This is a genomic window from Kytococcus sp. Marseille-QA3725 (assembly GCF_054950055.1).
Window position 1 is genome coordinate 734,553 of the sequence record NZ_JBUCLA010000001.1, and the last position, 457,988, is coordinate 1,192,540.

The window sequence follows — 457,988 nt, forward strand, 5'->3', positions numbered from 1 at the left end:
CACCGGTCTCGGCGTCGACGTAGGACTTCACGCGCGAGGGGGTCTGGTCGGCGCGCACACCGGTGGTGGTCACCTCGTAGGCCAGGCGCGGCTCGCCCTCGGCGGCGAAGACCACCAGCTCGCCCTTGCTGCCGTGCTCGGTGGCGGCGGTGGAAGCCTTCTCACCCTTCGCGAGGGCGGCCGACTCCGACAGCTTCGGGGTGGTGCTCTTGACGGCGATCTTCTCGGCGGCCTTGCGGGTCTCCTTGACCTGGTCGCCCTTCATCTCCACGACCATGTCGCCGCCGATGACGGGCAGGCCCTTGTAGGTGCGGTCGAAGCGCACGTGCTGGGTGCCGTCCTCGTCGGTCACCGTGGTGGTGGCCTCGAGCTCCTCGTCGGCGGACAGCTCCAGCTGCTGGGCGACGCTGGCGGTCTGCGAGGCGTCGAGGTCGGCCGGTGCGGCCTGGGCGGCGGGGGCGAAGGTGGCGGTGACGGCGGCGACGGCGGTGGTCAGGCCGAAGGCGGCGCCACGGATGCTGCGAGACATGCTCTCTCCTGGAGGTGAGGGCCGGAGAGGAACTTCCGGCCGTGGCTGGAGGTGACGGCGGTTGCCGTGCGGTGCCCTGAGGTTGTCCCCGCCGCTCCGGGTCGAACAAGCCACTTGACGGGTTCAGGTCGGAGTCCGGGGATGATCTTGACCCTTTGGGTGGAATTCGGTGGCCGTCCGGGCCTGGCGGACGGGTCCGCGCGCTACCGGTCGGTCCTGACCGCGGCACCCCACCGGCGCCGGGGGCTGGCCAGGCCCGCTGAGCCACCAGCGCTACCACCCCGGCCACTGACCACGGGGCGTGCTGCAGACTGCTGCCATGTCTTCCGCGACGGACCCCGCCTCCCCCGAGCCGACGACGACCTGGCCGGGGCTGACCGACCCCGACCACTCGCGCTGGTACATCGAGCACATGCGCTCGTTCGCCGCGCAGGGGCAGGACGTGCAGGGTGAGTCGCGGCTCGTGGACGTCCTCGCCCCGCGCGGTGGTCGGCTGCTCGATGCCGGGTGCGGCCCGGGTCGGCACGCCGGGCACCTGGCGCGCCTCGGCTTCGATGCCGTGGGCGTGGACGTCGACCCCACCCTCATCGAGGCGGCCCGCCAGGACCACCCCGACGGCACCTGGGTGGTGGCCGATCTCGCCACCCTGGACCTCGCCGCGCACGGTCAGCCCGAGCCCTTCGACGGCGCGCTGCTGGCCGGCAACGTGCTCGACTTCGTCGCCCCGGGAGCCCGCGGCGCGGTGCTGGCGAGCGTGGCCGCCCACCTGGTGGACGCCGGCTTCCTGGTGATCGGCTGCCGTACGACGACAGGGTTCCCCACGTCCGCCCTGGACGAGCTCCTGCCCGGTGCCGGGCTGGTGGTGCAGCAGCGCTTCGCGACCTGGGACCTGCAGCCCTGGCACGAGGAGGCGGAGTTCGCGGTCACCGTCGCCCGCCGCCGGGGCTGACCCACCGGGCGGCCGCGAGCTCCTCGTCCACCAGGGTCTCGCGGGCGGCCCGCCACGAGGCGATCCCCAGCAGCACCCCGATGCCGACCAGGATCCACAGCACCACCGAGGTGCTGCCGGTGAGCGCCACGACACCTCCGACGAGCAGGGGGCCGACGGCCGCACCGATGTACCCCACCGGCTGCACCACCCCCGAGAGCCGTGCGGTGATCGCGGGGTCCGCGGTCCGCGCCGGGAGCAGGGCGATCACCATCGGGAAGGCGAAGCCGCCCACCCCCAGGACGAGCGCCCAGAGCAGCGCCAGGGACTGCGGGGCCACCAGCAGGCCGAGGTAGCCCACCGTGGTGATGACCCCGCAGAGCGCTGCCAGGGTCGGCAACGAGGGGGCCCGTTCGATGAGGGAGGGCATGATCCAGCCGCCGAGGATGCCGCAGGCGGCCACGACGGCGCTGTACAGGCCCGCCATGCCCGGGGAGACGCCGGCGTCGGTGTAGATGCGCGGCAGCCACCCGAACTGCGTGTAGGCGTTGGTCGACTGCAGGGCGAACATGACGGTCAGCGCGACGGCCGTCGGCGAGCGCCAGATGCTCACCGGCGGTGTGTCGAGCACGGCGGTCTCCCGCGGGAAGTCGTGACCGGTGCGCCGCGCGACGACGACCCACAGGACCAGGGGCAGGAGGGTGATGACCGCCCAGGCCAGCAAGGAGGTCCGCCAGACCCCTCCGGAGGGCCCCTCACTCCCCTGCCCCAGCCAGGGACCGACGACGTGCGGCAGTCCCGTGAGCGGCACGGCCAGCAGCGCCCCGGCCGAGCCCCCGAGCGACAGGACGGCGACGTGGACCGCCATGAGGCGACGCAGGAGAGTGCCGGAGCTGTGGTGCTTCACCCAGGCCGGGACCAGGACGTTGCCGAGCGCACCGCCCATGAGGGCGAGGACGCTCAGGGCGAGGAAGATCCCCATGGAGCCGACCAGCGGGCGCAGGGCCAGACCCACCAGCGAGACGGCCAGGGACGCCACCAGTGCCCCGCCGAGGCCGAGCCGTCGCGCGACGGGCACGGCCGCGAGACCCAGCACACCGAAGATGAGCGGCGGGAGTGCCGTGAGCACACCGGCTCCCACTCCCCCGCCACCGAGGTCCCCGGAGAGCTCCGGCAGCAGCGGCCCCACGGAGGTGGCCGCCGGACGCAGCATGAGGGCCACGGTGGCGACGGCCACCAGGGTCAGGAGCGGACCCACGGGACGAGCCGGACGAGACCCGACCCCGGGTGCGGGGCGACTGGGGTTCCGGGGCATGGGCGCACCATAGGGCGCTGGCGCGGAAAACCCGTTGCCCGGAACGGGGGCCTCGCCACGACCGGTGGCTGCGGCGGCGCTGGAGCGGTGGGCTGCTTGACTTGACCCCGTGAGCCCCTCCCACCCCGTGACCGACGACGCCGCGAGGTCGTCGGACCCCCGCACCCCACGGGAGGGACGACCCGGGCGGCGGGGTCTGCGACAGGTCGTCCGCAGCCGCCCCGTGCGCGCGGTCCAGCGCTATCTGGCGGCCCACGGCAACGTGTACGCCGGCGGGGTGACGCTCTCGGCCCTGATCTCCCTGGTGGCCGCCGCCACCCTCGGCGTGACGGCCTTCCGGGTGCTGCTGGGACGTCGGCCGGACCTGTTCGCACGGGTGGCCGACGCGGTCAACGCCACCTTCCCGGGGCTGCTGGCCGTCGACGGGCAGGAGGGCGTGCTCGCGGCCTCCGACCTCGTGGTCGACGGCGGCCTCACGATCGCGACGGTCGTCTCCGTGCCGGTGCTGCTTTGGACCTCCACGAGCGCCATGACCTACCTGCGCCTGTCGCTGCGGGCGATGTTCGGCCTGGCCGCCGCCCCGCTGCACCCGGTGCTGGCCAAGCTGTGGGACCTGGTCGGCATCGTGCTGCTGGGTGGCTCGGTGCTGCTCACGGCCGCGCTCTCCAGCGCAGCCACCTCGGCCACCCGCTTCGTGCTCGAGCTCGCCCACGTCCACGACGACCGCGGCATCGCCCTGCGCGTCGTGGCGCTGCTGGCCGCCCTGCTCGTGGACGCACTCACCATCGGCCTGCTGGTGCGGGTGGCCGCCAAGGTGCGCGTCCCGTGGTCCCAGCGCTGGCGCGGTGCCCTGCTGGGGGCCGTGGGCTGGGGCGTGCTGCGGGTGGCCGGCACGAGCCTGATCGCCGCCTGGGACAACCCGCTGGTCGCCTCGTTCGCGGGTCTGGTCACGCTCATCGTGTGGATCAACCTGGCCGTGCGCTGGTGCCTGCTGACAGCCGCCTGGACCGCCGACCCGCCCTCCCCGCGCGAGCCGGACCAGGAGGAGGTGCACGCCCGCGAGATCCCCAACTACGTGACGCTCACCGCGCCGCACACGCTGGACTGGCCGCACCACCCCGTCACCGGGGCCCTGGGCACCGAGGGGGAACCGGTCGGGGACGAGCGCGTCTCCCACCGATCTCCCAGCCGGCAGGCATACGGTTGACCGCATGCCCAATGACGTCCCGATGACCTCGATCGACCTCGTGATGGCCCTGGCCGGGGACGACGTCGAGGAGCGGGACCCCGACGAGGTCGCGCGGAGCATCGGCGCCCGGCTCTCGGCCTTCCGGCTGCGCTACAAGTTCGCGCTGGACGAGGTGCTCACCAAGATCGACATCCTCCGCGAGGAGGCCGAGGCCAAGGGGCAGCGCGGCCCCATCGAGCACGTGAAGCACCGGGTGAAGTCCTTCGACTCCATCCTGCACAAGATGAACCGGTTGGGCTGCGGGCCGGATCTCGACGTGGTGGCCGAGGAGATCCGCGACATCGCGGGCGTCCGGGTGACCTGTCTGTACATCGAGGACACCTTCCGCCTGGCCGAGATGCTCATGGGCCAGCCGGACCTCGAGGTGCTGGCCACCAAGGACTACATCTCCCATCCCAAGCCGAACGGCTACCGGTCGCTGCACCTCATCGTGAGCGTCCCGGTGTTCCTCGCCGAGCAGACGCTGGACGTGCCGGTCGAGATCCAGATCCGCACCATCGCCATGGACTTCTGGGCGAGCGTGGAGCACGAGATCCGGTACAAGTTCCAGGACGCGGTGCCCGCGGAGGTGGAGGAGACCCTGCAGGGATCCGCCTCGACGGCCTGGGAGCTGGACCGGCAGATGTCGGCCCTGCGCCAGGCGATGGTGACCCGCCCGGCCGCGGTCGGCACCCCGCCCGGCAAGACCACGTGAGCCGTCGCTCACGTGGGGCTCATCCGCCCCTCATGAGCCGCCCCTAGCCTCCGGGGACCACCGGGGACCCGCCTCGGTGCCCTCAGGAGTGACGTGTTCCCGGACCTGCCCCGACCCGTGCCCCACCCACAGTGGGCCACGGACGACGCCCACGACCCACACTGGGTGGGGCGCACCGCAGCCGTCGTCGGCTCCGGTCCCAACGGGCTGGCCGCGGCCGTCGCACTGGCACGCGCCGGCCTGCGGGTGACCGTCCACGAGGCCGCGGACGCCCCCGGAGGTGCGTTGCGCTCGGCGCCGCTCCTCGGCGAGGGGACGGTCGTCGACCTGGGGGCCGGTGTGCACCCCTTCGGCGTCGCCAGCCCCTTCTTCTCCTCCCTCGGGCTGGAGCGGCACGGGCTGGAGTGGCTGCACCCCGAGCTCCCGCTGGCCCACCCCCTGGAGGGGCGGCCGGCGGCCGTCCTGCACCGCTCCCTGACGAGGACGGTCGAGGAACTCGGTCGCGACGGGCGGGCCTGGCGCCGACTGGTCGGTCCCGTGGTCGACGACTTCGAGCGCGTGGTGCAGGCCGCGATGGGGCCCCTGCTGAGGGTGCCGCGCCATCCCGTGACCCTGGCCCGCTTCGGGGTGCGCGGTGTGCTTCCCTCCACCGTGCTCGGTCGGGCGGTCTTCCGCGACGAGCCCGCCCGGGCCCTGTTCGCGGGACTCGCCGCCCACTCGGTGATGCCCCTCCACCACCCGATGACCAGCGTGTTCGGCGTGCTCTTCGGCGCGGCGGGCCATGCGGTCGGGTGGCCCGTGGTCCGCGGCGGCTCCGGCGCACTGACCGCGGCTCTCGTGGCGGAGCTCGAGGCCCACGGCGGCACGGTCCGGACGGGCTCACCGGTCAGCGACCTGCGGCAGCTCGGCGACGGTGCCGACGCCCCCGACGTCACGATGCTGGACACCACCCCGGCGGCGGCCGGGGCGCTGGCCGGTGACCGCCTGGCGCCCGTGGTGCGGCGGGGACTCACCGCCTGGCGCCACGGCCCCGGACTGTTCAAGGTCGACTACCTGCTGGACGGGCCGGTGCCCTGGACCGATCCGCGCGTTGCCACGGCCGGCACCGTCCACCTCGGGGGTGGCGCGGGCGAGCTGGCCGTCGCCGAGGCCGCCGTCCACCGCGGCAGGGACCCCGAGCGCCCGTTCGTGCTGGTCGCCCAGCAGGGGGCGGCGGACCCGGGACGTGCCCCGGAGGGACGGGTGGTGCTGTACGCCTACGCCCACGTCTCCCCCGGCTCCAGGTGCCCGGCCGGTGAGCTCGTCGATGCCCAGATCGAGCGCTTCGCACCGGGCTTCCGCGACCGCGTCCTGCACCGGGTGGAGACCGGGCCGGAGGGCCTCGAGGCGGGCAACCGCAACCTGGTGGGCGGGGACGTCGTCGGCGGCTCGATGCAGGGGACGCAGCTGGTGCTGCGGCCGCGCCCCACGCTGGACCCCTACCGCCTGGCCGACGGCCTCTACCTCTGTTCCGCCTCCGCTCCCCCGGGTGGCGGCGCCCACGGCATGGCCGGCGCCCACGCAGCGGCCGCGGCCCTGCGGTCGCTCGCCGGGCCCGACCCCCGACGTCCCCACAGGAGGACCCCGTGACGACTCCCCCGTCCAAGCCGTTGACCTACCTGGCCGGAGCGGCGCTGGTGACCCTCGTCGCCTCGCCCGTGGTGCAGAACCTCCGCCCACCGGCCGAACGCCGGGACGGCTTCCCGCTCTCGCACTACCCGATGTTCACCGCCCGCCGGAAGGCCACCGGCACCGTGCACCACCTGCTGGGGATCACCGCGGACGGCACCGAGCACGTGCTGCACCACCGGCACGCCGGCATCGGCGGTCTCAACCAGGTGCGACGCCAGATCACGCGGCGAGTGCGCTCCGGTGACGCCCAGGAGCTCGCGGACCGCGTGGCGCGGTCGGTCGCCCGCAGCGCCGAGCTGCCCGAGCGGGAGGTCGTCCGGGTGCGGGTCGTCTCCAGCAAGCACGTCTACGACGACTTCTTCGCCGGTGACCGGACCCCGGTCAGGCGCCGGGTCCGTGCCGAGGCCGAGGTCACCCGGCCGGGAAGCATCCGCCCCACCACCGAGGTGGACATGCCATGAGGATCCCCCTGACGTCGCTGCTCCGGTCCCGTTCCACGCCCGGCGCCTCGTCGGCGGTCGGGAGGGTACTGTGCTGGCTGGACGCACGCGTCCTCCCCACCACACCGGCCAGCCGGCCTGCCCTGCTCCGCATCGCGACCGGTGCCTACACCGCTGCCTACCTGCGCCCCCGGGTGCGCATGTTCGCGCGCATCCACCGCACCGACCCCGTGCACTTCGAGCCCGTCGGCCCGTGCCGGGTGCTGAAGCGTCCCCTGCCCCCGAGGGTTGCCGACGCGCTGGTCCGCGCGACCGTGGTGACGGACCTCGCCTTCACCGCCGGTCTCTGCCACCGGGTGGTCGGGCCGCTGCACGCCGGGCTGCTCCTGTGGACCCTGTCCTACCGGAATTCGTGGTCGATGGTCTTCCACAACGACAACAACCTGGTGCTGCACACCGCCGTGCTCGGCTTGACCCGCAGCGCGGACGCCCTGGCACCCGGAGCCGCTGCCCGTCGGCTCGGGGCCGAGCGGGGGCACTGGTGCTACGCGGCCACCCACCGGGGCATGCAGGCCGGGACCCTGGTGGCCTACTGGCTGGCGGGGGTGGCCAAGGTCGCCAGCACCCAGGGCTGGTCCTGGGCCCGCGGTGAGGGCATGCGGCGCCAGGTGGCCGCCGACGCTCTGCGCAAGGAGCTCCTCGGCTCACGCGCCGGCGGGCTGGGTCTGCGGATCTACCCGTGCACCCGGCTGTGGACCATCCTGGCCACCGGCTCGCTGCTGCTCGAGATCGGCGCACCGCTGGTGTTCCTGCACGACCGGGCCGGGCGAGTGTGGGCCGTGTGCGCCTGGGCCATGCACGTCGGCATCTGCTGGGTCATGAACATCACCTTCCGGCACAACCTCTCAGGGGTGATGTACCTGCCGTGGTTCCCCGTCGAGCGGCTCCTCGCGCTCGGCAGGCCCTGAGGCCCGCCTCAGTCGTGTTCGTTCTCCTCCAGCGAGCGTGCGAGGGACTCGACCGGGGTCTCGACCCGCGGCGGGTGGAGGATCGCCCGGGAGACGTTGTTGAACTCGAAGCGGGCCAGCACGCGCGCGGCGTCCTCGTCGGTGAGGTCGTACGCGGCGGCGAGCATGCGCACGTTCTCGGTGTAGAACGCGTGCAGACGGTCGACGTTCTTGATGAACTCGATCTCCTTGGAGGCCATCTGCTCTCCCCTTCGCTTCTCGGTGTCGGGAAACCCCATCCTGCCTCATGCACCAGGAAAGGGACACCGGAGCGCACTAGCCTGCCGGCGTGAGCTCCCTCCCCCGCACTCCGCGTCAGGCACCCACCGACCAGCCCTCGACCACGGACCCCGAGCGGCTCCCCGTCGTCGCGGCGGTGGTCAACCCCGTCCACCCGCAGGCCGACGACGCGCTGCGCTCGCTGCGCCGGATCGTCGCCGAGCTCGGCTGGCCCGCGCCGTGCGAGTGGACGACGACGATCGACTCCCCGGGCACCGAGCAGGCCCGGGCCGCGCTCGCGGCGGGTGCCGAGCGGGTCGTCGTCATCGGTGGTGACGGCACCGTGCGCCAGGTGGCCGACGTGCTGGCCGGCACCGACTGCGTGCTGGGCATCGTCCCCACCGGCACCGCGAACCTCGCGGCCCGCAACCTCGGCCTGGCCCGGCTGACCGGCAAGGGCATGGACCACGCGGTCACCGCCGCCCTGACCACGGGGGCCCACCGCATCGACCTGGGGCGGGCGACCTGGCGGACCAGCGAGGGCCTGCAGCGCGGTTCCTTCCTCGTGACGGCCGGGCTGGGCCACGACGCCGCGATCATCAGCGGTGTCGACGCGGCCACGAAGCAGCGCCTCGGGTGGCGTGCGTACGTGCGCCCGGCCCTGGGACGGGCCACCGACGCCGGGTGGCCGATGCAGGTCGACGGCCTGGAGCAGAGCCCCTGGAGCCTGTTGGTCATGAACTGCGGCAACGTTCCCCCTGGCCTGTGGGTCTCCGACGCGCGGCTCGACGACGGGTCCCTGCAGGTCGTCTCGGTGGACCCCGACCCGCTGCCGGAGTGGCTGACCGTCGCCGTTGCCGGCGTGCTGCCGCGTGCGACCCGCCTGCCGGGCATCGTCCGCGAGGAGGTGGCGACCACGACGGTCGTGCCCGACTCCCCCACCCCCGCCCACTTGGACGGCGACCCCGTCGGCGAGGTGTGGGAGCTCACGGCCTCGGTCGAGGCCGGGGCCCTGCTCGTCGCCCGGCCGCGTCCGGCCTCCGGCGCCCCGACCCTCGACGAGAGGGTGCTCGAGACCTCCACCGCGGCCGGCATCGCGGCCGTGGTGCGCTCGCTGCGCGAGGGCGGCATCACGGGCCCGGAGAAGGAGGAGGTCACCCGCGCGCTGCTCAGCCTGGAGGGCGAGGACCTGCAGCGGGTGAAGTACCTGCTCAACGCCGGTGGCGACGGCCACGACCTGGAGCACCTCGTCTTCGACGTGCTCGGCACGGGCCAGCGGCGTCGGGTGCTGCGCCACATCGCCGAGCAGGCGGTGCCCCACGACGAGCTGCGGGTGCTGAGCGACGTCGACGACACGCTGAAGAGCAGCCTGCACGACGACCGCTTCCCCCGCGGCACCTTCTACCCCGGCGTGGTCGAGTTCCTGCATGCCCTGGACCGGGCGGACTCCGCCGGCGACGACAGCCTGCCGGGCGACCTGACCTTCGTCACAGCCCGTCCGGGTGGCCCTCGCGACCTGCTGGAGAAGTACACGCGCGAGGGATTCGACCACCTGGGTCTTCCCCCGCACACGATCTTCACCGGCAGCCTGCGGGGGCTGCTCGACCGCGGGCGCATGCGGGCGGACAAGGTGCGCAACATCCGCCGGGACGCCCAGCTGTTCCCGGAGTGCCGGCAGGTGTTCGTCGGCGACTCGGGGCAGGCGGACGCGAAGGTGGCCCTCGAGGTGCGCCGCCGCTGGCCCGACAACGTGGCCGCCTGCTTCATCCACTGCGTCACCGAGGTGGACGCCGCCACCCGGGAGAGGTGGCGGCGCGCGGGCGTGCACCCGGTGGAGGACTACGCCGAGGCGGCCCGCATCGCCGGGGAGCTCGGCCTCATCGCACCGGAGGCCGTGCGGAGGGTGGAGCAGGCCGTCGAGGCGGGCGTCCCCTCGCTGGAGGGTGACCGCTGAGCGTCAGCGGTTGGGCAGCTTCTCCAGGCGGTCCAGGATGGCCCTGCCCTGCCCCGAGTCCGGGGACAGGGCCACCGGGTAGCCGTCCTGCAGCGTCACCGGGGTGAAGGACACGTCGGTGACGCCCTGGTCGTCGAGGGTGAGGTTGAGGATCGCCGACTCGGTCTGCTCCGCACCCTGCGGGTAGCCGTCGAAGACGAAGTTGCCCAGGCCCCAGGCGACCATCGTGCCGTCCTCCTCGTCCACCCGGTATCCCTGCAGGACGTGCGCGTGGTGGGTCAGGGCCGCGGTGGCCCCGGCGTCCAGGGCGGCCTTCGCCATCTGCCGCTGGGCGTCGTTCAGCACGGTCTCGTTCTCCGTGCCCGCGTGGAGGATCACCAGCACGTCGTCCACCTGGTCGCGCACGGCGCTGACGTCGTCGGCGATCTGCTGCGGGCGGCCCCAGGCGACGCCCGCGCGGTCCTTCTGGGCCTCCCACTGCTCGTTCCGGAAGGGGACGACGTCGTCCGGCGGGACGTCCACGTAGCTGAGCACCGCGATGCGGCGTCCGTTGGACTCGAGCACCGCGGGCTCCCGGGCCGCCGAGGAGTCCTTGCCGGCGCCGCCGAAGGGCATCGACCCCTTCTGAAGGTGCTCGACGGTGGACAGGATGCCGGGCTCGCCGAAGTCATAGGTGTGGTTGTTGGCCAGCGAGACGTGGTCGAAGCCCGTCCGGCGCAGCAGCTCCACCGACGCGGGCGGCGACATGAAGGTGTAGCGCTTGGGCTGCTTGTCGCCCTGGTCCGCGGCGGTGCCGATCGTGGTCTCCAGGTTGCCCAGCGTCAGGTCGGCCCCGGCGAGCTCGTCGGCGACGCCGGCGAACACCTTCTGGCCCTGGCCGGCGTTGATGTCCTCGGCCGCACGGTGCGCGAGCTTCAGGTCACCGACCACGGCCAGACGCACCGGTCCGGCGTCGGGGTCGTCCGGGCGGGCGGCCGGCTTGCCCCCACCGGTCCCTGGGGCGGCGGACTCGTCGGAGGACGAGCTGGGGCTGCCCCCCTTCCCGTCCGACGGGGTGTCGCCGGCCGAGCTGCTCGGCGACGGCGACTCGGAGCCGCTCGCGCTGGTGGGTGCGTCGGACGGCTCGGCGGAGCCCGACGCGTCGGTGGTCCCCGGCGACTCCTCGCCCCCCGACTCCGGGGCGCTCGTGACGGACTCGGACCCGGTGGCGGTCCCGGTGGACCCGGACTCCTCACCGCCTCCGCCGTCGGAGCCGCAGCCGGCGACCGTTCCGGCGAGCAGGGCGGACACGGACAGGGCGATCAGACGCTTGTGAGGGTGCACCGGGCGAGCCTAGCCACAGGGTCCTGTCGTCGGGCTGTCGCATCCGCTTGGCGCACCGTCAGGCGCGCGGTGCACGTCGTGTGAGGTCCGACTCCCCGCCGGACGCGGCCGCTCCTCCGCCGGGTGAGGCCCCGAGGACCGTGGCAGCATGGCCGGGTGAATCCACTGAGCTCCCTCCGCAAGGCCTGGCAGGAACACCAGGAGAAGCAGGACACGGGCGTCGACGACCAGGTGCCCGCCGCCTTGCCCGCCGACCCCGACGTCCGGGGTGATCGCAGTGAGGTGATCGCCGACGGCTTCCGCACGCTGGCGGACTTCGCCCTGCGCCTGCTGCTCATCCTCGCGGCCCTCGGCGCCGTGCTGTGGCTGGTCGGCAAGTTCTGGGTCGGTGTGCTGCCCCTGCTGCTGGCACTCATCCTGACCACGGTGCTGCTCCCGGTTTCGCAGCGGCTGCGTTCGTTCATGCCGAACGGCCTGGCGGCCGCCACGGCGGTCATCGGTGGCTTCCTGCTGCTCATCGCCGTGTTCTCCGCGATCGTCCCGTCCATGGTGTCGCAGAGCGGCCAGCTGGCCGACCGCACCGTCACGGGCATCGAGGAGGTGCAGAAGTGGGCCTCCGGTCCGCCGCTGAACGTCAACGACGGGCAGATCGACAAGGCGATCACCAAGCTGACCACCAAGATCCAGGAGGGCAGCGGCCAGATCGCCGGGGGCGTGTTCACCGGGGTGGCCGCGGTCGGCTCGGCCTTCGTCACCGGTCTGATGACGCTGGTGCTCACCTTCTTCTTCGTCCGGGATGGTGAGAAGTTTCTGCCCTGGCTGAGCCGTCTGTCGGGTCGCTCGGCCGCCCCGCACATCACCTCCCTGGGCAACCGCCTGTGGAAGACGCTCAGCGGTTACGTCCGCGGGCAGGCGATCATCTCCGCGGTCGACGCGTCGCTCATCGGCCTGGGCCTGGTCATCCTGGGCGTGCCGATGTGGGGCGCCCTGATCATCCTGACCTTCCTGGGCGGCTTCGTGCCGATCGTCGGTGCCGTCACCGTCGGCGCCCTGTCGATCCTCGTGGCGCTGGTGACCGTCGGGTTCACCAAGGCGCTCATCCTGCTGGCCATCGTGCTGTTCGTGCAGAACGTCGAGGGCAACATCCTCCAGCCGATCGTGCAGGGCAAGGCGATGGAGCTCCACGAGGGCCTGGTGCTGCTCTCGGTGGCCGTCGGCGGCTCCATGTTCGGCATCGCCGGTGCCTTCCTCGCGGTGCCCGTGGCCGCCAGCGTCGTGGTGGTGCTGCGCTACCTGAACGAGCAGGTGGACGTCCGCTCCAGTGCCGACCCGGAGACCCGCGCCCGTCGTCGTGATCATGACGAGGGCGCGACCGACTCCGGCTTCAACCGCTGGGAGAAGCCCGAGGAACGAGGTCGCACGCAGCAGCCCGTGGAACGCGCCGAGCCGGACGAGACGGGCGGCGCGCACCCGGCGTGACCGCCGGCCGACCCGCCCCGGGGTGGGTCGCCCCCTCCCCCGGCCCCAAAGACGGGCTGACCACACGAGAGAGCCCCTCGCACCCGGTCGGTGCGTGGGGCTCTCTCGTGATGGCGTCGTTCGTCAGCTGGCCTTCTTCTTGGCCGTGCCGCGGCGCTCGCGCAGGTGCTGGAGCCGCTCCTCGAGCAGCTCCTCCAGCTCCGGGACGGAGCGGCGCTCGAGCAGCATGTCCCAGTGGGTGCGCACCGGCTTGGTCGGCTTGCGCTCCGGCTCGGGGCCGTTCTCGAGCTTGGCCTCGCTGCCGCAACGGCACTCCCAGATGGCGGGGAGGTCGGCCTCGACGGAGAAGGGCAGCTCGATGATGTGCCCCTTGGGGCAGTTGAAGCGCACGGTCTGCCGCTCGCTGAAGGTGACGTTCTCGTCGCTCTCCATCGACAGGGCGGACAGGTTGGTGCCACGCAGGGAACGCTCGGCCATGCTTGAACTCCTGGTGCCCCGGCGAAGGGGCGGACGCTGGTGACTGGTGGTTCGTCGGTGGGAGGTCGACGCCGGGTGGGGGCTCGACTCGTCCCGTGCCACGGACAGGTGAACGCATGATGAACCGGGGACATTCCCCCCGGGGCGGTCACTGCAGTGGAAGAGGTACCGCGTTCAGCGCGGCAATCCGTCAGTGTGCCAGAGGTCCGAGGTTCACCGCCAGTTCACGAGGGTGTGGGGCGGGTTACCTCCAGGGGCCGCCGCGGGGGTCGATGACCTCGCCCTCGAGGACGGCGTCGTCGCCGTTGTCGGTGGTCGACGTGGTGCCGGAGGGGGCGGCGCCGGTGGTCGTTCCACGTGCGTGGCCCGCGGGAGCGGAGCCGTGGTCACGCGCCCCGAAGCCGGGGCTCCCGAAGCCCATCGCCTGCTCGCCGAAGGGGTCCCCGCCGATGAGCAGTCCGCCCAGGAGCTTCTTCTCCACCACGCGCTGCAGCACCCGCCGGGTGATCGGGCGCGTGAACGGGACGACGAGGAACAGCCCCATGGCGTCGGTGACGAAGCCCGGAGCCAGGAGCAGCGTGCCGCCCACGAGGACCAGGGCGGCGTCCGTGAGCTGTCGCGAGAGCTCGTTCCCCGTGGCCAGCGACCGCTTGAGCAGCTTCCAGGTGCGGGAGCCCTCCCGCGTGACCAGCCAGGCGCCGAGAGTCGACCAGAAGATCAACAGGCCGATCGTCCACCAGGCGCCGATCTGTCGCCCGACGGCCAGGATGACCGCCACCTCCAGCATCGGCATGAGGAGGAGCAGGAGGCTGAGGACCACCAGCCAGGTGGGCTTGCCCCTGCGGCGACGGCGGCGCTGGTGGGTCCCGATGCGGCGGCTCCAGGGGGTCACGGGGTGTCCAGGGCCCGACGACGGCCGAGGGCCCGATGCACCTGGGCGAACCGGTGCTCCACCGCCCAGCGGGTCACGCGGACCAGGGACTCCTTGACGATGGCCGAGTCCATCTTGGAGTCGCCGCGCTCCCGCTCGATGAACTCGATCGGCACCTCGACGACGCGCAGGCCGTGGCGGATGGCGCGCCAGGCCATGTCCACCTGGAAGCAGTAGCCGACCGAGTCGACGGTGGTGAGGTCCATGCTGCGCAGGGCCTCTGCGCGGTAGACACGGTAGCCACCGGTGGCGTCACCCAGCGGCATGCCTAGGGCGATCTTGATGTACAGGTTGCCCAGCATGGAGATGAGCTTGCGGTCGAGCGGCCAGTTGACGACGCTGCCGCCGGGCACCCAGCGCGACCCGAGCACGACGTCCGCACCGCGCTCGGCGGCGTCCAGCAGGCGGTGCAGCTGCTCGGGCTGGTGCGAGCCGTCGGCGTCCATCTCCACCGCGGCCTCGTAGCCCTGCGCCAGCGCCCACTCGAAGCCCGCCAGGTAGGCGCGGCCGAGGCCCTCCTTGCCCTTGCGGTGCAGCACGTGCACCTGGGGGTCTGCGGCGGCCAGACGGTCGGCGATCTCACCGGTGCCGTCGGGCGAGTTGTCGTCGAGCACCACCACGTCGACCTGCGGGGTCGCGGCGCGCACGCGGCCGACGATCCACTCGATGTTCTCGGCCTCGTTGTAGGTGGGGATCAGGACGGCGACGCGCGCCAGGCGGGCGGTCGTGGTGGGCTGGGTCACGGGCTTCGTTCTCCCTCGGGCGTGTGCACGGACGATCACCGGTCCTCCGCGCCGGAGGCCGTGCGGATCATCCCATCATGCCCGGTGGGTTCCCGCTGTCCGTCGGGGGTGGGAGGCGTCCGCACCCCCGCGAGGCCGGCCAGGCACGCCAGGGCGGCCAGCACCCAGGTGGGCCAGTTGCCCAGTCGGGCGGCCGGGGTGAGGCCGTCGTTGAGCGGGGTGGTGGCCGAGAGCAGGGCGGGCTCGAACAGTCCGGTCTCCGTCTGCCCGTCGTGGGTGGGGACGGTGCGCCCGTCCGGCCCGATGACGGCACTGACCCCCATCGTGCTCACCTGCACCACCGAGCGTGCGTGCTCCACGGCCCGCACCCGGCTCATGGCCAGCTGCTGGGTGGACTGCGCGCCGTGGCCGAAGCTCGCGCTGTTGGTGGGGACGAAAAGCATCGAGGCGCCCGCGCGCACCGGGTCGCGCATGAGGTCGTCGTAGGCCACCTCGAAGCAGATTCCCAAGCCCAGGCGCAGCTCCTCGGCGGGGTCGACGGCGGCGTCCACCGGGACGTCCATCGTGCCCGCGCCCGTCCCCTCGGCAAAGTCGCGGGGCACGAGGTCGGTCTTGTCGGTGACGCGGGAGATGAGCCCCCGCAGCGGGATCCACTCCCCGAAGGGCACCAGGTGCTGCTTGTCGTAGCGGTCCACCGCTCCCCGGCCGGGCAGGTACTGCAGCACCGAGTTGCTCGGGTGGCCGCCGGGGCCGTGCGGGATGGCCCCGATGAGCAGCGGACGGTCGATCGCCAGGCTGGCCTCGGCCACCTGCTGGGAGGCCGCGACGTCACTCAGGGGGTCGGTGTCGGCGGCGTTCTCCGGCAGCAGCACGACGTCGGGGTCCGGGCGGGTGCCGGCCTCGACCTCACGGGCGGCCTGCTGCACCAGGGAGGTGTGGTTGGTGAGTACCCGGGCGCGGCGGTCGAACTGGAAGCCGGCCTGCGGGGCATCTCCCTGCACCGCCAGCACGTCCACCTCTCCCCCGTCGGGCTGCTGCAGGGGCAGCAGGAGCGGAGAGACCGTGAGGGCGGCGGTCGCGAGTGCGGCACCGGCCGTGCTCCCCCAGCGCCGGCGGCGGGCGGCCAGGACGGCCACGGCGAGCAGCCCGCCGGTCCCGGCCACCCAGGCGGAGAGCCCGGTGGCCGTGAGGTACTGCGCCACGGGCAGGGTCGGGGCGTGCGACTGCGAGAAGGCCAGCCGTGCCCACGGGAAGCCACCCCACGGGCAGGAGCTGCGCAGCCACTCCTGGGAGACCCACACGGCGGCCACCAGGACCGGCAGGGTGAGCGCCTCCAGGACCGGGGTCCGGCGGGCGGTCCAGCGCTGCACGGCGGTCAGGGCCAGGCCCGTCGGCAGGAAGTACACGCTCTCGAAGGCCGCCAGGGCCAGCCACGCCTCGACGCCCAGGAAGACCCCGGACCAGGGCAGCAGCGGCACCATCAGGCAGAGCCCGGCCAGGAGTCCCAGGAGGGCGCCGGTCAGCAGGCGGGCGCCGCGCACGGCGAGGGTGACCAGGGCGGTGCCCGGGGCGGCGGCCCACCAGAGGTCGGCGTCGGGGAAGGAGAGCCACAGGAGCGTGCCGCCCACGAGAGCGGCCAGGGCTCGAGGCAGGAGGGCGACCACGCCGGGAGTCTAGGCCTCGACGCTGGCTGCGCCGGGCGGCGACTCCCGGTCCGTCGCCGTGGGGACCGTGTCGGCACCCGGGAGGACCACGCCGTTGGGGCCGTGGTCGGGCCGGCTGGTTGCCGACACGTCCACGTTTTCTACTGAGCGTGGTCCTCCCGGGCACCGGGCGCTCGTCGTTGCGACCGCCTCGGTGATTGGGCAGAAACTACCTGCTCCACGACGCCAGTCAATTCGCCCGTGACCTGCGCAAACGCATGTCATCGCAGGTCAGGGGCAGGTGGGCCGCGCACGAACTACACCGTGGGAATTCCCGAGTCGTGCGCCACGTGGCCGTCGACCACGGTGAGCTCGGCCGCCGGGTCGCAGCCCAGCAGCCAGGGCTCGAGCTCGGAGAGCTCGGCGGGGCCCGGTCGCACGTCCCACAGGGTGACGTCGGCCTCCCCGCCACGGCGGATGGTGCCGCCCACCCGTCCGAGGGCCGCCCACCCGCCCGTCGTGTGCAGCGAGAGGGCCCGCGCGGCGGTCAGGCGACCGCCGTCGTTCCGCGGCGCCAGGCACGAGCGGATCGCGCCCCAGGGGTCGAAGGGGGTGACCGGCGAGTCCGAGCCGAAGCAGACCGGGACGCCCAGGTCGTCGAGCGTGCGCCAGGGGTTGGTGCGCTGCCACCGGTCCCCCAGCCGGAGCCCGTAGAGCTCCTCGGGCCCGCCCCACAGCCCCTCGAACATCGGTTGCATGGAGCAGGTGACGCCGAGGCGGGCGAAGGTGGCCACCGCCTCCTCGGGGGGCAGCTCGGCGTGCTCGATGCGGTGCCGGGCTCCCCGGACGGCGTTGTCGCCGAGGACCGACGCGGCGCGCTCCAGGCCGTCGGCGGCCAGCTGGATCGCGGCGTCGCCGATGGCGTGGAAGCCGCCCTGCACCCCGGCGCGGGTGCACGCCACCAGGTGGTCGGCGACCTGCTCCACCGTCAGGTAGAGGTCGCCGTGGGTGTCCGGGGCGTCGCTGTAGGGCTCCAGCATCCCCGCGTTGTGGGCGCCGAAGCTGCCGTCGAGGTAGATGTCACCACCCAGCCCCACCACGCCGAGGGCGTCGCGCAGGTGCGCGGCGCGCACGGGGTCGTGCACGAGCTCGCCCCAGTAGGCGGCGGTGCGCGGCAGTCCCCTGCCCCCGGCGCGGGCGACGTCCCGCACGTCATCCGGGCTGGTCAGGCTGGTGCCGCCCATCTCGTGGACGGTACCGACCCCCGCGCGGGCCGCCGAGCCCAGCGCGAGGTCGATGTTGCGGCGGCGTGCGCCGGGCCCGACGCTGGCCGCCCACGCCTGGACGACGGCGTCCTGCGCCGCCCGGGTGGCGGTGCCGACGCCGTCCCAGCCGTCCTTGGTGACCACGCCGGCCACGGCCGCGAGGGAGGAGGAGACGGTGGCCGCGTGCATGTCCACGCGCGGGGCGTAGACCACCCCGCCACCGGAGGCCCGGTCGAGCTCGGCGGAGGTGAGCGCCCGGTTCTCGGCCCAGCGCGTCTCGTCCCAGGAGTGGGCGAAGATCGGCGTCCCGGGCTGCCGCGCGGCCACCTGCGCGATGACGTCCAGCGCCTCGGCGACGTCGCGGGTCTCCGACAGGTCGGCACCGCCCAGCACCTCACCGGTGGCCGAGACGTGGGCGTGGGCGTCCACGAACGCGGGCGTGACCAGCCGCCCCTCCCCCTCGACCACGCGGGCGTGCTCCAGGTCGGAGGTGTCCGGGGCCCGCTCGGCCGGGCCGCACCAGGCGACGCGCCCGGCGTCCAGCACGACGGTGCGGTCGGGCTCGGGTGCGGAGTCGGGGTTCCACAGGGTCACGTGTCGCAGGACGAGGGGCTGCATCACCCCAGTGTGGACCCTCCTTGCGACACTCGGGGCATGAGGATCCCCACGACGCCCGCCACGCTCGCCCTCGACGCCGCCGGGGTGGACTGGACCGGCCACGCCTTCGGGCACGCCGACGAGGTGGAGGGCTACGGGGAGGAGGCCGCCGAGGCCCTGGGCATCGAACCCGAGCGCATCTTCAAGACGCTCGTCGTCGACAGCGGTGGCAAGGGGAGGCACGAGCTCGCGGTGGCCGTGGTGGCCGTCGCCGACCGGCTGGACACCAAGGCCGTCGCCCGCGAGCTGGGAGTCAAGCGCTGCTCCATGGCCGACGTCGCCGCCGCCGAGCGCGCGACCGGCTACGTGGTGGGCGGCATCTCACCGTTCGGGCAGAGGACCCGGCTGCCGATGGTGGTGGACCGCCGGCTCGAGGAGCACGAGACCGTCTTCGTCAGCGGTGGGCGGCGCGGCTTCGACGTCGAGATCGCGCCCGCGGCGTTCCTGCTGGCCACCGGCGGGCGGCTTGCTGACGTGCGTCAGTCCTGAGCCCCGCCGAACGCCGGCCGGTTCTCCCACGGGGTGGTCAGCACCATCGTCGAGGTGGTCGCGCAGCGGGCCGTCGCCCGGATGGTCGCGATGAGGTCCTCCAGCGCCCGGGGGCGGCTGACGCGCACCAGCAGCACGTAGCTCGCGGTGCCGGCCACCGACCAGCATGCCTCGATGGAGGACAGGTGGCGCAGTCGGTCGGGGACGTCGTCCGGGTCACCCGGGTCGAAGGGCGTCAGCGAGAGCAGGGCCGTGATCGGCAGGCCCGCCGCCTCGGGGTCGACCACCGCCGTGTAGTGCTGGATGACGCCCTCCTCCTCCAGCCGGCGCACCCGCTGGTGGGCCGCCGAGGTGGAGAGGTTCACCCGCTGGGCGAGGTCGGTGAAGCTCAGCCGCCCGTCGTGCGTGAGCTGGCTGATGATGTGGTGGTCGATGGCGTCGAGCTCCCGATGGTTCACCGCACCACCCTAGGCGCCGCTCGACCTAGGCTGGGCGGGTGACCGCTCCCAGCCTGATGCTCGTCGACGCAGCCAGCCTGTACTACCGCGCCTTCCACGGGGTGCCCGACCGGCGCCGCGACCCGCAGGCCCCACCGAACAACGCGGTGCGCGGCCTGGTGGACATGACCGCCTCCCTCATCAGCCACCGCTCCCCCGGCGCCCTGGTGATGTGCTGGGACGACGACTGGCGCCCCGCGTTCAGGGTGGAGGCGATCCCGAGCTACAAGGCCCACCGCCTGGCGGCCGGTGACACGACCGGGACGACCGAGGACACGCCGGCCGAACTGGTGCCGCAGGTGCCCGTCATCGTCGACCTGCTGGCCGCCGTGGGGATCGCCCGGGTGGGCGCCCCCGGGTTCGAGGCCGACGACGTCATCGGCACCCTCACCGAGCGCACTGCGGGACGCCGTCCGGTCGAGGTGGTGACCGGCGACCGGGACCTGTTCCAGCTGGTGGACGACGCCGCGAGCGTCCGCGTGCTCTACACGGCGCGGGGTGGGGTGCGGGACGCCGACGAGGTGGACGAGTCCTGGCTGGTGCAGCGCTACGGGCTGACCTCCGGGCGCGCCTACGCGGAGATGGCCGTGCTCCGCGGTGACCCCTCGGACGGGCTGCCGGGCGTGCAGGGCATCGGCGAGAAGACGGCCGTGCAGCTGCTGGACACGTTCGGCTCGCTGGCAGGGGTGCTGGAGGCCCTGGACGGCGGGGACGAGCGGCTCAAGGGTGCCCAACGGACCCGCCTGGAGGAGGGGCGCGAGTACCTGCGTGCGGCTCCCCGGGTGGTGGAGGTCGCGCGGGACGTGCCGTTGAGGATCGACGACGAGGCGCTCGAGCTGCCGACGGCCGTGGCCGATCCGGCCGCCCTGGCTGCGCTCGTGGAGCGCTACGACCTCGGCGGGCCGGTCGGGCGCCTGCTCGACGCCCTCGGCCTCGACTCCCCAGGCCCCGACGACGCCCCTCCTTCCAGCAATTTGGCCACCTGATCTCCACGAGTCGCCGCGATTCCCGGCGTGTCGCGACGAGATGCGCGCATCAGGGGACCAAATCGGGGAAGGGGCCGGGGATGCGGGGAAGGGGCCGGGGGGAGGAAGGGAGGGGGCGGGTCAGAGGCGGTCGGCGGCCACCACTCCGCGGAGCACCCGCCCCATCGCCTTGCGGGCCGTCCCCCGCACCGACTGGTGCGGCGCGGCGAACTCGACCTGCCCGAGCAGGTCGACCACCTGCTTGGCACGGCGCACGAAGTCCCCGGCCGAGAGCTCGGAGTCGCGCAGCACCACCTCCAGCCGTGCCCCGGAGGCCCAGCGGTGCATCATCCAGGCCATGCCGGCGTCCGGCTGGTCGGTGGGCGGCAGCTGGTGCTCGATCTCCGCGTCCTCGATGCGCGACCAGAGCCCGATCATGCGGTCGTACGCGAGCTGCACCCGGTCCGAGGGCATGGAGGGGTTCACCGTCACCTCACCGCGCCGGGGCTCGTGGATGATGATCGACGCGACGGCGGCGAGCTCGGAGGCGTCCAACCCCTGCCAGATGCCCCGCTGCAGGCACTCGGCCACCAGCAGGTCCTTCTCGGTGTAGGTGCGCTGCAGGATCCGCCCGGCCTCGGTGACCTCCTGCCCGTCCTCGCTGAGATAGCCCCACTCCACCAGCAGCGCGCAGATGCGGTCGAAGGTCCGGCTCACGGTGTGCGTCCGCCGCGCGACCTTGCGCCGCAGCCCGGCGGTCTCCTTCTCGAGCGTCTGCAGGCGCGTCGCCCAGCGGGCGTGCTCCTCGCGGTCGGGACAGGCGTGACAGGGGTGGCGTCGCAGGGCCGCCCGCAGCTCGTCGATGCGGTCGACGCCCGTGCGCGGGTCGGCCGCCGGGGCCACCGCCTCGGTCGCGCCGTCCTCCTCCTGCGTCGGCGCCGGATCGACGTCCGGCACCTTGGCCCGCATCGTGGCCGCGAGGTCCTTGCGGTCCTTCGGCTTGCGGGGGTTGAAGCGCTGCGGCACCTTCACCCGGCCCTGCACCACGGGCGGGGCGTCGAGGTCGGCCGCCACCACGGTGCGCAGCCGACCCGCGTCGGTCACCAGCGCGACGTCGTCGTGCTTCTTGCGCACCCCGTGCGTGCCGGTGATCACCACCGCACGCCCGGCCCGCCGGCCGGTGCCGATGCGGATGACGTCGCCGGGCACGAGCTCGCCCAGCACGGCGGCCACCTGCGCACGCTGTGCGGCACCTCGTCGCTTGGCCGCGTCCTTCTCGGCCTGCGTGAGCTGCCGGCGCAGCTCGGCGTACTCGGAGAAGTCACCGAGGTGGCACTCCATGGCCTCGGCGTAACCCTCCATCGCCTCGGTGTTGCGCTCCACCGACCGGGAGTGGCCCGCCATCGCGCGGTCGGCCTGGAACTGGGCGAAGGACTCCTCCAGCAGGGTTCGCGCGGCGGGACGGCCCAGCCGGTCCACCAGGTTGACCGCCATGTTCGGCGACGGTCGGAAGGAGGACTTCAGCGGGAAGGTGCGGGTGGAGGCCAGCCCGGCGACGTGCACCGGGTCGACCCGCGGCCCCGAGAGCACGACTGCGTGTCCCTCGACGTCGATGCCGCGCCGCCCCGCACGCCCGGTCAGCTGGGTGTACTCGGCCGGGGTGAGGTCGGCGTGGGTCTCGCCGTTGAACTTCACGAGCTTCTCGATGACCGTGGTGCGCGCCGGCATGTTGACCCCCAGCGCGAGGGTCTCGGTGGCGAACACGCACTGGATCCGGCCGGCGGCGAACAGCTCCTCGACGATCTCGCGGAAGAGCGGCAGCATGCCCGCGTGGTGCGCGGCGAAGCCACGGGTCAGCCCCTCGACGAAGTCGTGGTAGCCGAGCACCCCGAGGTCCTCCGGGGCCACCGAGAGCACCCGGGCCTCCACCTCGTCGTGGATCGCCTCGCCCTCGGCGTCGCTGATGAGGCGCGTGTCCGAGGCGAGCAGCTGTCCCACCGCCCCCTCGCAGCCGGCACGGCTGAAGATGAAGACGATCGCCGGCAGCAGCCCGTCGTCCTCCAGCGCCCGCACGACCTGGGCCCGCGAGGGCGTCCCCACGCCCCGGGCGCGCGGGGCGCCGCCTCCGTGCCGCGGACCGCGCCCGCCGCGCCGGCCCCTGCCCCGCCGTCCGCTGGGGGCCCCGGCGTCCTCGCGGTGCCAGGAGCCGTGCTGCTCGTGCGAGGCGGTGCGCAGGCGGGCCAGCAGCTCCGGGTTCACCTGCCGGGCGCTCCCTCGGTGGGCCGCGACGCCGCCCTCGGGGAACAGGTCGTAGAGGTCGTTGCCCACCATCATGTGCTGCCACAGCGGCACCGGGCGCACCTCGGAGACGACGACCTCGGTGTCGCCTCGCACCTGCCGCAGCCAGGCGCCGAACTCCTCGGCGTTGCTCACCGTGGCCGAGAGGCTGATCACCTGCACGTCGTCGGGCAGGTGGAGGATGACCTCCTCCCACACCACGCCCCGCATGCGGTCGGCCAGGTAGTGCACCTCGTCCATTACCACGAAGCCGAGCCCGGCCAGGGTGGGTGAGTCGGCGTAGAGCATGTTCCGCAGCACCTCGGTGGTCATGACCACCACGGAGGCGTTGCCGTTGACCGAGGAGTCGCCGGTGAGCAGGCCGACGTTCGCCTCGCCGTACTCCTCGGCGAGGTCGTGGTACTTCTGGTTGCTCAGGGCCTTGATGGGCGTGGTGTAGAAGCACTTTCGCCCGGTGGCCAGGGCGAGGTCGACGGCGAACTCCCCCACCACCGTCTTGCCGGCGCCGGTCGGCGCGGCCACCAGGGCCCCGTGCCCGTCCTCGACGGCCTCGCAGGCGGTCACCTGGAAGGCGTCCAGCTCGAAGGGCTGACGGAGGAGGAAGTCCTGCAGCCGCGGGTGGCTCGCGCGACGCTTGGCGGCGGCGAAACGATCGGAGGGACTGGACATGCCCTCACCCTAGGTGTGGACGACCAGTCCCTCGCGACGGAGTGCGCTCAGAGCGCCGAGGCGCTGTCCACGTCGGCGTCCATCCACTCCGGACGGCTGCGCTTGCGCGCCTTGTCGCGCATGATCGCGATGCCACAGGCGATGAAGTACATGAGCATCATCGGGATGGTGAGTGTGATCATCGAGATCGGCTCGGGGGCTGCGAGGGCCGCGAAGACCAGCACGAACACGGTGGCCCAGCGCCAGCCCTTGAGCATGGCCCTGCCGCTGACCAGCCCGGTGTGGTTGACCGCCACCATGATGACCGGCAGCAGGAAGGCCAGCCCGAACCACAGGATGAAGTTGCCGACGAACGCGAAGTAGGGCTCGGCGGCGATGAGGTTCTCCCCGCCGTCGGGGGTGAAGGTCTGCAGCAGCGCCTTCACCGCGGCGGGCAGGGCCCACAGGGCCAGCAGGCAGCCGGCCAGGAACATGGGCACCGCGGCCAGGAAGTAGCCGAGGGCGATCATCTTCTCGCGGCGGTACAGGCCGGGCAGGATGAACGCCCAGAACTGCCAGAGCCAGATGGGGCTGGCCAAGATGACGCCCACCACGGCGGCGATCTTCGCCTTGATGGTGAACGGCTGGGTCACACCGCCGGCACCGAAGTTGGGACCGGTGACGGTCTTGCCCTTCGCCCGGGCGACCTCGTTCACCGGCTCCATGAGGAAGCTGGCGATGGCCTCGTAGTAGTACCACCCCACGCAGAGCCCGACGACCACCGCGACGGCAGCGATGACCGCGCGGTTGCGGAGCTCCTTGAAGTGCTCCACCAGGGCCATGCGGCCCTCCGGGTTCGGAGCCTTCTTGGAGAAGGGAGTACGGGGCGACACGCGGGTCAGTTCAGGCGGGTGCCGTCAGTGCGCTCGTCGGTCGCACGGGTGGGGTCGGAAAGACGCGAACCGGCGTGGCGCTCGTCGTACTGCTGGGCGTGGTCGTCGGGGTTCCAGGAGTCGTCGCGCACCGGGGTGTCGGCGGTGCGGGCGGAGGACGGGCGGGCCTCGGCACGGACCTCGGTGGCCTCGCCGTCGACGGTGTCGTCCTTGCCGTCCTTCTTCATCTCGCCCACCTCGGACTTCAGCACGCGGGCCGAGCGACCCAGGCTGCGGGCCATGTCCGGGAGCTTCGCCGAGGCGAACACCAGCACGATGACGACGACGAGGATGAGCAGGATGAGCGGGTTGTCAAAGAGGCGTGCCATGGCGACTCCTAGTTCGGATCTGAGCCCGTGGACGGGGCGCTGTCACTGTACGGTACGCGCGTCCGCGCCGGACAACCGTGCAACGGCCTCCCGCGCGCCCTCCTCGACGGCCCCGACGAGGCCCTCCGGGGACACCACCCGCACGGCTCCCCCGGTGCTCCAGACCAGGCGGGTCACCCACGCCGGGTCGGCAGCGCGCACGACCACCCGGCGGCGTCCTGCGGTGCCGGCCTCCGCGGCGTCCGTGGCGCCGTAGTACTCCGCCACCCAGTCGGCCTCGGGGCTGAGGTCCAGCACCACCTCGGTGTCGTCCGGGCCGCCGGTGTAGGCTCCGGCCCCCAGGTCGCGCGGGCGGGCCTCCGCGGGCGGTGTCCCGTCGGCCTCCAGCACCTCGGCCGAGGCGATCCGGTCCAGCCGGAAGAGACGGACGTCACGTGCCTCGTGGCACCAGCCCTCGAGGTACGTCTGCCCGTCGGCGGTCACCACCCGCATCGGGGAGATCTCGCGCGAGGTCGCCCGGTCCCGTCCGTGGGCCACGTGGACGATCCGCACCAGCCGGTGGTCCTGGACGGCGCGCCGCAGTCGGTGGGCCAGGTGCTCGTCGGTCGGCACGGAGGCCTCGTGCACGACCGTGCCCTCGACGAGCGGGCGGAGCGGGCCCGCCGCGGCGGCGATGCGCTCGGCGAGCTCCTCGGCCCGCTCGCGGTCCTCCCGGTCCAGCCCCGGGGCACCGGCCAGGGCGTGCAGGCCGGCCACCAGGGCGATGGCCTCGTCGGGGCCCAGCCGCAGGGGGCGGGCGATCGTGTCGGCGTTGCGGAGGTAGACGTGCCCGTGGTCCCACTGCGCGTCGATGAGGTCGTCCGGCATGCGCCCGGGCAGACCGCACATGAACACCAGCTGCAGGTCGCGCTCCAGGGACGCGGTGGAGACGCCGAAGGTGCGAGCGGCCTCCTCCAGGCCCACCCCCTGGCGCTGCAGCAGCCACGGCACCATCGCGAGCAGGCGCTCCAGCCGGGCGGTCGCGGACTCGGCGGCCATCAGTCCTCCTCTGGCGGCTGGTCGGCGGTGAGCACCTGCTGCAGCCGGTCGACGACCTGCGCCCGCAGGTCGTCGGGCTCCACGGCGAGCAGGTCGGGCCCCAGCTCGGCGAGCTGGCCGACGATGCGGGAGCGGTCGGCCTCGGGCAGGTGCAGCAGGTCGCCGTCCTCCACGGGGGTGACCGAGGTGGCCCAGCGGCGCAGCGCCCAGCCACGGCCGCTGCGGACGGTCACCCGGGCCTCGACGGCGTCGGGGCGCCCCTGCGTGGCCGAAACGATCATGGCCGAGGGGTCGTGGTCGGCAGGCACCTGGACGACACCCGCGCGGCCGGTGGCGCGCACCGCACCCACGACGCGCGAGAGGCGGAAGACCCGGGGTGCGTCGCGGTCCAGGTCGAACCCGGTGACGTACCAGCGTCCCCGTCGCAGCAGCAGCGACCACGGGTGCACGCGGCGTCGGCTCACCGGCGCCCCGCTGCGGCGGTAGTCGAAGGTCACCGCCCGGCGTGCGGCGATCGCGTCGCGCAGCCCGCTGAAGGCGGCCTCGGGGGTGCGGATCACGGGCTGCACGCCGAGGGCGGCCGGTGCGTCGTCCGCTGCCTCGCCGGTGTCCTCCGGAACCCCCTCGGGGCCGAGCGTGCTGATCTTGCGCAGTGCCCGCTCCCCGGCGGACGAGAGCGAGGCCTGCCCCCACACGCCGGCGGCGACGCCCAGCATGGTCAGCTCCTCGGACGTGAAGACGAGCTCCGGCAGGGCGTACTCGTCGGGGTCGACGCGGTAGCCCTCCTCGTCGTCGAAGCCGGGGTCGACCGGACCGGTCGTGATCGGCACCCCGAGGGCCCGCAGGTCGTTCTTGTCGCGCTCGAAGGTGCGGTCGAAGGCCTCAGCCGTGCCCTCCTGGTACTCGGGCATCAGCCGCCGGATCTCCGCCTTCGTGAGCGGTCGGCGGGTGTTCAGCAGGGCGAGTAGGAGGTTCAGCAGCCGCTCGGTCTTCAGGTTGGGGTCGTGCCCCCTCCCGGCTGCAGCCATGCGCACCTCGCCCTCTCGCTCGTCCGGTTCCGCGGTCCCTGGTCAGCGGCCGGCGACGGCCAGCAGGTCCACGACGAAGATCAGGGTCTCCCCCGGCGCGATGACGCCACCGGCGCCCTGGTCGCCGTAGGCGAGGTGGGCCGGGATGGTGAGCTTGCGGCGCCCGCCGACGCGCATGCCCTGCATGCCCTGGTCCCAGCCGGCGATGACCTGGCCGACGCCCAGCTGGAACTGCAGCGGCGTGCCGCGGTCCCAGGACGCGTCGAACTGCTCGCCGGTGGAGAAGGCCACGCCCACGTAGTGGGCGGCGATCACGTCGCCAGCGGTGGCCTCGGCGCCGTCGCCCTCGACGATCTCCTCCACCACGAGCTCGGCGGGGGCCTCCCCCTCGGGGAAGTCGATCTCGGGCTTGCTGCGCTGCACGTCGGTCATGGCCAGCCTCTCCGAGGGCACACGAAGGCCCTCACGCGTCGGTGAGGGCCCAGTGTGCCTGATGGGTTCCGGGTCAGGCAGCCCGAGGGTTCAGTCGCGGGTCACTTCGAGGAGCCCTCGCCGGAGCCCTGGCCGCCCTGCTGCTGTCCGCCCTGGCCACCACCCTGCTGGCCGCCCTGCTGCTGACCCTCCTGGCGGTCCAGGATGTCGACGACGAACACCAGGGTGTCGTCGCCCTTGATGCCGGCCTGCGGCATGCCCTGCTCGCCGTAGCCCTCCTTCGGCGGGACGACCAGCTCGACGCGCGAGCCGACCTTCTTGCCGACGAACACCTCGTCCCAGGCGGGGATGACCTGGCCGACGCCGATCGGGAAGGAGGCGGGGGTGCCGCGGTCGTGCGAGGAGTCGAACTTCTTGCCCTCCTTGCCCTTGGCCCACTTCACACCGGTGTAGTGCACGGTGATCTGGTCGCCCTTCTTGATCTCCTCGCCCTCGCCCTCGATGAGTGTGGCCTCCTTGAGCTTCTTCGGGGCGGCCGCGTCGGGGATGGTGATCTTGGCGGGCTTGTCCTTGGAGACCTCGGCCTTGGGGAAGTCCTTGGGGGCCTCCTTCTCCTTGCCGGTGGCCTCCTTGAGCGGCTTGGACGCGTCGGTCACCTTCATGAGGTAGACCACCGAGTCGCCGGCGTCCAGGCCCAGCTGCGGGGCACCCTGCTCGCCGAAGGCCTCCTTGGCGGGCAGCGCGATGGCGGTGGTGCTGCCGACCTTCTTGCCCTCCATCGCCTTCTGCAGGGCCTTGATGGTCTGCTCGTCGTCCAGCTTCAGCGGCACGGCCTGCTGCCCGAAGGCGTTCTGCAGCTCCTTGCCGGAGGTGCCGTTGTACAGGGCGTACACGACCATCGCGGTGTGGTCCTTGGTGAGCTCGTCGCCGTCACCCTCCTCGACGACCTTCTCCTGCACCTTCGACACGGTGAACGGCTTGTCGCCGAAGTCGATCTTGGGCTTGTCGCCGCCCTTGATGTCCAGGTCCTCGAGCTTGCCGGCGGCCTTGGGGTCCGGCTTCTTGCCGTCGGAGTCCTTCTGCTCCTTGTCACCCGAGGCCGAGGGGTCCGAGGCGGGGCCGCTGGAACCGGCCGAGGAGTCGGAGGACGACTCGGACGCACCGTCCTCGGGAGCGGAGGACTCCTCGCCGGAGTCGCCCGAGGCGTCCTCGCTGGACTCGCCGCCCGACTCCTCCGACGAACCGCCCTCGGCGGACGAGGAGGCCGGGGCCTCGGACTGGGACTTGTCGTCGCCGGAGTCTTCCCCGCCGCACGCGCTGAGCGCCAGGGCAGCAGTCGACACGAGGGCGATGAGACGGACGGGCGTGCGCTTCACGGAAAGATTCCTCACCGGTTGACTGTGGGTCTGTGTGACACGGAGGTCCCGGGCATCGTAGACGCGCGAGTCTGTGCATCGGCTGGGAATCGGCCCATGATCTGCTCAAGGGGAGACCTGCAGGCCGACGTACGGTGTGTCCATGACTCGATCTGCCCGCCCGGATGCCCCCTCCCGCACCACTTTCCACAGCCGCGTGCCCGTCTGGGTCGCTGCCCTGCTGGATGCCGGGTCGATCGCCCTGTTCGCCGGGCTGGGGCGCCGCAGCCACGACACCGGCAGCGTCCTGACCGGCGTGCCCGAGACCGCCTGGCCCTTCTGGGTGGGTGGCGTCCTGGGGTGGGTGGCCAGCGCCGCGGTGCGGCGCCGGGTCCCCTCGGGGCTCGGCAACGGTCTGGTGGTGCTGGTGGCGACCGTGCTGCTGGGCATGGCCCTGCGGCAGCTCACCGGTCAGGGGACTGCCTGGTCCTTCGTGATGGTGACCACCATCGTCCTGGGGGTCCTGCTGCTGGGCTGGCGCGCCGTCGCGGGTCTGCTGACCCGGCGCTGACCGGCGGGGCTCAGGACTCCTCGAGGCGGGTGGAACCGAGCTCCTCCTGCCGCTGCTGGTCCCGGCGCACCCGACGGAGCTTCTTCGGGGAGATCCACCGCTCCCCCAGGTTCTCTCCGGTCCACTCCTCCTCGGCGTGGCGCCCGGTCCACCCGCCGGCCGAGACGTCCGCGTCGTCACCGGCCTTCGCGGGGCGACGCGCCAGCTCGGGGGCGTCGGTCCCCGGTGCGAGGCGGCGCATCGAGATGAGGAAGCCGGTGTGCCCGTGCATGCGGTGCTCCGGGCGCACGGCGAGCCCCTCCAGGTGCCAGCCGCGCACCATCGACTCCCAGGCGCGCGGCTCGGTGAAGCCCCCGTGGTCGCGGGCGGCCTCTGCCACGCGGGAGAGCTGGGTGGCGGTGGCGACGTAGCAGATGAGCACCCCGCCGGGGGTCAGGGCGTCACCGACGGCCTCGAGGCAGTCCCAGGGGGCCAGCATGTCCAGGACGACGCGGTCCACGCTGCCGGGTGCCAGGGCGCGGGGTAGCTCGTCGGCCAGGTCGCCCAGGTGGATGCTCCAGGCCGGGTGGTCGCCCCCGAGGAAGGCCCGCGCGTTGGCCCGGGCGATCTCGGCGAACTCCTCGCGCAGCTCGAAGCTGTGCAGCCGGCCGCTCTCTCCCACGGCCCGCAGCAGGGACATGCTCAGCGCGCCCGAGCCGACGCCGGCCTCGACGACGACGGCACCGGGGAAGATGTCGGCCATGCCGACGATCTGCGCAGAGTCCTTGGGGTAGACCACTGCTGCGCCACGCGGCATCGACATGACGTGGTCCGAGAGCAGCGGCCGCAGGGCCTGCCACTGCGCCCCGGTCGAGTGGATCACCACGCTGCCGTCCGAGGCGCCGATGAGGTCGTCGTGGAAGATGTGGCCGCGCGTGTTGTGGAAGCGCTTGCCGGGCTCCAGCACGATCGTGTGCATGCGGCCCTTCGGGTCGGTCAGCTGCACGCGCTCCCCCACCCGGAAGGGTCCGCGGCGTCCCTGCTCGCCCGTCCAGCCGGTGTCGGTGGTGGACTCGGGCTGCTCGGGCGAGGGGGTCGTGGTCATGGCGGGTGAGTCTACGAGTCCCGCGGGGCCCGCGTCCCGTTCGACTGCGTCAGGCCGAGGGCTGCTGCCGCTGCCGGATGTTGGCGCGCATGCCCTGGTCCAGGGACTCGTGGTCCGCCAGGCCGACGATCTGCGGTGGCAGCGCACGCCCGTCGGGCCCCACGGCCCCGTGCTGGCGGATGGCGGCCAGCTTCAGCCCGCGAGTGGAGACCGCCTCCACCAGGCGCGTGATGTCCTCCTGCGGGGCGGCGTCGACCGTCCAGTCCCCCGGCACCGTGCGGGCGACCGCGGAGAGCGGGGTGGACTCGCGCCGCTCACCGGGCACCTGCGCCAGGGCCGAGGGGTCCACCAGACCCACCGCGCGGGCCTCGTGGTCGGTGGTCACCACGCTGACGGGCACCGGGAAGCCGCGGACCCCGAGCAGGGCGGAGACCGGCTCGTCCTGAGGCAGCCCGACGGCCGGGCGCATCACCGAGCCGGTCGAGTGGCGCCCGAGCTCCCGGCGGGCGCTGCCGGCCTGGATGGATCGGCTCGCCCCGGCCCAGAGGACGAACGCGATGAGGCCGCCCCACAGCACCATGGTCAGGGACCCGCCCCGGGTCGCCTGGAAGGCCACCAGGGCGATGACGACCACCGCGATGACGCGACCGGTCCACCCGGCGACGACGAGACCGGCGGGCCGGTCGCCGGTCGCCTTCCAGACCAGGGAGTCGACGACGTGGCCACCGTCCAGCGGCATGCCCGGCAGCAGGTTGAACAGGCCCACCAGGCCGTTCACCCACACCGCGCTGGCGACCACCATGTGCAGCAGCCCCTCCGGCACCACGAGCAGGGCGGCCGCGGCGAGGCCGGCGAGCGCCAGGTTGGCCAGCGGGCCCGCGACGGCCACCAGGGCGTTGCTGCCGGGGCTGGTGTTGTCGCTCTGGTGGGCGGTGTGCCCGCCGATGAGGTCGAGCTGCACCTTGGTGACCTCGTACCCGCGGGACTGCGCGGCCAGGACGTGGCCGAGCTCGTGCACGAAGACGGAGAACACCAGCATCACCGCGTAGGCGACCCCGAGGCCGTAGGCGGTGGCGGGGCCGAGGCGGTCGGAGAGCTGGCTGCCGTTGAGGAAGACCACGAGGACGACCAGCAGGGGCCAGGTGCGGCCGAGGTACACCGGGACGCCGCGGACGCTGCCGATGCGCCATCCGGAGGCCTGGTCCATCACGTTCTCCTCGAGGTCGACGAGTGCACAGCCTACGGTGGCCTGTCGGTGGTGGGACCTACCCTTCGGACATGGCCTCCGCAGCCCTGTCCCCCAGCCGTGCCAGCGACTTCATGCAGTGCCCGCTGCTCTACCGCTTCCGGGTGGTCGACCGGCTGCCCGAGCCGCCGTCGGCCGCGGCGGTGCGGGGTACCTTCGTGCACTCGGTGCTGGAGAACGTCTTCGACCTGCCGGCCCACCGCCGACGCCCGGACGACGCCGTCGCCCTCATGGACGACGCCTGGGAGGCCCTGGTGCAGGAGCGCCCCGAGGTGCTGGACGTGGTGCGTCGTGACAACGACGAGGAGCCAGCTGGTGCCGAGGATGGCGCGGGGGGCGCAGCCGGTGAGGACACCGGTGCCCGACGGGCACCGACGCAGGAGGACTTGGCCGAGTGGATGGCCGAGGCCGAGGCCCTGGTGCGCCGCTGGTTCACCGTGGAGGACCCGAGCGTCCTGGAGCCGGCCGAGCGGGAGCTCCGGGTGGAGGTGCCCGTCTCCCGCGGCGGGGAGCGCGGGGAGCTGACGCTGCGCGGGTACGTCGACCGCCTGGACGAGGCCCCTGCCGACGGGGCGCTGCGGGTGGTGGACTACAAGACCGGCAGAGCGCCCTCGGAGATGTTCCAGGCCAAGGCGCTCTTCCAGATGAAGTTCTACGCCCTGGCCATCTGGCGGCTGCGGGGTCGGGTGCCGGCGCTGCTGCAGCTGGTCTACCTGAAGGACGGCACCGTCCTGCGCCACGCGCCCACGGAGTCCGAGCTGCTCGCCACCGAGCGCAAGGTGCTGGCGCTCTACGACGCGATCGAGCGGGCGGCCGAGGCCGGTGACTGGCGGCCACGCCGCAGCCGGCTGTGCGACTGGTGCAGCTTCCAGGACATCTGCCCGGCCTGGGGCGGCACTCCCCCGCCGCTGCCGGAGGCTCCCGTCAGTGGCTGAACTGCTCCCAGAGGGAGGCGACGCTCTCACCCTGCAGGGTGGGCACGGTGACCGTGTTCGGGGTCTCCGGCAGGTCGACCATGAGCGGGATGGCCACCAGGTGCGTCCCGGCCGCGGACGCCGAGCCGACTCCGGAGGGTGAGTCCTCCAGCGCGAGGCAGTCGGTCGGGTCGACGCCCAGTCGCCGCGCGGCGGTCAGGTAGGGCTCCGGGTGCGGCTTGCCGTGCTCGACGACGTCACCGGTCACGACGGTGGTGAACGTGCCCTCGGGCAGGGCTTCGGTGAACGCGTCGGCCAGGAGCGTCCACGACATCGTCACCAGCGCCGTGGGGATCTCCAGCTCGCGGCACTCCTCCAGCAGCTCCCGCGCCCCGGGACGCCACGGCAGCTCGCGGGCCACCTGCTCGGCCACCTCGGTGAGCATCCGCTCGATGATCTGCTCGCGGGGCAGGTCCACCGGGGTGCGGTCCAGGATGATCTGGGCGGACACCTCCAGCGGGTTCCCCACCATCGCCAGCGCGTCCTCGTGGGTCCAGACGCCGCCGTGCTCCTCGACCAGCCGGGTCTCGGCTGACATCCACAGCGGTTCGGAGTCGATGAGGGTGCCGTCCATGTCGAACAGGACGGCGGCGGGCAGGTCGGGGCGGTTCACGGCAGTCACGCGCCCAGTCTCCCAGCCCACCACCTACGCTGTGGGGATGGTGAACGAGGACCCGGCCCCGCTGCGCGATCCCGTCGTGGTCGCCGCGTTCGCGGGGTGGAACGACGCCGGTGAGGCCGCGACGGCAGCGGTCGCCCACCTCATCGAGGTCTGGGGCGCCGAGCAGGTGGCCGGCTTCGACCCCGAGGACTACTACGACTACCAGGTGCACCGCCCCCGCATGGTGCGCCGCGAGAGGCGACGCCGGATCGAGTGGCCCACCACCACCTTCCATGTGGCTCGTCCCCCGGGCCTGGACCGCGACGTGCTGCTCGTGCAGGGTCTGGAGCCCTCCATGCGCTGGCGGGCCTTCACCCGCGAGCTGCTGGACTGGGTGACCGAGGCCGGCACGACCGAGTTCGTGACCCTGGGCGCCCTGCTGGCCGACGTGCCGCACACCCGCCCGCTGCCGGTGAGCACCACGGCGAGCTCGCTGGCGGTGCAGCGCCGCCTGGACGTCTCGGCCGGCGACTACGAGGGACCCACCGGGATCGTCGGCGTGCTCAACCTGGAGGCCGAGGAGGCGGGCCTGGACGCCGTCAGCGTGTGGGTGTCCGTGCCCCACTACGCCGGGAGCGTCCCCTCGCCGCGGGCCACCTGGGGGCTGCTCACGGCGCTTGAGGAGGTGCTGGACACCGTCATCGACACCGCCGACCTGGAGGAGCTCGCCCAGGCGTGGACGCGCGGAGTGCAGGAGCTCACCAGCGAGGACGAGCACGTCGCCGAGTACGTCGAGGCGCTGGAGGAGGCGGTGGACGACATGACCTCCCCGCAGGCCTCCGGCGACGCGCTGGCCAAGGAGTTCGAGCAGTACCTCAAGCGGCGCGAGAGCGATGGGGGCAGCACCCCGCCGATCTGACGGGGGCCGCCTCAGCGCAGGTCGATGCCGAGCAGCGCGTCGATCGCGGCCAGGTCGTCGGCGGTGGTGGAGCGCTCACCGGCGGACACCTCGGCGGCCCAGTCGTCCACGGCGGCCAGGGCACCGGGGGTGTCGAGGTCCGCGGCCAGCGTGCCGTGGAGCCGGGAGGTGAGCGATGCCGGGACGGGCGCAGCCGAGGCGGTCGCGTAGGGGGCCACGGTGGCGGCGGCTTCCCGCCACCGGGCCAGCCGGTCCTTCGCGACGGGCAGGTGCTCGTCGGTCCACTCCCAGGCGGTGCGGTAGTGCTGGCTGAGCAGCGCCAGCCGGATGGCGGCCGGGTCCTCCCCCGCCTTCCGCAGAGTCGAGACGAGCACCAGGTTGCCCTTGGACTTGCTCATCTTCTCGCCCTCGTAGCCCACCATCGCCTGGTGGACGTAGTGCTCGGCGAACGCGTCGTCGGTGAGCGCCCGGGTCTGGGCGGCGCTCATCTCGTGGTGCGGGAAGACCAGGTCGTCACCGCCGCCCTGCACGAGGAAGGGCGTGCCCAGGTGGTCGCGTGCGATGGTGGTGCACTCGATGTGCCAGCCGGGCCGCCCGGCACCCAGACAGCCGCCGTCCCAGTGCGGCTCGCCCTCGCGATGGGCACGCCACAGCAGCGGGTCGAGCTGGTCGCGCTTGCCGGCCCGGTCCGGGTCGCCCCCGCGGTCGGCGAAGACCTCCATCATCTGCTCCCGGGTCCAGCCGGAGACCTCGCCGAAGGTGGGCACCTGCGCCAGGTCGAGGTAGACGTCGGACGCCTCGGACGTGCCCAGCGGGGCGTCCGCGCCCGGCTCGGCGTCCGGGGCCGCGTCCGTGGCGGGCACCGCGTAGGCGCGGCCGGACTCCAGCATCGCCTCGACGGCGGCGATGTCGGAGGGGATGCCCTCGACCGCGCCCACGTAGGCGTCCGGCGCGATCATCCGCAGCGCCACCATGTCCTCGCGGAAGAGCTGGATCTCGCGCTCGGCGAGCTCCTCCCAGTGCACGCCGTCGCGCTCGGCGCGCTCCAGCAGCGGCTCGTCCACGTCCGTGACGTTCTGCACGAACCGCACCTCGTTCCCGGCGGCCCGCAGCACCCGGTTGAGGGTGTCGAAGGTCAGGTAGGTGGCCGCGTGGCCCATGTGCGTGGCGTCGTAGGGGGTGATGCCGCAGACGTACAGCCCCGCCGGACCGGCGGGCTGCAGCACGACCTCCTGCCCGGCCGCCGTGTCATGCACTCGGGGCGCCGGGGCGGTCAGCGGCAGGGCGGGCACGGTCGGTGAGGTCCAAGAATCCACGTCGCACAGGGTAGGCGAGGGCACCGGGTGCCAGAATTGCCCGCATGATCGTGGACAAGGCGGTGTACGTCGACGGCCGCCGACAGGAGTGCCCTGACGTGGCGACCGCGATGGCCGAGGTGCGCGGGCGCGACGACGACTCCTTCATCTGGGTGGGGCTCTTCGAGCCCAGCGCCGAGCAGGTGCACGAGTTCGCCGAGATCCTCGACATGCACCCGCTGATGGTCGAGGACATCATCACCGGCCGGCAGCCGCCCAAGCTCGACGTCATCGAAGGGTCCGCCCTCATGGTGTTCAGCACCCTCGCCTACTTCGAGGAGAACAGCGACGTCGAGACCGGTGAGGTCCTGCTCGCCTGGGGGCCGCACTGGGTGCTCACGGTGCGCCACGGGAAGCACACCCGGCTCACCGGCGTGCGCGCCCGGCTGGAGCGCTCCCCCGAGCTCATGGCGCACGGGCCCACCGCCGGGCTGTTCGTGGTGATCGACCACATCGTCGACACCTACACGCGCGTGGACCAGGAGCTCAACGACGACCTGCTGCGCATCGAGCGCGCGACCTTCGACGCCCAGTCGTCGGTGGACGTGCTGGAGATCTACCGGCTGAAGCGGGAGATCATGGAGGCCCGTGCGGCGGTGCAGCCGCTGGTGGACCCGCTGCGCCACCTCATCGACGCCCGGGATCTGCTCGCGGAGGAGATGAAGTTGTACTTCCGCGACGTGCAGGACCACCTGCTGCGCACCGAGGGGCACGTGAACGGCTACGACCGCACGCTGACCGACATCCTGCAGGCACACCTGTCGATGGTGGCCGTCCAGCAGGGCGAGGACACCCGCAAGATCTCGGCCTGGGCGGCCCTGGCGGCCGTCCCGACCATCGTGGGCGCGGTCTACGGCATGAACTTCGACACCATGCCCGAGCTGCACTGGATCTGGGGCTATCCCGCGGTGATGGTGTTCACCGTGGTGGTCGTGGTGCTGCTCTACCTGCGCTTCCGACGGGTCGGCTGGCTCTGAGCGCGACTCAGTCGCGGTCGGGCTCCACCTCGGAGTCGTCGTCGTAGGAGTACGAGTCCTGGTCGCCGTCGTACTCGTCGTCGTAGCGGTCGTCCGCGTCCTCGTCGTCCTCTTCGTCGTCGAAGTCCGCGTCGTCCTCGTCGGAGTAGACCTCGAAGGGGGTCACCTCGCCGTGGGTGTCCAGCAGCGCGTCGTCGTAGTCCTCGAACGCGTCTGCGAGGTCGTTGTAGGCGGAGATGACGCGTGGGTCCTCCTCCCCCGTGCGCGAGGCGCACGCCTCGAGGTGCCGCTCGAGGGCGGTGACGAGAGTGGTCAGGGCACTGCGCGGATCGGTGGCCATGGGTTCACGGTAGCGCGGGGGCGCCCACGACGGGAGGGCTTCTCCCGGGGCACAATGTGGCGATGCCGATCCGTTCGCTGCCGTCCGCCCACGCGAAGGCGCGCGCCGCGGCCGTGTGGGAGTACCGCACCGTGGAGGCGCACCGCGACATGTCCCGCTCAGAGCTGTGCCAGCTTCTCACCGAGCTCGCCGAGTACGAGGGCTGGCACCTGCACACGGTGCGCCACCACCAGTCCGGAAAGCGCCGCGTCTCCCTGCGGCGCAAGGTGATCCGTCAGCGGCGTCCGCAGGTGGTCGGCCTCAGCACTCCGTGACGAAGCGGTGCAGCACCCGGGCGCCGAACTCCAGCGCCTCCACGGGCACCCGCTCGTCCACGCCGTGGAACAGCGGCGCGAAGTCCAGGTCCGCCGGCAGCTTGAGCGGCACGAACCCGTAGCCGGTGATGCCCAGGTCGCTCAGGTGCTTGTTGTCCGTCCCGCCCGAGAGGCAGTAGGGCAGCACCTCGCAGCCCGGGTCCTCGGCCTCCAGCACCGAGCGCATCGTGTCCACCAGCGGGGACTCGAAGGGGGCCTCCAGGGCGGGGCCCAGGTGGTGGACGGTGACCTCGACGTGCTCCCCGGCCAGGTCGCGGATGGTCTGCAGCAGGTGCTCCTGCTGACCCGGCAGGAAGCGGCAGTCCAGCCCGGCGGTGACGCTCTGCGGCACGACGTTGTGCTTGTAGCCGCCGGAGACCATCGTCGGGTTGCTCGTGTTGCGCAGGGTGCCGGCCACGAAGTCCGAGGCACCGCCGGTGGCCGAGACCACCTCCGCCAAGGAGGCCGAGTCGCCGGTCTCCCAGTCGATGCCGGCGGTCTCCCCCACCGTCGAGAGCAGCACGTCGACGGACTCGATGAGCTCGGCCGGCCACTCGTGCTCGCCGATGGCCTGCAGTGCACGGGACATGTGCACCACCGCGTTGTCGCTGGTGGGCACCGAGCCGTGCCCCGCCCGACCGCGGGCGGTCAGCGTGAGCCACATGATGCCCTTCTCGGCGGTCTGCACGAGGTAGGTGCGGCGGCCCTCTCCCCCGTCGACCACCTGCTGACCGGGCACGGTGATGGAGTAGCCACCGACCTCGCTGACGGCCTCGGTGCAGCCGGCGAAGAGCTCGGGGTGGTGCTCCACCAGGTGCCCGGCCCCCTTCACGCCTCCGGCCTCCTCGTCGGCGAAGAAGGCGACGACGACGTCACGGTCGGGCTGCTGGCCGGTGCGCGCCATGTACCGGACGACGGCCAGGATCATGGCGTCCATGTCCTTCATGTCCACGGCGCCGCGGCCCCAGACCATGCCGTCGTGGACCTCGCCGGCGAACGGGTCCACCGACCAGTCGGCGGCCTCGGCCGGCACGACGTCCAGGTGACCGTGGAGCACCAGGCCGGGGCGGCTGCGGTCCTTCCCCTCCAGCCGGAGCACCACGCTGGTGCGGCCGGGGTCGGACTCGAAGACCTCCGGCTCCAGCCCCACCTCGCGCAGCCTCGCCACGACGTGGTCGGCGGCCTCGCGCTCGCCGGGGCCGGTGCCGTCGCCGTAGTTGCTCGAGTCGATGCGCAGGAGCTCGCGGCAGAGCTCGACGACCTCGTCCTCCGGGCGGGGCACGGTCGTGGCGGCGGGCTGGGGCACGTCGGTCTCGGTCATGGGCCCACGCTACGGCCCGGTGGTCGGGTCAGGCCTGCGGGGCACCCCGGACGGCGAGATCGTCGTCGATGCGGAGCAGGCCGGGGCCGTCGTCACCGACGCGCTCGAGCGAGGTCACGATCTCCCCGACCGTGGCCTCCTCCTCCACCTGCTCGGCGACGAACTCGTTGAGCAGCGGGCGCGAGTCGAGGTCTCCGGCGCGCTCGGTGGTCGCGTAGAGCTCGCGGATGGCCTCGGAGACCTTCTCCTCGTGCGCCAGCGCGGCCCGGAAGGCCTCCAGCGGCGAGGGGTCCTCCAGTGGGGTCGGGGCGGGGATGTCCCCGATCGCCGGGCGACCGCCGCGGTCCAGGACGTGGTCGATGAAGCGCTGGGCGTGGACGACCTCCTCGTTCGCCTGGCGGGTGAACCAGGCCGAGGTGCCCGGCAGGCTCTGGGCGGCCATCTCGATGGCGAGCTGGCGGTAGATCACGGCGGCGCGGAGCTCCAGGGTGATCTGCTTCTCAAAGGCGGTCACGAGCTCGGGGGAGATCTTCATGGGTGCGCACGCTACGGGGCGACGGGCGACGGTTCACCGTCGCTGTGCCTCACCTACACGGACGCGCCGGGGCACCCGGCCCACCCGGTCGGGCGCCCCGGTGCGAGGGGGCGCCCCCACTGCGGATTGTTGGTGGTGGCTGTGGCGGCTCGGGTGTCAAGCACGCCTCCGCGCTGGGAGAAGTGGCGCAGGTTCTCGATGTGCTGGGCGTCGTCGCTCATACGGTGGCGCGCTGGGCGCGGCCGGCCAGCACCTCGTCGTAGATGGTGTCGTCGATCAGTCCCCGGTCGGCGGCCCGGACCACTTCGTTGAAGCTGCCGGGCACGTTGGGGAGGATCTCGTTCCACACCTCTGCCTGGGCCCTGGGGGCGTAGTCCCAGCGGGTGAGCTGGTCGATGAGGGCCTCGCGGGTGATGAGTCCGGCGGCGTAGCGCTGGCACAGCTCGTAGGGGGTGGCGGCGTCGAAGCCGTCGCGGGGGGTGGTGGTGTCCTCGGTGAGGGTGCGGGCGATCTCGCGGAGCTGGTCGGCGGCGGCCTGCGGGTCGCGGCGTCGGAGGTCCAGGGCGTCCATCCGCAGGCGCTGGATGAGGTTGTTGGTCTGGGTGTCGGTCATGGCGGTCATGATGCTCTCCCTCCTGGGGCCAGCCCATCGTGTTTGCTTGCGGGTTTCATCTGTGTTGCGTTTCTATCGTTCGCGTGTTTCGCGGCTCATCCGATCTGAGGGTGTAGTCGTGGTCTGAAGCCGCCGGCTTCGAGGAGGGATCGGGCGACGTAGTGGGTCAGGTTGCGGAAGCCGAGGGCGGACCCTCGGAGGTGCTCGAGGCGGCCGTTGATCGCCTCGGTCGGGCCGTTGCTCGTGCCCGGCAGGTCGAAGAATGCGAGTACGTCTTCGGCCCGCTTGGTCAGCGTCCGCCCGAGCGTGACGAGCTCGCTCAGGGCGGTGGGAACGCCACGAGTCACCGAGTCGATCACGGCGGTCATCAGTGCCCGGCCTTCGCGCCGGTCTGGGTGGCGGTAGGCGGCGATCATGCGTTGGTAGATGCCCCAGGTCGCCTCGACCTCGACGTGCTCCTCGTCGGCGAACAGGGACTCGATCCTGCGGGCCTGCTTGTCGGTGAGCAGGTTGGCGCCAGTGTGCAGGGTCCGCCGCGCGCAGTAGAGCGGATCGCCGGCCCGGCCGCGGTGGCCGTGGAGATCTTGCTGGACCCGTCGGCGACAACGGTCCAGGGCGTCACCAGCGAGCCGGACCACGTGGAAGGGATCCATCACCGCGACCGCGTCGGGGAGCTCCTCGGCCGCAGCAGTCTTGAACCCGGTGAACCCGTCCATCGCCACCACCTCCACCCTGTCGCGCCATGCCTGGGTGCGGGCAGCGAGCCAGGTCTTGAAAGTGCTCTTCGATCGCCCCTGGACCATGTCGAGCAGGCGTGCTGGACCCGTCCCGTCGCGGATCGGGGTCAGATCGATGACGACGGTGACGTACTTCTCGCCGCTTCGGGTATGGCGCCAGACGTGCTCGTCCACTCCGACCACGGTGACGCCGTCAAACCGGGTGGGGTCATCGATCAGGACCCGTCGGCCCTCGGCCAGGACCGCGTCATTGGCGGTGTCCCAGGCCACTCCCAGAGCCTCGGCCAACCTGGCGACAGTCAGGTGCTGGGTCACCAGGGCCACCAGCGCCCACCGCACCGCTGCACGCGACAGCTTCGCCCGCCGGTCCGCCGCCGCAGTGGTGTCCTGGCGCCACACCCGCCGGCACGCCTGACAGCCGAAGCGACGCACCCGGATCAGCAGCGTGGTGGGCCGCCACCCGAACGGCTCATGCGCCAGCTGCCGGGTCACCGTGCCCCGCGCGGCGCCCTCGGCCCCGCAGTGCCGGCAGAACGCGTCGTCATCGCCCGCGACCACCCGGCATTCCAGCACCGCCCGGTCAGGCTCCACGCGCTGGCCAACCGCAACGAGGCCAAGCTCGTCCAGGCGGGCGAAGGTCGTCAGATCAGGGGCATCAAAGGTAAGTTCACGCACGTCGAGGTCTTCTGGTCGGGTCGGTGTAGGAACCCCCATCATCAGGGGACCTCGACCCCTACCTCGGCCCGGTCACACCACCACTGCTACACCCTCAGATCGGAAGAGCCTGTTTCGCGTGGTGGTCGTGCACAGGCTTGGGCCTGTGTGCGAGTTGGTGGGGTTGCTCGGCGGATGAGGCGGCGGGGGAGTCGTGCTGGGCGGGCGGTCGAGGCCGGTGCCCCGCCGGTCTCCAACCCGGCCGGCAAGGCGAACTTCCAGACCGGCGTGCTGTTCGCCAACCTGCACTCCGGCAAGCCCTTCGTGGTGTGGTCGTCGGCGATGGCGCGGTGCATGGCGTCTTGGGCGTCGGTGGTGATGCGCAGTTCGCGGCTGACGCCGCGGGTGGCCGAGCGCTGGTGTACGGGGCTGATCTTGGCGCGGGTTTCGGGGGTGCGCTTGGCGTGGGTGTGGATGGCGGCCGAGACCCAGTCGATCCAGGTGTCCTGCGGGCCACCGTGGTGGAAGTCGCTGATGAATGCCGCGCGGGCGGAGTTGTAGACCTCGCGGGGCATGTAGACGCCCATGAGGGCGCGGTCGCTGGTGGCGCGGGTGGGGCCGGGCTGGGTGGTGGGTGCGGGTCGGGCGCCCCGGCGCGAGGGGGCGCCCGACCGGGGACGTCAGCCGACCCGGAAGGTGGCCGTCGTCCCCTCGAAGGGGGTGATGGCGCCGGTGCCGGCCCGCTTGGAGGCGCCGCGGTGCAGGATGCGGTACTCCCCCGCCGCCGTGCCCGCCGGGACGTCCCACTCGACGGTCGCGGTGGAGTGGCCGAGCGTCCAGTTGGTGCGCTTCCAGTGGAAGCGGGTGTCGTCGTCGGTGTCGGTACGCACGATCTCCCAGCCGGAGGCGGTGCGCTGCTGCACCTCCAGGTAGGTGCTGCCCAGCAGCAGGTCGTTCTTCGGGTGGCCGGTGACGAACACCGCCGAGACGGTGCCGCCGGGGGCGGTGTCCGTCGGCTCGGTGAGCACGCCGCCGAAGGGCTTGCCGGAGTGCGGGTTGTCGAACAGCACGCCGGTCTGGAAGTTCGCCTTGCCGGCCGGGTTGGAGACCGGCGGGGCGCCGGCCTCGACCGCCCGGCCCGCGGCCAGCTCCTCGGCCAGGGCGGAGGTCTCCTGCTGGTAGGCGCACAGGGTCCAGCGGCCGAACAGGGTGGAGCCGCCCTCGTAGTGCTGGGTGTCGTACTCCTCCGGGGTGGTGACGTACTGCGAGTAGCCGTTGGTGTAGCTCTGCACCAGCACGTCCTCCAGCCGGGCACCGACGGCGTCCGCCACCTCGCGGCGCAGGCGCAGCCCGGCCACGACGGTCACCTCGGCCGGGACACCGACGATCCACAGCTGGCCGATGCGGGCGACGGTCAGAGCCAGGCGGCCGGGCGCGGCGTCGACGATGCCGACCGGCACCATGCCCACCTTCGGGTGCTGCACGTTGCGGATCCACAGCGGGGTGTCGTCCGGCACCGTGATGGGCCAGCGCACGCCCTCGCGGAAGATGTCCGGTCCCGGGCCGTCCTCGGTGGAGCCGGCGAGCATCGCCTCGCCCAGCACGGCCGGCGCGGTCTTGGCCGGCTTGCCCTCCGGGGTGAAGCGGCCCTCGATCTCGACGGCGTCCATGTCGACGTGTCGCGTGCGCCCACCGACGGGGCCGGCGAGCTCCTCGGATGCCGACTCCCAGGCCGTGCGGGCGGCCTCGAGCTGGCGGCGGCCGATGATGCGCATGTTCTCGTACTCGTCGTCGGTCGGCCCGGTGCCGGGCTTCAGCGCCAGGTTCGGCGTCATGTCGCCCGAGTTGGTCTGCGCGAACGCGGCGACGAAGTCAGGCGTCGGGTCGAGCGGGTCCTGCCCCAGCAGGTCGCGCTCCCAGGCCCAGGCGGCGTAACCCTTGTTGTCGCCCGAGACGAGGGTGTTGGTGTTGGTCAGCGAGGTCCCGTGGGTCGGGTACCAGCTCAGCGCGCCGATCTCGCGGTCACCCTGACGGAAGCGCAGCACCACCATGTGCGGGTCGATCCCGTCCGGGAAGGCAGCCCGGTCCTCGGCCGGGTTGGCGTCGAAGGCCTCGCGGGAGCGGTTGCGCGAGGCGTCGTGCACCTCGGTGCGGCCGACCGTGACCGTCCCGGGCGCGAGCTGCTCGTGGGCGCGCTCGACGGCAGTCACCACGCCATCCACCAGCGCCTCGAACGCCTGCTCCTGGTAGCCCTTGGTCGCGAGGTTGTAGATGACGTCGTGCGTGCAGCCACCGGTGGAGGCGTGCGTGTGGGTGGCCGTCACCATCACGTTGTGCACGTCGTAGACGCCCGGGAACCGGGCCGCCAGCCGGGCCACGACCTCCCGGTGCGCGGCCACCGAGATCACGCCGTGGTCCGCGACGACCCACGCGATGCGGCCGCCGGAGGAGTCCTCGACGACGAAGGCGCGGGCCATGAGGCGCATGTGCAGACCGCTTGTCACCTGCTTGAGCGAGGAGTAGCCCATCATGCCGTTCTCGGCGACGGGGCCGGTCGTGTCCGCGATGCCGGCGCCCACCTTCAGGCCACCGTCGGCGGCCTGCGCGGACGCCCGCGCGCAGGTGGCCGGCAGTGCGGTGACGGCGGCTGCGGTGGCCGCGCCCGCACTGGACAGGACGGCGCGGCGGCTCGGGTGCACGGTCGTGGGGTGGCTCTGCGGGGTGGGCACGCTGGCTCCTGGTGGTCGATCGGGAGGGGTCGTGGGCCGTACGGCAGCGGCCTGCCGCCGGCAGCGCCCACAATGACACATCCCGCAGCACGGTGGGGTCAGGAAATGGCAAGGACTTGGCACCGTGTGAGACTTGCGCCCATGCCTCTCGCCCCTGCCCTGGCCGCACGGGCGCTCGACGACCACACGCGCAGTGCGTACCGCGCAGCCGGGCAGGTCATCGGCAGCTACTCCACCAGCTTCTCCGCCGCCACCCGGCTCCTCGCCGAACCGGTGCGCCGCCGGGTCCGTGCCGTCTACGCGATGGTGCGCACCGCCGACGAGATCGTGGACGGGGCCGCGGCCGGTGCGGGGCTCGGGACGCCCGAGGTGGGGGCGCTGCTGGACGCCTACGAGGCGGGGTGCGAGCACGCGCTGCAGGTCGGCTACTCCCCCGACCCGGTGCTCCACGCCTTTGCGCACGCCGCCCGGGCCACCGGCATCACGGCCGAGCTGACGCGTCCCTTCTTCGCCGCGATGCGTTCGGATCTCGTGCCCTCCCGGCACGACGAGGAGTCCCTGCCCGAGTACGTCCACGGCTCCGCCGAGGTCGTGGGGCTCATGTGCTTGCGCGTCTTCGCGACCGACCGGTCCCCCGAGCCCGTGGACCCGCCGCTCCACCTGGAGCACGGCGCGCGACGGCTCGGCGCGGCCTTCCAGCAGGTGAACTTCCTGCGCGACCTCGAGGCGGACGTCGACGACCGCGGGCGCGCCTACCTGCCGGGGACCGACGGGCCCTCCTACGACGCCACCCGGCGGGACCGGGTGGTCGCCGGCATCCGCGACGACCTGCACGCGGCACGTGTGGTGATCCCGGAGCTGCCGCGCTCCAGCCGGGTGGCCGTGGGCGCTGCGCACGACCTGTTCGCCGAGCTGACCGAGCGGCTCGCCGCGGTGCCCGCCGCCGATCTGCGGGAGCGCCGGGTCCGCGTCCCGGACGCCCGGAAGGCCGTCGTCCTCGGGCGCGCGGTCGTGAGGTGGGGCCGATGACGCGGCGTGCCGTCGTCATCGGCGGTGGGGTGACGGGCCTGGCCACCTCCGCGCTGCTGGCGCGGGAGGGGTACGGAGTGACGCTCCTGGAGCGCCACCGGGTCACCGGCGGACGCGCGGGCACCTGGGAGGCCACGACGGGGGCCGGGCGCTTTCGCTGGGACACCGGCCCCTCCTGGTACCTCATGCCGGAGGTCTTCGAGCACTTCCTCGCGCTGCTGGGCACCCGGCTGGAGGACCACCTGGATCTGGTGGAGCTGGACCCCGCCTACCGGGTGTTCGGCGAGCGCTACGACGAGCCGCTGGAGGTCCGCTCCGGCCGGGAGCGGGTGACCGCGCTCTTCGAGGGCGTCGAGCCCGGAGCCGGTGCGGCGCTCGCGGGCCACCTGGACTCGGCCGGGCGGGCCTACCGCTTGGCGGTGCGGCACTTCCTGCACACCACCTTCACCCGGGTGCCCACGAGCACCATGCGGGCGGTGCTCCCCCGGTTGCCGGAGCTCGTGCGGCTGCTGGTCGAGTCCCTGCACTCCCGGGTGGCGCGGACCGTGCGGGACACCCGGCTGCGGCAGGTGCTCGGCTACCCGGCGGTCTTCCTGGCCGCGACGCCCCGCTCCGCGCCGAGCCTGTATCACCTCATGAGCTCGATGGACCTCGAGGACGGGGTCCGCTACCCGATGGGCGGGTTCACGGCACTGGTGCGTGTCCTGGAGGGGCTGGCGCGGGAGGCCGGGGTGCGGATCCGGACGGGGGTCGAGGTGACGGGAATCCTCACCGAGGAGCCCCCGGACGCACGCGTGGGCAGGCTCGGGCGCGGACGCACGGCGCGGGCCGCCGGGGTGCGCCTGGGCACCGGTGAGGAACTGCCGGCCGAGGTGGTCGTCTCCACCGCGGACCTGCACCACACCGAGACCGCCCTGCTGCCGGAGCACCTGCGCACCTACGGCGAGCGCTACTGGGCGCGGCGCCGGTCCGGGCCCGGCGCGGTGCTGGCGCTGCTCGGCGTGCGCGGGCGGTTGCCGGAGCTCACCCACCACAACCTGTTCTTCACCGACGACTGGGACGCGAATTTCGCGGCGCTGTCCGGCGACGACCCGGTGGCCCCCGATCCGGCCAGCAGCTACGTGTGCATGCCCTCGGCGACCGACCCCGGCGTGGCGCCGGAGGGACACGAGAACCTGTTCGTCCTGGTGCCGGTCTCCCCCGACGCGGAGGACGGGCGTTCGGTCGGGCACGGTGGCATCGACGGCACGGGTGATCCCGCGGTCGAGGCGGCCGTGGACCGCGCCATCGCGCAGATCGCCGACTGGGCGGGTGTCCCGGACCTGGCCGAGCGGGTGGTCGTGCGCCGCAGTATCGGCCCGGCGGACTTCACCACCGACTTCCACTCGTGGCGGGGCAACGCCCTGGGGCCGGCGCACACGCTGTGGCAGTCGGCCTTCCTGCGGGGACGCAACGCCAGCCGGCGGGTGGACGGGCTGCTGTACGCCGGAGCCACCACCGCCCCGGGCGTCGGCCTGCCGATGTGCCTCATCAGCGCGCAGAACGTGCTCAAGCGGCTGCGCGGGGACCACTCCGACGGGCCGCTGGACCCCGCGACCGCCTGGAGCGGGGGCACGGCCTCCGGGAGCGGTGTCTGATGCCGGGGGTGTACCTGGCGGCCATCCTGTTCTCCTCGGTCGGCATGCTCGTCATCGACCGTCGATGGCGGCTGTACCTGTTCGCCGACGTGCGGCACGCCCTGACGGTGCAGGTCAGCGGGATCGCGCTCTTCCTGGCGTGGGACGTGCTGTGCATCCGGCTGGGCATCTTCATGCGCGGCCCCGGACCGTGGCAGACCGGCTGGCAGGTGGCCCCGGAGCTGCCGGTCGAGGAGATCTTCTTCCTGTGGTTCCTGTGCCACTTCTCGATGGTGGTGTTCACCGGCCTGGAGCGGCTCCTGGCCCACCTTGCCGGCCCTCGGGACGATGGGCACTCCGCGAGCGGGGAGGCCGGCCCGTGACCTACCTCTGGGTGAACCTCGCCGTGCTCGGCCTCGTCGCCGTCCTGGCGGCGCTCGCGCTGCGCGGGGTGCCGGCCGCGCGCCGTCGGCGTACCCTCCTCGTCGCCGGTGCGGCCTTCGCCGTGAGCGCCGTGTTCACGGCGGTGTTCGACTCGCTCATCATCTCCGCCGGCATCGTGGCCTACGACGAGGCGCACCTGCTGGGCCTGCGCATCGGCACCGCGCCGGTGGAGGACTTCGCCTACGCACTGGCCGCGATGGTGCTGCTGCCGGCACTGTGGGTGGGCCGGCGACACCGGTCCGGGAAGGAGCGCCGATGAACCTGCTCATCACCCTGCTGCAGACCTCGCGCCCTGTGTCGTGGGTGAACACGGCCTACCCCTTCGGCGCGGCGTACCTGCTGGCTGGCGGCCGGGCGGACTGGGTCTTCTGGGTGGGCGTGCTCTTCTTCGCCGTGCCCTACAACCTGGCCATGTACGGCATCAACGACGTGTTCGACTACGACTCGGACCTGCTGAACCCCCGCAAGGGCGGTGTCGAGGGTGCACTGACCGACCGGTCGCGGCACCGGTCGATCCTCTGGATCTCGGTGCTCTGCTGCATCCCGTTCGTCGTGGCGCTGCTGCTGGCCGGCACGGTGCCCAGCGGCATCGCGCTGGCGGTGACGATGTTCCTGGTGGTCGCCTACTCGGCCCGGGGGCTGCGATTCAAGGAGGTCCCCTTCCTGGACTCGGTCACCTCGGCCAGCCACTTCGTCGGGCCGGCCGTCGTCGGCGCCCTGGTGCCGGGCCCCTCCGTGCCGCTCGTGGGGTGGGCGGTCCTGGCGGCGTTCTTCGCCTGGTCCATGGCCAGCCACGCGTTCGGATCGGTGCAGGACATCGCGGCCGACCGGGCCGGTGGCATCGGCTCGATCGGCACCGTCCTGGGCGCCCGGTTCACCGTCGGGTTCTCGGTGGCGCTCTACCTGCTGGCCGCGGTCCTGATGCTGGCCGCTCCCCTGCCCCACGTGCTGCTGGCCGTCGTCCCGCTGGTCTACGTGGTCAGCATCGTGCCCTTCCTGGGGTTGGCCGACGCCGACTGCGAACGTGCCCACGCCGGCTGGCAGCGGTTCCTCTGGTTGAACTACCTGGCCGGCTTCGCCGTGACGATGGTGCTGCTCACCGACGCCGTGGGCTGAGTGTGCCGTGCCCCCGGCATCGGGCGCCGGGTGGAACACACGTCCTGTGACCTGGTCCTCCGCTGACATGGCTCGTCACTCCCTGTCGCCCTGGAGACGCGATGGCGCGGGTGGTGACCACCACCCCGTTCATTTCCCCCCGAGGAGAATCCAGGTGTCCGACCAACGTGCGCGAGAACGCAGCGCCACCCCAGAGACCGCCGACGACCGCTCGGTGACCCACGACGACCACGCCCTGCTCGAGGGCGTGCACCACGTCGAGACCTTCGACGAGAGCGGGACGGGCATCGACTGGCTCGTCCTCGACGTCACCGCCGCCCTGGCGCTGGCCGTGTTCGTGTTCGTCTTCGGCCCCACGGTGCTCATCCTCAACCTCATCCCGACCATGCTGGGCGACTACGTCTCCCACCTGCCGGACATGGCGGCCCGCACCGAGGCCTCGGGTCTGTCCCGGATGGCCGACTGGCTGTCGGCGTGGACGATCTTCTACTGGGCCTGGTGGGTCAGCTGGACGCCCTTCGTGGGCATGTTCATCGCGCGCATCTCGCGCGGTCGCACCATCCGGGAGTTCATCACCGGCGTGCTGCTCATGCCCTCGCTGGTGTCGCTCATCTGGTTCGCCATCTTCGGTGGCGCGGGCATCGAGGCCCAGCGCCAGTTCGGAGACATGGCGGCGAAGGACGGCACGGTGCGGCGTCCATCGTCATGGGCTCGCTGTCCGAGAAGGGCCGGGTGGAGCCGTCGCGCCCGACGGTCGTCTTCTGGGGTGCCGTCACCGGTGCGGTGGCAGCCATCATGCTGCTGGCCGGCATCGAGGCCGGTGGTGACCTGCCGTCTGCGCTGACGAGCCTGCAGAACATCACCATCGTCATGTCGCTGCCGTTCGTCATCGTGATGGTGCTGATGTGCGTGAGCCTGGTCCGCGACCTCGCGAACGACGCGATGACCCGCCGCAACGAGCTCGGCCAGATGATGATCGAGCAGGCCGTCATCAGCGGTGTGAGCGCGCACGACACCGACGAGATCACCCTGGTGGCGGTGCCGCGCGACACCTACGACCCGACGTCCGGGTCGACGGCCCTGAGCCGCCTGGACGAGGAGGAGGGCGTGAAGAGCTGACGCCCGAGCCTCCACGTGGCCCCCGGCCGGCGCCCCTGCGGTGTCCGGTCGGGGCCACGTCCGTCCCGAGAACCGTTGCTGCCGCGGTGCGTTGCATGTCGCGGCGTGCAGAGGGTCCCCCCGGTGGCCCAGGTCCCCGGTGGGAGCCGGCCGACAGGTGGGGCGTTTCTCAACCCACCGGGTGAGAAACGGCCTTCCCGGGCCTTTCTACGTTTCAGGTGACGGCAGGAAATGACCGGGAAAAGCGGCTCTTCGCAGTTGACGGTGTAGTCGGTTGAGCGCGTCGGTGGCCGGGTAGGGGTCGAGGTCTCCCGGATGATGGAAGTTCTTCACGCTCGCCATCCCGAAAGACCTCGACGTGCTCCACCCTACTTTCGCGACCCCTGACCTGACCACGTTCTGCCGCCTCGACGAGCTCGGCCTCGTCGCCGTCGGCCAGCTGATCGAGCCGGATCGGGCCACGATCGAGTGCCGCGTCGTCGAGGACGACCCGTGGTGTCGGACGTGCGGCGTCGAGGGCGTGCCGCGGGACACGGTCACGCGTCGACTGGCGCACGAGCCGTTCGGGCACCGGCCGACGACCCTGCTGGTGCGGGTGCGCCGGTACCGGTGCGGACACTGCCGGCGCACGTGGCGGCAGGACATGACGCGGGCAGCGGCGCCGCGTGCGAAGATCTCCCGCGGCGGCCTGGAGTGGGCGCTGCGGGGCATCGTCATCGACCACCTCACCGTCACCCGCGTCGCCGCAGGTCTCGGGGTGTCCTGGAGTGCCGCGAACGCCGCCGTCCTCGCGGAAGGCAAGCGGCGCCTGATCGACGACCCCGCCCGGTTCGACGGGGTCACCACGATCGGTGTCGACGAGCACGTCTGGCGACACACGAGGCTGGGCGACAAGTACGTCACCGTGATCATCGACCTCACGCCCGCGAGGAACAAGACCGGGCCGGCGAGGCTGCTGGACATGGTCGAGGGCCGCTCCAAGGCGGTGTTCAAGCAGTGGCTCGCCGCCCGCCCTGCGGACTGGGCGAAGCGGATCGAGGTGGTCGCGATGGACGGCTTCGCCGGGTTCAAGACCGCTGCCGCCGAGGAACTCCCCGACGCCGTCCCCGTCATGGACCCGTTCCACGTGGTCCGCCTCGCCGGCGACGCGCTGGATGTCTGCCGGCGTCGGGTCCAGCAAGACACCACCGGTCACCGCGGGCTCAAGGGCGACCCGCTCTACACAGCCCGCCGCACCCTGCACACCGGGGCGAGCCTGCTCACCGACCGGCAGCGGGCACGCCTGGACGCAGTGTTCGCGAGCGAGGAGCACGTCGAGGTCGAGGCGACCTGGGGCATCTACCAGCGCATCGTCGCGGCCTACCGGGAGCCCGACAAGAAGAAAGCGAAGGCGATGATGCAGGAGGTGATCGCTGCGATCAGCAGCGGCGTTCCCGCGGCGCTCGTCGAGGTCCGCAAGCTCGGCCGGACCATGAAGCAGCGGGCGGGCGACATCCTCGCGTTTTTCGACCGCCCCGGCACCAGCAACGGCCCGACCGAGGCCATCAACGGGCGACTCGAACACCTCCGCGGCTCCGCCCTCGGCTTCCGCAACCTCACCCACTACATCGCTCGGTCGCTGCTCGAAGCCGGAGGGTTCAGACCCGCGCTACACCCTCATTCGTGAAGAGCCGGAAAAGCCCGGCGCCGGTCGTCACGTGAGACAAGGAGAAGCACATGAAGAAGAGCCTGCGAATCACCGCCCTGGTCCTGGGTGGCCTTGCCGGTGCCACCGGCCTCTCGGCCTGTGCCGAGCAGATGCCGGCCAGCGAGGTGGAGGCCCGGGCCGAGGATCAGCTCGGGGACTCCCTGGGCGAGGCCGTGGACGTCGACTGCCCCGGTGACCTGTCGCTCGTGGAGGACAGCGAGGAGATGGAGTGCCGTGTGCAGCGGACCAACGGTGAGTCCACCGAGGTCGACGTGGAGGTCGACTCCGTCAACGGTGACGACGCCTACCTCGAGTTCGACATGGAGATGAACTGACGGCCCCTGCCCTCTGCCGCACCTGTGCGCCGCGCCCCGACGGGTCGCGGCGCTTCTTCGTGGGCGGGGCGCTCCGTCCGTGGCCATCGCTCCGTGGCAGGCACCGCCCGCGTACCGTGAACGCGTCCCACACCGAACCCGAGAGGACCCCATGCCCCACCAGCCCGACGCCGCGCCCACCGCTTCCCCGGCCGACTGGCACCCCAGCATCCGGGTGACGGCGATGCCTGCCGATGCCAACCCGTATGGCGACATCTTCGGTGGCTGGCTGATGTCGCAGATGGACCTGGCCGCCGGCTCGGTGGCGTCGCTGCGTGCCAAGGGGCGCGCCGCCACCGTGGCGGTGGACGGCATGTCTTTCGAGCGTCCGGTGGCCGTGGGCGCCGAGGTGACGGTCTACACCCACCTGGAGCACGAGGGCCGCACGTCGCTGAAGGTCGCCGTGCAGGCCTGGGCGCGCGATCGCCACTCCGAGGCCGAGGAGCTGATCACCCGCGGGCTGTTCACCTTCGTGGCCACCGACGAGAACGGGCGCCCCCGGCCCCTTCCGGAGCCCGACCAGGCGTGAACCTCAGAGTGGTCACCCGGCCCTGAGCGTCACGGGCGTCCTGCTCGCCGTCAGTCCTGCGTGGGCACCTGCCGGGCCGCACGGTGGGCCTGCCAAGCTCCCATGAGCGTGACCCCCGTCCCGCCCAGAACACCGCCGAGGGTGAGGGCCCCACCGTGCCCTCGGACGGGTCCCCGGCTGCCGGACGAGGTCACGGCCCCAGCACGGCCAGCAGGACGGCGAGGAAGACCAGGGAAAGCAGCGAGACGACGTCTTCCATGGCTCCTCCGGGGACGCTGGTGTCAGCACGTCAACGTGCTCGGGGCCCCGAGTCCGCCTCGTGGATCACCCTTGGAGACGTCGCCTCAGCTGCGCCGGGCGGACCGCTCCACCAGCAGCCACGCGATGCCGGCCAGCAGCACGTACAGCGTCAGGCAGGCCAGCGCGCAGGCGGTGTAGACGTCCAGCCCGTGGGCCCACAGCGGGTCCGGGGCCGCGTTCGGCGTCAGCCCCCGGACGTCCACCGAGCTGGCGCCCATTGCGAAGCCCCAGCGCGTCGGCGAGAGCCAGGCGACCTGCTCCAGGCCGGCCCGGTCGTTCAGCGGGAACAGTCCGCCGCTGAGCACCAGCATGATCATGATCGAGACGACCATGGCGGGCATGACCTGCTCGGTCGAGCGCGTGGTCGCGGAGATGACCAGTCCCATCGCCGTGCAGGCCGCGGCACAGAGCCCCATCGCCAGGGTGAGCTCGAGGATGCTCGGGGCCAGGATGTGGAACTCCGGTAGCCCGGTGCCCAGCAGCGACAGCGGCACCATGATGGTGCACTGCAGGAAGACCACGACCGTGGCGAGCACGGCCTTGGCCAGCAGGTAGGCCGACGGTCTGAGCCCGACCGCCTGTTCTCGCACGAAGATGGGCCGCTCCCCCACCAGCTCCCTGACGGTGCCGGAGACGCCCATGAAGGCCGCGCCGATGGCCAGGATCATGATCACCTGCAGCGACGAGGAGGACGGCTCGGCACCAGGCTCCGGCGGGTTGAACACGTTCTCCCCCGGGACCAGCCAGGTGAGCAGGCCGAGGGCCACCGGCATGAGCAGCGTCAGCGCCAGGTACCCGGGGTCGGAGGCCATCACCCGCAGCTGACGGCGTGCGACGGTGCTGAACTGCCTCCACGCCGACTGCTGCCGCGGCGCCTCGGAGTGCACCGTCTCCTCCGGCGCGGTCGTGGACAGTCCGCCGGTCGAGGCCGAGGGGGCATGCGTGATCGACGGGTCCGCCAGCCGGGTGAAGACCTCCGGCATGGTGCGGGCGTCGAAGAAGTCCATGAGCCCGTCGGGCGCGCCCTGGTAGGCCAGGGTGCCCCCCGGTGCCAGTGCGAACACGCGGTCGGCCAGGTTCAGGTTCTCCGTGGAGTGCGTGATCACCAGGACGGTGCGCCCGTCGTCGGCCAGCTTGCGCAGGTTGCGCATGAGGCTCAGGTCCATGCCCGGGTCCAGGCCCGAGGTCGGCTCGTCCAGGAAGATCAGGGACGGCTTGGTGAGCAGCTCCATCGCCACGCTGACGCGCTTGCGCTGGCCACCGGAGAGCTGGTCGATCCGCTTGTCCGCGTGCTCGGTGAGGCCCAGCTCGCCCATGACGCGTTCCACCTCGCCCTTGCGCTCGGCGGCGCTGACGTCGTCGGGGAAGCGCAGCTCGGCCGAGTAGCCCAGTGCCGCACGCACGGTCAGCTGGCGGTGGACGATGTCGTCTTGCGGCACGATGCCGATGCGCTGCTTGAGCTCGTCGTACGAGGCGTACAGGTCGCGCCCGGCGTACTGCACGGTGCCGCTGGTGGCCGGCCGCGAGCCGGTCAGGGCGTTGAGCAGCGTCGACTTGCCCGCACCGGAGGGGCCGATCACGGCGACCAGCGAGCCCGGGGGCAGGCTGAAGGACACGTCGTTGAGGCGGACGGACCCCTTACGGCCCTCGACGCGCAGGTTCTCCGCGGCGAACGAGACGGGCTGGTCCTCCGCCCCGTGCACCAGCTGCGGACCGGGGCGGACCGTCAGCTCCGCGTGCCCGATGCTGATGCGCTGCCCGGGTCGGACCGTCGCGGTCTGGACGCGCGAGCCGTCCAGGTACGTGCCGTTGCGCGAGCTGAGGTCCTGCAGCTGAAAGCCGTTGTCGGTGGCCACCAGACGGGCGTGGTGACGGCTGGCCAGCAGGTCGTCGACCACCACGTCGTTGTCGTCGTCACGCCCGACCGTCAGCACCTGGCCGGGACGGCTGCGCGGCAGCGAGGTGTTCGCCCCGCGGGGACCCGCAGGTGCCTCGGTGGTCGCCCCCGGTCCGTCGATGCGGACGGTCAGCCGCCGTTCCGGGCCGAGCCCCAGCTCGCTGCCGTCGCGCAGCGGGGTGCGGGAGGTGACCGGCGTCCCGTCGAGGGTGGTGCCGCGCGAGGAGCCCGCGTCCAGGACCCACCAGGTGGACCCGTCGTGACCGATGCGCACGTGCTCGCGGGAGACCCCGTCGCCGACGACGACCACGCGCGAGTTGCCACCCCGGCCGACGAGGAGCCCCTCGGGTGTGGGGGCGACGGTCTGCTCACCGGCCGTGGTGGCCAGGCGCAAGGGCGGGACGCGGCGGCTCATCGGCCGTCCTCCGCGGGCGCGTGGGGCTCGAGGGCCGTCACCGGGGCGATCACCACAGCGGACGGCTCACCGGAGGAGTCGCCGTCGTCGTTGCCGAGCACCAGGCCCACCGCGAGCACCGCCATGAGCAGCAGCGCGAGGCCGATGCCGGCGGCGATGAGGCAGCCCGAGCGCTCCCGCAGCCGGGAGGACAGCGACGCGACGCCGGACTGACCCGCCTGGCCCACCTGGGTGCCCATCGCGGCCGCCCCGTGCGGCTGCCCGTGCCCGGGGTGGCCCGTCGGCTGCGGGGTCCGGCCCGGGTTCGGGGTGTGACGCGGGTTCTGGGTGTGCCCGCCCGGGTGCAGCAGCTGACCCGCCCGCACGTTGCGCGGGGTCCCGCCCGGTTCGCCGGAGGTGGCGCCGGGGCCGGTCCGCCGGGCACCGACGGTCCCCGGCCCGGGGACGCGCTGGGTCGCGGCGCCGGCGCCCAGGACCCGGGTCTCCTGTGCGGCAGGGCGGCGCGGTGCGGTGGACTGGACGGGCGGGCCGGGCACCGGCTCGGTCAGGGGCGTCATGGCCTGGGCGTCGGCCAGCTTCTCCGGCAGGGTGCGAAGGTGGTCGGCCACCTGCTGGGCGGTGGGGCGCCGGGTGGGCTCCTTGGTCAGCAGCGGCAGGATCGCGCGCATCAGCGGCTGCGGGAAGCCCTGCGGCCTGCCGGGGTGCTGCTCGGTGTGCCGCCGGATGACGGCCAGGCTGTTGCCCCCCTCGAAGGGCGTGACACCGCAGGTGAGCTCGTAGAGCAGGATGCCCAGCGAGTAGAGGTCGGCCTTCGGGGTGGCGGGCTGCCCGGCCAGGATCTCGGGGGCCACGTAGTTGACCGTCCCCCGCATCATCGAGGTGCGGGTGGCCTGGGCGCTCTCGGCCAGCTGGGCGATGCCGAAGTCGGTCACCTTGGCGCACGGGGCGTCGTCGGCGGTGTCCAGCAGGACGTTCTCGGGCTTCACGTCGCGGTGCACGATGCCGGCCCGGTGCACCGCGGCCAGTCCCTCGGCGATCTGGGCCCCGAGGGTGGCGACCTCCGCCGGGGCGAAGGTGCCGCGCTGGCGCAGGGCCGCCCGCAGGTCGCCGCCGTGGACGCGTTCCATGACCACGGCCAGGGTGCCGCGCTCCCCCACGACGTCTCGGACCCGCACGACGTGCGGTGAGTCGATGCTCCCCAGGGTGCTGCTCTCGGCGAGGAAGGCCGTCACGACGGAGCGCTGCTCGGCCAGCTCCTCCCGCAGCACCTTGAAAGCGAGGTCGTTGCCGTCGCGGTCGGTCCCTGCGTGGACGATGCCGGTGGCACCCCCGCCGATGCGCTCCCGCATCGTGTACAGGCTGCCGAGCTGCCGCTCCTCTGTCATGGTGTTCCCCTCTGTGGCCGACACGTGGCCCAGAGGGAGGGTACACAACGGCCCGGCGGGTCCGGCGCAGGCGAGCTGCCGTGTGCCGTGCGGGAAGTCAGAGGGCTCCCGCGGGCGGATCAGGGGGCCGTGAGAGCGGCCGCCAGTCGGGCGTCGGCGGCCTGCAGGAGCAACCAGGGGCTGAAGGCGAACGGGGCCGCCTCCAGGGCTGTGGACAGGTCCGCCCAGCTGGTCCACGCGACCTCGGCGACCTCGTCGGGATTGGGCGCGGGCAGATCGTCCGGGGACACCCGGAGATCGGCGACGTGGACCGGGCAGACCTCGTGCTCGACGATCCCGCTCGCGTCGACCGCGCGGTACCGGAAGTCCGGGAGCACGAGGCGCGGCGGCCCCACCGCATCGGCGGGCAGGGAGAGCTCGTCCGAGAGCCGGCGCAGGACGGCGTCGACGTCGCCCTCCCCCGGTGCGGGGTGCCCGCAGCAGGCGTTGGTCCAGACCCCGGGCCAGGCCACCTTGCCCAGAGCGCGTCGGGTGAGCATGATGCGACCGTCAGGGGTTCGCAGGTGCACCGAGAAGGCACGGTGCAGGGGCGTCTCCGTGGTGTGCACCGTGGCCCTGGGATGCGTGCCGACGACCGAGCCGTCGGGGGCCAGGAGCTCGACCAGGTCGGTGTGCGGGTCCGGGGTCATGATCGCAGGGTAGGTGTGGTCGGATCCGGTGTGGAGGACAGGATGGGGCCGTCTGACTGTCGTTCCGCTTTTTCCGCTGTTCAAACGGCTCAGAACTCCGCGACGCGATGCGAGCATGGAGTGCGTACGCACAGGCCCTGGGGAGGGGGACGGGGCGGGGAGAGGACAGTCTCCCCGCCCCTCTGCATTTCCCCACGTGTGGTGGGTGTCCTTCAGGCCTCCGGCTCGTCCTGGTCCCCGGTGTCCTCCCCGTGCGCCTTCGCTCGCAGGCGCTCGAACAGCGTCACGAGGGACTCGATGGGCGGGTTCGTCGCGAACTGGGTGGTGATCGTGCCAGCCTGCGGCAGCATTCCGCCCAGTTCGAACGGGTACCCGGAGTCCCACCGGTTGCCCCGCCGCAGCTCGTCGGTCCATGCCCGCCTGTGCCCCATGAACCCGACGTTCGTCTGGCGGTCCGGGGCTCCCCCACCTGGTGGATTCGGCCAGATGGAGGCGACCTCGCTCCACTCCACCCGCCAGGAGTAGGTCTCGATGCCGTCCTCGTCGATGGTCAGGTGGCGTGGGTGCCTCCAGCCCATCCACGCGTGTGCGAGATGCACCGACGTCGGCACGAGGCACAGCGCGGCCATCCACTGGTGGCGAGAGAGCCCCGGTGATGGATCCCGGAAGAGGCTCGCGGGTGCCCCGAACGTGGCCATGAGGACCGGTACCCACAGCACGACCGCGATCACCAGCGCCAGCAACCAGGGCCCGGTGCGCACCCGCACTTCCGGGGGCAGCTGGACCTTCTCCGGGTCCACGTGCCGGGTTTCTGTCGTCCCCGCCTCACGCTGCTCGCTCATCCGGCCTCCGGTACTCGGGACGCGAAAGGGCTCGGCTCCCCTGCTGGGAGCCGAGCCCTTTCGTGATGACCGTCTCGGCGGTCCTGTGTGTCCGGAGGGGGACTTGAACCCCCACGCCCGATAAAGGGCACTAGCACCTCAAGCTAGCGCGTCTGCCATTCCGCCACCCGGACAAGGGTGCCGCTCACGTGGTGAGCAACGACAGAGAACCTTAGCACGGTGTGCGCGTGGGTGTGAATGCGCCGTGCGCTCCAAGGCGTGACGTGTCACCCATCTGCGATAGGTTGGTGCGCATGACGAACTCGCCGATGCCCGTCCTGTACCTGTCCCACGGCGCTCCGCCGCTGGCCGACGACGCCACCTGGACCCGCGAGCTGGCCGACTGGTCGGGGCGGCTGGAGCGGCCGAAGAACATCCTGATGGTCTCCGCCCACTGGGAGAACGACCCCATCACCGTGTCCTCCACGACCGGTGCGGGGCTGACCTACGACTTCTGGGGCTTCCCGCAGAAGTACTACGAGGTCACCTACGACTCCCCCGCCGCGCCCGAGCTGGCGGCGTCGGTCTCCCGAGCGCTCGGCGACCTCGGGCCGGTGCACCAGGACCAGTCCCGCGGACTGGACCACGGGGCCTACGTGCCGCTGGTGGAGATGTACCCGGAGGCGGACGTGCCGGTGCTCCAGGTGTCCCTGCCGACGCTGGACCCCACCGGGCTGTTCACGATGGGGCAGCGGCTGGCGGGACTGCGCGAGGAGGGCACGCTGATCGTGGGCTCGGGCTTCACCACCCACAACCTGCGGTGGTTCCACCCCGAGTCCACCTCCACTCCCCCGGCGGCGTCGCGGGAGTTCGACCAGTGGGCCGCCGAGACCGTCGCGGCTGGGGACGTCGACGCCCTGCTCGACTGGGAGCGCAAGGCCCCGGCCGCCGTCGAGGCCCATCCGCGCAGCGAGCACTGGGCGCCGCTCTTCGTCTCCCTGGGCGCGGCATCGACCACGTCCACGCCGCGCGGTGAGAACGCGGTGGAAGGCTTCTGGCACGGCCTGTCCAAGCGCTCCTGGACCTTCGCCTGAGCCCCGTCTCGCCAGTGTCCGCATGACGATGAGGGCCTGCCGGTCCCTCGGCATCGCGTCCCTACCAGGCCGGGGGCCCAGCGGGTGAGAGGTCCGGGTCGTCCGCCGCGAAGGTCCGCACCCGACCCGGCGGGGTGTGGGGTCCCTCGAAGCGCACCGACACCCTGCCGGCGCCACTGCCCCAGACCCAGCCCTGGCCGTGCTCGGCGTGGGTGACGTCCGCCCCGGTCGGCCAGGTGGTGCGCCCCAGTCGGGCGTCGTGGGCGCCGGGCTCCTCCGGGGCCTCCTCGGGGTCCTCGGTGACGTCCGCGGTGTGGCTCTCCGCCGAGGGCGCGGCCGGCTCGGAGACCTCCAGCGCGAGCTCGGCCTGGCTGTGCTCCACGAACCCGGAGACCCCCACGCCGAGCAGCCGCACCCCGTCGCCCAGCCCGATCTCGCCGGCCAGACGCACCGCGGTCCGGGTGATGGTCTCCGCGTCGTCCGTGCCGTGCTGCAGCGTGAGCGAGCGCAGGTGCGTCGAGAAGTCGTGGCGCCGCAGCTTCACCGAGACGGTGCGCCCGAACAGCCCTGCCCTGCGCAGGCGTCCCTGGACACGCTCGGCGAGCAGACGGAGCTCGGCCGACACCGCCCGCACGTCGGTCAGGTCCGTGGCGAAGGTCTCCTCGGCCGAGACGCTCTTGGCCTCCCGGTGGGTCACCACCTCGCGGTGGTCGATGCCGCGGGCCAGCGCGTGGACGCCGTGCCCCCAGGACTCCCCGAGGATCGACACCAGGTCGGTGGCCGTGATCCGACGCAGCTCGTTCACCGTCCGGACGCCGAAGGCACCGAGGCGCTCGGTGGTCGCCGGTCCCACCCCGGGCAGGGCGCGCACCGGCAGATCGACGAGGAAGTCCTCCTCCTCGCCGGGCCAGATGACGCGGGCACCATCGGGCTTGGCGGCCTCGGAGGCCAGCTTGGCCATCATCTTGGAGCTGCCGATGCCCACCGAGGCCGTGAGCCCGCCGGTGGCCGAGGCGATGGCCGTGCGCAGTCGGGAGGCGACCTCCTCGGCATCGGGACGGGACCAGGTCTCCACCGCCCACGGCGACGGGCCCGTGGCGAGGTCGGCATAGGCCTCGTCGATGCTCACCTGCTCGACCACAGGGGCCAGCTCCCGCAGGGCGCCCATCGCCGCGCGACTGCTGAGCCGGTAGGCCTCGAAGCGTCCGGAGAGGAAGGCCGCTCCCCCGGGTGCCTGCGCGCGGGCCTGCCAGCCCGGCATCGCTGAGCGGATGCCGTAGACGCGCGCCTCGTAGCTGGCGGTGGCCACCACCCCGCGACGCCCGGTGCCTCCCACGACCACCGGCTTGCCGCGCAGCGACGGCTTGTCGCGCTGCTCCACCGACGCGAAGAAGGCGTCGAGGTCCACGTGGAGGACCGAGGCCGTGGAGCGCATGGCGACACGGTAGGCGAATCAGGTCGGGGTCTGGCCCGCCGGCTTTCATCCGTGTCAGAACCCCTCACGTGGTCCAACAGAGCGCCACGACGGCACACCTGTCTGGAGGCTCTGATGCTTGACCACCGCCCGGCCACCCGCACACCGATCGTTCCCGATCAGGCGGCGGCCCGCCGCATGGGCCGCCACTTCGCCCCCTCGGTCCGCTGGGTGGACGACTGCGAGCAGGTCGCGTGCATGGGGCTCGTCCTGGCGGTGCACCGCTGGGACCCCGCGTACGACACCAACCTCTCGACCTTCGCCGTTCCGACCATCACCGGGGAGCTGCGCCGCTTCCTGCGCGACAGCACCTGGTGGGTGCGGCCCCGCGGCGCGTGCAGGAGCTGGCGACGGAGGTGCGCATCGCCGAGGACGAGCTGCGCCACCGGGACGGCACGGAGCCGAGTCGGGAGCAGGTGGCCGCGTGGCTCGGCACCACGCCGCAGGAGGTCGACGAGGCGCGCATGGCGGCCGCGGGCCGCTTCACCGACCCGGTGGAGGGCGAGGAACCCTCCGGGGCGTCGATGCGGCACGCGTCGTGGATCAGCGTGGACGAGTGGCTGACCGTGCAGCCACATGTGGAGGCGCTGGACCCCCGGGATCGGGAGGTGCTGCTCCGCTACTTCCACGACGAGACGCAGGCGCAGGTCGCCTCGGCGCTGGGCATCTCCCAGGCACAGGTGAGCCGACGCAACGGGCGCGGGCTGAAGGTGCTGCGCGAGCGGGTCACCGACGGCGCCCGGGGCTGACCAGCGGCCCTGGAGGCCGCGGCACGACGCGGAGGGTCCTGCTCAGCGCCGGCGGGGACGACCGAGCGACTCGGCCCGCATCCGCTCCAGCCGGCGGCGTCGGCGCTCGGCGACGTCGCGCGCGTCCATCTCGTCGGCCTCCAGCAGGGTGGGCGCGGTCCCACCGGTGCGGGCGGGCTCGTAGGCACGCAGGTGCTGCGGCATCGGGCCGTACTCGCCCTGGGCGGCGCGCAGCAGTTCGTCCATGCGGTCGCGCAGCAGCTCCGTGGCCTGCAGGGCGTCGGTGCCGGGGTTGAAGCCCAACGGCTCCCCCAGCGACAGGATGATGCGGGTGCGGCTGCGGCCGAGGTGCCGGGGCAGACCCTTGGTGGCCAGCACCTGAGCGCCCCAGTTGACCAGCGGGATCACCGGCACACCGGCCTCCATCGCCATGCGGACCGCACCGGTCTTGAAGCCCTTGAGCTCGAAGCTGCGGGAGATGGTCGCCTCCGGGAAGACGCCGACCAGCTCCCCCTCCTGCAGGGCGGCGACGCCGTGGCGCAGGGCCGAGCCGCCGGCGTCGCGGTCCACCTGGATGTGACGCATGGAGCGCAGGGCCCAGCCGAGACCGCGCTGGTCGAAGAGCTCCTTCTTGGCCAGGAAGCGCACCTGACGGCGGCGGTGGCGCACCGCGAGCCCGGCGAAGACGTAGTCGAGATAGCTGATGTGGTTCATGGCGATGACCGCGCCACCGGTGGCCGGCACGTTGTCCTTGCCTTGGACGTCGATGCGCAGGCCCTGGGCGGCGAACATCGTGTAGGCCGGGGGCAGCAGGAGGTTGTAGACCACGCTCATGGTGCGCAGCCTATGCGCGTCGGTGGGGCCGCGTACGGTGACGCCCATGACCGGCCCCTGGGACCCCGCCGACGAGCTGCGACGCGGCACCGCCGTGCGCTACGTGACCCCGTTGCGGGAGGGCGGGTCCATGCCCGGGGTCGTGGAGGCCGACGACCTGGGCACGTACGTCATGAAGTTCCGCGCGGCCGGGCAGGGGCTCAAGGTGCTGGTGGCCGAGGTGGTGGTCGGGGAGCTGGCTCGGGCGCTGGACCTGCCGGCCCCGCCGATGGTGGCGCTCGAGCTGCCGGAGGCGCTGAGCCGGTACGAGCCCGACGAGGAGGTGCAGGACCTGCTGCGCACCAGCATCGGGCTGAACCTGGGGACCGACTTCCTACCCGGGGCGCACGGGTACGACGGTTCGGTGCCGCCGGCGGCCGAGGTGGCCGCCCGGGTGCTGTGGTTGGACGCGTTCACCGCGAACGTCGACCGCACCTGGTCGAATCCGAACCTGGTGGTGTGGCACGGGGAGCCGTGGCTTATCGACCACGGGGCGGCGCTGTACTTCCACCACGCCTGGCCAGGGACCGCGGCTGAGGAAGCACCCGACCCGGCGCGGTTCGCGCGGCAGCCCTTCGACGCCTCGGGACACGTGCTGGCCGCCGTGGTGCCGGATGGTGCCGGGGCGATGCAGCGGGTGCACGCGGAGCTGGTGCCCCGGGTGCCCGAGGCGGTGCAGCGGGCCGTGGCCGCGGTACCCGGTGAGTGGCTGGAGACCACGGGCGGGTTGCCGACCGCGGAGGCGGTGCGGGACGCGTACGTGGACTTCCTCGAGGCGCGGTTGGGCGGTGCGGAGCACTGGCTGCCGGGTGAGGAGGTGCTGGAGGCTGCGCGTGAGGGTGCGGAGGCCGGGCGCTCGGAGGCGCGGCGGACGCTGGAGGTGCAGGCACGGCGGGCCGTCGTGCGCCGTGGCGAGGAGCCCCGGTGAGCGGGGCGGGAGCTGGTACGTCGGCATCGGGCGGGCCGGGGCCGGGAGCGTCGGACGTGGGTGTGCCGGCACCGGCCGGGCCCGTGGTGGGTGTGGCCGGTGGGGGGACCCGTGCGCTGCGGCGGCCCACCCGGGTGGAGGGCGCGCCGGCGTGGCACGAGTACCAGTACGCGGTGATCCGGTGCGTGCCGCGGCCGGAGCGGGAGGAGTTCGTCAACGTGGGGGTGGCGGTGCACTCGCGGTCGGCGGGAGTGCTCGACGTGGCGGTGCGGCTCGACCCGGTGCGGGTGCAGGCCCTGTGGCCGGATGTGGACATCGTTGCGGTGGAACGTTTTCTGGTGACGATGGACCGGGTGGCGCGGTCGGGGCCCGTGCCGGGCGGGCCACCGGCTGACGTGCTGCACACCTTGGCCAAGCGGTTCGGGTGGTTGGTGGCGCCGCGGTCCACGGTGGTGCAGACCTCGCCGGTGCACTCGGGCCTCTCGCGCGACCCCGGACGCGAGACCCCGCGGCTCCTGGAGCGCTACTGCGGGTAGGCGATGCGCTTGGGCTGTCCCTTCTCCAGCGCCGGGCCCTGCCCGGGTCCGTACGCACCGCCCGGGCCGCGTCCGCACGCACGCCCGGCCGCACCTGCACGCATGCCGGGACGCGCCCCCACCACCTGCACTACCTTTCCCCTGGAGCTCTGGGTGGGCCCCGCTTCGCGCCGGCGGCCAACGCAGAAGTGTGTCCGCGTTCCAGAAGTGCGGGCTAGAACGTGCGGATGTGGAACGCAGGCGCATTTCTGTGCTCATGACCCGAGGCGTCACGCAGGTTCTGAGGTGCGCGATGGGATACCCGGCCCGACGGCTGTGGTCATGTCTGGGAGGCCCGGCTGTGGAGTGGGCACCACTGCTCTGGGCTGCAGGTGCATATGTGTGCGTCCGTTCCAGAGGTGCGGCCCGGAAGGACCACTTCTGGAACGTGGACGCATATCTGCGTGGGGGGTTCCAGATGCACGGGCTGGACGGCGAGGTTCTGGACCGTGGGCGCATCTGTGAGTGCTCGGGAGGTGAGCATGCTCTGGTGCTGGTGCTGGTGCTGGTGCTGGTGCTGGTGCTGGTGCTGGTGGGCGAGCCGGGCCGGGGTGCCCTGAGCCGATCCGAGCAGGGACGGGATCCCACGGGGCTAGACGAGGTGGGTGCACCGGCCGGGCTGGGGTCAGTCGCGCCCCTGGGTCGCGTAGAGCGCCAGCGCGCTCGCCGCGGCCACGTTGAGCGAGTCCACTCCCCCGGCCATCGGGATGCGCACCGCGAGGTCGGCCGCGGCCACGGTCCGCTCCCCCAGCCCGTCGCCCTCGGTGCCGAGCACCAGCGCAAGCCGGTCGGGCAGGTCGGCCTCGAGCTCCCGCATGGTCACGGCGTCCTCGCGGAGCGCCAGAGCGGCCACGGTGAGCCCTGCCTCCTGCAGCTGGGTCATCCCGGCCGGCCAGGGGTCGATGCGGGTCCACGGCACCTGGAAGACCGTCCCCATCGAGACGCGCACGCTGCGGCGGTAGAGCGGGTCGGCGCAGCGCGGGGTCACCAGCACGGCATCGGCCCCGAGGGCAGCCACCGAGCGGAAGATCGCGCCCACGTTCGTGTGGTCGACCACGTCCTCGACGACGACCACGCGACGCGCACCGTCCAGCACGCGCTCCACCGGTGGCAGCTCCGGCCGCTGCATGGCAGCCAGTGCCCCGCGGTGCAGGTGGAACCCGGTCATCGCCTCGGCCACCGGGGGCTCCGCGACGTAGACCGGCGCCCCGGTCGCCTCCACGTCGGCCACCAGCTGCGCCATGTCCTCCACCCAGCGCGGCGTCAGCAGCAGCGACCGCGGCCGGTGCCCGGCATCCAGTGCGCGCCGGATGACCTTCTCCGACTCGGCCATGTACAGCCCGCGCTCCGGCTCCAGCTTGCGTCGCAGGTTGACGTCCGTGAGGCGGAAGTAGTCCTCGACGCGCGGGTCGGACGGATCGGTGAGCGGGATCGGCATCCGCACATTCTCCCCTGACGTGCCGCGCGGTGACGCATCGGCAATTCGGGCACTCACGGTGCGCAACTCGGCGCGACACGCCGAGAATCTACGCGATTCGCCGTGCTCAGGTGCCCAAATCGCGAGGAGGTGAGGCGGACCGGAGGCGAGGCGGGAGGGCTAGGCGGCGGGACAGCCGCGAGGGCGGGACGTCGGGCGGACGTCGCCGGTCAGCGGACGAGGTCGATGACGGCCAGCACGCAGATGACCGCCACGCACCCGCGGATGGCCCACGGCGACAACGCCTGCCCCACCCGCGCACCGAGCAGCCCGCCGACGGCCGAGCCGACCGAGAGCAGCAGCACCACCACCCAGTCGATCTGGTCCAGGGCGATGACGACGAACACCAGCGCGCTCACCGCGTTGGACACCAGCGCCAGCAGGTTCTTCAGAGCGTTCTGCTGCTGCACGGTCGCGGCAGTCGCCAGCCCGAGCACCGCCATGTACATGACGCCCTGGGCGGCTCCGAAGTAGCCCGAGTACACGCCGGTGGCACCGAGGCCGAGGATCAGCCCCCACGGCACGACGTCGCGCCCCGACACCGCATCGAGGTGGCCCGGCCCGCTCTCCCTCGGGGAGTGCCCCGCAGGCGCCGCCGCACTGCGGTCACCCTGCTCCACTCGCCGCCCTGCCGAGGGCGCCGCTGCACCGTGCTCGCGGCGCCGCGCCAACCAGGACTTGATGAACGGCTGGGTGACCACCAGCACGCCCGCGGCGCCGATGAGGACCGGCACGACGGCATCGAACACGGTGGCCGGTAGCACGAGCAGCAGCAGCGCACCGGCCAGCCCGCCGACGGCGGAGGCGAGCATCAGCCGCACGAGCATCCCGCGGGCGGAGGGCAGGTGCCTGCGGTACCCCCAGGTGCCCGAGGCACCCCCGGGAAGGATGCCGAGCTTGCTGGAGATGTTCGCCTCGACCGGCGTCAGCCCGAGGGCGACCAGCAGCGGGAAGGTGACCAGCGAGCCGGACCCGACGATCGTGTTGATGGTGCCGGCCATCACCCCGGCGCCCAGTACCAGGGCGAGCTCGGCGGGGCTCATGCCCCGGTCGGGTGCGCGGCCCGGGCGGTCCAGCGCTGGCCGTGGCGCTCCAGCACCACCTCCAGGCCGAAGGTCTCGCTGAGGTTCTCGGCGGTCAGGGTGGACTCCAGCGGCCCGGCCGCGACGACTCGCCCCTCACGGATCATGAGCACGTCGCTGAACCCGGGCGGGATCTCCTCGACGTGGTGGGTCACGAGCACCATGGCCGGCGCCTCGACGTCCTCGGCCAGCGCGCCCAGACGTCCGACGAGGTCCTCGCGCCCGCCCAGGTCCAGTCCGGCAGCCGGCTCGTCGAGCAGCATCAGCTCCGGGTTGGTCATGAGGGCGCGGGCGATCTGCACGCGCTTGCGCTCCCCCTCGCTGAGGGTGCCGAAGCGACGCCGTGCCAGGTGCGCGACGCCGAGGGTCTCCAGCAGCTGCTCGGCGCGGGCGTGGTCGAGTTCGTCGTACTCCTCGCGCCAGCGCCCGACGACGGCCCAGGAGGCGGTGACCACCACGTCCATCACCGTCTCGTCGCGCGGCACCCGGTCGGCCAGCGCCGCCGAGGACAGTCCGATGCGGGGCCGCAGGTCGAACACGTCGGTGGTGCCCAGCACCTCGCCGAGGATGCCGACCACACCGCTGCTGGGGTGCAGCCGTGCCGCGGCCACCTGCAACAGCGTCGTCTTGCCGGCGCCGTTGGGCCCGACGACCACCCAGCGCTCCCCCTCCTCGACCTCCCAGTCCACGTGCGAGAGGAGCTTCGCGTCGCCGCGGCGCACGGTCACGTCGGCCAGGGCCAGCACATCGCTCATGGTGCGCGAGTCTAGGAGGGCCGGGGCGCGAGCGGGGCCCGGCCCGGCCGGGTTGAGAGACTGCGGCCGATGTCCGAGTCACCCCTGCCTCCACCCGACCCGATCGTGCCGCACCTGGGGCCGCCCGGGATCCCGGTGGCGGTGCACGCCGCGCTGTGGTCCACGCAGGTGCTCGCCGGCCGGCTGGACTCTGCCGAGCTGCCCGACCGCGCGGCGTCCGCCGTCGAGGCCGTGACCCCCGGTGCGGTGTCCCTCCTGAGCGAGACGATGACCGCCTGGCGCGACGTCGGCGAGCAGGTGGTGCTGCCGGTGCACCCGCGCCCCGGCCGCCCGGGCACCTTTCCCGTGGGCGTGCAGGCGCTCGGGGCGTCCATGGCACCGGATGCGGTGGGGGTGCTCCTCGCCCCGTCGCTCGGTGACGCGTTCGTGCTGCACCTGACGCCCTTCGGGCACGCTCTGGACGGGGGCTGGCTGCTGGACGCCGAGCGCCTCCCGAGCAACCCGGTGCCGCACCACCGCATCGAGGCCGTGGACCTGCGGACGGCGCAACGCTCCTTCGCCACCGCGCTGCGGGGCGGACTGGAGGTCCTCGAGGCCCGCGGCGGCTCACCGGTGTGGGCCGGGCAGCGCACCGGCGGGCCGGAGGTCAGCACCGCCGGGGACCTGCCTGCCGGGCTGGACGGCGAGGTGCTCGACCTGCTGGAGCGGGCCGCCGCCGTGGCCGCCCTGACGACCGACGGACTGAGCACCCACACCACCCACGCGGCGCTCACCGAGACCCGGCACCGCGCCATGTCCCACCTGCACCACGCGGCCCTCGACGCGCTGGAGGCCGGGGCCCTCGCAGCCGCCCGGGGACTGCGGCAGCCGGGGCGATCCGGACGCGCGTGAACGCGGGCGTTGCCGAGCGTCCACCTTCCGGTTACCTACCATTGCGTCATGTCCCCCCAGTCGCCCAGCGTCCCAGCACCCGCCCAGAGCGTCCCCGGCCTCGTCCGCCGGCTCCTGATCGTCGGGGGTGCCGAGGACCGCAAGGACATGATGAAGGTGCACCGCCGGTTCGTGGCGCTGGCCGGTGGCCGGGAGGCGCGCGTGGTGGTCGTCCCCACGGCCTCCTCCTTCCACCGCGAGGCGGGTGAGACCTACGCGACGCTCTTCGACCGACTGGGGGCTGTGAGCACCGAGATCGTCTCCCCCGCCGATCGGCGCGACGCCCACGAGGACCACTGGGTGGAGACGCTGGACGCGGCCACTGGCATCTTCCTCACCGGCGGCAACCAGCTGAAGCTCAGCCAGTTCCTCGTCGGCACGCCCGTGGGCGACGCCCTGGTGCGGGCGCACGAGCGCGGCGCCGTCATCGGGGGCACCTCGGCGGGGGCCTCGATCCTGAGCCGCCACATGATCTCCGACGGCGAGGAGGCGCTCACGCCGCGCCAGGGCGCCAGCAAGGTCTCGCAGGGGCTCGACCTGGTGCCCGACGTCATCCTCGACCAGCACTTCGAGCAGCGCGGGCGCCACGGGCGCCTCATGGCGATGGTGGCCGTCTCGCCGGCCCTGATGGGGCTCGGCATCGACGAGGACACGGCCGTGGAGCTCGCCGAGGGGACCGACGCCGACGGCGCCCCCGTGCGCGAGTTCAGCGTGCACGGCGCCGGTGGGGTGTTCCTGGTGGACGGCTCGAAGGCGGTCAGCGACGCCCACGAGGCCGCGACCGGTGCGCCGCTTCTGCTCTCGGGCGCCGTGGTCCACGCCCTGCCGACCGGCTCCCTGTTCGACCTCGAGGAGCGGCGCCTGGTGCGCTTCGTCGAGCAGCACCCGCAGGACGACGCCGTGTTCACGGTGCGGCAGGAGGCCTCGGAGATCTCCCAGCTGGAGCGCGCCGCCGAGCACGCGGACGCTCTGGAGGACGACGAGGAGGCGCTCCTGGCCGCGGCGCAGGTGCGGCGCGCGCAGCAGCGCCAGCTCGAGGAGGCGGGTCGCCGATGAGCCAGGACCCGACGACGACCGAACCGACCCAGGAGGAGACGACGGTGCAGACCACCGACCAGGGCCCCGAGCCCACGCTGCAGGTCGTCTCGGCGAAGACCTACCGCGGCGCGAACCTGTGGTCCTACCGGCAGGCGATGCACTTCGTCGTCGACCTCGGCGTGCTGGAGCAGTACCCCTCGAACACGATCGACGGGTTCACCGACCGGCTGCTGCAGATGCTGCCCGGCCTCCACGAGCACGGCTGCTCGCGGAGCCGTCCCGGTGGGTTCGTGGAGCGCCTGCGCGAGGGCACCTGGATGGGGCACATCGCCGAGCACGTGGCCCTGCAGCTGCAGAACGACGCCGGTCACCGGGTGACCCGCGGCAAGACGCGCTCGGTGTCCGGCCAGCCGGGGCGCTACAACATGATCTTCGCCTTCGTCGAGGAGCGCGTGGGCCGTGCCGCCGGCGAGTTCGCCGTGCGCATCGTCAACCACGCCGTGGACCCGCAGGCCGCCCCGATGGACTTCCAGCAGGAGATGGACGAGTTCCTGCGGCTGGCCGAGCGCGTCGCCTTCGGCCCGTCCACGCAGGCGATCATCGAGGAGGCGGAGTCCCGCGACATCCCGTGGATCCGCCTCAACCAGGCCAGCTTCGTCCAGCTCGGCCAGGGCGTCCACGCCCAGCGCATCCGGGCCACCATGACCTCCCGCACCTCGGCGCTGGCCGTCGACGTCGCCGGGGACAAGTCCATGACCACCGCCCTGCTCTCCGGTGCCGGTCTGCCGGTGCCCCGCTCGGCGACCACCCGGGACAAGGAGGCCGCGGTCGAGCTGGCCCAGTCCATCGGCTTCCCGGTGGTCGTCAAGCCGCTGGACGGCAACCACGGGCGCGGTGTGTGCCTCAACCTGCAGGACGCCGAGGAGGTGCGGGCCGGCTTCGACCTGGCCGTCTCCCAGTCGCGGCGCGGGGTGGTCGTCGTCGAGTCCTACGTGGTGGGCAAGGACTACCGCTTCCTGGTGGTCGGCGGGCGGCTCGTGGCTGTCGCCGAGCGGGTGCCCGCCCAGGTCGTCGGCGACGGTGAGCGCACCGTGGCCGAGCTCGTGGACATCGCGAACACCGACCCGCGGCGCGGGGTGGGCCACGAGAAGGTGCTCACCCGCATCACGCTCGACGCCGCGGCCGAGACCTACCTCGCCGAGCAGGGGCACTCCCCCGAGTCCGTGCCGGAGAAGGGCGAGCAGGTCTTCATCGTGCGCACGGGCAACATGTCGACCGGCGGCATCGCCATCGACCGCACATGGGAGGCGCACCCGGACAACGTCGAGATCGCCGAGGAGGCCGCCCGCATCGTGGGGCTGGACATCGCCGGCATCGACTTCATGTGCCCGGACATCACGCAGTCGGTCTCCGAGGTCGGCGGTGCGATCGTCGAGGTGAACGCCGCACCCGGGTTCCGCATGCACACCCACCCGACCGAGGGCGAGCCGCAGTTCATCGCCAAGCCGGTGCTCGACCTGCTCTTCCCGCCGGGCAGCCCGGCGCGGGTGCCGATCGTCGCGGTGACCGGCACCAACGGCAAGACGACCACCAGCCGCATGGTCGGCCACATCATGCGCGGCAGCGGCCGGCACGTCGGCATGACCAGCACCGACGGCGTCGCCATCGACGAGCGCCTGGTGATCCGCCGCGACGCCTCCGGACCCAAGTCGGCGCGCACCGTGCTGCAGCACCCGCGCGTGGACTTCGCGGTCATGGAGGTGGCGCGCGGCGGCATCATCCGCGAGGGGCTCGGCTACGACAAGAACGACGTCGCCGTGGTCACCAACGTCACCGCCGACCACCTCGGGCTCGGGGGCGTGGACACCGTCGAGCAGCTCGCCGAGATCAAGAGCGTCATCGTCTCGGCGGTGCCCCGCAGCGGCTTCGCGGTGCTCAACGCCGACGACCCGCTGGTGCGGCGCATGGAGCGCCGCTGCCGCGGGCAGGTCGTGTGGTTCTCCATGGCCGAGCCCGGCAGCGAGGAGCGCGCGCTCATCGACCGCAGCCTCATGCAGGGTGGCCGCGCGGTGCTGCTGGAGCAGACGGACCGCGGCGAGCGGATCGTGCTGGCCGAGGGCAAGCGGTGGATGCCGCTGACCTGGACGCACACGATCCCCGCCACCTACGGCGGTGCCGCCCGGTTCAACGTTGCCAACGCGATGGCCGCGGCCGGTGCGGCCTGGTGCGCCGGGGCGCCGCTGCACGACATCCGCGTCGGACTGCGCTCCTTCGCGCCCGACTACTACCTCTCCCCCGGCCGCCTCAACCGCGTCGACGTCCTCGGCGCCGAGGTGTACGTGGACTATGCCCACAACCCGGCCGGCGTGCAGGCCCTGGGCGAGTTCGTCGTCAACCGCGCCGCCCAGAGCGCCGAGGAGGGCCAGTCGCCCCAGCGGATGCTCATCATCGGTGCCGCGGGCGACCGCCGCGACGAGGACATCCGCGAGCTGGGCGCCATCGCCACCCGCTACTTCGACACGATCATCATCCGCGAGGACCACAACCTCCGCCGCCGCGAGCCGGGCGAGGCCGCCGGCCTCATCCGCGAGGGAGCCGAGGCCGCGATCGCCGAGCAGGGGCTGGAGGTCACCGTGCACGAGCAGTGGGACGAGATCGAGGCCTGCCGCCTGGCGGTCTCGCTCACCTCGCCCGGGGACATCGTCGCGATGGCGGTGGACCACCACCCGGAGGTCATGCGCGCCCTGGAGGCGTTCACGCACCGCGCCCACCCGGCACCGACCGAGGCGGGCCTCATGGTGGCCGACCCCGACCTCGCGTGAGGAACCGGGCCAGGACCCCGGCGTCGGGCCCCGCCGGTGCCCGGGGCGCTCAGGCGGTCGGCTCGGTGCCGATCCGGTCGCTGAACTCCCAGTCGCGCGGGGTCACGCTGTGCCCGACCATCCACTGGGCGGCCCGCTGGGCGGCCTCCTCGCCGCGGCCGGTCTCGGCACCGGCAAGCACCGCCAGGGCGGCGGCGGCCGCGGAGTCCGCGTAGCGCTCGGAGAGCTCGAGAGCCCACTCGTGCACCTGGTCGTGCCGGCCCGCGGCACGGGCGGCGAGCGTGCGCTCCATGAGGCTCACGAAGCGCTGCGGCTCGCGCAGGCCCAGCGACAGGGCCCGCTCGTGCTCGGCGATCGCCTCGTCGGTGCGCTCGGCGGCGTCCAGCGCCCGCGCGAGCTCGAAGTGGACCCGCGCGTCGCCCTCGTGCTCCGCCAGCAGCGCCCGCACCTGCTCGATGCGGTCGACCGGCGCGGCCTCCTTGGCGGTGGCGAACTCGGCGTCCAGCTCGTGCTCGCCCCGGGCGCGGCGCACCAGCGAGGCCACCTGCCGCGCGGTCATGGGGGTGGCGGGCGAGGCGTCCAGCCAGTCGAAGACCTCCTGGCGCATGTCGTGCACGGTGAACGCGAGCACGTCGCCGTCGCGGAGCAGCTCGGTCACTCCCTGCATCGCCGTGACCTCGTCGGGCCAGGTGCCCGCCGGCACGGCACCGGCGCCGGCCAGCCCCTGCCGCATGTGCTGGAAGACCTCCTCGACCTCGCGCCCGCGCAGGTAGTGATCCTTGGTCACCATGTGGGTGCGGTCGGCGCCCTGTCCTGCGACGGTGCCCATCGCCTCCAGGATCTCGTTGCTCCGGTCGCCCAGTCCGCCGAGGGTGAGGTGCACCTCGGAGCCGGGCAGGCGCAGCCCGCCGGCCACCTCCAGCACGGCCTCGACGCCGGCCTCGTTGTGCGCGAGGTCGCACACGATGGTCGCCCAGCCGTCCTCGGCCGGCCAGCGGTACATGTTCATGCGTGCGGGGTTCTGCTCGCGGTCCGGCTGGAAGGTGCGCAGCGCGTCCACGACGGCCTCGCGGGGCAGGCCGAGCCCCAGCGCGGCGGCCGACGCGGCCAGCACGTTGGCGACGTTCGGGCGGGACAGACCGCCGATCGTCATCGGCACCTCCGCCAGCGGCACGAGGTGCACCGGGTCGCCGTAGCCGGTGACCAGCGCGACGTTGTCGTCGATCACCGTGATGCCCTGGCCGCCGCTCTCGACGGCCTGCCGCAGGGCGGGCGAGCTCGCGTCGAGACTGAAGCAGAAGAGGCGCCCGGTGGCCCGGTGTCGCATGGCCCATACGCGCGGGTCGTCACCGTTGAGCACCACCCAGCCGTTCGGCTTGGTGACGTGCGTGACGATGCCCTTCACCTCGGCCAGCTGGTCGAGGGTGTCGATGCCGTGCTGGCCCAGGTGGTCGGCCGAGACGTTGGTGACCACCGAGACGTCGTTGGCGGCCACGCCCATGCCCTTCTGGAGCAGCCCACCGCGCGCCGTCTCCAGGATGCCGACCTCGACGCCGCCGGACTCCAGGGCGGTGCGGGCCCCCGACGGCCCCGAGTAGTCACCCTTGACCAGCCACTCCCCCTGGCGCAGCACGCCGTCGGTGGAGGACCAAGCGGTGGTCTTGCCGGCCGTCATGGCGATGTGGGCGAGGATGCGGGTCGTGGTCGTCTTGCCGTTGGTGCCGGTGATCGAAGCGACCGGGACAGAGGCACGCACGACGCCGGGGCGGGGACCGGGATCGGTCGACCGCACGACCGCGGCGGCCTCCTCGAACAGGCGCTCGGCGTCACCGGGGCTCTCCCAGAGCGCGGCCAGCAGGGGGCCCAGGTTCTCCCCCATCGCGCGACCCGTCCCGGCGCGCCACCAGCGGAAGGCGACCGTCACGTCACCCCACTCGGCGCCGTCGCGGCCCCGGGCGGTGATGGCCCCCAGGCCGGCACGCTGGCCGAGGGTGCGCAGCACGTGGCGCACCAGACGCACCAGGAAGCGCTGGCGCTGCTCGCTGTTGGGCTGCCCGGGGGCGGTCCGTCGCAGGCCGAGGCTGCTGGCAAGGGTCAGGCACTCCCGCCGGTCGGCCGCGCTGATCCCGGGCGCCGAGAGCATCACCTTCACGGCGGCCCGGGGGTAGTACAGGTTGGGCCCCTCCAGGAGGCGCACCTCGGAGACCCGGACGGGGAGCGCGGAAGTCATTGCGACAGCGTAAGGGGGCGGGGGCCACCGTGCCGACCGCGGGACGGCACGGGAGCGGGCCCGTGGGAGATCCCACGGGCCCGCTGCGAGGTCGTGCGGCTCACCGGGCTCACTGACCGGTGGCGTGGACGCCACCGTCCACGTGCACGATCTCGCCGGTAGTCGCCGGAAACCAGTCCGAGAAGAGTGCCACGGCCGCGCGGGCAGCGGGCTCGGAGAGCTGGATGGACCAGCCCAGCGGGGCGCGGCCGTCCCAGCTCTCCTCGAAGGTGGCGAAGCCGGGGATGGACTTGGCCGCGGTGGTGCGGATCGGGCCGGCCGAGACCAGGTTGCAGCGGATGCCGGAGGGGCCGAGGTCGCGGGCGAGGTAGCGGTTGACGGACTCGAACGCGGCCTTCGCCACGCCCATCCAGTCGTAGACCGGCCAGGCGTAGCGCCCGTCGAAGGTGAGGCCGACGACGGCCGAGCCCTCGGACATCAGCGGCTTGGCGGCCAGAGCCAGCGACTTGAGCGAGTAGGAGGAGACGTGCACCGCGGTGGAGACGTCCTCCCAGGTGGCCTCGAGGAAGTTGAACGCACCCTCGGGGGCGAAGCCGATGGAGTGCAGCACACCGTGCAGCTCGTCGGTGTGCTCACGGAGGCGGTCGGCCAGGCTGTCCAGCTGCTCGGGGTCGGTCACGTCGAGCTCGACCACCGCGGCCGCCTGCGGCAGGCGGCGGGCCATGGCCTGGGTGAGCTTCAGACCGCGGCCGAAGCCGGTGAGGATCACCGTGGCGCCCTGCTCCTGGGCCAGGCGGGCGACGTGGAAGGCGATGGAGGACTCCATGAGCACGCCGGTCACCAGCAGGGTCTTGCCCGCCAGCAGGCCGTCGCCCGTGGGCGACTGCTCCATCGCGCCGGTGGTCTTCTTGGCCGGGGTCGTCTCGCTCATCGGGTTTCCTCTCGAAGGGTGTTCTCGGTCGGGTGCGGTGCGCGGATCAGTGGCCCATGCCCAGGCCGCCGTCCACCGGCAGCACCGCGCCGGAGACGTAGGCCGCGCCGTCGGAGGCGAGGAAGCCCACCGCGCGGGCGACCTCCTCCGCCTCGGCGAAGCGACCGGCCGGGATGGCGTCCAGGTAGGCCTTCCGGCGGTCCTCGGGCAGCGCGTCGGTCATGTCGGTCCGGACGAAGCCGGGGGCGACCACGTTGGTGGTGATGCCGCGCGAGCCGAGCTCCCGCGTCAGGCCGCGGGCCAGACCCACCAAGCCGGCCTTGGAGGCGGCGTAGTTGGCCTGCCCCGGTAAGCCGTAGAGGCCGACAACGGAGCCGATGAGCACGATGCGCCCGAACTTGCCGCGGATCATGCCCTTCTGGGCCGCGCGCACGCAGCGGAAGGTGCCGTGCAGGTTGGTGTCGAGGACGCCGGCGAAGTCGTCATCCTTCATGCGCATGGACAGCCCGTCGGCGGTGATGCCGGCGTTGGCCACCAGCACCTCGACGGTCCCGCCGAGCAGCTCCTCGGCGTCCTTGAACGCCTGGTCGACGGAGGCCGTGTCGGTGACGTCGCAGGACACCGCGCGCAGGCCCTCGGGGGCCTCGCCACTGCGGGAGGTGACGACCACCTCGTGCCCTTCCTCCAGGAGGTGGCGGGCGATCGCCTCGCCGATGCCTCGGTTGCCGCCGGTGACCAGGATGCGTCGTGAGGTGCTCATCGGGAGCACCCTAGACGGCGGTGTGGGCGCTGTCCCCTTGGCCGGTGCACTGCGTCACACCCACTGGGGGCCGCGGCCCGCACTACGACGCCCTGTCGTGGCCGGGGGTCCCCGGCGTAGACTCGGCGCCCTCATGGTCTCCTCCACGCAGCACTCGTCCGCCCGCCCGACGGACCGTCGTCCCGTGACCTCGGTGACCACCGCGGCCCCCTCCGCCGAGGCCGAGCGCACGCACCGCATGAAGGTGTACCTGCTGCAGATGGGGCTGCGCATCATCGCCTTCCCCATCGGCACCTGGCTGATCATCGCGAAGATCTCGGTGCCGATCGGCATCGGGCTGCTGGTCTTCGCAGCGGTGATCCCCTACATCGCGGTGGTGAAGGCGAACGCGCGCACGGTGGAGCCCGGGGACGGGCTGCAGCCGGTCTCCCCCCACCGGGAGGCGCTGACGGCGGCGCCCGTGGAGGAGCAGCAGGAGCCGAGACGTCCCCGGGACCGGGACGAGGGCGTGATCGTCGGGGACCTGGTCGATGACTGACCTGGTGTGCAGCGCGACGGCCTGCCGGGCGCGCGCCGTGCACGCCGTCGTGTGGAACAACCCCGCCCTGCACTCCCCGGAACGGCGCAAGGTGTGGACCGCGTGCGACGAGCACGTGCAGCACCTGCAGGACTTCGTGGCCGTCCGCGGCTTCCACCGGGAGACGATCGGCGTCGGTGAGCTGACGAAGGAGGACGGCTGATGACGGGCTGGCTGCGACAGGCCGTGCGGCCCAAGTGGCTGGGGCTGCTGCTGGTGGCCCTGCTGGTCAGTGGCGTCTTCTTCCGGCTCGGGCTGTGGCAGTGGCACCGGCACGAGGGCAAGGTCGACGCGGTCGAACGCATCGAGCAGCACCGTGACGCGCCGCCGGTGCCCTACCAGGAGCTGGTGCGGCCGGACGGCTCCTACGAGTACACCGACGAGTGGTCGCAGACGGAGGTCCGGGGGCGCTACCTGCCCGAGCACCAGACGCTGGTGCGCAACCGCCCCCACTTCGGCCACTCCAGCAAGTCGACCTACGGCTATGAGGTGCTTGTGCCCTTCGAGCCGGTGGACGGCCCCACCATCGTGGTGAACCGCGGGTGGGTGGCCAACGGCCCGGACGCCAGGACGCTGCCGGAGATCCCGCCGGCGCCGGAGGGCGAGGTCACGCTGAAGGCCTGGCTGCGCCCGCCGGAGCCCGCCCGTGACCGCGACCTGCCCGAGGGGCAGGTGGACATGGTGAGCACCTCGGAGGTGGAGGACAGCACCGGCGTGGAGTTGGCCGAGCCCTTCCTGCTGATGCGCGAGGACGGCGCCAGCGAGCGGCCGGAGCCGCTGGACCCGCCGGACACGGACCTCGGCCCGCACCAGGCGTACGCCTACCAGTGGTGGCTGGGCATGCTCTTCCCCGTCGGGCTGTGGATCTTCGCCGTCCGAGCCGACGCGCTGGCCGCCCTCCCCGAGGGTGAGCGTCGTCGGCGTCGCGAGGAGAAGGCCCGCGCCAAGGCGCAGAAGGTCCGCATCTGGGACGAGGAGGACGCCTGAGGCGAGGCGTCCGGTGTCTCAGGCGAGGGTGACCAGGTCCAGGTAGCTGGCGTTCCACAGGTCCTCGATGCCGTCGGGCAGCAGGAGCACCCGCTCGGGGTCGAGGGCCTGGACGGCCCCCTCGTCGTGGCTGACCAGGACGACGGCGCCCTCGTAGTGGCGCAGGGCCTCGAGGATCTCGGCGCGGCTGGCGGGGTCGAGGTTGTTGGTGGGCTCGTCCAGCAGCAGGACGTTCGCGCCGCTGACCACGAGCATCGCCAGGGACAGGCGGGTCTTCTCGCCACCGGAGAGCACACCGGCGGGCTTGTCCACGTCGTCGCCGCTGAACAGGAACGAGCCGAGCACCTTGCGGACGTTCGTCTCGTCCAGGTCCGGGGCGCTGGTCTTCATGTTCTCCAGCACCGTGCGGTCGACGTCCAGGTTCTCGTGCTCCTGGGCGTAGTAGCCGATGCGCAGGCCGTGGCCCGGCACGACGCGGCCGGTGTCGGTCTCGTCCACCCCGGCCAGGATGCGCAGCAGCGTCGTCTTGCCGGCACCGTTGAGCCCCAGCACGACCACCTTGGAGCCACGGTCGATGGCGAGGTCCACGTCGGTGAAGATCTCCAGCGAGCCGTAGCTGCGCGAGAGGCCCTCGGCCATGAGCGGCGTCTTGCCGCAGGGGGCGGGGGTCGGGAAGCGCAGGGAGGCGACCTTGTCGGCCTGCCGCTCCCCCTCGACACCGGCCATCATCCGGTCGGCGCGCTTGAGCATGTTCTGCGCGGCGGTGGCCTTGGTGGCCTTGGCGCGCATTTTGTCGGCCTGGGCGACGAGTGCCTCGGCCTTCTTGGTCGCGTTGGCCAGCTCGCGCTTGCGGCGGTGCTCGTCGAGCTCGCGCTGCTTGAGGTAGGCCTTCCAGCCCAGGCTGTACTGGTCCAGGACGCTTCGGTTGGCGTCCAGGTGGAAGACCTTGTTGACCACGGCATCCAGCAGGTCGACGTCGTGGCTGATGACGATGAGGCCGCCGGAGTAGTTCTTCAGGTGATCGCGCAGCCAGGCGATGGAGTCGGCATCGAGGTGGTTGGTCGGCTCGTCGAGCAGCAGGGTCTGCGCGTCGGAGAACAGGATGCGGGCCAGCTCGATGCGGCGGCGCTGACCACCGGAGAGGGTGACGAGCTCCTGGTCGAGGATGCGGGTCGGCAGGCCCAGCGCGCCGGAGATGGTGGCAGCCTCGGACTCCGCGGCGTACCCGCCGGCGGCCTCGAACTTGAGGTTGGCGCGGTCGTAGCGGCGCATCGCCTTGTCCCGCACGGCCGGGTCGTCGCTGGCCATCTCGGCCTCGGCCTTCTCGCGGCGGCGGACGATGTCCTCCAGGCCTCGGGCGGACATGATGCGGGCGCGGCCCGTGACGTGGAGGTCGCCGGTGCGCGGGTCCTGCGGCAGGTAGCCGACCGGGGCGGAGCTGGAGACGGTGCCGGCGGCGGGCAGGGTCTCCCCGGCGAGCACCTTGGTCATGGTGGTCTTGCCGGCGCCGTTGCGCCCCACCAGGCCGATGCGATCACCCGCGCCGACGCGGAAGCTGGTGGGCTCCAGCAGCAGGCGGGGGCCGGCGCGCAGCTCGAGGCCGGACACGGTGATCACAGGGGTGCTCCTGAAGGGTGGGGTGCGGGCGGCAGGCCAGTCTACGGACGCGGTGTGGCACGGTGCGGTGTGTGGGTGCTGTTGAGGTGCGGGTCCGGGGCGGTGTGCGAGTGCGGGGTGTCGGCGAAGTGCGCGTCCCCTGGCCATCGGCGGGTATGCAACTCCGGGTGTCTGTGGCCCAGTGCTGGCCAGCGACGAGCGGATCAGACGCCCGTGGGGCACCGGGTGCCACCCACTGAGATCCGCACCGGTGCTGAACTCAGGTGTCACCCACGGTGAACTCCGCACCGGTGCTGCATTCGACTGTCGAACTCCGCACCGGTGCGGAAGTGGGGCCAGGTGACAGGTCGAGAACGGCACCGGTGCGGAGTTGGGGGTGCGCGGTGGCCGCCCCACTCACGCGGTGGCCGCCCCGCTCACGCGGTGCCGGGCCTCGCCGCTCGGTGGACGGCGCGACGGTGGGGCCGGCATATCCTGCTCGGATGATCGATCTCGCCGCGTCCGACGCCCGCACCGTGGTCCTGCTGGAGGGAGTGAGCGACGTCGCGGCGGTCCGGGCCCTCATGGAGAACCACGGCATCGACCCGGCGCCGGTGCAGCTGATCCCGCTGAACGGCGTCACCAACCTCGGCGCGGTGCTCAAGGAGGTGCGGCTGGTCCGGGGTGACGTGGACGTGGTCGGGCTGTGCGACCAGGCCGAGGCGCACGTGGCCGTCCGGGCCCTGACGCAGGACGGCCTGCCCGTCCAGGACGCCAGCGACCTGCCGGTGTACGGCTTCTTCGTCTGCGAGGCGGACCTGGAGGAGGAGCTCATCCGCGCTCTGGGGCCCGAGCGTGCCCGGGACGCGCTGGTGGCCGCCGGGCTGGGGAGCAAGCTCGAGGCCCTGCAGCGTCAGGAGGCCTGGGACGGCAAGCCGCTGGCCGAGCAGCTGCACCGCTTCTGCGGGGTCGCTTCCGGGCGCAAGGAGAAGGCGGCCGGCATCCTGGCCGGGGCGCTGGGCCCGGAGGACCTCCCGGAGCCCCTCTCGATGCTGCTCGACCGCCTCCGCTGGGCCTGAGGCGGGACGGCCCGGGCGAGGACGTGCCCCGCCCGGGCAACCCACCTGGCCGGTGTCGACGTGACCGCCCGATCTGTGCACTGCGGGCTCAACCACCGAGGACCTGGGCGCTGTGCAATCCGGGCTCAGCCGACGAAGAGCTGAACCGCCTTCTCGACCTTGAACCACAGCCCGTAGGCCAGCGGCAGCACGACCAGCGCCCACGCGATGCTGATGAGCATCGGCGAGGTGCGCGAGGCCATGGCGCGGCGGGGGCCGTTGCGCTCCACCCAGGTGCCGAAGAAGGCGGCCGAGAGCCCCAGCACCACGATGGCGATGCTGAAGACCCAGGCCACGGCGGTCTGGCTGGAGCCGAGGTGCTCCACGATGGACGACTTGAAGACCGAGAACGCGTACACCTGCCCGATGGACAGGTGCAGTGCCAGCGCTGCCGGCGGGATGAGCCACTAGCTGTAACCGGGTGGTCCGGCGACGGACTCCGCCTTGCCGAGGAAGGCCATGCATCACTCCTGGGGACAGGGGCCGGGCCGACTCGGGGGATCGCACATGGTGACACGGACCACGTCGTTCGAGGGGAAGGCGTGACCGTCGGCGGCTACGCTGCTTCGGAACAGTGCCCACGGGGCTGCGGACGAGGCAGGGAGTCAGAGCATGACCTTCAACGACAACGCGAACCTGGACACCTCGCAGGTCTCCGGCGGTGGCGGGGGTGGCATGGGCCGCGGCGCGATGATCGGCGGAGGCGGCGGCATCGGCGGACTGCTGCTGATCCTCCTCCTGGTCCTCACCGGAAACGGCGATCTGCTGACAGGTGGCGGTGGCGGCGGCCAGCAGCAGGGGCAGGGCGGCCAGAACCAGCAGCAGGGACAGGACCCGTGGGGCTTCGGCGGCGGGAGCACCGAGACCACCGGCGACACCGGGGACTTCGGCAACGGCCAGGGCGACTTCTCCCACTGCAGGACCGGCAAGGACGCCAACGAGCACACCGACTGCCGCGTGATCGGCACGGTCAACTCGGTGCAGCAGTACTGGCAGAAGGAGCTGCCGAAGGTCACCAACCCGTCCAAGGAGTACCGCAAGTCAACCACGGTCATCTACAACGGCCAGACCCAGAGCCAGTGCGGCACCGCCTCCAACGAGGTGGGTCCCTTCTACTGCCCGCTGGACGAGAAGATCTTCATCGACCCGGCTTTCTTCTCCGAGCTGGACAAGTTCGGTGTGGAGAACCCGGAGGAGAAGAACCTCGCGCAGATGTACATCGTGGCCCACGAGTACGGCCACCACGTCCAGAACATCCTGGGCTACCTGGTTGAGTCGCAGAAGGACCCGAAGGGCGAGAAGTCCGGCGCCGTGCGCACCGAGCTGATGGCGGACTGCCTGGCCGGCGCTTGGGTCGCCAACGCCGACGGCACCACCGACTCCCAGGGCACCCCGCTGATCAAGAAGGTCACCCAGCAGCAGATCAACGACGCGCTGGAGGCCGCCGCGGCGGTCGGTGACGACAACATCCAGCAGCGCAGCGGCCGCGGTGTGAACCCGGAGGCGTTCACGCACGGCACCTCCGAGCAGCGCCAGAAGTGGTTCATGGCCGGTTACGAGGGCGGCTCCGCGAAGTCCTGCGACACCTTCCGCTCGGAGAACCTCTGAGTCCACCCCACCAGCGTCACCCGTCGAGCGGCCCGTCCCCCAGAGGGGCGGGCCGCTCCGCCGTTGCCGGCCGGGGTGACGGGACTCACCCACGGTTATCGCGAGACCGGTATTCGCCCACCTATGCAAGACGATAAGATGCAGTCATGCACATCGCCCTGACACGTCGTCTGCACGTGGACCTGGGGCGGTCCCCGGCCTTCCGATGTTGAGTGGCGCCCCACGCGCCCTCCATCCCTCGCCGGGCCCGCCCGGCTCCTCGCACTCGCACCCGTACCCCCGTCACGCGCCGCTCCGCGCCTCGACGGGTGGTGACGGAGGTCCTCGAAAGGAAGCATCCGTGTCCACGCACTCCCCCGCGGCCGAGACCGCACCATCCACCCGTCGTCGGTGGACCCCGTCGTTCGGCCTGCAGATCCTGCTGGGTCTGGTCGTCGGCATCGCCCTGGGCGCCGTCGCCCGCACCCTCGGTGGTGACGCCGAGAACCCGAACTGGCTCACCGAGACCCTGACCATCGTCGGCACCACCTTCGTCACGCTGCTCAAGACGCTGGTCCCGCCGCTGATCTTCCTGGCCGTCGTGGCATCCATCGCCAACCTGCGCGAGATGGGCAACGCCGCCCGTCTGGCCGGCCAGACGCTCCTGTGGTTCGCCATCACCGCGATGGCCTCGGTGGTCATCGCCATCGTCCTGGCCCTGGTCACCCGTCCCGGCGCCAACACGAGCGTGACCCGCGACGCCGCGGCCGCGCCCGAGGGCTCCGGCTCCTGGCTGGACTTCATCACCGGTCTGGTGCCCACCAACTTCCTGGGCCTGTCGGCCGAGGCCGGTGAGGCCGGCGAGGTCGGCCTGAGCTTCAACGCCCTGCAGATCGTCGTGATCGCCCTGGCCGTCGGCATCGCCGCGGTGAAGGTCGGCAAGGAGGCCGAGCCGTTCATCGCCTTCTCGCGCTCGGCCCTGGCCATCGTGCAGAAGGTGCTGTGGTGGGTCATCCTGCTGGCCCCCATCGGCACCGCCGGCCTCATCGGCAAGGCCGTGGCCACCTACGGCTGGGAGACCATGGGCTCGCTCGGCATCTTCGTGGCCACCATCTACGCCGGTCTCGCCCTGGTGCTGTTCGTGCTCTACCCGTTCGTCCTGGGTGCCCACGGCCTCTCCGTCCGCCAGTGGTTCTCCGGCGCCTGGCCGGCCATCCAGCTGGGCTTCGTCTCCCGCTCCTCGCTCGGCACGATGCCGCTGACCCAGCGCGTCACCGAGCGGAACCTGGGCGTCTCCCCCAGCTATGCCTCGTTCGCCATCCCCTTCGGTGCCACCACCAAGATGGACGGCTGCGCCTCGGTCTACCCGGCCGTGGCCGCGATCTTCGTGGCGCAGTTCTTCGGGGTCGACCTCGGCCTGACCGACTACCTGCTCATCGTGGTGGTGTCGGTGCTCGGCTCGGCCGCCACCGCGGGCCTCACCGGCGCCATCGTCATGCTGACCCTCACCCTGTCGACGCTGGGTCTGCCGCTGGAGGGCGTCGGCCTGCTGCTGGCCGTGGATCCGATCATCGACATGGGCCGCACCGCGGTGAACGTCGCCGGTCAGACGGTCGTGGCGTCCGTCGTGGCCCACCGCGAGGGCCTGATGGACCGCGGCCTCTACGACGCCGAGCGCACCGGTGGGGCCTACGTCCCGGAGGACCAGGAGGTCGACTCCGACGACGACCCGGTCGACTCCGACGACCGGGCCCCGCAGGCCGACGGCGGTGCTCGACCCGCCGGCGACCTGGTCCCCGCCTGAGGAGAGGCTGCCGCCGGCTGTGACGTCGCTCCGGACTCCGGCGCCGCTGGTGACCAGCGGGTGAACGGCAACAGCTCGGCCGCGCCATGAGGAGGCGCCCGCACCCCGGATGGGTGCGGGCGCCTCCTTCACTCCCGCTGGACGGGTGCGGGCGCCTCGCCGCTTCCCTCCGGCGTGAGTGCCCGGTGAGGCCAGTTCGGGGGTGCGTGTGCGAGCTGGCCCCGCTGCGGGGCGGCTCGGGCCCACCTCCGCTCGCCCCTGCGGGTCGGGGCGGGGCGGGCACAGTGAACAACGCGGTGGTGCCCGCGCCCCTGAGCGGGACGCGGGCACCACCGCGTTGCGAAGGTCGCGTGTGCGACGTCAGTCGTCAGGCAGCTTCCGGACACCGGTGACGACCGTGACGATGCCCGTGATCACCAGGGCCACCCAGAAGTCGCCGATCGTCTCCCACCACGACCTGTCCATGGCCCATGTGACGAGCCACATGAACAGGCTGGTGCCGACCAGGTAGAGGACGACGAGGAGGGTCACCTCCTGGCAGGTGACCCGGTCCACCCGGGAGCTCAGATGTTGAAACCCAGCGCCCGCAGCTGCTCGCGCCCGTCGTCGGTGATCTTGTCCGGACCCCACGGCGGCATCCAGACCCAGTTGATGACGTGGGTCGCGACCATGCCCTCCAGGACACCGGCGATCTGGTCCTCGATGACGTCGGTCAGCGGGCACGCCGGGGAGGTCAGCGTCATGTCGATGACGGCCCGGTCGTCCTCCTCGACGGTCACGCCGTAGACGAGACCCAGGTCCACCACGTTGATGCCCAGCTCGGGGTCCACCACGTCGCGCAGGGCCTCGGTGACGTCCTCGGTGGACGCCGTTGCGGTCTGCTGGTCGGTCATGCCTGTGCTCCGTTCGTCTGTGCTGCGTCGTCGTGCTCGCCGGTCACGTCCACACCGGCCCGGGCGAGCGCGTCGGTGAGCGCGGTCCAACCCAGCAGCGCGCACTTCACGCGTGCCGGGTACTTGGCGACACCGGCGAAGGCCACGCCGTCGCCGATGAGCTCCTCGTCACCGCCGTGCTGGCCGCGCGAGGTGAGCATCTTCTTCATCTCGGCCAGCGACTCCGCGACCTCGGCGGCGTCGTGGCCGATGGTCTCCTCGGTCATCACCGAGGTCGACGCCGTGGAGATGCTGCACCCCATGGCGTCGTAGGAGACGTCCACGATGCGGGCGGGCTCGGTGGAGGTGTCCACGTGTACCCGGACGGTGACCTCGTCACCGCAGGAGGTGTTGACGTGGTAGACCTCGGCCTCGAACGGCTCCCGGAGCCCGGCGTTCTGCGGGTTCTTGGAGTGGTCGAGGATGATCTCCTGGTACATGTCCATCAGGCGGTCGCCTCCTGGGTGGTGGACGCGGCGCGGTCCGTCGGGGTCTCCACGTCGAGACCGAAGATGCCGGGCACCCGGTCCAGGGCGGTCAGGAACGCGTCCACGTCCTGCCGGGTGGAGTACACCGAGAAGCTGGCACGGGTGGTCGCCGGCACCCGCAGGGCGCGGTGCAGCGGCCACGCGCAGTGGTGACCCGTGCGCACCGCGATGCCGGAGTCGTCCAGCACCTGACCGACGTCGTGCGGGTGCACGCCGTCGACGGTGAACGACACGGCCCCGATGCGGTCGGCGACGGGCCCGTCCCCGGTGCTCGTCGGACCGATCACGGTGACCCAGGGCCGCTGTGCCAGGCCATCGAGGGCGTACTGCACGAGCTCGCGGTCGTGCTGGGCCACGCGGTCCATCCCGATCTCGGAGAGGAAGTCCACCGCCGCGCCGAGGCCGACTGCCTGGCTGGTCATCGGCACACCGGCCTCGAACCGGGCCGGCGGTGCGGCGTAGGTCGAGCCCTCCATGCGGACGATCTCGATCATCGAGCCGCCGGTGATGAACGGCGGCATCGCCTCCAGGAGCTCGTAGCGGCCCCAGAGCACACCGATGCCGGAGGGGCCCAGCACCTTGTGCCCGGTGAAGGCGAAGAAGTCCACGCCCATCGCGGCCACGTCGACCGCCATGTGCGGCACCGACTGCGCACCGTCCACGACGGTCAGCGCGCCCACCTCGCGAGCCCGGGCCACCAGCGCCGGCACGTCGGCCACGGCACCGGTCACGTTCGAGACGTGGCCGAAGGCCAGGACCTTGGTCGTCTCGTCGACGACGGTGCCCAGCTCGGCCAGGTCCACCTGGCCGTCGGCCTGCAGCCGCAGCCAACGCAGCGTCGCGCCGGTGCGTCGGGCGAGCTCCTGCCACGGCACGAGGTTGGCGTGGTGCTCGGCCTCGGTGGTGACGATGGTGTCCCCCGGGCCGAGCGCGAAACGTTCGGCGACCTCGGGGTCCGCGCCCTCCATCGCCCCGGCGGCACCCGCGTTGGAGAACGCGTAGGCCACCAGGTTCAGCGCCTCGGTGGCGTTCTTGCCGAACACCACCTCCTCGATGCGCGGGGCGCCGATGAAGCGGGCGATCTTCTCGCGGGCGCCCTCGAAGGCGTCGGTCGCCTCCTCGGCCAGCTGGTGGGCGCCGCGGTGCACGGCCGAGCGGTGCTGCGTCAGGTACTCGTGCTCGGCCTCCAGGACGGCCAGCGGCTGCTGGCTGGTGGCACCGGAGTCCAGGTACACCAGCGGCCGCTCGTCGCGGACGGTGCGCGAGAGCACAGGGAACTGCGCACGCAGCTCCACCAGCTCGGACTCGGTGAACGCGCCCACGCTCAGACCGTCGCCTGGGTGAAGCGGTCGTAGCCCTCGGACTCGAGGCGGTCGGCCAGCTCGGGGCCTCCCTCCTCGGCGACCCGGCCGTCGACGAAGACGTGCACGAAGTCGGGCTTGATGTAGTTGAGGATCCGCGTGTAGTGGGTGATGAGGAGAACGCCCATGTCGGTCCTCTCCTTGGAGCGGTTCACACCCTCGGAGACGATGCGCAGCGCGTCGACGTCCAGACCGGAGTCCGTCTCGTCCAGCACCGCGATCTTCGGCTGCAGCAGCTCGAGCTGCAGGATCTCGTGGCGCTTCTTCTCGCCGCCGGAGAAGCCGGCGTTCACGTCGCGCTCGGCGAACTCCGGCTTCATGCGCAGGTCGGTCATGGTGTTCTTGACGTCCTTGACCCAGGTGCGCAGCTTCGGCGCCTCGCCCGCGACCGCGGTCTTCGCGGTGCGCAGGAAGTTGCTGACCGTCACACCGGGCACCTCGACGGGGTACTGCATGGCCAGGAACATGCCGGCGCGGGCGCGCTCGTCGACGCTCATCTCCAGCACGTCCTCACCGTCGAGGGTGATGGAGCCGGAGGTGACGGTGTACTTCGGGTGGCCGGCGATGGAGTAGGCCAGCGTCGACTTGCCGGAGCCGTTGGGCCCCATGATCGCGTGGGTCTCACCGGAGTTGATGGTCAGGGTGACGCCCTTGAGGATCTCCTTGTCCTCGCCGTCGTCCGTGTTGACCGAGACGTGCAGGTCCTTGATCTCCAGGGTGCTCATGTCGTCCTTCTTCCGTGCTGGTGGGGAGCCGCGCTCCCCCGGGTCTGGGGTGGGTACCGGGCTGAGGGCGCCGGGAGGTGGCAGGCGGTCAGTCCGCCAGGGTCACGTAGATCGAGTCGCCGGCGAGGCGGACCGTGTGCACCGCGACCGGCTTCGTGGCCGGCAGGCTCAGCGGCTGCCCGTCGTTGAGGTCGAACTCCGACCCGTGGAGCCAGCACTCGATCGTGTCGCCGATCACCTCGCCCTCGGCGAGCGACACGTTCGCGTGCGTGCAGGTGTCGTCGATGGCGTGGACGGTGCCCTGGGAGTCGCGCACGACGGCAACGCGCCGGCCCGCGAGCTCGACGACCGCGCCGCCGACCTCGGGAAGCTCGGCGAGCGTGCCGACGAGGAACTCCTCGGAGTGCCCGACCGGGATGGCCCCGGTGTGCGGGATGTCCTGGCGTCCGTTCATCAGACGATCGCCTCGGCGTCGTCCGCGCCCTCGATCTCGAGGTCATTGGGCTCGCTGGGCTCGAAGCCGAGCTCGATCTCGATCGCGCGCATCACGCGCTGCGTCACCTCGGGCACCCCGATGCGGCCCACGATGTCGGCGAAGAAGCCCCGCACCACCAGGCGACGGGCCTCGTCCTCGGGGATGCCTCGCGCCATCAGGTAGAACAGCTGCTCGTCGTCGAAGCGACCGGTGGCACTCGCGTGCCCGGCCCCCTCGATCTCGCCGGTCTCGATCTCCAGGTTCGGCACCGAGTCGGCGCGGGCCCCGTCGGTGAGCACCAGGTTGCGGTTCATCTCGTAGGTGTCGGTGCCCTCGGCCTCGGCGCGGATGAGCACGTCACCCACCCACACGGTGCGCGCGGTCTCACCCTGCAGGGCGCCCTTGTAGAGCACGTCGGAGTGGCAGCGCGGGGCATTGTGGTCGACGAAGACGCGGTGCTCCTGGTGCTGGCCGGAGTCGGCGAAGTAGACGCCGAACAGGTTGGCCGAGCCACCGGGGCCGTCGTAGGAGACGTTGGTGTTCAGCCGCACCAGGTCGCCACCGAGGGTGACGACGATGTGGCGGAAGGTTGCGTCGCGGCCGACCCGGATCTCGTGCTGACCGGCGTGGACGGCGTCGTCCTCCCACTCCTGCAGGGAGACCACGGTGAGCTGCGAGCCATCACCGGCCAGCACCTCGACGTTCTCCCCGTGCTCGGCGGAGCCGGTGTGGTGCAGGATCACCATGCCCTTGCTGTGGCGACCGGCCTCGACCACCACGTGGGCGCTCGAGCGACGCCCGGCACCCTGGCCGGTGACGTGCACGACGATCGGCTCGGTGAGCTCTACGTCGTCCGGCACACGCACGTGGAGGGCCTCCTCGGACCCGGCCGAGGCGACGGCCGCAACGCGGTCCTCCGGCACCAGCACCGAGCCGCGCGGGGCCTGCCCCGGGGCCAGCGGTGCCACCACGTGCTCGTCCGACGACAGCTCCCAGGTGGTGGCCGGACGCTCACCGCGGGTGTCGGTCGGCTGCTCGGTGAGCAGCGAGCCGAGGCGGTCCAGCGGCGTGAAGCGCCACTCCTCCTCGCGGCCCGTGGGCTGCGGGAAGTCAGCCGGGTCCTGCGAGCGGTGGCGCTTGGCCCGCGACTCGTCGGCCGCCGGGGTGCCCAGCTGCGAGGCCGGGTCGGTGTGCGTGGTGGCGGGGGTGAGCCCGCCGGCGGGCTGGTAGTTCTTCGTCTCGCTGAGCAGCGACATCAGCCGACGGCTCCTTCCATCTGCAGCTCGATCAGGCGGTTCAGCTCGAGGGCGTACTCCATCGGCAGCTCACGGGCGATGGGCTCGACGAACCCGCGCACGATCATGGCCATGGCCTCGGTCTCCGAGACACCGCGGGACATCAGGTAGAACATCTGGTCCTCGGACACCTTCGAGACGGTCGCCTCGTGGCCCATCTGCACGTCGTCCTCGCGGATGTCGACGTAGGGGTATGTGTCGCTGCGGGAGATCTGGTCCACCAGCAGGGCGTCGCAGACCACCGAGGACTTCGAGCCGTAGGCGCCCTCGGCGACCTGCACGAGGCCGCGGTAGGACGAGCGGCCGCCACCGCGCGCCACGGACTTGCTCACGATGGAGCTGGTCGTGTGCGGCGCGTTGTGCACCATCTTGGCGCCGGCGTCCTGGTGCTGGCCCTCGCCGGCGAAGGCGACGGACAGCGTCTCGCCGTTGGCGTGCTCCCCCATCAGGAAGACGGCCGGGTACTTCATGGTGACCTTGGAGCCGATGTTGCCGTCGATCCACTCCATGGTGGCGCCCTCGGCACAGGTGGCCCGCTTGGTGACCAGGTTGTACACGTTGTTCGACCAGTTCTGGATGGTCGTGTAGCGCACCTTGGCGTTCTTCTTCACGACGATCTCGACCACGGCGCTGTGCAGCGAGTCCGACTGGTAGATCGGCGCGGTGCAGCCCTCGACGTAGTGCACCGAGGAGCCCTCGTCGGCGATGATCAGGGTCCGCTCGAACTGGCCCATGTTCTCGGTGTTGATGCGGAAGTAGGCCTGCAGCGGGATGTCGACGTGGACGCCCGGCGGCACGTAGATGAACGAGCCACCCGACCACACGGCGGTGTTCAGCGCGGAGAACTTGTTGTCGCCGGCGGGGATCACGCTGGCGAAGTGCTCGCGGAACAGGTCCTCGTGCTCGCGCAGGGCGGTGTCGGTGTCGACGAAGATGACGCCCTTCTCCTCCAGGTCCTCCCGGATCTGGTGGTAGACGACCTCGGACTCGTACTGCGCGGCGACACCGGCGATGAGGCGCTGCTTCTCGGCCTCCGGGATGCCCAGCTTGTCGTAGGTCTCCTTGATGTCCTCCGGCAGCTCGTCCCAGGTGGTGGCCTGCTTCTCGGTGGACTTCACGAAGTACTTGATGTTCTGGAAGTCGATGTCCGAGAGGTCGGAGCCCCAGTGGGGCATCGGCTTGCGGTCGAACAGGCGCAGCGCCTTGAGGCGCATGGTGCGCATCCAGTCGGGCTCGCCCTTGCGCGTGGTGATGTCCTCCACCACGGCCTCGGACAGGCCGCGCTGGGCCGCCTCACCGGCGGCGTCGCTGTCGCGCCATCCGTACTCGTAGCGGCCCAGGTCCTTGAGACCGGGGTTCAGCTCCTCGATGTGGGAGGCGCCGCTGGGGGTGCCATCGGCCGTCGTGGTCATCGTGACCTCTCCTCGTGGTGGTGGGTGGTGGACGTGTCGGACCCGGACGGGCGGTGGGTCACCGCCGCGGCCGGGACGAAGGTGGTGCAGACGTGGCCGCCGACCGGCAGCGTCTGCAGGCGCTGGACGTGCACGCCGAGCAGTTCCGAGAACGCCTCGGCCTCGGCCTCGCACAGTGCCGGGAAGGCCTCGGCGGCCTGCTGGACCGGGCAGTGGCCCTGGCACAGCTGGAGTCCCTCGGCGGCGGGGACGTCCCGGACCGTTGAGGCGTAGCCGTCGCGGGCCAGCATCCTGGCCAGGGCGGCAGCGCGCTCCCGCGGGTCCTCCCCGACGGCGGCGACCTCCTCGGCGTAGCGGGCGACGACCTGCTCGGCGCGGCGGCGAGCGTACTCGGCCACTGCCTCGTCCCCCTGCGTCTCGTGCAGGAAGTCGAGCAGCTCCACGGCCAGCTCGTCGTAGGCGGTCGGCAACGTGGTGTGCCCCGCGTCCGAGAGCACCCACGCGCGGGCGGGCCGCCCACGGCCCCGCTGGCCGGCGGGGGTGGTCTCGTGCTCGTGCTGGGTGATGACGCCCTCGGTCGCCAGCGCATCGAGGTGGCGGCGGACCGCTGCGGGGGTGAGCTCGAGCTGCTCGGACAGGTCACGGGCCGTCACGGGCCCGTCCTGTGAGACGGCAACCCGCACCCGTTCCCGGGTGGTCGTCGCCTGTTCGCTCATAAACACCACAACAGTGTGTGCTAAATCGTTGTTCCCGTAAAACAGAGGCCAGCCTTACCAGTGGCGAGGTGCGGGGACGGGATGCTTCAAGCAACCCCGTCGTAGGGTGCTCCCCGTGCCCACCACCACCCCCGCGGTCCACTTCGACGCCGTCGCCCTCACCCGGGGGCACGTGACGGCGCTCGACGGCCTCTCGTTCAGCGCGCCCTCCGGCGCGGTGACCTGCGTGCTGGGCCGCAACGGCGCCGGCAAGTCGACGATGGTGGAGGCAGCCACCGGGCTCCTCCGGCCCACCTCCGGCACGGCCCGCGTGCTGGACACCGACCCGTGGCGGGCGTCGGCCGCCCATCGCGGTCGGGTCTCGGTGGCCCTGCAGGACGGTGGTCTGCCGACCGGCATCCGGCCCTCGGCGCTGCTCTCGCACCTGTCCCGGCTCTACCCGGACCCGCGCCCGTGGAAGGACCTCTGGAAGCGGCTGGGCATCGACGCCTACGACGGGCGCATCATCCGGCGCCTGTCCGGCGGCCAGCGTCAGCGGGTGGCCCTCGCGGCGGCCCTGGTGCCCCGACCCGAGGTCACCTTCCTCGACGAGCCCACCGCCGGGCTCGACCCGCACAGTCGGCTCGACGTCTGGGACGTCGTGCGCCGCGTGGCCCAGGAGGGTGCCGGGGTGCTGGTGACCACCCACAGTTTCGAGGAGGCCGAGCGCCTCGCCGACCACGTCGTGGTCATCGACTCCGGTCGCTGCCTGGCCGAGGGGCCGGTGGCCGAGGTGGCCGCCGGGTCGACGCTGGAGGAGCGCTTCTTCGCGCTCACCCGACGGGAGGAGGTCGCATGAGCCGCATGGGGAACGCCGCCGAGGTGCCGGCGGGCCGTCGGGTCCTCGCGCAGGCTCGCCACGAGGCCGGGGTGCTGCTGCGCAACGGCGAGCAGCTGCTGGTCTCGATGGTCCTGCCGCTGCTCAGCCTGCTGGCCCTGGCGTGGACGAGCTACCCCTCCCTCGGTGAGGGCCGGCGCATCGACCTCGCGGTGCCGGGCGTGCTGGCGCTGGCGATCATGTCGACCGCCTTCACGGGCCAGGCCATCTCGCTGGCCTTCGACCGCCGGTACGGGGTGCTCCGCCTGTTCGGCACCACTCCCCTGGGCGCCTCGGGCATGGTCCTGGGTCGTGTGCTCGCGGTGCTCTCGGTCATCGCGCTGCAGGTCGTGCTGCTCGGGGGCGTCGGGCTGTTCCTGGGCTGGCGGCCGGACTGGGTCGGCATCCCGGCGGCGCTGCTGGTCGGCGTGCTGGGCGTCGCGGCCTTCGTGGTGCTGGCGGTGCTCGTGGGCGGGCGCCTACGGGCCGAGGCGGTGCTGGCCCTGGCGAACCTCCTCTGGGTCGCGTTCCTCGGGCTGGGTGCCCTGCTGCCCACCGAGCGCTTCGGCCAGCCGTGGGGCGGGCTCGTGAGACTGACCCCCTCGGGTGCCCTGGGTGACGGCCTGCGGGCAGCCCTGGCACAGGGACGACTCGACTTCGTGGCCGTCCTCGTGCTGCTGGCCTGGTGCGTCGTCGGCGGCGTGCTGGCCGTGCGGGTCTTCCGCTGGTCGGACTGAGTGCCCGGTCGTGCCTCGCCCCGGTGTGGCCCACCGTGGTGCGTCACGGCATCGGGGCAGCGCGGCGTGGCGCACCTGAGGTGCACGGGTGCACACCTCGTCGGCGGGCCGTCCGCGGACTGATCCACGACGCGCCGTAGGATTTGCGCTCGTGAGCACCACCGAATCCGCATCCCCCCGTTCCGATGACACAGCGTCCGGCGCCACGGGCACGAAGGCCCTGACGGGCTGGCGACGCATCGGTCGGTGGGTGCGCCCTCTACTGTGGCTGAACCTCGCCGTGGAGATCGGCATCGTGCTCACCGGTGGTGTGGTGCGGCTGACCGGCTCCGGGCTCGGCTGCCCCACCTGGCCCAACTGCCACGAGGGCTCCCTGACCCCGGTCGTGACGCCTGCGGACGGCATCCACCCCTACATCGAGTTCGGCAACCGCACCCTGACCGGCGTGGTCGGCTTCGTGGCCCTGGCGCTTGTGCTGGCCATCGTCGCCCGGGGTGGGGAGCGGAAGCAGCGCCAGCTGCCGTGGGCGTGGGTGGTCGTCGGCGGCATCCTGCTGCAGGCGATCGTGGGAGGCATCAGCGTGCGCACCGGGCTGCACCCGACCACGGTGAGCATCCACATGCTGCTGTCGATGGTGCTCGTGTCGGCCTCCGCCGCCCTGCTCTGGTTCGACCGCAGCGCGGACGACGTCACCCCGCCGTCGCTCCCCCGCCCCGTGCACCTGACGGCCTCGCTGACGGCCGCGGTCGGTCTGCTCGTACTGGTGCTGGGCACCATGGTCACCGGTACCGGCCCGCACGCCGGTGACGCCGACGAGCCGGTGCGGTACGCGCTGGACCCGCGGATGATCTCGTGGCTCCACGCCGACTCGGTGACCCTGTTCTGCGGGCTCGTCATCGCGATGCTCCTGGCCGTTCACCTGCTGCCCCAGGCGACGCGCGGGGCGCGGCGCACCTGGTGGGTGGTCCTGGCGGTGACGGTCGCGCAGGGTGTGCTCGGGTACACGCAGTACGCGCTGGGGGTGCCGGCGCTGCTGGTGTTCCTGCACATGCTCGGGGCGTGCCTGCTGGTGTGGGCGCTCACCTGGGGCGTGCTCGCCGTCCGGCGCTGAGGTGGGGCGGGGCATCGCCACCCTGCGCTGAGGCCCGGCCGGGCATCGCAGTCCGGTGTTGAGGTGGGGCGGGGCGCTCCCGGCTGGTGCACCTGGCTTCTGGGCACCGTTCGGCTCAGTAGTCGACCCGAACGGTGCACGCTCCTGCGTGGAGCACGTGCTCTCGCAGGCACGTGGCGTGCGGTGATGGTCTGCAGGTGGCGTTCGCAAGCCCTGTGCACCGTTTGCGTCGGTAGCTGATTCGAACGGTGCACAGTCCCGTGAATCCGGCTTGAGTGGTGCACATTGCGCCGGAACGGCGAAGCAAACGGTGCACAGTCATCGACAACCGGCGTGAACGGTGCATGTTGTACGGGAGGGGCGAAGCACGCGGTGCAGGCTGGGCGGGAAGGGCACCCCACACGGTGCACCGTCTTCGGGACGCGAGCCCAACTGTGCTCGACTCAACCGTGCGCGGACCGTGGCTCCGGCCAGTGGGAGCGCGCACTGCCCGCCCGTGGAAGGGGGGGGGGTCAGCCCAGGCCCGGCAGCGCCCGGTAGACCAGCGGGTCGATGGCCACGGCCATGAAGAGCACGCTCACGTAGCTGATCGAGTAGTGGAACAGCCGCATCGGCTTGATCTCGGCCTCGCTCAGGCCGGCTCGGGCACCGCGCAGCAGCGTGTGCGACTCGGTGAGGAAGAGCCCGCCGGAGAGCACGGCCACGACCGTGTAGAGCCAGCCCATCGGCGCGATCGGGATGAGCGCCAGCGAGGTGAGCACCGTGGCCCAAGCATAGACGACGATCTTGCGCCCCACCGCGATGTTGTCCTCGAGCACCGGCAGCATCGGCACCCCGGCGTTGGCGTAGTCGTCGCGGAAGCGCATGGACAGCGGCCAGTAGTGCGGCGGCGTCCAGAAGAAGACGAAGAGGAAGAGCACCAGCGGCGCCCAGTCCAACGAGTTGGTCACGGCCGACCAGCCGATGAGCACCGGGATGCACCCGGCCACGCCACCCCAGACGATGTTCTGGCTGGTCCGACGCTTGAGAACGATCGTGTAGAACCACGCGTACAGCACCACCGCCGCAAACGACAGCGCCGCCGAAAGCCAGTTGACGAGCAGGCCGAGCCAGAGCACCGACGCGACGCACAGCACCACCCCGAACACCAGCGCGTTGCGGGGGCTGATCTGCCCGGTGACCAGCGGGCGGTTGCTGGTCCGGTGCATCTTCGCGTCGATGTCCCGGTCCAGATAGCAGTTCATGACGTTGGCGCTGGAGGCCGACAGCGTGCCGCCGATCAGCGTCGCGATGACGAGCCACCAGTTCGGCACCCCGCGCTCTGCGAGGAACATCACGGGGAAGGTCGTGATGAGCAGCAGCTCGATGATGCGCGGCTTGCAGAGGGAGACGTACGCGCGGACGGTGGACCAGCCACCGGAGTCCGACGGGGTGACGGGAGCCGCCGTCACCTGATCTGCCCCTGAAGTCACGGTGTCCTCTCGACGGTGGGGTGCTGGACCTGACGGTCGGCGGACCACCCGGTCCGCCGACATGGACGCCCATCGTATCCGTCCGGTTCCGGCACCTGCGACGCAGCGTCGTTTCACGGTGCCGCTCCCCCGCGACCTGCCCGCCGGCACCGCGAGGTCATAGGGTGGAGACATCCGTTGTACCCGCACTGCCTCTCGAAGGAGCGCCGCGTGAACGACTCCCCCCACCCCTCCCGTGACAGCCAGCTGGCGGACCCCGTGGTCGACAAGGTCGGGTGGGACGCCACCGACCTGCGCGCGGTGGACACCGCACGCGTCCTGGCGGCCGACGCCGTCCAGAAGTGCGGCAGCGGACACCCCGGCACGGCGATGTCGCTCGCGCCGGTCGCCTACCTGCTCTACCAGCAGGTGATGCGCCACGACCCGAACGCGCCGTCGTGGCTGGGCCGCGACCGCTTCATCCTCTCGGCCGGCCACGCCTGCCTGCTCCAGTACATCCAGCTGTACTTCTCCGGCTACGACCTGGACATGGCCGACCTCAAGGCCCTGCGCACCTTCGAATCCAAGACCCCCGGCCACCCCGAGGTGCACCACACCCAGGGCGTCGAGGCGACGACCGGCCCGCTCGGCTCCGGCCTCGCGACCGCCGTCGGCATGGCGATGGCGCAGCGTCGCCAGCGCGGCATGCTCGACCCGGACGCCGCCCCCGGCACCTCCCCGTTCGACCATCACGTCTGGGTGATCGCCTCGGACGGCGACATCATGGAGGGCGTCACGAGCGAGGCCTCCTCGCTCGCCGGTCACCAGGAGCTCGAGAACCTCACCGTCATCTACGACGACAACGAGATCTCCATCGAGGACGACACGGACATCTCGTTCTCCGAGGACGTGGCCAAGCGCTACGAGGCCTACGGCTGGAACACGGTGACCGTGGACTGGCGCGGGTCCGCCCCGTACACCGAGGACATCGACGCCCTGTACGCCGCGCTGGAGGAGTCCAAGCGCGCCGACGGCCGGCCCACCCTCATCAAGCTCCGCACGGTCATCGGCTGGCCGGCCCCGACCAAGAAGGACACCGGCTCCGCCCACGGCGCCGCCCTGGGCGACGACGAGGTCAAGGGCACCAAGAAGCTGCTCGGGTTCGACCCCGAGGTCGCGTTCCCCGAGGAGGAGGACGTCCTGGCCCACGTGCGCCGTGTGGCCGACCGCGGCGCCGCCGCGCACGCCAAGTGGCAGAAGGACTTCCAGGCCTGGCGGGCGGCCAACACCGAGAACGCGCGCCTGCTGGACCGCCTCGAGGCCCAGGACCTGCCCGAGGGCTTCGCCGAGGCCTTCCCGACCTGGACCACCGACGACAAGCCGATCGCCACCCGCAAGGCCTCCGGTCAGGTGCTCAACGCCCTGGCCGAGGTGATGCCCGAACTCTGGGGTGGCTCGGCCGACCTCGCCGGCTCGAACAACACGACGATGGACGGCGTGCCGAGCTTCGTCCCCGAGGCGAAGTCCACCGGCATGTTCTCCGGCGACAAGTACGGCCGGACGCTGCACTTCGGCATCCGCGAGAATGCCATGGGCATGGCGATGACGGGCATCGCGCTGGAGGGCCTGACGCGCCCCTACGGCGGTACCTTCCTGACCTTCAGCGACTACATGCGCCCGGCGGTGCGCCTCGCGGCCATCCAGAACGCCCCGGTGACGTACGTCTGGACGCACGACTCGATCGGTCTGGGCGAGGACGGCCCGACCCACCAGCCGATCGAACACCTCGCCGCGCTCCGCGCGATCCCGGACCTCGACGTGGTCCGCCCGGCGGACGCCAACGAGACTGCGGTGGCCTGGCGCACCATCCTGGGCAACGTGGACCACCCGGCGGCCCTGGCGCTCACCCGCCAGGAGGTCCCGCACATCGACCGCGAGCAGCACGCCTCGGCCGAGGGCGTCGCCAAGGGCGGGTACCCGCTGGCCGACGCCGACGGCGAGCTGAAGGTGCTCCTCGTCGCCACCGGCTCCGAGGTGCAGCTCGCTCTGGAAGCCCGCGAGACGCTCCAGGCCGACGGGGTCGGCACCCGTGTGGTGTCCATGCCCTGCCGCGAGTGGTTCGCGAAGCAGGACCGCGCCTACCGTGACGAGGTCCTCCCCCCGTCGGTCCGCGCCCGCGTGACCGTCGAGGCCGGCATCTCGATGCCGTGGTGGGACATCCTGGGTGATGCCGGTCAGCCGGTCTCGCTGGAGCACTTCGGCGCCTCCGGTGCGGCCGACGTCCTCTTCGAGAAGTTCGGCATCACCGCCAAGGCAACCGTGGCCGCGGCCCGCAAGTCCCTGCAGATCGTGGAAGGACAGTGAGCATGTCGCACACCACCCCCGAGGCCAGCAAGGTCAGCACGCTGGAGTTCCCCGACGCTCCGCAGCCGGTGCGGGACCTCTCCGCCCAGGGCGTCTCCATCTGGCTGGACGACCTGTCGCGGCCGATGATCCGCGAGGGCGAGCTGCAGAAGCTCATCGACACCCGCGCCGTCGTCGGCGTGACGACCAATCCGTCGATCTTCTCGAAGGCGCTCTCCGAGGCCGCCGACTACGACGAGCAGGTCCGCGAGATCGCCGCCGAGGGCGTCGACGTCGACGAGGCGGTGTACCGCCTGACCACCACGGACGTGGCCGACGCCTGCGACCTGCTGATGCCGCTGTACGAGCGCACCGAGGGACAGGACGGGCGGGTGTCCATCGAGGTGGACCCGCGCATGGCCGCCGACACCCGAGCCACGGTCGACATGGCCCGCCGGCTGTGGGCGACGATCGGCCGCCCGAACCTGCTCATCAAGATCCCGGCGACGGTCGAGGGCCTGCCGGCCATCACCCAGGTGATCGCCGAGGGCATCAGCGTCAACGTGACGCTGATCTTCTCGCTGGACCGCTACCGGGGCGTCATGAACGCCTACCTGACCGGTCTGGAGCAGGCCCGCGAGGCCGGGCGGGACCTGTCGACCATCCACTCGGTGGCGAGCTTCTTCGTCTCCCGCGTGGACAGCGAGGTCGACGCCCGGCTGGACCAGCTCGACGACCCGCGCGCCGCGGAGCTCAAGGGGAAGGCCGCGCTGGCCAACGCCCGGCTGGCCTACCAGGCCTTCGACGAGGTCTTCTCCACCCCGCGCTGGCAGACGCTCGACGACGCGGGGGCCAACGTGCAGCGACCGCTGTGGGCCTCCACGTCCGTCAAGGACGAGTCCCTGCCGGACACCCTGTACGTCACCGAGCTCGTGGCCGCCAACACGGTGAACACGATGCCCGGCAAGACGCTGGAGGCCACCGCCGACCACGCGGAGGTCACCGGCGACACCATCCAGGGCACCTACGAGGAGGCTGCGGCCGTCCTCGACGGTCTGGAGGCGCTCGGCGTCCGCTACCAGGACGTGGTGGAGAAGCTCGAGCGCGAGGGCGTCGAGAAGTTCGCCGACGCCTGGGCCGACCTGCTGCGCTCGGTCACCGAGCAGCTCGAGGCCGCCCGGGCCTGACCGTCCCGGCCCGACCACCCGCCTAGTTCACAAGGAGCACCTACCCGTGTTGGAGCGTTCCAGCGAGATCGTCGTCGACGCGACCGGCCCCGCGGCCGACGCGATCGCCGAGCACATGGACCGTCTGGTGGCCGATCGGGTCGCCAGCCGCATCGGGGCCAAGGACGCCTCCCTGTGGGGGGCGGCGGCCAGCGAGGAGGCCGCCAAGCGTCTCGGGTGGGTGGACCTGCACCGCACCAGCCGGGCACTGGTCGGCGAGGTCGAGACACTGGCCGACCGCCACTCTGCGCACGACCGGGTGGTGCTGTGCGGCATGGGCGGCTCGTCCCTGGCCCCGGAGGTGATCACCGCGACGGACCGCAAGGAGCTCGTCGTCTGCGACTCCTCCGACCCGCAGATGGTCGCGGCCGCGATCGGCTCGGCGGAGGAGCTCGCCCGCACGGTGGTCGTCGTCTCCTCCAAGAGCGGCTCCACCGCCGAGACCGACTCCCAGCGCCGTGCCTTCGTCGCCGCATTCCAGGACGCCGGGCTCGACCCGACGGAGCACGTCGTGGTGGTGACCGACCCGGGCTCGCCGTTCGACCAGTCGGTGCGCAGCGAGGGCTACGCCGTGGTGAACGCCGACGACCAGGTCGGCGGCCGCTACAGCGCGCTCACGGCCTTCGGGCTGGTGCCCAGCGCCCTGGCAGGGGTCGACGTGGCCGCGCTGCTCGACGAGGCGGAGTCAGTCGCCGACGTCATGACGACCGACGACGCCGCCAACCCCGCGCTGCGCCTGGGTGCCGTGCTCGCCGGGCAGGCCGCCGCGCGCCGTGACGTCCTGGTGGTCAGCGACGCCGGCACCTGGATCCGCGGTCTGGGCGACTGGGTGGAACAACTCGTCGCCGAGTCGACCGGAAAGGAGGGCACCGGGGTGCTCCCGGTGGTGGACCTGCCCTCCACCGAGGGCGCCGATCCCCTGGCCCACCGCCTGGCCGACCAGCCGGACGTCACCGTCGCGCGCATCATCGGCGACGAGGTGGACGAGCGCGACGACTGGTTCGCCGGGGACGACCTGGAGCCGGTGGACGGGCAGCACCCCGCCTCGGTGGTGAACGTCGGTGGCTCCCTCGGTGGGCAGTTCCTGCTCTGGGAGACCGCCACCGCCGTGGCCGGCTACCTGCTGGGCATCAACCCGTTCGACCAGCCGGACGTGGAGAGCGCCAAGGAGGCCGCCCGCGAGCAGATGTCCGGCGGCGGCCGCGCGGCCTCGGAGCCGGCGCTCACGACCTCCGGCGTCGAGGTCCGGGCCGCCGGCACGGACTTCCTGGGCGAGGCCGCATCGGTCCAGCAGGCCGTCGCGGCGCTGCTGGAGCAGGTGGGCCCGAGTGGCTACCTGGCCGTCATGGCGTATGTGGACCGCTGGCAGCACGGTGAGGAGGCTGCGGCGACGCAGAAGGCGCTCACCGTGGCGACGGGTCGGCCCGTCACCATCGGCTTCGGGCCGCGATTCCTGCACTCCACCGGCCAGTTCCACAAGGGCGGGCCGGCCGACGGGGTCTACCTGCAGGTCACGCGACGGGTGGCCGAGGGCGAGGACCGGGAGGTCGCCGGCAAGGACTTCACCTTCGGCGAGCTCATCGCGGCCCAGGCCGCCGGCGACGCCCAGGTGCTCGCGGGCAAGGGGCGGCCGGTGCTGCGTCTGACGGCCCTGGACGACCAGGGCTACGCGGCCATCGTGCAGGCACTGCGGCAGGCCGGGGACACCGCATGAGCCCGGTGCCGGTTACCGCCGCGCACAACCCGCTGCGGGTCGACGACGACAAGCGGCTCCCCCGCATCGCCGGCCCCAGCGCCCTGGTCCTCTTCGGCGTCACCGGGGACCTGGCCCGCAAGAAGCTCCTGCCCGCCATCTACGACCTCGCCAACCGAGGCCTGCTCCCCTCGGGGTTCTCGCTGGTCGGCTTCGCCCGCCGGGACTGGAACGACCAGGACTTCATGGCCCAGGCCAAGGAGGCCGTGCAGGAGCACTCCCGGACGCCCTTCCAGGAGGACGTCTGGAACACCCTCGCGCAGGGAGTGCGCTTCGTGGCCGGCACCTTCGACGACCCGGCGGCCTACGCCGAGCTCGCCGGCGTCCTGGCGGAGCTCGACGAGCTGCGGGGCACCGGTGGCAACCGCGCCTTCTACCTGTCGATCCCCCCGTGCTTCTTCGCCGAGGTCTGCCGACGGCTCGAGGACGCCGGGCTGTCCACGCCGGTGGAGGGCTCCTGGCGCCGGGTGGTCATCGAGAAGCCCTTCGGCCACGACGAGCGGTCGGCCAGCGAGCTCAACGCCATCGTCGAGGACGTCTTCCCGGCCGACTCGATCTTCCGGATCGACCACTACCTGGGCAAGGAGACCGTCCAGAACATCCTGGCCCTGCGCTTCGCGAACCAGATGTTCGAGCCCATCTGGAACGCGAACTACGTCGACCACGTGCAGATCACGATGGCCGAGGACATCGGCATCGGCGGCCGGGCCGGCTACTACGACGGGGTCGGCGCCGCCCGTGACGTCATCCAGAACCACCTGCTGCAGCTCATGGCCCTGACGGCCATCGAGGAGCCGATCAGCTTCGACGCCCACCACCTGCGCATGGAGAAGGAGAAGGTGCTGGCCTCCACCTCCCTGGCTGGCTCGGTGGAGGACGCCGCGGTGCGCGGGCAGTACGCCGCCGGCTGGCAGGGCAACGAGAAGGTGGAGGGCTACCTCCAGGAGGAGGGGGTCGCCGCCGACTCGGTCACCGAGACCTACGCCGCGCTGAAGCTGCAGGTGGACACCCGGCGCTGGGCCGGCGTGCCCTTCTACCTGCGCGCGGGCAAGCGCCTGGGCAAGCGGGTCAGCGAGATCGCGGTGGTGTTCAAACGGGCCCCGCACCTGCCCTTCACGGACACCGCCACCGAGGAGCTGGGGCAGAACGTCATCGTCATCCGGGTGCAGCCCGACGAGGGCGTGACCATGCGCTTCGGTTCGAAGGTGCCCGGCCCGCAGATGGAGGTGCGCGACGTCACGATGGACTTCGGCTACGGCAACGCCTTCACCGAGTCCTCCCCCGAGGCCTACGAGCGGCTCATCCTGGACGTGCTGCTGGGCGAGCCGCCGCTCTTCCCCCGGCACGAGGAGGTCGAGCTCTCCTGGCGCATCCTCGACCCCGTGACCGAGTACTGGGCGAGCCGGGAGGCCACCCCGCCTGAGCAGTACGCGGCCGGCACCTGGGGCCCGGAGTCCAGTGACGACATGATGCTCACCGACGGGCGCGCCTGGAGGTTGCCTTGATCTTCGACTACCCCGACACCTCGGCCCGCACCCTGGCCCGTGAGCTCGTCCGCATCCGCACCGACCAGGGCGCCATGGCGCTGGGGCGCGTGCTGAGCCTGGCCATCGTGACCGACCGGCGACGCGTCGACGAGGTCATGGAGATCGCCACGGCCGCCACGCGGCAGCACCCCAGCCGCATCATCGTGCTCGTCAAGAGCCGTGCCGACGCCCCGGTGCGACTGGACGCCCAGCTGCGGCTGGGTGGTGACGCCGGCGCCAGCGAGATCGTCGTGCTGCACCTGCACGGTGAGCTGGTGGAGCATGAGCACGCGGTGCTCATGCCGCTGCTGCTGCCGGACTCCCCCGTCGTCGCCTGGTGGCCCGGCGCGCCGCCGGTGACCTTCCACGAGTCCCCCGTGGCGCGCGTGGCCAGCCGCCGCATCACGACCATGGCCGAGGCCGGCGACCCGCCGACCACCCTGGCCCGGATGGCCGACAGCTACGAGCCGGGCGACACCGACATCGCGTGGACCCGCATCACCCGGTGGCGCGCGCTCATCGCCGCAGCGCTGGACGAGCCGCCGTTCGAGGAGGTCACGTCGGTGACCGTCACCGGTGGGTCCGACAGCCCCCGCGTGGACCTGCTGGGCCTGTGGCTCGGGCAGAGCCTCGACTGCCCGGTGACGCGGGCGCGCTCCCGCCCCGGTGAGGGCGTCACCTCGGTGCGGTTGCAGCGCGCGTCGGGCCCGATCGACCTGGTGCGCGTCGACGGCGACACCGCGATGCTGCTGGCACCCGGCAAGCTGCCGCGGCGCGTGGCCCTGCCCCACAGCTCGATGGCCCAGAGCCTGGCCGCCGAGCTGCACCGGCTGGACGTGGACAAGGTCTACGAGCGCGTGCTCGAGTCCGTCTCCACCGTGCAGATGGACACCATGACCACGAGCGAGGCCTACCGCGCCGGCCTCGCCCTGGACACCGCCGGCGCCCTCGAGGCAGAGCGCGAGGCGGCACCCCCTGAAGAAGTGGAGGACGCATGACCCCCGAGCTGCACGTCTCCCCCGACCCCGACACCACGGCCGTCACCCTGGTGGACGCGCTGGTGGAGCTGGTGACCGACCGCGGCAGCGCCCACGTCGGACTCACCGGAGGATCGATGGGCGTGGCCGTCGCCGCGGAGATCGGCCGCCGCTGGGCCGCCGGCGAGGTGGACTTCTCGACGGTGGACTGGTGGTTCAGCGACGAGCGCCACTTGCCGGCCGACGACCCGGAGCGCAACGCCCTGCAGGTGCGCCACGCGCTGGGCGACGCACCCCTGGCCGAGGACCGCTTCCACGTCGTGCCCGCGGTGCCGCCCAACGGCGACCCGGACCGCACCGGTGCGGAGCAGGCTGCCGCCGACTATGCCGAGGAGCTGGAGGAGGTCCCCCAGCAGGACGGCCTCCCGGTGCTGGACCTGGTGGTGCTCGGGGTGGGCCCGGACGCCCACGTGGCCTCGCTCTTCCCCAGCCACCCGGACTCGGGCGCGACGGGGCCGTGGACCACGGCGGTGGAGGACTCCCCCAAGCCGCCGCCGGTGCGGGTGTCGTTCACCATGCAGGTCATCCGGGCCGCCGACGAGGTCTGGCTGGTGGCAGCCGGCGAGGGCAAGGCCGACGCCCTGGGCCGGGCGCACGAGCACTTCGACGCCCCCGTCGAGCCCGGTCCGCTGGAGGTGCCCGCGGCGCAGGCCGTCGGGCGTCACCGCACGCGCTGGTTCGTCGACCGCGAGGCGGCCGGCCGGCTGCAGGGCTGAGCCCCGGCCGGCCGGCGGCTCAGGCCGTGCCGCGCTGCTCGCGCAGGCGCGTCAGGGCCTCGCCGAGCAGGGCCTCGCCGGCGGCCTCGTCACGACGCTCCTGCACGTAGGCCAAGTGCGTCTTGTAGGGCTTGATGCTGGGGGCCGCCGGCGGGTTCGCCCCGTCGCGGCCGGCCGGCAGCCCGCAGCGCACGCAGTCCCACTCCTCGGGGAGCCCGTCGGACACCTCGGCGGAGAACCGCACCGGCGTCGCGTGCCCGTTGCAGCAGTGGTAGAACACCTCGGTGGCCGCGGCGCTCTCACCGCGCTCCATCTCCCCCATCGGGCCGGAACCCACACGGGTCCCTCGAATGGCCTGCCCACCGGTCACCATGCGGAACTCCTGTCCTCAGGCCCTCGCGGCCCGGACACGGCCGCGGGGCGGTCGTGTCACTTGACGATGCCGAGGGCCACCACGGTGGCGAACCACGTCAGGGCCATGCCGATGGTGATCCGGTTCAGATTCCGCTCGGCGACGGTGGACGAGCCACCGGTCGCCGAGACGCCCCCGCCGAACATGTCGGACAGTCCGCCACCACGACCCTTGTGCATGAGGATGAGCAGCACGAGGAAGAGGCTCGTGAGCACGAGCACCGCGTCGAGGATCCAGCGGATGATGTCCATGGACGGAAGGGTAACAACCCGGGCGGTGTCAGCCGCCGTGGTGCGCGCGGAAGCGCACGATGGCGGAGAAGTCCTCGGCGGAGAGCGAGGCCCCGCCGACGAGGGCGCCGTCGACGTCGGGCTGGTCCATGAGCTCGGCGATGTTGCCGGGCTTGACCGAACCGCCGTACAGGACGCGCATCCCGCCGGCCAGCTCGTCACCGTGGCTCTCGGCGACCTGGCGCCGCACGGCCGCACAGACCTCCTGCGCGTCCTGCGAGGAGGCCACCTCTCCGGTGCCGATGGCCCACACGGGCTCGTAGGCGATGACGGTGGTGCCCAGCCGCTCGGCGGTGGAGCCCTCGAGCGCGGCGGCCACCTGGGCCGTGACGTGCTCGAGGTGCTGCCCGGCGCTGCGGACGTCGTGGGTCTCCCCCACACACAGGATCGGGGTGAGCCCGGCGGCGAGGGCGGCCTGCACCTTCGCCCGCACCTGCTCGTCCGACTCGTGGTGGTCGGCGCGGCGCTCGGAGTGGCCCACGATCACGTACTCGCAGCCGAGCTTGGCCAGCATCGCGCCCGAGACGTCCCCGGTGTGCGCGCCCGACTCGTGCTCGGAGAGGTCCTGCGCACCCAGCCGGATCTCCATCCGGTCGGCCTTGATCAGGGTCTCCACGCTGCGCAGGTCCGTGAACGGCGGGAAGACCGCGACCTCCACGGACTCGTGGTCGTGCGACGCGTCCCGCAGCACCCAGTCCAGCTTCTGGACCAGGTGGGTCGCCTGCAGGTGGTCCAGGTTCATCTTCCAGTTGCCGGCGATCAGCGGCAGTCGAGCACTCACGCGAGGACCTCCAGGCCCGGCAGCTGCTTGCCCTCCAGGTACTCCAGCGAGGCGCCGCCACCGGTGGAGATGTGGCCGAAGTCATCGTCGGCGAAGCCGAGCTGTCGCACGGCGGCCGCGGAGTCACCGCCACCGACGACGGTCAGCGCGCCGCCCCGGGTGATCTCGGCGAGCTTCTCGGCCACGGCCTTCGTCCCGCCGGCGTAGGGCTCCATCTCGAAGGCGCCCATCGGGCCGTTCCAGAAGACGGTGCGGCAGTCGGCGAGCTTGTCGGCGAACAGGCGGGCCGAGTCGGGACCGATGTCCAGACCCATGCGGTCGGCGGGGATCTCCTGGACCGACACGACCGACTGCTCGGCCTCGGCGGAGAACTCGCTGGCAGCCACCACGTCGGTGGGCAGAACGATCTCGACGCCGCGTGCCTCGGCCTGCTCGAGGTAGCCCTTGCAGGTCTCGACCTGGTCGGCCTCCAGCAGGCTCTTGCCCACCTCGTGGCCCTGGGCCTTGAGGAAGGTGAAGACCATGCCGCCACCGATGAGGAGACGGTCGGCGGTTCTGATGAGGTTGTCGATGACGCCGAGCTTGTCGCTCACCTTGGCGCCGCCCAGGACGACGGCGTAGGGGCGCTCGGGGTCGGTGGTGAGGCGCTGGGCCACCTCGACCTCGGCCTGCACCAGCCCACCGGCGGCGGCGGGCAGCTGCTGGGCGATCTCGTGCACCGAGGCCTGCGCGCGGTGGACCACGCCGAAGCCGTCGGAGACGTAGGCGTCCGCGAACTGCGCGAGCTGACCGGCGAAGGCCTCGCGCTCGGCGACGTCCTTGCTCGTCTCCCCCGGGTTGAAGCGGAGGTTCTCCAGCAGGGCGACGTCGCCCTGACCGAGGCCGTCGACGACGGCTCGCGCGGAGTCGCCGACCGTGTCGGTGGCGAAGGCGACCTCGCGGCCCACGAGCTCGGACAGGCGGGCCACCACCGGCTGGAGAGAGTACTGGGGATCCGGTGCACCCTTCGGACGGCCCAGGTGCGCCACGACGACGACCTTCGCCCCGGCCTCGGACAGCTGGCGCAGCGTCGGCGCCGAGGCCACCAGGCGACCGTCGTCGGTGATGGTGGTGCCGTCCAGCGGGACGTTGAGGTCGGAACGGACGAGGACGCGCTTGCCGCGCAGGTCCCCCAGGTCGTCGATGGTGCGCACGATCAGGCCTTTCCAGAGCGTCGGTGGTGGCAGGACGGTCGGTACCGCCGGCTGCACGGTACCCGGTGCGACCGGCGGAAGGCGGTGTTGACCTCCTCGGCGGTGGCCTCGCGCTCCAGCCGGACGGTCAGGTCCGTGACCGAGCCGGTGGGGACCGGCCCGCGGAACGCGAAGCCGTCGAGCTTGCCCTCGAACTGCGGGAGCACCTGCGAGATCGCCTTGGCGGCGCCCGTCTTGGTGGGCACCACGTTGAGTCCGGCCGCACGGGCACGACGCATGTCCTTGTGCGGGCCGTCCTGCAGCCGCTGGTCGGCCGTGTAGGCGTGCACGGTCGTCATGAGGCCGCTGACGATCCCGAACTCCTCGTCCAGCACCTTGGCCATGGGAGCGAGGCAGTTGGTGGTGCAGGAGGCCATCGACAGGACGTCGTGGCGGGCGGGGTCGTAGTCGCCCTCGTTGATGCCGAGGACGACGGTGAGGTCGACGCCCTTGCCGGCGGCGCTGATGACGACCTTCGTGGCGCCGGCATCGATGTGCTCGTGGGCGCCGCTGGCGTCGGTGAACCGACCGGTGCACTTCAGGACGACGTCGGCGCCGAGCTCGCCCCAGGGCAGCTCCTCGGGGTCGTCGACGGAGGTGGCGGGGATGCGGTGGCCGCCCACGGTGATCGACTCGTCGTCGCAGGTGACCTCCTCGGCAAGGCGCCCGAGGACGGAGTCGTACTTCCGGAGGTGGGCGAGCATCTGGTCGTCGGTGAGGTCGTTCACCCCGACGATCTCGACGTCGGCGCGGGAGCCGTCTCCGCCGGCTGCGCCGCCTGCTCGGGCTCAGTGAGCAGCGCGTCCACCTCCGCCTCGGTGATCGTGACCCGGGTGTCGTCCACCCCGAGCTCGGCCGCGCGGCGGTCGGCCATGGCCAGCAGGCGGCGGATGCGTCCGGCGACGGCGTCCTTCGTCAGCGGCGGGTCCGCGAGCTGCCCGAGCTCCTCCAGGGAGGCCTGCTTGTGCTCCATGCGCAGCTGACCGGCCATCCGCAGGTGGTCCGGGACGTCCTCCCCGAGCAGCTCCATCGCGCGCGAGACCCGGGCGCTGGCCGCGACCGCCGCACGCGCGGAACGGCGCAGGTTCGCGTCGTCGAAGTTGGCCAGCCGGTTCGCGGTGCCCCGCACCTCGCGGCGGAGACGTCCCTCCTCCCAGGCCAGCACGGCGTCGTGCGCACCCATCCGGGTGAGCAGGGCGCTGATGCCGTCGCCGTCGCGCACGACGACGCGATCGACACCACGCACTTCGCGGGACTTCGCGGTGATCTCCAGGCGACGGGCCGCGCCGACCAGCGCGAGGGCCGCCTCTGGACCGGGACAGGTCACCTCCAGGCTGCTGGAGCGCCCGGGGCCGGTCAGCGAGCCGCGGGCCAGGAAGGCACCCCGCCAGGCGGCCTCGGCCGAGGCGATGGCGCCGCGAACGACCCGGGCCGGCAGACCGCGTACAGGCCGACCCTGGGAGTCGAGCAGCCCCGTCTGACGGGCCAGCGAGTGCCCGCCCTCCACGACGCGGATGACGTAACGGGTGCTCTTGCGCAGTCCGCCGGCGGTCAGGACCAGCAGCTCGCTGTCGTGGCCGTAGAGCTCGCTGATGGTGGCCCGGGCCCTGCGCGCGGCGCTGGCGGTGTCGATCTCGGCCTCGATGACGATCCGTCCGCCGACGAGGTGCAGTGCCCCCGCGAAGCGCAGCAGGGAGGAGACCTCCGCCTTGCGGGCCTCCGCGGTGGGGACAGCGACGCGTGACAGTTCGTCCTTGAGGGATCCGGTCATGGCCATGGGATCCATGGTCCCACGCGGTCCCGGGACGTCCTCACCCCAGGTTGAGCACGTCCTGGTAGGCGGTGGCCAGACGCATCACGTCGTGGACGCCGGGGCGGGTGCGGCTCACGAGGTCCGTCACGTGGAGGTCCCCGTCGGACTCCCGCACGATGCTCTCCAGGGCAGCGAGGTCCCGGGGGTCGGCGACCTGGTGCTGGTCGACGAGGACCACGTTCGGCACGAAACCCGGCGCGTTCTCCAGCACGGCGGCCACCTGCTCGGCGGGCGACCGCCCCTGGTTCTCCCCGGTGGAGTCGATGTTCATGGTCAGGACCCGGCGGGCGGAGGTCTGCACGACGGCGTCGCGCAGGTCCGGCACCAGGAGGTGCGGCATCACCGAGGTGTACCAGGAGCCCGGCCCGAGGACGACGTAGTCGGCAGCGGCCACCTCCCTGACCGCCTCCGGCTCGGCCTGCGCGTCGCGGGGCGTGAGGCGCACCTGCTCCACGTAGCCGGGGCTGCGAGCGACCTCCTTCTGCCCGACGACCACGTCGCGCCGGGTCGGCTGGTCGGGGTCGGCTCCCAGCACCGTGGCCTCGATGCCGAGCGGCTGCGGGCACATGGGCAGCACCCGGCCCCTGGCCCCGACGAGTCGCGCCAGTGCCGCCAGGCCCTCGACCGGTCCCCCGAGGCGGTTCCAGGCGGTGAGGATGAGCAGGTTGCCCATCGCGTGCCCCTCGAGCTCACCGGCGAGGGACAGGGTGGCCGGGTCGACGCCGTCGTGGCGGCGGGAGCGCGGGAAGCGGTGCTGCAGCAGCTCGCGCCAAGCCTGCCCCTTCTCGGTGTCGTCGCACAGGGCGGCCAGCGCCATCCGGATGTCACCCGGCGGGATGCTGTCGTAGTCGTCACGCAACCGGCCGCTCGATCCGCCGTTGTCCGCCACGGTGACCACGGCGGTGAGATCCCGGGTCAGGTGGCGCAGCGCGGTGAGCGTGGCGTAGAGGCCGTGGCCGCCGCCGAGAGCCACCACGCGGGGCGGCAGCTGCAGGGAACCGGTGAGGGCTGGACGACGGCCCGTGGTGAGTTCGACCATCTGTTCAGTGTCCCCCCAGCGTCGTCACGGGACAAACACCCTCGGTCATTCGCGCCCCAGGTCCCGGTGGATCGGCTGGGCCAGCACATCACGGTCGGCGAGTCGCCGGGACAGCTCCTCGGTGATCGCGACCGAGCGGTGCTTGCCGCCGGTGCAGCCGACCGCCAGCGTGACGAAGCGCCGGTGCTCGCGGCGGTAGCCGTCCACCATCGGCTCGAACATGGCCAGGGCCCGCTCGACGAACGCCCCCGCGCCCTCCTGGGCGAGCACGAAGTCCCGCACGGGGGCCTCGGTGCCATTGTGGGCCCGCAGCTCGGGCACCCAGTAGGGGTTGGGCAGGAAGCGCAGGTCGAGCACGATGTCGGCGTCCAGCGGGATGCCGTACTTGAAGCCGAAGCTCATGACCGAGACCCGCGGCAGGTGCTCGTCGGGCTTCACCAGGCGGCTGATCTGCGCGGAGAGCTGGTGCACGTTAAGGCGGCTGGTGTCGATGACCACGTCCGCCGCGGCGCGCAGGGTGCCCAGCATGCGGCGCTCGGTGCGGATGCCGTCCAGCATGCGACCACCGGCCTGCAGCGGGTGGGGGCGGCGGACGGACTCGTACCGGCGCACCAGCTCGGCGTCGCTGGCGTCCAGGAACATCAGCCAGAGGCGCCATCCCTCCTCGCGGAGGTCGGCCATCGCCTGGGCGAGGTCCCCCATGAGCGCCTCGGAGCGCACGTTGCAGGACACCGCCAGGGGCGGCAGCTGGCGGCCCTCCGCCTGGAGCCGTTCCGAGAGCCGGGCCATGTCGGGGATCAGCAGCGGGGGCAGGTTGTCGACCACGTACCAGCCCATGTCCTCCAGGACGTTGGTCGCCGTGGTGCGTCCGGCCCCCGAGAGGCCGGCGATGATCATCATGTCGCGCGGATCGCCGTGCGGGGGCTCCGAGGGGCCCAGCTCGGCGCGGCGGAGGAGATCGGTCATGAGGGCGGTCCGGGGGGCCTGCCACGCACCTGCGCCGGCGCCGGTCGAGGAGGTCGTCATGGCGGCCATCATGACAGCCTCAGTCGAGCACCTCGCCCGTGGTGACGTTCACCGACGGAGCCCGTTCGGTGCCGGCCAGGTGCTCGTGGACCGTGGCCGCCAGGGCCGGACCGATGCCGGGCACCTCCGCCAGCTCGTCGACCGTCGCCGCGCGCACGGCACGGACGGTGCCGAAGGCCTCCAGCAGGGCCTTCCGGCGGGCGGGTCCGAGCCCGGGGACGGTGTCGAGCTCGCTGGCGGTCATGGCCTTGGAGCGGCGCTGGCGGTGGAAGGTGATCGCGAAGCGGTGGGCCTCGTCGCGCAGCCGCTGCAGCAGGAAGAGCGCGTCGGAGCCGCGCGGCAGCACCAGCGGGAAGTCGTCGCCGGGCACCCACACCTCCTCCAGGCGCTTGGCCAGACCCACCACCGCGACGTAGTCGGCACCGGCCGCGTCCAGCGCCGCCCGGGCCGAGTTAACCTGCGGCAGACCACCGTCGACGACCACGAGCTGCGGCGGGTAGGCGAACCGCCGCGAGGCGGCCGCGGAGCCCGTGTCACCGGCCTCCCCCGCGGTGCCGCTCCCGGACGCGTCCTTCCGCGGTGCGCGCTCCCCGGTGAGGTCGTCCCCCTCGGGGGTGCGGGTGCCGTGGCGGAAGCGCCGGGTGAGCACCTCGGCCATGGCCCGGGTGTCGTCCGACGGCTCGCGGACGATGAAGCGGCGGTACTCGGACTTGCGGGGCAGGCCGTCTTCGAAGACGACCATGGAGCCCACCGAATTCTCCCCCTGCGTGTGCGAGATGTCATAGCACTCGATGCGCAGCGGGGCCTCCTCCAGCCCCAGCGCCTCCTCGAGCTCGCTGAGGGCCGCGGACCGGGTGGTCAGGTCACCGGCGCGGCTCATCTTGTGCCGGGCGAGGGACTCCTCGGCGTTCCGGATGACGGTGCGCAGCAGTGTCGCCTTGTCGCCTCGCTCGGGGGTGCGGATGGCCACCCGGGCGCCCCGGAGGCCGCTGAGCCAGTCGGTGAGGACGTCGTGTTGCGTGGGCTCGGTGGAGACGAGCACCTCGCGCGGGATGTCGTCCTGCTCGGAGCCGTAGAACTGCCGCAGGAGGTGCTCGATCGCCTCCGCTGTCGGGTGGTCCTCCTTGTCGACCACCCAGCCGCGCTGCCCGCGGATGCGGCCCCCGCGGACGTGGAAGACCTGCACCGCCGCCTCGAGCTCGTCGTCGGCGATGCCGAACAGGTCGGCCTCGACGTCCTCGTTGAAGACGACGGCGGACTTCTCCAGCACCTTCTCCAGAGCACCGAGGTCGTCCCGCAGCCGGGCCGCGTTCTCGAAGTCGAGCTCGGCGGAGGCCTGGTGCATGCGCTGGGTCAGGTCCTTCACGAACCCGGCCGTGTCGCCGCCCATGAAGCGGCAGAAGTCGTCGACGACCCCCCGGTGCTCCTCGGGCGTCACGGCCCCGACGCAGGGTGCAGAGCACTTGTCGATGTAGCCCAGCAGGCACGGGCGGCCGGCGGCCTGCGCACGCTTGTAGACCCCGGTGCTGCAGGTGCGGATGGGGAACACCCGGGTGGCCAGGTCGAGCGTCTCGCGGATGGCCCAGGCCTGCGCGAACGGGCCGTAGTAGCGGTTGCCCTTGCGCTTGGCACCCCGCATCACCATGGCGCGGGGCACCTCCTCCGACCAGGTGACCGCGAGATAGGGGTACGACTTGTCGTCGCGGTACTTCACGTTGAAGCGCGGGTCGAACTCCTTGATCCAGGCGTATTCGAGCTGCAGCGCCTCGACCTCGGTGTTGACGACCGTCCACTCCACGGACGCACCGGTGTGCACCATCTGGCGGGTGCGCGGGTGCAGCTGCGACGGGTTCTGGAAGTAGGAGCTGAGGCGGGAGCGCAGCGACTTCGCCTTGCCGACGTAGATGACCCGCCCGTGGACGTCACGGAACCGGTAGACGCCCGGGGAGGTCGGGATCTCCCCGGGGCGCGGGCGGTAGCTGGCGGGGTCCGCCATCAGCGGCGCGGCGCGGCCGCGAGCAGCTCTGCGAGGTAGCGGCCCGTGTGGCTCTCCTCGACGGCCGCGACCTCCTCGGGCGTCCCGGTGGCCACCACGGTGCCGCCGGCGTCCCCGCCCTCGGGGCCCATGTCGATGAGGTGGTCCGCGCTGCGGATGACGTCGAGGTTGTGCTCGATCACGAGCACCGTGTTGCCCTTGTCCGCCAGGGACTGCAGGACGTCCAGCAGGCGGCGGACGTCCTCGAAGTGCAGTCCGGTGGTGGGCTCGTCGAGCACGTAGACCGTCCGTCCGCTGGAGCGCTTCTGGAGCTCCGCGGCGAGCTTGACGCGCTGCGCCTCGCCACCGCTCAGCGTGGTGGCTGGCTGGCCCAGGCGCACGTAGCCCAGGCCGACGTCGACGAGGGTCTGCAGGTGCCGGGCGATGGAGCGGATGGCCCCGAAGAACTCCAGTCCCTCCTCGATCGACATGTCGAGCACCTCGGCGATGTTCTTGCCCTTGAAGTGCACCTGCAGCGTGTCGCGATTGTAGCGCGCCCCGTGGCAGACCTCGCAGGGCACGTACACGTCTGGCAGGAAGTTCATCTCGATGCGCAGCGTGCCGTCACCCGAGCACGACTCGCAGCGGCCGCCCTTGACGTTGAAACTGAAGCGCCCCGGGCCGTAGCCGCGGACCTTCGCCTCCTCGGTGTCGGCGAACAGCGCGCGCACCTTGTCGAAGACGCCCGTGTAGGTGGCCGGGTTGGAGCGCGGCGTGCGCCCGATGGGGCTCTGGTCGACGTGGACGACCTTGTCGAGGTGTTCGAGGCCCTTGACGGTGCGGTGCCGCCCGGGGATGCGCCGGGCGCCGTTGAGCCGGTTGGCCAGGGTCCTGTACAGGATGTCGTTCACGAGGGTCGACTTGCCCGAGCCCGACACACCGGTGATGCAAGTGAACGTCCCCAGCGGGAAGCTGACGTCCACGTCCTGCAGGTTGTTCTCCGACGCGCCCTTGACCTCCAGCGCCTTCCCGTTGCCCGGTCGTCGTTCGGCGGGGGTGGTGAGCACCTTGCGGCCGGCGAGGTAGTCGCCGGTGATCGAGTCGCTCTCCAGCAGGCCGTCGACCTCGCCGGAGTAGACGACCTCTCCCCCGTGCTCACCGGCACCGGGCCCGATGTCGATGACCCAGTCGGCGGTGCGGATGGTGTCCTCGTCGTGCTCGACCACCACGAGGGTGTTGCCGAGGTCCCGCAGCCGGGTGAGGGTGTCGATGAGCCGCTGGTTGTCGCGCTGGTGCAGCCCGATGGAGGGCTCGTCCAGGACGTAGAGCACCCCGACCAGGCCGGCGCCGATCTGCGTGGCCAGCCGGATGCGCTGCGCCTCGCCGCCGGAGAGCGAGCCGGCCGCGCGGTCCAGGGTCAGGTAGTCCAGGCCGACGTCGAGCAGGAAGCCGAGGCGTGCCCGGATCTCGCGCAGGACCTGCTCGGCGATGCGCGCCTGCTGCTCGGTGAGGCTCATGCCCTCCAGGAAGCGCGAGGCCTCCGCGATGGACAGGGCCGAGAGCTCGGCGATGTTGACGCCGTCGATGCGCACTGCCAGCACCTCCGGCCGCAGGCGGGCACCCTCGCAGTCCGGGCACGGGACCTGGCGCATGAGCTGCTGGTAGCGCTCCCGCATCTGGTCGGACTCGGTGTCCGCGTGCAGTCGCTTGACCTGCGTGACGGCGCCCTCGAAGCCGGTGGAGTAGTTCCGCTCCCGGCCGAAGCGGTTGCGGTAGCGCACGTGCACCTTGTGTTTGTGGCCGTAGAGGACCGCCTTGCGGGCACGCTGCGGGAGCGCGCGCCACGGCGTGTCCATGTCGAAGGACAGCTCCTGCGAGAGCGCCTCCACCACGCGTCGGTGGTAGTCGGCCATCTTCTTGCCCTGGGCCCAGAGCGTGACCGCCCCCTGGTTGAGGCTCAGCTCCTCGTCGGGCACGAGGAGGTCGGGGTCGACTTCCAGCTCGGTGCCGATGCCGTGGCAGGTGGGGCAGGCACCGAAGGGCGCGTTGAACGAGAAGGTCCGCGGCTCGATCTCCTCGATGCCGATCGGGTGCTCGTTGGGGCAGGCGAGGTGCTCGGACATGACCCGCTCCGAGGGGAGGCCGTCCCCCTCCTCGTCACCGGACACGTCGACGTAGTCGACCACCAGCCGCCCTTCGGCAAGCTTCAGTGCGGTCTCGACCGAGTCGGTCAGGCGCGTGACGAAGCGCGACTCGGGCTCCCCCTCGACGTGCTTGGCCTTCAGCCGGTCGACGACCACCTCGATCGTGTGCTTGTAGGTCTTCGCGAGCTTCGGCGGGTCGGAGAGCTGAACGGCCTCCCCGTCCACCCGGGCGCGCGCGTAGCCGCTGGTCTGCAGCTCGCGGAGCAGGTCGACGTGCTCGCCCTTGCGCTCCCGGACCACCGGGGCCAGCACCTGGAAGCGGGTACCCTCCGGGACGGCGGCCAGCTGGTCGACGATCTGCTGCGGCGACTGCCGCGAGACGACCTCGCCGCAGGACGGGCAGTGCAGGACGCCCGCCCGGGCGAACAGCAGGCGGAGGTAGTCGTGCACCTCCGTGATCGTGCCGACCGTGGAGCGGGGGTTGCGGCTGGTCGACTTCTGGTCGATCGCGACCGCCGGGGAGAGCCCCTCGATGAACTCGACCTGGGGCTTGTCCATCTGCCCGAGGAACTGGCGGGCGTAGGAGGACAGCGACTCCATGTAGCGCCGCTGCCCCTCGGCGAAGATCGTGTCGAAGGCGAGGGAGGACTTGCCCGAGCCCGACAGGCCGGTGAACGCCACGAGCGCGTCCCGCGGGAACTCCACGGACACGTCCTTCAGGTTGTTCTCCCGGGCCCCGCGCACCACGATGCGGTCGCGGGCGGATGCCTTCTCGCTGCTCACCAGGGGTCCTCACTCGACGGGGTCCGGACGTCGTGGAGCCGGCGGACGGGCACGGCGGATGAACGCGCGCCCCCGGCAGCGTCTCCACGAGACGTGCTCAGTCTAGGAACGACCACCGACAACCTCCGCGGTGCGCGCTGCATTCCCCGTCGGGGCGCTCCTAGTGTGGATCCATGTCCACACCTCCCGCACCGACGCAGGCGCCCATCGCGAGCCACGCCCTCCTGGCCGACGGCCGGACCGCGGCGCTGGTCTCGCTGGACGGCCGGGTGGACTGGCTGTGCCTCCCCCGCTTCGACTCCGAGGCGGTGTTCGCCTCCCTGCTCGGCACCCCGGAGCACGGCGAGTGGCTCCTGCGCCCGCGCGGTGTGAGCGCCTCCCGGCGCAGGTACCTGCCTGACTCGCTGGTCCTGAGGACGACCCACGAGGTCGAGCACGACGGCCGGACCGGCACGGTCGAGCTCACCGAGTTCATGCCCGTCCACGGCGAGCGCGCCGACCTGGTGCGCACGTCCTACGGCGCCGTGCGCCCCTGGGTGCGCCGCGACCACGACGCGCAGGGGCGCGAGGTGCTGGTGGCGGTCGCCGGCCCGGACAAGCTTGCCCTGCACGGCGACCCCCTGCCGACGGCGACGGACTCCCACCACGCCGGCCGGATCGTCCTGACCGAGGGCGAGGAAGTGACCTTCCGCCTGACCTGGCTGCCCGCGTGGGCCGATCTCGCCGAGGACACCCACTCGTGGGCCGTGCAGCGGGCGATGCTCGCCTGCCTCGAGGAGCACTGGCGACGACCCGACAACGGCATCTGGGAGATCCGAGGTCACCTCCGCCACCTCACCCACTCCCGGGTCATGGTCTGGGCGGCCTTCGACGCGGGTGACGACCCGCGCGTCGTCGGGACGATCCGGGCCGTCGAGGAGGACCTGTCGGTGGACGGCCTGGTCCTGCGCTACCGCACCGAGTTCGGCGTGGACGGCCTGAGCGGTGAGGAGCCCCCTTCCTCATCTGCAACTTCTGGCTGGTCATCGCGCGGGCCCTGGCGGGTGAGACCGAGGCGGCCGGCGAGCTCATGGACCGCCTCGTGGGGGTGTCGAACGACCTCGGGCTCCTCGCCGAGGAGTACGACCCGCTCTCCGGGGAGCTGATGGGCAACTTTCCGCAGGTCTTCAGCCACATCGGGCTGCTGCTGGCCGCCAGCGCGCTGGCGGCCGCATGAGCACCCCCACGCCGGTCCTGCCATTGCGCCCCCGCGCGGGCGGTTCCGCCGGCCCGGCGGCCCTGGTGCTGGTCGCCGTCCTGAGCGTGCAGTTCGGCGGCGCGTTCGCTGCGACGCTCCTGCCGCAGACGGGGGTGCCGGGCACCACCGCGCTGCGGCTCGGGCTCGCCGCCCTCCTGCTGGGGCTGGTGGTGCGGCCACGGGTGCGTGGCCGCACCACCGACGACTGGCGCTCGGTTGGCCTCTTCGCCCTCGCGATGACGCTCATGAACCTGCTCTTCTACGCCTCGCTGGAGCGGCTCCCCATCGGCGTCGCGGTGACCATCGAGTTCACCGGGCCGCTGCTCATGTCCGCGGTGCTCTCGCGCGCGGCGCGGGACCTCGTGGCCGTGGCAGCCGCCGCGGCGGGGGTCGTGCTGGTCAGCGGTGCCTGGCAGGTGCTCGCCGGTGGCGAGGCCGTCGACCCGCTGGGGGCGCTCCTGGCCGCTCTGGCGGGAGCGTGCTGGTGTGGTTACATCCTCGCCAGCGCCCGGGCCGGCCAGCGCTTCGACGGGCTCGACGGCATCGCGTTGGCGTTGGTGATCGGTGCGGTGCTGGTCGTCCCGTGGGGTGTCTGGTCGGCCGGCTCGCGACTCCTCGACCCGCACCTGCTGGGGATCGGGCTGGTGGTCGCGGCCAGCATCATCGTGATGTCCCGGCCACGACGAGGCGCCCGGCCCGCCGGAGCGGAACCGGGCGCCTGAGGCGACCAGCGGATCAGTTGTCGCGGTTGATCGGCACCTTCTTGCCGTCCAGGTTCATGTACTCCTGATCCGGGTCCTCCGCCTTGCGGCGGTCCTTGCTGGACTTGATGAGGCTGGCGATCGTCGTCACGCCCAGGATCACCACGATGGCGCCCAGCGAGACGAGGATCGGGATGTCCGGGGCCCACGCGATGTGCTCGCCGCCGTTGATGAAGGGCAGCTCGTTCTCGTGCATGGCGTGCAGGATGAGCTTCACGCCGATGAACGCGAGCAGGACCGACAGGCCGATGCCCAGGTAGACCAGGCGCTGCAGCAGGTCGCCCAGCAGGAAGTACAGCTGGCGCAGCCCCATCAGCGCGAACACGTTGGCCATGAGGACCAGGTACGGCTCCTGCGTCAGGCCGAAGATCGCGGGGATCGAGTCCAGTGCGAACAGCAGGTCGGTGGAGCCGAGGGCCAGCACCGTCAGGAACATCGGGGTGATGAGCTTCTTGCCACCCTCACGGCTGAAGAAGTGGGTGCCGTGCTCCCAGGAGTCGGTGGCCGGGAAGTGCTTCTTGACGAAGCGGATGAAGCCGTTCTCCTCGAACTCGTCCTCGTCCTCGTCGTTGATGGACTCCAGGAAGAGCTTGACGGCCGTGTAGATCAGGAACGCGCCGAAGATGTAGAAGATCCACGAGAACGCGTTGATCGCCGTGGCGCCGACCGCGATGAAGATCGCGCGCAGCACCAGGGCGATGATGATGCCCCAGAGCAGGGCGTCCTGCTGGTACTTCCTCGGCACCCCGAACGAGGACATGATGATGAGGAAGATGAACAGGTTGTCGATGCTCAGGGAGTACTCGGTCAACCAGCCGGCGAAGAACTCGGTGCCGTACTGGTGGCCCTGCGTCACCCAGACGCCGATGCCGAAGAGGATCGCGGCGCTGACGTAGACCGTCAGGAAGCCGGTCGTCTCCTTGCGGGACGGGACGTGCGGGTTGCGCATGGCCCACCAGACGTCGAAGGCCAGGACGACGAGGGTGACCGCCAGCGAGGCGATCCACACCCAGAGGGGAACGGTCATGCGAGGGAAACCTTCCGTTGCGGCCACCGGAGTGGCGCGTGGTCACGATGCGGAGGTCTCTCCCACCTCGGGTGGGCCGAACTCCCGGAAGCAGGGCACGCCGGGCCGGAGGCGACACCGACGGCGGCTTCGTGATGACGAGAGCTCACGCGGGGATACTCCCCTCCGTCGGAGAGCATCCTACGGCCTCAGGGCGCTCAGGCCCCGGCACGCTCCATCTGCCGCAGCTCCTTGCGCAGGTCCGCGATCTCGTCGCGCAGCCGCCCGGCGAGCTCGAACTGCAGCTGTTCCGCGGCGGACTGCATCTGGTCGGTGAGCTGCTGGATCAGCTGGGCCAGTTCGGCCTTCGGCATGTCGGTCGGGCGCTCCCCGGTGGCCACGGAGAGGTCGGCCGAGATGTCGGCATCAGCCTGGTCGTGCGGCCGGCCCCGGCGCGCGTTCGGACGGTCCGGGTCCTGCGCCCCGTCGCGGCTGGAGGCGACCCCCCGCATCTCGGCCAGCATCTCGGTGATGTCGCCGATCTTCTTGCGCAGGGGCGTGGGGTCGATGCCGTGCTCGGTGTTGTGGGCCATCTGCTTGGCACGCCGGCGGTTGGTCTCGTCGATGGCGTACTGCATCGACTCGGTCACGGTGTCGGCGTACATGTGCACCTGCCCCGACACGTTGCGGGCCGCGCGGCCGATCGTCTGGATGAGCGAGCGGTTCGAGCGCAGGAAGCCCTGCTTGTCGGCGTCCAGGATGCTGACCAGGGAGACCTCCGGCAGGTCGAGGCCCTCACGGAGCAGGTTGATGCCGACCAGGACGTCGTACTCCCCCAGCCGCAGCTCCTTGAGCAGCTCGATGCGCCGCAGCGTGTCGACCTCGCTGTGCAGGTACCGCACCCGCACCTGACGCTCCAGCAGGTAGTCGGTGAGGTCCTCGGCCATCTTCTTGGTGAGCGTCGTGACCAGCACGCGCTCGTCGCGCTCGGCCCGCTCCCGGATCTCGGCCAGCAGGTCGTCGATCTGGCCCTGCGTGGGCTTCACGACGATCTCCGGGTCGACCAGCCCCGTCGGTCGGATGATCTGCTCCACGTAGCCGTCGGACTTCGCGAGCTCGTAGTCCCCCGGCGTCGCGGACAGGTAGACGGTCTGTCCGATCCGCTCCAGGAACTCCTCCCACTTCAGGGGGCGGTTGTCCATGGCGCTGGGCAGCCGGAACCCGTGGTCCACCAGGGTGCGCTTGCGCGACATGTCGCCCTCGAACATCGCTCCGATCTGCGGCACGGTCACGTGGGACTCGTCGAGCACGAGCAGGAAGTCCTCGGGGAAGAAGTCGAGCAGGCAGTTCGGGGCCGAGCCCGGCTCTCGCCCGTCGATGTGCAGCGAGTAGTTCTCGATGCCGTTGCAGGCGCCCATCTCGCGCATCATCTCGATGTCGTAGGTCGTCCGCATGCGCAGTCGCTGGGCCTCCAGCAGCTTGCCCTGCTGCTCGAAGCGGGCCAGCTGCTCCTCGAGCTCGGCCTCGATGCCGGCGACCGCCCGCTCCATGCGCTCGGGACCCGCGACGTAGTGGGTGGCGGGGAAGATGTACATCTCCTCCTCGTCGCGCACCACCTCGCCGGTGAGGGGGTTCAGGGTCGCGATGGCGTCGATCTCGTCGCCGAAGAACTCGATGCGCACCGCGAGCTCCTCGTAGACCGGGATGATCTCGACGGTGTCGCCCCGCACCCGGAAGGTCCCCCGCTGGAAGGCCATGTCGTTGCGGGTGTACTGCATGGTGACGAACTGGCGGAGCAGCTCCTCGCGGTCGATCTCCTGCCCCACCGACAGGCGCACCATCCGGTCCACGTACTCCTGCGGCGTCCCCAGGCCGTAGATGCAGGAGACCGAGGCGACCACGACCACGTCGCGGCGGGTGAGCAGCGAGTTCGTCGCGCTGTGTCGCAGGCGCTCCACCTCCTCGTTGATGGAGGAGTCCTTCTCGATGTAGGTGTCCGTCTGCGGGACGTAGGCCTCCGGCTGGTAGTAGTCGTAGTAGGAGACGAAGTACTCGACGGCGTTGTGCGGCAGGAGCTCCCGGAACTCGTTGGCGAGTTGCGCGGCGAGCGTCTTGTTCGGCGCCATGACGAGGGTGGGCCGCTGGAGCTTCTCGATCATCCACGCGGTCGTCGCGGACTTGCCCGTGCCGGTCGCACCGAGGAGCACCACGTCCTGCTCCCCCGCCTCGATCCGGCGCGAGAGATCGGCGATGGCGGTGGGCTGGTCGCCGGCAGGGTCGTACTCCGACACCACCTCGAAGGGGGCGACGCTGCGTTGGAGATCGGTGACGGGGCGCATGCCCCCACGCTAGACGCCACCACCGACGACCTCCGCCCTCGTGCCCGCGGCACGGGAACTGCGTCAGCCTGTTTCGGCAACTTGAAGGATCCATGACCGTGTGTTTTCCTGACGTGTTGCCGAACGGCGGGTCCAGTGGGCATGCCCACGTCCCAGCCCGCGGCCGCACACCGCGCCCTCCTGCCGATCGGCCTGTCGCAGCAACGCTTCCGACCACCTGTCGACGAGAGGATCCCGCATGACCACACCCCCGGGTGTGAGCGTCGAGCAGCAACGACGCCGCGAGTACATCAAGTCCGCAACCGACATCCCCGAGCCCGACGGCAGCATGGACAAGGGCGTCTTCTGGCCCGCCGCCGTCCTCGTCGTGCTCTTCGTGACCCTGACCGCGGTCTTCACCGGCAAGGTCAGCGACGTCATGGCCGAGGCCAACACCTGGATGGTGGAGAGCGTCGGCTGGCTGTACATTCTGGCCGCGACCGGTCTGGTGCTCTTCACCGTCTGGATCGGCATCTCCCGGCTGGGCAAGACGACGCTCGGCCCGGACGACGAGGAGCCCGAGTTCGGCCTCATCTCCTGGTTCGCCATGCTCTTCAGCGCCGGCATGGGCATCGGTCTGATGTTCTTCGGTGTCGCCGAGCCGCTGACGCACTTCACCTCCCCCCGCCCCGAGGTCGCCGCGCCGGACCTCGGCAAGGACGCCGTGACCCCGGAGACGGCCGAGGCCGCCCGGGAGGCCATGACCACGACCTTCCTGCACTGGGGTCTGCACCCGTGGGCCCTGTACGCGGTGATGGGTCTGGGCATCGCCTACGCGATCCACCGCCGGAACCGCCCGGTCTCCGTGCGCTGGGCCCTGGAGCCCCTCATGGGCAACAAGGTGAAGGGCCGCTGGGGTGACCTCATCGACGTCATCGCCGTCGTCGGCACGCTCTTCGGTGTCGCCACCTCGCTGGGTCTGGGCGTGTTCCAGATCGCGGCCGGCATGGAGCACCTCGGCCTCGTGCCGGACGCCGACAGCAAGGTGCTGCAGGTGGGCATCGTCGCGGCGGTCACCGTGTTCGCCACCGTGTCGGTGGTCTCCGGCCTCGGCAAGGGCATCCGCTACCTGAGCAACATCAACCTCGGCCTGGCCGTGGTGCTGCTGTTCTGCGTGCTCTTCCTGGGCCCGACCCTGTTCATCATGCGCGACTTCGTGTTCTCCGTCGGCCAGTACCTGGACGACTTCTTCCACCTCTCCTCGCTGACCATGCCCTTTCAGGGTGAGGAGGCCACCTCCTGGCTCGGTGGCTGGACCCTCTTCTACTGGGGCTGGTGGATCAGCTGGTCGCCCTTCGTCGGCATCTTCATCGCCCGCATCTCCCGCGGCCGCACGGTCGCCGAGTTCATCTCCGGCGTGCTGCTGGTGCCCGCGCTGCTGAGCTTCTTCTGGTTCTCCGTGATGGGTGGCACCGCCCTGTTCCGCGAGATCATGGGCGGCGGTGGCCTCATCGACGCCGAGGGCGCGGTGGACACGAACACCGCGCTGTTCCAGATGCTCGAGGCCCTTCCCGGCGGCACCTTCATGGCGGGCATCGCCCTGCTCATGGTCATCGTGTTCTTCGTGACGAGCTCGGACTCCGGCTCGTTCGTGATCGACATGCTGTCCACGGGCGGCTCGGCCAACCCGCCGGTCTGGAGCCGCATCTTCTGGTCGGTCTCCGAGGGCGCCATCGCGGCGATCCTCATCCTGGCGACCGCCGTGCCGGCCGATGCCCTGTCGGCTCTGCAGACGCTGTCGATCCTCAGCGCGCTGCCGGTGATCTTCCTGCTGATGGCCATCGCCTGGGCCGTGACCCGGGCCCTGTCGGCGGAGTACCACCGGGACCGTCGGATCGAGCACGAGATGCTGCGGGACGGCATGGTCCGGGACTCGGTGGAGGCGACCGTGGAGACGCTGGCCACCGGGGAGCCCCGGAAGCGCACCGAGCCGTCGCTGGTCGGCCGCGGTGGTCACGGAGGCGCGACCACCTGGCACGACTGACGCGTCGATATCCCCGGAGGGGCCTCGCCGGCAGCACCGGCTGCGGACGGGGCCCCTCTCGTGTGCGGGTCGGGACTCCCCCCTCCTCCCTGGGAGGTCAGGCCCTGCGGCTCTCCACGTGCTCCTGCCAGGCCGCGTCGACCTGCCCGAGGAGCGCCGCGGGGTCGCCGGAGTTGTCGAGCACGACGTCCGCCACGGCGGCGCGCTCGGCATCGCTCGCTTGCGCGGCGATGCGGGAGTGGGCCTCCTCCGGATCCATCCCCCGGTCCTGGACCATCCGGCGCACCCGCTCCTCCTTCGGCGCGTGCACGACGAGCACCAGGTCGAAGTCGCGGGCCTGCCCGGTCTCGACGAGCAGCGGGATGTCGTGCACGACCGGGGTGCCCTCGGGGGCATCCGCCTCGAGCTCCGCGGCCCGGCGGCGCACCCGCGGGTGGATGATCTCCTCCAGGTCCTTCCGCGCCCTGGGATCCGAGAACACCCGCGCCCCCAGCGCCGGGCGGTCGAGCTCCCCGGACGGGGTGAGCACCTCGTGGCCGAATCGCTGCACCACGGCCGCCAGGCCCTCGGTGCCGGGCGCGACCACCTCGCGGCTCACCGCGTCGGAGTCCACCACCACCGCCCCCAGCTCCTCGAGGCGGCGGGCGACGGTCGACTTGCCGGCGGCGATGCCGCCGGTGAGGGCGATGCGGGTCATGCGGCTCATGCTAGGTCCGCACCGGCAGCACGGCCGGTGAACCGGGCCCGTGGCCGGGTGCGGGCCTGCCTACGATGACGCCCGTGAACGGCCTCCTCGTCGCCGGGACGTCCTCCGACGCCGGCAAGTCCCTGCTCGTCACCGGTCTCTGCCGGGCCTGGTCGCGCCAGGGGGTGCGAGTGGCCCCCTTCAAGGCGCAGAACATGTCGAACAACTCGATGGTGTGCGCGGATGGGGCCGAGATCGGCCGGGCCCAGTACCTGCAGTGCGAGGCCGCCGGGGTGGTGGCGTCGTCCCTGCACAACCCGGTGCTCCTCAAGCCCGGGTCGGACCGTCGCTCCCACGTCGTGCTGCGCGGCCGGCCGGCCGGCGAGCTGCGGGCCGGCGAGTACGCGACGGGACGGGCGCACCTGCGGGAGGCGGCCTTCACCGCCTACGAGGAGCTCGCCGCCTCGGTGGACCTGGTGGTCGCCGAGGGAGCCGGCTCCCCCGCCGAGGTCAACCTGCGCTCCGGGGACTACGTGAACCTGGGTCTCGTGCGGCACTTCGGGATGCCGGTGGCTGTGGTCGGCGACATCGACCGCGGCGGGGTGCTCGCCGCCCTCTACGGCACCTGGGCGCTGGTGGACGAGGCCGACCGGGCCCACCTGGCGGCCTACGTCATCAACAAGTTCCGCGGTGACCCGAGCATCCTGCGGCCGGGCCTGGAGGAGATCACCCGGCGCACCGGCATGCGCTGCGCGGGCGTGGTGCCCTGGCTGCCCGACGTGTGGCTGGACGGGGAGGACACGCTCGGGTGGACGGCCTCCCCGACCGCGGAGGCAGGAGCGGACCGGCTCCAGGTGGCCGTCGTGCGCCTGCCGCGCACCAGCAACGCCACCGACGTGGACGCCCTGCGGGCGGAGGCCGGCGTGGACGTGCACGTGACCACCGACGCGGACCTCTGCCGGGAGGCCGACCTGCTCGTCCTGCCGGGCTCGCGGGCGACCGTCGACGACCTCGGCTGGCTGCGCTCCCGGGGGCTCGATCGCGTCGTCATCGAGCGGGCCCGTGACGGGCGGCCGGTGCTGGGCGTCTGCGGTGGCGACCAGATGCTGCGGGAGCGCCTGGAGGACCCGGTGGAGTCGAACCGTCAGGTCGAGGGTCTGGGACTGCTGCCCGGCACGGTCCGCTTCCGCCCCGAGAAGACCCTCGGCCGCCCGAGCGGCACCTGGGAGGGACTGCCCGTGAGCGGCTACGAGATCCACCACGGCACCGTGGACGCCGAACAGTCCTGGGTGGGCGGAGCCCGGTCCGGTGCGGTGTGGGGCACCGTCTGGCACGGCCTGCTGGAGGGCGACGCCTTCCGGAGGGCGTGGTTGGCGGAGGTGGCCGCTGCCTCGGGCTCCGCGTGGGTGGCGGACACTGCTGCACCGGGATTCGCCGACCGACGCAGCGCGATGATCGACCAGCTGGCCGACGCCTGCGCAGAGCACCTCGACCTCGATCTCATGCTCGACCTGGCCCGAGGCGGTGTGGCGTGAGCGCGCGGCGGGTGCACGTCATCGGCATCGGGGCCGGGGATCCCACGCACCTCACGCTGCAGGCGATCGAGGCGATGCGCGAGGTGGACGTCTTCCTGGTGGCGGACAAGGGCGGTGCCGCGAACGACCTGCTGACGGCCCGGGAGGAGCTGTGCCGGGCCCACCTGGCCGACGGCACCTATCGGCTGCTGCCGGTGGCCGACCCCGAGCGCGGGGCCGACGCACCACGCCGGGGTGAGGCGTACACGCGCGGGGTGAAGGACTGGCACGCCGCACGAGCGGCGACCTGGGCAGAGCAGATCGCCGGGCTGCCCGACGGGGCGGTCGTCGGCTTCCTCGTGTGGGGTGATCCCGCCTTCTACGACTCGACACTGCGCGTGCTGCACCAGGTCGCCGAGCGCCTGCCCCTCGACCTGAGGGTGACCCCTGGCATCACTGCCTTCCAGGCTCTGGCCGCGGTGCACGGCACGGTGCTGCACGGCATCGGGGAGCCGGTCCACGTGACGACCGGCCGACGGCTGGTGCAGCAGTGGACACCGGAGCTGGGACCCACCGTGGTGATGCTGGACGCGCACCTGACCTGCCGGGAGCTGGTGGACCGGGCGCCGGACCTGACGATCCACTGGGGTGCCTGCCTGGGCCTGCCCCAGCAGGAGATCCGGGCCGGACGGCTGGCCGAGGTGATCGACGAGATCAGCGCCGTCCGCGCCGCCCTGCGTGAGCGCCACGGCTGGGTCATGGACGTCTACGCCCTCGGGATCGGCTGAGGCTCAGTCCCCGCTGGTGCGCACCGAGGTGCGCCGCGCCTGGAGGGTCGAGAGGACCATCCCGGCGGCCAGGACGGCACCGACCCCCTCCCCCGCCCGCAGGCGCAGCCCGAGCAGCGGCTCGAGGCCGAGCTCGCGGAGGACGCTAGGGTGAGCGGCCTCGCGACTGCGCTGTCCCGCCACCAGGCTGCCCTGCACGGCCGGTTCCAGCCGGGCCGCGGCCAGCGCCGCCACCGAGGTCGCCAGGCCGTCGAGGACGACGGGGGCGCCGGCCTCCACGGCCCCCAGCGTGACGCCGGTGAGCAGGGCGATCTCGGGGCCGCCCACCGCCGCCAGCGCCCGTCGGGCGCCGGTCGCGTCACCCGGCAGCTCGCCGGCCCGCGCCACGGCGGAGGCCACGACCTCGCGCTTGCGGGCGACCATCGCGTCATCGGACCCGGCGCCCAGGCCCACCAACTCGGTGGCCTCGTCGGCCGGCAGGGCCAGCAGCACCCCGGCGAGGGCGGCCGCGACGGTGGTGTTGCCGACCCCCACCTCACCGAGCGCGACGAGCCCCCGCTCCCCCGCGGTGGCACCGACCCGGCGGCCTGCCGCCAGCAACTCGTCCAGGTCAGCCGCCGTGAGGGCGTCGTCGGTCACGAGGTCGCCCCGCTCCCCGGCCGGGCGGGCGTCCGTGGCGCCCTCGACCCGGTCAGCGCACCCCGCGTCCACGACGACGAGGTCGAGACCGGCAGCGCGGGCGTGGCCAGCACCGAGGGACTGTCCGGCCACGGCCGCGGTGAGCACGTCCCGCGTGACGTGCTCACCGTAGGCCGATACGCCGAGGGCCGTGACGGGGTGGTCCGCCCCCGCCAGGACGAGGGTGCCCGCGGAGAGCCCCGGCCCGGCGACGGCCTCGACGCGGTTGACGACGCGGTCGAGCACCCCGAGCGCCTCCGGCGGGGCGAGCAGGCGGTCCGCGGCGTCGGTGGCGCCCACCAGGCGGTCGGCCGCGGGACCCCGCAGGTGCGAGACCGGGGCCGCCGGGGCGTCCTCGGCCGGCCAGCGCTCGGACAGCACCACCTCCTCCAGCGGTGCCTTGCGCGACCACGCGGCGCGCTGCAGGCCCGGCTCGGGCGGGCGCTCGTCCGGCCACCCGAGGCAGAGCCAGCCGAGGGTCTCCACGCCCTCGGGCAGGTGGAGCAGGTCGGCGAGGTCGGACGGCTCGAAGAGGGTCACCCAGCCCATGCCCAGCCCCAGCGCGCGAGCGGTGAGCCACATGTTCTGGATGGCACAGGCGCACGACCACAGGTCGGTGTCCGGGAAGGTGGCACGGCCCAGCACCCCGGCGGCCGGGGTCCGGCGGTCGCAGGCGACGACCACGCCGACCGGGGCCTCGCGCAGCCCCTCGAGCTTGAGGTCGAGCAGCCTCTCGGCGCGCTCGGGCAGCAGCAGGTCGGCCTGCGCGAGCCGCGCGGTGTCGGCCAGGTGGGCGGCGCGGTCCCGGGTGGTGGGGTCCCGCACCACGACGAAGCGCCACGGCTGGGAGTGCCCGACGGACGGGGCCGCGTGCCCGGCGGACAGCACCTGCCGCAGGAGCTCGTCGGGCACCGTGTCGGGCCGGAACCGGCGGATGTCCCGCCGGGCCCCGACGACCTCGTCCAACGCCGCGCGGACGGACTCCCCCATCGCCCAGCCCGTGGGGTCGGCGGCTCGCTGGGCGGCGGAGCTCGCGTCCCCGATGCGGGGCGTCGGGCGGCGCGGCGGTGTGGACGGGGGCATCAGTCCTCCAGGTCGCCCTCGACGTCCAGGTACACCTGCTGCATCTGCTGCAGCAGGTCGGGGTCCGGCTCCTCCCACAGGCCGCGCTCGACGGCCTCGTGCAGCTTCTCGACGATGCCACGCAGCGCCCACGGGTTGGCGTGCGTCAGGAAGGCCCGGTTCTCCTCGTCCAGGACGTAGGAGCGGGCGGTCTGCTCGTACATCCAGTCCGGCACCACGTGGCTCGTGGCGTCGAAGCCCACGAGGTAGTCGACCGTCGCGGCCAGCTCGAAGGCGCCCTTGTACCCGTGGCGCTGCATCGCGCCGATCCAGCGCGGGTTCACCACCCGGGCGCGGAAGATGCGGGAGGTCTCCTCGGCCAGGGTCCGGGTGCGCACGACGTCCGGGGAGGTCGAGTCACCGACGTAGGCCGCGGGGGCGGAGCCGGTGAGCGCGCGCACCGTGGCCACCATGCCGCCGTGGTACTGGAAGTAGTCGTCGGAGTCGAGGATGTCGCTCTCGCGGTTGTCCACGTTCTTGGCGGCCACCGTGATGCGGCGGTAGTTGCGCTCCATGTCCTCGCGGGCCGGGGCGCCGTCCATGTCGCGGCCGTAGGCGTACCCGCCCCAGGTCGTGTAGACCTCGGCAAGGTCGGCGTCGCTGCGCCAGTCGCCGGACTCCATCACCTGCAGCAGGCCGGCCCCGTAGGTGCCCGGCTTGGAGCCGAACACGCGGGTGCGGGCCCGGCGGGCGTCCCCGTGCTCGGCGAGGTCCGCGAGCGCGTGCTTGCGGGGGAAGTTCTGCTCCTCCGGCTCGTCGAGGTCGACCACCAGGGCCACCGCGTCGTCGATGAGGTCGATGACGTGCGGGAAGGCGTCGCGGAAGAAGCCGGAGATGCGCACCGTCACGTCGATCCGCGGGCGGCCGAGCTCCTCCAGGCCGATGGGCTCGAGCCCGACGACGCGGCGGGACTGCTCGTCCCACACCGGGGTGACGCCCAGCAGCGCGAGGACCTCGCCGATGTCGTCGCCTGAGGTGCGCATGGCCGAGGTGCCCCAGGCCGAGAGGCCGACCGACTCGGGGTACTCCCCGGAGTCCGCCACCGCGCGCTCCACGAGGGACTGGGCCATCGCCGAGCCCGTCTGGTAGGCGAGCTGGCTGGGGATGGCCTTGGGGTCCACCGAGTAGAAGTTGCGCCCGGTGGGCAACACGTTCACCAGGCCGCGCAGCGGCGAGCCGCTGGGGCCGGCCGGGGTGTAACCCCCGTCGAGGGCGTGCAGGACGGCGTCCATCTCGCCGGGGGTGCGCTCCAGGCGCGGCACCACCTGCGTGCACGCGAACTCCAGCGCCGCGGTGACCCCGTCGCGGTCGAGGGCCTCGCCCTCCTCCGGCCGCAGCTCGGCCACGATGCCGGGCACCGCCGCGGCGTCCCAGCCCGCCTCGGCGAGCCGGGCCACCAGGGCGCGGGCGCGCTGCTCGGCACGGTCGGTGGTGACGCGATCGTCGGAGCCCTCGGTCAGCCCCAGGGCGGTCCGCAGGCCCGGGATGCCACCGCGCTGCCCGCCGAACATCTGCGGCGAGCGCAGCATGGCCGTCACCAGGTCGACCAGCTGCTCGCCCTGCGGCGCCTGCCCCAGCACGTGCAGCCCGTCGCGGATCTGCACGTCCTTGATCTCGCACAGCCACCCGTCGACGTGCATGACGAAGTCGTCGAAGGCGTCCTCGTCGGGCATCTCCTCCAGGCCCAGGTCGTGGTGCAGCTCGGCGGCCCGGATGAGCGTCCAGATCTCCGTCTGCAGGGCCGGGGCCTTGGCCGGGTCCATCACCGAGACGTTCCCGTACTCGTCGAGCAGCTGCTCCAGCCGGGTGATGTCGCCGTAGCTCTCCGCCCGCGCCATCGGCGGGATGAGGTGGTCCACGATCGTGGCGTGGGCCCGCCGCTTGGCCTCGGTCCCCTCGCCCGGGTCGTTGACGAGGAAGGGGTAGATCAGCGGCATCGAGCCGAGCGCCGCGTCGGTGCCGCAGGCGGCGGACATGCCCAACGACTTGCCCGGCAGCCACTCCAGGTTGCCGTGCTTGCCGACGTGCACCACCGCGTGGGCGCCGAACTCCTCGGCGATCCAGCGGTAGGTGGCCAGGTAGTGGTGGGTCGGCGGCAGGTCCGGGTCGTGGTAGATCGCGATGGGGTTCTCCCCGAACCCCCGCGGCGGCTGCACGAGCAGCACCACGTTGCCCGCCCGGATCGCGGCGGTGACGATCTCGCCCTCGGCGTCGCGGGAGAAGTCGACGAACAGCTCGCCGGGCGCGTCGCCCCAGTGCTCGGTCATCGCGTCGGTCAGCTCCGCCGGCAGCGCCTCGAGCCAGCGGCGGTAGGTGGCCGCGGGGATGCGGACGTGCGCATCGCCCAGGTGGGCGTCGGTGAGCCACTCGGGGTCCTGCCCGCCGGCATCGATGAGGGCGTGGATCAGCGCGTTGCCGGCGGTGGTGTCCGGGTCCTCGCCCTCCACCGGCTCGACCCCGTCCAGCCCGGGCACGGCACCGGGGGCGCCGAGGTCGTAGCCGGCGTCCCGCATCGCCCGCAGCAGGCGGATCGTCGAGACTGGGGTGTCCAGGCCCACCGCGTTGCCGATGCGGGAGTGCTTGGTCGGGTACGCCGAGAGCACCACCGCGATGCGACGCTCGGCGGTCGGCACGGTGCGCAGCCGGGCGTGGTTGACCACGGTGCCGGCCACCCGGGCAGCCCGCTCGGGGTCGGCGACGTAGGCGGGCAGGCCGTCGGCGTCGAGCTCCTTGAAGCTGAACGGCACCGAGATGATGCGCCCGTCGAACTCGGGCACGGCCACCTGCGTGGCGACGTCCAGCGGGGTGAGGCCGTCGTCGGACGCCTCCCACTCGGCGCGGCTCCAGGTGAGGCACAGGCCCTGAACGATCGGCACGTCCAGGGCGGCCAGCGCCTGCACGTCCCAGGCGTCCTCGTCGCCGCCGGCACCGGCCTCGGCGGCGCGCGTGCCACCGGCGGCGAGCACGGTGGTCACCAGCCCGTCGTAGCGGCGCAGGTGCTCCAGCAGGTCCGCGTCGGCGTCTCGCAGGGAGGAGACGAACACCGGCTCGCCGGTGCCCCCCGCGGCGTCCACCGCATCGGCCAAGGCGTGGACGTAGGCGGTGTTCCCGGCCACGTGCTGGGCCCGGTAGTAGAGGATCCCGATGCGAGGTCCACCCTCGGTGGGCGTCGCCTCCGGCCGCTCGGCGACACCCCAGGCGGGCAGGGGCACGACGGGATCGAAGCCCTCACCGGTGAGCAGGAGCGTGTCGCCGAGGAAGGCGTGCAGGGAGGCGAGATTGGCCGGCCCGCCCTCTGCGAGGTACTCGTGCGCGCTGGCCGCGACCCCCGACGGCGTGCTGGAGAGCTCCATGAGCGCCGCATTGGGGGCCTGCTCACCGCCCAGCACCACCACCGGCGTGCCCGCCTCGACGGTGGTGCGCATGCCCGGCCACAGGTCAGGCAGGTCCTGCGGCGCGCCCAGGATGCGGGCGACGACCACGTCGGCGCCCTCGACGGCGGCGGCCGGATCGGTCCGCGCGGGGTTGACGACGGCGTAGTCGGCGCCGCTGGCGCGGGCGCTGAGCAGATCGGTGTCGGAGGTCGACACCAGGGCGATGCGGGTCACGTGCTCTCCTGGAGGATCGTCGGCGGCACCCGGCCGGAGTACGGCGGCGATGCTAACCGTCGGCCGACCGGCCCCGACGGGGCCCTGCGCGGACGGCCGACCGACGCCTCGGCTAGCTTCCGTGCGCGGTCCCGCAGCGTCAGGAGGTGCACCGTGGAGGACACCCGACAGCGGGCTGTGCGGCGCGGCCACGGCTGGAGCCCGGCGCACCACGGCGAGCTGCTGCAGGGGGTCGTGCCACGGGCGAGCGGTGTGGTGCCGGTGCTCGTCACGTTCCCCCACCCGGACCTCGGCAGCCGAGCGGTGTTCGAGCCCGTCCCCGATGAGGCCCTGCGTGTGCGCGCCACGGGCCGGGGTGCCGGAGAGCAGCACCCGCGGGCCGTGGCGACGGTGCACCGGGTGCTGGCGGAGCTCGGCCGGACGGGAACCGGAGGCCTGCTGCAGCTGGACTCCTCGGCCCCACGCCGTCGTGGCCTGGGCTCCTCGACGGCCGACGTGCTCGCCACGGCCCGCGCGGTGGCGGACGCGTTCGAGGCCGTGCTGCCGGCAGGGCTGCTGGCGCGCGTGGCCGTGGAGGTGGAGGGCGCCTCCGACCCCCTCATGTGGGACGGCCCGGTGCTGTTCGCGCATCGGAGCGGCCAGCTGCTGGAGCGCTACCCGGCGCTTCCGGCCGGCCGGGTGGTCGGGTTGGACCTCGCGCCGGCCTCCCCGGGCGTGGAGACCGCCGACCGTGCCCTCCCGCGCTACTCGCAGCGGGAGATCACCGAGTTCGGCCGTCTGGTCCAGGACCTGGGGCACGCGCTGCACAACGGTGACCTCGCCCTCGTCGCGGAGGTGGCCACGCGCAGCGCCCGGGTGCACGCTCGGCACCATCCCGACCCGGTGCTGCATCGGGTGCTGGACGAGCACACCCGCTGGGGAGGCCTCGGGGTGCAGGTGGCGCACAGCGGCACGGTGGCCGGGGTGCTGCTGCCGCCGCCCCCAGCGGACGGTGGCCCGGACCCGGCCGACCACGTGGCCGACTGGCTGCGGCAGCTCACCGGGTCGCCCACCTGGACCGTCCCGCTGGGTGGGGTTCCTAGGATCACCCCGTGAGGACGCCGAACCAGACCGACCGATGTCCCGGGCTGCTGCGCCCCCACCGGGCCGCCGACGGGGATCTCGTCCGGGTGCGCGTCCCCGGCGGTCGCCTGCCGGCCGAGCACCTCGCGCGGCTGGCGGACCTGGCCGCGGAGCACGGCGCCCCCTTCCTGCAGCTCACCTCGCGCGGCTCCCTGCAGCTGCGGGGCCTGCCGGACCCGGTGCCGGGCGCACTCCAGGCCGCCGTGCGCGACCTGGGGCTGCTGCCCTCGGACAGCCACGAACGGGCCCGCACCCTCGTCGCCGCGCCGGACCGCGGGCTGGACGACCTGGTGGAGGCCGTCGACGCTGCGGTCGTGGCCTGCCCCGACCTGGCCGAGCTGCCCGGGCGCTGGCTCACGGTGCTGTCCGACGTCGAGGGCACCCACCTGGACCTGCCGTTCGACGTGGCCTGGCAGCCCCTGGCGTCCCGTGAGGGCGGCTCCCCCACGGATGGTGAGCTGATCGCCGGTGGACGCCGCCGCCCCTGTTCGCGCGGTGAGGCGCCGGGGGCCGTGGTGGCCCTGGCCCGTCGCTTCCTGGCCCGCCGTGCCGATGCGGGCACGTGGAACGTGCGCGACCTGTCGGCCGACTCACCGGTGCTGGACGACTGGCCGGCCGTGGAGGACGGCCAGCCCCTGCCCACCGCACCGGGGCGGCCCCTGCAGCCGGGGCGTACCGCCGACGGGCGGGACCTCGTGGTCGCGGTCCCCCTCGGCCTGCTCACCCCTGCCCACGCCGAGGCGATCGCCGCCGCGTGGACCGATGACGGACCCGACGCCGGCACCGTCGTCGTCACCCCGAGTCGCTCCGTGGTCCTGCGGGACGCCCCGACCGGCGCCGAGGAGGCGCTGCAGGACGCGAGCCTCCTCACGGAGCCGGACCACCCCCTGTGCCGCGTCACGGCCTGCATCGGCGCCCCCTCCTGCGCGCGCACCGAGGTGCGCACACTCGACCTCACGCGCCAGGCCGTCGAGCAGAGCCCGACCTCGGCCTCCGGGCCCGCGGTGCATGTGGTGGGATGCGACCGCGCCTGCGGCCGCCCGGCCGGCGCCACGGTGGTGCTGCCCACCTCGCCCGACGACGTCACGGAGGCCCTGCGTGCCCACGCCTGAACCCACGGCCCCGCCCCGGGTCCACACCTACGAGACCGACGGGCGCGCGATCTACCGGGAGTCCTTCGCGACGATCCGCCGCGAGACCGACCTGCGCCACCTGCCTGCGGCGCTGCACCCGGTGGCCGTCCGGATGGTGCACGCCGTCGGGGACGTGGAGCTGCCGCGGGTCATCGCCGGCCACGCGGACGTGGTCGACGCGGCCCGTGGTGCGCTGCGGGCTGGTGCCCCCATCCTCACCGACTCCCGGATGCTGGCCGCCGGCATCACCCCGAGCCGGTTGCCCGCGGACAACGCCGTGCACTGCCTGCTGCGTGACGAGCGCACCGCCGGGCTGGCCGCGACCTGGGGCACCACCCGCTCAGCGGCCGCGGTATCGCTCTGGGAGCCGCTGCTGGAGGGCGCGGTGGTCGCCATCGGGAACGCGCCCACCGCCCTGTTCCACCTGCTGGAGATGCTGCACGCCGGCGCGCCGCGCCCGGCGGCAATCGTCGGCATGCCGGTCGGCTTCGTCGGCGCCGCGGAGTCCAAGGAGGCCCTGGCCGAGCACCGCCTGGAGGACCCCGACCTGCCCGACGGCCAGGTGCCCTGGCTGACGGTGCACGGGCGGCGTGGGGGCTCGGCTCTGGCAGCTTCTGCGCTGAACGCGCTGGCCACGGAGCAGGAGATCCTGTGACCACCGGGCGTCTGCACGTCGTCGGGGTGGGCCCCGGCGACCCGGAACTCATCACACGCAAGGCCGAGCGGCTGATCCGCGCTGCCGAGGTGGTGGCCTTCCACCGCGCCCCGAAGCGGCCCAGCACCGCCCGCGCCATCGTGGCCGACCTGATCAGCGAGGGCGCCACGCAGGAGGAGCTCGTCTACCCGGTCACCACCGGGTCGGCCGAGGACTACCACCAGCGGATGGCGGCCTTCTACGCCGAGTGCGCCGGCCGGCTGGGTGAGCACCTGCGTGCGGGGCGCGACGTCGTGCTGCTCGCCGAGGGCGACCCGCTGTTCTACGGCTCGCCCATGTACGTCCGTGACCTGCTCGGTGAGGAGTTCCCTGTCGAGGTCGTGCCCGGGGTGACCTCCCCCTCGGCCGCGAGTGCTGCGATCGGCACGGGTCTGTGCCGGCACGAGGACGTGCTCACCGTGCTGCCCGGCACGCTGCCCGTCGAGGAGCTGGCCCGGAGGCTGGCGGACACCGACGCCGCGGTGGTCATGAAGCTCGGGCGCACCTTCCCCGCCGTCCGCGAGGCACTGCGGCAGGCCGGGGTGCTGGAGCGGGCCGTCTACGTGGAGCACGCGAGCCGGGGCACGCAGCGGGTGCTGCCGGTGGCGGAGGTGGACCCGGCGACGGTGCCGTACATGGCGTTGGTGGTCGTGCCGGGTCAGGACCGGCGGGCCGATGCCGCCGGCCGGGGTGCCGGCGACCTGGCTGCTGGTCCCACCGGTGCGGCGGGCACCACCTCGCCCGGTGCTGCCGGCGATGGGACCGACGCTGTCGGCTCCGGTTCCCTGCACGTGGTCGGGCTTGGCCCCGGTGACGAGGCGCTGCGCACCCCGCAGGCAGACGCGGTGCTGGCAGCCGCCACGCACGTCATCGGCTACGCCCCCTACCTGGCCCGTGTGCCCCAGCGCGACGGGCTCGTGCGCCTGCCCAGCGGCAACACCGTCGAGGTGGACCGCGGGCGGCAGGCCCTCGAGCTCGCGGCCGCCGATCACCGGGTGGTGGTCGTCTCCGGGGGCGATGCCGGCGTGTTCGGCATGGCCTCGGCCGTCTTCGAGGCCCGGGAGGTGGCCGCGGCGAACGCCGACCCCGCCGTTGCCACCCTCGGCGCGGTGCCGGTCACCGTGGTGCCGGGCGTGACCGCGGCCCACGCGGCATCGGCACTCGCCGGCGCCGCGCTGGGCGCCGACCACGCGCTCATCTCGCTCTCGGACCGCCTCAAGCCGCTCGAGGTCGTGCTGGAGCGGGTGCGTTCCTGTGCCCGGGCCGACCTGGCGATGGCGTTCTACAACCCGCGGTCCCGCTCCCGTCCGCACCAGCTGGGCGAGGTGGTCGGCGTGCTGCGCGAGGAGCTGCCCGGGGACCACGTGGTGGCCGTGGCCCGGCAGGTCAGCAGGGAGGGCGAGGCGCTGGAGGTCACCGACCTCGCGTCGTTCGACCCCGGGACCGTGGACATGGGCTGCCTGGTGCTCGTCGGCGCCCGCAGCACGCGCGTGGCGGATGACGGGCGCGTCTGGACGCCGCGGTACGTCGAAGACTGACCTCAGTCGAGCGGGGTCTGCTCGCCCACGCAGAAGGCGTTGCCCTCGGGGTCGGTGAGCGTCGTCCATGTCAGACCGGGCACGGTGTGTGTCTCTCCCACGGTGGCACCGAGATCCCGCAGACGCTCGACGAGGGCCTGCCGGTCCTCCCCGCCCCCGTCCAGGTGGAGCCGGTTCTTTCCCGGCGTCGGGTCCTCCACCCGCTGGAAGCCCAGGGCCGGGTCGGTGCCCAGCATGACGAACTCGCCGTGGTCGGCCACCACCTCGCTGCCCGTGGCGGCGGCCCAGAAGGCGGCCAGCGCGGACGGGTCGTGGCAGTCGACGGTGATCATGCGGATGCTCAGGGTGGGCTGGTCCATGCTCGCCTCCGGGTGCGCGGGTGGTGCCCCCAGCGTGGCAGAGGGACGGACCCCTGAGCACCCTCGGGCGCCGTCGGGTCGGGGCCGCTCAGGCGCGGCGGCGGTCGCAGCTGTAGAGGTGGGACTCCACGAAGTCCTGCGCGCCCCACCCGTCGGCCACCAGAGAGGGTCCGACGAGGATCACGGCGGCCTGACGCAGCCCCGCCGCCTCTACTTGGTCGGCGATGTCGGCCAGGGTCCCGCGCAGGATCAGCTCCTCGGGCTGGCTGACCTGTGAGCCGACGACCACCGGGCACCCCGCCCCGTAGTGCGCGGTGAGCTCCTCGGCCAGCCGGCGCGTGTGGCGGATGGCCAGGTGGAGCACGAGGGTGGCCCCGGTGCGGGCGAAGTTCGCGAGCTCCTCCCCCGCCGGCATGCGGGTCGAGTCCCTCTGGGCGCGCGTGAGCACCACCGACTGCGCCACCTCCGGCACCGTCAGCTCCCGCCCCACGACAGCCGCGGCGGCGGCGTAGGCCGGCACGCCCGGGCAGACGTCCCACGGCACGCCCTCGGCATCGAGGCGGCGGGTCTGCTCGGCCACGGCGCTGTACACCGACGGGTCGCCCGAGCACAGCCGTGCCACGTCGTGCCCGGCGGCGTGGGCGGCCACGAGCTCGGCGGTGATCTCGTCCAGCGTCATCGACTGCGTGTTGACCCGGCGGGCGTCGTCGGGAAGGTGGGCCAGCACCTCGTCGTCGAGGTAGGTGCCCGCGTAGAGGCACACCTGCGCGCCCTCCAGCAGGCGGACGGCGCGCAGGGTGAGCAGGTCGGCGGCGCCGGGGCCGGCTCCGATGAAGTGGACGGTCACGGGGCTCCCTCGCGATCGGGGTGGGTGTCGAGTTCCTTGACCAGGCTCCAGGTGGTGACGGTGCGCGCGGGCGTCCACCCGTGCATCCCGCCCAGCGGGGCCAGCCGCTCGATGGCGGTGCGGCTCACCTCGCCGCCGTGACGGGCCTGGGCGGCCAGCAGCACCTGCTCGGTCTCCACGGTGACGCCGTGGGCGACCACCCGGCCACCGGGGCGCAGGCGGGCCAGGGCGCCGTCGACGACCTCGGTGGTCACTCCCCCGCCGCAGAAGACCGCGTCCGGGGTGGGCAGCTCGGCATCCGCCACGGCCTCCGCGGTGGTGGTGCGCAGCACGGTCACGGGGTCACCCACCCCGAGGCGGGCGGCGGCCTGATCGGCGGCCTCGGCACGGTGCGGGTCGCGCTCCACGAGCACCGCCCGAGCCCTGGGGGCGGCCAGCGCCCACTCGATGCCGACCGCCCCGGACCCTGCCCCCAGGTCCCACAGCACCGCGCCGGGGGTGGGCCGCAGGCGTGCCAGGGCGGCGGCACGCAGGTCGCGCTTGGTGATCATGCCGCCGTCGGTGAACAGCTCGTCGGGCCGGCCGGGCACCGGACCGGCGCCGGCCGTGGGCCCGGACGTGGGCAGCTCGACGCACAGCACCACGAGATCACCGGTGGGCTCGTCGCCCCAGGCCTCGGCGGTGGCCGCACGGCGCCCCTCGCGCTCCCCACCGAGGTGCCACAGGGCCGTCAGCTGCGCGCTCCCCCAGCCCGTCTCGCACAGCAGACGAGCCAGTTCGGCCGGGCCGGTGCCGTCGGAGCAGAGCACCACGAGCCGGACGCCGGGGGCCAGCACCGGCAGCAGACGCCGCGGATCGCGACCGACGACCGTGACCACCTCGCAGGACTCGGCGGCCCACCCCATCCGGGCACGGGCGAGGGTGTCCGACGACAGGGCCGGGTGGACGCGCACCACCTCGGGGCCGAACTCCTCCAGCAGGGTGGTGCCGACGCCGGAGCGCAACGGGTCGCCGGAGGCGAGCACGACCGTCAGGCCGTCACGGCCGGCGTCGGGGAAGAGCTCCGGCAGGCCGGCACGCAACGGGGAGGGCCAGGTGAGGCGCTCCTGCCCCGGGCGGGCCTCCAGCATCGCGAGGTGGCGGGCCCCGCCGACCACCCGCGGGGCGGCCTCCACGAGCGCGGCGAGCGCCGGCGACCAGCCCGCCGGACCGTCCTCGCCCACTCCGACCACCTCGATCATGGCGGTCACCCTATGCGAGCGGGGGCGGCACCCCGGCGTGCGATCATGACGCCCGTCGCGTGCGAGGAATCCGGTGGGAGTCCGGAACGGTCCCGCCACTGTGAGCCCGGTCGGGCGAGTCAGGACGTCGCACGAGACCGCCGGTGCGCCCGCGCCGGCGTCCCGATGTCGGCACGCGTGGTCACGTGCCAGGAGGACCCATGAGTCGTTACCCCTTCACCGCCGTCGTCGGTGCCGACGACCTGTCGCTCGCGCTGGTGCTCAGCTGCATCGCCCCCGAGGTGGGCGGCGTGCTCGTGCGCGGCGAGAAGGGCACCGCGAAGTCCACGATCGTGCGCGGCCTGGTGGAGGTGCTGCCGCCGGTCGAGGTCATGGAGGGCTGCCGTTTCGCCTGCGCCCCGGACGCGCCCGCCGCCGACTGCCCCGACGGGCCGCACGACGACGCGGCCTCGACCGCGCGCCCCACCCGGCTGGTGGAGCTGCCCGTCGGCGCCGGGGAGGACCGGGTGGCCGGCGCGCTGGACCTGGCCGAGGCGCTGGGGCAGGGACGTGCGGCCTTCCACCCCGGGCTGCTGGCCCGGGCCCACCGCGGTCTGCTCTACGTGGACGAGGTGAACCTGCTGCACGACCACCTCGTGGACCTGCTGCTGGACGCCTCGGCGATGGGCGCGAACACCGTCGAGCGCGACGGGATCTCGCTGACGCACCCGGCGCGCTTCGTGCTCGTGGGCACGATGAACCCCGAGGAGGGCGAGCTCCGGCCGCAGCTGCTGGACCGCTTCGGTCTCTCGGTGGACGTGGCGGCCTCGCGCGAACCGGATGTGCGTGCCGAGGTGGTGCAGCGGCGGTTGGCGTTCGACGCCGACCCGGCCGGGTTCCGCGCCGAGTACGCCACCGCCCAGGCGGAACTCGCCGCACGGATCCGGGCGGCACGCGAGGCCCTCGGTGCGGTGAGGCTGGACGCCCGGACGCTGCGCACCATCGCCCGGGTGTGCGCCGGGTTCGACGTGGACGGCATGCGCGCCGACATCGTCATCGCCCGGGCCGCGGCGGCCCACGCCGTCTGGCAGGGGCGCACGACGGTGGAACGCGAGGACGTGCGGGCCGCCGCGCGGTTCGCGCTGGCCCACCGCCGGCGTCGCGGTCCGTTCGACCCGCCCGGACTGGACGAGGACCTGCTCGACCGGCTGCTCGACGAGGAGGACCCCGAGCCCCCGACGGACGGCCCCGACGGCGACGAGCCCGGCGACACGGCAGACGAGGGCGACACGTCGGACGAGGGCGCGGGCGGTGACGGGTCTGGCGCGCAGGAGGGCGACCGGCAGGGCGAGGCGCCCCGGCAGTCGCCCGACCCGGACGCGTCGTGGGCGCAGGAGCCCTCCGAGGGCCCGAACGCACGTGACGGGCAGGACGGCCCGCCCGGGGAGCAGCAGACCGAGCCGTCCGGGGAGGCACCGCCGGACGCGACCGGCCCCGCCCGCATCGGGCTGGCGGCCGCGGCGGCGCCCTACCGGACCCGACGCTTCGAGATCCGCGGCCTGGGGCACGGGGCGGCTGGGCGACGCAGCCAGGCCGAGACCACCCACGGGAGGCGCGTGGGCACCGACCCCACCGGAGCAGGCCCCGTGCACCTGCCGGCCACCGTCCGGGCCGCGGCCACCCGCGCCGCCACCACGCCCGCGACCGGGTCCACCACACCGGGAGCGCGCGCCGGTCGCCTGCGGGTGCTGCCGGGCGACCTGCGCCACGCGCGGCTGCGCGGCCGGGAGTCCAACCTCGTGCTCTTCGCCGTCGACGCCTCGGGCTCGATGGCCGCCCGTCAGCGGATGAGCGCGGTGAAGACCGCCGTGCTGAGCCTGCTGGTGGACGCCTACGAGCGTCGCGACAAGGTGGGGCTGGTGACCTTCGCCGGGCAGGACGCACGCCTGGTGCTGCCGCCCACCTCCTCGGTGGACCTGGCCGCCGCGCGCCTGGCCGAGGTGCCCCACGGCGGGCGCACCCCGCTGGCCGAGGGGATGACCACCACCGCCACCACGCTCCGGTCGGAGGCCGTGCGCGACCCGCGTCGTCGGGTGCTGGTGGTGCTCGTGACCGACGGTCGCGCCACCAGCGGGGAGAACGCCCTCGAGCGCGCCCGCGCCGTGGCCGACGCCTGGCAGTCCACCGCCACCGAGACGGTGGTGGTGGACTGCGAGTCCGGCCGCTTCCGCATGCACCTGGCCGCCGACCTCGCCGCGCGCATGGGGGCCACGCACGTTCCGCTGGAGACCGTCTCCGCCCACGGCCTGCTCGAGGCCGTGGCCACCCACCGACCCGCAGGGAGGGCCGCCTGATGCCGCAGGGACGCACCCCCGTCACACCGCGTGACGGCAAGACCACCGCCCAGCGCCGCCACCAGCCGGTGGTCGTGCTGAACCACGGCCAGGGCAAGGGCAAGTCGACCGCCGCCTTCGGGCTCGCGCTGCGGGCGTGGAACCAGGGCTGGCCCATCGGCGTCTTCCAGTTCGTGAAGTCGGCCAAGTGGAAGATCGGCGAGCAGCAGGCCCTCGAGGCCCTCGGTCGCCTGCACGACTCCACCGGCGAGGGCGGTCCCGTCGAGTGGCACAAGATGGGCTCGGGCTGGTCCTGGTCGCGCACCCGCGGCACCGAGGAGGACCACGCGGCCGACGCGCTGGAGGGCTGGCGCGAGATCCAGCGCCGCCTGGCCCACGAGCGCCACCGGCTGTACGTCCTCGACGAGTTCACCTACCCCATCAAGTGGGGATGGGTCGACGGTGAGGAGGTCGCCGCCACCCTCGCCGAGCGCCCCGGCACGCAGCACGTGGTGATCACCGGGCGCGACCCCCACCCGGCCCTGCTCGAGGTCGCCGACATCAGCACCGAGATGACCAAGGTCAAGCACCCCTTCGACTCCGGGCAGCGCGGGCAGCGCGGCATCGAGTGGTGAGGCCGCTCCCCCGCCTGGTCGTCGCCGCGCCCGCCTCGGGGCACGGCAAGACCACCCTGGCCACCGGGCTCATGGCGGCCCTGACCGCCCGCGGGCTCGCCGTGGCACCGGCCAAGGTCGGGCCGGACTTCGTCGACCCGCGTTTCCACGCCACGGCCACGGGACGCCCGGGCCGCAACCTCGACCCGTGGCTGCAGGAGCCCGACCGCGTCGACTCGGTGCTCGCGCGCTCGGCGACCGTGCCGGAGCCGGCCGACGTCGCGGTCGTCGAGGGCGTCCTGGGGCTGTTCGACGGGCGGCTCGGCACCGAGGGCTGGTCCTCCACCGCGCACGTCGCGCACCTGATCGGAGCCCCGGTGCTGCTGGTCGTGGACGTCTCGTCGGCCTCCCGGACGGTCGGGGCGGTCGTGCACGGCCTGGCCACCTACGACCCCGGTGTGCAGGTGGGCGGTGTCGTGCTCAACCGTGTCGGGTCCGCTCGCCACGCGGCGGAGGTGCGGCACGCCGTCGAGGCCACCGGGGTGCCCGTCCTCGGCGTCGTGCCACGCTCCGCGGAGCTCGCCGTGCCCAGCCGCCACCTGGGGCTCGTACCCGTCGAGCGGGACGACGGTGCCGCCACCGTGGCCCGGATGGGGCAGGTGGTGACCGACCACCTGGACCTGGACGCGGTGCTCGAGCTGGCGTACACGGCACCAGACCTGTCGGCGGACCCGTGGGAGCCGCCCCGGCGCGAGCCCGCGACAGCGGATGGCGAGATGGGCACCCCGGAGCGCCCCGTCGTGGCCGTCGCCGGCGGCCCGGCGTTCGGCTTCTGCTACCCGGAGACCCTGGAGCTGCTGCGGGCCCGGGGCCTCGACCCGGTGGAGTTCGACCCGCTGCGCGCGGACGCCCTGCCGGAGGGGGCCCGCGGACTGCTGCTGCCCGGCGGGTACCCGGAGGACCACGCCGCGGAGCTGGCCGCCCGGACTCCCCTGCTCGCCTCCCTGGCGGACGCCGTGCGCTCGGGGCTGCCCACCTGGGCCGAGGGCGGCGGCATGCACCTGCTTCTGGACGCGCTGGACGGCCACCGGATGAGCGGCGTCGTGCCCGACAGTGCGTGGATGGGTCGGCGCTCGGTGCTCGGCTACCGGGAGGCCACGGCCACCGCCGACACGCTGCTGTGCGCCGCGGGCACCACGGTGCGGGGCCACGAGATCCACCGGACCCGCCTGGAGCAGAGCGGATCACCCGCGGCCTGGCAGTGGGACGACGCCGCCGACGGGTTCTCGCTGGACGCTGCCGGAGAGGGTCACCCCACCCTGCACGGGTCGTTCCTGCACACCCACCCCGTCGGCCACCCGGAGCTCGGGTGCGCCTTCGCCGAGGCCGTCCACCGCGCGACCGCCGTCCCGGCCCCACCCACCGAGCACGCGCCCGACGGGATGGCCCCCGGCACGATGCGGTCAGCGGGCCCCGTTGAGGTCCCCGGCGCGGACCACCACGGGGACGCCGAACTCGCACCGGGGCTGGAGGACTTCGCGGTCAACGTCCGCGTACCGCAGCCGCCGGCGGAGCTGCTCACCGTGCTGCAGCACGCCCTGACCGGCGCCGCCGCCTACCCGGACCCCGCCGCAGCCCGGGAGGCCGTGGCCGCACGCCACGGCCTGCACCCCGCGTGCGTGCTGCCCACGAACGGCGCCGCCGAGGCCTTCACGTTGCTCGCCCGCGCGGTGGACTGTGCGGACCCGGTGACTGTGCACCCCCAGTTCGGTGAGCCCGACGAGGCGCTGCGCAGGGCGGGGCGCCCGGCCCGGGCTCTGGTGCTGGACACCGACCCGACCTCCCCCACGGCGGTGCTCGACGCGGACCGTCTCACCCGGGAGGGCCCGGCGGACCTGGTGGTCGTCGGCAACCCGACCAACCCCACCGGCCGCCTGCACCCTGCCGAGGACCTTCTGGCTCTGGCCTCCCCGGGCCGCGTGCTGCTGGTGGACGAGGCGTTCATGGACCTGGTGCCCGGCGAGCCCGAGTCGCTGCTGCACCGCCACCACCACGAGACCCTGCGCGGGGTCCTCGTCGTGCGCTCGCTGACCAAGACCTGGGGCGTCGCCGGTGTCCGCGCCGGGTACGTGGCCGGTGACCCCGAGCTCGTCGCGGCCCTCGCCGGCCAGCAGCCGCACTGGTCGGTGAACGGCCTCGCGCTGGCCACCCTCGAGCACGCCGCCACCCCGGCCGGGGCCGAGCGGACCGAGGCATGGGCCCACGAGGTCACCGCCCACCGGGAGCACCTCGTGACCGGCCTGCGGGCGCTCGGTCTGGACCCGCTGCCCTCTGTGGCGCCCTTCGTCACCGTCCGGGTGGGGCACGGCATCCACGCCGCCCTGCGCACGGCCGGGTTCGCCGTCCGCCGCTGCGACACCTTCCCGGGCCTCGACGGGTCCTGGATCCGCGTGGCCGTGCGCCCTCCCGAGACCACCGACCGCCTGCTCCGTGCCCTGGCCGCTGCCCTCTCACCCACCGGAGGTCCCCGATGACCCGCGTGCTCGTCCACGGCGACGGCCCTGCACTCCCCGGACTGCTGGCCCGTCTCACCGAGGAGGGGGCCCAGGTGCACGTGCCCGCGGACGGGCGCACCGCCCGGCTCGACGACCTCGTGGCCCGCGGCTGGGCCACCTACGCCACCGACCCCGACCCGTGGGCCTTCGACGTGGTCCACCGCGTGGGGCCGGCCCCTGCGTCGCCCGCCCCTGAGGCCGACACGGCAGAGCGCGGTGCCTCGTCGGAGCCCCGGGGACGAGTGCTGCTGGTCGGCGGCGGCCCCGGCGACCCCGGGCTCCTCACGCTCCGCGGACTGGAGGCGGTGCGCACCGCCGACGTCCTGGTCTGCGACCGCCTCGCCCCGCTCTCCGTGCTCGCCGAGGCCCGCCCGGACGCCGAGATCGTGCACGTCGGCAAGATCCCCCGCGGGGAGTCGACGCCGCAGGAGGCCATCGACGCGCTGCTGGTGGAGCGCGCCCTCGCGGGACGCACGGTGGTGCGCCTGAAGGGTGGCGACGGGTTCCTGTTCGGGCGCGGTGGCGAGGAGTGGCTCGCCTGCACCGCCGCCGGGGTCCCCGTCGAGGTCGTCCCCGGCATCAGCTCGGCGCTGGCGGCGCCGGCCCTGGCCGACGTCCCGGTGACCCACCGGGGCACCTCGCAGGGGGTGGCGGTCGTCTCCGGCCACGTCCCACCTGGCGATCCCCGCAGCCAGGTGGACTGGAGCGCCCTCGGCTCCAGCGGGCTGACCCTCGTCGTGCTCATGGGCCTGCAGAACCTGCCAGCCATCGGCTCCACGCTGCGCGGGGCCGGTCTCGCCCCGACCACCCCGGTCGCGATGGTGGCCAACGGCTCCACCCCGGCCCAGCGCACGGTGCGCGCGACCCTCGCGGACGCCGCCGAGCGGGCGGCCTCGGAGGGCCTGCACGCACCGGTCACGATCGTCATCGGGCAGGTCGTCGACGCACTGGTGGCGCCGTGAGCACCCCAGCGAGCGGGCTCCGGCTCGCGGTGGGGACCCTCACCCGCATCCCGGTCGGCGACGTCGGGAGCCCCACCCGGGCCGAGGGACGCTGGGCGATGCTGCTCGCCCCCCTCGCCGCGCTGCCGCTGGCCGCCGGTGCGGGCCTGCTGCTGGCCGTCGGCCGGGCGCTGGAGCTGCCCCCTCCCGTCAGCGGGCTGCTCGTGGTGGCCCTGCTCGCCTGGGCCACGCGCGGCATGCACCTGGACGGGCTGGCCGACACCGTCGACGGCCTGGGCGGTGGCTGGGACCGCGACCGGGCCCTGGCCATCATGCGCTCCGGCGACGTCGGCCCGATGGGGGTGGCCGCCGTGGTCCTCGTCCTCACCGTCCAGGGGGTGACCCTCGCGGCCAGCTCACCCTGGGCGGCCGCCGGGTGCGTCATCGCCTCCCGGGCAGCCTGCACGGTCCTGGCCCTCCGCGGCGTCCACCCGGCGCGCCCCGACGGGCTCGGTGCCCTGGTGGCCGGCACGGTCCCCGCGCCTGCCGCCCTGCTGGTTCTCGTCCTGTGTGGGCTGGTGCTGACCGGCACCCTGCTGGGTGCGGGGTGGGCGGGCTCGTCCGCCCTGCTCGCGGGCCCGGCCGCCGTGCTCGCGCTGGTGGTCACCTGCGCGGTGCTCCTGCGGGGCGCGCTGTCGGCGGTCGGCGGTGTCACCGGCGACCACTTCGGCGCGGCCGTCGAGCTCTCCCTGACCGCCCTGCTGGTGGTCCTCACCGCGGGAGCCTGGGCATGAGGACCCTCGTCACCGGCGGCATCCGCTCCGGCAAGTCCACGCGGGCCGAGGCGCTCCTCGCCGACCGGACCGCGACCTACCTGGCCACCGGTCCCACCCACGACGACCCGGCCTGGGCCGAGCGGCTGCGCCGGCACCGGGAACGGCGTCCGGCCATCTGGACCACCGTGGAGAGCACCGACGTCGCCGGGGTGCTGGCCGCTGCCGGCCAGCCGGTGCTCCTGGACGAGCTCGGCACCTGGGTCTCGGCCGTGCTCACCGAGTGCGGCGCGTGGGACCAGCCCGACGCCGCGTGGCGCCCCGCCTGGCAGGCACGCGTGGACGAACTCCTCGGGGCCGTCGGCTCCTTCGGTCAGGACCTCGTGGTCGTCACCGGCGAGGTCGGCTTCTCGCTGGTCTCCGAGTACCCCTCGGGCCGACTCTTCGTCGACGAGCTCGGGTGGCTGAACCAGGCGGTCGCCGCCCGCTGCGACCGGGTGGAGCTCGTCGTGGCCGGGTGTCCCCTCACGGTGAAGGAGCCCCGATGACCCGGCGCTCGTGGCCCGACCCCGTGGCCGTGGGCGTGCTGGCCGGCTACCTGCTGGACCGGGCCCTCGGGGACCCCCGACGGCACCACCCGGTGGCATGGTTCGGCACCTGGGCCGGGTGGGTGGAGCGGCGGCTGTACGCCCCCAGCCGGCGGAGGGGCGGTCTGCACCTGCTGCTCACCGCCGCCCCGTGCGTGGTGCTCGTCGCCGTGGCCGGTCGTGGGGGTCCGCTGCGGCGGGGCCTCGTGACGGCGACGGTCACTTGGGCGGCCCTGGGCGGCCGGTCCCTGGAGCGCGAGGCCCTGGCGGTGCACGGCCTGCTGGAGGCCGACGACCTCCCGGGCGCCCGGGAGCGCATCCGGTCCCTGGTCGGCCGGGACACCCGCGAGGCGGGGCGGGACGAGCTGGCGCGCGCCACCGTCGAGTCGCTGGCTGAGAACCAGTCGGACGCGGTGGCGGCCACCTTCGTGTGGGGCCTGCTCGCGGGTGCCCCCGGGGTGGTGCTGCACCGCTGCTGCAACACCCTCGACGCGATGGTGGGGCACCGCAGCCCGCGCTACGCCCGGTTCGGCACCCCCGCGGCCCGGTGCGACGACCTGCTCAACGCCCTGCCGGCCCGGGCCAGCGTGCTGGCCACCGCACTGCTGGCGGGACGGCGTGCCCCACGGGTCCTCGCCACGGTGCGCCGCGACGCCCCGGCCCACCCGAGTCCGAACGCCGGGCCGGTCGAGGCCGCGCTGGCCGAGCTGCTCGGACTGCGACTCGGGGGGACGACCACCTACGCCGGCGTCCGCGAGGATCGCGGCGTGCTGGGCAGCGGCCGCCCGCCGACACCCCGGGACGTCCCGCACGCCGTCCGGGCCACCCGTCGCATCGGGAGGCTGGTGCTCCTCACCGGAGTCAGCCTGCGTCTGGCCGCAACCTGGCGAGCACGTCCTCGACGCGGCTGAGCTCCTCCATCCCGGCCGGGGCCGGTGGCCGTGCACGCACCACGACCGGCACCCCCAGCCGGTGGGCCGCCTCCAGCTTCGCGCTGGTGTAGCTGCCGCCGGAGTCCTTGGTGACCAGCACGTCGATGCCGTGCTCCCGCATCAGGCGCTCCTCGGCGGCGACGTCGAAGGGCCCGCGGTCCAGTACCACCGTCCACCCCGTCGGGACCTCCCCGGCTGCCGGCGGCTCGACCACCCGCACGAGCACCTCCCGGTCGGCCCAGTGCCCGAAGTGGGCCAGCGTCTGCCGCCCGCTGGTCAGGAACGGCCGCTCCCCCAGTCCTGCTGCCACGTCGGCGGCCTCCTGCCAGTCGGCCACCCAGGACCAGTCCCCCGCCAGCGGGTGCCCACCCCAGCCCGGCCGGGCGAGGCGCACCACGGGCACCCCGGCCTCGGCGGCCGCGCGGACGGCGTTGGCGCGCACGCCGACGGCGAAGGGATGGGTCGCGTCGACCAGGTGGGTGTAGCCGCCGTCGCGCAGGGCCGCGGTGAGGCCCTCCACGCCGCCGAAACCACCGACGCGCACGTCGCCGACCGGCAGACGCGGACGTGACACCCGCCCGGCCAGGGAGGAGGTGACGTCCACCCCCTCGTCGACCAACCGGGCGGCGAGCTCCCGCGCCTCGGCGGTACCGCCCAGCAGCAGCACCCTCACGTCGATCCCTCCTCCCCGACCCGAACGGCTCGGCCCATGCGGACGGCCCCGCCCACCGGGGGTGGACGGGGCCGTCAGGCGTCACCGGGACGGGCCGGCTGGCCCGCCGACGGCGATCAGTTGCCCGTGAGCTTCTCGCGCAGCGCGGCCAGGGCCTCGTCGGAGGCCAGGGTGCCCTCGCCGATGCCACCGGTCTCGGCAGCCTGGTCCTCGGAGGGGCCACCGGAGCTGTACGAGGTGGCAGCGGCCGGGGCGGAAGCGGCCTCGGCGTCCTCCTGCGCAGCCTTCTCGATCTGCGCGCGGTGGGCCTCCCAGCGGGCGTGGGCCTCGGCGTACTCCTTCTCCCAGGCCTCGCGCTGGGCGTCGTAGCCCTCGAGCCACTCGTTGGTCTCCGGGTCGAAGCCCTCGGGGTACTTGTAGTTGCCCTGCTCGTCGTACTCGGCGGCCATGCCGTACAGCGTCGGGTCGAAGTCCTCGATCTCGGCGCCCACCTGGTTGGCCTGCTTCAGCGAGAGGCTGATGCGGCGACGCTCCAGGTCGATGTCGATGACGCGGACGAAGACCTCCTGGCCCACCTGCACGGCCTGCTCCGGCAGCTCCACGTGGCGCTCGGCCAGCTCGGAGATGTGGACCAGACCCTCGATGCCGTCCTCGACGCGCACGAACGCACCGAAGGGCACCAGCTTGGTGACCTTGCCCGGCACGATCTGGCCGATGGCGTGGGTGCGGGCGAACAGCTGCCAAGGGTCCTCCTGGGTCGCCTTCAGCGACAGGGAGACGCGCTCACGGTCCATGTCGACGTCCAGGACCTCGACGGTGACCTCCTGGCCCACCTCGACGACCTCACCCGGGTGGTCGATGTGCTTCCAGGACAGCTCGGAGACGTGCACCAGACCGTCGACGCCACCCAGGTCCACGAAGGCACCGAAGTTGACGATCGAGGAGACCACACCCGGGCGGACCTGGCCGCGCTGCAGCTCCTTGAGGAAGGAGGTGCGCACCTCGGACTGGGTCTGCTCCAGCCAGGCGCGACGCGACAGGACCACGTTGTTGCGGTTCTTGTCGAGCTCGATGATCTTGGCCTCGATCTCCTGGCCCACGTAGGGCTGGAGGTCGCGGACGCGACGCATCTCCACCAGCGAGGCGGGCAGGAAGCCGCGCAGGCCGATGTCGACGATGAGGCCGCCCTTGACGACCTCGATGACGGAACCGGTGACGACGCCGTCGTCCTCCTTGATCTGCTCGATCGTGCCCCAGGCGCGCTCGTACTGGGCGCGCTTCTTGGACAGGATCAGGCGACCCTCCTTGTCCTCCTTCTGGAGGACCAGGGCCTCGACGGTGTCGCCGACCTCGACGACCTCGTCGGGGTCGATGTCGTGCTTGATCGACAGCTCGCGCGAGGGGATGACACCCTCGGTCTTGTAGCCGATGTCGAGCAGCACCTCGTCGCGGTCGACCTTGACGATCTGGCCCTCGACGATGTCGCCATCGTCGAAGTTCTTCATCGTCGCGTCGATGGCGGCGAGCAGCTCCTCCTGCGAAGCGAAGTCGGCGGCAGGAGCAGCGGTGGGGGTGGAAGTCATGTAGTAGGAACTCCGATGGACAGTTGGGATGGGGCGCCCGGGTCCTCGCCCCCCGCTGCCGGGGGTGTCGCGGACCGTTGCTCGGGAGCCCGGATGGACGGTTTTCAGTGCGATGCTTCGACGAAGTCTCGTGGTGCTCGGGGAGGCTCCGCGTCCGCTCCCCCACAGGTGCACGCCCGACCGAGCGGATGGATCCGACCGGAAGCGCGTGCGTGTGCACGGGATGGACCCGGCGATCCTACCTGCAAGGGTCCGGTTCCCCCAAACCCGAGCCTGCGGCAGGATGCAGTCATGACGCCACTCCCCCCGGACATCGAGATCGCCCGCACCGCCGACCTGCGTCCCCTGGACGAGCTCGGCTCCGAGATGGGCCTGCAGGCCGACCTGCTGGAGCCCTACGGCCGGCACGTCGCCAAGGTGGACACCGCCGCGGCCGAGCGGCTGGCCGACCGTCCGCAGGCGAAGTACGTCGTCGTGACCGCGGTCACGCCCACCCCCTTCGGCGAGGGCAAGACGACCACGGCCGTGGGCCTGGCCCAGGGGCTCGCCCGGGAGGGCCACTCCCCCGTGCTGGCGCTGCGGCAGCCGTCGCTGGGCCCGGTCTTCGGCATCAAGGGCGGTGCCGCCGGCGGCGGCTACTCCCAGGTGGTGCCGATGGAGACCCTCAACCTGCACCTGACCGGTGACTTCCACGCGGTCACGGCCGCGCACGACCTGCTGGCCGCGATGGTCTCCAACCACCTGCACCACGGTAACGAGCTCGGCCTGCACAAGGTCGAGTGGCGCCGGGTGATGGACGTCAACGACCGCTCGCTGCGGGCCATCATCGAGGGCAACGGCGGCCCGGCCGACGGCGTGACGCGCCAGTCAGGCTTCGACATCACCGCCGCCAGCGAGGTCATGGTGATCCTGGCCCTGGCCACCTCGCTGGAGGACCTGCGCGCCCGACTGGGCCGCATCGTCGTCGGGTGGACCCGCGGCGGCGAGGCGGTCACCGCCGAGGACCTCAAGGCCGCCGGCGCGATGGCCGTGCTGCTCAAGGACGCGATCAAGCCGAACCTCATGCAGACCCTCGAGGGCACGCCGGCGCTCGTCCACACCGGCCCGTTCGGCAACATCGCCACCGGCAACTCGTCGGTCATCGCGGACCGCGTGGGCGCCCGCACCGGTGACTACCTGGTGACCGAGGCCGGCTTCGCCGCCGACATGGGCGCCGAACGCTTCTTCAACGTGAAGTGCCGCTCGGCGGGCCTCTCCCCCGACGCCGCCGTGCTGGTGGTGACCGTGCGCGCGCTCAAGGCGCACTCCGACCGCTTCCAGGTGAAGGTCGGCAAGGAACTGCCGCCGGAGATGCTCGCCGAGGGGCCCGCCGACGTCGAGGCCGGCACGGACAACCTGCGCAAGCACATCGAGATCATCCGCTCCTTCGGCGTGCAGCCGGTGGTGGCGATCAACGCCTTCCCCACCGACCACCCCAGCGAGCACGACGTCATCCGTCGCGTCGCCGAGGAGTCCGGCGCCCGGGTGGCCGTCTCCACCCACGTCGCCGAGGGCGGCGAGGGCGCGCGCGAGCTTGCCCGCACCGTCGTGGAGGCCTGCGAGGACGAGGCACGCTTCACGCCCACCTACGAGCTCTCCGACCCGCTGGTGACCAAGATCGAGAAGATCGCCACCGGCGTCTACGGGGCGGACGGCGTCGAGATCGCCCCGGCCGCCGCGAAGGCGCTGGCCCAGTACACCGAGCGCGGCTACGGCGAGCTACCGGTGCTCATCGCCAAGACCCAGATGTCGCTGAGCCACGACCCGAAGCTCAAGGGAGCACCGACCGGATGGACCCTGCCGATCCGCGAGGTGCGCCTCGCGGCCGGTGCCGGCTACGTCTACGCGCTGGCCGGCTCGATCATGACGATGCCGGGCCTGCCGAAGCACCCGGCGGCCGAGCGGATCGACCTCGACGCCGACGGGACCGTGGTCGGGCTGTTCTGACCGGTCCCGCTCCCCGCACGCCGTCGCCCGTCAGTGGGCGGCGGCGTGCCACGTCCGCCCGGTGCCGATGCTGACCTCCAGGGGCACGTCGAGCTCCATGGCCGAGCCCATCTCCTCGCGGACCAGGGCCTCGACGGCCTCCTGCTCACCGGCCGCGAGCTCGAGCACGAGCTCGTCGTGCACCTGCAGCAGCACCCGGGAGCGCATCCTGTCGGCGGCCAGCCGGTCCTCGACGGCCAGCATGGCCACCTTCATGACGTCCGCCGCCGACCCCTGGATGGGTGCGTTCAGCGCCATCCGCTCGGCCATCTCGCGACGCTGCCGGTTGGTGCTCGTCAGGTCGGGCAACGGCCGGCGGCGGCCCAGCATCGTCTGCGTGTACCCGGTCCGGCGCGCCTCGTCGACGACCTCGCGGAGGTAGTCGCGCACCCCGCCGAAGCGGGCGAAGTACTCGTCCATGAGCGCCGACGCCTCCCCGGTGGAGATGCCGAGCTGCTTGCTCAGGCCGAAGGCGGACAGGCCGTAGGCGAGGCCGTAGGACATCGCCTTGACCTTGGCGCGCATCTCCGCGGTGACCTCCGAGGGCTCCACCTGGAAGACCTGGGCGCCCACGTAGTTGTGGAGGTCCTCCCCCGAGCGGTAGGCCTCGATGAGCCCCTCGTCGCCGGACAGGTGCGCCATGATGCGCATCTCGATCTGGCTGTAGTCGGCACTCATGAGCTGCTCGTAGCCCTCGCCGACGACGAACACCTCACGGATCCGGCGCCCGGCCTCGGTGCGGATCGGGATGTTCTGCAGGTTCGGGTCCACGCTGCTCAGCCGACCGGTCGCGGCGATCGTCTGCTGGTAGGTGGTGTGGATGCGGCCGTCCTCGTCGACGGCCTTCTGCAGGCCCTGGACGGTCGAGCGCAGCCGTGTGACGTCGCGGTGGCGCAGCAGACCGGCCAGGAAGGCCTCGGCGGCCGAGCCCTCCTCGGCCCGGGCGCTCAGCCAGACCAGGGCGTCGGCGTCCGTGGTGTAGCCGGTCTTGGTCTTCTTCGTCTTCGGCATACCGAGCCGCTCGAAGAGCACCTCCTGGAGCTGCTTCGGGGAGCCGAGGTTCACCGAGTCGTCGTCGATGGCCGCGTGCGCGTCCGCCTTGGCCTGCTCCACCTGCTCGCCGAACTCCTGCTCCAGCGCGTCGAGCCGCTCGTCGTCCACCGCGATGCCGGTCGCCTCCATGGCCACCAGCCGGCGGGCCAGCGGGATCTCGACCTCCTGCGCCAGCGAGGTCGCCTCGATCGCGGTGACCTCCTGCTCCAGGACGGGGGCGAGCTCCCGCACGGCCGTCGCCCGCACCGCCGCCGAGCGGGCGGCGGTGGTGATGCCGTCGCCGGGTTCATCAATCTCGCTCGCGTGGAAGAGGGCCTCCCCGGCGTCGTCCTCCTCCACCGGCGGGAGCTCCCGGTGCAGGTGCCTCAGGCACAGGTCGGCCAGGTCGTAGGAGCGCTGGTCCGGGCGCACCAGGTAGGCGTCCAGGGCGGTGTCGGTGGCGACCCCGTCGAGCTGCAGCCCGATCTCCCGGGCGCCGTGCATGATCCGCTTGACGTCGTGGACGGCCAGCCGGTCGGTGCCGGCGGTCAGCAGGTCGGCCAGTGCCTGCTCGTCCTGCGGGGTGCGGGTGGCGAGGTCGAACCAGCCAGTGGCCCCCTCGGCCGCCAGCGCGACACCGGTCGGCTCGGTGCGGTGCCGCCCCGCGACGGTGCTGGCCGGTGGGAAGACCATCTCCAGGCCGAGCAGGCCCGTCCCCTGCTCCTCGAGCCAGTTGGCCAGTCCCCCGGCGGGGACGGCCACCAGGTCCAGCTCGAGGGAGTCCGCGGTCTCTGCCCCCTCCTGCCCGAGGTACTCGAACATCCGGTCGCGCAGTACCCGGAACTCCAGCGCGTCGAAGACCTCGTGCACCTTCTCGCGGTCGAAGGTCTCCCAGGCCGCGTCGGCCGGCGCGATCGGCAGCTCGACGTCGGTCACGAGCCGGTTGAGGCGGCGGTTGCGCAGCACCTGGTCCAGGTGGTCCCGGAAGCTCTGCCCCGCCTTGCCCTTGATCTCCGCCGCGTGGTCGACCACTCCACCGAGATCGCCGTGGAGACCGATCCACTTGGCCGCCGTCTTCGGCCCGACGCCCGGGACACCCGGCAGGTTGTCGGCCGACTCCCCGACCAAGGCGGCCAGGTCCGGGTAGCGCTCGGGCGGGATGCCGTACTTCTCCTCCACCGCCTCGGGGGTCATGCGCACCAGGTCGGAGACGCCCTTGCGCGGGTAGAGCACGGTCACCTCGGGGGTGATGAGCTGCAACGCGTCCCGGTCCCCGGAGCAGATGAGCACCTCCATGCCCTCCTGCCGTCCCTGCGTGGTGAGCGTGGCGATGATGTCGTCGGCCTCGAAGCCCTCCTTGCTCACGTGGGCCACACCCATCGCGTCGAGGACCTCCTGCACGAGCGAGACCTGCCCGGAGAACTCGTCCGGCGTCTTGGCGCGCCCGGCCTTGTACTCGGCGTACTCCTCGGTGCGGAAGGTCTGCCGGGACAGGTCGAAGGCCACCGCGACGTGGGTGGGCTGCTCGTCGCGCAGCACGTTGATGAGCATGGAGGTGAAGCCGTACACGGCGTTCGTGTGCTGCCCCGTGGCCGTGGAGAAGTTCTCCGCGGGCAGCGCGAAGAAGGCGCGGTAGGCGAGCGAGTGTCCGTCGAGCAGCAGCAGGCGATTCACGCATGGCAGCCTAAGCCTCCACACCGACAGCCGACCAAGGAGCACGACCGTGGGCACCACCGACGAGAACCCGACCACCCCCGCCGAGGAGCTCGCGCGCGTCTTCTCCGCCGGCCCCGGAGCCCTCTCGGAGCGGATGGGCATCGAGATCACCCACGCGGAGCCGGAGCGGGTGGCGGCGAGCATGCCGGTGGAGGGCAACACCCAGCCCTACGGAATCCTCCACGGCGGGGCGAGCGTCGTGCTGGCCGAGACGGTCGGCTCGATCGCGGCGGCGCTGCACGCGGGCCCGGACCGCGCCGCAGTGGGCGTCGAGGTCAACGCGACCCACCACCGCTCCGCGCCCTCCGGGTCGGTCCACGCGGTCGCCACACCGCTGCACCGCGGCCGCACGATGGCCAGCTACGAGATCGCGATCACCGACGACGCGGGCCGCCGCATCTGCACCTCACGCCTGACCTGCGCCCTGCTCGACCGGCCGAGGGGCCAGCGCGACTGAGCGAGGACCGGACGTCCCCGGGAGGCAAGGGTGCCGGGAGCGGGACTCGAACCCGCACGCCCTCTCGGGCAGAGCATTTTGAGTGCTCCGTGTCTGCCGTTCCACCACCCCGGCGGGCAGCGCGGGTCAGTGTAGCCCTCAGGCCCCCGGCTCGGTGAGCACGTGCACCCGCATGGTGTTGACGCTCCCCGGCACCCCGATGGGCGTCCCGGCCACCACCACGACCCGATCCCCCGGGGCGTACTGCTCGTCCCCGGACAGTGCGTCGTTCACCTGCCGGAACATCTCCTCGATGGTGTCGACCTGCGGCACGAGCACGGTGCGGATGCCCCAGGTCAGGGCCAGCCGCCGGCGGATCGCAGGGTCGGGGGTGAAGGCGAGCACCGGCTCGGTGACGCGGGTGCGCGCCAACCGGCGTGCGGAGGAGCCCGTGCTCGTGAACGCCACGTAGGCGACCGCCCCGACGTCGTGCCCGACCTCGACCGCGGCAGCGGTGACCGCCCCGGTGACCGTGTGCGGCAGGTTGGTCAGCCGGCGGATGTGGTGCAGCCCGTGCTCCTCGGTGGAGGCGATGATCCGCGTCATCACCTCCACGCACTCGACCGGGTACTCCCCGACCGAGGTCTCCCCGGAGAGCATCACCGCGTCGGCACCGTCGAGCACGGCGTTCGCGCAGTCGGAGGCCTCCGCGCGGGTGGGGCGCGGGTTGGTCATCATCGACTCCAGCACCTGGGTGGCGACGATGACCGGCTTGGCCCGACGGCGCGCGAGCTCGACCATGCGCTTCTGCGCGACCGGCACGTCCTCCAGGGGCATCTCCACCCCAAGGTCGCCGCGGGCCACCATGATCCCGTCGAAGGCCTCGACGATCTCCTCGAGGTGATCCAGGGCCTGCGGCTTCTCGACCTTGGCGATCACCGGGATGCGCCGGCCGAACTCGTCCATCACCGCGTGCACGGCCACCACGTCGCGGGCCGAGCGCACGAACGAGAGCGCGACGAAGTCGACCTCCTGCTGCATGGCCCAGCGCAGGTCCTCGGCGTCCTTGTCGCTGAGGGCGGGGACGCTCACGGCCACACCGGGCAGGTTGATGCCCTTGTGGTCGCTCAGCGGCCCCCCGACCTCGACCGTGGTGACGACGTCGGTGTCGGACACCTCGGTGGCGCGCAGCTGGATGCTGCCGTCGGCCAGCAGCAGGGTGTCGCCGACGCTGACATCACCCGCCAGCCCCGGGTAGGTCGTGCCCACGACCGTGGCATCGCCCTCCACGTCCCGCGTGGTGATGGTGAAGGTGTCCCCCGCCGTGAGCTCGACGGGGCCGTCGGCGAAGGTGCCGGTGCGGATCTTGGGGCCCTGCAGGTCCACCAGGATCGCCAGGGCGTGGTCGCCCTCCTCCCCCAGTGCGCGCAGGGTGCGGACCCAGCCCTCCATCTCCGACCGGGTGCCGTGGGACATGTTGAGTCGGGCGACGTCCATGCCGGCGCCCACGAGCCGACGCAGGACGGGCTCCCCGAAGGAGGCGGGGCCGAGGGTGCAGACGATCTTGGCACGGCGCATGGCTGGGCCTTTCCGGTGCGCGTCCACGGCCGGCCGACACCGCCCCTGCTGCCGGGGCTACCGGTCCGCGTCCACGCCCAAGGGGGTGGGTCGACTGGGCACCGCACGGCGCCTCGCCCGCCAGTATAGGAAGAGCCCGAAGAGGAAGACGGCCAGTGAGACCCACACGTTGATGCGCTGTCCCAGAAAGGTGTTCGCCTCATCGGTGCGCATCATCTCGATGAAGAAGCGACCCAGGGTGTAGAGCATCAGGTAGAGCGCGGCCACCTGGCCGGCGGCCAGGTCCCGGATGCGGTCGAGCCACAGCAGCACCAGGCCCATGAGCACGCACCACACGGCCTCGTACAGGAAGGTCGGGTGGAAGGTGCCGAGCACGACGGGGGCACCCGCCTCGTCCACCTGCGCCTTGCCTGCGCTCTGGTCCCAGGCGTGGATGGTGAGGCCCCAGGGCGCGTCGGTCGGGCCCCCGTAGAGCTCGTTGTTGAACCAGTTGCCGAGTCGCCCGAGCGCCTGCGCGAAGAGCAGGCCCGGCGCGACCGCGTCGGCGAACGAGGCGAAGGACCAGCCCCGGCTGCGGCAGCACAGCCACGCACCGACGGCACCGAGCGCGACGGCGCCCCAGATGCCGAGGCCGCCCTCCCAGATGGCGAAGGCCCGCAGCGGCTCACCCCCCTCGCCGAAGTACGCCTCCGGCGAGGTGACGACGTGGTAGATCCGACCACCGAGCAGTCCCAGGGGCAGGGCCCACATCGCGACGTCGAAGACGTCGTCGGACTCGCCGCCCCGCTCCTTCCAGCGGCGGACGGTCAACCACAGGGCCACGCCCACGCCCGTGAGGATGCACAGGGCGTAGGCGCGGACCGGGAGGGGCCCCAGCCACCACACCGACTGGGTGGGGCTGGGGATGGAGGCGGGAACGATCACTTGCCGCTGGAGTCGGAGCCGGACTTCTCCGGGGCGCCGGCCTCGTCCAGGGCCTTCACGAAGTCCTCCTTGTTGCTCAGCTCGTGGTGCTCACCGTTGATGTACACGGTCGGGGTGGAGGTCACACCCATCTCCGAGGTCTCCGCCTCGGACTTCTGCGCGAGCTCCTTGTAGGTGCCCTCGTCCACGCACTTCTCGAAGGTCTTCAGGTCCCCACCCTTGATGCCCGCGTCCTTGCCGAACTTCTTGAGGTCGTCGTCGGTGTAGCCCTCGCCCTCCTCGGGCTGGTTGTCGAACACCGTGTCGTGGTACTCGCGGAACTTGCCGGCGTCCTGGGCGCAGAAGGCCGCGGAGGCCGCGCGCACCGAGTTCTCACCGGGGATGTTGCCGTCCAGGAAGGTCTTGACGTGGTAGGTCACCTGGATGTCGCCGGAGTCGACCCGCTTGTTGATCTCGTCGCCGAGCAGCTCCTCCATGCTCTTGCAGCCGGGGCACTGGAAGTCCTCGAAGATCGCGACCTCGGGCCCACCGGACTCACCGACGACCACGCCGGTCTCGTCGGCGGACATGCCCTTGGGGGCCTTCACCTTGCCGCCGGAGCCGCCCTCCTCGGAGGACGCGGCCGAGCTCTCCTCGCCACCCCCCTTCTTCTCGTCGTCCTTGCCGAAGAGCCAGACGCCCAGCACCACGAGGGCCGCGACCAGCAGGGCGGCGATGAGGGCGATGAGGGCCTTGCTCACTCCTCCGCCACCGGAGGAGTTCTTCGGACGGTGCGTGCCGCTGGGGCGGGGGCTGTTGTCAACGGGCATGGGGGTCTCCTGATCAGCTGGACAGGGCGCCGGTGAGTTCCCGCACCAGCGCGGTCATGTGGGGAAAGGTAGGAACGGACCCTGACAGTCCGCTGGGAGCGTCCTGCGCCCCCTCCTGCGGCGCAGCGGGGTCCGCTGCGGGGGCGGCACCGAGGTCCACCCCGACGTCCCGGGCCAGGGCGGTGACGACCGCCGACCCGACGATCACGCCGTCGGCGAAGTCGGCGATCGCGCGTGCCTGGTCACCGGTGGACACCCCGAGCCCGAGGGCCACCGGCAGATCGGTCACCGCGCGGATGCGCGAGACCACCTCACCGGCCGCGTCCGAGACCGAGGCCCGGGCCCCGGTGACACCCATGGTGCTGGCGGCGTACACGAAGCCGCTGCACGCCGCGGTGATCTCACGTGCTCGTTCGGGCGTGGTGCTCGGGGCGACCAGGTGGACGGTGTCGACGCCGCGCTCGCTGGCGGCGGCGCGCCAGGCCACCCCCGCCTCCGGCGGCAGGTCCGGCAGGATGACGCCGGCCACCCCGGCCTCGGAGAGTTCGGCGGCGAGGGACTCGGCACCCCGGGTGAGCAGCGGGTTCCAGTAGCTCATGACCACGGGCACCCCGCCCGCCTCGGCGACCGCCCGGGCGCAGGTCAGTGCGTCGTCGACCCCGGCGCCGCCACGCAGCGCGTGCTCCGCGGCGTTCTGGATGACCGGGCCGTCCATCACCGGGTCGGTGTAGGGGATGCCGATCTCGACGACGTCGGCGCCGGCCTCGACCGCGGCGACCATCGCCGCCCGGGAGGTCTCGACGTCGGGGAAGCCGACCGGCAGGTAGACCACCAGGGCGGCACGGCCCTGCTGGCGCGTCCGCTCGAACCGGTCCTGCAGCACGGTGCTCATGACTCCACTCCCTGTGCGTCGTCCTCCACGACGTCCTCGTCGGAGTCGGCCCGGCCCTGCTCGTCGACCAGGCCGAACCAGCGGGCGGCGGTGTCCACGTCCTTGTCCCCGCGACCGGACAGGTTCACCAGCACGACCCCCTCGGGGCCGAGACGACGGGCCTCCTGCAGCGCACCGGCCACGGCGTGCGCGGACTCGATGGCCGGGATGATGCCCTCGGTGCGGCACAGCAGGCGGAAGGCGTCCATGGCCTCGGTGTCGGTGACCGGGACGTAGCGGGCCCGCCCGGTGGCGAACAGGTGGCTGTGCTCGGGCCCGACGCTCGGGTAGTCCAGGCCGGCGCTGACCGAGTGGGTCTCCAGCGTCTGCCCGGCCTCGTCCTGCAGCACGTAGGTGGCCGCCCCGTGCAGCACCCCCGGGCGGCCCGAGGCGAAGCGTGCGGCGTGGCGACCGGACTCGACGCCCTCGCCACCGGCCTCGCACCCGAGCAGCTGCACCTCCTCGTCGTCGAGGAAGGCCGAGAACAGGCCGATCGCGTTGGACCCGCCACCGACGCAGGCGACGGCGACGTCGGGCAGCCGACCGGCGGCGGCCAGGATCTGCTCGCGGGCCTCGGCGCCGATCACCTCGTGGAAGCGGCGCACCATGGTCGGGAACGGGTGCGGGCCGGTCACGGTGCCCAGGACGTAGTGGGTGTCCTCGACGGAGGCGACCCAGTCCCGCATCGCCTCGTTGATGGCGTCCTTCAGGGTGGCCGAGCCGTGCTCGACCCCGATGACCTCCGCGCCGAGCAGCTGCATCCGCGCGACGTTGAGCGCCTGCCGACGGGTGTCGACCGCCCCCATGTACACGGTGCACTCCAGCCCCAGCAGGGCCGCGGCGGTGGCCGTCGCGACACCGTGCTGACCGGCACCGGTCTCGGCGATGACGCGGCGCTTGCCCATCCGCTCGGCGAGCAGCACCTGGCCCAGGACGTTGTTGATCTTGTGCGACCCGGTGTGGTTGAGGTCCTCGCGCTTGAGGAAGATGCGGGCGCCCCCGGCGTGCTCCGAGAGCCGGCGGGCCTCGGTCAGCGGGCTGGGGCGCCCCGTGTAGGTGGCGTGCAGGCCGTGGAGCTGGGCGACGAATGCCGGGTCCTCGATCGCACGGTGGAACTCGGTGTCGAGCTCCTGCAGGGCCGCGGTGAGCGCCTCGGGCACGTAGGCGCCCCCGAACTCGCCGAACTGGGGGGTGAACAGATCGGTCATGACCGGGTCCCTTCCGTGAGTGGCTGCAACGGGGTGGACGCGCCCGCGGCCACCAGGCCTGCCGCGGCGACGCCCGGGTCCGGCGCGGTGACGAGGGCCTCGCCCACCAGGACCGCGCGGGCACCCGCCGAGACGGCCGTGCGCACGTCCTGCGGGGTGCGGATGCCGGACTCACTGACCGCGACGACCTCGGCCGGCACCCGGGGCACCAGCCGTGCGGGGACGGCCGGGTCGACCTCGAGGGTCTTCAGGTTGCGGCTGTTGACGCCGATGATGCGGCTGCCCACGGCGACCGCCCGCTCGAGCTCCGACTCGTCGTGCACCTCGACCAACGCCTCCATGCCCAACTCGTGCGTGAGCTCCAGGAGGGCGCGCAGCGTGGGGTCGTCGAGCGCGGCGACGATGAGCAGCAGGAGGTCCGCACCGGCAGCCCGCGCCTCCCGCACCTGGTACTCGCCGACGACGAAGTCCTTGCGCAGGAGCGGCAGGTCCACCGCGGAGCGCACCGCGACCAGGTCGGCCAGCGATCCCCCGAACCGACGCCGCTCGGTGAGAACGGACACCGCCGTGACGCCCGCGGCCTCGTAGGCCCGGGCGAGGTCCTCGGGGGCCCCGATGTCGGCCAGCGCGCCCTTGCTCGGGCTCTGGCGCTTGATCTCGGCGATCAGCGAGGCACCGGGGGCGCGGAAGGCCTCGAGCACCGCACGCGGCGGGGCGACCTCGCGGGAGTCGAGCGACTCCAGGGGCACGGCACGCTCACGCTCGGCGACGTCCTCGCGGACGCCCTCGAGGATGGCGTCCAGCACCGTGGGGCTCACCGGGCGTGGGGGTTGCCGAAGCCCATCTTCGCCATGATGGGCCAGGCCAGCGCCCCGACGACGGTGACGATCACGCCGATCCAGATCAGCAGGTCCTGGCCGGCGACGATGCCGGCGGTGACCAGGATGGAGCCCAGGATCATGAGGATCGTGCCGGTCCACGCCGCCACGCTGTGACCGTGGTCGTCGTGCAGCTCCTCCGGCTCCGGGGGACGCACGGGACGCTCGGTGCCATGGGGGGCGGAGTGGGCCTGGGTCATGGTTGTTCCTTCCGGGTGGTGCGGATGCGCTCGGGGCAGTATCTCAGGTCGGGTCCTCTCCTCGGCTGAGGCTGTCCCACAGCGGTTCGTCCTGCGGATCCTGCTGCCCTCGGCGGTCGTACCGCGCCCCGAGCCCCTGCCAGCGGGCCGCCGTCACGACGAACCCGACGAGCGTCAGCAGCGCGCCCAGCGCGATGGCCGCCCAGCACACCCAGGTGGGCTCCGCCGTGGCCCGTACGGCCGCGGCGTCCGCCAGCCCCCAGGCCTCGGCGGCCTTGGCGGCGACCGGCGCCTCGGGATCGAGCAGCACGGTGCCACCACCTGCCGCCACCGCCACGCCGGAGAGCGCCACGACCGCACCGGCCACGCGACGGGCGACGGGCCCGAGGAAGGCGGCCACCAGCAGCCCAGCCGCCGCGGTGAACAGGGCGGGCCGCACCGTCGAGGTCGCCTCGGTCCCCTTCAGGCCCAGGCGCGTCCCGCCCCCGAGACCGCCCTCGGGCGTGCCCGAGACCCAGGTCAGGCCCAGCAGGATCCCGACCAGCCCGCACAGGGCGAGCCCGGCCAGCACCACGCGCGTCTTGCTCATGTCACGTCCTCTCGCTGTGCCGCCCACGATGCGTGGAGGCGTTGGTAGGTCGTGCTCGAGGCGAGCACGTCCCGGTGGTGGCCGACGGCCTCCACCCGGCCGCCGTCCATGACGACCACGACGTCCGCATTCTCCGCCGTCGACAGACGGTGTGCGATGGCGACCGAGGTGCGGTCCCGGGTCAGGCGCTCCAGCGCCCGCTGGACACGCACCTCCGTGCCGGGGTCCACCGCCGAGGTCGCCTCGTCGAGCACCAGCAGGTCCGGGTCCGCCAGCCGCGCCCGCAGCAGCGCGACGAGCTGCCGCTCACCGGCCGAGAGCGACTCCCCGCGCTGTCCGACCGGGGTGGCCAGTCCGTGGGACAGGGAGTCCACCCAGTCCCGCAGGTCCAGCTCGTCGACGGCCTCCTCCAGCTCACCCGGGCTCGCCCCCGGCGCCGCGAAGCGCAGGTTGGCCGCCAGGTCGGTGTCGAAGAGGAAGCCCTCCTGCGGCACCAGCACCACCCGGCGCCGCAGCGCCTCGAACGAGATCTCACGCAGGTCCACGCCGTCGAGCAGGACGGCTCCCTCCTGCGGGTCCTGCAGCCGGGTCATGAGCTTGGCGACCGTCGTCTTGCCCGAGCCCGTCTCCCCCACGATCGCGTGCCGGCGCCCAGCGACGAACTCCAGGTCGACCTCGTGCAGCACCCGGTCGCTGCGGGGGTAGGCGAAGGAGACCCGGTCGAGGGTGACGGTGGCCGGTCCGCGCGGGCTGTCCACCCCCGGCTCGGGGTCCGCCACGTCCGCCGGCGTGTCGATGATCCCGATGACGCGTCGCCAGCAGGCCACGGCGTTCTGCAGCTCGTTGAGGATCTCGGTGGCCTGGTTCACCGGCGCCGTGAAGAGCTGGACCAGGAAGACGAAGGCCACCATCTCCCCGAGGGTCACCCACTGGCGGCCGACCAGCAGGGTCCCGACCCCGACCACCGCGGCGACGGCCAGCCCGGAGGACAGCATGCCCAGGGTGAACACGGACACGGTGCGCCACTGGGCCCGGATCGCCGCGTCGCGGTGCGCGAGGACCGCGTCGGTGGTGCGCTTCCTCGTGACCTCCTGGCTGCCGTAGGCACGGATGGTGGACGCGCCCCCGATGGACTCCGAGATGGCACTGAGCATCGCGCCGACCCGCTCGCGCACCCGGGTGTAGCCGCGCCCGACGAACGGCTGCAACCGGCGGATGCCCAGCATCATCGGCAGGAAGACGACCCAGACGGTCAGCGCGAGCCAGGGGCTGTACACGACCATCAGCACGGTGACGGCGATGATCTGCCCGACGGACAGGATCAGCATGATGCCGCCGAACTGGACGAACTGGCTGATCGTGTCCACGTCACTGGTCACCCGCGAGACCAGGGCACCGCGGCGTTCGGTGCTCTGGGTGAGGACCGAGAGGTCGTGGATGTGCCGGAAGGCTTTGGTGCGCAGCGTGGCCAGTCCGCTCTCGGCCGCGGTGAACAGTCGGACGTTCACCAGGTAGCTGGCCAGCGAGAGGACGACGACCACCGCCAGGGTGGTACCGGCCATCGTCACCGTGTACCGCACGTCCGGACCACCGTCGGCGAGCAGGCCGTGGTCGGTGGTCTGCTGCACCGCGACCGGCACGGCCAGCTTGCCGAGCGTGGCCAGCGCCGCGAGCAGCAGCGTGATGCCGAATCCACGGGTGAGCTCCGGGGAGAGCGCCAGGCCGCGGCGCACCGTCGCGAGGGTGCCCGCCTCGGAGACGCCGATCCGGGCGCCCTCGGCGCGGGTGTCGGCCGGTCGGGTCGTCGGTGTGCTCACGCGTCACCTCCCCGGGGCGTCCGCTCACCCGGCGTTCCCTGGGCACCGGCCTGCTCGTCCTGCCGACGGGCGTGGTCCTCGGCGTAGGCGCCGACGACTGCGGCGTACCCCGGACGGGTGGCCATCAGCTCGGAGTGGCTGCCGGTGGCCACCACCCGGCCGCCCTCCAGGTAGGCCACCCGGTCGGCCAGGGCGATGGTGGCCATGCGGTAGGCCACCACGAGCACGGTCATGCCCTCGCGCGCCTCGCGCAGACGCTCCAAGACGGCCCGCTCGACCGCAGGGTCCAGGGCACTGGTCGCGTCGTCCAGCACGAGCAGCCGGGGCCGGCGGATGATCGCCCGCGCCAGGGAGATTCGCTGCCGCTGCCCACCGGAGAGGGAGCCGCCGCGCTCCCCCACCTGCTGGTCGAGACCGTCGGGCAGCGCGGCCACGAAGTCCGCGGCCTGCGCGAGGTCCAGGGCAGCCCAGATCTCCTGGTCGGTGAACGGCTGCCCGAGCGTGACGTTGAAACGCACCGAGTCGTCGAACACGAAGGCCGTCTGCTCAACCAGGGCGGCGTGCTCCACCAGCGACTCCGGCGCGATCTCCGGCAGGGGGACACCGTCGTACCGGACCTCACCGGCGGTGGGGCGCAGCAGTCCGAGCGCCACCGAGGCGATGGTCGACTTCCCCGAGCCGGTGGCCCCCACGAGCGCGAGGGTCGAGCCCGCCGGCACGTCCAGGTCGACACCGCGCAGGGTCGGACTGTCCGGCGCGTCGTCGTGGGCGTGCTCCAGGGCCTCGAGCTCCATGTCCAGGCCACCGGCACCCTCCAGCCGTCGCGTCCCGGCCGCCGGGCCGGTGGAGGCGGTGAGCACGGCCTGCACGCGGCGCCAGCCCACGGCCGAGGCGGGCGCCTCCGAGAGCACCCAGCCCAGTGCGCGCACCGGCATGGCCAGCAACGTGAACAGGTAGGCGACCTGCACCACGTCACCGGTGGTGACGTGACCGTCGGCCGCCCGCCAGGTCCCGACCACCAGCACCGCGAGCGTGCCGATCTGGGGCAGCACCTCGATGAGCGGGTCGAACAGCCCCCGGACCCGGCCCATGCGCACCGCCGCATCACGCAGCGCCTCCGAGCTGCGCCCGAACCGCTCGGCCTCGGCGTCCTCGCGGCCCATCGACTTGACGACGAGTCCTGCCTCGAAGCTCTCGTGGGCGACCCGGGAGACCTCGCCCCGCAGCTCCTGGGCGCTCTGCGCGCGCGGGGACATGACCCGCTGGTACCATATGTTCAGACCCGCCAGCACCGGGAAGACGACACCACCGACGGCGGCGAGCACCGGGTCGACCAGGTACATCGAGATGCCGGCGAAGACCAGCAGGAAGAGCACACCCACGAACATGGGCAGGGGCATGAAGATGCGCCACGTGGTCTCGACGTCCGCGTTCGCGTTGCTGAGCAGCTGGCCGCCGGGGTGGCGCACGTGCCAGGAGAGCGGCAGGCGCAGGTAGGCGTCCGTGACGAGCCGTCGGTAGGTGGCCCCGAGGCGAAAGGCCACGAGCCCGGCCGCGATGCGGCGCACCAGCATCGCGGCGGCCTGCAGGAGGTAGGCACCGAGCACGACGGCCAGGCCCGTGGCCGCGGCCCGCAGGGTGGTGGACCCGTCCCGTCCCGCCGGCTCGACGACGTGCTCCACGGCCCAGCCCACCGCGCGGGAGACCGCGACGATCGAGGCCGCCCAGAGCACCGAGCCCAGCACGGCCAGGGCGAACCAGCCGGGCTCCTGTCGGATGCCGCGACGCACCACGGTGAACGCCTCGCCCGCCGAGACCTGCTCGTCGAGCAGGTCCGTGGACGTCGAGGCGCGGACGGCAGCGGGCACGAGGGTCACTCCAGAGGGGTCGGTGAAACAGGTCCTCACACTCTCACGGGGCACCGACGACCTCCGGGGCCCACCCGGCCGGGTCCAGCCGGTTGTCGGGCGGGGCTGGGGTGGAGGCGGGGGACATGCGTCCATCCCGTCACGGCCCCCGCCCGACAACCCGGTGGGCCCCGCCGGGGGGGGCCCCGGGGGCCTCGGGGCCCCCCGCGGGTGGGAGGGCCCGTTTTCCCCAGCCCCGTCCGGCACGAGCGCGTGGCCCTCCTGGCGACCCTGCGCGAGGTCGGTCCGGACGCTCCGACGCTCTGCGACGGCTGGACGGCTCGCGACCTGCTGGCGCACATGGTGGTGCGGGAGCGCCGCCCCGACGTCCTGCCCGGGATCGGCCTCCCGGGGCCCCTGCGCCGGCACACCCAGCAGGTGCAGGACGAGTACGCGACCGAGGACTGGGGCACGCTGCTGGCCCGGTTCTCCCGCGGCCCGGCGCCGTGGGTCCCCTTCGCCGTGCCCGGGGTGGGCCCGGCCATCAACGTCGCGGAGTACGTGATCCACCACGAGGACGTGCGCCGCGCCCGTCCCGGCTGGGCCCCGCGGCACGACACCCGGTTGCAGCAGGCGGCCTGGCGCGCGGTCTCCCGCGCCGCCCGCCTCACCCATCGGAAGGCGCCGGTCGGTGCGGTGCTGGTCGCGCCCGGCACCGGGCGTGCTGCCGTGAAGCGTCCGCCGGAGGGCCGCCACACCGTCGTGGTCACCGGTGAACCGGTCGAGCTGCTCCTCTTCTCCTTCGGCCGCGAGGCCGTCGCCCGCGTGCAGCTCGAGGGCGACGCCGCCGACGTCGACGCCCTCCGCACCCACCGACGCGCCCTGTGACCGCGTGAGCACCGACGTCCACGCCGCTTGGGAGGCGATCCGACCCCACCTCGGTGGGGGCCGGCTCGTCCTGGTGGCCGTGGACGGGCGCTCGGGGGCCGGGAAGACGGTCTTCAGCCGTCAGCTGCGCGAGCTCGCGGCCGACCGGCTCGGGACCGGCGCACACGCGATCGGTATCGTCCCCGTCGAGGAGCTCTACGCCGGGTGGGGCGGCCTCGAGGCCGCCCCGGCGCTGCTGGACTGGTGCGTGCTGCGCCCCCTGCGTCAGGGCGCCACCCGCGTCACCTGGCCCCGCTGGGACTGGCACGCCGGGCGGTACGCCGACGAGGGCTCCCTCGACCGGCCCTCGACCGGGCTCGTCCTCGTCGAGGGGGTCGGCTGCAGCGCACCCCCGGCGCGCGGAGCCTACGAGCACGTCATCTGGCTGGACGCCCCCGCGTGGCAGCGCCGCGAGGCCGTGGCCCGGCGTGAGCAGGCCGCGCCCCTCGGCAAAGGCAGCGACACCTGGTGGGTCCCCTGGGCCGAGGCCGAGGAGCGCCTCCTGCGGGACCGCCCGCCGGTCTGGGACCAGCTCGTGGAGAGGAAGGCAGCATGAGCGGTCGGGAGCCGGTACGCCGTACGACCACCGGGAGCATCCGGGTGCAGGACGACAGCGCCCGCCAGATCCGGGCGTTCGAGCGCGCGAGGCGCTGGTCCGCCTCGGCGGCGAGCCGACGGCGCGAGAGGCTGGAGAGCCGCCTGTTCCCGATCCTCCAGGCCTCGGCGGGCGCTGGCATCAGCTGGTACGTGGCCCACACGCTCTTCGGCCACGAGGCACCGATCTTCGCTGGCGTCGTCGCGGTGATCTGCCTGGGCATGAACTTCGGGCACCGCATCACGCGGGCGCTCGAGATCACCGCCGGTGCCGCCATGGGCATCCTCACCGGCGAGCTGATCCTGCACTACCTCGGAGCCGGCGCCTGGCAGACCGGGCTCATCGCCCTGCTGGCCATGCTCATCGCGACCTTCGCGAACGCCGGCACCCTGCTCACGATGCAGGCCGGCGTGCAGGGGGTCGTGGTCGCGACCTCGACCGTGCTGCCCGGTGGCGCCTTCTCGCGCTGGATCGATGCGGTCATCGGCGGTCTGGTGGCCATCGCGATCGCGATGGTCACGCCCACCTCACCACTGCGCAAGCCTCGACGGCTCGCACGGCGCCTCACCGAGGAGATCGCCCGGGTCCTGGACGACACCGCCCACGGCCTCAGCAAGCGGGACGAGAAGATCGTCGGCCAGGCCCTGCGCGAGGCCCGTGTCACCGACCGCCTCATCAACGAGCTGCGCTCCCAGGTCGAGGAGGGCGCGGCCATCGCGCGCACCGTCCCGTGGCAGTGGCGCCGGCGCCGGGACCTGCGTGGACTGGACCGACAGCTCACCGCGTTCGACCGTCTGCTGCGCAATACACGCGTCCTGGTGCGCCGCGCGGACGTGGCCATCCTCGAGGGTGAGCCCGTCCCGAGCAGCTACGTCGAGATGGTGGCCGAGGCGGCGGACCTGGCCAGCGAGCTGGCGAAGGCCGTCCACGACCAGCCCAAGATCGGTCCGCTGCGCCGGGAGCTCAGCGAGCTCGCCGAGCTGAGCAACCACCAGGCCGACGACCCCTCGCTGAGCGCCGAGGTCATCCGGGCCCAGGTGCGCTCGATCGTGGTGGACATGTACATGGTCACCGGGCTGTCGTACGGCGAGGCGCGGGTCCGGGTGCCCTCGCGGTACCAGGACCGCCAGCGGGCCAAGGCCCGTCAGGAGGCGTCCTCCGAGGAGTGAGGTCTGTCTCCTCAGCGACCCGTCGGACGACTCCGGCCGAGCGCCTGAACGATGCCGGCCAGACGGCTGGCCTCCTCGTGCGAGGCCCGACCGTCGGCGGCCTGGATGGCCATCACCGCGAGATCCTCCTGGCCACCGGTGCGCTGTAGCCGCGCCCACGGGTCACCGGGGCTGAACGCGACGCCGCGCACCTGCTGCCACTCGACCCGCTGGGTGGTGAACAGGTTCCGCACCGTCATGCCCTTCCGGTCGGGGACGGCACGGATGAGGGCGTAGCGCCACAGGAAGACGGCCATCGCGATCCCCACCAGGGCGGTGGTGGCCCGGTCCCCGGGACCGCGGTCCTGCATGGCCACGGCGATGACCGTGAACAGCACCGCGAGCACGACGGCCGAGGCCATCGCCACCCACCGCCCGCGGCGGGGGACGAAGGGGCGCAGCGCGTCCTGGCGCTCCGGCGCACTCACGCGTTCTCCCCGCCGTCGGCCGCCGCGGTGGCCTGCAGCGCGGCCACCCGGAGGTCCGCGATGCGGGCGGCCACGTCCTCGCCGCCGAAGACCGCGGAGCCGGCGACGAACACGTCCGCCCCCGCCTCGGCCGCCCGGCCGATCGTCTCCTGGTTGACCCCGCCGTCGACCTGCACGGCCACGTCGAGTCCCGACCGCCCCACGGCCTCGCGCACCTCGCGCACCACCGACATCTGGTCGGTGAGGAATTCCTGCCCGCCGAACCCGGGCTCGACGGTCATCACGAGCACCATGTCGAGTTCCGGGAGCAGGTCGGCGTAGTCCGCGAAGGGCGTCCCGGGCTTCAGCGCCATCGCCGCCCGGGCACCGGCCGAGCGGATGTCCCGCGCGACCTGCCGCGGGTCGTCGCTGGCCTCCACGTGGAAGGTCACCGAGTGCGCCCCGGTCTCGGCGTAGCGCGGGCCCCAGTGGTCGACCTCCTCGATCATGAGGTGCAGGTCCAGCGGGATCGACGTGACGCCCTGCAGCGCCTGGACGACGGGCAGGCCGATGGTCAGGTTGGGGACGAAGTGGTTGTCCATCACGTCCACGTGCGCCGCGTCGGCGCTGCTGATGCGGCCGAGCTCCTTGCCCAGTCGGGTGAAGTCGCTGGCCAGGATGCTCGGGTGGATGCGCTGGGTGGCGTTCATGCTGCCTCCGTCGGTCGCTTGCGCAGCAGTGCGATGTACATGGCGTCCGTGCCGTGGACGTGCGGCCACAGCTGCACGGAGGTCCCCCGGGCGCCCTTCGCGTCGGCGACCGCGTCGAGCTCGACGTCCTGCAGGGCGGGGGCCGCCTCGCGGAGCACCGGGGCGACCTCCAGCAGCTCGGTGTCCTCCCGGCGGGCCAGGACGTCGTCGACGACCACGGAGGTCTCGGCCGGGTGTGGGGAGCAGGTCACGTAGGCCACCACTCCCCCGGGCCGCACCGCGTCCAGCGCACCCTGCAGCAGCGAGCGCTGCGTGGGTGCCAGCGAGGCGAGGTCCGATGGCTGGCGCCGCCACCTGGCCTCTGGCCGCCGACGCAGGGCACCCAGGCCGGTGCAGGGCACGTCCACGAGCACGCGGTCGAAGGCGTCGCGGCGCCCGGCGGCCAGCTCCGCACCGTCCCCGACGGTCAGCTCGACCTCGGGTAGGTCCGCTGGCTCGACGCCGGAGGGCATCAGCGCACCGCGCACGAGGTCGGACCGGTGCGGGTGCACCTCGTTGGCCACCAGTCGCGCACCGCGCTGCTGCGCAGTGGTCGCCAGCAGCGCCGCCTTTCCGCCGGGGCCGGCGCACAGGTCCAGCCAGGCGCCGGTGTCCTCCCCCGTCGTGGGGGCGGCGGCCAGTGCGAGGGCGGCCAGCTGGGACCCCTCGTCCTGGACCCCGGCGCGCCCGTCGGCGACGGCGCCGACCGCCGCGGGGGCGCCCTCGGTGAGGGTGACCGCCGTCGGTGCCCAGCGTCCGGGCTCGACCGCGGGGTGCTCCAGCAGCTCCTCGGTCTCCACCCAGCCGGGCCGGGCCACCAGCGACACGAGCGCCGGGGTGTTGTGCGAGGCCAGCAGGGTGTCGATCTCGTCGGTGGACCGGCCCCGGTCCACCAGGCCGGCCAGCAGCGCGCGGACCATCCAGGTGGGGTGCGAGTGGCGCGCAGCCAGCAGGTCCGGACCGCTCAGCCCCTCGGTGACCTCGACCATCCAGGCGTCGCGGTCCTTCTCCGTCATGCGGTGCATGGCCGCGTTGACCAGCCGGGCGGGACCGCTGCCGTTCACCCAGCGCGCCAGGGCGACCGTCTGGTCCGCGGCGGCGTGCGCCGGCACCCGCATGGAGAGGGCCTGGTGGGCGCCGAGGCGCAGGGTGCGCAGCAGCTCGGGGTCCAGCGAGGCGGCCTCCCGCCCCGTCGCCCGCGCGATGACGAGGTCGTAGAAGCCCTGCATGCGCACGGTGCCGAAGGCCAGCTCGGTGGCGAAGGCCGCGTCGCGCCCCGAGAGGCGGAAGCGCCGCATCACGTGCGGCAGCTCGAGGTTCGCATAGGCGCCGTCGTCCACCGCACCCAACAGGTGCCACGCAGCGGTGCGCGCACCGTCCGCCTTGCGCGAGCGCTGCCGGGGTGCGGAGGCACTGCGGCCCCGTCGTGCGTCCCGTGCCGGACCGCGGTCCTCACGGCGTGCGTCCCGGGGATCAGCCACCGAGCACCTCCTGGTCGTCGAAGCGGGCACCACGTGCCCATGCGGATGCGTCCATCTCCTGCTTGCCCGGCGGCTGCACCCGCTCCAGGCGCACCGGGCCGGTCGCGGTGCCCACGAGCACGTCGTCACCGGAGGCGACGATCCGCCCCGGCGGGAGGTCCGGTGCCCCCTCCGCGTCGGCCACCGTGGCGCGCAGCACCTTGAGCCGTCCGTCGCGGAAGGTCGTCCAGGCACCCGGTGCCGGGGAGCACCCGGCGACCGTCCGGGCCACCGCGAACGCCGGGACGGAGAAGTCGAGCTCGGCCTCGGCGACGGTCAGCTTCGGGGCCAGTGAGACCCCGTCGGCGGGCTGAGCCACCGGGGTGAGGGTGCCATCGGCCAGGCCGTGCAGGCTCTGCGCCAGGAGCGGGGCCCCGGCGTGGGCGAGCCGGTCCAGCAGGTCACCGGCGGTGTCCCCGGCACGCACGGTCTCGGTCAGCGTTCCCAGCACGGGCCCGCTGTCCATGCCCTCGTCCAGGACGAAGGTCGTGGCCCCCGTCAGGTCGTCGCCGGCCATGAGCGCCCGCTGCACCGGGGCGGCACCGCGCCAGGACGGCAGGAGGCTGAAGTGCAGGTTCACCCACCCGTGCGTCGGGACGGCCAGCACGGACCCCGGCAGCAGGGCGCCGTAGGCCACGATGGCGCCCACGTCGGCCCCCAGCTCCTGCAGCGCCGCGAGGGTCTCCGCCTCCCAGGGGCGGTCGCTCTCCAGGACCGGCAGACCGTGCTCCAGGGCCCGTTCCTTGACCGGGCTGGGGCGGACCTTGCGGCCACGGCCCACGCGGGCGTCGGGTCGGGTCAGCACGCCCACGACCTGGTGGCCCCCCTCGCCGGCCGATGCCAGCAGGTGGTCCAGGGAGGGGACGGCGACCTCGGGGGTGCCGGCGAAGAGAATGCGCACGGCAGGACAGTCTACGGAGCCACCCAGTCCTCGGGGTCGACGGTCATCAGCAGCTGCCCCTGCGCCTTCCGGGCCGATCGGTGTGCCCGCAGGTCGTGCACCCTGCGGGCCAGCACCCCGTGGTGCTCCCATCCGGTGCGCACCCACGCCTGCGAGGCCTGGTCGGGCTCCAGACCCTCCCAACGGGCGGGCAGGGCGGCGGGACCGACCGGCACCGGCCCCACCACCTCGGTGTGCTCGAGGGCGGCGGTGAGCTCCCCCACGGCGCCCTCGACGTCCCGCCGGTGACCCATCAGGTGCACCAGGGCGACCGAGGGCGGCAGGTGCGCCTCCCGCCGCTCGGCCAACGCGCGGCGCGCGTACCAGGTGGGGTCACGGCGCACGAAGGCCTCGACCGCATCGATGCCCGCGTGCGCCGGCACACCGCACAGCACGATGCCGGGCCCGTCCGGCCGGACGGCGGGCGTCCCGGCGCTCCAGCGTCGCAGGGCCTGCCCCTCGGCGTCCGCGGCGGGCAGCTCCAGGGTGGCCGCACCGTCGAGCACGAGGGCGGCGGCCCAGCCCTCCTCAGGACGTGGTTCGACCCCGGGGGTCGAGACGACCAGCACGGGCTCCGGACCGACCCGGTCGACGCGGTCGGCGGCCGTCGAGGAGATCACCCGCACCCCCGGGAAGGCCCGGCCGAGGTCGTGCACCGTGCGCTCGGTGCCCGGTGATCCCGGGCGCCAGTCGCGCCCGCCACAGTGCGTGCAGGCCCAGTTCCGCGGCTCCTCCCCGCAGGTGCCGCACAGGGGTGCGGCGTCGGCGGCCGGCAGCACCAGCCGGCCGGGGCAGAGCGTGCACCCGGCGGCCTCCCCGCACTCCCGGCAGCGGATGGATCCCGAGTACCCGGTCCGCGGCACCTGCACCAGCACCGGGCCGTGTTCCAGGGCCCGCTTGGCCGTCGACCAGGCCACCGACGGGATGCGCGCCAGCCGGGCCCCCGCATCACGCTCGGCGTCCACGCCCTCCCCCGCCACGTGCACCCTGGCCACCCGTCGCGAGCTCCCCGGTGCCGGCGCGAGGTCGGCCATCTGCCCGGACTCCACCCAGTCCTGCACGCGGGTGGTGCGCGTCGGCCCCCCGCAGACCAGGGCGGCCCCCTCGATCCGGGCGCGCAACGCGGCCACCTGTCGGACGTGCGGCCGTGGGGAGCGCGGCTCCCGCCAGGACTCGTCCCCGTCGTCCCACCAGGCCACGACCCCGAGCTGACGCACCGGGGCGAAGGCCGCCGACCGGGTCCCGACGACGATGCGCTCGTGCCCGAGCAGCACCCGCATCCAGTGCGCGTACCGGGCCCGTGGCCCGGCCGAGGCCGTGAGCCCGGTCAGCCCCCGCAGCACCTCCTCGGGGCGGGTGCCCGCGACCCGCAGCAGCTCCTCGACGTCCGCATCGTCCGGGACCAGCAGCAGGGCGCCCCGCCCGGAGGCGGCGGAGGCGACGGCGAGGTCCAGCAGCCCGTGGGCCCAGTGCCGTCCGGGGTCCCCGCCGTCCGGAGCCGCCACCCACGCCGCGGCCGGATGCTCCCCCGCCGCGATGCGCGACAGCAGCGCGCCCGCCGCCGGCACTCCCTCCCAGGCGGCCGAGGGGTGAGGTGCGGCCGGGCGCTCGGGCTCCGTCGGCTCCGGCAGCTCCAGCGCGGCCCGCTCCTCGGTGGCGTGGCGCGCTGGCACGGCCAGCCGCACGACGTCGGCCACGGACCCGCCGTAGTGGGCAGCCACCGCTCCGCACAGGGCGTGCAGCACCGGTGTGAGGGCGGGGACGGGCGAGACCACCGACCGCAACGGGGAGAGCTGCCCGGGGTGGTCGCTCTCGGCCAGCCGCTCGGTGATCCAGCCGTCCTCGGTGCGCCCGGCCAGGGTGACGGTCACCCGGGCCCCGGGCACGGCGTCGGCGTCGAGGTCCGCCGGCACGACATAGTCGAAGGGCCGGTCCAGGTGCGGGAGCGTGCCCATCACCAGGACGCGCGCCACCGGGTGCTCGGGCGCGAGCTCCCCCACGCCCGCCGGGGCCGTACGGGGCACCTGCAGCCCCGGCACCGGCAGCAGCCCGTCCTCCACGGTCCTCCTCAGGCGTGAGCCAGGCGCTGCAGCGCCTCCACGCGGTTGGTCCGCTCCCACGGGAAGGCCCCGGCCACCCCCGAGGAGGTGGACCAGCCGAAGTGCCCGTAGGCAGCCGTCGGGAGGTAGATCGGACGCGTCAGGTCGAGCGCGTCGACGATGGCTGCCGGTCGCAGGTCGAACACGGCCTCGATGGCCTGCTCGATCCGCCCCACGGGCACCGTGTGGGTGCCGAAGGTCTCGACGTACAGCCCCACCGGGCGGGCCGCGCCGATCGCGTAGGCGACCTGGATCTCGCAGCGACGTGCCAGGCCGGCCGCCACCACGTTCTTCGCCACCCAGCGCATCGCGTACGCGGCCGAGCGGTCGACCTTCGAGGGGTCCTTGCCGGAGAACGCGCCGCCCCCGTGTCGGGCCATGCCGCCGTAGGTGTCGACGATGATCTTGCGCCCGGTCAGGCCCGCATCCCCCATCGGCCCACCGATCGTGAAGGTGCCGGTCGGGTTCACGAGGGTGCGCACCGAGTCCGTGTCGAGCTCCGTGCCCGACTCCGCCAGGGACTCCAGCACGGGCGTGATCACGTGCTCGTGCAGGTCCGGGGTCAGAAGAGCGTCCAGCGGGATGCCGGGCTCGTGCTGGGAGGAGATGACGACGGTGTCCAGCCGGGCGGGCCGCTCCCCGTCGTACTCCACCGTCACCTGCGTCTTGCCGTCGGGCCGGAGGTAGCCCAGCGTGCCGTCGTGGCGCACCTGGCTGAGCCGCTTGCTGAGCCGGTGGGCCAGCGAGATCGGCAGCGGCAGCAGCTCGGGGGTGTCGTCGCAGGCGTACCCGAACATGAGGCCCTGGTCCCCGGCGCCCTGCCGGTCGTACTTGTCCCCTGCGCCCTCGCGCGCCTCGTAGGAGTCGTCCACCCCGGCCGCGATGTCGGCGCTCTGGTCGCCGATGCTCACCTCGACGCCGCAGGTGCGGCCGTCGAAGCCCTTGTCCGAGCTGTCGTACCCGATGCGGATGATGGTGTCGCGCACGATCCGCGGTATGTCGGCGTACCCGCTGGTGCGCACCTCTCCGGCGACGTGCACCAGGCCGGTGGTGACCATCGTCTCGACGGCGACCCGGGCCTCCGGGTCCTGCCGCAGCATCTCGTCGAGGATCGCGTCGCTGATCTGGTCGCAGATCTTGTCGGGGTGTCCCTCGGTGACGGACTCGGACGAGAAGAGACGGGCCATGTGTGCTCCTTGTGCAGCGGCTGCTGTCTGGCGAAGGCGCCGGGCGGCGCGGGCGCAAGCCTAGACCCCGCCACCGACAGCCCTACGTCACCGCCGCGGGCCCGGCCCGTGCGGGGCCGCAACGGGCCGGGCCCGGGACTCAGCCGAGCAGCGGCTTGACGGCCTCGCAGATCGCGACGGCCGCCGCGTCCTTGCTGGTCGGTCCGACCGTGTGCAGACCGCCGTCGCGGTCCAGCAGGTGGACGGTGGTGTCCTCCTGGCCGAAGGTCAGGCCGTGGCCGACCCCGTTGGCCACCAGCAGGTCGACCCCCTTGCGCGCCATCTTGGCGCGCGCGTGGTCCAGGACGGACCCGGCGGCGTCACCGGTCTCCGCGGCGAACCCGACGACGACCGGCCGTCCCGCCGCCTCGGGGTGCTCGGCGTCCCGCCGGCGCACGGCGCCGGCCAGGATGTCCGGCGTCCGCTCGAGCTCCAGCGTGAGCCCGGCACCGTCATCGGTCTTCTTGATCTTGGTGTCCACCGCGTCGGCCGGCCGGAAGTCCGCAACGGCCGCGGCCATCACGAGCACGTCGGCACCGGCGTCGAGGAACTCCCGCTGGACGGCGGCCTCCAGGTCGGCGGCGCTCAGCGCCTCGACGACCTGCACCCCCTCCGGGGCGGGCACCTCCACCGCGGCCTGCAGCACGGTCACGTCGGCACCGAGGTCGCGCGCGGCCCGTGCGACCGCCATGCCCATGCGCCCCGAGGACGCGTTGCCCAGAAACCGGACCGGGTCGAGCGACTCCCGGGTGCCCCCGGTGGAGACCACCACCGAGCGGCCGGCCCAGGGGCCCTCCGACGGCGAGACTTCGTCGGAGCCCCCCACCTGCTCCAGGGCGGCGGCGTGGATCACCTCGGGGTCGGGCAGTCGGCCCGGGCCCGTGTCGGACCCGGTCAGCCGACCGCTCGCCGGCTCGATGACGTGGACGCCGCGCGAGCGCAGGGTCTCGACGTTGGCCCGCGTGGCCGGGTGCTGCCACATCTCGGTGTGCATGGCCGGAGCCACCACCACCGGGCAGGTTGCCGTCAGCAGCGTGGTGGTCAGCAGGTCGTCGGCCATGCCCGCGGCGGCGCGCGCCAGCAGGTCGGCCGTCGCGGGTGCCACGACCACCAGGTCGGCCTCTTTGCCGACGCGGACGTGCTTCACCGACGGCACGTCGGTGAAGACGTCGTGCGCCACCGGCTTGCCGGAGAGCGCCTCCCACGTGGGGGCGCCGACGAAGCGCAGGGCGGCCTGGGTGGGCAGCACGGAGACGTCGTGTCCACCCTCAGTGAACAAACGGCACAGGCTCGCGGCCTTGTAGGCGGCGATCCCCCCGCCGACCCCCAGGACGACGCGCATCACGCCTCGTCGGTGGCGTTCTGCTGGTCGCCGGAGTCGGGGGCCGGCTCCACGCCGTCGGTCACGTCGACGGCCTCGGCCGGCACGATCTCGTCCACGTCGTCACCGACGACGGCGATCTCCTCCGGCTCGTCGAGGGCCTCGTCGGAGACCGGCAGGTCTGGGTTCACGGTGCGGACCAGCTTGTCGGCGTTGATCTCCTTGAGCGCGGTCGACAGCGGCTTGTCCGAGGGGTCGGCCTCGACCAGCGGGCCGACGTATTCCAACAGGCCCTCCCTGAGCTGCGCATAGTAGGCGTTGATCTGGCGGGCGCGCTTGGCTGAGTAGATGACCAGCGCGTACTTGGAGTCGACGTGCTTGAGCAGGTCGTCGATGGGCGGGTTGGTCACGCCGATGGGGGCGGCCTTGGTGCCGGACATGGGTCCTCCTGTGGTGCGGTCGATGGTGGCGACCCGCGGGTCGCCGTGGCCTCCCGGTCTTCCGGGAGCGGTGGTCAGGGCTGCACGCGGCGGTCGGCGGGGACCTGCGGCGGGTCGAGGAGCAAGTCTACGAGGTCCTGCCCGGCGCGCTCCACCGACTCGTTCACGATGGTGACGTCGAACCAGTCCCGGGCCGCGAGCTCCCGCTCCGCGGTGCGTAGACGGCGAGCGCGCTCCTCGGCGTCCTCGGTGCCGCGCCCCACCAGGCGGCGGACCAGCTCGTCCCAGCTCGGAGGGGCAAGGAAGACGAACAGGGCGTCGGGCATCGCCTCGCGCACCTGCCGGGCGCCCTGCAGGTCGATCTCCAGCAGTGCAGGATGGCCGGCGGCGAGGGCCTCCTCCACCGGCTCGCGAGGCGTGCCGTAGGAGTGCACGCCGTGGACGACGGCGTGCTCGAGCATGCCGCCCTCGGCGACCTCGGCCGCGAACTCCTCCTGGTCGAGGAAGTGGTACGTGGTGCCGTCGACCTCACCGGGGCGCGGGGCACGCGTGGTCGCAGAGACCGACACCCACACCTCGGGGTGGTGGTCCCGCACCCACTGGCACACGGTCCCCTTGCCCACCGCGGTCGGTCCGGCCAGGACGACCAGCCGACGTCCGTCCCTCGTGCTCATCGGACGCCCACCTCGCACCGCTCGCTGAGTCGGGCCACCTGGTGTACCCCGAGCCCGCGCAGCCGGCGCGAGGAGGCGATGCCGAGCTCCTGCAGCAACTGCGTGGCCCGCACCGGCCCGATGCCGGGAAGGCACTCCAGCAGCACCTGCACCCGGAGCTTCGCCAGCGCCTCGTCCTCCTGCGCCTGCGCGAGCACCTCACCGATGCTCATGGTCCCGGCGGTCACCGCCGCCTTCACCTCCGCCCGACGGTGTCGGGCGGCGACTGCCGCGTCCGACGCAGCACGACGCTGGTCGGCCGTGAGGGCGGGAAGGGTCACGTGGCGCTCCTCGTGAGGGGGTCCATGGGCCCGGCGGGACGGCCGGAGGAGGTCGCAGCGTACCCGCGCGGCGATGCGGGGCTCAACGCCGGGCGAGGGCCTCCTGCCACCGCCCGGTCGCCTCCTGCAGCTCCCCGACCGACGACGCGTGGCGCAGCACGTCGCGGCTCACCGAGGCGAGCACACGGTCGGCCGCCGCACCGAACACGTCCTGCAGGTCTCCGGCCGAGCCGCCCTGCGCACCGAAGCCCGGTGCCAGGATCGGTGCCCGGCCCCCCTCCAGCGGCAGGTTGCGGCCGGCGTCACGCACTGTGATGCCCACGACCAGGCCCACGTCGCCCTCGAACTCCTCGGCCCACCGGGCCACCCCCTCCGCGACGCTCATGCCGTCCTGGCGGACCGCCTGCTGGAGCGGGCCGGCCTCCGGGTTGGAGGTGCGGCACAGCACGAAGGCGCCCGCCCCGTCGGCACGGGCGGCCTCCACCACGCCGCGCAGCGAGTCCTCCCCCAGATAGGGACTGAGCGTCACCGCGTCGCAGCGCAGCGGGGCGCCCTCGCCGAACCAGGCCCGGGCGTACCCGTCGTTGGTGCTGCCGATGTCACCGCGCTTGGCGTCCAGCAGCACCAGGGTCCCGGCCTCGCGCAGGGCCGCGATCGTCTCCTCCAGCACCGCGAGGCCCCGGGAGCCGAAGGCCTCGAAGAAGGAGACCTGCGGCTTGACGACTGCGACCCGGCCGCCGAACGCCTCGACGCAGCGACGGGAGAAGGCGCGCAGCCCCTCCGGATCGACCGTCAGCCCAACCGACTCCAGGAGCCCCGGGTGGAGGTCGATGCCCACGCAGAGCTGCCCGTGCCGGGCGACGGCATCCGCCAGCCGCCGGGCGAAGGTCGCCGTCCCCGGGGGGGCGTTCACGCGCCCTCCCGGGGACCGCGGCCGACGAGGTCCAGGGCGGCGGCGTGGGCCTGCAGCGGCTTGACCCCGAAGTCCTGGCCCTTCAGCGACTCGATCGCCTGCACCGCGGCGCCCAACTGCTGCACCGTGGTGATGATCGGCACGCCCGCCCCGGCCGTGGCCGCGCGGATCTCGTAGCCGTCGGCCCGGGCGTCCTGCCCCGAGGGCGTGTTGACGACCATGACGACCTCACCGGAGGTGATCTGGTCGACGACGGTCGGCTCACCGTCCGGCCCCCGGCCCTCGCTGACCTTGCGGACCACCTCGGCCCGCACGCCGTTGCGCCGCAGCACCTCGACCGTGCCGGCCGTGCCCACCAAGGTGAACCCGAGGTCCGCCAGCCGCTTGAGCGGGAAGATCATGCCGCGCTTGTCGCGGTTGGCCACGGAGACGAAGACGGTGCCGCTGGTGGGCAGCGGGGTGGTCTTGCCCATCTCGGCCTTCGCGAACGCGGTGCCGAAGGCGTCGTCGATGCCCATGGCCTCACCGGTGGAGCGCATCTCCGGCCCGAGCAGGCTGTCGACGATGCGGCCCCCCCGCGTGCGGAAGCGCTTGAAGGGCAGCACGGCCGCCTTCACCGACACCGGGGCGTCCACCGGCAGCGAGCCGCCGTCCACGTTCGCCGGCAGCAGGCCCTCGCCGGTGAGTCCCGCGATCGTCTCGCCGAGCATGATCCGCGAGGCCGCGCGGGCCAGCGGGACGCCGGTGGCCTTGGAGACGAACGGCACCGTGCGGCTGGCGCGGGGGTTCGCCTCCAGGACGTAGAGCACGCCCTGGGCGATGGCGAACTGCACGTTGAGCAGCCCGCGCACACCGATCCCCTCGGCGAGCAGCCGGGTGGCCTCACGGACGCGCTCGAGCTCCTCCGGGCCGAGCGTCACCGGGGGGATGACGCACGCGGAGTCACCGGAGTGGATGCCGGCCTCCTCGATGTGCTCCATGACGCCACCGAGGTACATGTCGGTGCCGTCGTAGAGGGCGTCGACGTCGATCTCGACCGCCTCGTCGAGGAAGCGGTCCACCAGGATCGGGCGGTCCGGGCTCACCAGGGCGGCGCGGTCGACGTAGTCGCGCAGCGAGTCGTCGTCGTAGACGATCTCCATGCCGCGCCCGCCGAGCACGTAGCTCGGCCGCACCAGCACCGGGTAGCCGATCTCGCGGGAGATCTGCACGGCCTCGTCGGCGGAGAAGGCGGTGCCGAAACGCGGGGCCTCGAGCCCGGCGTCGGCGAGCACGCGCCCGAAACTGCCGCGGTCCTCGGCACGGTCGATGGCCTCCGGGGAGGTGCCGACGATCGGCAGTCCCGCCTCTGCGAGGTCCTGCGCCAGGCCCAGCGGCGTCTGTCCACCGAGCTGCACGATGACACCGGCGACGGGCCCGGCGGCGGCCTCGGCGTGGTAGACCTCCAGCACGTCCTCCAGCGTGAGCGGCTCGAAGTACAGCCGGCTGGAGGTGTCGTAGTCGGTGGAGACCGTCTCCGGGTTGCAGTTCACCATCACCGTGTCGTACCCGGCCTCGCGCAGTGCGAAGCTCGCGTGCACGCACGAGTAATCGAACTCGACGCCCTGCCCGATGCGGTTGGGCCCGGAGCCCAGGATGATCACCGCCGAGTTCTGCCGCGGGGCGACCTCGGTCTGCTCGTCGTAGCTAGAGTAGTGGTACGGCGTGCGGGCGTCGAACTCGGCCGCGCAGGTGTCCACCGTCTTGTAGACCGGACGGATGCCCAGCGCGTGGCGCACCCCGCGCAGCACCGCCTCGCTGGTGCCGAGGAGGGCCGCGAGCTGGGCGTCGCTGAATCCGTGGCGCTTGGCGTGTGCGAGCACCTCGGGGCGCAGTCGCCCGTGCTCGGCACGGTCGGCGGCGATCGCGTCCGCGGTCTCGTTGAGCAGGGCCACCTGGTCCAGGAACCACGGGTCGATCCCGGTGGTCTCGTGCACCTGCTCCACGGTCGCGCCGCCCCACAGGGCCTGCTGCACAAGCCGCAGTCGCCCGTCGGTCGGCACGGCGGCCTGCTCCAGCAGGGTCGGGAGCTCCTCGGCGGTGGGCCGGGCGGTGGGGGTCCAGTCGAAGGAGGAGCCCTTCTGCTCGGTGGACCGCAGCGCCTTCTGCAGGGCCTCGGTGAAGTTGCGGCCGATCGACATCGCCTCGCCGACGGACTTCATCGTCGTCGTCAGCTGCGGGTCGGCGGCCGGGAACTTCTCGAAGGCGAAGCGCGGCACCTTCACCACGACGTAGTCGAGGGTTGGCTCGAAGGACGCCGGCGTCGAGCCGGTGATGTCGTTCGGCACCTCGTCGAGCGTGTAACCGATCGCCATCTTCGCGGCGATCTTCGCGATCGGGAAGCCGGTGGCCTTCGACGCCAGCGCCGAGGAGCGGCTCACGCGCGGGTTCATCTCGATGACGATCATCCGACCGTCCTCGGGGTTGATCGCGAACTGGATGTTGCAGCCACCGGTCTCGACGCCCACCTCGCGGATGACGGCGATGCCGACGTCCCGCATCCGCTGGTACTCGCGGTCGGTCAGGGTCAGGGCCGGAGCCACGGTGATCGAGTCACCCGTGTGCACGCCCATCGGGTCCAGGTTCTCGATCGAGCAGACGACCACGACGTTGTCGGCCCGGTCGCGCATCACCTCGAGCTCGTACTCCTTCCACCCGAGGATCGACTCCTCGATGAGCACCTCGGTGGTCGGCGAGTCGTGGAGGCCTGCCTCACCCATGCGACGCAGCTCGTCCTCGTCGTGGGCGAAGCCGGAGCCGAGCCCGCCCATCGTGAACGACGGGCGGAGCACCAGCGGGTAGCCGAGCTCGTCGGCGGCGTCGAGGATCTCGTCCATCGAGTGGCAGATGCGGCTGCGGGCGACGTCCGCGCCGCAGCGCTCGACCACGCCCTTGAAGAGCTGCCGGTCCTCCCCCAGCTGGATCGCCTCGACGCTCGCACCGATCAGCGGGCAGCCGTACTTCTCCAGCACCCCGGCCTCGTGCAGCGCGATGGCGCAGTTCAGGGCGGTCTGCCCGCCGAGGGTGGCCAGCACCGCGTCCGGGCGCTCGGCGGCGATGATCCGCTCGACGACCTCCGGGGTGATCGGCTCGACGTAGGTCGCGTCGGCGAACTCCGGGTCGGTCATGATCGTCGCGGGGTTCGAGTTGATGAGGATGACCCGCAGGCCCTCCTCGCGCAGCACGCGGCACGCCTGGGTGCCGGAGTAGTCGAACTCGCAGGCCTGGCCGATGACGATCGGGCCGGAGCCGATGACCAGGACGGACTGGATGTCTGCGGTACGGGGCATCAGCGGGCCTCTCCGGTGGTCGGGTCGGTCGGGTGGGTGGTGGTCGCCGCGGCGGTCTCGGCGATCCGCGCGGTCTGCTCGCTGCGGTCGGCGGCGCGACGGGTGGTCATGAGCTCGACGAACCGGTCGAACAGGTACTCGCTGTCGTGCGGCCCGGCTGCGGCCTCGGGGTGGTACTGCACCGAGAAGGCCGGCAGGTCCAGGCACTCCAGCCCCTCGACGACCTGGTCGTTGAGGCCCACGTGCGAGACCCAGACCCGTCCGAGCGCGGTGTCGTGCGGGGCCTCGGTCACCGCGTCCAGCGGCGCGTCGACGGCGAACCCGTGGTTCTGCGCGGTGATCTCGACCTTGCCGGTGGTGCGGTCCATCACCGGCTGGTTGATGCCGCGGTGACCGAAGTCGAGCTTGTAGGTGCCGAAGCCCAGGGCACGGCCGAGCAGCTGGTTGCCGAAGCAGATGCCGAAGAAGGGCACCCGGGCCTCGAGCACGCCCCGGAGCAGCTCGACCGAGGAGTCCGCGGTCGCGGGGTCACCCGGCCCGTTGGAGAAGAACACGCCGTCGGGACCGGACTCCGAGCGCACCCCGGGGACGGCGAGCACCTCCTCCAGGGACGAGTCGGCGGGCATGACGTGCACCTCGATGCCGCGGGCCGCCAGCAGGCGCGGGGTGTTGTTCTTGATGCCGAGGTCCAGCGCCGCCACGGTGAAGCGGTGCTCACCCTCGGCCGGGACCACCACCGTCTCCGGGGTGGAGACGCTCGTGGCCAGCTCCCGCCCGGCCATCGCCGGTGCGGAACGGACCTCCTCGAGCAGCTCGGGCAGCGGACGGTCAGCGGCCTCGCCGGAGAAGATCCCGGCCCGCATCACGCCACGGCTGCGCAGGTGGCGGGTCAGGGCGCGGGTGTCGACCCCGGCCAGCCCGACGATCCCCTGCACCTCGAGCTCGTCCTCCAGGCTGCGACGGCTGCGCCAGTTGCTCGGGCGCAGCGCGGGGTCGCGCACGAGCAGCCCCTCGACGAACATCCGACGGGACTCGTCGTCCTCGTCGTTCCACCCGGTGTTGCCCACGTGCGGCGCCGTCATCGCGACGATCTGCCCGGCGAACGAGGGGTCGGTGAGGGTCTCCTGGTAGCCGGTCATGCCGGTGGTGAAGACCATCTCCCCCAGCGTGGTACCCCGGGCGCCCCAGGCGTGACCGGTGAACACCTCCCCGTCCTCCAGGACGAGCACGCCCGGATCGGGGGTGAAAGGGTCCAGCAGGGTGGTGCTCATGCGCGGTCCTCCAGGGAGTGGGCGGGCAGGTCGGGGTGCAGCGAGTGGGTGACACGACCGGCGCGGAGGGTCGCGGCCACGGTGCCGTGCAGGCGCCGTCCGTGCCAGGGGTTGTTGCGGGAGCGCGAGAACGAGGCGTCACGCTCCACCGTCCAGGCCGTCCCGGGGTCGAACAGGGTCAGGTGGGCGGGAGCCCCCGCCACGAGTCCCGCTCCCTGGCGGCGGGCGCCGGGCAGCTCGTCCAACGCGGCGATGCGGGCCGGGGCGCTCGACATCACGCGCGCCACGTCGGACCAGTCGAGCAGCCCGGGGCGCACCATCACCTCGTGCACGACCGGCAGGGCGGTCTCGAGGCCGAGCATGCCGAACGCGGCGTCCACGAAGGCGTGCTCCTTGTCGTGGGCGGCGTGCGGGGCGTGGTCGGTGGCCACCGCGTCGATCGTGCCGTCGGCCAGCGCCTCGCGCAGCGCCTGCACGTGCTCGTCCGGACGCAGGGGCGGGTTCACCTTGAACACCGGGTCGTACCCGCGCAGCGCGTCGGTGGTCAGGGCCAGGTGGTGCGGGGTCACCTCGGCGGTCATGCGGATGCCGCGGGCCTTCGCCCAGCGCACCACCTCGACGCCACCGGCGGTGGTCACGTGGGCCACGTGCACCCGGCCGCCGGTGTGCTTGGCCAGCATCGCGTCGCGGGCGATGATCGTCTCCTCCGCGACCTCGGGCCAGCCCGGCAGCCCCAGCCGACCGGAGACCTCGCCCTCGTGGCAGCAGGCGGTGCCGTCGGCCAGTCGCGGGTCCTGGCTGTGCTGGGAGATGACGCCGTCGACGGCGCGCAGGTACTCCAGCGCGCGGCGCATCAGCCGCGCGTCGTGCACGCACCGGCCGTCGTCGCTGAACACCCGCACCCGGGCGTCGGACTGCGCCATGAGCCCGAGCTCCGCCAGCTCCTCGCCCTGCAGCCGCTTGCTCACCGCACCGACCGGGTGCACGTCCACCAGTCCGGCGCGACGCCCCAGGTCGGCCACGTGCTCGGCCTTCTCCGCGGTGTCCGTGACGGGGTTCGTGTTGGCCATGGCGAGCACCGCGCTGAAGCCGCCGGCCGCCGCGGCGCGGGAGCCCGTGGCCACGGTCTCGGCGTCCTCCCGGCCCGGCTCGCGCAGGTGCACGTGCAGGTCCACCAGCCCCGGCAGGGCCACCAGACCCGTCGCGTCCACCCGGCGCGCGTCGTCCGGCGCCTGCTCGGCCGCCTCGGCCCCGGTGGCCACCAGGGTCTCCCCCACGACCAGCAGGTCCCCCCGGCCCGCACCTGCGAGCTCTGCGCCCTGGATCAGCGTTGCGTTGCTCATGCCTGCTCTCCGTTCGTCGGGTTGAGGAGGCCGTCGAGGACGGCCATGCGCACGGCCACACCGGCGCTCACCTGGTCCAGCACCCGGGAGCGCGCGTCGTCCGCGGCCTCCGGGCTGATCTCCAGCCCCCGGTTCAGCGGTCCCGGGTGGCAGATGACCGCGTGGGCCGGCAGCGAGGCGAGCCGGTCCCGCGTCAGCCCGTAGCCGATCGTGTACTCCCGCGGGGTCGGGAAGAACCCGCCGGCCATCCGCTCGGACTGCACGCGCAGCATCATCACCGCGTCCACGGTGGGCAGCACGGCGTCGAGGTCGTGGCTCAGGGTGAAGCCCTCGGTCGCGGCCCAGGCCGCGGCACCGCTGGGCAGCAGGGTGGGGGGTGCCACGACGGTCACCCGCGCCCCGAGCACCTTGAGCGAGGCGAGGTTGGAGCGCGCCACCCGTGAGTGGGTCACGTCGCCGACGATCGCGACGTGGCGCCCCTCGAACCCGCCGAGCGCCCGCCGCAGGGTGAACGCGTCCAGCAGCGCCTGGGTCGGGTGCTCGTGGGTGCCGTCACCGGCGTTGACCACCGCCGTGCCGCGCCCGCTCTCGTCCAGCCAGCGGGCGATCTGCGCCGGGGCACCCGAGGCCGGGTGCCGCACCACCAGGGCGTCCACGCCCATGGCGGCGATGGTGGAGACCGTGTCGCGCAGCGACTCCCCCTTGCTGACCGACGAGCCCTTGGCCGCGATGTTGATCGTGTCCGCCCCCAGCCACTTGCCGGCGATCTCGAAGGAGGAGCGGGTGCGCGTGGAGTCCTCGAAGAAGAGGTTGATCACGGTCCGCCCCCGCAGGTCGTCCCGCTTCTTCACCGTCTGCCGCTGCAGGTCGAGGTGCCCCTCCGCGGCGTCCAGCAGGGCGGTGGTGCGCCCCGCGTCCAGATCGGTCGAGCTCAACAGGTGCTTCATCGGCCCTCCCCGGCCAGTCGGAGGATCTCGACGGCCTCGTGGCCGTCGGGGTCGTCCAGGCGCACCTGGACGCGTTCGTCGGCCGCGCTGGGCAGGTTCTTGCCCACGTGATCGGCCCGGATGGGCAGCTCGCGGTGACCGCGGTCCACCAGGACCGCGAGGCGGATGGCGCGGGGCCGACCGACCGCGGAGACGGCGTCCATCGCCGCCCGCACGGTGCGGCCGGTGTGGAGCACGTCGTCCACGAGCACCACGACGCGGTCGCTCACGTCCACCTCGGGCCCCGCGGCCGTCGTGGTGCGGCCGGGGCCCAGGTCGTCGCGGTGGGGTGCAGGGTCGATCGGGCCGCACGGCACCTCGACGCCCTCGATGGCGGAGATGGCGGCGGCCAGCCGGTGGGCCAGCGGGAGCCCTCGGGTGGGGATGCCGAGCAGCACGAGCTCCTCGGCGCCGTCGTTGCGCTCCAGCAGCTCGTGGGCCATGCGGCGCACGGCTCGGGTGATGTCCTGGTCGTCCAGGACGGTACGCACAGTGGGGGTGTTCCCCATCGTGACCTCCTTGGCTGCCTCACGGGACAGACCGTTAAAGGATGTCGGACGCCGCCCACTCTAGAACACCGGGCGGCGGGGGGTCGTCCCCGGTCAGACGACCGTGGCCTTCATCTGGCTGATGCGGGTCAGCAGGCCGGAGACGAACTTCGGCGAGTCGTCGGTGGACAGGTGGGAGGCCAGGTTGACCGCCTCGCTGATCGCCACCGCGTCCGGCACGTCCTCCACCCAGACGATCTCGTAGACGCCCAGGCGGAGGATCGCGCGGTCGACCGCCGGCATGCGCTCCAGCGACCACCCCTGCGACCAGGCCGCGAGGGCATCGTTGATGGGGGCCCAGTGGGCCACGACGCCCTCGACGAGGGAGACGGTGAACTCCGGCACGGGCACCTGCGGGTCGGCGGCCTCGCGGCGGGTGCCCATGAGGGCCTCGACGTTCATCCCCCGCTGCTCGGCCTCGAAGAGCAGGTCGACTGCCCGCTTGCGGGCCTTGGAGCGCGCTGCCATCAGGAGACGCGGCTGATGTACGAGCCGTCGCGGGTGTCGACCTTCACCACGGTGTCGGTCTCCAGGAAGAGCGGCACCTGGATCTCGGCGCCGGTCTCCAGCGTGGCGGGCTTGGTGCCACCGGTGGAGCGGTCCCCCTGCAGGCCGGGGTCGGTCTGCGCGATGCGGAGCTCCACGCTCGGCGGCAGCTCGATGTACAGGACCTGGCCCTCGTGCGTGGCGACCATGACCTCCTGGTTCTCGAGCATGAAGTTCGCCGCGTCGCCGACCAGGTCCGCGGGCACCGGGAGCTGCTCGTAGTCCTTGGTGTCCATGAAGATGTAGGAGTCGCCGTCGTTGTACAGGTACTGCATGTCGCGGCGGTCGACGTTCGCGGTCTCGACCTTGGTGCCCGCGTTGAAGGTCTTGTCGACGATCTTGCCCGAGAGGACGTTCTTGATCTTGGTGCGCACGAAGGCCGGCCCCTTGCCGGGCTTGACGTGCTGGAAGCTCTGGACCTGCCAGAGCTGGCCCTCCAGGTTCAGCACCATGCCGTTCTTCAGGTCGTTCGTGGTTGCCACGGGGCGCGTCCTTTGCGTGTCGGGTTGGTCGTTCGTCCGCCGGTCTGCCGGGACCCGGCACCGCCGTGCGGTGTGGGCAGTCGATCATCTTACGCAACGCGCCGGGAGGCCCGGCATGCCTGCCGCCGGCTGGTAGAACGGGCACATGTATCCTGTGAAGGCATTGGCCATCCCCGCCCTCGGACTCGCCGGCTGGGCCACCCAGAACGCGTTCCAGAAGAAGCACGCCATCCTGCGCACCTTCCCGGTGCTCGGCAACGCCCGCTTCGCCCTGGAGACGATCGGCCCCGAGCTGCGCCAGTACATCGTGGCCATGAACGACCAGGAGCGTCCCTTCACGCGCGACCAGCGGTCGTGGATCTACGCGGCGAGCAAGGAGCAGAACACCTACAAGGGCTTCGGCTCCGACAACGACATGGAGTCCGAGGAGGGCTGGGTCGTGGTCAAGCACCGCACCTTCACCCCGGAGGCCCCGCCCACCTCGCACGCGCACAAGTCCGACCCGGCGACGCTCCCCTCGGCCAAGGTGCTGGGCGGGCCGCGGGGCCGGCGCCACGCGTTCCGGCCTGAGTCCGTCGTCAACGTCTCGGCCATGAGCTACGGCTCGCTCTCCGGCTCCGCCGTCCGCGCCCTCAACCAGGGCGTGCGGATGGCCGGCGCCATGCACAACACCGGTGAGGGCGGCCTCTCCGAGCACCACCAGCAGGGTGGCGACCTGATCCTCCAGATCGGCACCGGCTACTTCGGCTGCCGCGATGAGAAGGGCCGCCTGTCGATCCCCCGCCTCGTCGAGCTCACGCAGGCCAACCCGGTCAGGGCGATCGAGATCAAGCTCTCGCAGGGGGCCAAGCCCGGCCTGGGCGGCATGCTCCCCGGGGAGAAGGTCACCGAGGAGATCGCCGCCATCCGCGGTGTGCCGGTGGGCAAGGACGTGGCCTCCCCCTCGCGCCACTCGGCCTTCCAGGACGTCGACTCGATGCTGGACGTCGTGGAGGAGATCGCGGAGGCGACCGGTCTGCCCGTGGGCATCAAGTCGGCCATCGGCGAGATGGGCATGTGGGAGGAGCTCGCCGACCGGATGATCGACCGCACCCGCGGCGTCGACTTCATCTCCGTCGACGGAGCCGAGGGCGGCACGGGCGCGGCCCCCATCCTGTTCAGCGACCACGTGGCCCTCCCCTTCCGCCTCGCGTTCGCCCGCGTCTACTCGACCTTCGCCCGGGCCGGCATCACCGACGACGTGACCTTCATCGGCGGCGGCAAGCTCGGCCTGCCCGCCAACGCGATGGTCGCCATGGCCCTGGGCGCGGACATGGTCTACGTGGCTCGCGAGGCGATGATGGCGGTCGGCTGCATCCAGGCCCAGAAGTGCCACACCGGCCACTGCCCCACCGGTGTCGCGACCCAGAACCCCTGGCTGGAGCGGGGCCTCGACGTGGAGTCCAAGGCGCTGCGCACCCGCAACTACCTGCGTGCGACGCGGGCCCAGCTGCTGCGCCTGTCGGAGGCCGTCGGCGTACCCCACCCCGGGTTCGTCACCACCGACGACCTCGAGCTGATGTCCGGCAACTACGAGGGCCGGTCGCTGCGGGAGGTCTTCGGCTACGAGCTGGGCTGGGGCGGTGTCCCCGAGGAGTCCCGCCAGGAGATCACCCGGATCATGCGCGAGCTGGTGGAGCCGGACCAGACGGACCACGTCGCCAGCGACCGCTGACACCGCCCCCGGCGTCGCCGACACGCGCCACACGCCCCTTGTGTTGCAGTTGGGTAACGACGGTCTGAACTGTGCAGGGATCCGCGGCACACGTGCCTAGGGTGTTGCTCGCCACGGTCCCGGCTGTGGCTTCACTTACTGCTACAGGAGGATCCATGGCGATCAAGCGCAACAAGTGGCTGGCCACCGCGGCCGGCGTCGCAGCCCTTTCCCTGTCCCTCAGCGCCTGCGGTGGCGGCGGTGGTTCCGAGGGTGGCGAGTCCCAGTCGGGCGGTGCCGGTGGTGGCGCTGCTGGTGGCGCCGGCGGTGACGTCATCATGGCGAACGGCACCGAGCCGCAGAACGCCCTCATCCCGGCCAACACCACCGAGACCGGTGGCGGCAAGGTGCTGGACATGGCCTTCAGCAAGCTCATCGACTACGACGCGAAGGGCGAGTCCTTCAACGACGTCGCCAAGTCGATCGAGTCCAAGGACAACAAGACCTGGACCATCAAGATCAACGGGGACCGCAAGTTCTCCGACGGCACCAAGGTGACCGCCAAGTCGTTCGTCGACGCCTGGAACTGGGGTGCCCACATCGACAACAACAACCAGGCCGCCTACTTCTTCGAGCCGATCAAGGGCTACAAGGAGGTGCACCCCGAGGAGGAGGGTGCCAAGGCCAAGGCCGAGAAGATGTCCGGCCTCGAGGTCATCGACGACACCACCTTCGAGGTGACCCTGGAGGAGCCCTACGCCGGCTTCCCGGAGCGCCTGGGCTACACCGCCTTCGCGCCGCTGCCCGAGAAGTTCTTCGACGACCCGAAGGCCTTCGGCGAAAAGCCGATCGGCAACGGCCCCTACAAGGTCGAGAAGTGGAACCACAACCAGAGCATCAAGCTGGTGAAGAACGAGCACTACGTCGGTGAGCACAAGCCGAAGAACGGCGGTGTCGAGCTGACCATCTACCAGAAGCCGGAGCCGGCCTACACGGACCTCCAGGCGGGCAAGCTGGACGTGCTCGACCAGATCCCGGAGACCTCGATGGCCACCTACGAGCAGGACCTGGGTGACCGCGCCATCAACCAGGAGGTTGGCGTCTTCCAGTCGTTCTCCTTCCCGATGTACGCCGACGCCCCGTACGCCGGCGACAGCGAGGACGCCAAGAAGATCCGCAAGGCCATCTCGATGTCCATCGACCGCGAGGGCATCACCGAGAAGATCTTCCACGGCACCCGCACCCCGGCGAAGGACTTCTCCTCGCCGGTGGTCCAGGGCTACGACGACAGCATCTGCGGCGAGCTCTGCGAGCACGACGACGAGAAGGCCAAGAAGCTGCTCGAGGAGGCCGGTGGCTGGAAGGGCGAGCCCCTGACCATCGCCTACAACTCCGACGGCGGTCACCAGTCCTGGGTCGACGCGGTCTGCGGTGAGATCACCAACGGCCTCGGCATCGAGTGCAAGGGCAAGGCCTACCCGGCCTTCAAGGCGCTGCGTGACGACGTCTCCGGCGGCAAGATGAAGGGCGCCTTCCGCACCGGCTGGCAGATGGACTACCCGGCCCTGGAGAACTTCCTGACGCCGCTCTACAAGACCGGCGCCTCCTCCAACGACGGCAAGTACTCCAACAAGGAGTTCGACAAGCTCCTCGAGGAGGGCGACGCCGCGAAGGACGAGAAGGCCTCGATGAAGAAGTACAAGGAGGCCGAGAAGGTCCTCATCGAGGACGCCCCGGTCATCCCGCTCTGGTACTCCAACGCCAACGGTGGCCACTCGGAGAACGTCAAGAACGTCGAGTTCGACGTCTTCGGCGTGCCGCAGTTCGCCAAGATCGAGAAGGGCTGATCCACCGGATCATGACCCGCGCGGACTGACGGTCCACGTGGCACAGACGTGGGGGACCCGAAAGGGTCCCCCACACTCGTGGCCGGGCGTGTCCTGTGACCCACGCCTCATCACCCTGTACTGTGCCGACGTTGCACGACCGTCGGACTCGCTCGCGGGCCGACTCCCTGCCCCGTGCACCCGACCCCATTCGAGGAGAAGTTGTGGGTACCTATGTGCTCCGGCGATTGCTCCAGATGATCCCCGTGTTCATCCTGGCGACATTGCTGCTGTACGCCATGGTCTATGGCCTTCCTGGCGACGCCGCTGCTGCCATGTGTGGCGAACGCGGCTGTGACCCGGCGTTCATCGAGAAGTTCAACGAGGAACACCACCTCGACGAGCCGCTGCTCGTGCAGTACGGCTACTACCTCCAGGGCATCCTGACCCTGGACTTCGGCGAGACCTTCACCGGCCGTCCCGTGCTGGACGTCATGAAGGAGACCTTCCCGGTCACCATCCGCATGGCCATGATCGCGTGGCTGCTGGAGATCCTGATCGGCATCCCGATCGGCCTCATCGCGGGCCTGAAGCGCGGCACCTTCCTGGACACCGCCGCCCTGCTGCTGACCCTGCTGGTGATCTCGATCCCCGTGTTCGTCATCGGCTACCTCGCGCAGTTCTTCCTCGGCCTGAAGTGGGGCATCTTCAGCCCCACCGTCGGCAGCGACGCCTCTTGGCAGAACCTCCTGCTCCCCGGCGCCGTGCTGGCCGCCATGTCCGTCGCGTACATCACCCGCCTGATGCGCACCTCCATCGTGGAGAACAAGAGCTCGGACTACGTGAAGACCGCCCTGTCCAAGGGCCTGCCCAAGCACCGGATCATCGGCGTGCACCTGCTGCGCAACTCGCTGATCCCCGTGGTGACCTTTCTCGGTACCGACCTGGGCGCGCTGATGGGCGGCGCCATCGTCACCGAGGGCATCTTCAACGTGCCGGGCGTCGGCAACCAGATCTACCGCGCGATCATCGCCGGAGAGAACGCCACCGTCGTCTCCTTCGTGACGGTGCTGATCTTCGTCTACCTCATCGCCAACCTGATCGTGGACCTGCTCTACGCCGTTCTCGACCCGAGGATCCGCCTTGACTGACCACACCCGACACGAGACCGAGCTCGAGGAGAGCACCTTCGACCTCGAGCACGAGAGCCCCAGCAGCGCCGACGGCGACCGGCTCTCGGCCGACCCGGACCAGAACGCGGTCGCTGGCAAGAAGGGTGTCGCCGACGAGAACGCGCGCGTCGGCAAGCCACGCAGCCTGGCGCAGGACGCCATGCGCGACCTCATCCGCAACCCGATGTTCGTCATCAGCTCGCTGATGATCCTCGTGCTCGCCGCGATGGCGCTGTTCCCCACGCTGTTCACGAGCGTGGACCCGCAGGCGCAGGACATCCTGAGCTCCCTGGAGAAGGGCCAGCCGGGTCACCCGCTGGGCTTCGACCAGCAGGGCCACGACATCTTCTCCCGCGTGGTCCACGGTGCGCGTGCGTCGATCATGGTCGGCGTGCTGACCACCCTCGGCGTCGTCCTGGTCGGTGGCGCCATCGGTGCGATCGCCGGCTACTTCGGTGGCTGGGTGGACGCGATCCTGTCGCGCATCCTGGACACCTTCCTGGCCATCCCGCTGATCCTGGCCGGCATCGTCGTGATGTCGATGGTCGAGCACATCGACCTGCCTGGACTGGGCTGGATGGGCCGCAACGTACCGACCGTCTCGATGATGCTCATCATCTTCGGATGGACCTCCGTCGCCCGCATCATGCGCGGCTCGGTGCTCCAGGCCAAGCAGTCCGACTACGTGACCGCCGCCCGCTCCATGGGCGCGAGCACCGGCCGGATCATCATGAACCACATCATCCCGAACGCCATCGCGCCGGTGATCGTCATCGCGACCATCTCGCTGGGCATGTTCATCGTCGCCGAGGCGACGCTGAGCTACCTGGGCATCGGGCTGGACACCGAGCAGGTCGTGTCCTGGGGTGGCGACATCTCCGTGGCCCAGAACCTGCTGCAGACCAACCCGCAGGTCATGTTCTGGCCGTCGCTGGCCCTGTCGGTCTGCGTGCTCAGCTTCATGCTGCTGGGTGACGCCGTCCGTGACGCCCTCGACCCGAAGCTGCGATGAGGAGAGACGACATGACCGACACGAATCGCACGGACCGTCCGGCGGCCGTCCGCGACGTGAGCGACCGCGCCCAGCGGGGCGAGGTGCTGCTCGAGGTCGACGACCTCCACGTCGAGTTCAAGACCAAGGCCGGCATCGCCCACGCCGTCAACGGCGTGAACTACACGCTGCGCGCCGGTGAGACCCTCGCGGTGCTCGGTGAGTCCGGTTCCGGCAAGTCCGTGACCGCACAGGCCGTCATGGGCATCCTGGACACTCCCCCGGGCAAGATCACCGCTGGTCAGGTCCGCTTCCGCGGCAAGGACCTCCTGGCCATGAAGGAGTCCGAGCGCCGGCTGTACCGCGGCGAGAAGCTCTCGATGATCTTCCAGGACTCCCTCTCGGCCCTGAACCCGGTGTATCCGGTGGGTGCGCAGATCGCGGAGATGTTCCGCGTGCACCGCAAGACGGGCAAGAAGGAGGCGACGGAGCGCGCCATCGAGCTGATGGACCGCGTGCGCATCCCCGCCGCCCGGGAGCGCGTGGGTGACTACCCGCACCAGTTCTCCGGCGGTATGCGCCAGCGCATCATGATCGCGATGGCGATCGCCCTGGACCCCCACGTGCTCATCGCCGACGAGCCCACCACCGCCCTGGACGTGACCGTCCAGGCCCAGGTGATGGAGCTGCTGGCCGAGCTCCAGCAGGAGATGAACATGGGACTCATCCTGATCACGCACGACCTCGGTGTGGTCGCGGACGTCGCCGACCAGATCGCGGTCATGTACGCCGGTCGCATCGTGGAGCAGGCCCCTGCTCGGGAGCTCTACCGTGCGCCGGCCCACCCGTACACCGAGCGGCTGCTGGCCTCGATCCCCCGCGTGGACCAGAAGGGCCAGAAGCTCACCGCCATCGAGGGGATCCCCCCGATGCTCACGAACATCCCGCAGGGCTGTGCCTTCAACCCGCGGTGCCCGAACGCGCAGGACGCCTGCCGCACGGACCGCCCGGCGCTGGAGCAGTTCGCCCCGGAGCGCGCCTCGGCGTGCCACTTCTGGAAGGAGACGCTCGATGGGAGCCAGCGTGCTGCGATCTGACGACGAGGAGCGCCGCGACGGCCAGGTCCCCGCGACCGCCTCCGACGCCGCCCCCCGTCACCGGGACACCGGTGTGAAGGGTGCGACGGCCGAGGAGGTCGCCCGTGACCACTCCGTCGAGAACCCGAACAACCCCGGGGCCCCGTCCCGGGCGATGGACCTCGACGTGGACGAGATCGTCTCGGCCGGTGTCAGCCCCGAGCGGCGCGGTGAGACCCCGGTCATCAGCGGTCGCGGTCTGAAGCGGCACTACCCGCTGACCAGGGGTGTCTTCAAGCGCACCTACGGCCACGTGCGGGCCGTCGACGGCGTGGACTTCGACCTGTACCGCGGCGAGACGCTCGGCGTGGTGGGTGAGTCCGGCTGCGGCAAGTCGACGCTGGGCCGTCTGATCATGTCCCTGGAGAAGCCCACCGACGGCCAGCTCTTCTACAAGGGTCGGGACGTGGCGGACTTCAACGCCTCGGAGTTCCGCGACATGCGGCGCAACGTGCAGATGGTGCTGCAGGACCCGTACACCTCGCTGAACCCGCGCATGACGGTCGGCGACATCATCGGGGAGCCGTTCAAGATCCACAAGGACGTGCTGGACCGCAGCAAGCGGACCGCGCGCGTCAAGGAGCTCATCGAGCTGGTGGGCCTGAACCCCGAGCACATCAACCGCTACCCGCACCAGTTCTCCGGCGGTCAGCGTCAGCGCATCGGCATCGCCCGCGGCCTGGCCCTGAACCCGGAGGTGATCGTCTGCGACGAGCCGGTCTCGGCGCTCGACGTGTCGGTGCAGGCGCAGGTCGTGAACCTGATGGAGGACCTCCAGAACGAGCTGGGGCTGTCCTACATCTTCGTGGCCCACGACCTGTCCGTGGTGCGCCACATCTCCGACCGCGTGGCCGTGATGTACCTCGGTCGCATGGTGGAGCTGGGCAACGAGGACCAGATCTACTCGCGCCCGGTGCACCCGTACACCCAGGCCCTGCTGTCCGCCGTGCCGGTGCCGGACCCCGAACTGCGTGGCAAGCGCGACCAGATCCGGCTGGAGGGTGACGTGCCGTCGCCGGCGAACCCGCCGTCGGGCTGCCGCTTCCGCACCCGCTGCTGGAAGGCCGTGGAGCTGTGCGCCACGAGCGACCCGCAGCTGGAGGTGCGCGAGGGCACCGACCACCCGAGCCGGTGCATCTTCTCCGAGGAGCGTCAGGTGATCGAGGCCGTGCGCTGACGCCTCGCTCCCCCACGACCGCTGAGGGCGGGCCCGGTGTTCCGGGCCCGCCCTCAGCGGTTCTGCTGGGTGTGCACCGTCCGGGTGCGCGCCGTCGTCGGCCTCAGCCGGTCACGGCCTCCCAGGCGGCGCGCAGGGAGTCCTCCGACGGGGTGGCGAGCGTGGTCGGGCAGCAGATCTCCTCGAGCACCACGAAGCGCAGCGCCCCGTCACGGGCCTTCTTGTCCCCTGCCATGGCGGCCCGGACCTCCTCCCAGGACGCGTCCCCCTCGTAGCGGGTCGGCAGACCCACGGCCCGGAGCAGCTCCCGCACCTCGTCGGTGCCCGGCCACAGCCCGTGCTCCTCCCCCAGTGCCGTCGCGAACACCATGCCGATGGCCACCGCGTCGCCGTGGCGCATCCGGTAGCCCTCGACCTTCTCCAGGGCGTGGCCCAGGGTGTGACCGAAGTTGAGGAACTCCCGCACCCCGGCCTCGCGGGTGTCCGCCGCCACGGCACGGGCCTTCACCGACAGTGCCCGGTGGACGAGCTCGGCGAGGAAGGGCCAGCTCCGGGGGTCGTCCGAGATCCCGGCTCCCTCACCAACGCGCGCCAGGACGTCCCGGCCGCCGTCCACGTCGCCTGCGTCGATGTACCCGCTCTTGATCACCTCGGCCAGGCCGGCGCGCACGTCCTCGACGGGCAGGCCGGCCAGCAGGTCCAGGTCCGCCACCACGGCCCGGGGCTGGTGGAAGGCGCCGACCAGGTTCTTGCCCGCGGCGGTGTTGATGCCGGTCTTCCCACCCACCGAGGCGTCCACCATCGCCAGCAGGGTGGTTGGGACGTGGACCACGTCGATGCCACGCATCCAGGTGGCGGCCGCGAAGCCCGTCACGTCGGTGGCCGCTCCCCCGCCGACGGCCACGAGCAGGCCGCCCCGGTCCAGGCCGGCTGCGGCGCACGCCTCCCAGATGCCCGCGACGCCGTCGAGCTGCTTGCCCGCCTCGGCGGCCTCGATACCGTGGACGTGCACCCGGATCCCAGCGCCCTCCAGGGCGCGGTGGACGCGCTCGGTGGCCGCCTCCAGGCCGGGCTGGTGCACCACGAGGGCGCTCGGCGGAACGGCACCGGTGGCCGGCAGCAGCAGGCCGAGGTCGTCGAGGACCCCGTGGCCGATCGAGACGGGGTACGCCCCGCTGCCCTCGCTGGTGGTGACTGCCACGCGCAGCCCGCTGCGCGGACCCGTCGGCCAGCGCCGGGCATCGGGGAGCTCGGCCACGTGCTCGGCCACGACGCGGGCCACCTCGTGCGGAGGCCGCCCGGTGGTGTCCACCACCTCCGTGGCCAGCTCGGCGTAGGTCGACTCCCGCGCCGCCGCGAGCTCCCGCCAGCGGGCCAGGGCGTCGTCCCCGGCGAGCAGGGGCCGGTCGCCCCCGGCCAGGCGCTCGGCCACGGTCGTCTCGTCGACCTGCAGCCACACAACATGGCCCCCGTCCGCGGCGAACTCCCGCAGCGCCCCGGCCACCCGGGGGGTCATGACCGCCCCTCCGCCCAGGGCCACCACCCGTCCGAGGTCCACGGGCAGGTCCGTGCCGCGCAGCGCGTCGGCCACCGCGTCGGCCTCGAGCTCACGGAAGGCGGCCTCCCCACGGGTGGCGAACAGCTCCGCCACGGTGCACCCGGCCCGCTCCTCCACGAGGGCGTCGGTGTCCACCAGGGCCGCTGACGCGTCGCCCGCCAGGAGCGCGCCGACGGTCGACTTGCCGCTGCCAGGCGCCCCGATGAGCGCGACCGCCGCCGGTAAGGGCTGCAGCGAGGAGCTCACGCGGTGCCGCCCGTCGTCGCGATGCGCTGGCGGTAGTGCGCCAGCGCCGCGAGGGTGTCCTCGACGTGGTCGCCACCGAACTTCTCCAGCAGGGCGCGGGCCAGGACCAGGCACACCTCCGCCTCCGCGACCACACCGGCCGCCGGGACGGCGCAGACGTCCGAACGCTGGTGGTGGGCCGTCGCGGCCTCACCGGTGGCGGTGTCCACGGTGCGCAGGGCGCGGGGCACGGTGCTGATCGGCTTCATGGCCGCCCGCACGCGCAGCAGCTCCCCGGTGCTCATGCCGCCCTCGACGCCACCGGACCGGTTGGTGAGGCGGCGGACGCCACCGTCCTGCCACTCCATCTCGTCGTGGGCGCCGGACCCGGGGCGATCGGCCCCGAGGAACCCGTCCCCGAGCTCCAGGCCCTTGATCGCCTGGATGGACATCAGTGCCCTCGCAAGCTGGGCGTCGAGGCGGCGGTCACCGTGCACGTGCGAGCCGAGACCCGGCGGCAGGCCCACCGCCACGACCTCGACGACCCCACCGAGGGTGTCCGCGTCCGCCTTCGCGGCGTCGACGGCCTCCACCATCCGAGCGGCGGTCTCCCCGTGGGCGCAGCGCACCGGGTCGGCGTCCACCCGCTCGCGCCCGGTCGGTGTGGCGAGCTCCTCGCGTGCCGCCACGTCCAGCGCGTCGGCGGGCAGGTGCACACCGCCGAGGGCGACGACGTGGCTGCCCACCTCGATGTCGGCGGTCGCCAGCAGTCGACGGGCGACCTCACCGAGCGCCACGCGGGCTGCGGTCTCCCGGGCACTGGCCCGCTCCAGCACCGGCCGGGACTCCTCCAGCCCGTACTTCTGCATGCCCGCCAGGTCCGCGTGCCCGGGCCGGGGCCGGGTGAGCGGCTTGTTGCGGGCGACCTCACGGGTGTCCCCCCGCCCGGCGTCGACCTGCAGGTCCTCGGGCGCCACGGGATCGGCCGACATGACCTTCTCCCACTTCGGCCACTCGGTGTTGTCGATGCGGACGGCCACCGGGGACCCCATGGTCACGCCGTGGCGGACGCCACCCAAGAGGGAGACCCGGTCGGCCTCGAAGGACATGCGCGCCCCGCGGCCGTGTCCCAGCCGGCGCCGGGCCAGCGCACCGGCCAGGTCGTCGGTGGTCACCCCCACGCCGGCAGGCATTCCCTCGAGGACGCCCGTCAGGGCCTCACCGTGCGACTCTCCGGCCGTCAACCACCTCAGCATGGTCACACCCTATGCAGCGCGCGCAGCGACTCCGGCAGGCCCGCCGCGGTGCCCTGCACCGTGGGGCGCCGACCGGTCATGAGCTCCACCTGGTCGACGGCCTGCTCCACCAGCATGTGGAGCCCGCTCACGACGTGGCCACCAGCATCCGACACGGCGGTCGCCCACGGGTGGGGCCAGTCCGCGTACAGCGCGTCGACCCAGACCAGATCGCGTGCTGATCCGGCCTCGTCCGCGCCGGTCCACGATGGGGTCGGCAGCTGCTCCCACCACCCGACCGGCAGGGTGCTCAGGACCAGATGTCTCCCGCTGACCACCTCCGCGAGCTGGTCCAGGCCGAGCACCGTCACGGTCATGCCGAGCTCCTCGGCGAGCTGCAGGAAGGCCGGGCGGGGCTCAGAGCGGACGACGAGGCTCAGCGACCGCACCCCGCAGGCGTGCAGGGCCAGCAACGCCGAGCGCCCCGTGGCCCCCGAGCCCAGCAGCACGACCTCCGGCACCTCGTCCTCGCCACCGGTGACATCCCCCTCGCGCGCGGGAACCGCCCGCCGCACCACCCGTGCCAGGGCCGGGACGTCGGTGTTGTCCGCCTGCCAGCCCCCGGGGCGCAGCACGAGCGTGTTCGCCCCGGCCGCGAGGCGCGCCGTCCGTGAGGTGCCGGCCTGGGCATCGCCCAGCGCGAGAGCCTCCTCCTTGAGCGGCATCGTCACCGAGAAGCCGGTCACGCCGCGCTCGGCGTACAGCTCCTCGACGACGTCCCGCAGGCCACCCGCGGGCACGTCCACCCGCTCGTAGGACCCGTCCTGCAGCCCGAGCTCGCGCCACGCCGCCCGGTGCAGCACCGGGGACAGCGAGTGGGCGACGGGGTGCCCCAGCACCACTGCATGGGGTGCCACCTCGGCCGGGGAACCGGTCAGCACTGGCCCTCGTTCTGCTGGCACCACCGGTTGAACATGCCCACGTAGCGCTGGTGCTCGGTGAAGGTGCGGGAGAACTTCGTCTCCCCCGTCACCGGGTTGACCGTCACGAAGTACAGGTAGTCGGTGTCGTCGGGGTCGTTCGCCGCCTGGATCGCCGCGCGTCCGGGGCTGTTGATCGGTCCCGGGGGCAGGCCCTTGTGCACGTAGGTGTTGTAGGGGTCCTTGCTCTCGCGCTGCTCCTTGGTGGTGCCGGCACGGCCACGCTCCTGGTGCACGAAGTGCACGGTCGAGTCCATGCCCAGCTCCATGTCCTGGTCCAGCCGGTTGAGCACCACCGAGGAGACCTTGCCGCGGTCGGCCTGACCGGAACTCTCCCCCTCGACGATGGAGGCGACGGTCAGGGTGCGCTCCCACTCCTTGCGGGGCACCTCCTCGCGCTCCAGCTCCTTGGTGGTCTGCTCGACCATCTTGCGCACCTGGGTGCGCGCGTCGTCGTCGACGTCGAAGTTGTAGGTCGACGGGAACAGCCAGCCCTCGAGCTCGCCGCCGGCCTCCTTCGGCAGCCCCACGTCCTGCGGCTCCAGGGCGTCGTAGTCCTTCCGCGGCTCTCCTGTCTCCTTCGCGAGACGGTCGAAGGTCTCCGACACCCACTGGCCCTCGGGCACGGTCACCTTGTCCACGCGCAGGTTGCGGTCGTCCAGCAGTCCCTCGATCGCCGAGACCGAGCTCATCCGCTCCTTGAGCACGTAGGTGCCCGGCTGGAGTCGCTCGATGCGGGGCTCCAGGCGTGCCAGCTCGTTGAAGGCCTCCGCCGAGGCGACGACCCCGTTCTCCTCCAGGATCTTGCCGACGGCGTAGCCGCTGGACCCTTCGGGGACCTTCACGGTCTTCTCGCCCTCGCCCTCCCCCTCGTAGTCGGGATGGCTGCCGAGCTCCGGCAGGGCGATGGCCGAGAGCACCGGCGAGAGCGTGTCCCAGGTGAGCGCCGATCCCACTCCGGTCAGGGCCAGGGCACCGGCCACAACGGCGGCCACCCGCCCCCGCGGGGGCGGTGCGGGGGCCCTGCGTGGGAGCCTCGAGGGACCGGACCGTGCCACGCGCCCTGCCCCGGAGTTCGTCGTCTCGTTCATGCGTCCTGTCCCTTGCGTCGACGGGGCTTGCGCCCAGGGACGAGCTCGCCGACGGCACTGCCGCGTCGCCACCCGTCCAGGGCCCCCTGCAGGATCTCCACGGCCGCGGCCTGGTCGATGCGGCTGCGCTGCTCGCGTGCCCGCACCCCAGAGGCGCGCATGCCCCGGGCGGCCGAGACGGTGCTCATGCGCTCGTCCACCAGCCACACCCGCACCTGAGGACCGAGGGCCGCGGCGAGCCGCCGGGCCCACGAGCGGGCCTCGGCGGCGGAGGTGCTCTCGTGCCCGTCCAGATGGCGAGGGAGCCCCACCACGACGCCGGTGGACGCCGGCGTGTCGCGCACCAGCTCGACGACCCGTTCCGGGGCCGCGCCGTCCTCGGTGACGGCCACCGTCTCGACCGGCGTCGCAAGCACCCCGTCGGGGTCGCTGCGGGCGACCCCGACCCGGGCCAGGCCGACGTCGACGCCCCACACCACGCCGGGCAGGGGGCTCGGGTCGGTCGCCACGGCGCCGGAGAGGGGAGTCGTCACGCGTGCTCCCGCGGTCAGGCCGAGGCGACCGCGTCGCGCACGGCGGCCAGCGCCTCGGCGGCCTTGGCGTTGTCCTGGCCACCACCCTGCGCGAGGTCGTCCTTGCCGCCGCCACCACCGCCGAGGGCGGAGGCCGCGGCCTTCACCAGGGCACCGGCCTTCACACCGGCACCGCGGGCCGCCTCGTTGGTCGCCACGACGACCACCGGCTTCTCCCCCGCGGTCGAGACCAGGGCGACCGTCGCGGCGGTGTCACCGAACTTCCCGCGCACGTCCTGGGCGATGCCGCGGAGCTCGCCGCCGTCGACGCCCGCGAGCTCGGCCAGCACCAGCTGCACGCCACCGACCTGCTCGGCGGTGTCGGCCAGCCCGGCCGTCGCCCCCTTGGCCTGCTCGCGCTTCATCTGCTGGATCTCACGCTCGGCCTCCTTGAGGCGCGTGACGAGCTGGCCCACGCGGTCCTTGAGCTCGGTGGGCTGCACGCCGGCGATGGAGCTGAGCTCGGCCACCAGCGCACGCTCGGTCGCCAGGTGGCGCAGCGCGTTGACCCCCACGAAGGCCTCCAGGCGTCGCACACCCGAGCCGACGGAGGACTCACCGGTCAGCGTCAGCGCACCGATCTGGCTGGAGTGCTGCACGTGGGTGCCACCGCAGAGCTCGCGCGACCACGGGCCGCCGATCTCGATGACGCGCACGTCCTCGTCGTAGGTCTCGCCGAACAGTGCGAGCGCGCCCCACTCCCGGGCCTCCGGCAGCGGCATCCAGTGGGCGCTGACCGGCAGGTCGTCGCGCACCGCGAGGTTCGCGACCTCCTCGAGCTCGCTGCGGGTGGCGGCGTCCAGCGCCTTGTTCCAGGCGAAGTCGAGGCGCAGGTAGCCGGGCTTGTTGTAGGAGCCGGACTGCAGGGCCGATGGGCCGAGGACCTGTCGCAGCGCCGCGTGCACCACGTGCGTGCCCGAGTGGGCCTGAGCGGCCTCCAGGCGCCAGGTGGGGTCCACCTCGGTGCGGGCGTCCGCGCCCTCGGTCACCTCGCCGGAGAGCACCTTCACCGTGTGGGCGACCAGTCCCTTCACCGGGCGCTGCACGTCGGTCACCTGCAGGCGCGCCCCGTCCAGGGTGATGACACCGGAGTCGGCGATCTGGCCACCGGACTCGGCGTAGAAGCTCGTGGTGTCCAGCACCACCTGACCGGTCTGCCCCTCGGACAGCCCCTGCACGCGCTCACCCTCGCGCACCAGGCCGAGCACGCGCCCGTCCGTGGCGAGCGTGTCGTAGGCCTTCCAGACGGTGGCACCCAGCTCACGCAGCCCGCGCCACACCGCGGTGTTCGCGTGCCCGGACTTCTTCGCCTTGGCATCGGCCTTGGCGCGGGCCCGCTGCTCGGCCATCAGGCCGCGGAAGCCCTCCTCGTCCACGGTCAGCCCCTGCTCGGAGGCCATCTCCAGCGTCAGGTCGATCGGGAAGCCGTAGGTGTCGTGCAGGGCGAAGGCCTTGTCCCCGGGGAAGACCTGCTGCCCCGCGCCCTTCGTCTCCCGGGCGGCCGCGTCGAAGATGTTCGTGCCCGCCTCCAGCGTGCGGCGGAAGGCCTCCTCCTCCGCGTAGGCGATGCGGGTGATGCGCTCGAAGTCGGTGCGCAGCTCCGGGTAGGACTTGCTCATCTGCTCCATGGAGACCGGCAGCAGTTCCGGCAGGCAGGCCTCCTGCACTCCCAGCAGGCGCATGGAGCGCACCGCACGGCGCAGCAGGCGGCGCAGCACGTAGCCACGCCCCTCGTTGCCCGGGGTCACGCCGTCGCCGATCAGCATCAGCGAGGAGCGCACGTGGTCGGCCACCACGCGGAAGCGCACGTCGTCGCCCTCGTCGGCGCCGTACTCCCGCCCGGCCAGCTCCTCGGCGCGCTCGATGACGGGGTACACCTCGTCGATCTCGTACAGGTTGTCCACGCCCTGCAGCAGGTAGGCCACGCGCTCCAGGCCCATGCCGGTGTCGATGTTCTTGGCCGGCAGCGGCTCCACCACGCGGAACTCGGCCTTGGATCGGACGTCGGTGATCATCTCGGTCTGGAACACCAGGTTCCAGATCTCCAGGAAACGGTCCTCGTCGGCCTCCGGGCCGCCGTCGGCGCCGTACTCCGGGCCGCGGTCGATGTAGATCTCCGAGCACGGGCCACCGGGGCCCTCGACGCCCATGTGCCAGTAGTTGTCGTCCAGCCCACGACCCTGGATGCGCTCACGGGGGACGCCCACGGCCAGCCAGTGCTCGATCGCCTCGGTGTCGCCCTCCGGGTAGTCCGGGTGGTACCCGGCGCCGAGCACCGTGACCCACACCTTCTCCGGGTCGAAGCCGAAGTAGCCCTCCTGCTGCGAGCCGGTGACGAGCTTCCAGGCCAGCTCGATGGCCCGCTTCTTGAAGTAGCCGCCGAAGGAGAAGTTGCCGTTCATCTGGAAGAAGGTGCCGTGACGGGTGGTCTTGCCGACCTCCTCGATGTCACCGGTGCGCACGCACTTCTGCACGCTCGTGGCGCGCTCCCACGGAGGCGTCTGCTGCCCCAGGAAGTACGGCTTGAAGGGCACCATGCCGGCGTTCACGAAGAGCAGGTTCGGGTCGTCGAGGATCAACGGCGCGCTGGGCACCACGGTGTGGCCCTCGCCCTCGAAGTAGGCAAGCCACCGGCGGCGGATCTCAGCGGTTTCCATCGCAACTCCTGATGATGTGGACGATCCTGGGGCGGCGTCGCGGGGACGCCTCGACGTCCACGGGCCGGGCCCGGGGACACACCTGCACCGTCGACCGGCACGGTCGACGGTGCAGCGTATCGCGGACACCTCCACGCACCGCGGCGACGCCCGGGCCACAGCCCCTCGAACCGGGGGGACGACCCGGCCCCGGTCAGTCCCCGCCGACCCACACGGTGGTCAGGTCCGGTGTGCCGCGCACCGGGTCGATCCGCACCTCGTGGACCTCGGTGCCGAAGGCGGCGGTCACCTGCTGCTGGTCGACCGGCAGGGCCGGCAGGTGGTGGTCGCGGAGCCGGCGGTCGAACCGGGCCCACTCCTCGGCCTGCTCCTCCATCGGGAGCTCCTGGATGCGGTCCATCTCCTCGTCCAGACCCTCCGAGGCCAGGTGCCCCACCGAGTCACGCTCCTCCCGGGCCCCGCTGTCGAACAGACGCGGGTAGACCGCGTCACCGCCGGGCCAGTCGGGGCACCACTGGGAGGGCCCCAGCAGCAGGTTCGCCTCGGCGTCGTGGGCGGTCGTGAACTCCTCCAGCCGGTCTGCCGGGACCCCGATCGTGCGGACGGTGAAGCCGGCGGCCTCGAGCGCCTCGCGCCTGGCCTCGTTGACCTCGTCGGCTCCCTCGCGGTCGTGGGCGTAGTACCAGGACAGCTCGAACCCCCGCTGCCCCACGGCGTCCAGCATCCCGCGAGCGGTCTCGGGGGTCCCCGGCCCCTGACCGGGCAGCAGCGGTGAGGACTCGGGGTCGAAGCCGGGGGCGGAGTCCCTCAGGTAGCTCGTCGCCGGTCGAGCGGTCCGCTCCGAGGTACCCCGGGCCGCGCGCTCCTGGTTGTACGGCCAGGCCACCGCGATGGCACGCCGCACCTCGATGGGGATGGTGCGCGTGTCCATGGAGACGAACGAGACGCACGGCCCGGGCCCGGTGACGAGTCGGTCCTCCTCGTCGCGGAGCTCCTCCGGGACGCCGTCGGCGAGTCCGTCGTGGTACAGCGCCGTCCGGTCGTCACCCTCGCTCCGGCCGACGCGGCCGGCCAGGTCCTCGGGATCGCCGCCGAACTCGAACTCGATCGTGTCCGGGTACTGGTGGCGCCCCGGGTCCGTCGTGGGGTCCCACTGGTCGTTCTTCTCCAGCACCAGCCGCTTGCGCTTGTCGAAGTACTTGAACTCGTACGGGCCCGTCGCCATCGGGTTGGGCCCGTACCGCTCACGGGTGTCCTTGTCCTGGGGTACGGGCGACATCTGCGTGGTGGCGGCGAAGTGGGGCAGCGACGGCCACGGGCGGTCCAGGTGGATCTCCAGGGTGCGGTCGTCCACGACCTCGACCCCGGCGAAGTCTCCGCCGTCCTCGAACGGACCGTCGTAGGAGTCCCCGCCCTCGAGGAACTCACGCTGGTGGGTCGGCTCGCCGGGCAGCTCGTCACCGACGAAGGAGCGCTTGATGCCGTAGGCCACGTCCTCGGCCGTCACGTCCGAGCCGTCCTCGTAGCGCAGGTCGTCCTTCAACGTGAACGTCCAGGTGAGGCCGTCCTCGGACACGGTGCCGAGGTCGGTGGCGAGGTCCGGCACCAGCTCGGAGGTCCCGTCGGGGGTCGTCCGGTACTGGGTCAGCCGCCGCACCGTGAGGTCCAGGATCGCGTCCAGGCCCGGCTCGTGCTGGCCGGAGGGATCGAAGGTGCTCGGCCGGGCGGTGCTCAGGACGTGCAGCGTGCCACCGGGCTCCGCGCCCTCGACGTCCGGGGCGGGGCCCTGTGCCTCGGGGTCGAGCCCCTCGGGCGTCGGGTCCGGCTCCTCCGTGGGGTCCGACTCCTGACCGTCCGGTGCCGAGCGCCCGGAGTCGCTGCTCCCCGATCCGGACGGACCAGTTCCGGACGGCCCGGTCCCGGTCGCTCCGTCGGAGGACGCGCCCGTCGGGTCCGGCGAACCCGTGGGGTCCTCGGTTGCACTCCCCCTCGGCGACGCCCCGCCGGTCGGGTCCTCCGCCGAGCTCGAGGTGGGTGCCGCACGGTCGGAGGTCGGTGCCGAGCTCGACCCCGGGTCCCGAGGCTCCTCGCCGCCGTCGCAGGCCGCGACGGAGACCGCGCACACGGCCACGATCGCGGTGAGTCCCGCACGTCGCATGACACGTCTCCTTCCGGCGCCGAAAGGTCCATCATGCGGACCCCGGGCCCCGGGCGCCACCCGAGAACGCGTGTCGTGCGCCTCCCCGCCACCCGCTCGGGCCACGGGGGCTCAGCCGGAACGGCGCCCCAACCGCGCACGCAGGCGGTTCCACCGCTCGGCGAGCGTCCCCTCGAAGCCACGACCGGACGGCTCGTAGTACCGGGCGTCCGCGAGGTCCTCGGGCAGGTACTGCTGGGCGGCAACCCCGTCCTGTGCGTCGTGGGCGTACTGGTAGCCGACGCCGTGCCCGAGCTGTTCCGCACCGCGGTAGTGCCCGTCCCGCAGGTGGGCCGGGACGCTGCGCCCCCTCCCCGCCCGCACGTCGGCCAGGGCGGCGTCGACGCCTCGGTAGACCGCGTTAGAGGGCGGCGCCATGGCGACGTGGACGACGGCCTGCGCCAGCACGATCCGTGCCTCGGGCATGCCGATCTGCGCGACCGCGTGCATCGCGGCCACGGCCGTCTGCAGCGCCGAGGGGTCGGCCATCCCGACGTCCTCGCTGGCAGCGATGACCACCCGCCGCGCGATGAAGCGGGGGTCCTCCCCCGCCTCGATCTGCCGGGCGAGGTAGTGCAGGGCGGCGTCGACGTCGGAGCCGCGCATGGACTTGATGAAGGCGCTGGTGACGTCGTAGTGCTGGTCGCCGTCGCGGTCGTAGCCGACCACCGCCTGGTCCAGGGCCTGCTCCACGTGACCGGCGGTGACCAGCACGGCCTCGTCCTGCCCATCGGTGCCCGGTGGGAGGGCGGACTCCGCCGCACCGGCCGCCGCCTCCAGCGTGGTGAGCGCACGCCGCCCGTCACCCCCGGCGAGGCGGACCACCGCGTCGCGGGCGGCGTCCTCCAGCGTGAAGTGCCCGGCCAGGCCGCGCTCGTCGGCGACGGCGCGGTCCAGCAAGGTGCGCACGTCCTCGTCGTCCAGGCTGGTGAGCCGCACCAGGATCGAGCGGCTGAGCAGCGGGGTGACGACCGTGAAGCTGGGGTTCTCGGTGGTGGCCGCCACGAGGATGACCGTCCGGTCCTCCACCCCGGGCAGGAGGGCGTCCTGCTGCGCCTTGGTGAACCGGTGGATCTCGTCCAGGAACAGCACCGTCTGGCGCCCGTACATCGCCTTCTCACGGCGGGCGGAGTCCATCACCGCCCGCACGTCCTTGACCCCGGCCGTGACCGCGGACAGCTGGACGAAGGTGCGTCCCGCGGCATCGGCCACCAACCGCGAGAGGGTCGTCTTGCCCGTGCCCGCCGGCCCCCAGAGGATCGCCGAGGAGGCCCCGGCGACGCCCTGACGTCCCTCGATGAGGCGACGCAGCGGGCTGCCCGGCGCGAGCGCCTCCCGCTGGCCCACGACCTCCTCCAGCGAACGCGGCCGCAGGCGGGCAGCGAGGGGCTCGTCCGGGTTCCAGCCCCCCTCCGGTGCGGGATCGGCCGGTGCGGCCCCCGCGGACCCTCCCCCGTCCGGCCGCCCCCGCCCCGGGCTGGCGCTGCTGAACAGGTCCGGGGCGTCAGTCATGCGCCCAGCCTAGGTCGGGCCCCACCCGGCCGCCGGGTCCGGCCCGCCCCGGGTGCGAGGATGCGCGCGTGCGCTGGATCAGGACCCATGACGAACTGCTCGAGGCCTCCGGGGACGACCCCTACGTCCGCTGGGGCGTTCCGACCGACCTCCCGGTGCCGGTGCTGGAGCACCGGGGCGCCTTCGCCACGCTGCGGGTCCGCCACCGCCTCGGCCGGGTGCACCGCTCGGCCTTCCTGTTCGGGACGCCCGAGGGCATCGCACCCCTGGTCCACGAGGCCGTGGACGACCTGCTCGCCGAGTGGGAGGCCCACGGCATCAGCGTGCCCGCCGAACACGGACACCTGCTGGACCGGCACGGCATCCCGCCCGGCGGTCGGTGGGACTGGATGTGGGTCACGAACCCGGTGACGACGGGCTCAACCGACCGGGCACCTGCCGACGCCGGCGGCCGTGCCCTCGGCCCGCAGGACGTCGTGACCCTGGACGACGAGACCGACGCGGCGGAGATGGCGGCCTTCTCCGAGCGCTGGTCCCCCACGGCCGAGGGTGAGCCCGGCAACGCCTTCTCCACCCTCTGGCGGGGCGTCCGACGCGGGGCCCTCGAGGGCCGTCCCGACACCGGCGAACTGCTCGCGCTGGGGGCCAGCCAGCCGTTCACCGACGGCGTCCCCCACCTGGCCGGCATCGTCACCCACGGGGAGTTCCGCGCCCGGGGCCTCGGACGGCTCGTCACCGAGTCGCTGACGCTCAGCGAGGTGGAGCGCACGGGCGTCTGCACGCTGGGGATGTACAGCGACAACGACGCCGCACGCGCCCTGTACCGCTCCATCGGCTACGAGACGGCCTGGGCATGGGACAGCCGGCCGTGGCACACGCCCACGGCCGGCTGCTGCTGAGCCTGCTCAGCTGGTGCGCGGGTTGACCTCCGGGGCGCCCTGCGGCTCGGCGTCCTCCTCGGGCTCGAAGTCGACGCCCGCCTCCTCGCGCTGCTGCGCGGTGATGGGCGCCGGCGCGTCGGTCAGTGCGTCATAGCCGCCACCGGACTTCGGGAAGGCGATGACGTTGCGGATCGAGTCGCTGCCCGAGAGCAGGGCGACGACGCGGTCCCAGCCGAACGCGATGCCGCCGTGCGGCGGGGCGCCGTAGGCGAAGGCGTCGAGCAGGAAGCCGAACTTCTCGCGCGCGGTCTCCTCGTCCAGTCCCATCACGCCGAACACGCGCTCCTGCACGTCACGTCGGTGGATACGGATCGAGCCACCGCCGATCTCGTTGCCGTTGCAGACCAGGTCGTAGGCGTAGGCCAGGGCCTCACCCGGGTTGGTGTCGAAGTCCTCCAGGCACTCGTCCTTCGGCGAGGTGAAGGCGTGGTGGACGGCGGTCCACTGCCCCGCACCGACGGCGACGTCGCCGGAGGCCACCGCATCGGCCGCGGGCTCGAACATCGGGGCGTCGACCACCCACAGGAACGACCACGTGTCCTCGTCGATGAGGCCGCACCGCTTGCCGATCTCCAGGCGGGCCGCACCGAGCAGGGCGCGGGCCTCCTTGGCCGGACCGGCGGCGAAGAAGATGCAGTCACCCGGCTGCGCGCCGGCCTGCGCGGCGATGCCGGCCTTCTCCTCCTCGGAGATGTTCTTGCTCACCGGGCCGGAGAGCTCGCCGTCCTCGCCGACGAGCACGTAGGCCAGGCCCTTCGCACCGCGCTGCTTGGCCCACTCCTGCCAGGCGTCCAGCTGCTTGCGCGGCTGGCTCGCACCGCCGGGCATCACGACGGAGCCGACGTAGGGCGCCTGGAACACCCGGAAGGGGGTGTCGGAGAAGAACTCCGTGCAGTCGGTGAGCTCCAGGTCGAAGCGCAGGTCGGGCTTGTCCGAGCCGTACTTCTCCATCGCCTCGCGGTAGGTGATCCGCGGCATCGGGGTGGGCACGTCGACGCCGATGAGGGCCCACACCGCGCGGGCGATCTCCTCACCCAGGGCGATCACGTCGTCCTGGTCCACGAACGACATCTCGATGTCCAGCTGGGTGAACTCCGGCTGGCGGTCGGCGCGGAAGTCCTCGTCGCGGTAGCAGCGGGCGATCTGGTAGTAGCGCTCCATGCCGGCGACCATGAGCAGCTGCTTGAACAGCTGGGGGCTCTGCGGCAGGGCGTACCAGCTGCCGGGTGCCAGTCGGGCCGGCACCAGGAAGTCGCGGGCACCCTCGGGGGTCGACCGGGTGAGGGTCGGGGTCTCGACCTCCACGAAGTCGTGCTCGGCAAGCACGGACCGGGCCGCGGCGTTCGCCTTGCTGCGCAGGCGCAGGGCGGCACCGGCGGAGCGGGCACCCGGCCGGCGCAGGTCCAGGTAGCGGTACTTGAGGCGGGCCTCCTCGCCGACCTCGACGCGCTCGTCGATCTGGAAGGGCAGCGGGTCGGCGGTGTTGAGAACCTCCAGCTCGCCGGCCACCACCTCGACCTCGCCGGTCGGCAGCTCGGCGTTCACGTTGCCGTCGGGGCGCACACGGACCTCGCCGACGATGCGCACGACGTACTCGTTGCGCAGGTCGTGGGCGCCGCCGGACTCCAGCACCTCGTCCCGGGCCACCACCTGGGCCACGCCGGAGGCGTCGCGCAGGTCGAGGAAGGCGACGCCGCCGTGGTCGCGGCGCCGAGCCACCCAGCCGGCGAGGGTCACAGTCTGGCCGGCGTGCTCCGCGCGGAGCGTGCCGGCCTCGTGGGATCGGATCATGGTCGTCCTTTCGGGTCGGGTCTCCCGACGCACGACGACCGGCCCGGACGGAACTGCCGCGCACGACGGGGAACGGCAGCCCGGGAGGTGTGGGCGGGGGCCAGGTCGCGGTGCCACCACACCTTCGCCGAGGGGACCCCGGCCTCTCGTCGGTCCGCCGCACGCGCGGTCCGCAGGATCACGCGGGTCGTCACTCCGCCCTGCATGACGGCCTGGATTCTGCCAGCCCGCGGCGCCCTCGCGCCAACCGGATCGGCAGCGGTCCACGCGGCTCCACCGGCAGCGGTCGCTTGGCCGGTGCCCGGGTGCTCAGCGGTGGTCGACCGGGCCGAGCTCGAAGGGGGCGTCCGCGGGGCGTGCCGTCGCGTCCCCCCGCAGCACCCGCTCCAGGGCCAGGACGCCGATCACGGTGCTCGGGTTGTGCAGACCACCGGTGTGGAGCGCCTCCAGCAGGGCACCCAGCGGCACCCAGTGGCCCGTCATGTCGGCCTCCTCGGCCTCGCGCTCGAAGTCGTCCTCCACGACGTCCGCGAGCCCCCGGGCCCAGAACACCCGGATCGCCTCGGCCGAACCGCCCGGGGTCGTGTGGTAGTCCACCAGCGTCGCCCAGTCCGAGGCCGTGAGCCCGGCCTCCTCGGCCAGCTCCCGGGCCGCGGCCTCCACCATCGGCTCCCCCGGGACGTCCAGGAGGCCGGCGGGGACCTCCCACGCCACCGAGCGCACCGGGTGGCGGTACTGCCGCACGCAGTACACCTCGACCTCGGAGGCGTCCTGCGCCCCCGGTGCCGGACGGGTCGCGACGACCGCGACGGCGCCGGGGTGACGGGTCCACTCCCGCCACGCCCGGCCGTCGGGCAGGTCCACCTGCGCGCCGACGAGGGGGTAGCGCGCCCCGTCGTGGAGCACCTCCTCGGGACCGGCGCCCCGGTCGCGCGGGAGGTCGCGGACCTCGCCGCGCGTCTCCGGGCGCGGCGCGGACAGGCCGATCCCCTCGGTCATGCCCGGTCGCCGCCCTGCTGCTCCAGCGCGGCGCCGATGAGCCCGGCGAACAGCGGGTGCGCGCGGTGCGGGCGCGACTTGAGCTCCGGGTGCGCCTGCGTGCCGACGTAGTACGGGTGCTCCTCGCGCGGGAGCTCCACGAACTCGACGAGCTTGCCGTCCGGCGAGGTCCCGCTGAGCACCAGCCCGGCGGACTCCAGCTGCTCGCGGTAGGAGTTGTTCACCTCGTAGCGGTGGCGGTGGCGCTCGCTCACCTGCGTGGCGCCGTAGGCGGTCGCGGTCACGGAGCCCTCGGCCAGGGTCGCGTCGTAGCCGCCCAGCCGCATCGTGCCCCCGAGGTCGCCCTTGCCGCCGACCACGTCGAGCTGCTCGGCCATCGTCGCGATGACCGGGTGGTCGGTGTGGTCCTCGAACTCCGAGCTCGAGGCACCCTCCAGGCCTGCGTGGTTCCGCGCGTGCTCGATGACCATGCACTGCATGCCCAGGCAGATGCCCAGGGTGGGCACCTTCTGCTCACGGGCCCACGCCAGGGCACCGAGCTTGCCCTCGATGCCGCGGATGCCGAAGCCTCCCGGGACGAGCACCGCGTCCGCGCCCTCCAGCGCCTCGCGGGCGCCCTCCGACGTCTGGCAGAGGTCGCTGGCCACCCAGCGCAGCGAGACCTTCGCGCGGTGGTGGAAGCCACCGGCGCGCAGGGCCTCGGAGACCGACAGGTAGGCGTCGGGCAGGTCCACGTACTTGCCGACCAGCGCCACCTCGACCTCGTGCTCCGGCTGGTGCACGCGGGTGAGCAGGTCGTCCCAGGCGGTCCAGTCGACGTCCTTGAAGGGCAGCCCCAGGCGACGGATCACCACGGCGTCCAGGCCCTCGGAGTGCAGGACCTTCGGGATGTCGTAGATGCTCGGCGCGTCGGGGCAGGTCGCCACGGCCTCGCGGTCCACGTCGCAGGACATCGAGATCTTGTTCTTGATCGACTCCGGCAGCTGACGGTCGGTGCGCACCACGACCGCGTCGGGCTGGATGCCGTACTCGCGCAGCCTGGCCACGGAGTGCTGGGTCGGCTTGGTCTTGAGCTCGCCCGAGGGGCCGATGAAGGGCACCAGCGAGACGTGCAGGAAGAAGACGCTGTCGCGTCCCAGCTGGTGGCGCACCTGGCGCGCCGCCTCGAGGAAGGGCAGGGACTCGATGTCGCCGACCGTGCCGCCGATCTCGGTGATGATCACGTCCGGCCGGTCCGCCGGGTCGTCGGTGTGCGCGGCGGCCCGCATGCGGGAGACGATCTCGTTGGTGATGTGCGGGATCACCTGCACGGTGTCACCCAGGTACTCGCCGCGGCGCTCCTTGGCGATCACCGAGTGGTACACCTGCCCGGTCGTGACGTTCGCGCCGGCGGTCAGGTTGTCGTCGAGGAAGCGCTCGTAGTGCCCGATGTCGAGGTCGGTCTCACCCCCGTCCTCGGTGACGAAGACCTCGCCGTGCTGGAAGGGGTTCATCGTCCCCGGGTCCACGTTGATGTAAGGGTCCAGCTTCTGCATGGTGACCTTCAGGCCACGCGAACGCAGGAGGAGTCCGAGGGAGGATGCGGTCAGTCCCTTCCCGAGGGAGGAGACGACGCCGCCGGTCACGAAGATGTGTCGAGTAGTGGCCACCACGGGCTGCCACTCTACGCTGCCGGCAGCCCCGTTCCGGTCACCCCTCCCCGCGAGCCGCCTCCACGAGCTCGGCCGCGTGCTCACGGGCACTGCGGCTGTCGGCGACACCACCCAGCATCCGGGCCAGCTCGGCGAGCCGCTCCTCCCCCTCGACCACCGTGACGTCGGAGGTGGTCACCGACCCGTCGTCGCTCTTGGAGATCACCAGGTGGCGGTCGGCGCACGCGGCCACCTGCGGCAGGTGGGTCACGACGATGACTTGCCGATCGGCGGCGATCCGGGCCAGCCGGGCCCCGATGGCGTGCGCGGCCGCACCTCCGACACCGGCGTCGACCTCGTCGAACACCATCGCGGGCACACCACCCTCGGCGGCCCCGAGCACCATCTCCAGGGCGAGCATCAGCCGGCTGAGCTCACCACCGGAGGCAGCCTTCGCCACCGTGCGGGGCGGGACGCCCGGGTTCGGGGCCATCCGGATCTCCACCCGGTCCGCACCGTGCGGACCGGGCCGGGCCTCCTCGACGGCCACGCTCACGACCGCCTTCGGCATGGCCAGGGCCTGCAGCTCGACCGTCACCCGCTCACCCAGGCTCGCGGCGGCCTCGCGGCGCACCGCGCTCAGCGCGTCGGCCGCGGACCGTGCGCCGGCCTTGGCCTCCTCCAGCTCCGCCACCAGCCGGTCACGGTCCTCGTCCGAGGTGCCCAGGCCCTCCAGCTCGAGGGCGGCAGCCCGCCCCCAGGCCAGGGCCACGTCCGCCGACGGCTCCAGACCCTCACCCAGCAGCGCAGGGTCACGTGCCGGGTGGTCCGTGGCACCGTCCTCCTCGGGTGCCACCTGCTCCCCCTCGGGCAACAGCTCCGGGCGGCCGAACTCCTGCGCCAGCGAACGCAGGGCCGCCCGACGCTCGTGGAGGGCCTGCAGCTCGCCCGGGTCCAGGTCCATGCCCGCCACCCAGGCCGACAGGTCGCTCGCGAGCTCGTGGGTCAGGACGGAGAGCTCGCTCACCCGACGGTGGAGCTCCTCGGTCTCGGAGTCCACGTGGGCCACCCGCTCCAGCGCCGCCCTGGCCTGGCCGACCAGCTCCTCCGCACCGGGTTCCGGCATCGCGGCGGTGGGGTCACCGGACATCGACGACGCCGCCAGCTGTCCCGCCTCCACGAGGTCGGCGGCGTGGTCGAGCCGCGCCACGCGCTCCCGCAGCCGGGCCTCCTCACCCGGCTCGGGGTCCACCGTCTCCAACAGGTCGAGTCCCTTGCGCAGCCACGCGGCCCGCTGCGCCCGGAGCGTGCGCTCCGCGTCGAAGTCCCTGACCCTGCGGTCGAGGTGGATGACCTTGCTCCGTGCCTGACGGTAGGCCTCGAGCCGGGTCCTCACCGCCTCACCGCCGAAGGCGTCGACGACCTCCCGGTGGGCGTCCGCCGAGAGCAGACGCCACTGGTCGGCCTGTCCGTGGATCGCCACCAGCAGTTCGCTGACCCCCGCGAGGGTCCGCAGCGGCATGCGCGCGCCACCCACCGAGGCGGCCGATCGCCCGGCCGCGCTGATCCGGCGACTCACGAGGAGCTCGTCCTCCTCCACGACCCCACCGGCCTCGTCCACGGCCTGCAGCGCTGCGTGCCCCTGGCTGCCCGCAGCCAGGTCGTACACCCCGTTGACCACGGCCGCATCGGCTCCGTGGCGCACCCAGCCGGAGTCCGCACGTCGCCCCAGCAGCAGCGACAGGCTCTGGACCACCATGGTCTTTCCCGCGCCCGTCTCACCGGTGATCACGGTGAGACCCGGTGAGAGATCGACGGTCGCCTCCTGGATCACGCCCAGGTCCCGGATCTCGATCGTCGACAGCCACGGCTCGTGCCGCGTCCCGGACGTCTCAGGCGCCGTCATGCGGACACCTCCTCGGCCTTCCGCGTACGGGCAGCGCCACGCCAGCCCTCCACCGACAGCCCGAACTTGCGCACCAGACGGTCGGTGAACGACGAGCTCGTGAGCCGCGCGAAGCGGACCGGCTCCTCGCTGCGGGCCACCTCGACGCGGCACCCAGGTGGCAGGTCCGCGACGTGCCGACCGTCGCACCAGAGCACGCCGGTACCCGGTGACTCGGGGATGACCTCCACCGCGAGCTCGGTCGTCGGCCCCAGGACGAGCGGACGCGCGAACAGGGCGTGGGCGCTGATGGGGACGGTCAGAATGGCCTCGACGTTCGGCCACACGACGGGCCCCCCGGTGCTGAAGGCGTAGGCGGTGCTGCCCGTGGGGGTGGACAGGATGATGCCGTCGCAGCCCCAGGTCGCCAACGGGCGTCCGTCGACCTCCAGGGCCAGCTCGACCATCCGCTCGCGCGAGCCCTTCTCGACCGTCGCCTCGTTGAGCGCCCAGCCGCGAGCCACCTGCTCCTGCCCCTGGAAGACGGCCACGTCCAGGGTCATGCGGTGCTCGACCGTGTAGTCCCGTTCAACGATGTGGGCCACGGTCCGTTCCACGTCCTCGCGCTCGGCCTCCGCGAGGAACCCCACGTGCCCGAGGTTCACCCCCAGCAGAGGCGCCCCCAGGTCCTTCGCCACCGCCGCGCCCCGCAGGATGGTGCCATCCCCGCCGAGCACGACGACCAGCTCCGGCCGGTGGCCCTCACCCAGCTGCTCGATCGGCAGCTCACCGTGCTCCAGCAGCGCCCTGGTCTGGTCCGCGGGCACGAGCACCTGGAGTCCCCGGTCAGCCAACAGGCGTGCGACCACGCACGCGACGGACATCGCTTCCTGCCGACCGGGATGAGCACACAGCACCACCTCACGGGTGGACGGGCCCGAACCCTCAGAGGTCGGCAGTGCGGACATCGTCACCGCTCCAGAAGTCGTCGTCATGGGGCAACCCACTGTGCCACGCACCACCCACGACCTCACTCGCAGCCTCGCCCGCCCGGGTGCGCAGGATGAACTCGAGGTTCCCGTGGGTTCCGACCGTCCCGCTCGGCACGATCGACACCGGCCGCAGGCCCTCCTCGCCGACGGCCTCGAGCACGCGGCTTACGGCCTGCCGCCGGTCCTCTCCCCGGCGCACCACACCGTTGCGCGACACGCCTGGCCCCACCTCGAACTGCGGCTTCACGAGGACCACGGCCTCACGCTCGTCCCGCAGGAGCCACCGGATGCTGCCCAGCACGTGTACCAGCGAGATGAAGCTGACGTCGCACACGACGAGGCCCGCCATCCCCTGCCGCAGCCCGGCGCCTTCCAAGGCATACACGTCGCGGGCGTTGACGCCTTCCAGGTTCTCCACCCGCGGATCCGAGGCGACGGAGGCCTCCAGCTGGTCGTGCCCCACGTCGACAGCCCACACCCTCGAGGCGCCGTGGTCCAGGAGGACGCGGGTGAAGCCTCCGGTCGAAGCCCCCACATCCACGGCCTGCACGCCACTCACCTGAAGATCGGGCCACACCTCCAGGGCCTGTGACAGCTTCCGCTGAGCACGGCTCACCTCGTCTCGAGCCTCCAACCCCGCACCCGTCAGCGCCACACGTGACGGCTCGGCCTCCTGAGAGGCCTTCAGGGACGCGCTGCCCTCAACCAGAACAACGCCCGCATCGATCATGCGGCGGGCATGCGTGCGGGACCGTGCCAAACCCGCCTCGACCAGGGCTCGGTCCAGTCTCACGAGCCGACACCGGGCGAAGGCGCGACGTCTCCGGGACCAGGGACTGCAGACCGACCGGACTCCCCCGGACCCTCCTCCAGGTTCCGCTCCAGATGATCGACATCCCCTGCCAGCTCCTCGAGCCGGGCCGTCAGCACCTCAAGGTCCACCTGCTGGGTTCCGGGAAGAACCGGCTGATCCTGCGAGGGGTCCGTCATGGGGTGGATTCTACGCCGGTCCTGGTGCACACCACCCCACACACAACCCCCAGAACACAACCGGGCACCACACATCACCCCGAGACTGACCGGCCCCCCCCCGAACACCACCAAGCAGCCCAGATTTGCCGGCCACCCCCCGAAACACCGCCCCCCCCCCACGCGCCGCCCCCCCCCCCCCCCCCCCCCCCCCCCTCCTCACCACCCCCCCCCCCCCCCACCCCCCCACCCCCCCCATGCCCTCCTCCTCACCAGGACACCCCATGAGCGAGTCCCAGAAACGAAGGGGCCCGTACACCACACCACGCCCGGTGGTGTCACCTTGGTCTCGGGTATGCAAAAAGGGCGAAGAAGGAAGACACCAGTCTGAACCGTCTCCGGTTCCCGACACAGGAACCTGGTTCACAGGTGATGCTTCCCTCTCCACCCTTTCGCGTAAAGAGGAGTTCGGCGACGTCCTACTCTCCCACACCGTTCCCAGTGCAGTACCATCGGCGCTGAAGGGCTTAGCTTCCGGGTTCGGAATGTGACCGGGCGTTTCCCCTTCGCTATGACCACCGAAACACTGTCGTACTCACACACAACAGCATCCCAAACCACCCACAACAGGGTGGTGGCATGTTTTTGTTCATCCCGGGGTGTGTTTTCCGGGAACCACACAGTGGACGCGTAGCATCTTTGTAGCAAGTCATCGGCTTATTAGTACCGGTCAGCTCCACACATTACTGTGCTTCCACATCCGGCCTATCAACCCAGTAGTCTAGCTGGGAGCCTCCCACCCTCAAAGGGGCATGGAAACCTCATCTTGAAGCGTGCTTCCCGCTTAGATGCTTTCAGCGGTTATCACTTCCGAACGTAGCTAATCAGCGGTGCTCTTGGCAGAACAACTGACACACCAGAGGTTCGTCCATCCCGGTCCTCTCGTACTAGGGACAGCTCTTCTCAAGTTTCCAACGCGCGCAGCGGATAGGGACCGAACTGTCTCACGACGTTCTAAACCCAGCTCGCGTACCGCTTTAATGGGCGAACAGCCCAACCCTTGGGACCTACTCCAGCCCCAGGATGCGACGAGCCGACATCGAGGTGCCAAACCATGCCGTCGATATGAGCTCTTGGGCAGGATCAGCCTGTTATCCCCGGGGTACCTTTTATCCGTTGAGCGACGGCGATTCCACAATCCACCGTCGGGTCACTAGTTCCGACTTTCGTCCCTGCTCGACCTGTACGTCTCACAGTCAAGCTCCCTTGTGCACTTACACTCGAAACCTGGTTACCAACCAGGTTGAGGGAACCTTTGAGCGCCTCCGTTACCCTTTGGGAGGCAACCGCCCCAGTTAAACTACCCACCAGGCACTGTCCCTGATCCGGATCACGGACCGAAGTTAGATACCCAGAGCGACCAGAGTGGTATTTCAACGATGACTCCACACACGCTGGCGCGTGTGCTTCACAGTCTCCCACCTATCCTACACAAGCCGCACCGAATACCAATACCAAGCTGTAGTAAAGGTCCCGGGGTCTTTCCGTCCTGCTGCGCGTAACGAGCATCTTTACTCGTAGTGCAATTTCGCCGAGTTCGTGGTTGAGACAGTGGAGAAGTCGTTACGCCATTCGTGCAGGTCGGAACTTACCCGACAAGGAATTTCGCTACCTTAGGATGGTTATAGTTACCACCGCCGTTTACTGGGGCTTAAGTTCAGAGCTGCACCCATACAGGTTGACTCGTCCCCTTAACCTTCCAGCACCGGGCAGGCGTCAGTCCGTATACATCGTCTTGCGACTTCGCACGGACCTGTGTTTTTAGTAAACAGTCGCTTCTCCCTGGTCTCTGCGGCCTTCACCGCTGCCACCAGCATGTGGTTTCACGGATCAGGCCCCCCTTCTCCCGAAGTTACGGGGGTATTTTGCCGAATTCCTTAACCACGATTCACTCGATCGCCTCAGTATTCTCTACCTAACCACCTGAGTCGGTTTGGGGTACGGGCGGCTAGAACCTCGCTAGAAGATTTTCTCGGCAACATAGGATCACTGACTTCCCGCATGCGCGGTCACCATCAGGTCTCAGACACATGGCACCCGGATTTACCTAGATACCGTCCTACACCCTTGGACGTGGACAACCATCGCCACGCAACAGCTACCTTCTTGCGTCTCTCCATCGCTTGGCTACTACTGCTTCGGGTCCCGGGCTCACACCATCATCACGACACAAAGTGCCGATCAGCAGTGATCACACGGTTAGCATCCACAGCCTCGCCAGGGGCGGTCCTTCGCCGGTTCCGGAATATCAACCGGATGTCCATCGACTACGCCTGTCGGCCTCGCCTTAGGTCCCGACTTACCCAGGGAAGATTAGCTTGACCCTGGAACCCTTGGTTATTCGGCGGACGGGTTTCTCACCCGTCTTTCGCTACTCATGCCTGCATTCTCACTCGTGCAGCATCCACGACTGGATCACTCCGCCGCTTCACTCGCTGCACGACGCTCCCCTACCCAACTTTCGTTGCCACAACTTCGGTGGTGTGCTTGAGCCCCGCTACATTGTCGGCGCGGAATCACTTGACCAGTGAGCTGTTACGCACTCTTTAAAGGGTGGCTGCTTCTAAGCCAACCTCCTGGTTGTCACAGCAACTCCACATCCTTTCCCACTTAGCACACGCTTAGGGACCTTAGTTGGTGATCTGGGCTGTTTCCCTCTCGACTACGAAGCTTATCCCCCGCAGTCTCACTGCCACGCTTCACTTACCAGCATTCGGAGTTTGGCTAACGTCAGTAACCCGGTGGGGCCCATTAGCTATCCAGTAGCTCTACCTCTGGCAAGAAACACGTGACGCTGCACCTAAATGCATTTCGGGGAGAACCAGCTATCACGGAGTTTGATTGGCCTTTCACCCCTACCCACAGCTCATCCCCTCAGTTTTCAACCTAAGTGGGTTCGGTCCTCCACGCCGTCTTACCGGCGCTTCAACCTGGCCATGGGTAGATCACTCCGCTTCGGGTCTAGACCCAGCGACTCAGACGCCCTCTTCGGACTCGCTTTCGCTACGGCTTCCCCACACGGGTTAACCTTGCCACTGAGCACTAACTCGCAGGCTCATTCTTCAAAAGGCACGCAGTCACCCCGAAGGGCTCCTACGGCTTGTAGGCACATGGTTTCAGGAACTATTTCACTCCCCTCCCGGGGTACTTTTCACCTTTCCCTCACGGTACTTGTCCGCTATCGGTCATCAGAGAATATTTAGGCTTACCGGGTGGTCCCGGCAGATTCACACGAGATTTCACGGGCCCCGTGCTACTCGGGAACACAACACAGACAGTGCCAGCAGTTTCGTCTACGGGGGTCGCACCCTCTCTGCCCGGCCCTTCAAGACCGTTCGACTACCACCAACATTTATCACTGCCCCCAGGACTGGTAGATCCCGGACGACTGGTCCCACAACCCCGACCACGCAACCCCTACCAGGTATCACACGTGACCGGTTTAGCCTCATCCGCTTTCGCTCGCCACTACTCACGGAATCACAATTGTTTTCTCTTCCTGTGGGTACTGAGATGTTTCACTTCCCCACGTTCCCTCCCTCTACCCTATATATTCAGGTAGCGGTGACTGGACTTGCCTCCAGCCGGGTTACCCCATTCGGAAATCCTCGGATCAACGTCTAGTTATCGACTACCCGAGGCTTATCGCAGATTCTCACGTCCTTCATCGGTTTCTGATGCCAAGGCATCCACCATGTGCCCTTAAAAACTTGACACAAAGATGCTCGCGTCCACTGTGAAGTTCTCAAAAAACAACCCCATGACCCCCACCAGCACCACACACGCAGCACCAGCCAAGAATCAAGGAAACCAGGCAAAAAGCCCACCAACCAACCCAACAGGCCAGCTGGCACGCTTGGTCCCTGGGGACCCAACAGTGTGTCAACAACACCCCACACACCCGCAGCACTTTCCCAACACCCCACACAGGAGCACCGTACTCACACCACGAACACACGAGACGTCATGATCAATCGATGTTCCACCCAGAAGCACCCTCCGTGCCACAGACGGACACGCAAAGGGCCCCACCACCAAACAGGTGACAGGTTCTGACACACCCCACGAACCCCACAACAGGATCCGCAGGACGCGTAGTGGCTCCTTAGAAAGGAGGTGATCCAGCCGCACCTTCCGGTACGGCTACCTTGTTACGACTTAGTCCCAATCACCGGTCCCACCTTAGACGGCTCCTCCCACAAGGGTTAGGCCACCGGCTTCGGGTGTTACCGACTTTCGTGACTTGACGGGCGGTGTGTACAAGGCCCGGGAACGTATTCACCGCAGCGTTGCTGATCTGCGATTACTAGCGACTCCGACTTCATGGGGTCGAGTTGCAGACCCCAATCCGAACTGAGACCGGTTTTTTGGGATTCGCTCCACCTCACGGTTTCGCTGCCCTCTGTACCGGCCATTGTAGCATGCTTGAAGCCCAAGACATAAGGGGCATGATGATTTGACGTCATCCCCACCTTCCTCCGAGTTGACCCCGGCAGTCTCCTATGAGTCCCCACCATCACGTGCTGGCAACATAGAACGAGGGTTGCGCTCGTTGCGGGACTTAACCCAACATCTCACGACACGAGCTGACGACAACCATGCACCACCTGTGCACCAGCCCAAAGGGAAACCCCATCTCTGAGGCGATCCAGTGCATGTCAAGCCTTGGTAAGGTTCTTCGCGTTGCATCGAATTAATCAGCATGCTCCGCCGCTTGTGCGGGCCCCCGTCAATTCCTTTGAGTTTTAGCCTTGCGGCCGTACTCCCCAGGCGGGGCGCTTAATGCGTTAGCTGCGACACGGATCTCGTGGAATGAGACCCACGCCTAGCGCCCAACGTTTACGGCATGGACTACCAGGGTATCTAATCCTGTTCGCTCCCCATGCTTTCGCTTCTCAGCGTCAGTAATGGCCCAGAGACCTGCCTTCGCCATCGGTGTTCCTCCTGATATCTGCGCATTCCACCGCTACACCAGGAATTCCAGTCTCCCCTACCACACTCTAGTCTGCCCGTACCCACTGCACGTCCAGGGTTAAGCCCCAGATTTTCACAGCAGACGCGACAAACCGCCTACAAGCTCTTTACGCCCAATAATTCCGGACAACGCTCGCACCCTACGTATTACCGCGGCTGCTGGCACGTAGTTAGCCGGTGCTTCTTCTGCAGGTACCGTCACAAAAGCTTCTTCCCTGCTGAAAGAGGTTTACAACCCGAAGGCCGTCATCCCTCACGCGGCGTCGCTGCATCAGGCTTTCGCCCATTGTGCAATATTCCCCACTGCTGCCTCCCGTAGGAGTCTGGGCCGTGTCTCAGTCCCAGTGTGGCCGGTCGCCCTCTCAGGCCGGCTACCCGTCGTCGCCTTGGTAGGCCATTACCCCACCAACAAGCTGATAGGCCGCGAGTCCATCCACCACCGATAAATCTTTCCACCAACACCCCATGCGAGGGTCGGTCATATCCAGTATTAGACACCGTTTCCAGCGCTTATCCCAGAGTGGAGGGCAGGTTACTCACGTGTTACTCACCCGTTCGCCACTGATCCACGAGTGCAAGCACTCGCTTCACCGTTCGACTTGCATGTGTTAAGCACGCCGCCAGCGTTCGTCCTGAGCCAGGATCAAACTCTCCGTAGAAAATTTTGATACTGGCAGAGTCAGAATGAGTCGCTGGACTCAATCCTCATCGCCAAAGAAATCAACCAAACACACCCACAACACACCACCGCGAACGACGGAACGTCATGGATGCGAAAGGGATACAACAAAAATAATTTGGCATCGATTCATGACACACTGTTGAGTTCTCAAGGACCAAACACTCCCCAACATCCACCGCACCAACCCGCCAGAACTCCAGCAGGCCCTCCGCGCGATCTCCTTCAGGGGCGATCCACAACCTTACACCATCCGGGCCGTGACCACCAACCCGGAACTCTCGAACCAGATCGCGACCACCAACCCACACAACCGGGAAGGTCACCGCCACCCAAACCAGAACCACTCACTCACCGTGAGCCACCCGGCCGGGCAACGAGGAGGAACAATACACACACCCAAACCCCCACGCAAACTTGGCCTGGTTCCAGCGATTCTGGCCCCGAGCACCACGAAGGGCCCCGGAGAGCACCTGCTCTCCGGGGCCCTTCGGCACCAACGGCTACCGGTCAGTCGTTCGCGCGCCGCCGTGCCGCAGCCATCGACTTGCGGCCTCGACGCACCACCGCGACTAGGCCGCCAAGGAAGTCCTCCTCCGTAATGGTTCCGTCCAGCCCCTCGATGCGCGTTCCGTTCACCGACATCGCCCCTTCGGTGAGCAGTCGCTTGGCTGCCTTGCGGGAGTCGGCGAAGCCGCACCTCACGACGACGTCCACCCAGGAGTCCCCGGCATCCACCTCTCCCCCGGGGAGCTCCGCCGTCGCGTCACCCAGTGCACGGGGGTCCACCTCACGCAGGTCACCCTTGCCGAAGAGCGCCTCGGCGGCGCCCTGCACCGCGGCCGTCGCGTCGGCACCGTGGACCAGGGTGGTCATGTCCGACGCGAGCGCCCGCTGGGCTGCGCGCAGGTGCGGCTCGTCGGCCACCTTCTGCTCGAGCTCCGCGATCTCCTCCTGGTCACGGTCCGTGAACAGCTTCAGGTACGCCACGACAGTGCTGTCGTCCGCGTTGACCCAGAACTGGTAGAAGGCCCAGGGCGAGGTGAGTTCCGGGTCCAGCCAGATGGCGTTGCCCTCGGACTTGCCGAACTTGCGCCCCGACGCATCCGTGACCAGCGGGGTCGAGAGCGCGTGCACCGTCTCCCCCGTCGTCCGGTGCACGTAGTCCACGCCACTGCTCAGGTTGCCCCACTGGTCGCCCCCGCCGATCTGGAGCCGGCAGTCGTGCTCCGCGTGCAGGTGTCCGTAGTCGTACCCCTGCAGCAGCTGGTAGCTGAACTCCGTGTAGGAGATCCCCTCCTCCGAGGCGAGCCGGGCGGCCACCGCGTCCTTGCGCAGCATCTGGTTGACGCGGAAGTGCTTGCCGACGTGCCGGAGGAAGTCCAGTGCGCTGAGCCCGCCGAACCAGTCCAGGTTGTTCACCGGGACGGCCGGGTTGTCCCCCTCGAAGTCGAGGAACGGTCGGGTCTGCCGGGCGATGGAGTCCACCCACCCCGAGACGACCTCCGGGCTGTTCAGCGTCCTCTCCGAGGTCGGGCGGGGATCTCCGATGAGACCCGTGGACCCGCCGACGAGCACCAGGGGACGGTGGCCCGCCTTCTGCAGGCGGCGCATCGTGAGCAGCTGCACGAGGTGACCCACGTGCAGCGACGCCGCGGTGGGGTCGAACCCGCAGTAGAAGGTGACCGGCCCCTCGGTCATGAGCTCGCGAAGCGCCTCGAGGTCCGTGGACTGGCCGATGAGGCCACGCCACTGGAGCTCGTCAACGACCGCGGCTCGGGTCCGCGCGTCCGCGGTGGCCTCAGGGGTACCCGTGTTCTCGCTCACGCGGCACACCATGCCACAGGCCACCGTTGAGGGCAGAAAGGGGGCTCGGTCACCACGGGCGCCCCCTCCGGTCAGACGGACGGGGCGTCGGCACCCCGTACGGCGGACTCCAGCTCACCCGTCACCCGATCCAGGGCCTCTGCCAGCTCCTCCCACTGCTCCGCCACGCGCACCGGCGCCGTCCCTCCGCGCCCGTCACGAGCAGCGACCGAACCACGGACGTCGAGCACTGTCCGCACCTCGGGCGTGAGGGCAGGGTGGATCTCCGCCAGCTCCGCATCGGTGAGCTCGTCGAGCTCCGCCCCTCGGGCCTCGCAGCGGCGGACGCACTCCCCCGACGCCTCGTGCGCGTCCCGGAAGGGGACGCCCTGACGGACCATCCAGTCCGCCAGGTCGGTGGCGAGTGAGAAGCCCCTCGGCGCCGAGGCCTCCATGACCTCGGGGTGGAAGGTCAGGGTCCGGACCATCCCCGCCACGGCCGGCAGCAGCAGCACCGCGGTGTCGTGGGCGTCGAACGCCGGCTCCTTGTCCTCCTGCAGGTCGCGGTTGTACGCCAGCGGGAGGCCCTTGAGCGTGGTCATCAGCCCCGCGAGGTCCCCGATGAGCCGACCGCTCTTGCCCCGGGCGAGCTCGGCCACGTCCGGGTTCTTCTTCTGCGGCATGATGCTGGAGCCGGTCGAGAACGCGTCCGAGAGCGTGACGTACCCGAACTCCGCCGTGGCCCAGAGGATGACCTCCTCACTGAGCCGCGAGAGCGAGATGCCGAGCTGCGCCACGACGAAGCAGAACTCGGCCACCAGGTCGCGGGAAGCCGTGCCGTCGATGCTGTTGGGCACCGAGTCGGAAAAGCCGAGATCGTACGCGACGGCCACCGGGTCCAGCCCCAGGGAGGTGCCGGCGAGGGCGGCGGACCCGTAGGCCGAACGGTCCAGTCGCCTGGCCAGATCCCGCATCCGCTCGAGGTCACGCAGCAGGGGCCAGGCGTGAGCACCGAGGTGGTGCGCCAGCAGGACCGGCTGGGCGTGCTGGAGGTGGGTCCGCCCCGGCATCACCGCCTCCGGGTGACGGCGGGCCTGCTCGCACAGGGCCTCCACCACGTCAGCCGTCCCAGAGGCGATCTCGGCGATGGCGTCACGGAGGTAGAGACGGACCTGCGTCGCGATCTGGTCGTTGCGCGACCGCCCAGCACGCAGCCTTCCACCCACCTCGGGCCCGACCCGTTCAACGAGCCCGCGCTCGAGGGCCGAGTGCACGTCCTCGTCCTCGGGGACGACGGTGAAGCTGCCCTCGGTGAGGTCGGACTCCAGGCGGTCCAGTCCCGCGAGCAGGGCATCACGGTCCTTCTCGGTCAGGATCCCCGCCCGGTGCAGCGCGCGCGTGTGGGCCCTGGACCCGGCCAGGTCGTAGGTGGCCAGTCGCATGTCGAAGTGGGTCGAGCGGCTCAGGGCGGTCAGGGCGTCGTCACCGGCCCCATCGAAGCGTCCGCCCCACAGTCCCGTTCCAGCGCCACTCACCGGTCGGCCTCGTTCGTGCTCTGCTCGTCCACGGTCTCGGTGGGTGTGGGCACGGGTGCTCCTTCTCGATCGGTCCGCCGTTCGGCCAGCGTGAGCAGGTGTGCGGCCAGGTCCGCACCGGACTCCGGGCCGCCACGGGCGACCAGCAGCAGCGTGTCGTCCCCGGCGACCGTGCCGAGGAGGTCGGTCAGCTCGGCCTGGTCGAGCATGCTCGCGAGGTACTGGGCCCCACCCGGTGGCGTCCGGGCGACCACGAGGTTCCCCGTCGCCTCGGCGCTGACCAGGAGATCGCCGACGACGCGGCGCAACCGCCCCGGGATGGCCTCGACGCCCTCAGCGGCGCGCGGCGTCCGGTCGCCCCCGAGTCCCGGGACGGCGTACACGAGCGCTCCCCCGTGCCTGACCTTCACGGCCCCCAGCTCGTCCAGGTCACGGGAGAGGGTGCCCTGGGACACCTCCACCCCGCGTTCCCGGAGGAGGTCCATCAGCTGTGGTTGAGTGTGCACGTCGTTCCGCGTGACCAGGTCGGCGATGAGTTGGCGCCTCGCCGTGGGGGTGGTCGCAGCTGGCATAGCCTGAATATTACGTTTCCCTGTATGTCCATGCAAACGGAGGTCCCATGTCGTCCGACCCCACGGAGCCCCGGCTCCGTCTCCCTGCGCTCGACGTAGCGCGAGGCGTCGCGGTCATCAGCATGCTGGTGGCCCACTTCGCGCCGGGGACCCCGCTGGGCTTCGTCACCGGGCTGTCCGAGTGGCTCACGGCAGCGCTCTTCGCGCTGCTCATCGGTGCCGGTGCCGCAGCCTCCCGGAACCGCCCCCTGGGGCGCTCCCTGGCCATCGCCGCCGTCCGTGGGCTCGTCCTCGTGGTCGCGGGGCTGCTCCTGGAGCGCTCCCCCGGTCAGATCGACGTCGTGCTCGTCGAGCTCGGCGCCCTGACCGCGGTCTCCCCGCTGTTCGCGCGCCTTCCCTCGGTCGTGCTCGGGTTGGTCGCCCTGGTCCTCACGGGCGTCGCCCACCCGCTCATCGGCGTCGCCCGGGGCGTCTCGAACGACCTGTGGGTCGGTGGGAGCCCCCATCTCGCGCGGGTGGTCGAGATCCTCGCGAGCGGGGTACATTACCGGCTGACGACCCTGCTGATCCACGCAGCCATCGGTGTGCTCGTGATGCGCCACCTCACCCGGGCCCGGCGGGGGCCGTTGGCGCTCGTCGCGGCGGTGTTCGCGGCCGCTGCCCTGGCCGGTCTCGCGGCCCACCGCCTGGGCCTGGCGTCCTCCGTGCCCTACACGGGGACGCCGACGGAGATCGCCGTCTCCGCCGGGCTCTCGCTCCTGGTCGTCTCCCTGTGCCTGCTCCTGGTCCGGGACCGGACCCCGCTGGTCCTCGAGCCCCTGCGAGCCGCCGGCACGATGGCGATGAGCCTGTACGTCCTCCAGGTGGCCGGCGTCTCGGCCTGGCTCGGGACGCAGGCCCCGGGCACGTCGGACGACTCGTGGGTGATCGTCGCGGTCACCGTCATCGCGTCCCTGGTCATCCCGCGCCTCTGGCAGGCCGTCACGCCGTGGCGCGGCCCGTTGGAGGCCGTCACGGACGCTCTGGTCCGCCCCCTGCGCGGTCGTCCCCGCACCGCGGCGCCCAAGGCCTGAGTCGCAGCGCGACCAGACGACGCCCCCGTCCTCCGTCAGGAGACGGGGTCGTCGTCTCCGTAGGGCAGCAGCCCCACCGTGCGTGCCCGTGCATCCAGCCTGCCGCCGTGCCGCTGCAGCTGCTCCACCGTGTCGGCACCTGCCCGCACCATCCGGCCCGACCAGGCGTCGAGCTCCCCCGACGCCAGCCCCAGCGCGAGGTCCACGACCTGCTGCGGGGCGGTCCACTCAGTGCGGTCGTGGTGGATCGGCATGGACGCCGTCATGTCCGTACGGACCACCCCGGGAGCCAGGTCGAAGGCCCGGAGCCCACGGTCCCACCCTGCCTCGTGGAGAGACCCGGTGAGGCGCGAGAGCCCCGCCTTGCTGGCGCCGTAGGCCGCGTACACCGGCGAGTTCCGGACGCCGGAGCCGGAGTTCACGTGGACGATCCGGCCGCCCCCGGCCCCGAGCATGCGGGGCACCAGGGCGTGCGCGACCGCGAGCGGCCCGCGCAGGTTGACCTCGAGCACCTGCCAGGACTCCTCCAGCGGCAGCTCCCAGGGCGGGGCCTCGCCCTCGATGGCCCCGGCGGACACCAGGGCGACGTCGATGCGACCGGACTCCTGCCAGGCGGTGTCGACGACGTCCGCGACCGCCTCGGTGTCGGCCACGTCGAGGGCGTGGCTGGTCACGTACGCACCGGCGTCGCGACAGGTCCCCGCCACCTCACCGAGCGCGGCCGCGTCCCGCCCCGTGAGGACGAGGTCGTACCCGTCCCGGGCGAACCCGGTGGCCAGGGCGGCCCCGATCCCCCGGGTGGCCCCGACCACGAGGGCGACCGGACGCTTGCCGCTCGCCGCCTCAGCCACGGTGCTCTGCTCCCGTGCGCTCGGTGACCACGGCGATCGCGGCGTCGCGGGCCGCGTTCGTCTCCTCGTTGGTCAGCGTGCGGTCCTGAGCCCGGAAGGTCAGCCGCCAGGCGGTGCTCCGGCGGCCCTCACCCAGCTGCTCACCGGTGTACTGGTCGAACATCTCCAGGGACTCGAGGTGCTCCCCCGCACCGGCACGCAGCGCGTCGGCGATCTTCGAGGCCGGGACGGTCAGGTCGGTCACCAGCGCGACGTCCACCCGCGAGATCGGGTGCGGGGAGAATTCACGGTGGGTCGACACCTCCGGCGAGGCCGCCACCAGCGCATCCACGTCCACCTCGAAGGCGACCGTCCGCTCCGGGAGCTCGAGCTCGGCGAGCCGCTGCGGGTGCAGCTCACCCGCATGGCCCCAGACGGTGCCGTCGGGCAGCACGAGCCGTGCGCAGCGCCCCGGGTGGAAGGGCGGGTACTGCGCCTGCTCCACCCTGACGTCCACTCTGAACCGCCCGGCCAGGGAGAGGACGATCTCGACGGCGTCGGACCACTCGGCCGTGCGAGCCGGGCCCCACCAGCCACGGCGCTCCCACTCACCCGTGAGCAGACCGGCGGCGTGGAAGGGCTGGTCCGGCACGGCGGTCGCGAGCTGCTCCAGCATCTCCGGCGACGGCTGCAGGCCCACGTCCTGGACCGGCGCGACGACCTCGCCCTCGGGCAGCACGACGCGGCCGAGCTCATACACGGCAGCGCCCCGCTGGCCCCGGGACAGGTTGCGACGGGCCGCCGGGACGAGCGTCTGCAGCAGCTCGGTGCGCAGGAACGGCTCCTCGGCGCTCAGCGGGTTGTGCAGGCGCAGGGCCGTCCGGCGCGGGTCGTCCTCCGGATAGCCCAACCGGTCCCACTGGTCCTGGGAGGTCATCGGCAGCGTGACCACCTGGTGCAGCCCGGCGTCCGCGAGGAGGTCGGCCAGGATGCGACGCCGCCGCTGCGTGAGGGTCAGCCCACGTCCACCGGGAGCCTTCGGGAGGACCGACGGGATCTCGTCGTAGCCACCCAGCCGCGCGACCTCCTCCACGAGGTCGGCCGGGATCGTCAGGTCGGGACGCCAGGACGGGGGCGTCACCTGCACGGTGCCGTGCTCCGAGGCGTCCCCGTCCTCGGAGACCACCTCGCACCCGATCATCCGGAGCCGGTCCACGACCGTGGCCCGGTCGTACTCGACCCCGACCAGCGCCGTGGGCCGGGCCGTGTCGAAGGTGATGGGCAGCGGCCGGGTCGTCTCGTCGACCTCGGTCCACCGCTCCTCGGCGGTGCCGCCACCGAGCTCCACGAGCAGGTCGACGGCGAGCTGTGCCGCGGCCGGCGCGAGCTCGGGGTCCACCCGGCGCTCGTAGCGCTTGGACGCCTCCGAGACCAGCCGGTGCCGGCGGGCCGTCCGCGCGACGCTCACCGCGTCGAAGTGGGCGGACTCCAGGAGCAGGTCGGTCGTCTCCTCACCGATCTCCGAGTCCTGCCCGCCCATCACGCCGGCGAGGGCCACCGGGGCGCCACCGGAGGCGATGACCAGGTCCTCGGCGTGGAGTGTGCGCTCCTTGCCGTCCAGCGTCGTGAGCGTCTCGCCCGCGGCGGCCCGACGCACCTCGATGCCGCCGGCGACCGCCTGCAGGTCGAAGGCGTGCAGCGGCTGTCCCACAGCGAGCATGACGTAGTTCGTCACGTCGACGATGAGCCCCAGCGGCCGGACGCCGGCGTCCGTCAGCCGCTTGGCCATCCAGCGCGGCGTGGGCCGGGAGCGGTCGATCCCGCGGACCACGCGGGCGACGTACCGGTCACAGCCGGCCGCGCCGCGGACGGGCGCCTCGTCGCGGAGCGCGACCTCGATCCCGGGGCCGGAGGGGGGCGGCACCTCGAGCAGCGCGGGGTCGGTGAACGTGCGTCCCGTCGCGTGCGAGTACTCCCGCGCCAGGCCGCGCAGGCTCATCGCGTAGCCCCGGTCCGGGGTGACGTTGACCTCGATGGTCTCGGAGTCCAGGCCCAGCAGCGGCAGGGTGTCCTGCCCCGGCTCGAGATCACCGGGCTCCACCCCGAGGTAGTCGGGCAGCACGATGATCCCGTCGCCGTCCTCGCCCAACCCCAGCTCGGGGGCCGAGCAGATCATGCCCGCCGAGAGGTGCCCGTAGGTCTTGCGCTCGCTGATGGCGAAGCCACCGGCGAGCTCCGCACCGGGCAGGGCGACGACCACCAGGTCGCCGGTGTCGAAGTTGTGGGCACCGCAGACGATGCCCTGCGGCTCGCCCGTGCCGTTGGCCGAGCCGACGTCCACCTGGCACCAGTTGATGGTCTTGCCGTTCTTCTGCGGCTCGGGCTCGCGGGAGAGGACCCGCCCGACCACGACCGGGCCGGTGATCATGGGCGCCCCGAGGGACTCCTCCTCGAACCCGACACCCACCAGGGCGGCGGCGACCTCCTCCCCGGTGGTGCCCCCGGGCAGGTCGACGTACTCGGACAGCCAGCTGATCGGGATGAGCATCAGACCTCCACCGTGAAGTTCGTGTTGAAGCGGACGTCGCCCTCGATGAGGTCACGCAGGTCGCCGACGCCGTTGCGGAAGATGAGGGCACGCTCGACGCCCATGCCGAAGGCGAACCCGGAGTACACCTCGGGGTCGACACCACACGCGCGCAGGACGTTGGGGTGGACCATGCCGCAGCCACCCCACTCGATCCACCCGGTCCCGCCGCAGGTGCGGCAGGCGGTGTCCTCACCGCGGCACACGGTGCAGAGGAAGTCCATCTCCGCACTGGGCTCGGTGAAGGGGAAGAAGTTCGGACGCAGCCGGGTGGTGATGCCCTCGCCGAACAGCTCGGCGGCGAAGTGGTCGAGGGTGCCGCGCAGGTGGGCCATGGTCAGTCCCTTGTCGACCGCCAGGCCCTCGATCTGGTGGAACACCGGAAGGTGGGTGGCGTCGATCTCGTCGGTGCGTCCGACCTTGCCGGGAACGGCGACGTACAGCGGTGCACCCCGCTCCAGGAGCGCACGAGCCTGCACCGGCGACGTGTGCGTCCGCAGGATCAGGTGCCGCTCGGGCGGCTCGACGTAGAAGGTGTCGGCCTCCGCCCGGGCGGGGTGGTCGGCGTCGAAGTTCAGGGCGTCGAAGTTGTACCACTCGGCCTCGACCTCGGGCCCCTCGGCGATCTCCCACCCGAGCCCGGTGAAGATCTCGGCCATCCGCTGCTGGATGAGCTCGACGGGGTGCCGCGAGCCGACGCTCCGACGGGCCGGGATCGCGGTGACGTCCACGGTCTCCTCGACCAGGATCTGCTCGGCGCGCTCGGCCTGCAGCACCTCCTCGCGGGCCGCGAGCACCTTGTTGACCCGCCCCTTGGCCTGCCCGACGAGCCGACCCGCGTCCTTCCTCTGCTCCGGCGGGAGCTGGCCGATGCTGCGGTTGGCGAGGGACAGCGGTGCCCGATCCCCCAGATGGGCCAGCCGGGCCCCCTTGAGCTCCTCGAGCGACTCGGCGCCCTCAAGCGCCGTGACCGCCTGCTCGACCAAGGCGTCGATCGCTTTCGGGGTGATCTCGGGGGCCCCTGCGGGCGCTGTCTGGTCCTGGCTCGACATGCCCCGCATCCTACGGGGACGCCGGGCTCGTCAGCCGCGAGCCGGGTGCATCGCCGAGGCGTAGAGGCACACCGCCGCCGCCGTGCCCAGGTTGAGCGACTCGGCCCGACCACGCAGCGGCACAGCCACCTGGAGGTCACAGGCAGAGAGCTCGGCCTCGGACAGGCCGCGGGCCTCGTTGCCGAAGACCCACAGGTGCGGACCGGAGAGATCCGCCTCCGGCAGCAGGAGGGAGGCGTGCCCGGTCGCTGCCACCAGCTGCGCCGGTGCCTGCGTGGCCCGTCGCACGGCGTCCATGCCCACCCCCGTGACGACGGGCAGGTGGTGCAGGGAGCCGGCGGTGGAGCGCACCACCTTGGGGTTCGTGACGTCCACCGACGCGTCGGTCACGACCACGAACGCGGCCCCGGCTGCGTCCGCGGCCCGGATGACCGTCCCCAGGTTGCCCGGGTCCCGGACCTCGGCGAGCACCGCCCCGAAGCCGTCATCCCCCAGGCGGCGCAGGCAGTCTTCCAGGTCCGCGGACTCGAACCGGGCGACGGCCACGATGCCGGCGGGGTTGTCCGCGTCGGCGACCGTCCGCAGGACGCCCTCGTCCACCAGGTGCGCGTGCACGTCCGTCTGCTCCAGCAGGGTGGTGAACTCCGCGTTGCGCAGCAGGAAGTCCTCGGTGACGAAGACGTCCTCGGCCAGCTCCGGCTCCAGCCCCAGGAGCTCGCGGACGCACTGAGGCCCCTCCACCAGGTAGCGGCCGGCCCTCTTGCGTGCAGAACGCCGGCCCAGCCGTGCGGCGGCCCGGACACGACCCGACGTCGATGTCAGGTGGGATGCACGGGGGAGCACGGTGGACCGGCGTTCGGGGGTGCGGGACTCGTCAGTCGTTGGTCGCCGCGACGTTCTCGGCCTGCTGGGCGGCCTCGACGGAGGCGCTGTCGCCGGCCTGGGCGGCGGCGACCGCGGCCTTCTGGCCCTGCGGGGCCGCGCCGGCGGTGGCGCTCTCGTCGCCCTTGACCGACGGGACGTTGGCCTTGGCGATCTCCACCAGAGCGGTGAAGGCGGCCGGGTCGTTGACGGCCAGCTCGGCCAGCATACGACGGTCGACCTCGACCTCGGCGATCTTGAGGCCCTGGATGAACCGGTTGTAGGTCATGCCGTTCGCACGGGCCGCAGCGTTGATGCGCTGGATCCACAGGCGGCGGAAGTCGCCCTTGCGGTCCCGACGGTGGTCGAACGAGTAGACCAGCGAGTGGGTGACCTGCTCCTTGGCCTTGCGGTAGAGGCGCGAGCGCTGGCCGCGGTAACCGCTGGCGCGCTCGAGAACGACTCGACGCTTCTTCTGGGCGTTGACTGCCCGCTTCACGCGTGCCACGTGGGTACTCCTTGACTAAAGGGGGTGGTTGCTGGGGGTGAGGATCAGGCCGGGGGTCAGCGACCCAGCAGCTTCTTGATCTTCTTCTCGTCGGCCTTGGCCACCGGCACGTCGTTCACGAGGCGGCGGGCGTCACGGGACGAGCGCTCCTGGAACTTGTGCACGTGGCGGGCGCGCTGGCGCATGACCTTGCCGCTGCCGGACACGCGGAAGCGCTTCTTGGTACCGGAGTGGGTCTTGTTCTTCGGCATGGTGCCGATCCCTTCGTTCAATCGGACAGGTTGATGGAGCGCGACGGCGTGCGTCGCGCCGGGAGGTCCGTGGACCTCAGGCCTCGGCGGGAGCCTGACCGGCCGTCGCGTCGGACGACTCGGCGGAGTCGGAGCCCTTGCGGTCGCGCTTCTTCTGCTCCTGCTCCTTGCGGCGGGCCGCCTGGGCCTGTGCCTTGTTGCGGGTGGAGCCGAACACCATCGTCATGTTGCGGCCGTCCTGCTTCGGCTTGCTCTCGACGACACCGAGCTCCGAGACGTCCTCGGCCAGTCGCTCGAGCAGGCGGAAGCCGAGCTCGGGCTTGGACTGCTCACGGCCGCGGAACATGATCGTGACCTTGACCTTGTCGCCGGCCGACAGGAAGCGCTCGACGTGACCCTTCTTGGTCTCGTAGTCGTGCTGGTCGATCTTCGGTCGGAGCTTGATCTCCTTGATGACCGTGTTGACCTGCTTCTTGCGCGACTCACGGTCCTTCATGGCGTTCTCGTACTTGAACTTGCCGTAGTCCATGAGCTTGGCGACCGGTGGCTTGGCCATGGGAGCCACCTCGACGAGATCCAGATCGGCCTCGGCTGCCAGACGCAGGGCGTCCTTGACGCGCACGATGCCGACCTGCTCGCCGTTGGGGCCGACCAACCGCACTTCCGGAACCCGGATGCGGTCGTTGATACGGGGCTCGCTGATGTGTTTCTCCTTCGTTCGCTCACGTCCCGGTGCCGTTCGCACCCTCCCCGAGGAACGGAAAAGGGCCTCCCGGCACCAGCCGAAGAGACCCGGTCACGTCACCGCCCGCACCCGAGGTGCAGACGCACTCCCTCGGCCGCCTGGTCGGCGACACCTACCCGGATGACACCTGGTCACCCGTGGCGGGGAGATGAACGACCCACAGGTCCTGACGACCTGCAGGTGGAGACCGGGTCCCACTTCGAACGACAAGGATAGCGGATCAGCCGCGTGGCTCCAAGCCGAGGGCGCTGACCACGACCCCGTCGACGCGGGAGCGGAGCTCGGGGTCCGTCAGGAGGTCCGCCACCAGCATCGCGGCCTCGCGGTCGTCCTCCAGCCCCCGCAGCCCGAGGACGAGCTCCCCCTCCGGCCCGGTGCGGACCGCGACACCGGTGACCCGCGGGTCCTGCTTCAGGGAGCGCAGCCCCTGGAGCACGAGCTCGTCGTCCGCCGGGCGGCACCACGTGATCCGTCGCGCCAGGGCACTCGTCATGGAGGGGCGGACCACCCGTTGCGTCGGGGAGCCCAGGTCGAGGACCAGCGCGGCCGCCTCGTCCGACACGGCCGCCTGGGCGACCGTGTGGCCGCGGACCGGTACGGGGCGGGCCTCGGGACGCCACCGCGCCACGGCGTCGGCAGTGGTGAAGACCGGCAGGGCGTTCCAGCCCTCCGGGGTCGTGACCTGGGCCACCGCCAGATCGGCCGACTCCGCGGCCTCCTCCGCGAGGATGGCGACGAACACCCGCGCCTCGTCGAGGGCCGCCACCAGCCGGGCATCGTCCAGCATCCCCTCGCCCGGAGCCTCCAGCGCAGGATCCAGCCGGCCGTCGTCGTCGTCGAACTCCCCCGGGCGCAGATCCCTACCTGCCCAGGGGGTGCCCGCGGAGTCCGTCGACGGGTCCAGGGGCGGCCCGGCCACCTCGGTCAGCAGACGCTGTGCCCGCCCCAGCTCCACGCTGCCGGAGTAGAGCGCTGCGCCCAGGATCACCTCGCCCACGGCCGGCCCGTGGGGTCCCCGGAGGCTGGACAGCGCGACCAGGTCACCCGTGGAGCCGACTCCGCCAGACGCGATGACCGTTCCGTCGAGCTGCTCGGCGGCTCGTCTCAGACCTCCCAGGTCCGGCCCCGTCATGCGACCGTCCGCCCCGGCCGCGGCGACCACCCAGCGACGGGGGCCGAGGCTGCGCAAGCGTGACCAGAGCTCCTCCACCGGGCCCAGATCCAACGCGGTGCCCCGGGCGACCACACGATCGGCTCGGAGGTCCAGGCCTGGCTGGACCTCGTCCCCGCGGCCCTCCAGCAGGCCCTCCGCGGCCCCGGGGTCCTGCCACAGGGCCGACGAGGTGGTGACCGCCACCGCGCCCCACCCCAGGGCACGGTCGACGTCCTCCGCACTCAGGATGCCCCCGGAGACCTCCACGGGGACCGGGGTGTCCCGCACTATCTCGGCCAGGAGCGCGTCGTTCTCCCCGCTGGCGGTGGCACGGTCGAGATCGACCAGGTGGATCCGCTCGGCGCCCTGGTCCAGCCAGTGCCGCACTGCCGCCCGCGGGTCCGCGAGAGGGCTCTCCCGCGGCGCCTGGGCGGTCGAGCCGCCACGCACGTCGACCGCGGCCCACAGCCGCATCGGCACCCTGGCCCTCATCGATCCTCCTCAGAACGGTCCACCACCCGGTCGGAGACGACGGACACGAAGCGTCGCACCTCACGGGCGTCGGGTTCCACCAGCACCCCACCGGGCAACGGGCCCGGGCGTCGCATACCGCCTGCGCCCGGCAGACCGAGGAGTCGCGCGAGCCGGGCCCCGAGGGCACCGGGGCCGCCGCCGGCTCCCCGCCCCCGTGCGACCAGCGCGGCCACCTCGTCGACGAGCTCCGGGCGGCCGGCGGCCTCGGTGAGGAGGCGTGGCCCGCACACCGGCAGGTCCCCGACCGATCGGGGTCCGGCCCCGGGGAGCACGGCGACCCACCGGAGCGTGGGGTCCTGCGGCACGGCCGCAGCGACCACCAGGAGGTCCTCCCGCTCGGTCATCGCCACCAGCGGCAGCAGGTCAGGCGGGAGCGACCGCCCCAGACACAGTCCCATGCCGTCCCCGTAGGGACCCAGTCCCTCCGGCACGGTGGTCGGGCGCGCGACGCTCCACCCCCTGTCGTGGGCCACCTCCAACGACGTCACCCCGCTGGCGGCCCAGGCAGTCACCCGGTCGGCGGCCGTGCCGAACCAGAGCAGCGCCGCACGCTCGTGGGGAGGTCGGGCAGGAGCGTTCACCCGGTCAGTCTACGAACCGGGTGGCACGAGGGCCCGGTGCGCCTCACGCGAAGAAGACCCGCTCCACCACGGCCCGGGCCCGCCGGGCAGCGCGCAGGTACTCCTCGGTGAGCTCGACCCCGGCACCGGCCGGTCGCCCCATGGCTCGGGCGACGCCCTCGCGGTCCCGTGGTTCGGTGGGGATCGAGTCGGTCACCCTGCCCCGCCAGAGCATGCTCGCGTCGCGGACCCGGCCGGCCAGGGCCCACGCGGTCTCGAGCGCCTCGCCGTCGACGGGCTCCAGCAGCCCGAGCGCCAGCAGCTGCTCCAGGGCTTCCGAGGTGCTCGTCGTCCGCAGTGAAGGGTGTTCTGCCGCGTGCTGCATCTGCAGCATCTGCACCGTCCACTCGACGTCGGACAACCCGCCGCGGCCGAGCTTCAGGTGCAGCCGGGGGTCGCCACCGCGCGGGATCCGTTCAGCCTCCATCCGCGCCTTGAGGACGCGCATCTCCCGCAGCGCCCCGGGACCGAGTCCACCCTGCGGCCACCGGACCGGTTCGATCAGCCGCATCACGCGCGCGGCCAGCTCGGGGTCCCCCGCCACCGGACGAGCCCGCACCAGCGCCTGGGCCTCCCAGGGCGAGCTCCAGCGCGCGTAGTACTCCTCCAACGAGGCCAGCCCCCGCACGGTCGGGCCGTTCTTGCCCTCCGGGCGCAGGTCGACGTCCACCTCCAGCGGCGGCTCGGCTCCCCCGACCAGGGTCGAGCGCAGCACCTTGAGCGCCCGACCGGCTGCCTCACCGCGACCAGGTGCGTCGTCATGGACCACGAACACGTCGGCGTCGCTGGCGTAGCCCATCTCCGCGCTACCCAGGCGCCCCATGCCGATGACGGCCACGCCCTCGACGTCGCCGTCCAGCGCCACCTCCAGCACGGACTCCAGCAGCGCCTCGGCCGCGGCGGTCAGGCCCCGCGACACCTCCCGAGGGTCCAGCGTGCCCGTGAGGCTCCCGATGCCCAGCCGCAGGATCTCGGTGCGCCGCAGGGTGCGGGCGGCCGCCGCGGCGTCCTCCACGGTGTCGGCGCGCCGGGCCGCGCTGCGCATGCGCCCGTGGAGCGCCTCGCGCGTCGCGGGCACGAGGGCCTCGGGCTCACCGAGCAGCCTCACCGCGTCAGGACCCCGTTCGAGCAGCCCCGTCAGGTACCGGCTCGCCGAGAGCACGTGGGCGAACCGCTGGGCCGCGTGACCCTCGTCGCGCAGCATGGCCATGTACCAATGCGTCCCGCCGAGCGACTCGCTGATCCGGCGGAAGGCGAGCAGCCCCGCGTCGGGTGCGGGCCAGTCGGCGAACCACCCGAGCATCGCGGGCAGCAGCTGACGCTGGATCGCGGCGGTCCGGGACACCCCGCGGGTGAGCGCCTCGAGGTGGCGCACCGACCCTCGTGGGTCCGCGAAGCCCAGCGCCGCCAACCGCTCGGTGACCGCGTCCGGTGACATCCGCGCCTGGGAGGCCGTGAGGTCGGAGAGCGCCGTGAGCACCGGCCGGTAGAAGAGCCGCTCGTGGAGCCGCCTCACCTCCTTGGAGACCTCCAGCCACCGCCGGTCGACGGCCTGGGCTGGGTCCTTCCGCCAGCCCATGGCGCGCCCGAGGCGGCGCAGGTCGTCCTCCCCCGTCGGCAGGAGGTGGGAGCGCCGCAGCCGGTCGAGTTGGATGCGGTGCTCCAGACAGCGCAGGACGCGGTAGGCCGGACCGAGCACGGCGGCGTCGGAGCGGGCCACGTACCCCCCGGCGGCGAGCGCGTCCAGGCCCGGGAGGGTGCTGCCGGTGCGTAGGCTCTCGTCCACCCGTCCGTGGACGAGCTGCAGCAGCTGGACGGAGAACTCGATGTCCCGCAGGCCACCGGCGCCCAGCTTGATCTGTCGCCGTGCCTCGGCCGCGGGGATGTGGGCCTCGACGCGGCGACGCATGCGCTGCACGCCGTCGACGAAACCGTCCTGGTGGGAGACCTGCCAGATCCAGGGTGCGACCAGCTCGACGAACGCTCGCCCGAGCTCGGCGTCTCCGGCCACCGGCCGCGCCTTCAGCAAGGCCTGGAACTCCCACGGCGACGCCCAGCGCCGGTAGTACTCGTCGAAGGAGTCGAGGGTGCGGACCAGGGGTCCCGCCTTGCCCTCCGGGCGCAGTGCCGCGTCGACCGGCCACAGCGTCCCCTCCGCGGTCGACGCCCCGCAGGCCGACATGAGGCGAGTGGCCAGCCGGCTGCCCACCTGCAGTGCGTGGGCCTCGTCGACCCCGCCGACGGGCTCGGCCACGAAGATGACGTCCACGTCGCTGACGTAGTTGAGCTCCCGCCCACCCGTCTTGCCCATGCCGATGACCGACAGGCGCACCTGCTCCTCGTCCTCGACCTCGTGGCGCGCGATCTCCAACGCTGCCTCGAGGGCGGCCCCTGCGAGGTCCGCCAGGGCGGCGGCCACGGCGTCCACGACCTCCGTCGGATCGGGGGCGGTGAGGTCCACCCCCGCGATGCGCAGGAGCTGGCCCCGGTAGGCGACGCGCAGCGCGTCATCGGCGCTCTCCCCCTCCGCGAACGCCTCCTCCACCGCACCCACCAGGGTCTCGCGGAGCCCGTCCTCCGTGGGCAGGTCGTCCTCGTCCAGGAGGTCGAGCTGCTCGGGGTGCCTCGCCAGGTGGTCACCGAGCACCTGGCTCGCACCGAGTACGGCCACCAGACGAGCCACGGCGTCGTCTGAGACCTCGCTCCCCGCCGCGTGGATGCGCTCCCCCCAGGCCCGGCGGCGGTCGGCGGAGGCGGACTCGGCGATGCGCACGGCGGCGAGCGCCGCCCGGTCGGGGTCCGCGGCCCGACCCAGTGCCCTGGCGAACCCGAGGTGGTGCTCCGGGTCGTCCTGCCCCAGCAGGGCCGCGAGGTCGGTGATGCAACCTGCGGCCCGCCGCCCCTCGGTGAAGCCCTCGCGCAGCACCCACGAGATGCCCTCGGGGCGCACCCCCGGCGCGTTCACAGCTGTCGGAGGTAGTGGTCGATCTCGAAGGGCGTGACCTGGCCCCGGTAGGCCTGCCACTCCTCGCGCTTGTTGCGCAGGAAGAAGTCGAAGACGTGCTCCCCCAGGGTCTCGGCGACGAGCTCCGACTGCTCCATCGCCCGCACCGCCTCACCGAGGGACGTCGGGAGGGGCTCGATGCCAAGTGCCCGGCGCTCCTGGTCCGTGAGGCTCCAGACGTCGTCCTCCGCCTCCGGCGGCAGCTCGTACTCCCCCTCGATCCCCTTCAGGCCCGCCGCGAGGACCACGGAGTAGGCGAGGTAGGGGTTGCAGGCGGAGTCCATCGACCGCAGCTCGATGCGGCTCGACTGCACCTTGGTGGGCTTGTACATCGGGATGCGGACCATGGCGCTGCGGTTGTTGTGCCCCCAGCACACGTGGGCCGGCGCCTCTCCCCCACCCCACAGGCGCTTGTAGGAGTTCACCCACTGGTTGGTGATCGCGCTGATCTCCCGCGCGTGGTGGAGCAGCCCCGCGACGAAGCGCCGTCCGGTGATGGAGAGCTGGTACTGCGCCCCGGGCTCGTGGAAGGCGTTGCGGTCCCCTTCGAAGAGCGAGAGGTGGGTGTGCATCCCCGATCCCGGGTGCTGGGCCATGGGCTTGGGCATGAACGAGGCCAGCGCCCCCTGGCTCAGGGCCACCTCACGGATGACGGTGCGGAAGGACATGACGTTGTCCGCCGTGGTCAGCGCGTCGGCGTAGCGCAGGTCGATCTCGTTCTGTCCCGGCGCGCCCTCGTGGTGCGAGAACTCCACCGGGATGCCCATGCTCTCCAGCATGTCGATGGCCGCCCGCCGGAAGTCGTGGCCGTCGCCCTGGGCCAGGTGGTCGAAGTACCCCGCGTTGTCGATCGGGACCGGGAGCCCGTGGGAGTCGAGCTCGGGCTCGAACAGGAAGAACTCGATCTCGGGGTGGGTGTAGAAGCTGAAGCCCATGTCCTCCGCGTGCTGCAGGGCCCGGCGCAGGACGTGTCGGGAGTCCGCCGGGCTCGGGGTGCCGTCCGGCAGGGTGACGTCGCAGAACATCCGGCCGATGCCGGGGTCGTCGTCGCCCTTCCAGGGCACCACCTGGAAGGTCGACGCGTCGGGCATCGCGAGGGTGTCGGCCTCGTAGACGCGGGCGAACCCCTCGATCGCGCTGCCGTCGAACCCGATGCCCTCGGTGAAGGCGCTCTCGAGTTCCGCGGGTGCCACCCCGACCGACTTCAGAGAACCCTGCACATCGGTGAACCACAGCCGCATGAAGCGGATGTCCCGCTCCTCGATGGCCCGGAGGACGAACTCCTGCTGACGATCCATGGTGGCAGTCAATCACGCGGTGAGGGCCCACCGACCGGGGTCGGTGGGCCCTCACGCGGGCGGACGGGGCGGCTCAGCCCCGGCGTCCGGTCACTGCCAGGAGGGCAGCATCTCGTTGAGCTGGTCCTCGACGGACTGGGCCACCGCGGCCGTGCCACCGATGATGGCGACGTTCTGCGGCGAGACGGAGTCCAGCGCCGCCCGCGAGGCCTCCGGCAGACGGTCCGTCCGCGTCAGCACCAGCGGGTTGTGGTGAACACCGGCGTACGCGCCGCCGGTCAGGGCGTCCGGGAAGTCGACACCGTTGGCGACCAGGGCCCGGTTCGGGTCCTTGTCGAACTTGGCGGCCACCTCGGCCGAGGTGGCGTAGCGGTCGGCGCCCGCCAGGCGCTCGTCGGCACCGATCTCGTCGTACACCGCGTCGGACACCGCCTTCGAACCACCGATCACCACGACGCGCTGCGGGTTCAGGTGGTCGATCGCCTCACGGGTGGAGTCGAGCAGCTCGTCCGGCTTCGTCAGCAGCACCGGGGCGTTCTCGCTGCCCGCCAGCGCCGACCCGGACAGCGCGTCGGCGAAGGCGGCGTCCTCACCGGAGGCCACGTAGAGCGTGTCCGCGGAGTTGCCGAACATCTTGGCCACGTTGGCGCTGGTCTCGTAGCGGTCCTCACCGGCCACCCGGGCCACGTTCAGCCCCTGCTCCTCGAGCTCGGCACGGACGCCCTCGGAGACCGCGCCCTCACCGCCGAGGATCACGACGTTGCTGGCGCGCAGCTCCTCGATGGCCTCGAGCGTCTCGGCCGGCACCCGGTCGTCACGCGTCAGGAGCACCGGGGCGTCCTCCCCGTCCTGCTTGGGCAGCGAGCGCGGCGCCTTGCCGTTGGCCGCTGCCGGTGAACCGGTCAGCGCGTCCGCGAAGCCCGTGCCCGAGGCCAGGTACACCGTCTCGGCGGTCTCGAACTTCTTGGCCACCTCGGCAGCGGTGGCGTAGCGGTCCTTGCCCGACCACCGCTCGACCTGCCCGGAGGGGGCATCGGACTCGCAGTTCTCAGCGGCACCGAAGCAGACCTCCATGGTCTCGCCCTGCGTGCCGAGCACCTCGGCACGCACACCGGAGCCGGGCAGCTTCACGGAGTTCTCCGGGTTCGCCGGGTCGTAGTAGGCGTCCTCGGCGCTGTCCTCGAACACCGGCACACCCGGACGGGAGTCGACGGTGGTCGCCTTGCCCTCCTGGTGGAGCGTCACGGCATCGGTGCGCTCGAGCCCGAAGGTCGCGTCGAACGACTGGAGACGGTTGCTCATCAGCCCACCGCCGTTCCACGCCAGGGCCTCCGGGTTGGCGTCCACGGGCAAGGCCTGCCCGCCACCGGGGTGGGTCGCGGTGTTGTTGTCCACGTACGCGTCGTTGCTGTACCAGACGAGCATGCCGTTCTGGTACGGGAAACGCTCCACCCAGTTGGGTCGGGCGTCGCGCCAGCCGAAGTTGTACGGCCCCGTGCGCAGCGTGTCGTCGTAGGAGCCGTACTGGCGGTTCTCCACGAGGTAGGCGTGCTCCGCCTCGCGGGTGGAGGTGCCGTCGATCACGGTGAAGCCGTCGAGCTCCCAGGTGGACTCGCCCTCGGCACCGTCGACCTCGCTCTTGCCGTCGACGGTCACGGTCACGTTGTCCAGGAAGGCCCCGTCCTCGTTCATCCCGCCGTCGTTCTTGGCGTGGAAGCGGAACTGGACCTGCTGGCCGAGGTACTCGGAGAGGTCGTAGTCCAGGTCGACCCAGCCCTCGCTGAACCCCGTGTTCTCCCCGACCCGCTCCCAGCTCTCGCCGCCGTCGGTCGAGACCTCGGCGTACAGGAAGTCGTAGGCCTCCTCGATGAAGAGCTCGGCCTTCGCCGAGACGCTCGCCGAGCTGGCACCGGTGAGGTCGATGGTGCGGGTCATGCTGGAGTCCAGGTTGTCCTCCGCGCCGCCCCAGAACTCATTGGCCCCCTCGAAGGGGGTGTTGTACTCGGTGGTGATGGTCTGCGGGGGCAGCGGGACCGCCACGGCCTGCGGGTTCTCGGTGCTCGAGTGCGCCGGGCCGAGGGTCTTGGTGACGTTCTCCTCGGGCTGCACGACCTCGAAGTCCAGCCAGCCGAGCTGGAGCTTCTCCTTGGGGCCGTAGAAGCCGGCGGAGTCACCGATGCCGTCCTTGCCGTGGTTCAGCCAGGAGCCGGAGGACATGAGGGACCAGAAGGACACCCCGTTGTCACCGCCGTCGGTCGCGTAGTAGTCGGGCAGCCCGAGGTCGTGCGAGAACTCGTGCACGAAGACGCCCATGCCGCCGTTCTCGGGCTCCGTCGTGTAGTCACCGATCCACAGACCCGTGTCACCGATCGGCACACCACCCTTGAGGTTGCCCTCGGGCCCTGTCTTCCCCTCGTCGGTCGGGAAGGCGTACCAGCGGTGTGCCCAGATGGCGTCCTCCCCCTGGGCGCCACCACCGGCGGACTCGTCCTCACCGGCGTGCACCAGCTGGAAGTGGTCGATGTAACCGTCCGGCTCGTTGAAGTCACCGTCGTCGTCGTGGTCGTAGCGGTCCCACACGTCGTACTCGGCCAACTCGGCCGCGATCTGGTCCTTGGTCTTGCCCTGCACGACCTGGTCGTCGTACCAGGCCTCGGCGCTGTCCTTGACGTAGTTCCAGTACCCCTCGGCCTCCACGTCCGGGTCGTCGGAGTTCGCGCCGTAGCGTGCCTCGTTGAACGGCACCTTCACCCAGTCGTACACGCCGGCCTCCACGTCGAACCGGCCCGAGGACTGCTTGCGGAAGAAGTCCCGGAACGAGTTCTCCTCGCCCAGCATCAGGTCCTCGTAGTAGGCGGTGTCGAAGTCCTCCTCCCACACCGTGCTGTTGTCCTCGGCACGGTCCGGCTCCTCGATCTGGTTGTGCAGCGGGCCGGGGGTGCCGCCCCGGGAGGGGTCGATCTTGTCGCCGAACTCGGTGAGGAAGGTCAGCACGTTGGCCGTGCGCTCCGTGTCGTACTGCACGTACTGGGCGTCCTCACCCTCGCCGAGCTGCACCGAGCGGCTGCCGTTGCGCGTCACGACCTTGGCCTCGCCGCGCAGCAGCTGGTTGGTCGCGGTCTGGCGCATGGCCCGCTGCTTGTCGCCGAGGGGATGGGGAAAGTCGTCCTGACGCTGCTCCTGGGAGTTCGCGTCATCCTGGGGTGCGACGGCGGAGACCTGTGCGAAGGGGGTCGCGGCCATGGCGAAGGCGACCAGCGCGGCTCCGGAGAGGCGCGTCGACGTGCGTGCGTTCACTGTTCCTCCAGCGGTGTGTGTATGTGGCGTGAATCACCACCGCCCCGATAGTGCGCTCCGGGGGGCGCGGAGTCACGCGTGGAGCGGTCACAGTTCGGACACGATTTCGCACGCCGCCGAACGCGGAGGCGACCTGCTCAGCCGCAGCGCTGCGCGATGAGGTGCACGTAGGCTCGGGCACAGCGCACGAGTGCGCTGTGATCCACCCACTCGTCCACCGAGTGCGCCTGCCGGATGTCGCCGGGCCCGTACTGGAGGGTCGGGATGCCTGCAGCCGCGTACTGGCGCAGGTCGGACCCGTACGGGACCCCCATCCGGTCCGGTCGGTCGTGCCCGGCCCGCTCCACGGCGTCGGCGACCTGACCGGCCAGCTCGTGACCGCTGGGCATCTCCCCCGGCGCGAACACGCCGCCGGGCCAGGACACCTCGACCGGGTGGTCCCGGAGGAAGGGATCCTGCGCACAGGCCGCCGCGACGCAGTGCTCGAAGGCCGATCGGGCCTCTCCCGGGGTCTCGTCCGTCCGCACGCCGAAGCGGCCCTCCACGACGAGCTCGTCCAGGACGGTCGAGGCCCACTCACCACCCCGGACCACCCCGATGCTCATCGGCCAGGGGTCCTCCACGGTGTCGAAGGGCTCCGGCGCGTCCGTCCTCCGCCTCTCCTGCAGGTCCTCGAGCGCGTCGAACACCCGCCGCGCACCCTCCAGGGCGTTCACCCCCTCGCGGGCCATCGCACCGTGCGCCGCCTTGCCGGGGACCCGCAGCCGGAAGGTCAGGGAGCCCGCGTTGGCCGTCACCAGGTGCCGCGCCGTCGGCTCGGCGATGACGCAGGCCTCACCGGTGTGGCCCCGCCGCAGCGTGGCGAACGCCCCGGCCCCGCCGTCCTCCTCCGCGCTGACCAGGTGCACCGCCAGCGGCCGGCGCCAGGTGAAGCCGCTCTCCTGCAGGGCCCGGACCGCTGCCAGCACGGCGGCGACCCCGCCCTTCATGTCCGTCACGCCGCGTCCCCGGTACCAGATGCCCTGCTCGTCCCCGCCTCGCACGACGGTCCACGGGTCGAGGTCGGCCCAGAGGTCGGCGTCCCCGGCCGGCACCACATCGGTGTGGCCGCACAGGATGAGGGCGGGCTCGCCGTCGGCGGGGCCGAAGCGTCCGACGACGCCCCGCAGCATCTCGCGCCCCACCTCCTGCCCCGGCCACCCCTCGTGCTCCGCGAGCGAACGGATGTCGTCGTCCCACTCGTCGACCTCGCCCCCGAGCCGCCGCAGCGCCTCGGCGCCCCAGCGCTGGGCCCGAACCTCCGCCTCCGAACCACCGATGCTCGGGATCGCCACCAGGGCTGTGAGGTCGGCCACCAGGCGGCGGTCGTCCAGGGCCTCCACACCGGCTGCTCCTGCGGGGCACGCCTTGGCATCCGCGCCACCAGGGGAGGTGGGATAGGGGTCGGTCCACGAGTACTCCGGCCCGCTGGGCAGCGGACCGGAGTACTCGTGGGAGCGCGTCGGCTTTGGGGCGGGGTCCACGGTCAGCCGTTCAGCGGGTTCGCGTCCCAGTTGGCCCCGCCCGCCTCGTCGGCCTCGGCGGCGTCCTGGGCGTCCCACTTCTCGGTGCGCTCCCGGGCGGTGGCCAGTGCCTGCTCCGCCTCCTCGCGCGAGTCGTAGGGACCCATGACGTCGGCGTTGCGGGAACGGCTGTCGTCGTTCTCCTCGACCTGTCCGGTCACGATGTTGTAGTAGAACTTCACGGTGCCTCCTGCGTCGTCGGGCCTGTCTTACGGCCCACCCTATGCACAGCGGCGCCCGGCCGACAGCGGACCGCCGACGACCTTCCTCCTAGACTGCGCGGCATGCCTGTCGCACCACCCCTGATCCCCGGCCGCGTCTCCCCGCGCCGCGAGGTGCCCGCTTCCATCCCCCGACCGGAGTACGTGGACAAGCCGGCACCGGCCCCGTTCACCGGCTCGGAGATCAAGGACGCCGAGACCATCGAGAAGATGCGGATCGCCTGCCGGATCGCCGCGCAGGCGCGCGAGGAGGTCGGCGCCGCGGTGGCCCCGGGGGTCACCACCGACGAGCTGGATCGCATCGGCCACGAGTTCCTCTGCGACCACGGGGCCTACCCGTCCACCCTCGGCTACCGCGGCTACCCGAAGTCGCTCTGCAGCTCGGTGAACGAGGTGATCTGCCACGGCATCCCCGACGACCGGGAGCTGCAGGACGGCGACATCGTCAACATCGACATCACCGGCTACATCCACGGTGTGCACGGCGACACCAATGCGACCTTCCTCTGCGGTGAGGTCGACGAGGAGTCACGGCTCCTCGTGGAGCGCACGCAGGAGGCGACGCTGCGCGGCATCAAGGCCGCCAAGCCCGGTCGCGAGCTCAACGTCATCGGCCGCGTCATCGAGATGTACGCCAGCCGCTTCGGCTATGGCGTCGTGCGCGACTACACCGGGCACGGCATCGGGACGCACTTCCACAGCGGACTCATCGTGCCGCACTACGACGCGGCACCGTCCTACGCCGACGTCATCCAGCCGGGCATGACCTTCACCGTGGAGCCGATGCTCAACCTCGGCACCCACGACTGGTCCATGTGGTCCGACGACTGGACCGTGGTCACGAAGGACCTCAAGCGCTCGGCGCAGTTCGAGCACACCCTCCTCATCACCGACGACGGCCCGGAGATCCTGACGCAGCCATGAGCAACCAGACGCACCCCCTGGGCATCGACGTCGGCGGCAGTGGCATCAAGGGTGCCCCCGTCGACCTGGCCAAGGGCCGGTTCGCCACCGAGCGCCTCCGCCTGGAGACCCCCGAGACCTCCACCCCCACCGCAGTGGTCGAGGTCATCGGACAGGTGGTCGACGAGTTCGGCAAGCAGACCAAGGGGCAGCCCATCGGCGTCACGGTGCCCGCCGTGGTGAGCCGCGGCGTGGTCCGGACGGCCGCGAACATCGACACCAGCTGGATCGGCACCGACGCGGACGGGCTCTTCTCCGAGCACCTCGGCCGTGAGGTCCACGTCCTCAACGACGCCGACGCAGCCGGTCTGGCTGAGGCGCACTACGGCGCGGCCCGGGGCACCCGCGGGCTCGTCCTCGTGGCCACCCTGGGCACCGGCATCGGGACGGCGCTGGTGGCCGACGGCCGGCTGCTCCCGAACTCCGAGCTCGGGCACCTCGAGATCGACGGGACCGACGCCGAGACCGTCACCGCGAACTCGGCCCGCGAGCGGGAGGATCTCTCCTGGGAGGAGTGGGCCGAGCGTCTGCAGCGCTACTTCTCCACCCTGGAGAACCTGCTCTGGCCGGAGCTGATCGTGGTCGGCGGCGGCGTGAGCAAGAAGGCGGAGAAGTTCCTGCCCCTGATGCACCTGCGGGCCCCCATCGTGCCCGCCCAGCTGCGGAACGACGCCGGCATCATCGGCGCCGCCCACGCCGCGGTCGCTGCCGGCCGCTGACCGGTCCGCGTACACTTCCCCGCCGAGACGAGTCGGCCGGACGGTCGCGTCGGGCCGCACGGCCCGCCGAGGAAAGTCCGGGCTCCACAGGGAACGGTGGTGGCCAACAGCCACCCGGGGTGACCCGCGGGAAAGTGCCACAGAGAACAGACCGCCCGTGCCTGCACGGGTCAGGGTGAAACGGTGGTGTAAGAGACCACCAGCGCACCAGGTGACTGGCGCGGCTCGGCAAACCCCACCGGGAGCAAGGCCAGACAGCGTGTGTCCGAGGGCGTCCCGTCCGAGCACGCGGGTAGGCCGCTGGAGGCGGCTGGCAACAGTCGCCCGAGATGGATGACCGTCCCCCGGGGCCGAGCGATCGGCCCCGGGGACAGGACCCGGCTTACAGGCCGGCTCGTCTCACCCCAACCTTCGCGGAACCCGGGGTTCCTCGCACTCTGGCATGGTGGAAGACACCATGTTCACCATCGCCCTGACCGCACCCCTCGGAGTCGTGACCTCCGTGGAGCCGCCCACCGCGACCGTGTGGGACCGCGTCGCGCAGTGCGAGAGCCTCGGCCGGTCGGACGCCCACCCCAGCGACTCGGCCAGGTCCTTCCACTTCTTCGGTGGCCTGCAGTTCAGCCAGACCACCTGGGAGGGAGTCGGCGGACTCGCCTGGGCACCCCGAGCCGACCTCGCCACGCGGGCGGAGCAGATCGCCGCAGCACGTCGCCTCCTTGCGATGCAGGGGCCACAGGCGTGGCCGACCTGCGGGCCCCGGGCCGGGCTGACGAAGGCCTCCGGCGGAGCGGACCCCGACGCCGTGCCTGCGGGCTGAGCCCGCCTACAACCGCGTCCTCAGACCCGCTCGAACGCGATGCGGTGCTCCCGGACCTCCGCCTCCGTGAGGCGGACCGTCACCTCGTCACCCGGCTCGGCGGCCCCCTCGGCACGGGCCACGACGGCGGGCTCGGCGATCTGGACCGTGAAGCGGTCCTCCTTCTCCACGTCGACGGCGATGCCCGTGAACTCCTGGCCGACCTGCTCCTGCAGCACCGCCGCCTCGACCGCGTCGACGCAGGCGCGCTCCACCTGCTTGGCCCGCCCGTCGGCCCGCTCCATCACCTCCGGGAGCTGCGGCAGCGCCTCCCGCGCCCACGCGGGGACCTCCTCGCCCGCCGAGACCGCCGCGCAGACCGCCAGCACGAAGCGGTCGACCAGCCGACGCAGCGGGGCCGTCGCGTGCGCGTACGGAGCAGCGATCGCGGACTGGGTCGTGAGCTCCGGGAGCTCTCCGTCGAAGGCCGTGTAGCCCGCACCACGGAACAGCGAGGTGGCCTCATGCACCAGGAACAGGTGCCGCCCGTCGGTGACGTCCAGTGAGCGGAGGAACTCGCCGTAGGTCGCCCCGTCGGCCCACTCGACGCCCAGCGCCCGTGCCTGCCGGCGCAGCGTGTCGACGTCCTGCCCCTCCGGCTCGGGCATGGTGCGCAGGATGCCGATCCGGGCCCCGAGCATCAGGTCGGCAGCCGCCATGCCGGTCATCAGGGAGATCTGGGCGTTCCACTCCTCCACCGGGAGCAGCGGACGGAAGCGGGTGGAGTACCGACCGTCCTCCTCGTGCACCTCCTGCTCCGGCATCGGCAGGGTCGCGCCGCCGCGCGCCTTCTCCTGCTCGATGCGCAGCAGGCCCACCTCGCGCAGGAGCACGAGCGTCTCCTCGGCCGAGCCGTCGTCGATCTGCGCCTGGGCCTCGGTGTAGGTGAGGCGACGGCGCGAGCGCACCGCAGCGCGGGTGACGCTCGCCTGCGTCACGGCACCGGCGGCGTCCAGGTGGATCTCCCAGAGGAAGGCCGGACGGTCCTGGTCCGGCAGAAGGGAGGCGGCGCCCTCGGACATCGCCGGCGGGTGCAGCGGCGTGTGCCGGTCCGGGCAGTAGACCGTCAGCCCCCTCTCCCAGGCCTCGGCCGCGATGGCGCCCTCCGGGGCGACGAAGGCGGGCACGTCGGCGATGGCGTAGCGCACGCAGAAGCCCTCACCCTCCCGGGTGATGTGCATCGCCTGGTCCAGGTCCATCGACCCCTCCGGGTCGATGGTGATGAGCTCGAGCCCTCGTTCGTCCCGCTCCGGCAGCCGCACGTCCTGCGTGACGTCCTCGGCCTCGGCGAGCACCTGCGGCGGGAACTCCTCGGGGACCCCTTGCTGGGCGCGGATCGCCTCGAAGGCGGTGAGCAGCTGCTCCCCCGCGAGAGGGGCGGCGGCGCCGGCCTCCTCGGGGCCGTCCGGGCCGGTGCGCAGGACCACGTGGGGATGTGCCATGCCGATCACCCTAGCCACGTGCCGACACCGCGGGCCCCACGAGCGAGCCGCACGGCCCGTGGGTCACCGCACGGGCAGCCCCGCCAGGTGGTGGCGCACGTTGAGACCGCTGAGCTCGGCGAAGCCGCCGGGCACGTCGGGACCCAGGAACTCGAGGGTGTGGAAGGCCGCGGGGTGCTGACCCAGCGTCCACGAGTGGGGGTATTCCACCCCGAGCACCGCCTCCAGCACCGTCATGACCGCGATGCGGTGGGCCGCCACCACCACCGTGTGGAGCTCCTGGTCCACCGCCGTGCGACCGAGCTCGGCGAGCCCCTCCAGGACCCGGGTGCGCACCTGCTGGTGCGTCTCCCCGCCGGGGACCGGGAAGTCCGGATCCCGGGCGAAGGCCCGCGCCAGCCCCTGCCCCTGCGCGTCGACCTCGCGCCAGGTGAGTCCGTCCCACTCGCCGAAGGCCTGCTCGTCGAAGCGCGCGTCGGAGATCGCGTCGAGACCCAGGGCCCGTGCGGTCGCCCCTCCGGTCTGCTGGGCCCGCCGCAGGCTCGAGGTGACCACGCGGACGCGGCCGTCGGACGCGGGTTCCGCGAGCCACTCGCCGAGCTCCCGCGCCGCACGCCCGGCCTGCTCCTCCCCCAGGGTCGACAACGGTGGGTTGCTGCCGCCCCGGCCGTCGATGCGGTAGGTCTCGGTGAAATCGGTCACCCCGTGGCGCAGGAGCACGAGCTGCCAGCGGTGGGCCCCCTCGGTGCCCGCCACCCGCTCCCGGAGACGGGCCTCCTCGGTCGCGGGCTTGCCGGCGGTGGTCGCCGCGTGCTGCGGCGGCTCGGGAGCGTGCGTCTCGTCGGCGAGACCGGCCTCGTCCTCCCCGACGCCCGGGACGGCTCCGTGGTCGCGCTCGACGGTGTGTCCGTCCATGCCGTCGTTGCTCAGCTTGTCCGCCGCGGCGTTCTGCTTGCGCGGGATCCACTCCCACTCGATCCGTGCGCCGACGCCGTCCAGCTCCGCGCAGAGCTCCTTGGCCTCGGCCGCCAGCCGCTGCATGTCGGCGTGCTTGATCTTCCACCGCCCCGCCATCTGCTCGATGACCAGCTTGGAGTCCATCCGTACGCGCACCACGTCGCCGGCCGACACCTCGGCCCGGTCGAGCAGGGCCCGCAGTCCGGCGATGAGACCGGAGTACTCCGCCACGTTGTTGCTGGCCCGTCCCAGCGGGGCGGCGCGCTCGGCGAGCAGCTCCCCCTGTCCGTCGAGCACCAGGGCCCCGTAGCCGGCCACCCCGGGGTTGCCCCGGGAGCCGCCGTCCGCCTCGATCGTCCAGGTCGTCATGCTCAGGCCTCCTGCGTGGCGACGACGAAGTCCCACGGGTCGGTCACGGTGTCGCTGACCCTCACCTCGACCTGCGCCCCGGTGCTGGCCGCCAGCCCCTCGACCAGACGCCGACCGGCCTCCTGGAGCCAGAGCGACTCCGTGGCCCAGTGCCCGGCGTCGATGAGGAAGGGGCCATCGACCCCGCCGCTCCGCGCCGCGAGCAGCCCGTGCTCCCGGAACTCGCTCACCGGGTGGTGCCGCAGGTCGGCAGTGACCAGGACGTCGGCGCGCGTCTCCCGCACCGCGTCGAACTCCCGGTCCCCGGAGCCTCCGAGGACGGCGACGCGCGCCACCCGACCACCCCGGGGGCCCGCCACCCGCAGACCCGCGGGCGCACCGGGCAGGACCGCTGCCACACGACCGGCGAACTCCTCCAGCGTCAGGGGCCGGTCCAGCTCCCCGACCCGCCCGAGCGGCTGCCCCTCGGGCTCCGAGAGCGGCTCGACGTCCGACAGCTCCAGTGCCGCGGCCAAGGCGTCGTTCACCCCGCCGGTGGCCACGTCGGCGTTCGTGTGCGCCGAGTACAGGCCCACCCCGCCGGTGGCCAGCGCGAGCACCGCCGCCCCCTTCGGCTCGGTAGGGACGACGGCGTGCAGCCCGGCTCGCAGCAGGTGGTGGTGGGTGACCAGCAGGTCGTACCCGCCCTCGACCGCCTCGTCGACGACCGCGAGGGTGGGATCGACCGCCATCAGCACCCGCCGCACGGGTGCCGAGGGGTCGCCGACGGTGAGTCCGACGACGTCCCCCGAAAGGGCCGTCTCGGGCGGGAAGAGCTCGTCGAGCACGTCCACCGCGTCGGACAGGGTGCAGGTCCTGGTGTCCATGTGGGCCCGGCCGGGATCGAACCGACGACACCTGCGGTGTAAACGCAGTGCTCTGCCAGCTGAGCTACAGGCCCCGGGCACGGGGGTCAGCCGTGCAGACCCATCCTCGCACCCGGGTGTCGGGTCAGCCGCGGCGGCGGGTGGGGCGCCCCAGCTTGGTCGCCAGCCAGCTGTCCCCCAGCTGCAGGGAGCTCTGCGCCTGCAGTCCGGCGGTGGTGGCGGCCTCGTCAACGTCGGCCTGGTCCACGTGCAGGTCGTGCTTGAGGTTGGGCGTGGCCAGCAGGACGAAGCCGTCGTCCTCCAGGCCCGAGAGGGCGTCCACGCAGTCGTCGGTGAGGTCACCGTCGCCGTCGCGGAACCAGAGCAGGCACACGTCGACCGGGCCCGTGTAGGACTCGTCCTCCAGCGGGGCGCCGGTGATCTCCTCGATGGCGAGCCGCAGGTCCTCGGGGACGTCGTCGTCCCACCCGATCTCCTGGACGATCTGGTCGTCGCTGAAGCCCAGCCGGTCGGCCAGGGCCCGTGCGTCCGCGGTCGCGGTCGCCTCCACGTGGTCCTCCTCGATGTGATGGTCGTCACCGTCCGTCGGGCGGTGTCCGGCGCCGCGGTCCGTGCCGTGGCGCGCCTCCATGATGCACCGCGCCCGTCCCGGAGGACAGACAGGCGCCCCTGACGGCCCCGTCGGGCTCTCCCGAACGGGACACCCGGCGCGACGGGGTGGAACAATGCGGCCGTACGCCTGCACACCCCGGTGCAGTGAGTTCGTCGCCGACACACACGTCGTCACGACGGGCGACGCGTGTAAGGAGGAGAAGCTTCGTGTCGACCAAGGATTTCGGACCGATTCTCAACGGTCTGCCCAGCCAGCTCCCGGACATCGACCCCGAGGAGACCGCCGAGTGGCTCGACTCGCTGGACGGCCTGGTCGACGCCCGTGGCCGTTCGCGTGCCCGCTACGTGATGCTGGAGTTGCTGAACCGCTCCCGCCAGCAGCAGGTCGGCGTGCCGTCGCTGACCACCACCGACTACATCAACACCATCGGGCCCGAGGACGAGGCCTGGTTCCCCGGTGACGAGGAGGTGGAGCGCCGCTACCGCGCCTGGATCCGATGGAACGCCGCGATCATGGTGCACCGCGCCCAGCGCCCCGGCATCGCCGTCGGTGGCCACCTGTCCAGCTACGCCTCCGCGGCGACCCTCTACGAGGTCGGCTTCAACCACTTCTTCCGCGGCCGTCAGCACCCCGGTGGCGGCGACCAGATCTTCTTCCAGGGCCACGCCTCCCCCGGCATCTACGCCCGCGCCTTCCTCGAGGGCCGACTGAGCGAGGACCAGCTCAACGGCTTCCGCCAGGAGAAGTCGCACTTCGTCGACGGCAAGCTCACCGCGCTGCCGAGCTACCCGCACCCGCGGAGCATGCCGGACTTCTGGCAGTTCCCGACGGTGTCGATGGGTCTGGGCCCGCTGGCCGCCATCCACCAGGCGCAGTTCAACAAGTACCTCCAGAACCGCGGCATCAAGGACACCAGCGAGCAGCACGTCTGGGCCTTCCTCGGCGACGGCGAGATGGACGAGCCGGAGTCGCGAGGTGCCCTGCAGATCGCGGCCAACGAGGAGCTCGACAACCTGACCTTCGTGGTCAACTGCAACCTGCAGCGCCTCGACGGCCCGGTGCGCGGCAACGGCAAGATCGTGCAGGAGCTCGAGGCCTTCTTCCGGGGCGCGGGCTGGAACGTCATCAAGGTGCTCTGGGGTCGCGGCTGGGACGAGCTTCTGGCCGCCGACCGCGACGGCGCGCTGGTGAACCTCATGAACAGCACCCCCGACGGTGACTTCCAGACCTTCCGCGCCAACGACGGCGCCTACGTCCGGGAGCACTTTTTCGACCGCGACTCGCGCACCAGCCGCATGGTGAAGGACTGGTCCGACGACGACATCTGGTGGAAGCTCAAGCGCGGTGGCCACGACTACCGCAAGGTGTTCAGCGCCTACCAGGCCGCCATGAACCACTCCGGTCAGCCGACCGTGATCTTGGCCCACACCATCAAGGGCTACTCGCTCGGCTCGCACTTCGCCGGCCGCAACGCCACCCACCAGATGAAGAAGCTGACGGTGGAGGATCTCAAGGGCTTCCGCGACAGCCTGCGGATCCCGGTCCCGGACTCGGCCTTCGAGGACGACCAGTTCGCCGCGCCCTACTACCACCCGGGCGAGGACGACGAGACGATCCAGTACATGCTGGAGCGCCGCCGCAAGCTCGGTGGCGACCTGCCGGCCCGCCTCTCCGAGCACCTGCCGCTGCAGCTGCCGCCGGAGAAGACATACGACGTCGGCCGCAAGGGCTCGGGCACGCAGGAGGTCGCCACGACGATGGCCTTCGTGCGCATCCTCAAGGACATGATGCGCGACCCGGAGATCGGCCAGCGCATCGTCCCGATCATCCCGGACGAGGCCCGCACCTTCGGCATGGACGCGTTCTTCCCCACTCGGAAGATCTACAACCCGAACGGCCAGAACTACGAGTCCGTGGACGCCAACCTCATGCTGTCCTACAAGGAGAGCACCGACGGCCAGCTGCTCCACCTGGGCATCAACGAGGCCGGCTCGGTGGCGGCGTTCACGGCGGCCGGCTCCTCGCACGACACGCACAACGAGCCGATGATCCCGGTCTACATCTTCTACTCGATGTTCGGGTTCCAGCGGACCGGTGACGGCATCTGGGCGGCGGCCGACCAGCTCTCCCGCGGCTTCCTCATCGGCGCGACGGCCGGCCGGACGACCCTGGCCGGCGAGGGCCTGCAGCACATGGACGGCCACAGCCCGCTGCTGGCGACCACCAACCCGGCGGTCGTCTCCTACGACCCGGCCTACTCCTACGAGATCTCCGCCCTCATGCAGGAGGGCATGCGCCGGATGTACGGCCCGGACGCCGAGAACGTCATCTTCTACCTGACGGTCTACAACGAGCCGATGGTGCAGCCCAAGCAGCCCGAGGGCATCGACCTCGACGGCATCCTCAAGGGTGGGTACCTGCTAGCCGAGGGCGAGGCCGAGGGCCCGAAGGCCCGTCTGCTCGCCTCCGGCGTGGGCGTGCCGTGGGCACTGGACGCCCAGCAGGAGCTCGCTGAGCACTGGGGTGTCAACGCCTCGGTGTACTCGATCACCTCCTGGAGCGAGCTCGCCCGCGAGGCCACGGCCTGCGACGAGGACGCCTTCCTGCACCCGGAGGACGAGGCACGCACCCCCTACGTGCAGCAGCTGCTGCCCAAGGGCGAGGGCCCGATCGTCGCCACGAGCGACTACATGCGCGCGGTGCAGGACCAGATCGCGCCGTGGATGGAGGACGACTACTACGCGCTGGGCGCCGACGGCTTCGGCTTCTCGGACACCCGCCCCGCGGCGCGTCGCTTCTTCCACATCGACTCCGCGTCGATGGTCGTCAAGACCCTGCAGATGCTGGAGAAGCGCGGCGAGATCGAGGCCGGTCGCGCCAAGGAGGCCGCCGAGCACTACCGCCTGCTCGACACCACCGCCGGCACGTCCGGCACCGCGGGTGGCGACGCCTGAGCCGTCCCACCGCACGACGAGGAGGGGCCCTGCAGCAGCTGCTGCAGGGCCCCTCCTCGTGGCTGGTCCTGCCTCCCGGCGGACCGGCACCTCAAGCGCTGCGGCGCACCCCCCGCAGCAGCCCGGCGCCCAGCAGGAGCGCGCCGAGGCCGGCTGCTGCCCCGGTGAGACCGGTGGTCGACCGGGGCGCCTGGACACCGGTGTCGACGATGGGGTGTTCCTCGCGCCAGGCGTCGCGCGTCTCCACGGCCATGCCCGGCTGGTCGGAGAAGACACCGTCCACGCCGGCGTCCAGGTGGGCCCGGACCAGGGTGTCCATGTCGCCGAGCGCCGCCGGGTCCTCCGAGCTCTGGAGCGAGGCGGGCAGGTGGGCGTTCTCGGCACGGAAGGTGTAGGGCGTCACCAGCAGGCCGGCGGCGTGGGCGTCCTCGACCAGGGAGGTCGGCTCACCCAGCACGCCGCCCTCCTCGGGGACCACCATGGTGCGCTCGGGGCCGATGGCGTCGACGTCGCGGGCGAGCTCGCGCAGCCCGGCCGGCTTCATGAGGTCGGCGTAGGTGCGCTGGTCGCCGGCCGCCTCGAGGTCCCACGGCTGGCCCTCGTACCAGGACAGGAAGACCAGCGGCACCTCGGCGTCGAGGTTGCGGTTGAGGTCCACCAGGTTCTGCACCTCGAAGCTCTGGATCATGGCCGGGGAGTCGGCGTGGTTCAGGCCCGCCTCCTCCAGCTGGGCCACGACCTGCTCCTCCATGGACAGACCGATGCCGTCGAAGTAGGTCGGGTGCTTGATCTCCGGGATGATGGCGATCTCACGGCCGGTCTCGGCCGTCAGCCGCTCGCGCAGCTCGAGCACCTCGGCGAAGGTCGCCACCTCGAACCGGCCGTCGTAGCTGGTGTTGTCGGGGCGCACGTCCGGGATGCGCTCCTTGGCGCGCAGGGTCTTCAGCTCCGCGAGGGTGAAGTCCTCGGTGAACCACCCGGTCAGCTCCTGCCCGTCGACCACCTTCGTGGTCTTGCGGTCAGCGAACTCGGGGTGCTCGGCGACGTCGGTGGTGCCGGAGATCTCGTTCTCGTGGCGGGTCACCAGGACGCCGTCCTTGGTGCTCACCAGGTCTGGCTCGAAGAAGTCGGCGCCCATGCGGATGGCGAGCTCGTAGGCCTCCAGGGTGTGCTCCGGACGGTGGCCGGAGGCGCCGCGGTGACCGATGACCCAGGGCTTCTCCGCGGCGAGGACGGGGTGGGCCCCCTGGTCTTCGGCGCCGGCGCCGGTCGGCTCCGCGCCGGCGGGTGCGGCCCCGAGGACGCCGAGGCCGGTGGCTGCGATGAGGGTGGACGTGAGGGTGCGACGCATGGTGGTCATGGACGGATGAGAACCCACCCGGACCAACGCCGGGTGCCCTCCAGGTGTGCACCGAGAGAACACCGTCTGAACGAGCGGGCGGAGAGCACCCCCGCCCTGCTCCCGGTGCCCGTGCGCGCGCTTTGTCGAGGACCTACAGTTGCGCCATGCCAGCCCCCCGGGTCGCGTCGTCGACGCTCGAGCGCCTGACCGAGCAGGTCTCTCCCCTGGCCCACGCCGCGCTGCGCCGGATGGAGCGCCACGACTGGTACCGCGAGCTGCCGGCCCGCCACCGCGCCGGGGTCGCCCTGGTGGCCGAGGCGGGCATCCGCACCTTCGTGGAGTGGCTCTCCGGACCGGGCGAACCCGGGCGCGCCACCCTGGTCTTCGCCGACGCCCCGCGCGAGCTGGGCACGGTGCTCAGCCTGGAGCAGACCATCGAGCTGGTCCGGGTGACGGTGCAGACGGTGGAGGACTCCGTCGACGAGCTCGCGCAGGAGCAGGACGAGCGCGACCGCCTGCTGCTGGCCTGCCTGCGGTTCAGCCGCGACGTCGCCTTCGGGGCCGCCACGGTGCACGCCCGGGCCGCCGAGGCCCGTGGGTCGTGGGACGCGCGCCTGGAGTCGCTCGTCGTGGACGCCGTGCTGCGCGGAGAGGCCACGGAGGACGTCCACTCGCGCGCGGCCGCCCTCGGGTGGGGGCAGACCTCCGGCGTGGCCGTCGCGGTCGGCACGGCCTCGGACCTCACCGACGAGGCCGAGGTGGTGCGCCAGGTGCGCCAGTCCTGCCGGCGTCACGGGCGGGAGGCGCTGGTGACCCTGAACTCCGGCCGGGTCGTGGTGGTGCTCTCGGGCCTCGAGGAGTCCCAGGACGCCTTCCCGCCGCTGACGGCAGTGCTCGACGCCCCGCCCGTCGTGGTCGGCCCGGTCGTCCCCCACCTGTTCGCCGCCGGTCGCTCGGCGCGGGCGGCCCTGGCCGGGTGGAACGCCTCCCGCGCCTGGCCCGGGGCACCGGCTGCCGTCCGGGCTGCGGAGCTGCTGCCCGAGCGCATCCTGGCCGGCGACGAGGCGGCTCGCCGGGAGCTCACCAAGTCCGTGGTCCGACCACTCGCGCAGGCCGGGCGGGACCTGCTGCCAACCGCCGAGGCCCTGCTCGACCACGGAGGAGCCCTCGAGGCCAGTGCCCGGGCGCTGTTCGTGCACGTCAACACCGTCCGCTACCGCATCTCGCGGATCGAGCAGCTGGTCGGCCTCGACCTGACCGACCCGCGTGACGCCTGGACCCTGCGTGTGGCACTGGCCGTCCACCGGATCGACGCCCCGCGCGGTGCGGGCTGGCGGCGCGCCGTGCAGCCCGAGAGCTGACGGACGCTCATCCACAGTTGGAGGATTCCTCCAAGGTTGGGCGTCAGCTTCGGTGAGAAGCCACCCGACCCCACCCCCCGCTCGGGTTGCGAGAGTTGTCGCCGTGCTTGCGATCGTCTGCCCTGGACAGGGCGCCCAGACCCCCGGATTCCTCGCCCCCTGGCTCGAGCTCCCCGGTTTCGCCGACCGGATGGAGTGGCTCTCGGCATGTGCCGGGCTCGACCTGGTGGCGCACGGGACCACCTCGGACGCCGACACCATCCGCGACACCGCCGTCGCCCAGCCCCTGATCGTCGGGTCCGGCCTGGTGAGCTTCCTCGCGCTCTTCGAGCACCCGGCGGACGCCTACCGCACCGTGCGGGCCGGAGCCGGCCACAGCGTCGGTGAGATCACCGCGGCCGTCGGTACCGGCGTGCTGACAGCTGAGCAGGCGATGGTCTTCGTGCGCGAGCGAGGCCGTGGCATGGCTGGCGCCTCCGCGGCACGACCGACCTCCATGCGCGCCGTGGTGGGCGGGGACCAGGACGAGGTCGTCGCCGCCATCGAGGCCGCCGGACTCACCGCCGCCAACCGCAACGGCGCCAAGCAGATCGTGGCCGCCGGCACGGTGGAGCAGCTGGACGCCTTCGCCGCGGAGCCCCCGAAGGGTACCCGGGTCATCCCGCTGCAGGTGGCCGGTGCCTTCCACACCGAGCACATGGCTCCCGCGGTGGACACCCTCGCGGGCTACGCCCGGGCCATGACCACCCACGACGCCCGCATCGACCTGCTCTCGAACACCGACGGCTCGGTGCTGCGCTCCGGCGAGGAGGTCCTCTCCCGACTGGTCTCGCAGGTCTCGCGCCCGGTGCGCTGGGACCTGTGCATGGACGCCATGGCGGACATGGGCGTCACCGGCGTGATCGAGATCCCGCCGGCCGGCACGCTGGCCGGTCTGGTGAAGAAGCACCTCAAGGGCGTGGAGTCCCTCGCGCTCAAGACGCCCGACGACCTCGAGGCCGCGCGCCGCATGGTGGCCGAGCACGGCGAGGCCGCGTCCGTCAGCGGCGACCAGCCCACCTGGCGCATGCTCGTCTCCCCCGGCAAGGGCACGGTGGACCTCGGCTCGGCGAGCCGGTCCGAGGGCGACCGCTTCACCTCCGGTGACGAGCTGGCCCGGGTGCAGGCCCTGCGCGAGGAGCTGACCGTCGAGGCCACCCACGACGGTCAGATCGTCGAGTGGCTCGTGCAGGACGGCGACCCGGTGGCACCCGGCCAGCCGATCGTGCGCGTGCACCCCCGTCAGGAGTCCTGATGCGGGCACTGCGCACCACCACCGCGCTGCGCCCGGCGGCGCTCTCTGGCACGGGGGCCTACCGCCCCGGCCGCGTGGTGCCGAACTCCGAGCTCGTGGACGCGATCGACTCCTCCGACGAGTGGATCCGCCAGCGCTCGGGCATCGAGGAGCGCCGGTGGGCCACGGAGGACGACACGACCGTCTCGATGGGCACCGCCGCCGCGCGCCGGGCCCTGGAGTCCGCCAGCCTCACCGGCGACCAGCTGGGCGCCGTCATCGTCGCCACGGTCTCCGGTCCGATGCGCACCCCGGGCGTCGCGCCGATGCTCGCTGCCGAGCTCGGCAGCATCGCCCCCGCGTTCGACCTGTCGGCCGCCTGCGCCGGCTACTGCCACGGCATCGCCCTGGCCAACGACATGGTGGGAGCCGGCACCGCCGACCACGTGCTCGTGGTGGGGGTGGAGTACCTGTCCCAGTTCACCGACCTCAGCGACCGCGGCAGCGCGTTCATCTTCGCCGACGGGGCGGGAGCCGCGGTCGTCAGCCGAGCGGACGTCTCCGGCATCGGTCCCACGGTGTGGGGCTCGCAGGGCGCCCGGTGGGAGCTCATCCACACCCGCGACGACGGCATGCTGACGATGACCGGCAACTCGGTCTTCCGCTGGGCCGTCTGGGAGATGGCGAAGGTCGCCCAGCAGGCCCTCGACGCCGCCGGCCTCACCGCCGACGAGCTGGACGTCTTCATCCCCCACCAGGCCAACGCCCGGATCACGGCCGAGATGGTCAAGCAGCTCAAGCTGCCCGACTCGGTGCCGGTGGCTGACGACATCCGCTCCACCGGCAACACCTCGGCCGCCAGCATCCCCGTGGCCACCGCCCGGATGCTGGAGGACGGCACCGCCCGGTCCGGTGACCTCGCTCTGCAGGTCGGCTTCGGTGCCGGTCTGGTGTACGCCGCGCAGGTCGTCCGCCTGCCCTGACAGACTCCCGCGACCCGGCGGGTCAACACCGGGTCAGTCCCGTCGACACCCCGTCGACATCCCCGAGGGCCCCGTGCCCACCCCCCTGGAGGAAAACATGGCTCAGTCCGACGAGCAGATCCTGACCGTCCTCGCCGAGGTCGTCAGCGAGGAGACCGGCATCGAGCCGGCCGAGGTCACCCCGGAGAAGTCCTTCGCCGGCGACCTCGACATCGATTCCCTGTCGATGATGACCATCCTCGTGAACGTCGAGGAGAAGACCGGCGTCGCCATCCCCGACGAGGAGATGGGCAACCTGAACACCGTGGCCGACGCCGTCAGCTACATCAAGAACCACCAGGCCTGAGGCCACCTTCGGGGCCGGGCGGCCTCTGCAGAACGCCCGGCCCCTCCCCCTGACTTCTCTCTCACCACCGGAGGAACCATGACCGACGTCGTCGTCACCGGACTGGGTGCCATCACCCCGCTGGGTGGCACCGCGCCCGAGACCTGGCAGGCCCTGCTGGCCGGCACCTCCGGTGCCGCTCCCCTGCCCGAGGAGTGGCAGGAGCTCTACGGGCTCCCCGTCGGGTTCGCCACGCAGGTCAGCACCGACGTCGAGGACGTCCTCCCGCGCGTGAAGGTCAAGCGCATGGACCGCACGACGCAGATGGGTCTCATCGCCGCGAAGGAGGCGTGGGTCCACGCCGGCGCCCCGGAGATCGAGCCGACCCGTCTCGCCGTCGTGATGGGCACCGGCATCGGTGGCGTCGTCACCGTGATGAACCAGTGGGACGTGCTGCGTGAGAAGGGGACCCGACGCGTCTCCCCGCTCACCGTCCCGATGCTGATGCCGAACGCCGGCGCCGCCGCGGTGTCCCTCGAGCTCGGTGCCCGGGGCGCCTCCCACACGCCGGTGAGCGCTTGCGCCTCTGGCGCCGAGGCCGTCGCCGTCGGGCTCGGCATCGTCCGCCGCGGTGAGGCCGACGTCGTCGTGGTGGGTGGATCCGAGTCCTGCATCCACCCGATGCCGATGTCCGGCTTCTCCCAGATGCAGGCGCTCTCCACGCGCAACGACTCCCCTGAGACCGCCTCACGCCCCTACGACGTCGACCGCGACGGCTTCGTCCTGGGTGAGGGCGGCGGCGCCCTGGTCATCGAGAGCGCCGAGCACGCCGCGGCCCGCGGCGCCACCGTGCACGCCCGTGTGCTGGGTGCCGGTCTGACCTCCGACGCCCACCACATCGCGGCCCCGGAGCCCGAGGGCATCGGCGCCGCCGGTGCCATGACGATGGCGCTCGAGGACGCCGGGGTCACTGCCGCCGACGTGGCCCACGTGAACGCGCACGCCACCAGCACCCCGGTGGGCGACATCGCCGAGAGCAAGGCGATCCGCCGCGCCCTCGGCGGCGAGGCGGACCACGTGGCCGTGTCCGGCACCAAGTCGCTCACCGGCCACCTGCTCGGTGGTGCCGGTGCCGTGGAGTCCGTCTTCACCGTGCTGGCCCTGCGGGAGCGCACGGCCCCCGCCACGGCCAACATCGAGAACTTCGACGAGGCCATCGAGCTCGACGTCGTCCGGGACGAGCACCGCACGCTGCCGGCGGGCGAGCTCGTCGCCGTCAACAACTCCTTCGGGTTCGGTGGGCACAACGTCGCCGTCGCCTTCGGGAGTGCCTCGTGAGCGCTGCCGCACGGGCCGCGGCGGCCGCCACCGCCCGCCACAAGCTGCCCCGCGACGAGGACCCGCGCAACCCGGTCGCCCGTCTGGAGCGCTTCTTCGACGCGGCGTCCTGCGAGCTCCTGACTCCCTGGGGCGACCAGGGCATGGTCGCCGCGCGGGGGCGCGTCCAGGGTGCCGAGGTCGTCGCCTTCGCTGCCGACCCCACCATCCAGGGTGGTGCGATGGGCGAGGAGGGCTGCGCCGTCGTCCTGACCGCCTACGAGGCGGCCATGGAGGCCGGCGCCCCGATCGTGGGCCTGTGGCACTCCGGTGGCGCGCGGCTGGCCGAGGGCGTCAGCTCGCTGGACGCCGTCGGCCAGGTCTTCGCGGCCATGACCCGCGCCTCCGGCGTCATCCCCCAGATCTCCCTCGTGCTGGGCCCGGCGGCCGGTGGTGCCGCGTACGGTCCGGCGCTCACCGACCTCGTGGTGCTCGGCCCCGAGGGCCGCTTGTTCGTGACCGGGCCCGACGTCGTGCGCTCGGTGACCGGCGAGCAGGTGGACGCCCTGCGGCTCGGTGGCCCCGAGCCCCACGGTCGCCGCTCCGGCGTGGTCCACGTGGTCACCACGAGCGACGACGAGGCCTTCGAGCGCACCCGCGCGCTGTGCAGCCTGCTGGGTGCCCAGGGTGAGCTCGACCCGGCCGCCGTCACCGACCGGGACCTCGCGGCCACCTTCCCGAGCTCCCCCAAGCGTGCCTATGACGTGCACCCGCTACTGGCCGACCTGCTGGACGGCGACGGGGCCGGTGACGACCTCAACCCGATGGCGGTCTCGCTGCCCGAGGACGCGGTCGAGCTGCACCCGCGGTGGGCGCCGAACATCGTGACCGTGCTGGGTCGTCTGGGCGGCCGCACGGTCGGCGTGGTGGCCAACAACCCGATGCGTCTCGGCGGCTGCCTGGACTCCTCCTCGGCGGAGAAGGCAGCCCGGTTCGTGCGGCTCTGCGACTCCATGGGCGTGCCGCTGGTGGTGCTGGTGGACGTCCCCGGCTACCTGCCCGGTGTGGGCCAGGAGTGGGACGGTGTGGTGCGCCGCGGCGCCAAGCTGCTGCACGCCTTCGCCGAGGCCGTCGTGCCGCGCGTCACCCTGGTGACCCGCAAGACCTACGGCGGGGCCTACATCGCCATGAACAGCCGGTCGCTGGGCGCCACCAAGGTGTTCGCGTGGCCGCACGCCGAGATGGCCGTCATGGGCCACGTGGCCGCGGTGCGCATCCTGCACCGCCGCAAGCTCGCCGACCTCGAGGGCGAGGAGCGCGCGCGGGTGGAGCAGGAGCTCGCCGACGAGCACGCCGAGCTCTCCGGCGGTCTGGCCCGTGGCATGGAGATCGGCGTCATCGACGACGTCGTCCAGCCGGACGTCACGCGCACCCGCATCGCCCAGGCGCTGGCCGAGGCACCCCAGCGGCGGGGGCGGCACAACAACATCCCGCTGTGAGCCCCTGGGGCGCTGCCGCGCCCCAGGACGACACGACGGTGGGCCTCCCCGGTGCGGGGAGGCCCACCGTCGTGTCACGGGCTGCGCCCGACGTCGAGCCCCGCCGTCGGGTCGCCTCAGCCGGTCGCGTGCAGGTGGCGCACCGGGACGGCGTCCCCGGCGTGCCGCAGGACCTCGAGCTCGGCGTCCCAGGCCGTGCCCAGCAGCCGGTCCACGCCGTCGGCCAGGGCACGGGCGTCCCCGCGACTCGCGTCCAGGACGTCACGCAGCCGGTTCTCGTGCACCACGGCGTCACCGATCGCGTTGGTGGTCGCGTGGTGGATGCCCAGGCTGGGGGTGTGCGACCAGCGGGATCCGTCGGACCCCATGGTCGGGTCCTCGGTCACCTCGAAGTGCACGGCGTCGAAAGGACGCAGCGCGCTGGCCAGTGCCGCGCCGGTGCCGGCGCGTCCGTGCCAGGTGAACTCCCCGCGAAGGCTGCCGGGCAGAGCGGGCTGGTCGATCCAGTCGATGCGGGGTGCCCCGTGCACCCCCGCACGCTGCAGGGCGTGCTCGATCGCCCACCCGAGGTGCGGGCACAACGCAGCGGGGGTGGCGTGGATGAAGACCACCCCCTGTGCCTGGGGTCGCTGACCGTAGCCGGACATCCGATCCTCCTGTGATCGCTCGACGTCTTCCCCAACGCCTCGATCTCGTGGACCGCCGCACGGCAGTGCTGTGCAATTGTGGGGGCCAGTGTGCACCATCGGTCGAGGGTGTGCCAGCCCCGGGCTCCGCTTCCCACGGGGATCTCATGACGGCAGTCATGGGCCCGGGAGCCGCTCTCCTGCCAAGATGCTCCCATGAACCGCAACGTGCTCACGTTCCTCGCCTTGGCCATCACCATCATCTACGGCCTCGGTTTCGCCGTGCTGGACGACAAGAGCACCTACGCGGTGATCGGCGCCGGCGTCGTGGCCATCGCGTGGATCGCGGTGTCGATGCTGGGGCGCGACGACAGCGCCTGACCTGCTGGGCCCAACAGGCCGGGGCACGTCACGGCAGCTCGATGGTCCGTCCCGTCCCGGGCCCCTCGATCGCCTTCTGGAAGGCACGGGCCACGTCGGAGGCGTCGACCGGGGCGAATCCCGGGAAGAAGTCACCGAAGTCGGCGAGGCTCTCGGTGAGCGCCGATGGGCTGACCACGTTGATCCGACGCGGGGCGATCTCGACGGCGGCCGCCCTCACGAAGGCCTCGATCGCGCCGTTCGCCGTGGCCGCGGCAACGCCCGAGACGACCGGATCGCGGGAGGGGACGTCGCTGACCAGCGTGAAGGACCCCTCCGCAGAAAGATGGTCCAGACCCGTGCGCACAAGGTTGATCTGAGCGAGTGCCTTCTGGGTCCACGCCGTCTGGAAGCCACGGGGGGTGAGGTCGGACAAGGCCGCATAGGGAACGTCACCCGCCGTGGAGACCACAGCGTCGACCTCCCCGACGGCCTCCCAGAGGCGGGCCAACTGCGACTCGTCCGTGATGTCCAGACGACGGCCACCACTGGTACGACCGACGGTCGTGATCTCGTGCCCCCCCGCTCGACGAGTAGTTGGTTGACTGCCTGACCGATGGTCCCGGACGCTCCCACGAGGATGATCTTCTGGACCAGGACGCTAGGCGGACTGTCTGCGCCAGGGAAATACGACAGGTCATACGCTGGGTGCATGGATGTCGAGCTGCGTCACCTCCGGGCCCTGGTCGGCCCCGCAGAGGAGCGCAGCTTCACGACAGCAGCCGCCGTCGCGGGCACCACGCAGCCAACGAGTTGAGTCCCCGATAGGGGTGTAGCGCGGTGGCCCCGTGATCGTCTCGGACGTGGGCGCGGCCACCGTGTGATCCTTCGAGTGAACCTCTCACAGCACTCTCGAACGGAGTCATCACGATGACCGCTCCTCACATTGTCGACCCTTCCGGCCTACTCGGTGAAGCCCTGGCCGAGGCGTCCCCGGATCTGATGCGCAGCCTGCTCCAGGACGTGATCAATGCCTTGCTCTCCGCGGACGCGGACGCTGTTGCCGGCGCGGAGTACGGCCGTCCCAGCAGCGACCGGGTTGCGCAGCGCAACGGCTACCGCCACCGCGACCTCGACACCCGCGTCGGCACGATCGACGTCGCCGTCCCCAAGCTCCGCACCGGCACCTACTTCCCCGAGTGGCTGCTCGAGCGCCGCAAGCGCGCCGAGTCCGCCCTGATCACGGTCGTCGCGGACTGCTATCTCGCCGGTGTCTCCACGCGTCGCATGGATAAGCTCGTGAAGACCCTGGGCATCAACAGTATGTCGAAGTCGCAGGTCAGCAGGATGGCGGAGTCGTTGGACGAGCACGTCGAGCAGTTCCGCCACCGCCCCCTGGACGAGGCCGGCCCCTTCACATTCGTCTCCGCCGACGCGCTGACCATGAAGGTCCGTGAAGGTGGCCGCGTGATCAACGCCGTCGTCTTGCTCGCCACCGGCGTCAACGGCGACGGGCACCGCGAAGTGCTCGGCATGCGGGTCGCCACCTCTGAGACCGGAGCTGCGTGGGACGGCTTCTTCGCCGACCTCGTCGCCCGCGGCCTCGCCGGCGTCCGCCTGGTCACCAGTGACGCGCATACGGGGCTGGTCGAAGCGATCGCCGCGCACCTTCCCGGGGCGGCCTGGCAGCGGTGCCGCACCCACTACGCAGCGAACCGCATGGCCGTGACGCCGAAGACCATGTGGCCGGCGGTGAAGGCGATGCTGCACAGCGTCTATGACCAGCCCGACGCACAAGCGGTGAACGCGCAGTTCGAGCGCCTGCTGGACTACGTCAGTGAGAAGCTTCCGGCCGTGGCAGAGCACCTCGACGCCGCCCGAGCGGACCTCCTCGCGTTCACGGCGTTCCCCAAGGACGTGTGGGTCCAGATCTGGTCGAACAATCCCACCGAGCGTTTGAACAAGGAGGTCCGCCGCCGCACCGACTCCGTGGGCATCTTCCCCACCCGCGAGGCGATCGTCCGTCTCGTCGGCGCGGTCCTGGCCGAGCAGACCGACGAGTGGGCCGAAGGACGACGCTATCTCGGCCTCGACGTCCTCGCCCGGTGCCGCCTCAACCTCGTCCCCGACACCAACACCGAGGAGGCCACCACCAGTTCCCTGCCCGCTCTGACCGCCTGACCAATCAGCGAAGGATCGTTACACCACTTCCCGGGACTTGACCAGCCAACGTTCTCCCGGACCATCCAGCAGCTGGAGCAGCGCCTCGGTGTGCGCCTCGTGGAACGCACGACGCGCGAGGTGCACCTGACATCTGCCGGCACCCAGCTCGCAACCAGGGCCCGCGACGTGACCGCCGAGCTGGACGCCGCCCTGCGGACGCTCCGCGCCCTGCCCACCCCTCCCCTGCGTGTGGCCTGGGCCTGGGCGGGCCTGGGAGAACACACCGTCCCACTGCTGCGCTCGTGGCGGGAGCATCACGAGTCCACGCCACAGCTCACCCAGCACGAGGACCCACTGCGAGCGCTGGGGAGCGGCCAGGTCGACGCGGCGATCGTCCGGTCGTCGGGCTCGGCCCCACCCCTGCCGGGCAGCTGCTCCGCAGTGCGTCTGCACGTCGAGCGCCTGGTGGCGGCCGTCGCAACCGCCCACCCCTGGCCGAGGAGCACGAGATCGCCTTGGGGCAGCTCGACGCCGGGCCCCTTGCCGTCTGCCGCAGCTCGCCCACGGCCGCGTCCGGCCTCTGGACCGGGGTCGGACGTGGCCGTGGACCGTCCTGGTCGAGGGGACCGACGAGTGGCGGACCGCCATCGCCCTGGGAGACGCCTTCGGCATCACCGCCGAGGCGACCACGTGGAGCCACAGGACTCCCGAGGTCGCCTACCTCTCGCTGCGGGATGTGCCCCCGTCGAGGTCTCGCTGGTCCTCCCGGCGGACGACGCACACCCTCTCGCGGCCCCCTTCGCCGCGTTCGCGGCCGAGTACCTGCGCACCGTGACGACGCGACGCACGCCGCCGTTCATCCTCACCGGTGGGCCAGGTGGGGCTTGAACCCACGACCGACGGATTATGAGTCCGCTGCTCTGACCGGCTGAGCTACTGGCCCGCGCCCCGGAGGGCGAAGCGAGGATAGTCTGTGCGGCGCTGCCCCCGACCCAGAGGACCCACCTCGTGCGCATCGTCCGCATCGCCAACTTCGTGGCCCCCAACTCCGGGGGCATCCGTACCGCCCTGCGCCACTGGGGCGAGGAGTACCAAGCGCGGGGGCACGAGGCGCACCTGGTGGTCCCGGAGCCCGGTGAACCGCACGAGACCCAGCCGCAGGGGCGGGTCCACCACCTGCCGGCCACGCCGACCGGTGCGGGCTACTCGCTCATGTGGGCTCGCCGGCCCGTGGCGCGACTGCTCAAGGAGCTCGCGCCCGACAGGCTCGAGGTGCACGACCGCGCCACCCTCCGCTGGCTCGGCCCCTGGGCCCGGCGGCAGGGCATCCCGACGATCATGCTGAGTCACGAGAACATGACCGGCATCCTCGTGCGCCGGTTGCACTCACCCGAGCGGCTCGCCGAGGTGACGGCGGACTTCATCAACCGCAAGTCGGCGCAGGACTACGACCGGATCGTGTGTCCCAGCCACTACGCGGCCGCCGAGTGGCGCCGGTTCGGCGCGGACGCGCGCGTGGTCACCCTCGGGGTAGACCTCCAATCCTTCCAGCCTCCCGCGACCGCGGCGACGCTGACCCCGGACGGGCGTCCCCGAACGGCCGGGCAGGTGCAGCTCGTGCACTGCGGGCGGCTGTCCCCGGAGAAGAACCCCGGCCTGTCGATCGCTGCCCTGCGCGTGCTCGTGGAGCGCGGCGTCGACGCGCACCTGACGGTGCTCGGCCACGGTCCGATGCGCGAAGAGCTCCTGGAGGGGTCCCGGGACCTGCCCATCACCTTCCACGAGTACATCTCCGGCCGCCGGGAGCTCGCCGACGTGCTCGGGCGGGCCGACCTGGCAATCTCCCCCGGCCCGGTGGAGACCTTCGGACTGGCAGCCCTCGAGGCGCTGGCCTGCGGTGTGCCGGTGGTGTGCCCCGACGAGGGCGCTCTCGCCGAGGTGGTGGGCCCCGCCGGAGCCGTCGCCCCCTCCCGGCCCGAGGCCTTCGCGACTGCCGTCACCGAGGTGCTCGGGCGCGGGGACCTCACCGCGACCGCCCGGGAGCAGGCCGAGCGCTTCAACTGGGAGGACTCCGCGGCGCAGATGCTGGCCATCCACGCCGAGCTCGGCTGAGCCACGCCCTGCACCGCTCCGAGGCGGCCGCCGGGCCCCTCACACACCAGAGGGGCCCGTCACCAGGTGGTGACGGGCCCCTCTTCCGGATGCTCCCCCGACTGGACTCGAACCAGTAACCCTCCGGTTAACAGCCGAATGCTCTGCCAATTGAGCTACAGGGGATCGCTGCAACAGCGGCGTGAACAATAACACCGACGGGCCGGCACGTCCAACTGCACCCCAGAGTGCGCGGCTGGTTGCCGCTCAGCGACTCGCCCGCAGGTGCTGCAGCTCCCGCTGCCAGCCCTGCAGACGCAGCCCGACCTCCCGGGCCCGATCGGCGTCCTCACCGGCCAGACGCTGCAGCGTGCCCATGGCGTCCGCGATCCGTCGGTTGAGCTCGACGATGCGCAGTCGCGAGACGAGCCCCTCGGCGTAGCCCGGCGCCGGCTGGCCGTTGACCATCCGCACGGGCAGCCCGTCCACGGCGAGCTCACCGACGAGGTCCCCGACGCGTGGGTCGGCGGCGTCGCGCACCTGCTGCACCCAGGCGCCGTGCGAGAGCGTGACCGCGCGCTCCACTCCCCCGGCCTCCGTGACGGCCGCGTGGACCAGCGCCAGGGCCGGTGCCGTGAAGGCCGTCGGCGACAGGCTCGTGTGCGCGGTCCCGGTGACGGCGGCCGGGTGCTGCAGGACGACCTGCAGGAACTGGCGCTCGGTCTGGTGGTCCGGGTTCCGCGGGTCCACCGGTGGCAGCGGTGCCGGGCCGCTCGCCTGCCCCGGCACGTCCCCAGCACCGTCCCCGCCGGCCATGGCGCCGGCCGGCTCCCCGATCGTCCGAGCACCTCGGGGGCCGGGGGCGCCCCGCCGCGTGGCCCCGGAGCGCCTGGCCACCTCCACCTCGTTCGCGAGCGCGTTGACGTCGACCCCGATCCACCCGGACACGGTCCGCGTGTACTCCGGCTGCAGTGAGCGGTCCCGGATGCGCGCGATGATCGGCGCGGCCGCACGCATCGCACCCACCCGGCCCTCGGGGGTGTCGAGGTCGAAGTGCCCGATCGAGGTGCGCACGGCGAACTCGAACATCGGCACCGCGTCCTCGACGAGCGCCCGCACCGCCTGCGAACCGCGCTCCTGCCGCAAGTCGTTCGGGTCGAGCCCGTCCGGGGCGACGGCCACGTAGGACTGGCTCGCCCACGCCTGGTCGGTCTCGTACGCGCGCATCGCGGCATTCTGCCCCGCTGCGTCGCCGTCGAAGGTGAACACCACCCGCGCCGGCGCCCGGTTCGCCTCGTCGCGCAGGATGCGGCGCAGCACCTTGATGTGCTCGGCCCCGAAGGCCGTACCGCAGGTCGCGACGGCGACCTCCACGCCCGAGAGATGCGCGGCCATCACGTCGGTGTAGCCCTCGACCACCACGGCGGTGCGCTGCTGCGCCATGGCCTTCTTGGCCAGGTCGAGGCCGTAGAGCACCTGGTTCTTCGTGTAGATCGGCGTCTCGCTGGTGTTCAGGTACTTGGCGGCGATCCGGTCGTCGTCGAAGATCCGCCGCGCCCCGAAGCCGACCGTGTCCCCGGTGATGTCCCGGATGGGCCACACCACCCGACCGCGGAAGCGGTCGTACATGCCACGCCCGCTCCGCCCGGCCAGGCCGGCGGTGAGCAACTCGTCGTCGGTGAAGCCGCCCTCACGGAGGTGCTCGTAGAGCGCGGACCCGTTCCGCGGGGCGAAGCCGACCCCGAAGTGGGCTGCTTCGGGAGACCCGAAGCCCTTGGCCCGCAGGAAGTCCCGCCCGGGGCGCGCGTCCGGGGCCCCCAGCAGGTACTGGTGGTAGAACTGCTCCGCCGCCCGGTGGGCCTCGACGAGCCGGGCCCGGCGTCCCAGACCGCCCTCACGGCGGGGACCCTTGCCCTCCTCGTAGCGCAGCTCCATGCCGACGCGGCCGGCCAGCCGCTCCACGGCCTCGGTGAAGCTCAGGTGGTCGATCTTCTGGACGAACTCGATGACGTCGCCGCCCTCGCCGCAGCCGAAGCAGTGCCAGTGCCCCACCGACGGCCGCACCTGGAAGCTGGGTGTCTTCTCGTCGTGGAAGGGGCACAGTCCCTTCAGCGAGCCCACACCCGCCACCCGGAGCGTCACGTGCTCGCGGACGACCTCCTCGAGCGAGGCACGCTCCTTGACCGTCTGGATGTCCTCGCTGCGGATCAGTCCTGCCACGGTGCGCCTCCTCTCCGTCGTCGTGCTGCCGGTCGATTCTCCCCCGCGCGTACGCGGCTCAGTGGGAGTGGGTGCACCAGCGGTGGTGCTCCAACCACGCGCGCCCGTCCGACAGCGACGCGACCTGGTCGACCACCGCGCGCCGGACCCCCGCCTCGTCACCCCGGCGGGCCGCGGCCTCGTGGTCCTCCCGGTACTGCGGGTCCAGCCGGTCGGGGTGCCGACCCCACATCGCGACCAGGGCCTGGAGGGCCTCGCGCTGCCGCTCCATGAGCTCCAGCCGGTGCTCGGTGTTCATCATGTAGGTGTACGCCACCGCCTTGAGCATGGCGATCTCGGCCAGCACGTGGGTGGGGACGACCAGGTCGGCGTCGTAACGGGTCAGGGTCGGCTGTGGATGACGAGCCCGGGTCGCATCGGTGACCTCCTGCACCAGGTGACCAATGAGGGTGCTCGTCATGTCCTTGAGCCGCGCGAGGTCCTGCCGGGTGCCCTCGTAGGCGGTCGGCACCACACCACTCTCGGTGAGTCGCTCCATCGCCCCCACCAGCTGCGAGGCCGACAGGTCCCGGGCGTAGGTGCGCGCCGCGTTGGCGGCCACGGCCGCGATCTCGGCGGGGTCGCGCAGCACGCGCACGTCCAGGTGCCCGGAGGTGATCGCGTCCTCCACGTCGTGGACGCTGTAGGCGACGTCGTCGGCCAGATCCATCACCTGCGCCTCCAGGCATCGCCTCCCCTCCTGCGGGGCGCCCTCGCGGATCCACGCGAACACCTCGGCGTCGTCGCCGTAGGCGTTGAACTTCGGCGTACCGGCCGGCCCTTCGCCGCGCAGCCACGGGTACTTGACCACCGCGTCCAACGTGGCCCGGGTGAGGTTCAGCCCCACGCTGCGCCCGTCGGCCCGGAAGCGCTTGGCCTCCAGCCGCGTCAGCAGGCGCAGGGACTGCGCGTTCCCCTCGAAGCCGCCGATGTCGTGCGCGACGTCCGCGAGCGCGTCCTCGCCGTTGTGCCCGAAGGGCGGGTGCCCGAGGTCGTGCGACAGGCACGCGGCGTCGACGACGTCCGGGTTGCACCCCAGCGAGACGGCCATCTCCCGGCCGATCTGCGCCACCTCGAGGCTGTGCGTGAGGCGGTTGCGCACCACGTCGTCCATGCCCGACTGCATGACCTGCGTCTTGGCCGAGAGACGACGCAGGGAGGCGGCGTGGATGACCCGGCCGCGGTCCCGGGCGAAGTCGTCACGGTCCGCCCGCTTGCGTGCGGGGTCCTCGCCCTCCCAGCGTTCGAGGTCGTGGGCCGAGTAGGCCTCGACCGGGGCTACCCCGGCCGGCACGTCGGTGCGGGGCGGGGTCCAGCTCTGCGGGTCCGAGGGAGTCACCCTGCGCACGGTAGCCGGTCGCCGCAGCGGTCATTCCACGGTCGGAGGGAGGAGCACCGGCAGCGGTGCCACACTGCGCGGGCACAGACCACAGGTCGCGCCTCCTCGGGAGGGCGCGGCACCGAGAGGGGAACCATGTCCACGCCGCACTCGAACTCGTACGACCCCACCCCGCACGGCCCCTACCAGGGCGGTCCGTCGATGCCCGGCGGTGAACCGCAGCCCGGTGGGACCGGAGCCCCCGGCCCCAGCCACGCACCGGACGGGGAGAACGGCTTCCTCTCGTCGCTGGCCGACATCCGCTTCACGAAGTTCGTGACGCCGAAGGTGGCCTCGGTCCTCTACATCCTCATGATCGTCGCCATCGCGCTAGGCCTCCTGGCCTGGACCGTCTCTTCGTTCGGGGTCATGTTCTCCGGCGAGGCTGCGGGCGTCTTCATGGGCCTCCTCATGCTGGTCGGCGGGCCCATCGTCGCCCTCATCTACCTGGTCCTCGCGCGCGTCTCGCTGGAGAGCATGGTCGCGCTGGTCCGTGTGGCCGACGACGTCGCCGCGATCCGCCGCCGCGGCTGACGACACACCGACGCCGACCTCGTCGGCCCCCTCCGCCCTCGCCCACCGGGCGGGGGCGCAGTACGTTGGGCGGCATGGAGCACCCCCGTCTCGGACACAGTGGACTGCGCGTCTCCCGCCTGATCTACGGCAACTGGCTGACGCACGCCTCGCAGGTGGAGGCCGACCGGGCGGAGGCGTGCGTGCGCGCGGCGCTCGACGCCGGCATCACGACCTTCGACACCGCCGACACCTACGCGAACACCGAGGCCGAGAAGGTGCTCGGGCGGGCTCTGCGGGGCGAGCGCCGCGAGGGCCTGGTGCTCGCCACGAAGGTCTACTGGCCCACGCGCCCGGACGGCGCCCCGCAGGACCAGGCCGGCCCGAACGACCACGGGCTGTCGCGCAAGCACGTGACCGAGTCCCTGCACGCCTCGCTGCGGCGTCTGGGCACCGAGTACGTCGACCTCTACCAGTGCCACCGCTTCGACCACGACACCCCGCTGGAGGAGACGATGGAGGCGCTGGCCGACCTCGTTCGCGGCGGCAAGGTGCACTACGTAGGGGCCAGCGAGTGGACCGCCGACCAGCTCCGCCGCGGCCACGCACTGGCCCGGGAGCTGCGGATCCCCTTCGTCTCCAACCAGCCCCAGTACAACCTCCTGTGGCGGGTCATCGAGCCCGAGGTGGTGCCGGCCTGCGAGGAGCTCGGACTCGGGCAGATCGTGTGGTCACCGCTGGCGCAGGGCCTGCTGACCGGCAAGTACGCCCCGGGGGCGCCGGCGCCGGAGGGCAGCCGTGCCACCGACACCTCCGGTGGTCAGTCGATGATGGGGCACCTCCTCAAGGACCAGCTGCTGGAGAAGGTCGCGCAGCTCAAGGTGCTCGCCGAGGAGGCGGGCATGCCGCTGCACCACCTGGCGCTGAAGTGGGTGGTCACGCAGCCCACCATCACCGCGGCCATCATCGGCGCCTCCCGCCCCGAACAGGTGACCGACAACGTCCGCGCCCTGGAGGTCGAGCCGGACGCCGACCTGCTCGCGCGCGTCGACGAGGTCCTGGGCGACTCGATCAAGACCGACCCCTCCCTGACCCGTTCCCCGCAGCGCATCGCGGACCTCGGGTGAGCGTCCGATGAGCGACGACCACACCGCCCCTCCGGCAGCCACCGGCCCGCTCGTCTCGGCCGAGGAGCTCTCGGTCCGGCTGCAGACGGCCGCCCAGCACTCCGGTGCCACCCCGGCCCTGCTCGACGTGCGCTGGGAGCTCGGCACGGGCGCCGATCCCGAGGGCTTCGCACGAGGACATCTCCCCGAGGCCGTCTTCTGCGACCTCGAGGCGGTGCTCACCGACGGACACTCCCCCGACGGCTCCGCCGGCCGTAACCCGCTGCCGGCCCCGGCGTCCGTGCGCACCTGGCTGGAGGCCCACGGCATCACGCGGGACACCCCCGTGGTCGTGATGGACGGTGGGCACGGCGCCGGGGCGGCCCGCGCCTGGTGGGTGCTTCGCGACTCAGGTCAGGAGCAGGTCCACGTCCTCGACGGCGGTGTCGCGGCCTGGCAGCGCGCAGGCCTGCCGCTGGAGGAAGGACCGGGCACCGATTCCCGTGAAGGTGGCGCGGCCCCCGAGCCCGAGGACCTCCTGCTGCCCGGTGACGGGCACGCGACCGACGAGCCGCACCGACTGCCCCTGGTCGACACCCCCTCGCTGCGACGGGGGCTCCCGGCCGACCACGTGCTGCTGGACGCCCGCCCGGCACCGCGCTATCGCGGGGAGGAGCTGGGCCCCGATCCCGTCGGTGGACACGTGCCTGGTGCAGTCAACCTGCCGGTACGGGACCTCCACGCCGAGGGACGGTTCCTGGACGAAGAGGACCTGCGGGCCCGCTTCGCCGAGGCCGGCGTCGACGCCGACACCCCACTGGTCCTCTCCTGTGGATCCGGCATCACCGCCTGCCAGCTGGCCGTCGCCCACCGGCAGGCCTTCCCGCAGGCGCCGGAGCCCACCCTGTACGCCGCGTCCTTCAGCGGCTGGATCGCCGACCCCGCCAACCCGCTGGCGACCGGCGACGAGCCGGGCACCATGCCCGCCTGACCCGGCTGGGCGCCGGGCGGTCGCCGGGGTCAGCCGCCGTCGACCGAGAGCTCCGCAGCCCGCATCCGCTCGGCCCAGACGTCGTCGAGCTCCCGGCTGGCGAGCCAGTTCTCCGGCAGGGCCACCTGGCGCTCGGAGCCCTTGCGACCGCGCGGCCCGTCGGCGGCCTCGGCGGGCCACTCCTGGTCCAGGTCCAGGGTGTCGATGAGAGCGTCCAGGTCGGCCAGGGAGTTGACCAGCCCCAGCTGGGAGCGGAGCTGACCGCCCACCCGGAAGCCCTTGAGGTACCAGGTGATGTGCTTGCGGATGTCGCGGCAGGCGTGCTGTTCGTCCTCGTGGAACTCGCTGAGGTACTCCGCGTGCCGCCGCAGCGTGTCGGTCACCTCGCGCAGCGTGGGCGTCACGCGGGCGTCGGAGCCGGCGAACGCGGCTGCCAGGTCGGTGAACAGCCACGGCCGCCCCAGGCAGCCGCGGCCCACGACGACACCGTCGCAGCCGGTCTGCTCCACCATGCGCAGGGCGTCCTCGGCCGACCAGATGTCCCCGTTGCCGAGCACCGGGATGGTCGTCACCGTCTGCTTGAGCCGCGCGATCTCCTCCCAGCGGGCCTGCCCGGAGTAGGCCTGGCTCGCGGTGCGCGCGTGGAGGGCCACGGCGGCCGCCCCCATGTCCTCGGCGATCCGCCCGGCCTCCAGGTGCGTGTGGTGGTCCTCGTCGATGCCGATGCGCATCTTCACCGTCACCGGCAGGCCGCCCTTCTCGGCCTCCTCCACCGCCGAGCGGACGATGTCGCGGAAGAGAGTGCTCTTCCACGGGATGGCCGCGCCGCCGCCCTTGCGGGTGACCTTGGGCACGGGGCAGCCGAAGTTCATGTCGATGTGGTCGGCCCGGTCGTGCTCGACGATGTCCCGCGCCGCCGCGCGCACCGTGGCCGGGTCCACGCCGTAGAGCTGGATGGAGCGCGGGTCCTCGGCCTCGTCGAACTCCACGAGCTTCATGGTCACCGGGGTCCGCTCGACCAGGGCCCGGGTGGTGATCATCTCCGAGACGTACAGGCTGCTGGCCCCGCTGGCCCCACCCGCGGTCAGGCCCTCGCTCCCGTACTCCCGGCAGAGGCGCCGGAAGGCGCGGTTGGTGATCCCCGCCATCGGCGCGAGGACCACCGGGGAGTCGATGGTCAGCGGGCCGATGCGCAGCGGGGGCAGCACGGGTGCGGGGGCGGAGGCGGGCTCAGTCATCGTCATGTCAACCCGTCATTCTCCCAGACCTCGGCGCCGCGGACGACCTCCCGGGCCACCGCCGCGAGGCGCTCCCCCAGCAGGTCGAGCACCGCCGACTCGATGCGTGGCCGGTGCCACACCAGCGGCACGTCGCGGTAGCCGGGGGCGATGCGCACGAGGTCGCCCGCCTCGAGCTGCTCGTGCATCCGCCCCTCGGGCACGAGCGCCCAGCCCAGCCCGAGGAGCACGGCCTCCTCGAACTCACGGTTCGCCGGCACGTAGGTGGTCGGCGGGCGCAGGTCGTCCTCCAGCAGCCTCGTGAGGTAGGCGTACTGCAGCAGGTCCTTGCGGTCGTACGCGATGAGCGGGGCCACCGCCAGCGCCTCCGGAGTCGGGCCGTCGGGCAGGTGCCGCTGGACGTACTCCGGGGTCGCCAGGGGCAGGTACCGGATGGTGCCCAGCGGCACCGCCGTGTGGCCGTGCACCGGGGTGGGATCCGAGCTCAGCGCACCCACCACCCGCCCCTGGCGCAGGAGGTCGACGGAGAACGAGTCGTCCTCGCGGAAGATCTCGAAGCTCACCGGCACCTCACGCTCGACCTGGGCCATCGCCGGCAGAAGCACCAGGGCCAGCGCGTCGGCTCCGGTGGCGATCGGGACCGAGAGTCGCACCCGGGGGTGCTCGTCGGCGGACAACGACTGCGAGGCGGTTAGCTGCGACACGGCCTCGTCGCGCAGGAGGGACCACTGCAGCGCCAGGGCCAGCAGCACCTCCCCGTCCGGGGTCGGCTGCACCGGCTTGCTGCGGCTGACGAGCACGGCGCCGACGGCTCGCTCCAGTGCCCGCATGCGCTGCGAGACCGCCGAGGGGGTGATGTTCAGCGACTTGGCCGCGCGCTCGAAGGTTCCCTCGCGCACCGCGGCCCGCAGGGTGGTCAGCCCGACCGGGTCCAGGACGTCCATGAAGCAGATCTTATGGTCGGTTCAGGATCCTCAACATTCTGATGCGTCGTTCTGCCCGTGTGCTTCCTAGCCTGTGGAGCATGGAGAACGTGAGCATCATCGCCTCGGGTCTGGTGACGGGGATCGGCCTCATCTCGGCCGTCGGCGCGCAGGGCGCCTACTTGCTGCGACGAGGGCTGATGCGCGAGCACGTCACCGCCTTGGTGCTCTTCTGCGCGATCTCCGACATCGTGATCATCGGTGCCAGCGTCCTGGGGATCGGTGCGGTGATCCAGCAGTTCCCGGCCGCACTCGACGTGGTGCGCTGGGTGGGCGCCGCCTTCCTGCTGACCTTCGCGGTCGCCTGCTTCCGCCGGGCGCTGAACCCGCAGGCCCTGGTGGCCGGCGCCGGCAGCTCGGTCGGCCTGCGGCGGTCGCTGCTGACGATGGCCGCGTTCACCTGGCTGAACCCGCACCTCTGGCTGGACACTGTCCTGCTCGGCACCCTGGCCAACGGGTACGGCAGCGACGGCCGCTGGTGGTACTACGCCGGCCTGTGCGCCGCCTCGGTCATCTGGTTCACCACCGTCGGCTTCGGCTCGGCCCGCCTCGCCCCGGTCTTCGCCCGCGCCCGCTCGTGGCAGGTGCTGGACACCGTGGTGGGTGTGCTCATGGTCGGCCTGGGCGCAGGACTGGTCGTCCACTGAACCCCCTGCACGCCCTGGAGCTGGTCCTTTCGGGACTGGCCACCGGGCTGGGCCTCATCGCCGCCGTCGGCGCGCAGAACGCTTACCTGCTGCGCCGTGGCCTCCTGCGGGAGCACGTCGGCACGCTGGTCGCCTTCTGCGCGGGCTCCGACATCTTCCTGATCGCCGGGGCCGTGTTCGGGGTCGGGGTCGTCCTGACCTGGTGGCCCCCGCTGCTGGAGATCGTCCGCTGGGGCGGCGCGATCTTCCTGGTCCTCTACGGCCTGAGCTGCCTGCGTCGCGCGGCCCGGGGCGGCCAGGCGCTCACGACCCCGGGCGACGGCCCCACGGTCAGCCGCCGCCGCGCGGTGCTCACGATGGCCGGCTTGACCTGGCTCAATCCGCACCTGTACCTGGACATCGTCATCCTCGGCGGTCTGGCCAACGGGCACGGCGCCACGGGGCGCTGGTGGTACTACGTGGGCCTGGTGGCCGCCAGCGCCACCTGGTTCAGCCTGCTCGGCTTCGGCTCCACCCGGCTCGCCCCGCTGTTCGAGCGTCCCCGCTCCTGGCAGGTGCTCGACGCCGTCATCGGGCTGGTCATGTTCGCGCTGGCCGCCGGCCTCCTGCTGCGCTGAACCCCACGACGCCGGACGGGGCGCCCTCCCCTGGCAGGAGGGCGCCCCGTCCGGTGGTGCGGCGCTGGTCAGCAGCCGATCAGGCGCCGGGCGAGATAGCCCTCCACCTCAGCCAAGGGCACCCGCTCCTGGCTCATGGTGTCGCGCTCACGGATGGTCACGGCCTCGTCCTCGAGGGTGTCGAAGTCGACCGTCACGCAGAAGGGGGTACCGATCTCGTCCTGCCGGCGGTAGCGGCGGCCGATCGCGCCGGCGTCGTCGAAGTCGACGTCCCAGGAGCGGCGCAGCTGGGCGGCCAGTTCCTTGGCCTTCGGCGTGAGCTTCTCGTTGCGGCTCAGCGGCAGCACGGCGATCTTCACCGGCGCCAGGCGCGGGTCGAGGCGCAGCACGACGCGCTTGTCGACGCCACCCTTGGAGTTCGGGGCCTCGTCCTCGGTGTAGGCGTCGATGAGGAAGGCCATGAGTGCGCGCGTCAGGCCGAACGCGGGCTCGATGACATACGGCACGTAGCGCTCACCGGTGGCCTGGTTGAAGTAGGAGAGGTCCTGACCCGAGGCCTCGGCGTGCACCCCCAGGTCGTAGTCGGTGCGGTTGGCCACACCCATCAGCTCGCCGAACTCGGAGCCGGAGAAGCCGAAACGGTACTCCAGGTCGATCGTGCGGTCGGAGTAGTGGGAGAGCTTCTCCTCGGGGTGCTCGTAGCGGCGGATGTTCTCCGGGTCGATGCCCAGGTCCGTGAACCACTGCTCGCAGATGTCGATCCACTCGTCGAAGTACTTCGGGGCCTCCTCGGGGGCCACGAAGTACTCGAGCTCCATCTGCTCGAACTCACGCGTGCGGAAGATGAAGTTGCCCGGGGTGATCTCGTTGCGGAAGGACTTGCCCACCTGCGCGATGCCGAACGGGGGCTTCTTGCGGCTGGTGGTCATCACGTTCGTGAACTGCGTGAAGATGCCCTGCGCCGTCTCTGGGCGCAGGTAGTGCTTGCCACTCTCGTCCTCGGTGACGCCGAGGTAGGTCTTCAGCAGACCCGAGAACTGCTTGGGCTCGGTCCACGCGCCCTTGGTGCCGCAGTTCGCGCAGACGATGTCCTCGAACGCGATCGAGTCCGGGTCCACCTCCTCGCCCTTGGCGGCCTTCTTGTCCGCGAGCGCCTCCTGCAGGTGGTCCGCGCGGAAGCGCTTGTGGCAGGACAGGCACTCGACCAGCGGGTCGGTGAAGGTGGCCACGTGACCGGAGGCCTCCCAGACCGCCGTCGGCAGGATGACCGCGGAGTCGAGACCGACCACGTCCTCGCGCATCTGCACCATCGTGCGCCACCACTGGCGCTTGATGTTCTCCTTCAGCGCCACCCCCAGCGGCCCGTAGTCCCAGGCCGAGCGGGTTCCGCCGTAGATCTCGCCGGTCGGGAACACGAACCCGCGGCGCTTGCAGAGGGAGACGACGGTGTCGACGATCGAGGTCTTCTTGGCCATGGGCACAGGGTACGTGCCCTCTCCCCCGTCGCCGGATCACCTCGCGCCTGGACGAGAGCGACTGGTCCACCGGTGCTTTGACCACTCACTCGAGGCCGTGTGAGAATGATCTTCATGATGAATCCCTCTCGTGCGTCCCGCTGGGGCGCACTCACGCTGGTTGTTGCCCTCTCCCTCTCCGCGTGCGGCGGGGGCGACGGCTCCGGCGAAGGGGACGGCTCGGGCGGGGGCGGGGAGGATGCCGCGCTGACGGTGACCACGAGTTTCTTCCCGATGACCGAGCTGGCCGAGAAGGTCGGCGGCGAGCACGTGGACGTCACCCAGCTCACGCCGGAGGGTGCCGACCCGCACTCCTTCGAGATGACCCCGAAGGCCGTCGGCAAGCTGTCGGACGCGGACCTCGTGGTCTTCCTGCGCACCATGCAGCCCTCGGTGGACGCCGCGGTGGACGCGGAGGCCTCCGACCGGGCCTGGGACGCCGGGGAGCACACCGAGCTCGGGATGCCCGGGGGCGACGGCCACGACCACGGCGACGAGGACGGCCACTCGCACGAGGGCGAGGGCGAGGGGGACCACGCGCACGAGGACGAGGGCGGCCACGAGGGTCACGACCACGATGGTCACGAGGGGCACGACCACGGCGGCGTGGACCCCCACTACTGGCTGGACCCCGTGCGCTACGCCGAGACCGCCACGGCCCTGGGCGAGGAGCTGGCCAAGAAGGACCCCGACCACGCGGAGGACTACGAGAAGAACGCCGAGGAGTTCGTCAAGGAGCTCGAGGAGCTCGACCAGAAGATGAGCGACGAGCTCACCGAGTGCAAGCACACCGACCTGCTGGTCAGCCACGAGGCCTTCGCCTACCTGGCCGACCGCCACGACTTCCACCAGGTCGGCGCCTCGGGCCTGGACGGTCACTCCGAGGTCTCCCCCACCCGCCTGGCCGAGCTGACCCACCTCGTCGAGGACGCCGGCGTCAGCACGATCTACACCGAGCCGCTGGCCCCGCGCGACACCGCCGAGGCGCTGGCCTCCGAGACCGGCACCGAGGTGGCCGTGCTGGACACCGCGGCGGGCCTCACCGACGCCTCGGTCGCCGAGGACTACGTCGGCATCATGGAGGCCAACACCGAGACGCTGCGCAAGGGGCAGGAGTGCAGCTGAGCGGTACCACCCCGGCCCTCGATCTGCGGGGGGCCACCTTCGGCTTCGGGGGACACCCCGTCGTCGGCCCGGTCGACCTGCGCATCGAGCCCGGCCAGGCCATCGCCCTGACCGGCGCGAACGGCTCGGGCAAGACCACCCTGGCGACCGGACTGTTCGGCCTGGCCGAGCACCTCGCCGGCGAGGTCGAGATCCTGGGCACCCCCCTGCACCGACTCCGCGACCGGACCCGACTGGGCTACGTGCCGCAGCACCACTCGGTCGCCACGGCACTGCACGCCACGGTGGAGGAGGTCGTCACGGCCGGCCGTCTGCCCCTGCTGCCGTGGTGGCGGCACCCCGGCAGCAGGGACCGCGAGGCCGTCCGCGAGGCCGTCGAGGCCGTCGGCCTGGGCAACCGGGCACGACAGGACATCGCGACCCTCTCGGGTGGCCAGCGCCGTCGCGCGCTGCTGGCCCGGGCACTGGTCAGCCACCCCGAGCTGGTGGTGCTGGACGAGCCGACCGCCGGCGTCGACGTCGCCTCGCAGCAGGTGCTCGCGGGGCTGCTCGGACGCCTCCGGGCCGAGGGCCTGACCATCCTGGTCGTGACGCACGAGTTGGAACCACTGCGCGACATGCTGGACCGCGTGGTGCGCCTGGCCGACGGCCGTCTGGTGCCGGCCACCGACGGAGAGGACGCCTGATGCTCGAGATGTGGGACCTGGACTTCATGCGCCGCGCACTGGTCGCGGCGCTCCTCATCGGCCTGACGGCCCCGATGGTGGGCATCTTCGTCGTGCAGCGCGGCATGTCGCTGATCGGCGACGCGATCGGGCACGTGGCCCTGGCGGGTGTCGCCATCGGTGTCGTCCTGAACCAGGCCCCGGTCGGCGTCGCCCTCGTCGTCTCCGTGTTCGCCGCGGTGGTGGTCGAGCTCGTGAAGCACCGGGGCGGGGCGGCCAGCGACGTCGCCCTGGCGCTGCTCTTCTACACCGGCATCGCCCTGGGCGTGGTGCTCATCTCGTCCTCGTCGGCCGGTGCGGACGCGATGCTGACCAGCTACCTGTTCGGTGCGATCACCACGACCACGTCCGCGGACCTGGTGACCTTCGGCGTGCTCGCGGCACTGGTCGCCGGCACCACCCTGCTGCTGCGGCCACGGCTCTTCGCCGTCGCCCAGGACGAGACCTTCTCCCGCGCGCAGGGCCTGCCCGTGCTGGGCCTGAACATCCTGCTCTCGGCACTGGTGGCCATGACAGTCGTCATGTCCATGCGCGTGGTGGGCCTGCTGCTCATCTCGGCGCTCATGGTGGTGCCCAACGCCGCGGCCCAGCGCCTCACCCACAGCTTCGCCGCGGCGTGGTGGATCGCCCTCGTGCTCGGTGTGGTCTCCAGCGTCGGCGGCGTCGCGCTCAGCTACGAGGCCGACCTGCCCTCCGGCGGCACCATCGTGCTGCTGGCAGTGGGCCTGTACGCGCTCGTTGCGCTGGTCACCGGCGTGCTCCACGCCCTGCGCGTGCGTCACCACCGGCGGGCCCCGCTCGGCGAGCACCAGGACCACGAGCACGGCACCCCCGACTGCGACCACCCGGCCGTCCCGCACGGTGACCACGTCGACCACGTGCACGACGGGCACCTGCACCACCCGCACGGTGCGCACTACGATGAGCGTCCTCTGGACCTCTCGACCAGCACAGTGCAGGAGGAGCGGTGACCACCACCCGTCCCCGTCGTACCCGGCAGCAGACCGCCGTCCTGGAGGCGCTCTCCGACCGCTCGGACTTCGTCGCGGCCCAGCAGCTGCACGCGGCCATGTCGCAGGACGGTCAGAAGGTGGCCCTGGCCACCGTCTACCGGGCCCTGCAGGCGTTCGACGAGGCCGGTGAGGTCGACACCCTCCTCACCGAGGCCGGTGAGACGCTGTACCGGGCCTGCGACACCGAGCTGCACCACCACCACCTCGTCTGCCGCGAGTGCGGGAACACCGTCGAGATCGACGGTCCCGCCGTGGAGCAGTGGTCCGAGCAGATCGCCGCCGAGCACGGATTCTCCGAGGTCACCCACATCGTGGAGCTCTACGGCCGCTGCGCCTCCTGCGCCTGAGCACCGTCCCCGGCGGTCTGCGGCCGGTCCACCGCTCCCCCGAAACGGCGGTCGCGCCCCGCGTAGCGCTCCAGCGCGGCCCACAGGTGGCGCCGGTCGAAGTCCGGCCACAGGGTCTCGGGGAAGTCCATCTCCGCGTAAGCACTCTGCCAGAGCAGGAAGTTGCTGGTCCGGTGCTCCCCGGAGGAGCGCAGGAACAGGTCCACGTCCGGCATCGTCGGCTCGTACAGGTGGCGCGCGATCGTCGCGGCGGTGATGCCCCCCGGGGTGAGTCGCCCCGCGGCCACCTCCTCGGCCACCCCGCGCACGGCGTCGACGAGCTCGGCCCGCCCGCCGTAGTTGACACAGAAGTACAGCGTCAGGCGGTCGTTGTCGCGGGTCATCTCCTGCGCGGTCTCGAGCTCCTTGATGACGCCGCGCCACAGACGCGGCCGGCGGCCGACCCAGCGCATGCGCACCCCCCACTCGTGGAGCTGGTCCCGGCGACGCCGGATGACCGCCCGGTTGAAGCCCATGAGGAAGCGCACCTCCTCCGGGGAGCGGCGCCAGTTCTCGGTGGAGAATGCGTAGGCCGACAGGTGCGGCACCCCGGCCTCGATCGCCCCGGCCACCACGTCAAGCAGCGCCCCCTCGCCGGCCTCGTGCCCGGCGGTGCGCGGCAGCCCCCGCTCGTTGGCCCACCGACCGTTGCCGTCCATGACCACGGCGACGTGCTGGGGCAGCTCCTGCGCCGTCAGCTGTGGCGGTCGGGCCCCGGACGGGTGCGGGAAGGGGTCGGTGTGGCGCGTCATGTCAGGGGCGTCCCGTCTGCTCGGCGGATGCTGGCTGGGTCTGGTGGGCGGTGGGCGCCGGAGCGCTGCCGGCCAGGAGTAGCTCCGGGTCCAGGTGGCGCACCGACCGCACCTGCCGCTCGGTGTGCCACTGCAGGTGCGCGGTGACCAGCTCCTGCACCTCGCGCCGCCGGACGGCGGCCCCGTCGGAGGCCAGGACCTCGCGCACGGTAGCCCACCGCGACTCGCCCAGGGCGTCCAGCAGCCGGACGCTCTCCGGGTGCGGGGCCATCGCCCCCGCCCTGCGGCAGGAGGGGCACACCACGCCCCCGGCGGCCACGTGGACACCACGGTGCGGACCGGTGGCACCGCACTGCGCGCAGTCGTGGGTCGCCATCGGCCACCCGGCGATCGCCAGCGAGCGCAGCAGGTAGGCGTCCATGAGCACGTCCGGCGGCCACTGCGCGGCGGCCAGCGCGGACAGGGCGCCGGCCAGCAGCCGGAACTGGGCCTGGTTGGGCTCCCCCTCGTCCACCAGGCTGTCGGCCGTCTCGCACATCACCTGGGCGCAGACCCACCGCGCGTAGTCGCGGGCGATGAGCTCCCCGTAGGTCGCCATCGACTCCGCCTGGGTGATGGTGTCCAGCGAGCGGCCCTCGTAGCACTGGACGTCCACCACCATGGCCGGCTCCAGCCGGGCACCGAAACGCGACTTGGTGCGGCGCACCCCCTTGGCCACGGCGCGCACCTTGCCGCGCTGGTGGCCCAGGAGGGTCACGATGCGGTCGGCCTCCCCCAGCGGGTGCGTCCGCAGCACGATGGCGGCGTCGCGGTAGAGGGGCATGCCCCCATTGTGCCGCGCGGACCCGGCCCCTCCGGGGACCGGCACCGGCGGCGCCGGATCGGCTCAGCCGCCGAGGGCCCTCCAGCACGCCACCGTCACGGCCGGCGCCAGCACACTCCCGAGCAGTACCTGCCCGACCGTGTGGCGCCCGCCGCGCACCCGGGCCCACGCGATCAGTGGGACGCAGGGCACCAGTAGCCCACCGACGGTGACCGCCCCACTGGCCAGCAGGCCGGCAGCTCCCCCGGCGACCACCCCGACGTGGAAGGAGATCTTGTGCGCCAGGGTCACGAGGCCGAAGACGAGCAGCACCACGAGGACCGACGCGAGCAGACGGACCAGGTCCGCGGGCGCCCCGACCAGGTGCATCAGCGCCAGGCCGCCGGTCACGCTCACCCCCGCCCCGACGAGCGGCACCACGCGCTGCTCACGACGCACGATGCGCCGGTCGGCCACCGAGCCCCTGCGTCGGAGCCACCGGACGAGGCCCAGCGGGAGGACCACGACGAACATCAGGGCGACCGCCGCCCACGCGACGCCCACCGGCCCCTCGGCCCGCCAGCCGACCACACCGAGGACGAGGGGCAGGACCCACTGCGGGTCCAGGACCGCGGAGACCGCGTCGGCCACGGGCGAGGGCGGACTGGCATCCAGCCGGGTCAGGTCGGGGTGGTCCTCGCGCACGGGATCAGGCTAGGTCGCACCTGAGTCGGCCCTGTGTACTAACCTGCCGACATGCCCGTACGAGTTCCGACCGCTGCGCCGCTCCAGGGTTCGCTCTTCGACCAGGAGACGACCGTGGGCCTGCGCCCCCTCTGGCCCGCGATGTCCCGCCGTCGGTTGGACCACGGCGCATGGGTGGACGTCCGGCCGGGGTGGCTCACCGGGGCCGAGACGCTGCTGGAGCGACTGCTGGCGGAGGTCGACTGGCAGGCCGAGCGACGCCGGATGTACGACCGGGTGGTCGACACGCCCCGTCTGCTCCGCTTCTACCGGGAGCACGAGATCCTCCCCCACCCTGTGCTGGAGACCGCCCGAGGGGCACTGGACGAGCACTATGCGGGCACGCCGGACGAGGATCCCTTCGTCACGGCCGGTCTGTGCCTCTACCGGGACGAGCACGACTCGGTGGCCTGGCACGGCGACCGGTTCGGCCGCGGGGCCACCCACGACACGATGGTCGCGATCCTCTCAGTGGGGGCCCCACGCCGCCTGCTCCTGCGGCCGAACGGTGGGGGCACCTCGCTCACGCTGCGCATCGGGCACGGCGACCTCGTGGTGATGGGTGGCTCCTGCCAGCGCACCTGGGAGCACGCGGTGCCCAAGGAGAAGGCCCCCACCGGTCCCCGGGTCAGCATCCAGTTCCGGCCCCGCGGGGTGCGCTGAGGCGGACGGGATCGGGCCGACCCCTCAGAAGCCGAGCCGTTGGAGCTGCTTGGGGTCTCTCTGCCAGTCCTTGGCCACCTTGACGTGCAGGTCGAGGTGCACGCGCTGGCCCAGGAGTTGTTCGATGTCCTTGCGCGCGGTGGTGCCGACCTCGCGCAGCCGCGACCCGCCGCGACCGATGATGATCGCCTTCTGACTGGGTCGCTCGACGAACACGTTCACCCGCACGTCCAGCAGCGGCTTGTCGGCGGGCCGGTCCTCGCGGGGCAGCATCTCCTCCACGACCACGGCCAGGCTGTGGGGCAGCTCGTCGCGCACGCCCTCCAGCGCGGCCTCGCGGACCAGCTCGGCCACCATCACGTCGATCGGCTCGTCGGTCAGCACGTCGTCGGGGTAGAGCGGCGGCGACAGGGGCAACCGCTGGCCGATGAGGTCCCGGACCACCTCCAGCTGCTCACCGTTCACGGCCGAGCAGGGGACGATCTCGTCGAACTCCCCGAGCTGGTCGATGGCGATGAGGTGCTCGGCGAGCTGGTCGCGCGAGACCAGGTCGGCCTTCGTCGCGATCGCGATGACGGGCGTGCGGCGGCCCCGGCGGACCTCGTCGAGCTCGGCCGCGATGAACTTGTCACCCGGCCCGGGCTTCTGGTCGGCCGGCATGCAGAAGCCAATCACGTCGACGTCCAGCAGGGTCTCGCGGACCACGTCGTTGAGGCGTTCCCCCAGCAGGGTGCGCGGCTTGTGCAGGCCGGGGGTGTCCACCACCACGATCTGCTGCCGCTCGTCGCTCAGGATGCCGCGGACGGTGTGCCGCGTGGTCTGCGGCTTGTTGGACGTGATGGCCACCTTCTGCCCGACCAAGGCGTTGGTGAGGGTCGACTTGCCCGCGTTCGGGCGCCCCACGAAGCACACGAAGCCGGCACGGTAGTCCTCGGGGAAGCCGGGGATGATCGTCATCGCTGCTCCTCGACGGGTCGCGTTCGGTGGGCGGGTTCTCCCGGCTCGACGTACCGGGAGGAGCCCGTGTCCTCGTCAGTGTGCCCTGTCGGGTGCTCCACCTCGATCGGCTCCCGGTCCGGCTCGTCGTCGAGCACCAGGGAGGCCGGGTACGAGCCCTCGTCCCCGAGGGGGTGGGCGCCGCCCTGCTCCTCGGACCCGGTGGCCCCGTCCTCGTCACCGTCGCGCTCGTGGCCCACCCACTCGGCGATGACGGTGGCCACGCGGTGGCGCCGGCCGGAGAGCCGCTCGGCCGTCAGGCGGATGCCGGCGACGTCGCCGGTGGAGCCGACGATCGGCACCCGGTCGACGAGCTTGGCGAGCAGACCGCCCACGGTCTCGACGTCCTCGGTGACCTCCTCGGTGAAGGAGACGTCGAAGAGGTCGCTGAGATCGTCGACGTCCATCGACGCGGCCACCCGCCAGGTGCCGTCCTCCAGCCGGGTTGACTCGACGCTCTCCCGGTCGTGCTCGTCGGTGATCTCACCGACGATCTCCTCCAGGATGTCCTCGATCGAGAGCAGGCCGGCGGTGCCGCCGTACTCGTCGATGACGACGACCAAGTGGGTCTGGCTGACCTGCATCTCGCGCAGGAGGTCGTCCACGCTCTTGCTGTCGGGGACGAAGGTGGCCTCGCGCATCACCTCGGCCGCGGTGACGCTCTCGCGCGCACCGGCGTCGGCGTTCACCCAGCGCACCACGTCCTTGAAGTGGATGACGCCGAGGATGTCGTCGGTGCCCCCCTCGCCCACGACGGGGATGCGGGAGAAGCCCGAGCGCAGCGCCAGACTCATCACCTTGCGCAGCTGCTTGTGACCCTCGATCACGACCATGTCGGTGCGCGGCACCATCACCCGCCGGGCCGTGGTCTCGCCGAGCTCGAAGATCGAGTGGATCATCTCCCGCTCGTCGGCCTCGATGACGGCACTCTCGCGTGCCATGTCGACCATGTCGCGGAACTCGGCCTCGTTCTCGAACGGACCGTCGGCGAAGCCCTTGCCCGGGGTGACCGCGTTGCCGATCAGGATCAGTGCCTTCGACAGGGGGCCCAGCAGCTGCCGCGCCCGGGCGACGGCCGGTGCCGTGCGCAGCGCGATCGTCTCGGCGTTCTGGCGGCCGAGAGTCCGCGGGGAGACTCCGAGGACCACGTAGGACACCACGGTCACCACCGCGACGGCGATGAGGACGGCCGCCCAGAGCGTGTCCACCCAGCGGTCGACGACGACCGTCAGCAGCACGGCGACCGCGCACTCCCCCAGCACCCGGAGGAAGGTCATCACCGACATGTGCGCCGCCGTGTCCTGCAGGATCGTCGCCAGGGCGTCACCGCCCCGTCGGCCCTCCTGCGCGAGTGCCTCGGCGTGGCGCTTGCTGACCCGCTGCAGGGCCGTCTCGGCCATGTTCAGCAGGTGGGTGACGGCCATCAGCACCACGGCCAGGACGAGCAGCCACCCGATCATGCGCGCTCCCCCCGGGCCCCGGGGCGCGGCGACGCCGTGGTCGTGCGACCGGTTCCGGCCAGGTAGTCGCGCAGCACCTCGGCCTGCAGGGCGAACATCTCGCGCTCCTCCTCGGGCTCGGCGTGGTCGTAGCCCAGCAGGTGCAGCACCCCGTGCACGGTGAGCATGAGCAGCTCGTCGGTCACCGGGTGGCCCAGCTCCTCGGCCTGCCGGGCCGCCACCTGCGGGCAGAGCACGATGTCACCGAGAACCCCCGGCTCGGAGGGGCGGTCCGGCGTGCCGGGGCGCAGCTCGTCCATCGGGAAGCTCATGACGTCAGTCGGGCCCGCCAGGTCCATCCACTCCTCGTGGAGCACCTGGATCGCATCCGGCTCCACGAAGCGGATGCACAGCTCCGCCGCGGGGTGCACGTGCATCGCCGTCATCGCGTACCGGGCAGCGGCACTCACGTCGGCGGGGTCGCACAGCGGCTCGTCCTCGACGAGGACCTCGACGGTCATGCGCCGCCCTTCCCCTGGCCCGGACGGTGCGAGGCGTCCCACGCCCCGTAGGCCTCGACGATCCGGGACACCAGCCGGTGCCGCACGACGTCGACGGCCGAGAGGTGCGAGAAGTGCACGTCCTCCACGCCGGAGAGGATCTCCTGCACGATCGACAACCCCGAGCGGGTGCCGCCCGGCAGGTCCACCTGCGTGGTGTCACCGGTGACCACCATCGTGGAGCCGAAGCCCAGGCGGGTGAGGAACATCTTCATCTGCTCCGGCGAGGTGTTCTGCGCCTCGTCCAGGATGATGAACGCGTCGTTCAGGGTGCGGCCGCGCATGTACGCCAGGGGGGCGACCTCGATGGTGCCGCTGGCCATCAGCCGCGGGATCGAGTCCGGGTCGACCATGTCGTGCAGCGCGTCGTACAGCGGCCGCAGGTAGGGGTCGATCTTCTCGTTGAGCGATCCGGGGAGGAAGCCCAGGCGCTCACCGGCCTCGACCGCCGGGCGGGTCAGGATGATGCGGCTGACCTCCTTGGCCTGCAGCGCGGCGACCGCCTTGGCCATGGCCAGGTAGGTCTTGCCGGTGCCCGCCGGGCCGATGCCGAACACGACGGTGTGCTGGCCGATCGCGTCGACGTACTGCTTCTGGCCGAGCGTCTTGGGGCGGATGGTCTTGCCGCGGTTGCTGATGATGTTCTGCGTCAGCACGTCCGCCGGGCGCTCCGCGGTGCGGGCACGGAGCATTCCGATTGACCGCTCCACCGCATCGGCGGTCAGCGGGTGGCCGCCGCGCACCATCACCAGCAGCTCCTCGACGAGCCGCTCGGTGAGCGAGACCTCCTGCACCGGCCCCTCCAGGTGCAGCTCGTCCCCGCGGGCCAGCAGGTCGACGTCCGGGAAGGCGCGCTCGATCGTCCGGAGCAGCTGGTCCTGCGGACCCCAGAGGGAGACGAGCGACACCCCCTCGGGCAGGGTCACCACCGAGGTGGTGCGGGTCCCGGCGCCGGATCGTGCCCGGTCGTCGTTCTGGGAGCGGGACGTCTGGTCCGGGGAGGATCCCGTGGTCCGGGAATCGGGGGTGTGCTCAGTCATCGTGCCCCGATTCTAGGCGGTGGCAGGGACACGCGACCCGGACGCTGGGCGGCCGGGTGCCACCGGCCCCGGGTCAGCCCGGAGGCCACTGCAGCTGGCGCCCCCCGATGACGTGCAGGTGCACGTGGTCCACGGACTGCTGGCCGTGCGTGCCGGTGTTGGCCACCACCCGGTAGCCGTCCCCGGCCAGGCCCTCCTGGTCGGCCACGCGCGCGACCGTCTGCAGCAGGTCGGTGGCCGACTGCGGGTCGTCCACCGCCACGGCGGCCAGGTTCGCGTGGTGGTCCTTCGGCACCACCAGGACGTGGGTGGGCGCCTGCGGGTCGATGTCGCGGAAGGCGAGCGAGCGGTCGGACTCCAGCACGCGGTCGCCGGGCACGTCCCCGGTGACGATCTTGCAGAAGAGGCAGTCGGCGGTGCTCATACCAGCCAGCCTAGCCGCGCCCCCTCACCAGCGGAGGGCACCGCAGAGCAGCGCGAGGGCCACCGGGCCCGCGCTGCTCGTGCGCAGGACGTGGGGGCCCAGCACGACGGGCACCCCGCCGGCGGCGGTGAGGCGCTCCAGCTCGGCGGGGTTGATCCCACCCTCGGGGCCGATGACCACACGCACCAGACCGGGCTGTCCTTGCTCCGCCACGAGCGATCCCAGCGTCGGGAGCAGGCCGTCGGTGGCCACCTCGTGCAGCACCAGGGTGAGCTCGTCCGCATCGACACCTGCGCGGATGCGCTCGGCGAGCGCGACGGTGTCCACCAGCGGCTCCACCGGGGCCTCCCAGAGGCGACGCGACTGCTTGGTCGCCGCGCGCACCACCTGGGCCCACTTCGTGCGCCCCTTGTCGGCCTTGGGCCCCGCCCAGCGGCTGATGCTGCGCTCGGCCTGCCAGGGCACGACCGAGTCGACGCCGATCTCCACGCTGGTCTCCAGCGACTGCTCGGCCCGCCCGGCCTTCGCCAGGGCCTGCACGAGCTCCAGCCGAGGGCGCCCGGACGGCTCGGTGAGCGCCTCGAGCACCTCCAGGTCCAGGGTCGACTTGGAGGTGGCGGTCACGCGTGCGCGCACCCCGCAGCCGGCACCGTCGGCGACGAGCACCTCCTCGTCCACGCCGATGCGCTGCACCGTCGCGGCGTGGTGCCCCTCGTCGCCGGCCAGGGTGAACGACTCCCCCGGGGCGGCGAGGTCACCCTCGGCCAGGAAGAGCGGCAGCGTCATCAGCGCCCCGTGAAGGCGTCGCGCAGGCGGTCGAAGAACCCGCCGCCGTGCTGCTCCATGGAGGTGATGGTGCCGGTGGCCTGCTCCTCGCCGCGGATCCGGGCGAGCTCGCGCAGGAGCTCCTTCTGCCGACCGTCGAGGCGGGTGGGCGTCACGACGTTCGCGTGCACGTGCAGGTCGCCCCGCCCGTCACGGCGCAGGTGCCCGACACCCAGGCCGTTCAGCGTGAACGCCGTCCCGTGCTGCGTGCCCGCGGGGATCTCGACCTGCTCGGTGCCGTCGAAGGTCTCCACCGTCGCCGTGGTGCCCAGCGCCGCGGCCATCATCGGCAGCTCCACCGAGCAGTGCAGGTCGTCGCCCTCCCGGGTGAAGGTGTCGTCGCCCACCACGTTGAGCTCGACGTAGAGGCTGCCGGCGGGTCCGCCACCGGGACCGACCTCGCCCTGACCGGCCAGCTGGATGCGCGTTCCGGTGTCCACGCCGGCGGGCACCTTGACCTTCAGGGTGCGGCGCTCGCGCACGCGGCCGTCGCCGTGGCAGTTGGTGCAGGGGTCGATGATGACCTCGCCGGTGGCCTGGCAGGCACCGCACGGGCGGGTGGTCATCACCTGGCCGAGGAAGGAGCGCTGCACCTGCTGCACGTGGCCCTGGCCGTGGCAGACGTCGCACGTGCGGGTGCCGGTGCCCGGGGCCGTGCCGTCGCCCTCGCAGACCGAGCAGCGCACCGCGGTCTCGACGGTGAGGTCCTCGGTGTTGCCGAACACCGCCGTGCGCAGCGGGACGTCCAGGCGCACGAGGGCGTCCTGCCCGGGCTGCTGGCGCGAGCGCGGGCCCGCGGCGCCGCCCTGGCCACCGAAGAAGGCATCCATGATGTCGCTGAACGTGAAGGCACCGCCGGCACCACCGCCGAAGCCGGCCGTCGGGTCGGCGTAGGGGTCGGAGCCGCGGTCGTAGGCGGCGCGCTTCTGGGCGTCGCCCAGCACGTCGTAGGCCTGGCCGACCTGCTTGAACTCATCCTCCTTGCCGGGGGCGACGTCCGGGTGCAGCTGACGGGCCTTCCTGCGGTAAGCCCGCTTGATCTCCTCCGCGGTCGCGTCGCGGGAAACACCGAGGGTCTCGTAGTAGTCGTTCATGCGCTCTCCGCGCCGGCGGGGCCGGCGGCTGCGGGTCGGGGGTGGCTGTCGGGGTGGTGCTCGGGTCGGCCGGCGGGGCTCACCGGTGCTCCAGCACCTGGGAGAGGTATGCGGCCACGGCCCGCACGGCCCCCATGGTGCCGGGGTAGTCCATCCGGGTCGGGCCCAGGACCCCGAGGGATCCCACGCCGTCCTGACCGTACGTGCTGCTGACCACCGAGGTGGTCTGCAGTCCGCTGTGGTCGTTCTCGGTCCCGATGGAGACCGCGACCCCGGGCCGGGCACCGCCGGCGAGGTCGCCCGGGTCCGCGGACTGCAACAACCGCAGCAGCACCACGTGTTCCTCCAGGGCCGAGATCACGTCCTCCAGCGAGGCGCCGAAGTCCGTGGTGTGGCGCACGAGGCTGGAGGTCCCGGCCAAGGCGAGACGTTCCTCACGCTCCCCGGCGAGCGTGCCGGTCACCACCTCGGCCACCGCGGCCAGGGCGAGGTCCTCCGGGAAGCGACGGGTCACCTCGGAGAGGGCGCTGCGGGCCGAGGAGAAGGGCTGCCCCGCGGCGGCGCCGTTGACGCGGTCGCGGACCACGCGCAGGTCCTCCGAGGCGGTCGCCTCGGGCAGGTCGACCAAGCGCTGCTCGACCCGTCCGCTGTCGGTGATGATCACCACCATCGTGCGCGAGCCGACCGGCACCAGCTCGACGTGCTGCAGCGTGGACCGGGTGAGCGAGGGGTACTGCACCACGGCCACCTGGTGCGTCAGGGCGGCCAGCAGGCGCACCGTGCGCTCGACCACGTCGTCGAGGTCCATCGGGTCGGCCAGGAAGTCGCGGATGGCGCGTCGTTCGGCCGGGGACAGGCGCCGGAGCTGCTCGATGCCGTCGACGAAGCGTCGGTAGCCGGCGTCAGTCGGCACGCGGCCGGCGGAGGTGTGGGGGGCCTGGATCAGCCCCTCGGCCTCCAGCATCGCCATGTCGTTGCGGATGGTGGCGGCCGAGACGCCCAGTCCGTGGCCCTCCAGGACGCTGCGGGAGCCGACCGGCTCGGAGGTGCGCACGTGGTCCTCCACGATGGCGCGCAGCACCTGCATGCGGCGTTCACCGGACATCGGTCTCCTCCTGACGGGTCCGTCGTGCGTGGTCTCGTGGGGCGTCGCGAGCTGCCGCCACGGCCCACCGACTCTGGCACTCGCACACGCCAAGTGCCAGTCTACGCGTCATCGCTCGCTGCCCGCCGTACCCTGTGCGGCCATGGACAGGTACGGGACCGACGTGTTGGCCGGGGACTGGAAGCGGCCTCGCCGCGGACGCAGCCAGGAGGTGGAGGCGACCCCGGGGACCGTGGTCGAGGACGTGGCCACCGGCTGGGTGGGTGCCGTGGTATCGGTGGAGAAGGCCGGCGGGCAGCACGTGGTGCACCTGGAGGACGCGCGGGGACGCACCAAGGGGTTCCCCATGGGTCCTGGCTTCTGGGTGGACGGCAAGCCGGTAACGCTGGTGGCGCCGAAGCGCGCGGCATCCCCCCGGCCCGCGGGACGCGTGGCGCCGGGGCGGACGGCGAGCGGCAGCAAGGCGGTCGCCGACGCGCCGGCGCGCGTGGCCGTCGGGTCCCGCATCTTCGTCGAGGGCCGTCACGACGCCGAGCTGGTCGAGAAGGTGTGGGGCGACGACCTGCGCGTCGAGGGCGTCGTCGTCGAGATGCTCGACGGCGTGGACGACCTGCGCGGCGTCATCGAGGAGTTCCGGCCCACCGCCGACCGGCGCATGGGGGTGCTCGTCGACCACCTCGTGCCGGGCACCAAGGAGTCGCGCGTCGTCGAGGAGGCACGGCGGACCCCGCGCTACGCCCGGCACGTGAAGATCGTGGGGCACCCCTACGTCGACGTCTGGCAGTCGGTGCGGCCGCAGCGGCTGGGGTGGACGCATTGGCCGGTCATCCCGAAGGGGACCTCCTGGAAGCACGGCATCCTCGCCGAGCTCGGGTGGCCCCACGAGAACCAGGCCGACGTGGCCCGGGGCTGGAAGCGGATCCTCGCGACCGTCGAGGACTACACGGACCTCGAGCCCGAGCTGCTGGGGAGGGTCGAGGAGCTCATCGACTTCGTCACCGTCGGGGACGTCCCGCTGGGCTGACACCGGGCCGGAGTGCGCCGTCCACAGGTCCGCCCGTGGGCGCACGCACGGTGCGGACCACATGGGCACACTGACGACATGACCACCACACCTCCCCCGCCCGGCCCCGGGCACGGTACCCAGTCCTGGAACCCCACCACCGACAGTCCCCGGAGTCCCGAGGTGCCCTGGCCGGGTGGCGAAGACCGCCACACCGGCCCGGGCCACCAGCACGGAACCGGCCCGAGCCCGCAGACGGGTCACATGAATCGGACCGGCGCCGACAGCAACGACAAGCTCGTCGCCATGTTCTGCCACCTCTCGGGCATCATCGCCACCGTGCTGACGGGTGGTTGGCTCCCCTTCCTGGGCCCGCTGATCGTGTGGGCTGTGTACCAGGACAAGGACCCGTTCGTACGACGTGCCGCCGCGGGCTCGTTCAACTTCCACGTCGTGGCGACGATCGCCTTCTGGTCGGCGTGGATCATCACACTCATCACCTTCGGGCTCGCCCTGCCCCTGACGCTGCTCGCGTTCCTGGTGTTCACGGTGCTGTACCTGTGGTGGACCATCAGCGCGACGATCAAGGCCTCCCGGGGCGAGCCGTACGAGTACCCGATCGAGCTGAAGATCCTCACCTGATCCCGCGCCTCCCACGGCGGCCGTCCACGACGGTCAAGGGCAGTCCACGGCGACCGTCCACGAGGACCCACACCGGTGCCCGGCAGACCACCACTGCCGGGCACCGGTGCGCCCAGGCGCCGGTATGTCGGGGCCCCGGCACGTCCAGGTCCCGGTGCGTCAGGGCAGCGGTTCACACCCCAGCACGCCAGCGGCTACCGGCGCCCCACACCCACGCCTCCCCTCCGCCCTCCCGTGCCCCGGCCCCACACACACGTTCCCCGCCCTCTCCGTTCACAGCTCCCGGTAGTCGAACGGGTCGGTCGTGTACGTCCGCCCGAGGAGGGAGGTCCACTCGATCGCACTGTCCGACTGGACGGACGCCACCCACTGCCGCTTCGTCTTGCGCGCGTGTCCTCGGCGCGAGAGGCACTGCAGGTTGTCCGGTGTGGTGGTGCCACCGTCGTCGAAGGGCACGACATGGTCGATCTCGCACCGGTCGGCCTCCGTACCGGAACCGGGGTCACGGGCCAGTCCGTCCCGCGCCCTGACGAAGCGCGCCACCGACGACGTCGGCCGGTACTCGTGCGGCGAGACGGTGAGGGCATGACCCGACACCGGGTCGGCCACGAGCCGTCGCCAGACGGACCCCTCCCGCACCGCCACCGCGCGGACGTGCTCCGGATCGAGGTGTCCGAAACCCGGGACCCAGCCGAGAGGTGCGCCCGCAGATGGCTTTGTCGGCAGTGACGCGACCTCGCCCTCCCCCGTACCGGCGACCAGCACGTCCAGGCCGACCACGACGGTGCACCGCGCGGGAGGGAGCACCGGATCGCCGACGACGGGCAGGGGCCACCAGTCCGCGGACACCACTCCACAGGAGGTGCAGACGGGCGGCTGACTCGATGCCCCTTGGGTGACCGCACCGGGCAGCTGCCCCACGAGGAGCAGGTCCAGCAGCAGGTCAGAGCGCAACTGGCCCAGCGTGCGCTCGTCCCCGGCGGCCTTCGCACGACGAGATGCGGCGTCGAGCCGTCCCCAGGCAGCGGCCACCCTCGTGGTCTCACCGCTCACGGTCAGCTCAGCCGTTCCGTCCTCTCCGGGCGCTGTCCACGCACCCCGAAGCACCAACGTCTCCTCCCGCTTGCGTCGCGCTGCCTGCGGATCGGCTGCCTCCGCCTGTCGCACTCGTCGGCGCAACGCCGTCCGGAACGCGGGTGACGAACGCGGCTGGCCGTCCCGCCCGCGCGTCATCACGCCCTCCCCGATGCCGACGGCCACGTCCGTTCCCAGGTGCCCCGTCGCGCTGCTCCAGTCCAGGACGCGCGACAGCGAGGCCCGCCCCTCGCGGAGGGCTTCCAGCGCACACCCGACGCCCCCGGGGCCACTGGCCACGAGCCCCACCAACCGCCGGGACTCACCGCTGGCCGCGACGAACTCGTCCACCGTCGCCGCCAGGGCATCCGCCTCCCGACAGGCCACATCCTCTCCTTCGTCGTGCAGCCGCTCCAGGGCCGCTGCCACCTCCCGGTGGACCTCCACCAGCGCCTCCACGAGCGCGGCCTCTGCACGACGCATGGCGTGCACGGCCACCAGGGTCCCGTCCAGCGCCTGCTCGCCCCGGGTCTCCGCACCCCGCCGGATGTCGCCACTCCAGAGGCCACCGCCTCGTGGCTCCCGTTCGATCCGCACCGTCTCCCCCTCCCTCCAGCCCACAGGACCCGTCGGAGTCATCCAGTCCGACACCTCCTCGAACTGATGTACTCAGATTACGGGTTCCCACCGACAACCTCGGCCCCTGACCGATTCGCTGTGGACGGGCCCGGGCCAGGCCGGGTTCAGCTCACAGGCCGAGCAGCGAGAAGGTCACTCGATCGGCCAGCAGACGCCCCCGTCGCGTCAGCACCAGCCGCGACTCCCGGATCACCGGGGCCCCCTCCACGAGACCGTCGGCGATGAGGCCGGCCACGGCAGCCCTCCCCGCCTCCGGCACGGCGGCCAGCGGCAGTCCCTCGCGCCGGCGGATGCCGAGCATCACGCGTTCCTCGGTGACCTGCTCCTGCGTCAGCACCTCCCGTGCTGCCGCCGGCGACCCCTCGGCCAGACGCTGGGCCCAGGCCCTCGGGTGCTTGACGTTCCAGAAGCGTGTGCCGCCGACGTGGCTGTGGGCCCCCGGCCCGACGCCCCACCAGTGCCCGCCGTCCCAGTAGTGCTCGTTGTGCCGGCACCGACCGCGCTCGGTGCGCGCCCAGTTCGACAGCTCGTACCAGGCGTAGCCCGCCGCGGCCAGCAGGTCGTCGGCCAGCTCGTACTTGTCCGCCTGGTCGTCCTCGCTCGGCACCGGCAGCTCACCCCGCACCACGCGCCGATGCAGCGCCGTTCCCTCCTCGATGGTGAGGGCATAGGCCGAGACGTGGTCCGGGCGCAGGGCCAACGCGGACTCGATGCTGGTGCGCCAGTCCTCGAGCGACTCCCCCGGTGTGCCGTGGATGAGGTCCACCGAGACCGCCAGGTCAGCCGACTGCGCCGCACGCACGGCCCGCTCGACGTTCGCGGGGTCGTGGGTCCGGTCCAGGGTGGCCAGCACGTGAGGCACCGCGGACTGCATGCCCACCGACATCCGCGTGAATCCCGCAGCGGCCAACCGATCTGCGAAGGACTCGTCGACCTGGTCGGGGTTCGCCTCGGTGGTCACCTCCCAGTCAGGGGTCACCTCGAAGCGCTCCCGGACAACACCCAGCGCCCGCCCCAGGTCGTCCGCGCCCAGCAGCGAGGGCGTTCCCCCGCCGATGAACACGGTGTCCACCACCGGCAGCGGGCCGCCGTCCGCCGTGAGGACCGCGCGAGTCAGGTCCAGCTCGGCGGCCACCCCGTCGACCCAGGTGGCCAGGGAGGCTCCCGTGGCATCCCCCAATTCGGTGAGCGTGTAGGTGTTGAAGTCGCAGTAGCCGCAGCGCACCGAGCAGTACGGCACGTGCAGGTAGAGCGAGAAGGTGCCCTGCCGCATGGACGCGAGGGAGGCGTCGGGCAGACGTCCGTCGCGGGGTGCGGGGTCGCCGTCGGGGAGCTGGGGCACGCCTCAGACCCGCCGGCCGACCACGTCCCGCACGACGCGCTCCACCCCGAGCCCCTTGCGCTCGAACCGCGTGACCGGACGCTCCTCGAAGCGCGGGGCGAACCCGCCCCGGTGGGCGCCGGACGGGTCCTCCGCGGCCGCCCGCTCACCGACGTACGGGTTCTCCAGCGCCTCGCAGGCCTCGACGACGTCCCGCATCCACCAGGCGTAGTCGGCCCAGTCGGTGGCCAGCCGCCACACGCCGCCGGGCTCCAGCGCCCGGGCGACGTCGTCGGCCAGCGCGGTGCTCACCAGCCGGCGCTTGTGGTGCTTGGCCTTCGGCCACGGGTCGGGGAAGAAGGTCCAGACCTCGGTCAGCGAACCGGGCTGGAACATCGTCGCGAACGCCCGCGCGGCGTCGACCTCCATGACGCGCACGTTCTCCAGCCCGGCGTGCGCCAGCTGGCTGACGATCTGCGCGGCCCCGGGGTGCCACACCTCGATGGCAACGTGGTCCATCTCCGGGTGGGCCGCCGCGTGGGCCGCCACCGCGTCGCCGGACCCGGCACCTATCTCGACCACCAGAGGCGCCCGGCGCCTGAACACGGCCTCGGCGTCGAAGCGGAACCCCGGGTCCACGGAGAGCGGCTCGGTCGTGCGCGGCGGCTCCACCACCAGTCGGTCGGCGTGCTTCTCCCAGGCCTGCGCGTGGCGCGGATCGGGCCGCTCACCACGCACGACGTAGGAGCGGGTCACCCGCTTGAGCCGCCCGTCGGGCAGCCGCTCGGCGTCACCTCGCGAGACGCCCGCGTGCTCCAGCGCGGCACCGGCCGGCGCAGCGGCCCCCTTGCGGGGCGCGCCCTCGGGCCGGACGCCTCCGCCCACCGCGTCGCGACCGGTGGGCTCGTCGCCGGTTGCCTGCTCGCCCCCCGACGGCGCGTCGGAACCCTGCGCCCCGGAGCTCACTTGGCGTCCTTGCCCTTCTCGCCGTCCTGGCTCAGCGCGGCGATGAAGGCCTCCTGCGGCACCTCGACGGTGCCGACCATCTTCATGCGCTTCTTGCCCTCCTTCTGCTTCTCCAGCAGCTTGCGCTTGCGGCTGATGTCACCGCCGTAGCACTTGGAGAGCACGTCCTTGCGGATGGCGCGGATCGTCTCGCGGGCGATGATGCGCGAGCCCACCGCGGCCTGGATCGGCACCTCGAACTGCTGGCGCGGGATGAGCTCCTTGAGCTTGCCGGCCATCTCCACCCCGTAGGCGTAGGCCTTGTCCTTGTGCACGATCGAGCTGAACGCGTCCACCTGGTCGCCCTGCAGCAGGATGTCGACCTTCACCAGCTCGGCCTCCTGGTAGCCGGCCTCGGAGTACTCGAAGGAGGCGTAGCCCTTGGTCCGGGACTTCAGGTTGTCGAAGAAGTCGAACACGATCTCCGCCAGCGGGAGCGTGTAGCGCATCTCCACCCGCTCCTCGGACAGGTAGTCCATGCCACCGAGCGTGCCGCGGCGCGACTGGCACAGCTCCATGACCGAGCCGATGAACTCACTCGGGGTCAGGATCGTCGCCTTCACGACCGGCTCGGTGATGCTGTGCACCTTGCCCTCGGGGAACTCGCTCGGGTTGGTGACCACCACCTCGGTACCGTCCTCCATCGTGACCGTGTAGATCACATTGGGCATCGTGGAGATGAGGTCCAGGTTGTTCTCGCGCTCCAGGCGCTCCCGGACGATCTCCAGGTGAAGCATGCCCAGGAAGCCCACGCGGAAGCCGAAGCCCAGGGCCGCGGAGGTCTCCGGCTCGTAGACCAGGGCCGCGTCGTTGAGCTTGAGCTTGTCCAGCGCCTCGCGCAGCGTCGGGTAGTCCGAGCCGTCGATCGGGTACAGGCCGGAGTAGACCATCGGGCTGGGGTCCTTGTAGCCGCCGATGGGGTCGTTCGCCGGTTCCCGCTGGCTGGTGACCGTGTCACCGACCTTGGACTGCCGGACGTCCTTCACCCCGGTGATGAGGTACCCGGTCTCCCCCACGCCCAGGCCCTTGGTCGGCTTCGGCTCGGGCGAGATGACGCCCAGCTCCAGCAGCTCGTGCGTCGCACCGGTGGACATCATCTGGATCTTCTCGCGCGCGTTGAGCATGCCGTCCACCACGCGGACGTAGGTGACGACGCCGCGGTAGGTGTCGTAGACGGAGTCGAAGATCATGGCGCGGGCCGGCGCGTCGGCCTCACCCACCGGCGGCGGGATCATCGCCACGACGTGGTCGAGCAGCTCCGCGACGCCCTCGCCGGTCTTGCCGGAGACCTTCAGCACGTCCTCGGGCTCGCAGCCGATGAGGCCCGCGATCTCCTCGGCGTACTTCTCCGGCTGCGCGGCCGGCAGGTCGATCTTGTTGAGCACCGGGATGATCGTGAGCTCGTTCTCCATGGCCAGGTACAGGTTGGCCAGCGTCTGCGCCTCGATGCCCTGCGCCGCGTCCACCAGCAGGATCGCGCCCTCGCAGGCGGCCAGCGACCGGGACACCTCGTAGGTGAAGTCGACGTGCCCGGGGGTGTCGATCATGTTGAGGACGAAGGTCTCCTGGTCCTTGCCCTCACCCAGCGCCCAGGGCATGCGCACGGCCTGGGACTTGATCGTGATGCCGCGCTCCCGCTCGATGTCCATGCGGTCCAGGTACTGGTCCCGCATGTTGCGTGGCTGCACCACCTCGGTGATCTGCAGCATCCGGTCGGCCAGCGTCGACTTGCCGTGGTCGATGTGGGCGATGATGCAGAAGTTGCGGATCTGCGACGGCGGGGTGGCGGCCGGCTGCAGGGCGGTGTGTGCGACGGGGGACACGGGGCGAGACACCTCGGGGTCGACGGACGGAAGCAGTCGGGGTCCGGGCCGGCCGGCCGGGAGGCCGGGCGGCACACTGGTCGACCCCTATCGGGGCAGTCTTTCATGGTTCACGCCGTCGCCCGGTCGCAGCCTCCGCGAGCCGTCGCTAGCGTGGGGACATGGCTTGGCAGCAGATCGCAGGAAGAATCGGACGCATCGTCACCCGCCGGCTCGTCACCCGAGGGGTGCGCTATGGCATGAACGAGGCACAGCGCCGCAAGGGAAGGGACTCCGGAGGCCAGCAACCCCCAGCCGGCGACACCCGCCGCTGAACGGCACCCTCCTCCTCCCGCAGGATCCCGCCCCGCCCGGATGGCGCGGGAGGATGACCCCGGGCCGGCTCCCGGCGGGAGAGGCTTCCCACCATGAGCTGGCCCGACCACTCCCCTGCCGCCCCCTCCCCGCTCCTGGCCACCGCGTTGGCCGAGCTGGGCAGGGGGCGGCTGCATCGTCCGGGCGCCTTCGCGGAGCCGACGCGACGCTGGCTGGGACGCCAGCGCACCGCGCGCACCGTCGCCGTGGTCCTGGTCCTCCTGGGTCTCGCGGCCGTGGTCCTCGGTGTCGCGCTGCACCAGCACGGCGCATGGGGCCTCGCCGCACTGGCGGGCGTCCCGCTGGTCCTGGTGGGCACGGCCGGCGTGGGCCTGACGACACTCGTCCTGCGGGGCTGGCGCAGTCGCGTCCGGTCCGAGCACCTACCGGTACTCCTCGACGCCCGTGGGGTGATGCTGCGGGGCATCGGCCCGATCCCGTGGTCCGAGCTCCAGCCCCCGGAACGCCGACAGGTCCCGGTCAAGCACGACATCGGCGGCAGGTGCACCGTCCTGCCGCTCACCCCTCAGGGTGTCCTGCGGCTCGCGGCACAGCCCTGGCGGGTGCAGCTGCGTGCCGGCCCCCGGCCCTACGCCCGCCTCCGGGTGGAGTGCGTCCTGCTCCCGGGCTTCGAAGGACTCTCCGAGGACGAGGTCCTCCACCTGTTCTCGGTCGCCCACCGCCAGTTCGCCACTCGCTGAGGCCGTGCGCCCCTCCCGGGTCCACACCCCGGACACGACGAAGGGCCCCACCATCTGGTGGAGCCCTTCGTCACGCTGCTGTGGAGCTAAGGGGATTCGAACCCCTGACCTCCTCCATGCCATGGAGGCGCGCTACCAACTGCGCCATAGCCCCGTGCGGGAGACGCTCTCTCGGAGCGACCGGTGAATATTACACACACTCACCCCTGTTGTGCCAAATCGGCGGCAGGAGGCGGAATCAGGCCCCGTTCAGGCCCTGTCCGCCGTCCTCGGCGGGGATCCACCACGGACGCTGCGCCGCGGCCTCGTCCTGAGCAGCCCGCTCCGAGCGCCCCTCGGGGTGCTCGGGCAGCTGCAGGTCCACCTGCGGGCAGTCCTTCCAGAGGCGCTGCAGGTCGTAGAACTCGCGGTCCTCCTCGTGCTGCGCGTGCAGCACGATGTCGCCGAAGTCCACCAGCACCCAGCGGTTCTCCCGCTCCCCCTCGCGACGGCGCGCCTTCACGCCGGCTGCCAGGCAGGCGTCGGTCACGGCATCGACCACGGCGTGCACCTGTCGCTCGGTGGCCGCGGACGCGATGAGGAAGACGTCGGTCAGGGCGAGGTGCTCGCTCACGTCGAGCGCGACGATGTCGTCGGCGAACTTCTCGTCGGCGGCGCGGGCAGCAGTGCGGGCCAGCTCGATGGCCTCGGGGGTGGCGGTCACGCAGTGTCCTCCTGGACAGGTTCGGTGGGTGCGTCGGAGCCGCCCGCGGGCGGGAGGATGGGACTGAACCCGCTCCGTGCGGCCTCCGTGGCCTCGTCGGTGTAGAGACCGTGCTTGTTGATGTACTGGACGACCCCGTCCGGTACGAGGTACCAGACCGGCAGGCCCTCCTGCACGCGCTCGCGGCAGTCGGTCGAGCTGATGGCCATCGCCGGGATCTCGGTGAGGGTCACCTTGTCCTGCGGCAGTCCGGTCGCACTCAGCACGTGGCCGGGTCGGCTCACCCCGATGAAGTGGGCGAGGTCCCAGATGTCCTCGACGCCCTTCCAGGACAGGATCTGCCCCAGCGCGTCGGCCCCGGTGATGAAGAAGAGCTCGGCCTCCGGGTACAGGCGCGAGAGGTCCAGCAGCGTGTCCCGCGTGTACGTCGGGCCCGGGCGGTCGATGTCCACCCGGCTCACCGTGAACCGCGGGTTGGAGGCCGTCGCCACGACGGTCATCAGGTAGCGATCCTCGGCGGGCGAGACCTGCTTGCCCTCCTTCTGCCACGGGCGCCCCGTGGGCACGAAGACGACCTGGTCCAACGCAAAGGTGGCGGCCACCTCGCTGGCCGCCACCAAGTGCCCGTGGTGGATGGGGTCGAACGTCCCACCCATCACCCCCAGCCGCATCGTCAGCGACGACCCGCCGGACGACGTCGGGTGCGACGGTGACGCACGTGGTCCGCGGCGAACTCCTCGTCCTCCGGGTTCATCGGCACGGCGTGCCGGAACTGCCAGAGGATGAGCAGGAGCGCCATGAGCGCCGCCAGGGCGATGACGCCGAACCAGATGGGGGCGAAGGGAAGCGACGGCCCGTGGTGGGCGGCTTCCTCGGCCTCGGAGATGACCGCGAGAACGTTCTGCATGTGGGGCATCCTACCGGCCGGCAGCCGTCAGTCGTCGTCGGTCCAGACGCCCGCGCGGCGCTCGGCCTCCATCTCGCGCCGCACGTCGCTCTGCGCGTCCTTGCGGGCGTGGAAGGCCTCTCGTTTCTCGGCACGGGTGGGCCGGTGGGACTCCTCCAGCCGCAGGTCCGAGCCACGCGACCCGAGGTGCTCGGCACCGGCGGAGATGGTCGGCTCCCAGTCGAAGACCACGCCGTCACCGGGACCGATGACGACCGTGTCCCCCGCGACGGCACCGGCCGCCACGAGCTGCTCCTCGACACCGGCCCGGTTCAGCCTGTCGGCCAGGTAGCCGACGGCCTCGTCGTTGGCGAAGTCCGTCTGCCGGGTCCAGCGCTCCACCCGGTCACCCACCACGCGGAAGAAGTGACCTTCGTGGCTGTTCTCACGACTGACGGTGAAGCCGGCGTCGTCCTTGGCGCGGGGACGCACCACGACCCGCTCGGGCTCGACCGGCGGCAGGCTCTCGCGGTGGGCCGCGACGTGCCGCGCCAGCGAGTACTTCAGTGGCTCCAGGCCCTGGTGGGCCACCGCGGAGACGACGTGCACCTCGACCCCGCGCTCGCGGAGCATGGGCTCGACCATCTCGGCGAGCTCCCGGGCCTCGGGGACGTCGGCCTTGTTGAGCACCACCACGCGGGTGCGCTCGGCCAGTGGGCGGCCGCCCAACGACTCGTCGGGCACGTACTGCCGCAGCTCGGCCTCGATGACGTCCAGGTCGGTGAGCGGGTCGCGCCCCGGCTCGAGGGTCGCGCAGTCGACGACGTGCACGAGCACGCCGCAGCGCTCCACGTGGCGCAGGAACTCCAGGCCCAGTCCCTTGCCCTGCGCGGCCCCGGGGATGAGGCCGGGGACGTCGGCCACGGTGAACCGCTCGTCGCCGGCGGTGACCACGCCCAGGTTGGGCACCAGCGTGGTGAAGGGGTAGTCGGCGATCTTGGGGCGGGCGGCGCTGAGCACGGAGACCAGCGACGACTTGCCGGCCGAGGGGAAGCCGATGAGGGCCACGTCGGCCAGCGTCTTCAGCTCGAGGACGACCTCGGTCTGCTCCCCCGGCTCACCGAGCAGGGCGAAGCCGGGCGCCTTGCGCTTGGTGGTGGCCAGGGCCTTGTTGCCGAGTCCACCGTGCCCTCCCTCGGCGGCCACGAACCGTGTGCCGTCGCCGACCAGGTCGGCGAGCACCTTGCCGGCCCGCGTCTTCACGACCGTCCCCTGGGGCACCTTGAGCACGAGGTCCTCCCCCCGTGCGCCGTTGCGCTCGTCCCCCGCACCGGGCTGACCGTTCGGGGCGCTGCGGTGCGGACCGCGGTGGTACTCCAGCAGCGTCGTCACCTGCGGGTCCACCTCGAGCACCACGTCCCCGCCGTGGCCGCCGTTGCCGCCGTCGGGCCCGCCAAGCGGCTTGAACTTCTCCCGGTGCACGGAGGCGACACCGTGCCCGCCACTGCCAGCGGTCAGGTGGAGCACCACCCGGTCAACGAAGGTCGTCATTGGTCTGCTCTCCTGCGGGGATCTGGCGCCCTGGGGCGCTCTGGTGGTGGCCATCCTCTCACCGAGGGGAGGTGGCCGGTCGTTCTCAGGGCAGGTCGACGACCTGCCCTGCCCAGGCGAAACCGCCGCCGAACCCGACGAGCAGCGCCCGGGCACCGGGCCGGACGCGGCCGGACTCACGCACCCGGGACAGCGCGAGCGGGATGCTCGCCGCCGAGGTGTTGCCCGAGGAGGTCACGTCGGTGGCCAGGACCGCGTCCTCGCGCAGGCCCAGCTCCTCGGCCAGCGGCTCGATGAGCCGCAGGTTGGCCTGGTGCGGCACCAACAGGTCGACCTCGTCCATGGACACGCCGGCCGTCCGCAGGACCTCGCGGGCGATCTGCGGGGCCTGCTCCAGCGCCCAGCGGAACACGGCCCGACCATCCTGGGCGAAGGCCTCCGGCCGCGGACCGACGCGGACCGCGTCGACCATCTCGGGAACCGAGCCCCAGGCCACGGGCGAGACGCCCGCGCGCTCGGCGGCCCGCAGCACCACCGCGCCGGCGCCGTCACCGGTGAGGATGCAGGTGGTGCGTTCGGTGTAGTCCGTCCAGCGCGTGAACTCCTCGGCCCCCACCACCAGGGCGGTGCGGGCACTGCCGCAGCGGATGGACTGGTCGGCCACGGCCAGTGCGTGGGCGAAGCCCGAGCACGCGGCGCCGAGGTCGAACACCGCGGGAATCCTCATCCCCAGGCTGGCCGACACCCGACCGGCCACGCTGGGCGAGCGCTCCTCCGCGGTGCAGGTGGCCACCACCACCAGGTCCACCTCGCCGGCCTCCACACCGGCGTCAGCCAGGGCGCGGCGCCCCGCCTCGGTGGCCAGGTCGGCCACCGTCTCACCGTCGGCCACCCGGTGGCGGGTGCTGATCCCGGTGCGGCGGCGGATCCACTCGTCATCGGTCTCGACGAGCTGCTCGAGATCGGCGTTGGTCAGGACGCCCTGCGGACGGTGGTGGCCCGTCCCGATGATGCGGCTTCCGGGGTGACGGTCGAAGGTCATGGCGACTCCGGGGGGGGCGAGGGGGACGGCCCACGGGGGCCGGGACGCCCGAGAGGGGGCGGAGCCAGTGGCCCCGCCCCCTCTCGGGCGTCTGGTCGGTCGGTCAGACCGCGGCGGCGTCGGCGCCCACGATGGACACCGTCTTGCGACCGCGCTTGCTGCCGAACTCCACGGCACCGGCCTGGAGCGCGAACAGCGTGTCGTCCTTGCCGCGGCCCACGTTCTCACCGGGGTGGAAGTGGGTGCCGCGCTGACGCACGATGATCTCGCCGGCGTTGACGAGCTGGCCACCGAAGCGCTTCACGCCGAGGCGCTGCGCGTTCGAGTCACGACCGTTCTTGCTCGAGGACACACCCTTCTTGCTTGCCATGTCGCTTCTCCCTGCGTTCTGCTGAAGTTGGAGTCCGAGGACCGATCAGGCGTTGATCGCGGTGATCTTGACCTCGGTCAGCGGCTGACGGTGACCCTGGCGCCGCTTGTAACCGGTCTTGTTCTTGTACTGCTGGATGGTGATCTTGGGGCCCTTGGTGGCACCCACGATCTCGGCCTTCACGCTCGCCGAGGCGAGCTTGTCGGAGGCGGCGGTGACGGTGGAGCCGTCGACGAGCAGGAGCGGCTGCAGGTCAATGCTCTCGCCGGGCTCACCGGCCACCTTGTCGACGGTGAGCACGTCACCGACGGAAACCTTCTCCTGGCGGCCACCGGCGCGGACGATCGCGTACACGTTGAGCTCACTCTCTGGTCTGCTGGACAACTGGTTCAGGGTGTTCGTGACGCCCTGGGAGAGACGGACCCGCGAGGAAGCGGTCCCGCGCCACACGGATCGTGACGAACAACGGCACTCCACCTGCTGCACCGTGGAGACCGCGGTCCCGTCGTATCGCCTGACCTCCTGCGCCCAAACGGGCGAGGACGCCGGGACTTCCCGGGTGACTCCGACTCCTGGGTGCCCCACGGATGGGTGCGCCGACGTTCTACTTTACACGCAGCGGGGAGTCGGCTCAAGCCGACGTGGCACCGTCACCCTGCGGCGACACGGCCCGACGTCGCGCGCGCTGCCGAACGGTGCTCTCCCGGGCCACGCCGGCACCACCGGCGACCGTGGTCGTCGGCGCGGGCTGGGCCTCCACCGTCACCGACGGCGCCCCGCTCTCCGTGCGGGCCACCCTCCGACGGGTGCTCCGGCGCGCCGGGGTCGCGGTGGGAGCGCTGCCCTCGGTCGGTGCCACCTCCGGGGCCGCTGCCCCATCGGTGGACGTGCTCGGGGCCTCGTCGGACGGAGTCGGACGCGGCCTGCGCCCGATCCGGCCGGTGACCGCGGGGGCCTCGGCGGTCTCCGGAGTCGCCTGCTCCGGGCTCCTCCCACGGGCCCGGCCCTTCTCGCGCGCGGGCTCGCGGTCCGCCTCCGGGGTGGGCGCCTGCTGCTCGCCGCGCCCCGTCGACGGGGTCTCGCCCTGCTGGTCGGGGCGCTGCTCCTGCTCGGGGGCCGCATCGCCGGTCCGGTGCATGGTCTCCGCCCGGGACACCGGCACGCCTCCCTCGGTCTCACCCTTCAGCGCCGCGGCGTGCACCGCTCGTGCGATCTGGGCGACCGACGGGCCGGACGGTCGCTGCGTCGTCTGCTGCGAGCCCTGCTGCCCCTTGCGCTGACCGCCGGCACCCTGGTTGCCACGGTTCTGGCGACGCGACCCCCCGCCCTTGGGTGGCACCGGGGCGTCCTGGACGACCAGGCCGTGACCGTCACAGTGGTCACAGGTCTCGCCGTAGACCTCCACCAGGCCGCTGCCCACGCGCTTGCGCGTCATCTGGACCAGGCCCAGCGAGGTCACCTCGGCCACCTGGTGCTTCGTGCGGTCACGCGCCAGGCACTCGACCAGGCGACGGACCACCAGGTCGCGGTTGCTCTCGAGCACCATGTCGATGAAATCGACGACGATGATGCCGCCGATGTCACGCAGCCGCAGCTGGCGGACGATCTCCTCCGCGGCCTCGATGTTGTTCTTGGTGACGGTCTCCTCCAGGTTGCCCCCGGAGCCGACGAACTTGCCGGTGTTCACGTCGATGACCGTCATCGCCTCGGTGCGGTCGATGATCAGCGAACCACCCGAGGGCAGCCACACCTTGCGGTCCATCGCCTTGGCGATCTGCTCCTCCACCCGGAAGCGGTCGAACAGGTCCTGCTCCCCCGACCAGCGCTCGAGCTTGCTGGAGAGGTCCGGGGCCACCGCGTCGATGTAGCCGTTGACCGCCTCCCAGGCACGCTCACCGGACACGATGAGCCTGCCGAAGTCCTCGTTGAAGACGTCGCGGATGACGCGCACCGTCAGGTCGGGCTCCTCGTGCACCATCACCGGGGCCGAGCCCTTGGCCTGGGTCCCGGAGATGCGCTCCCACTGCGCGCTGAGCCGCTCGACGTCGGAGCGCAGCTCGGCCTCGGAGGCGCCCTCGGCGGCGGTGCGCACGATGACCCCCGCGTCCGCCGGCACGACGTCCTTGAGGATCTTCTTCAGCCGGGCCCGCTCGGTGTCCGGCAGCTTGCGGCTGATGCCGGTGGTCGTGTTGCCCGGCACGTAGACCAGGTAGCGCCCCGGCAGCGAGATCTGCGCGGTCAGGCGCGCACCCTTGTGCCCGATCGGGTCCTTGGTCACCTGGACGAGGACGGCCTGGCCGGGCTGCAGGGCGGCCTCGATCCGCTTCTGCTCGCCCTTGGGCAGGCCCGCGGCCTCCCAGTTCACCTCGCCCGCGTAGAGCACGCCGTTGCGGCCCTTGCCGATGTCGACGAAGGCGGCCTCCATGGAGGGCAGGACGTTCTGGACGCGGCCCAGGTAGACGTTGCCGACCATCGTGGTCTCCTGCTGGCGGTCGATGTAGTGCTCCACGAGCACGTCGTCCTCCAGCACGCCCACCTGCGTGTAGGTCTCCGACTCGCGCACCAGCATGGTCCGCTCGACGCTCTCGCGGCGGGCGAGGAACTCGGCCTCGGTGAGCACGGTGCGCTTGCGCCCGGCCTCACGCCCCTCGCGACGGCGCTGCTTCTTGGCCGCCAGGCGGGTGGAGCCCTGCACCTTGGTCACCTCGTCGGTGGCCTCGGAGCCCTCCTGCTCCCCCTGGCCCGAGCCCTCGCCCCGGCCGCGGCGACGCCCGCCGCGGGAGCGCTTGCGCGCCCGACGGGAGCTGCTGCGGGACCTCTCCTGCTCGTCCCGGTCGGAGGCGGAGTCCCGCTCCTGCTGCTCCGAGCCGTCGGACTGCTCGTCCGCCTCGCCGGCCCCGCCGCGCTGACCGGAGTCCTCCCCCTGGCCGCGCCCGCGTCCGCCCCGGCGACGGCGGGCCCGACGACCGCCCTGTCCGTCGCCCTCCTCGTCGCCGGACCGGTCCGAGCGACCCGGGGGCTCCTCGTCCTCCGACGTCGTCGTCTCGTCCTCGTCACGCTGACCACGACGTCGGGAGCGGCGCTCGGGGCGCCGCCGGCGCGAGCCCTCGTGCTCCGGTTCCTCGTCCTGGCGGGTGTCCTCGTCGCGCTCGTCCTGTTCACGACCCTCGTCACCGGGGGCGTCGTCCCGGCCACCGCGACGTCGCGAGCGGCCCTCGCCCCGGCCGCGTCGGCTCCCGGACTCGCCCTCGTCACCGCGACGGCCGCGCGCCGGGCGCTCCTCGGGCTCGGGCCCGCTCTCCTCGCGGTCGGACCGGGAGTCGTCGCGCCGCGAGCGCAGCGCCTCCGGGTCAGGCGCCTGGAAGAGCAGGGCGAAGGATCCGGGCTGCTGGTTCTGGTCCGCGTCCACGTGGGACCTCCCCTGCGGGAGGGTCGCCACCCCTACCGGGCGACGGAGTCGGCTCCTCGGCCCGGCGCGGCCGTCCGCGCAGTCGTTCGTGCCGCCCTCGGCGGCGAAAAGCTTGGGGTACGGCGTGGCTCGCGCGAGGCGCGTCACCCACCGCCGGCGCGCTTACGCAGGCACTCGCTGCCCGGGAGTTCACACCGGGTACGGGCCCTGGGGTGTCGGGGCACGTACCGAGGAGAAGTGTTGCACACCGCCCCCGGGGCCTCGCGGGTCCCGGGGGCGGTGTGCGCTGCCGGCGGGCCGCGGTGGCGCCGCGGCCGGTGCGGGCTCAGTCCGTCTCGCGGCTCCCGATGGCCAGCGCGTTGAGCAGCCCCACCGCGATCCAGCAGGCGAACATGGACGACCCGCCGTAGCTGACGAAGGGCAGTGGAACACCGGTCATCGGCATGAGGCCCATCGTCATCCCGACGTTCTCGAAGGTCTGCACACCGAACCAGCAGGCGATGCCGATGGCGACCAGGCGCGGGAAGACGTCCTGGGTGCGCTGGGCGATCTGCAACGCCCGCAGCACGACGAAGGCCACGAGCAGGATGGTGAGCAGGCCGCCGACGAGACCGAACTCCTCGGCCACCACGGCGAAGATGAAGTCGCTCTCGGCCACCGGCAGGTAGCCGCCCTGGGCCTGGGCCCCCTGCAGAAAGCCCTGGCCGAAGAGTCCGCCCGAGCCGACCGCGACCTTCGACTGGATCACCTGGTAGCCCGCGCCGCTTGCGTCCTCCTCCGGGTGCAGGAAGGTCGTGAGTCGCTGCATCTGGTGCTCGGCCAGCAGTCCGCTGGTGATCGCGACGGTCGCGACGGTCACCGCGCCCACCAGCGCGGACAGGATCCACCAGCGATTGGCCCCGGACAGGGCGACCACACCGAAGCCCATGGCCGTGATGACCAGGCCGGAGCCCAGGTCGGGCTGCAGCATGACCAGCCCGAGCGTCAGGAAGACCAGCGCCCAGGCAAGCACCACCTGCACCCACCCCGGTTGGGCCACCTTCGGTCTCAGCCGGTCGCTGAGGATCGCACCAAGCCCGAGGCACAGCGCGATCTTCATGAACTCCGTGGGCTGGATGGTGAGTCCCCCACCCACGACGATCCACGACTTCGCTCCCGCGATCGTCGAGCCGATCAGGAGGACCAGCACGAGCCCTGCCCAGCCGAGCAGGATGAACCACGGTGTGAGGCTGCGCAGCCGGTAGATGTCCAGACGGGAGACCAAGGCGCAGAGCACGAGGCCCAGCACCAGGTTGAGCAGGTGCTTGACGCCCGTGGAGACACCGGCGTCGGAGTGCGTGGTGCTGTAGACGGCCAGGCCGCCCAGCAGGCTGAGCGCCAGGCAGACGCTGACCAGGGGCCAGTCGGTCCGCTCCAGGATCCGCTCGACCGCGGGCTGCTCGCGGGGCAGGTCGCTCGGCCGGGCCGCACCCGCCGGGGCGGCGTACCGGTGCGGCACGGCGGTGGAACGGCCCTCCTCCCCCGACGCCTGCGGCAGGACGCTGCGGGAGCGGGCGGGGTGGGTGCTGGGCGAGGCCTCCGGGAACGCGCCGCTCATGCGAGCACCTCCCGGGCGGCCGCGACGTCCGCGGCCATCTGCTCCACCAGCGGCTCGACGCCGTCGAACCGGACCATGCCCCGAAGCCGGCGGACGAACTCGATGCTGACCGGCTCCCCGTAGAGGTCGAGCTCGCGGTCCAGGACGTGGGCCTCCACGGTGCGGCGCTGCCCGTCGAAGGTCGGGTTGGTGCCCACCGACACCGCGGCGGGCAGACGGCGTTCGGGGGCCTCCTCGGGCAGGCCGGAGCGAACCAGCCAGCCGGCGTAGACGCCGTCGGCCGGCACCATGCCCTCGGCGTCCGCCGACAGGTTGGCCGTCGGGTAGCCGAGCTCCCGCCCGCGGTGCTCACCGTGCACGACCGTGCCGCGGACGGCGTGCCAGCGCCCCAGGTGCTCCTGGGCACGGTCCGGGTCGCCCTCGCGCAGCGCCGTGCGCACGGCCGTCGAGGACCACCGCGTCACGTCGTCCTCGCCGTGATCGTCCAGGACGACCACCTCGAAGCCGAGCTCCTCACCCAGCTCGCGCAGCGTGTCGACGGTGCCGACGTTCCCCCGTCCGAACCGGGAGTCGCGCCCGACCACGATGCGGCGCATGCCGAAATGGCGCAGGTAGGTCTCCTGGACGAACTCCCGCGGACCCTGGGCCGCCAGCTCGTGGGTGAAGACCTGGGCGACGGCCACGTCCACCCCGGCGCCCTCCAGGAGCTCCAGCCGCTGTTCCAGGCTGCAGACCGCCTCCGGCGCGCGCTCCGGGTGCAGGACCTCGAGCGGGTGCGGGTGGAAGGTCAGGACCACCGAGGCGAGGTCGTGCTCACGTGCCTCGGCGACCAGCCGTGAGAGCACGGCCCGATGTCCCCGGTGCATCCCGTCGAAGGTGCCGATGGTGACGGCGGTTCCTCGGCGACGGATCTCATCGGGGACCTGGTCGGGGTGGGTCAGTCTCAGCACGGCGGGAAGTCTACGACCCGGAACCGGTCGCCACGGGGAAAACCGTCACCGGCCTCCACCGTCGACCTGAGGGTGAGACCACGGCCACGAGCTCTCCGGCGGGGTCGAGCAGGGCGGCCCGCTCCTCCCCCGCGTCCGGCGCAGGACCCTCTCCCCGCCAGGTGGGCTGCGAGGCAAGCTCCACCTGCTGGCCGTTGCGGACCCGGGTCACGGTGGCGTCCCCCAGGGCCGCCACGGGCAGGACGCGGCGCGCCACCTCTCCCATCGGCAGGACCGGCAGGTCACGGGGCAGGGTGTCGCCCTCGCGGGCGGCGACCAGGTCATCGAGGGGAGCCGCGTCGTCCAGGGTGAAGCCGCCGACGGCCTCCCGGCGCAGCGCCACCAGGTGGGCGGCCGAGCCGAGCGCGACCCCGAGATCCCGCGCCAGGGCGCGGACGTAGGTGCCCGAGGAGACCCTCACCCGGATGTCGAGGTCGAGGGTCTGGGTGCCGGAGTCACCGGTCGAGGCACGGACCCCCAGGAGGTCGAAGGACGACACGGTCACCGGGCGCGCCTCGAGCTCGACGTCCTCCCCGTCGCGGACCCTCGCGTGGGCCCGTTTCCCGTCCACCTTCAGCGCGCTCACGGCGCTGGGCACCTGCTGGATGCTGCCGGTGAGCCCCCCGATCGCCTCCCGCAGGGGCGCATGGTCGTCGACCAGCCGGTCCCGATCGGCGACCCCCGGGGTGGTGGTGAACTCGCCCTCGGCGTCCTCGGTGGTGGTGGCCTCCCCCACCCGGACGGTGGCCGAGTAGGTCTTGTCGGCCCCGACGAGGTGGGTCAGCAGCCGGGTGGCCCGCCCGACGCCCACGAGCAGGACGCCGGTGGCCATCGGGTCCAGCGTGCCGGCGTGCCCCACCTTGCGCGTCGCACAGAGCCACCGGCAGCGCGACACGACCCCGTGGGAGGTCGGCCCCGCCGGCTTGTCGACGACGAGTAGGCCGTCGGGCGCGGGATCCGGCCGGGGTACCCGGCCGGCGGGTCGCTCAGTCCTCGTCATCCGCCGGCTTCTTGTACGGGTCCTCGCCGCCGGCGTACTGCGCCCCGGCGTTCTCGGCCGCGCGACACTCGTCCTCCTCCTTGGCGCGGCGGAGCACGTCCTCCAGGTGGGCCGCGTCCTCCGGCAGGGCGTCGTGCACGAACTCCAGCGAGGGGGTGAGACGGATGCCCAGCCCCCTGCCCACGAGGGTGCGCAACCTGCCCCGGTTCTTCTCCAGGAGCTCGGCGGTGAGCTCGCGCTGGGCGTCGTCGCCGAGCACGGTCCAGAACACCGTGGCGTGCTGCAGGTCCGGCGTCACGCGGGTGTCGGTGATCGTCAGCATCCCCAGGTCGGGGTCCTTGACCACGGCGGCGACGTTCTCCGCGAGGATGTCGCGGATGCGCTCGGCGATCTTGCGGGCGCGTGCGGGGTCGGCCATGGGGCACCTTCTTCCGGTGGAGGGACTGGCGTGGGGGGCCCAGCCTAGGTCAGGCCCCACACGGCCGCAGGGGCCGCACCCGGTGTGGGTGCGGCCCCTGCGGCGAGACGGTGGGAGCGCGTCAGTCGCGCGGCTTCTCACGCATCTCGTAGGTGGTGATGAGATCGCCCTCCTGCACGTCGTTGAACGTGCCGAGGTTGATACCGCACTCGAAGCCCTCGCGGACCTCGGTGACGTCGTCCTTGAAGCGACGCAGGCCGGTGAGCTCGAGGCCCTCGGTGAGCACCACGCCGTCGCGGGTGATGCGCGCCTTGGCGCCACGGCGGACCTCGCCGCTGCGGACGATCGAACCGGCGATGTTGCCGAACTTCGAGGAGCGGAACACCTCGCGGATCTCCGCGGTGCCGGTCTCCACCTCCTCGTACTCCGGCTTGAGCATGCCCTTGAGGGCCTGCTCGATGTCCTCGATCGCCTGGTAGATGACCGAGTAGTACCGGATCTCGACGCCCTCGCGCTCGGCGTAGTCGGCGTTCTGGCCCTCGGCCCGCACGTTGAAGCCGAGGATGATCGCGTCGGAGGCCACCGCGAGGTTGATGTTGTTCATCGTGATGGCACCGACGCCGCGGTCGATGATCCGCAGGTCGACCTCGTCGCCGACGTCCAGCTGCAGGAGCGCGTCCTCCAGGGCCTCGACCGAACCCGACACGTCACCCTTGAGGATGAGGTTGAGGGTCTCGACCTTGCCCTTGGCGAGGGCCTCGTTGAGGTCCTCGAGCGAGATGCGCTTGCGGGCCTTGGCCAGCGAGGCCTGCCGGTCGGCGGCCTCCCGCTTCTCGGCGATCTGGCGGGCCGTCCGGTCGTCCGGGGCCACCACGAAGGTGTCACCGGCCCGGGCGACCGTATCCATGCCCAGCACCTGCACCGGACGGGAGGGCAGGGCCTCCTCGACGTTGTTGCCGTGCTCGTCGAGCATCGCGCGGACACGACCCGAGGACGAGCCGGAGACGATCGCGTCCCCGACGCGCAGGGTGCCCGAGGTGACCAGGACGGTCGCCACGGCGCCGCGGCCACGGTCGAGGTTCGCCTCGATCGCGACACCGCGAGCGTCCTTGTCCGGGTTCGCCCGCAGCTCCAGGGCCGCGTCCGCGGTGAGCAGCACGGCCTCGAGCAGGCTGTCGATGTTCTCGCCCTGCTTCGCGGAGACGTCGACGAACATCACGTCGCCGCCGTACTCCTCGGCGATCAGCTCGTACTCGGTGAGCTGCTGGCGCACCTTGGCGGGGTTGGCCCCGGGGACGTCGACCTTGTTGACCGCGACCACGATCGGCACCTCGGCCGCCTTGGCGTGGTTCAGGGCCTCGATCGTCTGCGGCATCACACCGTCGTCGGCCGCGACCACGAGGATCGCGATGTCGGTGACCTTCGCACCACGGGCACGCATGGCCGTGAAGGCCTCGTGACCCGGGGTGTCGATGAAGGTCAGCGCACGCTCCTCGCCCTCGTGGTCCGTGCGGACCTGGTAGGCACCGATGTGCTGGGTGATGCCACCGGCCTCGCCGCCGCCGGTGTCCGCGTTGCGGATGGCGTCCAGCAGGCGGGTCTTGCCGTGGTCGACGTGACCCATGACGGTCACGACCGGCGGACGGGGCTGCAGCACGTCGTCGTCCTCGGCGGCCTCCTCTGCCTCGAGGTCAATGTTGAAGGAGCTGAGCAGCTCGGCCTCCTCCTCCTCGGGGGAGACCACGCGGATGTCGTAGCCGAGCTCCGAGCCGAGCACGCCGAAGGTGTCCTCGTCGAGCGACTGCGTCGCCGTGGCCATCTCACCGAGGTGGAAGAGCACGGTCACCAGGGCCGCGGGGTTCGCGTTGATCTTGTCCGCGAAGTCCGTCAGCGAGGCACCACGGCGCACCGTGATGACGGTCGAGCCGTCACCACGGGGCACGTTCACGCCACCGGGCGTGGGTGCCTGCATCTGCTCGAACTCTGCGCGCTTCGCGCGCTTCGACTTGCGCGCCTTGCGCTTGCCGCCGCCGCGACCGAAGGCACCCTGGGTGCCGCCGCGACCGCCGCGACCACCGCGCGGACCACCGACGGGGCCACCGCCGGGACGCGGTCCACCGCCACCGGGGCCACCACGGCCCCGCTGCGGGCGCTCGCCCGGACGCGGCACCGCGGCCTTGCCCGGCATCATGTTCGGGTTCGGGCGCGGCCCACCGCCGGGGCGCGGCCCCGGGGTCGGGGCGCCGCCCTCGGCGGGACGACGCTGACCGCCGCCACCGGGGCCGGCAGGGCGGGGGCCGCCCGGCTTGCCCGCACCACGGGCACTGCCCGGCTTGGGCATGCCCTGGCTGGGCGCGAACGGGTTGTTGCCCGGACGGGGGCCGCCCGGCTTGCCCGCACCACGGGCACTGCCCGGCTTGGGCATGCCCTGGCTGGGCGCGAACGGGTTGTTGCCCGGACGGGCGGACTTCTGGCCGCCCGGCTTCGGGCCGGCAGCCGGCTTGGGCCCGGGCGTCGCCTTCGGGCGCGGGCCGGGGGTCGGGGCACCGGCGCCCGGCTTGGCCGTGCGCTGCTCGGCCGGCCGCTCGGAACGGCCGGCGGACTCAACCGAGCCCTGACGGGGCGCCGGGGCGCCCGGCTTCGGGGCACCGGACGGTCCGGCCGGGGTGGGTGCTGCCTCCGCAGCGACGTCGCCGCCACCGGCAGCGGGCTTGGGACCCGGCGTCGCCTTCGGACCCGGCTTCGGGCCGGGGGTGGCCGGGGTCGGCCGGTCGGCGGGCTTCGCCTCCGCCTTGGGACCCGGCTTGGCGCCTGACTTCGGGCCGGGCTTGGCGCCGGGCTTCGGGGCGGCCTTCTTCTCCCCCTGGGAGGGGGCCGAGTCCGCCGGCTTCGCGCCAGCGGGCGGGTTGTCGCGCACCTTGCGCACGACGGGGGCTTCGACGGTCGACGATGCCGACTTGACGAACTCGCCCTGTTCCTTCAGGTGGGCCAGCAGCTCCTTGCTGGTGACTCCGAGCTCCTTCGCGAGCTCGTGGACCCTGGGCTTTGCCACGTTTCTCCTGTCTGGCCCTCGCCAGGCAGGCGGGGCCGTCGTCAGTACTGGGTGCTCATCGCTGAGTACTCATCGGGTGCTCATCGCGTGTGTCCCGCTTCCATGTCCTGTCCTCTCGTCTGCTCGTCCGAGGCCGTGAGCCCTTGCGCCCACGTGATGACCTCGCCGAGGTCGACGTCGCCCGGGAGCCGCAGGGCTCTCGGGATGGCGCGCCGTTGCACAGCGCGCTCCACGCACGCGCGGTCCGGGTGGAGATGTGCTCCGCGACCGGGGAGTCCGCGCGACAGGTCCGGCACCACACGCGTGCCGGACCGTCCAGCTGTCCGACGCCCGGACCGCTCTGCGCCGCCCTCCCCGTCGGCCTCCGGGCGGGCCGGGGCAGCGGGGACTGCGGCGAGGCGGACGAGCGCCTCACGGGGGGCCCTGTCGCGACAGCCGATGCACGTGCGCACCGGCTGACGGACGACGGGGTCACCCGCACGACCATCCATCTTAACCCGCCTGGTGCCCCGCGCCCGACTCCGACCCGGGGACGGCGGTCGCCACCGGCTGCCCGGTCGCGCCGTGGTCGGGCTGGATGTCGATGCGCCAGCCGGTGAGGCGGGCCGCCAGGCGAGCGTTCTGCCCCTCCTTGCCGATGGCCAGCGAGAGCTGGTGGGCCGGCACCGTCACCCGCGCCGAGCGGGTCTTCGCGTCCACCACGGTCACCGAGCTCACGGTCGCCGGCGACAGGGCGGCCGCCACGAAGCGCTCCGGGTCCTCGTCGTGGTCGACGATGTCGATCTTCTCGCCCTGCAGCTCGTTCATGACCGCCCGGACGCGGCCGCCCATCGGCCCGATGCAGGCACCCTTGGCGTTCACGCCCGACTGGGTCGCGCGCACGGCCACCTTCGAGCGGTGACCCGCCTCCCGGGCGATCGACTCGATCTTGACCGTGCCGTCGGCCACCTCGGGCACCTCCAGCGCGAACAGCTTGCGCACCAGGTTCGGGTGGGTGCGCGAGAGCCCGATGATCGGCCCCTTCATGCCGCGCTTGGCGTGGATGACGTAGCAGCGGATGCGCTCGCCGTGGCGGTACTCCTCCAGGGGCACCTGCTCGGAGGTCCCGAGCAGTCCCTCGATGGTGCCGAGGTCCACGTGGATGGCGTGGGGGTCGCTGCTCTGCTGGATGACCCCGGCGACGATGTCGCCCTCCTTGCCCTTGAAGTCACCCAGGACGGCCTCGTCCTCGATGTCGCGCAGGCGCTGTCGGATGACCTGGCGCACGGTGAACGCACCGATGCGGCCGAAGTCCGCCGGGGTGTCGTCGAACTCGGGGCCGGCCTCGCCGCGCGTCCCGTCCTCGAGCAGGGGCGCGTCCTCGCGCGCCCACACGACCACCTGGCCGCTCTTGCGGTCCAGCTCCACCCGAGCGTTGCGACGCCCGCCGGCCTCGTGCCGGTAGGCCTGCAGCAGAGCGGCCTCCAGGGACGGGACGAGCACGTCCAGGGGGATGTCGCGCTCGCGCTCCAGGTCGCGGAGCACTGCCATGTCGATCTTCATCTTCTTCTCCTCGCACGGCCCCGAGGGGCACGGACATCTGGGGTCAGCGGCGGAACTCGACCTGCACCGTGCCGGTGCCGGCCTCGGCGAGCCCGAGGGTGCGGCCGTCCTCCAGCACGATGCCGGAGTCGTCCACCCTCACGACGCGGCCGGTGAACGGCTCCCCCTCCGGGGGCCGGAACTCGACCAGGCGCCCCACGGCCCGGCGGAAGTGCTCACGGGCCGTCAGGGGACGGTCGACCCCCGGGGAGCTCACCTCGAGCGTGTACGGCTGCTCACCGAAGGGGTCGTCGGCGTCGATCGCCGCACTGACCGCCTGGGTCGCCTCCGCGACGTCGTCCAGGGCGACCGGCTCCAGCGCCGTCGAGCCGTCGTCGTCGGACGGCAGGGCCGGCTCGACCAGCACGCGCACCACCGAGCGCCGCCCGGCCGGGGTGATCACGACGTCGGGGACCTCCAGGCCCAGCGGGGCCACGGCCCGGGTGGAGATCTCCTGCACCTTCTCGGCGCGTTCTGCGAGTGCCACGGGTGCCTCCTGGTGCCGCCGCCGGGGCAGCTGTTCTCGAGTGGGATGGACCGGCGGGGGGCGCCGACTTGTGTCCCCGCATGCTACTGACCGGTGGGGCTCCGGGCGAGCCGGGACGCCCCCGCGGAGGGTGGCGTGTCATCATCGGGGCGTGATGAGCCGCCCCCAGCACACCCAGATCCCCTCCCCGCAGCACCGGGGAACCGTCTCCCGCCGCACGTGGGTGGGGGCCACGGCCGCCGGCCTGCTGCTGCCCGGCGGGCTCTCCGCCTGCAGGGGCGGCGGCAAGGACGGCCGCGAGGACGAGGCCTCCGGCGAGACGGTCCTGCAGCTGCTGCAGAGCGGCGCCCGCTACGCCATGGCCACCTCGCTGGAGCACGGCTCCCGGACGCGGTGGGTGACCGAGGGCCTGCAGAAGCAGGTGAAGCACCTGGTGGAGAGGACCGGGGCCGTCGAGATCGACGAGAAGAAGGTCCTGAAGCCCGAGGTGAACGGCGACGTGGCCAAGGGGCTGCTCGCCTCCGCCGACGCGATCCTCCCCCGGCTCCACGAGGCCGGCGACGACCTCCGCCTGGCCACCGACATGGTGGCCTGGTGGATCGGGGCCGCCCACGTGGTGAACCCCCGCAGCCCCCTCGTGGCCGTGCCCAACGACTGCGCGGAGCAGGCCGCACGCGCCATCGGCTCCCTGCACGAGATCACGTGGGCGATGGAGGTGCTCACCACGCGGCTGGGCGCGGACGCCCGACAGCGCAGCCGGCGTGGGATCGGTCACCTGCAGAACGTGCGGCGCGTGGTCGAGACCCTCGCCGGCGACGCGGGGCCCGAGCAGCAGGTCGCCTACTCCATGCCCCGCGAGGCGATGGACAAGAAGAAGCAGGGCGACCGCTTCCGCCACTTCCTGGACCCGTGGGCGAAGGAGCTGCGCGGGCAGATCGAGGAGTACGGGGACGACGCCAAGGGCGTGCACCTCTCGACGGTCCTGCTGGGCACGGCCACGGGTCTGCTCATGGACTGGAACGACCACAGCACGCCGTCCACGCCGAAGGCGTGAGGCGGCCACACCGAACAGCCGGCCAGAACAGCACCACCGAGGGGGAAGACATGGCGGACCGCCGCACCCAGCTGACCACCACGCGACGGATTGCTGCGGCGACGCTGGCGGGAGCCCTCGCCCTGACGGCCTGCGGCGGCGGCGAGCAGGAGCAGCCCGCTGGCGGGAGCACCTCCCCCGCCGGCGAGGACTCCCCGGCGCCGGAGGGGGACGGCACGGCCCCGGAGGACTCCGCCGCGGCATCGACACCCGAGGAGTCCTCGAGCGCGTCGGAGGGAGCCGCGTCCTCCTCCGACACGGGTGGGACGCAGGAGTCGGGGTCCTCGGAACCGGAGGCCTCCGGCTCCGACTCGGACGCGGACACCGGGTCGGGCGGGAAGGGGTCGGACGGTGCCGGCGCCTTCACGGTCGTGACCTCCGGGGACATGCTCACCCACTACGTCCTGCAGGAGCGGGCCGACGAGCTCGAGGACGGCCCGGGCTTCGCCTTCGACGGGATGCTCTCCGAGGTGGCCCCGGAGATCTCCGAGGCCGACCTGGCCCTCTGCGGTCAGGAGACCCCGCTCGCCCCCGACAACCAGGACCTCACGGCCAGCGCCGGCACCTTCGAGTTCAACGCCCCGCACGAGCTGGCCGCGGCCATGCAGGAAGCCGGCTACGACGCCTGCACGACGGCGACCAACCACACCTTCGACCGCGGTGTCCAGGGCGTGAAGGACACCCGGAAGGTGCTCCGCGACCACGACATCGAGCCCGTCGGCCCGGTGCCGCCCGGCGAGGAGGGCCCCGGGCACCCGGTGCTCCTGGAGGCCGGGGGCGCCACGCTCGGTGTGCTGTCGTACAGCTACAACACGCTCAACTCCCTGGGCGTGGAGTCCAACCCGGAGCAGCCGTGGATGGACCCGCACCTGTACCGGGGTCGCAAGGCCGCCGGCATCATCGAGGACGCCGAGAAGGCCAGGAAGGCCGGCGCGGACGTCGTGATGGTGCAGCTCCACTGGGGTGCGGAGTACCAGCAGGCCCCCACCGAGGAGATGCGCGACATCGCCCGCACGGTGCTGGAGGACGGCGCCGTCGACTCCATCGCCGGTGCGCACGCCCACGTGGTGCAGCCGTGCGAGACGATCGACGGCCGGACCGTCGCCTACGGCATGGGGAACTTCCTCTCCGAGCAGGGGCCCAACCGCTACCCGGCCACCCCGGCGGCGACCCAGGACGGTGTGCTGCTGCGCTGGACCTTCACCCCGCACGAGCAGGGCGGTTCGACGGTCTGGGAGCAGGAGCTGGAGTACCAGCCCACCTTCGTGACCCGACCGGACTTCGTCATCGAGCCGGCGAGCAGCTCGAAGCACCCCGAGTCCCACCAGCGCACCGTCCAGGCGATGACCTCCCTGGGCGACGGTGCCTGCGACGCGACCCTGATGGACTGACCGAGACACGAGGACTGACCACCATGCGCTCCACCACCCTCCGCACCTCCTTCGCCCTGGCGGCCGTGGCCGGCCTCTCACTGTCGGCCTGCAGCCAGGGGACGCCCTCCGGCGAGGACTCCGACAGCCCGTCGACCTCGCAGGAGCAGTCCGGCGACACGGGCGGCACCGACGGCGGCTCCGGGTCGGGCACCCCGTCCGACGACGCCTCCTCCAGCGACGCGCCCTCCGACGGCGGGTCGACCGGCGGGTCGCCCTCGGACGGCGGCTCCGGCGAGCCGGCCGCGAAGGGCACCTCGTTCACCCTGGTGAGCACCGGGGACGTGCTGGTGCACTCCGACGTCATCAAGCAGGCCAAGGCGAATGCCGACGGCTCGGGCTACGACTTCGCCCCGATGTTCGAGGAGGTGAAGCCCTGGCTCGACGGCGGTGACGTCACGATCTGCAACCAGGAGACCCCGCTCTCCCCCGACAACAAGGACCTCACCGACAGCATGAAGATCGCGGTCTTCAACACCCCGCACGAGCAGGCGGACGCGCTGTCGGGGGCCGGTGTCGACGCGTGCAGCACCTCGAACAACCACACCCTCGACCAGGGCGAGAAGGGCATCGCGGACACCCGGAAGATCATGGAGGAGGCAGGGGTCACCCCCATCGGTCCGGCGGAGGACGCCAACGGTGGCCAGCAGGGCGACGGGTCCGACAACCCGGTGCTCGTGGACGCCGGGGACCAGAAGGTCGGTGTGCTGACCTACTCCTACAACGTCGCGAACCAGGGCATCTCCGAGGAGCTCTCCAGCCACCCGTGGATGGAGAAGCACATGTGGTTCGCGCAGAAGAAGAAGGGGATCGAGGAGCAGGCCGCCCAGGCGCGCGAGGAGGGCGCCGACGTCGTCGTGGCGGTCATGCACTGGGGCCAGGAGTACTCGACCCCGCCGCGGCCGGAGCAGGAGGATCTCGCGAAGCAGCTGCTCGAGGGCGACCAGGTCGACGCGATCGTCGGGCACCACGCCCACCTGCCGCAGCCCTGCGCGACCATCAACGACAAGACGGTCTTCTACGGGCTGGGCAACTTCCTGTCGGCCCAGCGCAAGAAGCCGACCAACGGCTTCCCCCCGCAGGTGCAGGACGGCGTGATCGCCGGCATCACCTTCACCGCCGACGGCGAGGGCGGCTGGGACCAGCAGGCGAGCTACCAGCCGACGACCGTCACCCAGCCGGAGTTCGTCATCGAGCCGGCGACGCAGGAGGAGCACGCCGAGTCCTTCGCGCGCACCAGCGAGACGATGAACCGGCTGGGTGACCAGTCGTGCGACGCGGAGCTCATGCAGCCGAAGGGCTGAGGCACACGCGTGTGGGGTCCGGGTCCCGGTCGGGGCCCGGACCCCACACTTCGGTGCTCACAGGTGGGTGGCCGCGAGGTCCCAGCCCAGACGCAGCAGGAACGCGCCGACGACCACCATGAAGACCACCCGCACGAAGGGACCGCCCCGGGCCACCGCGGTCCGGGCCCCGAGGTAGCCGCCGACGACGTTGCCGGCGGCCATCACCGCACCGACCTTCCAGACGACGGCCCCCATCGGGATGAAGACGACCAGTGCCGCCAGGTTGGTGGCGAGGTTGGCGAGCTTGGCCTTGGCGCTGGCGGCCAGGAAGTCGAAGCCGAGCAGCCCGACCAGGGCGAAGACGAGGAAGCTCCCCGTGCCCGGCCCCAGGGCGCCGTCGTAGAAGCCGATGACCGCCCCGGCGAGCATGGCCACGGCCAGGTGCCGGTGGCCGTCGAAGCGCAGGCGCGCCTCCCGCCCCAGCTCCTTCTGCGTGAGCGTGTAGGCGCCCACGAGCAGCAGCACCACCATGATGATCGGGGTGAAGGCCTCCTGCGGGATGGCCGAGGCCACCCGGGCACCCAGGAAGGAGCCCGCGAACGCCAGGACGGCCAGCGGCACCGCCGTGCGCAGGTCCGGTCTGACCCGCCGGTAGTAGGTGGTGGCGGCCACCGAGGTCCCCGCGATCGCGGCGATCTTGTTGGTGGCCAGCACCTGCACCGGGGCCGCCTGGGGCAGACCGAGCAGCAGGGCGGGCAGCTGGACCAGTCCCCCGCCACCGACGACGGCGTCGATCCACCCCGCCAGCACCCCGGCGGCGAACATCAGGCCCAGCAGCGTGAGGGTGACCTCGATCTCAGGCACGCGTCACCCCCGCGGTCACCGGCCGCGGACCTCCGCGACGACGGCGCCGACGGCCTCGTCGACAGGCACCTGGGTGGCCTCGCCGGAGGCACGGTCCTTGACCTCGATGCGGCCCTCGGCCAGGCCCTTGCCCACCACGACGATGGTGGGCACGCCGATCAGCTCGGCATCCTTGAACTTGACGCCCGGGGAGACCTTCGGCCGGTCGTCCAGCAGCACGGTCAGCCCCTGCTGCTCGAGCTCGGCAGTGAGCTCCTCGGCCCTCTCCAGCACCGCGGCGTCCTTGCCGGTGGCCACGACGTGCACGTCGGCCGGGCTCAGCTCGCGCGGCCACACCAGGCCGATCTCGTCGTGGTGGGTCTCGGCCACGACGCCCACCGCACGGGTGATCCCGATGCCGTAGGAGCCCATCTGCACGGTGACGAGCTTGCCGTTCTGGTCCAGCACCTGCAGGCCGAGGGCCTCGGCGTACTTGGTGCCGAGCTGGAAGATGTGCCCCATCTCCACGCCCCGGGCCAGGCTCAGGGTGCCCTCGCCGGTGGGGCTGGGGTCGCCCTCCCGGATGGTGGCCGCGTGGACGGTGCCGTCGGCGGTGAAGTCACGGCCGTGCACGAGGTCGAACACGTGCTTGCCGTGCTCGTCGGCACCGGTGATCCACGCCGAGCCGGGCGTGACCAGGGGGTCGAGCAGGTAGCGGATGCCGGTGGCATTCTCCTCACCGAGCACGCCCGGGCCGATGTAGCCCTTGGCCAGGGCCGGGTGCTGCTCGAAGTCGGCGGCCTCGAAGGGCTCGACCTCCGCGGGGGCCACCTGCGCCTCGAGCCGCTTGGCGTCGACCTCGCGGTCGCCGGGCAGGCCGATCGCGAGCGGCTCACGGGTGCCGTCGGGGTGCACCAGCACCACGACGACGTTCTTGAGCGTGTCGGCCGCGGTCCACTCCCGACCGTCGGCGCGGGGGTGGTCGGCGTTGGCCGCCGCGACCAGCGTCTCGATGGTGGGGGTGTCGGGGGTGTCCTCGACGTGCGCGGCCGGCAGGGAGCCCCAGAGCGCCTCGCGGGCGGCCTCGTCGGCCGGCATCTCGACGACCGGCATGCGCACGGCCTCGACGTTCGCGGCGTACCCGGAGGCGTCACGGACGAAGGTGTCCTCACCGGAGTCCATCACCGCGAGGAACTCCTCGGAGGCCGACCCTCCCATCGCGCCGGAGTCGGCGTGCACGGCGACGTAGTCGAAGCCGAGCCGGTCGAAGACGCGGACGTAGGCCTCACGGTGCTTCTGGTAGGACGCGTCCAGGCCCGCCTCGTCGACGTCGAAGGAGTACGCGTCCTTCATGATGAACTCGCGGCCGCGCAGCACGCCGGCCCGCGGACGCGCCTCGTCGCGGTACTTGGGCAGCATCTGGAAGAGGGAGACGGGCAGGTCCTTGTACGAGGTGTACAGATCCTTCACCGCGAGGGTGAACATCTCCTCGTGGGTGGGGCCCAGCAGCATGTCGGCGCCCTTGCGGTCGACCAGCCGGAAGAGGTTGTCGCCGTACTCGGTCCAGCGGTCGGTGGCCTCGTAGGGCTCGCGCGGGAGCAGCGAGGGGAAGGCGAGCTCCTGGTCGCCGACGGCCTCCATCTCCTCGCGGACGATGCCCTTGACCTTCTCCAGCACCTTGAGGCCCAGCGGCAGCCAGGTGTAGACGCCCGGGGCCGCGCGACGCACGTACCCGGCGCGGACAAGCAGGCGGTGGCCCGGCAGCTCGGCGTCGGTCGGGTCCTCCCGCAGGGTCCGCAGGAACAGGGTCGACATCCGCAGCGCCATCGGCTCAGCCTCTCGAGAATCGGGTGCGCCCGGCCGCGCGCCGGGCGGGGACGAGGTTACCCGCCGTCACCGCGCACGCAGCACCTCCGCCGCGCGCGGCAGCCGCTCCAGGGTGTCGGCCACCTGGTCGCCCAGCCGGTCGTAGCGGGCCACCCGCTCCGGGTCCGGCTCGATGACCTCCTCCTGCCCGGTGAGCGTCTCCTCGTCGGCCAGCAGCTGCAGGGCCGCGTCGAGGTCCGGGGCGAGACCCAGCGCCCGGGCCCCCAGGGCGGCCGCTCCGAGACCGGAGCCCTCGGCACCGGCGGCGACCACGAGGGGCCGGTCGAGCACGGCCGAGAGCACGTCCCGCCACAGGTCGCTGCGGAACACTCCCCCGGTCGCCCGGATCTGCTCCACCGGGTGCACGGTCTCCAGCTGCCGCAGCACGGTCTCGACCTGCAGCGCGGCACTGGTGCCGATGGACAGGCCAGCCACCCCGGACTCCAGTGTCCCGGCCGACCAGTCGCCGGTGCGCAGGTCCAGCAGCCCGGTTCCGCTGGCGCTGGACAGCTCGGTGACCAGCGTGCCGGTGAGGTGGTGCAGCACCACCTCCTTGAGCCCGGCCCAGGCCCGCACCCGGGCGGTGAGCTCCGACTCGTTCTCGGCGAACCAGAGGGTCTTCGCCAACGGCGAGAAGGGGTGCACCGGGGTGCCCGAGCGCTCGTGCAGCTCGGTGTCGACGCCCTGTTCCACGAGGCGCTCTGCCTGCGGTGCGGCCCGCCCGTCGGCCCAGGTCACCAGCGGGGTGAGCGGCCGCAGCTCGTCGTCCAGACCACCAGGCCGTGCATCGCGGTGCTCACCGACAGGCAGGCCACCTGGCTGCCGGCCACCCGGTGGGCGCACTCGGCCAGGGCGGCCCCGAACGCGGCCAGCACGGTGGGCACCTCCTGCACGGCCCACCCGGGCTGTGGCCGCAGCAGCGGGTACTCGCGCTCGACGACCTCCCGGTAGGGCGAGCCGACCCCGAAGGCCGTGACCTTGGCGGCGGTCGTGCCGACGTCGATTCCGATGACGACCCGGTGCGGAGGGGTGTTGCGTGCTGCCATGGGTGCTCATCGAGGGTGGCGGTCAAAGCAGGACGGTGGCGAAGGTGCCGACCCGTCGCATGCCCACGCGTTCGTAGACGCGACGGGCGGGCAGGTTGTAGTCGTTCACGTAGAGGTGGACGGTCCCGACGGGCTCGTGGGGTCCCCCGACCTCCCCCACCGGCAGCCCGTGCGTCAGGAGGTGCTCCAGCAGCCCCGCCATCGCCCCGGTGGCCAGGCCGCGGTTGCGCTGACCGGGGTCGGTCCACACCCCCTGCACCTGGGCCACCCCGAAGGCGACCGAGCCGACGTCGGCCTTGAACAGCACCCGACCGTCCTCGATGACGACGAAGGACCGACCCTGCGCGATGAGCTGGGAGAAGCCGGCCCGGTAGCGCGCCGCGGACCCCCGGTAGGGCGGGTAGCCGATCTCCTCGGTGAACATCGCCGCGCCGGCGGGGTGCACGAGGTCCACCTCGTGCGGACGTGCCGGTCGCACCCGCGGGTCCGGCGCGATGCCCAGCGAGGACGGCGGCGTGGAGGTCACCATCGACCACTGGTCCATCCGCTCGTCACGGGCCGGCCCCCACAGCGGACGCAGCCGGTCCCAGAGGAGGGCCACCTCCTCGGCCGTGCCGAAGATGGAGCTGGAGGTGGCCCGGCGGGCCGAGACGTGGTCGGCCAGCGGCCCGGCGGACCGCTCGTCGAGCCCGATGGGCACGACGTTGGCTCCGCACATGACCAGCGCGTCGAGCCGTCCGCCCGCCATCCACCCCACGGCCTGGCCGCGGGCACGGAGGACGCCGTCACGCACCCGCGAGGCCGCGAAGACCCGGGCCGCCGGGTCCTGCGCGCACAGGTCCATGACCTGCGGGACGTGCTGTGGCCCCAGCGTCTCCACGTGGGCGGAGGACCGCCCCAGCGTGCGACGCTGGCTCCACACCTCAGACCAGATCGCCACTGACCCGGTCGATGCCGCCCTGCTCGTCCAGGTGCACCTCGACCTGGTCCTGCCCGTCGTCGAAGCGCACGCGGGTGCCGTCGGCCGACCAGGTGGCCGGCCACGGACCGTCCAGGCCCAGGTGGTAGAGCGCACGGCGGTGGTCGGTCATCAGGCCGCTGTCGCGGGCCTCGTCCAGCACGGCGGGGAGGCTGGAGAGCTCGGGGGTGGGCAGGGTGATCCCGGAGATCAGGGTGACCACCCAGGTGCCGTTGCCGGCGTCGGAGACGAAGTACGGCTGGGTGCCGGTGATCTTGGCCGCGATCGTGCCCGCGTCGTGGGCGGCGGCGACGACGGCGGCCTCGACGTCCTGCTCGGCGGTGTCCAGCGGCACCTCGGCGGAGGTCAGGTCCTCCACGCCGTGGGCCTCGCCGAAGTCGCGCAGCTGGTGCGCGAGCCGGGCCGCGGGGGCCTCGGCGAACATCTCGTTGGCCCAGGCCCACAGCAGCGACTGGGGACCGGGGGCCACCGAGCCGATCAGGTGGAGGTCGCCGGTCACCTCGGCCGAGTCGGAGGCGAACTGGATCTGCCCGTTCTCCAGGTCCACGCCCACCTGCGCGTCGGCGCCGACCTCCTGCTCCAGCAGCCGGTCGAACTGGTGCTGCGTGATGCGGGACCAGAGGACCGCGTCGTTCAGGATGGTGGCCCGGTCGAGGGCGGGTGCCTGCGTCTGCTCCATGGGGTCAGCCTAAGACCTCTGGTGGCCCGAGGGACCGGTGGCCGGGGGCGTCGGCCCGACCACCGACGACCTCAGCGGCGGCGGAGCACCTCCTGCAGCACGTCCAGCACCGCCGGGTCCTCGATGGTGCTGGGCACCTGCGGGGTCTCGCCGTCGGCCATCTGCCGCATCGTCTTGCGCAGGATCTTGCCCGAGCGGGTCTTCGGCAGGGCCTCGACGAGGTCGACCTCCCGCAGCGCGGCGACGGCACCCACCTCGTCACGCACCCGCTGCACGAGCTCGGCCACCAGCGCGTCCGCGCCGGCCTCGTCGAGCTCGACGCCGCTCTTGAGCACCACCAGCGCGCGGGGCACCTGTCCCTTGAGCGGGTCGGCCACGCCCATCACGGCGCACTCGGCGACGCTCGGGTGCCCGGCCAGCGCCTCCTCAAGGGAGCCGCTGGACAGCCGGTGGCCGGCGACGTTGAGCACGTCGTCGGTGCGGCCCATGACGTAGACGTACCCGTCGGCGTCCACCATGCCGCCGTCGCCGGTCAGGTAGTGCTCGGGGTAGGCCGACAGGTAGCTGGAGACGTAGCGCTCGTCGTCCTTCCAGAGCGTCGGCAGCGTGCCCGGGGGCATCGGCAGCCGCAGGCATATGGCGCCCTCCGTCCCGGGCTCCACCTCCTCGCCCCGGTCGTCGAGCACCTCGATGCGGTAGCCCGGCGTGGCCACCGACGGCGAGCCGGGACGGATCTCCAGGGTCTCGATGCCGACGGGGTTGGTCGCGATGGGCCACCCGGTCTCGGTCTGCCACCAGTTGTCCACCACCGGGATGCCGAGGTGGTCGGTGGCCCACTGCCAGGTGTCCGGGTCGAGCCGCTCACCGGCCAGAAAGAGGTGCTCCAGCGTGGAGACGTCGTGCTGCTGCAGTCCGGTCGCGTCCGGGTCCTCCTTCTTGATCGCCCGGATCGCGGTGGGGGCGGTGAACAGCGCCTTGACCCCGTGGTCCTCGACCACCCGCCAGAACGCCGCCGGGTCCGGGGTCCCCACGGGCTTGCCCTCGTAGAGCACCGTGGTGGCCCCGGTCAGGAGCGGCGCGTAGACGATGTAGGAGTGCCCGACCACCCAGCCGACGTCGGAGGCGCAGAACCACGTGTCGCCGGGACCGATGCCGTAGAGGTTGGTCATCGACCAGCGCATGGCCACCGCGTAGCCGCCGCTGTCGCGGACGATCCCCTTGGGGCGCCCGGTGGTCCCGGAGGTGTAGAGCACGTAGAGCGGGTCGGTGGCCGCGACGGGCGTGGGTCCGGCCGGCTCGACGGACCCGGGGGCGGTCAGCGTCGCCCAGTCGTGGTCCCGCTCCCCCAGCTCCGCCGGGTGCTGCTCCCGCTGCAGGATCACGCAGTGCTCGGGCTGGTGGGCCGAGCGGCTGATCGCCTCGTCGAGCATCGGCTTGTAGGGCATCACCCGGGTGCGCTCCACCCCGCAGGAGGCCGAGAGGACGACCTTCGGCGCGACGTCCTCGATGCGCACGGCCAGCTCGGCGGGGGCGAAGCCGCCGAAGACCACGGAGTGCACGGCGCCGAGCCGCGCGCAGGCCAGCATGCCGACGACGGCCTCGGGGACCATCGGCATGTAGATGACCACGGTGTCGCCCTTGCCGACCCCCAGATCGCGCAGCGCACCGGCGCAGCGCGCGACCTCGTCGAGGAGCTCGGCGTAGGTCAACGTGCGACGGCTGTCGGTCACCGGGGAGTCGTGGACCAGGGCCGGCTGGTCCCCCCGCCCCGCCTCGACGTGGCGGTCCAGCGCGTTGTGGCTGACGTTCAGCTCCCCGTCGGGGAACCAGCGGTACATCGGTGCCTCGGAGTCGTCCAGGGCCCGGGTGGGCAGGACGGTCCAGTCGATGGCCTCGGTCGCCCCCAGCCAGAAACCCTCGGGGTCGTCGAGGCTCCGCTGCAGGACCTCCTGGTAGCTCCCCCGTGCCTGCTGCTGTCCACCCATGTCTGCCCACCTCTCCACCGGGTGCCCGGCCTGGGGTCCGCGGGAGGTCCGCGGGCCCTGGCCGCCCATTGTGAGCAGGGTCTCGCCGCGGCGTCGAGGCCCGCCGCACGATCGACACCGGCTCGTGACCTCGGAGGTGCAGTCCGTTGCGCGACGACGGCGTTCGCCGGGCACCGACGGCGGTGCGCCGCTAGCCTCGGAGGATGCGCATCGGAAACACCGAAGTCCGTCCGGTCGGCGGTGGCCCCGGCTGCCTGCTCATGATCCTGTTCTCGGTGGTCGCGTCGGTGGTGCTGACCGTCCTGCTGAACCTCTTCGTCGGGATGTTCTGAGGACCGCACCCACCGGACTCAGCCGGCCGCGGTGACCACCGGGCCGGTGCCCTCGCCGTCGACCGGCTCGCCCACCTCCTCGGCGATCCGCATCGCCTCCTCGATGAGGGTCTCGACGATCTTGGCCTCAGGCACCGTCTTGATGACCTCGCCCTTGACGAAGATCTGGCCCTTGCCGTTGCCGCTGGCCACACCGAGGTCGGCCTCGCGGGCCTCACCGGGGCCGTTGACGACGCAGCCCATGACGGCCACGCGCAGGGGGACGGTCATGCCCTCCAGCCCGGCGGTCACCTCGTCGGCCAGCTTGTAGACGTCCACCTGCGCGCGGCCGCAGGAGGGGCAGGAGACGATCTCGAGCTTGCGCGGCCGCAGGTTGAGCGCCTGCAGGATCTGCGTGCCGACCTTGACCTCCTCCACCGGCGGGGCGGAGAGGCTCACGCGGATGGTGTCACCGATGCCCTTGGCCAGCAGCGCCCCGAAGGCGGTGGCGGACTTGATGGTGCCCTGGAAGGCCGGGCCGGCCTCGGTGACGCCCAGGTGCAGCGGCCAGTCGCCGCGCTCGGCGAGCATCTCGTAGGCCTTGATCATGACGACCGGGTCGTTGTGCTTCACCGAGATCTTGAAGTCGTGGAAGTCGTGCTCCTCGAAGAGCGAGGCCTCCCAGACGGCGGACTCGACCAGCGCCTCGGGGGTTGGGGCGCCGTACTTCTCGTAGAGGCGCTTGTCCAGCGAGCCGGCGTTCACGCCGATGCGCAGGGAGACCCCGGCGTCCTTGGCCTCCTTGGCGATCTGGCCCACCTGGTCGTCGAACTTCTTGATGTTGCCCGGGTTCACGCGCACGGCCGCGCAGCCGGCCTCGATCGCGGCGTAGACGTACTTGGGCTGGAAGTGGATGTCCGCGATGACCGGGATCTGGCTCTTGGCCGCGATGGCCGGCAGCGCGTCGGCGTCGTCCTGCGTCGGGCAGGCCACGCGCACGATGTCGCAGCCGGCGGCGGTCAGCTCGGCGATCTGCTGGAGCGTGCCGTTGACGTCCGCCGTCTTGGTGGTGGTCATCGTCTGCACGCTGACGGGGGCGTCGCCCCCGACGAAGGTGTCACCCACCTTGATCTTGCGGCTCTTGCGCCGTGGGGCCACGGTCTGCGGTGCGGGCGCGGGCATTCCCAGCTCAACGGTCATGTCACCCAGTATCGCAACCGGTGCCGGGAACGCCCACCGCGCCCCGTCAGCCCAGCCGCACCGGCGCGACGATGTCTGCGTAGAGGAGCAGCAGGGACATCGCGATGAGGACCACCGCCATGCCCGTGGCCAGCGGCATCATCCGGGCGACGTCCACGTGGCCCGGATCGGGCAGCCCGCGGAACCTCGCCCAGGCCTTGCGTGCGCCCTCCCAGAGGGCACCGGCCACGTGCCCGCCGTCCAGCGGCACGAGCGGCACCAGGTTGAACACGAACAGGGCGAGGTTGAGGCTGGCCAGCAGGCTGGCCCAGAAGGCGACCCGCTCGCCCCAGTCCAGGCCGATCTCCTGGCTGGAGGTCACCTCGCCGGCCACCCGGCCGACACCGACCACGGACATCGGACCGTTGGGGTCCCGCTCCTCCAGCCCGAGCACGGTCTGCCCGACGTCCCACAACCGGGCGGGGATGGTGAACACGACCGACGCGGTGCGGACCAGACCGTCGCCGATCATCGGCGGCACCGCCGAGAGCGGCTGGCGGACCTGCTCGGAGGCGGGCGAGGCACCGAGGTAGCCGACCTCGTCGAGCACCGGCTGGCCGTCCTCCTCGACGACCTCCCCGTCCACCATGCGAGGGCGCTCGCGGACCACCGGCTGGGCGGTCAGCTCCAGCTGCTCTCCCCCGCGCTGGACGGTGAGCGGGAGCTCCTTGCCCCCGCTCTCGCGGATGGCAGCGGTCACCTGGTCCCACTCGGTCACCGGTGACCCGCCGACGGAGACGAGCCGGTCCCCCGGCTCCAGGCCCGCTGCGGCGGCCGGGCTGGGCTCGTCCTGCGGTCCGCACTCGGTGGCCTCCGGGTCCTCCGGAGCGCACTGGACGACCGACTGCAGGGTCGTGGTCGGCTCGGCCGTCCCGTGGAGCGTGAGGACACCGGTCAGGAGCACCACGGCGATCAGCAGGTTCATGACCGGACCGCCGAGCATGATCATCACCTTGCGCCAGACCGGCAGCCGGTAGAAGACACGATCGGCGTCCTGCGGCCCCATTTCCTCCAGGGCGGCGTCGCGGGCGTCCTCGGTGACCTGGTCGAGCAGCCCGGTGGAGCTGCGCCGCACTGTGCCCGAGGGGTCCTCGCGGCGGGGCGGCAGCATGCCGATCATGCGGATGTAGCCGCCCAGCGGGACGGCCTTCACGCCGTACTCGGTCTCACCGCGACGAGTGGACCAGAGCGTCGGGCCGAAGCCCACCATGTACTGCGTGACCTTCACCCGGGAGGCCTTCGCTGGCACCAGGTGCCCGATCTCGTGCAGCGCGATCGAGAGGCAGATGCCGAGGAAGACGACCAGCACCCCCAGCAGGTAGAGCATCACGCGCGGGACCCCGCTCCGACGCGTGCGTTCGCAGCCGCCCGGGCCCGCTCCTCGGCGGCGAGGACGTCGTCCAGGCCGAGGGATTCCTCTCCCCCGGCGCCGAGCTCGTCCACGACCGCCGCGACGGTGTCGACGATCTCCGGGAAGCCGATGCGCCCCTCGTGGAACGCCTCGACGCACTCCTCGTTGGCCGCGTTGTAGACCGCCGGCGCCGTACCGCCCAGTCGACCGACGTGCACCGCCAGGTCGACCGCCGGGAAGGCCTCGGAGTCCAGGGGGGTGAAGTCCCACTGCATCGGGGTGGTCCAGTCGGTGGGCTCGTCGACCTCCTCGAGGCGCTCGGGCCAGCTGAGCCCCAGGGCGATCGGCACGAGCATGCGCGGCGGCCCGATCTGGGCGATGGTCGACCCGTCGCGGAACTCGACCATGGAGTGGATCTGCTGCTGGGGGTGCACGACGACCTGGATGTCGTCGAAGGGGACGTCGAAGAGCAGGTGGGCCTCGATGACCTCGAGGCCCTTGTTCACCAGCGTGGCCGAATTGGTCGTGATGACCCGGCCCATGGCGAAGTTCGGGTGGGCCAGCGCCTGCTCCGGGGTGACCCCGGCCAGCTCGGCCCGGGTCCGGCCCCGGAAGGGGCCCCCGGAGGCCGTGATGACCAGGCGCCGCACCTCGTCCCGGCGCCCGGCGGCGAGGCACTGGGCGATGGCGGCGTGCTCGGAATCCACCGGCACGATCTGGTCGGGCCGCTGCATCGCGGAGCGCACGAGCGGTCCCCCGACGATGAGCGACTCCTTGTTCGCCAGCGCGAGGGTGCTGCCGGACTCCAGCGCCGCCAGCGTGGGCCGCAGCCCGATGGAGCCGGTGATGCCATTGAGCACGACGTCCACCGGCTCGGCCGCCAGCTCGGTGGACGCCTCCGGCCCGACGAGGACGCGCGGACGTGTCGCGGCCCCGCCGGGCAGAGCGTCGAGGGCAGCACGCAGGTCCGCCTCGGTGCCCCGCGCGACGGCCACCACCTCGGCGCCCGTCTGCAGCACCTGCTGCGCGAGGAGGCCGAGGTCACTGCCCCCGGCCGAGAGCCCGTGCACCGCGTAGCGGTCAGGGTTCCGGGCGATGACCTGCAGGGCCTGGGTGCCGATGGAGCCGGTGGAACCCAGGAGCGTGACGCGGCGCTGTGACATGGGCGCCAGCGTACGACTCGGCGCCGCTGCGCCGGTCAGCCCTTGCGCGCGAGCTGCTTCAGGTCCCCGAAGCTCCCGCGGACCCGGTTGACGTCGTACCCGTGGGCGTCCACGGGGTGCGTCTGCCAGATGGTGTGGGCCGCACCGTGGTGCGACCAGGAGTGCGGCGCCTTGCCGGGCGAGTCGGCGTAGCGCGCCAGCCACAGCTTCACGTCGGAGTAGTCGTAGTCCCCGACGCAGGTGTTCCACCAGTCGGCGTTCGTGTAGATGATCGGCTTGACGCCCGTCAGCTGCTCGTAGCGGGTGATGAAGCCCCGGGCCCAGCTGTTCATCTCCGCCTTGGTCTTGCCGTAGCACATCTCGCCGTAGGGGTTGTACTCCAGGTCGAGGGCCCCGGGGAGGGTCCGACCGTCCCCGCTCCAGCCGCCACGGTTCTCGACGAAGAACTCGGCCTGCTCCGGCCCGGAGGAGAACTCCGGGTTGGCGAAGTGGTACGAGCCGCGCAGCATGCCCTGCTCGGTGGCCCCGCTCCACTGCTCGGAGAACGAGTCCGCGGTCATGTAGTTGCCCTCGGTGGCCTTGATCCAGGCGAACTTGGCGGAGTGGTCGGTGAACCACTGCCAGTCCTCGATCGTGGTGTGGCCGCTGGTGTCGACGCCGTAGGGACCGTGCGTCAGCTCGGCCAGCCAGCTGGTGTCCTGCGCCTGCATCGTGCCGACCTGGCCCGTCGTGTGCTCGTCGGGCACCGACCACCCCATGGTCGCCCCGTCACCGGAGAGGGGGGCAGGCGTGCGGTCGTCGGCCGGGGCCGCGGTGGCCGCGGTGGCACCGGTGAGGGCCACTGCGAGGGAGGCCGCGGTGAGGGTGGGCAGAGCATGCGTGCGGAACATGTCGTCCTCGTCGTCGGGGAGCCGTGTGCGTCTGCGGCACCCGGTACGAGGGGTGCCGTCAGGCACGCTAGAGCGGAGCCTCCACCCCGACCAGCCCACCGACCGGATCTTGGGGCGTTCCTGAGCGCCCGTTCACCGGCCCGTCACCGGACCGTCACCCAGCGAGCCCCAGGTACTGCGTCTCGAGGTACTCCTCGACGCCCTCGTGGCCACCCTCGCGCCCCAGCCCGGAGTGCTTCACCCCGCCGAAGGGCGCGGCGGGCTGGGAGACGACGCCCATGTTGAGGCCGACCATGCCGGTCTCCATGCCCTCGGAGAAGCGCATGAGCCGCGAGACGTCGCGTGAGTAGACGAAGCCCACCAGGCCAAACTCCGTGTCGTTGGCGGCGGCCAGTGCGGCGTCCTCGTCGTCGACGACCTGGATGGGCGCGACCGGACCGAAGATCTCCTCCTGCAGGACGCGAGCGCCTTGCGGCACGTCCGTCAGCACGGTGGGCGGGTACCAGGCACCCCCCTCGGGCAGCGAGTCCCTCAACTCGTCCCTGCTGGCGGGCCCACCGGTGAGCACGCGTGCACCGCGCTCGAGGGCGTCGTCCACCAGCTCGACGACCTTATCCAGTGCCCCTGCATCGACCAGCGGGCCCAGGTCCGCCCCCTCGTCCCCACCGGGACCGACCCGCCGCTCCGAGGCGGCGGCGGTGAGGCGCTCGGCGAACTCGTCAGCCACCGAGCGCACGACCACGAAGCGGTTGGCGGCGGTGCAGGCCTCACCGATGTTGCGGAACTTGGCCGCCATGGCCCCCTCGACGGCCTGGTCGAGGTCGGCGTCCTCCAGCACCACGAAGGGGGCGTTCCCGCCGAGCTCCATGGACGTCCGCAGGAGGTTCTGCGCGGACTGCTCCTGCAGGGCCCGACCCACCGGCGTGGAGCCGGTGAAGGTGAGCTTGCGCAGGCGCGGGTCCTCGATGATGCGCGTGCTGACCTCCGAGGTGCGGGAGGTGGTCACGAGGTTGACGACGCCGTCGGGCACGCCGGCCCGCTGCAGCAGGTCCACCAGGGCGACGGCCGTCAGCGGGGTGGCCGAGGCGGGCTTGAGCACCACCGTGCACCCAGCGGCCAGGGCCGGGCCGACCTTGCGGGTCGCCATCGCCAGCGGGAAGTTCCACGGCGTGATCGCGAACACCGGACCGACCGGGCGCCGGCGGGTCAGGATCGTGGACCCACCACCCGGGGCGGGCACCATCCGCCCCTCCAGGCGCACGGCCTCCTCGGAGAACCAACGGAGGAACTCGGCGCCGTAGGTCACCTCACCGCGTGCCTCGGTGAGGGACTTGCCCATCTCCAGGGTCATGAGGGCGGCCAGGTCCTCGGCGTGTTCGACCACGAGGTCGAACGCCCGCCGCAGCACCTCCGAGCGCTCCCTGGGCGGGGTGGCGGCCCAGTCCCGCTGGGCCGCCACGGCCGCGTCGAGCGCCGCGGCCGCGTCCTCCACGGAGGCATCGACGACCTCGCGCAGGTCCGACCCGTCGCTGGGATCGGTGACCGTGAGGCTCCGGCCGTCGGCCCCCTCCCGCCAGGCCCCACCCACGTACAGGCCGGTCAGGGCCGCCGGCACGAGGTCGTCGATGCGCTGCTGCAGGTCCGCGTGGTGCGTCATGCCCCTCAGCCTGCCACTGCCTCCTGGGCGGCGCGCGCGATGTAGAGCTCCTCGTTGGTCGGTGTGACCATGACCGTCACCCGCGAGTCGTCGGCCGAGACGACCGTCGATTCCTCGTCCTGCGGCGACACCGAGCTGTTGCGCTCGGGGTCGACGACGACACCCAGCGCCGAGAGGCGCTCCCCCAGCTCGGCCCGGATCTCGACGTTGTTCTGGCCGATGCCGGCGGTGAAGACGATCGCGTCCAGACCACCCATGAGCGCGTGGTAGCCACCGACGTAGCGCACGAGGCGGTGCAGGGTGATGTCCAGCGCCAGGCGGGCCCGCTCGTCCCCCGCCGTCGCGGCAGCCCGCACCTCGCGCATGTCGCCGGAACCGGTGAGCCCCTTGAGGCCGCTGCGGCGGTTGAGCAGGTCGTCGACCTCCTCCGGGGTCATGCCGTGGCGCAGCAGGTGGAGCAGGATGCCTGGGTCGACGTCACCGGGGCGGGTGCCCATGACCAGCCCCTCCAACGGCGTCATGCCCATCGAGCAGTCGATCGGCCGACCGTGCGCGACGGCCGCCGCGGAGGCCCCGTTGCCCAGGTGGAGCACCACCATGCGCAGGTCCTCGCGGCGCTGCCCGAGGTCCTCGGCGGCGCGCGCCGAGACGTAGTCGTGGCTGGCGCCGTGGAAGCCGTAGCGCAGCACCCGGTACTGCTCGGCGACCTCGGTGTCGATCGCGTAGGTGCGCGCCTCGGCGGGCAGGTCGGTGAAGAAGGCGGTGTCGAAGATGCCGACGTGGGGCACGTCCGGCAGCTGGCCGCGCGCCGCCTCGATGCCCAGCACGTTCGCCGGGTTGTGCAGCGGCGCCAGCGGGGACAGCTCGCGGAGCACCTCCACCACGCGGTCGTCGATCACGACCGGCCCGTCGAACCGGCTGCCGCCGTGGACGATGCGGTGGCCGACCACGGTGACGTCCTCCAGCAGCCCGTCGACCTCCCGCAGGTGCTCCAGCACGTGACCAAGCGCCTCGGTGTGGTCGGCGAAGGCACGGTCGCTGGTGAGCGTGTCCCGGCCCGGGAGCTCCAGGGTGGTGGAGCCCACGGGCTCGCCGATGCGCTCCAGCAGCCCCTTGGCGTGGAGCTCAGCGGAGTCGGGGTCGATCACCTGGAACTTCACCGAGGAGGACCCGGCGTTGATGACGAGGACGGTCACTGGTTGCTCCCGGGGTCGGTGGTGCCCGCCTGCACGGCGGTCATGAGGATGGTGTTGACGATGTCGTCCTCCAGCGCGCCGCGCGAGAGGTCGTTGACCGGCCGGTCCAGGCCCTGGAGCAGCGGGCCGACGGCCAGCGCCCCGGCCATGCGCTGCACGGCCTTGTACGTGTTGTTGCCCGTGTTGAGGTCGGGGAAGACCAGGACGGTGGCGCGGCCGGCGACGTCGGAGTCCGGCAGCTTGGAGGCCGCCACCGTGGGCTCGACGGCCGCGTCGTACTGGATCGGCCCCGCGACCGGCAGGTCCGGTGCCTGCCGGGTCACCAGCTCGGTGGCTGCGCGCACCTTCTCGACTTCCTTGCCGGAGCCGGACTCGCCGGTGGAGTAGCTGAGCATCGCCACCCGCGGCTCGATGCCGAACGAGCGCGCCGTCGCCGCGCTGGCCACCGCGATGCCCGCGAGCTCCTCGCTCGTGGGCTCCGGGATGACGGCGCAGTCGGCGAAGACCAGCACCCGGTCGGCGAGGCACATGAGGAAGCAGCTGGAGACCACGTCGGCGCCCGGAGCCGTCCCGATCACCTGGAAGGCGGGGCGGATGGTCTCGGCCGTCGTGTGGGCCGCACCGCTGACCATGCCGTCGCACTGGCCGGACCGGACCAGCAGGGTGCCGAAGGTGTTCGGATCGGCGATGACGTTGCGGGCCGTGGACAGGGTCATGCCCTTGTGGGCGCGCAGCTCCGTGTAGAGCTCGGCGAGGCGCTCGGAGTCCGGGTCGTCGGCCGGGTCGCGCAGCGTGGCCGCGGAGAGGTCCACACCGAGCTCCTGGGCGCGACGGGTCATGGCCTCGACCTCGCCGAGGATCGTCAGGTCCACCAGACCGCGGGTCAGCACCCGGCCGGCCGCGCGCAGGATGCGGTCGTCCGACCCCTCCGGCAGCACGATGTGGCGGCGGCTGGCAGCGGCCTGCTCGACCAGCTGGTGCTGGAAGATCAACGGCGTCACCGCGGTGGTCGGGCGCACGTCGAGCTGCTCGAGCACCGCGCGGGCGTCCAGGTGGGCCGAGACGTGGGTCAGGGCCGCGGCGGTCTTGCGACCGCTCCCCTGCCCGAGGAGGCCGCGCACGGTGGAGGCCGCCCGGGCGGTCTCGTAGGTGTTGCCGCTGGTCTCGATCACCGGCAGGCGCAGGTTGAGTCCCTGCACGAGCTCGCGCACCCGCTCGGAGACCTCGAAGCCGCCGTTGAGCACGACCGCGCTCAGCGTCGGGAAGCCCTCGGAGGTGTGGGCGGCGATGAGCGTCAGCAGGATCTCGACCCGGTCGCTCGCCGCGATGCAGAGCTGCCCGTCCGAGAGCCGGTCGAGGATGTGCTCGGGGTTCATGCCGCCGACGAGGATGTCCTCGACCTCCCGGTCGAGCGCCGCCTCGTCGCCCCAGAGCAGCGAGCCGTCCACCGCCTTCACCACGTCGCGCACCGTCGGGGCCGACAGGAGGGGCAGGTCCGGGACGGCACCGAGCACCGGGACGGGCGCCTCGCCGCCGCCGAGCTCGCCCAGCGCGGCGGCCACGTCCTGCGGGTCCTGCGAGGTGACCCGGTTGCAGACCACGCCCAGGACGTCCGCGTGCTGCGCCTCGGCCTCGTGCACGCAGGCCTCCGCCGCGCTGCGCACCTGCTCCGGCGTGCGCTCGTCACCGTGAACGACCAGCACCATCGGGGAGGCCAGGTTGGCCGCGACCCGTGCGTTGAATGAGAACTCGGTGGGGCCGTTCACGTCGGTGAAGTCCGAGCCGAGCACGACCACGACGTCGCACTCCTCGGCGACCCGGTAGTAGGCGGCCACGACGTCGGCCAGCGCCTGCTCCTCGTCGGCATGCACCTCCTCGTAGGTGACGCCGATCGCGTCGGCGGAGGTCAGCGTCGATCCCGCGTGCGTGAGCAGGGCGCGCAGGATGGGGTCGTCCTCGCGGTCCTCGGCACGGGCGACGGGACGGAACACCCCCACCCGCTCGACCGTGCCGACGGCTGCGTCGACGAGGGCGAGGGCGATCGCGGACTTTCCGGTGTTCCCCTCCGGGGAGGCAACCATGACGGTGCGGGCACTCATGGGGGTCACTGTGCCAGCCGGCACCCCCGTCCCCGCACACTGGTCCGGGCTCGGCGCCGGTGGGCGCTAGCGTCGCGGGCTGGAGCGGGTGGCGCTCGAGGCGCTGGACATGCGGCCCTTCGCGCAGCGGCTGCTCGCCCTGCCCGCGGCGTGCCTGCGCGGCACCGTGCTGTTCGGCGGCACGGTTCCCGAGGCGGTGCGCGACCACCTGCTGGACGCTGGCGCGACGATCTTCCCACCGCTGCACGACGCCCCGGTGGCCCCCTACCGCGGCAGCACCTACGCACCGACCGAGCTGTACGCAGGCCTGGAGGCCGGCGGCTACGCGGGCACCTCGGACGGACGGGCCCACGCGTGGTTCCGCAACGAGCGGCTGGAGGCCGACCCCTACGCCTCGCTGCTGCGCGCCATCCACGACGACTCGGTGGTCGACGCGCTCGTCGACGAGCTGGAGGGCCACAGCGTGGTCGGGGTGATGGGCGGTCACTCGCCGGACCGTGGCGGTGAGGGCTACGCGGCGGCCGCCCGGCTGGGGCACGCACTGGTCGGCGCCGGGCACCTGGTGCTCACCGGTGGCGGCCCCGGCGCGACGGAGGCCGCCGACCTCGGGGCCCTGGGCAGCGGCCGCGAGATGGGTGACGTGCTGCACCTGGTCGACGACGTCGACCAGGTCGCCGCGCTGCTCGGCAGCGCCTGAGCCCTCAGGCCAGCGAGCCCTCCGGCGCCGCCGCGAGCTGGCCGCAGGCACCGTCGATGTCCGAGCCACGGGTGTCGCGGACCGTGGTCGGGATCCCGGCGGCCCGGAGCCGCTCGACGAACTGCTGCTCCACCCCGGGCCGGGAGGCGGTCCACTTCGAGCCCGGCGTGGGGTTCAGCGGGATCGGGTTCACGTGCACCCAGCCGCGCCCGCGGGCGTTGAGCTTCTCCCCCAGCAGGTCGGCGCGCCATGCCTGGTCGTTCATGTCGCGGATCAGCGCGTACTCGATCGAGACGCGGCGCCCGGTGGTGCGGTAGTAGCGGTGCGCGGCGTCCAGCGCCTCGTCCACGTTCCACCGCTGGTTGATCGGCACCAGCTCGTCGCGCAGCTCGTCGTCCGGTGCGTGCAGGCTGAGCGCCAGGGTGGCCGCGACCCCCTCGGCCGCGAACTTGTCGATGGCCGGCACGAGGCCGACCGTGCTCATGGTCAGGCCGCGTGCGCTCATGCCCAGGCCGTGGGGGGCGGGGTCGACCATCCGCCGCACCGCGTCCACGGCGCGCCGGTAGTTCGCCAGCGCCTCACCCATGCCCATGAAGACCACGTTGTGCACGCGCGAGGGACCGCCGGCCGGCAGCGGGCCCGCATCGGCCTCGTCACCCTCGGCCTCGTTCTCACCGAGCTCCACCTGCCCCTCGGCCAGCGCGGGCGGCGGCTTGAGACCGGGCGCGTCCGGGTCGTTGAGCATCCGGTTGGCGGCCACCAGCTGGCCGACGATCTCCGCGGTCGAGAGGTTGCGCGTCAGCCCCTGCTGGCCGGTGGCGCAGAACGGGCAGTTCATGCCGCACCCGGCCTGGCTGGACAGGCAGAGGGTCACCCGTCGCGGGTAGCGCATGAGCACGGACTCCACCAGCGCGCCGTCGTGGAGCCGCCAGAGGGTCTTGATGGTGGCCCCGTCGTCGGCACGCTGCACGCTCACGGGCGTCAGCAGTCGGGGCATGAGCCCGCGCACCATGTCCTCCCGGCCCTCCTTGGGCAGGTCGGTCATGGCCCCGGGCTCGTCGGTCCAGCGCTCGAAGAAGTGCTTGGACAGCTGGCTGGCCCGGAAGGCGGGCCAGCCGGCCGCGGTCACGGCCTCCTTGCGACCCGCCATGTCCAGGTCGGCCAGGTGCTGCGGGGGCTTGCCCCGACGGGGAGCGGTGAAGGTCAGCTCCCCCGGTCGGGGGGCCTGGGTGGTGGGCTGCGGCAGGTCAGTCATCACCATCATCCTCCCACCCCTCGCGGGGACGGGTCAGACGGCGGGCACGGCCACCGCGAGGATGGCCCAGGTGACCGGGGCGGCCACCAGGAGGGAGTCGAGCCGGTCCATGATCCCGCCGTGACCGGGCAGCAGGTTGCTCATGTCCTTGATGCCGAGGTCGCGCTTCAGGGCGGACTCGGCGAAGTCGCCGACGGTGGCCGCCAGCGCCGCCGCGATCCCGAGTGGGACGCCCACCCAGAGGGGGCCGTCCACCAGCCAGAGCATGGCCGCCACCCCGCCCAGCGCGGCGACGCCGACGGAACCGGCGAAGCCCTCCCAGGACTTCTTGGGACTCAGGTGCGGGGCCATGGGGTGCTTGCCCCACAGGACACCCGTCGCGTACCCGCCGACGTCCGAGCAGGCGACCATGAGCACGAGTGCGAGCACCCGGTCGACCCCGTCGAGGGGCGCGACGAGGAGGACGGCGCAGGCCGCCAGGACCCCCACGTACCCCGTCACCAGGGCCGCGCCGGTCACGTCCGCGATCGCACGCGGCACGCCGGTGGAGGCGGGGTGGAAGGGATCCTCGCGGTCGTCCCGTTGTGGCCGGTAGGCGCGCCAGACCACCTGCAGCGCGACCATCGCCACGGCCGCCGCCGCGGTGCCCGAGCCGCCCGCGAACCAGGTGGCCCAGGCGATCACCATCGGGCCGACCACGGTCGGTACGACCGGCACGCGGATGCCACCGGGCCGGTTCTTCAGCGCCGTCATGAGCTCCCAGGCCGCGACGGCGCCCGCGGCGCCGGCGAGCAGCACGAAACCCTCGCGCCGGATCACCAGGGAGAGGACGATCAGCGACGCGAGGGCGACGGCGACCACGATGGCCGCCGGCAGGTTCCGGCCGGCTCGGGGGGCTGCGGGCACGGGTGCCGTGGGAATCCGGTGCTCAGACCTCGAGGAGCTCGACCTCCTTGGCCTTCAGGATCTCCTCGACCTGGTCGGTGTGCTTCTTGGTGAGGGCCTCGAGCTCCTTCTCACCCCGGTTGCCCTCGTCCTCGCCGATCTCGCCGTCCTTGACCAGCTTGTCGATGGTCTCCTTGGCCGCGCGGCGGATGTTGCGCACCGAGACGCGGGCGTCCTCGCCCTTGGCCTTGGCGAGCTTGATGTACTCCTTGCGGCGCTCCTCGGTGAGGGCCGGCAGGACGCAGCGGATCTGGTTGCCGTCGTTGGACGGGTTCACACCCAGGTCGGACTCGCGCAGCGCCTTCTCGATGGCGGACATGGCCGACTTGTCGAAGGGCTGCACCAGGATCGTGCGGGCCTCGGGCACCTGGAAGGAGGCCAGCTGCTGCAGGGGCGTCGCGGCACCGTAGTAGTCGACCATGATCTTGGAGAACATGCCGGCGTGGGCACGGCCCGTGCGGATGTCCGCCATGTCCTCGTGGGCGACCTCGATGGCCTTGTCCATCTTCTGCTGGGCCTCGGTCAGTGCGTCCTTGACGGTCATGCGCGTCTCCTGTGTGTCGTGGTCCGGTCGGTGCGGTCGGCCGAGTCAGTCGGCCGTGACGATGGTGCCGATTCTCTCACCACGCAGGGCCTGCTCGATGGCACCCTCGCCCTGCATGCCGAAGACCATCATCGGCAGCCGGTTCTCCATGCACAGGGAGAAGGCCGCGGCATCGGCGATGCGGAGCTGCTTGGCCAGCGCCTCGGAGAAGGTGAGGTGCTCGTAGCGCTCGGCCGTCGGGTCCTTCTTGGGGTCGGCGCTGTACACGCCGTCGACGCCGGACTTGCTCATGAGCACCTCGTCGCACTTGATCTCCAGCGCGCGCTGGGCGGCGACCGTGTCCGTCGTGAAGAAGGGCATGCCCGCGCCTGCCCCGAAGATGACCACGCGCCCCTTCTCCAGGTGGCGGATGGCGCGGCGCGGGATGTACGGCTCGGCGACCTGGGTCATCTCGATCGCGCTCTGCACACGGGTGTCGATCCCCTCGGCCTCGAGGAAGTTCTGCAGCGCCAGGCAGTTCATGACCGTGCCGAGCATGCCCATGTAGTCCGCGCGGGTGCGCTCCATGCCCTTGGTCTGCAGCTCGGCGCCGCGGAAGAAGTTGCCGCCACCCACGACGACGGCGACCTGCACGCCGGAGAGCGCAGCACCGGCGATCTGCGCGGCGATGCCCTTGACGACGTCCGGGTCCACCCCGACGGAGCCACCGCCGAAGACCTCCCCGGACATCTTCAACAGCACCCGGCGGGCGCCGGTGGTGCTCTGCTCTGCGGTCGTGCTCATGGGGATGGCCTCCTCGATGACGGTAGGTCGGGGCCGTACGGCCCGGACGATCCTTGCACACCCCCTGCACGAAACGGGGCACGGCTCCACCCCGTGCGGGATGGAGCCGTGCCCCGTGCGTGCGACCGGTCGGCGGGACCGGACCGCGAGCACCCGGTCGTCAGCCTTGGACGTCGGAACCGACCTTGAAGCGCGCGAAGCCCTTCACCTCGGCACCGGCCTCCTCGGCGATCTTCGCCACGGACTTCTTCGGGTCCTTGGCGAACGGCTGGTCAAGCAGCACGTTGTCCTTGAAGAAGGAGTTCACGCGGCCCTCGATGATCTTCGGCAGGGCCTGCTCGGGCTTGCCCTCCTCCTTGGCCGTCTCCTCGGCGATGCGACGCTCGTTCTCCACCACGGTGGGGTCGATCTCGTCGCGGGTGAGGGCGGTCGGGGAGAACGCGGCGGCGTGCATCGCGACGTCGCGGCCGAACTGCTCGTCCGTACCCGTGGTGGCCACCAGCACGCCGATCTGCGCCGGCAGGTCCGGCGAGGTCTTGTGCATGTAGGCCACGACCTGGCCACCCTCGGGGGCGACGAGGCGGGCGAGGTTCCGGATCTCGATCTTCTCGCCGATCTCGGCGTTCGAGGCGTCCAGCAGCTCCTGGACGGTCTGGCCGTCCAGCTGCGAGGACAGCAGGGCCTCGGTGGAGTCGATCTGCTGCTCAGCGGCGTGGGCGAGCACCTTGTCGGCCAGGGCGATGAACTTCTCACCCTTGGCGACGAAGTCGGTCTCGCAGTTGATCTCCATCAGGGTGCCGACACCGTCCGCGGTGTGGGCGGTCACCAGGCCGTTGGAGGCCGAACGCCCCTCGCGCTTGGTGACACCCTTCAGGCCCTTGATGCGCAAGGCCTCCTTGGCGGCCTCGATGTCGCCGTTCGACTCGTCGAGGGCCTTCTTGACGTCCAGCATCCCGGCGCCGGTCTGCTCACGCAGCGCCTTGATGTCAGCAGCGGTGTAGTTCGCCATGAACCTCGGTGCTCCTTCGGGTTGGTGGATCAGCAGTGGGTCGGGTGGTTCAGGCCTGCGGGGACTCGGCGCCGGTCGCACCGTCGGCCGGGGCCTCCGGGGCGTCGGCCTGCTCGGCAGGCTTGCCCTCCTCGGCACCCTGCTCGGGCATGGCGGCGGCCTCGGCCTCGCTGCGGCCCTCGCCGGCGGTGGCCTGGCCGGTGGCGGCCTCGGCGTTGGTGGCCTGGCCCTCGAGGAGCTCGCGCTCCCACTCGGCCATGGGCTCCTCGGCGGCGGCGTTGCCACCACCGGAACGGGCCATCAGGCCCTCGGCCGCGGCGTCGGCGACGATGCGGGTGAGCAGCGACACCGAGCGGATGGCGTCGTCGTTGCCCGGAACCGCGTAGTCGACCTCGTCCGGGTCGCAGTTGGTATCCAGGATCGCGATGACCGGGATGTGGAGCTTGCGGGCCTCGGTGACGGCCAGGTGCTCCTTCTTGGTGTCGACGACCCACACGGCCGACGGCGTGCGGGACATGTCGCGGATGCCGCCCAGGGTGCGGTCCAGCTTGTCCAGCTCGCGCTTGAGGACCAGCAGCTCCTTCTTGGTGCGACCGGAGCCGGCCACGTCGTCGAAGTCGATGGCCTCGAGCTCCTTGAGGCGCTCCAGGCGCTTGTGCACGGTCTGGAAGTTGGTGAGCATGCCGCCGAGCCAGCGGTGGTTCACGTAGGGCATGCCCACGCGGGTGGCCTGCTCCGCGATGGACTCCTGGGCCTGCTTCTTGGTGCCGACGAACAGGATCGTGCCGCCGTGGGCCACGGTCTGCTTGACGAACTCGTAGGCCTCGTTGAGGTAGGTCAGCGACTGCTGCAGGTCGATGATGTAGATGCCGTTGCGCTCCGTCATGATGAAGCGCTTCATCTTGGGGTTCCAGCGACGGGTCTGGTGTCCGAAGTGGACGCCGCTCTCGAGGAGCTGGCGCATGGTGACGACGGCCATGCCGAGGTCTCGCTTTCTGGTGGGTTGCAGTTGTCTCCTGGCCCGGGTGGCGCGTCCCACCCCGACGCCCTCGGGGGCGTCGGGGACCACGGGACGCACGGGTCGGTGACCCGGGCGCGAATTCGTGCTCACCGACGACCCTCGGAACCGTCCTGCGCAGGACGACCCGGCGGTCGACAGATCACACGTGCGTCGGATTCTAGCCCACGACCGAGGGTGCCTCGGCGGGAGTCACCGGACCGCCGGTGGACGGGCGGCTGTCGGTGGACGGGCTGTGTCCGGACTTCACCCGGCGCCACCCGTCCACAGGGGCGGTGGCAGGCGACGGCGCGGAGCGCCCCTCCGGCGGGAGCCTCTGGGCATGGAGATCCCGACCCCTTGTCCCCGCTCCGGCCCGGTGGGTGCCCCGTCCCTCGCCCCGCGCCCACCGGGCACTGCCCCGTCCCGCCGCACCGGCCGGCTGGCCCGTCGCACCGGACAGGTCGGACTGGCCGCGGCACTGGTCCTCGGCCTGACCGCCCCGACGGCCGAGGCAGTGGACACCGACCCGCTGCCGGAGGTCACGACCTCCCGGGACGAGGTCCACGAGATGGCCGTCCCGGAGAACGTGCAGCTGCCCCCACCGATCTGGCTGCCGTGGCAGCACGGGATCCAGCGCGAGGCGGTCAGCCGCCACGCCCCGCAGGCCTGGTCCCTGGCCGACGCGCTGGGCCACGGTGGTGGGCCCCGGGAGCCGCGCCGGTCCCCCACCGCGCGCCTCGGGCTGGATCCGCTGGACTACAAGTGGCCCGTCTGGCCGGTGCGCATCCGCCGCCCGTTCGACCCACCCCGCAAGCGGTGGGGCCGCGGTCACCGCGGGGTGGATCTGGCCACCGCCCCCATGCAGCCGGTGTTCGCGGCGGGCCCCGGGGTGGTCACCTGGAGTGGGACCATCAACTCCGTGGGCTCCCTGTCGGTCACGCACACGCCCCGCCTGCGCACGACCTACCTGCCGCTGACCAGCCGCGTCCCACTGGGCACACCGGTGGTCGCCGGCACCCCCATCGGGCTCGTGGTCCCCGGGCACTGCCTGCCCGCCTGCCTGCACTGGGGGGCCAAGCTCTCGCGGCACTCCTACATCGACCCCACGCTCCTGCCGGAGTTCGAGCCCGAGCTCAAGCCGCGGGACGGGCGGCGGAGCCGTCGCTGACGCCCTCGCCGCGACGGCGGTCAGGCGCGGGGGTGCGCCCTGCTGAAGGCGTCGCGGAGACGCTCGACGGAGACGTGGGTGTAGACCTGCGTGGTGGCCAGGCTCGCGTGGCCCAGCAGCTCCTGGACCGATCGCAGGTCGGCCCCCGCGTCGACCATGTGGGTGGCCGCCGAGTGCCGCAGGCCGTGCGGTCCGACGTCAGGTGCTCCCTCCACCCGGGCGACGGCACGGTGCACCACCCGGCGGACCTCGCGGGCATCGATGCGTCCCCCGCGCACCCCGAGGAAGAGCGCCGTGCCGCTGCGCTCCGTGGCGAGGACCGGGCGACCCTCCTCCAGCCAGGTCTCCAGCGCCTGCAGGGCCGGCCGCCCGAAGGGCACGACGCGCTCCTTGGAGCCCTTGCCCCAGACCCGCACGGTGAGGTCGGCGAAGGACAGCGCGTCCCGGTCGAGGGCCACCAGCTCCCCCACGCGGATGCCGGTCGCGTAGAGCAGCTCGAGCACGGCACGGTCGCGGTGGAGGGCCGCCGTGCGGCGCGGGTCGTGGTCCGTCGGGGCCGGTGTCGTGCCGGAGGCATCGCGGGCGCCCTGCTCCACCGCCGTTCCCGCCTGCTCCACCGCTCGTTCCGCCTGGTCGGCCCGCAGGACCCCCGGCAGCCGGCGATCCACCCGCGGCGAGACGAGCCGTGCCGAGGGGTCGGCCGGCAGCTGTCCGTTCGCGGTGAGCCATCCGAAGAAGGCGCGCTGTGAGGCGGTCCCCCGGGCCAGCGTGGTGCGCGAGAGACCACGTGCCGCACGCTCGGCGGCGAAGCTCCGCAGGTGGGCCAGACCGACCTCGCGCCACGTGGTGATCCCCTGCGCCTCGAGGTGGCTGGCGAGCCCCCGGAGGTCGCCCTGGTAGGCACGCACGGTGTGCTCGGACCGCCCCCGCTCCACGCGGAGGTGCTCGCCGAACGCCTCGACCGCCCGGTCCAGTGACATGACCGTCAGTCCACCACACGTGGAGCCCGTCCCCGCGGTGGGGCGGACTCAGCGGTGGGGGTCGACGACCGTGATGCCCGCTCCCGGTGCCCTGTCGAGGACCGGCAGGAGCTCGGCGGCCTCCTCCAGCCCGACCACGCGCTCGACCAACCGCTGCGGTCGGAGCTCCCCGCGGGCGATGCGGTGCAGCATCGCCGGGTAGTCCGAGGCCGCCATGCCGTGGCTCCCGAGCAGGTCGAGCTCCCAGTCGATCACCCGGTCCATCGGCAGCCGAGGACGGCCCTGCGCGGCCGGGAGGAGCCCCACCTGGACGTGGCGGCCCCGTCGGCGCAGCCCCAGCAGGGCGTCACGGGAGGTGGCCTCGCTGCCGACGGCGTCGAGCGCGACGTGGCTGCCTCCGTCGGTGAGCTCGTGGACTGCTGCCGGGACGTCGCGGTCATCGGCCAGCAGGGTGTGCTCGGCCCCGAGACCGCGTGCGAGGTCGAGTGCTGCGGGGCTGCGGTCCACCGCGACCACCCGGGCACCGACGGCCCGGGCGATCATCACCGCGCTCAGCCCGACCCCACCGGCCCCGACGACGGTCACCCACTCCCCCGCCAGCAACCGGGCCCGCCGGACGACCGCACGGTAGGCGGTGGCGAACCGGCAGCCCAGTCCCGCCGCGGTGCCGAAGTCGACCTCCGGCGGGACCGCGACGAGATTGGTGTCGGCCCCGTGCAGGGCCACGTACTCGGCGAAGGAGCCCCAGTGGGTGAAGCCGGGCTGCTGCTGGTTCGGGCAGACCTGGGCGTCGCCCGACCAGCACCACTCGCAGTGGCCGCACCCGCACACGAAGGGAACGGTCACCCGGTCCCCCACGTGCCAGTTCACGACCCCCTGCCCGACCTCGGTGACCACGCCCGCGAGCTCGTGGCCCGGGACGTGCGGGAACGCGACACCGTCGTCGTGCCCCACCCAGGCGTGCCAGTCGCTGCGGCAGAGCCCGGTCGCCCGCACCTCGACGACCACACCACCGACGGGCGCCACCGGTGGCTCCACCGTGCGGACCTCGGGGCGGGACCGGACCTCGTCCACCACCATCGCGCGCATCAGGTCATTCTCCGACGGCCCACCCCGGTCGTGCATCCGGAGGATGCGCTCGATTCCCGGACGGCCGGGGATCGAGCGCATCCTCCCTCCTCCTCGTCACGATCACGGTCACCGCGAGCGGACCCACCCCCGGTCGGTCTGCTCCGCCCGGCCGGCGAGGGCCAGCATCCCCAGGGCCATCTGCGCCTCCGCCAGGGAGCGCCCACCGGCCCGGGCCACGGCGACGGTCTGCATCGCACGGCGCCCCAGCACGTCCCAGCACCAGCGGTGCTCCGGCTCGACGACGTCCCGCTCCGTCATCGGTCCCTGTGCCTCCGGGGCGAGGTGCTCACCCATGGGGCCGAGCGCCTCGAGCACCTCCTCCGGCGAGGTGACGAGGACCGCCAGGCCGTCCCGCACCACCCGGTGGGTCCCGGCCGAGAGGTCGGAGCGGACCGACCCGGGGACGGCCGCCACCGGGCGCGAGCAGACGTCCGCCCAGCGGGCCGTGGACAGCGAGCCCGAGCGCACACCGGCCTCGACGACGAGCGTCCCTCCGGAGAAGGCGGCGATGAGCCGGTTGCGCGTCAGGAACCGTCCCCGGTGCGGAGCGCACCCCGGGGCCGCCTCGCTCACCAGGGCGCCGGAGGCACCGACCCCGCGCAGCAGGTCGGCGTTGCCGGCCGGGTAGAGCCGGTCCACGCCCCCGGCGAGGAAGGCCACCGTCGTCCCCTCACCGGCGAGGGCGCCACGGTGGGCTGCGGCGTCGATGCCGTACGCCCCACCCGAGACGATCGTGACGCCGTGCCCCACGAGCTCGTGGGACCACTCCCCCGCCACCGAGCAGCCGTAGGGGCTCGCCGCCCGGGCGCCCACGACGGCCACCGAGCGCCGCAGCAGCTCCGCCAGAGGACGCTCACCGCGCGCCCACAGGCAGATCGGCGGGTGCTCGAGACGGTCGGCTCCCTCGGGCCACTCCGGGTCGGAGGGGATGACCGCCCTGATGCCCAGGCGTCCCGCGACGTCCTCCTCGCGGGCCGGGTCCCAGTCGGCCAGGCGCGGCGCGAACCGCCCACCGGCCAGCTCGGGGTCCCGGGTGAGGCGCTCCAGGGCCTCCTGGGGGCCGTGCTCGGCCAACAGGGCGGCGGCCCGCTCGTCACCCGGCTCCGCGAGCCGGCTCCAGGCCGCACGGGCCAGCCTCTCCTCGGTCCAGGATCCGTTCACGACGCCTCCACCCCGCGCAGCACCATGGCGGTGGACACGTCCCCCGCTCCCACCCGGTCGCGCCCCTGCAGGTCCGCCAGCGTGCGCGCCACCCGCAGCACCCGGTCCACCGACCGGGTGCTCAGCGCACCGGCCGCGTGGGCCCGGCGGACCGGGCCGAGGACCTCGGCACCGATCGCGTGCTCACCCCTGCGCAGGACCGCACCGGGCACGTGGGCGTTCAGCGTCCACCCCCTGCCGCGCCAGCGCTCGCGCTGCCGTTCCCGGGCGGCCGCCACCCGCTGGGCCACCGTCCGGGAGCTCTCCGGCTGCGCCGCACCGTCCAGCCAGGCCCCGACCGGGTCCATCTGCACCTGCAGGTCGATGCGGTCCCGCACCGGACCGGAGAGGCGCTTGGCGTAGGTGCGCCGGGCCTGCGGGGTGCACTCGCAGGGGCGCCCGCCGGTGGCCCCGGTGCCCGCGCGGCCGCACGGGCAGGGGTTGGCCGCCAGCACGAGCTGGAAGCGGGCCGGCAGCTCGACCGCGCCCTCCGAGCGCAGCAGCACGACCCGTCCCTCCTCCAGCGGCTGCCGCAGTCCCTCGAGCACGTCGCGCCGCAGCTCCGGGGCCTCGTCAAGGAAGAGCACCCCGTGGCACGCCCGGGAGACCGCACCCGGCCGGGGACGCCCCGCGCCCCCGCCGAGGATCGCGCTCGCCGTCGAGGCGTGGTGCGGCGCGACGAAGGGTGGCGTCCGGGTGAGAGTCACTGGTGCCGCCTCCGTGACCGAGGCGATGGCGGCCACCTCCAGCGCCTCGTCCTCCTCCAGCGGCGGGAGGATGCCGGGCAGCCGCTGCGCGAGCATGGTCTTGCCCGTGCCCGGCGCCCCGTGCAGCAGCAGGTGGTGACCGCCTGCCGCCGCGACCTCCAGCGCCTGCCGCGCCTCCTCCTGGCCCACGACCTCCGAGAGGCACGGCACCGCGGGCTCCGGCTCGGGGTCCGGGAGGTCGTCCGAACACCCCATCGGGCGGCCGTGGGTGACGTAGTCCTCCACCAGCTCGGCGAGCTGCCCGACCGGCAGCACCTCGACACCCGGCACCCGGGACGCCGCGGCCCAGCAGGCCCGTGGGACGACCACGCGCGCGAACCCCTCGGCCCGCGCGGCCACGACCGAGGGCAGGACGCCGGGCACCGGCCGCACCTCCCCGTCGAGACCGAGCTCCCCGAGGTGGACCACCTGCTCGACGGCCGCGGCCGGAACCACCCCGGCCGCGGCGAGGATCGACAACGTGATCGCCAGGTCGTACCCCGTTCCGCGCTTGCGCAGGTCCGCCGGGGAGAGGTTGACGACGACCTTGCGGCAGGGCAGCTGGATGCCCGCGTTCGCCGTCGCGGCACGGATGCGGTCCGGTGCCTGGGCGCAGGCGGCGTCCGGCAGGCCGCCGACGGTGAAGGTGGGCAGCCCGGGGCCCAGGTCGGCCTCCACCTGCACCATCCGGCCGGTCACCCCCACGACCCCCACCGCCCAGGTGCGCCCGAGGGTCATGCCACCGCCCCCGGAACGTGCCGCACGGTCGCTGGCCCGCCTGGCGGGAGCAGCACGCCCAGCACGTCGATGCGCACCTCGGCCCACCGGCCGGGGTGCTCCTGCAGCCAGACGGCCGTCAGCCGACGCAGACGGCGCCGCTGGTCGAGGGAGACCATCTCCACCGGCTCCCCGAAGGTCGTGGTCGAGCGGGTCTTCACCTCGCAGACGACCAGTCGGGAGCCCTGCGCGACCACGAGGTCGAGCTCCCCACGTCCGTGGCGCCAGTTGCGTCCCAGGACGCGGGCGCCCCGGTCCTGCCACCAGCGGGCGGCGATGTCCTCCCCCTGCCGCCCCAGGGCTGTGCGTTCACGAGTCATGGCGCCACCGTGGCCGACCCCGGGCGCACCACGGGCCCCGACCGGGCCGGCCCTGTGGCGGTGCACCCGGCGCTCCCCGGCGAACCACGCTCCCTGTGGGGAGCACCCCACCTGGGGCGGCCCCCCGGCGAGCTGCTCAGGCGCTCACTCGGGCAGCGTGAGCTCCGGCTTCGGCAGCTCCTCGACGTTGACGTCCTTGTAGGTCATCACCCGGACCCGGGAGACGAAGCGGGCCGGCCGGTACACGTCCCAGACCCACGCGTCCGTCAGGTGCACGTCGAACCAGGTGTCACCCGCCTCCCCCATCACCCGCAGGTCCACCTCGTTGGCCAGGTAGAAGCGTCGGTCGGTCTCCACCACGTAGGTGAACAGGCCCACGACGTCGCGGTACTCCTTGTAGAGCGACAGCTCGGCCTCGGCCTCGTACCGCTCCAGGTCGTCCTCGCTCATGCGACCTCCTCGGCACCGTCCGAGCAGACGGTGCCCGGCGCGCTCGTCCCGGGCCGACCCCCGAGCCGCCACGAACGACGGTGGTGGACGCTCGGTCCCGCCTCCGCCAGCGCCAGCCGGTGGTCCCGGGCCCCGTACCCCTTGTTCCGGGCCCAGCCGTAGGCGGCGAGCCCCGGCTCCCTCGCGAGCTCGGCCATGATGCCGTCGCGCTCCACCTTGGCCAGCACGCTGGCCGCGGCCACCGAGGAGCAGCTGCGGTCGGCCTTGACACGGGTCACCACCCGCGGGGTGAGGCCTCCCGGGCCACCGTCCGCCAGCAGCCCCTCGGCCATCGGGTCGGTGAGCCAGTCGTGGTGCCCGTCCAGCAGCACCACGTCGACCGGCAGGGCGACGGCCTCCAGGGCCCGCCGACCGGCCAGGCGCAGGGCCGTCGTGATGCCGTGGGCGTCAATCTCCGCGGGGGTCGCGTGCCCGACGGCCCGGGCGACACCCCAACCGTGCAGCAGCGGCACGAGGGCCTCGCGACGGGACGCGCTGAGATCCTTGGAGTCACGCACCCCCGTCGGCGCGGCCCCCACCGCGTCGTCCACGACGACGACCCCGACGCTGACGGGGCCCGCCAGCGCACCACGGCCGACCTCGTCCATCCCCGCGACGAGGCGGGCGCCCTCCCGCAGGAGCGTGCGCTCCACGCGCAGGGTGGGCGCCGTTCCCGTCCCGGCGCGCCCGCCGGCGGTCACTTCGGGTCGGGGACGGAGTCGAAGACGTCCGAGCCCGGCAGGGTCCCGATGCTGTCGAGCGGCCAGATGACGACGAAGGCCCCACCGGTCACGCGGTCCATCGGCACGGTGCCGTTGAAGCGGGAGTCGCCCGAGTTCGAGCGGTGGTCACCCATGACCCAGAGGTGGTCCTCCGGCACCTTCTCGTCGAACTCGACGAGGCTGGGCGGGTTGCCCGGGTACACGTACGGCTCGTCGATGGCCTTGCCGTTCACCGACACCCGCCCCTCGGCGTCGCAGCACTGCACCCGGTCGCCGGGCAGGCCGATGACGCGCTTGATGAGGTACTCGTCGCCGTCGCCGGGGAGGATCCCGACGAACTGGGCGGCCTCGTGCAGGACGCTCTTGTCCTTCGGCTGGGATCCGAGCCACTGCCCCGGGTCCTGGAAGACGACGATCTCCCCGCGCTCCACCTCGAAGGGGGTGGGCGTCAGCTTGTTCACGAGCAGGCGGTCACCCTCCTGGAGCGTGTTCTCCATGGACCCCGAGGGGATGAAGAAGGCCTGCACCAGGAAGGTCTTGATGAGGAAGGCGAAGAACAGGGCGAGAGCGGCCACCACGACCGTTTCCCGCAGCGCGCTGAGCCATCCCCCGCGCTCCTTCGTGTCCCCCTCGCGGTCCCCCCTGCCCGAGTCCGCTGCCCCCGGTTCCGCGGGGCTCGAGCCGCCGGGCAGGTCGTCGTCCCGCATGGGCTCGGTGCTCTCGTGCGGCATCGCCTGGTCCTCCTGGTTCACGGGGCCCACCGTACGCGGGCCACCACCTCGTCGGAACGCACGACACCACCGCCGGGAGCGGCCAGGTGGGTGCGCGAGTCGTTGGATTGTGCCGCATTGTCGCCGACCACCCACCACTCCCCCGGGCCGAGGAGGACGTCGAAGCGCTGCTCGAGCCCCTCGCCGCCGGGCCCGTGGGGCTCCACCGGTCGCCCGTTCCGGGTCATCGCACCGTCGGTGCAGCAGGAGACGCGGTCACCCGGCTCGCCGACCACCCGCTTGACGACGTGCAGGGCCTCGGCGCCGGCCCGGTGATCGCCCCAGGCCGCGGTAGCGTCGACCACGACCACGTCCCCCACGGCGAGCCCGTCCTCCGCCGACCCGGTGATCCCACCGACCGTGGTGGCCACGACGAGGTCCCCGGCGGAGTGGGTGGGCTCCATCGACGGGCCGCTCACCCGGTAGGTGCGGACCGTGAGCCCCGCCAGCACCGCGACCCCGACGACCAACGCCACCGCGGCCCACCCGAGCCGACGCGTCCAGCGGGCACGCGGGCTCGCAGCACGGTCCGAGGGCACCGGGACACGGACGAGCCGCCCCCGTCGCCGGGACGGGAGCGGCTCGGACACGGTGGGCGAAAGGAGCCCGACGGGGGACGGTGCCCCCGGCGGAATCAGCCCTTGGTCTCGGTGTTGTCGCGCTTCTCGCGGATGCGGGCGGCCTTCCCGCGCAGGTTGCGCAGGTAGTAGAGCTTGGCGCGACGCACGTCACCGCGGGTCACGAGCTCCACCTTCTCGACCACCGGGGAGTGCACCGGGAAGGTGCGCTCCACGCCGATGCCGAAGCTCACCTTGCGGACGGTGTAGGTCTCGCCCACGCCACGGCCGTGGCGGCGGATGACGATGCCCTTGAAGACCTGGGTACGGGTGCGGTTGCCCTCGATGACCTTCACGTGGACGTTCACGGTGTCACCGGCGCGGAACTCCGGGATGTCGTCGCGGAGGCTGGCTGCGTCGACGAAGTCGAGCTTCTGCATGTCGGTTCGCTTTCCGTGGCGTGCTCGCAGGTCACGCACACTGGTCACCACGGGTCTCCCGTGGTCCTGACGTGGATCGGCCGACCGTCGCACCCGGAGCTACTCCCCCCTGCGGCAGGGGCCTGTCGGGCTGGTCGGCGACGGATCAGTTTGCCACAGAGTCGCTCGCTGCCGCCAGTCCGTGCTGGCGCCGGTACTCCTGCGCGTCATGCCAGTCCATGGCGTCCTCCGGCTCCCAGGCGGTGATGCCCTTCCACGAGCCCGGTGCGCGGTCGACCGTGAACGTCGGGCTGACACCGGCGGCGCGCTGCCGGCGGTAGTCCTTCAGCAACCACCCGGCCTTCGGGGAGAGCCACAGCAGCGCCCCGATGGTGAGAAGCGCCAGGAGCGGGAAGAGCATGTCCGCCAGCGTCCACAGCAGGGTGGGCTCGAGCACGCCACCGAGGAAGGTCAGCACCACGAAGGCCACCCCGAACAGCTTGTGGACGGACCGGTTGCGCGTCAGGTAGTGGATGTTGGACTCACCGTAGTAGTAGTCGGCGAGGACCGAGCTGAAGGCGAGCACGAACAGGATGACGCCCAGCGCGACGCCACCCCAGGCCCCGACGGCGTCCACGATGCTGGTGTTGGCCAGCTCCACCCCCTCCTGGGCGGCACCTCCACCCAGACCGGGGTTGGCCGAGAGGACGATGAAGGCCGTGATGGTGCAGACCACCAGGGTGTCCAGGTAGACGCCCAGGGTCTGCGCGAAACCCTGCTTGACCGGGTGCGACACCGAGGCCGACGCAGCGGCGTGGCCGCCCAGACCCATGCCCGCCTCGTTCGAGAACATCGCGCGGCGAACACCCTGCATCACCATGATGCCGAACCCGCCCGCGACGATCTCGCGCACACCGAACGCCTGACCGAAGATCTCGCCGAAGACCTCCGGGATCTGGTTGACGTTCACCACCACGATCACGGCACCGAGCACCAGGTAGAGCCCGGCCATCAGGGGCACGAGCCACTCGGTCACCTGCCCGATCCGCCGCACGCCGCCCAAGACGACGGCAGCGGTCAACCCGGCCACGACGGTGGCGGTGACCCACTTGACACCGGCACCACCGTCACCGGACGCCTGCACGACGGCCTGTGTGACGGTGTTGGCCTGCAGCATGTTGAACGAGATGCCCGCACACACGAGCACCATGAGCGCGAAGACGACACCTCCGAAGCGGGACCCCAGGGCCTTCTCGTACATCACGGCCCCACCGCCGCGGTAGGCGTCCGCGCCCTCGTCCCGCACCTTGTACAGCTGGCCGATGACCGACTCCACGAACGCGGTGGCCCCACCCAGGAGGGCGACCACCCACATCCAGAAGACGGCTCCGGCACCACCCATCGCGATGGCCGTCGCGACGCCGGCGACGTTGGCCGTGCCGATGCGCCCCGCCGCGGAGATGGAGAAGGCTGCCAAGGTCGAGACGCTGCGCGCGTGCCCGTTCTCGTCCTTCAGCGGCGGGTCGAGGAGCGTGCGGAACATCTCCGGCACCATGGTGAGCTGGACGCCGCGCGTGACGGCGGTGAACACCACCCCCGCGATGAGCACCACCGGGACCATGGGGCCCCAGATCCACTCCCCCGCATCGGCCAACCAGGTCTCCAGCGCTTCCATGCGTTCTCCTCCTCGGTGCCCCCGTGCAGGAGCTCGTGACTCAGGTCACGACAGCATGTCAGGGCGCCGCGCCCGGGTCCGGGCGACCCGCTGCTCGTGGCGCCACTTCGCAATCCGATCGTGATGTCCCGAGAGCAGCACGTCCGGCACGCGGTGCCCCCGCCACTCGACCGGCTTGGTGTAGACGGGGTACTCCAGCAGCCCGTCCTCGTGCGACTCCTCCACGAGCGAGGCGGCGTTGCCGATGACCCCGGGCACCAGGCGGGCGACGGCCTCGGTCATGGCCAGCACGGCCACCTCACCGCCATTCAGGACGTAGTCCCCCAGCGAGAGGATGCGCAGGTCCACCCGCTCGGCGTACTCGAGCACGACGCGCTCGTCGATGCCCTCGTAGCGACCGCAGGCGAACACCAACCAGTCGCCGGCGGCCAGCTCGCGCGCGGTGGCCTGGGTGAAGCGGTCGCCACCGGGACCGGGAACGACGAGGACCGGGGTCCGCGTGGGGTCCTGGGACAGCACGTGGTCCAGGGCCTCCCCCCACGGCTCGGGCTTCATCACCATGCCCGCTCCCCCGCCGTAGGGGGTGGCGTCCACGGTGCGGTGCCGGTCGTGGGTGAACGCGCGCAGGTCGTGGGTGTGGACGTCCAGGAGCCCGTCGCGCCGGGCCTTCCCGATGAGGGAGAGGTCCAGCGGTCCGAGGTACTCGGGGAAGATCGAGACGACGTCGATGCGCAGGGCGGCGCGTGCGGAACGGGCGGTGGCGGGCATCAGTCGAGCGGCTCCAGCAGCCCGGCCGGTGCGGTGACGGTGACCTCGCCGCGGTCGAGGTCGACCTCGGGCACGAGCTCCTCGACGAAGGGCACGAGGACGTCGTGACCGGCGGTGGTCGTGATCTCCAGCAGGTCCTGGGCCGGTCGCAGGTGCAGCTCGGCCACGGTCCCCAGCAACTCACCGGCGCCGTCGACGACGGCCAGACCCCGCAGATCCGCGGGGTAGAAGCCGTCCTCCCGGTCGTCGGACTGCTCCGGTGCGACGAGCACGACGCCCCGCAGTGCCTCGGCGGCGTTGCGGTCAGTGGCCTCCTCGAACCCGAGCAGCGTCACCCCCTGGTGCACCCGGCGGCTCGCCACCGTCAGCGGGCCCTCCTCGGCGGGCACGGTCTGCAGTCGCTCCCCCACCGCGAACCGGCTCTCCGGGTCGTCGGTGTGCAGCTGCACGGTCACCTCGCCGCGCAGCGCGTGCGGCTTGCCGATGCGGGCCAGGCGCACCATCCCATCGGGGATGGTGCCGCGCTCCCGGTTGGTGTGCTGGGCCATGTCGTCCTCAGGGGGTCGGTGAATGGGGCCGGACGTGCGTCGTGGCCCGGTACCTGGTGGGGTACCGGGCCACGACGTCCACGAGGGGCCGATCAGGGACGGTCGGTGTCGACGATGTCGACCCGCACCTGCCGGGACTCGCCCGCGACGGCCTGCACGACGGTGCGCAGCGCCCGGGCGGTGCGACCGCTGCGCCCGATCACCCGCCCCAGGTCCTCGGGGTTGACCCGGACCTGGAGGGTCTCGCCACGTCGTCCCTCGACGGACGTCACGTGGACGTCCTCGTCGTGGTCGACGATCCCGCGGACCAGGTGGTCGAGCGCCTCGGTGAGCACGACGGACTCAGCCCTCCTGGGTGTCCGGGGTGTTCTCGGCGGCCTCGTCCTTCGCCTCGTCGGCCTTGTCCGCGGTGGTCTCGGCGACCGGCTCGGCCTGCTCGACGGTCTCCGCCTCCTCGGACTTCTTCTTCTTGGAGGTCGGCGGGGTCGCCGGGGCGTTCTCCGCGTCCTTGAGCGCCTGCTCGAAGAGCTCCTGCTTGGAGGGCTTGGCCTCGGCGGTCTTGTAGGTGGAGGCCTCGCCCTCACCCTTGAACTTCGCCCAGTCGCCGGTGACCTTCAGCAGAGCAGCGACCTGCTCGGTCGGCTGAGCACCGACGCCGAGCCAGTACTGCGCACGCTCGGAGTCGATCTCGATGCGCGAGGGCTCCTCGGTCGGGTGGTACAGGCCGATCTCCTCGATCGCACGGCCATCGCGCTTCTGGCGCGAGTCCATGACGACGACACGGTAGAACGGTGCACGGATCTTGCCCATGCGCTTCAGTCGGATCTTGACTGCCACGTGAGTGGAACTCCTGATTCGTATCGGGTGGGGTCCGGGGGCCATCCGGTGGGGTCACGGCGACGCCCGACGCCCGGGGACTTGCTCCGCGCCGGTGAGAGGGTCCAACGCACAGCGAGTACCGGCCAATGATGCCAGACGCGGCCGCTCCGACCGAATCGGGGTCCGTCCCGTCGGGTCAGCGCCCCGGCGGCGTCCACTCCTCGGCCGTGAGCCCGTGGACCACGTGGTCGCGCCAGGCCTCGCGCCCGTCCGGACCGGGGACGTACAGCATCCGTTCCACGAGCCCCTCCCGGCGGAAGCCGACGTTCTCCAGCACCCGCAGGCTGGGGGCGTTGTCCGACTGCACGTTGGCCTCCACCCGGTGCAGGCCGAACCCGCCCGTGGGTCCCCCACCCGGTCCCGGGTCCGGGGCCACCGGCGTGAAGGCGAGGTCGACCACCAGCGCCAGGGCCCGGGTGAACCACCCGGTCCCCGCCCAGGGGTCCATCGCGTCGTAACCCAGGGCAGCGCTCTGGAACCGGCCCCGTACGGTGTTGTTCACGTCGATCCGGGCGACCACCGGGTGCAGCGGCTCCCCCGCGGCGTCGCGACCGGGGCCGTCGGAGCATCGACCGGCGTCGCGCAGGGCAGCGGCGGCGGCAGCGGGATCGCGCAGTCGCACCAGCACCGTCCGTCGGCTCTCCCCCTGCCTCGCGAGCCGCGCCCGGAAGTCCCCGGGGACCACCGGGCTGTACCGACTGATGCGATCCGCCGAGGCCTCGGTGGCCAGGTCGTACTCGGCCTCGTCCTCGGGGACCAGCGTGGCGGCCACCAGGTCGTCGTCGGTGGCCACCAGTCGGTGGGTGGGCGTGTGGGAGGGCAGGGCGGGTGCGTCACCCACCGTGGCGCACCCCGCGCAGGACGACGTGGGCCGGGTCGGCGAGCGCACGCACATCCTGGCGCGGGTCGCGGTCGTAGACGACGACGTCGGCGCTCGCGCCCTCGACGAGGCCCTCGTGCCCCAGCCACTCGCGGGCGGCCCAGGTCGCCGAGCCGATGGCCTCGGTGGCGTCCATCCCGGCCGACATCATCGCCTCGACCTCCCGGGCGATGAGGCCGTGCGGCAGCTGCCCACCGGCATCGGTCCCGGCGTAGATGCGCACGCCGGCCTCGCGGGCCAGACCGATGGTCTCGAAGCGGCGCTCGAACAGGTCCCGCATGTGCGCGGCGTAGGCCGGGAACTTGGCCTCGCCGGCGGCGGCGAAGTCCGGGAAGTTCTCGATGTTGATGAGCGTGGGGACGATCGCGATGTCCTGCTCGGCGAAGATCCGCACCGTCTCCTCGGTCAGACCCGTCGCGTGCTCGATGCAGTCGGTGCCCGCCGCGGCGAAGTCCAGCAGCGACTGCTCGGCGAAGCAGTGCGCGGTCACGCGGGCACCCTCCTCGTGGGCGGCGGCGATCGCCTCGGTGAGCACGTCCACCGGCCACAGCGGCCGCAGGTCGCCGGCCTCGCGGTCGATCCAGTCGCCCACCAGCTTCACCCAGCCGTCCCCGGCACGGGCCTCCTGCCGGACGTACTCGACCAGCTGGTCCGGCTCGATCTCGTGGGCGAAGTTGCGGATGTAGCGCTTGGGTCGGGCGATGTGGCGACCGGCCCGGATGAGTCGGGGCAGGTCCACGCGCCCGTTGACCCACGAGGTGTCCACCGGCGAACCGGCATCGCGCAGCAGCAGCGCCCCGGCCTCCCGGTCGGTGACCGCGTGCTCCTCGGCCCGCTCCTTCGGCACTCCCCCGTCGGCCTCCAGACCGACGTGACAGTGGGCGTCCACCAGACCGGGCAGGACGAAGCCGCGGAGCTCCTCGGTGGGCAGCGACGACGGGGGCCGCTCGAAGGTGAGGTGGCCGTCGACCACCCACGCCTCGGAGCGGACCTCGTCGGGGCCGCTGATGACCTGCCCGGTGAGGTGGAGGACGGGCTGCTGGGTGGCACTCATGCGTTCACCGTAACCGTGGGACTGTGGCACCGGTCACTCGGTCGCCGGGCCGACCCACACCTGCTGGGCGTTGACGAACTCGCGGATCCCGTGGGGGCCGAGCTCCCGCCCGTAGCCGGAGCGCTTGGTACCACCCGAGGGCAGCCGCGGGTCGGTCTTGACGATGCCGTTGACGCTGACCTGGCCGGCCTCGATCCGCCGGGCCATCTGCACACCCCGCCCGGCCTCGGTCCAGATCGCCGCGCCGAGGCCGAAGGGGGTGTCGTTCGCCAGGCGGAGCGCGGCCTCCGCGTCGTCGACCGCGAGCACGGTGGCCACCGGGCCGAAGGTCTCCTCGGTGCACGCGGTCATGCCCGGCGTGACCTCGGTGAGCAGGGTGACCGGGTAGAACCAGCCATCGCCCTCCGGCATCTCACCACCGAGCACGCACGTGGCCCCGGCCTCCACGGTCTGGACCACCTGACGGTGCAGGTTCTCCCGGAGGTCCTCCCGGGCGATCGGTCCCACCTGGGTGGACTCCTGCGCCGGGTCGCCGACGGTGAGCCCTGCGAGGTGCCCGGTGAGCAGCTCGACGAACTCGTCGTGCACCGACCGCTCCACGATGATCCGCTTGGCCGCGATGCAGGACTGGCCGGCGTTGATGATGCGCGAGGTGGCCGCGACCTGGGCGGCCTCCTCCAGGTCGGCGTCCGCGAGCACGACGAAGGGGTCGGAGCCGCCGAGCTCCAGCACGGCGGGCTTGATCTCGCTGGCCGCGATCGAGGCGACCGCCGCGCCACCGCGATCGGAGCCGGTGAAGGAGACGGCCCGGACCCGGGGGTCGCGGATGGCCTGCTCGGTGAGCTCCGTGGTGGTATGCAGCGCCTGGAAGACACCCGACGGCGCACCGGCCGCGGTGAAGGCCTCCTCGACGGCCGCGGCGCACCCGGGCACGTGGGAGTCGTGCTTCATGACGCAGGTGTTGCCCGCCATGAGGGCCGGGGCCGCGAAGCGCAGCGCCAGCCAGAACGGGGCGTTCCACGGCAGGATGCCCAGTACCGGGCCCAGCGGCAGGTACTGCACCCAGGACTCCGTCGCGTCCGAGGCCAGGTGCTCGTCGGCCAGGTACTCCGCGGCGTGGTCGGCGTAGTGCTCGGCCGCCCAAGCCGCCTTGCCGACCTCACCGCGGGCCTCGGTGATCGGCTTGCCCATCTCCTGCGTCATGAGCGGGGCGAGCTCCTCGGTGTGCTCCCGAAGGTGCGCGGCGACCGCCCGCAACACCTCGGCGCGCTCGGCGAAGGAGCGGTCCCCCCAGGCCGCGAAGGCCTCCTGCGCCCGGTCGACGGTGGCGGTCACCTCCTCGGCTCCGGCGGCGGGCACCTCCCGGATGACGCGACCGGTCGTGGGGTCGACGACGTGCAGCGTGCTCATGCGGCCTCCCTGGTCGGGTGGACGGTGAAGTCCTCGGGCAGGGTGAACAGGGACTCGCAGCCGTCCTGCGTGACGGTCAGCGTGTCGGAGATGCCGACGGTGCGGGTGCCGCCCACGCCCCACAGCCAGGGCAGGACGTGGAAGGTCATGCCCACCTCCAGCGGCCGCTCCTCGCGCTCCATCACCGAGAGGAAGTAGCCCTCGTCCCAGCTGGGCGGGAAGGCGATGCCGATCGAGTAGCCGGCGCGGGTGACGAGCTCGGCGCCGACGTCGTTGGCCAGGGCGGCCTCCCGGACCAGGGTGTCGATCCGCCCCACCGGGACACCTGGACGGATCAGCTCGCGCACCCGGCGCAGGGTGTCCTTCATCGTCTCCTGGGCGCGGTACAGGTCGTCAGGGAGGTCACCGGTGACGGCGGTGCGCATCATCGCGGCGTGGTAGCGGCGGTAGCAGCCGCCCACCTCCAGGAAGACGTGCTCGCCGGGCTGGATGGTGCGCCCCTCCCAGGTGGAGTGACCGATCATCGAGCGTGGGCCGGAGGCGACGAAGGGCATGACGGCCGGGAACTCCCCACCCGCTGCGAACATCGCGTGGCTGATCTCCGCAGCCACGTCGTTCTCGGTCGCGCCCGGGGCGCAGGCCGCGAGCCCGGCAGCCATCCCGGCCTGACCGGCCCTCGCGGCCCGGCGCATCACCTCGACCTCCGCCGGCGACTTCAGGGCGCGACCCTCCTCGACCATGCCGTAGCAGTCCACCAGGTGGTGGTCGAAGGCGTCGTGCAGACGGTCCTGCTGGTAGGCCGGGAAGTAGTAGCTGTTGCGCTCGAAACCGACCCGCGAGTGGTCGGGGCCGAGCTCGTGGAGCAGGTCCACCAGCGTGCGGATCGCGTCCCCGGTGTCCGGGTAGGGGCGGGTCTCCTCCACCCAGGTGCGGTGGACGACGTTGGACTCCTCGAGCTGACGGGTGATCATCACCGGCTCGGAGTCCAGTGGCACGACGAGCGCCTGGAAGAAGGAGTACCCGGTGGTCTGGTAGTCCGTCAGGTACATGAGGTTGTCCGGCGCGCTGATGACCGCCACGTCGAGCTGGCGCTCGACCATCCGCTGCCGCAGCTCGGTCAGCCGGCGCTCGTACTCCTCGGGCGGGAACGTCATGTCCTCACGGCGTCGCATCAGGCACCTCCTGCAGCGGCGGCGACGGCCTGCTCGAACAGGTCGAGCCCCTCGGCCAGGTCATCCTCCTCGATGGTCAGCGGAGGGATGAGCTTGACCACCCGGCCGCCGGTACCGCACGGGCCCACCAGGAGCCCACGCTCGAAGGCCTGCGCCTGGACCTCCTTGGCGAAGGCCCCGTCGCCGGTGTCGAGCGCCTGGATCATGCCGCGACCGCGGACCTCCCAGGAGCGGTCGGCGTGGGCCGCGGCGATCGACTCCAGCCGCTCGCGCATGCGCTGCCCCTTGGTCCGGACCCCCTCGAGGAAGCCGTCCTCGGTGAAGTACCCCAGCGCCACGGCACCGGCGGCGAAGGACAGCCCCTGGCCGCGGAAGGTGCCGGTGTGGGCACCGGGGTCCCAGTGGTCGTCGACCTCGGGCTTGTTGAGGTTCATCGCGATCGGCGTCCCGAAGCCGCCCAGGCCCTTGGCCAGGGTGATGACGTCCGGGTCCAGGCCCATGTCGTCGAAGGAGAAGAAGGATCCGGTGCGCCCGATGCCGGCCTGGATGTCGTCCACGATGAACAGCGCCCCGACCTCGTGGGCGAGCTCCTGGACGCGGCGCAGCCACTCGGCGCTGGCCACGTTCACCCCGCCCTCGGCCTGGATGGTCTCCACGAGGAAGGCCGCCGGCGGGGTGAGGCCGCTGGAGGCGTCCTCCAGCGCCGCCCGGTAGCCCTCCAGCGCCGTGTCGCCGCCGGGGGCGGTCTCGAAGGGCAGCCGCACCACGTCGGTCAGCGGCACACCGGCCCACTTGCGGAAGGCGTCGTTGGCCGTGGCCGCCAGGGAGCCGAGGGTCATGCCGTGGAACCCGTGGCTGAAGGCCACCACCTCGCGCCGACCGGTGGCGGTGCGGGCGAGCTTGAGGGCCGCCTCGACCGCGTTGGAGCCGGTCGGCCCCATGAACTGCATCCGGTGGTCCATGCCCCGGGGCGCGAGGACGACCTCGTGGAAGCGCTCGATGAACTCGCGCTTGGTGGTGGTGTAGGTGTCCAGGCCGTGCGCGATGCCGTCGGCCTGGATGAACTCGATGAGCCGTTCCTTCATCCGCGGGTTGTTGTGGCCGAAGTTGAGCACCCCGGCCCCCGCGAAGAAGTCGATGTAGCTGGTGCCGTCCTCGGCGACCTGGCGCGCGTTGGAGGCGGATGCGAAGACCGTCGGGTAGGCCCGGCAGTACCCGCGGATGGTGGACTCGTGGTTCTCGAAGACCGTCATGTCCATGACAGGTCCCTCGCAATCTCTCGACGGGCGGAATGCCATGCCGAGGTCCCGCGGGGCGTTGACTGGGTGCCAGCGCTGTGACCCCGGACACAGACTCTCCCTCCCCCCTCGGAGCCCCGTCAACCCCCTCGTGGAACCGGGCCCCACCCGGCGGCCCGTCTCGCGAACGGGGCGCGCCACGGATCACTCCGTGACGCGCCCCGTCAGGCGGTCGTCGCTGAACCGGCCACGCTCGCCGCGAGCCGTCAGGCACGTGTCAGCCCTTGTCGCCGCCGCCGTGGCCGCCTCCGAGGAACTTCTCGAAGCCCTTGGGCAGCTGCAGGTCGCCCAGCCCCTCGTCCTTCGAGGAGGCCCCCGGGTGACCGCCCTTGCCGGGGTGGCCGCCCTGGCCGCCGGAACCGGTCGTGCCGCCGAGGCCACCGTGACCCCCGCCGTGACCGCCCACCAGTGCGTCCAGACCGCCGAAGGCCGACTTCTTCTCCGGCTGCGCGGACTCCTCGGCGCCGCCGCCGAACATCTCCTCCAAGCGCCGCTGCTGCGCCTCCTCGGCCTTCTGCTTGGCGGCCGCCTCCTGCTGGGCGCGCTTGGCCGGGTTGCCGGACTTGGCCTTGGAACGCTGGTTCTTCCCCTTCTTGCCCTTGGAACCGCCACCACCGGGGGCACCCATGCCGGGCATCCCGGCCATGCCGGGCGGCATCCCCCCGGGCATCCCCGGCATGCCGCCGCCCTTCTTCATCTGCTTCATCGCCTTCTGGGCCTGGCCGAAGCGCTCCAGCAGCTGGTTCACCTCGGAGACCGTGACGCCCGAGCCCTTCGCGATGCGCGCGCGGCGGGAGCCGTTGATCTGCTTGGGGTGGGTGCGCTCGAAGGGCGTCATCGACTGGATGATCGCCTCGACGCGGTCGAACTCGCGCTCGTCGAAGGCCTCGATCTGGGCACGCATCTGGCCCGTGCCCGGCATCATGCCGAGCAGCTGCTTGATGTTGCCCATCTTCTTGACCATCGAGAACATCTCGAGGAAGTCGTGGAAGGTGAACTCCTCCTCCGACATGAACTTCCGCGACATGTCCGCGGCCTGCGAGCGGTCGAACGCGCGCTCGGCCTGCTCGATGAGGGTGAGGACGTCACCCATGTCGAGGATGCGGCTGGCCATGCGGTCGGGGTGGAAGACCTCGAAGTCCTTGGTCTGCTCACCGGTGGAGGCGAACATGACCGGCTTGCCGGTGACCGAGGCGACCGACAGGGCCGCACCTCCGCGGGCGTCGCCGTCGAGCTTGGAGAGCACCACGCCGGTGAAGTCGACGCCCTCGTCGAAGGCCATGGCGGTGTCGATGGCGGCCTGTCCGATCATCGCGTCGATGACGAACAGCACCTCCTCGGGGTTCACGGCGGCGCGGATGTCGGCGGCCTGCTGCATCAGGTCCTCGTCCACCGCCAGACGACCGGCGGTGTCGATGACGACCACGTCGTGCTGGCGGGACTGACCGTGGGCGACGCCTCGGCGGGCGACCTCGACCGGGTCGCCGAAGGAGCGCGTTCCCTCACCGGTCTCCAGCGCGGCGTCGTGGCCGTAGACGTTGCCCTGCTCCGGGGCGAACACCGGCACCCCGGCGCGCTCACCGACGATCTCCAGCTGGCTGACGGCGTTCGGGCGCTGCAGGTCGCAGGCCACCAGCAGCGGGGTGTGCCCCTGGTCCTTGAGCCACTTGCCGAGCTTCCCGGCCAGGGTGGTCTTACCGGAACCCTGCAGACCGGCGAGCATGATCACCGTCGGTGGGCGCTTGGCGAAGCGGATGGTGCGCGTCTCGCCGCCCAGGATGTCGACGAGCTCCTCGTTGACGATCTTGACGACCTGCTGCGCCGGGTTCAGGGCCTGGGAGACCTCCGCACCCGTGGCCCGCTCCCGGACCACCTTGGTGAACTGCTTGACCACCGGCAGGGCCACGTCGGCGTCGAGGAGGGCCAACCGGATGTCGCGGACGGTCGCGTTGACGTCGGACTCGGTCAGCTTGCCCTTGCGCTTCAGGTTGCCGAAGGTGTGGGTCAGGCGATCGGAGAGGCTGTTGAACACCCGGCAGATTCTACGTGCTGCCCGGCGCCGTCCTCGTGGTGCACGCCGACGCGGGTGTGGACGACCACCGGTTCTGGGGCACGATGTTCCGCATGGCCACTCCCCACATCAGCGCAGGACCCGACGACTTCGCCCCCGCCGTGCTCATGCCCGGCGACCCCCGTCGCGCCGAGAGGATCGCCAGCGGCCTCATGGACGACGCGCGCCTGGTGACCGACGTGCGCGGCATGCTCGGCTTCACCGGCACCGTGGAGGTGGACGGGGTCCGGCACCCGCTGTCGGTGATGGGCTCCGGCATGGGCCAGCCCTCGGCGACGATCTACGCGACCGAGCTGTTCCGTGGGTACGGGGTGCAGCGGATCATCCGCGTGGGCACCTGCGGCGGCATCGCCGAGGGGGTGGCCGTGGGTGACGTGATCATCGGCACCGGGGCGCACACCGACTCGGCGATGAACCAGCACCGCGTGCCGGGGATCAACTTCTCGGCGGTGGCCGACCTGCAGCTCGCGTGTGCCGCGTGGGGTGCGCGGGACCGGGTGGCCGAGGGCACGGTGCACGCCGGGCCGATCGTGAGCAAGGACCACTTCTACTGGGCCGTGCCGGGCATGGTCGACGGGCTGCGGGCCCACGGGACGCTCGGGGTCGAGATGGAGGCCGCGGCGCTGTACGGCGTGGCGCAGGAGTTCGGACGGCAGGCGCTGGCCGTGCTCACCGTGAGTGACCACCTCATCGACGGGTCGGCGGACATGAGCGCGCAGGAGCGCGAGACGCGGTTCCAGGGGGCGCTCACCCTGGCGCTGGCGGCCGCGACCAGCTGAGGCCCGGGGCGGGGAGGCGAGGCGGGGGGCCTCCGAGGGCCCCCTGACCACCCCGCCATCCGCAGATGTGTGCGGGCAGGCCCCGGTGCAGGTGGGCTTCTGCAGCTACGGCAGCTGGGGCCCGTACGCCGACACACCCGAGGGTGAGTGCCGCACCGGTGCGGAAGCGGTGCCGGAGCCGGTGCGGCGCGGGGCCCGTCAGTCGAGCAGGGCGTCCACGAAGTCGGTCGCCACGAACGGCGCGAGGTCGTCGGCGCCCTCGCCCAGGCCCACCAGCTTCACCGGCACGCCGAGGGCCCGCTGCACCGCGACCACGATGCCGCCGCGCGCCGTCCCGTCCATCTTGGTGAGCACGATGCCGGTGACGTCCACCGCCTGGGCGAAGACCTCGGCCTGCTTCATGCCGTTCTGACCGGTGGTCGCGTCCAGCACCAGCAGCACCTCGTCGATGCGGCTGCGCTTCTCCACCACCCGCTTCACCTTGGCCAGCTCGTCCATCAGCCCGGCCTTGTTGTGCAGGCGCCCGGCGGTGTCCAGCAGCACCACGTCCGCCTCGGACTCCACGCCCTCGGCCACCGCGTCGAAGGCCACGGAGGCGGGATCGGCCCCCTCCTTCTCGCTGCGCACCGTGCGGACGCCCACACGCTCACCCCAGGTCTGAAGCTGGTCGGCCGCTGCGGCACGGAAGGTGTCCGCCGCGCCCAGCACGACGTCCTTGTCCTCGGCCACCAGCACGCGCGCCAGCTTGCCCACGGTGGTGGTCTTGCCGGTGCCGTTCACGCCGACCACCAGCACCACCGACGGCCGCCCGTCCTGCCGGGTGGCCGCGATGCCGCGCTCCATCGTCGGGTCCACCAGCCGCACCAGCTCCTCGCGCAGCCAGCCACGCACCACGTCGGGGTCGGTGGTGTTCTCCACCCGCACCCGGGTACGCAGGTTGTCCACCAGCTCGGTGGTGGCCTCCACGCCGAGGTCGACGGCCAGCAGCGTGTCCTCGACCCCCTCCCAGGACTCCTCGTCCAGGTCGCCGGAGGACAGCAGCTTCAGCAGCGCCTTGCCGACGGCGTTGTTGGACCGCGAGAGCCGGGAACGCAGGCGGTGCAGACGCCCCTGCGCCTCGTCGGGCACCTCGACGGCAGGCTCGCGGGTGGCCTCCCCTGGCTCGACCGGCCGGGTCGTCGCGTCCGTGTCGCGCGCGACGTCGGCCCCGCGCTCCCGCGCGACGCCGGTGTCCTCCGTCACCGCGTCGTCCCCGGCCCCGACCAGCTCGGGCGGCAGGGTCGAGCGCTCCTTGAGGTGGGTGGGCCCCTCCCCGGTCGACTTCTCGGCGACCCCGGGGCCGCTCGTCGCCACGTCCGGACCGTCCGTCCGGCGGTTGGTGTCGATGATCGAGCCCTTGGCCCGCTCCCCGTAGGTGGAACGCTTGGCCGGGGTGTGCTCGATCGGCGGGCGCGTGGTGGTCCGCGGCTGCTCCTCGACCGGCTCCCGCTCGGTCGTGGTGGCGCCGCCCCCGCCGGCCTTGGCACGCAGCCAGGCCCAGGTACCGCCACCGAGGAGCCCGACGGTCAGCCCGCCGGCGATGAGCTGTTCGTAGAGTTCGTCGAGGAAGAAAGGCACGTCGGCAGTGTGCCACGCAGCCTCAGGCCCGGGGCAGGTCCACGTCCTTGAGTCGCTGGCTGACCACCTGGCTGATGCCGTCGCCCTTCATCGAGACGCCGTAGAGCGCGTCGGCGACCTCCATCGTCCGCTTCTGGTGGGTGATGACGATGAGCTGGCTGGAGTCCCGCAGCTCCTCGAAGAGCTGGATGAGGCGGCCCAGGTTGGTGTCGTCCAGCGCGGCCTCGACCTCGTCCATGATGTAGAAGGGCGAGGGCCGGGCCTTGAAGATGCTCACCAGCAGCGCCACGGCCGTCAGCGACCGCTCGCCGCCGGAGAGCAGCGACAGCCGCTTGACCTTCTTGCCCGGCGGTCGGGCCTGCACCTCGATGCCGGTGGTGAGCATGTCCTCGGGATCGGTGAGCTCGAGGCGCCCCTCACCGCCGGGGAAGAGCCGCGAGAAGACGCCCTCGAACTCCCGGGCGGTGTCCTCGTAGGCCTCGACGAAGGCCGTGCGCACCCGCTCGTCCACCTCGGCCACCAGGTCCAGCAGCGCCTGCTTGGAGGCCACCAGGTCGTCGAGCTGGCCGGCGAGGAACTGGTGGCGCTCCTCCAGCGCGGCGTACTCCTCCAGGGCCAGCGGGTTCACCTTGCCCAAGGCCTTGAGGTCGCGCTCGGCCCGGCGCAGGCGCTTGGCCTGCTCGTCGCGGACGAACGGCACGGTGGCCGGCTCGTCGTTCTCGTCGACGGACGGCTCCCCCTCGTCATCCAGCACCGGCACCGGCTGCTCCGGCCCGTACTCGGCCACCAGCACGTCCGCCTCCAGCCCGAGCTCGTCCGTGGCGCGCTGCTGCAGGGCCTCGACGCGCAGCCGCATCTCGGCCCGTGCGACCTCGTCGCGGTGCACCGCGTCGGTCAGCTCGCGCACGTGCTCGGTCAGCTCGGCGATGCGGGTGCGCCGGGCCGCCAGCTCGCTGCGGGCCTCCGTGCGGCGGGCCTCCACGCCCTGTCGCCCGGCCTCCGCCTTCTCCTGGGCGGCCTCCAGCTGCTCCACCAGGGCCGTCGCGCGCTCGGCGATCCCTCGGGCGTGCTCGGCGGCCCGGCGGCGTCGGGCCGCCCGGCGCGCGGCGTCCTGCCGGGCCAGCACCTCGTTGCGGGCCTGGGCGGCCAGGGCGTCCCCTCGCCCCGAGACCGCCTTGAGCCGCTCCGCCGCCGTGCGTGCCGCCAGCCGTGCCTCGGTCTCCGCCGCACGCGCCCGGGCCGCCTCGGTGGCCAGGCGGTCGCGCTCGGTGGTGTCGGTGGCGTCCTGCGGTGCCTCGGCGGCCTCCGTCCGGGCCGCCTCCAGCCGGGCCTCCAGCTCGGCCAGGTCCTGCTGGTCCGCCTCGGCCTCCGCCGTGCGCGCCTGCAGCCGCTGGGTGGCGGTCTCCACGGTCTTGTGCGCCGCCCGCTCGGTCTGCGCGGCCTCGGCGAGGTCGTCGGCGACCGCCGCCATGCGGGCGTCGGACTCGTGCAGTGCGGCCAGCGCCTCCTCCGCCGCGGGACGGGCCGCGTCCAGGCGCTCGCTCGCGGCATCACGAGCCGCCTCGACCCGGACGACGGCCCCACGGGCCTCCTCGAGTTCGGCCCGGGCGCGCTCGTGGTCGGCGGCGAGCTCGACGGTGGACGGCCCGGTGGCCGACCCACCGGTGACCCGGTGGCGGGTCCACAGCTCACCGGTCGTCGTGGCCACCGCCACGGCCGCGGAGTCGGCCTCCAGCACCTGTCGGGCCGTCTCCGCATCGGCGGCGAGGGCGACACCCGCGAGCGCCTCGGCGACCGGCTCGACCAGCGAGGTGGAGACCCCCACCACGGTCGTGGCCCACACCGCCTCCCCCGGCAGGGAGGCGTTCGGAGCGCGATCGGCCAGCGACACGAGCTCGTCGGCGGGGGCGCCCCCGGAGAGCAGCAGCGTCGCCTGACCTGCCTCCTGCTCGTCCAGGTGCGTGAGTGCTGCCCGTGCCTCGGCGCGCCCGGCGACGACCAGCGCCCCGGCCACCGGCCCGAGCGCCACCGCGAGCGCGGCCTCGTGGCCCTCGGTGACCTGCAGCTGGTCGGTGAGCTCCCCAAGCACCCCGGCCGGCGCGTCCTCGTCCAGCAGCGTGGCCGAACCGTCCCGCCGCTGCAGGGCCACCGCGAGCCCCTCCACGCGGGCGGTCAGGCGCTGGACGGCCTGCTGGGCGGTGTTCAGGCCGTTGCGGGCGTCCTCCAGCTCGGCCCGGGCCGCCTCGACCTTCTCCTGGGCGGCCTCGTAAGCGGCGTCGAGCCCGGCCTCCCCCGACTCGGCGTCCTCCATGCCGCCCTCGAGCTCCTCGCGCCGGGCCAAGGCCTCCTCGGCGGCGCGTCGTCCGGCCTCGATGTCGGACCGCAGGCGCTCGATCTCGGCCTCTGCCGAGGCCACCCGGGAACGCCGGACCTCCACCTGGCCGCCGAGCGTGGCCAGCCCCTCGCGGCGGTCCGCGGCGGCCCGGGCGAGGCGCTCCAGCCGCTGCGCCTCGGCGGTGTGGGCCGCCTCCGCCTCCTCCTTGGCCGCGATGGCGCGCTCCAGCTCGGCCTCGGCGGCCTCGATGCGCTCGGCCTCGTCGGCCTCCTGCTGCCGCAGCTCGGCCGCCTGGGCCTCCAGCTGCTCCGGGTCGCGGCCGGAGCGCGAGCGCTGCTCGGACTCCGCGGCGTCCCGGTCGGCGAGCTGGGCGCGCTCGGTGGCCAGCCGGCCGGCGGCGCGCGTGCGCTCGACGAGGGTCCCGGCCTCGAACCACGCGTTGCGGAAGGCGTCGTGGCGCTGGTCGGCCTCGGCCACGGCGCGCTCGAGCTCGTCGACACCCCCGGAGGCCGCCGCCAGGGCCCGTTCGGCCTCCTCCCGGCGGGCCAGGGCGGCCTTCTCGTCGGCGAGGTCGGTCTCCAGCGCCGACTGCTGCTGCACCAGGTCGTCGGCCAGCAAACGGGCCCGGGCGTCGCGCACCGTCACGTGGATGACCGCCGCCCGCCGAGCCGTCGCCGCCTGCCGCCCCAGCGGGCCGAGCTGGCGCCGGATCTCGGCGGTCAGGTCCCGCACGCGGGCGAGGTCGCTCTCCATGGCGTCCAGCTTGCGCAGCGCCTTCTCCTTGCGCCGGCGGTGCTTCAGGACGCCCGCGGCCTCCTCGATGAAGCCGCGGCGTTCCTCGGGGGTCGCGCGCAGGACCGCGTCGAGCTGCCCCTGCCCGACGATCACGTGCATCTCCCGCCCGATGCCGGAGTCGCTGAGCAGCTCCTGGACGTCCAGCAGCCGGCAGGGCGAGCCGTTGATCGCGTACTCCGAGCCGCCGGTGCGGAACATCGTCCGGCTGATGGTCACCTCGGTGTAGTCGATCGGCAGCGCACCGTCGCTGTTGTCGATCGTCATGGCGACCTCGGCGCGACCGAGCGGGGCGCGCCCGGAGGTGCCGGCGAAGATGACGTCCTCCATCTTGCCGCCCCGCAGCGACTTGGCCCCCTGCTCCCCCATCACCCAGGCGAGGGCGTCGACCACGTTGGACTTGCCGGAGCCGTTCGGTCCGACGATGCAGGTGATGCCCGGCTCGAGCTCCATCCGCGTGGACGAGGCGAACGACTTGAACCCCTTGAGGGTCAACGACGTCACGTACACGGGCGGGGCTTCCTCACTGGTGGCGGGCGGGGTGGCGCGGCGGGGCCGGCGACCGCGTCATCCTACGGAACCGTGCGGTACCCGACCGAGCGCGCCGCGTCCTCCCGGTCCGTGGACCGACGGGCGCCCGCCTCAGGCGAGGACCCCGCCGACGCACCAGAGCACGAGCGCCGTGCAGAAGGCGGCCAGTCCGAGGGTGGTCTCCATGACCGTCCAGGTGCGCAGCGTGGTCCGGATGTCCATCTCAAAGAAGCGGCCCACGAGCCAGAAGCCGGAGTCGTTCACGTGCGAGAGCACCGTGGCCCCGGCGGCGATGGCGATGACCAGCGCCACGAGCTGCGTCTCCGCCAGACCGGCGCCGGTGACGAGGATGATCGAGCAGATGGGGGGGCCAGCGCGTCGTCCAGCAGCTTCTGCAGCCCGTCGCGTCCACCGCCGACGCGGATGAGCAGGATGGCCGCCAGCAGGGTGATGAGCAGCGCGATGGGCGTGTCACCGAGCAGGGTCAGCACGGCCACGAGCCCGCTGTCCTCCTGCAGCGTCCCCGCCGACACCAGCGTGCCGGTGACGGTCTTGCCGGCGATGAGCACCATCGGCAGCAGGAGCAGACCCAGCACGGTGCCGAACGCCGGCATGTGGCGCTCGTCCGCACCGGCGGCGCACTCGGCCTCGGTGAGCCCGTCCCGGTCGTGCTCCTGTCCGAGCAGCAGCAGGACGCCGGAGCCGTGGGCAGGGGTGACGGGATCCATCCGGACAGTGTGGGATCAGCGCTCGATGAATCCAGTCACGTCGGGGCGCGGGTCGCCCTCCTGGCGCACCACGCCGTCGACCCTCCCGGGGCGCCCGGCCGTCGAGGGGTGCTCCCGCAGGAGCTGCTCCAGGGCGTCGATCGCCTCGGCACCGCCCTGGGCGAACACCTCCACCCGTCCGTCGGACATGTTGCGGGCGAAACCGACCAGGCCGAGCTCCAGGGCGCGGCTGCGGGTCCACCAGCGGAAGCCCACCCCCTGCACGTGACCCCTGACGAACATCGTCGACCGGCGGGTCGACGGGTCGCTCTCCGCTGCAGCGGGGTTCTCCTCGGGCACGTTCATCGCCCCTCCTCCTCGTCATCGGCGAAGGCCCCAGTCTGCCCCAGCGAGGCGGCGCGGCCCCGCTCGATCCGGGCCAGCAGGGCCCCGAGTCCCGAGCCGGCACGACCCCGGGTCCGCGCCGAGGTCCGCACGCGCAGCTCGCGCGAGGAGGCGATCGGCACCCCGTCCTGCCGCAGCACCTGGACGAGGGCGACGTCCTCCCCGCGGGCCCGGTGCGGGAACCCACCGGCCCCCAGGTAGGCATCGGCCCGCAGCACCAGGTTGGCCCCGTAGGCGTGCCAGTGCCCGTGCGGGTGCAGGCCCTGTCCACCTCCCGGGCGTAGGCGCGGTGGGCCCCCACCACCACGTGCACGCGGTCGACCGCTCCGGTGCCCATCGGGGCCTCCGGTGCGGTGGCCGTCCGGGCCGCGTCGAGCCCCGCGGACAGCGCAGCCGGGAGGAGCCCGGCCTCGTCCCGGGCGGGGATGCCGACGACGACGCGGGTCACGTGGTCACCCCCATCGGCACCACAGGGTCCGGGGCGGTCCTTCCCGTGGTGCGCACCGGGCACGGGCGCAGGAAGAGCATGCAGCCATGCTCACCGGAGGCGAGGTCCGCCGCATCCGCACGGACGGTGCCCGCCTCAGGGCAGGACGGACACCTTCTGCCAGATGCGGGCCGAGAGGTCGCTCGTGAGGGACTCGACGTCCGAGACCGTGTCCAGCACCACGTCGTCCCCGGAGGCCTCGGCGCACAGCGCGGCGGTCTTGCCCACCAGGCTGAGCAGCTCGATGCAGTACTCCAGGTAGCGGGCCATCTCGTCCCGGTCCATCGGGTCGCGCACCGAGGCCTCGGTGGGCACGTAGTCCGGGCGCAGGTGCTCGGGGTCCTTGGTCACCTGGTGCATGTCGATGACGTGGGCGGTGGACCTCAGCCGGTGCAGCAGCCCGAGCATCCGGGCCCGCTCCCGCCGGGCCGGCACCATCATGAGGAACCAGATGGCCACGGCGGAGAAGACCAGGTCGTTCACCCCGCTCTCCACCAGGGCGAGCAGGTCCTCCGGCTCACCGATGCCGTCGGCGCGCAGGTCGTTGGCCACCATGCCGAGCACCACCAGCGTCGCCAGACCCAGGGCCACGGCCAGCAGCACCGTGAGCGCCCGCATCCATCGCAGACGCAGCCGGCTGGAGTCCGAGGCGTCCTCCACCTCGTCGGACAGGGCGCGCAGGTGACGGGCGACGCGGACCAGGCTCCGGTCAGGGAAGCGGGCCTCGATGCGGCGGGTCAGGCGGTCGAGCGACCACTGGACGGCGTCGGCCTCCAGCCGATCGGGGACCCAGGGGCGGCTGTCGTTCACCGGGTGACTCCCCTCGGGGCGTGGCGGGGTCGGGTCTGGCAGGTCGGGCACCAGTGGGAGCTGCGGTTGTCGAACGGTGAGCGCACCACGGTCGTCCCGCACCGGGGGCACGGGTGCCCCTGCTGCCCGTAGACCGCGAGCCGACGACTGAAGTAGCCGCTCGCACCGTTGACGTTCACGTAGAGCGCGTCGAAGCTCGTGCCGCCCTGCTCCAGCGCCTCGGCCATGACGTCCTGCAGGTTCTCCAGCAGGCGGCGGGCGCGGGGGCCCGTCAGCTCGGTGCCGGAGCGCTCCCCGTGGACGCCGGTGCGCCACAAGGCCTCGTCGGCGTAGATGTTGCCCACCCCGCTGACGACCCCCTGGTCGAGGACGGCCCGCTTCACCGGCCCGCGGCGGGCACGCAGGCGGCCCGCCACCCACTCGGGGTCGAAGGCGCTCTCGAACGCGTCGGGCGCGATGTGCGGCATCGTCGCCGGGACCCCACCGGGGTGGTCACCACCGTGCGGGTCCTCGACGAGCGGCTCCACCACCCAGCCACCGAAGGTGCGCTGGTCGGCGAACCGCAGCGTCGGGCCCTCGTCGGTGAAGTCCAGCCGGGCGTGCTCGTGGCGCACCGGCGGGTCGGTGGGCGGGAGCACCAGCATCTGCCCACTCATGCCCAGGTGGGTCACGAGGGCCGCACCGTCGTCCAGCGTCAGCCAGAGGAACTTGCCCCGGCGCTGCGCGGAGGTCGGCGTGCGACCGGCCAGTCGCGCAGCCAGCGCCTGGGCCCCACCGGCGTGCCGGCGTGCCACGCGCTCACCGCGGACGTCGGCCACCGCGATGCGGCGACCCACCACGTGCTCGGCCAGTCCGGCGCGGACGACCTCGACCTCGGGGAGCTCGGGCACGTCAGCCCTGCGCCCCGGCGTCCCGGTCGGCGGTGGCCCCGGCGTCCGCGTCCTCGCTGTGTTCCGTCAGGTGCAGCCAGGCGGCCTCGGCCGCCATCATCTCGGCCGCCTTCTTGGTGGGGCCGGAACCGCTCCCGACGGGCACCCCGCCGAGCACGGCGGTGGCCTCGAACACCTTCGCGTGGTCGGGCCCGGAATCCGCGATGCGGTACTCCGGCAGCCCCACCCCGCGGGCGGAGCCGAGCTCCTGCAAGCTCGTCTTCCAGTCCAGCGCAGCGCCCATCGTCTGCGAGCGCTCCATCCGCTCGTCGAGCAGGTGGTGCACCAGCGTGGTCGCGGCGTCCGTCCCGGCAGCCAGGAAGACCGCCCCGATGACGGCCTCCACGCCGTCGGCGAGGATCGAGTTCTTGGCGCGGCCGCCGGAGTTCTCCTCCCCGCGCCCGAGGCGGAAGTAGGCCCCCAGGTCCAGCCGGCCGGCCTCCCCGCCGAGGGCGTGGGCACTCACGACGGCGCTGCGCAGCTTGGCGAGCTGGCCCTCCGGGAGCTCGGGGTTGGTGCGGTAGAGGTGGTCGGTCACGACCAGTCCCAGCACCGAGTCGCCGAGGAACTCCAGGCGCTCGTTGTGCGGGGCCCCGTCGTTCTCGTAGCTGAACGAGCGGTGCGTGACGGCGCGCAGCAGGAGCTCGGGGTCGACGGGGGCGCCGACGATCTCCTGCAGGCGCTCCGCCAGCTCGGACACCGGGCGGGCGGCGGAGCTCACTGGTCGTCGGAGCGGGTCAGGTCGGCCAGGGCGGCCCACCGGGGATCGATCTCCTCGTGGGCGTGGTCCGGGTCGTCCTCGAGGAGGGCGCCGCAGCGGTCGCACAGCCCGGGGCAGTCCGGCGAGCAGACCGGCTGGAAGGGGAAGGTCGGCACGATCGCGTCACGCACCGCCGGGTCCAGGTCGAGCAGGTCGCCGTCGAGCTCCCGCACGTCCTCCTGGGTCTCGGGGTCGACCTCCTCCCCCTCCTCGCCACGGCCCCCCGGCCAGACGTAGAGCACCTGGAAGTCGGTGTCGACCTCCTCGGTGAGCTCTGTCAGGCAGCGCACGCAGCTGCCGGTCGCGGTGGCGGTCACGGTCCCGGAGGCCAGGACGCCGTCCACCAGCGCCTCCAACCTCAGATCCAGCCCCAGCGGCGAGCCGGCCGCCACGGTCATCACGTCGGTGCCGATCCCCTCCGGGGCGGGCACCTCGAAGGTCCCGGACTCGGTGGTGCCCGCACGGCGTCCGAAGCTGCGCAGGTCAAGGGCCAGGGGGTGCCGCCGGTCGAGCTCGATCATGGTGCACATGGTCCCACAGGCCACCGACGGCGAAGGCTGCCCGGGGACGCGTCCTCTCCCGTCAGGTGCGGGGGAAGACCTGCTCCAGCGCCTCGCGGACCGGGCCCGGCACCAGACCGCTCACGTCACCCCCGCCGGCGGCGATCTGGCGCACGAGGGTGGAGGAGATGTGCCCCACCGACCCGCTGGCGGGCAGGAAGAGGGTCTCGATGCCGGACAGCTCGCGGTTCATCATCGCCATCGGCTGCTCGTAGGCGTAATCGGTCTCGCTGCGGATGCCCTTGACGACCACGTCGGCCCCCACCTCGCGGGCCACGTCCACCAGCAGCCCCGTGTGCGCGGAGGCCTCCACGCCGGGCAGGTTCTCCACGCTCCGGCGGATGACCTCCACCCGCTGCTGCGCCGGCAGGGTGCCGGCCTTCTCCGGGTTGTGCACCACGGCCACCACCACGCGGTCGAAGAGCTCGGCCGCACGACGCACCACGTCGAGGTGGCCGTCGGTCAGGGGGTCGTAGGAGCCGGGAAGCAGTGCGGTGGTCACGGCGTCATGGTGTCATCCGGCTGCTCCGGCTCGGCGAACCAGAGGGTGGTCTCGCCGTGGTCACGGCGGCGGAAGCGTTCCAGCCCGGACGGCCAGGTGGGCTCGGGGCTCCGGGAGGAGCGCTCGACCACGACGACCGCCGCCGGCGCCAGCCAGTCCCCGTCGACCAGTGCCGCCAGCACCTCGGCCAGCCGGTCCTCGGTCAGCGGGTAGGGAGGGTCCAGCAGGGCGAGAACGACCCGTCCCCCGTCGGGCAGGTCCTCCCCCGACCCGACGAGCGGCCCGCGGCCGGCACGGAGGAAGTCCAGGACCGCGCGACGGTGCACCTCCACGGCCCCGCCGAGGTCGAGGGCCCGCACGTTCTGCTGGGCCACCCGCGCCGCGGAGGCGGCCGAGTCGACGCAGTCCGCGCGGCGGGCGCCCCGGCTCACGGCCTCCAGACCCAGCGCACCGGAGCCGGCGAAGAGGTCCAGCACCCAAGCCTCCCGGAGCACGCCCTCGTGCTCCAGCGCCGCGAACAGGGCCTCGCGCACCCGGTCGCTGGTCGGGCGCGTGTCCTCCCCGCGCGGCGCCTCGATGCGGCGCCCCCCGCGGGTGCCGGCGATGATCCGCATCAGCCGCGCTCCAGCCAGGCAGCGCTCTCATCCCGCGCCTCGACGGCCCGGGCGAGCGGCGCCCACCCCGTCAGCCCGGGGTCTCGGGCCACGTACTCCCGGGCGGCCTCGCGGGCGGCGTCGATGAGCTCGGTGTCCTGCAGCACGCGGACGAACTCCAGCCCGGACCGGCCGCTCTGGGCCGCACCCAGCACATCCCCCTCGCGGCGCAGCTCCAGGTCGGCCCGCGCGAGCTCGAAGCCGTCGGTGGTCGCGGCCACCCGCTCCAGGCGCTCCCGCGTCGTCCCCTCGGAGACGTGCGAGACGAGCAGGCACAGACCCGGGTGCCCACCGCGCCCGATGCGGCCGCGCAGCTGGTGCAGCTGGGCGATGCCGAAGCGGTCGGCGTCCACCACGACCATCATCGTCGCGTTGGGGACGTCGACCCCGACCTCCACCACGGTCGTGGCCACCAGCACGTCCACCGAGCCGGCCACGAAGTCGGCCATCACGGCGTCCTTCTCCTCGGCGGGCATGCGTCCGTGCACCATCGCCACCCGCACCCCGTGGGGTTCCAGGTGCTGTCGCGCGACCCCCAGCAGGTCCTCCACGCCCACCGCCGGCGGCCGTGGCTCCTCGGCCCTTTCGTCCTCGCCCTCGGCCTGTCGCTCGGCCGGGGCGGCGTCCGCTGCGTCCTGCTCATCCTCCGCACCGGCCCCCTCGGCCTCGGCGGCGTCGATCCGGGAGGCCACGACGAACGCCTGGTGCCCAGCGGCGACCTCCTCGGCGATCCGCTCCCAGGTGCGCTCCACCCACTGGCGGTTGCCCGCCGGGACGAGGTGCGTGGTCACCGGCTGGCGTCCGCCGGGCAGCTCGTCGAGGACCGAGACGTCCATGTCGCCGAACACGGTCATGGCCACCGTGCGCGGGATGGGGGTGGCGGTCATCACCAGCAGGTGCGGGGGCGGGTCGGCCTTCGCCCGCAGCGCGTCCCGCTGCTCGACCCCGAAGCGGTGCTGCTCGTCGACCACCACGAGCGCGAGGTCGGCGAAGGAGACCGAGTCCTGCAGCAGGGCGTGCGTGCCCACCAGCAGGTCCACCTCCCCGGCCACCGTGTCCAGCAGCACCTTCTTCCGCTGGGTCGCCGTCATCGAGCCGGTGAGCAGCCGCACCTCGACGCCGCCACCCAGCCGGCCGGCCGTCGCCAGGTCCCCGAGCATCCGCACGAGCCCCCGATGGTGCTGGGTGGCGAGGATCTCGGTGGGTGCCAGCAGCGCCGCCTGCCCCCCGGAGTCCACGGCCTGCAGCATCGCCCGCAGCGCGACCATCGTCTTGCCGGAGCCGACGTCGCCCTGCAGCAGCCGGTGCATCGGGTGGGTGCGCTCCAGCTCGGCGGCGATCTCCCGGCCGACCCGCTCCTGCGCCCCGGTCAGCGGAAAGGGCAGAGCGGCGTCGAAGCGGGCCGCCGCACCGTCCTCGCGGCGCGGCCTCGGCGTGGCCGGGTCGGCCTCGTGCCGGGCCCGCAGGCGTGCGAGCACCACCTGCAGCTCGAACGCCTCGGCGAAGCGCAGCCGCTGCCGCGCACGGGTGACGTCACCCCAGTCGCGGGGCCGGTGGAGCGTGCGCCAGGCCCCGAGGGCCGACATGTCCAGCAGCTCCTCCCCCACCCCCGGGGGCACGACGTCGGGCGCCTCGTCCAGGGCGTGCAGCGCGAGCGCCGCGGCCTGGTTGACCTGCAGGGAGGTCATGGCCTTGACCTCCCGGTAGAGCGGGACCAGCCCCTCCCCGGGCACCGCCCCCTCCCCGGCCTGCTCGCCGCCGCTCTCGAGCACGACGTAGTCCGGGTGGGTCATCTGCAGCGTCCGGCGGTACTCCCCGACCGTGCCGATGAACATCACGCGGGCACCGGGGACGAGTCGCTGCGAGTGCCCCCAGATGCTGAAGAACACGACCTCCAGCCGACCGCCACGGTCGTCCTCGGCGGTCACCACGAGGCGCTTGCGGCGCGGCTGGTTGCGCATCGGCATCTCCCGCGCGGTGCGGACGGTCCCGACCGCCACGGCGCTCTGCCCGACCGTCAGGTCGGCCATCGCCGCGGGTCGCTCGGGGTCCAGGTACCGGGTCGGCAGGAACTGCGCCAGGTCACCCACCGTGCGCAGCCCCCGGGCCTTCTCCAGCGCCTCGGCCTCCCGCTTGCCGACCACGGCGGGCAGGGACGATTCCCAGGTCACCACGGACGCACCACGCTCCTCACTCCAGCCCCACCAGGACAGGCAGCACCGCGGGCCCGCCCTCGATCACCTGCACCTCCAGGGACCGCCGCCTCAGCCGCAGGCTGGCCTCGACGAGCCTGCCCACGGAGGCGTCGACGCCCTCGCCCAGGACCACAGTGGCCAGTTCCACCCCACGCGTCGGCAGCGCGGCGATGACGGCGGGCAGCGCCTCCTCGACAGTGGCGGCGCGGGTCACCTGCTGGCCCCCGACGACACCGACCAGGTCGCCGCCGGGCAGTGCACGGACCGCACCGTCGTGGGTGGAGGAGGCCGCCCCGACCATGGCCCGCACGGACTTGTCGACGTCGTCGACCGGGTCCCAGACGGCCACGGCCGCCACCGTGCCCTGCAGGGAGCGGGAGTCGACGACCTGCATCCAGATGCCGCGCTGCGCCACGTGGCGGGCCGCCTCCTGCGCCGGCAGCAGCAGCTGGTCGTCGCCGGGCAGGAAGACCACCCGCGTGGCGCCGCAGGCCTCGACCGCCCCCACCAGGTCCCCGATGCCGGTGCGTCGCCCGGGCGAGGACTCGACCACCCGGGCCCCGGCCGCGCGCAGCACGTTGGACAGGCCCTCCCCCGAGGCCGCGGCCAGCAGGGCCACCTCCCGGCGCGCATCGTGCACACCGTCGAGGCTCTCGGTGCGCACGTCGGCGACCTCCCCCAGGCGCCGGCACAGCGCGGTCACCTTCGAGGCCGTCCGGGCGTCCCGGACGTGGACGTGGACGCGCCAGTGCCTGCCCGCGCCGGCCACGACCACCGAGTCGCCCAGATCACCCAGCTTGCGCCGCAGGCGGCGGATGACGCGGTCCGCGCGACGCGCGGCCTGCTCGGGGAGCGTCGTGCTCAGCACGACCTCCAGGGTGGAGTCCGAGTCCGTGGCGGTCGGCTCGCCGACGGCCTCCGGCTCCGGCACCCCGGAGGAGCCGGCACCGTCCCCCGCGGGAGCCGCCCCCTGCGGCTTCGGGGTCGGGAGGTCGGGCAGCTCCGCGCCGGCCTCGGTGAGCCACAGCAGTGCAGGGGCCTCCGGGACGGGCCCCCCGCAGGTGACCACCAGGTGCCGCAGGGTCACCACGTAGCCCGCCGCCCCGGCGTCCACGACGTGGGCGTCCCGCAACGCGGTCAGCTCGTCCGGCGTGCGGGCCAGGGCCACGTGCGCCGCGTCGAAGGCCGCGCGGGCGACCTCCTCCAGCGACGAGCCGGCGTCAGCAGCACGCCGGGCGGCCGACGCGGCGGCCCTCGAGACGCTGAGGATGGTGCCCCCCGCCGGGGAGGCGACCGCCTGCCAGGCCAGCGCGTCGGCCCTGCCGAGGGCGCGCGCCAGCCCGGCCGCGTCCAGACCCCCCGCACGGTCCCCGGCCGCACCCTTGACGACCTCCTGCGCAGCCCCCGCCACGAGCTGCGCGAGGATCACCCCGCTGTTGCCGCGCGCGGCCCAGAGGACGGCCCGCGCCAGGCCGTCGATGCTGCCGTGCACGTCGTCCGCGTCCCAGGCCGGGGCGGTCCGCAGGCCGGTGTCGACGGTGAGGAACATGTTGGTGCCCGTGTCCCCGTCCGCGACCGGGAAGACGTTCACCGCGTCCAGCGCCGGGGCCGCCCGACGCAGACCGCTGCGCACGTTGAGCAGCCACCGACGGGCGTCGGTGGCCGTGAGGATGGATCGATCGCGGTCGGGCACCGGTTCCTCGCCTCGGGTCACGGGGGCGGCCGGGTCCAGGAACCCCGCCTGCGGACCGGGACATGGTCGCACCCGCAGGGTGATTCCTCGCGATTGGCTCACGCTGCGGCCGTCCGCTATGATTCTCCGGTTGCCCGTGACCGACGCATGCATCGGACTCCCCGAGTCCAGTCCTGCGGAACTCCAGGTCGGGGCCCATTCGACCATCGATCACTCAGGAGAGAACCGTGGCTGCCACCTGCGACGTCTGCGGCAAGGGACCGAGCTTCGGTCACAACATCTCGCACTCCAACCGCCGCACCAAGCGCCGTTGGAACCCGAACATCCAGCGCGTGCGTGCCCGCGTCGGCGAGAACCTCGCCACCGTCAAGCGCATCAACGCCTGCACCTCGTGCATGAAGGCCGGCAAGGTCGTCCGCTGACCCCGTCGGGCTGACCGGCCCCGGCCGGAAACGCACGAATGCGCTGAGGGGCGCCCACCACGGGGCGTCCCTCAGCGCATTCGTGCGTCCACCAGCGGCGCCCCTGCGGCACCGGAGCCCACGGGATCGGACCCACGGACCGGGGAACCATCACCCCCGGAAGTGGTCCCACCCGCCCTCGACGGGGCGCCCCTCCAGACTGACGGCCGGCCGGTCATCGGACGCGGCCACGCAGCGCCCGATGCCGCGCCAGCCCGGCGGCAGGTCCGCGCTCGGCGGGAAGGTCGCCAGCAGGCAGTGCTCCTCCCCCGCGGTGAGCACCTCGTGCCGGGCGCGCTCGGCGCCGATCGCCTCCGCGCAGCGCTCGACGTCCGGTGCCAGCGCCCGCCCGTCGAGATCGAGGGCCACCCCGCTGGCCGCGGCGATCCGCGCCCCGTCGCGTGCGAGGCCGTCACTGACGTCCAGCATCGCCGTGACGCCGGCCCGGGCCGCCCGCTCGCCGGCGTCCGGATCCACCCGAGGGGCCCGCTGGTGGGCCAGGCAGTCGGCGGCGGCCGTCCCCTCCTCGGCCTCGAGAACCCCTTCCTGCAGCAGCACCAGGCCGGTGCCGGCGCGGCCCAGGGGGCCGGACACCGCCAGCAGGTCCCCCACCCGGGCACCCGAGCGCAGCACGACCCGCTCGCCCGCCGTCCCGTGGGCGGTGATGCTCACGGTGCGCATCCCGACCGGTGCCGAGGAGAGGTCCCCGCCGGCCACGGTCACCCCGAGCTCCCGCGCCCGGTCACCGATGCCACGAGCCAGCTCCTCCACCCACGTCACGGGGGTGGCCGGGTCGGCCACGAGGGTGAGCAGCAGACTGGTGCAGCGCCCACCCATCGCGGTCACGTCCGCGACGTTCTGGGTGACCGCCTTGGCACCGACCTGCCACCCGCTGGACCACTCGTCCAGCCAGTCGGCCCCCAGCACCATCGTGTCCGTGGTGGCCACCAGGTCACCGGTCCCCCGCAGGACGGCGGCGTCGTCCCCCGGGCCGACCACGAGGCCGGGACCGGCGGTGGGCAGGTGCTGCCAGATGCGCGGCAGCAGCTCGTTCTCGGACACGTCGGCCAGGGTCTGGTGCACGCGGCGACGCTACCCTGTGGGGATGCCCGCCAGCCGCCGCTCCCCCTGCGCCCGCACCGTCCGGAGGCCCGCCCACCGGCGGCTCCGGGCCACCGTGGTCCTGCTCGTCGCGGGCTCCGCCCTGGCCGGCTGCTCCCGCGGGGAGGTCGACGTCACCCCGGCACCGCTGGCCGACGAGGCCGCCTGCCGGGAGGCCGCGGGCAAGTTCCCCGAGTCGGTCGCCGGGGCCGTCGAGCAGCCCGTCCCCGAGGACGCCGCCGACAGCGCCGCGGCCTGGGGGAACCCCGCGATCGTGGCGCGCTGCGGCGCCGCCGACCCCGGGCCCACCACCGACCGGTGCCTCACCGTCCGCGGTGTGGACTGGGTGGTGCAGGACCTGGACGACGGCATCGCCCTGGTGACCTACGGCCGCACCCCGGCCCTCGAGGTCCTCGTGCCCTCCCGCTACCCGCAGTCGGCCGACCTCGTGGCGTCGTTCGCCGATGCTGCGAAGTCGCTGGAGGACAACGGCCGCTCCTGCACCTGATCAGCGCAGGCCGAGCGGACGCTCCAGCGCGAGGGTCAGCAGCTCGTCGATGAGCGCGGGGTACTCGATGCCGGAGGCCGCCCACAGGGCCGGGTACATCGAGTACGGGGTGAAGCCCGGCATCGTGTTGATCTCGTTGATCACCAGGCGACCGTCGGTGGTGTAGAAGAAGTCCACCCGGGCCAGCCCCTCGCAGTCCGCGGCCTCGAAGGCCACGACCGCCAGTCGCCGGATCTCCTCGATCACCTCGGCAGGGGCCTCGGCCGGCGCCGACAGGGTGGTCGACTGCTCGTCGAGGTACTTGGCCTCGAAGTCGTAGAAGCCGTGGCCACCGGAGACGACGATCTCCCCGACGGTGCTGGCGCGCGGTGCATCGGCGCCGTGTCCGTCGAGGACGGCGCACTCGAGCTCACGCCCGTCGATGCCCTCCTCCACGACCACCTTCATGTCGTGCTCCCGGGCGGTCTCGATCGCGGACTCGAGGTCCGCCAGGTCGTCCACCCGGGTGATGCCCATCGAGGACCCGGCGCGGGCCGGCTTCACGAACAGGGGCAGCTGCAGCTCGGAGACCGCATCCAGGGCACCCTGCCGGTCGGCCCGCCACCGGCGATCGGTGACCACCCGGTACGGCCCGACCTCCAGCCCGGCGGACTCGAACACCACCTTCATGTGGTGCTTGTCCATCATCATCGCCGAGGAGGCCACGCCGCAGCCAACGTAGCGGAGGTCGGCCATCTCCAGCAGACCCTGCAGGGTGCCGTCCTCACCGAACGGGCCGTGCAGCAGTGGGAAGACCACGTCGACGTGCCCGAGCGCCTCCGGCGGCATCCCCTGCCGGACGACCTGGAAGTCGGTGTGGGCGGAGCCCAGCGGCACCACCACGTTCTCCTCACCGCCGGTGACCTGCGGGATGCGGCCGGCGGCGATCTCAAGCTCCTCCGGGGCCGCGGAGGAGACGACCCACTGCCCCTCGGGGGTGATGCCGATCGGCACCACGTCCCACCGGGTGGTGTCGATGGCCGCCATCACGCTCGCTGCCGTGGCGCAGGAGACGGGGTGCTCGCTGGAGCGGCCGCCGAAGACGAGCGCGACGCGCGGGCGCTCGGGCATGGACTGGTTGGATGCACTCATCGTCGCAGGATCGTACTCGGCGACGGGCTCCGGCGGCGGCGCCGCGCTCAGTAGGTCTCGGCCTTGCGCACGCGGGACATCAGCCGGTGCGCGGTCTCCGACACCGACACGCCCTCGTGCACCACCCCGACGACGGCCGAGACGATCGGCATGGGGATCTCGTGCTGTGCCGCGAGGTGGTGGATCGAGCGACAGGACTTCACACCCTCGGCGACCTGGTTCTGGGATTCCAGGATCGCCTGCAGCTCCTCCCCCTGCCCCAGTCGCATGCCGACCTGGTGGTTGCGCGAGAGGGAGCTCGAGCAGGTCGCCACGAGGTCCCCCGTCCCTGCCAGACCGAGGAAGGTCGTGGGGTCCGCACCCAGCGCCGTGCCCAGGCGGGTGACCTCTGCCAGGCCGCGCGTGATGAGCATGGCCGAGGTGTTGTCCCCGTAGCCCATGCCCTGCGCCATGCCGACCGCCAGGGCGACGACGTTCTTCACCGCCCCACCGATCTCGGCGCCGATCACGTCGTGCGAGGTGTAGGGGCGGAAGTACGGGGCGTCGCAGGCCTCGGCCACCTGGTCGGCCCGGACGGCGTCCGCACAGGCCACGACGCTCGCCGAGGGCTGGCGCTGCACGATCTCCCGCGCGAGGTTGGGGCCGGACAGGACCGCCACGCGGCCGGGGTCGATGCCCGCGACCTCGGTCACGACCTCGCTCATGCGCAGCCCGGTGCCGAGCTCCACGCCCTTGAGCAGGGAGACGACCGTCGCGTCGGCACCGATGGCCGAACCCCACCGACCGAGATTGTCCCGGAGGGTCTGGGAGGGGATCGCGAGGACCACGACGTCGGCACCGTCGCACGCCTCGGCCACGTCGGTCGTGGCCCGCAGCGCCTCCGGCAGGTCGTGGTCAGGCAGGTACTGCGGGTTCCGGCGCCGCGCGTTGACCGCGTCCACGAGCTCGGACCGGCGGCCCCACAGCGTGACCTCGGTGCCGGCGTCGACGAGCACCTGGGCGAAGGCGGTGCCCCAGCTGCCCGCTCCGAGAACGGCCGCGCGCGTCATGGTGCTCCTCCACAGCGTGGGATCGGGTACGCGGGTCAGCCTACGACGGCTCGCCCGCGACGCCGCAGTCGAGCCGCGCTGTGCGGGGCCCCGGCCGGAGCGGCGTCCGCCCCCTCAGCGCCGGGTGCGGCCCCCTGCGTACCCGTCGCTCGGCAGGGAGGCCGGGTCCGCCACCGCCTTGCGGAAGGTCGGGCTCGGCCGGAAGCGCGGGCCCGCGGTGCCCTCGATGCGCACCACCTCCCCGGTGCGGGGGTTGCGGCCCGTGCGGGGCGCCCGCAGGACCTGCTCGAAGGTGCCGAAGCCGGTGAGGGTGACCGTGCCCCCGTCAGCCACCTCCCGGATCATGGCGTCGACCAGGGCGTCGATCGCCTGTGACGCAGCGTGGTGGCTCCCGACGATCGGCTCGAGGATCGTCGCCAGGTCCGCCTTGTTCATGGTGCCCCCTGAAGGTCTCGGGAAGGGTGGGAGGAAAGCGAGGGATCTCTTGGGAGAAAGTAGACAATCGCACCCCCGCCCACCAAGCCAGCAGGCGAAATGAGATGTACCCGTGACCCTGTGACCTATTTCCTCACAAGGTGAACCATTCGACGGGGAATGAATATCACTTGCATTCAGCGATCCCCGCTCACCACCCACACCCCTCCCAACACGAAGAAGGACCCCGGTCGCATGACCGGGGTCCTTCTTCGTGTTGTAGCCCCGACGGGATTTGAACCCGCGCTACCGCCTTGAGAGGGCGGCGTGCTAGGCCGCTACACAACGGGGCCGTATCGCTTTCGCGACTGGAGGACACTACCACAGGCTGTGGGCCCTCCGCAGCAGCTCGTCGATCCGAAGACCAGCGGTGCTGGCTGGGGTACCAGGACTCGAACCTAGACTAAGTGAACCAGAATCACTCGTGCTGCCAATTACACCATACCCCAAGGGTTTTCACCGGCCGTCCGCTTCACCCGCAGGTGATTCGCACGGTGGTGACCAGCCCGCCCTCGTGGGGCGAACCGAGGCGATACCTTACACAGATCTCACGCCGTTCGCCAATCCGCGTCCTGCCGGGACAGGCGACCGCAGGGCCGGCCTCCGTGACCGGCCCCGCGGGGACGCCTCAGCCCAGCTGCTCGCGCAGCGACCGCAGCCGCGCCAGCGTCGCGGGACGGCCGAGGATCTCCATCGACTCGAACAGCGGCGGGGACACCTTGGCCCCGCTCACCGCCACGCGCAGGGGCGTGAAGGCCAGCCGCGGCTTGAGGCCCATCCCGTCCAGCAGCGCCTCGCGCAGGGCGGCCTCGATGTCGGCCGTCGCCCAGCTCGCGCGCCGCTCGTCGTCGGGGTCTCCCAGGGTCACCGCCGGCGTGTCCGGCAGCTGCTCCAGGGCGGCGATCGCGGCGTCGAGCACCTGACCGGCGTCCTCCTTCAGGCCGGACACGGCCTTCTCGTCACGCTCCAGCGCGTCGTCCTCCACGAAGAAGGGGCGCACCAGCGGCACCGCCTCGCTGAGCACCGGGACGCGGGTCTGCACCAGCTCGGCCACGTCCTTCAGACGGGCCAGCTCCCCCATCGAGGGGCGCTCCGGGAGCACCTGCGCGTCCTGCAGGTACGGCAGCAGCCGCCCGGTGAACTCACCGAGCTCCAGCATCCGCAGGTGGTCACCGTTGATCGACTCCGCCTTCTTCTGGTCCCAGTGGGCCGGGTTCGGGTTGACCGCGTGGACGTCGAAGACCTCGACGAGCTCCTCGGGGGTGAAGACGTCGCGGTCGGCGCCGATCGACCAGCCGAGCAGGGCCAGGTAGTTGATCATGCCCTCGCGGACGAAACCGCGGTCGCGGTGCAGGAACAGGCTCGCCTCGGGGTCACGCTTCGAGAGCTTCTTGGTGCCGTTGCCCAGCACCAGCGGCAGGTGGCCGAAGGTCGGCACCCGGTCGGCCTCACCGATGGCGATGAGCGCCCGGTACAGGGCGATCTGACGGGGAGTCGAGCTCAGCAGGTCCTCACCGCGGATGACGTGGGTGATCCGCATGGCCGCGTCGTCCACCGGGTTCACCAGCGTGTACAGAGGCACCCCGTTGCCGCGGACGATCACGTAGTCCGGGATCTGCCCGGCCGGGAAGGTCACCTCTCCGCGCACCATGTCGGTGAAGGTGATGTCCTCGTCCGGCATGCGCAGACGCAGCACCGGCTCGCGACCCTCCGCACGGAAGGCGGCCTTCTCCTCGTCGGTCAGCCCGCGGTCGTGGTTGTCGTAGCCCAGCTTCGGGTCGCGGCCGGCGGCGCGGTGGCGCTCCTCGACCTCCTCCGGCGTAGAGAAGGACTCGTAGGCGTAGCCGGCCTCCACCAGCTTGCGGGCCACCTCCGCGTGCCGGTCGTGGCGCTCGCTCTGGCGGTACGGGGCGTGGGGCCCGCCCTCGTGCACGCCCTCGTCCGGGGTCATGCCCAGCCACTCGAGCATGTCGTAGATGCCCTGCGCGGACTCCTCGCTGTCGCGCGAGGCGTCGGTGTCCTCCAGCCGGAAGACGAAGGCACCACCGGTGTGCCGGGCGTAGGCCCAGTTGAACAGCGCGGTGCGGGCCAGACCCACGTGGGGCGTGCCGGTCGGTGAGGGGCAGAAGCGCACCCGCACGTCGGACCCCGTGACCTCGGTGGTCTCGGAGGAGTGGGCGGCGGGGGCGGTGGTCGCGTCAGAGGCTGCAGTCATGGTGCCGCCAGCCTAGAACAGCACCCCGCCGCCGATCGGGGCGTGGGTCAGCCCGGGAGCAGGGCCTCGACGAGCGTCTCCTGCATCCACCCGACGAACCCGTGGTGGAGCCCGAGCTGGAGCGCGATCTCCTCCTCGTCCCCCAGGTTCTCGCCCCGCTCCGCGGCGGCGATGAGCTCGCTCGTGCGGGCCTCGACCTGCTCGGCGTCCCCGTCCTCGTGGATGCCGAGACGGTCGGCCAGCACCAGCCGGATGTCGGTGAAGGCCGCCAGCACCTTGCGGGCCTCGGCGGACTCGAGCGCGAGCACGCCGGACTCCCGGGACCGCTCGCAGGCCGCCACGAGCGTGCGCAGGTTGGCCACCTTCGTGGAGCGGATGCCCGAGTGGGCCATCTGCGCGAACTCCCGGGCGCGCTCGGCGTCCGTGGCGTGGGCGGCCGGCAGCAGCCGGGCCAGGGCGGGGTCGTCGCCGAAGAGGTCGAGCGCGTCGTCCGGGACGGCCGGGGCGAGGTCGGCGGTCAGCGCCTCGAACCGGGCGTCGACGTCGTCCTGGTCGGGGTCGTGCAGCTCGGGGGCCCCCGGCAGCGCGGTCGACTCCCGGCCCCCACCGAGGATGGTGATGACGGCCGTGGCTCCGTCGGCCAGCGCGTCGAGCTCGAGGTCGTCCAGGTGCGCCACGGCGGCGTCACCCTCCCAGCGGAAGGCGCGCGCCATCAGGTGTCCTGCCCGAAGGTCGCCCAGAGGCCGTACTCCTGCATGGCCTGGGTGTCGACCTCCATCGCCTCGCGTGAGCCGGTGGAGACCACGCAGCGCCCCTTGGTGTGGATGTCCAGCATCATGCCCTCGGCGACGTGGCGGGAGTACCCGAAGTGGTCCATCAGCACGAAGGTCACGTAGCTCATGAGGTTGACCGGGTCGTTCCAGACCAGCGTGTACCAGGGCGCATCCGTCAGCCCGCGCTCCGCGAGGGCGACGGAACCCTCCGGGTCGGACAGCGGCGTGGGGTCCATCGGTTCAGACACTCCCCCACTGTAGGTCGGGAGGCGGGGTGGCCGCTCCTGCTGTGCCTAGGGTGGCCCCGTGACCAGTACCGCCCTGCTGACCGACCACTACGAGCTGACCATGGTGCAGGCCGCCCTGCGCAGCGGTGCCGCCCACCGGCGCAGCGTCTTCGAGCTCTTCGCCCGCCGGCTGCCGGAGGGGCGGCGCTACGGCGTCGTGGCCGGCACGGGGCGCTTCCTGGAGGCGCTCACGGAGTTCACCTTCGGTCCGCAGGAGATCGAGCACCTGCGCCGGCGCGGCGTGGTCGACGAGCCGACGCTCGAGTGGCTGGCGGACTACCGCTTCTCCGGGGACGTGCACGGCTACCCCGAGGGCGAGGTCTACTTCGGCCACTCCCCCCTGCTGGTGGTCGAGTCCACCTTCGCCGAGGGGGTGCTGCTCGAGACCCTCGCACTGTCGGTGCTGAACCACGACTCGGCCGTGGCATCGGCCGCCAGCCGCATGACGGCCGTGGCCGGTGACCGCCCCTGCATCGAGATGGGCTCCCGCCGCACCAGCGAGGGGTCGGCGGTGGCAGCGGCGCGGGCTGCCTACGTCGCCGGGTTCGCCTCGACCTCCAACCTGGAGGCCGGCCGACGCTGGGGCGTCCCGACCGCGGGCACCGCGGCGCACTCCTTCACCCTCCTGCACGACGACGAGCGGGCTGCCTTCACCGCGCAGGTCGAGTCGATGGGGGCCGACACCGCCCTGCTGGTGGACACCTACGACGTCCCCCGCGGGGTGCGGACGGCCGTCGAGGTGGCCGGGACGGGGCTCGGCGCGGTGCGGCTGGACTCCGGTGACCTGCTCGGCCAGGCCCACGCCGTGCGCCGACAGCTCGACGAGCTGGGCGCCACCGGCACCCGCATCGTCGTCACCAGCGACCTCGACGAGTACGCCATCGCGTCGCTGGCCGCCGGGCCGGTGGACTCCTACGGCGTCGGGACCCGGCTGGTCACCGGCTCGGGGCACCCGACCGCGGGCATGGTCTACAAGCTCGTGGCCAGGGAGGACGGCGACGGGGTGATGGTCGACGTCGCCAAGGCCAGCAAGAGCAAGGCCTCCGTCGGCGGGCGCAAGTACGCCGTGCGCCGGTGCACCGACGGCGTGGCGACCGCGGAGCTCGTCGGCATCGGCGAGCGCCCGAAGCAGGACGCCGACGACCGTGAGCTGCTCGTCCCGCTCGTGCAGGGCGGCCGGGTGGTCGTCCCCACCGGCCACGAGGGCGTCGAGGCCGCCCGCTCCCGCCACGCGGAGTCCCGCGCCCAGCTGCCCGCGGCGGCCCAGCGGCTCTCCGCCGGGGACCCCGCGATCCCGACCCGCTTCGTCGACGAGCAGCCGGCCGCGGCGAGCGCGGTCGGGCAGGAGGACCGGTCATGAGCACGAGCACCCGACGGACCGCCCTACTGGTGGTCGACGCCCAGCGGGACTTCTGCCCCGGGGGCGCCCTGGCCACGGCCGGCGGTGACGCAGTGTGCCACGGGATCGCCCGGCACATGCGGGAGCACGGGGACGGGTACGCCGTCGTCGTGGCCACCCAGGACTGGCACGTGGACCCGGGCGACCACTGGTCCGAGGAGCCGGACTTCACGGACTCCTGGCCGGTCCACTGCGCCGCCGACACCCCCGGTGCCGCCTTCCACCCGGCCGTCGAGGAGGTCACCGACCGGTTCGACGCGGTCTTCCGCAAGGGGCTGCACGAGGCGGCCTACAGCGGCTTCGAGGGGCACCTGGCCGCCCAGGGCGACACCGCCGGGTCCGACGAGCAGCCGCTGCTGCTCACGACCTGGCTGCGGGAGCAGCGGATCGATGCCGTGGAGGTCTGCGGCATCGCCACGGACCACTGCGTGCGGGCCACCGTCCTGGACGCGCTCTCGGCCGGCTTCCCCACCCACGTCCTGCTGTCGCTGACCAGCGGGGTGGACGAGGCGGCCTCCACCTCCGCTGTGGCGGAGATGGAGGCCGCGGGGGCGACGACGGAGGGTCAGCCGCGCACGTCCGCCTGACGACGGGTCCGGGCGAGCAGCAGACCGCCACCCGCCAGCAGCGTCAGCCCCAGCGCACCGCCGGCCATGGGCACCTCGTCGCCGTTGCCGTCGCGCCCGGTGTCGATGATCGGGCCGTCACCGGTCGGGGCGATGCCCCAGACGGTGCTGGTGCCCGACACCTCGTTGCCGACGACCAGCAGGGCCTGACCAGTCGGGCTGTCCTCGGCGGCCACGAACTCCAACCCCTCGGGCCCGAGGTCACCCTGCCCCTCGGCGGCCTCCCCCTCGTACTCGACGTCCCAGCCGCGGTTGTCAGCCCAGGTGACGAACTCCGGGTTCCGCGGGTCGGAGAGGTCGAAGACCATGATCCCTGAGATGCGCTCCAGCCCCAGGAACAGGTACGGGCGGCCGTCGACCTCGCCGACGGTGGCCGCCTCGGGCTCCACGCCCTTGTCGTCGCTGCGGGAGTCCATCGACGGGTTCTCGTCGTGGTTCGCGTTCCACGCGTGCTCGGGCAGCGTCCCCTCCTCGATGAGGCGCTCGACGATCTCCTCCAGCTGACCACCGGACTCGAAGACCTGCTGGCCGTCCGCGTCCAGCACCGAGAACGACCGGCCGCCGAAGGCGTGGAGCTCGTCGTGCTGCCCGGTCCCGGGGTCGACGCCGTCCTCGGTGGTGATCTTCAGGTCGCCGGCGACGTCCTCGGACTGGAAATCCTCGACGTCCAGGTCGGGGATCGGACCGATCTCGACGTCACCGACCGTGGTCTCCTCGGAGTAGTCGCCCCACTCGCGGACGTCGCCCTCGTTGGCCGTGACGTAGTAGGTGCCGCCGCCGGCGGTGAACGCCTCGATCCCATCGGGCTGGAGCATGGCCTCCACCGGCCAGGAGAGGCGGTGGATCTCCTCGTCCTCCTTCGTGAGGTCCAGCAGGTGCTGCTCCCACTTCTTGGCGGCCATGGGCTTCACGTCGGTCACCGTCGCCGACGCGATGTCGACCAGGGCCACCGCGTTCGCCTCCTGCAGCGTGACCAGCGCGGTGGTGCCGGTGGGGTCCACCGCAACGTACTCCGGCTCCAGGTTGCGGGCCACCCGCCCGGCGTCACCGGAGGGCGCCGGCACGTCCGGGCCGAACACGCGCACCTCGGGGTCCAGGGAGTCCTCGAAGGCCTCGAAGCCGGCGTCCCGCACCGACTCCTGAGTCACCGCCGCGGCGCCTCCGTCCACGGAGACGACGCTGACGGAGCCGGCCGGGTCGGTGGAGAAGTCCTCGTCGGGCTCCCCCTCGTTCGCGGTGAGGACGTGCCTGCCGCCCGGCGCGATGCGGACCATGTCCGGCTGGGCACCGACCCGGACGACGGACTCGACGACGAGCTCGCCCTGCGTCAGGTGACCGAGGACGACCCACCCCTCGGAGACCTTGTCCCCGGCCTCGACCGCGAGGGCCACGAGGCCGTCCCGGTCGATGTCGACGGAGTTGACCTCGGCGTCCTCGTCGATGGTCGACCCGTCGGCGGCCTCGAGCCCCACCGGACTGAAAGTGGCCGGCTCCCGGCCCTCACCGTGCGCGGCGAGCGGCACCAGGTCGAGCTCGCCGGCCTCCGCGTTCACGACCGCGATCTGACCGGTCCTCCGGTCGAACGCGGTGATCTCCGCGGCCCCCTCGTCGAATGAGCCGTGCTGGTGGGTGGAGAGGGGCTCCATCTCCAGCGGGGCGGCCTGGGCGGCCGAGGGCAGGCAGCTGACCCCGGCCGCGAGCGGAAGGGCCAGGGCGATACGCAGTGCGCGCACGTTTCCTCCAGTGCTTCGTGGTGTGTGGTGGCGGCAACCAAGCACACGCACGTGACGCACAGGTGAACCCCGGTCCGGCTCAGCCCTCGCTGATCGCCCGCTGGATCTCCTCCACGTAGTGCACCTTGCCGATGTAGTCGGGGTGGGTGCCATCCTCGAGGAACCAGTCGTCGTGCCCCTCGGAGACGCTCCTCCAGTCGGCCACCGACACCTTGTCGGGAAGCTTCTCGGACTCGATCTCGTCGAAGACCTTCTGGTTCTCCTCGTCCCAGTCCGTGTTGGCGTTGGGACGCACGAGCACGATGTGCTTGACGCCCTCGATCTTCGCCAGGCTGTCGGCCGCCTCCAGGAGGGCGTCCTTCCGGATGACGCCGTTGTTCCCCGTGTGGATCACCACGACGTCCGACTTCACGTCGCCCGCGTCGACACCGGACTTCACGAACTCCAGCACGTCCGTGGCCTGGACGCCGACGGTCGCCCGCAGGTCCAGTGCGCCGAAGGCGCGGGAGATGACCGGTCCGGCCGACATCGGCACGGAGTCACCGAGCACGGTGACGTCCATGCACTGGGTGCCGTCGCCCAGGCGTGTGCCGTCGGACGGCACCGGCAGGGTGTCCACCGCGAGCTGGGACTGGCCGAGCCACTTCTCCTCGGCCCCCTCGGAGACCCGGTCACCCGTGATCTTCGTGGGGTCGCAGTCCGCGCCCTTGCCTCCCGTGGTCGCCGGCGGGGTCTTCGGTGACGTGGTCGGGCTCTCGGCGCCCTTGCTGGGTACGTCGCCCTTCGGGACCCCACCGTCACCCGGCTCCTGCGGCCCACCGTCGGACGGGGTCGGCTGGGCGCCGTCCTCCACACCGATGTCGGAGTCGCCGAGCACCTCCTCGACCTGCTCGTCCTCGACCTTCTGCGGGTCGGTGGTGACGGCCACCGCCCCGAGGGCGACCGCGACGGCGACGACGGCGGTGGTCAGCCCGGCCGCGGCCGTCAGCGGTGCCCGGCCCGCGCGGCGCATGCGGGCCCAGGTGTCGCGCAGACCGTGGATGCGCACCGGGTTCTCCACCAGGCGGTAGCTGACCTCCGCCGCGAGCAGGGTCAGACCCCAGCGCACGATCGTCACCACCGGCTCGGGCCACTCCACGTCGGCACCGGGACGGGTGAAGGCCGCGATGGGCCAGTGCCAGAGGTAGAGCGAGTAGCTGCGCGTACCGAGGTAGCGGAGCACCGGCAGGCTCAGCAGCCACTCCACCGGGCCGGGGCGGGTGGCCGCGATGATCAGGCCGGCCACCAGCACCGCCAGCACGGCGAAGCCGTAACGGTAGAGCCACTCGGAGGTCTCGGGCTGGGTGACGAAGAACCAGCCCAGACCGGCCAGGCCCGCGAGCCCGAGCACGGTCCACAGGAAGCCGGCGCGCTTGAGCGGGGGCACCTCCTGCGTGAACCCGGCCCCACCGCGCAGCGCGGCCAGCGCTGCGCCGGTGAGCAGGCCCATCGCGTGGGAGTCGGTGCCGAAGTAGAAGCGGCTGGTGTCACCGGAGGCCGGCAGGTCCGCCGCGGCGGTGCCCGTCCCCATCCAGATCGAGGAGGCCACGGCGCCCAGCACCGCGATGGTGAAGACGGCCCAGCGGCGGCTGTTCCGCGTGAGGAAGGCGAAGGTCAGCGCGGCGACGACCAGTGGCCAGACGAGGTAGAACTGCTCCTCGACGGCGAGCGACCAGAGGTGCTGCAGCACCGGCGGGCGGCCGGCCGCCTCGAAGTAGCTCCTCTCCTGGAGGATGTACCACCAGTTGGACGTGTAGGTGCCGGCTGCGAGCACGTCCCCCACGTAGGAGCGCACGGCCGAGCGGTCCAGCAGCAGCATGACCACCGAGACGACCATCAGCAGGAAGGCCACCGCCGGGAAGAGGCGGCGGATGCGCCGACCCCAGAAGTGCTTGAGGTCCACCGAGCTGCTCGTCCAGCGGACCAGCAGCTGGCTGGTGATGAGGTAGCCCGACAGCACGAAGAAGACGTCGACGCCGAGGAAGCCACCGTCCAGTCCGGCATCGAAGTGGAACAGCATGACGGACACGACCGCGATGGCGCGCAGGCCATCCAGACCCGTCAGATAACGGCGGGGGGCGCGGCCACCTGCCCCGCTCCCCGCCGCATTGCTGTGCGTGACGTGCTCCCCCACCAGGGCTCCTCTCCAGGCAGCAGCTGCACCGGGCTGCCCCGGCGCTCTCCTCGACGTTGGGTGCTCGGAGGAATCCCCGAGCGGTGCGTCAGGGTACTGCGGTGTCCTGAGGGGTCGGGGCTCGGTCCGCCGCTGGGGCCGCGCGCGACGGCGTGTCGCCGGTCAGGCCGCCCGGGGTGTCACCTGGCGCCCCACTGCCATGACCAGGCGTAGACACCGTCGTCGCAGGCCAGACCGCCCTCGCCGAGGTCGAGGGGGCGGAACGTGTCCACCATCACGGCCAGCTCGTCGAAGAACTCGGCGCCGATGGACTTCTCGTAGGCACCGGGCTGCGGACCGTGGGCGTGCCCGCCCGGGTGCAGGCTGATGGACCCCTGACCGATGCCGCTGCCCTTGCGGGCCTCGTAGTCACCGTCCACGTAGAACATGACCTCGTCCGAGTCGACGTTCGAGTGGTAATACGGCACCGGGATGCTCAGCGGGTGGTAGTCCACCTTGCGCGGTACGAAGTTGCAGACGACGAAGTTGTGCCCCTCGAACACCTGGTGCACGGGCGGCGGCTGGTGAACGCGGCCGGTGATCGGTTCGAAGTCGGCCACGTTGAACACGTAGGGGTAGAGGCAGCCGTCCCAGCCGACGACGTCGAGCGGGTGGAAGGGCAGCGTGTGGACGGTTCCGCCCTGACCGCCCGAGGCACCCTCACCCGACGCACGGTGCCGGATGTACACCTCGGTCTCCTCGGCCGGGTCGGCCCCGATGTCCTCGGCCAGCAGTGGCTCCGTGGGACCGCGCAGGTCCCGCTCGCAGTAGGGGGCGTGCTCGAGCAGCTGGCCGTAGCGCGACAGGTAGCGCTTCGGCGGGCCGATGTGGCTGGACGCCTCGACGACGTACACGCGCAGCGGCTCGTCGTAGCCCTCGTCGCCGGCGTCCCGCGGGATCCAGCGGTGCGTCGTCGCGCGCGGCACCACCAGGTAGTCGCCCTGGCCCACCTCGAAGGCACCGAACACCGTCTCGACCCGGGCCCGACCGCGCTCCACGTACAGGCACTCGTCGCCGATGGCGTTGCGGTACCAGGGGCTGGTCGTGTCGGCCACCACGTAGGACAGGCGGACGTCCGGGTTGCCCAGCAGCAGCCTCCGCCCGGTGACGACGTCCACCCCCTCGGTCGGCTCGTCGCCGCCGAACAGGTCGTGGGGGCGCAGGTGGAGGGGGCGGAGTGGGTGGTTCGGGGTCAGCCCCGCCTCCGGGATCCGCCAGACCCGGGCGTCCGAGATCGTCGAGGGGATCTTCCGGTGGTACAGCAGCGAGGAGTCGGAGGAGAAGCCCTCCTCCCCCATGAGCTCCTCGTAGTACAGGGAGCCCTCGGGGTCACGGTGCTGGGTGTGCCGCTTGGACGGCACCGACCCGACGGATCGGTAGTACGCCATGTGCTCAACCTCCGGTTCGCGCCCCGGCGCCGACGGACGTCGGGGGTGACCTTCGCCACACGCCGTACGTTAGCGTGCCCGACATGGCGACCACAGCGGCGATGGAACGACTCACACGGGCCCTGGTGGACGACGCCGCGATCTTCCCCCCGGGCCTCTCCCCCGTCACGGAGGCGGTGGCTCAGCACCGACGGTGGCGCACGGCCCCGCTCGGGTCACGACTGGGGCCCCTGCTGCTGTCGGTCGACGCCATCGCGTCGCTGCCCGAGGTCCTGCAGGGAGCCGAGAGCGCCACCGACCCGCTGCCGGTCGGCGTCGCGGCGCGCCCCGGCACCACCACCGAGCAGATCCGCGCGGCCGTCGGCGTCCTGGACTCCCTCGGGGACACGGTCACCCTGCGCGTGGTGGAGCGAGCGGCCGACGCCGACTGGGAGGAGTCGACCGAGCACGGCGTCGACCTCGCCGTCGAGCTGCCCCGCGACCTCGAGGAGGCCACGGGCACCCTCGAACGGCTGGCCGCACTCGGCGCAGCAGATGGGCCTCGCGCCGTGGCCAAGTGGCGCACGCAGGCCAGCCCGGCCGGCCCCGTCCCCACCCCGGCGGAGCTGGCCGGGTTCCTCGTCCGCTGCGTCGGCACCGGGACGCCCTTCAAGCTCACCGGCGGGCTGCACCACGCCGTCGCCCGCACCGCCCCCGCCCAGAGCGGTGAGGGCACCGAGGAGATGCACGGCATGCTCAACGTGGTGCTGGCCACCCACCGGGCCGTCACCGGAGCCGGCGAGCAGGCGGTCCGCGAGGAGTTGTCCGAGCGCGAACCGCAGCGCGTCGCCGACCGGGTGCGCGGACTCGATCCGGACGCGGCTCAGGAGCTGCGCCGCTGGCTCGTCTCCTTCGGCTGCTGCGGCGTGACCGACCCGCTGGGCGAGGCCGCGGAACTCGGCCTGATCGATCCCGCTGACCTGCGCACCACCCCCTGATCCACCGGGTCCCGTTGCCCGACCCGGCCACCCACCCGACCGCCCCTCACGGAGGAGTCACCATGGCCACCTGGCCCGACCTGCCCGCCGACCACCCCTTCGGCCCGCACAACCTGCCCTACGGCGCCTTCCTGACGGATGACGCGCCCCGGACCCGGCTGGGGGTGCGCATCGGCGACGACGTGCTGGACCTGAGCGCCGCCCTGCGGGCCGAGGGCATGGATGACGGTGGCGTGTGGGCCGCCGCCCTGCAGGAGCCCACCCTCAACCGGCTGCTCGAGCTCGGTCACACCGCCTGGGCCGGGGCGCGCGAGTGGATCACCGGCCTCTTCGCCGACCCGGCGCGGGCCGACCGGGTGCGCCCGCACCTGGTCCCGCTGGGCCGGGTGGAGCTCGTGCTGCCGTTCCGGCCCGCCGACTACGTGGACTTCTACGCCTCCGAGCAGCACGCCACCAACGTCGGGAGCATCTTCCGCCCCGACCAGGCGGCTCTCACCCCCAACTGGAAGCACCTGCCCATCGGCTACCACGGCCGGTCCAGCACCATCGTGGTCTCGGGCACCGACGTGGTGCGCCCCACGGGCCAGCGGAAGCCGAAGGACGCCGACACCCCCGTGTTCGGGCCCAGCGTCCGACTGGACATCGAGGCCGAGCTGGGCTTCCTCGTCGGGGGCCCCACCGGGGTCGGTGAGCGCGTCGGGGTCGACCGGGCGGGCGACCACCTGTTCGGCGTCATGCTCTTCAACGACTGGTCGGCACGCGACATCCAGGCCTGGGAGTACGTGCCGCTGGGCCCGTTCCTGGGCAAGTCCTTCGCGTCCTCGGTGAGTGCCTGGGTGACGCCGATGGCCGCCCTGGAGGAGGCACGGGTGGACCTGCCGGCCCAGGACCCCGAGCTGATGGAGTACCTGCGCGGCTCCGGCGACGGCCTGTTCGGCCTCGACATCGAGATGGAGGTGCGCCTCAACGGCACCGTCGTCTCCCGACCGCCCTATCGCGAGATGTACTGGTCGCCGGCACAGATGCTGGCGCACATGACCGTGAACGGCGCTGCCCTCTCCGCCGGGGACGTGTTCGCCAGCGGCACCGTCTCCGGTGACGAGAAGGGCGAGCGCGGCTCGTTCCTCGAGCTGTCCTGGAGCGGTCAGGAGCCCATCCGCCTGGACGACGGCCGGGAACGCTCCTTCCTGGAGGACGGCGACACCGTGACGATCACCGGGTGGGCCCCGGGGCCGGACGGCACCCGCATCGGGCTGGGTGAGGTGACCGGGACGATCCGCCCCGCCACCGAGCTAGGCTGACGCGCTGTCGTGCGGCTGTCGCCGCACTGCCGCAGCGGACCCCGGTGCCTCGGGCACCGGGGTCCGCACTTCCCGCCGGGGCCTGAGATCAATACGGTCGGAAACGTTCACACGTCCAGAATCATCTGAGGGGAGCAGGACATGGACAGCACGAAGACCTTCACGGTGGGGACCGCGCTGCTGCTGGGGGCAGCACTCGCGACACCGGCGTCCGCCGCACCGGACGACCGCACCTCCGGCCCGGACTGGGAGCCGCTGCCGATCACCTTCGAGGTCGGCGAGGCCGACGGGCAGGGCGAGCGCCCCTGGAGCGTCAGCGTCGACGGGGACGTGACCCAGCCCAAGAAGGGCGAGGACGGCCTGGCGACGCTGAACCTGCTGGTGACCGACTACAACAACAACGTCAACAACGACCACCCGGACCACGGGCCGAGCAGCCTCGGGATCCAGGACGACGGTCTGACCGGCTGCCAGGAGGGCACGCCGGGTGAGATGCCGTCGGGCCGGACCAGCGAGGACGGGTCCTTCCAGTGGGTGGTCGACGGGGAGTCCACCGAGGACAACCCGCTCGTCGACCCCGAGTTCGCACCGGGCCACTACGAGAAGACCCAGACGAGCAAGCTGTCGCCGGAGACCCGGGCCCTGGAGGTCGTCACGGTCACGTGCCCCACCGAGAGCGACTGGGGCTACATGTTCGGCAACAGCTTCTTCGTCCGCACCAGCGACACGGAGTTCACGCGGGTGGCCACCGTCGTGACCGAGGGCACCTTCCACGAGGGCGGCGAGAGCGTGTTCCACACCGTCGAGGGCTGGGAGTTCCTGGAGCAGCTCGAGAACGAGGAGCGCCCGGAGGGCATGAGCGACGCCGAGTGGGCGGACAAGCTCGTCGCCGAGGGCGTGGTCCCGGCCGACAAGCGCTGGTACGTGGCCAACGAGGAGCCCCCCGGTGAGGACGACGACGAGGGCCCGATCGTCGACACCGGTGTGAACTCGGGCGACCAGTCCGCGGCGTTCGCTGCCGGCCTGGCTGGTGTGGCGCTGCTGGGCGCCGGTGGCGCCACGGTGGCGGCCGCCCGCCGTCGCTGACGCGGGGCCGTCACGAGGTACCCCCTCCGGGAACACCCGGAGGGGGTACCTCGTTGTCGAGGGGGCACGATGCCCATCGAGAGGAGCCATCATGAGCACCACCGAGTACACCGTCACCGGCATGACCTGCGGCCACTGCGAGATGTCGGTCCGCGAGGAGGTCGGCGAGGTCCCGGGCGTCCAGGAGGTGCAGGTGAGCCACGAGACCGGCCGCCTGACCCTGACCGGGTCGGACGAGGTCCGCGACGACGCCGTCCTGGCCGCTGTCGAGGAGGCCGGGTACAGCGCCCAGCGCGTCTGATGAACGCCACACCCCCCGTCCTCCAGGAGTCCCCCATCGAGCTCGAGCTCGGTGGCATGACCTGCGCCTCGTGCGCCAACCGCATCGAGCGCAAGCTCAACAAGCTCGACGGAGTCGAGGCGACGGTCAACTACGCCACGGAGAAGGCCACCGTGACGGCCCCCGACGGCTTCGACACCCAGGTGCTGCTCGACACCGTGGAGAAGGCCGGCTACTCCGCCAGCCTGCCGGCACCCCCACCGGAGCCCGACTCCCCCGGCGAGGCCCTCGACGGCGCCGACCACTCGGACACCGAGCTCGACGCGCTGCGCCAGCGCCTGGTCGTCACCGCCTGGTTGGCCATCCCGGTCATCGCGATGTCGATGGTGCCGGCGCTGCAGTTCACCTACTGGCAGTGGGCCTGCCTCACCCTCACCGCCCCGGTCGTGGTGTGGGGGGCCCTGCCCTTCCACCGTGCGGCGTGGACCAACCTCAGGCACGGCGCCGCCACCATGGACACGCTCATCTCCATGGGCACCCTGGCCGCCTTCGGCTGGTCGCTCTACGCGCTCTTCCTGGGCCACGCCGGGACCCCCGGCATGAAGCACCCCTTCGAGCTGACCATCGGCCGCTCCGACGGCGCCGGGCACATGTACCTGGAGGCCGCCGCGGGCGTCACCCTGTTCATCCTGGCCGGTCGCTACTTCGAGAAGAGGTCCAAGCGACAGGCCGGCACCGCGCTGCGGGCACTGCTCGAGATGGGCGCCAAGGAGGTCTCCGTCCTGCGCGACGGACGGGAGGTCACCCTGCCGGTGGGTGAGCTCCAGGTCGGCGACGAGTTCGTCGCCCGGCCCGGCGAGAAGCTCGCCACCGACGGCGAGGTCGTCTCCGGCCGGTCGGCCGTGGACGCCTCCATGCTCACCGGCGAGTCCGTGCCCGTGGAGGTAGCCCCCGGTGACTCCGTCACCGGAGCCACGGTGAACACCGGCGGGCGGCTGGTCGTGCGCGCCACGCGCGTCGGCGGCGACACCCAGCTGGCGCAGATGGCGAAGATGGTCGAGGACGCCCAGACGGGCAAGGCACAGGTGCAGCGCCTGGCCGACCGGATCTCCGGGGTCTTCGTGCCGATCGTCATCCTCATCGCCTTGGGCGCCCTCGTCGGCTGGCTCGTGTCCGGAGCCGGTGTGACGGCCGCCTTCACCGCCGCGGTCGCGGTCCTGGTGATCGCCTGCCCCTGCGCGCTGGGGCTCGCGACGCCGACCGCTCTGCTCGTGGGCACCGGCCGCGGGGCGGGGATGGGCGTGCTCATCAAGGGCCCTGAGGTGCTGGAGTCCACCCGCACCGCCGACACCGTCGTGCTGGACAAGACCGGAACCGTCACCACCGGCACCATGTCGTTGGCCGGCGTCGTCCAGGGTGAGGGTGAGGACCGGGCTCGCGTGCTGCGCCTGGCCGGTGCCCTGGAGGGCTCCTCGGAGCACCCCATCGCGCGGGCCGTGGCCGAGGCCGCACGCGAGGAGAGCGAGCTGCCGGAGCCGAGCGACTTCCGGTCGCTCGCCGGGCGCGGTGTGCGCGGCACCGTCGACGGGCACGACGTGCTCGTAGGGCGCGCCGCGATGCTGTCCGACGAGGGCTGGGAGCTGCCGGCCGGGCTGGCACAGGCGCGTGATGAGGCGGAGCGCGCCGGCCGCACCGTCGTGGCCGTCGGCTGGGACGGGGCCGCTCGGGGACTGCTGGCGGTCTCCGACACGGTCAAGCCCACCAGTGCCGAGGCGGTGGCGCAGCTCCGCGAGCTGGGGCTGACGCCCGTGCTGCTCACCGGGGACAACGAGGCGACCGCGCGGCAGGTCGCCACGGAGGTCGGCATCGACCAGGTGCTGGCCGAGGTCATGCCACAGGACAAGGTCGACCACGTCGCCCGTCTGCAGGAGCAGGGCCGGGTCGTCGCCATGATCGGCGACGGCGTGAACGACGCCCCAGCTCTCGCGCGCGCCGACCTCGGGATCGCGATGGGAACAGGGACGGACGTCGCCATCGAGGCCGCCGACATCACGGTGGTGCGCGGTGACCTGCGCAGCGTGGTCGACGCCATCAGGCTCTCCCGTCGCACCCTGGGCACGATCAGGTCGAACCTGTTCTGGGCGTTCGCCTACAACGTGGCCGCCATCCCCGTGGCCGCGGCTGGCATGCTCAACCCGATGCTGGCAGGTGCCGCGATGGCGTTCTCCAGCGTCTTCGTCGTGGGCAACAGCCTGCGGCTGCGCGGCTTCCGCTCGACGGCCGCCTGACCACCACCGAGGGGAACCCCATGAGCGACAAGACCACCGGTGGGCGTCCCGGCGCCGATCACGACCACGGGTACATCGACGACAAGGAGGCCTACCTCAACCGCATGCGGCGCATCGAGGGACAGGCGCGCGGCATCGCCCGGATGATCGAGGAGGACGCCTACTGCATCGACATCCTGACGCAGGTCAGTGCCGTGAACCGGGCCCTGGAGAAGGTGGCCATCGGGCTGCTGGAGGACCACCTGCACACCTGCGTCGTCGACGCCGCGCGCAGCGACGAGGAGGACGTGCAGGAGATCATCGCCGAGGCCAGCGCGGCGATCACCCGGCTGGTGCGCTCCTGAGCGCGACCGTGGATGCGCCTAGGGTGGACCCGACAGTCCACCTGACCGAGGAGTTGCCGATGCACCCGACCGTCCGACCGTCCACCAGCCGCGTGTCCACCACGCTCCTGCTGGGGGCAGCACTCTCGGTCCTGCCCGCCGCGGCCCACGCCCAGGACGGCGGCGGCCCGCGTGACCCGCAGGTGACCCTCGAGGTCGCACCGGCCAAGCAGGGCGGCGACCACTCCTGGAAGGTGACCTTCGCCGGGGAGCACCTGGAGCCGAAGGGGGACAGCCCCCGCATCGAGTGGGCGGTCGACACCTGGGCGCCGGCGACGGGCACCTGGCCGGTCACCGTCGCCGAGGGCTCGACGGCCGACCCGCAGTGCAGCGCCGGTGCGCCGAGCTCGTCGCACGACGTGGTCTCCCCCGACCGCAAGGACTTGGGCGCCACCGAGATCCCGGCCGGCACCGACCGTGTCATGGTCTACGGCGCGTACTGCGCCACCGACGGATCGGTCCACCGCTTCGAGCAGGAGAGCTACCTCACGCAGCAGCCGGACGGGACCATCACGGTCGAGTCCTACCCGCTGGAGGACGTGCCGGTCGACGGGGACGACGAGCCGGCCCCGCAGCCCGAGCCGGAGCCGGAGCCAACTCCCGAGCCCGGCCCCATCATCGACACCGGCTGGGCGGGCAACGCGGGGAGCACCGCCGTGGCCACGGGTGTGGCGGGCCTGGCCATGGTCACCGCCGGCGGTGTCCTGACGACGCGAGGACGCCGCAGCACCCTCTGACGTGTCCGTGACGAGGGGCCGGGCCCGGGGAAGACGGCGGGTTCTAGTGGTCCTCGCAACACCCTGTTCTTCAGGGAGTTGCGAGGACCATGTGGTTGTCTGAGGTCAAGAGCGCGTTCTGGGCGGCGTTGGATGCTCATCAGGGGAATGTGCGGGCTGCTGCGCGTGCGGTCGGGGCGAACGAGAACACCGCTGCTGGGTGGGTGCGCAAGGCGGGGTTGTCTGGTCGGGGTCGGCCGGGGACAGGGCCTCATCCGCGGCGGGGTGAGTACGACCGGTTACGTGCTGCTGGAGTCACCCGTCGGGATGCCGCCGAACGGGTCGGGGTGCACGTGCGTACGGCCGAGGACTGGGACCGGGGAGTGCGCAGGACCAACGGGGCCAGGATCTATCCCGATGGGCGACGGGTGGACTACACCACGGGTATGACCAGGATCGTGTCGGTAGAGCCCTCCCTGTCGGTGGTGGAGAAACGCCTGCACCCCAGGTATCTGACCGTGACGGACCGGGAGACCATCGCTGACCTGCACCGGCAGGGCATGTCGTTGCGAGGGATCGCCCGGGTGCTGGGCCGGTCGGCGTCCACGGTCAAGCGGGAACTGGACACGTACAGCACTGGCGGGGTGTACCTGCCCCACCGGGCCCAGCGGGCCTGGGCCCGGTCGCGGGCCAGGCCGAAGGAGTCGAAGCTGGCTCGACCGGGAGCGCTTCGGGACTACGTCAGCGAGAAACTCGCCCTGCGGTGGTCCCCGGAACAGATCAGCCGTTCCCTGCCAGGGGCGTTCCCGCAGGACGACACTGTGCGGGTGAGTCACGAGACGATCTACCAGGCGTTGTACTTCCAGGCCCGCGGCGGATTGCGCCGCGAGGTGGCCACCGCGTTGCGGACCGGGCGGGCCCGCCGGGTGCCCCGCACCAGGCCCTGAGCCGCCCCCTTCATTCGGTCCGGACGTTCTGTGAGTCGTCGGTTTCCATTTGATGGGTGCACTGCCGAGCGTACTCGGCTGGGGTTAGGTAGCCGAGCGAGGAGTGCCGGCGGTGGTGGTTGTACTCGTCCTTCCAGTCGCCGATGATGACCTGTGCGTGCAGCAGCGAGTAGAAGCTGTTGATGTTGAGGCACTCGTCGCGGATCCGGCTGTTGAACGACTCGACGTACCCGTTGCGCCACGGCGAGCCCGGAGGGATGTAGGACAGGCCGGTGCGGGTGCCGGCCCAGTCGGCCATCGCCTCGCTGATGAACTCCGGCCCGTTGTCCGACCTGAGCACCGCCGGGGCGCCCCGGGCGGCGACGAGGTCCTCGAGGTGGGCGGTGAGTCGGTCGGCGGTAATCGAGCGCTCCACGAGGCCGCCGATGCACTCCCGGGTGTGTTCGTCGACGATCGAGCAGATCTTGATCGGTCGTCCGTGCTCGTCGGCGTCGAACTGGAAGTCCACCGCCCACACCACGTTCGGCGCGTCCGCCGTCGGCGCGTCGACGGTCGAGGACCCGACGCGCTTGCGTCGACGCCGCTGCGGGACCCGGAGCCCTTCGTCACGCCACAGGCGTTGGATCTTCTTGTGGTTCACCACCCACCCCTCGGCGCGGGCGTCGTGATACGCCCGCCGATACCCGTAGCGGGGATGGTCCTTCGCCCAGGCGCGCAGCCACTCCCTGAGCGCCCGATCCGGGTCCGTGACCGTGTCGCCCTTGAGCGGTCGCCGGTACGCGGAGCGGCTCAGCCCGACCAGACGGCACGCCATCCGTTCGCTTACCCGCAACTTGCGCTTGAGGTGATCGACGGCGGCGCGGCGCCTGTCCGGGCTTAGAAGTTTCCCTCAGCCAGCTCCTTGAGCGCGGCCTTCTCCAGCTCCGCTTCCGCGAGCAGACGCTTCAGGGTCGCGTTCTGCTTCTCCAACTCCTTCAGGCGCTTTGCGTCGTCGGCCTTGAGGCCGCCGTACTGGTTCCGCCACCGGTAGTACGTCTGCTCGGACACCCCCAGCTCCCGGCACACCGCCGCGACGTCCTGACCATCGGTGAGCATCCTGTCGGCCTGCCCGAGCTTACGGACGACCTGCTCCGGGGTGTGACGCTTCCTGCTGTTCGTCATGATCTGACCAGTCTCCCTGCCCGCGACCGCGGGCAACAGGACGACTCTCATAACGACTGGACCTACGAAACGGGGTCAGCCCAGCCCGATCAGCGGCAGAAGAGGTTCACCGACCCGATGGTCATGATCAGTGATCGTCCCGCGCAGGTGGAAGACCGGGCCGTGCCGGGCCACTGGGAGGGTGATCTGATCCTGGGCGCTGGTGGACGCAGCGCGATCCTGACCTTGGTGGAACGCTCCACCCGGTACGTGATGCTCGGGCACCTGCCCGGTGGGCACACCGCTGAGGAGGTCCGGGACGTCCTGGTCGACCTGATCGGGACCCTGCCAGAGCACCTGCGTGGGTCGCTGACCTGGGACCAGGGGTGCGAGATGGCCGCTCACCGGCAGTTCACGATCGCCACCGGTGTACCGGTGTACTTCTGCGACCCACACTCACCCTGGCAGCGCGGGTCGAACGAGAACACCAACGGACTGCTGCGGCAGTACTTCCCCAAGGGCACCGACCTGTCGGTCCACGGCCCGGCCGAACTCGAATACGTCGCCCAGGAACTCAACGGCCGCCCACGCAAAACGCTCGGCTGGGCAAACCCAGCCGAGCGCCTGCGTGATCTACTGACAACCAACTAGGCCATCAGGTGTTGCGAGGACCCCTTGAAACCGCCGACCCCGGGCCCGGCCCTTTCGCGTCGCCGATCAGAAGTTGCCGCGCTTCTCCTGCTCGCGCTCGATGGCCTCGAAGAGGGCCTTGAAGTTGCCCAGACCGAAACCGAGCGAGCCGTGGCGCTCGATGAGCTCGAAGAACACGGTCGGGCGGTCACCGGTGGGCTTGGTGAAGATCTGCAGCAGGTAGCCGTCCTCGTCGCGGTCGACCAGGATGCCGCGCTTCTGCAGCTCCTCGATCGGCACCCGCACCTCACCGATGCGCTCGCGCAGCTCGGGGTCCTCGTAGTAGGAGTCCGGCGTGGCCAGGAACTCCACGCCCTCGGCCCGCATGCAGTCGACGGTGCGGATGATGTCGTTCGTGGCCAGGGCGAGGTGCTGCGCACCGGGACCGCAGTAGAACTCCAGGTACTCGTCGATCTGCGACTTCTTGCGCGAGATGGCCGGCTCGTTGAGCGGGAACTTCACGCGGTGGTTGCCGTTGGCCACCACCTTGGACATCAGCGCGGAGTAGTCCGTCGCGATGTCGTCACCGACGAACTCCGCCATGTCGGTGAAGCCCATGACGCGGTGGTAGAAATCCACCCACTCGTCCATCTTGCCGAGCTCGACGTTGCCGACGATGTGGTCGAGGGCCTGGAAGAGGCGCTTGGGGGTGCCCTCGCGCTTGGTGAAGGTGCTGGAGGAGGGCTCGTAGCCGGGCAGGTAGGCGCCCTCGTAGCGCTGGCCGCCGACCTCTCGCTGCACCAGCGTGTGACGGGTCTCGCCGTAGGTGGCGATCGCCGCGACGCGCACCGTGCCGTGCTCGTCGGAGACGTCGGTGGGCTCCTGCACGACGGTCGCACCGACCGAGCGGGCGTGCTCGATGCACTTGTCGACGTCCGGGACCTCCAACGAGATGTCGACGACGCCGTCACCGTGCGTGGCGTGGTGCTGGATGAGAGGGGACTTCGGGTCGACCGCGCCCTTCAGCACGAACTTGATGTTGCCGGACTTCAGGACGAAGGCCTTGTGGTCACGGTTGCCGTTCTCCGGCCCCGAGTAGGCGATGAGCTCCATGCCGAAGGCGGACTGGTAGAAGTGCGCGGCCTGGGTGGCGTTGCCGCACACGAAGGTGATGGCATCCCAGCCGGTGACCGGGAAGGGGTCGGAGGAGCCGTCGTACTCGACCAGGCCGACGAGCTTCTTCAGCTGGTCGACCGAGAGGTTCTCGGCCTGCTCCTGGTCGGTCAGGGCGGTGAGGGTGGTGTCAGACATGGCGGTCAATGTGCCGCAGATCACTCATGCCGACAATCAACCACCACTCGACTACGCAACCTGACCACTTCGCTGCGGCCTCACCCTGCCAGACTGCACACCATGACCAGCGAGAAGCCACTCGACGACCACCCGTCCGGACTCGACGGGCTCGATCGACGGCTGGTCAGGCTGTTCACCGAGGACCCGCACGTGGGCGTCCTCGGCGCAGCGCGGACCCTGGGCGTCGCCCGCGGGACGGTGACCGCCCGACTGCGCCGGCTGGAGCAGCGGGGCGTGCTGCGCAGCTGGGCCCCCACCCTCGACCCGGCCGCGATGGGCCACCCGGTGACGGCCTTCGTGACCCTGCAGATCCGGCAGGTGAGTGGCCACGGCGCCGTGGCCACTCACCTGGAGGGCATCCCGCAGGTGCTCGAGGTGCACACGATCACCGGCGACGGGGACCTGTTCGCCCGCGTCGTCGCTCCGTCCAACGCGGCCCTCCAGGACGTCCTCGACGAGGTGACCGCCCACGAGGACGTCGTGCGGGCCTCGACCAACATCGCACTGGCCACCCGGGTGGCCCACCGGACCCTGCCACTGGTGGAGCCCCGGGACTCGACGGACCGCGAGTGACCCCGGCCCGCCCCTCACGGATCCCTCACGGCGCCCTGCTCAGGATTGCCCGAACCGCCCGCTGTCGCTAGCGTTTCGAGCAGGCTGCGAGGGGCGGCCACCACACAGAGGGGATCACCCTCCCGAGGGGAAGGGGGGCCGACATGGCTCGCACCACAGCACTGTTCACCACCATCGCGCTCGGCACGCTGGCGCTGGCACCCGCCGCCCAGGCTGAGCCGATGTTCCCGAGCATCGACCCGTTCGACATCACCTTCGAGGTGGGCGAGAAGGGTGACGGGGGCCGCGCCTGGAGCAGCACCGTCACCGGGGACTTCACCCAGCAGGAGTTCACCGAGGACGGCCTGCTGCAGCACACCGTCGCGGCCTACGGCCGCAACGTGCCCATGGGCAGCGGTCTGCGCCCGGACGAGGACCCGGGTCGGACGCAGCTCGGGAAGCAGAACGACGAGGCCGAGGGATGGGCTCTCCACGGCTGCCCGGAGCCCTCGCAGGTGGCGGGGCCGGCCACCTTCACCAGCGAGGACGACTCCTTCCTGTGGGAGCCGGACCCGGAGTTCGACCCGTTCCAGGACGACGTCGAGGACCTGACCGGCGAGTACCGGGCGCTCGAGACGCGTGCCCTGGACGAGGACACGCGTGCGATCGAGGTGGAGACCTTCGCCTGCCTGCCCGAGGGCGCCGACGAGATCCACACGCACCTGTACTCCACCAGCTACTTCGTGCGCACCGGCGAGACGGAGTTCACGCGCGTGGCCTCCTCGTCGATGCCGGCGACCGCCAACGAGGGCAGCGAGGTCACCTGGTACCCCGAGCCCGGCTGGGAGTTCATCGAGGAGCTCAGCGACCGCCAGCGCCCCGGCGACCTCACCGACGCCGAGTGGGCCGACCAGCTCGTCGCCGAGGGCGTGGTGCCGGCTGACAAGCGCTGGTACGTGGCCAACGAGGAGGCCCCCGGCCAGGACGGCGACGGCGACGGCGACGGCGACGGCGACGGCGACGGCCCGATCGTCGACACCGGCTACCGCACCGGCGGCGGCGCGACCCCGTTCGCGCTGGGTGGCACGACCCTGCTCGCCGTGGGCGGGGCCGTCGGTCTGCGCGGTCTGCGCGGTCTGCGTCGAGGCTGACCTGCCTCCCCGAGGCGGCGGGACCGGGCGGGGGCCCGGTCCCGCCGCATCACTTCGCGCGGTCGTAGGACTCCACGGTCGCCACGGAGAGCGGGAAGTCCACCGCGCTGCCATGGAAGAGCAGGTCACCCGCGCTGCGTGCCGCCTGCCGGACGTGCCCGGCGACCTCGTCCGCCAGGGCGATCGGGGTGTGGACCATCACCTCGTCGTGCAGGAAGTAGACGAGCTCAGGTGACCCTGCCCCTGCGGTGGCGCCCGAGTGCGCTGCTCCGCAGGTGTCGTCCAGGCGGCGCCGCAGGTGTCCCATCCAGCACAGGGCCCACTCGGCCGCAGTGCCCTGGACGACGAAGTTGCGGGTGAACCGGCCCCACTCGCGGGCCGCCGAACGGGCCCGGCGCTCCGCCGCCTCCCCCGCCCCGGGCTGCTGGGCGGCCGCCTGGGTCGCCTGCCAGGTCGGCGGTGGTGGCGGCGAGGTGCGCCCCAGCCAGGTGGAGACCTGCTCGCCCCGCTCCCCCGTCGCCGCGGCGGCGTCGACCAGCCCGATGGCGCGCGGGTAGGCGCGCCGAAGACGGGGCATCAACGCGCCCGCCTCGCCCGTGGTCGAGCCGTACATGGCCCCGAGCATCGCGATCTTGGCGTGGTCGCGCGTGTCCACCACCCCGTCGTCGACCAGCGCCCGGTAGAGGTCGCCGGCCGCGGCCGCCCGGGCCATCTGGGCGTCGCCGGCCATGGCGGCCAGGACGCGGGGTTCCAGCTGTGCCGCATCGGCCACCACCAGGCACCACCCGGCATCGGCCCGGACGGCCGAGCGGATCTGCTGGGGAAGCTGCAGCGCCCCTCCCCCTCGGCTGGCCCACCGGCCGGTGGCGACCCCGCCGGCCACCCAGTCTGGGCGGAATCGCCCGTCACGGACCCAGTGCTGCATCCAGGCCCACCCGTTGGCCGTGTACAGCCGGCTGAGCGCCTTGTACTCCAGCAGGGGCTCGATGACGGGGTGGTCGATGCCGCGCAGCTCCCACTTGCGGGTGCTCGCGACGTCGAGTCCCGCGCGACGCAGGGCCGAGACCAGCGTGGTGGCCGAGTCCGGGTTCAGCGTCGGGGCGCCCAACGCCTCGCGGATCTGCACGACGAGCTCGGCCATGCGGCGAGGTCGTCCACCGTGCCGGTCACGCTCCCCCAGTCGTGCGGTCAGCTGTGCGTCGTGCACGCGGGTGTCGAAGGGCACGCCGGCGTGGTTGAGCTCCTGAGCGATGAGGCCGCCGGTCGACTCCGCGTGGCAGAGCAGGGCCAGGGCGCCCCGGTCACGGCTCTCGGCCAGGCAGGCCCGCTGTGCCAGGTGCTCGGCCAGGCACTCGTCGAGATCGGGGCCACGGCCGGCCACGTCGAAGAGGGTCTCCTCGGTGTCCACCGGCTCGGCGGGCGTCATGCGCGCGTCGGCACGGCGCCGGTCCCAGTCCGACTCGGGAGCACGCGCGTAGTCGGTGTGGGCCACGGCGGCCGCCGACCGCAGCACGGCGCGCTGCAGACCGAGGTCGACCGCGTGGCGCACACGCACGCCGGCTCGGAGGAGGTGGAGGTAGATCTCGGACGAGTCGGCCCACACCCAGCGGGGTGGGACGGCCGCGGGGTCGCGGTCCGTTCGAGCGCGGGAGCGGGAGGCAGCCGTCTCCTCAGCGGGAGCTGCCCCGTTCTCCCGGGCGGCGACCCAACCCGGCAGGTCCGCCCAGGGCATCGACCAGGGTCTGGTGGTCGATGCGCGTTCGGGCTCCTCCCCGCGGGCCGGCTGCTCCACCGCCGCGATCTCCGCCGTCTCGCCGTTGCGCACCACGACGAGGTCCATGCCGGTCACCCTAGACGCGACCACCGACGCCCTGAACCGGTCGGGGCACCGGCGGTCCGCAGAGGAGAGCAACGGCGGACGACGCCCGAGCCAGGCGCGCCCACGATGGGCCCGAGGGCCTCACCTGCGCCCGACGAACCACTTCCGGATCGTCTCGATCCGCTGGGTGACCTGCTCCTGGGTGGCGGTCTCCAACGCCGGCCCACCACAGGCGCGACGCAGGTCCATGTGCACGTTCGCGTGCGGGACGCCCTTCTTCTGCGCGTAGGCACTGACCAGTTTGTTGAGCTCCTTGCGCGAGGCCTGCAGCGCCCGGTGCGCGGCGATCGGCTGCTCCCCCTGGGAGGACTGCGCCTTCTTGCCGCGCGCGGCCTGCTTGGCCTGCCGCTCCCGCAGCAGCTCGGTCATCTGGTCCGGCTCCAGCAGACCCGGCAGGCCGAGGTACTCGGCCTCGTCCTCGCTAGCCACCTCCGTGCCCAGCCCCCACTGCTGGGCGTCGAAGAGCACGTGGTCGAACTCGGCGGAGGACTCCAGCGCCTCGTAGCCGGGCTCGAGCTCGTCGCTGAGCCGCTCGGACTGGTTGGCCCGGGCGAGCTCGTCCTCCTCCGGCGCCCAGATCGCGTCCTCGCCCGAGGGCCCGGGACGGTCCAGCGCGTGGTCGCGCTCGGCCTCGAGCTCGGAGGCCAGCGCGAGCACCGGCGTGACCGAGGGCAGGAAGATGCTGGCGGTCTCGCCCCGCTTGCGGGTGCGCACGAAGCGCCCGACCGCCTGGGCGAAGAACAACGGGGTCTGCGTGGAGGTCGCGTACACGCCCACGCAGAGCCGCGGGACGTCGACGCCCTCCGAGACCATGCGCACCGCCACCAGCCAGCGGGAGTCGCCCTGGCTGAAGTCCTCGATGCGACTCGAGGCCCCGGCGTCGTCGGAGAGCACGACGGTCGGCTTCTCCCCGGTGATCGCCTCCAGGTGCCGGGCGTAGGCACGGGCGTTCTTCTGGTTGGACGCGATGACCAGCCCACCGGCGTCGGGCACGTGGCGACGCACCTCGGTGAGGCGCTTGTCGGCCGCGGCGAGCACGGCCGGCACCCACTCCCCCTCGGGATCCAGGGCGGTGCGCCAGGCCTGCGCGGTGAGGTCCTTGGTGAGCGGCTCCCCCAGCCGGGCGGCCATCTCGTCGCCCGCCTTGGTGCGCCACTTCATCGCACCGCCGTAGGCCATGAAGAGCACCGGCCGCACCACGCCGTCGGTCAGGGCGTTGCGGTAGCCGTAGGCGTAGTCGCTGGCCGAGCGGCGGATGCCGTCGGCACCCTCCTCGTAGCGCACGAACGGGATCGGGTTGGTGTCCGAGCGGAACGGCGTACCGGTGAGCGAGAGGCGCCGCTCCGCCGCGGTGAAGGCCTGCCGGATGGCGTCGCCCCAGCTGCGGGCGTCACCGCCGTGGTGGATCTCGTCCAGGATCACCAGCGTGCGGGCCTCCTTGGTGCGCTGCTCGTGGAGGTCCGGGTCCGCGGCGATGCCGGCGTAGGTCATCGCGATGCCGTGGAAGTCCTTGCTGTGCGCCCTCTGGGCATTGGTGAAACGCGGGTCCAGGTGGATGCCCACGCGCGCGGCGGCATCGGCCCACTGGGTCTTGAGGTGCTCGGTCGGGGCCACCACGGTGATCTGGGTGACGGCGCCCTCGGCCAGCAGGTCGGCGGCGACCTTCAGCGCGAAGGTCGTCTTGCCGGCACCCGGCGTCGCGACGGCCAGGAAGTCGCGGCCTCCGGCCTCGACGGTCCGGTGGTAGGCCTCCAGCGCCTCGGCCTGCCAGGCACGGAGCTTGGGCGCGGTGCCCCAGGCGGCGCGGGAGGGGTAGGCGGGTGAGAGGTGGTCGGCTGCGGAGGTGCTCATCGACCGCCGGGCTCAGTTGCCGTCGCCGGAGCCGTTGCCGCCGGAGTCGCCCCCGCCGTCCTGCGGGTCGCGCAGGCCCTCGTAGATCTCCTTGCAGACCGGGCAGACCGGGAAGCGGTCGGGATTGCGGCCGGGCACCCAGATCTTGCCGCACAGGGCGGTCACGGGCTCCCCGGAGACGGCGCTCTCGAGGATCTTCTCCTTGCGCACGTAGTGGCTGAAGCGCTCGTGGTCGCCCGGCTCCATGGGGACCGTCTGCTCCTCGGTGCGCTCGAGCAGCCCGGTGGAGGTACCCGGCGCGGACAGGCCGCCCGGGTCGTCCGGAACGCCCGGGTCCATCGGCTGGCTCATGGCCACCGGCGAGGCGACGGGAGCGTGCTGGGACGTGGTCCGAGGGGTCAGGCGCATGGGGAACATCGTACGCCGGAGCACCGACGGGGTCCGGTGGTCGCCCCACCGGACCCCGTCAGGATCAGCGCTCTCAGCGGTCGTCGCGGGCTCCGCCGGGACGGCCGCCACTGCCGCCCTGACGACGGTCACCCGAGCCACCGCGGGGGCCGCCGCCACGTCGGTCGTCTGACCGTCCGCGGTGACCACCCTCACGGCGGTCCCCGGCGCGCCCCCGGCCACCGTGGCCCTGGCCCGAGCGGCCACGACCACCCTGGCCACCACCCTTGTGACCACCGGGGCGTCCCCGCCCGCCGGGGCCACCACGGCCCCCGCGGTGCGGCGGACGCGGCGGTGCCATCATGCGACGCAGGCGCGACTCGTCGATCGGCTCACGCACCGTGTCACTCGAGCCGGTGATCGCGGTCAGCTCGTCGGTACCCGGTTTCATCGGCACCGGCGAGGCATCCACGCCCGCGGAGTCCATGAGCCGCTGTACGGACTTCTTCTGGTGCGGCAGCGCGAGCGTGACCACGACGCCCTGACCACCGGCACGGGCGGTGCGTCCGGCGCGGTGCAGGTAGTCCTTGTGATCGGCCGGCGGGTCCACCTGCAGCACCAGCGACACGTCGTCGACGTGGATGCCGCGCGCCGCGACGTCCGTGGCCACCAGCACCGGCAGGCCACCGTCCTTGAACGCGGCCAGCACACGGTTGCGCTGTGCCTGGTTGAGACCCCCGTGCAGGGCGGCGGCGAAGACACCGGCCTCCCGCAGCTGCAGGGCCACCCGGTCGGCGCCGAGCTTGGTGCGCACGAACACGACGGCCCGTCCGTCCCGGGCGCAGATCTCGGCGGTGATCGGCTTCTTGTGCTGCGGCTGCACCAGGAACACGTTGTGGTCCATGGTCGTCACCGATGCCTGGGCGTCGTCGGTGGAGTGCGTCACCGGGTCGACCAGGTAGTTCTCGACCAGCTTGTCGATGCCGTTGTCCAGCGTCGCGCTGAACAGCATCCGCTGACCGCCGGAGGGCATGAGGTCCATGATCTGCGTGACCTCGGGCAGGAAGCCCATCTCGGCCATGTGGTCGGCCTCGTCGAGCACCGCGATCTCCACGGCGGACAGGTCCGCGGCGCCCTTCTCGATGAGGTCGAGGAGGCGCCCCGGCGTGGCGATCAGAACGTCAAGCCCCCGCTCCAGGGCGGAGATCTGCGGCGGGTACGGCAGGCCGCCGGCGACGAGCTTGTGCTTGAGGCCGGTGACGTGCACGAAGGGCTGCAGCGCGTCGGAGACCTGCATGGCCAGCTCGCGGGTGGGCGTCAGGATGACCGCCCGCGGCCTGTTGCGCTGCGCCCGGCCACCCTGCAGCCGCGCGATGGTGGGCAGCCCGAAGGCCAGCGTCTTGCCCGAGCCCGTGCGGCCACGGCCCAGCAGGTCACGACCTGCCAGCGAGTCCGGAAGCGTCGCCGCCTGGATCGGGAACGCGGTGCTGATGCCGTCGCGCGCCAGCCGCTCGACCAGCACGGAGGGCACCCCGAGCTCGGCGAAGGTGGGGCCCACGTGCTGCGGGGCCGCGGTGGGCGACCCCGACGACTCGGCGGACTGCTGCGGCTGCACCTCGGGCTCCGGGGTCACCGGCTCGCGCACCTCGCGCGCCGCCCCGACGTGCTCGGTGCGTTCCACCCGGGGCGCACGCTCGGCACGCTGGTCTCGCAGCGGGCGCGCCCCGCGGCGCTGGTCCGGGCGTCCGTGGTCGCGACGGGGGCCGCCGCGCCGATCGTCGCGCTGCGGACCGCCCTTGCGACGGTCCTCGCGGTCCTTCCGCTCCCAGCGGTCGTTCCGGTCCGTGCGTCCGGACGCCCCGCGGCGGTCGTCACGACGCGGACCACCGCGCCCACGGTCCTCGCGCTGCTCGTCCCGTCGACCGTCGCGTCGCTCGAACCGCTGCCCACGGCTCTCGCGCCACTCCACGGCTTCGGCCTCGCGCCGTGCGCGCTTGCGCTCCAGCTTCTTCTTCGTGGCCTTCTTGGCCGCCTTGGCGTCCTCCTTGGCCACGCGGAGGCTCTTGGCCTTTGCCTTCTGGGCGCTGCTCCAGCGCTGCTTGGAACCGGTGCGGCGGGACCCGTTGCTCGGCATCAGGAGTCGACCCGCTGCGAGCCGGTGCGCTTGCTGGGGATGTTCATCAGGGCGATGGCCTCGGTCTTGGGCCCGGCCGCCTGTGCCTTCTCGTCGGCTTCCACGGCCTGCGAGACGGCCTTGGCCACCACCTTGGAGACGTTCTTGTGGAAGACGCTCGGGATGATGTAGGTCGGGTTCAGTTCGTCGGGCTCGACGACGTCGGCCAGGGCCTGGGCGGCCGCGAGCATCAGGTCGTCGGTGACGACCTCGCTGCGGGCGTCCAGCAGACCGCGGAAGACGCCCGGGAAGACCAGCACGTTGTTGATCTGGTTGGCGAAGTCGCTGCGGCCGGTCGCGACGACGGTCGCGTGCTTGGCGGCCTCGTTCGGGTCGACCTCGGGGGTCGGGTTCGCCATCGCGAAGACGACGGCTTCGTCGTTCATGGTGGCGATGTCATCACCGGTCAGGATGTTGCCGGCGGAGACGCCGATGAACACGTCCGCGCCCTTCAGGGCGTCCTTGAGGTCGCCACCGTGGAGCTCGGGGCTGGTGTGCTCGGCGATCCAGCGGAGCTGCTCGTCGTCGCCGTTCTTGATGTCGTCGCGCTCGGGGCTCACGACGCCGTTGATGTCGGCCACCGTCACGTGGCGGGCCCCGGCCTTGATGAGCAGGCGCATGATCGCGGTACCGGCAGCACCGGCACCCGACTGCACGATGCGCACGTCCTCGATCTTCTTGTCGACCACGCGCAGGGCGTTGGTCAGGGCGGCGACGGCGACGATGGCGGTGCCGTGCTGGTCGTCGTGGAAGACCGGGATGTCCAGCTCCTCCCGCAGCCGACGCTCGATCTCGAAGCAGCGCGGTGCGGAGATGTCCTCCAGGTTGATGCCCGCGAAGGTCGGGGCGATGGCCTTCACGTGGGCGACAATGTCCTCGACCCCTCCGGCGTCCAGGCAGATCGGGAAGGCGTCCACGTCCGCGAAGCGCTTGAACAGCGCGGCCTTGCCCTCCATGACCGGCATGGCGGCCAGCGGACCGATGTTGCCCAGGCCCAGCACGGCCGTGCCGTCGGTGACGACCGCGACGGTGTTGCGCTTGATGGTCAGGCGGCGGGCGTCCTCGGGACGCTTGGCGATGGCCTGGCAGACCCGCGCCACACCCGGGGTGTAGACCAGCGAGAGATCGTCACGGTTCCGGATGGGGTGCTTCGGCTCCACCGTGATCTTGCCGCCCAGGTGGGCCAGGAAGGTGCGGTCGGAGATGCGCTCGATCTGCACCCCCTCCACGTCGGTGAGGGCCTGGACGATCTCGTCGTTGTGCTCGGCGCTGGAGCCGGCCACGGTGAGGTCGATCGTCATGGCCTGCGGGGTCGAGTCGCTGATGTCCAGCGCCGTCGTCATGCCCCGGGCCGAGGCCACGGCGGTGGTCAGCTCCCCGATGGTGGTGGCCCGAGCGGGCGCGGTCAGGCGGATGGTCAGGGCGTTCGACGCCGAAGGCACAGCACTCATGGGGCCATTGTGTCCCATCCGGCCGGTGGGAGGGCTGGTGCACGCGGTGCCCCCGCGTTGCGCGCATCACGCGCGCACGGCGCGGTACCGCGGATTCGGTCCGCTACTGTGAGTCGCATGACTGTGACCACCCTGACGGACGAGACCTTCGAGACCGCCCTGCCGGCGGCCGAGGTGGCCATCGTGATCCTCTCCGACCCCGCCTGCGAGACCTGCACCCCGTACATGGCCACGGTCGAGAAGGTGGCCGACCGCCTGCAGGACGTCGCCGAGTTCTTCACCGTCACCCACCAGTCCGCGCCGCAGGTGTTCGCGACGAGCGGCGTCACGGCCGTGCCGACCACCGTCGTCTTCCGCGAGGGCATGCTGCTGCACCTGGACTCCGGCACGCACACCGAGGCGAACCTGGAGAAGCTCGTGCACCTGTTCGCCGAGGCGGACATCGAGGAGATGCGCACCGCCGTCGAGGAGCAGGGCACCACGGTCATCGGGCAGGAGCGCGACTGAGCGCAGGCCCTCACGCCCCTCCGCACGACGAAGGCCCCCACCGGTCGGACCGGTGGGGGCCTTCGTGGCTCCTGCTCCACATCGATGACGCGACACTGGTGGTGGAGATGGCGGGAATCGAACCCGCGTCCGTCGTCACACGACCAGGGCTTCTCCGGGCGCAGTGCGCTGTGGATTTTCTCGGCCCCGGAGCTCGCACGCACACGTCCTCCGACAGGCCCAGCCGAGTGAGAGTCCCGCACGACACCTCGGCGATGCCGTGCAGCAAGTTCCCTAGCTGATGCCAGGCACTGAGTCGGGAACTAGCTCAGGCTGACAGACTTCGGGCTCGCTCAGGCGGCGAGGGCGAAGTCGGTGCGCTTGGAATTGGCACCTATTGGTTTGCAAGGAACGTTTACGAGATGACCTTGCGTTCTCGGCCCGCTTCCCCTGGGTCAGTGATCGACGTCGAAACCGATCATCCCCGTGGGGTCACGTCATCGCTGTGGAGTTGAGAAGGAGCGTGCCCACGAGACGTGGGCGTTGGTGCATCGTACGGTCCAACGGTCGGACGGTCCAAGGAATTCCCGATCGGCCCGTCAGCCGCACGCGGTGCCCTCAGCGGCCCCGCTGCATCTGGTAGCGCAGGCTCATCTGCGCCTGCTTCTCGCGCTCGTCCTGCTTGGCGCGCAGGGCGTGCCGCTTGTCGTACTGCTTCTTGCCCTTGGCCAGGGCGATCTCGACCTTGGCCCGGCCGTCCTTGAAGTAGAGCTTCAGCGGGACGATCGTGTGGCCGGCCTCGTTCGACTTGCCGATGAGCTTGTCGATCTCGTGACGGTGCAGCAACAGCTTGCGCTTGCGCCGGGCCGAGTGGTTGGTCCAGGAACCGTTGAGGTACTCCGGGATGTGGACGTTCTCCAGGAACAGCTCGCCGCGCTGGTCGGAGCAGAAGCCCTCCACCAGCGAGGCTCGCCCCATGCGCAGGGACTTCACCTCGGTGCCCATCAGGGAGATGCCGGCCTCGAAGGTGTCCTCGATGAGGTAGTCGTGCCGCGCCTTGCGGTTGGTCGCGATGACCTTGTTGCGCGTGTCGTCCTCGCGCTTCTTCTTGGCGGCCATCGCTCCTCCTTCCGTCTGCGTGGCACTCCCCTGCTCGGGGATGCTGAACCGTACCCGAGCAACGCGAGCCCGTGCACCCGAATTCCCGGGGCACGGACTCGCCCGGTCAGGAGCGGCGGAGCGCCGCCATCTGCTGCATGAGGCTCCCGCCCTCCAGCTCCGTGCCGTCGTCCTCACCGAGTGCCGCCAGCACGCGGTCTCCCCACTCGGCCGATCCGGTGCCGCCCGCGTGGTCCTGCGAACCGGGTGCCCCGAGGACGCGCACCGCGGCGCGCTCCACGGCGGCAGCGGCCTCCCCCTCCCCCAGGTGGGCCAGGCAGAGGCCCAGCGAGAGGACCGCGCCCACCGGGTTGGCACGCCCCTGACCGGCGATGTCGGGGGCGGAGCCGTGCACCGGCTCGAACATGCTCGGTGCGTCCCCGACCAGGTTGAGGTTGCCCGAGGCGGCCACCCCGATGCCGCCCTGCACCACGGCCCCCAGGTCGGTGACGATGTCGCCGAACAGGTTGTCGGTGACCACCACGTCGAAGCGCGAGGGGTCGGTGGGCAGGTGCATGCACATCGCGTCCACGTGCACGTAGTCCCACTGCACCTGCGGGTGGTCGGCGGCCACGTGCTCCATGACGTCGAGCCACAGCCGCCCGGCCTCCACCAGCACGTTCGTCTTGTGGCACAGGGTCACGCGGCCGCGACGCTGCTCGGCCAGCGCGAAGGCGTACCGGACGGCGCGCTCGGTGGCGAACCACGTGGTGGTGGACTCCTGCACGGCCGTGTGCGCGGGCGCGCCGCGGTGCACCGCGGACCCGGGTGAGGCGTAGGCACCCTCGGTGTTCTCCCGCACCACGACCAGGTCGCAGTCCTGTGGGCACAGCCCGGCGACGGGGCTGGTCACCCCGGGGTAGAGCCGCACGGGGCGGAGGTTGACCGCCTGCCGCATCTCGCCCCGCAAGGCCAGGATGATGCCGCGCTCAAGCACGCCGCTGGGGACGTCCGGGTGCCCGACGGCCCCGAAGACGATCGCGTCGTGACTCCGGAGACGGTCCGCGAGCTCGTCGGTGAGCACCTCGCCGGTGCGCTGGTGGTGCTCGGCACCGAGGGGGTAGTGGGTGCGCGTGGTGGTGAGGTCGAAACGCGCCTCCACCGCGTCGAGCACGCGGAGGGCCTGCTCGGTCACCTCCGGGCCGATGCCGTCGCCGCCGATGATCGCGAGGTCGTGATGTGCCATGGACCCATGTTTCCACCCACGCAGCTCGGCGTGCCGCGGCCCCCGTGAGTCGGTGCCGCACGCCGTGACCTCAGTGTGACGCCGGTCACTTTCCCGTGCCACGCGTCCGGTGCGTCTGTAACGTGCCCGCCATGCAGTTCACGCAGCTCCTCCTTCTCTGCCGCAGCGAGGCCCTCTAGTCCGGCCCCTCGCTGCGGAGTCGTTGCGTACCCCGGACGCTTCCGCACCGACCGAGGAGCCCCAGTGACTGCACCCCCTTCGGCGATCGCCCCGACGACGGCGCCCGCCCCGACCAGCCCCCGCACGAACACCCCCACCGGTCCCCGCACGCTGGCCGACAAGCTGTGGGACGCCCACGTAGTGCGTACCGGCGGGCCCGGTGAGCCGGACCTGCTCTACATCGATCTTCACCTCGTCCACGAGGTGACCAGCCCGCAGGCGTTCGACGGGCTGCGGGCCGCCGGCCGCACCGTCCGCCGCCCCGACCTGACCGTGGCGACCGAGGACCACAACGTGCCCACCGTGGCCGGCCCCGTCTCGGACCCCACCAGCCGCGAGCAGCTGGACGTGCTGCGCGAGAACTGCCGCGAGTTCGGCATAACGCACCACGCCCGCGGCCGCCGTGGCCAGGGCATCGTCCACGTCATCGGCCCGGAGCTGGGCCTGACCCAGCCCGGCATGACGATCGTCTGCGGCGACTCGCACACCTCCACCCACGGCGCCTTCGGGGCCCTGGCGATGGGCATCGGCACCAGCGAGGTCGAGCACGTGCTGGCCACCCAGACGCTGCCGCTGCGCCGCCCGGCCACGATGGCCGTGGAGGTGACCGGCGAGCTGCCCGCCGGCGCGACCGCCAAGGACCTGGTGCTCACGATCATCGAGCGCATCGGCACGGCAGGCGGCCAGGGGCACGTCGTGGAGTACCGCGGCCCGGCGGTGCGCGCTCTGTCGATGGAGGGGCGCATGACCCTGTGCAACATGTCCATCGAGGCCGGGGCACGGGCCGGCATGGTCGCGCCGGACGAGAAGACGGTCGAGTGGGTACGGGGCCGCCAGCACGCACCCGTGGGCGCCGCCTGGCAGGCCGCGCTGGCCGAGTGGCAGGAGCTGCGCACCGACGACGGCGCCGAGTTCGACCGCGTGGTGCACGTGGACGCCGGCGAGGTCTCCCCGCGCGTCACGTGGGGCACCAACCCCGCCCAGTCCGCCCCGCTGGACGAGGCGGTTCCCGACCCCGACGCGTTCGACGACCCGTCCGCCCGGGAGGCCGCACGGAACGCGCTGGACTACATGGACCTGCGGCCCGGGACCGCGTTGGCCGAGGTGTCTGTGGACGTCGTCTTCCTGGGCAGCTGCACCAACGGCCGCATGGAGGACCTGCGGGCCGCCGCCGAGGTGCTCCGCGGCCGCCGGCTGGCCGAGGGGGTGCGGATGCTCGTCGTCCCGGGCTCCCACCTCGTGCGCGAGCAGGCCGAGACCGAGGGGCTGGACACGGTGTTCACCGAGGCCGGGGCCGAGTGGCGGCTGGCCGGGTGCTCGATGTGCCTGGACATGAACCCCGACACGCTCGCCCCCGGTGAGCGCTGCGCCTCGACCTCCAACCGCAACTTCGAGGGCCGGCAGGGCGCCGGCGGCCGGACCCACCTGGTCTCCCCGGGTGTCGCAGCGGCCACGGCGGTGACCGGGCGCCTCACCGCGCCCGCCGACCTGGACGACGCCCGGGCCGGGAGCCGGGCCGCCAACCCCGTCACCACGCCCGCCGACCGGATCGCCTGAGGAGCAGCCATGGAACCCATCACCACCCACGTCGGCGCCGGCATCCCCCTGCGCCGCAGCAACGTCGACACCGACCAGATCATCCCGGCCAGCTACCTGAAGCGGGTGCGCCGCGACGGCTTCGAGGAGGGCCTGTTCGCCCGCTGGCGCGAGGACCCGGACTTCGTCCTGAACCGCGAGGGCTACTCCGACGGCTCGGTCCTGGTGGCCGGCGAGGACTTCGGCACCGGCTCCTCCCGCGAGCACGCGGTCTGGGCCCTCATGCAGTACGGCATCCGCGTGGTGCTGGCCAGCCGCTTCGGCGACATCTTCCGCGGCAACGCCGGCAACCAGGGACTGCTTGCCGGGGTGCTGGAGCCCGCCGACATCGAGGCCGTCTGGGCCGAGCTCGAGGCCCGCCCCGGCACCGAGGTCCACGTGGACCTGCCCGCCCGCACCGTCACCTGCGGCGCCGTGAGCGCCACCTTCGAGATCGACGACCACGTGGCCCGCCGTCTGCAGGCCGGCCAGGACCAGATCTCCGCGACCCTGGAGGACGACATGAGCATCACCGCGCACGAGAACCACCGCCCGACCCACCGTCCCAACGCTGCCGGCACGCGCGTGAGCCCCTCGCGACAGGCGGTCGAGCAGATCGCCCCGCAGCAGCCCAGCGGCATGGCCACCGCCCGCTACTCCCCCGACCCGGTGGTCGACCTGCCCGACCGCACCTGGCCCTCGCGCCGCACCACGACGGCCCCCCGCTGGTGCGCGGTCGACCTGCGCGACGGCAACCAGGCCCTGATCGACCCGATGAGCCCCGAGCGCAAGCTGGAGATGTTCCAGCTGCTGGTCTCCCTGGGCTACAAGGAGATCGAGGTCGGCTTCCCGGCGGCGAGCCAGACCGACTTCGACTTCGTGCGCCACATCATCGAGCACGACCTGGTGCCGCAGGACGTGCACATCCAGGTGCTGACCCCGGCCCGGCAGGAGCTGATCGACCGCACCTTCGAGGCGATCACCGGCGCGCACCACGCCATCGTCCACCTGTACAACTCCACCTCCACCCTGCAGCGGCGCGTGGTGTTCGACGCCTCGCAGGACGAGGTCGTGGAGATCGCGATGCGGGGCGCCCGGTGGTGCAAGGAGGCCGAGGCGCGGCTGCCCGAGGGCACGGAGGTGCGCTACGAGTACTCCCCGGAGAGCTACACCGGCACGGAGCTCGAGTTCGCCGCGCGGGTGTGCAACGAGGTGATGACCGTGCTGGTGCCGACCCCGGAGAAGCCGCTGATCGTCAACCTGCCGGCGACGGTGGAGATGACGACGCCGAACGTGTACGCGGACTCCATCGAGTGGATGAGCCGCAACCTGGACCACCGCGAGGACGTGGTGCTGAGCCTGCACCCGCACAACGACCGGGGCACCGCCGTGGCCGCGGCGGAGCTGGGCTACCTGGCCGGGGCCGACCGGATCGAGGGCTGCCTGTTCGGCAACGGCGAGCGCACCGGCAACGTCTGCCTGGTGACGCTGGCGCTGAACCTGTTCACCCAGGGGGTGGACCCCGAGGTGGACCTGAGCGACCTGCCGAGCGTGCGGGCGACGGTGGAGCACTGCAACCAGCTGCCGGTGCCCGAGCGTCACCCCTACGGCGGCGATCTGGTGTTCACGGCCTTCAGCGGTTCGCACCAGGACGCAATCAACAAGGGTCTGACGGCGATCGAGGCGGACGCGGCAGCCGCCGGTGTCCCCGTGCGCGAGCACCCCTGGGAGGTGCCCTACCTGCCGGTCGACCCGCAGGACGTCGGGCGCAGCTACGAGGCGGTCATCCGCGTGAACAGCCAGTCCGGCAAGGGGGGTGTGGCCTACGTGCTGCGCACCGAGCACTCGCTGCAGCTGCCGCGTCGGATGCAGATCGAGTTCTCCCGCGCGGTGCAGCAGCACACCGACGCCGAGGGCGGCGAGATGACGCCGGCGGCGATCAAGGAGTGCTTCGACGCCGAGTACCTGGAGCGCCACGAGCCGCTGACCCTGCACGCGACGCGGACGACCTCGGACGAGGCCGGAGAGGTCTCCCTGGAGGCGGACGTGACCCACGCCGGCGCGCAGCGCACCGTCACCGGACGGGGCAACGGTCCGGTGGCGGCCTACCTGGACGCGCTGACGGCCGTGGGTGTGGAGGCCCGGGTCTCGGACTACTCCGAGCACGCGATGTCCTCCGGTGGTGACGCCACCGCCGCGGCCTACGTCGAGTGCCAGGTGGACGGGGCGACGGTGTGGGGCGTCGGCATCGACCCGAACATCACCACGGCCTCCCTGCAGGCGGTCACCTGCGCGGTGAACCGCGCGACCTCCCCTGCCGAGGTGCGTCGGGCGGCCTGAGGGCGCTCCCAGGGCGGCCCGAGGGTTGCCCCCCCCCGCGGTCAACTCAGCACCGGTGCGGAACTCGGGTGTCGTGGGGCGTCGCCGCGGTCAGTCGGCGTCGCGCTCCTTGCCACGCTGCCAGCGGATGCCAGCCTCGATGAAGGCGTCGATGTCGCCGTCGAACACGTTCTGGGTGTTGCCGACCTCGTGGCCGGTGCGCAGGTCCTTGACCATCTGGTAGGGGTGCAGCACGTAGGAGCGCATCTGGTCACCCCAGCTGGCCTTGATGTCACCGGCCAGCTCCTTGCGCTCGGCGGCCTCCTCGGCCTTGCGCTGCAGCAGCAGCCGCGACTGCAGGACGCGCAGCGCGGCGGCGCGGTTCTGGATCTGCGACTTCTCGTTCTGCATCGAGACGACGATGCCGGTGGGGATGTGCGTCATGCGCACGGCCGAGTCGGTGGTGTTCACCGACTGACCGCCGGGGCCCGAGGACCGGAAGACGTCGACCTTGATCTCGTTCTCCGGGATCTCGATGGAGTCGGTGGACTCGATCACCGGCACCACCTCGACCGCCGCGAAGGAGGTCTGGCGACGGCCCTGGTTGTCGTACGGCGAGATGCGCACCAGCCGGTGGGTGCCGCCCTCGACGACGAGGTTGCCGTAGGCGTAGGGCACGTTCACCTCGAAGGTGACCGACTTCAGGCCGGCCTCCTCGGCGTAGGAGGTGTCCAGCACCTTGGTCGGGTACTCGTGGCGCTCGGCCCAGCGCAGGTACATGCGCATGAGCATCTCGGCGAAGTCCGCGGCATCGACACCACCGGCGCCGGCGCGGATGGTGATGACGGCCTCGCGCTCGTCGTACTCACCGGAGAGCAGGGTGCGGACCTCGAGCTTCTCGACCGCGGCCTGGATGGCGGTGAGCTCCTTCTCGGCCTCGGCGCGGGTCTCGGCGTCGTCCTCCTCCTCGGCCATCTCGACCAGGGTCTCGAGGTCGTCGATGCGGGAGTCCATGCCCTCGACCCGCTCGACGTCGCTGCGGACGGCGGACATCGCCGAGGACACCTTCTGCCCCTTCTCCGGGTCGTCCCACAGGTCCGGGGCGCTGGACTGCTGCTCGAGGTCGGCGAGCTGCTCCTTCAGCCTGGGCAGGTCGATGACCTCCCGCACAGACTCCATGGTCGTGCGGAGTTCCCGGATCTCTTGCGCAAAGTCGACAGCCACAGCGGGGCAGTCTACGCGGTGCCTCCGCAGTGGCCCTCCGGTGAACGACGGTCACACCACGACGCGGCCCGGGGGCACCTGCTGCAGGTGCCCCCCGGGCCGCGTCCGGCGGGGTGTCGATCCGTCAGCCGATGACGATGTTGCGCGACTGCCAGGGGGCGTCGCGGTCCACGGTCATGCCGTTGGCCGTGGTGTACGTGGCACCGGAGGTGAACTGGAAGGCGGTGAAGTTGCCGGTGTAGAGGCCCAGCCGGTTCGGGTTGGTCGTCACGCTGAACTCCGACCCGGGCCAGGCCGGGATCTGTCCGGCGTCCTGGTCGTCCACCGTCTGGCCGACCGTGACCCCCTGGAAGGACAGCTGCACGACGACCGAGTTGACCCCGTTGACGGTCTGCTCGGTGACGGAGTCCACGGCCCAGGCGCCCGTGACCTGGAAGTCCGAGACGGACGGCCGCGAGTTGAACCAGTTCTGCGGGAACGCGAAGCTCATGACGGGCCCGCGTGTGAACGTGGCCGTGGTGGTGGGCGAGAGCGAGGTGCTGCCGGTCTGCGGCAGGTTGATGGCGGCGAAGCCGGCAGGGAAGCCCGGGGCGACGTCGGAGGTGTCGTTGAAGTCCAGGCTCGTGATGACGCGGTTGCCGTTCGCGTCCAGCTGCGTGTACAGGCGGCTGTACGACCACGTCGCCAGGCCGTAGTTGTTCTGCGGCGAGGCGGCCACTGCGGGGGCTGCTGCCGCCACGGCGACGGCGGGGGCGGTCCAGGCGGCGCCAGCGACGACTCGCCGACGCGACAGGGGCACGTTGAGGTCCATGGTGTCTCCAGGAGATCGGGGGGGTGTGTGGGCGGGGTCGGTCGGCGCCTCGGGGACGACTCACACCTGCCACCCATCGCACCGCGACGATCCCGAGCGGATGGGAACCGGGCCCCGGCACCCCAACAAAATCGGTGCGAGGGACCGCACTCCGCCCGTACGTCCGCCCCTCAGAACTCGAAGACCAGGCGGGCCGGCACCGCCCCGGAGAGCACCTCCTCGAAGCACTCGTTGACGTCCTCGAGCCGGCGCGACTCGGCGATGACCTTGGTGCGCCCCATGGCGTGCAGCTCGAAGCACTCGGCCAGGTCGTTGCGCGTACCCACCAGCGAACCGTGCACGCTGATGCCCTGCAGGACGGTCTCGAACACCGGCAGGGTCAGCTTGTTGTCGGCCGGAAGCCCCACCAGCACCAGACGCCCGGTCGGGTTGAGTGCGGCGTGGGCAGCGGCCATCACCGCCGGGGACGGCACCGTCACCAGGGCGATGTCCGCACCACCCAGCCGGGAGACCTGCTCGTGCAGGTCCCCGCGACCGTCGACGGCGTGGTCGGCACCCAGCTGCTCGGTGGCCAGGTTGAGCTTGTCGTCGGAGACGTCGGCGGCGATGGTGCGGCACCCGAAGGCCCGTGCGTACTGCAGGCCCAGGTGGCCCAGACCGCCCATGCCCACGACCAGCGCGGTGTCGGCCGGCGAGGGACGGGCGGCCTTGAGCGCCGCGTAGGTGGTCACGCCGGCACAGGTGATGGGTGCGGCGTCGAAGGAGCTGACGCCCTCGGGCACCTTGACCACGTGGCTGGCGTAGCCGATGGCGTACTCGGCGTAGCTCCCGTCGATCGTGTAGCCCATGTACTCCGGTGCGGTGCAGTAGGTCTCCTGCCCACCCAGGCAGTAGCGGCACCGGCTGCAGGCCCGCCCCAGCCACGGCAGGGCCACGCGCTCCCCCACCGCGACCTCGTCGACGCCCTCACCAAGCTGCTCGACGGTGCCGACGCCCTCGTGGCCGGGGATGAGCGGGGTCTTCGGCTTGACCGGCCAGTCACCGTGCGCGGCGTGGATGTCGGTGTGGCACAGCCCGCTGGCCTCGATCTTGACCAGCACCTGCCCGGCCTGCGGCGTGGGCACCTCCAGGTCACGGATCTCCAGCGGGGACCTCAGGGCGGGGACGACGGCTGCCTTCATGGTGACTCCCGGTCAGTTGTGGCGAGGCGACCACCGAGCTCGGTGGCATTCATCACGCTACTGAGAAGGGGGGTCCGTGTCACTGCCCGCGCCCGCACCCGCGCGACCACCGCGTGGTGCGGGTACGGTCCTCGCTGACCCAACCACTCCGCGGCTGCCACCGCGACGCCGTCGTGACGCGGGCCGTGCACCCAGGAGGCTCCCCATGTCCGCGCTGTTCGGTCTCTCGCTCATCGGCGTCCTGTGCCTGGTCGGCATGGTGCTGCGCCGCTGGATCCCGGCGTTCCGCACCAACATCGTGCCCGCCTTCGTGATCGCCGGCTTCCTCGGCGCCATCGCCATGAACGCAGGACTCTCCGGCCTGCTCCCGGGAGTGGACCACGAGCTCTTCACGCTGCTCACCGCAGAGCTGTTCACGCTCTCCTTCATCTCCATCGGTCTCACCCCGCCGCCGCCCGGCACACGGGATGCCACGGGTCGCGCACAGGCCACGCTCCTGCGCGGGGCCTGGGCCATGGGGCTGACGTGGACCCTCGTGTTCGCCACACAGGCACTGCTCGGTGTCGGGGTCGTCGCGGCCACCGGACGCTTCGGCGACATGGACGCGACCTACGGCTTCATGCTCCCCTTCGCCTTCGCGCAGGGCCCCGGTCAGGCGGTCACCTTCGCCGGCATCTTCGAGCAGCAGGGTTGGACCGATGCCGTGGACGTCGGCCTCGCGTTCGCCTCGGCGGGCTTCGCGGCCGCCTTCCTGGTGGGTGTGCCGCTGGCGCGGTGGGGCATGAACCGTGGCCTGGCCACGCACTCGATGGGGATCACCGAGTCGGTGGGCAAGGGCTACTTCCACCGTGACGAGGAGACCGAGTCGATGGGCTCGGAGACGACCTTCTCCGGCAGCGTCGACACCCTCACCTTCCACTTCTCGATGATGGGCCTGGGCTACCTGCTGGCCCACGCACTGGCGTGGGTGTTCGCCCACGTCCCGGGCTTCGTGGGCGAGACCATCAGCGGGATGATGTTCATGAACGGCCTGCTGGCGGCCTACTTCGTGCGCTGGGTGCTCGGACTGCTGTCGGTGGACCACCTGCTGCACCGCCAGATGCAGGCCCGCATCACCGGCCTGACCACCGACTTCGTGGTGGTGGCCTCCTTCATGGCCGTGCAGGCCGCCGTCGTGGCCGCCTGGCTCGTGCCGATCCTCGCCACCGCCGTGCTGGCCGTCCTGCTGACGGTGGGGCTGTGCGTCGTCATCGGCCAGCGCTACGGCAGCGACCACGACTTCGAGCGCACCCTGGGCATGTACGGCACCCTGACCGGCACCACCCCCACCGGGCTGGCACTGGTGCGCATCCTGGACCCGCGCATGCACACCAGCACCATGGCCGAGATGGGGCTGATGAACCTGCCGGAGATGCTGTACCTCCCCGCCATGCTCACCATCTCCGCCGCGTTCGCCGGGGAGATGGGCCTGTGGGCCGCTCTCGGGGTGATGGCCGCCCTGACCCTCGCCTACCTGCTCGCCCTGCTCCTCACCCGCAGCGTGGGCCGGCGGACGTGGACCCTGCAGGGGCCCGTCGCCGATGACTCCGTGGCCCGCGACCGCTGACGCAGGCCACCCCACCCCTCACCGCAGGAAGGACAGCTACCCGTGGAGACGCTCTACCACTCGGGCCGCATCATCACCATGGTCGACCGGGACGACGCCCCCGAGGCGGTCCTGGTCCGCAACGGGCGGATCGCCGCCGTCGGGCCGCTCCAGGAGGTCCGGTCCTCGGCCGGCCCCTCGGTGGAGGAGGTGAGCCTGGACGGGCGGACGCTCATGCCCTCCTTCATCGACCCCCACGGCCACCTGCTGCACCACGGCGCCCTGGCGGCCCTGGTGGACCTCGAGGGCGCACGCAGCATCGAGGAGGTCGTCACCGCGTTCCGGGAGCGCCTGGCCGCCCGGGACGCCGACGACCGGTCCCCGCTGGTCGGGGCGAGGTACGACCCGCAGATGCTCGCCGAGCAGCGCCACCCCACGCGGGAGGAGCTCGACGCGGTGAGCACCGACCTGCCCGTCCTGGCCCTGCACCGCAGCCTGCACGTCGCCGTCGGCAACTCGTTCCTGGTGGAGGCCGCCGGCCTGACCGCGGACACCCCGGACCCGGAGGGCGGACGATTCGGGCGCTTCCCCGACGGCACCCCGGACGGCTACGTCGAGGAGCACCCGGCCATGTCGGCCTTCGCCGCCGTCCTCTCCCCCGGTGGCGACGGCGGGCTGCTGCCCACCGGGTCGGCGGACCCCGTGGGTGCCGCCGAGCTCGCGGTCGCCGACTACCTGCGCCACGGCATCACGACCGCCCAGGAGGGGGCCGCCGACCCCGCGACGGTGGCCGGCCTGGTCGAGGCGTCGCGAGCGGGCGCGCTCCGGCTCGACGTGGCGGTCTACCCGGTGGTGCAGACCGGTACCGCCGTGTACGACGAGCACCCGGGCCTGACCGGCGACTACGTGGACGGCCTGCGGCTGGGTGGGTACAAGATGATCCTCGACGGCTCCCCGCAGGCGCGGTCGGCGTGGATGAGCGAGCCGTACGAGCCCGTGCCGGGCGACGAGGCCCCGGGATGCGCCTACCCGATCCACACCGCCGAGGAGGTGGAGCGCTACACGCGAGCGGTGGCCGAGCAGGGGCGGCAGCTGATCGTGCACTGCAACGGCGACGCGGCGGCCGAGCAGTGGGTGACCACCGTGCAGGAGGTGGGTGCGCGGACACCGGCGCTCCTGGAGGCCCGTCCCGTCATGATCCACGCCCAGACGGTGCGCGACGACCAGCTGGACCGCATGGCCGAGCTGGGCATGATCGCCTCGGTCTTCACTGGCCACACGTGGTTCTGGGGTGACGTGCACCTGCGCAACTTCGGGCCCGTCCGGGGGCGTCGGGTCTCCCCCGCCCGCTCCGCGCTCGACCGCGGCGTGCGGGTGACGCTCCACCAGGACGCGCCGGTCACGCCGCCGGACATGATGCTGACGATCTGGGCAGCGGTGAACCGGATCACGCGCAGCGGGTACCCCATCGGGCTGGAGGAGCGGATCTCCACCTGGGAGGCGCTGCGGGCGGTCACCTGCGAGGCCGCCTACCAGTACGGCGAGGAGGACTCCAAGGGGTGCGTCCGGGAGGGCATGCGGGCCGACCTGGTGGTCCTGTCCGACGACCCGCTCGCGACCCCGCCGCAGGACCTGCGTGACATCCAGGTGCTCCGGACCATCAAGGACGGCGAGGTCGTGTACCGGGTGTGACAGATCCCATCACCCAGACAGTGCACGACGTCGTCCTGCCCACCACGAAGACGCCGCTGGGGCGGGGAACCCGAAGGTTCCCGCCCCAGCGGCGTCAGGACTCGTCGAGTCCGCCTGCGGATCAGCCCAGACGGAACTTCGAGCGCGACAGCATCGGCAGCACCTCGCCACGCACGGCGGAGGCGGAGTAGCCGGACGGACGGCCCGAGCGGTTGGTGGAGACGGCCATGCAGGCGTCCATGACCTCGAACTGGCCGTTCTGCAGCCGGGTGGCGCCCTCCTCGTCCATCGGGCGGCCGGTCATCATGAAGGCCATGCGGCGCCAGCCGTCGCGCGAGGAGAAGGACATGGCGGTGGAGCCGAAGCCGCCACCGTCGTGGCCGTAGAGCTTGCCCTTGCCGGTGAAGACGTCGTCGAGCACCAGCACGCCGTAGCCGTAGCCGGCGTCCGCGGCGGCGCCCACCGGGGTGATCATCTGGTCGACGCTGGTCTGCGACAGGATCTGGTGACGCAGCAGCACGGCCCAGAAGTCGGTGATGTCGGCAGAGGTCGACATGGCGGCGGCGGAGCCGGAGAAGATTGACAGGTTGACGTCCTGCAGGCGCTCCTTCTGCTTGCCGAGCATGGCGACGTCCTCGAGCTCCAGCGCCGGGTTCTCCACCTTCGCGGAGTTGAACAGGAAGGTCTGGTTCATGCCCATCTTCGTGTACACCTGCTGGCGCAGGATGGACGCGATGGACGTGCCGTGAACCTTCTCCAGCATCATCGACAGCACGACGTAGCCGGTGTTCGAGTAGGCCCAGCCCTCACCCGGGGTGAACTTCCACGGCAGCTTCTTGGCCGCGGCGATGATGTCGGCGTGGCTCCACTGGTCGTTGGTGAAGTCCTCCCACCAGCCGAGGGTGAAGTCGTGCTCGGCGACGACGTCGTTGATGTGGTCCGGCATGCCGGAGGTGTGGTTGAGGAGCTGGCCCACGGTGACGCTGCCCCGGCCCTTCCACAGGCCCGGCAGCACGTCGTCGATGGTGGTCTTCAGCGTCCACTTCTTGCGCTCGATGAGCTGGAAGACCGCGGTCGCCAGCTGCGGCTTGGTCATGGAGGAGATGCGGGCGCGAGCGTTGGCGCGAGCCAGCTCCGAGCGGGTCATGGAGAAGCGACCGGCGGCAAGGTCCAGACGGCCGTAGCGGCCGGACACGGAGCAGACGGCGCCCACCAGCGGGTTGCCGATCATGCCCTTCAGGGCCGCCTTGAGGGCCTCGGCGTTCGGGCCGGTGGCCAGGGCCGCGTTGGACGCGGTCACGCCCGTGGTGGCGCCCAGGGCGGTGGTGGCGGCGGTGGCCGTGGCCAGGCCGGCGAACTGACGGCGGGACAGGGCAGACGTCATGTCTTCTCCTCAGTAGGTGTGGATCTCGCGCTGAAGGGCCCGCCCAGCGTGCGGTCGGGCACCAAGCGGGACCACCCCACCACGGGATGACGCGCTTGTCACGCATCACCCCGCGGTGGGGTGGTTCTCACGAGGCCGGTTCAGCCGAAGAAGGGGGCGACCTCGGCGTCGTAGCGCGCGGCACCGCGGACGACCTGCGGGTCCAGGCCCTTCGCGTCCGGAGTCGCGTTCGACAGGGCACGGGAGGAGACCGTCGCGCGCAGAGCCGCCTTGCGCAGCGCCTCACGGTTGCGGTCCATGTGCCACTTGCCGTTCCACCAGTAGGGCCGACCGGAGGCGATGTAGGCCATGCGGCGGCGCCCGTCGCGGGTGGACAGGGCGTGCGCCACCGAGCCCCACCCGGAACCGGTGTGCCCGTAGAGGTTGCCTCGACCGGACACGTCGTCCGGCACGATGCGCATGCCCAGGCCGTAGGAGTACTCGACCGCCGGCCCGTAGGGGGTGCACATCTTGTCCACGAGGTACTGGCTGACGATCCGACCGCTGAACAGGCGGTAGGTGAAGTCCGTCAGGTCCGCCGAGGTGGCCATGACCGCGCCGGCGCCGGAGAAGGTGCTCAGGTTCACCCGCTCCAGGCGGTAGCGGCCGTCCGCCTCGACGATGTAGTCCGAGAGCTGCGGGCTCGGTGCGGACGACCCGGTGCGCAGCGAGGTCTGGCGCATGCCGTTGGGCAGGAAGACCCGCTCGCGCAGCAGCGACCTGAGCGACTGGCCGGTGACCTTCGCCAGCATCATGCCGACGACGACGAAGCCGGTGTTGGAGTAGTAGTAGCCCTCCCCCGGCGTGAAGCGCCAGGACATGCCGCGGGCGATGCGCACGATCTGCGCGTCGGTGTACTGCTCGCTGCAGGCCTCCTCGAGCACCGCGGGGGACTGCTCGTACATGTTGCTGCCGGGGGTGATGACGTTCAGTGCGTCGGGCATGCCGGAGGTGTGGCTCAACAACTGGCGCAGGGTGACGTTCCCGCGCCCCGGCCACAGGCCCGGCAGCACGTCGTCGATGGTGGTCTGCAGCGTCCAGGTGCGCGCCTGGATCTGCTGCATGACGGCGGTGGTCACCATCATCTTGGTGATGCTGGCGACGCGGCCGCGGCAGTTGACCCGGGCGGAGTAGCCGCTGACGGACTGCTTGCCCGCCGCGACGTCGAGGTGACCGTACGGACCGCGCACGGAGGCCACGGCCCCGACGGCGGTGCTGCCGATCATGGCGCGCAGCCGCTCACCGACGGCGGCTCCGGCGGGGGTGTCGATGGCGGCCTGTGCGCCGGGGGCCAGGGCGGCCCCGGCCAGGGTGCCGGCGGTCAGGCCGGCGAACCCGCGACGGCTGATGGATGTGCTCATGTCTTCCCCTTCGTCTGGTCGTGTGGCAGGCGCCCCCTCGACACCTGCGGCCTCGCAGTGTGCCGCATCGCACCGACGGGGGCGCGCCGACGCCGCGGATCACCTGTCGTTCCGGTCTCCTCCACGTGCCGTGGACTCGACGGTGATCGTCGTGCCACCCGGGACCCACCCGCGCACGAGGTCGGTGACCGGGAAGTGCACCTCACTGGTGACGCGGACGGTCGCCTGCCGCCGGTCGCCGGTCGGCGCCGCGCTGACCACCTGCCAGGCGGCGATGCGGGAGGACGGCTCCTGCTCGGCCAGGGCCCGGTGGGCTGCACGGTCCACCTCGGCAGGGTCGAGCACCGTCACCTCCTGCTCGTAGTAGGCGTCGTCGGAGATCGCGTCGGCGGCCCCGCGGGCCGCGGCGTCCGTGGCGTTCAGCGTCTCGATGCGGGCGAGGTACAGGCTGGTGGTGTCGACTCCGACGAGCAGCAGGCTGGCGAGGATCGCCACGAAGCCCATGAGCAGCAGGGCGGTGCCGCCCTCCTCGGGGTCCCGGCGTCGGGGACGGTGCACCGCCCGGAGCCGGGCGACGAGTCGTCGGGTGCGGCTCACCGCTGCCCACCCCCTGCCCGGTACTCGTCGAGGGGCTCGGTGTGCGTCGCGGTGATGGTGAGCACCGCCGGTCCGCGGATGCCGAGCCGGTCCAGGCCCGGCAGGGTCACGCGGAGGCGCGAGGAGGCCGTGACCCCACCGTCGTCACCGGGCTCGTCGCAGCCGGTGCACTCGAGGGTCAGCTCGGCGGCGTCCTGCCCGAAGTCCTCGGCCGTGAGCCGACCGGCCGCCTGTCCCGTCGCCAGCGCACCGGGGCGTTCGTCGGTCACCTCGGCCACCGTCACCCGGGCGGCCTCCCGCGCGGAGGCGGTGGACGCGAAGGCTGCCGACTGGATCTCCGCCAGCAGCAGGATCAGGTAGACCAGCGGCACCAGGAAGAACGCGACGAGGACGGTGTACTCGACCATGGCGGCGCCAGCCTCCGGGTCGCCGGCCCCGGACGAGGTGGTGCGGGGACCGGCCCGGTGCGTCACCGGCCCTCCTGCACCGCGCGCCCGCGGACCGTCAGGTCCGACCCGATCCCCCACGGCCCCAGGACGGGCAGATCCGCCCGCACCTCGACCACGACGACCCCGCGGCCGCCGATGATGTCGTGGGTTTGGACGACGTCGGACACGGTCGCGCCGGCCGAGGCCCGATCGATCAGGTACCGCGCCCGCTGCACCCCGTCACCGGGCGCGGCGTCGGAGCGGGCCCCGTGCCGGGCCCCCTCGACGGCGAACGCCGTGAGGGAGTTGCGGACGTGCAGGGCGAAGGCGAGCTGCAGGACGGCCATGACCGTGAAGACCGCGATCACGCTGGTGAGCACGAACTCGGCCGTGACCGCTCCCCGCTCGCCTCCGCCGACGGCCCTCAGGGGCCCTGCACCCCGCTGACCGCGGTGGTGAACAGGCTGTTCAGCAGCGGACCCGCCACCGCCCACAGAGCGGTCACGATGCCGGCGGTCATCATGGTGATGAGCACCCAGCCGGGCACGTCGCCCCGCTCGGTGTCCTCGGTCATGCGGGCGTAGGCGTTCATCAGACGGACGTAGACGGACTGCAGGGTGGTCATGCTCGGGCTCCTGTGTGGGTGTGTGCGAACTGTGCGATCGGGAGTTGCCTCCCCCGTGGTGCTCCCGGGCGGGAGCGGTGCGGGGGCGTGCGCCCCCTCCGGCCACCGGGTGGGTGACCGAGTCCGTGGGGCCCGTGGGCCGGGCGGTGGGCCGGCGCATCAGAGGTTCACCTGCAGCGCGCTCAGACCGGGGTACATGGCGAAGACGACGGTCACCGGGAGCACGAAGAACACGACCGGGATCATCATGAGGATCTCCCGTCGCCCTCCCTCGGCGATGATCTGCTGGCGGGCCGCCTCCCGGGCGTCCGTGGCCTGGGCACGCAGCACCTCCGCCAACGGTGTGCCCCGCTCGACGGCGATGATCACGCCGTCGACGAAGCGGGCGACGCTCGGGACCCCCGTGCGCTCGGCGATCCCCTCCAGCGCGTTCGGCAGGCTGGCACCGGTGCGTGCCTCGCCGAGGGCCTGGGTCAGCTCGCGCGAGAGCTCACCGCGGCTGAGGCGGGCGACCCGCTCGAGGGCGGCGCTGGCCGACTCCCCTGCCGCGACTGCCAGGGCGAGCAGCTCCGCGACCGCGGGGAACTCCTCCACGATGCGGTGCTCCCGCCGGGTGAGCCGACGTGCCAGCAGCTGGTCGCGGAGCATGACCCCGGAGAGGCCGCCGCACAGCGCGAGCGCCGGGGCGATGACCGGCACCGCTCGTCCCGTGCTCCACAGCAGGACCCCGAGGGCAGCACCCGCAGCGGCCAGCAGGCACGCGAGCACGGCCTGCTGTGCGCGATAGCCCTGCACGTCGGGGGCGAGTCCCGCCCGCTCGAGGCGGCGGACCAGCACGTCGTGACCCCCGAGCAGCTCGCCGAGCCGCCGGCCGAGGCCCCTGGTGAAGGGGTCCACGAGGTGGTGCACGGTGAGCTGCTCGTGGGGTGCCAGGTTGAACAGCCTCGCCGGCACCGGCTCGTCGCGCACGTAGGGGTCGACCCGCATGGCGAGGGTGGGTGTGCGCCAGCGCGGGACGCCGTACACGACCAGCAGCAGGCCGAGACCGATCACCAGACCCACGGCCGCTCCGGGCCACGACCAGCTCATCGCAGCACCCGCTCCGCCTGCGGGATGCGACCGAGCCGCACCATCAGGACGTAGGCCGCCACCGAGACGAGCCCACCGACGGCCAGGACGAGGGCCCCGGTCGGCGTGTTGTAGGCCGCCAGGGAGTCGCCGCCGCGCGTGGCCAGCATCGCCAGGACGATCCACGGCGCCGCGAGTCCGAGTCGTGCGGCGTTCACGGTCCAGCTCTGTCGGGCCTCCATCTCCGAGCGGGTGTGTGCCTCCTCCCGCAGGAAGGCGCTGAGGGTGCGCAGGACCACGCCGAGGTCGCTGCCGCCGACCTCGCGAGCGATCCGGAGCGACTCCACCAGGCGGTCCGCGACCGGGTCCGACAGGCGGTCCTTGAGCGCGTCGAGGCTCACGTGGAAGCGGCCGGTGGACCGGTAGTCGCGGGCGAACGCCGCGAAGGCGGGACGGAGCTCCTCCGGACCGCGCACCGCCAGCTGCGCCAGTGCCTCGGGCAGCGCCATACCTGCCCGGACACCCGAGGCGACGTGGTCGACGCAGTCCGGCCAGGCGTGCCGGAGGCGCGACCGCCGACGACGCACGGTGGCCGAGAGCAGCATCCAGGGCAGCGCCGAGGCGATGACCGCGAAGGCGGCCGCGACACTGAGGACTCCGGTGAACCCTGCCGTCAGAACGAAGGCGACGATGCCGAGGGCGAGGGTGCTGAGCACCATGCCGACCGGGGTCACCCCCGGCCAGCGTGCGACCGCCAGGTCGTCGGCCACCCGGTCGCGCCAGGTGGTCCGGGTCACCCGCGTGCGGGGGTGCGTGGGCCAGAAGGAGTCCCACACGAGTGCCAGCCCCACCCCGAGGAGTGCGCCCAGGAGCAGACCGGTCATGCCGCCCCCAGCAGCTCGCGCAGGTCGTAGCCCGCCCGTGCGAAGCGCTCCCGGTGCGGCGGGAACCCGTCAGCTCGGGTGAGCTCGCCGTCCACCCGGGTGAAGAGCTCCGCCACCTCGATGACGTCGCCCTCCGTGCGCCCGGGCAGAGCGGCGATCTGCTGGACCCGCCGACGCCCGTCACGTTCCAGGGCGCAGTGGACGACCAGGTCGACCGCGTTGGCCACCGTCGGCACCACGAAGGAGCTCGCGACGTTCGGACCGGCCAGCAGCGGGAGCGTGCACATCTTGAGCACGGCCTCCCGGGCACCGTTCGCGTGGATCGTCGCCATGCCGGGCAACCCGGAGTTCAGCGCGATGAGCAGGTCGAGTGCCTCCTCCTGGCGCACCTCGCCGACCAGAACCCGGGAGGGGCGCATGCGCAGGGCCTCCTTGACCAGGCGGCGCAGGGTGATCTCGCCGGTCCCCTCGAGGCTCGGCTGGCGGCACTGCATCGCCACGGTGTCGCGCAGCGGTACGTGCAGCTCGAAGACCTCCTCGGCCGTGACCACCCGCTCGTGGGGCGGGATGGCAGCGGCCAGGCAGTTCAGCATGGTCGTCTTGCCCGCCTGCGTCCCACCCGAGACCAGCACGTTCAGACCGCTGGCCACCGCGGCGCGGAGGAAGGCCGCGGCGGGCGCGGTGAGGCTCCCCATCGCCACGAGGTCCTCGAGCTGGTGTGCGCGGGAGACGAACTTGCGGATGTTGACCGACCAGTGGCGGCGTGTGATGTCCGGGGCATATGTCGATCTGCCGTTTTTGCCGTGGCGGTTTAGCGCGTTCTGGATGACCGCGTCAGGCTGATTTGCGCGTGCGCAAAGAGATTCGGGGTTGGGAAGCGCCACCGGACGAACCCGACCCCTGAGAACACGGGTGGACACGGCGAAGGGCCAACCGCTGGGGTGCGGTTGGCCCTTCGATGAGGGGTAGAGCTGGTTCCGGGCATCCCCTGGCCGGTCAAGTCCCGGGTAGTGGTGTAGCGGTGTCCTTCGGGTCGTGGGGTGGTTTGTCAAGCGGTGAGGGCGGGTAGCTCGGTGGTCGTGGTGGTGTCCTCCTGGGGGGTGGGGATGAGGTGCATGCGGCAGCGGGCCAGGAGGTCCAAGCCCAGGTAGCGGCGGCCTTCGGCCCATTCGTCGGTTTGCTCGGCCAGGACGGCCCCGACGAGACGGACCACGGCCTGGCGGGTGGGGAAGATCCCGACACTGTCGGTGCGGCGGCGGATCTCACGGTTGAGGCGTTCGGCGGGGTTGTTCGACCAGATCTGGGACCACACGTCCTTCGGGAAAGTAGTGAACGCGAGGATGTCGGCCCGAGCGGCGTCCAGGTGGTCGTGGACCTCGGGAAGCTTGGTCTGGACGTAGTCCAGGAGCCGGTCGAACTGGGCGTCCACCGCGGCGGCGTCGGGCTGGTCGTACACGCTGTGCAGCATGGCCTTGACTGCTGGCCACATGCTCTTGGGAGTGACCGACATGAGGTTGGCTGCGTAGTGCGTGCGGCAGCGTTGCCAGGTCGCGCCGGGCAGGTTGGCCCGCAGCGCTTCGACCAGACCGGTGTGGGCGTCAGAGGTCACGAGCTGCACACCGGTCAGGCCGCGGGCGACGAGGTCGGCGAAGAACTCGTTCCACGCCGCCCCGGTCTCTCCGGTTGCTACGCGCAGGCCCAGGACTTCGCGGTGGCCATCGTTGTTCACCCCGGTGGCGATCAACACGACGGTGTTGATGACCCTGCCGCCTTCACGGACCTTCATGGTCAGGGCGTCGGCCGCGATGAAGGTCCACGGCCCGGTGGTGTCCAGGGGCCGGTGGCGGAACTCCTCGACGTGCTCGTCGAGTTCGGCGGCCATCCGCGAGACCTGGGACTTCGACAGGCCGTCGATACCGAGGGTCTTGACCAGCTTGTCCATGCGGCGGGTGGACACCCCGGCCAGATAGCAGTCGGCCACGACGGTGATCAGCGCGGTTTCGGCCCGCTTGCGGCGTTCCAACAGCCACTCGGGGAAGTAGGTCCCGGTGCGGAGCTTGGGAACGGCCACGTCGATCGTGCCCACCCGGGTGTCCAGGTCGCGGTGACGGTACCCGTTGCGCTGGGCGGTACGGGTCGTGCTGGGGCGGCCGTACTCGGCGCCGACCACCGCGTCGGCGTCTGCGGACAGCAGGGCGTTGATGGTCTGCTGCAGCAAGTGGCGCATCAGGTCCGGCGAGGCTTCGGCCAGGGCTTCGCTCAGCAGGCCGGCAGGGTCCACAATGTGAGGTGCGGTCATCGTGATGACTCCGTTCGAGGATTCTGTGGAAGGTTGACTCGAAGGATCACACGGTGACCGCACCCATGTCCGGGCACATCGTGGCCACCGCGCTACACCACTATGCGGGACTCAACTCCCTGGCCCCCCTTTGGCCGGTACTCCCCCGTCAGGGGCGGCAAGGGGTTGAGGGGTCAGGCGGCTTCGTAGTCCGTGTCCGGGGGGTCACTACCCGGCGGGTTCTGCGCGTGCCGGGTGGACTCCAGGACAGCCTCGAGGTCGCACGGGTCCACGACCGGGCCCGTCGGGGCACCGTTGGGGGTGGTCAGGGCTGCTTCGTGGCGGGTGATGATGCGGAAGTTCGTCGCCGCCGCCCTAAGCCCAGCCTCCACCGACGCGGCCGCCAAGCCCTTGCGGCGGCGGTGCATCGACCGTCCGATGCCCTGGTAGCCACGGTCCTTCAGGACACTGTTCGCGGACTCCACACGGGACCGCAGGTGCCCGTAGTGGCCGGCCCACTCTGCGGACCCGTACTCGAAATGCTGGGAGTACTTGTCCATGTCGAACGTGGCCTTGAGGGTCACCGACTGCTTGTTCTTGCAGATCGCTGCCGCGTTGTTCCCCCCGGTCTGGGTGAGCGGGGAGATCGGCAACATGGTGATCCCCGGGTTGCGGGGACCGGTGGAACCCGTGCAGTTCAGGGTCGCGCCGGGCCCCTTCGCGGGGCACTTCACGACCGTCTTGTCTGCGGTGCCGGCTTCCTTCTCACGCAGCAGGAACGCGCGACGCTGCCCCAGACGGTGCCGCCACGTGTGCCCGTCGATGTCACCGTTGCGGAAGTCCTTCGTCGCGTCACGCAACGGGGTGGGCATGCTCGCGCAGTACAGGCCACCCTCGAGGAAGATCACCTGCGCGTCCACGTTCCGGGCACCCAGCGCGGACTTGGAGTAGTCCATGACCAGGTCAGCGTCCTCGCGGAGCTTCAAGTGCCACCGGGCCCGGGAGCTCTTCTTCGAGTCGTCGTAGTGACCCAGGTAGCCACGGTCGGTGCACAGCAAGATCCGGCCATCACGGCCCACGTCCCCGTCAGCCGGGTCCAGCAGGCCCTTCGTGGACTGGACGATGTCCAGCAGGGCTTCCTTCTGGTCCATGCCCGGCAGGCGGACAGGTGCGGCGACGATCAGCGGGGGCACCAAACCACGGGAGTCGGCGTCCGCGGCGCCGATCACCGCGAGGTTCACCTCCACCCCACGCTCACACTTCATCTTCACCGGGTCCATACCCTTCGCCGGGGCATGGTTCGTCGTGGTCCGCACGTAGTAACCCATGTCGGCGTCCGACCCGACGACCTCCACAAACTCCTCCCCGCCCAGAGCGTTCTTCACCTTCCGGGTGCGGGGACGAGAGTTGTACCGGGCAGCGACGAACGTGCCATCCACGGTCAGCGCCGGGGAGGTACGCCACGCCTCCCACGTGGAGTCATCCGTCAGCCACAGGGACGCGTCGATCAGCCGCTGGTTGAACACGTCCAACCGGTGCCGGCGCTCGGCGATACGGGCGGGGTCCTGCGCCCACTTCGCTTCCAACTGGGCCTGCTCGGCCTTCGTGCGGGTGCCCTTGCGCGGCCCCGGGTAGGGGTCGATCAGGTCACGCCGGTACTGCCACGACCGGTGCACGGCACTCCTCGCAGCTTCGACGCCACGGTCGTTGGACAGCAGCGGGGAGGACGGCAACCAGTCCCCCACGATCTCCAGCTCCAGGTACTCGCGGAGCCGCTGGGCCTCCTCCGACGGGTCGGCCATGAGCGTGACGATGTCCTTGGCGATGTCCGCGTACGAACCGGGACGGTCGGCCAGGATGCGCGCCCACTCGAAACTCATCACCGTCACCGGGGACAGGAGGGGCTTACGCCCGCACGCCCGCCGCGGGGACTTCGCACGCTCAGCGTCCTCCCACTGGGAGAACAACGCGTCCACGGCGGCGATGTCCAGCATGTACCGGGCCAGGATGAGCATGTCCCGTGCTGAGGCGTCACGCTGTTGTTCAACGTTCATCTCCGACGCCCACGTCGCGTGCCGGCCGGGACGACGCTCGGGCAGGCCCACGAGCTGGCGCTCCTCCTGAGCGACCTCCACGAGGACCTTCCGCAGGGTGTTCAGCGCGCCCCGCAGGTCACGCTCCGCCCGCGTCCGCGCCGTGCCGGTGACCGTCAGGCCGGGGTGGTCCCGGTGGGCCTTGCGAGGGTTGATGTCCCGCTCCACCGCGAGCCGGGACACAGCCCGATCCACCTCCGCCTCGGCGCGAAAGACACGGTCGGCGGCCTTCGACCGGGCGACCGCACGGTGCCGCTTGGTCTTCATCCACGCGGCGACGGACTGAACCCGGGCCGGGTAGTGCTCGGCCAGGCGCTGGTCGGCTGCGGTGATGTTGCCTCGGCGTCCCAGTGCGCGCCGGTGAAGGTGGGTGATGTTCGGGTTCACAGGCCCATCACCGCCTTCGGGTCACGCAGGGCCTGCCGGGCGGTGGACCGCTCCGGTTCGGGCAAGTACGGAAGGATCCGCTCCAACCCACTGACGCCCTCCAGACCGGAGGCGTGAATCAGGGCGGGGATCGGCGTCCCACCGGCCAGATGCCGGTACAGCCACGTGCACCGCAGCCGCTGGGCGGTGATGGGCAGGGTCGCCTTGTACTTGTTCGTGAAGTCCGACACGACACCGAGGCGACGGGTCGTGGTCCGCTTGGGTGCGATCAGGAACTCGCCGGGGTCGGCCTGATGGGAGTGTCGTGCCACGAGCCCTTCAAGGTCACGGGTGACAGGGACGGCCCGGGGGTGCTTGCCTTCACGCACCCAGACGAGGACACCGTCGTCGTCGATGGTGACGTCCCCAGCGCGCACGCCGGCCATCTCGGTGGTCTTCAGCCCGGCATCCATACCCAAGGCGACGATCATCTGGGCGTTGCGCTGCCGGTAGGGGGTCGGCTGGGAGCGTGCCCAACTGATGATGGTGACGGCTTCCTGCCCGGTGTAGGGCTCGGAGGGCAGTTTGTGGCGGGCGATGACGGGGGCGGGGCCCGGGTCGACGCCGATGCGGCGGGAGACCCTGCGCAGGATGGAGCGCATGTTGCCGCGGACGCTGTAGGTCAGGTTCTGGTGTCCGTGTTCGCAGGACATGTTGATCGCTTCCGTGTTGAAGATGGCTTCGTCGGTGAGGGGCTGGAAGCTCTCCTCGGTGCACCACGCGGTGTGGCGGGTCAGGGCGTGCATGGCGACGCGGATTTCCCGGCGGTTGGTGGTGTGGGGGGTGACGGCACGACGGGTCACGTCCCGGACGTAGGGGCCGATGGCGTCCCAGGTCTGGGGTTTGATGTGGGGGGTGTAGTTCGTGACGAGGTCGTCGTGGGGGTGCATGCCACTCCTCAAGTGGGCGATTCTTCGCCCACCATAGAAGTGGGTGGCACACGACGCAACAAACCCTTGCGCCACCGCAACACCTGCACTCCCACGTACCCTTCCCCCATGCCCAGACAGGCCCGACCCAAACCCATCGAGGTCGCCACAAGCCACGGAGCCATCCCGTGGCCCACCCAGCCCGTCACCGGCACCCACCCCGACCAGGTCACCACCGAACGCTGCCGACTCATCGCCCACGAGCTCACCGCCCACAAGGCCAAGACCGGCACCTCCAACAGGGACATCGCCAACACCACCGGCGTCCCCCGCCGAACCATCGACGGACTCCTCGACGGGTCCCACGTCCCGGACGTCGCGACGCTTGCGCGCCTCGAGCAGGGTCTGGGGATCAGGGTCTGGACCTACCCAGAGACCGTCACCCCGCAGCGGGGCACGCCAGAGGCGTGAGGCCAGCAGCCATGCGACGCGGCAACAGGCGTGGATCGTGTCGCCAGCCGGGGCCGGGGCCTGCTCGTAGGGCTTGAGTGCGCGGCGGGCAGGCAGAACCAGGCCTTCCACAACCAGAGCAGATCCGCTACCATCACGAGTGACTAGTTCGTTGAGGTGGCTCTTGCTCTCCCGGTTGGCGCCGGGGGCTGTGGGGGCCATTTCTTCTGCCTGCACCCGCTTCGGGTGCCCGTCCATCAGTGACTACTCCTCTTCTCCTCGGTCTCGGACGGTGGCCTTACGCCACACGCCCCGGTCAACGTGCACGACCGTTCCCCTGCGCTTGAGTCCTTCCAGAGCCTGAGCGATCTGCCTCGGGGTGAGGCGCCGCCCGTACTCCTTGTTGACGTGTTCACGGATGGCCGCGTTCGTGAAGCACCCGTTGTCGATGGCTGCCTCGACGGCCTGCCGTTGACTGCTGGTACGCCCCGGCTCGCCCTTGACCAGGGACACGAGCTCGCGTGCGAGGACGCGGGCCTTGCGCTGGTCGTGGGTTCGCATGCCCTGCACCCACACCCCGTCGGCCAGGAGGCCAATGAGGGCCGCCTTGGCGTCTTGGGGGCTGGCTTGGGTCGGGGTTGCCTTCACGCCGGCAACTCTTCCCAGAGTTGGGCGCGTCGTCACGCGGCCGCGGGTTTCGCGGAGGTGCAGGGCGCCGGCCAGGAGGGGGTAGTCACTACCCCCGATATGGGTGTGACCCAACAGGGTTAAGCGTTGCCGAGCAAGAGGGTCTTCAACGAGAACAGCGACCTCTCGGGTCGTGGACCAGCGCCGACCACTCAATACCGCCTTCAACCCGTTAGGCGATACCTGTAGGCGGCCAGCGAGCCACTTTCGAGCGTCCTCCAGGGTCTCCCCGGTGTGCTTCTGCCGCTGCCCGATGAGCTCGCGAGCGAGGAGCACGAACTCAAGATTCCACTGGAATGCCAGCGAATCAACACCCATGTGAGGGGCACGGAGCACCTCGCGCCAGCTGGCCTTGTCGCCGAGGACCTCCCGCGGAGAGGCCGGCTTCGGGGATGGCTGTGGGTGGGTGTTGGGTGTCAAGTCTGCTGGCACTCCCGCAACCTAGCGTGAAGCCCCACCCCCACCAGCGGGGAGCGGGCCCCACCGCCTAGTACGCGAATGAGTACTGCGCTTCGCCTCCCAACAGGCTGCACTGCCCCCATGCCCTTCGACCCGGACCTCTCCCTACTCAGGGACGCCTTCCGGGCACAGAAGGACCGCACCGGGCTCACCATCGACCAGATCACCGAACGCTCCGGCCTGGGACGCATGACCGTCATGCAAGTCTCCTCCGGGCAACGCCACGGCACCCTCGAAACCTGGCTCCGCCTAGCCCACGCCTTCGACGTGAGCATGGACGAGCTCCTCGCCCCCGTCCTCAATGCCGACGACAACGCGGAGGGGCCCCGCAACCCGTAGGTCACGAGGCCCCTTGCACCAAGGATCGCCGCCTGTCAGTCGTCCCAGTTGACCTTGGCGACGTTCGTGGTCATCGTCGTGAGATCCCGGTCGCCGTCCTCGACGGCCCAGGCGATGTAGTCGTGCCCGACCATCTTTGCGGACTCCACGACCTGTTCACTGGAGATCACCTGATTCTCGTCGGTCAGCACCGTCGAACGGTCCAGGTTGGCCACCCCGAGCGTGTCCTCCTCGCGCAGGAGGAAGTCGCCCTGGTCGTTGATGCCCATGATGGCGTAGTTGCTCTCCCCGGCACCCTTGCCGTAGCAGGTCGCGGTCTTGCCCTCCATGTCGTAGATGCCACCCTCGGACACGATGAACTTCCCGCGCGGGGAGCGCTGAGAGTTCATGTTCGATGCACCCTCAGCCGCACAGTCGGAGCTAATGCCCTCGACTTCCTTGCTGGCCGTAAAGGTGTCAAAGCCGGGAGCCTCACCCTCCTCGAGGCCCAGGTGTTCCGCCACAGTAGGCAGGGACGCGCACTCGTCGCCAACAGCGCCCGAGTCGCCGGGGGTCACGGCGACGACCTTCCCGGTCTTGGCTTCAACGACCGCACCCTGGGCCTCCAGGCCAGCCTTGACGCCCTCACCGGGGAGGTTGATCGCACTGACGTAGACCTCGCTGCCGTCACCGGCGATGTATCCGCTCTCGGCTTCGAAGGACCAGAGCTCCTCACCCTGGGGCGTGTGGGCGTACAGGGTGTCGGGGGCGTCGTCTCCCCAGAGGGAGGTGATGATGACCTCGTCGTTGGCGCTGGTGATTTCCCCGGGGATGCTGATGAGGGTCTGCTCGTCGACGAAGCTGAGCGGCCGGCTGTAGGGCCCTCCGACCGGAAGGGGACTCTGAGCGTCCCCCTGCCCGCCGCCGTCGCCTTCCTGGTCGGAGTCGCCGTCGAGGTGAGCGTTCGAGGGGGCGCCCAGGTCGCCCTCTTCCATGGGCTGTGCGGCCTCGTTGCTGGAGCTGGGGGCCTCCTCGCTGGAGGTGTCGTTGTTGCATCCGGTGAGGATGGTTGCGGCGGCCAGGGTGATGGCGGCGGTGAGCGCGGTACGGCGCATAGGTTCCCCCTTGGGTGAGTGGTGTGACGGCAGAATCACCATACTCGTTTGAGTATCGGTGCAGCGTCACCCCCACACAGGCACCGCACCACTTGACACACTCAGACCCCCGGCCCACCCCCCCGCCCCTCACGACACCGCTAGGAGCCCGCAATCCACGCACCCCCAGGCCTCCCCACCCCCGTCATCTTCACCCACAAGAACCGGGACTGGACGATCACCAATCAGACCCTGCCATTCACCACCGTCTGGTACTGGTACTGCCGGGGCAAGTGGAAGCGCGGCCAGCGGTTGCTCACCGTCGCCCTCGTGACCTACCCCACCCTCGCGACCATGGCGCCGGCTTGGGCCTGGACGATCTCGCCGTTCGCCGCGTCAGCCATCGCCTTGGTCATGTGGGGACTCCTCGCAACCCCGGCGCTGTCCCACCACTTGCCCTCGACCCGGTCGTTCACGACCTTCAACGACCAAGGTCAGGCCGTGGCCACGTTCACTCTGGCCCCGCGCATCCTCGGCGGCTGGAAGGCCGAGGGACTGGCCACCAGCCAGCCAGGCGAGGGGATCGCCAAGGCCGCCGTCACCCACCTCCTCGAAACGGACGCCGCCCCCTTCGCCACGGCCCGCGCGCACAACATCACGGTCCACCTCACCGCAGCATCCAAGAAGCTCGCTAACCGCTACGAAGACTGGTGGGGCGCCTGGCTCCACCGCAAGCACCCCAAGAGCCGTAAGTTCACAAGCCACCCCCGCGTCGGACCGACAGTCCCCAGCGATTAAGTCTCTCATTCCACGCAGGAGACTGGCCTGAGAGCCAGGCATGACACACCGCTCCCACAGGCGGCACCCGAGAGGGGGCAAACGTTGTCTTACCCCATCGACCTAAGGAAGGTGATCCGCCTAGGGTCTTTCAGGGTCACGTAAGGGGTGCCCTTGGAGGTGGGCTTGAACTTCCCCTCAACGAGGAAGTGGAGGCCCACCAAGTCGCCGAGCTCCTGCACACCAACAGACTCCAGGACTTGGGACACAACCCCCTCACCAAACCGCACCGCGGGTGTCTTGTCTCCACGAGGTCCGGAGTTGATCCAACCGCCGCCCGCGGCCACCACGGCTCCCCAGACGATTCGGGTCTCCTCGACCTGCCTGAAACTGTGGGAGTGCATGCACCCCTCTCCCAGTGTGGTCCGGGTCCCATCGCTGAGGATCAAGGCTTTGCCGCCCTCTTCCAGAGGACCTGCCATCAGGTGAATGAGTAAGGGGCGATAGCCGAGGGAGGCAACACCGGCCCCCTCCCTCGCGGGCCCTCGCGTGTGCTGACGCGTGGTCCCACCACTACCAACGGGGTCATGTACAACGGTGGGCTCCTGAGGGCCTGGCCCCTCCAACCGGATCTTGAGTCCATCGCCCCGGTTGATGATCTGGTGGGCCACTTCAACCTCACGGGCCGCAGCCTGTCCGCGAGTCACAGTCCTGAACTCGCATTCTTCCTGGTGACTACCGAAGAACGTCGGAGCACGCCCGTCGCGGGTGCGCTTGCGCCAGTGGACGAGGACCCCGCACACAGCGTCGGGGCAGGTCAACCGCTCCCTGTACTCATCGCGGAGTTCCTCGTTCATCTTCGTAGCGAAGATCTGACGCCGCTGATCCAGCAATGCCCACCGCACTGAAACGCTCCTTGATTCTCTAGGAATTCTTACCCGTCAAACCCATCATCGCCTCCCAGTTCAGTGGTCCGATGCACCTCGGTCCGTGAGCGGAACCCACCCTGCCTGCACGTAGCATTGGGACACAGGGATGTTCGACCGCGACACCCTTGCGGACCACGCTCACCTCGCTAGCAGGAGTTGCATGGCCAGAGACGAGCTCGACCTCCTTGATGATGCACTGATTCTGTCAGGGCTGGCGGACGCGTTGGAAGAACTTCCGCCGCTCGGGGCCAGAACGGACGCTGATCGCCGCCAGCGCATGATCGCCACCTGCCGTGCGGCCGCACAGCGGGTAGCGGCGCAGAGGACGTCAGAGCAGGGCTTCGAGGCCGCCGAGGCCTACGCGGGAGGCGAGTGGCGCAACGAACTGTTGCTGGCCCTGTTTGGGGCCGACGGTGCCAAACGAATCCTGTCACGGGGTTGACCCAAGCGGCGCCTGCCCTGGAAATACCCCGGAGAACTTGCAGAGGGATTAGACGCGCCAACTCTGTGATTCTGACACCCCGCTGTCATCATCAGGGGTAGATCGACCGTTGACGGTGGGAGCACCTCGCCTTGAAGGCGAACATGAGACGTGGAGTCCCTCATGGGGGACTCGGCTCGACTTCATACGAATCAAGCGACGGACGCCCCGAATCCCAACCAGAGCCCCCAAGCGAGGTCTTTCAAGTCGACGCATACCCCGTGGTGGGAGCGTGGCGAACCAACGGTCTGAGCGACAGGGCCTCCGACACTGCACAGCAGGCCTGCGCCTCGGGCTCAACGACTTCCTCCAACGCTACGGGGGGGGGCACATGGGCTACGCCGTCGGCAGGGAGTTTGTCCCGTGCCGGGGTTAGTGGAGGCTCGGTTCTGACGCCTCTACGGTAGCCGGGGCGGGGTTCTGGGCGTAGTAGGTGGTCTCGTACTCGATGGGCGGGATCAAGCCGATCTGGCCGTGCAGGCGTCGGTGGTTGTACCAGTCGATGTACTCGGCGACGGCGATCTCTAGTTCATCGATGGTCTTCCAGGGGCCGCGGTTTCGGACGAGCTCGGCCTTGAAGGTCGAGTTGAATGCTTCGGCCATGGCGTTGTCGTAGGAGTCGCCCGTCGATCCGACAGACGCGACCGCGCCGGCCTCGGCGAGGCGTTGGGTGTAGCGGATGGCGACGTATTGAGCTCCCTTGTCCGAGTGCGCGATCACACCCGTCGTGGGCTGCCCGGCATGGTCCCGGGTCCACAACCCCATCTCGAGGGCATCCAGGGCCAGGTCGGTGCGCAGGCTCGTCGACAGCTGCCAGCCCACGACTCTGCGCGAGTACACGTCCAGCACGAATGCCGCGTACACCCACCCGGCGAACGTCCGGCAGTACGTGATGTCCGCGACCCACACCCTGTTGGGGGCTGGCGCGACGAAGCGGCGCTGCAGCAGGTCAGGCCGGTCGTCGGGCCCTCGTCCGGCGATCGTCGTGCGCGGTCCCTTGGCCCGACTGACCCCGCGCAACCCCTAGGCACGCATGAGTCGGTGGACCGTGCCGCGGGCGATGCGATGCCCGTCGCGATTCAGCGCGGCGTGGACCTTACGAACCCCGTACACGCCGTAGTTCGTCTCGTGCACCGCCTTGATCGCAGCAACGTGCTTTGCGTCGCTGGCCGCGCGTCTGGACGGCGGACGGTTCCTCGCGGCGTAGTAGGTGCTCGGGGCGATCGCCAGGCCTGCCTCACGCAGGACCCGACAGATCGGCTCGACCCCGAACCGCTCACGGTGCTCGTCGATGTAGGCGACGAGCACCGCCGTGCTCACCTGATCCTGCGGTCGAGCTCCGCCGCGGCGAAAAAAGCCGACGCCGTCCGCAAGATCTCATTCGTCCGCCGCAGCTCCCGAACCTCACGCTCAAGCTCGATGATCCGCTGCTGCCTCGACCGTGGTCGTGCCCGGCCGGTCACCAGCATCGACCTCGGCCTGGGACACCCAGTTCCGCAACGTCTCAGGGTTGATCCCCAGCTGCTCACCGACCCGACGCAACGCCCCCTGCCTCGTGGCAGGGTCACGCCGCAGCTCGACCGCCATCCTGATCGCTCGCTCCCGAAGCTCCTCCGGGTACTTCCTCGGTGCTGCCATGACTCTCATCCTTCCGGTGAATGAGAGCCTCCATCACACCCGGCACGGGACACATCAGCCGCTCGACCAACCTCCCCGGGCAGTACACCTAGACAACACCCTGTTCTCCCCGCGGTGACGCAGATCGGTCGTCTTCATATGCCAAGAGCACCGGCGCCAGTAGTCCGGCCATTGCCATCACTACGGCGATGATCCACCAACCTGCTTGACCGTAGGTGGAGATCAGTGCGGCGAGAAGAAGTGGAGCCAACCCGATCCCGAGCTGCGAGGACATGGCAAACATGCCCTGATACTGACCATGGGCGTGCTCAGGCGCGAAGTCATAGGAGAGCTGCCAACTCGCGGCTCCATGGACCATCTCGGCAAATCCATGTAAGAGGATTCCGAGGATGAGGGCACCGACGGCGCCCTTGCTGGGAACCGCGCCCGCCAAACCGAAGACCACGCAGGCGGCCGCTAGGGCGACCCCCGACCGGAGTAGTCCTCGGACCCCCGTATGAGTGTCGACGATCCCTCGGGTCACGGGTACCTGGAGGGCGACTACCATGATCGTGTTGAGCATCACCAGCAGGCCAAAGGTGCTCTTGGGAGCGTCAACCTCAGTGGCAATCCACACCGGAACTGCGACAACAAGCACGCCCGAGTTCATTGTCAGTAATCCGTTCAGCAGGGACAGGATGGCGAAGCGCCGGTCGCGCAATACACCCCACACACGCTCGGAGGGATCGAAGGGTACATCGCCTGGCTTCGGAACCCGCAGGACCACCAGCCCCCCAAGGACGAGAGCCACGCCACAAGCGACCACGGCGACCGTCCATGCCAGTGGAGTGTCAATAGCCATGGCTATCCCGGCAAGACCCGCGCCGGCGACAGAACCAATGTTGGTGATGACCCTCAGCCAGCTCCGCACCATGGTCCGTTGATCCGGAGCAACGAGCCCAGCGATTAGCACCGCTCGCGAAGCCCCCGATGCTGCCTCGGCAATGGCATAGGTAGTGGCGACGAAGGCCAGACCAATAAGGCCACCTACAGTCACGTATGCCATTGCCGCAATACCCTGAAGCGCCAGAGAAATGCTTACCGCGTTTCGTGAGCGAGATCCGTTGGACAGATGGCCGATCGGTACGCTGAGAGCGGCCGCGACGAAGCCGGCGGCGCTCAACATGAAACCGACATAGGAACTGTCCAGCGACCGTTGAGACACGAGGTACAGCACGACCAGAGTGAGCAAACCACCACTGCCAACCGAACGAACCAGGATGGCGAAGGCAAGGGCAGGCATCTCTGGCGCCGCACGAAAGAATGCAGAAAGGCCAAACGATTTCGCGCTCACGTCAACGGCCCATCGAGGTGATCAGGTCAGCAACTCGGAGACGGTCGATCTTGCCGGAGCTGTTCAGCGGGAGATCGGGGACCATCAGGATCGGCCATGGCACGGCCTGCGGGAGGAGGCTCCGTGCGAGCCGATCCCGCAAATCACGCGGATTTATGGGTTGCGCGCTCACCGCGGCCATCGCGAGTCCGACCACCACACCGTCATGCGTCCGCGGGACGACACAGGCGTGGTCGCAGCCCTCGGCCAGAGCCGCGGCCTCGATCTCGGCCGGCTCCAATCTGTGGCCAGCCACCTTGATCTGTCGGTCAACTCTGCCGTGAAAGTGCAGCACAGCGTTGGCATCCAGCCGCCCAAGGTCCCCCGTCCGGTACCAGCGATCCCCGGGCACTCCCACGGGAGCTCCCATCGGAGCATCAACAAATGCGGCGCTTGACGCGGCATCGTCACCCAGATAGCCCAGCGCCAATGGCGGGCCCGCCGTCCAGATCTCACCAAACGCATCACCACTCACGATCCGACCATCATCGACAACGGTAACGACCGCCTCAGGTGTTGGGGAGCCGACCGGAATCCCGTCACCGACGGTGTCCTTGATCGACACCCGGTGAGAGGCGATGAAGATACCGCACTCTGCCGGCCCGTAGATATTGATTAGGGGAACGTCCGGATACCGCTCCAAGAACCGCGCCGAGTTGTAGGGTGAGAGCTTATCCCCTCCTACCCAGACCGACTCGAATCCGGCAAAGCACTCCAAGTCCTCGACAACGAAGATGTCGAAAAGTCCTGCGGTCAAGAAGATATCGGTGGCGCCAGCGTTTACCGCGGCACGAGCATCGCCCGGCATGAAGTAGTCGGCGGAATGCAGAATCAGCCGACCACCCGCGAGGAGCTGACTCCACAACTCGAGGGCGAACCCGTCCCACGCGACTGCCGCAAGTGCTGGCAAAGCATGCCCCGGACCGACCGGCACGGGTGAAGACGAACCGAAGAGGCGACTGTTCGCCCGATGCGTAGCAACCACGGCCTTCGGCATCCCTGTGCTGCCGGACGTCCAAAAGACGCAAGCAGGGTCATCCGGTGTGACCTGCCCCGGCGCCGGAGCGAAATCCGGGACGTGATTGAGATCATCCAAGGGCAGACCGTCCAAGTCGATCTCACCAGGATCATGACCGATCCCTAGCCGCGGGTGCAGGCGCTCAATCAAGACCTTACGCCGGGCCATGGGCCACCCAGGATCGACGATGGAGTACACCGCGCCACGGATCAATACACCCAAGAGCGCCGCCACCAAGGCAGTCGAACGCTTGCCCGTGACTACCACGATGTCACCCTCGACAACTCCGTGCTCGGCCAGCAAGCCGGACCAGTTCTGTGCTGAGCGCCACAGCTCGGCATACGTGTATGACGCCTCCTCTGTAGAAAGCGCAACCTGCTCAGGCCATTGCTTCACAACGCGCTCCACCGCGTCGTGAAGAGTCGGCATGTTGGCCTCGGGACCGTAGGCCACGGCCAACCTCTGGTGCTCATCAGTCATGTTGTTCTCCCAGCCAGATAGCGAGGCTGCACAGAGTGAAGGAACAGGCGGCAGCTGTAGCGTCGCCAGCGACGCCACGAGACACCACTTCGAGCGCAACAGCCGGGTCGACACCCACCTCACGCATCGCTGGTGACGCCGATCGGACGACTTCGGTGACCTCCGCCGATAGGTCGTTGGCAAGCCATCGGTTCCAAGGCGCCCGAAAGGCAGATTTTCGCTCATGTCGGAAGTGCGGCAACAGATTGGCGTAGGCAGCGCGAAGGGCAACCTTGGTCTGGTCTGCCGATACGAGCGATTGCCAGGGCAGTTCGGCCGCCAACGCCCATGACTCCCCATGCAAGAAGGGGGTCCGGGCCTCGATGGAGCGCGCCATCATCAGGGCGTCAGTTCGATGAAGCAGTGGACGGAGACTGAAGGTGCGCTCGCTTCGGCGAATCGCCTCACCTCCGCGACCCTCGGGTAGCGCGCGAAGGACCTCATCGCGCGCACGCTGAGCAGTCTGGGGGCCAACGAGTTGCGCGACGAGGTCGCTGTGACCTTGCGGCAGGTAGAAATCGATTGGTCGTGTCGAGTCTTGGATGCCTAGGTAAGAGCGGTATCCCCCCCACACCTCATCGGCTCCCTCGCCGACTACGAGCACGACAATCCCCGCCTCGGCAGCAGCGTCCGCCAAGGCTAGATAGAGCGGAACCGATGTCATCCGAGTGGGCTGCCCCAGTTCACGAACCGACCTCCGAAGCAAGTCGAGGTAGTCCTGAGGACCAACTTGACGCAGGTGATGCTGCCAACCGCTCGGTGCTCTCCCCTCGACGGGGAGGTCCTCCAGTGAGGTCAGGCCGTCCTCATCGCCCTGGACCTTGATACTGACTGTTCGAAGATCCTCGTACCCGAGATCGCGGGCATGCTCGGCAATAATGGTCGAGTCGAGTCCTCCACTCACCGCCAGACCGGTAGCCCTATCGGAATCCAACGTGGCCTCGACACTGGAACCCACCGCATCGCGGATTAGCGCATTGACCTCGGCTTGACTCGTCGCCGAAGTCAACACCTCCCGGGCCCCCCGTGCGACCGATGTGTACCACTCCTCAGGGGGTAGACCTTGGCGGTCCGCGATGGAGCGAGCTCCGGGCGGCACCGGACGAACGCCCTCCCAGAGAGAGCCGCCATCGACGACCTGACCTACTAGGAGCATCTGGGCCACCGCGTCTTCACGATGTTGCGCGCGTGGCGCCCGCTCAATCAGCGACGTCAGCGACGACGCCACCATCCACTTCTCGACGCTAGGACAGTCCTCTGGCCAGGTGCGCAGCCACAACGGCTTTATACCCCATGGGTCGCGGCTGACCGAGATCGACCCGTCTGGCTCGAGACAGGCCAGCGCCCACATGCCGTCCGGGGATGAGGTGCCATCGAGGACAGCCACACCCTCGTCAGCCCCACCCCGCACCCTTCTTTGCCCCGTCTCACAGTGAGTCCTGTAGACCTCGCCGTTGAACGCGTACGAACGCCCGGCGCTGTCGCGGAAGGGCACCGACGTTTCGGGCAAGGACCTCACCCGCAGACGCGCCATCCCGATGCCGGATGTGCCGGACACGTCGACCTCACAACCCATACCATCGGGTCCACGTCGCTCCATCGAGGCCAGCGCCTCCTGAAGGATCGCGTCAAGCGATGGTCCTGATTCGCGCACCTCTACGCCGACGATGCCGCACATCAGTCAGTACGCTGGGCGGTGAACATCGCCGTGTCAGGGGCGTCCGGGAACTCCTCCACCTTGACGTCAGCCAATCCTGCAGCCAGCAGAACTTCACGGACTTCAGCTTCGTTGAATCGCTTCTCCTTGCCGCGACCGACATACCACAGCTTGAGCAGATCGAGGTCAATAGATCCGTGGGGTAGAACGCCTGCTTCAAGCGATTCTCCTGCCTTCGAGAAATCGATCGTCCTCGAGTCCGCATCCCAAAAACGCGCAGATGTCCCGGTCGCATCGGCGTGCTCTAGCATCTTCTCATCCATCGGGTACAGGCCGAGCTTCACGGAGGTGCGCACGAGGCCTCGCTTGGCCAAGAGTGCGGACATGCCGCCGGTCCCCTTCAGTGCCTCTGCGGCATCGAACCGGTTGATCAAGCGGTCGGATACGACCCAAGAGTGCTCACCGACGAGATCAGCCGGGATCTTATCCGTGACGTCCACGACCCGGAGGTCCGCATTGTCGATCACCGCAGAGAGGTCACGAATCATCCTCTCGGAGAAGTCGAGAACCGTCAGCCGAGCCCCCCGACGGAGGATCTCCTCGGCGAGTTCGCGGGTACTGGCTCCAATCATGCATACCCGCTGACCAGGCATCATGTCAGCAGTGAAGAGATCCAACTCTGTGCGGCTCGGCCGGGCGCTCACACGTCCCTGGGTCCAGAACAAACCACCGATCTGGTCCCATGCACTCGCCTTGGGATTGCTCGAGGTCATGACTTCTCCTTAGTAGATGAAGGGCGCAAAGGGGTGGCGGACTCGAGAAGGCTATCGTTGTACGACCCAGCCAGGACGTGGTTTAGGTAAATGCCGGAGCCCTCGATGGCACGGTATGAATGGACCTCCCCGGCGGGGATGAACACTGAAGCTGGACTGACCAGCGTCCGCGTCTCATCACCGACTCGAACCTCGACGGTGAGTCCGCCGAAATCCGATTCGTCGCCGAGAAACCCGAAGAGCGAGTCACAGGCATGCACGTGCGGATCCACATGGCCTTGATCTGGATGACGGCCAGGGGGAAACCTGCGGGCAACGCAGTATTGGTTGGCAGAGGGTACGAGCCTGTCGTCGACCAGCACGTACCTGTCACCCGGACCGTGCCGGTGATACCGCAGTTCGGTCGCGCTGATCACCGGTGGTACAACCACGAGGTTCTCCATGGTGCGCTCGACCCCATGACTACCCAATCGGCGCTCACGTCCAAGCGCCTCGGGTGCAATGACCTCGTATGAGACGGGATCCTTTTTCACTGCAAGAGTGTGGAGGCGGGAAGCGTGCGTGAAGACGTCCCGCCCGACGATCGGACGGCGGCCATCTGGTGCCGAGCGCGAGTATGCCCCAACGCGCTGGCTGAGGTCCTGCAACACCCCCGGGGGCGGGAGCTCAGACCCGGACCGCAGGTGTTGGTTGACCACAAAGGCGCTCAGATCAGTGATTCCGGCGCGCTCACCCAGCGAATTGACAGATGTGGAGATATAGGTCGCTCCCGCATCGGTCGCGGCCAGTGAATTCGCCATGGCCAACCCCCGGTCATCGTGGAAGTGCCCCTCCAGTTCGGAGTCGCGCCAGCGTGAGCGGGCCTTTTTAAATAGCTCTGCGACCTGATCGGGCTCGGCGCACCCGATACTGTCCGACAGGCACAAACGATCAGCACCGGCATTAACGGCCACATCGAGGACCGCCTCAATGCGCTCCCACTCCGTCCGGGTGGCATCCTCGACCGTGAACCGCGTGCGCAAACCGAGATCAGCAGCGATCCGAAGTCCTTCCCGGATCTGGCCGAGCGACTCCTCAAGAAGCAGGCCCGTGCGGCAGCGCGTCGAGATTTCGTTTACGCCGATAAAGACTCCGACCCATGAGGCGCCGGTCTTCACCGCAGCCTCGATATCCTCACGGCACATCCGAGCATGCGTCAGCACAGGGGTCCCACCCGCGGCGTTGACCACCGCCGCAACTCGGTCGCTCTCAGCCTGAGAGATCCGAGGGTGGCCGCACTCGATCATGTCCACCACCTCAGTGGCAGCGAGCGCCGTTGCGATGTCGACGCTGTGTTCCAGGGAAAAAGTCCCGGCGGCGGTTTGCATGCCCTCCCGGAGTGTCGCGTCGATGATCCGGGCAACGGGCCTCATGCGGCGGCCCTCGCGTGTCGGCGGATCTCGTCGAGGCTCATGGAGTCGATGGGGTCGAAACCCTCGGCTCCCCCGTCTGCGAAGACGGTGACCATTCCTCTCCGGTCATGATCGGAGTTGTTGGCGGCGCTGGAATGGGCGAACAGTCGATCCCATATGACCACCTCTCCCGGATTGAGTATAAATTCATGTGGGTCTCGGAGGGTATCAGCGACGGCCGTGAGAGTCGGGTGCCACGGGTGATTTGGGTCGTCGGAGTGCGGCAGCATGACTTGGTGCGACGCTGGTCGGCCGGCGAGGCCCCCGTTATCTGGCCCGACGTCCGTCAATGCGACCCACGCGCTGAACGCTTTCGGGTACTCTTTTGACCAGAGCGCCTGATCTTGATGCAGTCCAACAGCTGTACCGATCCGGGCTGGCTTCAAGAAGGCGGCGCTGAAGACTGCGACCGCATTTGGGCCGATGACAGATTCTGCAATCTCCGGCAGACCTGCGCGACAGAGGATGGGGGCGAATAGCTCGGGCTGGTTCCAGAGCAAGCGTCGCAACTTTCGCAGGCGTCGCTCACCGGTGGACTCGTCGTATTGGGGCTCCCAACTGGGGGGCAGATCTGTTTCTGCGTCAAGTCTCTCGAAGAGCTCAGTTATTGTCGTGACATCCGCTGGATCGACCAACGGTCCTAGTTCCATGAAGCCCTGCTCCGCGTACCGCGCCATATCCAGGTGGTGGGAATGCTGGTCATGGGCAGTGGGTGGTGTCTGGTTCATGGCTGGGCCTTCTCCTTCGTCGCGTTGGGAAGCGATGTCAGTTGGTTGAAGAAGGCGAGGATGAGATCTTCAACAGCCTCACTGGGGTACTCGCCCTCATGGAAATAGCAGGTCAGGGTCCACGCGGTTTGTGTCCGCTCGACGAAGAAGTGGAGTCCGGGAGAGTCGGCCCGGTCTGGGGTATCCACTGGCTCCGCAGCGAGTCCGGACAACTGGAACGGGACGGCCAGGCCGTCGTTGCACGCTAGGTAGATTCCCGTGTCCTGACGGAACCCAGCAGGTGCATCGGGCCACAGGAGGCGGCGTACACAGGCAGCGGGCACGTCACCCACGGATAGCGCGGCGCGGGATTCGGACGCGATGTCGTTGAGGTCCGCCTCCCAATCGCCGTGGGGGTCGAGGTGGTAGGTGGGAAAGATGCCTGTCGCGAACCAGCCGACGGTGCGTTCGTGGCCCACGTGACGCCTGTTGGCGGAGCTGGTCAAA

At 72.0% G+C, this 457,988-nt stretch carries 401 protein-coding genes, 8 tRNA genes, 3 rRNA genes, 2 other RNA genes, 12 pseudogenes, 1 riboswitch and 1 other annotated feature (2 of these 428 cut by a window edge); of the genes and pseudogenes, 137 read left to right on the top strand and 289 right to left on the bottom strand.

The annotated features are described in order from the left end of the window. Positions 1-529, bottom strand: the beginning of a protein-coding gene (locus tag ACY8FT_RS03345) for a M4 family metallopeptidase (protein WP_462417520.1). Its footprint begins 1,064 nt before the window's first position; 529 of the gene's 1,593 nt are visible here — the first part of the coding sequence; it begins with the start codon at positions 527-529; its stop codon lies beyond the left edge, outside the window. Between the two features lie 319 nt (positions 530-848). Between ACY8FT_RS03345 and ACY8FT_RS03350 the strand changes: the two genes are divergently transcribed. Beyond that, positions 849-1,478: a class I SAM-dependent methyltransferase gene (locus tag ACY8FT_RS03350; protein ID WP_462417521.1), complete on the top strand. Its 630-nt coding sequence runs from the start codon at positions 849-851 to the stop codon at positions 1,476-1,478. On the opposite strand, the gene ACY8FT_RS03355 is transcribed toward ACY8FT_RS03350, so the two are convergent. Further along, positions 1,453-2,715: an MFS transporter gene (locus tag ACY8FT_RS03355; protein ID WP_462417522.1), complete on the bottom strand. Its 1,263-nt coding sequence runs from the start codon at positions 2,713-2,715 to the stop codon at positions 1,453-1,455. The two genes, ACY8FT_RS03350 and ACY8FT_RS03355, sit on opposite strands and share 26 nt — an antisense overlap. Positions 2,716-2,881: 166 nt before the next feature. On the opposite strand from ACY8FT_RS03355, the gene ACY8FT_RS03360 reads away from it, so the two are divergent. The 5 genes from ACY8FT_RS03360 (at position 2,882) to ACY8FT_RS03380 (ending at position 7,794) form a co-directional block, all read left to right on the top strand. Then, complete coding sequence (locus ACY8FT_RS03360) at positions 2,882-3,979, top strand: YihY/virulence factor BrkB family protein (RefSeq protein WP_462417523.1); 1,098 nt, start codon at positions 2,882-2,884, stop codon at positions 3,977-3,979. 4 nt (positions 3,980-3,983) lie between these two features. Continuing rightward, positions 3,984-4,715: a GTP pyrophosphokinase gene (locus ACY8FT_RS03365; protein ID WP_462417524.1), complete on the top strand. Its 732-nt coding sequence runs from the start codon at positions 3,984-3,986 to the stop codon at positions 4,713-4,715. Positions 4,716-4,880: 165 nt separating this feature from the next. Beyond that, positions 4,881-6,344, top strand: a complete 1,464-nt coding sequence (locus ACY8FT_RS03370) for a phytoene desaturase family protein (protein WP_462417525.1) — start codon at positions 4,881-4,883, stop codon at positions 6,342-6,344. Then, the gene (locus ACY8FT_RS03375; protein ID WP_462417526.1) at positions 6,341-6,847 is read left to right on the top strand and encodes a hypothetical protein; all 507 of its coding nucleotides are present in this window, start codon (positions 6,341-6,343) and stop codon (positions 6,845-6,847) included. The genes ACY8FT_RS03370 and ACY8FT_RS03375 overlap by 4 nt, the downstream gene beginning before the upstream one ends. Then, the gene (locus tag ACY8FT_RS03380) at positions 6,844-7,794 is read left to right on the top strand and encodes a hypothetical protein (RefSeq protein ID WP_462417527.1); all 951 of its coding nucleotides are present in this window, start codon (positions 6,844-6,846) and stop codon (positions 7,792-7,794) included. The genes ACY8FT_RS03375 and ACY8FT_RS03380 overlap by 4 nt, the downstream gene beginning before the upstream one ends. 8 nt (positions 7,795-7,802) lie before the next feature. On the opposite strand, the gene ACY8FT_RS03385 is transcribed toward ACY8FT_RS03380, so the two are convergent. Continuing rightward, positions 7,803-8,033, bottom strand: coding sequence for a hypothetical protein (locus tag ACY8FT_RS03385; protein WP_462417528.1), 231 nt, complete (start codon positions 8,031-8,033; stop codon positions 7,803-7,805). An 89-nt stretch (positions 8,034-8,122) separates the two neighbouring features. On the opposite strand from ACY8FT_RS03385, the gene ACY8FT_RS03390 reads away from it, so the two are divergent. Further along, on the top strand, positions 8,123-10,006 hold the full coding sequence (locus tag ACY8FT_RS03390; protein WP_462417529.1) for a diacylglycerol kinase family protein: 1,884 nt from the start codon (positions 8,123-8,125) through the stop codon (positions 10,004-10,006). Between the two features lie 3 nt (positions 10,007-10,009). Here ACY8FT_RS03390 and ACY8FT_RS03395 read toward each other — a convergent pair whose 3' ends face one another. Continuing rightward, the gene (locus ACY8FT_RS03395; protein WP_462417530.1) at positions 10,010-11,329 is read right to left on the bottom strand and encodes a CapA family protein; all 1,320 of its coding nucleotides are present in this window, start codon (positions 11,327-11,329) and stop codon (positions 10,010-10,012) included. 156 nt (positions 11,330-11,485) lie between these two features. Between ACY8FT_RS03395 and ACY8FT_RS03400 the strand changes: the two genes are divergently transcribed. Continuing rightward, positions 11,486-12,808 carry an AI-2E family transporter gene (locus tag ACY8FT_RS03400; RefSeq protein WP_462417531.1) on the top strand — a complete coding sequence of 441 codons (1,323 nt, stop codon included), beginning with the start codon at positions 11,486-11,488 and terminating at the stop codon, positions 12,806-12,808. A 123-nt stretch (positions 12,809-12,931) separates the two neighbouring features. On the opposite strand, the gene ACY8FT_RS03405 is transcribed toward ACY8FT_RS03400, so the two are convergent. The 5 genes from ACY8FT_RS03405 to ACY8FT_RS03425 form a co-directional block, all read right to left on the bottom strand. Continuing rightward, complete coding sequence (locus ACY8FT_RS03405; RefSeq protein ID WP_462417532.1) at positions 12,932-13,285, bottom strand: RNA polymerase-binding protein RbpA; 354 nt, start codon at positions 13,283-13,285, stop codon at positions 12,932-12,934. Between the two features lie 244 nt (positions 13,286-13,529). Beyond that, a complete protein-coding gene (locus ACY8FT_RS03410) occupies positions 13,530-14,177 on the bottom strand; it encodes an FxsA family protein (protein WP_462417533.1) in 648 nt (215 codons plus the stop codon). After that, positions 14,174-14,959: a polyprenol monophosphomannose synthase gene (locus tag ACY8FT_RS03415; protein ID WP_462417534.1), complete on the bottom strand. Its 786-nt coding sequence runs from the start codon at positions 14,957-14,959 to the stop codon at positions 14,174-14,176. The genes ACY8FT_RS03410 and ACY8FT_RS03415 overlap by 4 nt, the downstream gene beginning before the upstream one ends. A gap of 35 nt (positions 14,960-14,994) precedes the next feature. Continuing rightward, positions 14,995-16,623, bottom strand: a complete 1,629-nt coding sequence (gene lnt / locus ACY8FT_RS03420; RefSeq protein WP_462417535.1) for an apolipoprotein N-acyltransferase — start codon at positions 16,621-16,623, stop codon at positions 14,995-14,997. A gap of 296 nt (positions 16,624-16,919) precedes the next feature. Beyond that, positions 16,920-18,485 (bottom strand): amidohydrolase, encoded by a 1,566-nt coding sequence (locus tag ACY8FT_RS03425; RefSeq protein WP_462417536.1) that lies wholly within the window; start codon positions 18,483-18,485, stop codon positions 16,920-16,922. Positions 18,486-18,521: 36 nt separating this feature from the next. Between ACY8FT_RS03425 and ACY8FT_RS03430 the strand changes: the two genes are divergently transcribed. Next, positions 18,522-19,013, top strand: coding sequence for an aminoacyl-tRNA deacylase (locus ACY8FT_RS03430; protein ID WP_462417537.1), 492 nt, complete (start codon positions 18,522-18,524; stop codon positions 19,011-19,013). Here the strand turns inward: ACY8FT_RS03430 and ACY8FT_RS03435 are convergent. Then, positions 19,004-19,471, bottom strand: a complete 468-nt coding sequence (locus tag ACY8FT_RS03435) for an Lrp/AsnC family transcriptional regulator (protein WP_462417538.1) — start codon at positions 19,469-19,471, stop codon at positions 19,004-19,006. The genes ACY8FT_RS03430 and ACY8FT_RS03435 overlap by 10 nt on opposite strands. A 56-nt stretch (positions 19,472-19,527) precedes the next feature. Between ACY8FT_RS03435 and ACY8FT_RS03440 the strand changes: the two genes are divergently transcribed. Further along, complete coding sequence (locus ACY8FT_RS03440; RefSeq protein ID WP_462418389.1) at positions 19,528-20,496, top strand: 5'-3' exonuclease; 969 nt, start codon at positions 19,528-19,530, stop codon at positions 20,494-20,496. Between the two features lie 120 nt (positions 20,497-20,616). Here the strand turns inward: ACY8FT_RS03440 and ACY8FT_RS03445 are convergent, their stop codons facing one another. From ACY8FT_RS03445 to ACY8FT_RS03475, 7 genes are all read right to left on the bottom strand, one after another. Further along, positions 20,617-23,442 carry a DEAD/DEAH box helicase gene (locus ACY8FT_RS03445; RefSeq protein ID WP_462417539.1) on the bottom strand — a complete coding sequence of 942 codons (2,826 nt, stop codon included), beginning with the start codon at positions 23,440-23,442 and terminating at the stop codon, positions 20,617-20,619. Positions 23,443-23,489: 47 nt separating this feature from the next. Next, a complete protein-coding gene (gene tatC, locus ACY8FT_RS03450; protein WP_462417540.1) occupies positions 23,490-24,314 on the bottom strand; it encodes a twin-arginine translocase subunit TatC in 825 nt (274 codons plus the stop codon). Positions 24,315-24,319: 5 nt separating this feature from the next. After that, positions 24,320-24,682: a Sec-independent protein translocase subunit TatA gene (gene tatA, locus ACY8FT_RS03455; RefSeq protein ID WP_462417541.1), complete on the bottom strand. Its 363-nt coding sequence runs from the start codon at positions 24,680-24,682 to the stop codon at positions 24,320-24,322. Between the two features lie 42 nt (positions 24,683-24,724). Beyond that, entirely contained in the window at positions 24,725-25,720 is a 996-nt protein-coding gene (locus ACY8FT_RS03460; RefSeq protein ID WP_462417542.1) for a helix-turn-helix transcriptional regulator, read from the bottom strand. Beyond that, entirely contained in the window at positions 25,720-26,748 is a 1,029-nt protein-coding gene (locus ACY8FT_RS03465; RefSeq protein ID WP_462417543.1) for a helix-turn-helix transcriptional regulator, read from the bottom strand. Before ACY8FT_RS03465 ends, ACY8FT_RS03460 begins: the two co-directional genes overlap by 1 nt. Positions 26,749-26,790: 42 nt before the next feature. Next, on the bottom strand, positions 26,791-27,180 hold the full coding sequence (locus tag ACY8FT_RS03470) for an FKBP-type peptidyl-prolyl cis-trans isomerase (RefSeq protein WP_462417544.1): 390 nt from the start codon (positions 27,178-27,180) through the stop codon (positions 26,791-26,793). 101 nt (positions 27,181-27,281) lie between these two features. Continuing rightward, positions 27,282-28,571 carry an FKBP-type peptidyl-prolyl cis-trans isomerase gene (locus ACY8FT_RS03475; RefSeq protein WP_462417545.1) on the bottom strand — a complete coding sequence of 430 codons (1,290 nt, stop codon included), beginning with the start codon at positions 28,569-28,571 and terminating at the stop codon, positions 27,282-27,284. A 127-nt stretch (positions 28,572-28,698) separates the two neighbouring features. Here ACY8FT_RS03475 and ACY8FT_RS03480 point away from each other — a divergent pair, with 127 nt between their 5' ends. After that, positions 28,699-29,106 (top strand): DUF3054 domain-containing protein, encoded by a 408-nt coding sequence (locus ACY8FT_RS03480; RefSeq protein WP_462417546.1) that lies wholly within the window; start codon positions 28,699-28,701, stop codon positions 29,104-29,106. A gap of 10 nt (positions 29,107-29,116) precedes the next feature. On the opposite strand, the gene ACY8FT_RS03485 is transcribed toward ACY8FT_RS03480, so the two are convergent. Next, positions 29,117-30,190: a tRNA (adenine-N1)-methyltransferase gene (locus tag ACY8FT_RS03485; RefSeq protein WP_462417547.1), complete on the bottom strand. Its 1,074-nt coding sequence runs from the start codon at positions 30,188-30,190 to the stop codon at positions 29,117-29,119. Positions 30,191-30,239: 49 nt separating this feature from the next. Further along, entirely contained in the window at positions 30,240-31,397 is a 1,158-nt protein-coding gene (locus ACY8FT_RS03490; protein WP_462417548.1) for a M50 family metallopeptidase, read from the bottom strand. A 71-nt stretch (positions 31,398-31,468) separates the two neighbouring features. Between ACY8FT_RS03490 and ACY8FT_RS03495 the strand changes: the two genes are divergently transcribed. Further along, positions 31,469-32,371 carry a RecB family exonuclease gene (locus ACY8FT_RS03495; protein WP_462417549.1) on the top strand — a complete coding sequence of 301 codons (903 nt, stop codon included), beginning with the start codon at positions 31,469-31,471 and terminating at the stop codon, positions 32,369-32,371. Here ACY8FT_RS03495 and ACY8FT_RS03500 read toward each other — a convergent pair. Further along, positions 32,361-33,032 carry an HAD family hydrolase gene (locus ACY8FT_RS03500; protein WP_462417550.1) on the bottom strand — a complete coding sequence of 224 codons (672 nt, stop codon included), beginning with the start codon at positions 33,030-33,032 and terminating at the stop codon, positions 32,361-32,363. The genes ACY8FT_RS03495 and ACY8FT_RS03500 overlap by 11 nt on opposite strands. Positions 33,033-33,069: 37 nt before the next feature. Here ACY8FT_RS03500 and ACY8FT_RS03505 point away from each other — a divergent pair, with 37 nt between their 5' ends. Then, positions 33,070-33,930: a PAC2 family protein gene (locus ACY8FT_RS03505; RefSeq protein ID WP_462417551.1), complete on the top strand. Its 861-nt coding sequence runs from the start codon at positions 33,070-33,072 to the stop codon at positions 33,928-33,930. 11 nt (positions 33,931-33,941) lie between these two features. Here ACY8FT_RS03505 and mshC read toward each other — a convergent pair whose 3' ends face one another. Continuing rightward, entirely contained in the window at positions 33,942-35,246 is a 1,305-nt protein-coding gene (gene mshC / locus ACY8FT_RS03510) for a cysteine--1-D-myo-inosityl 2-amino-2-deoxy-alpha-D-glucopyranoside ligase (RefSeq protein WP_462417552.1), read from the bottom strand. A gap of 44 nt (positions 35,247-35,290) precedes the next feature. On the opposite strand from mshC, the gene ACY8FT_RS03515 reads away from it, so the two are divergent. Further along, the gene (locus ACY8FT_RS03515) at positions 35,291-36,262 is read left to right on the top strand and encodes a magnesium and cobalt transport protein CorA (protein ID WP_462417553.1); all 972 of its coding nucleotides are present in this window, start codon (positions 35,291-35,293) and stop codon (positions 36,260-36,262) included. Positions 36,263-36,269: 7 nt separating this feature from the next. On the opposite strand, the gene ACY8FT_RS03520 is transcribed toward ACY8FT_RS03515, so the two are convergent. Then, complete coding sequence (locus ACY8FT_RS03520; protein ID WP_462417554.1) at positions 36,270-36,602, bottom strand: hypothetical protein; 333 nt, start codon at positions 36,600-36,602, stop codon at positions 36,270-36,272. Positions 36,603-36,664: 62 nt separating this feature from the next. On the opposite strand from ACY8FT_RS03520, the gene ACY8FT_RS03525 reads away from it, so the two are divergent. Further along, positions 36,665-36,916 (top strand): DUF5703 family protein, encoded by a 252-nt coding sequence (locus ACY8FT_RS03525; protein ID WP_462417555.1) that lies wholly within the window; start codon positions 36,665-36,667, stop codon positions 36,914-36,916. On the opposite strand, the gene ACY8FT_RS03530 is transcribed toward ACY8FT_RS03525, so the two are convergent. The 6 genes from ACY8FT_RS03530 to ACY8FT_RS03555 form a co-directional block, all read right to left on the bottom strand. Next, positions 36,903-38,276: a M20/M25/M40 family metallo-hydrolase gene (locus tag ACY8FT_RS03530; RefSeq protein WP_462417556.1), complete on the bottom strand. Its 1,374-nt coding sequence runs from the start codon at positions 38,274-38,276 to the stop codon at positions 36,903-36,905. The two genes, ACY8FT_RS03525 and ACY8FT_RS03530, sit on opposite strands and share 14 nt — an antisense overlap. 28 nt (positions 38,277-38,304) lie before the next feature. After that, positions 38,305-38,811 carry a ferritin gene (locus ACY8FT_RS03535; protein ID WP_462417557.1) on the bottom strand — a complete coding sequence of 169 codons (507 nt, stop codon included), beginning with the start codon at positions 38,809-38,811 and terminating at the stop codon, positions 38,305-38,307. A gap of 217 nt (positions 38,812-39,028) precedes the next feature. Further along, positions 39,029-39,424: a hypothetical protein gene (locus tag ACY8FT_RS03540; RefSeq protein WP_462417558.1), complete on the bottom strand. Its 396-nt coding sequence runs from the start codon at positions 39,422-39,424 to the stop codon at positions 39,029-39,031. 95 nt (positions 39,425-39,519) lie between these two features. Further along, entirely contained in the window at positions 39,520-40,875 is a 1,356-nt protein-coding gene (locus tag ACY8FT_RS03545) for an ISL3 family transposase (protein ID WP_462418377.1), read from the bottom strand. A 47-nt stretch (positions 40,876-40,922) separates the two neighbouring features. Further along, entirely contained in the window at positions 40,923-41,402 is a 480-nt protein-coding gene (locus ACY8FT_RS03550) for a hypothetical protein (RefSeq protein ID WP_462417559.1), read from the bottom strand. A 93-nt stretch (positions 41,403-41,495) separates the two neighbouring features. Next, on the bottom strand, positions 41,496-43,544 hold the full coding sequence (locus ACY8FT_RS03555; RefSeq protein ID WP_462417560.1) for a neutral/alkaline ceramidase: 2,049 nt from the start codon (positions 43,542-43,544) through the stop codon (positions 41,496-41,498). A gap of 141 nt (positions 43,545-43,685) precedes the next feature. On the opposite strand from ACY8FT_RS03555, the gene ACY8FT_RS03560 reads away from it, so the two are divergent. From ACY8FT_RS03560 to ACY8FT_RS03600, 9 genes and pseudogenes are all read left to right on the top strand, one after another. Further along, a complete protein-coding gene (locus ACY8FT_RS03560) occupies positions 43,686-44,573 on the top strand; it encodes a phytoene/squalene synthase family protein (protein ID WP_462417561.1) in 888 nt (295 codons plus the stop codon). Next, positions 44,570-46,210: a phytoene desaturase family protein gene (crtI, locus tag ACY8FT_RS03565; RefSeq protein WP_462417562.1), complete on the top strand. Its 1,641-nt coding sequence runs from the start codon at positions 44,570-44,572 to the stop codon at positions 46,208-46,210. The genes ACY8FT_RS03560 and crtI overlap by 4 nt, the downstream gene beginning before the upstream one ends. Then, complete coding sequence (locus ACY8FT_RS03570) at positions 46,210-46,572, top strand: lycopene cyclase domain-containing protein (protein WP_462417563.1); 363 nt, start codon at positions 46,210-46,212, stop codon at positions 46,570-46,572. Before crtI ends, ACY8FT_RS03570 begins: the two co-directional genes overlap by 1 nt. Beyond that, positions 46,569-46,892 carry a lycopene cyclase domain-containing protein gene (locus ACY8FT_RS03575; protein WP_462417564.1) on the top strand — a complete coding sequence of 108 codons (324 nt, stop codon included), beginning with the start codon at positions 46,569-46,571 and terminating at the stop codon, positions 46,890-46,892. Before ACY8FT_RS03570 ends, ACY8FT_RS03575 begins: the two co-directional genes overlap by 4 nt. Next, positions 46,889-47,749 (top strand): prenyltransferase, encoded by an 861-nt coding sequence (locus ACY8FT_RS03580; protein ID WP_462417565.1) that lies wholly within the window; start codon positions 46,889-46,891, stop codon positions 47,747-47,749. The genes ACY8FT_RS03575 and ACY8FT_RS03580 overlap by 4 nt, the downstream gene beginning before the upstream one ends. 283 nt (positions 47,750-48,032) lie before the next feature. Then, positions 48,033-48,868, top strand: a pseudogene (locus tag ACY8FT_RS03585) (BCCT family transporter); the annotation flags it as partial. 358 nt (positions 48,869-49,226) lie between these two features. After that, positions 49,227-50,534, top strand: a complete 1,308-nt coding sequence (locus ACY8FT_RS03590) for an ISL3 family transposase (protein ID WP_462417288.1) — start codon at positions 49,227-49,229, stop codon at positions 50,532-50,534. 50 nt (positions 50,535-50,584) lie between these two features. Then, positions 50,585-50,890: a DUF4333 domain-containing protein gene (locus ACY8FT_RS03595; RefSeq protein WP_462417566.1), complete on the top strand. Its 306-nt coding sequence runs from the start codon at positions 50,585-50,587 to the stop codon at positions 50,888-50,890. A gap of 151 nt (positions 50,891-51,041) precedes the next feature. Next, entirely contained in the window at positions 51,042-51,458 is a 417-nt protein-coding gene (locus ACY8FT_RS03600; RefSeq protein WP_462417567.1) for an acyl-CoA thioesterase, read from the top strand. Positions 51,459-51,802: 344 nt separating this feature from the next. Here the strand turns inward: ACY8FT_RS03600 and ACY8FT_RS03605 are convergent, their stop codons facing one another. From ACY8FT_RS03605 to ACY8FT_RS03625, 5 genes are all read right to left on the bottom strand, one after another. Then, entirely contained in the window at positions 51,803-54,070 is a 2,268-nt protein-coding gene (locus ACY8FT_RS03605; RefSeq protein ID WP_462417568.1) for an ABC transporter ATP-binding protein/permease, read from the bottom strand. Beyond that, entirely contained in the window at positions 54,067-55,455 is a 1,389-nt protein-coding gene (locus ACY8FT_RS03610) for a serine/threonine-protein kinase (protein WP_462417569.1), read from the bottom strand. The genes ACY8FT_RS03605 and ACY8FT_RS03610 overlap by 4 nt, the downstream gene beginning before the upstream one ends. A 119-nt stretch (positions 55,456-55,574) precedes the next feature. Further along, positions 55,575-56,144: an isopentenyl-diphosphate Delta-isomerase gene (gene idi, locus ACY8FT_RS03615; RefSeq protein ID WP_462417570.1), complete on the bottom strand. Its 570-nt coding sequence runs from the start codon at positions 56,142-56,144 to the stop codon at positions 55,575-55,577. A 212-nt stretch (positions 56,145-56,356) separates the two neighbouring features. Next, positions 56,357-56,986, bottom strand: a complete 630-nt coding sequence (locus ACY8FT_RS03620; RefSeq protein WP_462417571.1) for a hypothetical protein — start codon at positions 56,984-56,986, stop codon at positions 56,357-56,359. An 88-nt stretch (positions 56,987-57,074) separates the two neighbouring features. Then, positions 57,075-57,159: transfer RNA gene (locus tag ACY8FT_RS03625), tRNA-Leu, on the bottom strand. A 120-nt stretch (positions 57,160-57,279) separates the two neighbouring features. Here ACY8FT_RS03625 and ACY8FT_RS03630 point away from each other — a divergent pair. After that, the gene (locus ACY8FT_RS03630; protein ID WP_462417572.1) at positions 57,280-58,059 is read left to right on the top strand and encodes a dioxygenase family protein; all 780 of its coding nucleotides are present in this window, start codon (positions 57,280-57,282) and stop codon (positions 58,057-58,059) included. Positions 58,060-58,120: 61 nt separating this feature from the next. Here ACY8FT_RS03630 and ACY8FT_RS03635 read toward each other — a convergent pair whose 3' ends face one another. Beyond that, positions 58,121-59,494, bottom strand: coding sequence for a DNA polymerase IV (locus tag ACY8FT_RS03635; RefSeq protein ID WP_462417573.1), 1,374 nt, complete (start codon positions 59,492-59,494; stop codon positions 58,121-58,123). Between the two features lie 177 nt (positions 59,495-59,671). On the opposite strand from ACY8FT_RS03635, the pseudogene ACY8FT_RS03640 reads away from it, so the two are divergent. Beyond that, positions 59,672-59,788 (top strand): annotated as a pseudogene (locus ACY8FT_RS03640) (hypothetical protein); the annotation flags it as partial. Positions 59,789-59,847: 59 nt separating this feature from the next. Then, positions 59,848-60,282, top strand: a complete 435-nt coding sequence (locus ACY8FT_RS03645; protein ID WP_462417574.1) for a sigma-70 family RNA polymerase sigma factor — start codon at positions 59,848-59,850, stop codon at positions 60,280-60,282. 42 nt (positions 60,283-60,324) lie between these two features. Here ACY8FT_RS03645 and ACY8FT_RS03650 read toward each other — a convergent pair whose 3' ends face one another. Next, a complete protein-coding gene (locus tag ACY8FT_RS03650) occupies positions 60,325-61,116 on the bottom strand; it encodes a lysophospholipid acyltransferase family protein (RefSeq protein WP_462417575.1) in 792 nt (263 codons plus the stop codon). Between the two features lie 46 nt (positions 61,117-61,162). Here ACY8FT_RS03650 and ACY8FT_RS03655 point away from each other — a divergent pair, with 46 nt between their 5' ends. Further along, entirely contained in the window at positions 61,163-62,083 is a 921-nt protein-coding gene (locus ACY8FT_RS03655; RefSeq protein WP_462417576.1) for a HipA family kinase, read from the top strand. Between the two features lie 56 nt (positions 62,084-62,139). Next, positions 62,140-62,619: a DUF3037 domain-containing protein gene (locus ACY8FT_RS03660; protein ID WP_462417577.1), complete on the top strand. Its 480-nt coding sequence runs from the start codon at positions 62,140-62,142 to the stop codon at positions 62,617-62,619. 664 nt (positions 62,620-63,283) lie between these two features. Here the strand turns inward: ACY8FT_RS03660 and ACY8FT_RS03665 are convergent. From ACY8FT_RS03665 to ACY8FT_RS03675, 3 genes are all read right to left on the bottom strand, one after another. After that, entirely contained in the window at positions 63,284-64,096 is an 813-nt protein-coding gene (locus ACY8FT_RS03665) for a TrmH family RNA methyltransferase (protein WP_462417578.1), read from the bottom strand. A gap of 209 nt (positions 64,097-64,305) precedes the next feature. Beyond that, complete coding sequence (locus tag ACY8FT_RS03670; RefSeq protein ID WP_462417579.1) at positions 64,306-65,178, bottom strand: sulfite exporter TauE/SafE family protein; 873 nt, start codon at positions 65,176-65,178, stop codon at positions 64,306-64,308. Continuing rightward, complete coding sequence (locus ACY8FT_RS03675; RefSeq protein ID WP_462417580.1) at positions 65,175-65,972, bottom strand: ABC transporter ATP-binding protein; 798 nt, start codon at positions 65,970-65,972, stop codon at positions 65,175-65,177. Before ACY8FT_RS03675 ends, ACY8FT_RS03670 begins: the two co-directional genes overlap by 4 nt. A 69-nt stretch (positions 65,973-66,041) precedes the next feature. On the opposite strand from ACY8FT_RS03675, the gene ACY8FT_RS03680 reads away from it, so the two are divergent. The 3 genes from ACY8FT_RS03680 to cphA are packed head-to-tail and all read left to right on the top strand — an operon-like array spanning position 66,042 to position 70,762. Continuing rightward, positions 66,042-66,863: a hypothetical protein gene (locus tag ACY8FT_RS03680; protein ID WP_462417581.1), complete on the top strand. Its 822-nt coding sequence runs from the start codon at positions 66,042-66,044 to the stop codon at positions 66,861-66,863. A gap of 48 nt (positions 66,864-66,911) precedes the next feature. Continuing rightward, the gene (locus ACY8FT_RS03685) at positions 66,912-67,958 is read left to right on the top strand and encodes a cyanophycinase (protein WP_462417582.1); all 1,047 of its coding nucleotides are present in this window, start codon (positions 66,912-66,914) and stop codon (positions 67,956-67,958) included. After that, the gene (gene cphA / locus ACY8FT_RS03690) at positions 67,955-70,762 is read left to right on the top strand and encodes a cyanophycin synthetase (RefSeq protein WP_462417583.1); all 2,808 of its coding nucleotides are present in this window, start codon (positions 67,955-67,957) and stop codon (positions 70,760-70,762) included. The genes ACY8FT_RS03685 and cphA overlap by 4 nt, the downstream gene beginning before the upstream one ends. 49 nt (positions 70,763-70,811) lie before the next feature. Here the strand turns inward: cphA and ACY8FT_RS03695 are convergent, their stop codons facing one another. From ACY8FT_RS03695 to fabG, 3 genes are all read right to left on the bottom strand, one after another. After that, the gene (locus ACY8FT_RS03695) at positions 70,812-72,992 is read right to left on the bottom strand and encodes a Mur ligase family protein (protein ID WP_462417584.1); all 2,181 of its coding nucleotides are present in this window, start codon (positions 72,990-72,992) and stop codon (positions 70,812-70,814) included. Between the two features lie 109 nt (positions 72,993-73,101). Continuing rightward, positions 73,102-73,884 carry an enoyl-ACP reductase FabI gene (gene fabI, locus ACY8FT_RS03700; RefSeq protein WP_462418390.1) on the bottom strand — a complete coding sequence of 261 codons (783 nt, stop codon included), beginning with the start codon at positions 73,882-73,884 and terminating at the stop codon, positions 73,102-73,104. 85 nt (positions 73,885-73,969) lie between these two features. Further along, positions 73,970-74,683, bottom strand: a complete 714-nt coding sequence (fabG, locus tag ACY8FT_RS03705; protein WP_462417585.1) for a 3-oxoacyl-ACP reductase FabG — start codon at positions 74,681-74,683, stop codon at positions 73,970-73,972. Between the two features lie 133 nt (positions 74,684-74,816). Here fabG and ACY8FT_RS03710 point away from each other — a divergent pair, with 133 nt between their 5' ends. The 3 genes from ACY8FT_RS03710 to ACY8FT_RS03720 are packed head-to-tail and all read left to right on the top strand — an operon-like array spanning position 74,817 to position 76,247. Beyond that, positions 74,817-75,221, top strand: a complete 405-nt coding sequence (locus ACY8FT_RS03710; protein WP_462417586.1) for a DUF3099 domain-containing protein — start codon at positions 74,817-74,819, stop codon at positions 75,219-75,221. After that, the gene (locus ACY8FT_RS03715; RefSeq protein WP_462417587.1) at positions 75,214-75,423 is read left to right on the top strand and encodes a hypothetical protein; all 210 of its coding nucleotides are present in this window, start codon (positions 75,214-75,216) and stop codon (positions 75,421-75,423) included. Before ACY8FT_RS03710 ends, ACY8FT_RS03715 begins: the two co-directional genes overlap by 8 nt. Further along, positions 75,423-76,247 carry an SURF1 family cytochrome oxidase biogenesis protein gene (locus ACY8FT_RS03720; RefSeq protein WP_462417588.1) on the top strand — a complete coding sequence of 275 codons (825 nt, stop codon included), beginning with the start codon at positions 75,423-75,425 and terminating at the stop codon, positions 76,245-76,247. Before ACY8FT_RS03715 ends, ACY8FT_RS03720 begins: the two co-directional genes overlap by 1 nt. Before the next feature lie 18 nt (positions 76,248-76,265). Here the strand turns inward: ACY8FT_RS03720 and ACY8FT_RS03725 are convergent, their stop codons facing one another. After that, the gene (locus ACY8FT_RS03725) at positions 76,266-77,864 is read right to left on the bottom strand and encodes an ABC-F family ATP-binding cassette domain-containing protein (RefSeq protein WP_462417589.1); all 1,599 of its coding nucleotides are present in this window, start codon (positions 77,862-77,864) and stop codon (positions 76,266-76,268) included. Positions 77,865-78,346: 482 nt separating this feature from the next. Between ACY8FT_RS03725 and ACY8FT_RS03730 the strand changes: the two genes are divergently transcribed. Beyond that, positions 78,347-78,922, top strand: a complete 576-nt coding sequence (locus ACY8FT_RS03730) for a toprim domain-containing protein (RefSeq protein ID WP_462417590.1) — start codon at positions 78,347-78,349, stop codon at positions 78,920-78,922. A 125-nt stretch (positions 78,923-79,047) separates the two neighbouring features. Here ACY8FT_RS03730 and ACY8FT_RS03735 read toward each other — a convergent pair whose 3' ends face one another. Next, positions 79,048-79,320, bottom strand: a complete 273-nt coding sequence (locus ACY8FT_RS03735) for an MFS transporter small subunit (RefSeq protein WP_462417591.1) — start codon at positions 79,318-79,320, stop codon at positions 79,048-79,050. A 253-nt stretch (positions 79,321-79,573) separates the two neighbouring features. On the opposite strand from ACY8FT_RS03735, the gene ypfJ reads away from it, so the two are divergent. Together ypfJ and ACY8FT_RS03745 are read left to right on the top strand one after the other, a co-directional pair. After that, positions 79,574-80,569: a KPN_02809 family neutral zinc metallopeptidase gene (ypfJ, locus tag ACY8FT_RS03740; RefSeq protein ID WP_462417592.1), complete on the top strand. Its 996-nt coding sequence runs from the start codon at positions 79,574-79,576 to the stop codon at positions 80,567-80,569. A 340-nt stretch (positions 80,570-80,909) separates the two neighbouring features. After that, complete coding sequence (locus tag ACY8FT_RS03745; RefSeq protein WP_462417593.1) at positions 80,910-82,352, top strand: dicarboxylate/amino acid:cation symporter; 1,443 nt, start codon at positions 80,910-80,912, stop codon at positions 82,350-82,352. A 360-nt stretch (positions 82,353-82,712) separates the two neighbouring features. Here ACY8FT_RS03745 and ACY8FT_RS03750 read toward each other — a convergent pair whose 3' ends face one another. The 9 genes from ACY8FT_RS03750 to ACY8FT_RS03790 form a co-directional block, all read right to left on the bottom strand. Beyond that, the gene (locus ACY8FT_RS03750) at positions 82,713-82,883 is read right to left on the bottom strand and encodes a hypothetical protein (protein ID WP_462417594.1); all 171 of its coding nucleotides are present in this window, start codon (positions 82,881-82,883) and stop codon (positions 82,713-82,715) included. A 32-nt stretch (positions 82,884-82,915) separates the two neighbouring features. Next, a complete protein-coding gene (locus ACY8FT_RS03755) occupies positions 82,916-83,245 on the bottom strand; it encodes a metal-sulfur cluster assembly factor (RefSeq protein ID WP_462417595.1) in 330 nt (109 codons plus the stop codon). Then, the gene (gene sufU / locus ACY8FT_RS03760; protein WP_462417596.1) at positions 83,242-83,730 is read right to left on the bottom strand and encodes a Fe-S cluster assembly sulfur transfer protein SufU; all 489 of its coding nucleotides are present in this window, start codon (positions 83,728-83,730) and stop codon (positions 83,242-83,244) included. Before sufU ends, ACY8FT_RS03755 begins: the two co-directional genes overlap by 4 nt. After that, the gene (locus tag ACY8FT_RS03765; RefSeq protein ID WP_462417597.1) at positions 83,730-85,094 is read right to left on the bottom strand and encodes a SufS family cysteine desulfurase; all 1,365 of its coding nucleotides are present in this window, start codon (positions 85,092-85,094) and stop codon (positions 83,730-83,732) included. The genes sufU and ACY8FT_RS03765 overlap by 1 nt, the downstream gene beginning before the upstream one ends. Positions 85,095-85,096: 2 nt before the next feature. Next, a complete protein-coding gene (gene sufC, locus ACY8FT_RS03770; protein WP_462417598.1) occupies positions 85,097-85,858 on the bottom strand; it encodes a Fe-S cluster assembly ATPase SufC in 762 nt (253 codons plus the stop codon). A gap of 88 nt (positions 85,859-85,946) precedes the next feature. Continuing rightward, on the bottom strand, positions 85,947-86,312 hold the full coding sequence (locus ACY8FT_RS03775; protein WP_462417599.1) for a non-heme iron oxygenase ferredoxin subunit: 366 nt from the start codon (positions 86,310-86,312) through the stop codon (positions 85,947-85,949). After that, positions 86,312-87,589 (bottom strand): Fe-S cluster assembly protein SufD, encoded by a 1,278-nt coding sequence (gene sufD / locus ACY8FT_RS03780; RefSeq protein ID WP_462417600.1) that lies wholly within the window; start codon positions 87,587-87,589, stop codon positions 86,312-86,314. Before sufD ends, ACY8FT_RS03775 begins: the two co-directional genes overlap by 1 nt. Next, positions 87,589-89,040, bottom strand: a complete 1,452-nt coding sequence (gene sufB / locus ACY8FT_RS03785) for a Fe-S cluster assembly protein SufB (RefSeq protein WP_462417601.1) — start codon at positions 89,038-89,040, stop codon at positions 87,589-87,591. The genes sufD and sufB overlap by 1 nt, the downstream gene beginning before the upstream one ends. After that, on the bottom strand, positions 89,037-89,693 hold the full coding sequence (locus tag ACY8FT_RS03790; RefSeq protein ID WP_462417602.1) for a helix-turn-helix transcriptional regulator: 657 nt from the start codon (positions 89,691-89,693) through the stop codon (positions 89,037-89,039). The genes sufB and ACY8FT_RS03790 overlap by 4 nt, the downstream gene beginning before the upstream one ends. A gap of 178 nt (positions 89,694-89,871) precedes the next feature. On the opposite strand from ACY8FT_RS03790, the gene ACY8FT_RS03795 reads away from it, so the two are divergent. The 3 genes from ACY8FT_RS03795 to ACY8FT_RS03805 all read left to right on the top strand — a co-directional run bounded on the left by ACY8FT_RS03795 (position 89,872) and on the right by ACY8FT_RS03805 (position 92,460). Beyond that, positions 89,872-90,594, top strand: a complete 723-nt coding sequence (locus ACY8FT_RS03795) for an ABC transporter ATP-binding protein (protein WP_462417603.1) — start codon at positions 89,872-89,874, stop codon at positions 90,592-90,594. After that, entirely contained in the window at positions 90,591-91,349 is a 759-nt protein-coding gene (locus tag ACY8FT_RS03800; protein WP_462417604.1) for an ABC-2 transporter permease, read from the top strand. The genes ACY8FT_RS03795 and ACY8FT_RS03800 overlap by 4 nt, the downstream gene beginning before the upstream one ends. A 151-nt stretch (positions 91,350-91,500) precedes the next feature. Continuing rightward, positions 91,501-92,460, top strand: a complete 960-nt coding sequence (locus tag ACY8FT_RS03805; protein WP_462417605.1) for a COX15/CtaA family protein — start codon at positions 91,501-91,503, stop codon at positions 92,458-92,460. Positions 92,461-92,972: 512 nt separating this feature from the next. Here ACY8FT_RS03805 and ACY8FT_RS03810 read toward each other — a convergent pair. Further along, positions 92,973-93,911, bottom strand: coding sequence for a heme o synthase (locus ACY8FT_RS03810; RefSeq protein WP_462417606.1), 939 nt, complete (start codon positions 93,909-93,911; stop codon positions 92,973-92,975). 231 nt (positions 93,912-94,142) lie between these two features. Here ACY8FT_RS03810 and tkt point away from each other — a divergent pair, with 231 nt between their 5' ends. The 6 genes from tkt (at position 94,143) to pgl (ending at position 102,512) form a co-directional block, all read left to right on the top strand. Next, a complete protein-coding gene (gene tkt, locus ACY8FT_RS03815; protein WP_462417607.1) occupies positions 94,143-96,275 on the top strand; it encodes a transketolase in 2,133 nt (710 codons plus the stop codon). A gap of 2 nt (positions 96,276-96,277) precedes the next feature. Continuing rightward, complete coding sequence (gene tal / locus ACY8FT_RS03820) at positions 96,278-97,441, top strand: transaldolase (RefSeq protein WP_462417608.1); 1,164 nt, start codon at positions 96,278-96,280, stop codon at positions 97,439-97,441. Between the two features lie 115 nt (positions 97,442-97,556). Continuing rightward, complete coding sequence (locus ACY8FT_RS03825; RefSeq protein WP_462418391.1) at positions 97,557-99,194, top strand: glucose-6-phosphate isomerase; 1,638 nt, start codon at positions 97,557-97,559, stop codon at positions 99,192-99,194. Further along, positions 99,191-100,738 (top strand): glucose-6-phosphate dehydrogenase, encoded by a 1,548-nt coding sequence (gene zwf, locus ACY8FT_RS03830; protein ID WP_462417609.1) that lies wholly within the window; start codon positions 99,191-99,193, stop codon positions 100,736-100,738. The genes ACY8FT_RS03825 and zwf overlap by 4 nt, the downstream gene beginning before the upstream one ends. Beyond that, the gene (locus ACY8FT_RS03835; RefSeq protein WP_462417610.1) at positions 100,735-101,757 is read left to right on the top strand and encodes a glucose-6-phosphate dehydrogenase assembly protein OpcA; all 1,023 of its coding nucleotides are present in this window, start codon (positions 100,735-100,737) and stop codon (positions 101,755-101,757) included. The genes zwf and ACY8FT_RS03835 overlap by 4 nt, the downstream gene beginning before the upstream one ends. Further along, the gene (pgl, locus tag ACY8FT_RS03840; protein WP_462417611.1) at positions 101,754-102,512 is read left to right on the top strand and encodes a 6-phosphogluconolactonase; all 759 of its coding nucleotides are present in this window, start codon (positions 101,754-101,756) and stop codon (positions 102,510-102,512) included. The genes ACY8FT_RS03835 and pgl overlap by 4 nt, the downstream gene beginning before the upstream one ends. Before the next feature lie 19 nt (positions 102,513-102,531). On the opposite strand, the gene ACY8FT_RS03845 is transcribed toward pgl, so the two are convergent. The 10 genes and pseudogenes from ACY8FT_RS03845 to uvrA all read right to left on the bottom strand — a co-directional run bounded on the left by ACY8FT_RS03845 (position 102,532) and on the right by uvrA (position 114,007). Continuing rightward, positions 102,532-102,885, bottom strand: coding sequence for an RNA polymerase-binding protein RbpA (locus ACY8FT_RS03845; protein ID WP_462417612.1), 354 nt, complete (start codon positions 102,883-102,885; stop codon positions 102,532-102,534). A 56-nt stretch (positions 102,886-102,941) separates the two neighbouring features. After that, positions 102,942-103,175, bottom strand: a complete 234-nt coding sequence (gene secG, locus ACY8FT_RS03850) for a preprotein translocase subunit SecG (RefSeq protein ID WP_462417613.1) — start codon at positions 103,173-103,175, stop codon at positions 102,942-102,944. A gap of 28 nt (positions 103,176-103,203) precedes the next feature. Continuing rightward, entirely contained in the window at positions 103,204-103,995 is a 792-nt protein-coding gene (tpiA, locus tag ACY8FT_RS03855) for a triose-phosphate isomerase (RefSeq protein WP_462417614.1), read from the bottom strand. Next, entirely contained in the window at positions 103,992-105,188 is a 1,197-nt protein-coding gene (locus tag ACY8FT_RS03860; RefSeq protein ID WP_462417615.1) for a phosphoglycerate kinase, read from the bottom strand. Before ACY8FT_RS03860 ends, tpiA begins: the two co-directional genes overlap by 4 nt. 56 nt (positions 105,189-105,244) lie before the next feature. Next, positions 105,245-105,982: pseudogene (locus tag ACY8FT_RS03865) on the bottom strand (type I glyceraldehyde-3-phosphate dehydrogenase); the annotation flags it as partial. Beyond that, positions 105,952-107,004 (bottom strand): DNA-binding protein WhiA, encoded by a 1,053-nt coding sequence (gene whiA / locus ACY8FT_RS03870; protein WP_462417616.1) that lies wholly within the window; start codon positions 107,002-107,004, stop codon positions 105,952-105,954. The gene whiA and the pseudogene ACY8FT_RS03865, both read right to left, overlap by 31 nt. Positions 107,005-107,038: 34 nt before the next feature. Continuing rightward, positions 107,039-108,079, bottom strand: a complete 1,041-nt coding sequence (locus ACY8FT_RS03875) for a gluconeogenesis factor YvcK family protein (RefSeq protein WP_462417617.1) — start codon at positions 108,077-108,079, stop codon at positions 107,039-107,041. A 45-nt stretch (positions 108,080-108,124) separates the two neighbouring features. After that, positions 108,125-109,105: an RNase adapter RapZ gene (gene rapZ, locus ACY8FT_RS03880; protein WP_462417618.1), complete on the bottom strand. Its 981-nt coding sequence runs from the start codon at positions 109,103-109,105 to the stop codon at positions 108,125-108,127. A gap of 19 nt (positions 109,106-109,124) precedes the next feature. Then, a complete protein-coding gene (gene uvrC, locus ACY8FT_RS03885; RefSeq protein WP_462417619.1) occupies positions 109,125-111,101 on the bottom strand; it encodes an excinuclease ABC subunit UvrC in 1,977 nt (658 codons plus the stop codon). Then, positions 111,101-114,007: an excinuclease ABC subunit UvrA gene (uvrA, locus tag ACY8FT_RS03890; protein ID WP_462417620.1), complete on the bottom strand. Its 2,907-nt coding sequence runs from the start codon at positions 114,005-114,007 to the stop codon at positions 111,101-111,103. The genes uvrC and uvrA overlap by 1 nt, the downstream gene beginning before the upstream one ends. 173 nt (positions 114,008-114,180) lie before the next feature. Here uvrA and ACY8FT_RS03895 point away from each other — a divergent pair, with 173 nt between their 5' ends. Genes ACY8FT_RS03895 through ACY8FT_RS03905 form a run of 3 tightly spaced genes read left to right on the top strand, consistent with a single transcriptional unit; the run spans position 114,181 to position 115,966 of the window. After that, on the top strand, positions 114,181-115,152 hold the full coding sequence (locus ACY8FT_RS03895; RefSeq protein WP_462417621.1) for a trehalase-like domain-containing protein: 972 nt from the start codon (positions 114,181-114,183) through the stop codon (positions 115,150-115,152). Continuing rightward, a complete protein-coding gene (locus tag ACY8FT_RS03900; RefSeq protein WP_462417622.1) occupies positions 115,095-115,223 on the top strand; it encodes a glycoside hydrolase family 15 protein in 129 nt (42 codons plus the stop codon). The genes ACY8FT_RS03895 and ACY8FT_RS03900 overlap by 58 nt, the downstream gene beginning before the upstream one ends. Beyond that, the gene (locus ACY8FT_RS03905) at positions 115,220-115,966 is read left to right on the top strand and encodes an EamA family transporter (RefSeq protein WP_462417623.1); all 747 of its coding nucleotides are present in this window, start codon (positions 115,220-115,222) and stop codon (positions 115,964-115,966) included. Before ACY8FT_RS03900 ends, ACY8FT_RS03905 begins: the two co-directional genes overlap by 4 nt. Before the next feature lie 13 nt (positions 115,967-115,979). Here ACY8FT_RS03905 and ACY8FT_RS03910 read toward each other — a convergent pair whose 3' ends face one another. Together ACY8FT_RS03910 and uvrB are read right to left on the bottom strand one after the other, a co-directional pair. After that, the gene (locus ACY8FT_RS03910; protein ID WP_462417624.1) at positions 115,980-117,032 is read right to left on the bottom strand and encodes a TerC family protein; all 1,053 of its coding nucleotides are present in this window, start codon (positions 117,030-117,032) and stop codon (positions 115,980-115,982) included. 197 nt (positions 117,033-117,229) lie between these two features. Further along, positions 117,230-119,350, bottom strand: a complete 2,121-nt coding sequence (gene uvrB, locus ACY8FT_RS03915; RefSeq protein ID WP_462417625.1) for an excinuclease ABC subunit UvrB — start codon at positions 119,348-119,350, stop codon at positions 117,230-117,232. A 238-nt stretch (positions 119,351-119,588) separates the two neighbouring features. Between uvrB and ACY8FT_RS03920 the strand changes: the two genes are divergently transcribed. Then, entirely contained in the window at positions 119,589-121,373 is a 1,785-nt protein-coding gene (locus ACY8FT_RS03920; RefSeq protein WP_462417626.1) for a BCCT family transporter, read from the top strand. Between the two features lie 97 nt (positions 121,374-121,470). Here ACY8FT_RS03920 and coaE read toward each other — a convergent pair whose 3' ends face one another. Beyond that, the gene (coaE, locus tag ACY8FT_RS03925; protein WP_462417627.1) at positions 121,471-122,070 is read right to left on the bottom strand and encodes a dephospho-CoA kinase; all 600 of its coding nucleotides are present in this window, start codon (positions 122,068-122,070) and stop codon (positions 121,471-121,473) included. Positions 122,071-122,153: 83 nt separating this feature from the next. Here coaE and ACY8FT_RS03930 point away from each other — a divergent pair, with 83 nt between their 5' ends. After that, the gene (locus ACY8FT_RS03930) at positions 122,154-123,593 is read left to right on the top strand and encodes a cobyric acid synthase (protein ID WP_462417628.1); all 1,440 of its coding nucleotides are present in this window, start codon (positions 122,154-122,156) and stop codon (positions 123,591-123,593) included. Next, the gene (gene cobF / locus ACY8FT_RS03935) at positions 123,590-124,360 is read left to right on the top strand and encodes a precorrin-6A synthase (deacetylating) (protein WP_462417629.1); all 771 of its coding nucleotides are present in this window, start codon (positions 123,590-123,592) and stop codon (positions 124,358-124,360) included. Before ACY8FT_RS03930 ends, cobF begins: the two co-directional genes overlap by 4 nt. 3 nt (positions 124,361-124,363) lie before the next feature. Here the strand turns inward: cobF and bluB are convergent, their stop codons facing one another. Together bluB and cobN are read right to left on the bottom strand one after the other, a co-directional pair. After that, positions 124,364-126,121, bottom strand: coding sequence for a 5,6-dimethylbenzimidazole synthase (gene bluB, locus ACY8FT_RS03940; RefSeq protein ID WP_462417630.1), 1,758 nt, complete (start codon positions 126,119-126,121; stop codon positions 124,364-124,366). Beyond that, complete coding sequence (gene cobN / locus ACY8FT_RS03945) at positions 126,121-129,768, bottom strand: cobaltochelatase subunit CobN (RefSeq protein WP_462417631.1); 3,648 nt, start codon at positions 129,766-129,768, stop codon at positions 126,121-126,123. The genes bluB and cobN overlap by 1 nt, the downstream gene beginning before the upstream one ends. A gap of 153 nt (positions 129,769-129,921) precedes the next feature. On the opposite strand from cobN, the gene ACY8FT_RS03950 reads away from it, so the two are divergent. Genes ACY8FT_RS03950 through ACY8FT_RS03965 form a run of 4 tightly spaced genes read left to right on the top strand, consistent with a single transcriptional unit; the run spans position 129,922 to position 134,255 of the window. Beyond that, entirely contained in the window at positions 129,922-130,863 is a 942-nt protein-coding gene (locus ACY8FT_RS03950; RefSeq protein ID WP_462417632.1) for a GHMP family kinase ATP-binding protein, read from the top strand. Beyond that, positions 130,860-132,002 (top strand): cobalamin biosynthesis protein CobG, encoded by a 1,143-nt coding sequence (locus tag ACY8FT_RS03955; protein WP_462417633.1) that lies wholly within the window; start codon positions 130,860-130,862, stop codon positions 132,000-132,002. Before ACY8FT_RS03950 ends, ACY8FT_RS03955 begins: the two co-directional genes overlap by 4 nt. Beyond that, the gene (locus tag ACY8FT_RS03960; RefSeq protein ID WP_462417634.1) at positions 131,989-132,678 is read left to right on the top strand and encodes a precorrin-8X methylmutase; all 690 of its coding nucleotides are present in this window, start codon (positions 131,989-131,991) and stop codon (positions 132,676-132,678) included. The genes ACY8FT_RS03955 and ACY8FT_RS03960 overlap by 14 nt, the downstream gene beginning before the upstream one ends. Further along, complete coding sequence (locus tag ACY8FT_RS03965; protein ID WP_462417635.1) at positions 132,675-134,255, top strand: precorrin-2 C(20)-methyltransferase; 1,581 nt, start codon at positions 132,675-132,677, stop codon at positions 134,253-134,255. The genes ACY8FT_RS03960 and ACY8FT_RS03965 overlap by 4 nt, the downstream gene beginning before the upstream one ends. A gap of 2 nt (positions 134,256-134,257) precedes the next feature. On the opposite strand, the gene ACY8FT_RS03970 is transcribed toward ACY8FT_RS03965, so the two are convergent. From ACY8FT_RS03970 to cbiE, 3 genes are all read right to left on the bottom strand, one after another. Continuing rightward, complete coding sequence (locus ACY8FT_RS03970) at positions 134,258-134,614, bottom strand: VOC family protein (protein ID WP_462417636.1); 357 nt, start codon at positions 134,612-134,614, stop codon at positions 134,258-134,260. Positions 134,615-134,702: 88 nt separating this feature from the next. Then, a complete protein-coding gene (locus ACY8FT_RS03975) occupies positions 134,703-135,461 on the bottom strand; it encodes a cobalt-precorrin-4/precorrin-4 C(11)-methyltransferase (RefSeq protein WP_462417637.1) in 759 nt (252 codons plus the stop codon). After that, positions 135,458-136,702, bottom strand: a complete 1,245-nt coding sequence (cbiE, locus tag ACY8FT_RS03980; RefSeq protein ID WP_462417638.1) for a precorrin-6y C5,15-methyltransferase (decarboxylating) subunit CbiE — start codon at positions 136,700-136,702, stop codon at positions 135,458-135,460. The genes ACY8FT_RS03975 and cbiE overlap by 4 nt, the downstream gene beginning before the upstream one ends. A 41-nt stretch (positions 136,703-136,743) precedes the next feature. Continuing rightward, a riboswitch (cobalamin riboswitch) is annotated at positions 136,744-136,852 on the top strand. A 50-nt stretch (positions 136,853-136,902) separates the two neighbouring features. Here cbiE and ACY8FT_RS03985 point away from each other — a divergent pair. From ACY8FT_RS03985 to ACY8FT_RS04015, 7 genes are read left to right on the top strand one after another with little or no spacing between them, the layout of a single operon-like run. Further along, on the top strand, positions 136,903-139,035 hold the full coding sequence (locus tag ACY8FT_RS03985; RefSeq protein ID WP_462417639.1) for a VWA domain-containing protein: 2,133 nt from the start codon (positions 136,903-136,905) through the stop codon (positions 139,033-139,035). Then, positions 139,035-139,649 (top strand): cob(I)yrinic acid a,c-diamide adenosyltransferase, encoded by a 615-nt coding sequence (gene cobO, locus ACY8FT_RS03990; protein WP_462417640.1) that lies wholly within the window; start codon positions 139,035-139,037, stop codon positions 139,647-139,649. The genes ACY8FT_RS03985 and cobO overlap by 1 nt, the downstream gene beginning before the upstream one ends. After that, positions 139,646-142,162, top strand: a complete 2,517-nt coding sequence (locus ACY8FT_RS03995) for a cobyrinate a,c-diamide synthase (protein WP_462417641.1) — start codon at positions 139,646-139,648, stop codon at positions 142,160-142,162. The genes cobO and ACY8FT_RS03995 overlap by 4 nt, the downstream gene beginning before the upstream one ends. Further along, positions 142,159-143,145, top strand: coding sequence for a uroporphyrinogen-III C-methyltransferase (gene cobA / locus ACY8FT_RS04000; protein WP_462417642.1), 987 nt, complete (start codon positions 142,159-142,161; stop codon positions 143,143-143,145). Before ACY8FT_RS03995 ends, cobA begins: the two co-directional genes overlap by 4 nt. Then, the gene (locus ACY8FT_RS04005) at positions 143,142-143,918 is read left to right on the top strand and encodes an adenosylcobinamide-GDP ribazoletransferase (protein ID WP_462417643.1); all 777 of its coding nucleotides are present in this window, start codon (positions 143,142-143,144) and stop codon (positions 143,916-143,918) included. Before cobA ends, ACY8FT_RS04005 begins: the two co-directional genes overlap by 4 nt. After that, the gene (locus ACY8FT_RS04010) at positions 143,915-144,445 is read left to right on the top strand and encodes a bifunctional adenosylcobinamide kinase/adenosylcobinamide-phosphate guanylyltransferase (RefSeq protein WP_462417644.1); all 531 of its coding nucleotides are present in this window, start codon (positions 143,915-143,917) and stop codon (positions 144,443-144,445) included. Before ACY8FT_RS04005 ends, ACY8FT_RS04010 begins: the two co-directional genes overlap by 4 nt. Beyond that, the gene (locus ACY8FT_RS04015) at positions 144,442-145,395 is read left to right on the top strand and encodes a cobalamin biosynthesis protein CobD/CbiB (protein ID WP_462417645.1); all 954 of its coding nucleotides are present in this window, start codon (positions 144,442-144,444) and stop codon (positions 145,393-145,395) included. The genes ACY8FT_RS04010 and ACY8FT_RS04015 overlap by 4 nt, the downstream gene beginning before the upstream one ends. On the opposite strand, the gene ACY8FT_RS04020 is transcribed toward ACY8FT_RS04015, so the two are convergent. Together ACY8FT_RS04020 and rpsA are read right to left on the bottom strand one after the other, a co-directional pair. Further along, positions 145,346-146,089 (bottom strand): cobalt-precorrin-6A reductase, encoded by a 744-nt coding sequence (locus ACY8FT_RS04020; RefSeq protein WP_462417646.1) that lies wholly within the window; start codon positions 146,087-146,089, stop codon positions 145,346-145,348. The two genes, ACY8FT_RS04015 and ACY8FT_RS04020, sit on opposite strands and share 50 nt — an antisense overlap. Before the next feature lie 116 nt (positions 146,090-146,205). Beyond that, positions 146,206-147,672 carry a 30S ribosomal protein S1 gene (gene rpsA, locus ACY8FT_RS04025; RefSeq protein ID WP_462417647.1) on the bottom strand — a complete coding sequence of 489 codons (1,467 nt, stop codon included), beginning with the start codon at positions 147,670-147,672 and terminating at the stop codon, positions 146,206-146,208. Between the two features lie 291 nt (positions 147,673-147,963). On the opposite strand from rpsA, the gene ACY8FT_RS04030 reads away from it, so the two are divergent. Beyond that, positions 147,964-149,658: a formate--tetrahydrofolate ligase gene (locus ACY8FT_RS04030; RefSeq protein WP_462417648.1), complete on the top strand. Its 1,695-nt coding sequence runs from the start codon at positions 147,964-147,966 to the stop codon at positions 149,656-149,658. 30 nt (positions 149,659-149,688) lie between these two features. Here ACY8FT_RS04030 and polA read toward each other — a convergent pair whose 3' ends face one another. After that, entirely contained in the window at positions 149,689-152,403 is a 2,715-nt protein-coding gene (gene polA, locus ACY8FT_RS04035) for a DNA polymerase I (RefSeq protein WP_462417649.1), read from the bottom strand. 136 nt (positions 152,404-152,539) lie between these two features. Between polA and ACY8FT_RS04040 the strand changes: the two genes are divergently transcribed. Then, on the top strand, positions 152,540-152,902 hold the full coding sequence (locus ACY8FT_RS04040) for a PaaI family thioesterase (RefSeq protein WP_462418392.1): 363 nt from the start codon (positions 152,540-152,542) through the stop codon (positions 152,900-152,902). A 31-nt stretch (positions 152,903-152,933) separates the two neighbouring features. Here the strand turns inward: ACY8FT_RS04040 and ACY8FT_RS04045 are convergent. From ACY8FT_RS04045 to ACY8FT_RS04095, 11 genes are all read right to left on the bottom strand, one after another. Next, a tRNA-Leu gene (locus tag ACY8FT_RS04045) sits at positions 152,934-153,016 on the bottom strand. Between the two features lie 24 nt (positions 153,017-153,040). After that, complete coding sequence (gene pyk / locus ACY8FT_RS04050; protein ID WP_462417650.1) at positions 153,041-154,459, bottom strand: pyruvate kinase; 1,419 nt, start codon at positions 154,457-154,459, stop codon at positions 153,041-153,043. Between the two features lie 57 nt (positions 154,460-154,516). Further along, entirely contained in the window at positions 154,517-155,383 is an 867-nt protein-coding gene (gene lgt / locus ACY8FT_RS04055) for a prolipoprotein diacylglyceryl transferase (RefSeq protein ID WP_462417651.1), read from the bottom strand. Further along, entirely contained in the window at positions 155,380-156,192 is an 813-nt protein-coding gene (locus ACY8FT_RS04060) for a DsbA family protein (RefSeq protein WP_462417652.1), read from the bottom strand. The genes lgt and ACY8FT_RS04060 overlap by 4 nt, the downstream gene beginning before the upstream one ends. A 13-nt stretch (positions 156,193-156,205) precedes the next feature. After that, positions 156,206-157,084: a tryptophan synthase subunit alpha gene (trpA, locus tag ACY8FT_RS04065; protein WP_462417653.1), complete on the bottom strand. Its 879-nt coding sequence runs from the start codon at positions 157,082-157,084 to the stop codon at positions 156,206-156,208. After that, complete coding sequence (trpB, locus tag ACY8FT_RS04070; protein WP_462417654.1) at positions 157,081-158,331, bottom strand: tryptophan synthase subunit beta; 1,251 nt, start codon at positions 158,329-158,331, stop codon at positions 157,081-157,083. The genes trpA and trpB overlap by 4 nt, the downstream gene beginning before the upstream one ends. Beyond that, positions 158,328-159,149 (bottom strand): indole-3-glycerol phosphate synthase TrpC, encoded by an 822-nt coding sequence (gene trpC, locus ACY8FT_RS04075; protein ID WP_462417655.1) that lies wholly within the window; start codon positions 159,147-159,149, stop codon positions 158,328-158,330. Before trpC ends, trpB begins: the two co-directional genes overlap by 4 nt. Beyond that, positions 159,146-159,409, bottom strand: a complete 264-nt coding sequence (locus ACY8FT_RS04080; RefSeq protein ID WP_462417656.1) for an HGxxPAAW family protein — start codon at positions 159,407-159,409, stop codon at positions 159,146-159,148. Before ACY8FT_RS04080 ends, trpC begins: the two co-directional genes overlap by 4 nt. Before the next feature lie 43 nt (positions 159,410-159,452). Continuing rightward, positions 159,453-159,998, bottom strand: a complete 546-nt coding sequence (locus ACY8FT_RS04085) for a Trp biosynthesis-associated membrane protein (RefSeq protein WP_462417657.1) — start codon at positions 159,996-159,998, stop codon at positions 159,453-159,455. Then, positions 159,995-161,815, bottom strand: a complete 1,821-nt coding sequence (locus ACY8FT_RS04090; RefSeq protein WP_462417658.1) for an ABC transporter ATP-binding protein — start codon at positions 161,813-161,815, stop codon at positions 159,995-159,997. Before ACY8FT_RS04090 ends, ACY8FT_RS04085 begins: the two co-directional genes overlap by 4 nt. Then, positions 161,812-163,683: an ABC transporter ATP-binding protein gene (locus ACY8FT_RS04095; protein WP_462417659.1), complete on the bottom strand. Its 1,872-nt coding sequence runs from the start codon at positions 163,681-163,683 to the stop codon at positions 161,812-161,814. Before ACY8FT_RS04095 ends, ACY8FT_RS04090 begins: the two co-directional genes overlap by 4 nt. Before the next feature lie 105 nt (positions 163,684-163,788). Here ACY8FT_RS04095 and ACY8FT_RS04100 point away from each other — a divergent pair, with 105 nt between their 5' ends. The 3 genes from ACY8FT_RS04100 to ACY8FT_RS04110 are packed head-to-tail and all read left to right on the top strand — an operon-like array spanning position 163,789 to position 166,353. After that, entirely contained in the window at positions 163,789-164,550 is a 762-nt protein-coding gene (locus ACY8FT_RS04100; protein WP_462418393.1) for a TIGR03085 family metal-binding protein, read from the top strand. Positions 164,551-164,554: 4 nt separating this feature from the next. Further along, entirely contained in the window at positions 164,555-165,145 is a 591-nt protein-coding gene (locus ACY8FT_RS04105) for a nucleoside/nucleotide kinase family protein (RefSeq protein ID WP_462417660.1), read from the top strand. After that, positions 165,142-166,353: an FUSC family protein gene (locus ACY8FT_RS04110; RefSeq protein ID WP_462417661.1), complete on the top strand. Its 1,212-nt coding sequence runs from the start codon at positions 165,142-165,144 to the stop codon at positions 166,351-166,353. Before ACY8FT_RS04105 ends, ACY8FT_RS04110 begins: the two co-directional genes overlap by 4 nt. An 11-nt stretch (positions 166,354-166,364) precedes the next feature. On the opposite strand, the gene ACY8FT_RS04115 is transcribed toward ACY8FT_RS04110, so the two are convergent. From ACY8FT_RS04115 to efp, 18 genes and pseudogenes are all read right to left on the bottom strand, one after another. Beyond that, a complete protein-coding gene (locus tag ACY8FT_RS04115) occupies positions 166,365-166,820 on the bottom strand; it encodes a PH domain-containing protein (protein WP_462417662.1) in 456 nt (151 codons plus the stop codon). Then, entirely contained in the window at positions 166,817-167,509 is a 693-nt protein-coding gene (gene rpe, locus ACY8FT_RS04120) for a ribulose-phosphate 3-epimerase (protein ID WP_462417663.1), read from the bottom strand. Before rpe ends, ACY8FT_RS04115 begins: the two co-directional genes overlap by 4 nt. Then, positions 167,506-169,029, bottom strand: a complete 1,524-nt coding sequence (locus tag ACY8FT_RS04125) for an RsmB/NOP family class I SAM-dependent RNA methyltransferase (RefSeq protein WP_462417664.1) — start codon at positions 169,027-169,029, stop codon at positions 167,506-167,508. The genes rpe and ACY8FT_RS04125 overlap by 4 nt, the downstream gene beginning before the upstream one ends. After that, entirely contained in the window at positions 169,022-169,969 is a 948-nt protein-coding gene (fmt, locus tag ACY8FT_RS04130) for a methionyl-tRNA formyltransferase (protein ID WP_462417665.1), read from the bottom strand. The genes ACY8FT_RS04125 and fmt overlap by 8 nt, the downstream gene beginning before the upstream one ends. A gap of 11 nt (positions 169,970-169,980) precedes the next feature. Next, complete coding sequence (locus ACY8FT_RS04135; protein ID WP_462417666.1) at positions 169,981-172,068, bottom strand: primosomal protein N' family DNA-binding protein; 2,088 nt, start codon at positions 172,066-172,068, stop codon at positions 169,981-169,983. A gap of 8 nt (positions 172,069-172,076) precedes the next feature. Beyond that, positions 172,077-173,294 carry a methionine adenosyltransferase gene (metK, locus tag ACY8FT_RS04140; RefSeq protein ID WP_462417667.1) on the bottom strand — a complete coding sequence of 406 codons (1,218 nt, stop codon included), beginning with the start codon at positions 173,292-173,294 and terminating at the stop codon, positions 172,077-172,079. Positions 173,295-173,433: 139 nt separating this feature from the next. Further along, positions 173,434-174,675 (bottom strand): bifunctional phosphopantothenoylcysteine decarboxylase/phosphopantothenate--cysteine ligase CoaBC, encoded by a 1,242-nt coding sequence (coaBC, locus tag ACY8FT_RS04145; protein ID WP_462417668.1) that lies wholly within the window; start codon positions 174,673-174,675, stop codon positions 173,434-173,436. Positions 174,676-174,845: 170 nt separating this feature from the next. Beyond that, positions 174,846-175,094, bottom strand: a pseudogene (gene rpoZ, locus ACY8FT_RS04150) (DNA-directed RNA polymerase subunit omega); the annotation flags it as partial. Positions 175,095-175,168: 74 nt separating this feature from the next. Continuing rightward, positions 175,169-175,768: a guanylate kinase gene (gene gmk / locus ACY8FT_RS04155; protein WP_462417669.1), complete on the bottom strand. Its 600-nt coding sequence runs from the start codon at positions 175,766-175,768 to the stop codon at positions 175,169-175,171. Further along, positions 175,765-176,088: an integration host factor, actinobacterial type gene (gene mihF / locus ACY8FT_RS04160; protein WP_462417670.1), complete on the bottom strand. Its 324-nt coding sequence runs from the start codon at positions 176,086-176,088 to the stop codon at positions 175,765-175,767. The genes gmk and mihF overlap by 4 nt, the downstream gene beginning before the upstream one ends. Positions 176,089-176,170: 82 nt before the next feature. After that, positions 176,171-177,001: an orotidine-5'-phosphate decarboxylase gene (pyrF, locus tag ACY8FT_RS04165; protein ID WP_462417671.1), complete on the bottom strand. Its 831-nt coding sequence runs from the start codon at positions 176,999-177,001 to the stop codon at positions 176,171-176,173. After that, positions 176,998-180,330 (bottom strand): carbamoyl-phosphate synthase large subunit, encoded by a 3,333-nt coding sequence (gene carB, locus ACY8FT_RS04170; protein ID WP_462417672.1) that lies wholly within the window; start codon positions 180,328-180,330, stop codon positions 176,998-177,000. The genes pyrF and carB overlap by 4 nt, the downstream gene beginning before the upstream one ends. After that, positions 180,330-181,601 (bottom strand): glutamine-hydrolyzing carbamoyl-phosphate synthase small subunit, encoded by a 1,272-nt coding sequence (gene carA / locus ACY8FT_RS04175; RefSeq protein WP_462417673.1) that lies wholly within the window; start codon positions 181,599-181,601, stop codon positions 180,330-180,332. The genes carB and carA overlap by 1 nt, the downstream gene beginning before the upstream one ends. Continuing rightward, positions 181,598-182,944, bottom strand: coding sequence for a dihydroorotase (locus ACY8FT_RS04180; protein ID WP_462417674.1), 1,347 nt, complete (start codon positions 182,942-182,944; stop codon positions 181,598-181,600). The genes carA and ACY8FT_RS04180 overlap by 4 nt, the downstream gene beginning before the upstream one ends. Next, a complete protein-coding gene (locus tag ACY8FT_RS04185) occupies positions 182,941-183,891 on the bottom strand; it encodes an aspartate carbamoyltransferase catalytic subunit (RefSeq protein WP_462417675.1) in 951 nt (316 codons plus the stop codon). Before ACY8FT_RS04185 ends, ACY8FT_RS04180 begins: the two co-directional genes overlap by 4 nt. After that, a complete protein-coding gene (gene pyrR / locus ACY8FT_RS04190; RefSeq protein WP_462417676.1) occupies positions 183,888-184,439 on the bottom strand; it encodes a bifunctional pyr operon transcriptional regulator/uracil phosphoribosyltransferase PyrR in 552 nt (183 codons plus the stop codon). The genes ACY8FT_RS04185 and pyrR overlap by 4 nt, the downstream gene beginning before the upstream one ends. Before the next feature lie 93 nt (positions 184,440-184,532). Beyond that, on the bottom strand, positions 184,533-184,946 hold the full coding sequence (gene nusB / locus ACY8FT_RS04195) for a transcription antitermination factor NusB (protein ID WP_462417677.1): 414 nt from the start codon (positions 184,944-184,946) through the stop codon (positions 184,533-184,535). Then, on the bottom strand, positions 184,946-185,506 hold the full coding sequence (gene efp, locus ACY8FT_RS04200; RefSeq protein WP_462417678.1) for an elongation factor P: 561 nt from the start codon (positions 185,504-185,506) through the stop codon (positions 184,946-184,948). The genes nusB and efp overlap by 1 nt, the downstream gene beginning before the upstream one ends. 145 nt (positions 185,507-185,651) lie before the next feature. On the opposite strand from efp, the gene ACY8FT_RS04205 reads away from it, so the two are divergent. From ACY8FT_RS04205 to ACY8FT_RS04230, 6 genes are all read left to right on the top strand, one after another. Then, positions 185,652-187,220, top strand: coding sequence for an FMN-binding glutamate synthase family protein (locus tag ACY8FT_RS04205; RefSeq protein WP_462417679.1), 1,569 nt, complete (start codon positions 185,652-185,654; stop codon positions 187,218-187,220). 155 nt (positions 187,221-187,375) lie between these two features. Further along, the gene (locus tag ACY8FT_RS04210; RefSeq protein ID WP_462417680.1) at positions 187,376-189,046 is read left to right on the top strand and encodes a peptide ABC transporter substrate-binding protein; all 1,671 of its coding nucleotides are present in this window, start codon (positions 187,376-187,378) and stop codon (positions 189,044-189,046) included. Between the two features lie 203 nt (positions 189,047-189,249). Then, positions 189,250-190,176: an ABC transporter permease gene (locus ACY8FT_RS04215; RefSeq protein WP_462417681.1), complete on the top strand. Its 927-nt coding sequence runs from the start codon at positions 189,250-189,252 to the stop codon at positions 190,174-190,176. Then, positions 190,169-191,209, top strand: a complete 1,041-nt coding sequence (locus ACY8FT_RS04220) for an ABC transporter permease (protein ID WP_462417682.1) — start codon at positions 190,169-190,171, stop codon at positions 191,207-191,209. The genes ACY8FT_RS04215 and ACY8FT_RS04220 overlap by 8 nt, the downstream gene beginning before the upstream one ends. Positions 191,210-191,220: 11 nt before the next feature. Continuing rightward, entirely contained in the window at positions 191,221-192,285 is a 1,065-nt protein-coding gene (locus ACY8FT_RS04225; protein WP_462417683.1) for an ABC transporter ATP-binding protein, read from the top strand. After that, positions 192,260-193,501, top strand: a complete 1,242-nt coding sequence (locus ACY8FT_RS04230; protein ID WP_462417684.1) for an ABC transporter ATP-binding protein — start codon at positions 192,260-192,262, stop codon at positions 193,499-193,501. Before ACY8FT_RS04225 ends, ACY8FT_RS04230 begins: the two co-directional genes overlap by 26 nt. A 103-nt stretch (positions 193,502-193,604) precedes the next feature. Here the strand turns inward: ACY8FT_RS04230 and aroB are convergent, their stop codons facing one another. The 8 genes from aroB to ACY8FT_RS04270 all read right to left on the bottom strand — a co-directional run bounded on the left by aroB (position 193,605) and on the right by ACY8FT_RS04270 (position 205,528). Next, positions 193,605-195,305, bottom strand: coding sequence for a 3-dehydroquinate synthase (gene aroB, locus ACY8FT_RS04235; RefSeq protein WP_462417685.1), 1,701 nt, complete (start codon positions 195,303-195,305; stop codon positions 193,605-193,607). Then, entirely contained in the window at positions 195,302-196,540 is a 1,239-nt protein-coding gene (gene aroC, locus ACY8FT_RS04240; RefSeq protein ID WP_462417686.1) for a chorismate synthase, read from the bottom strand. The genes aroB and aroC overlap by 4 nt, the downstream gene beginning before the upstream one ends. Positions 196,541-196,542: 2 nt before the next feature. Then, entirely contained in the window at positions 196,543-197,460 is a 918-nt protein-coding gene (locus ACY8FT_RS04245) for a shikimate dehydrogenase family protein (RefSeq protein WP_462417687.1), read from the bottom strand. Continuing rightward, positions 197,454-198,494, bottom strand: coding sequence for an endolytic transglycosylase MltG (gene mltG / locus ACY8FT_RS04250; protein WP_462417688.1), 1,041 nt, complete (start codon positions 198,492-198,494; stop codon positions 197,454-197,456). Before mltG ends, ACY8FT_RS04245 begins: the two co-directional genes overlap by 7 nt. 92 nt (positions 198,495-198,586) lie before the next feature. Beyond that, a complete protein-coding gene (ruvX, locus tag ACY8FT_RS04255) occupies positions 198,587-199,123 on the bottom strand; it encodes a Holliday junction resolvase RuvX (protein WP_462417689.1) in 537 nt (178 codons plus the stop codon). Positions 199,124-199,137: 14 nt separating this feature from the next. Then, positions 199,138-201,819: an alanine--tRNA ligase gene (gene alaS, locus ACY8FT_RS04260; RefSeq protein WP_462417690.1), complete on the bottom strand. Its 2,682-nt coding sequence runs from the start codon at positions 201,817-201,819 to the stop codon at positions 199,138-199,140. A 193-nt stretch (positions 201,820-202,012) separates the two neighbouring features. Then, positions 202,013-203,977 carry an ABC transporter substrate-binding protein gene (locus ACY8FT_RS04265; protein ID WP_462417691.1) on the bottom strand — a complete coding sequence of 655 codons (1,965 nt, stop codon included), beginning with the start codon at positions 203,975-203,977 and terminating at the stop codon, positions 202,013-202,015. 111 nt (positions 203,978-204,088) lie between these two features. Then, positions 204,089-205,528, bottom strand: a complete 1,440-nt coding sequence (locus ACY8FT_RS04270; protein WP_462417692.1) for a replication-associated recombination protein A — start codon at positions 205,526-205,528, stop codon at positions 204,089-204,091. 68 nt (positions 205,529-205,596) lie between these two features. Between ACY8FT_RS04270 and ACY8FT_RS04275 the strand changes: the two genes are divergently transcribed. Further along, positions 205,597-206,427 (top strand): GNAT family N-acetyltransferase, encoded by an 831-nt coding sequence (locus ACY8FT_RS04275; protein WP_462417693.1) that lies wholly within the window; start codon positions 205,597-205,599, stop codon positions 206,425-206,427. A 6-nt stretch (positions 206,428-206,433) separates the two neighbouring features. On the opposite strand, the gene aspS is transcribed toward ACY8FT_RS04275, so the two are convergent. The 14 genes and pseudogenes from aspS to ACY8FT_RS04345 all read right to left on the bottom strand — a co-directional run bounded on the left by aspS (position 206,434) and on the right by ACY8FT_RS04345 (position 224,362). Continuing rightward, positions 206,434-208,260, bottom strand: coding sequence for an aspartate--tRNA ligase (gene aspS / locus ACY8FT_RS04280; RefSeq protein WP_462417694.1), 1,827 nt, complete (start codon positions 208,258-208,260; stop codon positions 206,434-206,436). A 309-nt stretch (positions 208,261-208,569) separates the two neighbouring features. Continuing rightward, positions 208,570-209,259 (bottom strand): NUDIX domain-containing protein, encoded by a 690-nt coding sequence (locus tag ACY8FT_RS04285; RefSeq protein ID WP_462417695.1) that lies wholly within the window; start codon positions 209,257-209,259, stop codon positions 208,570-208,572. Beyond that, the gene (locus ACY8FT_RS04290) at positions 209,256-210,908 is read right to left on the bottom strand and encodes a CTP synthase (RefSeq protein WP_462418394.1); all 1,653 of its coding nucleotides are present in this window, start codon (positions 210,906-210,908) and stop codon (positions 209,256-209,258) included. The genes ACY8FT_RS04285 and ACY8FT_RS04290 overlap by 4 nt, the downstream gene beginning before the upstream one ends. 40 nt (positions 210,909-210,948) lie before the next feature. After that, the gene (locus ACY8FT_RS04295; RefSeq protein ID WP_462417696.1) at positions 210,949-212,796 is read right to left on the bottom strand and encodes a DNA repair protein RecN; all 1,848 of its coding nucleotides are present in this window, start codon (positions 212,794-212,796) and stop codon (positions 210,949-210,951) included. Further along, positions 212,793-213,743 (bottom strand): NAD kinase, encoded by a 951-nt coding sequence (locus tag ACY8FT_RS04300; protein ID WP_462417697.1) that lies wholly within the window; start codon positions 213,741-213,743, stop codon positions 212,793-212,795. Before ACY8FT_RS04300 ends, ACY8FT_RS04295 begins: the two co-directional genes overlap by 4 nt. After that, the gene (locus ACY8FT_RS04305) at positions 213,721-214,497 is read right to left on the bottom strand and encodes a TlyA family RNA methyltransferase (protein ID WP_462418395.1); all 777 of its coding nucleotides are present in this window, start codon (positions 214,495-214,497) and stop codon (positions 213,721-213,723) included. The genes ACY8FT_RS04300 and ACY8FT_RS04305 overlap by 23 nt, the downstream gene beginning before the upstream one ends. A 9-nt stretch (positions 214,498-214,506) precedes the next feature. Continuing rightward, a pseudogene (locus tag ACY8FT_RS04310) lies at positions 214,507-214,560 on the bottom strand (hypothetical protein); the annotation flags it as partial. Beyond that, entirely contained in the window at positions 214,557-214,757 is a 201-nt protein-coding gene (locus ACY8FT_RS04315; protein ID WP_462417698.1) for a hypothetical protein, read from the bottom strand. The gene ACY8FT_RS04315 and the pseudogene ACY8FT_RS04310, both read right to left, overlap by 4 nt. A gap of 445 nt (positions 214,758-215,202) precedes the next feature. Further along, positions 215,203-215,319: ribosomal RNA gene (gene rrf, locus ACY8FT_RS04320) — 5S ribosomal RNA — on the bottom strand. A 117-nt stretch (positions 215,320-215,436) separates the two neighbouring features. Further along, positions 215,437-218,512, bottom strand: a 23S ribosomal RNA gene (locus tag ACY8FT_RS04325). A 393-nt stretch (positions 218,513-218,905) separates the two neighbouring features. After that, positions 218,906-220,429 (bottom strand): 16S ribosomal RNA (locus tag ACY8FT_RS04330). Together the 16S, 23S and 5S rRNA genes form the textbook arrangement of a ribosomal RNA operon. 530 nt (positions 220,430-220,959) lie before the next feature. Continuing rightward, on the bottom strand, positions 220,960-222,276 hold the full coding sequence (gene tyrS / locus ACY8FT_RS04335) for a tyrosine--tRNA ligase (protein ID WP_462417699.1): 1,317 nt from the start codon (positions 222,274-222,276) through the stop codon (positions 220,960-220,962). Between the two features lie 71 nt (positions 222,277-222,347). Further along, positions 222,348-223,790 carry an argininosuccinate lyase gene (gene argH / locus ACY8FT_RS04340; RefSeq protein ID WP_462417700.1) on the bottom strand — a complete coding sequence of 481 codons (1,443 nt, stop codon included), beginning with the start codon at positions 223,788-223,790 and terminating at the stop codon, positions 222,348-222,350. Further along, positions 223,787-224,362: an arginine repressor gene (locus ACY8FT_RS04345; protein ID WP_462417701.1), complete on the bottom strand. Its 576-nt coding sequence runs from the start codon at positions 224,360-224,362 to the stop codon at positions 223,787-223,789. Before ACY8FT_RS04345 ends, argH begins: the two co-directional genes overlap by 4 nt. A gap of 47 nt (positions 224,363-224,409) precedes the next feature. Between ACY8FT_RS04345 and ACY8FT_RS04350 the strand changes: the two genes are divergently transcribed. Then, positions 224,410-225,435, top strand: a complete 1,026-nt coding sequence (locus tag ACY8FT_RS04350) for a DUF418 domain-containing protein (protein ID WP_462417702.1) — start codon at positions 224,410-224,412, stop codon at positions 225,433-225,435. 35 nt (positions 225,436-225,470) lie between these two features. Here the strand turns inward: ACY8FT_RS04350 and ACY8FT_RS04355 are convergent, their stop codons facing one another. From ACY8FT_RS04355 to ACY8FT_RS04420, 14 genes and pseudogenes are all read right to left on the bottom strand, one after another. Beyond that, the gene (locus ACY8FT_RS04355) at positions 225,471-226,286 is read right to left on the bottom strand and encodes an SDR family NAD(P)-dependent oxidoreductase (RefSeq protein WP_462417703.1); all 816 of its coding nucleotides are present in this window, start codon (positions 226,284-226,286) and stop codon (positions 225,471-225,473) included. Continuing rightward, complete coding sequence (gene pheT / locus ACY8FT_RS04360; RefSeq protein WP_462417704.1) at positions 226,279-228,813, bottom strand: phenylalanine--tRNA ligase subunit beta; 2,535 nt, start codon at positions 228,811-228,813, stop codon at positions 226,279-226,281. The genes ACY8FT_RS04355 and pheT overlap by 8 nt, the downstream gene beginning before the upstream one ends. Next, the gene (gene pheS, locus ACY8FT_RS04365) at positions 228,813-229,904 is read right to left on the bottom strand and encodes a phenylalanine--tRNA ligase subunit alpha (RefSeq protein WP_462417705.1); all 1,092 of its coding nucleotides are present in this window, start codon (positions 229,902-229,904) and stop codon (positions 228,813-228,815) included. Before pheS ends, pheT begins: the two co-directional genes overlap by 1 nt. A gap of 30 nt (positions 229,905-229,934) precedes the next feature. Further along, the gene (locus ACY8FT_RS04370) at positions 229,935-230,747 is read right to left on the bottom strand and encodes a TrmH family RNA methyltransferase (protein WP_462417706.1); all 813 of its coding nucleotides are present in this window, start codon (positions 230,745-230,747) and stop codon (positions 229,935-229,937) included. A gap of 169 nt (positions 230,748-230,916) precedes the next feature. Then, a pseudogene (rplT, locus tag ACY8FT_RS04375) lies at positions 230,917-231,273 on the bottom strand (50S ribosomal protein L20); the annotation flags it as partial. A 56-nt stretch (positions 231,274-231,329) separates the two neighbouring features. Continuing rightward, on the bottom strand, positions 231,330-231,524 hold the full coding sequence (gene rpmI / locus ACY8FT_RS04380; protein WP_462417707.1) for a 50S ribosomal protein L35: 195 nt from the start codon (positions 231,522-231,524) through the stop codon (positions 231,330-231,332). A 76-nt stretch (positions 231,525-231,600) separates the two neighbouring features. Continuing rightward, positions 231,601-232,185, bottom strand: coding sequence for a translation initiation factor IF-3 (gene infC, locus ACY8FT_RS04385; RefSeq protein WP_462417708.1), 585 nt, complete (start codon positions 232,183-232,185; stop codon positions 231,601-231,603). A 304-nt stretch (positions 232,186-232,489) separates the two neighbouring features. Beyond that, on the bottom strand, positions 232,490-233,914 hold the full coding sequence (locus ACY8FT_RS04390) for a HisA/HisF-related TIM barrel protein (protein WP_462417709.1): 1,425 nt from the start codon (positions 233,912-233,914) through the stop codon (positions 232,490-232,492). Beyond that, positions 233,911-234,537: a hypothetical protein gene (locus tag ACY8FT_RS04395; RefSeq protein WP_462417710.1), complete on the bottom strand. Its 627-nt coding sequence runs from the start codon at positions 234,535-234,537 to the stop codon at positions 233,911-233,913. The genes ACY8FT_RS04390 and ACY8FT_RS04395 overlap by 4 nt, the downstream gene beginning before the upstream one ends. Positions 234,538-234,580: 43 nt before the next feature. After that, complete coding sequence (locus ACY8FT_RS04400; protein WP_462417711.1) at positions 234,581-237,541, bottom strand: bifunctional [glutamine synthetase] adenylyltransferase/[glutamine synthetase]-adenylyl-L-tyrosine phosphorylase; 2,961 nt, start codon at positions 237,539-237,541, stop codon at positions 234,581-234,583. After that, a complete protein-coding gene (locus ACY8FT_RS04405; protein ID WP_462417712.1) occupies positions 237,538-238,878 on the bottom strand; it encodes a glutamine synthetase family protein in 1,341 nt (446 codons plus the stop codon). Before ACY8FT_RS04405 ends, ACY8FT_RS04400 begins: the two co-directional genes overlap by 4 nt. Before the next feature lie 90 nt (positions 238,879-238,968). Beyond that, positions 238,969-242,175, bottom strand: coding sequence for an immune inhibitor A domain-containing protein (locus ACY8FT_RS04410; protein WP_462417713.1), 3,207 nt, complete (start codon positions 242,173-242,175; stop codon positions 238,969-238,971). Positions 242,176-242,312: 137 nt separating this feature from the next. Further along, positions 242,313-243,698 (bottom strand): ArgE/DapE family deacylase, encoded by a 1,386-nt coding sequence (locus ACY8FT_RS04415; protein ID WP_462417714.1) that lies wholly within the window; start codon positions 243,696-243,698, stop codon positions 242,313-242,315. A gap of 2 nt (positions 243,699-243,700) precedes the next feature. Next, entirely contained in the window at positions 243,701-243,919 is a 219-nt protein-coding gene (locus ACY8FT_RS04420) for a methionine aminopeptidase (RefSeq protein ID WP_462417715.1), read from the bottom strand. Between the two features lie 102 nt (positions 243,920-244,021). On the opposite strand from ACY8FT_RS04420, the gene map reads away from it, so the two are divergent. The 4 genes from map (at position 244,022) to ACY8FT_RS04440 (ending at position 246,460) form a co-directional block, all read left to right on the top strand. Continuing rightward, a complete protein-coding gene (map, locus tag ACY8FT_RS04425; protein WP_462417716.1) occupies positions 244,022-244,882 on the top strand; it encodes a type I methionyl aminopeptidase in 861 nt (286 codons plus the stop codon). Continuing rightward, the gene (ppgK, locus tag ACY8FT_RS04430; RefSeq protein WP_462417717.1) at positions 244,879-245,640 is read left to right on the top strand and encodes a polyphosphate--glucose phosphotransferase; all 762 of its coding nucleotides are present in this window, start codon (positions 244,879-244,881) and stop codon (positions 245,638-245,640) included. Before map ends, ppgK begins: the two co-directional genes overlap by 4 nt. A gap of 28 nt (positions 245,641-245,668) precedes the next feature. Next, positions 245,669-246,041: RNase P RNA component class A (rnpB, locus tag ACY8FT_RS04435), an RNA gene on the top strand. Positions 246,042-246,097: 56 nt separating this feature from the next. Then, a complete protein-coding gene (locus tag ACY8FT_RS04440) occupies positions 246,098-246,460 on the top strand; it encodes a transglycosylase family protein (RefSeq protein WP_462417718.1) in 363 nt (120 codons plus the stop codon). A 20-nt stretch (positions 246,461-246,480) separates the two neighbouring features. Here ACY8FT_RS04440 and ACY8FT_RS04445 read toward each other — a convergent pair whose 3' ends face one another. The 5 genes from ACY8FT_RS04445 to ACY8FT_RS04465 form a co-directional block, all read right to left on the bottom strand. After that, on the bottom strand, positions 246,481-247,941 hold the full coding sequence (locus ACY8FT_RS04445) for an RNB domain-containing ribonuclease (protein ID WP_462417719.1): 1,461 nt from the start codon (positions 247,939-247,941) through the stop codon (positions 246,481-246,483). A gap of 63 nt (positions 247,942-248,004) precedes the next feature. Further along, entirely contained in the window at positions 248,005-249,267 is a 1,263-nt protein-coding gene (locus ACY8FT_RS04450) for a histidine phosphatase family protein (protein WP_462417720.1), read from the bottom strand. A gap of 2 nt (positions 249,268-249,269) precedes the next feature. Continuing rightward, positions 249,270-250,133, bottom strand: coding sequence for a Nif3-like dinuclear metal center hexameric protein (locus ACY8FT_RS04455; protein ID WP_462417721.1), 864 nt, complete (start codon positions 250,131-250,133; stop codon positions 249,270-249,272). Position 250,134: 1 nt separating this feature from the next. Continuing rightward, a tRNA-Val gene (locus ACY8FT_RS04460) sits at positions 250,135-250,207 on the bottom strand. 50 nt (positions 250,208-250,257) lie between these two features. After that, on the bottom strand, positions 250,258-250,764 hold the full coding sequence (locus tag ACY8FT_RS04465; protein ID WP_462417722.1) for a DUF3052 domain-containing protein: 507 nt from the start codon (positions 250,762-250,764) through the stop codon (positions 250,258-250,260). Positions 250,765-250,952: 188 nt separating this feature from the next. On the opposite strand from ACY8FT_RS04465, the gene aceE reads away from it, so the two are divergent. Further along, the gene (aceE, locus tag ACY8FT_RS04470; protein ID WP_462417723.1) at positions 250,953-253,700 is read left to right on the top strand and encodes a pyruvate dehydrogenase (acetyl-transferring), homodimeric type; all 2,748 of its coding nucleotides are present in this window, start codon (positions 250,953-250,955) and stop codon (positions 253,698-253,700) included. A 91-nt stretch (positions 253,701-253,791) separates the two neighbouring features. On the opposite strand, the gene ACY8FT_RS04475 is transcribed toward aceE, so the two are convergent. Next, entirely contained in the window at positions 253,792-255,060 is a 1,269-nt protein-coding gene (locus ACY8FT_RS04475) for a glycerophosphodiester phosphodiesterase (RefSeq protein ID WP_462417724.1), read from the bottom strand. A gap of 146 nt (positions 255,061-255,206) precedes the next feature. Between ACY8FT_RS04475 and ACY8FT_RS04480 the strand changes: the two genes are divergently transcribed. From ACY8FT_RS04480 to ACY8FT_RS04505, 6 genes are all read left to right on the top strand, one after another. Continuing rightward, the gene (locus ACY8FT_RS04480) at positions 255,207-256,403 is read left to right on the top strand and encodes a PucR family transcriptional regulator (RefSeq protein WP_462417725.1); all 1,197 of its coding nucleotides are present in this window, start codon (positions 255,207-255,209) and stop codon (positions 256,401-256,403) included. 103 nt (positions 256,404-256,506) lie between these two features. Continuing rightward, positions 256,507-257,697, top strand: a complete 1,191-nt coding sequence (locus ACY8FT_RS04485; protein WP_462417726.1) for an acyltransferase domain-containing protein — start codon at positions 256,507-256,509, stop codon at positions 257,695-257,697. Beyond that, complete coding sequence (locus tag ACY8FT_RS04490) at positions 257,697-258,659, top strand: beta-ketoacyl-ACP synthase III (RefSeq protein ID WP_462417727.1); 963 nt, start codon at positions 257,697-257,699, stop codon at positions 258,657-258,659. The genes ACY8FT_RS04485 and ACY8FT_RS04490 overlap by 1 nt, the downstream gene beginning before the upstream one ends. Before the next feature lie 97 nt (positions 258,660-258,756). Then, positions 258,757-259,005 (top strand): acyl carrier protein, encoded by a 249-nt coding sequence (locus ACY8FT_RS04495; RefSeq protein WP_462417728.1) that lies wholly within the window; start codon positions 258,757-258,759, stop codon positions 259,003-259,005. A gap of 78 nt (positions 259,006-259,083) precedes the next feature. Further along, positions 259,084-260,322, top strand: coding sequence for a beta-ketoacyl-[acyl-carrier-protein] synthase family protein (locus ACY8FT_RS04500; protein WP_462417729.1), 1,239 nt, complete (start codon positions 259,084-259,086; stop codon positions 260,320-260,322). Next, positions 260,319-261,800, top strand: coding sequence for an acyl-CoA carboxylase subunit beta (locus ACY8FT_RS04505; RefSeq protein ID WP_462417730.1), 1,482 nt, complete (start codon positions 260,319-260,321; stop codon positions 261,798-261,800). Before ACY8FT_RS04500 ends, ACY8FT_RS04505 begins: the two co-directional genes overlap by 4 nt. Positions 261,801-261,916: 116 nt before the next feature. On the opposite strand, the gene ACY8FT_RS04510 is transcribed toward ACY8FT_RS04505, so the two are convergent. Then, complete coding sequence (locus ACY8FT_RS04510; protein ID WP_462417731.1) at positions 261,917-262,447, bottom strand: DUF3145 family protein; 531 nt, start codon at positions 262,445-262,447, stop codon at positions 261,917-261,919. Between the two features lie 195 nt (positions 262,448-262,642). Here ACY8FT_RS04510 and ACY8FT_RS04515 point away from each other — a divergent pair, with 195 nt between their 5' ends. Continuing rightward, positions 262,643-262,807 carry a hypothetical protein gene (locus tag ACY8FT_RS04515; protein ID WP_462417732.1) on the top strand — a complete coding sequence of 55 codons (165 nt, stop codon included), beginning with the start codon at positions 262,643-262,645 and terminating at the stop codon, positions 262,805-262,807. A gap of 28 nt (positions 262,808-262,835) precedes the next feature. Here the strand turns inward: ACY8FT_RS04515 and ACY8FT_RS04520 are convergent, their stop codons facing one another. Then, the gene (locus tag ACY8FT_RS04520) at positions 262,836-263,357 is read right to left on the bottom strand and encodes a short chain dehydrogenase (RefSeq protein WP_462418396.1); all 522 of its coding nucleotides are present in this window, start codon (positions 263,355-263,357) and stop codon (positions 262,836-262,838) included. A gap of 359 nt (positions 263,358-263,716) precedes the next feature. Here ACY8FT_RS04520 and ACY8FT_RS04525 point away from each other — a divergent pair, with 359 nt between their 5' ends. Further along, positions 263,717-264,967: an IS256 family transposase gene (locus ACY8FT_RS04525; protein WP_462417733.1), complete on the top strand. Its 1,251-nt coding sequence runs from the start codon at positions 263,717-263,719 to the stop codon at positions 264,965-264,967. A 3-nt stretch (positions 264,968-264,970) separates the two neighbouring features. Continuing rightward, entirely contained in the window at positions 264,971-265,837 is an 867-nt protein-coding gene (locus ACY8FT_RS04530; RefSeq protein WP_462418397.1) for a LysR family transcriptional regulator, read from the top strand. Here ACY8FT_RS04530 and ACY8FT_RS04535 read toward each other — a convergent pair. Beyond that, positions 265,819-265,892, bottom strand: a tRNA-Ile gene (locus ACY8FT_RS04535). The two genes, ACY8FT_RS04530 and ACY8FT_RS04535, sit on opposite strands and share 19 nt — an antisense overlap. Positions 265,893-265,957: 65 nt before the next feature. On the opposite strand from ACY8FT_RS04535, the gene ACY8FT_RS04540 reads away from it, so the two are divergent. Beyond that, on the top strand, positions 265,958-267,061 hold the full coding sequence (locus ACY8FT_RS04540) for a glycosyltransferase (RefSeq protein WP_462417734.1): 1,104 nt from the start codon (positions 265,958-265,960) through the stop codon (positions 267,059-267,061). A 92-nt stretch (positions 267,062-267,153) separates the two neighbouring features. Here ACY8FT_RS04540 and ACY8FT_RS04545 read toward each other — a convergent pair. From ACY8FT_RS04545 to ACY8FT_RS04555, 3 genes are all read right to left on the bottom strand, one after another. Further along, positions 267,154-267,226: transfer RNA gene (locus tag ACY8FT_RS04545), tRNA-Asn, on the bottom strand. A gap of 81 nt (positions 267,227-267,307) precedes the next feature. Beyond that, complete coding sequence (dnaG, locus tag ACY8FT_RS04550) at positions 267,308-269,260, bottom strand: DNA primase (RefSeq protein WP_462417735.1); 1,953 nt, start codon at positions 269,258-269,260, stop codon at positions 267,308-267,310. 58 nt (positions 269,261-269,318) lie between these two features. After that, positions 269,319-270,638, bottom strand: coding sequence for a deoxyguanosinetriphosphate triphosphohydrolase (locus ACY8FT_RS04555; protein ID WP_462417736.1), 1,320 nt, complete (start codon positions 270,636-270,638; stop codon positions 269,319-269,321). Between the two features lie 135 nt (positions 270,639-270,773). Between ACY8FT_RS04555 and ACY8FT_RS04560 the strand changes: the two genes are divergently transcribed. The 3 genes from ACY8FT_RS04560 (at position 270,774) to ACY8FT_RS04570 (ending at position 273,287) form a co-directional block, all read left to right on the top strand. Beyond that, positions 270,774-271,211, top strand: coding sequence for a DUF4282 domain-containing protein (locus tag ACY8FT_RS04560; RefSeq protein ID WP_462417737.1), 438 nt, complete (start codon positions 270,774-270,776; stop codon positions 271,209-271,211). A gap of 74 nt (positions 271,212-271,285) precedes the next feature. Further along, entirely contained in the window at positions 271,286-272,317 is a 1,032-nt protein-coding gene (locus ACY8FT_RS04565; protein WP_462417738.1) for an aldo/keto reductase family protein, read from the top strand. 7 nt (positions 272,318-272,324) lie between these two features. Beyond that, positions 272,325-273,287: a sulfurtransferase gene (locus ACY8FT_RS04570; protein ID WP_462417739.1), complete on the top strand. Its 963-nt coding sequence runs from the start codon at positions 272,325-272,327 to the stop codon at positions 273,285-273,287. Positions 273,288-273,316: 29 nt separating this feature from the next. Here the strand turns inward: ACY8FT_RS04570 and dusB are convergent, their stop codons facing one another. Beyond that, entirely contained in the window at positions 273,317-274,531 is a 1,215-nt protein-coding gene (dusB, locus tag ACY8FT_RS04575; protein ID WP_462417740.1) for a tRNA dihydrouridine synthase DusB, read from the bottom strand. Further along, complete coding sequence (locus tag ACY8FT_RS04580) at positions 274,528-275,469, bottom strand: ArgP/LysG family DNA-binding transcriptional regulator (protein ID WP_462417741.1); 942 nt, start codon at positions 275,467-275,469, stop codon at positions 274,528-274,530. Before ACY8FT_RS04580 ends, dusB begins: the two co-directional genes overlap by 4 nt. Before the next feature lie 80 nt (positions 275,470-275,549). Between ACY8FT_RS04580 and ACY8FT_RS04585 the strand changes: the two genes are divergently transcribed. Further along, positions 275,550-276,155 (top strand): LysE/ArgO family amino acid transporter, encoded by a 606-nt coding sequence (locus tag ACY8FT_RS04585; RefSeq protein WP_462417742.1) that lies wholly within the window; start codon positions 275,550-275,552, stop codon positions 276,153-276,155. After that, complete coding sequence (locus ACY8FT_RS04590; protein ID WP_462417743.1) at positions 276,086-276,772, top strand: LysE/ArgO family amino acid transporter; 687 nt, start codon at positions 276,086-276,088, stop codon at positions 276,770-276,772. The genes ACY8FT_RS04585 and ACY8FT_RS04590 overlap by 70 nt, the downstream gene beginning before the upstream one ends. A gap of 68 nt (positions 276,773-276,840) precedes the next feature. Here ACY8FT_RS04590 and ACY8FT_RS04595 read toward each other — a convergent pair whose 3' ends face one another. Beyond that, on the bottom strand, positions 276,841-278,247 hold the full coding sequence (locus ACY8FT_RS04595) for a glycine--tRNA ligase (RefSeq protein WP_462417744.1): 1,407 nt from the start codon (positions 278,245-278,247) through the stop codon (positions 276,841-276,843). A gap of 114 nt (positions 278,248-278,361) precedes the next feature. Between ACY8FT_RS04595 and ACY8FT_RS04600 the strand changes: the two genes are divergently transcribed. The 4 genes from ACY8FT_RS04600 to ACY8FT_RS04615 are packed head-to-tail and all read left to right on the top strand — an operon-like array spanning position 278,362 to position 281,496. After that, positions 278,362-279,411, top strand: coding sequence for a metal ABC transporter substrate-binding protein (locus ACY8FT_RS04600; RefSeq protein WP_462417745.1), 1,050 nt, complete (start codon positions 278,362-278,364; stop codon positions 279,409-279,411). Further along, positions 279,402-280,097 (top strand): metal ABC transporter ATP-binding protein, encoded by a 696-nt coding sequence (locus tag ACY8FT_RS04605; RefSeq protein WP_462417746.1) that lies wholly within the window; start codon positions 279,402-279,404, stop codon positions 280,095-280,097. Before ACY8FT_RS04600 ends, ACY8FT_RS04605 begins: the two co-directional genes overlap by 10 nt. Further along, positions 280,097-281,107: a metal ABC transporter permease gene (locus ACY8FT_RS04610; protein WP_462417747.1), complete on the top strand. Its 1,011-nt coding sequence runs from the start codon at positions 280,097-280,099 to the stop codon at positions 281,105-281,107. Before ACY8FT_RS04605 ends, ACY8FT_RS04610 begins: the two co-directional genes overlap by 1 nt. Beyond that, positions 281,104-281,496, top strand: a complete 393-nt coding sequence (locus ACY8FT_RS04615; RefSeq protein ID WP_462417748.1) for a Fur family transcriptional regulator — start codon at positions 281,104-281,106, stop codon at positions 281,494-281,496. Before ACY8FT_RS04610 ends, ACY8FT_RS04615 begins: the two co-directional genes overlap by 4 nt. Here the strand turns inward: ACY8FT_RS04615 and ACY8FT_RS04620 are convergent. The 3 genes from ACY8FT_RS04620 to ACY8FT_RS04630 form a co-directional block, all read right to left on the bottom strand. After that, positions 281,469-282,287, bottom strand: a complete 819-nt coding sequence (locus tag ACY8FT_RS04620) for an isoprenyl transferase (RefSeq protein ID WP_462417749.1) — start codon at positions 282,285-282,287, stop codon at positions 281,469-281,471. The two genes, ACY8FT_RS04615 and ACY8FT_RS04620, sit on opposite strands and share 28 nt — an antisense overlap. A gap of 1 nt (position 282,288) precedes the next feature. Then, positions 282,289-283,110 carry a DNA repair protein RecO gene (recO, locus tag ACY8FT_RS04625; protein WP_462417750.1) on the bottom strand — a complete coding sequence of 274 codons (822 nt, stop codon included), beginning with the start codon at positions 283,108-283,110 and terminating at the stop codon, positions 282,289-282,291. 63 nt (positions 283,111-283,173) lie between these two features. Beyond that, positions 283,174-283,794 carry a hypothetical protein gene (locus ACY8FT_RS04630; protein ID WP_462417751.1) on the bottom strand — a complete coding sequence of 207 codons (621 nt, stop codon included), beginning with the start codon at positions 283,792-283,794 and terminating at the stop codon, positions 283,174-283,176. Between the two features lie 51 nt (positions 283,795-283,845). On the opposite strand from ACY8FT_RS04630, the gene ACY8FT_RS04635 reads away from it, so the two are divergent. Beyond that, positions 283,846-284,496, top strand: a complete 651-nt coding sequence (locus ACY8FT_RS04635; protein ID WP_462417752.1) for an alpha-ketoglutarate-dependent dioxygenase AlkB — start codon at positions 283,846-283,848, stop codon at positions 284,494-284,496. A 24-nt stretch (positions 284,497-284,520) separates the two neighbouring features. On the opposite strand, the gene era is transcribed toward ACY8FT_RS04635, so the two are convergent. The 8 genes from era to hrcA form a co-directional block, all read right to left on the bottom strand. Further along, a complete protein-coding gene (era, locus tag ACY8FT_RS04640) occupies positions 284,521-285,453 on the bottom strand; it encodes a GTPase Era (protein WP_462417753.1) in 933 nt (310 codons plus the stop codon). Further along, positions 285,450-286,952, bottom strand: coding sequence for a hemolysin family protein (locus tag ACY8FT_RS04645; RefSeq protein ID WP_462417754.1), 1,503 nt, complete (start codon positions 286,950-286,952; stop codon positions 285,450-285,452). Before ACY8FT_RS04645 ends, era begins: the two co-directional genes overlap by 4 nt. Then, positions 286,949-287,452: an rRNA maturation RNase YbeY gene (gene ybeY / locus ACY8FT_RS04650; protein ID WP_462417755.1), complete on the bottom strand. Its 504-nt coding sequence runs from the start codon at positions 287,450-287,452 to the stop codon at positions 286,949-286,951. Before ybeY ends, ACY8FT_RS04645 begins: the two co-directional genes overlap by 4 nt. Continuing rightward, complete coding sequence (locus ACY8FT_RS04655; RefSeq protein ID WP_462417756.1) at positions 287,449-288,531, bottom strand: PhoH family protein; 1,083 nt, start codon at positions 288,529-288,531, stop codon at positions 287,449-287,451. Before ACY8FT_RS04655 ends, ybeY begins: the two co-directional genes overlap by 4 nt. Before the next feature lie 73 nt (positions 288,532-288,604). Continuing rightward, a complete protein-coding gene (locus ACY8FT_RS04660) occupies positions 288,605-288,955 on the bottom strand; it encodes a histidine triad nucleotide-binding protein (RefSeq protein ID WP_462417757.1) in 351 nt (116 codons plus the stop codon). 24 nt (positions 288,956-288,979) lie between these two features. Then, the gene (locus ACY8FT_RS04665; RefSeq protein ID WP_462417758.1) at positions 288,980-289,741 is read right to left on the bottom strand and encodes a 16S rRNA (uracil(1498)-N(3))-methyltransferase; all 762 of its coding nucleotides are present in this window, start codon (positions 289,739-289,741) and stop codon (positions 288,980-288,982) included. Further along, on the bottom strand, positions 289,741-290,874 hold the full coding sequence (dnaJ, locus tag ACY8FT_RS04670; protein WP_462417759.1) for a molecular chaperone DnaJ: 1,134 nt from the start codon (positions 290,872-290,874) through the stop codon (positions 289,741-289,743). Before dnaJ ends, ACY8FT_RS04665 begins: the two co-directional genes overlap by 1 nt. Positions 290,875-290,953: 79 nt before the next feature. Beyond that, on the bottom strand, positions 290,954-291,979 hold the full coding sequence (gene hrcA, locus ACY8FT_RS04675; RefSeq protein WP_462417760.1) for a heat-inducible transcriptional repressor HrcA: 1,026 nt from the start codon (positions 291,977-291,979) through the stop codon (positions 290,954-290,956). 142 nt (positions 291,980-292,121) lie between these two features. Between hrcA and ACY8FT_RS04680 the strand changes: the two genes are divergently transcribed. Next, positions 292,122-293,003 (top strand): DUF3097 domain-containing protein, encoded by an 882-nt coding sequence (locus tag ACY8FT_RS04680; protein ID WP_462417761.1) that lies wholly within the window; start codon positions 292,122-292,124, stop codon positions 293,001-293,003. A 243-nt stretch (positions 293,004-293,246) separates the two neighbouring features. Next, positions 293,247-293,624, top strand: a complete 378-nt coding sequence (locus tag ACY8FT_RS04685; protein ID WP_462417762.1) for a DUF4870 domain-containing protein — start codon at positions 293,247-293,249, stop codon at positions 293,622-293,624. Positions 293,625-293,897: 273 nt separating this feature from the next. Here the strand turns inward: ACY8FT_RS04685 and ACY8FT_RS04690 are convergent, their stop codons facing one another. From ACY8FT_RS04690 to lepA, 4 genes are all read right to left on the bottom strand, one after another. Further along, positions 293,898-295,295 carry an HNH endonuclease signature motif containing protein gene (locus ACY8FT_RS04690; protein ID WP_462417763.1) on the bottom strand — a complete coding sequence of 466 codons (1,398 nt, stop codon included), beginning with the start codon at positions 295,293-295,295 and terminating at the stop codon, positions 293,898-293,900. A gap of 151 nt (positions 295,296-295,446) precedes the next feature. Then, on the bottom strand, positions 295,447-296,679 hold the full coding sequence (gene hemW, locus ACY8FT_RS04695; protein WP_462417764.1) for a radical SAM family heme chaperone HemW: 1,233 nt from the start codon (positions 296,677-296,679) through the stop codon (positions 295,447-295,449). A 3-nt stretch (positions 296,680-296,682) separates the two neighbouring features. Beyond that, on the bottom strand, positions 296,683-297,624 hold the full coding sequence (gene trmB / locus ACY8FT_RS04700; RefSeq protein ID WP_462417765.1) for a tRNA (guanosine(46)-N7)-methyltransferase TrmB: 942 nt from the start codon (positions 297,622-297,624) through the stop codon (positions 296,683-296,685). Then, positions 297,621-299,486 carry a translation elongation factor 4 gene (gene lepA / locus ACY8FT_RS04705; RefSeq protein WP_462417766.1) on the bottom strand — a complete coding sequence of 622 codons (1,866 nt, stop codon included), beginning with the start codon at positions 299,484-299,486 and terminating at the stop codon, positions 297,621-297,623. Before lepA ends, trmB begins: the two co-directional genes overlap by 4 nt. A gap of 407 nt (positions 299,487-299,893) precedes the next feature. On the opposite strand from lepA, the gene ACY8FT_RS04710 reads away from it, so the two are divergent. Next, positions 299,894-300,541 (top strand): hypothetical protein, encoded by a 648-nt coding sequence (locus ACY8FT_RS04710; protein WP_462417767.1) that lies wholly within the window; start codon positions 299,894-299,896, stop codon positions 300,539-300,541. An 81-nt stretch (positions 300,542-300,622) separates the two neighbouring features. Here ACY8FT_RS04710 and ACY8FT_RS04715 read toward each other — a convergent pair. The 17 genes from ACY8FT_RS04715 to ACY8FT_RS04795 form a co-directional block, all read right to left on the bottom strand. Next, positions 300,623-300,695 (bottom strand) — tRNA-Ala (locus tag ACY8FT_RS04715). Positions 300,696-300,779: 84 nt separating this feature from the next. Beyond that, positions 300,780-301,244, bottom strand: a complete 465-nt coding sequence (rsfS, locus tag ACY8FT_RS04720) for a ribosome silencing factor (RefSeq protein WP_462417768.1) — start codon at positions 301,242-301,244, stop codon at positions 300,780-300,782. After that, positions 301,241-301,915, bottom strand: a complete 675-nt coding sequence (gene nadD, locus ACY8FT_RS04725) for a nicotinate-nucleotide adenylyltransferase (RefSeq protein WP_462417769.1) — start codon at positions 301,913-301,915, stop codon at positions 301,241-301,243. The genes rsfS and nadD overlap by 4 nt, the downstream gene beginning before the upstream one ends. 2 nt (positions 301,916-301,917) lie before the next feature. Further along, the gene (locus ACY8FT_RS04730; RefSeq protein ID WP_462417770.1) at positions 301,918-302,151 is read right to left on the bottom strand and encodes a hypothetical protein; all 234 of its coding nucleotides are present in this window, start codon (positions 302,149-302,151) and stop codon (positions 301,918-301,920) included. 27 nt (positions 302,152-302,178) lie between these two features. After that, on the bottom strand, positions 302,179-303,681 hold the full coding sequence (gene obgE, locus ACY8FT_RS04735) for a GTPase ObgE (protein WP_462417771.1): 1,503 nt from the start codon (positions 303,679-303,681) through the stop codon (positions 302,179-302,181). Positions 303,682-303,766: 85 nt separating this feature from the next. Next, on the bottom strand, positions 303,767-304,723 hold the full coding sequence (locus ACY8FT_RS04740) for a beta-ketoacyl-ACP synthase III (RefSeq protein WP_462417772.1): 957 nt from the start codon (positions 304,721-304,723) through the stop codon (positions 303,767-303,769). 103 nt (positions 304,724-304,826) lie between these two features. Then, positions 304,827-305,093 carry a 50S ribosomal protein L27 gene (gene rpmA, locus ACY8FT_RS04745; RefSeq protein ID WP_462417773.1) on the bottom strand — a complete coding sequence of 89 codons (267 nt, stop codon included), beginning with the start codon at positions 305,091-305,093 and terminating at the stop codon, positions 304,827-304,829. Between the two features lie 45 nt (positions 305,094-305,138). Beyond that, positions 305,139-305,447 carry a 50S ribosomal protein L21 gene (gene rplU, locus ACY8FT_RS04750; protein WP_462418398.1) on the bottom strand — a complete coding sequence of 103 codons (309 nt, stop codon included), beginning with the start codon at positions 305,445-305,447 and terminating at the stop codon, positions 305,139-305,141. Positions 305,448-305,724: 277 nt separating this feature from the next. Next, positions 305,725-308,502, bottom strand: a complete 2,778-nt coding sequence (locus ACY8FT_RS04755; protein ID WP_462417774.1) for an Rne/Rng family ribonuclease — start codon at positions 308,500-308,502, stop codon at positions 305,725-305,727. A 325-nt stretch (positions 308,503-308,827) separates the two neighbouring features. Next, complete coding sequence (gene rodA / locus ACY8FT_RS04760; RefSeq protein ID WP_462417775.1) at positions 308,828-310,099, bottom strand: rod shape-determining protein RodA; 1,272 nt, start codon at positions 310,097-310,099, stop codon at positions 308,828-308,830. Beyond that, on the bottom strand, positions 310,096-311,049 hold the full coding sequence (locus ACY8FT_RS04765; protein WP_462417776.1) for a bifunctional riboflavin kinase/FAD synthetase: 954 nt from the start codon (positions 311,047-311,049) through the stop codon (positions 310,096-310,098). The genes rodA and ACY8FT_RS04765 overlap by 4 nt, the downstream gene beginning before the upstream one ends. 10 nt (positions 311,050-311,059) lie before the next feature. Continuing rightward, on the bottom strand, positions 311,060-312,088 hold the full coding sequence (gene truB / locus ACY8FT_RS04770) for a tRNA pseudouridine(55) synthase TruB (protein WP_462417777.1): 1,029 nt from the start codon (positions 312,086-312,088) through the stop codon (positions 311,060-311,062). Further along, positions 312,075-312,506: a 30S ribosome-binding factor RbfA gene (gene rbfA / locus ACY8FT_RS04775; protein ID WP_462417778.1), complete on the bottom strand. Its 432-nt coding sequence runs from the start codon at positions 312,504-312,506 to the stop codon at positions 312,075-312,077. Before rbfA ends, truB begins: the two co-directional genes overlap by 14 nt. A gap of 121 nt (positions 312,507-312,627) precedes the next feature. Then, positions 312,628-315,558: a translation initiation factor IF-2 gene (gene infB / locus ACY8FT_RS04780; protein ID WP_462417779.1), complete on the bottom strand. Its 2,931-nt coding sequence runs from the start codon at positions 315,556-315,558 to the stop codon at positions 312,628-312,630. Between the two features lie 80 nt (positions 315,559-315,638). Beyond that, positions 315,639-316,049 (bottom strand): YlxR family protein, encoded by a 411-nt coding sequence (locus ACY8FT_RS04785; RefSeq protein ID WP_462417780.1) that lies wholly within the window; start codon positions 316,047-316,049, stop codon positions 315,639-315,641. A 1-nt stretch (position 316,050) separates the two neighbouring features. Continuing rightward, on the bottom strand, positions 316,051-317,100 hold the full coding sequence (gene nusA, locus ACY8FT_RS04790; protein ID WP_462417781.1) for a transcription termination factor NusA: 1,050 nt from the start codon (positions 317,098-317,100) through the stop codon (positions 316,051-316,053). A gap of 43 nt (positions 317,101-317,143) precedes the next feature. Continuing rightward, the gene (locus tag ACY8FT_RS04795) at positions 317,144-317,626 is read right to left on the bottom strand and encodes a ribosome maturation factor RimP (RefSeq protein ID WP_462417782.1); all 483 of its coding nucleotides are present in this window, start codon (positions 317,624-317,626) and stop codon (positions 317,144-317,146) included. 151 nt (positions 317,627-317,777) lie between these two features. On the opposite strand from ACY8FT_RS04795, the gene ACY8FT_RS04800 reads away from it, so the two are divergent. Genes ACY8FT_RS04800 through ACY8FT_RS04810 form a run of 3 tightly spaced genes read left to right on the top strand, consistent with a single transcriptional unit; the run spans position 317,778 to position 321,453 of the window. Further along, positions 317,778-318,680 (top strand): hypothetical protein, encoded by a 903-nt coding sequence (locus ACY8FT_RS04800; protein WP_462417783.1) that lies wholly within the window; start codon positions 317,778-317,780, stop codon positions 318,678-318,680. A 50-nt stretch (positions 318,681-318,730) separates the two neighbouring features. Further along, positions 318,731-320,110: a CapA family protein gene (locus tag ACY8FT_RS04805; RefSeq protein ID WP_462417784.1), complete on the top strand. Its 1,380-nt coding sequence runs from the start codon at positions 318,731-318,733 to the stop codon at positions 320,108-320,110. Between the two features lie 23 nt (positions 320,111-320,133). Then, positions 320,134-321,453: a CapA family protein gene (locus tag ACY8FT_RS04810; RefSeq protein WP_462417785.1), complete on the top strand. Its 1,320-nt coding sequence runs from the start codon at positions 320,134-320,136 to the stop codon at positions 321,451-321,453. A gap of 57 nt (positions 321,454-321,510) precedes the next feature. On the opposite strand, the gene ACY8FT_RS04815 is transcribed toward ACY8FT_RS04810, so the two are convergent. The 7 genes and pseudogenes from ACY8FT_RS04815 to ACY8FT_RS04845 form a co-directional block, all read right to left on the bottom strand. Beyond that, positions 321,511-322,299, bottom strand: a complete 789-nt coding sequence (locus tag ACY8FT_RS04815; RefSeq protein WP_462417786.1) for a TSUP family transporter — start codon at positions 322,297-322,299, stop codon at positions 321,511-321,513. A 15-nt stretch (positions 322,300-322,314) separates the two neighbouring features. Beyond that, a complete protein-coding gene (locus tag ACY8FT_RS04820) occupies positions 322,315-324,105 on the bottom strand; it encodes a proline--tRNA ligase (protein ID WP_462417787.1) in 1,791 nt (596 codons plus the stop codon). Between the two features lie 66 nt (positions 324,106-324,171). Next, complete coding sequence (locus ACY8FT_RS04825) at positions 324,172-324,579, bottom strand: FGGY-family carbohydrate kinase (protein WP_462418399.1); 408 nt, start codon at positions 324,577-324,579, stop codon at positions 324,172-324,174. 66 nt (positions 324,580-324,645) lie between these two features. Continuing rightward, a pseudogene (locus ACY8FT_RS04830) lies at positions 324,646-325,190 on the bottom strand (FGGY family carbohydrate kinase); the annotation flags it as partial. Positions 325,191-325,212: 22 nt separating this feature from the next. After that, positions 325,213-326,130 (bottom strand): GNAT family N-acetyltransferase, encoded by a 918-nt coding sequence (locus ACY8FT_RS04835; protein ID WP_462417788.1) that lies wholly within the window; start codon positions 326,128-326,130, stop codon positions 325,213-325,215. Further along, positions 326,114-326,848 (bottom strand): DUF6882 domain-containing protein, encoded by a 735-nt coding sequence (locus tag ACY8FT_RS04840; RefSeq protein WP_462417789.1) that lies wholly within the window; start codon positions 326,846-326,848, stop codon positions 326,114-326,116. Before ACY8FT_RS04840 ends, ACY8FT_RS04835 begins: the two co-directional genes overlap by 17 nt. A gap of 71 nt (positions 326,849-326,919) precedes the next feature. Continuing rightward, positions 326,920-328,833: an acetate--CoA ligase gene (locus ACY8FT_RS04845; protein ID WP_462417790.1), complete on the bottom strand. Its 1,914-nt coding sequence runs from the start codon at positions 328,831-328,833 to the stop codon at positions 326,920-326,922. A 203-nt stretch (positions 328,834-329,036) separates the two neighbouring features. Between ACY8FT_RS04845 and ACY8FT_RS04850 the strand changes: the two genes are divergently transcribed. Further along, positions 329,037-329,165: a hypothetical protein gene (locus ACY8FT_RS04850; protein ID WP_462417791.1), complete on the top strand. Its 129-nt coding sequence runs from the start codon at positions 329,037-329,039 to the stop codon at positions 329,163-329,165. Between the two features lie 18 nt (positions 329,166-329,183). Here the strand turns inward: ACY8FT_RS04850 and ispG are convergent, their stop codons facing one another. The 7 genes from ispG to pta form a co-directional block, all read right to left on the bottom strand. After that, the gene (gene ispG / locus ACY8FT_RS04855; protein WP_462417792.1) at positions 329,184-330,344 is read right to left on the bottom strand and encodes a flavodoxin-dependent (E)-4-hydroxy-3-methylbut-2-enyl-diphosphate synthase; all 1,161 of its coding nucleotides are present in this window, start codon (positions 330,342-330,344) and stop codon (positions 329,184-329,186) included. Positions 330,345-330,390: 46 nt separating this feature from the next. Next, positions 330,391-331,710, bottom strand: a complete 1,320-nt coding sequence (locus ACY8FT_RS04860; RefSeq protein WP_462418400.1) for a M50 family metallopeptidase — start codon at positions 331,708-331,710, stop codon at positions 330,391-330,393. Next, complete coding sequence (dxr, locus tag ACY8FT_RS04865; protein WP_462417793.1) at positions 331,710-332,897, bottom strand: 1-deoxy-D-xylulose-5-phosphate reductoisomerase; 1,188 nt, start codon at positions 332,895-332,897, stop codon at positions 331,710-331,712. The genes ACY8FT_RS04860 and dxr overlap by 1 nt, the downstream gene beginning before the upstream one ends. Positions 332,898-332,932: 35 nt before the next feature. Next, positions 332,933-333,787 (bottom strand): GH25 family lysozyme, encoded by an 855-nt coding sequence (locus ACY8FT_RS04870; RefSeq protein ID WP_462417794.1) that lies wholly within the window; start codon positions 333,785-333,787, stop codon positions 332,933-332,935. Positions 333,788-333,941: 154 nt separating this feature from the next. Beyond that, on the bottom strand, positions 333,942-335,444 hold the full coding sequence (locus ACY8FT_RS04875; RefSeq protein WP_462417795.1) for an NAD-dependent succinate-semialdehyde dehydrogenase: 1,503 nt from the start codon (positions 335,442-335,444) through the stop codon (positions 333,942-333,944). Between the two features lie 5 nt (positions 335,445-335,449). Further along, the gene (locus tag ACY8FT_RS04880; protein ID WP_462417796.1) at positions 335,450-336,640 is read right to left on the bottom strand and encodes an acetate/propionate family kinase; all 1,191 of its coding nucleotides are present in this window, start codon (positions 336,638-336,640) and stop codon (positions 335,450-335,452) included. Next, entirely contained in the window at positions 336,637-338,739 is a 2,103-nt protein-coding gene (gene pta / locus ACY8FT_RS04885) for a phosphate acetyltransferase (protein WP_462417797.1), read from the bottom strand. The genes ACY8FT_RS04880 and pta overlap by 4 nt, the downstream gene beginning before the upstream one ends. 109 nt (positions 338,740-338,848) lie before the next feature. Between pta and ACY8FT_RS04890 the strand changes: the two genes are divergently transcribed. Then, a complete protein-coding gene (locus ACY8FT_RS04890; protein ID WP_462417798.1) occupies positions 338,849-339,436 on the top strand; it encodes a hypothetical protein in 588 nt (195 codons plus the stop codon). Between the two features lie 4 nt (positions 339,437-339,440). Here ACY8FT_RS04890 and rlmN read toward each other — a convergent pair whose 3' ends face one another. The 6 genes from rlmN to rpsB all read right to left on the bottom strand — a co-directional run bounded on the left by rlmN (position 339,441) and on the right by rpsB (position 344,951). Beyond that, positions 339,441-340,691 carry a 23S rRNA (adenine(2503)-C(2))-methyltransferase RlmN gene (gene rlmN / locus ACY8FT_RS04895; RefSeq protein WP_462417799.1) on the bottom strand — a complete coding sequence of 417 codons (1,251 nt, stop codon included), beginning with the start codon at positions 340,689-340,691 and terminating at the stop codon, positions 339,441-339,443. Between the two features lie 33 nt (positions 340,692-340,724). Continuing rightward, the gene (locus ACY8FT_RS04900; protein WP_462417800.1) at positions 340,725-341,597 is read right to left on the bottom strand and encodes a phosphatidate cytidylyltransferase; all 873 of its coding nucleotides are present in this window, start codon (positions 341,595-341,597) and stop codon (positions 340,725-340,727) included. 22 nt (positions 341,598-341,619) lie between these two features. Continuing rightward, positions 341,620-342,180, bottom strand: a complete 561-nt coding sequence (frr, locus tag ACY8FT_RS04905; RefSeq protein WP_462417801.1) for a ribosome recycling factor — start codon at positions 342,178-342,180, stop codon at positions 341,620-341,622. A gap of 45 nt (positions 342,181-342,225) precedes the next feature. Then, complete coding sequence (gene pyrH, locus ACY8FT_RS04910; RefSeq protein ID WP_462417802.1) at positions 342,226-342,963, bottom strand: UMP kinase; 738 nt, start codon at positions 342,961-342,963, stop codon at positions 342,226-342,228. Positions 342,964-343,123: 160 nt separating this feature from the next. Beyond that, positions 343,124-343,972, bottom strand: a complete 849-nt coding sequence (gene tsf / locus ACY8FT_RS04915) for a translation elongation factor Ts (protein WP_462417803.1) — start codon at positions 343,970-343,972, stop codon at positions 343,124-343,126. A gap of 49 nt (positions 343,973-344,021) precedes the next feature. Beyond that, positions 344,022-344,951, bottom strand: a complete 930-nt coding sequence (gene rpsB, locus ACY8FT_RS04920) for a 30S ribosomal protein S2 (RefSeq protein ID WP_462417804.1) — start codon at positions 344,949-344,951, stop codon at positions 344,022-344,024. A gap of 361 nt (positions 344,952-345,312) precedes the next feature. Here rpsB and ACY8FT_RS04925 point away from each other — a divergent pair, with 361 nt between their 5' ends. Next, positions 345,313-346,140, top strand: a complete 828-nt coding sequence (locus ACY8FT_RS04925; protein ID WP_462417805.1) for a M23 family metallopeptidase — start codon at positions 345,313-345,315, stop codon at positions 346,138-346,140. 20 nt (positions 346,141-346,160) lie between these two features. On the opposite strand, the gene ACY8FT_RS04930 is transcribed toward ACY8FT_RS04925, so the two are convergent. From ACY8FT_RS04930 to ffh, 21 genes are all read right to left on the bottom strand, one after another. Further along, complete coding sequence (locus tag ACY8FT_RS04930) at positions 346,161-347,120, bottom strand: tyrosine recombinase XerC (protein WP_462417806.1); 960 nt, start codon at positions 347,118-347,120, stop codon at positions 346,161-346,163. 48 nt (positions 347,121-347,168) lie between these two features. Further along, positions 347,169-348,209 (bottom strand): zinc-binding dehydrogenase, encoded by a 1,041-nt coding sequence (locus ACY8FT_RS04935; RefSeq protein WP_462418401.1) that lies wholly within the window; start codon positions 348,207-348,209, stop codon positions 347,169-347,171. Between the two features lie 108 nt (positions 348,210-348,317). Continuing rightward, positions 348,318-349,412 (bottom strand): DNA-processing protein DprA, encoded by a 1,095-nt coding sequence (dprA, locus tag ACY8FT_RS04940; protein WP_462417807.1) that lies wholly within the window; start codon positions 349,410-349,412, stop codon positions 348,318-348,320. Then, the gene (locus ACY8FT_RS04945; protein WP_462417808.1) at positions 349,409-350,935 is read right to left on the bottom strand and encodes a YifB family Mg chelatase-like AAA ATPase; all 1,527 of its coding nucleotides are present in this window, start codon (positions 350,933-350,935) and stop codon (positions 349,409-349,411) included. Before ACY8FT_RS04945 ends, dprA begins: the two co-directional genes overlap by 4 nt. Next, a complete protein-coding gene (locus tag ACY8FT_RS04950) occupies positions 350,932-351,294 on the bottom strand; it encodes a YraN family protein (RefSeq protein WP_462417809.1) in 363 nt (120 codons plus the stop codon). Before ACY8FT_RS04950 ends, ACY8FT_RS04945 begins: the two co-directional genes overlap by 4 nt. 144 nt (positions 351,295-351,438) lie before the next feature. Beyond that, complete coding sequence (locus ACY8FT_RS04955) at positions 351,439-351,744, bottom strand: DUF2469 domain-containing protein (RefSeq protein ID WP_462417810.1); 306 nt, start codon at positions 351,742-351,744, stop codon at positions 351,439-351,441. Next, positions 351,741-352,436 (bottom strand): ribonuclease HII, encoded by a 696-nt coding sequence (locus ACY8FT_RS04960; RefSeq protein ID WP_462417811.1) that lies wholly within the window; start codon positions 352,434-352,436, stop codon positions 351,741-351,743. The genes ACY8FT_RS04955 and ACY8FT_RS04960 overlap by 4 nt, the downstream gene beginning before the upstream one ends. Before the next feature lie 44 nt (positions 352,437-352,480). After that, positions 352,481-353,257, bottom strand: a complete 777-nt coding sequence (lepB, locus tag ACY8FT_RS04965) for a signal peptidase I (RefSeq protein ID WP_462417812.1) — start codon at positions 353,255-353,257, stop codon at positions 352,481-352,483. After that, positions 353,254-353,751: a signal peptidase I gene (lepB, locus tag ACY8FT_RS04970; RefSeq protein WP_462417813.1), complete on the bottom strand. Its 498-nt coding sequence runs from the start codon at positions 353,749-353,751 to the stop codon at positions 353,254-353,256. The genes lepB (ACY8FT_RS04965) and lepB (ACY8FT_RS04970) overlap by 4 nt, the downstream gene beginning before the upstream one ends. Before the next feature lie 158 nt (positions 353,752-353,909). Beyond that, the gene (rplS, locus tag ACY8FT_RS04975; RefSeq protein ID WP_462417814.1) at positions 353,910-354,272 is read right to left on the bottom strand and encodes a 50S ribosomal protein L19; all 363 of its coding nucleotides are present in this window, start codon (positions 354,270-354,272) and stop codon (positions 353,910-353,912) included. Positions 354,273-354,417: 145 nt separating this feature from the next. Continuing rightward, positions 354,418-355,926 carry an alanine/glycine:cation symporter family protein gene (locus ACY8FT_RS04980; RefSeq protein ID WP_462417815.1) on the bottom strand — a complete coding sequence of 503 codons (1,509 nt, stop codon included), beginning with the start codon at positions 355,924-355,926 and terminating at the stop codon, positions 354,418-354,420. 45 nt (positions 355,927-355,971) lie between these two features. Next, entirely contained in the window at positions 355,972-356,694 is a 723-nt protein-coding gene (gene trmD / locus ACY8FT_RS04985; protein WP_462417816.1) for a tRNA (guanosine(37)-N1)-methyltransferase TrmD, read from the bottom strand. Then, complete coding sequence (gene rimM, locus ACY8FT_RS04990; RefSeq protein WP_462417817.1) at positions 356,694-357,242, bottom strand: ribosome maturation factor RimM; 549 nt, start codon at positions 357,240-357,242, stop codon at positions 356,694-356,696. Before rimM ends, trmD begins: the two co-directional genes overlap by 1 nt. 92 nt (positions 357,243-357,334) lie before the next feature. After that, entirely contained in the window at positions 357,335-357,577 is a 243-nt protein-coding gene (locus tag ACY8FT_RS04995) for an RNA-binding protein (RefSeq protein ID WP_462417818.1), read from the bottom strand. 7 nt (positions 357,578-357,584) lie between these two features. After that, positions 357,585-358,079 carry a 30S ribosomal protein S16 gene (rpsP, locus tag ACY8FT_RS05000; RefSeq protein WP_462417819.1) on the bottom strand — a complete coding sequence of 165 codons (495 nt, stop codon included), beginning with the start codon at positions 358,077-358,079 and terminating at the stop codon, positions 357,585-357,587. A gap of 178 nt (positions 358,080-358,257) precedes the next feature. Beyond that, positions 358,258-358,962: a GNAT family N-acetyltransferase gene (locus ACY8FT_RS05005; protein ID WP_462417820.1), complete on the bottom strand. Its 705-nt coding sequence runs from the start codon at positions 358,960-358,962 to the stop codon at positions 358,258-358,260. Continuing rightward, the gene (locus ACY8FT_RS05010; protein ID WP_462417821.1) at positions 358,955-360,055 is read right to left on the bottom strand and encodes an amidohydrolase family protein; all 1,101 of its coding nucleotides are present in this window, start codon (positions 360,053-360,055) and stop codon (positions 358,955-358,957) included. Before ACY8FT_RS05010 ends, ACY8FT_RS05005 begins: the two co-directional genes overlap by 8 nt. Before the next feature lie 33 nt (positions 360,056-360,088). Further along, positions 360,089-361,465 carry an NAD-dependent succinate-semialdehyde dehydrogenase gene (locus ACY8FT_RS05015; protein WP_462417822.1) on the bottom strand — a complete coding sequence of 459 codons (1,377 nt, stop codon included), beginning with the start codon at positions 361,463-361,465 and terminating at the stop codon, positions 360,089-360,091. Then, complete coding sequence (gene doeA / locus ACY8FT_RS05020; RefSeq protein ID WP_462417823.1) at positions 361,462-362,637, bottom strand: ectoine hydrolase; 1,176 nt, start codon at positions 362,635-362,637, stop codon at positions 361,462-361,464. Before doeA ends, ACY8FT_RS05015 begins: the two co-directional genes overlap by 4 nt. Next, entirely contained in the window at positions 362,637-363,896 is a 1,260-nt protein-coding gene (locus ACY8FT_RS05025; protein WP_462417824.1) for a diaminobutyrate--2-oxoglutarate transaminase, read from the bottom strand. Before ACY8FT_RS05025 ends, doeA begins: the two co-directional genes overlap by 1 nt. Before the next feature lie 256 nt (positions 363,897-364,152). After that, positions 364,153-365,967 (bottom strand): signal recognition particle protein, encoded by a 1,815-nt coding sequence (gene ffh / locus ACY8FT_RS05030; RefSeq protein ID WP_462417825.1) that lies wholly within the window; start codon positions 365,965-365,967, stop codon positions 364,153-364,155. A 14-nt stretch (positions 365,968-365,981) separates the two neighbouring features. On the opposite strand from ffh, the gene ACY8FT_RS05035 reads away from it, so the two are divergent. Beyond that, positions 365,982-366,785 carry a purine-nucleoside phosphorylase gene (locus tag ACY8FT_RS05035; protein WP_462417826.1) on the top strand — a complete coding sequence of 268 codons (804 nt, stop codon included), beginning with the start codon at positions 365,982-365,984 and terminating at the stop codon, positions 366,783-366,785. 198 nt (positions 366,786-366,983) lie between these two features. Here the strand turns inward: ACY8FT_RS05035 and ftsY are convergent, their stop codons facing one another. From ftsY to ACY8FT_RS05105, 14 genes are all read right to left on the bottom strand, one after another. Continuing rightward, the gene (gene ftsY / locus ACY8FT_RS05040) at positions 366,984-368,402 is read right to left on the bottom strand and encodes a signal recognition particle-docking protein FtsY (protein WP_462417827.1); all 1,419 of its coding nucleotides are present in this window, start codon (positions 368,400-368,402) and stop codon (positions 366,984-366,986) included. A 22-nt stretch (positions 368,403-368,424) separates the two neighbouring features. Continuing rightward, complete coding sequence (gene smc / locus ACY8FT_RS05045; protein WP_462417828.1) at positions 368,425-372,039, bottom strand: chromosome segregation protein SMC; 3,615 nt, start codon at positions 372,037-372,039, stop codon at positions 368,425-368,427. A gap of 132 nt (positions 372,040-372,171) precedes the next feature. After that, positions 372,172-372,372: a GntT/GntP/DsdX family permease gene (locus ACY8FT_RS05050; RefSeq protein WP_462417829.1), complete on the bottom strand. Its 201-nt coding sequence runs from the start codon at positions 372,370-372,372 to the stop codon at positions 372,172-372,174. Further along, positions 372,321-372,788: a GntT/GntP/DsdX family permease gene (locus ACY8FT_RS05055; protein ID WP_462417830.1), complete on the bottom strand. Its 468-nt coding sequence runs from the start codon at positions 372,786-372,788 to the stop codon at positions 372,321-372,323. Before ACY8FT_RS05055 ends, ACY8FT_RS05050 begins: the two co-directional genes overlap by 52 nt. A 15-nt stretch (positions 372,789-372,803) precedes the next feature. Beyond that, a complete protein-coding gene (locus ACY8FT_RS05060) occupies positions 372,804-373,133 on the bottom strand; it encodes an acylphosphatase (protein WP_462417831.1) in 330 nt (109 codons plus the stop codon). Next, positions 373,130-373,390 carry a hypothetical protein gene (locus tag ACY8FT_RS05065; RefSeq protein WP_462417832.1) on the bottom strand — a complete coding sequence of 87 codons (261 nt, stop codon included), beginning with the start codon at positions 373,388-373,390 and terminating at the stop codon, positions 373,130-373,132. The genes ACY8FT_RS05060 and ACY8FT_RS05065 overlap by 4 nt, the downstream gene beginning before the upstream one ends. Positions 373,391-373,755: 365 nt before the next feature. After that, a complete protein-coding gene (locus ACY8FT_RS05070; RefSeq protein WP_462417833.1) occupies positions 373,756-374,469 on the bottom strand; it encodes a hypothetical protein in 714 nt (237 codons plus the stop codon). Then, a complete protein-coding gene (gene mutM / locus ACY8FT_RS05075) occupies positions 374,466-375,359 on the bottom strand; it encodes a bifunctional DNA-formamidopyrimidine glycosylase/DNA-(apurinic or apyrimidinic site) lyase (RefSeq protein WP_462417834.1) in 894 nt (297 codons plus the stop codon). Before mutM ends, ACY8FT_RS05070 begins: the two co-directional genes overlap by 4 nt. 1 nt (position 375,360) lies before the next feature. Beyond that, entirely contained in the window at positions 375,361-376,119 is a 759-nt protein-coding gene (gene rnc / locus ACY8FT_RS05080; RefSeq protein ID WP_462417835.1) for a ribonuclease III, read from the bottom strand. Next, positions 376,116-376,679 carry a YceD family protein gene (locus ACY8FT_RS05085; RefSeq protein WP_462417836.1) on the bottom strand — a complete coding sequence of 188 codons (564 nt, stop codon included), beginning with the start codon at positions 376,677-376,679 and terminating at the stop codon, positions 376,116-376,118. Before ACY8FT_RS05085 ends, rnc begins: the two co-directional genes overlap by 4 nt. A gap of 61 nt (positions 376,680-376,740) precedes the next feature. After that, positions 376,741-377,220 (bottom strand): pantetheine-phosphate adenylyltransferase, encoded by a 480-nt coding sequence (gene coaD, locus ACY8FT_RS05090; RefSeq protein ID WP_462417837.1) that lies wholly within the window; start codon positions 377,218-377,220, stop codon positions 376,741-376,743. Then, entirely contained in the window at positions 377,217-377,834 is a 618-nt protein-coding gene (gene rsmD, locus ACY8FT_RS05095) for a 16S rRNA (guanine(966)-N(2))-methyltransferase RsmD (RefSeq protein ID WP_462417838.1), read from the bottom strand. The genes coaD and rsmD overlap by 4 nt, the downstream gene beginning before the upstream one ends. Beyond that, entirely contained in the window at positions 377,834-380,044 is a 2,211-nt protein-coding gene (locus ACY8FT_RS05100; RefSeq protein ID WP_462417839.1) for an ATP-dependent DNA helicase RecG, read from the bottom strand. Before ACY8FT_RS05100 ends, rsmD begins: the two co-directional genes overlap by 1 nt. A gap of 19 nt (positions 380,045-380,063) precedes the next feature. Beyond that, positions 380,064-381,761 (bottom strand): DAK2 domain-containing protein, encoded by a 1,698-nt coding sequence (locus ACY8FT_RS05105; RefSeq protein WP_462417840.1) that lies wholly within the window; start codon positions 381,759-381,761, stop codon positions 380,064-380,066. Positions 381,762-381,988: 227 nt separating this feature from the next. Here ACY8FT_RS05105 and rpmB point away from each other — a divergent pair, with 227 nt between their 5' ends. Further along, positions 381,989-382,183 (top strand): 50S ribosomal protein L28, encoded by a 195-nt coding sequence (rpmB, locus tag ACY8FT_RS05110; RefSeq protein ID WP_462417841.1) that lies wholly within the window; start codon positions 381,989-381,991, stop codon positions 382,181-382,183. Positions 382,184-382,333: 150 nt separating this feature from the next. On the opposite strand, the gene thiL is transcribed toward rpmB, so the two are convergent. After that, entirely contained in the window at positions 382,334-383,305 is a 972-nt protein-coding gene (gene thiL, locus ACY8FT_RS05115) for a thiamine-phosphate kinase (protein ID WP_462417842.1), read from the bottom strand. Positions 383,306-383,327: 22 nt separating this feature from the next. Here thiL and ACY8FT_RS05120 point away from each other — a divergent pair, with 22 nt between their 5' ends. Next, positions 383,328-383,831, top strand: coding sequence for a DUF3515 family protein (locus ACY8FT_RS05120; RefSeq protein ID WP_462417843.1), 504 nt, complete (start codon positions 383,328-383,330; stop codon positions 383,829-383,831). Here ACY8FT_RS05120 and ACY8FT_RS05125 read toward each other — a convergent pair whose 3' ends face one another. The 8 genes from ACY8FT_RS05125 to clpS all read right to left on the bottom strand — a co-directional run bounded on the left by ACY8FT_RS05125 (position 383,832) and on the right by clpS (position 389,721). Next, positions 383,832-384,962, bottom strand: a complete 1,131-nt coding sequence (locus tag ACY8FT_RS05125) for a D-alanine--D-alanine ligase family protein (RefSeq protein ID WP_462417844.1) — start codon at positions 384,960-384,962, stop codon at positions 383,832-383,834. A gap of 47 nt (positions 384,963-385,009) precedes the next feature. After that, the gene (locus tag ACY8FT_RS05130) at positions 385,010-386,011 is read right to left on the bottom strand and encodes an NAD(P)H-dependent glycerol-3-phosphate dehydrogenase (RefSeq protein ID WP_462417845.1); all 1,002 of its coding nucleotides are present in this window, start codon (positions 386,009-386,011) and stop codon (positions 385,010-385,012) included. Between the two features lie 114 nt (positions 386,012-386,125). Continuing rightward, on the bottom strand, positions 386,126-386,446 hold the full coding sequence (locus tag ACY8FT_RS05135; protein ID WP_462417846.1) for an HU family DNA-binding protein: 321 nt from the start codon (positions 386,444-386,446) through the stop codon (positions 386,126-386,128). Between the two features lie 259 nt (positions 386,447-386,705). Then, positions 386,706-386,778: transfer RNA gene (locus tag ACY8FT_RS05140), tRNA-Glu, on the bottom strand. 81 nt (positions 386,779-386,859) lie between these two features. Beyond that, positions 386,860-386,934: transfer RNA gene (locus ACY8FT_RS05145), tRNA-Gln, on the bottom strand. A 179-nt stretch (positions 386,935-387,113) separates the two neighbouring features. Beyond that, a complete protein-coding gene (gltX, locus tag ACY8FT_RS05150; RefSeq protein WP_462417847.1) occupies positions 387,114-388,700 on the bottom strand; it encodes a glutamate--tRNA ligase in 1,587 nt (528 codons plus the stop codon). 47 nt (positions 388,701-388,747) lie between these two features. Beyond that, positions 388,748-389,413: a DUF2017 family protein gene (locus tag ACY8FT_RS05155; RefSeq protein ID WP_462417848.1), complete on the bottom strand. Its 666-nt coding sequence runs from the start codon at positions 389,411-389,413 to the stop codon at positions 388,748-388,750. Then, complete coding sequence (clpS, locus tag ACY8FT_RS05160; protein WP_462417849.1) at positions 389,413-389,721, bottom strand: ATP-dependent Clp protease adapter ClpS; 309 nt, start codon at positions 389,719-389,721, stop codon at positions 389,413-389,415. Before clpS ends, ACY8FT_RS05155 begins: the two co-directional genes overlap by 1 nt. Positions 389,722-389,779: 58 nt before the next feature. On the opposite strand from clpS, the gene ACY8FT_RS05165 reads away from it, so the two are divergent. Then, complete coding sequence (locus ACY8FT_RS05165; RefSeq protein WP_462417850.1) at positions 389,780-391,120, top strand: nicotinate phosphoribosyltransferase; 1,341 nt, start codon at positions 389,780-389,782, stop codon at positions 391,118-391,120. Next, the gene (locus ACY8FT_RS05170; protein ID WP_462417851.1) at positions 391,117-391,746 is read left to right on the top strand and encodes an isochorismatase family protein; all 630 of its coding nucleotides are present in this window, start codon (positions 391,117-391,119) and stop codon (positions 391,744-391,746) included. Before ACY8FT_RS05165 ends, ACY8FT_RS05170 begins: the two co-directional genes overlap by 4 nt. Here the strand turns inward: ACY8FT_RS05170 and ACY8FT_RS05175 are convergent. From ACY8FT_RS05175 to ACY8FT_RS05185, 3 genes are all read right to left on the bottom strand, one after another. Then, on the bottom strand, positions 391,725-393,518 hold the full coding sequence (locus ACY8FT_RS05175; protein WP_462417852.1) for a choice-of-anchor I family protein: 1,794 nt from the start codon (positions 393,516-393,518) through the stop codon (positions 391,725-391,727). The genes ACY8FT_RS05170 and ACY8FT_RS05175 overlap by 22 nt on opposite strands. A 79-nt stretch (positions 393,519-393,597) precedes the next feature. After that, on the bottom strand, positions 393,598-395,691 hold the full coding sequence (locus ACY8FT_RS05180; protein WP_462417853.1) for an acyltransferase family protein: 2,094 nt from the start codon (positions 395,689-395,691) through the stop codon (positions 393,598-393,600). 179 nt (positions 395,692-395,870) lie between these two features. After that, positions 395,871-397,118, bottom strand: a complete 1,248-nt coding sequence (locus tag ACY8FT_RS05185) for a homogentisate 1,2-dioxygenase domain-containing protein (RefSeq protein ID WP_462417854.1) — start codon at positions 397,116-397,118, stop codon at positions 395,871-395,873. Between the two features lie 83 nt (positions 397,119-397,201). On the opposite strand from ACY8FT_RS05185, the gene ACY8FT_RS05190 reads away from it, so the two are divergent. The 8 genes and pseudogenes from ACY8FT_RS05190 to ACY8FT_RS05225 form a co-directional block, all read left to right on the top strand. Continuing rightward, a complete protein-coding gene (locus ACY8FT_RS05190; protein ID WP_462417855.1) occupies positions 397,202-398,095 on the top strand; it encodes a hypothetical protein in 894 nt (297 codons plus the stop codon). A gap of 62 nt (positions 398,096-398,157) precedes the next feature. Beyond that, positions 398,158-399,396 (top strand): fumarylacetoacetase, encoded by a 1,239-nt coding sequence (gene fahA / locus ACY8FT_RS05195; RefSeq protein WP_462417856.1) that lies wholly within the window; start codon positions 398,158-398,160, stop codon positions 399,394-399,396. Between the two features lie 141 nt (positions 399,397-399,537). Continuing rightward, the gene (locus ACY8FT_RS05200) at positions 399,538-400,482 is read left to right on the top strand and encodes a hypothetical protein (protein WP_462417857.1); all 945 of its coding nucleotides are present in this window, start codon (positions 399,538-399,540) and stop codon (positions 400,480-400,482) included. A 91-nt stretch (positions 400,483-400,573) separates the two neighbouring features. Continuing rightward, a complete protein-coding gene (locus ACY8FT_RS05205) occupies positions 400,574-400,783 on the top strand; it encodes a heavy-metal-associated domain-containing protein (RefSeq protein ID WP_462417858.1) in 210 nt (69 codons plus the stop codon). Next, positions 400,783-403,050 carry a heavy metal translocating P-type ATPase gene (locus ACY8FT_RS05210; protein ID WP_462417859.1) on the top strand — a complete coding sequence of 756 codons (2,268 nt, stop codon included), beginning with the start codon at positions 400,783-400,785 and terminating at the stop codon, positions 403,048-403,050. The genes ACY8FT_RS05205 and ACY8FT_RS05210 overlap by 1 nt, the downstream gene beginning before the upstream one ends. A 20-nt stretch (positions 403,051-403,070) precedes the next feature. Continuing rightward, entirely contained in the window at positions 403,071-403,394 is a 324-nt protein-coding gene (locus ACY8FT_RS05215; RefSeq protein WP_462417860.1) for a metal-sensitive transcriptional regulator, read from the top strand. A gap of 59 nt (positions 403,395-403,453) precedes the next feature. Beyond that, positions 403,454-404,170: a hypothetical protein gene (locus ACY8FT_RS05220; protein ID WP_462417861.1), complete on the top strand. Its 717-nt coding sequence runs from the start codon at positions 403,454-403,456 to the stop codon at positions 404,168-404,170. 326 nt (positions 404,171-404,496) lie between these two features. Beyond that, positions 404,497-405,090 (top strand): annotated as a pseudogene (locus tag ACY8FT_RS05225) (transposase); the annotation flags it as partial. A gap of 16 nt (positions 405,091-405,106) precedes the next feature. On the opposite strand, the gene ACY8FT_RS05230 reads toward ACY8FT_RS05225, so the two are convergent. Beyond that, positions 405,107-406,257, bottom strand: a protein-coding gene (locus tag ACY8FT_RS05230) for an IS3 family transposase (RefSeq protein ID WP_115306721.1) whose coding sequence is annotated in 2 segments (ribosomal slippage) — positions 405,107-405,987 and positions 405,987-406,257 — 1,152 coding nt in all. Because the reading frame shifts where the segments join, the coding sequence is not laid out codon by codon here. A gap of 93 nt (positions 406,258-406,350) precedes the next feature. Between ACY8FT_RS05230 and ACY8FT_RS05235 the strand changes: the two are divergent. After that, positions 406,351-406,887: pseudogene (locus tag ACY8FT_RS05235) on the top strand (IS30 family transposase); the annotation flags it as partial. Between the two features lie 66 nt (positions 406,888-406,953). On the opposite strand, the gene hppD reads toward ACY8FT_RS05235, so the two are convergent. After that, complete coding sequence (hppD, locus tag ACY8FT_RS05240; RefSeq protein WP_462417862.1) at positions 406,954-408,177, bottom strand: 4-hydroxyphenylpyruvate dioxygenase; 1,224 nt, start codon at positions 408,175-408,177, stop codon at positions 406,954-406,956. Between the two features lie 102 nt (positions 408,178-408,279). Between hppD and ACY8FT_RS05245 the strand changes: the two genes are divergently transcribed. Continuing rightward, positions 408,280-408,792 (top strand): Lrp/AsnC family transcriptional regulator, encoded by a 513-nt coding sequence (locus ACY8FT_RS05245; RefSeq protein ID WP_462417863.1) that lies wholly within the window; start codon positions 408,280-408,282, stop codon positions 408,790-408,792. Between the two features lie 143 nt (positions 408,793-408,935). Beyond that, complete coding sequence (locus ACY8FT_RS05250; RefSeq protein WP_462417864.1) at positions 408,936-409,922, top strand: hypothetical protein; 987 nt, start codon at positions 408,936-408,938, stop codon at positions 409,920-409,922. 49 nt (positions 409,923-409,971) lie between these two features. On the opposite strand, the gene ACY8FT_RS05255 is transcribed toward ACY8FT_RS05250, so the two are convergent. From ACY8FT_RS05255 to ACY8FT_RS05275, 5 genes are all read right to left on the bottom strand, one after another. Next, the gene (locus ACY8FT_RS05255; protein ID WP_462417865.1) at positions 409,972-411,762 is read right to left on the bottom strand and encodes a bifunctional 3'-5' exonuclease/DNA polymerase; all 1,791 of its coding nucleotides are present in this window, start codon (positions 411,760-411,762) and stop codon (positions 409,972-409,974) included. A 120-nt stretch (positions 411,763-411,882) separates the two neighbouring features. Then, complete coding sequence (locus ACY8FT_RS05260; protein WP_462417866.1) at positions 411,883-413,652, bottom strand: DEAD/DEAH box helicase; 1,770 nt, start codon at positions 413,650-413,652, stop codon at positions 411,883-411,885. Between the two features lie 12 nt (positions 413,653-413,664). After that, complete coding sequence (locus ACY8FT_RS05265; protein ID WP_462418402.1) at positions 413,665-414,003, bottom strand: DUF3039 domain-containing protein; 339 nt, start codon at positions 414,001-414,003, stop codon at positions 413,665-413,667. A gap of 130 nt (positions 414,004-414,133) precedes the next feature. Further along, a complete protein-coding gene (locus ACY8FT_RS05270; protein WP_462417867.1) occupies positions 414,134-416,173 on the bottom strand; it encodes a DEAD/DEAH box helicase in 2,040 nt (679 codons plus the stop codon). Continuing rightward, on the bottom strand, positions 416,173-417,663 hold the full coding sequence (locus tag ACY8FT_RS05275) for a malic enzyme-like NAD(P)-binding protein (RefSeq protein ID WP_462417868.1): 1,491 nt from the start codon (positions 417,661-417,663) through the stop codon (positions 416,173-416,175). The genes ACY8FT_RS05270 and ACY8FT_RS05275 overlap by 1 nt, the downstream gene beginning before the upstream one ends. A 117-nt stretch (positions 417,664-417,780) precedes the next feature. On the opposite strand from ACY8FT_RS05275, the gene ACY8FT_RS05280 reads away from it, so the two are divergent. Continuing rightward, positions 417,781-418,170, top strand: a complete 390-nt coding sequence (locus ACY8FT_RS05280) for a thioredoxin family protein (RefSeq protein ID WP_462417869.1) — start codon at positions 417,781-417,783, stop codon at positions 418,168-418,170. A 99-nt stretch (positions 418,171-418,269) separates the two neighbouring features. Here ACY8FT_RS05280 and ssrA read toward each other — a convergent pair. The 3 genes from ssrA to ACY8FT_RS05295 all read right to left on the bottom strand — a co-directional run bounded on the left by ssrA (position 418,270) and on the right by ACY8FT_RS05295 (position 420,493). After that, positions 418,270-418,635, bottom strand: a transfer-messenger RNA (tmRNA) gene (gene ssrA, locus ACY8FT_RS05285). A 132-nt stretch (positions 418,636-418,767) separates the two neighbouring features. Beyond that, positions 418,768-419,268 carry an SsrA-binding protein SmpB gene (gene smpB, locus ACY8FT_RS05290; protein WP_462417870.1) on the bottom strand — a complete coding sequence of 167 codons (501 nt, stop codon included), beginning with the start codon at positions 419,266-419,268 and terminating at the stop codon, positions 418,768-418,770. A 106-nt stretch (positions 419,269-419,374) separates the two neighbouring features. After that, on the bottom strand, positions 419,375-420,493 hold the full coding sequence (locus tag ACY8FT_RS05295) for a 3-isopropylmalate dehydrogenase (RefSeq protein WP_462417871.1): 1,119 nt from the start codon (positions 420,491-420,493) through the stop codon (positions 419,375-419,377). Positions 420,494-420,853: 360 nt separating this feature from the next. Here ACY8FT_RS05295 and leuC point away from each other — a divergent pair, with 360 nt between their 5' ends. The 3 genes and pseudogenes from leuC (at position 420,854) to leuA (ending at position 424,627) form a co-directional block, all read left to right on the top strand. After that, positions 420,854-422,269, top strand: coding sequence for a 3-isopropylmalate dehydratase large subunit (leuC, locus tag ACY8FT_RS05300; protein WP_462418403.1), 1,416 nt, complete (start codon positions 420,854-420,856; stop codon positions 422,267-422,269). A 9-nt stretch (positions 422,270-422,278) separates the two neighbouring features. Beyond that, positions 422,279-422,797, top strand: a pseudogene (leuD, locus tag ACY8FT_RS05305) (3-isopropylmalate dehydratase small subunit); the annotation flags it as partial. A 129-nt stretch (positions 422,798-422,926) separates the two neighbouring features. Next, the gene (gene leuA, locus ACY8FT_RS05310; protein WP_462418404.1) at positions 422,927-424,627 is read left to right on the top strand and encodes a 2-isopropylmalate synthase; all 1,701 of its coding nucleotides are present in this window, start codon (positions 422,927-422,929) and stop codon (positions 424,625-424,627) included. 90 nt (positions 424,628-424,717) lie between these two features. On the opposite strand, the gene prfB is transcribed toward leuA, so the two are convergent. The 3 genes from prfB to ACY8FT_RS05325 form a co-directional block, all read right to left on the bottom strand. Further along, positions 424,718-425,830: a peptide chain release factor 2 gene (gene prfB / locus ACY8FT_RS05315; protein ID WP_462417872.1), complete on the bottom strand. Its 1,113-nt coding sequence runs from the start codon at positions 425,828-425,830 to the stop codon at positions 424,718-424,720. A gap of 124 nt (positions 425,831-425,954) precedes the next feature. Continuing rightward, positions 425,955-426,641, bottom strand: a complete 687-nt coding sequence (locus ACY8FT_RS05320; protein WP_462417873.1) for a hypothetical protein — start codon at positions 426,639-426,641, stop codon at positions 425,955-425,957. Between the two features lie 170 nt (positions 426,642-426,811). Further along, positions 426,812-427,822 (bottom strand): zinc-dependent alcohol dehydrogenase, encoded by a 1,011-nt coding sequence (locus ACY8FT_RS05325; RefSeq protein ID WP_462417874.1) that lies wholly within the window; start codon positions 427,820-427,822, stop codon positions 426,812-426,814. A 205-nt stretch (positions 427,823-428,027) separates the two neighbouring features. On the opposite strand from ACY8FT_RS05325, the gene ACY8FT_RS05330 reads away from it, so the two are divergent. After that, positions 428,028-429,428 (top strand): sodium/glutamate symporter, encoded by a 1,401-nt coding sequence (locus tag ACY8FT_RS05330; protein ID WP_462417875.1) that lies wholly within the window; start codon positions 428,028-428,030, stop codon positions 429,426-429,428. 42 nt (positions 429,429-429,470) lie between these two features. Next, complete coding sequence (locus ACY8FT_RS05335) at positions 429,471-431,099, top strand: amidohydrolase (RefSeq protein ID WP_462417876.1); 1,629 nt, start codon at positions 429,471-429,473, stop codon at positions 431,097-431,099. Positions 431,100-431,220: 121 nt separating this feature from the next. Here ACY8FT_RS05335 and ACY8FT_RS05340 read toward each other — a convergent pair whose 3' ends face one another. The 12 genes and pseudogenes from ACY8FT_RS05340 to ACY8FT_RS05395 form a co-directional block, all read right to left on the bottom strand. Then, positions 431,221-432,483, bottom strand: a complete 1,263-nt coding sequence (locus ACY8FT_RS05340; RefSeq protein WP_462417877.1) for a serine hydrolase domain-containing protein — start codon at positions 432,481-432,483, stop codon at positions 431,221-431,223. 140 nt (positions 432,484-432,623) lie between these two features. Beyond that, positions 432,624-433,883, bottom strand: coding sequence for a serine hydrolase domain-containing protein (locus tag ACY8FT_RS05345; protein WP_462417878.1), 1,260 nt, complete (start codon positions 433,881-433,883; stop codon positions 432,624-432,626). A gap of 99 nt (positions 433,884-433,982) precedes the next feature. Next, positions 433,983-434,480: a pilus assembly protein TadG-related protein gene (locus tag ACY8FT_RS05350; protein ID WP_462417879.1), complete on the bottom strand. Its 498-nt coding sequence runs from the start codon at positions 434,478-434,480 to the stop codon at positions 433,983-433,985. After that, complete coding sequence (locus ACY8FT_RS05355) at positions 434,477-434,953, bottom strand: hypothetical protein (protein WP_462417880.1); 477 nt, start codon at positions 434,951-434,953, stop codon at positions 434,477-434,479. Before ACY8FT_RS05355 ends, ACY8FT_RS05350 begins: the two co-directional genes overlap by 4 nt. Further along, complete coding sequence (locus tag ACY8FT_RS05360) at positions 434,950-435,288, bottom strand: pilus assembly protein (protein WP_462417881.1); 339 nt, start codon at positions 435,286-435,288, stop codon at positions 434,950-434,952. The genes ACY8FT_RS05355 and ACY8FT_RS05360 overlap by 4 nt, the downstream gene beginning before the upstream one ends. A 44-nt stretch (positions 435,289-435,332) precedes the next feature. Then, entirely contained in the window at positions 435,333-435,533 is a 201-nt protein-coding gene (locus tag ACY8FT_RS05365; protein ID WP_462418416.1) for a hypothetical protein, read from the bottom strand. A 159-nt stretch (positions 435,534-435,692) separates the two neighbouring features. Continuing rightward, positions 435,693-436,622: a type II secretion system F family protein gene (locus ACY8FT_RS05370; RefSeq protein ID WP_462417882.1), complete on the bottom strand. Its 930-nt coding sequence runs from the start codon at positions 436,620-436,622 to the stop codon at positions 435,693-435,695. Beyond that, positions 436,619-437,485, bottom strand: a complete 867-nt coding sequence (locus tag ACY8FT_RS05375) for a type II secretion system F family protein (protein ID WP_462417883.1) — start codon at positions 437,483-437,485, stop codon at positions 436,619-436,621. The genes ACY8FT_RS05370 and ACY8FT_RS05375 overlap by 4 nt, the downstream gene beginning before the upstream one ends. Continuing rightward, positions 437,482-438,261, bottom strand: a pseudogene (locus tag ACY8FT_RS05380) (CpaF family protein); the annotation flags it as partial. The pseudogene ACY8FT_RS05380 and the gene ACY8FT_RS05375, both read right to left, overlap by 4 nt. Before the next feature lie 272 nt (positions 438,262-438,533). Beyond that, positions 438,534-439,784: an IS256 family transposase gene (locus ACY8FT_RS05385; RefSeq protein WP_462417884.1), complete on the bottom strand. Its 1,251-nt coding sequence runs from the start codon at positions 439,782-439,784 to the stop codon at positions 438,534-438,536. Positions 439,785-439,957: 173 nt separating this feature from the next. Beyond that, positions 439,958-442,243, bottom strand: coding sequence for a hypothetical protein (locus ACY8FT_RS05390; RefSeq protein ID WP_462417885.1), 2,286 nt, complete (start codon positions 442,241-442,243; stop codon positions 439,958-439,960). Then, on the bottom strand, positions 442,240-443,172 hold the full coding sequence (locus tag ACY8FT_RS05395; protein ID WP_462417886.1) for a hypothetical protein: 933 nt from the start codon (positions 443,170-443,172) through the stop codon (positions 442,240-442,242). Before ACY8FT_RS05395 ends, ACY8FT_RS05390 begins: the two co-directional genes overlap by 4 nt. A gap of 108 nt (positions 443,173-443,280) precedes the next feature. Here ACY8FT_RS05395 and ACY8FT_RS05400 point away from each other — a divergent pair, with 108 nt between their 5' ends. Beyond that, the gene (locus tag ACY8FT_RS05400; RefSeq protein ID WP_462417887.1) at positions 443,281-443,622 is read left to right on the top strand and encodes a hypothetical protein; all 342 of its coding nucleotides are present in this window, start codon (positions 443,281-443,283) and stop codon (positions 443,620-443,622) included. Positions 443,623-443,865: 243 nt separating this feature from the next. Here ACY8FT_RS05400 and ACY8FT_RS05405 read toward each other — a convergent pair whose 3' ends face one another. Continuing rightward, positions 443,866-444,249, bottom strand: a complete 384-nt coding sequence (locus ACY8FT_RS05405) for a hypothetical protein (protein ID WP_462417888.1) — start codon at positions 444,247-444,249, stop codon at positions 443,866-443,868. Positions 444,250-444,828: 579 nt separating this feature from the next. Here ACY8FT_RS05405 and ACY8FT_RS05410 point away from each other — a divergent pair. Then, on the top strand, positions 444,829-445,086 hold the full coding sequence (locus tag ACY8FT_RS05410; protein ID WP_462417889.1) for a helix-turn-helix domain-containing protein: 258 nt from the start codon (positions 444,829-444,831) through the stop codon (positions 445,084-445,086). A gap of 35 nt (positions 445,087-445,121) precedes the next feature. Here the strand turns inward: ACY8FT_RS05410 and ACY8FT_RS05415 are convergent, their stop codons facing one another. Further along, entirely contained in the window at positions 445,122-446,180 is a 1,059-nt protein-coding gene (locus ACY8FT_RS05415) for a hypothetical protein (RefSeq protein WP_462417890.1), read from the bottom strand. A 309-nt stretch (positions 446,181-446,489) separates the two neighbouring features. Here ACY8FT_RS05415 and ACY8FT_RS05420 point away from each other — a divergent pair, with 309 nt between their 5' ends. Further along, positions 446,490-446,957, top strand: coding sequence for a hypothetical protein (locus tag ACY8FT_RS05420; RefSeq protein ID WP_462417891.1), 468 nt, complete (start codon positions 446,490-446,492; stop codon positions 446,955-446,957). Positions 446,958-447,046: 89 nt separating this feature from the next. On the opposite strand, the gene ACY8FT_RS05425 is transcribed toward ACY8FT_RS05420, so the two are convergent. Further along, on the bottom strand, positions 447,047-447,793 hold the full coding sequence (locus tag ACY8FT_RS05425; protein WP_462417892.1) for a hypothetical protein: 747 nt from the start codon (positions 447,791-447,793) through the stop codon (positions 447,047-447,049). Positions 447,794-448,025: 232 nt separating this feature from the next. Here ACY8FT_RS05425 and ACY8FT_RS05430 point away from each other — a divergent pair, with 232 nt between their 5' ends. Further along, a complete protein-coding gene (locus ACY8FT_RS05430; protein ID WP_462417893.1) occupies positions 448,026-448,307 on the top strand; it encodes a hypothetical protein in 282 nt (93 codons plus the stop codon). Between the two features lie 411 nt (positions 448,308-448,718). Here ACY8FT_RS05430 and ACY8FT_RS05435 read toward each other — a convergent pair. The 8 genes and pseudogenes from ACY8FT_RS05435 to ACY8FT_RS05470 form a co-directional block, all read right to left on the bottom strand. Then, positions 448,719-449,984: pseudogene (locus tag ACY8FT_RS05435) on the bottom strand (IS3 family transposase). Continuing rightward, positions 449,562-449,705 (bottom strand) — a sequence feature (AL1L pseudoknot). Its footprint overlaps the pseudogene before it by 144 nt. Positions 449,985-450,072: 88 nt before the next feature. After that, entirely contained in the window at positions 450,073-451,317 is a 1,245-nt protein-coding gene (locus ACY8FT_RS05440; RefSeq protein WP_462417894.1) for an MFS transporter, read from the bottom strand. Between the two features lies 1 nt (position 451,318). Beyond that, the gene (locus tag ACY8FT_RS05445; protein ID WP_462417895.1) at positions 451,319-452,854 is read right to left on the bottom strand and encodes an AMP-binding protein; all 1,536 of its coding nucleotides are present in this window, start codon (positions 452,852-452,854) and stop codon (positions 451,319-451,321) included. Further along, the gene (locus tag ACY8FT_RS05450) at positions 452,847-454,571 is read right to left on the bottom strand and encodes an asparagine synthetase B family protein (RefSeq protein ID WP_462417896.1); all 1,725 of its coding nucleotides are present in this window, start codon (positions 454,569-454,571) and stop codon (positions 452,847-452,849) included. The genes ACY8FT_RS05445 and ACY8FT_RS05450 overlap by 8 nt, the downstream gene beginning before the upstream one ends. Continuing rightward, positions 454,571-455,323 carry a class I SAM-dependent methyltransferase gene (locus ACY8FT_RS05455; protein ID WP_462417897.1) on the bottom strand — a complete coding sequence of 251 codons (753 nt, stop codon included), beginning with the start codon at positions 455,321-455,323 and terminating at the stop codon, positions 454,571-454,573. Before ACY8FT_RS05455 ends, ACY8FT_RS05450 begins: the two co-directional genes overlap by 1 nt. Next, complete coding sequence (locus ACY8FT_RS05460) at positions 455,320-456,735, bottom strand: homocitrate synthase/isopropylmalate synthase family protein (RefSeq protein ID WP_462417898.1); 1,416 nt, start codon at positions 456,733-456,735, stop codon at positions 455,320-455,322. Before ACY8FT_RS05460 ends, ACY8FT_RS05455 begins: the two co-directional genes overlap by 4 nt. Beyond that, positions 456,732-457,502 carry a phytanoyl-CoA dioxygenase family protein gene (locus ACY8FT_RS05465; protein WP_462417899.1) on the bottom strand — a complete coding sequence of 257 codons (771 nt, stop codon included), beginning with the start codon at positions 457,500-457,502 and terminating at the stop codon, positions 456,732-456,734. The genes ACY8FT_RS05460 and ACY8FT_RS05465 overlap by 4 nt, the downstream gene beginning before the upstream one ends. Next, positions 457,499-457,988, bottom strand: partial view of a condensation domain-containing protein gene (locus ACY8FT_RS05470; protein ID WP_462417900.1) — the final stretch only. Its footprint extends 1,046 nt past the window's final position; 490 of the gene's 1,536 nt are visible here — the last part of the coding sequence; its start codon lies beyond the right edge, outside the window — the gene reads right to left on this strand; its stop codon occupies positions 457,499-457,501. Before ACY8FT_RS05470 ends, ACY8FT_RS05465 begins: the two co-directional genes overlap by 4 nt.

Bases quoted from the DNA above. Each gene is read 5' to 3' on its own strand.
- ACY8FT_RS03350 (WP_462417521.1), top strand. From the start codon at position 849: ATGTCTTCCGCGACGGACCCCGCCTCCCCCGAGCCGACGACGACCTGG.
- ACY8FT_RS03365 (WP_462417524.1), top strand. From the start codon at position 3,984: ATGCCCAATGACGTCCCGATGACCTCGATCGACCTCGTGATGGCCCTG.
- ACY8FT_RS03380 (WP_462417527.1), top strand. From the start codon at position 6,844: ATGAGGATCCCCCTGACGTCGCTGCTCCGGTCCCGTTCCACGCCCGGC.
- ACY8FT_RS03385 (WP_462417528.1), bottom strand. From the start codon at position 8,033: ATGGCCTCCAAGGAGATCGAGTTCATCAAGAACGTCGACCGTCTGCAC.
- ACY8FT_RS03405 (WP_462417532.1), bottom strand. From the start codon at position 13,285: ATGGCCGAGCGTTCCCTGCGTGGCACCAACCTGTCCGCCCTGTCGATG.
- ACY8FT_RS03425 (WP_462417536.1), bottom strand. From the start codon at position 18,485: ATGCAGCCCCTCGTCCTGCGACACGTGACCCTGTGGAACCCCGACTCC.
- ACY8FT_RS03430 (WP_462417537.1), top strand. From the start codon at position 18,522: ATGAGGATCCCCACGACGCCCGCCACGCTCGCCCTCGACGCCGCCGGG.
- ACY8FT_RS03440 (WP_462418389.1), top strand. From the start codon at position 19,528: ATGCTCGTCGACGCAGCCAGCCTGTACTACCGCGCCTTCCACGGGGTG.
- ACY8FT_RS03445 (WP_462417539.1), bottom strand. From the start codon at position 23,442: ATGTCCAGTCCCTCCGATCGTTTCGCCGCCGCCAAGCGTCGCGCGAGC.
- tatA (WP_462417541.1), bottom strand. From the start codon at position 24,682: ATGGCACGCCTCTTTGACAACCCGCTCATCCTGCTCATCCTCGTCGTC.
- ACY8FT_RS03460 (WP_462417542.1), bottom strand. From the start codon at position 25,720: ATGGCCGCCGAGTCCGCGACCGCCCGGCTGGAGCGCCTGCTCGCGATG.
- ACY8FT_RS03465 (WP_462417543.1), bottom strand. From the start codon at position 26,748: ATGGCTGCAGCCGGGAGGGGGCACGACCCCAACCTGAAGACCGAGCGG.
- ACY8FT_RS03470 (WP_462417544.1), bottom strand. From the start codon at position 27,180: ATGACCGACGTGCAGCGCAGCAAGCCCGAGATCGACTTCCCCGAGGGG.
- ACY8FT_RS03480 (WP_462417546.1), top strand. From the start codon at position 28,699: ATGACTCGATCTGCCCGCCCGGATGCCCCCTCCCGCACCACTTTCCAC.
- ACY8FT_RS03485 (WP_462417547.1), bottom strand. From the start codon at position 30,190: ATGACCACGACCCCCTCGCCCGAGCAGCCCGAGTCCACCACCGACACC.
- ACY8FT_RS03490 (WP_462417548.1), bottom strand. From the start codon at position 31,397: ATGGACCAGGCCTCCGGATGGCGCATCGGCAGCGTCCGCGGCGTCCCG.
- ACY8FT_RS03495 (WP_462417549.1), top strand. From the start codon at position 31,469: ATGGCCTCCGCAGCCCTGTCCCCCAGCCGTGCCAGCGACTTCATGCAG.
- ACY8FT_RS03505 (WP_462417551.1), top strand. From the start codon at position 33,070: ATGGTGAACGAGGACCCGGCCCCGCTGCGCGATCCCGTCGTGGTCGCC.
- ACY8FT_RS03515 (WP_462417553.1), top strand. From the start codon at position 35,291: ATGATCGTGGACAAGGCGGTGTACGTCGACGGCCGCCGACAGGAGTGC.
- ACY8FT_RS03520 (WP_462417554.1), bottom strand. From the start codon at position 36,602: ATGGCCACCGATCCGCGCAGTGCCCTGACCACTCTCGTCACCGCCCTC.
- ACY8FT_RS03525 (WP_462417555.1), top strand. From the start codon at position 36,665: ATGCCGATCCGTTCGCTGCCGTCCGCCCACGCGAAGGCGCGCGCCGCG.
- ACY8FT_RS03530 (WP_462417556.1), bottom strand. From the start codon at position 38,276: ATGACCGAGACCGACGTGCCCCAGCCCGCCGCCACGACCGTGCCCCGC.
- ACY8FT_RS03535 (WP_462417557.1), bottom strand. From the start codon at position 38,811: ATGAAGATCTCCCCCGAGCTCGTGACCGCCTTTGAGAAGCAGATCACC.
- ACY8FT_RS03540 (WP_462417558.1), bottom strand. From the start codon at position 39,424: ATGACCGACACCCAGACCAACAACCTCATCCAGCGCCTGCGGATGGAC.
- ACY8FT_RS03545 (WP_462418377.1), bottom strand. From the start codon at position 40,875: ATGGGGGTTCCTACACCGACCCGACCAGAAGACCTCGACGTGCGTGAA.
- ACY8FT_RS03550 (WP_462417559.1), bottom strand. From the start codon at position 41,402: ATGGGCGTCTACATGCCCCGCGAGGTCTACAACTCCGCCCGCGCGGCA.
- ACY8FT_RS03560 (WP_462417561.1), top strand. From the start codon at position 43,686: ATGCCTCTCGCCCCTGCCCTGGCCGCACGGGCGCTCGACGACCACACG.
- crtI (WP_462417562.1), top strand. From the start codon at position 44,570: ATGACGCGGCGTGCCGTCGTCATCGGCGGTGGGGTGACGGGCCTGGCC.
- ACY8FT_RS03570 (WP_462417563.1), top strand. From the start codon at position 46,210: ATGCCGGGGGTGTACCTGGCGGCCATCCTGTTCTCCTCGGTCGGCATG.
- ACY8FT_RS03580 (WP_462417565.1), top strand. From the start codon at position 46,889: ATGAACCTGCTCATCACCCTGCTGCAGACCTCGCGCCCTGTGTCGTGG.
- ACY8FT_RS03595 (WP_462417566.1), top strand. From the start codon at position 50,585: ATGAAGAAGAGCCTGCGAATCACCGCCCTGGTCCTGGGTGGCCTTGCC.
- ACY8FT_RS03600 (WP_462417567.1), top strand. From the start codon at position 51,042: ATGCCCCACCAGCCCGACGCCGCGCCCACCGCTTCCCCGGCCGACTGG.
- ACY8FT_RS03605 (WP_462417568.1), bottom strand. From the start codon at position 54,070: ATGAGCCGCCGCGTCCCGCCCTTGCGCCTGGCCACCACGGCCGGTGAG.
- ACY8FT_RS03610 (WP_462417569.1), bottom strand. From the start codon at position 55,455: ATGACAGAGGAGCGGCAGCTCGGCAGCCTGTACACGATGCGGGAGCGC.
- idi (WP_462417570.1), bottom strand. From the start codon at position 56,144: ATGACCCCGGACCCGCACACCGACCTGGTCGAGCTCCTGGCCCCCGAC.
- ACY8FT_RS03620 (WP_462417571.1), bottom strand. From the start codon at position 56,986: ATGAGCGAGCAGCGTGAGGCGGGGACGACAGAAACCCGGCACGTGGAC.
- ACY8FT_RS03630 (WP_462417572.1), top strand. From the start codon at position 57,280: ATGACGAACTCGCCGATGCCCGTCCTGTACCTGTCCCACGGCGCTCCG.
- ACY8FT_RS03635 (WP_462417573.1), bottom strand. From the start codon at position 59,494: ATGCGCTCCACGGCCTCGGTCCTCCACGTGGACCTCGACGCCTTCTTC.
- ACY8FT_RS03650 (WP_462417575.1), bottom strand. From the start codon at position 61,116: ATGAGCGTGGTCTACAACCTCCTGCTGCCCCCGGCCTACACGATGTTC.
- ACY8FT_RS03655 (WP_462417576.1), top strand. From the start codon at position 61,163: ATGACCGGCCCCTGGGACCCCGCCGACGAGCTGCGACGCGGCACCGCC.
- ACY8FT_RS03665 (WP_462417578.1), bottom strand. From the start codon at position 64,096: ATGCCGATCCCGCTCACCGATCCGTCCGACCCGCGCGTCGAGGACTAC.
- ACY8FT_RS03670 (WP_462417579.1), bottom strand. From the start codon at position 65,178: ATGAGCCCCGCCGAGCTCGCCCTGGTACTGGGCGCCGGGGTGATGGCC.
- ACY8FT_RS03675 (WP_462417580.1), bottom strand. From the start codon at position 65,972: ATGAGCGATGTGCTGGCCCTGGCCGACGTGACCGTGCGCCGCGGCGAC.
- ACY8FT_RS03680 (WP_462417581.1), top strand. From the start codon at position 66,042: ATGTCCGAGTCACCCCTGCCTCCACCCGACCCGATCGTGCCGCACCTG.
- ACY8FT_RS03685 (WP_462417582.1), top strand. From the start codon at position 66,912: ATGTCCCCCCAGTCGCCCAGCGTCCCAGCACCCGCCCAGAGCGTCCCC.
- cphA (WP_462417583.1), top strand. From the start codon at position 67,955: ATGAGCCAGGACCCGACGACGACCGAACCGACCCAGGAGGAGACGACG.
- ACY8FT_RS03695 (WP_462417584.1), bottom strand. From the start codon at position 72,992: ATGACTTCCGCGCTCCCCGTCCGGGTCTCCGAGGTGCGCCTCCTGGAG.
- fabI (WP_462418390.1), bottom strand. From the start codon at position 73,884: ATGGAGCAGTCGCCCACGGGCGACGGCCTGCTGGCGGGCAAGACCCTG.
- fabG (WP_462417585.1), bottom strand. From the start codon at position 74,683: ATGAGCACCTCACGACGCATCCTGGTCACCGGCGGCAACCGAGGCATC.
- ACY8FT_RS03710 (WP_462417586.1), top strand. From the start codon at position 74,817: ATGGTCTCCTCCACGCAGCACTCGTCCGCCCGCCCGACGGACCGTCGT.
- ACY8FT_RS03715 (WP_462417587.1), top strand. From the start codon at position 75,214: ATGACTGACCTGGTGTGCAGCGCGACGGCCTGCCGGGCGCGCGCCGTG.
- ACY8FT_RS03720 (WP_462417588.1), top strand. From the start codon at position 75,423: ATGACGGGCTGGCTGCGACAGGCCGTGCGGCCCAAGTGGCTGGGGCTG.
- ACY8FT_RS03730 (WP_462417590.1), top strand. From the start codon at position 78,347: ATGATCGATCTCGCCGCGTCCGACGCCCGCACCGTGGTCCTGCTGGAG.
- ypfJ (WP_462417592.1), top strand. From the start codon at position 79,574: ATGACCTTCAACGACAACGCGAACCTGGACACCTCGCAGGTCTCCGGC.
- ACY8FT_RS03755 (WP_462417595.1), bottom strand. From the start codon at position 83,245: ATGACCGACCAGCAGACCGCAACGGCGTCCACCGAGGACGTCACCGAG.
- sufU (WP_462417596.1), bottom strand. From the start codon at position 83,730: ATGGACATGTACCAGGAGATCATCCTCGACCACTCCAAGAACCCGCAG.
- sufC (WP_462417598.1), bottom strand. From the start codon at position 85,858: ATGAGCACCCTGGAGATCAAGGACCTGCACGTCTCGGTCAACACGGAC.
- ACY8FT_RS03775 (WP_462417599.1), bottom strand. From the start codon at position 86,312: ATGAACGGACGCCAGGACATCCCGCACACCGGGGCCATCCCGGTCGGG.
- sufD (WP_462417600.1), bottom strand. From the start codon at position 87,589: ATGTCGCTGCTCAGCGAGACGAAGAACTACCAGCCCGCCGGCGGGCTC.
- sufB (WP_462417601.1), bottom strand. From the start codon at position 89,040: ATGACCACGACGGCCGATGGCACCCCCAGCGGCGCCTCCCACATCGAG.
- ACY8FT_RS03800 (WP_462417604.1), top strand. From the start codon at position 90,591: ATGAGCCGCATGGGGAACGCCGCCGAGGTGCCGGCGGGCCGTCGGGTC.
- tal (WP_462417608.1), top strand. From the start codon at position 96,278: ATGTCGCACACCACCCCCGAGGCCAGCAAGGTCAGCACGCTGGAGTTC.
- ACY8FT_RS03825 (WP_462418391.1), top strand. From the start codon at position 97,557: ATGGACCGTCTGGTGGCCGATCGGGTCGCCAGCCGCATCGGGGCCAAG.
- zwf (WP_462417609.1), top strand. From the start codon at position 99,191: ATGAGCCCGGTGCCGGTTACCGCCGCGCACAACCCGCTGCGGGTCGAC.
- pgl (WP_462417611.1), top strand. From the start codon at position 101,754: ATGACCCCCGAGCTGCACGTCTCCCCCGACCCCGACACCACGGCCGTC.
- ACY8FT_RS03845 (WP_462417612.1), bottom strand. From the start codon at position 102,885: ATGGTGACCGGTGGGCAGGCCATTCGAGGGACCCGTGTGGGTTCCGGC.
- secG (WP_462417613.1), bottom strand. From the start codon at position 103,175: ATGGACATCATCCGCTGGATCCTCGACGCGGTGCTCGTGCTCACGAGC.
- whiA (WP_462417616.1), bottom strand. From the start codon at position 107,004: ATGGCCATGACCGGATCCCTCAAGGACGAACTGTCACGCGTCGCTGTC.
- ACY8FT_RS03875 (WP_462417617.1), bottom strand. From the start codon at position 108,079: ATGGTCGAACTCACCACGGGCCGTCGTCCAGCCCTCACCGGTTCCCTG.
- rapZ (WP_462417618.1), bottom strand. From the start codon at position 109,105: ATGACGACCTCCTCGACCGGCGCCGGCGCAGGTGCGTGGCAGGCCCCC.
- uvrC (WP_462417619.1), bottom strand. From the start codon at position 111,101: ATGGCGGACCCCGCCAGCTACCGCCCGCGCCCCGGGGAGATCCCGACC.
- ACY8FT_RS03895 (WP_462417621.1), top strand. From the start codon at position 114,181: ATGTCCACACCTCCCGCACCGACGCAGGCGCCCATCGCGAGCCACGCC.
- ACY8FT_RS03905 (WP_462417623.1), top strand. From the start codon at position 115,220: ATGAGCACCCCCACGCCGGTCCTGCCATTGCGCCCCCGCGCGGGCGGT.
- ACY8FT_RS03910 (WP_462417624.1), bottom strand. From the start codon at position 117,032: ATGACCGTTCCCCTCTGGGTGTGGATCGCCTCGCTGGCGGTCACCCTC.
- uvrB (WP_462417625.1), bottom strand. From the start codon at position 119,350: ATGCGCCCCGTCACCGATCTCCAACGCAGCGTCGCCCCCTTCGAGGTG.
- ACY8FT_RS03920 (WP_462417626.1), top strand. From the start codon at position 119,589: ATGACCACACCCCCGGGTGTGAGCGTCGAGCAGCAACGACGCCGCGAG.
- coaE (WP_462417627.1), bottom strand. From the start codon at position 122,070: ATGACCCGCATCGCCCTCACCGGCGGCATCGCCGCCGGCAAGTCGACC.
- bluB (WP_462417630.1), bottom strand. From the start codon at position 126,121: ATGCCCCCGTCCACACCGCCGCGCCGCCCGACGCCCCGCATCGGGGAC.
- ACY8FT_RS03970 (WP_462417636.1), bottom strand. From the start codon at position 134,614: ATGGACCAGCCCACCCTGAGCATCCGCATGATCACCGTCGACTGCCAC.
- cbiE (WP_462417638.1), bottom strand. From the start codon at position 136,702: ATGATCGAGGTGGTCGGAGTGGGCGAGGACGGTCCGGCGGGCTGGTCG.
- ACY8FT_RS03985 (WP_462417639.1), top strand. From the start codon at position 136,903: ATGAGTCGTTACCCCTTCACCGCCGTCGTCGGTGCCGACGACCTGTCG.
- cobO (WP_462417640.1), top strand. From the start codon at position 139,035: ATGCCGCAGGGACGCACCCCCGTCACACCGCGTGACGGCAAGACCACC.
- cobA (WP_462417642.1), top strand. From the start codon at position 142,159: ATGACCCGCGTGCTCGTCCACGGCGACGGCCCTGCACTCCCCGGACTG.
- ACY8FT_RS04010 (WP_462417644.1), top strand. From the start codon at position 143,915: ATGAGGACCCTCGTCACCGGCGGCATCCGCTCCGGCAAGTCCACGCGG.
- ACY8FT_RS04015 (WP_462417645.1), top strand. From the start codon at position 144,442: ATGACCCGGCGCTCGTGGCCCGACCCCGTGGCCGTGGGCGTGCTGGCC.
- rpsA (WP_462417647.1), bottom strand. From the start codon at position 147,672: ATGACTTCCACCCCCACCGCTGCTCCTGCCGCCGACTTCGCTTCGCAG.
- ACY8FT_RS04030 (WP_462417648.1), top strand. From the start codon at position 147,964: ATGACGCCACTCCCCCCGGACATCGAGATCGCCCGCACCGCCGACCTG.
- ACY8FT_RS04040 (WP_462418392.1), top strand. From the start codon at position 152,540: ATGGGCATCGAGATCACCCACGCGGAGCCGGAGCGGGTGGCGGCGAGC.
- pyk (WP_462417650.1), bottom strand. From the start codon at position 154,459: ATGCGCCGTGCCAAGATCGTCTGCACCCTCGGCCCCGCCTCCTTCGGG.
- ACY8FT_RS04060 (WP_462417652.1), bottom strand. From the start codon at position 156,192: ATGCCCGTTGACAACAGCCCCCGCCCCAGCGGCACGCACCGTCCGAAG.
- trpA (WP_462417653.1), bottom strand. From the start codon at position 157,084: ATGAGCACCGTGCTGCAGGACCGGTTCGAGCGGACGCGCCAGCAGGGC.
- trpB (WP_462417654.1), bottom strand. From the start codon at position 158,331: ATGACCGATCTGTTCACCCCCCAGTTCGGCGAGTTCGGGGGCGCCTAC.
- ACY8FT_RS04080 (WP_462417656.1), bottom strand. From the start codon at position 159,409: ATGACCCAGGCCCACTCCGCCCCCCATGGCACCGAGCGTCCCGTGCGT.
- ACY8FT_RS04085 (WP_462417657.1), bottom strand. From the start codon at position 159,998: ATGAGCAAGACGCGCGTGGTGCTGGCCGGGCTCGCCCTGTGCGGGCTG.
- ACY8FT_RS04110 (WP_462417661.1), top strand. From the start codon at position 165,142: ATGAGCGGTCGGGAGCCGGTACGCCGTACGACCACCGGGAGCATCCGG.
- rpe (WP_462417663.1), bottom strand. From the start codon at position 167,509: ATGAACGCCACCCAGCGCATCCACCCGAGCATCCTGGCCAGCGACTTC.
- metK (WP_462417667.1), bottom strand. From the start codon at position 173,294: ATGGCCCGTCTCTTCTCGTCCGAGTCCGTCACCGAGGGACACCCCGAC.
- coaBC (WP_462417668.1), bottom strand. From the start codon at position 174,675: ATGCGCGTCGTCCTGGGGGTCGGCGGGGGGATCGCCGCCTACAAGGCC.
- gmk (WP_462417669.1), bottom strand. From the start codon at position 175,768: ATGAGCACGAGGGACGGACGTCGGCTGGTCGTCCTGGCCGGACCGACC.
- carB (WP_462417672.1), bottom strand. From the start codon at position 180,330: ATGCCCCGTACCGCAGACATCCAGTCCGTCCTGGTCATCGGCTCCGGC.
- carA (WP_462417673.1), bottom strand. From the start codon at position 181,601: ATGAGCACCACCCTGCTGGACCCTTTCACCCCCGATCCGGGCGTGCTC.
- ACY8FT_RS04180 (WP_462417674.1), bottom strand. From the start codon at position 182,944: ATGAGCAACGCAACGCTGATCCAGGGCGCAGAGCTCGCAGGTGCGGGC.
- ACY8FT_RS04185 (WP_462417675.1), bottom strand. From the start codon at position 183,891: ATGAAGCACCTGTTGAGCTCGACCGATCTGGACGCGGGGCGCACCACC.
- pyrR (WP_462417676.1), bottom strand. From the start codon at position 184,439: ATGGGGAACACCCCCACTGTGCGTACCGTCCTGGACGACCAGGACATC.
- nusB (WP_462417677.1), bottom strand. From the start codon at position 184,946: ATGGCAGCGCGCTCCAAGGCCCGCAAGCGGGCAGTCGACCTGCTCTTC.
- ACY8FT_RS04205 (WP_462417679.1), top strand. From the start codon at position 185,652: ATGTATCCTGTGAAGGCATTGGCCATCCCCGCCCTCGGACTCGCCGGC.
- ACY8FT_RS04210 (WP_462417680.1), top strand. From the start codon at position 187,376: ATGGCGATCAAGCGCAACAAGTGGCTGGCCACCGCGGCCGGCGTCGCA.
- ACY8FT_RS04225 (WP_462417683.1), top strand. From the start codon at position 191,221: ATGACCGACACGAATCGCACGGACCGTCCGGCGGCCGTCCGCGACGTG.
- ACY8FT_RS04230 (WP_462417684.1), top strand. From the start codon at position 192,260: ATGGGAGCCAGCGTGCTGCGATCTGACGACGAGGAGCGCCGCGACGGC.
- aroC (WP_462417686.1), bottom strand. From the start codon at position 196,540: ATGCTGAGGTGGTTGACGGCCGGAGAGTCGCACGGTGAGGCCCTGACG.
- alaS (WP_462417690.1), bottom strand. From the start codon at position 201,819: ATGGAAACCGCTGAGATCCGCCGCCGGTGGCTTGCCTACTTCGAGGGC.
- ACY8FT_RS04265 (WP_462417691.1), bottom strand. From the start codon at position 203,977: ATGCGACGTGCGGGACTCACCGCGATCGTGGCCGTGTGCGCGGTCTCC.
- ACY8FT_RS04270 (WP_462417692.1), bottom strand. From the start codon at position 205,528: ATGACTGACGCCCCGGACCTGTTCAGCAGCGCCAGCCCGGGGCGGGGG.
- aspS (WP_462417694.1), bottom strand. From the start codon at position 208,260: ATGATCCGATCCCACGAGGCCGGCACGCTCCGCGCGGAGCACGCCGGC.
- ACY8FT_RS04285 (WP_462417695.1), bottom strand. From the start codon at position 209,259: ATGACCGAGGGGATCGGCCTGTCCGCGCCGCGCCCGGAGACGCGCGGC.
- ACY8FT_RS04295 (WP_462417696.1), bottom strand. From the start codon at position 212,796: ATGACGGCGCCTGAGACGTCCGGGACGCGGCACGAGCCGTGGCTGTCG.
- ACY8FT_RS04300 (WP_462417697.1), bottom strand. From the start codon at position 213,743: ATGTCCGCACTGCCGACCTCTGAGGGTTCGGGCCCGTCCACCCGTGAG.
- ACY8FT_RS04305 (WP_462418395.1), bottom strand. From the start codon at position 214,497: ATGATCGATGCGGGCGTTGTTCTGGTTGAGGGCAGCGCGTCCCTGAAG.
- ACY8FT_RS04315 (WP_462417698.1), bottom strand. From the start codon at position 214,757: ATGACGGACCCCTCGCAGGATCAGCCGGTTCTTCCCGGAACCCAGCAG.
- ACY8FT_RS04345 (WP_462417701.1), bottom strand. From the start codon at position 224,362: ATGCCAGCTGCGACCACCCCCACGGCGAGGCGCCAACTCATCGCCGAC.
- ACY8FT_RS04350 (WP_462417702.1), top strand. From the start codon at position 224,410: ATGTCGTCCGACCCCACGGAGCCCCGGCTCCGTCTCCCTGCGCTCGAC.
- pheT (WP_462417704.1), bottom strand. From the start codon at position 228,813: ATGCTCATCCCGATCAGCTGGCTGTCCGAGTACGTCGACCTGCCCGGG.
- pheS (WP_462417705.1), bottom strand. From the start codon at position 229,904: ATGTCGAGCCAGGACCAGACAGCGCCCGCAGGGGCCCCCGAGATCACC.
- rpmI (WP_462417707.1), bottom strand. From the start codon at position 231,524: ATGCCGAAGAACAAGACCCACTCCGGTACCAAGAAGCGCTTCCGCGTG.
- ACY8FT_RS04390 (WP_462417709.1), bottom strand. From the start codon at position 233,914: ATGAGGGCCAGGGTGCCGATGCGGCTGTGGGCCGCGGTCGACGTGCGT.
- ACY8FT_RS04405 (WP_462417712.1), bottom strand. From the start codon at position 238,878: ATGGATCGTCAGCAGGAGTTCGTCCTCCGGGCCATCGAGGAGCGGGAC.
- map (WP_462417716.1), top strand. From the start codon at position 244,022: ATGCCTGTCGCACCACCCCTGATCCCCGGCCGCGTCTCCCCGCGCCGC.
- ppgK (WP_462417717.1), top strand. From the start codon at position 244,879: ATGAGCAACCAGACGCACCCCCTGGGCATCGACGTCGGCGGCAGTGGC.
- ACY8FT_RS04440 (WP_462417718.1), top strand. From the start codon at position 246,098: ATGTTCACCATCGCCCTGACCGCACCCCTCGGAGTCGTGACCTCCGTG.
- ACY8FT_RS04445 (WP_462417719.1), bottom strand. From the start codon at position 247,941: ATGGCACATCCCCACGTGGTCCTGCGCACCGGCCCGGACGGCCCCGAG.
- ACY8FT_RS04450 (WP_462417720.1), bottom strand. From the start codon at position 249,267: ATGACGACCTGGACGATCGAGGCGGACGGCGGCTCCCGGGGCAACCCC.
- ACY8FT_RS04455 (WP_462417721.1), bottom strand. From the start codon at position 250,133: ATGGACACCAGGACCTGCACCCTGTCCGACGCGGTGGACGTGCTCGAC.
- ACY8FT_RS04465 (WP_462417722.1), bottom strand. From the start codon at position 250,764: ATGGAGGCGCGCCACGGCACGGACCGCGGCGCCGGACACCGCCCGACG.
- ACY8FT_RS04475 (WP_462417724.1), bottom strand. From the start codon at position 255,060: ATGACCACCATGCGTCGCACCCTCACGTCCACCCTCATCGCAGCCACC.
- ACY8FT_RS04480 (WP_462417725.1), top strand. From the start codon at position 255,207: ATGCCAGCCCCCCGGGTCGCGTCGTCGACGCTCGAGCGCCTGACCGAG.
- ACY8FT_RS04490 (WP_462417727.1), top strand. From the start codon at position 257,697: ATGCGGGCACTGCGCACCACCACCGCGCTGCGCCCGGCGGCGCTCTCT.
- ACY8FT_RS04495 (WP_462417728.1), top strand. From the start codon at position 258,757: ATGGCTCAGTCCGACGAGCAGATCCTGACCGTCCTCGCCGAGGTCGTC.
- ACY8FT_RS04500 (WP_462417729.1), top strand. From the start codon at position 259,084: ATGACCGACGTCGTCGTCACCGGACTGGGTGCCATCACCCCGCTGGGT.
- ACY8FT_RS04510 (WP_462417731.1), bottom strand. From the start codon at position 262,447: ATGTCCGGCTACGGTCAGCGACCCCAGGCACAGGGGGTGGTCTTCATC.
- ACY8FT_RS04515 (WP_462417732.1), top strand. From the start codon at position 262,643: ATGAACCGCAACGTGCTCACGTTCCTCGCCTTGGCCATCACCATCATC.
- ACY8FT_RS04525 (WP_462417733.1), top strand. From the start codon at position 263,717: ATGACCGCTCCTCACATTGTCGACCCTTCCGGCCTACTCGGTGAAGCC.
- ACY8FT_RS04560 (WP_462417737.1), top strand. From the start codon at position 270,774: ATGTCCACGCCGCACTCGAACTCGTACGACCCCACCCCGCACGGCCCC.
- ACY8FT_RS04565 (WP_462417738.1), top strand. From the start codon at position 271,286: ATGGAGCACCCCCGTCTCGGACACAGTGGACTGCGCGTCTCCCGCCTG.
- ACY8FT_RS04570 (WP_462417739.1), top strand. From the start codon at position 272,325: ATGAGCGACGACCACACCGCCCCTCCGGCAGCCACCGGCCCGCTCGTC.
- dusB (WP_462417740.1), bottom strand. From the start codon at position 274,531: ATGACGATGACTGAGCCCGCCTCCGCCCCCGCACCCGTGCTGCCCCCG.
- ACY8FT_RS04580 (WP_462417741.1), bottom strand. From the start codon at position 275,469: ATGGACGTCCTGGACCCGGTCGGGCTGACCACCCTGCGGGCCGCGGTG.
- ACY8FT_RS04585 (WP_462417742.1), top strand. From the start codon at position 275,550: ATGGAGAACGTGAGCATCATCGCCTCGGGTCTGGTGACGGGGATCGGC.
- ACY8FT_RS04595 (WP_462417744.1), bottom strand. From the start codon at position 278,247: ATGGCCAAGAAGACCTCGATCGTCGACACCGTCGTCTCCCTCTGCAAG.
- ACY8FT_RS04600 (WP_462417745.1), top strand. From the start codon at position 278,362: ATGATGAATCCCTCTCGTGCGTCCCGCTGGGGCGCACTCACGCTGGTT.
- ACY8FT_RS04610 (WP_462417747.1), top strand. From the start codon at position 280,097: ATGCTCGAGATGTGGGACCTGGACTTCATGCGCCGCGCACTGGTCGCG.
- ACY8FT_RS04620 (WP_462417749.1), bottom strand. From the start codon at position 282,287: ATGACGCGCCACACCGACCCCTTCCCGCACCCGTCCGGGGCCCGACCG.
- recO (WP_462417750.1), bottom strand. From the start codon at position 283,110: ATGCCCCTCTACCGCGACGCCGCCATCGTGCTGCGGACGCACCCGCTG.
- ACY8FT_RS04635 (WP_462417752.1), top strand. From the start codon at position 283,846: ATGCCCGTACGAGTTCCGACCGCTGCGCCGCTCCAGGGTTCGCTCTTC.
- era (WP_462417753.1), bottom strand. From the start codon at position 285,453: ATGACGATCATCCCCGGCTTCCCCGAGGACTACCGTGCCGGCTTCGTG.
- ACY8FT_RS04645 (WP_462417754.1), bottom strand. From the start codon at position 286,952: ATGATCGGGTGGCTGCTCGTCCTGGCCGTGGTGCTGATGGCCGTCACC.
- ybeY (WP_462417755.1), bottom strand. From the start codon at position 287,452: ATGACCGTCGAGGTCCTCGTCGAGGACGAGCCGCTGTGCGACCCCGCC.
- ACY8FT_RS04655 (WP_462417756.1), bottom strand. From the start codon at position 288,531: ATGACTGAGCACACCCCCGATTCCCGGACCACGGGATCCTCCCCGGAC.
- ACY8FT_RS04660 (WP_462417757.1), bottom strand. From the start codon at position 288,955: ATGAGCACCGCCGACTGCCTCTTCTGCAAGATCGTCACCGGGGACGTG.
- ACY8FT_RS04665 (WP_462417758.1), bottom strand. From the start codon at position 289,741: ATGACGCTGCCGCTCTTCCTGGCCGAGGGTGACCTCGCCGCCCCGGGG.
- dnaJ (WP_462417759.1), bottom strand. From the start codon at position 290,874: ATGAACGACTACTACGAGACCCTCGGTGTTTCCCGCGACGCGACCGCG.
- hrcA (WP_462417760.1), bottom strand. From the start codon at position 291,979: ATGTCCGGTGAACGCCGCATGCAGGTGCTGCGCGCCATCGTGGAGGAC.
- ACY8FT_RS04680 (WP_462417761.1), top strand. From the start codon at position 292,122: ATGGACAGGTACGGGACCGACGTGTTGGCCGGGGACTGGAAGCGGCCT.
- ACY8FT_RS04685 (WP_462417762.1), top strand. From the start codon at position 293,247: ATGAATCGGACCGGCGCCGACAGCAACGACAAGCTCGTCGCCATGTTC.
- ACY8FT_RS04710 (WP_462417767.1), top strand. From the start codon at position 299,894: ATGAGCTGGCCCGACCACTCCCCTGCCGCCCCCTCCCCGCTCCTGGCC.
- nadD (WP_462417769.1), bottom strand. From the start codon at position 301,915: ATGCGGCTGGGGGTGATGGGTGGGACGTTCGACCCCATCCACCACGGG.
- ACY8FT_RS04730 (WP_462417770.1), bottom strand. From the start codon at position 302,151: ATGCAGAACGTTCTCGCGGTCATCTCCGAGGCCGAGGAAGCCGCCCAC.
- obgE (WP_462417771.1), bottom strand. From the start codon at position 303,681: ATGACGACCTTCGTTGACCGGGTGGTGCTCCACCTGACCGCTGGCAGT.
- ACY8FT_RS04740 (WP_462417772.1), bottom strand. From the start codon at position 304,723: ATGACCTTCGACCGTCACCCCGGAAGCCGCATCATCGGGACGGGCCAC.
- rpmA (WP_462417773.1), bottom strand. From the start codon at position 305,093: ATGGCAAGCAAGAAGGGTGTGTCCTCGAGCAAGAACGGTCGTGACTCG.
- rodA (WP_462417775.1), bottom strand. From the start codon at position 310,099: ATGAGCGGCGCGTTCCCGGAGGCCTCGCCCAGCACCCACCCCGCCCGC.
- truB (WP_462417777.1), bottom strand. From the start codon at position 312,088: ATGACGAGGACTGAGCGACCCGCCGGCCGGGTACCCCGGCCGGATCCC.
- rbfA (WP_462417778.1), bottom strand. From the start codon at position 312,506: ATGGCCGACCCCGCACGCGCCCGCAAGATCGCCGAGCGCATCCGCGAC.
- ACY8FT_RS04785 (WP_462417780.1), bottom strand. From the start codon at position 316,049: ATGGATGGTCGTGCGGGTGACCCCGTCGTCCGTCAGCCGGTGCGCACG.
- nusA (WP_462417781.1), bottom strand. From the start codon at position 317,100: ATGAAGATCGACATGGCAGTGCTCCGCGACCTGGAGCGCGAGCGCGAC.
- ACY8FT_RS04805 (WP_462417784.1), top strand. From the start codon at position 318,731: ATGGCGGACCGCCGCACCCAGCTGACCACCACGCGACGGATTGCTGCG.
- ACY8FT_RS04810 (WP_462417785.1), top strand. From the start codon at position 320,134: ATGCGCTCCACCACCCTCCGCACCTCCTTCGCCCTGGCGGCCGTGGCC.
- ACY8FT_RS04820 (WP_462417787.1), bottom strand. From the start codon at position 324,105: ATGGCGCTGCGGATGTCGACCCTGTTCCTGCGGACCCTGCGGGAGGAC.
- ACY8FT_RS04840 (WP_462417789.1), bottom strand. From the start codon at position 326,848: ATGGAGCAGACGCAGGCACCCGCCCTCGACCGGGCCACCATCCTGAAC.
- ACY8FT_RS04845 (WP_462417790.1), bottom strand. From the start codon at position 328,833: ATGGGTGGACAGCAGCAGGCACGGGGGAGCTACCAGGAGGTCCTGCAG.
- ACY8FT_RS04850 (WP_462417791.1), top strand. From the start codon at position 329,037: ATGCGCATCGGAAACACCGAAGTCCGTCCGGTCGGCGGTGGCCCCGGC.
- ispG (WP_462417792.1), bottom strand. From the start codon at position 330,344: ATGACCGTTGAGCTGGGAATGCCCGCGCCCGCACCGCAGACCGTGGCC.
- ACY8FT_RS04860 (WP_462418400.1), bottom strand. From the start codon at position 331,710: ATGCTCTACCTGCTGGGGGTGCTGGTCGTCTTCCTCGGCATCTGCCTC.
- dxr (WP_462417793.1), bottom strand. From the start codon at position 332,897: ATGTCACAGCGCCGCGTCACGCTCCTGGGTTCCACCGGCTCCATCGGC.
- ACY8FT_RS04870 (WP_462417794.1), bottom strand. From the start codon at position 333,787: ATGTTCCGCACGCATGCTCTGCCCACCCTCACCGCGGCCTCCCTCGCA.
- ACY8FT_RS04875 (WP_462417795.1), bottom strand. From the start codon at position 335,444: ATGACGCACCACGCGGACCTGCAGCAGCGCATCGACGACCTCGTGCCG.
- pta (WP_462417797.1), bottom strand. From the start codon at position 338,739: ATGAGTGCCCGCACCGTCATGGTTGCCTCCCCGGAGGGGAACACCGGA.
- ACY8FT_RS04890 (WP_462417798.1), top strand. From the start codon at position 338,849: ATGCGGCCCTTCGCGCAGCGGCTGCTCGCCCTGCCCGCGGCGTGCCTG.
- rlmN (WP_462417799.1), bottom strand. From the start codon at position 340,691: ATGACTGACCTGCCGCAGCCCACCACCCAGGCCCCCCGACCGGGGGAG.
- frr (WP_462417801.1), bottom strand. From the start codon at position 342,180: ATGACCGTCAAGGACGCACTGACCGAGGCCCAGCAGAAGATGGACAAG.
- pyrH (WP_462417802.1), bottom strand. From the start codon at position 342,963: ATGAGCACGACCGCAGAGCAGAGCACCACCGGCGCCCGCCGGGTGCTG.
- tsf (WP_462417803.1), bottom strand. From the start codon at position 343,972: ATGGCGAACTACACCGCTGCTGACATCAAGGCGCTGCGTGAGCAGACC.
- rpsB (WP_462417804.1), bottom strand. From the start codon at position 344,951: ATGGCCGTCGTCACCATGCGCCAGCTCCTCGAGAGCGGCGTCCACTTC.
- ACY8FT_RS04925 (WP_462417805.1), top strand. From the start codon at position 345,313: ATGGAGATCCCGACCCCTTGTCCCCGCTCCGGCCCGGTGGGTGCCCCG.
- ACY8FT_RS04930 (WP_462417806.1), bottom strand. From the start codon at position 347,120: ATGTCACTGGACCGGGCGGTCGAGGCGTTCGGCGAGCACCTCCGCGTG.
- ACY8FT_RS04935 (WP_462418401.1), bottom strand. From the start codon at position 348,209: ATGCGCGCGATGGTGGTGGACGAGGTCCGGTCCCGCCCCGAGGTCCGC.
- ACY8FT_RS04945 (WP_462417808.1), bottom strand. From the start codon at position 350,935: ATGACCCTCGGGCGCACCTGGGCGGTGGGGGTCGTGGGGGTGACCGGC.
- ACY8FT_RS04950 (WP_462417809.1), bottom strand. From the start codon at position 351,294: ATGACTCGTGAACGCACAGCCCTGGGGCGGCAGGGGGAGGACATCGCC.
- ACY8FT_RS04955 (WP_462417810.1), bottom strand. From the start codon at position 351,744: ATGAGCGAGGACGACCTGGAGCGGTACGAGGCCGAGGCCGAGCTGTCG.
- rplS (WP_462417814.1), bottom strand. From the start codon at position 354,272: ATGCAGAAGCTCGACTTCGTCGACGCAGCCAGCCTCCGCGACGACATC.
- ACY8FT_RS04980 (WP_462417815.1), bottom strand. From the start codon at position 355,926: ATGGAAGCGCTGGAGACCTGGTTGGCCGATGCGGGGGAGTGGATCTGG.
- trmD (WP_462417816.1), bottom strand. From the start codon at position 356,694: ATGCCCGCCACCGCCCGTTCCGCACGCGCCGCCCTGCGCATCGACGTC.
- rimM (WP_462417817.1), bottom strand. From the start codon at position 357,242: ATGGCCCAGCACACCAACCGGGAGCGCGGCACCATCCCCGATGGGATG.
- ACY8FT_RS05010 (WP_462417821.1), bottom strand. From the start codon at position 360,055: ATGAGTGCCACCCAGCAGCCCGTCCTCCACCTCACCGGGCAGGTCATC.
- ACY8FT_RS05015 (WP_462417822.1), bottom strand. From the start codon at position 361,465: ATGAGCACGCTGCACGTCGTCGACCCCACGACCGGTCGCGTCATCCGG.
- doeA (WP_462417823.1), bottom strand. From the start codon at position 362,637: ATGCGACGCCGTGAGGACATGACGTTCCCGCCCGAGGAGTACGAGCGC.
- ACY8FT_RS05025 (WP_462417824.1), bottom strand. From the start codon at position 363,896: ATGGACATGACGGTCTTCGAGAACCACGAGTCCACCATCCGCGGGTAC.
- ACY8FT_RS05055 (WP_462417830.1), bottom strand. From the start codon at position 372,788: ATGGATCCCGTCACCCCTGCCCACGGCTCCGGCGTCCTGCTGCTGCTC.
- ACY8FT_RS05060 (WP_462417831.1), bottom strand. From the start codon at position 373,133: ATGAACGTGCCCGAGGAGAACCCCGCTGCAGCGGAGAGCGACCCGTCG.
- ACY8FT_RS05085 (WP_462417836.1), bottom strand. From the start codon at position 376,679: ATGATCGAGCTCGACCGGCGGCACCCCCTGGCCCTTGACCTGCGCAGC.
- rsmD (WP_462417838.1), bottom strand. From the start codon at position 377,834: ATGCGGATCATCGCCGGCACCCGCGGGGGGCGCCGCATCGAGGCGCCG.
- ACY8FT_RS05120 (WP_462417843.1), top strand. From the start codon at position 383,328: ATGCCCGCCAGCCGCCGCTCCCCCTGCGCCCGCACCGTCCGGAGGCCC.
- ACY8FT_RS05125 (WP_462417844.1), bottom strand. From the start codon at position 384,962: ATGAGTGCATCCAACCAGTCCATGCCCGAGCGCCCGCGCGTCGCGCTC.
- ACY8FT_RS05130 (WP_462417845.1), bottom strand. From the start codon at position 386,011: ATGACGCGCGCGGCCGTTCTCGGAGCGGGCAGCTGGGGCACCGCCTTC.
- ACY8FT_RS05135 (WP_462417846.1), bottom strand. From the start codon at position 386,446: ATGAACAAGGCGGACCTGGCGACGATCCTCGAGCCGATCGTCGGGAGC.
- gltX (WP_462417847.1), bottom strand. From the start codon at position 388,700: ATGACTGCAGCCTCTGACGCGACCACCGCCCCCGCCGCCCACTCCTCC.
- ACY8FT_RS05155 (WP_462417848.1), bottom strand. From the start codon at position 389,413: ATGGCGCGCGCCTTCCGCTGGGAGGGTGACGCCGCCGTGGCGCACCTG.
- ACY8FT_RS05170 (WP_462417851.1), top strand. From the start codon at position 391,117: ATGAGCACGAGCACCCGACGGACCGCCCTACTGGTGGTCGACGCCCAG.
- ACY8FT_RS05185 (WP_462417854.1), bottom strand. From the start codon at position 397,118: ATGGCGTACTACCGATCCGTCGGGTCGGTGCCGTCCAAGCGGCACACC.
- ACY8FT_RS05190 (WP_462417855.1), top strand. From the start codon at position 397,202: ATGGCGACCACAGCGGCGATGGAACGACTCACACGGGCCCTGGTGGAC.
- fahA (WP_462417856.1), top strand. From the start codon at position 398,158: ATGGCCACCTGGCCCGACCTGCCCGCCGACCACCCCTTCGGCCCGCAC.
- ACY8FT_RS05200 (WP_462417857.1), top strand. From the start codon at position 399,538: ATGGACAGCACGAAGACCTTCACGGTGGGGACCGCGCTGCTGCTGGGG.
- ACY8FT_RS05205 (WP_462417858.1), top strand. From the start codon at position 400,574: ATGAGCACCACCGAGTACACCGTCACCGGCATGACCTGCGGCCACTGC.
- ACY8FT_RS05210 (WP_462417859.1), top strand. From the start codon at position 400,783: ATGAACGCCACACCCCCCGTCCTCCAGGAGTCCCCCATCGAGCTCGAG.
- ACY8FT_RS05215 (WP_462417860.1), top strand. From the start codon at position 403,071: ATGAGCGACAAGACCACCGGTGGGCGTCCCGGCGCCGATCACGACCAC.
- ACY8FT_RS05220 (WP_462417861.1), top strand. From the start codon at position 403,454: ATGCACCCGACCGTCCGACCGTCCACCAGCCGCGTGTCCACCACGCTC.
- hppD (WP_462417862.1), bottom strand. From the start codon at position 408,177: ATGTCTGACACCACCCTCACCGCCCTGACCGACCAGGAGCAGGCCGAG.
- ACY8FT_RS05245 (WP_462417863.1), top strand. From the start codon at position 408,280: ATGACCAGCGAGAAGCCACTCGACGACCACCCGTCCGGACTCGACGGG.
- ACY8FT_RS05250 (WP_462417864.1), top strand. From the start codon at position 408,936: ATGGCTCGCACCACAGCACTGTTCACCACCATCGCGCTCGGCACGCTG.
- ACY8FT_RS05255 (WP_462417865.1), bottom strand. From the start codon at position 411,762: ATGGACCTCGTCGTGGTGCGCAACGGCGAGACGGCGGAGATCGCGGCG.
- ACY8FT_RS05260 (WP_462417866.1), bottom strand. From the start codon at position 413,652: ATGAGCACCTCCGCAGCCGACCACCTCTCACCCGCCTACCCCTCCCGC.
- ACY8FT_RS05265 (WP_462418402.1), bottom strand. From the start codon at position 414,003: ATGAGCCAGCCGATGGACCCGGGCGTTCCGGACGACCCGGGCGGCCTG.
- ACY8FT_RS05270 (WP_462417867.1), bottom strand. From the start codon at position 416,173: ATGCCGAGCAACGGGTCCCGCCGCACCGGTTCCAAGCAGCGCTGGAGC.
- ACY8FT_RS05275 (WP_462417868.1), bottom strand. From the start codon at position 417,663: ATGAGTGCTGTGCCTTCGGCGTCGAACGCCCTGACCATCCGCCTGACC.
- ACY8FT_RS05280 (WP_462417869.1), top strand. From the start codon at position 417,781: ATGACTGTGACCACCCTGACGGACGAGACCTTCGAGACCGCCCTGCCG.
- smpB (WP_462417870.1), bottom strand. From the start codon at position 419,268: ATGGCCGCCAAGAAGAAGCGCGAGGACGACACGCGCAACAAGGTCATC.
- ACY8FT_RS05295 (WP_462417871.1), bottom strand. From the start codon at position 420,493: ATGGCACATCACGACCTCGCGATCATCGGCGGCGACGGCATCGGCCCG.
- leuA (WP_462418404.1), top strand. From the start codon at position 422,927: ATGGCCACCGCCCGCTACTCCCCCGACCCGGTGGTCGACCTGCCCGAC.
- ACY8FT_RS05320 (WP_462417873.1), bottom strand. From the start codon at position 426,641: ATGGACCTCAACGTGCCCCTGTCGCGTCGGCGAGTCGTCGCTGGCGCC.
- ACY8FT_RS05325 (WP_462417874.1), bottom strand. From the start codon at position 427,822: ATGAAGGCAGCCGTCGTCCCCGCCCTGAGGTCCCCGCTGGAGATCCGT.
- ACY8FT_RS05330 (WP_462417875.1), top strand. From the start codon at position 428,028: ATGTCCGCGCTGTTCGGTCTCTCGCTCATCGGCGTCCTGTGCCTGGTC.
- ACY8FT_RS05340 (WP_462417877.1), bottom strand. From the start codon at position 432,483: ATGACGTCTGCCCTGTCCCGCCGTCAGTTCGCCGGCCTGGCCACGGCC.
- ACY8FT_RS05345 (WP_462417878.1), bottom strand. From the start codon at position 433,883: ATGAGCACATCCATCAGCCGTCGCGGGTTCGCCGGCCTGACCGCCGGC.
- ACY8FT_RS05365 (WP_462418416.1), bottom strand. From the start codon at position 435,533: ATGACCACCCTGCAGTCCGTCTACGTCCGTCTGATGAACGCCTACGCC.
- ACY8FT_RS05370 (WP_462417882.1), bottom strand. From the start codon at position 436,622: ATGAGCTGGTCGTGGCCCGGAGCGGCCGTGGGTCTGGTGATCGGTCTC.
- ACY8FT_RS05375 (WP_462417883.1), bottom strand. From the start codon at position 437,485: ATGACCGGTCTGCTCCTGGGCGCACTCCTCGGGGTGGGGCTGGCACTC.
- ACY8FT_RS05385 (WP_462417884.1), bottom strand. From the start codon at position 439,784: ATGACCGCACCTCACATTGTGGACCCTGCCGGCCTGCTGAGCGAAGCC.
- ACY8FT_RS05395 (WP_462417886.1), bottom strand. From the start codon at position 443,172: ATGCACCCCCACGACGACCTCGTCACGAACTACACCCCCCACATCAAA.
- ACY8FT_RS05400 (WP_462417887.1), top strand. From the start codon at position 443,281: ATGCCCAGACAGGCCCGACCCAAACCCATCGAGGTCGCCACAAGCCAC.
- ACY8FT_RS05410 (WP_462417889.1), top strand. From the start codon at position 444,829: ATGCCCTTCGACCCGGACCTCTCCCTACTCAGGGACGCCTTCCGGGCA.
- ACY8FT_RS05415 (WP_462417890.1), bottom strand. From the start codon at position 446,180: ATGCGCCGTACCGCGCTCACCGCCGCCATCACCCTGGCCGCCGCAACC.
- ACY8FT_RS05425 (WP_462417892.1), bottom strand. From the start codon at position 447,793: ATGAACGAGGAACTCCGCGATGAGTACAGGGAGCGGTTGACCTGCCCC.
- ACY8FT_RS05430 (WP_462417893.1), top strand. From the start codon at position 448,026: ATGGCCAGAGACGAGCTCGACCTCCTTGATGATGCACTGATTCTGTCA.
- ACY8FT_RS05445 (WP_462417895.1), bottom strand. From the start codon at position 452,854: ATGACTGATGAGCACCAGAGGTTGGCCGTGGCCTACGGTCCCGAGGCC.
- ACY8FT_RS05450 (WP_462417896.1), bottom strand. From the start codon at position 454,571: ATGTGCGGCATCGTCGGCGTAGAGGTGCGCGAATCAGGACCATCGCTT.
- ACY8FT_RS05455 (WP_462417897.1), bottom strand. From the start codon at position 455,323: ATGACCTCGAGCAATCCCAAGGCGAGTGCATGGGACCAGATCGGTGGT.
- ACY8FT_RS05460 (WP_462417898.1), bottom strand. From the start codon at position 456,735: ATGAGGCCCGTTGCCCGGATCATCGACGCGACACTCCGGGAGGGCATG.
- ACY8FT_RS05465 (WP_462417899.1), bottom strand. From the start codon at position 457,502: ATGAACCAGACACCACCCACTGCCCATGACCAGCATTCCCACCACCTG.